The 447,901-nt window shown below is 71.2% G+C and carries 422 protein-coding genes, 8 tRNA genes and 2 pseudogenes (2 of these 432 cut by a window edge); 214 read left to right on the top strand and 218 right to left on the bottom strand.

The annotated features are described in order from the left end of the window. Both Q5722_RS06880 and Q5722_RS06885 read right to left on the bottom strand, forming a co-directional pair. A protein-coding gene (locus Q5722_RS06880) for a pirin family protein (protein ID WP_305027465.1) crosses the window boundary here: on the bottom strand, positions 1 to 493 show its 5' portion. Its footprint begins 185 nt before the window's first position; the window shows 493 of its 678 coding nt (coding positions 1-493); it begins with the start codon at positions 491 to 493; the stop codon falls past the left edge of the window. A gap of 17 nt (positions 494 to 510) precedes the next feature. Next, positions 511 to 1,410 carry a diacylglycerol/lipid kinase family protein gene (locus Q5722_RS06885; RefSeq protein ID WP_305027466.1) on the bottom strand — a complete coding sequence of 300 codons (900 nt, stop codon included), beginning with the start codon at positions 1,408 to 1,410 and terminating at the stop codon, positions 511 to 513. A 104-nt stretch (positions 1,411 to 1,514) separates the two neighbouring features. On the opposite strand from Q5722_RS06885, the gene Q5722_RS06890 reads away from it, so the two are divergent. Continuing rightward, positions 1,515 to 4,256 carry a helix-turn-helix transcriptional regulator gene (locus Q5722_RS06890; protein WP_305027467.1) on the top strand — a complete coding sequence of 914 codons (2,742 nt, stop codon included), beginning with the start codon at positions 1,515 to 1,517 and terminating at the stop codon, positions 4,254 to 4,256. A gap of 13 nt (positions 4,257 to 4,269) precedes the next feature. Here Q5722_RS06890 and zwf (Q5722_RS06895) read toward each other — a convergent pair whose 3' ends face one another. The 3 genes from zwf (Q5722_RS06895) to Q5722_RS06905 form a co-directional block, all read right to left on the bottom strand. Beyond that, a complete protein-coding gene (zwf, locus tag Q5722_RS06895; RefSeq protein ID WP_305027468.1) occupies positions 4,270 to 5,712 on the bottom strand; it encodes a glucose-6-phosphate dehydrogenase in 1,443 nt (480 codons plus the stop codon). Positions 5,713 to 5,773: 61 nt separating this feature from the next. Continuing rightward, positions 5,774 to 7,162, bottom strand: a complete 1,389-nt coding sequence (locus Q5722_RS06900; protein WP_305027469.1) for an NAD-dependent succinate-semialdehyde dehydrogenase — start codon at positions 7,160 to 7,162, stop codon at positions 5,774 to 5,776. A gap of 9 nt (positions 7,163 to 7,171) precedes the next feature. Next, positions 7,172 to 8,485 (bottom strand): MFS transporter, encoded by a 1,314-nt coding sequence (locus Q5722_RS06905; protein WP_305027470.1) that lies wholly within the window; start codon positions 8,483 to 8,485, stop codon positions 7,172 to 7,174. A gap of 182 nt (positions 8,486 to 8,667) precedes the next feature. Between Q5722_RS06905 and Q5722_RS06910 the strand changes: the two genes are divergently transcribed. Beyond that, positions 8,668 to 9,681, top strand: coding sequence for an endonuclease/exonuclease/phosphatase family protein (locus tag Q5722_RS06910; protein ID WP_305027471.1), 1,014 nt, complete (start codon positions 8,668 to 8,670; stop codon positions 9,679 to 9,681). 10 nt (positions 9,682 to 9,691) lie between these two features. Here the strand turns inward: Q5722_RS06910 and Q5722_RS06915 are convergent, their stop codons facing one another. Then, positions 9,692 to 9,829 (bottom strand): hypothetical protein, encoded by a 138-nt coding sequence (locus Q5722_RS06915; RefSeq protein ID WP_305027472.1) that lies wholly within the window; start codon positions 9,827 to 9,829, stop codon positions 9,692 to 9,694. A 240-nt stretch (positions 9,830 to 10,069) separates the two neighbouring features. Between Q5722_RS06915 and Q5722_RS06920 the strand changes: the two genes are divergently transcribed. Further along, entirely contained in the window at positions 10,070 to 10,891 is an 822-nt protein-coding gene (locus Q5722_RS06920; protein WP_305027473.1) for an alpha/beta fold hydrolase, read from the top strand. Between the two features lie 4 nt (positions 10,892 to 10,895). Beyond that, positions 10,896 to 12,617 (top strand): FAD-binding dehydrogenase, encoded by a 1,722-nt coding sequence (locus Q5722_RS06925; protein WP_305027474.1) that lies wholly within the window; start codon positions 10,896 to 10,898, stop codon positions 12,615 to 12,617. A gap of 212 nt (positions 12,618 to 12,829) precedes the next feature. Here Q5722_RS06925 and Q5722_RS06930 read toward each other — a convergent pair whose 3' ends face one another. From Q5722_RS06930 to Q5722_RS06970, 9 genes are all read right to left on the bottom strand, one after another. Continuing rightward, positions 12,830 to 13,231 (bottom strand): DoxX family protein, encoded by a 402-nt coding sequence (locus Q5722_RS06930; protein ID WP_305027475.1) that lies wholly within the window; start codon positions 13,229 to 13,231, stop codon positions 12,830 to 12,832. Between the two features lie 203 nt (positions 13,232 to 13,434). After that, positions 13,435 to 15,393, bottom strand: a complete 1,959-nt coding sequence (locus Q5722_RS06935; RefSeq protein WP_305027476.1) for a DEAD/DEAH box helicase — start codon at positions 15,391 to 15,393, stop codon at positions 13,435 to 13,437. A 78-nt stretch (positions 15,394 to 15,471) separates the two neighbouring features. After that, a complete protein-coding gene (locus tag Q5722_RS06940) occupies positions 15,472 to 15,681 on the bottom strand; it encodes a hypothetical protein (protein ID WP_305027477.1) in 210 nt (69 codons plus the stop codon). A gap of 36 nt (positions 15,682 to 15,717) precedes the next feature. Continuing rightward, positions 15,718 to 15,924: a hypothetical protein gene (locus Q5722_RS06945; RefSeq protein WP_305027478.1), complete on the bottom strand. Its 207-nt coding sequence runs from the start codon at positions 15,922 to 15,924 to the stop codon at positions 15,718 to 15,720. 37 nt (positions 15,925 to 15,961) lie between these two features. Continuing rightward, a complete protein-coding gene (locus Q5722_RS06950; RefSeq protein WP_305027479.1) occupies positions 15,962 to 16,657 on the bottom strand; it encodes a histidine phosphatase family protein in 696 nt (231 codons plus the stop codon). Continuing rightward, positions 16,654 to 17,730, bottom strand: coding sequence for a phosphotransferase family protein (locus Q5722_RS06955; protein ID WP_305027480.1), 1,077 nt, complete (start codon positions 17,728 to 17,730; stop codon positions 16,654 to 16,656). The genes Q5722_RS06950 and Q5722_RS06955 overlap by 4 nt, the downstream gene beginning before the upstream one ends. A gap of 1 nt (position 17,731) precedes the next feature. Further along, positions 17,732 to 18,487, bottom strand: a complete 756-nt coding sequence (locus Q5722_RS06960; protein WP_305027481.1) for an SDR family oxidoreductase — start codon at positions 18,485 to 18,487, stop codon at positions 17,732 to 17,734. A 2-nt stretch (positions 18,488 to 18,489) separates the two neighbouring features. Then, a complete protein-coding gene (locus tag Q5722_RS06965; RefSeq protein ID WP_305027482.1) occupies positions 18,490 to 19,320 on the bottom strand; it encodes an SDR family NAD(P)-dependent oxidoreductase in 831 nt (276 codons plus the stop codon). Beyond that, positions 19,317 to 20,579: an acyl-CoA dehydrogenase family protein gene (locus Q5722_RS06970; protein ID WP_305027483.1), complete on the bottom strand. Its 1,263-nt coding sequence runs from the start codon at positions 20,577 to 20,579 to the stop codon at positions 19,317 to 19,319. Before Q5722_RS06970 ends, Q5722_RS06965 begins: the two co-directional genes overlap by 4 nt. A gap of 40 nt (positions 20,580 to 20,619) precedes the next feature. Between Q5722_RS06970 and Q5722_RS06975 the strand changes: the two genes are divergently transcribed. The 3 genes from Q5722_RS06975 (at position 20,620) to Q5722_RS06985 (ending at position 22,612) form a co-directional block, all read left to right on the top strand. Then, positions 20,620 to 21,216, top strand: coding sequence for a TetR/AcrR family transcriptional regulator (locus Q5722_RS06975; RefSeq protein WP_305027484.1), 597 nt, complete (start codon positions 20,620 to 20,622; stop codon positions 21,214 to 21,216). After that, positions 21,213 to 22,283 carry an amidohydrolase family protein gene (locus tag Q5722_RS06980; RefSeq protein WP_305027485.1) on the top strand — a complete coding sequence of 357 codons (1,071 nt, stop codon included), beginning with the start codon at positions 21,213 to 21,215 and terminating at the stop codon, positions 22,281 to 22,283. Before Q5722_RS06975 ends, Q5722_RS06980 begins: the two co-directional genes overlap by 4 nt. Positions 22,284 to 22,429: 146 nt before the next feature. Next, positions 22,430 to 22,612, top strand: coding sequence for a YegP family protein (locus Q5722_RS06985; protein WP_305027486.1), 183 nt, complete (start codon positions 22,430 to 22,432; stop codon positions 22,610 to 22,612). 53 nt (positions 22,613 to 22,665) lie between these two features. Here Q5722_RS06985 and Q5722_RS06990 read toward each other — a convergent pair whose 3' ends face one another. Further along, on the bottom strand, positions 22,666 to 23,172 hold the full coding sequence (locus tag Q5722_RS06990) for a winged helix-turn-helix transcriptional regulator (protein ID WP_305027487.1): 507 nt from the start codon (positions 23,170 to 23,172) through the stop codon (positions 22,666 to 22,668). A 56-nt stretch (positions 23,173 to 23,228) separates the two neighbouring features. On the opposite strand from Q5722_RS06990, the gene Q5722_RS06995 reads away from it, so the two are divergent. The 4 genes from Q5722_RS06995 (at position 23,229) to Q5722_RS07010 (ending at position 28,217) form a co-directional block, all read left to right on the top strand. Then, positions 23,229 to 25,364, top strand: coding sequence for an MMPL family transporter (locus tag Q5722_RS06995; protein WP_305027488.1), 2,136 nt, complete (start codon positions 23,229 to 23,231; stop codon positions 25,362 to 25,364). A gap of 228 nt (positions 25,365 to 25,592) precedes the next feature. Continuing rightward, on the top strand, positions 25,593 to 27,158 hold the full coding sequence (locus Q5722_RS07000; protein ID WP_305027489.1) for an SDR family NAD(P)-dependent oxidoreductase: 1,566 nt from the start codon (positions 25,593 to 25,595) through the stop codon (positions 27,156 to 27,158). Positions 27,159 to 27,212: 54 nt separating this feature from the next. Continuing rightward, on the top strand, positions 27,213 to 27,650 hold the full coding sequence (locus tag Q5722_RS07005; protein ID WP_305027490.1) for an SRPBCC family protein: 438 nt from the start codon (positions 27,213 to 27,215) through the stop codon (positions 27,648 to 27,650). 138 nt (positions 27,651 to 27,788) lie between these two features. Beyond that, positions 27,789 to 28,217, top strand: a complete 429-nt coding sequence (locus Q5722_RS07010) for a VOC family protein (RefSeq protein WP_305027491.1) — start codon at positions 27,789 to 27,791, stop codon at positions 28,215 to 28,217. Positions 28,218 to 28,300: 83 nt separating this feature from the next. On the opposite strand, the gene Q5722_RS07015 is transcribed toward Q5722_RS07010, so the two are convergent. The 6 genes from Q5722_RS07015 to Q5722_RS07040 all read right to left on the bottom strand — a co-directional run bounded on the left by Q5722_RS07015 (position 28,301) and on the right by Q5722_RS07040 (position 34,030). Then, positions 28,301 to 30,109 carry a CocE/NonD family hydrolase gene (locus Q5722_RS07015; protein ID WP_305027492.1) on the bottom strand — a complete coding sequence of 603 codons (1,809 nt, stop codon included), beginning with the start codon at positions 30,107 to 30,109 and terminating at the stop codon, positions 28,301 to 28,303. A 71-nt stretch (positions 30,110 to 30,180) separates the two neighbouring features. Next, a complete protein-coding gene (locus Q5722_RS07020; RefSeq protein ID WP_305027493.1) occupies positions 30,181 to 30,348 on the bottom strand; it encodes a hypothetical protein in 168 nt (55 codons plus the stop codon). Positions 30,349 to 30,427: 79 nt separating this feature from the next. Beyond that, on the bottom strand, positions 30,428 to 30,592 hold the full coding sequence (locus Q5722_RS07025) for a hypothetical protein (RefSeq protein WP_305027494.1): 165 nt from the start codon (positions 30,590 to 30,592) through the stop codon (positions 30,428 to 30,430). A 26-nt stretch (positions 30,593 to 30,618) separates the two neighbouring features. Then, positions 30,619 to 31,389: a crotonase/enoyl-CoA hydratase family protein gene (locus tag Q5722_RS07030; RefSeq protein ID WP_305027495.1), complete on the bottom strand. Its 771-nt coding sequence runs from the start codon at positions 31,387 to 31,389 to the stop codon at positions 30,619 to 30,621. Then, a complete protein-coding gene (locus Q5722_RS07035) occupies positions 31,386 to 33,029 on the bottom strand; it encodes an acyl-CoA dehydrogenase family protein (protein WP_369415016.1) in 1,644 nt (547 codons plus the stop codon). The genes Q5722_RS07030 and Q5722_RS07035 overlap by 4 nt, the downstream gene beginning before the upstream one ends. Next, a complete protein-coding gene (locus tag Q5722_RS07040) occupies positions 33,026 to 34,030 on the bottom strand; it encodes a crotonase/enoyl-CoA hydratase family protein (RefSeq protein ID WP_305027496.1) in 1,005 nt (334 codons plus the stop codon). The genes Q5722_RS07035 and Q5722_RS07040 overlap by 4 nt, the downstream gene beginning before the upstream one ends. A 55-nt stretch (positions 34,031 to 34,085) precedes the next feature. Here Q5722_RS07040 and Q5722_RS07045 point away from each other — a divergent pair, with 55 nt between their 5' ends. The 3 genes from Q5722_RS07045 to Q5722_RS07055 all read left to right on the top strand — a co-directional run bounded on the left by Q5722_RS07045 (position 34,086) and on the right by Q5722_RS07055 (position 36,384). Further along, the gene (locus Q5722_RS07045; protein WP_305027497.1) at positions 34,086 to 34,817 is read left to right on the top strand and encodes a PaaX family transcriptional regulator C-terminal domain-containing protein; all 732 of its coding nucleotides are present in this window, start codon (positions 34,086 to 34,088) and stop codon (positions 34,815 to 34,817) included. A 90-nt stretch (positions 34,818 to 34,907) separates the two neighbouring features. Further along, the gene (locus Q5722_RS07050; protein WP_305027498.1) at positions 34,908 to 36,083 is read left to right on the top strand and encodes an alpha-hydroxy-acid oxidizing protein; all 1,176 of its coding nucleotides are present in this window, start codon (positions 34,908 to 34,910) and stop codon (positions 36,081 to 36,083) included. Between the two features lie 64 nt (positions 36,084 to 36,147). Beyond that, the gene (locus Q5722_RS07055) at positions 36,148 to 36,384 is read left to right on the top strand and encodes a DUF1272 domain-containing protein (protein ID WP_305027499.1); all 237 of its coding nucleotides are present in this window, start codon (positions 36,148 to 36,150) and stop codon (positions 36,382 to 36,384) included. A gap of 2 nt (positions 36,385 to 36,386) precedes the next feature. Here Q5722_RS07055 and Q5722_RS07060 read toward each other — a convergent pair whose 3' ends face one another. Further along, positions 36,387 to 36,734, bottom strand: a complete 348-nt coding sequence (locus Q5722_RS07060; RefSeq protein WP_369415017.1) for an ArsR/SmtB family transcription factor — start codon at positions 36,732 to 36,734, stop codon at positions 36,387 to 36,389. Between the two features lie 168 nt (positions 36,735 to 36,902). On the opposite strand from Q5722_RS07060, the gene Q5722_RS07065 reads away from it, so the two are divergent. Continuing rightward, entirely contained in the window at positions 36,903 to 38,723 is a 1,821-nt protein-coding gene (locus Q5722_RS07065; protein ID WP_305027501.1) for a phosphoenolpyruvate carboxykinase (GTP), read from the top strand. Positions 38,724 to 39,006: 283 nt separating this feature from the next. Then, positions 39,007 to 39,408 carry an SRPBCC family protein gene (locus Q5722_RS07070; RefSeq protein WP_305027502.1) on the top strand — a complete coding sequence of 134 codons (402 nt, stop codon included), beginning with the start codon at positions 39,007 to 39,009 and terminating at the stop codon, positions 39,406 to 39,408. 24 nt (positions 39,409 to 39,432) lie between these two features. Here Q5722_RS07070 and Q5722_RS07075 read toward each other — a convergent pair whose 3' ends face one another. Genes Q5722_RS07075 through Q5722_RS07085 form a run of 3 tightly spaced genes read right to left on the bottom strand, consistent with a single transcriptional unit; the run spans position 39,433 to position 41,389 of the window. Beyond that, entirely contained in the window at positions 39,433 to 39,873 is a 441-nt protein-coding gene (locus Q5722_RS07075) for a DUF4383 domain-containing protein (RefSeq protein WP_305027503.1), read from the bottom strand. A gap of 57 nt (positions 39,874 to 39,930) precedes the next feature. Further along, complete coding sequence (locus Q5722_RS07080) at positions 39,931 to 40,881, bottom strand: succinylglutamate desuccinylase/aspartoacylase family protein (RefSeq protein ID WP_305027504.1); 951 nt, start codon at positions 40,879 to 40,881, stop codon at positions 39,931 to 39,933. Further along, positions 40,871 to 41,389 carry an ATP-dependent zinc protease family protein gene (locus Q5722_RS07085; protein ID WP_305027505.1) on the bottom strand — a complete coding sequence of 173 codons (519 nt, stop codon included), beginning with the start codon at positions 41,387 to 41,389 and terminating at the stop codon, positions 40,871 to 40,873. The genes Q5722_RS07080 and Q5722_RS07085 overlap by 11 nt, the downstream gene beginning before the upstream one ends. A 26-nt stretch (positions 41,390 to 41,415) precedes the next feature. Between Q5722_RS07085 and Q5722_RS07090 the strand changes: the two genes are divergently transcribed. After that, complete coding sequence (locus tag Q5722_RS07090) at positions 41,416 to 42,606, top strand: RimK family alpha-L-glutamate ligase (protein WP_305027506.1); 1,191 nt, start codon at positions 41,416 to 41,418, stop codon at positions 42,604 to 42,606. Positions 42,607 to 42,650: 44 nt separating this feature from the next. On the opposite strand, the gene Q5722_RS07095 is transcribed toward Q5722_RS07090, so the two are convergent. Then, positions 42,651 to 43,490, bottom strand: coding sequence for a metal-dependent hydrolase (locus Q5722_RS07095; RefSeq protein ID WP_305027507.1), 840 nt, complete (start codon positions 43,488 to 43,490; stop codon positions 42,651 to 42,653). A gap of 52 nt (positions 43,491 to 43,542) precedes the next feature. Between Q5722_RS07095 and leuE the strand changes: the two genes are divergently transcribed. Continuing rightward, positions 43,543 to 44,196 carry a leucine efflux protein LeuE gene (leuE, locus tag Q5722_RS07100; protein ID WP_305027508.1) on the top strand — a complete coding sequence of 218 codons (654 nt, stop codon included), beginning with the start codon at positions 43,543 to 43,545 and terminating at the stop codon, positions 44,194 to 44,196. A gap of 3 nt (positions 44,197 to 44,199) precedes the next feature. On the opposite strand, the gene Q5722_RS07105 is transcribed toward leuE, so the two are convergent. Then, positions 44,200 to 44,598 carry a DUF4870 domain-containing protein gene (locus tag Q5722_RS07105; RefSeq protein WP_305027509.1) on the bottom strand — a complete coding sequence of 133 codons (399 nt, stop codon included), beginning with the start codon at positions 44,596 to 44,598 and terminating at the stop codon, positions 44,200 to 44,202. Between the two features lie 139 nt (positions 44,599 to 44,737). Here Q5722_RS07105 and Q5722_RS07110 point away from each other — a divergent pair, with 139 nt between their 5' ends. The 3 genes from Q5722_RS07110 (at position 44,738) to Q5722_RS07120 (ending at position 45,923) form a co-directional block, all read left to right on the top strand. Continuing rightward, the gene (locus tag Q5722_RS07110; protein ID WP_305027510.1) at positions 44,738 to 45,130 is read left to right on the top strand and encodes a hotdog fold thioesterase; all 393 of its coding nucleotides are present in this window, start codon (positions 44,738 to 44,740) and stop codon (positions 45,128 to 45,130) included. Beyond that, complete coding sequence (locus Q5722_RS07115; protein ID WP_305027511.1) at positions 45,127 to 45,498, top strand: hypothetical protein; 372 nt, start codon at positions 45,127 to 45,129, stop codon at positions 45,496 to 45,498. The genes Q5722_RS07110 and Q5722_RS07115 overlap by 4 nt, the downstream gene beginning before the upstream one ends. 62 nt (positions 45,499 to 45,560) lie before the next feature. After that, positions 45,561 to 45,923, top strand: a complete 363-nt coding sequence (locus Q5722_RS07120; RefSeq protein ID WP_305027512.1) for a hypothetical protein — start codon at positions 45,561 to 45,563, stop codon at positions 45,921 to 45,923. A gap of 15 nt (positions 45,924 to 45,938) precedes the next feature. Here the strand turns inward: Q5722_RS07120 and Q5722_RS07125 are convergent, their stop codons facing one another. The 3 genes from Q5722_RS07125 to Q5722_RS07135 are packed head-to-tail and all read right to left on the bottom strand — an operon-like array spanning position 45,939 to position 48,518. After that, on the bottom strand, positions 45,939 to 46,706 hold the full coding sequence (locus Q5722_RS07125; RefSeq protein ID WP_305027513.1) for an SDR family oxidoreductase: 768 nt from the start codon (positions 46,704 to 46,706) through the stop codon (positions 45,939 to 45,941). Further along, the gene (locus tag Q5722_RS07130) at positions 46,706 to 47,029 is read right to left on the bottom strand and encodes a YbjQ family protein (RefSeq protein ID WP_305027514.1); all 324 of its coding nucleotides are present in this window, start codon (positions 47,027 to 47,029) and stop codon (positions 46,706 to 46,708) included. Before Q5722_RS07130 ends, Q5722_RS07125 begins: the two co-directional genes overlap by 1 nt. A 25-nt stretch (positions 47,030 to 47,054) precedes the next feature. Next, complete coding sequence (locus Q5722_RS07135; RefSeq protein ID WP_305027515.1) at positions 47,055 to 48,518, bottom strand: MFS transporter; 1,464 nt, start codon at positions 48,516 to 48,518, stop codon at positions 47,055 to 47,057. A gap of 107 nt (positions 48,519 to 48,625) precedes the next feature. Here Q5722_RS07135 and Q5722_RS07140 point away from each other — a divergent pair, with 107 nt between their 5' ends. Both Q5722_RS07140 and Q5722_RS07145 read left to right on the top strand, forming a co-directional pair. Continuing rightward, the gene (locus tag Q5722_RS07140) at positions 48,626 to 49,441 is read left to right on the top strand and encodes a TetR/AcrR family transcriptional regulator (protein ID WP_305027516.1); all 816 of its coding nucleotides are present in this window, start codon (positions 48,626 to 48,628) and stop codon (positions 49,439 to 49,441) included. A 38-nt stretch (positions 49,442 to 49,479) separates the two neighbouring features. Further along, a complete protein-coding gene (locus tag Q5722_RS07145; protein ID WP_305027517.1) occupies positions 49,480 to 50,325 on the top strand; it encodes an aldo/keto reductase in 846 nt (281 codons plus the stop codon). 69 nt (positions 50,326 to 50,394) lie between these two features. On the opposite strand, the gene Q5722_RS07150 is transcribed toward Q5722_RS07145, so the two are convergent. The 5 genes from Q5722_RS07150 to Q5722_RS07170 form a co-directional block, all read right to left on the bottom strand. Next, a complete protein-coding gene (locus Q5722_RS07150) occupies positions 50,395 to 51,627 on the bottom strand; it encodes an MFS transporter (RefSeq protein WP_305027518.1) in 1,233 nt (410 codons plus the stop codon). 43 nt (positions 51,628 to 51,670) lie between these two features. Then, positions 51,671 to 52,558: an HpcH/HpaI aldolase/citrate lyase family protein gene (locus Q5722_RS07155; protein ID WP_305027519.1), complete on the bottom strand. Its 888-nt coding sequence runs from the start codon at positions 52,556 to 52,558 to the stop codon at positions 51,671 to 51,673. 109 nt (positions 52,559 to 52,667) lie between these two features. Beyond that, positions 52,668 to 53,420, bottom strand: coding sequence for an NUDIX hydrolase (locus tag Q5722_RS07160; protein ID WP_305027520.1), 753 nt, complete (start codon positions 53,418 to 53,420; stop codon positions 52,668 to 52,670). Further along, positions 53,417 to 54,031, bottom strand: coding sequence for an isochorismatase family protein (locus tag Q5722_RS07165; protein ID WP_305027521.1), 615 nt, complete (start codon positions 54,029 to 54,031; stop codon positions 53,417 to 53,419). Before Q5722_RS07165 ends, Q5722_RS07160 begins: the two co-directional genes overlap by 4 nt. Position 54,032: 1 nt before the next feature. Next, positions 54,033 to 55,382, bottom strand: a complete 1,350-nt coding sequence (locus Q5722_RS07170; protein ID WP_305027522.1) for a nicotinate phosphoribosyltransferase — start codon at positions 55,380 to 55,382, stop codon at positions 54,033 to 54,035. Positions 55,383 to 55,582: 200 nt separating this feature from the next. Here Q5722_RS07170 and Q5722_RS07175 point away from each other — a divergent pair, with 200 nt between their 5' ends. Continuing rightward, positions 55,583 to 57,112, top strand: a complete 1,530-nt coding sequence (locus Q5722_RS07175; RefSeq protein ID WP_305027523.1) for an adenylate/guanylate cyclase domain-containing protein — start codon at positions 55,583 to 55,585, stop codon at positions 57,110 to 57,112. On the opposite strand, the gene Q5722_RS07180 is transcribed toward Q5722_RS07175, so the two are convergent. Then, on the bottom strand, positions 57,109 to 57,597 hold the full coding sequence (locus tag Q5722_RS07180) for a GNAT family N-acetyltransferase (RefSeq protein WP_305027524.1): 489 nt from the start codon (positions 57,595 to 57,597) through the stop codon (positions 57,109 to 57,111). The two genes, Q5722_RS07175 and Q5722_RS07180, sit on opposite strands and share 4 nt — an antisense overlap. Positions 57,598 to 57,719: 122 nt before the next feature. On the opposite strand from Q5722_RS07180, the gene Q5722_RS07185 reads away from it, so the two are divergent. Further along, a complete protein-coding gene (locus Q5722_RS07185) occupies positions 57,720 to 58,406 on the top strand; it encodes a type 1 glutamine amidotransferase domain-containing protein (protein ID WP_305027525.1) in 687 nt (228 codons plus the stop codon). Between the two features lie 186 nt (positions 58,407 to 58,592). On the opposite strand, the gene Q5722_RS07190 is transcribed toward Q5722_RS07185, so the two are convergent. The 14 genes from Q5722_RS07190 to Q5722_RS07255 all read right to left on the bottom strand — a co-directional run bounded on the left by Q5722_RS07190 (position 58,593) and on the right by Q5722_RS07255 (position 71,519). Further along, complete coding sequence (locus Q5722_RS07190) at positions 58,593 to 60,644, bottom strand: hypothetical protein (RefSeq protein WP_305027526.1); 2,052 nt, start codon at positions 60,642 to 60,644, stop codon at positions 58,593 to 58,595. Then, complete coding sequence (locus tag Q5722_RS07195; protein WP_305027527.1) at positions 60,641 to 61,129, bottom strand: hypothetical protein; 489 nt, start codon at positions 61,127 to 61,129, stop codon at positions 60,641 to 60,643. Before Q5722_RS07195 ends, Q5722_RS07190 begins: the two co-directional genes overlap by 4 nt. After that, positions 61,126 to 62,064, bottom strand: a complete 939-nt coding sequence (locus tag Q5722_RS07200) for a hypothetical protein (protein WP_305027529.1) — start codon at positions 62,062 to 62,064, stop codon at positions 61,126 to 61,128. Before Q5722_RS07200 ends, Q5722_RS07195 begins: the two co-directional genes overlap by 4 nt. A gap of 87 nt (positions 62,065 to 62,151) precedes the next feature. Further along, positions 62,152 to 62,391, bottom strand: a complete 240-nt coding sequence (locus tag Q5722_RS07205) for a hypothetical protein (RefSeq protein ID WP_305027530.1) — start codon at positions 62,389 to 62,391, stop codon at positions 62,152 to 62,154. 87 nt (positions 62,392 to 62,478) lie between these two features. Further along, a complete protein-coding gene (locus Q5722_RS07210; protein ID WP_305027531.1) occupies positions 62,479 to 62,922 on the bottom strand; it encodes a hypothetical protein in 444 nt (147 codons plus the stop codon). 16 nt (positions 62,923 to 62,938) lie between these two features. Then, on the bottom strand, positions 62,939 to 63,712 hold the full coding sequence (locus tag Q5722_RS07215; protein ID WP_305027532.1) for a hypothetical protein: 774 nt from the start codon (positions 63,710 to 63,712) through the stop codon (positions 62,939 to 62,941). Then, the gene (locus Q5722_RS07220; RefSeq protein WP_305027533.1) at positions 63,705 to 64,019 is read right to left on the bottom strand and encodes a hypothetical protein; all 315 of its coding nucleotides are present in this window, start codon (positions 64,017 to 64,019) and stop codon (positions 63,705 to 63,707) included. The genes Q5722_RS07215 and Q5722_RS07220 overlap by 8 nt, the downstream gene beginning before the upstream one ends. 131 nt (positions 64,020 to 64,150) lie before the next feature. Next, positions 64,151 to 64,714 (bottom strand): hypothetical protein, encoded by a 564-nt coding sequence (locus Q5722_RS07225; RefSeq protein ID WP_305027534.1) that lies wholly within the window; start codon positions 64,712 to 64,714, stop codon positions 64,151 to 64,153. Continuing rightward, the gene (locus Q5722_RS07230) at positions 64,711 to 65,076 is read right to left on the bottom strand and encodes a hypothetical protein (RefSeq protein WP_305027535.1); all 366 of its coding nucleotides are present in this window, start codon (positions 65,074 to 65,076) and stop codon (positions 64,711 to 64,713) included. Before Q5722_RS07230 ends, Q5722_RS07225 begins: the two co-directional genes overlap by 4 nt. After that, positions 65,069 to 65,362: a hypothetical protein gene (locus Q5722_RS07235; RefSeq protein WP_305027536.1), complete on the bottom strand. Its 294-nt coding sequence runs from the start codon at positions 65,360 to 65,362 to the stop codon at positions 65,069 to 65,071. The genes Q5722_RS07230 and Q5722_RS07235 overlap by 8 nt, the downstream gene beginning before the upstream one ends. Beyond that, positions 65,359 to 67,590, bottom strand: a complete 2,232-nt coding sequence (locus Q5722_RS07240) for a TniQ family protein (RefSeq protein ID WP_305027537.1) — start codon at positions 67,588 to 67,590, stop codon at positions 65,359 to 65,361. Before Q5722_RS07240 ends, Q5722_RS07235 begins: the two co-directional genes overlap by 4 nt. A gap of 1 nt (position 67,591) precedes the next feature. Further along, a complete protein-coding gene (locus tag Q5722_RS07245) occupies positions 67,592 to 68,539 on the bottom strand; it encodes an AAA family ATPase (RefSeq protein WP_305027538.1) in 948 nt (315 codons plus the stop codon). 8 nt (positions 68,540 to 68,547) lie between these two features. After that, positions 68,548 to 70,557, bottom strand: a complete 2,010-nt coding sequence (locus Q5722_RS07250; RefSeq protein WP_305027539.1) for a hypothetical protein — start codon at positions 70,555 to 70,557, stop codon at positions 68,548 to 68,550. Then, positions 70,554 to 71,519 carry a hypothetical protein gene (locus Q5722_RS07255; protein ID WP_305027540.1) on the bottom strand — a complete coding sequence of 322 codons (966 nt, stop codon included), beginning with the start codon at positions 71,517 to 71,519 and terminating at the stop codon, positions 70,554 to 70,556. Before Q5722_RS07255 ends, Q5722_RS07250 begins: the two co-directional genes overlap by 4 nt. A 323-nt stretch (positions 71,520 to 71,842) precedes the next feature. Here Q5722_RS07255 and Q5722_RS07260 point away from each other — a divergent pair, with 323 nt between their 5' ends. Continuing rightward, positions 71,843 to 72,565 (top strand): hypothetical protein, encoded by a 723-nt coding sequence (locus tag Q5722_RS07260; RefSeq protein WP_305027541.1) that lies wholly within the window; start codon positions 71,843 to 71,845, stop codon positions 72,563 to 72,565. Between the two features lie 229 nt (positions 72,566 to 72,794). Here the strand turns inward: Q5722_RS07260 and Q5722_RS07265 are convergent, their stop codons facing one another. The 6 genes from Q5722_RS07265 to Q5722_RS07290 form a co-directional block, all read right to left on the bottom strand. Continuing rightward, positions 72,795 to 73,340, bottom strand: coding sequence for an ASCH domain-containing protein (locus Q5722_RS07265; protein ID WP_305027542.1), 546 nt, complete (start codon positions 73,338 to 73,340; stop codon positions 72,795 to 72,797). Further along, the gene (locus Q5722_RS07270; RefSeq protein WP_305027543.1) at positions 73,313 to 74,794 is read right to left on the bottom strand and encodes a GNAT family N-acetyltransferase; all 1,482 of its coding nucleotides are present in this window, start codon (positions 74,792 to 74,794) and stop codon (positions 73,313 to 73,315) included. The genes Q5722_RS07265 and Q5722_RS07270 overlap by 28 nt, the downstream gene beginning before the upstream one ends. A gap of 134 nt (positions 74,795 to 74,928) precedes the next feature. After that, entirely contained in the window at positions 74,929 to 78,525 is a 3,597-nt protein-coding gene (locus Q5722_RS07275) for an NACHT domain-containing protein (RefSeq protein ID WP_305027544.1), read from the bottom strand. A gap of 328 nt (positions 78,526 to 78,853) precedes the next feature. After that, positions 78,854 to 79,813, bottom strand: coding sequence for a DUF4268 domain-containing protein (locus tag Q5722_RS07280; protein WP_305027546.1), 960 nt, complete (start codon positions 79,811 to 79,813; stop codon positions 78,854 to 78,856). An 84-nt stretch (positions 79,814 to 79,897) separates the two neighbouring features. Then, entirely contained in the window at positions 79,898 to 81,127 is a 1,230-nt protein-coding gene (locus Q5722_RS07285) for a site-specific integrase (protein WP_305027547.1), read from the bottom strand. Continuing rightward, entirely contained in the window at positions 81,127 to 82,653 is a 1,527-nt protein-coding gene (locus tag Q5722_RS07290) for a hypothetical protein (RefSeq protein ID WP_305027548.1), read from the bottom strand. Before Q5722_RS07290 ends, Q5722_RS07285 begins: the two co-directional genes overlap by 1 nt. 93 nt (positions 82,654 to 82,746) lie before the next feature. Between Q5722_RS07290 and Q5722_RS07295 the strand changes: the two genes are divergently transcribed. From Q5722_RS07295 to Q5722_RS07310, 4 genes are all read left to right on the top strand, one after another. Next, positions 82,747 to 83,124: a hypothetical protein gene (locus Q5722_RS07295; RefSeq protein WP_305027549.1), complete on the top strand. Its 378-nt coding sequence runs from the start codon at positions 82,747 to 82,749 to the stop codon at positions 83,122 to 83,124. Positions 83,125 to 83,191: 67 nt separating this feature from the next. Beyond that, the gene (locus Q5722_RS07300; protein WP_305027550.1) at positions 83,192 to 83,341 is read left to right on the top strand and encodes a hypothetical protein; all 150 of its coding nucleotides are present in this window, start codon (positions 83,192 to 83,194) and stop codon (positions 83,339 to 83,341) included. 73 nt (positions 83,342 to 83,414) lie between these two features. Beyond that, a complete protein-coding gene (locus tag Q5722_RS07305) occupies positions 83,415 to 84,950 on the top strand; it encodes a DNA cytosine methyltransferase (protein WP_305027551.1) in 1,536 nt (511 codons plus the stop codon). Between the two features lie 54 nt (positions 84,951 to 85,004). After that, positions 85,005 to 86,459, top strand: a complete 1,455-nt coding sequence (locus Q5722_RS07310) for a hypothetical protein (RefSeq protein ID WP_305027552.1) — start codon at positions 85,005 to 85,007, stop codon at positions 86,457 to 86,459. A 3-nt stretch (positions 86,460 to 86,462) separates the two neighbouring features. On the opposite strand, the gene Q5722_RS07315 is transcribed toward Q5722_RS07310, so the two are convergent. Beyond that, entirely contained in the window at positions 86,463 to 87,218 is a 756-nt protein-coding gene (locus Q5722_RS07315; protein ID WP_305027553.1) for a hypothetical protein, read from the bottom strand. Positions 87,219 to 87,273: 55 nt separating this feature from the next. Then, positions 87,274 to 88,473: a protein NO VEIN domain-containing protein gene (locus tag Q5722_RS07320; protein WP_305027554.1), complete on the bottom strand. Its 1,200-nt coding sequence runs from the start codon at positions 88,471 to 88,473 to the stop codon at positions 87,274 to 87,276. A 193-nt stretch (positions 88,474 to 88,666) separates the two neighbouring features. Between Q5722_RS07320 and Q5722_RS07325 the strand changes: the two genes are divergently transcribed. The 4 genes from Q5722_RS07325 to Q5722_RS07340 all read left to right on the top strand — a co-directional run bounded on the left by Q5722_RS07325 (position 88,667) and on the right by Q5722_RS07340 (position 91,492). Next, positions 88,667 to 89,332, top strand: a complete 666-nt coding sequence (locus tag Q5722_RS07325) for a hypothetical protein (RefSeq protein WP_305027555.1) — start codon at positions 88,667 to 88,669, stop codon at positions 89,330 to 89,332. 80 nt (positions 89,333 to 89,412) lie between these two features. Further along, a complete protein-coding gene (locus tag Q5722_RS07330) occupies positions 89,413 to 90,123 on the top strand; it encodes a hypothetical protein (protein WP_305027556.1) in 711 nt (236 codons plus the stop codon). Position 90,124: 1 nt separating this feature from the next. Continuing rightward, complete coding sequence (locus Q5722_RS07335; protein WP_305027557.1) at positions 90,125 to 90,979, top strand: PIN domain-containing protein; 855 nt, start codon at positions 90,125 to 90,127, stop codon at positions 90,977 to 90,979. A gap of 78 nt (positions 90,980 to 91,057) precedes the next feature. Then, complete coding sequence (locus Q5722_RS07340) at positions 91,058 to 91,492, top strand: very short patch repair endonuclease (protein ID WP_305027558.1); 435 nt, start codon at positions 91,058 to 91,060, stop codon at positions 91,490 to 91,492. Positions 91,493 to 91,649: 157 nt separating this feature from the next. Here Q5722_RS07340 and Q5722_RS07345 read toward each other — a convergent pair whose 3' ends face one another. Together Q5722_RS07345 and dnaB are read right to left on the bottom strand one after the other, a co-directional pair. After that, on the bottom strand, positions 91,650 to 92,777 hold the full coding sequence (locus Q5722_RS07345) for a CHAT domain-containing protein (RefSeq protein WP_305027559.1): 1,128 nt from the start codon (positions 92,775 to 92,777) through the stop codon (positions 91,650 to 91,652). A 134-nt stretch (positions 92,778 to 92,911) separates the two neighbouring features. Continuing rightward, complete coding sequence (gene dnaB, locus Q5722_RS07350) at positions 92,912 to 94,336, bottom strand: replicative DNA helicase (protein ID WP_305027560.1); 1,425 nt, start codon at positions 94,334 to 94,336, stop codon at positions 92,912 to 92,914. Positions 94,337 to 94,734: 398 nt separating this feature from the next. On the opposite strand from dnaB, the gene Q5722_RS07355 reads away from it, so the two are divergent. Together Q5722_RS07355 and Q5722_RS07360 are read left to right on the top strand one after the other, a co-directional pair. Beyond that, the gene (locus Q5722_RS07355; RefSeq protein ID WP_305027561.1) at positions 94,735 to 96,069 is read left to right on the top strand and encodes an MATE family efflux transporter; all 1,335 of its coding nucleotides are present in this window, start codon (positions 94,735 to 94,737) and stop codon (positions 96,067 to 96,069) included. Next, on the top strand, positions 96,066 to 96,638 hold the full coding sequence (locus Q5722_RS07360; RefSeq protein WP_305027562.1) for a hypothetical protein: 573 nt from the start codon (positions 96,066 to 96,068) through the stop codon (positions 96,636 to 96,638). Before Q5722_RS07355 ends, Q5722_RS07360 begins: the two co-directional genes overlap by 4 nt. Before the next feature lie 198 nt (positions 96,639 to 96,836). On the opposite strand, the gene rplI is transcribed toward Q5722_RS07360, so the two are convergent. From rplI to rpsF, 4 genes are all read right to left on the bottom strand, one after another. Beyond that, the gene (gene rplI, locus Q5722_RS07365; RefSeq protein WP_305027563.1) at positions 96,837 to 97,286 is read right to left on the bottom strand and encodes a 50S ribosomal protein L9; all 450 of its coding nucleotides are present in this window, start codon (positions 97,284 to 97,286) and stop codon (positions 96,837 to 96,839) included. Positions 97,287 to 97,303: 17 nt separating this feature from the next. Continuing rightward, a complete protein-coding gene (gene rpsR / locus Q5722_RS07370; RefSeq protein ID WP_107701205.1) occupies positions 97,304 to 97,540 on the bottom strand; it encodes a 30S ribosomal protein S18 in 237 nt (78 codons plus the stop codon). Between the two features lie 85 nt (positions 97,541 to 97,625). Next, positions 97,626 to 98,198: a single-stranded DNA-binding protein gene (locus Q5722_RS07375; RefSeq protein ID WP_305027564.1), complete on the bottom strand. Its 573-nt coding sequence runs from the start codon at positions 98,196 to 98,198 to the stop codon at positions 97,626 to 97,628. Positions 98,199 to 98,283: 85 nt separating this feature from the next. Beyond that, positions 98,284 to 98,571, bottom strand: coding sequence for a 30S ribosomal protein S6 (rpsF, locus tag Q5722_RS07380; RefSeq protein WP_305027565.1), 288 nt, complete (start codon positions 98,569 to 98,571; stop codon positions 98,284 to 98,286). A 171-nt stretch (positions 98,572 to 98,742) separates the two neighbouring features. On the opposite strand from rpsF, the gene Q5722_RS07385 reads away from it, so the two are divergent. Both Q5722_RS07385 and Q5722_RS07390 read left to right on the top strand, forming a co-directional pair. After that, entirely contained in the window at positions 98,743 to 99,543 is an 801-nt protein-coding gene (locus Q5722_RS07385; RefSeq protein WP_305027566.1) for a deoxyribonuclease IV, read from the top strand. Between the two features lie 72 nt (positions 99,544 to 99,615). After that, the gene (locus tag Q5722_RS07390; protein WP_305027567.1) at positions 99,616 to 100,677 is read left to right on the top strand and encodes an alanine racemase; all 1,062 of its coding nucleotides are present in this window, start codon (positions 99,616 to 99,618) and stop codon (positions 100,675 to 100,677) included. Here Q5722_RS07390 and Q5722_RS07395 read toward each other — a convergent pair. Next, positions 100,670 to 102,058, bottom strand: a complete 1,389-nt coding sequence (locus Q5722_RS07395) for a glycosyltransferase family 87 protein (protein ID WP_305027568.1) — start codon at positions 102,056 to 102,058, stop codon at positions 100,670 to 100,672. The genes Q5722_RS07390 and Q5722_RS07395 overlap by 8 nt on opposite strands. Continuing rightward, positions 102,055 to 104,328 (bottom strand): transglycosylase domain-containing protein, encoded by a 2,274-nt coding sequence (locus Q5722_RS07400; protein ID WP_305027569.1) that lies wholly within the window; start codon positions 104,326 to 104,328, stop codon positions 102,055 to 102,057. Before Q5722_RS07400 ends, Q5722_RS07395 begins: the two co-directional genes overlap by 4 nt. A 224-nt stretch (positions 104,329 to 104,552) precedes the next feature. Between Q5722_RS07400 and Q5722_RS07405 the strand changes: the two genes are divergently transcribed. Both Q5722_RS07405 and Q5722_RS07410 read left to right on the top strand, forming a co-directional pair. Then, a complete protein-coding gene (locus Q5722_RS07405; protein WP_305027570.1) occupies positions 104,553 to 105,128 on the top strand; it encodes a PadR family transcriptional regulator in 576 nt (191 codons plus the stop codon). A gap of 55 nt (positions 105,129 to 105,183) precedes the next feature. Continuing rightward, complete coding sequence (locus Q5722_RS07410; RefSeq protein ID WP_305027571.1) at positions 105,184 to 106,266, top strand: inositol-3-phosphate synthase; 1,083 nt, start codon at positions 105,184 to 105,186, stop codon at positions 106,264 to 106,266. 153 nt (positions 106,267 to 106,419) lie between these two features. Here Q5722_RS07410 and Q5722_RS07415 read toward each other — a convergent pair whose 3' ends face one another. Further along, a complete protein-coding gene (locus Q5722_RS07415; RefSeq protein ID WP_305027572.1) occupies positions 106,420 to 106,884 on the bottom strand; it encodes an SRPBCC family protein in 465 nt (154 codons plus the stop codon). Between the two features lie 153 nt (positions 106,885 to 107,037). Between Q5722_RS07415 and Q5722_RS07420 the strand changes: the two genes are divergently transcribed. Then, entirely contained in the window at positions 107,038 to 108,714 is a 1,677-nt protein-coding gene (locus Q5722_RS07420; protein ID WP_305028346.1) for a TIGR03767 family metallophosphoesterase, read from the top strand. A gap of 18 nt (positions 108,715 to 108,732) precedes the next feature. Here Q5722_RS07420 and Q5722_RS07425 read toward each other — a convergent pair whose 3' ends face one another. Next, the gene (locus tag Q5722_RS07425) at positions 108,733 to 110,181 is read right to left on the bottom strand and encodes a CCA tRNA nucleotidyltransferase (RefSeq protein ID WP_305027573.1); all 1,449 of its coding nucleotides are present in this window, start codon (positions 110,179 to 110,181) and stop codon (positions 108,733 to 108,735) included. Between the two features lie 149 nt (positions 110,182 to 110,330). Here Q5722_RS07425 and Q5722_RS07430 point away from each other — a divergent pair, with 149 nt between their 5' ends. From Q5722_RS07430 to Q5722_RS07465, 8 genes are all read left to right on the top strand, one after another. Continuing rightward, the gene (locus Q5722_RS07430; protein ID WP_305027574.1) at positions 110,331 to 112,634 is read left to right on the top strand and encodes a DUF6049 family protein; all 2,304 of its coding nucleotides are present in this window, start codon (positions 110,331 to 110,333) and stop codon (positions 112,632 to 112,634) included. Further along, positions 112,631 to 114,283: a murein biosynthesis integral membrane protein MurJ gene (murJ, locus tag Q5722_RS07435; RefSeq protein ID WP_305027575.1), complete on the top strand. Its 1,653-nt coding sequence runs from the start codon at positions 112,631 to 112,633 to the stop codon at positions 114,281 to 114,283. The genes Q5722_RS07430 and murJ overlap by 4 nt, the downstream gene beginning before the upstream one ends. A gap of 70 nt (positions 114,284 to 114,353) precedes the next feature. Beyond that, on the top strand, positions 114,354 to 116,144 hold the full coding sequence (locus tag Q5722_RS07440) for a protein kinase family protein (protein ID WP_305027576.1): 1,791 nt from the start codon (positions 114,354 to 114,356) through the stop codon (positions 116,142 to 116,144). After that, the gene (gene sigM / locus Q5722_RS07445; protein WP_305027577.1) at positions 116,141 to 116,818 is read left to right on the top strand and encodes an RNA polymerase sigma factor SigM; all 678 of its coding nucleotides are present in this window, start codon (positions 116,141 to 116,143) and stop codon (positions 116,816 to 116,818) included. Before Q5722_RS07440 ends, sigM begins: the two co-directional genes overlap by 4 nt. Before the next feature lie 34 nt (positions 116,819 to 116,852). Then, on the top strand, positions 116,853 to 117,572 hold the full coding sequence (locus Q5722_RS07450; protein ID WP_305027578.1) for a hypothetical protein: 720 nt from the start codon (positions 116,853 to 116,855) through the stop codon (positions 117,570 to 117,572). A gap of 82 nt (positions 117,573 to 117,654) precedes the next feature. After that, on the top strand, positions 117,655 to 118,647 hold the full coding sequence (trxB, locus tag Q5722_RS07455) for a thioredoxin-disulfide reductase (protein ID WP_305027579.1): 993 nt from the start codon (positions 117,655 to 117,657) through the stop codon (positions 118,645 to 118,647). A 123-nt stretch (positions 118,648 to 118,770) separates the two neighbouring features. Beyond that, the gene (trxA, locus tag Q5722_RS07460) at positions 118,771 to 119,097 is read left to right on the top strand and encodes a thioredoxin (RefSeq protein WP_305027580.1); all 327 of its coding nucleotides are present in this window, start codon (positions 118,771 to 118,773) and stop codon (positions 119,095 to 119,097) included. A 138-nt stretch (positions 119,098 to 119,235) separates the two neighbouring features. Beyond that, complete coding sequence (locus tag Q5722_RS07465; RefSeq protein WP_305027581.1) at positions 119,236 to 120,456, top strand: pyridoxal phosphate-dependent aminotransferase; 1,221 nt, start codon at positions 119,236 to 119,238, stop codon at positions 120,454 to 120,456. Between the two features lie 28 nt (positions 120,457 to 120,484). Here the strand turns inward: Q5722_RS07465 and Q5722_RS07470 are convergent, their stop codons facing one another. The 3 genes from Q5722_RS07470 to Q5722_RS07480 all read right to left on the bottom strand — a co-directional run bounded on the left by Q5722_RS07470 (position 120,485) and on the right by Q5722_RS07480 (position 123,618). Then, positions 120,485 to 122,296: an alpha/beta fold hydrolase gene (locus tag Q5722_RS07470; protein ID WP_305027582.1), complete on the bottom strand. Its 1,812-nt coding sequence runs from the start codon at positions 122,294 to 122,296 to the stop codon at positions 120,485 to 120,487. Then, complete coding sequence (locus Q5722_RS07475; RefSeq protein WP_305027583.1) at positions 122,293 to 122,892, bottom strand: TetR/AcrR family transcriptional regulator; 600 nt, start codon at positions 122,890 to 122,892, stop codon at positions 122,293 to 122,295. Before Q5722_RS07475 ends, Q5722_RS07470 begins: the two co-directional genes overlap by 4 nt. 69 nt (positions 122,893 to 122,961) lie before the next feature. Further along, positions 122,962 to 123,618, bottom strand: coding sequence for a GNAT family N-acetyltransferase (locus Q5722_RS07480; protein ID WP_305027584.1), 657 nt, complete (start codon positions 123,616 to 123,618; stop codon positions 122,962 to 122,964). Positions 123,619 to 123,647: 29 nt separating this feature from the next. On the opposite strand from Q5722_RS07480, the gene Q5722_RS07485 reads away from it, so the two are divergent. The 3 genes from Q5722_RS07485 (at position 123,648) to Q5722_RS07495 (ending at position 126,913) form a co-directional block, all read left to right on the top strand. Next, positions 123,648 to 124,961 carry an aminotransferase-like domain-containing protein gene (locus Q5722_RS07485; protein WP_305027585.1) on the top strand — a complete coding sequence of 438 codons (1,314 nt, stop codon included), beginning with the start codon at positions 123,648 to 123,650 and terminating at the stop codon, positions 124,959 to 124,961. Between the two features lie 23 nt (positions 124,962 to 124,984). Continuing rightward, positions 124,985 to 125,956 (top strand): D-alanine--D-alanine ligase family protein, encoded by a 972-nt coding sequence (locus Q5722_RS07490; protein WP_305027586.1) that lies wholly within the window; start codon positions 124,985 to 124,987, stop codon positions 125,954 to 125,956. A gap of 105 nt (positions 125,957 to 126,061) precedes the next feature. Beyond that, complete coding sequence (locus Q5722_RS07495) at positions 126,062 to 126,913, top strand: lysophospholipid acyltransferase family protein (RefSeq protein ID WP_305027587.1); 852 nt, start codon at positions 126,062 to 126,064, stop codon at positions 126,911 to 126,913. A gap of 18 nt (positions 126,914 to 126,931) precedes the next feature. On the opposite strand, the gene Q5722_RS07500 is transcribed toward Q5722_RS07495, so the two are convergent. After that, positions 126,932 to 127,555, bottom strand: coding sequence for a trimeric intracellular cation channel family protein (locus tag Q5722_RS07500; protein WP_305027588.1), 624 nt, complete (start codon positions 127,553 to 127,555; stop codon positions 126,932 to 126,934). 160 nt (positions 127,556 to 127,715) lie between these two features. Between Q5722_RS07500 and Q5722_RS07505 the strand changes: the two genes are divergently transcribed. Beyond that, positions 127,716 to 127,919: a hypothetical protein gene (locus Q5722_RS07505; RefSeq protein ID WP_305027589.1), complete on the top strand. Its 204-nt coding sequence runs from the start codon at positions 127,716 to 127,718 to the stop codon at positions 127,917 to 127,919. A gap of 57 nt (positions 127,920 to 127,976) precedes the next feature. Continuing rightward, entirely contained in the window at positions 127,977 to 128,747 is a 771-nt protein-coding gene (locus tag Q5722_RS07510) for an SGNH/GDSL hydrolase family protein (protein ID WP_305027590.1), read from the top strand. Positions 128,748 to 128,804: 57 nt separating this feature from the next. On the opposite strand, the gene Q5722_RS07515 is transcribed toward Q5722_RS07510, so the two are convergent. Genes Q5722_RS07515 through Q5722_RS07530 form a run of 4 tightly spaced genes read right to left on the bottom strand, consistent with a single transcriptional unit; the run spans position 128,805 to position 132,909 of the window. Next, positions 128,805 to 130,496, bottom strand: a complete 1,692-nt coding sequence (locus Q5722_RS07515; RefSeq protein WP_305027591.1) for a flavin monoamine oxidase family protein — start codon at positions 130,494 to 130,496, stop codon at positions 128,805 to 128,807. A 12-nt stretch (positions 130,497 to 130,508) separates the two neighbouring features. Beyond that, entirely contained in the window at positions 130,509 to 131,306 is a 798-nt protein-coding gene (locus tag Q5722_RS07520; protein ID WP_305027592.1) for a carbon-nitrogen hydrolase family protein, read from the bottom strand. A 13-nt stretch (positions 131,307 to 131,319) separates the two neighbouring features. Beyond that, positions 131,320 to 132,285: an agmatinase gene (gene speB / locus Q5722_RS07525; RefSeq protein ID WP_305027593.1), complete on the bottom strand. Its 966-nt coding sequence runs from the start codon at positions 132,283 to 132,285 to the stop codon at positions 131,320 to 131,322. 42 nt (positions 132,286 to 132,327) lie between these two features. Continuing rightward, a complete protein-coding gene (locus Q5722_RS07530) occupies positions 132,328 to 132,909 on the bottom strand; it encodes a helix-turn-helix domain-containing protein (protein WP_305027594.1) in 582 nt (193 codons plus the stop codon). A 239-nt stretch (positions 132,910 to 133,148) separates the two neighbouring features. Here Q5722_RS07530 and Q5722_RS07535 point away from each other — a divergent pair, with 239 nt between their 5' ends. From Q5722_RS07535 to Q5722_RS07555, 5 genes are read left to right on the top strand one after another with little or no spacing between them, the layout of a single operon-like run. Next, positions 133,149 to 134,066: an ABC transporter substrate-binding protein gene (locus Q5722_RS07535; protein WP_305027596.1), complete on the top strand. Its 918-nt coding sequence runs from the start codon at positions 133,149 to 133,151 to the stop codon at positions 134,064 to 134,066. A 26-nt stretch (positions 134,067 to 134,092) separates the two neighbouring features. After that, entirely contained in the window at positions 134,093 to 135,022 is a 930-nt protein-coding gene (locus tag Q5722_RS07540) for an amino acid ABC transporter permease (RefSeq protein ID WP_305027597.1), read from the top strand. Next, positions 135,019 to 135,783 carry an amino acid ABC transporter ATP-binding protein gene (locus Q5722_RS07545; protein WP_439652481.1) on the top strand — a complete coding sequence of 255 codons (765 nt, stop codon included), beginning with the start codon at positions 135,019 to 135,021 and terminating at the stop codon, positions 135,781 to 135,783. The genes Q5722_RS07540 and Q5722_RS07545 overlap by 4 nt, the downstream gene beginning before the upstream one ends. Positions 135,784 to 135,785: 2 nt before the next feature. After that, positions 135,786 to 136,730, top strand: a complete 945-nt coding sequence (locus Q5722_RS07550) for an NAD(P)-dependent oxidoreductase (RefSeq protein ID WP_305027598.1) — start codon at positions 135,786 to 135,788, stop codon at positions 136,728 to 136,730. A gap of 19 nt (positions 136,731 to 136,749) precedes the next feature. After that, positions 136,750 to 137,502 (top strand): class II aldolase/adducin family protein, encoded by a 753-nt coding sequence (locus Q5722_RS07555; RefSeq protein ID WP_305027599.1) that lies wholly within the window; start codon positions 136,750 to 136,752, stop codon positions 137,500 to 137,502. A 29-nt stretch (positions 137,503 to 137,531) separates the two neighbouring features. Here the strand turns inward: Q5722_RS07555 and Q5722_RS07560 are convergent, their stop codons facing one another. From Q5722_RS07560 to Q5722_RS07575, 4 genes are read right to left on the bottom strand one after another with little or no spacing between them, the layout of a single operon-like run. Beyond that, positions 137,532 to 138,416: an EamA family transporter gene (locus tag Q5722_RS07560; protein WP_305027600.1), complete on the bottom strand. Its 885-nt coding sequence runs from the start codon at positions 138,414 to 138,416 to the stop codon at positions 137,532 to 137,534. Continuing rightward, complete coding sequence (locus Q5722_RS07565; RefSeq protein WP_305027601.1) at positions 138,409 to 139,077, bottom strand: FMN-binding negative transcriptional regulator; 669 nt, start codon at positions 139,075 to 139,077, stop codon at positions 138,409 to 138,411. The genes Q5722_RS07560 and Q5722_RS07565 overlap by 8 nt, the downstream gene beginning before the upstream one ends. 1 nt (position 139,078) lies before the next feature. Continuing rightward, entirely contained in the window at positions 139,079 to 139,696 is a 618-nt protein-coding gene (locus tag Q5722_RS07570) for a helix-turn-helix domain-containing protein (protein WP_305027602.1), read from the bottom strand. A gap of 40 nt (positions 139,697 to 139,736) precedes the next feature. Beyond that, positions 139,737 to 141,221 carry a PucR family transcriptional regulator gene (locus Q5722_RS07575; RefSeq protein ID WP_305027603.1) on the bottom strand — a complete coding sequence of 495 codons (1,485 nt, stop codon included), beginning with the start codon at positions 141,219 to 141,221 and terminating at the stop codon, positions 139,737 to 139,739. Between the two features lie 117 nt (positions 141,222 to 141,338). On the opposite strand from Q5722_RS07575, the gene gabT reads away from it, so the two are divergent. From gabT to Q5722_RS07595, 4 genes are read left to right on the top strand one after another with little or no spacing between them, the layout of a single operon-like run. Continuing rightward, the gene (gene gabT, locus Q5722_RS07580) at positions 141,339 to 142,724 is read left to right on the top strand and encodes a 4-aminobutyrate--2-oxoglutarate transaminase (protein WP_305027604.1); all 1,386 of its coding nucleotides are present in this window, start codon (positions 141,339 to 141,341) and stop codon (positions 142,722 to 142,724) included. After that, positions 142,721 to 143,998: a Glu/Leu/Phe/Val family dehydrogenase gene (locus tag Q5722_RS07585; RefSeq protein ID WP_305027605.1), complete on the top strand. Its 1,278-nt coding sequence runs from the start codon at positions 142,721 to 142,723 to the stop codon at positions 143,996 to 143,998. The genes gabT and Q5722_RS07585 overlap by 4 nt, the downstream gene beginning before the upstream one ends. 44 nt (positions 143,999 to 144,042) lie before the next feature. Continuing rightward, on the top strand, positions 144,043 to 145,542 hold the full coding sequence (locus Q5722_RS07590) for an NAD-dependent succinate-semialdehyde dehydrogenase (protein WP_305027607.1): 1,500 nt from the start codon (positions 144,043 to 144,045) through the stop codon (positions 145,540 to 145,542). Between the two features lie 5 nt (positions 145,543 to 145,547). After that, entirely contained in the window at positions 145,548 to 145,928 is a 381-nt protein-coding gene (locus Q5722_RS07595; RefSeq protein ID WP_305027609.1) for a hypothetical protein, read from the top strand. A gap of 27 nt (positions 145,929 to 145,955) precedes the next feature. On the opposite strand, the gene Q5722_RS07600 is transcribed toward Q5722_RS07595, so the two are convergent. Further along, positions 145,956 to 147,155 (bottom strand): PucR family transcriptional regulator, encoded by a 1,200-nt coding sequence (locus tag Q5722_RS07600; RefSeq protein ID WP_305027610.1) that lies wholly within the window; start codon positions 147,153 to 147,155, stop codon positions 145,956 to 145,958. A 184-nt stretch (positions 147,156 to 147,339) separates the two neighbouring features. Here Q5722_RS07600 and Q5722_RS07605 point away from each other — a divergent pair, with 184 nt between their 5' ends. From Q5722_RS07605 to Q5722_RS07620, 4 genes are read left to right on the top strand one after another with little or no spacing between them, the layout of a single operon-like run. Further along, a complete protein-coding gene (locus tag Q5722_RS07605; RefSeq protein WP_305027611.1) occupies positions 147,340 to 147,978 on the top strand; it encodes a hypothetical protein in 639 nt (212 codons plus the stop codon). Positions 147,979 to 148,032: 54 nt separating this feature from the next. After that, positions 148,033 to 149,865: a peroxidase family protein gene (locus Q5722_RS07610; protein WP_305027612.1), complete on the top strand. Its 1,833-nt coding sequence runs from the start codon at positions 148,033 to 148,035 to the stop codon at positions 149,863 to 149,865. 7 nt (positions 149,866 to 149,872) lie between these two features. Beyond that, complete coding sequence (locus Q5722_RS07615; RefSeq protein ID WP_305027613.1) at positions 149,873 to 151,798, top strand: acyl-CoA dehydrogenase family protein; 1,926 nt, start codon at positions 149,873 to 149,875, stop codon at positions 151,796 to 151,798. Next, positions 151,798 to 153,120 carry a cytochrome P450 gene (locus Q5722_RS07620; protein WP_305027614.1) on the top strand — a complete coding sequence of 441 codons (1,323 nt, stop codon included), beginning with the start codon at positions 151,798 to 151,800 and terminating at the stop codon, positions 153,118 to 153,120. Before Q5722_RS07615 ends, Q5722_RS07620 begins: the two co-directional genes overlap by 1 nt. Before the next feature lie 11 nt (positions 153,121 to 153,131). Here Q5722_RS07620 and Q5722_RS07625 read toward each other — a convergent pair whose 3' ends face one another. Then, positions 153,132 to 153,458 (bottom strand): DMT family transporter, encoded by a 327-nt coding sequence (locus Q5722_RS07625; RefSeq protein ID WP_305027615.1) that lies wholly within the window; start codon positions 153,456 to 153,458, stop codon positions 153,132 to 153,134. Positions 153,459 to 153,580: 122 nt separating this feature from the next. On the opposite strand from Q5722_RS07625, the gene Q5722_RS07630 reads away from it, so the two are divergent. Next, the gene (locus tag Q5722_RS07630; protein ID WP_305027616.1) at positions 153,581 to 154,102 is read left to right on the top strand and encodes a TetR/AcrR family transcriptional regulator; all 522 of its coding nucleotides are present in this window, start codon (positions 153,581 to 153,583) and stop codon (positions 154,100 to 154,102) included. A 2-nt stretch (positions 154,103 to 154,104) separates the two neighbouring features. Here Q5722_RS07630 and Q5722_RS07635 read toward each other — a convergent pair whose 3' ends face one another. The 4 genes from Q5722_RS07635 to Q5722_RS07650 all read right to left on the bottom strand — a co-directional run bounded on the left by Q5722_RS07635 (position 154,105) and on the right by Q5722_RS07650 (position 159,467). Continuing rightward, entirely contained in the window at positions 154,105 to 155,520 is a 1,416-nt protein-coding gene (locus Q5722_RS07635) for an aminobutyraldehyde dehydrogenase (RefSeq protein WP_305027617.1), read from the bottom strand. 12 nt (positions 155,521 to 155,532) lie between these two features. After that, entirely contained in the window at positions 155,533 to 156,876 is a 1,344-nt protein-coding gene (locus Q5722_RS07640; protein ID WP_305027618.1) for a flavin monoamine oxidase family protein, read from the bottom strand. An 87-nt stretch (positions 156,877 to 156,963) separates the two neighbouring features. After that, positions 156,964 to 158,037 carry a threonine aldolase family protein gene (locus tag Q5722_RS07645; protein WP_305027619.1) on the bottom strand — a complete coding sequence of 358 codons (1,074 nt, stop codon included), beginning with the start codon at positions 158,035 to 158,037 and terminating at the stop codon, positions 156,964 to 156,966. Continuing rightward, the gene (locus Q5722_RS07650) at positions 158,034 to 159,467 is read right to left on the bottom strand and encodes a DUF6421 family protein (RefSeq protein ID WP_305027621.1); all 1,434 of its coding nucleotides are present in this window, start codon (positions 159,465 to 159,467) and stop codon (positions 158,034 to 158,036) included. The genes Q5722_RS07645 and Q5722_RS07650 overlap by 4 nt, the downstream gene beginning before the upstream one ends. Positions 159,468 to 159,598: 131 nt before the next feature. Between Q5722_RS07650 and Q5722_RS07655 the strand changes: the two genes are divergently transcribed. Next, a complete protein-coding gene (locus Q5722_RS07655) occupies positions 159,599 to 160,075 on the top strand; it encodes an Lrp/AsnC family transcriptional regulator (protein WP_305027622.1) in 477 nt (158 codons plus the stop codon). 53 nt (positions 160,076 to 160,128) lie between these two features. Here the strand turns inward: Q5722_RS07655 and Q5722_RS07660 are convergent, their stop codons facing one another. From Q5722_RS07660 to Q5722_RS07670, 3 genes are all read right to left on the bottom strand, one after another. Further along, complete coding sequence (locus Q5722_RS07660; protein ID WP_305027623.1) at positions 160,129 to 161,073, bottom strand: nitrilase-related carbon-nitrogen hydrolase; 945 nt, start codon at positions 161,071 to 161,073, stop codon at positions 160,129 to 160,131. Between the two features lie 14 nt (positions 161,074 to 161,087). Then, positions 161,088 to 162,158, bottom strand: a complete 1,071-nt coding sequence (locus tag Q5722_RS07665) for an agmatine deiminase family protein (RefSeq protein ID WP_305027624.1) — start codon at positions 162,156 to 162,158, stop codon at positions 161,088 to 161,090. 164 nt (positions 162,159 to 162,322) lie between these two features. Continuing rightward, positions 162,323 to 162,865, bottom strand: coding sequence for a TetR/AcrR family transcriptional regulator (locus Q5722_RS07670; protein WP_305027625.1), 543 nt, complete (start codon positions 162,863 to 162,865; stop codon positions 162,323 to 162,325). Between the two features lie 140 nt (positions 162,866 to 163,005). On the opposite strand from Q5722_RS07670, the gene Q5722_RS07675 reads away from it, so the two are divergent. Further along, the gene (locus Q5722_RS07675) at positions 163,006 to 164,400 is read left to right on the top strand and encodes an APC family permease (RefSeq protein ID WP_305028348.1); all 1,395 of its coding nucleotides are present in this window, start codon (positions 163,006 to 163,008) and stop codon (positions 164,398 to 164,400) included. A gap of 212 nt (positions 164,401 to 164,612) precedes the next feature. Here the strand turns inward: Q5722_RS07675 and Q5722_RS07680 are convergent, their stop codons facing one another. The 8 genes from Q5722_RS07680 to rpmH all read right to left on the bottom strand — a co-directional run bounded on the left by Q5722_RS07680 (position 164,613) and on the right by rpmH (position 170,586). Next, positions 164,613 to 165,680 carry a ParB/RepB/Spo0J family partition protein gene (locus tag Q5722_RS07680; protein WP_305027626.1) on the bottom strand — a complete coding sequence of 356 codons (1,068 nt, stop codon included), beginning with the start codon at positions 165,678 to 165,680 and terminating at the stop codon, positions 164,613 to 164,615. Then, positions 165,677 to 166,495, bottom strand: coding sequence for a ParA family protein (locus Q5722_RS07685; protein WP_305027627.1), 819 nt, complete (start codon positions 166,493 to 166,495; stop codon positions 165,677 to 165,679). Before Q5722_RS07685 ends, Q5722_RS07680 begins: the two co-directional genes overlap by 4 nt. A 1,088-nt stretch (positions 166,496 to 167,583) precedes the next feature. Next, a complete protein-coding gene (gene rsmG / locus Q5722_RS07690) occupies positions 167,584 to 168,336 on the bottom strand; it encodes a 16S rRNA (guanine(527)-N(7))-methyltransferase RsmG (RefSeq protein ID WP_439652482.1) in 753 nt (250 codons plus the stop codon). Between the two features lie 14 nt (positions 168,337 to 168,350). After that, positions 168,351 to 168,842, bottom strand: coding sequence for a Jag family protein (locus Q5722_RS07695; protein WP_305028350.1), 492 nt, complete (start codon positions 168,840 to 168,842; stop codon positions 168,351 to 168,353). Between the two features lie 26 nt (positions 168,843 to 168,868). After that, positions 168,869 to 169,807, bottom strand: a complete 939-nt coding sequence (gene yidC / locus Q5722_RS07700) for a membrane protein insertase YidC (protein WP_439652490.1) — start codon at positions 169,805 to 169,807, stop codon at positions 168,869 to 168,871. Positions 169,808 to 169,840: 33 nt separating this feature from the next. Continuing rightward, a complete protein-coding gene (yidD, locus tag Q5722_RS07705; RefSeq protein WP_305027629.1) occupies positions 169,841 to 170,092 on the bottom strand; it encodes a membrane protein insertion efficiency factor YidD in 252 nt (83 codons plus the stop codon). Continuing rightward, entirely contained in the window at positions 170,089 to 170,424 is a 336-nt protein-coding gene (gene rnpA / locus Q5722_RS07710) for a ribonuclease P protein component (protein WP_305027630.1), read from the bottom strand. The genes yidD and rnpA overlap by 4 nt, the downstream gene beginning before the upstream one ends. A 24-nt stretch (positions 170,425 to 170,448) precedes the next feature. Next, entirely contained in the window at positions 170,449 to 170,586 is a 138-nt protein-coding gene (gene rpmH / locus Q5722_RS07715; RefSeq protein WP_131581681.1) for a 50S ribosomal protein L34, read from the bottom strand. A gap of 508 nt (positions 170,587 to 171,094) precedes the next feature. On the opposite strand from rpmH, the gene dnaA reads away from it, so the two are divergent. From dnaA to Q5722_RS07775, 12 genes are all read left to right on the top strand, one after another. Further along, positions 171,095 to 172,564: a chromosomal replication initiator protein DnaA gene (gene dnaA / locus Q5722_RS07720; RefSeq protein ID WP_439652483.1), complete on the top strand. Its 1,470-nt coding sequence runs from the start codon at positions 171,095 to 171,097 to the stop codon at positions 172,562 to 172,564. Positions 172,565 to 173,018: 454 nt separating this feature from the next. Further along, a complete protein-coding gene (dnaN, locus tag Q5722_RS07725) occupies positions 173,019 to 174,149 on the top strand; it encodes a DNA polymerase III subunit beta (RefSeq protein WP_305027632.1) in 1,131 nt (376 codons plus the stop codon). Positions 174,150 to 174,226: 77 nt separating this feature from the next. After that, positions 174,227 to 175,207, top strand: a complete 981-nt coding sequence (gnd, locus tag Q5722_RS07730) for a phosphogluconate dehydrogenase (NAD(+)-dependent, decarboxylating) (protein ID WP_305027633.1) — start codon at positions 174,227 to 174,229, stop codon at positions 175,205 to 175,207. Continuing rightward, positions 175,208 to 176,377: a DNA replication/repair protein RecF gene (gene recF / locus Q5722_RS07735; protein ID WP_305027634.1), complete on the top strand. Its 1,170-nt coding sequence runs from the start codon at positions 175,208 to 175,210 to the stop codon at positions 176,375 to 176,377. Continuing rightward, the gene (locus Q5722_RS07740; protein ID WP_305027635.1) at positions 176,367 to 176,966 is read left to right on the top strand and encodes a DciA family protein; all 600 of its coding nucleotides are present in this window, start codon (positions 176,367 to 176,369) and stop codon (positions 176,964 to 176,966) included. Before recF ends, Q5722_RS07740 begins: the two co-directional genes overlap by 11 nt. Positions 176,967 to 177,223: 257 nt before the next feature. Next, positions 177,224 to 179,281 (top strand): DNA topoisomerase (ATP-hydrolyzing) subunit B, encoded by a 2,058-nt coding sequence (gene gyrB / locus Q5722_RS07745; RefSeq protein WP_305027636.1) that lies wholly within the window; start codon positions 177,224 to 177,226, stop codon positions 179,279 to 179,281. A gap of 113 nt (positions 179,282 to 179,394) precedes the next feature. Then, positions 179,395 to 181,971 carry a DNA gyrase subunit A gene (gyrA, locus tag Q5722_RS07750; RefSeq protein WP_439652491.1) on the top strand — a complete coding sequence of 859 codons (2,577 nt, stop codon included), beginning with the start codon at positions 179,395 to 179,397 and terminating at the stop codon, positions 181,969 to 181,971. Continuing rightward, complete coding sequence (locus Q5722_RS07755; RefSeq protein WP_305027638.1) at positions 181,971 to 182,480, top strand: DUF3566 domain-containing protein; 510 nt, start codon at positions 181,971 to 181,973, stop codon at positions 182,478 to 182,480. The genes gyrA and Q5722_RS07755 overlap by 1 nt, the downstream gene beginning before the upstream one ends. Positions 182,481 to 182,578: 98 nt before the next feature. Next, positions 182,579 to 182,655: transfer RNA gene (locus tag Q5722_RS07760), tRNA-Ile, on the top strand. A gap of 106 nt (positions 182,656 to 182,761) precedes the next feature. Then, on the top strand, positions 182,762 to 182,887 hold the full coding sequence (locus Q5722_RS07765) for a DLW-39 family protein (protein ID WP_305027639.1): 126 nt from the start codon (positions 182,762 to 182,764) through the stop codon (positions 182,885 to 182,887). A 29-nt stretch (positions 182,888 to 182,916) separates the two neighbouring features. Next, positions 182,917 to 182,989: transfer RNA gene (locus tag Q5722_RS07770), tRNA-Ala, on the top strand. Positions 182,990 to 183,076: 87 nt separating this feature from the next. Further along, entirely contained in the window at positions 183,077 to 184,075 is a 999-nt protein-coding gene (locus Q5722_RS07775; protein WP_305027640.1) for a hypothetical protein, read from the top strand. A 76-nt stretch (positions 184,076 to 184,151) separates the two neighbouring features. On the opposite strand, the gene Q5722_RS07780 is transcribed toward Q5722_RS07775, so the two are convergent. Beyond that, positions 184,152 to 184,949 (bottom strand): MBL fold metallo-hydrolase, encoded by a 798-nt coding sequence (locus tag Q5722_RS07780; RefSeq protein ID WP_305027641.1) that lies wholly within the window; start codon positions 184,947 to 184,949, stop codon positions 184,152 to 184,154. Between the two features lie 22 nt (positions 184,950 to 184,971). Here Q5722_RS07780 and Q5722_RS07785 point away from each other — a divergent pair, with 22 nt between their 5' ends. Next, entirely contained in the window at positions 184,972 to 185,748 is a 777-nt protein-coding gene (locus Q5722_RS07785) for an SURF1 family protein (RefSeq protein ID WP_305027642.1), read from the top strand. 25 nt (positions 185,749 to 185,773) lie between these two features. Then, positions 185,774 to 186,106, top strand: coding sequence for a DUF3817 domain-containing protein (locus Q5722_RS07790; RefSeq protein WP_305027643.1), 333 nt, complete (start codon positions 185,774 to 185,776; stop codon positions 186,104 to 186,106). A gap of 19 nt (positions 186,107 to 186,125) precedes the next feature. Here Q5722_RS07790 and Q5722_RS07795 read toward each other — a convergent pair whose 3' ends face one another. Further along, positions 186,126 to 186,446, bottom strand: a complete 321-nt coding sequence (locus tag Q5722_RS07795; protein ID WP_305027644.1) for a hypothetical protein — start codon at positions 186,444 to 186,446, stop codon at positions 186,126 to 186,128. 83 nt (positions 186,447 to 186,529) lie between these two features. On the opposite strand from Q5722_RS07795, the gene Q5722_RS07800 reads away from it, so the two are divergent. Further along, the gene (locus tag Q5722_RS07800; protein ID WP_305027645.1) at positions 186,530 to 187,042 is read left to right on the top strand and encodes a peptidylprolyl isomerase; all 513 of its coding nucleotides are present in this window, start codon (positions 186,530 to 186,532) and stop codon (positions 187,040 to 187,042) included. 19 nt (positions 187,043 to 187,061) lie between these two features. Continuing rightward, positions 187,062 to 187,967: a rhomboid family intramembrane serine protease gene (locus tag Q5722_RS07805; RefSeq protein ID WP_305027646.1), complete on the top strand. Its 906-nt coding sequence runs from the start codon at positions 187,062 to 187,064 to the stop codon at positions 187,965 to 187,967. Between the two features lie 216 nt (positions 187,968 to 188,183). Here the strand turns inward: Q5722_RS07805 and Q5722_RS07810 are convergent, their stop codons facing one another. After that, complete coding sequence (locus tag Q5722_RS07810; protein ID WP_305027647.1) at positions 188,184 to 188,684, bottom strand: cell division protein CrgA; 501 nt, start codon at positions 188,682 to 188,684, stop codon at positions 188,184 to 188,186. Between the two features lie 61 nt (positions 188,685 to 188,745). On the opposite strand from Q5722_RS07810, the gene Q5722_RS07815 reads away from it, so the two are divergent. Next, on the top strand, positions 188,746 to 189,483 hold the full coding sequence (locus Q5722_RS07815; protein WP_305027648.1) for a DUF881 domain-containing protein: 738 nt from the start codon (positions 188,746 to 188,748) through the stop codon (positions 189,481 to 189,483). A 46-nt stretch (positions 189,484 to 189,529) separates the two neighbouring features. Here the strand turns inward: Q5722_RS07815 and pknB are convergent, their stop codons facing one another. From pknB to Q5722_RS07850, 7 genes are read right to left on the bottom strand one after another with little or no spacing between them, the layout of a single operon-like run. Further along, a complete protein-coding gene (gene pknB, locus Q5722_RS07820; protein WP_305027649.1) occupies positions 189,530 to 191,296 on the bottom strand; it encodes a Stk1 family PASTA domain-containing Ser/Thr kinase in 1,767 nt (588 codons plus the stop codon). Further along, positions 191,293 to 192,702 (bottom strand): protein kinase domain-containing protein, encoded by a 1,410-nt coding sequence (locus Q5722_RS07825; RefSeq protein WP_305027650.1) that lies wholly within the window; start codon positions 192,700 to 192,702, stop codon positions 191,293 to 191,295. The genes pknB and Q5722_RS07825 overlap by 4 nt, the downstream gene beginning before the upstream one ends. Next, complete coding sequence (locus tag Q5722_RS07830) at positions 192,699 to 194,159, bottom strand: peptidoglycan D,D-transpeptidase FtsI family protein (RefSeq protein ID WP_305027651.1); 1,461 nt, start codon at positions 194,157 to 194,159, stop codon at positions 192,699 to 192,701. The genes Q5722_RS07825 and Q5722_RS07830 overlap by 4 nt, the downstream gene beginning before the upstream one ends. A gap of 52 nt (positions 194,160 to 194,211) precedes the next feature. Continuing rightward, positions 194,212 to 195,639 carry an FtsW/RodA/SpoVE family cell cycle protein gene (locus tag Q5722_RS07835; protein ID WP_439652484.1) on the bottom strand — a complete coding sequence of 476 codons (1,428 nt, stop codon included), beginning with the start codon at positions 195,637 to 195,639 and terminating at the stop codon, positions 194,212 to 194,214. After that, positions 195,639 to 196,994 carry a PP2C family protein-serine/threonine phosphatase gene (locus tag Q5722_RS07840; protein ID WP_305027653.1) on the bottom strand — a complete coding sequence of 452 codons (1,356 nt, stop codon included), beginning with the start codon at positions 196,992 to 196,994 and terminating at the stop codon, positions 195,639 to 195,641. The genes Q5722_RS07835 and Q5722_RS07840 overlap by 1 nt, the downstream gene beginning before the upstream one ends. Positions 196,995 to 196,999: 5 nt before the next feature. Then, positions 197,000 to 197,476, bottom strand: a complete 477-nt coding sequence (locus tag Q5722_RS07845; RefSeq protein WP_305027654.1) for an FHA domain-containing protein FhaB/FipA — start codon at positions 197,474 to 197,476, stop codon at positions 197,000 to 197,002. Beyond that, positions 197,469 to 198,176, bottom strand: coding sequence for an FHA domain-containing protein (locus Q5722_RS07850; protein ID WP_305027655.1), 708 nt, complete (start codon positions 198,174 to 198,176; stop codon positions 197,469 to 197,471). Before Q5722_RS07850 ends, Q5722_RS07845 begins: the two co-directional genes overlap by 8 nt. 133 nt (positions 198,177 to 198,309) lie before the next feature. Between Q5722_RS07850 and Q5722_RS07855 the strand changes: the two genes are divergently transcribed. The 3 genes from Q5722_RS07855 to Q5722_RS07865 all read left to right on the top strand — a co-directional run bounded on the left by Q5722_RS07855 (position 198,310) and on the right by Q5722_RS07865 (position 199,803). Further along, positions 198,310 to 198,392, top strand: a tRNA-Leu gene (locus tag Q5722_RS07855). 117 nt (positions 198,393 to 198,509) lie between these two features. Beyond that, entirely contained in the window at positions 198,510 to 199,085 is a 576-nt protein-coding gene (locus Q5722_RS07860) for a nitroreductase family protein (RefSeq protein WP_305027656.1), read from the top strand. Positions 199,086 to 199,119: 34 nt separating this feature from the next. Continuing rightward, a complete protein-coding gene (locus Q5722_RS07865; RefSeq protein ID WP_305027657.1) occupies positions 199,120 to 199,803 on the top strand; it encodes a hypothetical protein in 684 nt (227 codons plus the stop codon). 13 nt (positions 199,804 to 199,816) lie between these two features. Here the strand turns inward: Q5722_RS07865 and Q5722_RS07870 are convergent, their stop codons facing one another. After that, complete coding sequence (locus tag Q5722_RS07870) at positions 199,817 to 200,596, bottom strand: maleylpyruvate isomerase N-terminal domain-containing protein (RefSeq protein ID WP_305027658.1); 780 nt, start codon at positions 200,594 to 200,596, stop codon at positions 199,817 to 199,819. Between the two features lie 196 nt (positions 200,597 to 200,792). On the opposite strand from Q5722_RS07870, the gene Q5722_RS07875 reads away from it, so the two are divergent. The 8 genes from Q5722_RS07875 (at position 200,793) to Q5722_RS07910 (ending at position 210,264) form a co-directional block, all read left to right on the top strand. Continuing rightward, positions 200,793 to 202,301, top strand: coding sequence for a fatty acid desaturase (locus Q5722_RS07875; RefSeq protein ID WP_305027659.1), 1,509 nt, complete (start codon positions 200,793 to 200,795; stop codon positions 202,299 to 202,301). Continuing rightward, positions 202,301 to 202,492, top strand: coding sequence for a ferredoxin (locus tag Q5722_RS07880; RefSeq protein ID WP_305027660.1), 192 nt, complete (start codon positions 202,301 to 202,303; stop codon positions 202,490 to 202,492). Before Q5722_RS07875 ends, Q5722_RS07880 begins: the two co-directional genes overlap by 1 nt. 1 nt (position 202,493) lies before the next feature. Further along, positions 202,494 to 203,108, top strand: a complete 615-nt coding sequence (locus Q5722_RS07885; RefSeq protein WP_305027661.1) for a TetR/AcrR family transcriptional regulator — start codon at positions 202,494 to 202,496, stop codon at positions 203,106 to 203,108. Positions 203,109 to 203,167: 59 nt separating this feature from the next. After that, positions 203,168 to 204,373 (top strand): M15 family metallopeptidase, encoded by a 1,206-nt coding sequence (locus tag Q5722_RS07890; RefSeq protein WP_305027662.1) that lies wholly within the window; start codon positions 203,168 to 203,170, stop codon positions 204,371 to 204,373. A 40-nt stretch (positions 204,374 to 204,413) separates the two neighbouring features. Further along, positions 204,414 to 205,370: an NADPH:quinone oxidoreductase family protein gene (locus Q5722_RS07895; RefSeq protein ID WP_305027663.1), complete on the top strand. Its 957-nt coding sequence runs from the start codon at positions 204,414 to 204,416 to the stop codon at positions 205,368 to 205,370. A gap of 31 nt (positions 205,371 to 205,401) precedes the next feature. Further along, entirely contained in the window at positions 205,402 to 207,339 is a 1,938-nt protein-coding gene (locus Q5722_RS07900; RefSeq protein ID WP_305027664.1) for a M13 family metallopeptidase, read from the top strand. A 70-nt stretch (positions 207,340 to 207,409) separates the two neighbouring features. Beyond that, positions 207,410 to 209,512, top strand: coding sequence for a RecQ family ATP-dependent DNA helicase (locus tag Q5722_RS07905; RefSeq protein WP_305027665.1), 2,103 nt, complete (start codon positions 207,410 to 207,412; stop codon positions 209,510 to 209,512). Between the two features lie 101 nt (positions 209,513 to 209,613). Next, positions 209,614 to 210,264 (top strand): hypothetical protein, encoded by a 651-nt coding sequence (locus Q5722_RS07910; protein ID WP_305027666.1) that lies wholly within the window; start codon positions 209,614 to 209,616, stop codon positions 210,262 to 210,264. A 60-nt stretch (positions 210,265 to 210,324) separates the two neighbouring features. Here the strand turns inward: Q5722_RS07910 and Q5722_RS07915 are convergent, their stop codons facing one another. The 3 genes from Q5722_RS07915 to Q5722_RS07925 form a co-directional block, all read right to left on the bottom strand. After that, positions 210,325 to 211,899, bottom strand: coding sequence for a DHA2 family efflux MFS transporter permease subunit (locus tag Q5722_RS07915; protein WP_305027667.1), 1,575 nt, complete (start codon positions 211,897 to 211,899; stop codon positions 210,325 to 210,327). Positions 211,900 to 212,000: 101 nt separating this feature from the next. Next, a complete protein-coding gene (locus Q5722_RS07920; RefSeq protein WP_305027668.1) occupies positions 212,001 to 212,489 on the bottom strand; it encodes a DUF6328 family protein in 489 nt (162 codons plus the stop codon). A gap of 73 nt (positions 212,490 to 212,562) precedes the next feature. Then, complete coding sequence (locus Q5722_RS07925; RefSeq protein WP_305027669.1) at positions 212,563 to 213,048, bottom strand: glutathione peroxidase; 486 nt, start codon at positions 213,046 to 213,048, stop codon at positions 212,563 to 212,565. Between the two features lie 56 nt (positions 213,049 to 213,104). Here Q5722_RS07925 and Q5722_RS07930 point away from each other — a divergent pair, with 56 nt between their 5' ends. The 4 genes from Q5722_RS07930 (at position 213,105) to Q5722_RS07945 (ending at position 217,745) form a co-directional block, all read left to right on the top strand. Further along, entirely contained in the window at positions 213,105 to 214,082 is a 978-nt protein-coding gene (locus Q5722_RS07930; protein WP_305027670.1) for an iron-containing redox enzyme family protein, read from the top strand. Beyond that, a complete protein-coding gene (locus Q5722_RS07935) occupies positions 214,079 to 214,270 on the top strand; it encodes a CDGSH iron-sulfur domain-containing protein (protein WP_305027671.1) in 192 nt (63 codons plus the stop codon). The genes Q5722_RS07930 and Q5722_RS07935 overlap by 4 nt, the downstream gene beginning before the upstream one ends. 101 nt (positions 214,271 to 214,371) lie before the next feature. Next, positions 214,372 to 217,146 (top strand): DEAD/DEAH box helicase, encoded by a 2,775-nt coding sequence (locus Q5722_RS07940; protein ID WP_305027672.1) that lies wholly within the window; start codon positions 214,372 to 214,374, stop codon positions 217,144 to 217,146. Further along, positions 217,143 to 217,745, top strand: a complete 603-nt coding sequence (locus tag Q5722_RS07945; RefSeq protein WP_305027673.1) for a hypothetical protein — start codon at positions 217,143 to 217,145, stop codon at positions 217,743 to 217,745. The genes Q5722_RS07940 and Q5722_RS07945 overlap by 4 nt, the downstream gene beginning before the upstream one ends. A gap of 150 nt (positions 217,746 to 217,895) precedes the next feature. Here the strand turns inward: Q5722_RS07945 and Q5722_RS07950 are convergent, their stop codons facing one another. Then, complete coding sequence (locus Q5722_RS07950) at positions 217,896 to 218,486, bottom strand: class I SAM-dependent methyltransferase (protein WP_305027674.1); 591 nt, start codon at positions 218,484 to 218,486, stop codon at positions 217,896 to 217,898. 16 nt (positions 218,487 to 218,502) lie between these two features. Next, complete coding sequence (locus Q5722_RS07955) at positions 218,503 to 219,060, bottom strand: TetR/AcrR family transcriptional regulator (protein ID WP_305027675.1); 558 nt, start codon at positions 219,058 to 219,060, stop codon at positions 218,503 to 218,505. A gap of 48 nt (positions 219,061 to 219,108) precedes the next feature. On the opposite strand from Q5722_RS07955, the gene Q5722_RS07960 reads away from it, so the two are divergent. Genes Q5722_RS07960 through Q5722_RS07975 form a run of 4 tightly spaced genes read left to right on the top strand, consistent with a single transcriptional unit; the run spans position 219,109 to position 224,771 of the window. Beyond that, complete coding sequence (locus Q5722_RS07960) at positions 219,109 to 220,689, top strand: carboxyl transferase domain-containing protein (RefSeq protein ID WP_305027676.1); 1,581 nt, start codon at positions 219,109 to 219,111, stop codon at positions 220,687 to 220,689. 11 nt (positions 220,690 to 220,700) lie between these two features. Then, positions 220,701 to 222,620, top strand: a complete 1,920-nt coding sequence (locus tag Q5722_RS07965) for an ATP-binding protein (protein WP_305027677.1) — start codon at positions 220,701 to 220,703, stop codon at positions 222,618 to 222,620. Positions 222,621 to 222,639: 19 nt separating this feature from the next. Then, positions 222,640 to 223,572, top strand: coding sequence for a hypothetical protein (locus Q5722_RS07970; protein ID WP_305027678.1), 933 nt, complete (start codon positions 222,640 to 222,642; stop codon positions 223,570 to 223,572). Then, on the top strand, positions 223,569 to 224,771 hold the full coding sequence (locus Q5722_RS07975) for a hypothetical protein (protein WP_305027679.1): 1,203 nt from the start codon (positions 223,569 to 223,571) through the stop codon (positions 224,769 to 224,771). The genes Q5722_RS07970 and Q5722_RS07975 overlap by 4 nt, the downstream gene beginning before the upstream one ends. Positions 224,772 to 224,792: 21 nt before the next feature. On the opposite strand, the gene Q5722_RS07980 is transcribed toward Q5722_RS07975, so the two are convergent. Continuing rightward, on the bottom strand, positions 224,793 to 225,479 hold the full coding sequence (locus Q5722_RS07980) for an EcsC family protein (protein WP_305027680.1): 687 nt from the start codon (positions 225,477 to 225,479) through the stop codon (positions 224,793 to 224,795). A 30-nt stretch (positions 225,480 to 225,509) separates the two neighbouring features. Here Q5722_RS07980 and aat point away from each other — a divergent pair, with 30 nt between their 5' ends. Beyond that, positions 225,510 to 226,223, top strand: a complete 714-nt coding sequence (aat, locus tag Q5722_RS07985) for a leucyl/phenylalanyl-tRNA--protein transferase (protein ID WP_439652485.1) — start codon at positions 225,510 to 225,512, stop codon at positions 226,221 to 226,223. 27 nt (positions 226,224 to 226,250) lie between these two features. On the opposite strand, the gene Q5722_RS07990 is transcribed toward aat, so the two are convergent. Beyond that, complete coding sequence (locus Q5722_RS07990) at positions 226,251 to 226,877, bottom strand: hypothetical protein (protein WP_305027682.1); 627 nt, start codon at positions 226,875 to 226,877, stop codon at positions 226,251 to 226,253. Between the two features lie 84 nt (positions 226,878 to 226,961). Then, a complete protein-coding gene (locus Q5722_RS07995) occupies positions 226,962 to 227,291 on the bottom strand; it encodes a rhodanese-like domain-containing protein (RefSeq protein WP_305027683.1) in 330 nt (109 codons plus the stop codon). 39 nt (positions 227,292 to 227,330) lie between these two features. Here Q5722_RS07995 and Q5722_RS08000 point away from each other — a divergent pair, with 39 nt between their 5' ends. Further along, complete coding sequence (locus Q5722_RS08000; protein ID WP_305027684.1) at positions 227,331 to 228,197, top strand: Fpg/Nei family DNA glycosylase; 867 nt, start codon at positions 227,331 to 227,333, stop codon at positions 228,195 to 228,197. A 44-nt stretch (positions 228,198 to 228,241) separates the two neighbouring features. Beyond that, positions 228,242 to 229,306 carry a HoxN/HupN/NixA family nickel/cobalt transporter gene (locus Q5722_RS08005; RefSeq protein WP_305027685.1) on the top strand — a complete coding sequence of 355 codons (1,065 nt, stop codon included), beginning with the start codon at positions 228,242 to 228,244 and terminating at the stop codon, positions 229,304 to 229,306. A 74-nt stretch (positions 229,307 to 229,380) separates the two neighbouring features. Here Q5722_RS08005 and Q5722_RS08010 read toward each other — a convergent pair whose 3' ends face one another. The 3 genes from Q5722_RS08010 to Q5722_RS08020 all read right to left on the bottom strand — a co-directional run bounded on the left by Q5722_RS08010 (position 229,381) and on the right by Q5722_RS08020 (position 231,947). Continuing rightward, a complete protein-coding gene (locus Q5722_RS08010) occupies positions 229,381 to 229,779 on the bottom strand; it encodes a cupredoxin domain-containing protein (RefSeq protein ID WP_305027686.1) in 399 nt (132 codons plus the stop codon). 20 nt (positions 229,780 to 229,799) lie between these two features. Next, positions 229,800 to 231,236 (bottom strand): PepSY-associated TM helix domain-containing protein, encoded by a 1,437-nt coding sequence (locus tag Q5722_RS08015; protein WP_305027687.1) that lies wholly within the window; start codon positions 231,234 to 231,236, stop codon positions 229,800 to 229,802. 90 nt (positions 231,237 to 231,326) lie between these two features. Beyond that, on the bottom strand, positions 231,327 to 231,947 hold the full coding sequence (locus Q5722_RS08020; RefSeq protein WP_305027688.1) for a hypothetical protein: 621 nt from the start codon (positions 231,945 to 231,947) through the stop codon (positions 231,327 to 231,329). A gap of 168 nt (positions 231,948 to 232,115) precedes the next feature. Between Q5722_RS08020 and Q5722_RS08025 the strand changes: the two genes are divergently transcribed. From Q5722_RS08025 to Q5722_RS08035, 3 genes are all read left to right on the top strand, one after another. Next, on the top strand, positions 232,116 to 232,379 hold the full coding sequence (locus Q5722_RS08025; protein ID WP_305027689.1) for a hypothetical protein: 264 nt from the start codon (positions 232,116 to 232,118) through the stop codon (positions 232,377 to 232,379). Positions 232,380 to 232,452: 73 nt separating this feature from the next. Next, positions 232,453 to 233,667, top strand: coding sequence for an ATP-binding protein (locus tag Q5722_RS08030; RefSeq protein ID WP_305027690.1), 1,215 nt, complete (start codon positions 232,453 to 232,455; stop codon positions 233,665 to 233,667). A gap of 79 nt (positions 233,668 to 233,746) precedes the next feature. Next, positions 233,747 to 234,523, top strand: coding sequence for a glycerophosphodiester phosphodiesterase (locus Q5722_RS08035; protein ID WP_305027691.1), 777 nt, complete (start codon positions 233,747 to 233,749; stop codon positions 234,521 to 234,523). Positions 234,524 to 234,644: 121 nt separating this feature from the next. On the opposite strand, the gene Q5722_RS08040 is transcribed toward Q5722_RS08035, so the two are convergent. Continuing rightward, positions 234,645 to 235,253: a TMEM165/GDT1 family protein gene (locus Q5722_RS08040; RefSeq protein WP_305027692.1), complete on the bottom strand. Its 609-nt coding sequence runs from the start codon at positions 235,251 to 235,253 to the stop codon at positions 234,645 to 234,647. Between the two features lie 71 nt (positions 235,254 to 235,324). Between Q5722_RS08040 and Q5722_RS08045 the strand changes: the two genes are divergently transcribed. Next, the gene (locus Q5722_RS08045) at positions 235,325 to 235,729 is read left to right on the top strand and encodes a DUF4446 family protein (protein WP_305027693.1); all 405 of its coding nucleotides are present in this window, start codon (positions 235,325 to 235,327) and stop codon (positions 235,727 to 235,729) included. An 11-nt stretch (positions 235,730 to 235,740) separates the two neighbouring features. Here Q5722_RS08045 and Q5722_RS08050 read toward each other — a convergent pair whose 3' ends face one another. Further along, positions 235,741 to 237,321 carry a bifunctional phosphatase PAP2/diacylglycerol kinase family protein gene (locus tag Q5722_RS08050; RefSeq protein WP_305027694.1) on the bottom strand — a complete coding sequence of 527 codons (1,581 nt, stop codon included), beginning with the start codon at positions 237,319 to 237,321 and terminating at the stop codon, positions 235,741 to 235,743. A 67-nt stretch (positions 237,322 to 237,388) separates the two neighbouring features. Here Q5722_RS08050 and serS point away from each other — a divergent pair, with 67 nt between their 5' ends. Together serS and Q5722_RS08060 are read left to right on the top strand one after the other, a co-directional pair. Beyond that, the gene (serS, locus tag Q5722_RS08055) at positions 237,389 to 238,657 is read left to right on the top strand and encodes a serine--tRNA ligase (protein ID WP_305027695.1); all 1,269 of its coding nucleotides are present in this window, start codon (positions 237,389 to 237,391) and stop codon (positions 238,655 to 238,657) included. Positions 238,658 to 238,690: 33 nt separating this feature from the next. After that, entirely contained in the window at positions 238,691 to 239,518 is an 828-nt protein-coding gene (locus tag Q5722_RS08060; protein ID WP_305027696.1) for an HAD family hydrolase, read from the top strand. On the opposite strand, the gene Q5722_RS08065 is transcribed toward Q5722_RS08060, so the two are convergent. Both Q5722_RS08065 and Q5722_RS08070 read right to left on the bottom strand, forming a co-directional pair. After that, positions 239,509 to 241,131 carry a sulfatase-like hydrolase/transferase gene (locus Q5722_RS08065; protein WP_305027697.1) on the bottom strand — a complete coding sequence of 541 codons (1,623 nt, stop codon included), beginning with the start codon at positions 241,129 to 241,131 and terminating at the stop codon, positions 239,509 to 239,511. The two genes, Q5722_RS08060 and Q5722_RS08065, sit on opposite strands and share 10 nt — an antisense overlap. A 132-nt stretch (positions 241,132 to 241,263) precedes the next feature. Then, positions 241,264 to 242,961 (bottom strand): sulfatase-like hydrolase/transferase, encoded by a 1,698-nt coding sequence (locus Q5722_RS08070; RefSeq protein ID WP_305027698.1) that lies wholly within the window; start codon positions 242,959 to 242,961, stop codon positions 241,264 to 241,266. Positions 242,962 to 243,108: 147 nt separating this feature from the next. Here Q5722_RS08070 and Q5722_RS08075 point away from each other — a divergent pair, with 147 nt between their 5' ends. Genes Q5722_RS08075 through Q5722_RS08085 form a run of 3 tightly spaced genes read left to right on the top strand, consistent with a single transcriptional unit; the run spans position 243,109 to position 245,131 of the window. After that, on the top strand, positions 243,109 to 243,903 hold the full coding sequence (locus Q5722_RS08075) for an HAD family hydrolase (protein ID WP_305027699.1): 795 nt from the start codon (positions 243,109 to 243,111) through the stop codon (positions 243,901 to 243,903). 9 nt (positions 243,904 to 243,912) lie between these two features. Beyond that, the gene (locus tag Q5722_RS08080; RefSeq protein WP_305027700.1) at positions 243,913 to 244,488 is read left to right on the top strand and encodes a hypothetical protein; all 576 of its coding nucleotides are present in this window, start codon (positions 243,913 to 243,915) and stop codon (positions 244,486 to 244,488) included. Continuing rightward, positions 244,475 to 245,131, top strand: a complete 657-nt coding sequence (locus Q5722_RS08085) for a hypothetical protein (RefSeq protein ID WP_305027701.1) — start codon at positions 244,475 to 244,477, stop codon at positions 245,129 to 245,131. Before Q5722_RS08080 ends, Q5722_RS08085 begins: the two co-directional genes overlap by 14 nt. Positions 245,132 to 245,165: 34 nt before the next feature. On the opposite strand, the gene Q5722_RS08090 is transcribed toward Q5722_RS08085, so the two are convergent. The 4 genes from Q5722_RS08090 to mobA all read right to left on the bottom strand — a co-directional run bounded on the left by Q5722_RS08090 (position 245,166) and on the right by mobA (position 247,805). Then, a complete protein-coding gene (locus Q5722_RS08090) occupies positions 245,166 to 245,738 on the bottom strand; it encodes a bacterial proteasome activator family protein (protein ID WP_305027702.1) in 573 nt (190 codons plus the stop codon). Positions 245,739 to 245,809: 71 nt separating this feature from the next. Next, positions 245,810 to 246,781, bottom strand: a complete 972-nt coding sequence (locus Q5722_RS08095) for an NAD(P)H-quinone oxidoreductase (RefSeq protein WP_305027703.1) — start codon at positions 246,779 to 246,781, stop codon at positions 245,810 to 245,812. Between the two features lie 75 nt (positions 246,782 to 246,856). Then, positions 246,857 to 247,192 (bottom strand): DUF6457 domain-containing protein, encoded by a 336-nt coding sequence (locus tag Q5722_RS08100; RefSeq protein ID WP_305027704.1) that lies wholly within the window; start codon positions 247,190 to 247,192, stop codon positions 246,857 to 246,859. A gap of 55 nt (positions 247,193 to 247,247) precedes the next feature. Next, complete coding sequence (gene mobA, locus Q5722_RS08105) at positions 247,248 to 247,805, bottom strand: molybdenum cofactor guanylyltransferase (RefSeq protein ID WP_305027705.1); 558 nt, start codon at positions 247,803 to 247,805, stop codon at positions 247,248 to 247,250. A gap of 25 nt (positions 247,806 to 247,830) precedes the next feature. Between mobA and Q5722_RS08110 the strand changes: the two genes are divergently transcribed. The 3 genes from Q5722_RS08110 (at position 247,831) to Q5722_RS08120 (ending at position 251,070) form a co-directional block, all read left to right on the top strand. Beyond that, on the top strand, positions 247,831 to 248,613 hold the full coding sequence (locus Q5722_RS08110) for a nitrilase-related carbon-nitrogen hydrolase (protein WP_305027706.1): 783 nt from the start codon (positions 247,831 to 247,833) through the stop codon (positions 248,611 to 248,613). Between the two features lie 18 nt (positions 248,614 to 248,631). Next, a complete protein-coding gene (locus tag Q5722_RS08115) occupies positions 248,632 to 249,654 on the top strand; it encodes a hypothetical protein (RefSeq protein ID WP_305027707.1) in 1,023 nt (340 codons plus the stop codon). A 144-nt stretch (positions 249,655 to 249,798) separates the two neighbouring features. Further along, positions 249,799 to 251,070, top strand: coding sequence for a glycoside hydrolase family 16 protein (locus tag Q5722_RS08120; RefSeq protein ID WP_305027708.1), 1,272 nt, complete (start codon positions 249,799 to 249,801; stop codon positions 251,068 to 251,070). Positions 251,071 to 251,120: 50 nt separating this feature from the next. On the opposite strand, the gene Q5722_RS08125 is transcribed toward Q5722_RS08120, so the two are convergent. Beyond that, positions 251,121 to 251,205 (bottom strand) — tRNA-Ser (locus Q5722_RS08125). A gap of 58 nt (positions 251,206 to 251,263) precedes the next feature. Between Q5722_RS08125 and Q5722_RS08130 the strand changes: the two genes are divergently transcribed. From Q5722_RS08130 to Q5722_RS08140, 3 genes are all read left to right on the top strand, one after another. Further along, positions 251,264 to 251,707, top strand: coding sequence for a hypothetical protein (locus tag Q5722_RS08130; RefSeq protein WP_305027709.1), 444 nt, complete (start codon positions 251,264 to 251,266; stop codon positions 251,705 to 251,707). Positions 251,708 to 251,784: 77 nt separating this feature from the next. Continuing rightward, a tRNA-Ser gene (locus tag Q5722_RS08135) sits at positions 251,785 to 251,873 on the top strand. A 152-nt stretch (positions 251,874 to 252,025) separates the two neighbouring features. Further along, positions 252,026 to 252,151, top strand: a complete 126-nt coding sequence (locus Q5722_RS08140; RefSeq protein WP_305027710.1) for a hypothetical protein — start codon at positions 252,026 to 252,028, stop codon at positions 252,149 to 252,151. A gap of 8 nt (positions 252,152 to 252,159) precedes the next feature. On the opposite strand, the gene Q5722_RS08145 is transcribed toward Q5722_RS08140, so the two are convergent. Then, positions 252,160 to 253,137 (bottom strand): phospholipase D-like domain-containing protein, encoded by a 978-nt coding sequence (locus Q5722_RS08145; protein WP_305027711.1) that lies wholly within the window; start codon positions 253,135 to 253,137, stop codon positions 252,160 to 252,162. A gap of 141 nt (positions 253,138 to 253,278) precedes the next feature. Between Q5722_RS08145 and Q5722_RS08150 the strand changes: the two genes are divergently transcribed. Further along, positions 253,279 to 253,351 (top strand) — tRNA-Arg (locus Q5722_RS08150). A 101-nt stretch (positions 253,352 to 253,452) separates the two neighbouring features. Here the strand turns inward: Q5722_RS08150 and Q5722_RS08155 are convergent. Continuing rightward, positions 253,453 to 254,685, bottom strand: coding sequence for a PucR family transcriptional regulator (locus tag Q5722_RS08155; protein ID WP_305027712.1), 1,233 nt, complete (start codon positions 254,683 to 254,685; stop codon positions 253,453 to 253,455). Positions 254,686 to 254,793: 108 nt separating this feature from the next. Here Q5722_RS08155 and Q5722_RS08160 point away from each other — a divergent pair, with 108 nt between their 5' ends. After that, positions 254,794 to 255,648: an SGNH/GDSL hydrolase family protein gene (locus Q5722_RS08160; protein WP_305027713.1), complete on the top strand. Its 855-nt coding sequence runs from the start codon at positions 254,794 to 254,796 to the stop codon at positions 255,646 to 255,648. Positions 255,649 to 255,732: 84 nt separating this feature from the next. Here the strand turns inward: Q5722_RS08160 and Q5722_RS08165 are convergent, their stop codons facing one another. Next, the gene (locus Q5722_RS08165; RefSeq protein WP_305027714.1) at positions 255,733 to 255,936 is read right to left on the bottom strand and encodes a DUF6458 family protein; all 204 of its coding nucleotides are present in this window, start codon (positions 255,934 to 255,936) and stop codon (positions 255,733 to 255,735) included. 259 nt (positions 255,937 to 256,195) lie between these two features. Between Q5722_RS08165 and recC the strand changes: the two genes are divergently transcribed. The 8 genes from recC (at position 256,196) to Q5722_RS08205 (ending at position 268,704) form a co-directional block, all read left to right on the top strand. Further along, positions 256,196 to 259,573, top strand: a complete 3,378-nt coding sequence (gene recC / locus Q5722_RS08170) for an exodeoxyribonuclease V subunit gamma (RefSeq protein ID WP_305027715.1) — start codon at positions 256,196 to 256,198, stop codon at positions 259,571 to 259,573. Then, on the top strand, positions 259,570 to 262,941 hold the full coding sequence (locus Q5722_RS08175; RefSeq protein ID WP_305027716.1) for a UvrD-helicase domain-containing protein: 3,372 nt from the start codon (positions 259,570 to 259,572) through the stop codon (positions 262,939 to 262,941). Before recC ends, Q5722_RS08175 begins: the two co-directional genes overlap by 4 nt. Beyond that, complete coding sequence (recD, locus tag Q5722_RS08180; protein ID WP_305027717.1) at positions 262,938 to 264,737, top strand: exodeoxyribonuclease V subunit alpha; 1,800 nt, start codon at positions 262,938 to 262,940, stop codon at positions 264,735 to 264,737. Before Q5722_RS08175 ends, recD begins: the two co-directional genes overlap by 4 nt. Positions 264,738 to 264,739: 2 nt before the next feature. Then, the gene (locus tag Q5722_RS08185) at positions 264,740 to 265,495 is read left to right on the top strand and encodes a hypothetical protein (protein WP_305027718.1); all 756 of its coding nucleotides are present in this window, start codon (positions 264,740 to 264,742) and stop codon (positions 265,493 to 265,495) included. Between the two features lie 3 nt (positions 265,496 to 265,498). Beyond that, positions 265,499 to 266,638: an acyl-CoA dehydrogenase family protein gene (locus tag Q5722_RS08190; protein ID WP_305027719.1), complete on the top strand. Its 1,140-nt coding sequence runs from the start codon at positions 265,499 to 265,501 to the stop codon at positions 266,636 to 266,638. A 118-nt stretch (positions 266,639 to 266,756) separates the two neighbouring features. Then, positions 266,757 to 267,344, top strand: a complete 588-nt coding sequence (thpR, locus tag Q5722_RS08195) for an RNA 2',3'-cyclic phosphodiesterase (RefSeq protein ID WP_305027720.1) — start codon at positions 266,757 to 266,759, stop codon at positions 267,342 to 267,344. A gap of 69 nt (positions 267,345 to 267,413) precedes the next feature. Then, entirely contained in the window at positions 267,414 to 268,043 is a 630-nt protein-coding gene (locus tag Q5722_RS08200; protein WP_305027721.1) for an NADPH-dependent F420 reductase, read from the top strand. Positions 268,044 to 268,089: 46 nt separating this feature from the next. Further along, positions 268,090 to 268,704 carry an ACT domain-containing protein gene (locus tag Q5722_RS08205; protein ID WP_305027722.1) on the top strand — a complete coding sequence of 205 codons (615 nt, stop codon included), beginning with the start codon at positions 268,090 to 268,092 and terminating at the stop codon, positions 268,702 to 268,704. Between the two features lie 51 nt (positions 268,705 to 268,755). On the opposite strand, the gene Q5722_RS08210 is transcribed toward Q5722_RS08205, so the two are convergent. Beyond that, entirely contained in the window at positions 268,756 to 269,412 is a 657-nt protein-coding gene (locus Q5722_RS08210; RefSeq protein WP_305027723.1) for an anti-sigma factor, read from the bottom strand. Continuing rightward, positions 269,412 to 269,990, bottom strand: a complete 579-nt coding sequence (locus Q5722_RS08215; RefSeq protein WP_305027724.1) for a sigma-70 family RNA polymerase sigma factor — start codon at positions 269,988 to 269,990, stop codon at positions 269,412 to 269,414. The genes Q5722_RS08210 and Q5722_RS08215 overlap by 1 nt, the downstream gene beginning before the upstream one ends. 111 nt (positions 269,991 to 270,101) lie before the next feature. On the opposite strand from Q5722_RS08215, the gene Q5722_RS08220 reads away from it, so the two are divergent. Then, positions 270,102 to 271,637 (top strand): molybdopterin-dependent oxidoreductase, encoded by a 1,536-nt coding sequence (locus tag Q5722_RS08220; protein WP_305027725.1) that lies wholly within the window; start codon positions 270,102 to 270,104, stop codon positions 271,635 to 271,637. Positions 271,638 to 271,709: 72 nt separating this feature from the next. After that, on the top strand, positions 271,710 to 271,979 hold the full coding sequence (locus tag Q5722_RS08225) for a hypothetical protein (protein ID WP_305027726.1): 270 nt from the start codon (positions 271,710 to 271,712) through the stop codon (positions 271,977 to 271,979). A gap of 61 nt (positions 271,980 to 272,040) precedes the next feature. Here Q5722_RS08225 and Q5722_RS08230 read toward each other — a convergent pair whose 3' ends face one another. Beyond that, positions 272,041 to 272,616 (bottom strand): hypothetical protein, encoded by a 576-nt coding sequence (locus tag Q5722_RS08230; protein WP_305027727.1) that lies wholly within the window; start codon positions 272,614 to 272,616, stop codon positions 272,041 to 272,043. Between the two features lie 117 nt (positions 272,617 to 272,733). On the opposite strand from Q5722_RS08230, the gene Q5722_RS08235 reads away from it, so the two are divergent. Beyond that, on the top strand, positions 272,734 to 273,678 hold the full coding sequence (locus Q5722_RS08235) for a 1,4-dihydroxy-2-naphthoyl-CoA synthase (protein ID WP_305027728.1): 945 nt from the start codon (positions 272,734 to 272,736) through the stop codon (positions 273,676 to 273,678). A gap of 26 nt (positions 273,679 to 273,704) precedes the next feature. Here the strand turns inward: Q5722_RS08235 and Q5722_RS08240 are convergent, their stop codons facing one another. After that, entirely contained in the window at positions 273,705 to 274,190 is a 486-nt protein-coding gene (locus tag Q5722_RS08240; protein ID WP_305027729.1) for a hypothetical protein, read from the bottom strand. Between the two features lie 153 nt (positions 274,191 to 274,343). Here Q5722_RS08240 and Q5722_RS08245 point away from each other — a divergent pair, with 153 nt between their 5' ends. Further along, positions 274,344 to 275,042: a hypothetical protein gene (locus Q5722_RS08245; protein WP_305027730.1), complete on the top strand. Its 699-nt coding sequence runs from the start codon at positions 274,344 to 274,346 to the stop codon at positions 275,040 to 275,042. A 13-nt stretch (positions 275,043 to 275,055) separates the two neighbouring features. Here Q5722_RS08245 and Q5722_RS08250 read toward each other — a convergent pair whose 3' ends face one another. The 6 genes from Q5722_RS08250 to Q5722_RS08275 form a co-directional block, all read right to left on the bottom strand. After that, positions 275,056 to 275,886, bottom strand: a complete 831-nt coding sequence (locus Q5722_RS08250) for an oxygen-binding di-iron domain-containing protein (protein ID WP_305027731.1) — start codon at positions 275,884 to 275,886, stop codon at positions 275,056 to 275,058. 63 nt (positions 275,887 to 275,949) lie between these two features. After that, positions 275,950 to 277,629, bottom strand: coding sequence for an ATP-binding protein (locus Q5722_RS08255; protein ID WP_305027732.1), 1,680 nt, complete (start codon positions 277,627 to 277,629; stop codon positions 275,950 to 275,952). Between the two features lie 390 nt (positions 277,630 to 278,019). Beyond that, the gene (gene aceF, locus Q5722_RS08260; RefSeq protein WP_305027733.1) at positions 278,020 to 279,324 is read right to left on the bottom strand and encodes a dihydrolipoyllysine-residue acetyltransferase; all 1,305 of its coding nucleotides are present in this window, start codon (positions 279,322 to 279,324) and stop codon (positions 278,020 to 278,022) included. 11 nt (positions 279,325 to 279,335) lie between these two features. Then, entirely contained in the window at positions 279,336 to 281,993 is a 2,658-nt protein-coding gene (aceE, locus tag Q5722_RS08265) for a pyruvate dehydrogenase (acetyl-transferring), homodimeric type (RefSeq protein ID WP_305027734.1), read from the bottom strand. Positions 281,994 to 282,098: 105 nt separating this feature from the next. Beyond that, a complete protein-coding gene (locus Q5722_RS08270; RefSeq protein ID WP_305027735.1) occupies positions 282,099 to 282,995 on the bottom strand; it encodes a LysR family transcriptional regulator in 897 nt (298 codons plus the stop codon). A gap of 24 nt (positions 282,996 to 283,019) precedes the next feature. Beyond that, positions 283,020 to 283,682, bottom strand: coding sequence for a lipoyl protein ligase domain-containing protein (locus tag Q5722_RS08275; RefSeq protein ID WP_305027736.1), 663 nt, complete (start codon positions 283,680 to 283,682; stop codon positions 283,020 to 283,022). A gap of 80 nt (positions 283,683 to 283,762) precedes the next feature. Between Q5722_RS08275 and Q5722_RS08280 the strand changes: the two genes are divergently transcribed. Further along, a complete protein-coding gene (locus tag Q5722_RS08280; RefSeq protein ID WP_305027737.1) occupies positions 283,763 to 284,695 on the top strand; it encodes an aldo/keto reductase in 933 nt (310 codons plus the stop codon). Positions 284,696 to 284,713: 18 nt separating this feature from the next. Here the strand turns inward: Q5722_RS08280 and Q5722_RS08285 are convergent, their stop codons facing one another. From Q5722_RS08285 to zwf (Q5722_RS08295), 3 genes are read right to left on the bottom strand one after another with little or no spacing between them, the layout of a single operon-like run. Beyond that, positions 284,714 to 285,913 (bottom strand): MFS transporter, encoded by a 1,200-nt coding sequence (locus Q5722_RS08285; protein ID WP_305027738.1) that lies wholly within the window; start codon positions 285,911 to 285,913, stop codon positions 284,714 to 284,716. 19 nt (positions 285,914 to 285,932) lie between these two features. Next, complete coding sequence (gene glpX / locus Q5722_RS08290; protein ID WP_305027739.1) at positions 285,933 to 286,925, bottom strand: class II fructose-bisphosphatase; 993 nt, start codon at positions 286,923 to 286,925, stop codon at positions 285,933 to 285,935. A 38-nt stretch (positions 286,926 to 286,963) separates the two neighbouring features. Next, complete coding sequence (gene zwf, locus Q5722_RS08295) at positions 286,964 to 288,442, bottom strand: glucose-6-phosphate dehydrogenase (protein WP_305027740.1); 1,479 nt, start codon at positions 288,440 to 288,442, stop codon at positions 286,964 to 286,966. 166 nt (positions 288,443 to 288,608) lie between these two features. Here zwf (Q5722_RS08295) and pgm point away from each other — a divergent pair, with 166 nt between their 5' ends. Next, a complete protein-coding gene (gene pgm / locus Q5722_RS08300; protein ID WP_305027741.1) occupies positions 288,609 to 290,246 on the top strand; it encodes a phosphoglucomutase (alpha-D-glucose-1,6-bisphosphate-dependent) in 1,638 nt (545 codons plus the stop codon). 22 nt (positions 290,247 to 290,268) lie between these two features. On the opposite strand, the gene Q5722_RS08305 is transcribed toward pgm, so the two are convergent. The 4 genes from Q5722_RS08305 to Q5722_RS08320 all read right to left on the bottom strand — a co-directional run bounded on the left by Q5722_RS08305 (position 290,269) and on the right by Q5722_RS08320 (position 294,862). Then, positions 290,269 to 291,234, bottom strand: a complete 966-nt coding sequence (locus Q5722_RS08305) for an ROK family protein (protein ID WP_305027742.1) — start codon at positions 291,232 to 291,234, stop codon at positions 290,269 to 290,271. Continuing rightward, the gene (gene eda, locus Q5722_RS08310; protein WP_305027743.1) at positions 291,231 to 291,857 is read right to left on the bottom strand and encodes a bifunctional 4-hydroxy-2-oxoglutarate aldolase/2-dehydro-3-deoxy-phosphogluconate aldolase; all 627 of its coding nucleotides are present in this window, start codon (positions 291,855 to 291,857) and stop codon (positions 291,231 to 291,233) included. The genes Q5722_RS08305 and eda overlap by 4 nt, the downstream gene beginning before the upstream one ends. Further along, a complete protein-coding gene (gene edd / locus Q5722_RS08315) occupies positions 291,854 to 293,758 on the bottom strand; it encodes a phosphogluconate dehydratase (RefSeq protein WP_305027744.1) in 1,905 nt (634 codons plus the stop codon). Before edd ends, eda begins: the two co-directional genes overlap by 4 nt. An 87-nt stretch (positions 293,759 to 293,845) precedes the next feature. After that, entirely contained in the window at positions 293,846 to 294,862 is a 1,017-nt protein-coding gene (locus Q5722_RS08320) for a LacI family DNA-binding transcriptional regulator (RefSeq protein WP_305027745.1), read from the bottom strand. A gap of 157 nt (positions 294,863 to 295,019) precedes the next feature. Between Q5722_RS08320 and Q5722_RS08325 the strand changes: the two genes are divergently transcribed. From Q5722_RS08325 to Q5722_RS08360, 8 genes are all read left to right on the top strand, one after another. Next, positions 295,020 to 296,717 carry a glycoside hydrolase family 13 protein gene (locus tag Q5722_RS08325; RefSeq protein ID WP_305027746.1) on the top strand — a complete coding sequence of 566 codons (1,698 nt, stop codon included), beginning with the start codon at positions 295,020 to 295,022 and terminating at the stop codon, positions 296,715 to 296,717. A 26-nt stretch (positions 296,718 to 296,743) separates the two neighbouring features. Next, positions 296,744 to 298,021: an ABC transporter substrate-binding protein gene (locus Q5722_RS08330; protein ID WP_305027747.1), complete on the top strand. Its 1,278-nt coding sequence runs from the start codon at positions 296,744 to 296,746 to the stop codon at positions 298,019 to 298,021. A gap of 24 nt (positions 298,022 to 298,045) precedes the next feature. Next, the gene (locus Q5722_RS08335) at positions 298,046 to 299,056 is read left to right on the top strand and encodes a carbohydrate ABC transporter permease (RefSeq protein ID WP_305027748.1); all 1,011 of its coding nucleotides are present in this window, start codon (positions 298,046 to 298,048) and stop codon (positions 299,054 to 299,056) included. Beyond that, positions 299,053 to 299,889, top strand: coding sequence for a carbohydrate ABC transporter permease (locus Q5722_RS08340; RefSeq protein ID WP_305027749.1), 837 nt, complete (start codon positions 299,053 to 299,055; stop codon positions 299,887 to 299,889). The genes Q5722_RS08335 and Q5722_RS08340 overlap by 4 nt, the downstream gene beginning before the upstream one ends. 30 nt (positions 299,890 to 299,919) lie before the next feature. Further along, positions 299,920 to 300,999, top strand: a complete 1,080-nt coding sequence (locus Q5722_RS08345) for an ABC transporter ATP-binding protein (protein ID WP_305027750.1) — start codon at positions 299,920 to 299,922, stop codon at positions 300,997 to 300,999. Next, entirely contained in the window at positions 300,980 to 301,930 is a 951-nt protein-coding gene (locus Q5722_RS08350) for a carbohydrate kinase family protein (protein WP_305027751.1), read from the top strand. Before Q5722_RS08345 ends, Q5722_RS08350 begins: the two co-directional genes overlap by 20 nt. Before the next feature lie 109 nt (positions 301,931 to 302,039). After that, complete coding sequence (locus Q5722_RS08355; protein ID WP_305027752.1) at positions 302,040 to 303,716, top strand: glycoside hydrolase family 13 protein; 1,677 nt, start codon at positions 302,040 to 302,042, stop codon at positions 303,714 to 303,716. Between the two features lie 28 nt (positions 303,717 to 303,744). After that, on the top strand, positions 303,745 to 304,965 hold the full coding sequence (locus tag Q5722_RS08360; RefSeq protein WP_305027753.1) for a DUF4032 domain-containing protein: 1,221 nt from the start codon (positions 303,745 to 303,747) through the stop codon (positions 304,963 to 304,965). A 66-nt stretch (positions 304,966 to 305,031) separates the two neighbouring features. Here Q5722_RS08360 and glgA read toward each other — a convergent pair whose 3' ends face one another. The 5 genes from glgA to glgX are packed head-to-tail and all read right to left on the bottom strand — an operon-like array spanning position 305,032 to position 313,814. Further along, the gene (gene glgA / locus Q5722_RS08365) at positions 305,032 to 306,195 is read right to left on the bottom strand and encodes a glycogen synthase (RefSeq protein ID WP_305027754.1); all 1,164 of its coding nucleotides are present in this window, start codon (positions 306,193 to 306,195) and stop codon (positions 305,032 to 305,034) included. Continuing rightward, a complete protein-coding gene (gene glgC, locus Q5722_RS08370; protein WP_305027755.1) occupies positions 306,192 to 307,400 on the bottom strand; it encodes a glucose-1-phosphate adenylyltransferase in 1,209 nt (402 codons plus the stop codon). Before glgC ends, glgA begins: the two co-directional genes overlap by 4 nt. Next, on the bottom strand, positions 307,397 to 309,604 hold the full coding sequence (gene glgB / locus Q5722_RS08375; RefSeq protein ID WP_305027756.1) for a 1,4-alpha-glucan branching protein GlgB: 2,208 nt from the start codon (positions 309,602 to 309,604) through the stop codon (positions 307,397 to 307,399). Before glgB ends, glgC begins: the two co-directional genes overlap by 4 nt. Beyond that, entirely contained in the window at positions 309,601 to 311,682 is a 2,082-nt protein-coding gene (locus Q5722_RS08380; RefSeq protein WP_305027757.1) for a maltotransferase domain-containing protein, read from the bottom strand. Before Q5722_RS08380 ends, glgB begins: the two co-directional genes overlap by 4 nt. Then, complete coding sequence (glgX, locus tag Q5722_RS08385) at positions 311,679 to 313,814, bottom strand: glycogen debranching protein GlgX (protein ID WP_305027758.1); 2,136 nt, start codon at positions 313,812 to 313,814, stop codon at positions 311,679 to 311,681. The genes Q5722_RS08380 and glgX overlap by 4 nt, the downstream gene beginning before the upstream one ends. Before the next feature lie 141 nt (positions 313,815 to 313,955). Here glgX and Q5722_RS08390 point away from each other — a divergent pair, with 141 nt between their 5' ends. After that, positions 313,956 to 315,131: an ROK family transcriptional regulator gene (locus Q5722_RS08390; protein ID WP_305027759.1), complete on the top strand. Its 1,176-nt coding sequence runs from the start codon at positions 313,956 to 313,958 to the stop codon at positions 315,129 to 315,131. Between the two features lie 15 nt (positions 315,132 to 315,146). On the opposite strand, the gene Q5722_RS08395 is transcribed toward Q5722_RS08390, so the two are convergent. Next, on the bottom strand, positions 315,147 to 316,766 hold the full coding sequence (locus Q5722_RS08395; protein WP_305027760.1) for a phosphoglucose isomerase-related protein: 1,620 nt from the start codon (positions 316,764 to 316,766) through the stop codon (positions 315,147 to 315,149). Between the two features lie 97 nt (positions 316,767 to 316,863). Between Q5722_RS08395 and gap the strand changes: the two genes are divergently transcribed. After that, entirely contained in the window at positions 316,864 to 317,868 is a 1,005-nt protein-coding gene (gene gap, locus Q5722_RS08400) for a type I glyceraldehyde-3-phosphate dehydrogenase (protein ID WP_305027761.1), read from the top strand. Positions 317,869 to 317,892: 24 nt separating this feature from the next. Here gap and Q5722_RS14945 read toward each other — a convergent pair. Both Q5722_RS14945 and Q5722_RS08405 read right to left on the bottom strand, forming a co-directional pair. Next, positions 317,893 to 318,009 (bottom strand): annotated as a pseudogene (locus Q5722_RS14945) (BBE domain-containing protein); the annotation flags it as partial. 76 nt (positions 318,010 to 318,085) lie between these two features. Continuing rightward, positions 318,086 to 318,472, bottom strand: a complete 387-nt coding sequence (locus Q5722_RS08405) for a thiol-disulfide oxidoreductase DCC family protein (RefSeq protein ID WP_305027762.1) — start codon at positions 318,470 to 318,472, stop codon at positions 318,086 to 318,088. A 34-nt stretch (positions 318,473 to 318,506) separates the two neighbouring features. Here Q5722_RS08405 and Q5722_RS08410 point away from each other — a divergent pair, with 34 nt between their 5' ends. Continuing rightward, positions 318,507 to 319,205: an NAD-dependent deacylase gene (locus tag Q5722_RS08410; protein WP_305027763.1), complete on the top strand. Its 699-nt coding sequence runs from the start codon at positions 318,507 to 318,509 to the stop codon at positions 319,203 to 319,205. Positions 319,206 to 319,211: 6 nt separating this feature from the next. Here Q5722_RS08410 and Q5722_RS08415 read toward each other — a convergent pair whose 3' ends face one another. Further along, positions 319,212 to 319,367: a sortase family protein gene (locus Q5722_RS08415; RefSeq protein WP_305027764.1), complete on the bottom strand. Its 156-nt coding sequence runs from the start codon at positions 319,365 to 319,367 to the stop codon at positions 319,212 to 319,214. 279 nt (positions 319,368 to 319,646) lie between these two features. On the opposite strand from Q5722_RS08415, the gene Q5722_RS08420 reads away from it, so the two are divergent. The 3 genes from Q5722_RS08420 to Q5722_RS08430 are packed head-to-tail and all read left to right on the top strand — an operon-like array spanning position 319,647 to position 323,460. After that, positions 319,647 to 321,563: an anthranilate synthase family protein gene (locus Q5722_RS08420; RefSeq protein WP_305027765.1), complete on the top strand. Its 1,917-nt coding sequence runs from the start codon at positions 319,647 to 319,649 to the stop codon at positions 321,561 to 321,563. 35 nt (positions 321,564 to 321,598) lie between these two features. After that, positions 321,599 to 322,162 carry an anthranilate synthase component II gene (locus Q5722_RS08425; protein ID WP_305027766.1) on the top strand — a complete coding sequence of 188 codons (564 nt, stop codon included), beginning with the start codon at positions 321,599 to 321,601 and terminating at the stop codon, positions 322,160 to 322,162. Further along, on the top strand, positions 322,159 to 323,460 hold the full coding sequence (locus Q5722_RS08430) for an anthranilate synthase component I family protein (RefSeq protein ID WP_305027767.1): 1,302 nt from the start codon (positions 322,159 to 322,161) through the stop codon (positions 323,458 to 323,460). The genes Q5722_RS08425 and Q5722_RS08430 overlap by 4 nt, the downstream gene beginning before the upstream one ends. A 6-nt stretch (positions 323,461 to 323,466) precedes the next feature. On the opposite strand, the gene Q5722_RS08435 is transcribed toward Q5722_RS08430, so the two are convergent. From Q5722_RS08435 to Q5722_RS08465, 7 genes are all read right to left on the bottom strand, one after another. Then, the gene (locus Q5722_RS08435) at positions 323,467 to 324,843 is read right to left on the bottom strand and encodes a sensor histidine kinase (RefSeq protein WP_305027769.1); all 1,377 of its coding nucleotides are present in this window, start codon (positions 324,841 to 324,843) and stop codon (positions 323,467 to 323,469) included. Continuing rightward, a complete protein-coding gene (locus Q5722_RS08440; RefSeq protein ID WP_305027770.1) occupies positions 324,840 to 325,547 on the bottom strand; it encodes a response regulator transcription factor in 708 nt (235 codons plus the stop codon). Before Q5722_RS08440 ends, Q5722_RS08435 begins: the two co-directional genes overlap by 4 nt. A 59-nt stretch (positions 325,548 to 325,606) precedes the next feature. Beyond that, complete coding sequence (locus Q5722_RS08445; RefSeq protein ID WP_305027771.1) at positions 325,607 to 326,218, bottom strand: UdgX family uracil-DNA binding protein; 612 nt, start codon at positions 326,216 to 326,218, stop codon at positions 325,607 to 325,609. Positions 326,219 to 326,241: 23 nt separating this feature from the next. Then, positions 326,242 to 327,096 carry a fructosamine kinase family protein gene (locus tag Q5722_RS08450; RefSeq protein WP_305027772.1) on the bottom strand — a complete coding sequence of 285 codons (855 nt, stop codon included), beginning with the start codon at positions 327,094 to 327,096 and terminating at the stop codon, positions 326,242 to 326,244. Beyond that, positions 327,093 to 327,578, bottom strand: coding sequence for a low molecular weight protein-tyrosine-phosphatase (locus Q5722_RS08455; protein WP_305027773.1), 486 nt, complete (start codon positions 327,576 to 327,578; stop codon positions 327,093 to 327,095). The genes Q5722_RS08450 and Q5722_RS08455 overlap by 4 nt, the downstream gene beginning before the upstream one ends. Then, the gene (locus Q5722_RS08460; RefSeq protein ID WP_305027774.1) at positions 327,575 to 327,961 is read right to left on the bottom strand and encodes a phage holin family protein; all 387 of its coding nucleotides are present in this window, start codon (positions 327,959 to 327,961) and stop codon (positions 327,575 to 327,577) included. Before Q5722_RS08460 ends, Q5722_RS08455 begins: the two co-directional genes overlap by 4 nt. A gap of 77 nt (positions 327,962 to 328,038) precedes the next feature. Further along, positions 328,039 to 333,102 (bottom strand): SpaA isopeptide-forming pilin-related protein, encoded by a 5,064-nt coding sequence (locus tag Q5722_RS08465; protein WP_305027775.1) that lies wholly within the window; start codon positions 333,100 to 333,102, stop codon positions 328,039 to 328,041. A gap of 425 nt (positions 333,103 to 333,527) precedes the next feature. Here Q5722_RS08465 and Q5722_RS08470 point away from each other — a divergent pair, with 425 nt between their 5' ends. Genes Q5722_RS08470 through Q5722_RS08480 form a run of 3 tightly spaced genes read left to right on the top strand, consistent with a single transcriptional unit; the run spans position 333,528 to position 336,933 of the window. Beyond that, positions 333,528 to 334,646, top strand: coding sequence for a thiamine pyrophosphate-dependent dehydrogenase E1 component subunit alpha (locus Q5722_RS08470; protein WP_305027776.1), 1,119 nt, complete (start codon positions 333,528 to 333,530; stop codon positions 334,644 to 334,646). Next, positions 334,643 to 335,620 (top strand): alpha-ketoacid dehydrogenase subunit beta, encoded by a 978-nt coding sequence (locus Q5722_RS08475; protein WP_305027777.1) that lies wholly within the window; start codon positions 334,643 to 334,645, stop codon positions 335,618 to 335,620. Before Q5722_RS08470 ends, Q5722_RS08475 begins: the two co-directional genes overlap by 4 nt. Continuing rightward, positions 335,620 to 336,933, top strand: coding sequence for a dihydrolipoamide acetyltransferase family protein (locus Q5722_RS08480; protein ID WP_305027778.1), 1,314 nt, complete (start codon positions 335,620 to 335,622; stop codon positions 336,931 to 336,933). Before Q5722_RS08475 ends, Q5722_RS08480 begins: the two co-directional genes overlap by 1 nt. A 226-nt stretch (positions 336,934 to 337,159) precedes the next feature. Here the strand turns inward: Q5722_RS08480 and Q5722_RS08485 are convergent, their stop codons facing one another. Beyond that, positions 337,160 to 338,629 (bottom strand): carboxyl transferase domain-containing protein, encoded by a 1,470-nt coding sequence (locus Q5722_RS08485; RefSeq protein WP_305027779.1) that lies wholly within the window; start codon positions 338,627 to 338,629, stop codon positions 337,160 to 337,162. 113 nt (positions 338,630 to 338,742) lie between these two features. Here Q5722_RS08485 and Q5722_RS08490 point away from each other — a divergent pair, with 113 nt between their 5' ends. Continuing rightward, complete coding sequence (locus Q5722_RS08490) at positions 338,743 to 340,479, top strand: serine/threonine-protein kinase (RefSeq protein ID WP_305027781.1); 1,737 nt, start codon at positions 338,743 to 338,745, stop codon at positions 340,477 to 340,479. A gap of 7 nt (positions 340,480 to 340,486) precedes the next feature. Here the strand turns inward: Q5722_RS08490 and Q5722_RS08495 are convergent, their stop codons facing one another. Further along, positions 340,487 to 341,920, bottom strand: a complete 1,434-nt coding sequence (locus tag Q5722_RS08495) for a M1 family aminopeptidase (protein WP_305027782.1) — start codon at positions 341,918 to 341,920, stop codon at positions 340,487 to 340,489. Positions 341,921 to 342,072: 152 nt separating this feature from the next. Next, positions 342,073 to 343,926, bottom strand: coding sequence for an acyl-CoA dehydrogenase (locus tag Q5722_RS08500; RefSeq protein WP_305027783.1), 1,854 nt, complete (start codon positions 343,924 to 343,926; stop codon positions 342,073 to 342,075). Positions 343,927 to 344,087: 161 nt separating this feature from the next. On the opposite strand from Q5722_RS08500, the gene Q5722_RS08505 reads away from it, so the two are divergent. Next, positions 344,088 to 344,546 (top strand): RrF2 family transcriptional regulator, encoded by a 459-nt coding sequence (locus Q5722_RS08505; protein ID WP_305027784.1) that lies wholly within the window; start codon positions 344,088 to 344,090, stop codon positions 344,544 to 344,546. Here Q5722_RS08505 and Q5722_RS08510 read toward each other — a convergent pair. The 4 genes from Q5722_RS08510 to Q5722_RS08525 all read right to left on the bottom strand — a co-directional run bounded on the left by Q5722_RS08510 (position 344,540) and on the right by Q5722_RS08525 (position 347,853). Then, on the bottom strand, positions 344,540 to 345,133 hold the full coding sequence (locus Q5722_RS08510; protein ID WP_305027785.1) for a hypothetical protein: 594 nt from the start codon (positions 345,131 to 345,133) through the stop codon (positions 344,540 to 344,542). The two genes, Q5722_RS08505 and Q5722_RS08510, sit on opposite strands and share 7 nt — an antisense overlap. A 147-nt stretch (positions 345,134 to 345,280) precedes the next feature. Then, a complete protein-coding gene (locus Q5722_RS08515) occupies positions 345,281 to 345,904 on the bottom strand; it encodes a DUF2461 domain-containing protein (protein ID WP_305027786.1) in 624 nt (207 codons plus the stop codon). 24 nt (positions 345,905 to 345,928) lie between these two features. After that, positions 345,929 to 346,780 (bottom strand): NAD-dependent epimerase/dehydratase family protein, encoded by an 852-nt coding sequence (locus Q5722_RS08520; protein ID WP_305027787.1) that lies wholly within the window; start codon positions 346,778 to 346,780, stop codon positions 345,929 to 345,931. A gap of 176 nt (positions 346,781 to 346,956) precedes the next feature. After that, complete coding sequence (locus Q5722_RS08525; RefSeq protein WP_305027788.1) at positions 346,957 to 347,853, bottom strand: MerR family transcriptional regulator; 897 nt, start codon at positions 347,851 to 347,853, stop codon at positions 346,957 to 346,959. Between the two features lie 227 nt (positions 347,854 to 348,080). Here Q5722_RS08525 and Q5722_RS08530 point away from each other — a divergent pair, with 227 nt between their 5' ends. The 3 genes from Q5722_RS08530 to Q5722_RS08540 are packed head-to-tail and all read left to right on the top strand — an operon-like array spanning position 348,081 to position 349,481. After that, positions 348,081 to 348,320 (top strand): hypothetical protein, encoded by a 240-nt coding sequence (locus Q5722_RS08530; RefSeq protein WP_305027789.1) that lies wholly within the window; start codon positions 348,081 to 348,083, stop codon positions 348,318 to 348,320. Between the two features lie 7 nt (positions 348,321 to 348,327). After that, entirely contained in the window at positions 348,328 to 349,182 is an 855-nt protein-coding gene (locus Q5722_RS08535) for an FHA domain-containing protein (RefSeq protein WP_305027790.1), read from the top strand. Continuing rightward, a complete protein-coding gene (locus tag Q5722_RS08540) occupies positions 349,179 to 349,481 on the top strand; it encodes a sigma factor (RefSeq protein WP_305027791.1) in 303 nt (100 codons plus the stop codon). Before Q5722_RS08535 ends, Q5722_RS08540 begins: the two co-directional genes overlap by 4 nt. Before the next feature lie 14 nt (positions 349,482 to 349,495). Here the strand turns inward: Q5722_RS08540 and Q5722_RS08545 are convergent. Then, a tRNA-Gly gene (locus tag Q5722_RS08545) sits at positions 349,496 to 349,571 on the bottom strand. A gap of 27 nt (positions 349,572 to 349,598) precedes the next feature. Next, positions 349,599 to 350,360 (bottom strand): SGNH/GDSL hydrolase family protein, encoded by a 762-nt coding sequence (locus Q5722_RS08550; RefSeq protein ID WP_305027792.1) that lies wholly within the window; start codon positions 350,358 to 350,360, stop codon positions 349,599 to 349,601. 17 nt (positions 350,361 to 350,377) lie between these two features. On the opposite strand from Q5722_RS08550, the gene Q5722_RS08555 reads away from it, so the two are divergent. From Q5722_RS08555 to dcd, 3 genes are all read left to right on the top strand, one after another. Further along, complete coding sequence (locus Q5722_RS08555; protein ID WP_305027793.1) at positions 350,378 to 351,247, top strand: hypothetical protein; 870 nt, start codon at positions 350,378 to 350,380, stop codon at positions 351,245 to 351,247. A 49-nt stretch (positions 351,248 to 351,296) separates the two neighbouring features. Continuing rightward, positions 351,297 to 352,166: a hypothetical protein gene (locus tag Q5722_RS08560; RefSeq protein WP_305027794.1), complete on the top strand. Its 870-nt coding sequence runs from the start codon at positions 351,297 to 351,299 to the stop codon at positions 352,164 to 352,166. A gap of 72 nt (positions 352,167 to 352,238) precedes the next feature. Beyond that, a complete protein-coding gene (gene dcd / locus Q5722_RS08565; protein WP_305027795.1) occupies positions 352,239 to 352,814 on the top strand; it encodes a dCTP deaminase in 576 nt (191 codons plus the stop codon). Between the two features lie 53 nt (positions 352,815 to 352,867). On the opposite strand, the gene Q5722_RS08570 is transcribed toward dcd, so the two are convergent. Continuing rightward, positions 352,868 to 353,725: a helix-turn-helix domain-containing protein gene (locus Q5722_RS08570; RefSeq protein WP_305027796.1), complete on the bottom strand. Its 858-nt coding sequence runs from the start codon at positions 353,723 to 353,725 to the stop codon at positions 352,868 to 352,870. A gap of 102 nt (positions 353,726 to 353,827) precedes the next feature. Between Q5722_RS08570 and Q5722_RS08575 the strand changes: the two genes are divergently transcribed. The 6 genes and pseudogenes from Q5722_RS08575 (at position 353,828) to Q5722_RS08600 (ending at position 359,497) form a co-directional block, all read left to right on the top strand. Further along, a complete protein-coding gene (locus Q5722_RS08575; protein ID WP_305027797.1) occupies positions 353,828 to 354,442 on the top strand; it encodes an NAD(P)-dependent oxidoreductase in 615 nt (204 codons plus the stop codon). Between the two features lie 182 nt (positions 354,443 to 354,624). Continuing rightward, positions 354,625 to 355,491 (top strand): annotated as a pseudogene (locus Q5722_RS08580) (ABC transporter substrate-binding protein); the annotation flags it as partial. A gap of 163 nt (positions 355,492 to 355,654) precedes the next feature. Continuing rightward, positions 355,655 to 356,704, top strand: coding sequence for a FecCD family ABC transporter permease (locus Q5722_RS08585; RefSeq protein ID WP_305027798.1), 1,050 nt, complete (start codon positions 355,655 to 355,657; stop codon positions 356,702 to 356,704). Next, positions 356,701 to 357,732 (top strand): FecCD family ABC transporter permease, encoded by a 1,032-nt coding sequence (locus Q5722_RS08590; protein ID WP_305028351.1) that lies wholly within the window; start codon positions 356,701 to 356,703, stop codon positions 357,730 to 357,732. Before Q5722_RS08585 ends, Q5722_RS08590 begins: the two co-directional genes overlap by 4 nt. Beyond that, positions 357,729 to 358,526, top strand: a complete 798-nt coding sequence (locus Q5722_RS08595; protein WP_305027799.1) for an ABC transporter ATP-binding protein — start codon at positions 357,729 to 357,731, stop codon at positions 358,524 to 358,526. The genes Q5722_RS08590 and Q5722_RS08595 overlap by 4 nt, the downstream gene beginning before the upstream one ends. Further along, on the top strand, positions 358,523 to 359,497 hold the full coding sequence (locus tag Q5722_RS08600; RefSeq protein ID WP_305027800.1) for a siderophore-interacting protein: 975 nt from the start codon (positions 358,523 to 358,525) through the stop codon (positions 359,495 to 359,497). The genes Q5722_RS08595 and Q5722_RS08600 overlap by 4 nt, the downstream gene beginning before the upstream one ends. 61 nt (positions 359,498 to 359,558) lie before the next feature. Here Q5722_RS08600 and Q5722_RS08605 read toward each other — a convergent pair whose 3' ends face one another. From Q5722_RS08605 to Q5722_RS08615, 3 genes are all read right to left on the bottom strand, one after another. Next, complete coding sequence (locus Q5722_RS08605; RefSeq protein WP_305027801.1) at positions 359,559 to 360,011, bottom strand: SRPBCC family protein; 453 nt, start codon at positions 360,009 to 360,011, stop codon at positions 359,559 to 359,561. Between the two features lie 168 nt (positions 360,012 to 360,179). Then, positions 360,180 to 363,581: a (Fe-S)-binding protein gene (locus tag Q5722_RS08610; RefSeq protein WP_305027802.1), complete on the bottom strand. Its 3,402-nt coding sequence runs from the start codon at positions 363,579 to 363,581 to the stop codon at positions 360,180 to 360,182. Positions 363,582 to 363,698: 117 nt separating this feature from the next. Continuing rightward, positions 363,699 to 364,910, bottom strand: coding sequence for an MFS transporter (locus Q5722_RS08615; RefSeq protein ID WP_305027803.1), 1,212 nt, complete (start codon positions 364,908 to 364,910; stop codon positions 363,699 to 363,701). 92 nt (positions 364,911 to 365,002) lie between these two features. Between Q5722_RS08615 and Q5722_RS08620 the strand changes: the two genes are divergently transcribed. Continuing rightward, positions 365,003 to 365,347 (top strand): ArsR/SmtB family transcription factor, encoded by a 345-nt coding sequence (locus Q5722_RS08620; protein WP_305027804.1) that lies wholly within the window; start codon positions 365,003 to 365,005, stop codon positions 365,345 to 365,347. 76 nt (positions 365,348 to 365,423) lie between these two features. Here the strand turns inward: Q5722_RS08620 and Q5722_RS08625 are convergent, their stop codons facing one another. The 7 genes from Q5722_RS08625 to Q5722_RS08655 form a co-directional block, all read right to left on the bottom strand. After that, positions 365,424 to 367,931, bottom strand: a complete 2,508-nt coding sequence (locus Q5722_RS08625) for an amidohydrolase family protein (protein WP_305027805.1) — start codon at positions 367,929 to 367,931, stop codon at positions 365,424 to 365,426. A 43-nt stretch (positions 367,932 to 367,974) separates the two neighbouring features. Beyond that, positions 367,975 to 369,249, bottom strand: coding sequence for an MFS transporter (locus Q5722_RS08630; RefSeq protein ID WP_305027806.1), 1,275 nt, complete (start codon positions 369,247 to 369,249; stop codon positions 367,975 to 367,977). Continuing rightward, on the bottom strand, positions 369,246 to 370,442 hold the full coding sequence (locus tag Q5722_RS08635) for an MFS transporter (RefSeq protein ID WP_305027807.1): 1,197 nt from the start codon (positions 370,440 to 370,442) through the stop codon (positions 369,246 to 369,248). The genes Q5722_RS08630 and Q5722_RS08635 overlap by 4 nt, the downstream gene beginning before the upstream one ends. 93 nt (positions 370,443 to 370,535) lie before the next feature. Then, complete coding sequence (locus Q5722_RS08640) at positions 370,536 to 371,018, bottom strand: SixA phosphatase family protein (protein ID WP_305027808.1); 483 nt, start codon at positions 371,016 to 371,018, stop codon at positions 370,536 to 370,538. Positions 371,019 to 371,236: 218 nt separating this feature from the next. After that, entirely contained in the window at positions 371,237 to 372,574 is a 1,338-nt protein-coding gene (locus Q5722_RS08645) for an amidase (RefSeq protein ID WP_305027809.1), read from the bottom strand. A 100-nt stretch (positions 372,575 to 372,674) separates the two neighbouring features. After that, positions 372,675 to 372,748 (bottom strand) — tRNA-Pro (locus tag Q5722_RS08650). A gap of 141 nt (positions 372,749 to 372,889) precedes the next feature. Next, on the bottom strand, positions 372,890 to 373,813 hold the full coding sequence (locus Q5722_RS08655) for a metallophosphoesterase (protein ID WP_305027810.1): 924 nt from the start codon (positions 373,811 to 373,813) through the stop codon (positions 372,890 to 372,892). Between the two features lie 27 nt (positions 373,814 to 373,840). On the opposite strand from Q5722_RS08655, the gene Q5722_RS08660 reads away from it, so the two are divergent. Then, on the top strand, positions 373,841 to 374,302 hold the full coding sequence (locus Q5722_RS08660) for a GatB/YqeY domain-containing protein (RefSeq protein ID WP_305027811.1): 462 nt from the start codon (positions 373,841 to 373,843) through the stop codon (positions 374,300 to 374,302). Between the two features lie 65 nt (positions 374,303 to 374,367). On the opposite strand, the gene Q5722_RS08665 is transcribed toward Q5722_RS08660, so the two are convergent. Beyond that, entirely contained in the window at positions 374,368 to 376,731 is a 2,364-nt protein-coding gene (locus Q5722_RS08665; RefSeq protein ID WP_305027812.1) for a penicillin-binding protein, read from the bottom strand. Positions 376,732 to 376,902: 171 nt separating this feature from the next. On the opposite strand from Q5722_RS08665, the gene Q5722_RS08670 reads away from it, so the two are divergent. Then, positions 376,903 to 377,184, top strand: coding sequence for a WhiB family transcriptional regulator (locus Q5722_RS08670; protein ID WP_305027813.1), 282 nt, complete (start codon positions 376,903 to 376,905; stop codon positions 377,182 to 377,184). A 24-nt stretch (positions 377,185 to 377,208) separates the two neighbouring features. Here the strand turns inward: Q5722_RS08670 and bagB are convergent, their stop codons facing one another. Together bagB and bagA are read right to left on the bottom strand one after the other, a co-directional pair. After that, entirely contained in the window at positions 377,209 to 378,408 is a 1,200-nt protein-coding gene (gene bagB, locus Q5722_RS08675) for an ArsA family ATPase (protein ID WP_305027814.1), read from the bottom strand. After that, positions 378,405 to 379,418, bottom strand: a complete 1,014-nt coding sequence (gene bagA / locus Q5722_RS08680) for an ATPase BagA (protein ID WP_305027815.1) — start codon at positions 379,416 to 379,418, stop codon at positions 378,405 to 378,407. The genes bagB and bagA overlap by 4 nt, the downstream gene beginning before the upstream one ends. Before the next feature lie 76 nt (positions 379,419 to 379,494). On the opposite strand from bagA, the gene Q5722_RS08685 reads away from it, so the two are divergent. The 7 genes from Q5722_RS08685 to Q5722_RS08715 all read left to right on the top strand — a co-directional run bounded on the left by Q5722_RS08685 (position 379,495) and on the right by Q5722_RS08715 (position 384,157). Continuing rightward, complete coding sequence (locus tag Q5722_RS08685) at positions 379,495 to 379,953, top strand: carboxymuconolactone decarboxylase family protein (RefSeq protein ID WP_305027816.1); 459 nt, start codon at positions 379,495 to 379,497, stop codon at positions 379,951 to 379,953. A 32-nt stretch (positions 379,954 to 379,985) separates the two neighbouring features. After that, positions 379,986 to 380,141: a Sp36 family protein gene (sp36, locus tag Q5722_RS08690; RefSeq protein ID WP_305027817.1), complete on the top strand. Its 156-nt coding sequence runs from the start codon at positions 379,986 to 379,988 to the stop codon at positions 380,139 to 380,141. Positions 380,142 to 380,145: 4 nt separating this feature from the next. After that, complete coding sequence (locus tag Q5722_RS08695) at positions 380,146 to 380,607, top strand: RidA family protein (RefSeq protein ID WP_305027818.1); 462 nt, start codon at positions 380,146 to 380,148, stop codon at positions 380,605 to 380,607. A gap of 14 nt (positions 380,608 to 380,621) precedes the next feature. After that, positions 380,622 to 381,554, top strand: coding sequence for an NUDIX hydrolase (locus tag Q5722_RS08700; protein ID WP_305027819.1), 933 nt, complete (start codon positions 380,622 to 380,624; stop codon positions 381,552 to 381,554). Further along, positions 381,551 to 382,384 carry an MBL fold metallo-hydrolase gene (locus Q5722_RS08705; RefSeq protein ID WP_305027820.1) on the top strand — a complete coding sequence of 278 codons (834 nt, stop codon included), beginning with the start codon at positions 381,551 to 381,553 and terminating at the stop codon, positions 382,382 to 382,384. The genes Q5722_RS08700 and Q5722_RS08705 overlap by 4 nt, the downstream gene beginning before the upstream one ends. 114 nt (positions 382,385 to 382,498) lie before the next feature. Then, entirely contained in the window at positions 382,499 to 383,704 is a 1,206-nt protein-coding gene (nhaA, locus tag Q5722_RS08710; RefSeq protein ID WP_305027821.1) for a Na+/H+ antiporter NhaA, read from the top strand. Between the two features lie 60 nt (positions 383,705 to 383,764). Next, entirely contained in the window at positions 383,765 to 384,157 is a 393-nt protein-coding gene (locus Q5722_RS08715; protein WP_305027822.1) for a phage holin family protein, read from the top strand. A 68-nt stretch (positions 384,158 to 384,225) separates the two neighbouring features. On the opposite strand, the gene Q5722_RS08720 is transcribed toward Q5722_RS08715, so the two are convergent. Genes Q5722_RS08720 through nth form a run of 4 tightly spaced genes read right to left on the bottom strand, consistent with a single transcriptional unit; the run spans position 384,226 to position 387,522 of the window. After that, the gene (locus tag Q5722_RS08720; RefSeq protein ID WP_305027823.1) at positions 384,226 to 385,401 is read right to left on the bottom strand and encodes a MarP family serine protease; all 1,176 of its coding nucleotides are present in this window, start codon (positions 385,399 to 385,401) and stop codon (positions 384,226 to 384,228) included. After that, positions 385,398 to 386,117 (bottom strand): NUDIX hydrolase, encoded by a 720-nt coding sequence (locus Q5722_RS08725; RefSeq protein ID WP_305027824.1) that lies wholly within the window; start codon positions 386,115 to 386,117, stop codon positions 385,398 to 385,400. Before Q5722_RS08725 ends, Q5722_RS08720 begins: the two co-directional genes overlap by 4 nt. Beyond that, entirely contained in the window at positions 386,114 to 386,800 is a 687-nt protein-coding gene (locus Q5722_RS08730) for a TlpA family protein disulfide reductase (protein ID WP_305027825.1), read from the bottom strand. The genes Q5722_RS08725 and Q5722_RS08730 overlap by 4 nt, the downstream gene beginning before the upstream one ends. Further along, on the bottom strand, positions 386,797 to 387,522 hold the full coding sequence (gene nth / locus Q5722_RS08735) for an endonuclease III (RefSeq protein ID WP_305027826.1): 726 nt from the start codon (positions 387,520 to 387,522) through the stop codon (positions 386,797 to 386,799). Before nth ends, Q5722_RS08730 begins: the two co-directional genes overlap by 4 nt. 150 nt (positions 387,523 to 387,672) lie before the next feature. Between nth and Q5722_RS08740 the strand changes: the two genes are divergently transcribed. The 3 genes from Q5722_RS08740 (at position 387,673) to Q5722_RS08750 (ending at position 390,386) form a co-directional block, all read left to right on the top strand. Continuing rightward, entirely contained in the window at positions 387,673 to 388,350 is a 678-nt protein-coding gene (locus Q5722_RS08740) for a Crp/Fnr family transcriptional regulator (RefSeq protein WP_305027828.1), read from the top strand. A 261-nt stretch (positions 388,351 to 388,611) separates the two neighbouring features. Then, entirely contained in the window at positions 388,612 to 388,956 is a 345-nt protein-coding gene (locus tag Q5722_RS08745) for a sigma-70 family RNA polymerase sigma factor (RefSeq protein ID WP_369415028.1), read from the top strand. After that, positions 388,953 to 390,386 (top strand): hypothetical protein, encoded by a 1,434-nt coding sequence (locus Q5722_RS08750; protein WP_305027829.1) that lies wholly within the window; start codon positions 388,953 to 388,955, stop codon positions 390,384 to 390,386. Before Q5722_RS08745 ends, Q5722_RS08750 begins: the two co-directional genes overlap by 4 nt. Before the next feature lie 64 nt (positions 390,387 to 390,450). On the opposite strand, the gene Q5722_RS08755 is transcribed toward Q5722_RS08750, so the two are convergent. The 13 genes from Q5722_RS08755 to Q5722_RS08815 all read right to left on the bottom strand — a co-directional run bounded on the left by Q5722_RS08755 (position 390,451) and on the right by Q5722_RS08815 (position 403,160). Beyond that, positions 390,451 to 391,179 carry a hypothetical protein gene (locus Q5722_RS08755; RefSeq protein WP_305027830.1) on the bottom strand — a complete coding sequence of 243 codons (729 nt, stop codon included), beginning with the start codon at positions 391,177 to 391,179 and terminating at the stop codon, positions 390,451 to 390,453. Then, entirely contained in the window at positions 391,176 to 391,385 is a 210-nt protein-coding gene (locus tag Q5722_RS08760) for a hypothetical protein (protein WP_305027831.1), read from the bottom strand. Before Q5722_RS08760 ends, Q5722_RS08755 begins: the two co-directional genes overlap by 4 nt. A gap of 172 nt (positions 391,386 to 391,557) precedes the next feature. After that, on the bottom strand, positions 391,558 to 393,570 hold the full coding sequence (acs, locus tag Q5722_RS08765; protein WP_439652486.1) for an acetate--CoA ligase: 2,013 nt from the start codon (positions 393,568 to 393,570) through the stop codon (positions 391,558 to 391,560). A gap of 117 nt (positions 393,571 to 393,687) precedes the next feature. After that, positions 393,688 to 395,319, bottom strand: a complete 1,632-nt coding sequence (locus tag Q5722_RS08770; RefSeq protein ID WP_305027832.1) for a monocarboxylic acid transporter — start codon at positions 395,317 to 395,319, stop codon at positions 393,688 to 393,690. Next, positions 395,316 to 395,660 carry a DUF485 domain-containing protein gene (locus Q5722_RS08775; RefSeq protein ID WP_305027833.1) on the bottom strand — a complete coding sequence of 115 codons (345 nt, stop codon included), beginning with the start codon at positions 395,658 to 395,660 and terminating at the stop codon, positions 395,316 to 395,318. The genes Q5722_RS08770 and Q5722_RS08775 overlap by 4 nt, the downstream gene beginning before the upstream one ends. A gap of 138 nt (positions 395,661 to 395,798) precedes the next feature. Continuing rightward, complete coding sequence (locus Q5722_RS08780) at positions 395,799 to 397,298, bottom strand: sodium/solute symporter (protein ID WP_305027834.1); 1,500 nt, start codon at positions 397,296 to 397,298, stop codon at positions 395,799 to 395,801. After that, positions 397,295 to 397,684 (bottom strand): DUF485 domain-containing protein, encoded by a 390-nt coding sequence (locus Q5722_RS08785; RefSeq protein WP_305027835.1) that lies wholly within the window; start codon positions 397,682 to 397,684, stop codon positions 397,295 to 397,297. The genes Q5722_RS08780 and Q5722_RS08785 overlap by 4 nt, the downstream gene beginning before the upstream one ends. Beyond that, positions 397,681 to 398,409, bottom strand: coding sequence for a LytR/AlgR family response regulator transcription factor (locus Q5722_RS08790; RefSeq protein WP_305027836.1), 729 nt, complete (start codon positions 398,407 to 398,409; stop codon positions 397,681 to 397,683). The genes Q5722_RS08785 and Q5722_RS08790 overlap by 4 nt, the downstream gene beginning before the upstream one ends. Beyond that, the gene (locus Q5722_RS08795; RefSeq protein ID WP_305027837.1) at positions 398,406 to 399,527 is read right to left on the bottom strand and encodes a sensor histidine kinase; all 1,122 of its coding nucleotides are present in this window, start codon (positions 399,525 to 399,527) and stop codon (positions 398,406 to 398,408) included. Before Q5722_RS08795 ends, Q5722_RS08790 begins: the two co-directional genes overlap by 4 nt. A gap of 10 nt (positions 399,528 to 399,537) precedes the next feature. Continuing rightward, the gene (locus Q5722_RS08800) at positions 399,538 to 399,885 is read right to left on the bottom strand and encodes a hypothetical protein (RefSeq protein WP_305027838.1); all 348 of its coding nucleotides are present in this window, start codon (positions 399,883 to 399,885) and stop codon (positions 399,538 to 399,540) included. A 13-nt stretch (positions 399,886 to 399,898) separates the two neighbouring features. Beyond that, positions 399,899 to 400,297: a DUF779 domain-containing protein gene (locus Q5722_RS08805; RefSeq protein ID WP_305027839.1), complete on the bottom strand. Its 399-nt coding sequence runs from the start codon at positions 400,295 to 400,297 to the stop codon at positions 399,899 to 399,901. 17 nt (positions 400,298 to 400,314) lie between these two features. Then, positions 400,315 to 401,838, bottom strand: a complete 1,524-nt coding sequence (gene exaC / locus Q5722_RS08810) for an acetaldehyde dehydrogenase ExaC (protein ID WP_305027840.1) — start codon at positions 401,836 to 401,838, stop codon at positions 400,315 to 400,317. Positions 401,839 to 401,963: 125 nt separating this feature from the next. Beyond that, entirely contained in the window at positions 401,964 to 403,160 is a 1,197-nt protein-coding gene (locus Q5722_RS08815; RefSeq protein WP_305027841.1) for a GAF domain-containing protein, read from the bottom strand. A gap of 172 nt (positions 403,161 to 403,332) precedes the next feature. On the opposite strand from Q5722_RS08815, the gene nicT reads away from it, so the two are divergent. The 4 genes from nicT (at position 403,333) to Q5722_RS08835 (ending at position 407,835) form a co-directional block, all read left to right on the top strand. Next, positions 403,333 to 404,466, top strand: coding sequence for a Nickel transporter NicT (gene nicT, locus Q5722_RS08820; protein WP_305027842.1), 1,134 nt, complete (start codon positions 403,333 to 403,335; stop codon positions 404,464 to 404,466). A gap of 134 nt (positions 404,467 to 404,600) precedes the next feature. Next, the gene (locus Q5722_RS08825; protein ID WP_305027843.1) at positions 404,601 to 405,719 is read left to right on the top strand and encodes an iron-containing alcohol dehydrogenase; all 1,119 of its coding nucleotides are present in this window, start codon (positions 404,601 to 404,603) and stop codon (positions 405,717 to 405,719) included. Then, positions 405,716 to 407,116, top strand: coding sequence for a sensor histidine kinase (locus Q5722_RS08830; RefSeq protein WP_305027844.1), 1,401 nt, complete (start codon positions 405,716 to 405,718; stop codon positions 407,114 to 407,116). Before Q5722_RS08825 ends, Q5722_RS08830 begins: the two co-directional genes overlap by 4 nt. Positions 407,117 to 407,130: 14 nt before the next feature. Further along, positions 407,131 to 407,835 carry a MadR family response regulator transcription factor gene (locus Q5722_RS08835; RefSeq protein ID WP_305027845.1) on the top strand — a complete coding sequence of 235 codons (705 nt, stop codon included), beginning with the start codon at positions 407,131 to 407,133 and terminating at the stop codon, positions 407,833 to 407,835. Between the two features lie 31 nt (positions 407,836 to 407,866). Here the strand turns inward: Q5722_RS08835 and mftM are convergent, their stop codons facing one another. The 4 genes from mftM to mdo form a co-directional block, all read right to left on the bottom strand. After that, the gene (mftM, locus tag Q5722_RS08840; RefSeq protein ID WP_305027846.1) at positions 407,867 to 408,775 is read right to left on the bottom strand and encodes a mycofactocin oligosaccharide methyltransferase MftM; all 909 of its coding nucleotides are present in this window, start codon (positions 408,773 to 408,775) and stop codon (positions 407,867 to 407,869) included. Next, on the bottom strand, positions 408,772 to 410,310 hold the full coding sequence (locus Q5722_RS08845; protein ID WP_305027847.1) for a VWA domain-containing protein: 1,539 nt from the start codon (positions 410,308 to 410,310) through the stop codon (positions 408,772 to 408,774). The genes mftM and Q5722_RS08845 overlap by 4 nt, the downstream gene beginning before the upstream one ends. A gap of 18 nt (positions 410,311 to 410,328) precedes the next feature. Beyond that, on the bottom strand, positions 410,329 to 411,567 hold the full coding sequence (locus Q5722_RS08850) for an AAA family ATPase (protein WP_305027848.1): 1,239 nt from the start codon (positions 411,565 to 411,567) through the stop codon (positions 410,329 to 410,331). A 120-nt stretch (positions 411,568 to 411,687) separates the two neighbouring features. Beyond that, entirely contained in the window at positions 411,688 to 412,980 is a 1,293-nt protein-coding gene (gene mdo / locus Q5722_RS08855; RefSeq protein ID WP_305027849.1) for an NDMA-dependent methanol dehydrogenase, read from the bottom strand. A gap of 288 nt (positions 412,981 to 413,268) precedes the next feature. Here mdo and mftA point away from each other — a divergent pair, with 288 nt between their 5' ends. The 7 genes from mftA to mftF are packed head-to-tail and all read left to right on the top strand — an operon-like array spanning position 413,269 to position 419,119. Then, the gene (mftA, locus tag Q5722_RS08860) at positions 413,269 to 413,373 is read left to right on the top strand and encodes a mycofactocin precursor MftA (protein WP_305027850.1); all 105 of its coding nucleotides are present in this window, start codon (positions 413,269 to 413,271) and stop codon (positions 413,371 to 413,373) included. Between the two features lie 19 nt (positions 413,374 to 413,392). Continuing rightward, positions 413,393 to 413,680 (top strand): mycofactocin biosynthesis chaperone MftB, encoded by a 288-nt coding sequence (mftB, locus tag Q5722_RS08865; protein WP_305027851.1) that lies wholly within the window; start codon positions 413,393 to 413,395, stop codon positions 413,678 to 413,680. Next, positions 413,677 to 414,906, top strand: a complete 1,230-nt coding sequence (gene mftC, locus Q5722_RS08870; protein WP_305027852.1) for a mycofactocin radical SAM maturase — start codon at positions 413,677 to 413,679, stop codon at positions 414,904 to 414,906. The genes mftB and mftC overlap by 4 nt, the downstream gene beginning before the upstream one ends. A gap of 14 nt (positions 414,907 to 414,920) precedes the next feature. Then, the gene (gene mftD, locus Q5722_RS08875; RefSeq protein WP_305027853.1) at positions 414,921 to 416,093 is read left to right on the top strand and encodes a pre-mycofactocin synthase MftD; all 1,173 of its coding nucleotides are present in this window, start codon (positions 414,921 to 414,923) and stop codon (positions 416,091 to 416,093) included. Between the two features lies 1 nt (position 416,094). Then, positions 416,095 to 416,814 (top strand): mycofactocin biosynthesis peptidyl-dipeptidase MftE, encoded by a 720-nt coding sequence (mftE, locus tag Q5722_RS08880; RefSeq protein WP_305027854.1) that lies wholly within the window; start codon positions 416,095 to 416,097, stop codon positions 416,812 to 416,814. Beyond that, positions 416,811 to 417,593 (top strand): mycofactocin-coupled SDR family oxidoreductase, encoded by a 783-nt coding sequence (locus Q5722_RS08885; protein ID WP_305027855.1) that lies wholly within the window; start codon positions 416,811 to 416,813, stop codon positions 417,591 to 417,593. Before mftE ends, Q5722_RS08885 begins: the two co-directional genes overlap by 4 nt. Beyond that, a complete protein-coding gene (gene mftF / locus Q5722_RS08890) occupies positions 417,590 to 419,119 on the top strand; it encodes a mycofactocin biosynthesis glycosyltransferase MftF (protein WP_305027856.1) in 1,530 nt (509 codons plus the stop codon). The genes Q5722_RS08885 and mftF overlap by 4 nt, the downstream gene beginning before the upstream one ends. On the opposite strand, the gene Q5722_RS08895 is transcribed toward mftF, so the two are convergent. Beyond that, positions 419,031 to 419,624: a GPR1/FUN34/YaaH family transporter gene (locus tag Q5722_RS08895; protein WP_305027857.1), complete on the bottom strand. Its 594-nt coding sequence runs from the start codon at positions 419,622 to 419,624 to the stop codon at positions 419,031 to 419,033. The genes mftF and Q5722_RS08895 overlap by 89 nt on opposite strands. Before the next feature lie 226 nt (positions 419,625 to 419,850). On the opposite strand from Q5722_RS08895, the gene Q5722_RS08900 reads away from it, so the two are divergent. Next, entirely contained in the window at positions 419,851 to 420,438 is a 588-nt protein-coding gene (locus tag Q5722_RS08900) for an adenylate kinase (protein ID WP_305027858.1), read from the top strand. Positions 420,439 to 420,500: 62 nt separating this feature from the next. Here the strand turns inward: Q5722_RS08900 and Q5722_RS08905 are convergent, their stop codons facing one another. From Q5722_RS08905 to Q5722_RS08915, 3 genes are all read right to left on the bottom strand, one after another. After that, a complete protein-coding gene (locus Q5722_RS08905) occupies positions 420,501 to 422,342 on the bottom strand; it encodes a flavin-containing monooxygenase (RefSeq protein ID WP_305027859.1) in 1,842 nt (613 codons plus the stop codon). Between the two features lie 80 nt (positions 422,343 to 422,422). After that, positions 422,423 to 423,616 (bottom strand): GAF domain-containing protein, encoded by a 1,194-nt coding sequence (locus Q5722_RS08910; protein ID WP_305027860.1) that lies wholly within the window; start codon positions 423,614 to 423,616, stop codon positions 422,423 to 422,425. Positions 423,617 to 423,730: 114 nt separating this feature from the next. After that, complete coding sequence (locus Q5722_RS08915) at positions 423,731 to 424,495, bottom strand: class I SAM-dependent methyltransferase (protein ID WP_305027861.1); 765 nt, start codon at positions 424,493 to 424,495, stop codon at positions 423,731 to 423,733. Positions 424,496 to 424,529: 34 nt separating this feature from the next. Between Q5722_RS08915 and Q5722_RS08920 the strand changes: the two genes are divergently transcribed. After that, positions 424,530 to 425,249 carry a Fic family protein gene (locus tag Q5722_RS08920; protein ID WP_305027862.1) on the top strand — a complete coding sequence of 240 codons (720 nt, stop codon included), beginning with the start codon at positions 424,530 to 424,532 and terminating at the stop codon, positions 425,247 to 425,249. A 345-nt stretch (positions 425,250 to 425,594) separates the two neighbouring features. Here the strand turns inward: Q5722_RS08920 and Q5722_RS08925 are convergent, their stop codons facing one another. Beyond that, entirely contained in the window at positions 425,595 to 426,398 is an 804-nt protein-coding gene (locus Q5722_RS08925; protein WP_305027863.1) for an HAD family hydrolase, read from the bottom strand. Positions 426,399 to 426,571: 173 nt separating this feature from the next. Here Q5722_RS08925 and ssd point away from each other — a divergent pair, with 173 nt between their 5' ends. From ssd to Q5722_RS08960, 7 genes are all read left to right on the top strand, one after another. After that, complete coding sequence (gene ssd, locus Q5722_RS08930) at positions 426,572 to 427,600, top strand: septum site-determining protein Ssd (protein WP_305027864.1); 1,029 nt, start codon at positions 426,572 to 426,574, stop codon at positions 427,598 to 427,600. Between the two features lies 1 nt (position 427,601). Beyond that, the gene (locus Q5722_RS08935) at positions 427,602 to 428,747 is read left to right on the top strand and encodes a TadA family conjugal transfer-associated ATPase (RefSeq protein ID WP_305027865.1); all 1,146 of its coding nucleotides are present in this window, start codon (positions 427,602 to 427,604) and stop codon (positions 428,745 to 428,747) included. Continuing rightward, positions 428,744 to 429,601, top strand: a complete 858-nt coding sequence (locus tag Q5722_RS08940) for a type II secretion system F family protein (RefSeq protein ID WP_305027866.1) — start codon at positions 428,744 to 428,746, stop codon at positions 429,599 to 429,601. Before Q5722_RS08935 ends, Q5722_RS08940 begins: the two co-directional genes overlap by 4 nt. Continuing rightward, positions 429,598 to 430,332: a type II secretion system F family protein gene (locus Q5722_RS08945; protein ID WP_305027867.1), complete on the top strand. Its 735-nt coding sequence runs from the start codon at positions 429,598 to 429,600 to the stop codon at positions 430,330 to 430,332. Before Q5722_RS08940 ends, Q5722_RS08945 begins: the two co-directional genes overlap by 4 nt. A gap of 131 nt (positions 430,333 to 430,463) precedes the next feature. Next, positions 430,464 to 430,634, top strand: a complete 171-nt coding sequence (locus Q5722_RS08950; protein ID WP_305027868.1) for a DUF4244 domain-containing protein — start codon at positions 430,464 to 430,466, stop codon at positions 430,632 to 430,634. Then, positions 430,631 to 430,996, top strand: a complete 366-nt coding sequence (locus Q5722_RS08955; protein ID WP_305027869.1) for a TadE family type IV pilus minor pilin — start codon at positions 430,631 to 430,633, stop codon at positions 430,994 to 430,996. Before Q5722_RS08950 ends, Q5722_RS08955 begins: the two co-directional genes overlap by 4 nt. Next, positions 430,989 to 431,333: an Rv3654c family TadE-like protein gene (locus Q5722_RS08960; RefSeq protein ID WP_305027870.1), complete on the top strand. Its 345-nt coding sequence runs from the start codon at positions 430,989 to 430,991 to the stop codon at positions 431,331 to 431,333. The genes Q5722_RS08955 and Q5722_RS08960 overlap by 8 nt, the downstream gene beginning before the upstream one ends. A gap of 16 nt (positions 431,334 to 431,349) precedes the next feature. On the opposite strand, the gene Q5722_RS08965 is transcribed toward Q5722_RS08960, so the two are convergent. Next, positions 431,350 to 433,680: a DEAD/DEAH box helicase gene (locus tag Q5722_RS08965; RefSeq protein WP_305028353.1), complete on the bottom strand. Its 2,331-nt coding sequence runs from the start codon at positions 433,678 to 433,680 to the stop codon at positions 431,350 to 431,352. Between the two features lie 71 nt (positions 433,681 to 433,751). On the opposite strand from Q5722_RS08965, the gene Q5722_RS08970 reads away from it, so the two are divergent. From Q5722_RS08970 to Q5722_RS08995, 6 genes are all read left to right on the top strand, one after another. Next, positions 433,752 to 434,090 (top strand): STAS domain-containing protein, encoded by a 339-nt coding sequence (locus Q5722_RS08970; protein WP_305027871.1) that lies wholly within the window; start codon positions 433,752 to 433,754, stop codon positions 434,088 to 434,090. Positions 434,091 to 434,184: 94 nt separating this feature from the next. Continuing rightward, positions 434,185 to 436,590, top strand: a complete 2,406-nt coding sequence (locus tag Q5722_RS08975; protein ID WP_305027872.1) for a sodium-translocating pyrophosphatase — start codon at positions 434,185 to 434,187, stop codon at positions 436,588 to 436,590. Positions 436,591 to 436,637: 47 nt separating this feature from the next. Further along, positions 436,638 to 438,140, top strand: coding sequence for a DUF7059 domain-containing protein (locus Q5722_RS08980; protein ID WP_305027873.1), 1,503 nt, complete (start codon positions 436,638 to 436,640; stop codon positions 438,138 to 438,140). A gap of 130 nt (positions 438,141 to 438,270) precedes the next feature. Continuing rightward, on the top strand, positions 438,271 to 441,003 hold the full coding sequence (gene topA / locus Q5722_RS08985) for a type I DNA topoisomerase (RefSeq protein ID WP_305027874.1): 2,733 nt from the start codon (positions 438,271 to 438,273) through the stop codon (positions 441,001 to 441,003). 54 nt (positions 441,004 to 441,057) lie between these two features. Next, positions 441,058 to 441,501 (top strand): hypothetical protein, encoded by a 444-nt coding sequence (locus tag Q5722_RS08990; protein ID WP_305027875.1) that lies wholly within the window; start codon positions 441,058 to 441,060, stop codon positions 441,499 to 441,501. A gap of 57 nt (positions 441,502 to 441,558) precedes the next feature. Then, the gene (locus tag Q5722_RS08995) at positions 441,559 to 442,722 is read left to right on the top strand and encodes a polysaccharide pyruvyl transferase family protein (protein WP_305027876.1); all 1,164 of its coding nucleotides are present in this window, start codon (positions 441,559 to 441,561) and stop codon (positions 442,720 to 442,722) included. A 54-nt stretch (positions 442,723 to 442,776) separates the two neighbouring features. Here the strand turns inward: Q5722_RS08995 and Q5722_RS09000 are convergent, their stop codons facing one another. Continuing rightward, positions 442,777 to 443,067: a hypothetical protein gene (locus Q5722_RS09000; protein WP_305027877.1), complete on the bottom strand. Its 291-nt coding sequence runs from the start codon at positions 443,065 to 443,067 to the stop codon at positions 442,777 to 442,779. 6 nt (positions 443,068 to 443,073) lie between these two features. After that, positions 443,074 to 443,328, bottom strand: coding sequence for a DUF4242 domain-containing protein (locus Q5722_RS09005; RefSeq protein ID WP_305027878.1), 255 nt, complete (start codon positions 443,326 to 443,328; stop codon positions 443,074 to 443,076). Between the two features lie 45 nt (positions 443,329 to 443,373). Between Q5722_RS09005 and Q5722_RS09010 the strand changes: the two genes are divergently transcribed. Next, positions 443,374 to 444,426, top strand: a complete 1,053-nt coding sequence (locus Q5722_RS09010) for an AraC family transcriptional regulator (protein ID WP_305027879.1) — start codon at positions 443,374 to 443,376, stop codon at positions 444,424 to 444,426. Positions 444,427 to 444,437: 11 nt separating this feature from the next. Here the strand turns inward: Q5722_RS09010 and Q5722_RS09015 are convergent, their stop codons facing one another. Further along, on the bottom strand, positions 444,438 to 445,742 hold the full coding sequence (locus Q5722_RS09015) for a hypothetical protein (protein ID WP_305027880.1): 1,305 nt from the start codon (positions 445,740 to 445,742) through the stop codon (positions 444,438 to 444,440). A gap of 106 nt (positions 445,743 to 445,848) precedes the next feature. On the opposite strand from Q5722_RS09015, the gene tmk reads away from it, so the two are divergent. The 3 genes in view from tmk to Q5722_RS09030 are tightly spaced (each overlapping or abutting the next) and all read left to right on the top strand, a layout consistent with a single transcriptional unit that may run on beyond the window. Then, the gene (gene tmk, locus Q5722_RS09020) at positions 445,849 to 446,487 is read left to right on the top strand and encodes a dTMP kinase (protein WP_305027881.1); all 639 of its coding nucleotides are present in this window, start codon (positions 445,849 to 445,851) and stop codon (positions 446,485 to 446,487) included. After that, positions 446,484 to 447,650 carry a DNA polymerase III subunit delta' gene (locus Q5722_RS09025; RefSeq protein WP_305027882.1) on the top strand — a complete coding sequence of 389 codons (1,167 nt, stop codon included), beginning with the start codon at positions 446,484 to 446,486 and terminating at the stop codon, positions 447,648 to 447,650. The genes tmk and Q5722_RS09025 overlap by 4 nt, the downstream gene beginning before the upstream one ends. After that, on the top strand, positions 447,647 to 447,901 hold the 5' end (the start) of the coding sequence (locus Q5722_RS09030) for an alpha/beta hydrolase (protein WP_305027883.1). 1,311 nt of this gene lie beyond the right edge of the window; 255 of the gene's 1,566 nt are visible here — the first part of the coding sequence; it begins with the start codon at positions 447,647 to 447,649; its stop codon lies beyond the right edge, outside the window. Before Q5722_RS09025 ends, Q5722_RS09030 begins: the two co-directional genes overlap by 4 nt.

A 447,901-nucleotide genomic window follows, 5' to 3' on the forward strand; every position in this document is an offset into this window, starting at 1 on the left:
CGTCGGTGATCCACAGCGTCGCGCCTGGCGCGCGCACCGGGAGGCCGTCTCCCCCGACGACCGCGGTCCAGCCCGCGCCGGGCGACACGTCGGCCGACGCGTACGCCGGCGCCTCACCCCAGGCCGCCGGGCGGACCCAGGTCTGCACGAAGCGCGTCGGGCCGGTACCCGGCTCGGCGTACTCGCTGTGCACCACGCCGGTGCCCGCCGACATCACCTGCACCTGCCCGGGCCGGAGGACGCCGGCACCACCGGTCGAGTCGCGGTGCGCGAGCGCACCGGTCAGCACCCAGGTCACCACCTCGATCTCCTGGTGGGGGTGCTCGGGATATCCCGCCCCGGGCGCCAGCCGGTCGTCGTTGTGCGAGACCAGCAGGCCGAATCCCAGGTTCGCCGGGTCGTAGTGCGGCCCGAACGAGAACGAGTGCCGCGTCTCGCGACCCGCCTCGAGCGTCACGAACCGCGAGCCGGCGCGGCGTACCTCCAGGGACATGGCGCCATTCTCACCGGTCAGGCCGGCGTGATCATCCGCAGGGCGGACGGCAGCACCTCGATCCGGGCCGGGACGTCGTCGCGTGCCGGCAGCAGGCCGAGCGGCTCACCGTCCGCACCCATCGAGACCCGCGGCGTGCCGCGCACCTCGACGACCCGACCACGCAGGACGGCGACGTCGTCGCGGAGCACGTGGCGGCCGCTGTAGATCGTGGGCATCGCGCTGATCAGGGAGCGCCGCGAGGAGGCCGAGACGACCACGACGTCGAGCAGGCCGTCCGTGACCGACGCATCCGGTGCCACCTGCATGCCGGACCCGTAGAACGCCGAGTTGGCGACCACGACCGTCGCGGCGCCGAAGCAGTGCGCGACGCCGTCGACGACCACCTCGACCTCGACCGGCGTGTAGGAGGCCAGCGAGCGGACGCCCGCCACCGGGTACTGGAGGAACGCCGGCAGCCAGCGCATCGCCTCGGCGAGCTCGGCGGCGTGCGCGTCGACGCCCGAGTAGACCGAGCCGACGACGATCCGGGGCCCGCTGCCCGGCAGCGTCGCCGCGAGCAGGTCGACCTGCTCGACCTGCCCGGTGAGGAGCACGTCGACGGCGCCGCGCGCGGTGGCCGGGATCCCGAGCATGCGGGCGAAGTCGTTGCCACGTCCCGACGGCACCAGACCGAGCACGCCGCCCCGCTCCGCGACCAGGCCGGCTGCGGAGGACACGGTGCCGTCGCCGCCCACTGCCACGAGGACGTCGCCGCGGCAGCATGCCTCGTCGACGGCGGACCGGGTGGCAGCCGGCTCCTCCGAGAGGGCGACGTGGACGGCGCAGCCCGCCTCCTCGAGCGCGGCGCGCGCCGCGGCAGCGACCGAGATCGTCGCTCCGCCGGCCCGGGGGTTGACGAGGAGGGTGTGGCTCACGGGCGCCAGCATGACACTGGGGTGCCCCAGTGCGGACATAGTCCGGACGACCCATTTGGCCCGAAGGGGTCCCAAGGACACCCCCACGGGTCTAGCGTCGAAGGATGCGCTCCCGGCTTGTTGAACGGGACGCTGAGACCGCCACTCTCGGGCGGCTCCTGGACCGTGCTCGGGGCGGTCACGGTGACCTCGTGGCCTTCGAAGCGCCTCCCGGCATGGGGAAGTCCCGACTGCTATGGCACCTGCGCGACGCCGCTCTCCGAGACGGCTGGCGCAGTCTTGACGTGCGCGCGACGCCGATGAGCCCCGGCATCGGGTACGGCGTCCTGCGCGACTGGTTCGGCCTGATGGCGCACCGCCACCGGTCGGGCGAGCATCCCTTCGACGGACCCGGCGCCGCCCTGGTGGAGCTCGCCGACGGCGCCAGCCGCCCGCTGGGTGACCTGGTCTACGGGGTCCGCTGGGTCCTCGAGGACCTGTGTGCGGAGCGGCCGCTGCTGCTCACCGTGGACGACCTGCAGTGGGTCGACTCCGGGTCCCTCAAGGCGCTCGACCTGCTCGCGCCAGCCGTGCAGCAGCTCCCCTGCGTCCTGGCCTACACGGTGCGGACGGGCGAGGAGCCGAGCTGTCCCGAGTCGCTGGCGCGGCTGCGCGAGGTGAGCCGCGTGCTGCACCCCGAGCCTCTGAGCGTCGACGGCGTCGCGACCCTGCTGGAGGCGCACCGGCTCGACCCCGAGCAGGCCGACCGGATCCACACCGTGACCGGCGGCGTACCCCTCTTCGTGGGGGAGGTCATCGCGAGCGGCGGGGACGACGTCCCCGACTCTCTCGTCGGGTCGATCACCGGCCGCCTGCGGCGGCTGTCGGCCACGGCCCTGACCACCGCCTCCGCCGTGGCGATCCTCGGCGACCACGCGGCCACGGGCTCCGTCGCCGAGCTCGCGGGGGTCCCGCCCGCGACCGTCGTGCACGACCTCGCCCTGCTGACGACCGCGCAGCTGGCCCACCGCGAGGACGGCACCCACCGCCTCCGCCACCCGCTGGTCGCCGACGCCGTGCTGGCGGCGCTCAGCGCCGACGACACGGCCGACCTGCATGCCCGGTGTGCGGACGTGCTGGCCCGGCGCGGCGCACCCCGCACGGTCGTGGCCCGCCACCTCCTGCACACGACGCCCGGCGACGACCCGGACACCCGCGACCGGCTGGCCGAGCAGGGCAGGCACGCGCTGGCGGCCGGCGAGGCCGAACAGGCCCACCGGTACTTCGACCGGGCCATCGCGGAGGGCCCGATCACCGCAGCGGAGATCCCGCTGCTCTCGAGCGCGGCTTCGGCGCTCTCGGCGCTGGGCGAGATCGAGGCGGCCCAGGAGATGTGGCGCCGGGCCCGCTCGCTCACGGAGGACCCCGACGAGCTCGCCGCGCTGAGGGCCGCCGCGGGCGACGCCCTGCTGATCGCGGGCGAGTACGCCCAGGCACGCGCGACGTTCGGCTCCCCGCTCGACGCGAGTCCGGACGGGAGCCACGCGGGGCACGTGCTCAGCGGTCGCATGGTCTTCAGCGGCCTGCTCATGGGGGCACCCGCCCGTGACATGCACGAGCAGTTCGACCGGCTGCTCGGCGAGCCCGCGGACGCCGCGACCCCCGACCACCGCCTCGCCCTCGCCGCCGCGGCGAGCCTCAAGGTCGCCGACGGCGGCACCGCGGCGGAGGCGCGCGACCTGGCCCTGCGCGCGATCGACCGTGGCGCCCTCTTCGAGCACGCCAACGCCGACGGAACCGCCGTGTTCATGGCCAGCTGCTCCCTCATCTGGGCCTCCGCCCTCGACGAGGCCGAGCGCGCCCTCACGACGGCCATGGAGGAGGCGCGCGCCCGTGGCTCGGTGCTGGAGTTCGCCAACGCCGCTGCGTGCCGGGGCACCGCCCGCGCCCGCATGGGCCTGACCGCCGAAGCCGAGTCGGACTTCGCGGCGACCCTCGAGCAGCGCTCGCACGGCTGGAACGCCGGCCTGGGCTTCGTCCTCGCCGGCCTCGTCGAGTGCCACATCGCCCGGGGCGAGCTCGAGCGCACCCTGCCGTGGCGCTCGCAGCTGGAGCGGATCGCCGGCGAGCGAACCCTGATCGGCGCGTACGCCCAGCACGCGCTCGGCGACATCGCTGCGGCACACGGCGACCACGAGACAGCGGCGCGGCGCTACGCCGAGGTCGGTCGCCAGGTGCACCTGAGCCTCGACAACCCGGCCGTGCTCCCCTGGCGCGCCGGGCGTGCGCTCGCCCTGATCCGCACCGGCAACGGCCGGGAAGCGGTCGACCTGGCACGTGAGAACGCCGCCCGGGCCGAGGCCTTCGGGGCGCCGTACACGCTGGCGCAGGCCCTCCGCACGGTGGCGGCCGTGGACCCGACGGCGGACCGCATCGGCCTGCTCCGTCGCGCCCTCGCCGCACTCGAGAGCGTCCCCGCCGGGCGCCTGGCAGCCCAGGTCTCCGCCGACCTCGCGGGCATGCTGATCCTGCTCGAGGGCGCCGGCGCGTCACCGGAGGTCGTCAGCCTGCTCCGGCGGGCGGAGTCGTACGCGCAGGTGCGCGGCCTGCGTCCCCTCGAGGACCGGGTACGCCGCCTCCTGGACCGGATCGGCGAGCCGGCCAACCGACCCGCAGCGGAGGCCCTGGCCCTGCTCACCCCGTCCGAACGCCGCGTCGCCGACCTGACCGCGACCGGCCTCACCAACCGTCAGGTCGCCCAGGAGCTCTTCGTGACCGTCAAGGCCGTCGAGTGGCACCTGTCCAACGTCTACCGCAAGCTCGGGATCCACTCCCGTGCGGAGCTGCCCACCCTGCTCGCCCGCTAGGGCGTGACGAGGCTCAGCGCTGCTCGCGCCACCCGCGCTCGAACGGCAGCCGCCACGCGAACGGAGCGATCAGCTGGTGGATCTGGTTGGGTCCCCACGAGCCGGGCGCGTAGCGGCGTACCGGCGGGGGGCTGTCCAGCAGGGGCTGGCTGATCTCCCAGAGGCGCTCGACGCCGTCGGCGGTGGTGAAGAGGGTGTGGTTGCCCTTCACGGCCTCGAGGATCAGCCGCTCGTAGGCCTCGAGCACGCTGCCCGACCACTCGGTGCCCTCCATCTCGAACTGCATGGAGAGCTTCTGGAGGCGGAATCCCGGACCGGGTCGCTTGCCGTAGAACGACAGCGACATCTTCGCCTTGTCGGAGAGGTCGAAGGTCAGGTGGTCGGGGCCGTCGTCGCCGATGCCCGAGCCGTCGGGGAACATCGACTTCGGTGGCTCCTTGAACGCGATCGAGATGATCCGCTGCCCCTCGGCCAGCCGCTTGCCGGTGCGCAGGTAGAAGGGCACGTCGGCCCAGCGCCAGTTGTCGATGAAGCACTTCAGCGCGATGAAGGTCTCGGTCTCGGAGTCGGGCGAGACCCCCTCCTCCTTGCGGTAGCCGTCGTACTGGCCCCGGACGACGTGGTGCGGCTCGAGCGGCAGCATCGAGCGGAAGACCTTGTTCTTCTCCTCGGTGATCGACTGCGGGTCGAGCGCCGTCGGCGTCTCCATCGCCGCGAACGCCATCACCTGGAACAGGTGCGTGACGACCATGTCCTTGAACGCGCCCGTTCCCTCGTAGAACCCAGCCCGACCCTCGAGGCCGAGTGCCTCGGGGATGTCGATCTGGACGTGGTCGATGAAGTTGCGGTTCCACATCGGCTCGAAGAGGCCGTTGGCGAAGCGCAGCGCCAGGATGTTGAGCGCCGCCTCCTTGCCGAGGAAGTGGTCGATGCGGAAGATCTGCGACTCGTCGAAGACCTCGTGGATCGCGTCGTTGAGCGCCTTGGCGGAGGCCAGGTCGGTGCCAAACGGCTTCTCCATGATGATCCGGCTGCCGTCGACCAGGCCGGCGTCGCGCAGCTGCTCGACGACGTCGAGCGCCGCCTTCGGCGGGACGGAGAGGTAGTGCAGCCGCAGCCGCTCGCCCTCGAGCCCGGTCTCGGCCTCGGTCACGGCGGCCTTGAGGTTGTCGACACCGCTGTCGGCCCACCACAGGCGCTTGGCGAACTCGTCGAACTCCTTCTTGTCGTCGGCGTCGTCGCTGAACTCCTCGATCGCCTCACGGGCCATCTGCACGAACGACTCACGGTCGTGGTCGTGCAGCGCCGTGCCGATGACCTGGACGTCCGGCAGCAGGCCGCTGCGCCACAGGTGCAGGAGACCGGGGAGCAGCTTGCGCCGCGCGAGGTCGCCCGTGGCTCCGAAGAGCACGACGGTGGTCGGCGGGCCGGGGGTTCCTTCGGGCTGCGGTGCCATGACTCCAGCCTAGGCGGCAGGGCCCCGGGCGGTCAGCCCGTGGGCGCTCCGTCGCGGCGCCTCAGTCGGCCGCGAGCCCGACGTAGGTGATGTCGAGGTACTCGTCGATCCCGGTGAACCCGCCTTCGCGGCCGAAGCCGCTCGCCTTCACACCACCGAACGGGGCCGCCGGGTTCGACACCAGGCCGGTGTTGACCCCGACCATGCCGAACCGGAGGCCCTCGGAGACCCGCAGCACCCGGCCCACGTCACGGGTGAAGACGTACGACGCCAGGCCGTACTCGGTGTCGTTGGCCATCCGGATCGCCTCCGCCTCGCCGTCGGCACCGGAGGGGAAGACCGTGATCGGGGCGACGGGTCCGAAGATCTCCTCGTGGTTGACCCGGGCCTCCTCCGGCACGTCGACCAGCACGGTCGGCGGGAAGAAGTTGCCTTCGGCGTCCCCGCCGACGATCCGGCGTGCACCCGCGGCGAGGGCGTCGTCGACCAGCTCCTGCACACCCGCGACGGCCCGGGCGTCGATGAGCGGACCGACGTCGATGCCGTCGTCCTGCCCGCGCCCGACCTTGAGGGCACCCATCCGCTCCGCGAGCCGGCGGGAGAACTCCCCGGCGACCCCGGCCTGCACGAGGAACCGGTTGGCGGACGTGCAGGCCTCGCCCATGTTGCGCATCTTGGCGACCATCGCACCGTCGACGGCCTTGTCGAGGTCGGCGTCGTCGAAGACCAGGAACGGCGCGTTGCCGCCCAGCTCCATCGAGACCCGCTGCAGGTTCGCGGCGGACTGGGCCACCAGCGCCTTGCCGACGGCCGTCGAGCCGGTGAAGGAGACCTTCCGCAGGCGGGCATCGGCCATGAGCGCCGCGGTCGTCTCCTTCGCCTGCGTCGTGGTGAGCACCTGGAGCACGCCGTCCGGGAGCCCCGCCTCGGCGAGCACCTCGGCCAGCTCGATGGTGGTGAGCGGGGTGGACTCCGCGGGCTTGACGATCATGGTGCAGCCCGCCGCGATCGCGGCGCCGACCTTGCGGGTGGCCATCGCCAGCGGGAAGTTCCAGGGCGTGATCAGCAGGACCGGACCGACCGGCTTCTTCATCGTGATCAGGCGCGAGCCACCGGCCGGGGCGGGCAGCCACGTGCCACTGATGCGGACCGCCTCCTCCGAGAACCAGCGGAGGAACTCGGCGCCGTACGCCACCTCCCCGCGCGCCTCCGCGAGTGGCTTGCCCATCTCCAGCGAGATGGTCCGGGCGAAGTGGTCGGCCCGCGCCGTCACGAGGTCGAAGGCCCTGCGGAGGATCTCGGCACGCTCGCGCGCCGCCGTCGCCGCCCACGCCTCCTGGCCCGCCACCGCGGTGTCGAGCATCGTCCGCGCCTCGTCGACGCCCTGGTCGGGGAGCGAGGCGAGGACGGAGCCGTCAGCAGGGTCGAGGACGTCGAAGGAGGCGCTCATGCCTCCAGACTAGGCACCTGCACGGCGCGGCACCTGCACGCGAGCCCGGGTGCGACCTGCCTCGAGCGCGAGCGCTGCCCCGGCCGCGAGGAGGGCGACGACGCCACCCGCGACGAACGACCCCTGCCAGCCGCCGTGGTCGATCACCAGCCCGGCGAGGGGTGCGCCGGTCGCACCGCCGATCGTGAAGGCGACGCCCTGCCAGCCCATCGCCTCGCCCAGCGAGCCCTCGGGCACGGCACGGCTGAGCGCCTCGCTCGCGGCCGTGATCGTCGGGGCACAGAAGAGACCGCAGACGAAGAGCAGGAGGACCAGGCTGAGCCGGTCGTCGGCGAGGGCGACCGGGATCGTGGTCGCCGCCAGCAGGGCGAGGAGAACGTTGAGCGGGACCGGCCGGTGCAGGGCGCCGTAGACGAGGACGCCGAGCGCCGAGCCGGCACCCCAGATGGCGAGCACCCAGCCGATCGAGCCGGGCTGGTCCATGTGCCGCAGCGCGGCGACGACCCCGAGGTCCGTGCCGGTCAGCACGATGGTGGTCGCGGTGCCGGCGAAGAGCACCGCCAGGACCGTCGGGTTGCGCCACAGCGGCCCGGGAGGCACGTCGCTCGTCGAGCCGGCCGGAGCCCGGTCGCGCGCGGCAACCGCGCCAGCGCCCGTGGCAGGCTCCCCATCCGTCGCGACCGCAGCCGTCTCCTCCCTCACGAGAGGCGGGTTGGCCAGCCAGAGCCCGACGCCCCCTGCGAGGGCGACCAGCTGCGTGCCGAGGAGTGCCCAGCTGGTCTCCAGTCGGGTGGCGGCGACGACGCCCAGGACCGGGCCGACCATGAACGAGAGCTCGGTGCCCAGCGCGTCGAGCGAGAGCACCGCCTTGCGGTCGGCGTCCGGGACCGCGCTGATCAGCGCCTGGCGCATGACCGAGTAGTGCGGGACGTTGGCCAGGCCGCCGACCGCCGCGAGCACCAGGAGGGCGGCGTACGGGACGAAGGGCGCGATCGACCAGACGACGACCAGCACCACCAGCATGGGCCCGACGGTCGCCCGCAGGCCGATGCGGTCGAGGGCGCGTCCGCGCCAGGGCGCGGCGACGGCCATGGCGACCGTCGTCACGGTCTCCAGCAGACCGGCCGCGGAGTAGCTCCGGTCGAGCCCCGTGACGACGTGGAGCGTGAGCACGATGAACGACGCGAACACAGGCACCCGGATCATGAACCCGAGGACGAGCACCGACCTGACGGTGGGGTGGGCCAGCAGCCTTCGATACGCCGCCATGCCCGTGCCCATGATGTCGATGGTTGCAGTGCCCAGATGCCGGTCGCGACTCATTTATCGGACCGTTACGCACGCCCGCCGACCCCACCGCCGGGGTCCCCGCCTCCTGGGTCTCGCGGCGAGCGGGGCCGGAAATGAAGAAGCCCCTCTCGACTCATGGGGTAATCGAGAGGGGCATAAGAACGGTAGGTCGTGGCGTCGGTCACGTCAAGCCGTACCGGACGTATCCTTCAGCGGTGCGCAAACCCCCCGAGCTGGTCGTGACGCTGGCTCCGCTCCTCGTGATCGTCCTGGTCCTCGCCGGCGTGGGCGTCGCCTTCGGCCTGACCGGGAACGACGGACACCGCGCCAACGCCAGCGCGTCGGCGCCGACCACCCCTCCGGCCACGACGCCACCGCCCACCCCGGTCATCACGCCGTCACGCGCGCCCGACATCCCGATCTCGAAGGACCTGCTGCGCAACGTCCGCAAGCAGCTCGACACCCTGCCGGCGTTCCGGTTCCAGATCGCCACGCTCAACGTCCTCGGCAACAGCCACACGGTCGCCGGCGGCGACCGGGCGGAGTACGCCGACAGCGCGACCCGCATGGGCTGGGCGCTGCAGGCGCTCCAGGAGGCCTCGGCCGACGTGGTCGGCTTCCAGGAGATGCAGGCGCCGCAGTACGCCGCGTTCCGCGCGCGGACCGGCAGCCGGTGGGACAGCTGGCCCGGCCTCGCCGTGAACCAGGACGCGGTCGACAACACGCTCGCGTGGGACACCTCGACGTTCCGCGCGGTGGAGCGGGAGACGATCGCCATCCCGTACTTCTTCGGTCGTACGCGGCAGATGCCGTATGTGCTGCTGGAGAACGTGCAGACCAGGCAGCGCATCTGGGTGGCGAACTTCCACAACCCCGCCCACAAGTACGGCGCGACGCAGGCGCGATGGCGGCGCGAGGCGACGGCGCGGGAGATCGCGCTCGTCAACAAGCTGGCCGCACAGACCGGCTACCCGGTCTTCGTCACCGGCGACATGAACGAGCGCCAGGAGTACTGCAGCCCGGTCACGGCGAGCACCGACCTCCGCTGGGCCGGCGGCTCCTGCAGCTCGGGCAGGATGCCGGTCGACTTCATCCTCGGCTCCTCGCGCGTGGGCTTCGCCGACTACACGATCCGCGACCGCGGCGTGCTCGGGAGGGTCACCGACCATCCCCTCGTCTACGCAACAGCGACGGTGCCCGAGAGCCGGGCACCGTCGCTGACGAAGTAGGTCGCTGGAGTCAGGCAGCGTGATGGTTCGTGGGCGCAGCCGGGCGCACACGCACCCAGTGAGCGACGAGACGCTTCTTGCCGTCGACGCCCTTCTCGCGCTTCCAGACGAGCTCCATGTGGTCGTGGTTTGCAAGACCGTCAAGCATGGGCCACCTCCTGTTCACCGTTTGTTCACTTTCGAGTATGGCACACATCCGGGCACTTCGCACCCCTGTCGCGCAGGCCGGGCGACCCCGCGCTCCACGAGGACCTGAAAACGCGCCAGAATCGGCCGATCGCGCTCCACTCTGCCGTCACGATGTCGCGCAGGTCACTTTCTGTGACAAGGCGTTCCGCCTATCGCGGTCCGGTGCAAGACTGCGGGCGTCCCCACGCAGGAGGTCCCCATGTCGTTCCCCGCGCTCGCCCATGACCGCCTGGGCGCCGGCACCCCGGTCGTGCTCGTCCACGGCATCGGCCACCGTCGCCAGGCGTGGGACCCCGTGGTGCGGCTGCTCGCGGAGGACCACGAGGTGATCGCGGTCGACCTCACCGGTTTCGGTGAGTCCCCTGCCCATCCCAAGGGCAGCACCCACGACGTCGAGGCGTACGTCGACCACCTGGTCGCGAACTTCCGCGCCTGGGGGCTCGAGAAGCCGCACGTCGCCGGCAACTCCCTCGGCGGCGCGGTGGCCCTCGAGCTCGCGCGCCGGGGCGAGGTCTCCTCGGCGGTCGCGCTCGCGCCGGCCTCGTTCATCGACTGGAAGGGTGCGGGCGCCGCCCTGCCGCTGGTGGCGATGCGCCTCGGCGCGCTGCTGGTGCCCTCGCCGGCGCTGCGCCAGGCCTGCCGTGCCGGGTTCGTCCGCGCGGTCATCGGCTGGCCCCTCTACGCGTACGCCGACCGGCACGACGCCGCCTCGACGTACGGCGACGCGCTCGCGATGAAGCGGGCGCGCGGCTTCGAGCTCACCGCGATCAAGTGCCTGCGCCCGGTCTTCCGGCCGTTCCGCGGCGCCCTGAAGGCGCCGGTCACCATCGCCTGGGGCACGAAGGACCGGATCCTCCCCTACGGCCAGATGGCCCGCGCACGCCGGCTCGTCCCGGAGGCGCGGTACATCACCCTCGACGGGGCCGGCCACGTCCCCATGGGCGACTGCCCCGAGGCGATCGCGGAGCTGATCCGGGGGACGATCGCCGATGTCGAGGCCGGCCGCCCGGCCGTAGCCTGACCTCATGCCCACAGCGTCGCCCTCGCCGTCCTCTGACTTCCAGCCCGACGTCATCGTCGTCGGCGCCGGCCTCGCCGGGCTCGTCGCCACCCACGAGCTCGCCCTGGCCGGCAAGAAGGTGCTGGTCCTCGACCAGGAGAACCGCAACAACCTCGGCGGCCAGGCCTTCTGGTCGCTCGGCGGCCTCTTCTTCGTCGACAGCCCCGAGCAGCACCGCATGGGCATCCACGACTCGGTCGAGCTGGCCCTGCAGGACTGGCACGGAAGCGCACAGTTCGACCGCTTCGGCGACGGCACCGGGGGCCCTGGTCGCGGCGAGGACTTCTGGCCGCAGCAGTGGGCCGACGCCTATGTGCGCTGGGCCGCCGAGGGCAAGCGCGACTACGTGCACGCGCTGGGCCTGAAGTCCCTGACGTTCGTGGGATGGGCCGAGCGGGGCGACGGGCGGGCCGAGGGCCACGGCAACTCGGTGCCGCGCTTCCACATCACCTGGGGCACCGGGCCCGAGGTGGTGCGCATCTTCCTCGAGCCGGTCCTCGAGGCGGAGAGGTCCGGGCTCGTGCAGTTCGGGTTCCGGCACCAGGTCGACGAGCTCGTGGTCGACGGCGGTGCCGTGGTCGGCGTACGCGGCTCCGTGCTGGCGGCCGATGAGAGCGCCCGCGGCGTGAAGTCCTCGCGGGAGGTCGTCGGCGACTTCGACCTCCGCGCACGGGCGGTCGTGGTGAGCAGCGGCGGCATCGGCCACAACTTCGAGCTCATGCGGCGCAACTGGCCGACGGACCGGGTCGGGCCCGCGCCCACCCACATGATCGCCGGCGTCCCCGCCCACGTGGACGGCCGCATGCTCGCGATCAGCGAGCAGGCCGGCGCGACCCTCGTCAACAAGGACCGCATGTGGGCCTACGTCGAGGGCGTCCACAACTGGGACCCGATCTGGCCCGACCACGCGATCCGGATCCTGCCCGGCCCGTCGTCGATGTGGTTCGACGCGAACGGCAAGCGGCTGGAGGGCATGTCCGGCGTACCGGGTGCCGACTCGATCGGCTCGATGACCCAGATCCTCGGCACGGGCTACGACTACTCCTGGTTCGTCCTCGACCAGACGATCATCGAGAAGGAGTTCGCGCTCTCGGGCTCGGAGCAGAACCCCGACTGGACCAACAAGGACGTCCGGCTGATGCTCAAGGACCGTGTCCTGGGGAAGGGCGCCACCGGCCCGGTGGAGCGCTTCAAGAAGTACGGCGAGGACTTCGTGGTGGCCGACGACATCGCCGACCTCGTCGCCGGGATGAACGAGCTGGCCCGCGGCCCGAAGCTCGACGCCGCGGACATCGAGCGTCAGATCGTGGCCCGCGACCGCCAGGTCGACAACCCGTTCACCAAGGACGCCCAGGTCATGGCGATCCACAACGGCCGCAAGGACCGCACGGGCAAGATCATGCGCGTCGCGAAGCCGCACAGGATCCTGGACCCGGAGCACGGCCCGCTCATCGCGGTGCGCTGCAACATCCTGTCCCGCAAGACGCTCGGTGGCATCGAGACCAACCTCGACAGCCAGGCCGTCGCCGCCTCCGGCGAGGTCATCCCGGGCCTGTATGCAGCCGGCGAGGTCGCCGGGTTCGGCGGTGGCGGCGTCCACGGCTACAACGCCCTCGAGGGCACCTTCCTCGGCGGCTGCATCTTCAGCGGCCGCGCCGCCGGCCTCGCCCTCGCCCGCGACCTCTGACCCGCCGAGACGGGGCCTGTGCCACGGCGAGACGGGGCCTGTGCCACGGCGAGACGGGGCCTGTGCCACGGCGAGACGGGGCCTGTGCCGCGTTCTTCGCGGCACCGGCCCCGTCTCGGCCCAATGACGACTGCCCGCGCCGACTCGGAAGCGGCGCGGGCAGTCGTCGTGGTGGCGAGCAGTGCCCCGAGGACGGGGCCGGCATGCCTGGGTCAGGCGAAGAGACCGTTGGTGAGCGTCAGGCCCGGGTTGGTCGAGAACGCGAAGGCGAGGGCGAGCGCGCCACCCGCGAGGGCCAGGTCCTTGTTGAACATGATCTGCGTCATCGCCTTGGCCTCACCCTGCTCCTTCCAGAACGTGTGGAAGATCAGCGCGGTCGGCACGAGGACCAGCGCGAGCACGATGCCGGCGAGGTCGCCGTACACGCCGAACGCGATCGCCAGGCCGGCGAGGCCGAAGACCAGGCCGGAGGCGAGGACGTTCAGCTTGGCGAACGGGAGGCCCTTCGACTTGGCGTAGCCGGCCATGTAGTCGGTCTGCGCGAAGTGACCGACGGCGGAGAGCAGGAAGAGAACGACGAACAGGATGCGGCCGACGAGAAGGACGATGTCCATGGGATTACCTCCGAATGAGTTCCGGCGGCCAGGTGGTCGCCTCGATGACTCAATGGTGACACGTCATCTATCTAGATGACAAGTCATCTATCTGTCGCCTGCGCCACACCCGAAATGCAGTCACGCCACGTTCGTCACCCCGGGCCACGACAGAGCGTGGCCGAGGGCAGCGGACGTGGCGTGACGGCCCGACGCTGGGTGCGTCAGTCGAACTTCTTCTTGTGGCGCGGCTTCTTGTCACCCCACGCGGCCTCGGCGCCGGTGCGCTCGCTGCGGTCCTGGCGCGGCTTCTTCTCCCACGTGCCGTCGGAGAACTCACGCTTCTGCGGACGGTCACCCCGGTCGCCGTACGACGAGCGCTGCGGGCGGTCGCCGTACTCCTTGCGCGGACCACGGTCGCCGTAGGACTTGCGCGGCTCGGTGCGGATGCCCGGGCCCTTGTCCGGCTGGAGCTCGATGAGCTTGCCGGAGATCCGGGTCTGCTCGAGGAGGCGGTAGGTCTCGGGCGAGAGGTCCGCGGGCAGCTCCACGAGCGAGAAGTCCGGACGGATCTGGATCTTGCCGAAGTCCGAGCGGCGCAGGCCGCCCTCGTTGGCGAGCGCGCCGACGATCTGGCGGGGCTCGACCTTGTGGCGCTTGCCGACCTGGATCTTGTACGTCGCGAGCGGGACGCCGGTGCGCGACTCGCGCGGGCCACGGTCCTTGCCGCCGAAGTCGCCGCGGGCGCCACGGTCCGGGCGGTCGCCACGGTCGGGGCGGTCGGCCGAGACGGTGTTGACCTTGGGCATGTCCTTCTCGTCGAGGAGGAGCGGGGTCTCGCCCTGCAGGACGACGGCGAGCGCGGCGGCCACGTCGGCCTCCGGCACGTCGTGGTTCTTCACGTAGTGCGCGATGACGTCGCGGTAGTCGTCGATCGCCTCGCCCGCGAGCGCCTCCGTGATCGCCTCGTCGAAGCGGGCCAGGCGGGTCGCGTTGATGTCGTCGACGGACGGCAGGTCCATCAGCGCCATGGGCGACTTCGTGTGCTTCTCGATCATCCGCAGCAGGCCACGCTCACGCGGGGTGACGAAGGAGATCGAGTCACCCTTGCGGCCGGCACGACCCGTGCGGCCGATGCGGTGGACGTAGGACTCGGGGTCGGTCGGGATGTCGAAGTTGACCACGTGCGTGATCCGCTCGACGTCGAGGCCACGGGCGGCGACATCGGTGGCGACGAGGATGTCGAGCTTGCCGGCCTTGAGCTGGTTGACCGTGCGCTCGCGCTGGGCCTGGGCGACGTCACCGTTGATCGCGGCCGCGGCGAAACCGCGGGCACGGAGCTTCTCCGCGACCTCCTCGGTTGCCTGCTTGGTACGGACGAAGACGATCATCGCCTCGAAGTTCTCGACCTCGAAGATGCGCGTGAGCGCGTCGACCTTCTGCGGGAACGACACCATCAGGTAGCGCTGCGTGATGTTGGTGTTGGTCGCGGTCTTGTTCTTGACCTGGATCTCGACCGGGTCGTTGAGGTACTGCTTCGAGATGCGGCGGATCGTGCTCGGCATCGTGGCCGAGAACAGGGCGACCTGCTTGGTCTCGGGGGTGTCCTTGAGGATCGTCTCGATGTCCTCGGCGAAGCCCATGGAGAGCATCTCGTCGGCCTCGTCGAGGACCAGGAAGCGGAGCTCGGAGAGGTCGAGCGTGCCCTTCTCGAGGTGATCCATGATGCGACCCGGCGTGCCGACGACGATGTCGACGCCACGACGGAGCGCGGAGAGCTGGACGCCGTAGCCCTGGCCGCCGTAGACGGGGAGCACGTGGACGCCCTTGAGGTGCGAGGCGTACTTCTCGAAGGCCTCGCAGACCTGGAGCGCCAGCTCACGGGTCGGGGCGAGGACGAGCGCCTGCGGCGTCTTCTGGCCGGAGTCGAGCTGCGAGAGCACCGGCAGCGCGAACGCCGCGGTCTTGCCCGTGCCGGTCTGGGCCAGGCCCATCACGTCGCGGCCCGCGAGGAGCGGCGGGATCGTCTGCGCCTGGATGGCGGACGGGGTCTCGTAGCCGACGTCCTTGAGCGCCTTGAGCACCCGCTCGTCGAGGCCGAGATCGGCGAACTTCACCGTCTCGGCAACCACCTCGGCGTTGTCGTCGGGGGTCACAGCAGCGTCGTTCACAAGGTCACTCACCGTAGAAGCGTAGTGGGGCTGGCACTTATACGACCATTCGCCGGCGCGGTGACGCCCGACACGCCGTACGACGCGCCGTCAGTCGACGCGGGTCGACACCTCCGAGCGCTGCAGCTTCTCGTGCTCGACGAGCCCACCACCGCTGACCACCTCGTGGTCCTGGTCCTCGTGGCCGGAGGGCACGCGCGGGTCCTTGCTCCAGGGCACCCCGAGGGAGCCGCCTCTGCCACTCGCGCGTCGGCTGGTCCACTCCTCGCGGACCGGGCGACGACGATCGGTCTCGTCCACCTCTCCAGCGTACGTCGGTCCCGCGCGGCCGTCCGCTCAGTCGAGGCTCGTCGCCGACTCGGACTGGTCGGCCGGGTCCACCTCGTCGCGGTCGACCACACCGCCGCCGCTGACCACGGCGGCGTCATCGGTCTCACCCTCCTCCGCCATCCGCTGGTCACCGCTCGACGCCGTGCCGAGGGCGCCTCCGCCACCGGTCGGCTCGTCGGTCCAGTCGTCGGGTTCGATGCGCTTCTCGTCCATGGCCGGCCGGTACCCGCCGGACGGCGCCCCGACACGCTCAGCGGTAGGTGAGCAGCGCCTTGTCGTGCTCGAGGTGCGCGTGCGTGTTGAACGAGGACAGGTGCAGCCCCGACCGCCCGCTGATGACCTTGGTGACGGCCGTGTTGACCGCGACCCGGTTGAGCTGCGGCCACAGCGAGGCGTCGCCCGCGAGCAGGTGGGAGGTGGCCAGCCCGATCGGACCACCGGAGCTGACCACGAGGGTCGTACCGCTGGTGGCCCGGGCGGCCCGCTCCAGGGCACCGACGACCCGCGCCGTGAACGCCGGGAACGACTCGGCGTACTCATGGTCGGCGGAGCCGCCCGTCCAGCGGGCCGTCGCCTCCTCGAAGAAGGCCTGGAAGACCGCCCGCTGCCGCTCGGGAGGGAGCTCGCCGACAGCGGCCATGACCGAACGCGACTCCTCGCTGGGCGTGTGCACCCGCAGGACGTGGTCGAAGTCGAACTCGTCCCAGCCGGCGTCGACGGTCACGGGCAGGCTGCCGCCCGCGGACCCGAGGCCCTCGAGGATGCCCTCGGCCGTCTCCCGGTGCCGGCGGAGCTCGCCCCGCACGATCCGGTCCGGCACCACACCACGCGCGGCGAGGTCCCGCCCGAGGACCCGCGCCTGCTCGTGCCCGGCCGCCGACAGCGCGTCGTAGTCGGCGGCACCGAACGAGGCCTGACCGTGCCGGACCAGCAGGATCACGCTCATGCGGACCCGATCACCGAGCGGGCGCGGTCGCCCAGCATGTTGACGAACATCCAGAAGTGCTCGAAGCGCGGGTTCGTCGTCTGCCCGTGGTGGAAGCGGTAGTAGATCTGCTGGACGATGCCGGCGAGGCGGAAGACGCCGTACACCTCGTAGAACCGCCACTGCTCGGGCGTGACCGACAGGCCGGCCTGCGCGCAGTAGTAGTCCACGACCTCGGCGCGCGTGAGCATGCCGTCGGCGTTCGTCGGCTGCATGCGCACGAGCTGCCACATGTCGTCGTCACCCGCCTCGATCCAGTAGGACAGCACGCACCCGAGGTCCATCAGCGGGTCGCCGATCGTGGCCAGCTCCCAGTCGAGCAGGCCGATCGGGCGCGTCGGGTCGTCCTCGGCGAAGACCACGTTGTCGAAGCGGAAGTCGTTGTGGATCAGGCAGCTGCCACGGTCGGCCGGCTGGTTCGCGGCCAGCCACGCCATCACGTCCTCCATGTCGGTGACGTTGTCGGTGTGCGCGTTGCGGAAGCGGGTCGACCATCCCTCGACCTGCCGCGCCACGTAGCCGGTGCCCTTGCCCAGGGCGCCGAGCCCGGCCGCAGCGGGGTCCACCGCATGGAGGTCGACCAGCAGGTCCAGGGTGCTGGTGCACACGGCGCGCACCTGGGCGGGCGTCAGCGGGACGTCGAAGTCCTTGCGCGGGATCGACCCGACCAGGCGCTCCATCACGTAGAACTCCGACCCGAGGACCGCCTCGTCCGTGCAGAGCCCGACCATGGGGGCGACGTAGGGGAAGACCGGCGCGAGCGCCGCCTGGATCCGGTACTCCCTGCCCATGTCGTGCGCACCCCTGGCCTTCGTGCCGGCAGGCGGGCGGCGCAGGATCAGGTCCTTCGCCGGGTAGCGCAGCAGATAGGTCAGGTTCGATGCTCCGCCGGAGAACTGGCGGACCTCCGGCAGCCCGTCGCCCCAACCGGACGCGCCTGCGGTGGTGCGCAGCCAGGCGTCGACCGCCGCGACGTCGAAGGCATCCTCGTCGCGGACCTCGCGAGCACCGGCGACCTCCGGTGAAGCCGCCACGTCAGAAGAGCTTCCGGACGACGCCCATCGGCGCGTTCCTGAGCGCGAAGCCGAGCGGGACCCACGGCCACGAGGGGACGAGCGCCTTCTGCCTGCGCTTCTCGATGGCGGCGACCATCGAGCGGACGCCGGTCTCGGTGTCCACCATGAACTTGGTCTTCTGCTCGACCTTGTCGTTCATCTCCGAGCGGATGTAGCCCGGGTAGATGATCGAGACGTCGATGCCCTTGGCCTTCACGTTCTCGTTGATCAGGCCCTCGGCCAGCGCGGCGACGCCGGCCTTCGTGGCGGCGTACGTCGTGATCGCCGAGCGCATGCCTCGCATCGCCGAGACGGAGCTGATCATCACGAGGTGGCCGGACTTCTGGGCGCGGAAGATCTCCATGGCGGCCTCGGTCTGGGCGAGCGCGGCGACGAAGTTGGTCATCGCGGTCGCCTTGTTGGCGTCGTAGCGGCCCTTGCCCAGCGGAGCGCCCTTGCCGAGACCGGCGTTGATGATCGCGCGGTCGAGCGTGCCGAACTCCGCGGCGACCTCCTTGAACACGCGGAAGACCGCCTCGTCGTCGGTCACGTCGAGCGCCTTGGTGATGACCCGGCGGTCGGAGTGCTTCGCGGTGATCTCGGCGGCGAGCTCGTCGAGGCGCTCGGTGCGTCGCGCGGTGATCGCCAGGTCGTAGCCGAGGTCGGCGAACTGTCGCGCCATCTCGGCACCGAGGCCCGAGCTCGCGCCGGTGATGAGGATCGTTCCCTTGCTCATGGTCATGCGTCCTTCGTCTGGTCCTGCTGGGTGATGGCGTGGATGCGGGCGGCGAACTTCCGCTGCTCGCGGTCGTAGAGGGGGCGGGCGAAGCGCTTGGTCCACACAGCCTTGCGTGCGGGGGCGTCGGGGACGATGACCATCCGCCGCGCGTCGATGCCCTTCATCACGAGGGCCGCGACCTGGGTCGCGTCGAGGGGCGAGCGGTCGATCAGCCGGGCAGCGACCCGGTCCATCGCGGTGTCGCTGCCGTCGAGCGAGCTCGCCAGGTTGGTCCGGAAGAAGCCGGGGCAGATCGCGGAGACCGAGATCCCCCACGAGTCGAGCTCGTAGGCGAGCGTCTCGCTGACCGCGACGACCGCCGCCTTCACCGCGGTGTACGACGCCATGGCCGGCGGGTGGACGAGCCCGGCCAGGCTGGCGGTGTTCACGATCTGGCCACCCGGCTCGCCGGCCTCCACCGCCGCCTTCATCAGCGGGACGAAGGTGCGGATGCCGCGGACCACCCCGAGCAGGTTGATGTCGATGACGCGGTCCCACTCAGGCAGAGTGACGACGTCGATCCGCCCGCCGGTCGCGATGCCCGCGTTGTTGACCAGCACGTCCAGCCCGCCCCACTCGGCCTCGACCCAGGCACGGGCGGCATCCCAGTCGGCGTCGGACGTCACGTCGAGCCGGAGGTGGCGCGACCCCTCCGCCAGCGCAGCAGGCGGGTTGAGGTCGGCGACGAGGACGCGGTCACCCCGTGCCGCGAACGCCGCGACGAGCGCGGCACCGAGGCCGGACGACCCCCCGGTCACCAGCACCCGGCGGCTCCCTGTGGGCCGCGTCATCGCGACATCCCGTGCTTCATCAGCTCCAGGCGCGCGATCAGGCCGAGGTGCACCTCGTCGGGGCCGTCGGCGAAGCGCAACGAACGTGCGCCGGTCCAGGCCGCGGCCAGCGGGAAGTCGTCGGTCAGGCCACCGCCGCCGTGGATCTGCATCGCGAAGTCGATGACGTCGAGCGCCATCCGCGGCGCCGCCACCTTGATCTGGGAGACCTCGGAGATCGCGTTCATCGGGCCGCCGACATCGAGCTTCCAGGCGGCGTTGAGGACGAGGAGCCGCGTGGACTCGATGGCGATGCGGGCCTGCGCGATCCGCTCGTGGTTGCCGCCGAGGTTGACCAGCTGCTTGCCGAAGGCCTGGCGCGAGGTGCCGCGCTGGATCGCCAGCTCGAGCGCCTTCTCGGCCAGTCCGATGAGGCGCATGCAGTGATGGACGCGGCCCGGACCGAGGCGCCCCTGCGCGATCGCGAAGGCCTCACCGGGCCCGCTGATGACGTTGCCTGCCGGGACGCGGACGTCGGTCAGCGAGACCTCGCCGTGACCGTGCGGCTCGTCGAAGAAGCCCATCGTGGTGAGCATCCGCTCGACCTTCACCCCGGCGGTGTCGCGCGGGACGAGGATCATCGAGTGCCGGTGGTGGCGGTCGGCGTCGGGGTCGGTGACCGCCATGACGATGTAGATCTCGCAGTCGGGGTGGCCGACGCCGGTGGAGAACCACTTGGTGCCGTTGAGCACCCACGAGTCGCCGTCACGGACGGCGGTCAGCTCCATGTTCGTCGCGTCGGAGGAGGCGACGGCGGGCTCGGTCATCAGGAAGGCGCTCCGGATCCGGCCGTCGAGGAGCGGATCGAGCCAGGTGTCCTTCTGCTCCTGGTTGCCGTACTTCAGCAGCACCTCCATGTTGCCGGTGTCGGGCGCGTTGCAGTTGAAGACATACGGCGCGATGAAGCTGCGCCCCGTGAGCTCGGCGATCGGGGCGTAGTCGACGTTCGACAGCCCGGTGCCGCCGAGCGTGCCGTAGCGCCCGGCGTACGGGCCCTCGTGGCCGGCGGGGAGAAAGAGGTTCCACAGACCGCGCTCACGGGCCTTGGCCTGCAGCTGCGCCATGACCGGGAGCTCCTGCCAGTTCGAGCCGTCGCCGGACTCGCGGCGGCGCTTCATCTCGCGGTGGTAGTCGGCCTCGACGGGCTCGATCTCGGTCGCCATGAAGTCGCGGACGAGGCCGGTGAGCTCGGCGGCACGCGGGGAAGGTGCGAAGTCCATGGGGTTGACCATGCCAGTTTGTTGAGCAATGCTCAATAGTGTGAGCGAGGAAGTTTCCCGGACCCGCACCCGGCTCAGCCCCGAGGACCGACGACGGCAGCTGCTCGGCATCGGCCTGCGCATGCTGGTGGAGAAGCCGATCCAGGACCTCTCCCTCGACGCCGTCGCGGCCGAGGCCGGCATCTCGCGAGGCCTGCTCTTCCACTACTTCCCGACCAAGACCGACTACTACGACGCGGTGCTCGGCGCCGCGTCGCGCCGGGTGCAGCGCAACCTGGCGCCGGACCCGGACGCGCCGCCCGAGGTCGCCCTGCGCCAGTTCGTCGAGCGCTTCTACGCCCAGGTCGAGCGCCGCCGCGCCTTCTACCTCGCGCTGGTGTTCGGCAGCGGACCGCTCTCGTTCGGCGGCGAGGGTGTCGACAGCCACCGGATGACGATCGCGCGTCGCATCGTGACCGCCACCGGCCTGCCCGAGTCGGCCCTCGCCGTGGCCCACGGCTGGACGGCGTACGTCGAGGACCGGGCGCTGCGCTGGTCGGGCACGCCCACGGCGGACCGCCCTCCGCTCGCCGACGAGGTCGACCACGCCTGCCGCGCCCTGCACGCCCTCGTCGCGATCGAAGGAGACCCCCGATGAGCACGATCACCTGGCCCGTCGGCGGCGTCATCGACCCGCACATCCACCAGTGGGACCCCTTGGTCAACGACGGCGTCGTCGCAAAGGAGGCCCGCGCCCTCCGCCGGGTCCCGCGGGTCCCGCGCGCGCTGCGCTGGGCGCTCCCGCGCGCCGACCGGGAGTTCGTCGGCGACCCGCACCACGTGCTGAAGCCGTATCTCCCGCTCGACTACCGCGCCGACGCCGGCGGGGTGCCGGTCAGCACGGTGGTGCACATCGAGGCAGCCTGGCCGCACGAGCCCCACGCCCGGTCGGTGGAGGAGACCCGCTGGATCAGCGGCCTGCCGTTCGGTCAGGACGGTGCACCCGCCCTCGGCGCGATGGTGGTCCACGTCGACCCGCGGTGGCCGGATGCTGCGACCGTGCTCGGGCAGCACCTGACCGCCAGCCCGCTGGTCCGCGGCGTACGGATGTCCGCGGCGAACCACCCGGACCCCGGCATCCGCGACTTCGAGGCGTCCGCCGGGCTCTGGGCCCAGCGCGCGTTCCTCGACGGCTTCGCCGCCATCGCCGAGCGCGGCCTCAGCTTCGAGCTGTGGGGCTACGCGCACCAGCTGCCCGATGCACTCCCCCTCGTACGCGCCTACCCCGAGACGACGTTCGTGCTCGACCACTACGGCACCCCGGCTGGGCTGCTGGGACCGCGCGGCACCACCGCCGGCCGGGACGAGCGCCAGCGCGCGGACCAGCTCGCCCGCTGGCGTGACGACGTCTCGGCACTCGCCGGCCACCCCAACGTCGTCGCCAAGCACTCAGGCCTCGGCATGCCCGTCCTCGGCGGAGAGGTACGTCGACCCCGCAGTGCACCGCTCGACGCCCACTTCGTCGACACGGTCGCGCCGCTGATCCGCCACGTCCACGACTCCTTCGGCACTGCGCGCACGATGTGGGCGTCGAACTTCCCGATGGACAAGCCGGGCATCGGCATCCCGGCGAGCATCACGCTCCTGCTCGACGTCCTGGGCAGCTATGCCGACGTCGACCTGCTGCTGCGCGACGTGGCGCGGCGTACCTACCGCCTGGGCTGAGGAGGCCCGTGGGCCGACGGGCGGCCGACGTTCAGCGGGAACTCCTTGCCGACGGCTCGGCGGCGTGGTCGACTCGGCTCGGGCACCCGCCCGCCGGAGCTCGGGTCCGATCTTTCGTCGCAGTGCGCTTTTCGGAAGGTGATGGCATGGCAGGGAAGTTCGAGGTCTACGAGGACAAGGCCGGCAAGTTCCGGTTCCGCCTGAAGGCGGCCAACGGCCAGGTGGTGGCGGTCGGCGAGGACTACGAGACCAAGGCAGCGGCGGTCAAGGGCACCGAGGCGGTCCAGCGGGCCGCGGAGGGCGCGACGGTCGTCGACCTCACCGAGTGACCCGACGCGTCGGGCGGGTCCCTCCGGCCTGCCCGACGCGGCTCGCCTTGTCGTCAGCCGAGGAGGGCGCTGATCTGGTCGATCGCTGCACTCAGCTCGGGACCGTCCTCCTCGCGGAAACCCGGCCCCTTCACGGGCACGGCGTCCCCGGGACGCACCTGCTCTCCACAGCGGTCGCAGCAGACGACCGGCGTGCTGAGCTCACCGCACGCGAGGTGGCGCCACAGCAGCGGAGGGCCGTCGTCGCCCGCGAGCCACTTGTCGCCGAACTGCTGCAGGGCGAGGACGACCATCGCCAGGTCGTTGCCCTTCTCCGTCAGCCGGTAGTCGTACCGCGGAGGGTGCTCGGAGTAGGGGACCTTCCCGAGCACCCCGTGGTCGAGGAGCGCCTGCAGGCGCTGGGTCAGCACCTTGCGCGAGATCCCCAGGTCGCGCTGGATCGCGTCGAAGCGGCTGACGCCGAGGGCGACGTCGCGGATGATCAGCGGGGACCACCGGTCACCGACGACGTCGAGCGAGCGCGCCACGGAGCAGTGGCGGTCATCCGGCGAGGTGTGCACGGACTCACCCTAACAGGTGGGTTCCCAATGGGAACTCGCGCTGCTACGTTGCGGTCATGCTCGATCGCATCAGCGCCCTCACGTGGCGCCGTCCCCGCGCCGTCCTGGCTCTTGTCCTGCTCTTCGCCGGCGTCGCGGGCTTCTTCGGCCACGACGTCGAGGAGCACCTCGCTGCCGCGGGCTTCGCGGACCCGTCCTCCCAGAGCGAGGTCGCCGGTCGCGTGCTGGCCAAGGACCTCGGCCACACCGCCGAGCCGAGCCTCGTCGTGCTGGTGCGCACCAAGGACGGCGACAGGCTCGACCTCACCGACCCCGCGGTCGTCACCGAGGTGGACCGCCTCGCGGCCCAGCTCGCCAAGGCGAGGTACGTCGGCAAGGTCGACAACCCCCTGGCCGCACCGGACCCGGCGAGGACCGGCCTGGTCGCCGCCGACGGGCGCTCGCTCGTGCTCGCCGCCCACCTCACCGACCCCGACATCGAGGACAAGGGCGGCATCGCTGACGAGTCCGCACGGAAGCTGGTCACGTCGACCTCCCTGGACGTCGGCTTCGGCGGCTTCGCAGCCGGCTTCAACGAGGTCAACGACCAGACCCGGAAGGACCTCGACAACGCCGAGCTGATCGCCTTCCCGATCCTGGGCATCCTGCTGCTGCTGGTCTTCCGGTCGGTCGTGGCGATGCTCATCCCCCTGCTCGTCGGAGGCCTGTCGATCGTCGGCACGCTCTTCGCGCTGCGGATCATGGCGACGTTCACCGAGACCTCGCTCTTCGCCCTCAACATCGCCACGGCGCTGTCGCTCGGCCTGGCCGTCGACTACGCACTCCTCCTGATCTCGCGTCACCGCGAGGAGGTCGCCCGGCTCGGCTACACGGAGGAGGCGCTGCGCAACACCGTCACCTCGGCGGGCCGTACCGCACTCTTCTCCGGACTGACCGTCGCCAGTGCCATGGCGGCCCTGGTCCTGATGCCGCAGCGCTTCCTCTACTCGATCGGCGTCGCCGGAGGCATGGTCGGCCTGCTCTCGTCGACGATGGCGATCCTGGTCGTCCCGGCACTGCTCGCCTGGCTGGGCCCGAACATCAACCGGTTCTCGATCCGCCGCGGTCCGGCCGTCTCCGACGCCTCGACCGGCTGGCTGCGCCTCGCGCGGGGCGTGATGAAGCGGCCGGTCCTCGTCGCGGTGGCGACGACGACGATCCTGCTCGCGGTGGCGTTCCCGCTGCTGGGCACGCACCTCACCGGGCCGAGCGCACAGGCCGTGCCGCCCGGCCAGCAGTCCTACGGGGTGATCAGGTACCTCAACGCCCACTACCCACGGGCCGTGACCGAGGGCGTCTCCCTGACCGTCACCGGTGGCGCCACCGACAGCGAGCTCGCCGCGCTGCGCACGGAGATCGCCGGCGTCGACCACGTCGTCGCCGTCACCCCCTTCCAGCACACGTCGGACGACGTCGCCTACGCGACCGCCGCGTTCGACGTACCGGCGCTCGACGACGGCGCGCAGGACTCGCTGAAGGAGATCCGCAGGCTCTCCGCGGGCTCGGGGACGACGCTGCTGGTCACGGGCAACACCGCCCGCTTCATCGACCAGAAGGCGTCGCTGGCCGCCAACGCGCCTCTCGTCGTCTCCGTCATCGTGCTGCTCACCCTGGTCCTGCTCTTCCTGCTGACCGGATCGGTGCTGCTGCCGTTCAAGACGTTGCTGATGAACGCCCTGACGCTGAGTACCACGCTCGGCATCCTCGTCATCGTGTTCGAGAAGAAGGTCGGCAGCAGCCTGCTCGACTACCCGGGGCCGTACTCGGTCGAGGTGACCAGCATGGTCTTCCTCTTCGTGGTCACGTTCGCCCTCGCCACCGACTACGCCGTGCTGGTGATGGCGCGGATCAAGGAGCTGCGCGACGGTGGCCTGGGCAACGAGGAGGCGGTCGCACAGGGCATGGCACGTACCGGCCGCATCATCAGCGCGGCGGCGCTCATGATCGCCGTCGTGTTCGCGGCGTTCGCGGTGAGCCCGGTCTTCTTCATGAAGCAGATCTCGGTCGGCATGGCGCTCGCCGTCCTCATCGACGCGACCATCGTCCGGGCGCTGCTCGTGCCCTCCCTGATGCGGCTCCTGGGCGAGGCCAACTGGTGGGCTCCCCGACCGCTCCGCCGCCTCCACGACCGCTTCGGGATCAGGGAGGGGTAGGCCGGGAAAAGTCCCGAAAATATTTTCCGGGACCCGCGTAACCCGCCGCCCGACCGCGCGTTGATCAGGGCACAACGGTCGGGGAGCAACCTCCCTCCCAGCTCCCTGATCGCTCGAGCCCGTCTCCACCAGCACTCCCTCCCTCCCGCTGGTCGAGACGGGCTCGAATTGTATTTCGGGCCATCCACGCATTCGGAGCAGCAGGTCACCGCGCCGTACGATCTGCCGGTGCCACACCGCGATGACCAGCCCCAGGACGACCACCCCTTCGGCGGCCCGCTCTCCGACGAGCCGCTCGAGCGGATCGATCCCGAGGAGCTCCGCATCGCGCTGAAGGTCCTCAGCGAGATCCCCCGCCTCGACCCGGAGCACGAGGACGTCCGCACGATGAAGCGCGGCGCGTCGTACATGTACAAGCTGATCAAGAAGCAGCGCCGCTCCGAGCTCCGCCAGGAGAAGCAGGCGCACGACCAGGCGATCATCGAGAAGACCGCGACCGGTTCGCCGATGCGCATCGACGACGAGACCGCCGGCATCCCGCTGGTCTCGACCGCGAAGGGCGCCTTCGCGGGCGAGCTGATCACCGCGCGCGGCTGCTACATCTGCAAGCAGGACTTCACGCTCGTCGACGCCTTCTACCACTGGCTCTGCCCGACATGTGCGGCCAAGAGCCACGCCAAGCGCGAGCAGCGCACCGACCTCACCGGCAAGCGCGCACTGCTCACCGGTGGCCGCTCGAAGATCGGCATGTACATCGCGCTGCGCCTCCTCCGCGACGGCGCACACACGACGATCACGACGCGCTTCCCCAAGGACGCCGTCCGCCGGTTCGCCGCCATGGAGGACTCCGCGGACTGGATCGACCGGCTCAAGGTGGTCGGCATCGACCTGCGCGACCCCACCCAGGTCATCTCGCTGACCGACGACGTCGCGGCCGACGGACCGCTCGACATCATCATCAACAACGCCTGCCAGACCGTACGCCGCCTCCCCGGCGCCTACTCCCACCTGATCGACGGCGAGAACGCGCCGCTCGGGACGGCCGAGTCGCTCGGCATCAAGGCCCTGCCGGAGATGGTCACCTTCGACCGGATCTCCGAGGCCCACCCGGCCGCCATCGCGGGCGCCCTGTCCGAGACCGCCGTGGCGCACCACGAGGGAGAGTCGGCCGAGGCGGCGCTGGCGGCGCACAACGCGGCGTCGCTGACCGCACTGGCCCTCAAGGCCGGCAACGCCTCGCTCGAGCAGCACCTGGCCGGTACGGCGATCGACGCCGGTGGCCTCATCCCCGACATCCAGGACAACAACTCCTGGACCCAGGTGCTCGACGAGGTGGACCCGCTGGAGCTCCTCGAGGTGCAGTTCTGCAACTCGATCGCGCCGTTCCTGATCAACTCGCGCCTGCGCCCGGCGATGCGCGCGGCCATCGCCAACGGCGCCCGTCGCGCGTACATCGTCAACGTCTCGGCGATGGAGGGGCAGTTTTCCCGCCGGTACAAGGGCCCGGGACACCCGCACACCAACATGGCCAAGGCCGCGCTCAACATGATGACGCGCACCTCCGCCGGCGAGTACTTCGAGACCGACCGGATCCTGATGACCGCCGTCGACACCGGATGGATCACCGACGAGCGGCCCCACTACGAGAAGCTCCGCATCGCCGCCGAGGGCTGGCACGCACCGCTCGACCTGGTCGACGGCGCCGCCCGCGTCTACGACCCGATCGTGCAGGGTGAGCTGGGCAACGACATCTACGGCGTCTTCGTGAAGGACTACGAGCCCAGCCCGTGGTGATTCTCACCCGGATGAGTGCGACGGTGAGTCGCACTTTCTTCTAGGGTCTGCACCATGTCCAACTCTGTTTCCGTGGAGAGCGCGGTCGCCGTCTCCTCCGACGTGGCCTTCGCCTACCTCTCCGACTACACGAAGATCGCGGACTGGCTCTACGGCCTCAGCGAGCTCAAGGCCCTGACCGAGCAGACCCGCGGGATCGGCGCCAAGTTCGACGGGACCATCAAGCTCGGCGCCAAGCTGCAGTCCCTGCTCGAGGTCGTCGAGTTCGAGGAGGGCCGCCTGATGGTGCTCGACTCCTACAAGGGCATCAAGAACGCTTCGCGCTGGGAGGTCACCCCCACCGGTGACGCCTCCTGCACCATCAAGGTGACCTGGGAGTACGACCTCGGCGGTGGCATCGCCGGCAAGGCACTCGGCAAGGTCGTCGAGCCGGTCGTCAAGATCGCAGCCAGCGCGTCGACGAAGTCGCTCAAGGAGAAGCTCGAGGGCTGACCGAGCCCGGCTTCGTCCACGCGTTCACGCCCGCGGGTCCACAGGTCCCGCGGGCGTCGTGCGTCGCACGGCTGAACGTGTGACGACGGCACCGTGCGCGCCCTCGACACTGTCGGGGGTCGGGTGTTGGCTGAGGACATGACCAACGCACTGAACCCGTACCTCAACTTCAAGGACAACGCCGCCGAGGCGATGGCCTTCTACCAGTCGTTCCTCGGCGGTGACCTGCGGGTCAGCACCTTCGGCGACATGGGAGACACCAGCGACGCCGCCGGCCTCACGATGCACGCCATGCTCGTGACCGACGAGGGCTTCACCCTGATGGCCTCCGACACGCACCCGCAGATGGGCGAGTACGCCGCCCCGGCCGGCTTCTCGATCAGCCTCTCCGGCACGGACGAGGGTCCGCTGCGGGCCTACTGGGAGGCACTCGCCGCCGACGGCACCATCGGCATGCCGCTCGACAGGCAGGTCTGGGGCGACGTCTTCGGCCACGTCATCGACAAGTTCGGCATCAGCTGGCTGGTCAACATCGTCTCCCCGGAGAACGCTGCGGCCCAGGGCTGACCCGCCCGGCACGACAGCACAGTGGCCCGGACCGTCGGATGACGGTCCGGGCCGCTGTGATGCTCCGGAGGGGCCGGGTGTGGCTACGGCACGACAGGCAGGGTCAGCGTCTGGGTGCCGCCCGACGTGATCGTCACCGGCGTCGCCTCGATGCCGCCGCGGTAGTTCACCGAGCCGCCCGCGACCACGAACCGGAGCGTGTGCCCGGGCGCGAACCGGTGCACGATCGCCGGCAGGGTGGTGGTGAAGGGCTTGGTCACGTCAGCGACCCGGACCGGTGCCTCGAGCGCGTTGATCGTCACCGCATGGCCCGAGGCGTCCACGTCCTGCACCTTGAGGAAGAGGACCAGCTGGCCGGCCTCGCCGGCGCCCTGGGTGAGGGCGGCGGACGGTGCGTCGACCTTGAGCGTCGCGACCGGCGAGCCCACGACGTCGACCTTCGAGCCGAGCACCGGGCTGCTCCACGCGGCGTACGTGCCGGGAACGTCGACGGCGTCGGCAACCGGGTCCTTCACGACGCCGCCGAGCACGTCGGTCTCGGGGAACGACGTCGGCAGCCCCGCAGCAGGGGTCACGAACGCCTGCGTGCCCGGCAGTGGGGTGCCGGTCGTGAGGGCGCCCGCGGTCAGGCCGCCACCGGACAGCTTCCAGGTCTGGCCGCTGCCGACGGGGAACGACCGGGACGTCGCGAACGTCGCGCCGGCGTCACCGGTGTCGAGCCAGTCGCGGTAGTAGGCGAACTCGGGACCGGTCGAGACGTCGAGCCCCTTGAGGTAGCGGTCGAACCACTGGTACGCGCGGCCGACGAGGTAGTCGTTCTCACCGGGGAGCATCCCGAGGGAGCTGTGCCCGAAGTGCTGCCAGACCATCTTGACGGTGGTGCCCTGCGCCTTGAGCGCCTGGTAGGTGGCGACCGCCTCGTTGAGGTTGAAGAGCGTGTCCGCCTGGCCCTGCAGGAGGAGGGTCGGCACCTCGATGTTCGCCATGTACGACGCGACGCTGGCGTGCTGGGCCGCGGCGACGGACGCGGCGTCGAAGTAGCCCGTGGTGCCGGCAGTGACCAGCGCGGGGCAGACCCAGTCGGCGAAGTTCGGGCACGGGAGCGGGTCGCCGGGGACCTGCTGGTTCTGCAGGTCACCGGTGAGGCCCAGGGCGGAGAAGCCCAGGCCCCAGGCGAGCTTGGTGGCTCCGGAGTTGGTCGAGGTGACCCGACCGGGTGCGACCTTGTCGGTGTTGTTCGGGGCCAGGCTGTAGGAGAGGTCGTTCCAGGTGATGATCGGGACCAGGGCGTCGACGCGGTGGTCGATGCCCGCCGCGGCGAACTGGAACCCGCCACCGTAGGAGCCGCCGATCAGGCCGACCCGGGGGTCGTTCGCCTGGGCGACGCCGTCGTGGTCCTTCTGGTCACGCTGGACCACCTCGAGCGGCGCGACCGGCTGGGTGTGGGCAGCGTCGGCGTAGGCGATGCCGTCGCGGCCGCCGAGGTAGGAGACCAGCTGGCTGGCCGCCTTGCCATCCCAGTCGGGGTCGTCGAGGGTGATCTTGCAGGAGGACCCACCGAAGCCGAGGCCGGAGTACGACAGCACGGCGTAGCCGTTGGTGGCGAACGACGCACCCCAGGCCGCCTGGTCGTCCTTGGACCCGCCGAAACCGTTGGTGGTCAGGATCGCGGGCACCCGACTGGTCGGCGAGGCGGACGACGGCAGGTAGAGGTCACCGATGATGTCGCAGGCCGTGCCGTTGTCCGGGCCGGTGGTGACAGCGAAGTGCAGGGTCTGCACGGAGTACGCCGGCCCGGCGACGGCCGGGAGCGCAGGGGCGACGAGTGCGGTGGCTGCGGCGGCCAGTCCGGCCAGCGGCACCACGCGACGAGCACGGGAACGCGGGAACATGCCTGCACAACTGTGAGGCACGCCACTTGGTTACGCCCTCGTCAACAAGTGGGCCATCAGGCGTTGCAGGGTCAGCGTGCCTCGGTCTCGCCGTGCTCGTGGTCGAAGTGCTCGAGGTCGGTCGACTCCTCGGGCTTGCGGACCGACAGCGCGATCACGATCGAGAGGAGGAAGAAGGCGAGGATCGCGAGCAGGATGAAGACCTGGTCGCGGGTGAAGATCTCGGCAAACGGCTCCATGGCGCACCTCCGTAGACGGTGTGCCCCACCGCTACGAGCCTACGCCGCCGGAGCCCTCCACCGGGAGGGCCCAGACGGGTCAGATGCCCGACTCCTCCGACGGCGGGATCGGCCCGTCCGCGTCGAGGATGTCGGGGTGGTGCTCCGGGTCGGTGGTGTCCCACGGGCGGGAGACGCCCATCAGGAGCGCGCCGACGAAGAACGCGAGAATGACCAGTCCTGTGAAGAGCTCACCGGCGCTCATGACTTCCTCCTTGTGCCGGGTCCAGCCTACGCCCCGGCGCCGTGCCGGCCGGCCCCTTCCGCGAACCGCGCTGCGCCCGCCACCGCCTCGAGCAGGACCTCCTCACCGAGGCGCCACTCCTCCGCGATCGCCTCTGCCTCCGGACGGCCGGCGGCGGTGAGGACGGAGGCCCGGTCCGAGCGCATGCACGCCTGCGGGAACGCCGCGATCCGCTCCGCCAGCTCGACGGCCTCGGCGAGCGCCGCGCCCGGCGCGGCGACCCTGTTGGCCAGTCCGATGTGGAGCGCCTCGGCGGCATCCACCGGGCGTCCGGTGAGCACGAGGTCGAGGGCGCGCGAACGTCCGACCAGCTCGGGGAGCCGGATCGTGCCGCCGTCGATCAGGGGCACCCCCCAGCGCCGGCAGAAGACGCCGAACGTCGCCCCGGGGTCGACGACGCGCAGGTCGCACCAGAGCGCCAGCTCGAGGCCCCCGGCGACGGCGTACCCCTCGACGGCGGCGATGACCGGCTTGGAGAGCCGGAGCCGGGTCGGGCCCATGGGACCGATGTCGTCGGCGGCGCCCGTGGGCGGAGCGACCTCCATCGACGCGGTGCTCACGGCGGCGAGGTCGGCCCCGGCACAGAACGACCCACCCGCACCGTGGAGCACCGCGACGTGGGCCTCGGGGTCGGCATCGAAGGCGAGGAACGCCGCGTGCAGCTCCCGCGCGTGCGGGGTGTCGACGGCGTTGCGGACCTCGGGCCGGTCCAGCGTCACCACCGTGACGGAGCCGCGCTTCTCGACGTGGACGCTCATCCGGGGAACCCGGTCGCCGTGCGCTCGATGATCGGGGCCAGGTCGAGGCCGGTCGGCAGCGTGCCGAGTGCCCCGCCCCAGTCGCGGCCCAGGCGCGAGGCACAGAACGCGTCGGCCACCGCAGCCGGCGAGTGCCGCAGCAGCTGGGAGCCCTGGAAGACCAGCGCCATCTGCTCCACGATCCGGCGGGCCCGCAGCTCGATGTCGTCGAACGAGGTGAACTCCTTCTTCAGCCGGTCGACGGCCTCGTCGTAGCGGACATCCGCCCCCTCGGCCAGCGCTGCCTCGGCGAAGAAAGCGTCGAGCGTGTGCGGCTCCTTCGCCAGCGCGCGCAGCGCGTCGAGCGCCGCGACGTTGCCGGACCCCTCCCAGATCGAGAGGAGCGGCATCTCGCGGTAGATCCGGGCGATGTCGTGCTCCTCGATGTAGCCGTTGCCGCCGAGGCACTCCAGCGCCTCGCCGACCGCGACCGGTGACCGCTTGCAGACGTAGTACTTGGTCACGGCGAGGGCGATGCGACGGAGAGCCGCCTCGCCCTCGTCGCCGCGGATCGCGCGGTCGTTGGCGCCGGCCAGGCGCATCATCGCCGTGGTCGATGCCTCGGACTCCACCTGCAGGTCGGCGAGGACGTTGCGCATGGCGGGCTGGTCGACCAGCAGCTTGCCGAACGCCGACCGGTGCCGCGCGTGGTGGGCAGCCATCGTCACCGCGGTGCGCAGGCCGGCGGAGGAGCCGATCACGCAGTCGAGGCGGGTCATGTTGACCATCTCGACGATGGTCCGGACACCACGGCCCTCCTCCCCCACGAGCCAGCCGACCGCGGCGTCGTACTCGATCTCGGAGGAGGCGTTGGACTTGTTGCCGAGCTTCTCCTTGAGCCGGACGAAGCGCATCGCGTTGTGCTCACCGCCGGGAAGGACGCGCGGCACCAGGAAGCACGTGACGCCCGCCGGCGTCTGGGCGAGAGTCAGGAACATGTCGCTCATCGGCGCCGAGGTGAACCACTTGTGCCCGCGCAGCACGTAGGTCCCGTCGGCCTGCCGCGTGGCCGTCGTGGTGTTGGCACGGACGTCGGAGCCGCCCTGCTTCTCCGTCATCGACATGCCGGCGATCAGGCCTCGCTTGGTCGCGGGGTCCTGCAGGCCGAAGTCGTACTCCCGGTTGGTCAGCAGCGGCTCGAACGTCGCGGCGAGCTCGGGATTGGCGCGCAGCGCGGGGACGACGGCGTACGTCATGGAGATGGGGCAGCCGTGTCCGGCGTCGACGTTCCACGCGTAGAACTTCGCGGCGCGGGCGACGTGGGCGCCGGGGCGGTCGTCGGCCCACGGGGCACCGTGGAGGCCGTGCTCGACGGCGGTCGTCATCAGCTGGTGGTAGGCAGGCACGTACTCGACCTCGTCGATGCGGTGGCCGTAGCGGTCGTAGTTGTGGAGCACCGGCGGGACCCGCTCCGCGAGCCGGCCCCAGGCCTGCGCCTCGGCGGTGCCGGCAAGGCATCCCAGCTCGCTCACCTCCGGGATCGCCCACCCGGCCCCCTCACGCTCCAGGCCCTCGCGGAGCGCGGGGTCGGCGCTGGTGTCGTGGCCGACGAGCGGCGGGACCTGGTTGAAGACTTCGTGCGTCGCGGTCATCGTGGTCATCCCTTGTTCGTGGAGGGGCCGAAGTCGTCGTACGGCGCGGAGTCGCGCTCGCGCACCGCCTGGCGGAAGCCCGCCTCGGCCGCACGCTGCTGGAAGGCGTAGCCCTCCCGGGTGTGCCGGGAGATCCCGTCGAAGACGGTGCTGATCATCCGGCTGTTCTGCACGCCCTGGGCGAGGAGGGCGGAGTTGAGGGCGAGCTTGACCATCATCAGCTGGTTGAGCGGCATCGCGGCGATGCGCTGGACCAGCACCTCGGTGCGCTCGTCGAGCTCAGCGGGGTCGGGCGCCTCGATGGCCAGGCCCCACTCCGCCGCCTCGCGGCCGGACAGCGTGTCGCCGGTGAGCAGCAGCCGCTTGGCCCTCTGGTCGCCGAGGCGGTGCGCCCACAGGCCGGCACTCGGCACGCCCCAGACACGGGTGGGTGGGTAGCCGATCTTCGCGTCGGCGGCGATGACGATCTGGTCGCAGTGCAGGGCGATGTCGGTGCCGCCGGCGACGCAGAAGCCGTGGATCTTGGCGACCGTCGGCTTGTCGGCGTGCAGCAGGCTCGCGAATCCCTTCGTGAAGCGGCTCATCATCGCGTAGTCGACCATCGGGTCCCAGGTGCCGCGGGGGTCGTGGTTGGTCATCTGCACGACCGGGTCGAGCACCGTGCCGGTGCGGTCGTCGGCACCGCGCATGCCGCCCTCCATCAGGTGCTCTGCACTGGCCGCCAGGTCGTAGCCGCCGCAGAACCCCTTGCCCCGCCCGCTCAGCACGATCACGTGCACGCGCGGGTCGAGGTCGGCCCGCTCCACCGCGTGCGCCAGCTCGAGCGGGGTGTCGGGGGTGATCGCGTTGCCCTGCTCCGGCCGGTTGAAGGTCAGTCGTGCGACACGGCCGTCGACCTCGTAGGTCAGGGTCCGGTACGCCGGGCCGTCGTCGCTCGCCGCCGCCGCGTGCCGGTACGGCGAGCCAGGGCCCTCGTCAGTGCGCAGGCGCCAGCCGGGTGTCGTCTCCATGCTTCCGACGTTACAGATATCTATACAGGCGTGTCCAGATTTGTTGCATGACAGGATGTCCTCCGTGCCCGTCGACGCGACCCCCCTCTCCGCGCGCTCCGTCGTGCTCAGCCTGCTGCTCGGCGCACACCCGGCACGGCTCACGACCGCCGAGCTGACCCGGGCGGGTGACCACTTCGGCGTCGCCTCCGCGACCCTGCGCGTCGCGCTCAGCAGGGCCGTCGCCGCCGGCGACCTGGTCCGCTTCGACGGGGGCTACCAGCTGGGCGACCGCCTGATCAGCCGCCAGGCCCGCCAGGACGAGGGCGTCGAGGACGCCGAGGCCGACTGGGACGGCAGCTGGGAGATGGCCGTCGTCGTCGTGACCGGCCGCTCCGGCGCCGAGCGCGCTGCCCTGCGCGACGAGCTCGCACACGCCCGCCTGGCCGAGCTCCGCGAGGGCGTGTGGACCAGGCCCGCCAACCTCCGCCGCCCGGCCGCGTATGCGGCCGACCCGGTCCTCGAGACCTTCCGCGCGACTCCGCACGAGGACCCGGCCGAGCTGGCAGCGCGCCTGTGGGACCTGCCCGCCTGGGCCACCACCGGCCGGCGGATCCTCGAGCACCTGCACGCGACCACAGCCCCGGCCGACCGGCTCGCCGCAGCCGCCCACCTGGTCAGGCACCTCAGCAGCGACCCGTTGCTGCCGGCCGAGCTGCTTCCCGCCGACTGGCCCGGCGCGGACCTGCGCCGCACGTACGCGGCGTACCAGGCCGAGCTGCACGACCTGGCCCGCAACGGCAGCTGACCCGCCGAGACGGGGCCCGTGCCGCGCCGAGACGGGGCCCGTGCCGCGCCGAGACGGGGCCCATGCCGCGCCACGCGGCATGATGCGGCCATGGCGAACTTCTCCGACTTCAACACCGGCGTCTACCTCAACGGGCTCTTCGGCACGATGCCGTCCTTCCCGATGGAGTACGCCGGGTGGGAGGCCGCCGCACGCGCGACCCTCGACGACGTGCTCTACGACTACGTCGCCGGCGGCGCGGGCGACGAGTTCACGCAGGACGCCAACGTGCGCGCGTTCCAGCGCTGGGGCATCAAGCCGCGCATGCTCTCCGGCGCCGCCGAGCGCGACCTCTCGGTGGAGCTCTTCGGCCGGCGCTACGCCAGCCCGGTCTTCATGGCGCCGATCGGCGTCGTCGGCGTCATGGACGCCGCCGGCGGCGCACCGGGCCACGGCGACCTCGAGGTGGCGCGCACGGCAGCCGCGACCGGCGTACCGGCGGTGATGTCGACGCTCATGCAGGACCCGATGGAGGACGTCGCCGCCGAGCTCGGCGAGACGCCCGCCTTCTTCCAGCTCTACACGCCCAACGACCGCGAGCTCGCGGAGTCGTTCGTCCGTCGCGCCGAGGCGGCCGGGTTCGCCGGCATCGTCGTCACGCTGGACACCTGGACCCTCGGGTGGCGCCCGCGAGACCTCCAGCACGCCTCGATGCCCCAGCTGCAGGCGAAGTGCCTGGCCAACTACTTCTCGGACCCGGTCTTCCGGGCGAAGCTCGACAGGACGCCGGAGGAGGACCCGGGCGCCGCCGCGATCCAGTGGGCGCTCACGTTCGGCAACCCCGGCCTCTCCTGGGACGACCTCGCGTGGCTGCGCGGCCTCACCGACCTGCCGCTGCTGCTCAAGGGCATCTGCCACCCCGACGACGTACGCCGCGCCAGGGACGGCGGGGTCGACGGCATCTACTGCTCCAACCACGGCGGCCGCCAGGCCGCGTCGGCCCCGGCGCTCGACTTCCTCCCCGACGTCGTGACCGCGGCCGACGGGATGCCGGTGCTCTTCGACTCCGGCGTGCGCTCGGGCGTCGACGTGGTCAAGGCGCTGGCCCTCGGCGCCACGGCGGTCGGTGTCGGCCGTCCCTACGGGTGGGGCATCGCGATGGGCGGCGCGGCGGGTGCGCAGCACGTGCTGCAGTGCCTGCTCGCCGAGGCTGACCTGACGATGGGGCTCAACGGCTACGCCTCGGTCGCGGAGCTGGCCCGCGAGGTGCTCGTCCGGGTCCCCTGAGCCGGACGTGCAGCCGGGCGACGACCCGCTGACGCCGGCAGCGTTCTGGGGCAGAATCCCGGACATGCTGTCCATGAAGAGCAAGTGCGAGCTGTGCGCCGCCCCGCTCGACTACGCCGCCGAGGCCTTCATCTGCTCCTACGAGTGCACCTACTGCCCGGCCTGCGAGGCGAAGCTCGACGCCTGCCCCAACTGCGCGGGCGAGCTGGTGCCGCGCCCGCGCCGGGTCACCGGCCTGCGCGAGATCGCGCGCCGCACCCCCGCACGGGTGGTCCGCCGGGTGAAACGAGCCCGGTCCTGACCTCAGTCCGCGAGCTGGGCGGGGCTGACGGCGAGCTCGGCGGAGAGCTGGCTCTGCTGCGCGGCGAGCTGGCCGAGGATCTGGCGGCCGGCGAGCAGCAGGTCGCGGACCTCCGGCACGGCGATCGAGTAGACGACCGCCCCGCCCGACCGGTTGGAGGTCACCAGCTGCGTACGACGGAGCACGCCGAGCTGCTGCGAGAGGTTGCTCGGCTCGATGGAGATCTGCTCCAGGAGCTCGTGCACCGCATGATCCCGCTCACTCAGGAGTTCCAGAATCCGGATGCGAGCGGGGTGCCCGAGCGTCTTGAAGAGCTCGGCCTTAGCCTGATACAGCGGTACTCCCACCACAGCTCCTCGCTCGCGACCTGATCCTGTCCGTCAACGGCGACGTCCATCACCATTGGACATGAAGGCTACATGAGTTGCGAAACTCTTCATCTCAAGTAGCCTCCTGAATGTGCGATCCGAGGGCGTGTCGTGTGCAATGGCTGTCAGAGTCGAGAGGACAGGACCCAAATGACTGACGTCAACACCGTGCTTGACCAGGCTGGTCTGACCAACGAGGACGTGCGCGCGTACGTCAACGAGTGGTTTGCCATCACCGGCGCCGAGCGCGTCGAGGTGGTCTCCGCCGCCGACGACGCACGCCTCATCCAGGTGGCGCTCGAGGCCGGCGAGCTGCTTCCGGCCGGCGAGGGTTCGTACTTCTCGCGTTCGTACTTCAAGGACACCGCTCGTGCCGAGGAGCGCACGATCGTCGCGACCTCCGACGAGGCCGACAAGGGTCTGTACAACAACTGGAAGCCCTCCTCGGAGATGAAGCCGAAGCTCATCGAGCTGATGACCGGCGCATCGGCGGGCAAGACGATGTACGTGATCCCCTACCTGATGGCGCCGGCGGGTTCCCCGCTCGACAAGTTCGCCGCGGGTGTGGAGCTGACCGACAACGTCGGTGTCGTGCTGCAGATGATCCGCATGGCCCGCGTCGGTGTGGACTACATCAACCACCTCGGCAACGACTTCGTCCGCGCCGTGCACGTCACGGGCGACCTGCCGAACCTCGGCCAAGGCACCCCGGACGACAAGCGCTACTTCGTGACCGTCGCCGACGAGCGCACGATCCTGCACTTCGGCTCGTCGTACGGCGGCAACGCGCTGCTCGGCAAGATCGCCCACGGTCTGCGCCAGGGCTCCTACGACGGCTGGAAGAACGGCTTCCTCGTCGAGCAGTTCATGCTCCTCGGCATCACCGACAAGGAGACCGGCCAGAAGTGGAACATCTGCGGTGGCTTCCCGTCGGCCTCGGGCAAGACCAACCTCGCGATGACGCTGGCCCCCGACGCCCTCGGTGACCGCTACTACGTGGAGTTCTACGGCGACGACATCGCCTGGATCTGGGTCGACGAGAACGGCGTCCTCCGCGGCTTCAACCCGGAGAACGGTGTCTTCGGTGTCGCCAAGGACACCAACGAGCTGACCAACCCGACCGCGATCGAGTCGATCAAGCCCGGCCTCGGTGTCATCTACACCAACGTCGCGTACAACGAGAAGACGCAGGAGGTCTGGTGGGAGGGTCGCGGCGAGAAGCCGACCGACCTCGACGGCTGGCTGGACTGGAAGGGCGAGCGCATCGCCGACCGTACGCCGGAGCAGGCGGACGAGAACTGGGCGCACCCGAACTCCCGCTTCACCACCACCATCGCCAACGTCCCGAACGCTGCCGAGCAGTGGAACGACCCGGCCGGCGTCGAGATCCACGGCATCATCTTCGGTGGTCGCACCCGTGACCGCGAGCCGCTGATCCGCGCGATCAACGACCTCGCCGAGGGCGTCTACGACGGCCTCACCCTGGGCGCCGAGGCGACGTTCGCCGCCGACGGCCTCGAGGGCGTGCTGCGCTACGACCCGATGTCGATGCGTCCGTTCATGTCCTACGGCGAGGGCGACTACGCCCAGCACTGGCTCGACGTGGTCGGCAAGGCGACGAACAACCCGATCTTCGCCCACGTCAACTGGTTCCAGCGTGGCGAGGACGGCCGCTTCCTGTGGCCCGGCTACCGCGAGAACCTGCGCCCGCTGCTGTGGCTCATGCAGTACCGCAACGGCGAGGTCACCGGTGTCGAGACGCCGGTCGGCGTCCTGCCGGCGCGCGAGGAGCTCAACCTCGAGGGCCTCGACGAGCAGACGCTCGCCGACCTCGACACGATCCTCACGATCGACACGAAGCGCTGGCAGCAGGAGATGGGCTACCGCGAGGAGCACCTCAAGCAGTTCACCAACGTGCCGGCCGAGATCTGGGAGGCGCACAACCGCGTCGCCAAGGCCCTCGAGGCCTGAGCGAGCCGAGCGAGAGGCCGCTGCTCCGTCGTACGACGGGGCGGCGGCCTTCGTCATTTCCCGACCGGCTGCGGGCGCAGGAGGTGACGGCGCCACTGGGAACCGATAGTTTCCGCATACGCGCGGCGGGTCCGGGGAACACGGGGGTGTCCAGACCCGCCGGCATGACCGCCGGCCCGCCGAAATTCCCTGCCGGAAACCGCGTCACCGTTGCGCCGCTCGACCGTTTCCCTTGACGAGTGGCCAGCAACTGCAGGGCCGCACCCACCTGGAAGGCAGCCCCATGAGCACCACGGTCGCAGCACCCGCCATGGACGTCACCGTCTCGTCGCTCGTCCGCCGTCCCGTCGCGGACGTCGCCCGCCACGCGGCAGACCCGGCCACCGCCGAGGCCTGGCTGCCCCACGTGCTGGGACGCAAGCTGCCGCTCGGCTTCGATCTGGTCTCGTTCGAGCCGACCCACGGCATGGTCCTGCGCAGCGAGCAGGGCCCGGTCGCGCTCGAGGCGACCTACACCTGGGAGCCGACCGGCGCCTGGACCAAGCTCACGCTGCGCCAGACCGGCGAGGCCCCGCTCGTCGGCCTCGCCGCCCCGCTCATCGAGAAGGCAGCGGCGAAGGCCATGGCGCGCACCGTCGCCCGCCTCGTCGAGACCCTCGAGGTCCGCCAGGCCGCGTCGGCCTGAGCACCGCGCTCCGCTCCCGACCGGTCAGTCACCGATCGGGCGCGGACGACCGAGGAGCAGGCCCAGCAGCACCATGCCGCCGCCGAGCACGAGATGCAGGACGTCGTCGGCGTCGTTGAGCGGGACGAAGTTCGCCTGGTCGTGCTGCCCGACCACGAGGCCGTAGAGGAAGACCAGCAGGTACACGAGCCCACCGCCCACCAGGTACGCCCGTGCGCCGGCTGCCGTCCTCGCCAGGAGGAGGCCAGCGGCCGCGAAGGCCAGGTGGATCAGGTTGTGGAGGACCGAGACCTGGAACAGGCCGAGCAGCTTCGCGCCCGAGTCGTGGCCCGCGAGCTGCAGGTCGCCGTAGTGCGTGGTCACCCCCGGGATGAACCCGGCGATGCCGACCACCAGGAATGCCGTCCCGACCGCCGCGGCGGCCAGCTGGATCTGCGATGCGTCGTAGCGGACGTCCGTCTCCATCACGCTCTCCTCTCGTCAGGGGCCCGTGAGGTACCCCGCGCGAGGCGTGCGGATGCGTCAGTTGGCGATGTGGATGACCGCGTCGCCCGCGTTGACGATCGGGGCCCGGGTCAGCCCGATGACGACGCCGGTGCGGTCGGCGTGCACGAGCCGCACCCGCCGGCCCAGGGTGTCGGAGAGGCCACCCAGGCGCTGGCCCTCGCGCACCTCGGCACCCAGGTCGACCTCCAGGTGGAGGATGCCGGTGCCGCGGGCCCGGACCCAGCCGCTCGAGCGGCACTCCTCGACGTACGGCGGCTCGATCAGCTCGGGGCGGATGTCGATCATGTCCATCTGGACCAGCACGCGCAGGACTCCCTCGACACCGACCCTGATCGGGGCCTCGTCGAAGCGCATCGCCATTCCGGCCTCGTAGAGCAGGACACGCGCGCCGACGTCGAGTCCCGCCTGACGCAGCGAGCCGTCCCGCAGCCTCGCGTGCAGCATCACCGGAGCGCCGAACGACTGGGCCAGCCTGCGCGTCACCGGGTCGTCGAGGTCGGCCCGGATCTGGGGCAGGTTGTCGCGCTTGTCCGCGGCGGTGTGCAGGTCGATGCCGAGCTCGCACTTGGACACGACCTCGTCCATGAAGAGCCGCGCGATGCGGCTCGCCAGCGAGCCGCGTGCGGAGCCGGGGAACATCCGGTTGAGGTCGCGGCGGTCGGGCAGGTAACGGTCGCCGTTCATGAAGCCGAGCACGTTGACGACCGGGACGAAGACCACCGTGCCGCGCAGCTGCTTGGGGTCGAGGTCGGCCATCACGCGACGGATCACCTCGACGCCGAGGACCTCGTCGCCGTGGATCGCGGCGTTGACCCAGATCGCCGGGCCGGCCTCCTTGCCGTGCACGACGTGCACGGGGAGGCTCACGTCGCCTCCGGTGACGAGGCGGGTGATCGGCAGCTCGACCGACTTGGCCGACCCGGCGCGCACGCGGACGCTGCCGATCGCGAAGGACTCACGCGCCATCGGCCGGCACCGCCTTCGGCAGCGGCGCGACGCCGCGGTTCTTCCGGCGTACGACGCGGCGGGGCCGGCCGCCGACGTACGACCGGGCGGAGTCGACGAGGAAGCCCTGGCGCAGCGCCTCACGGCCGACGAGGAGGCGGAACCCCATCTCGTCGCGGCGGCTGAGGGTCACCTCGGCGGTGACGGTGCGGTCGAGCAGACGGATGTCGAGGAGCACGACGTAGCGCTCCTCGGCGTGACCCGACGAGCTGCGGACCGCGCGCCGGTCGTGGACCGGGAGCTCGACGTCGACGGCGTCCTCGGCACTGCGCTGCCACGGGTGGATGGAGAAGCGGACCCACTCGGCACCGTCACGCTCGAAGGGCTCCAGGTCGAAGGCGTGCACCGCCGACGACCGGGCGCCGGTGTCGAGCTTCGCCTTGATCCACGGCACGCCGAGGTCGGGGAGACTCACCCACTCGCGCCACCCGGCGGTCTCCGGGTGTCTGGTTGGATGGGAGTCCGTCACGGCCCCTATCCAAGCAGAGGCACCCGGTGAAGCTCGCGATTCTCTCCCGCGCCCCGCGTTCCTACTCGACGCAGCGGCTCCGCTCCGCTGCGCTGAGCAGGGGGCACGAGGTGAAGGTCCTCAACACGCTCCGTTTCGGCATCGACCTGGCCGGCGACGAGCCCGACCTGCAGTTCCGCGGCAAGCCGCTGTCCGACTACGACGCGGTGCTCCCCCGCATCGGCAACTCGATCACCTACTACGGCACCGCCGTGGTCCGGCAGTTCGAGCAGATGGACGTCTACACGCCGAACACGGCCGCCGGCATCTCCAACTCGCGTGACAAGCTCCGCGCGACCCAGATCCTGTCGCGCCACAACATCGGGATGCCGGCCACGACCTTCGTCCGTGACCGCGCCGACGTGATCCCCGCGATCGAGCGGGTCGGCGGCGCGCCAGTCGTCATCAAGCTCCTCGAGGGCACCCAGGGCATCGGCGTGATCCTCGCGCCCGAGATCAAGGTCGCCGAGGCGATCATCGAGACGCTGCAGAGCACGCGCCAGAACGTCCTCATCCAGCGCTTCGTGAAGGAGTCGAAGGGCCGCGACATCCGCGCCCTCGTCGTCGGCGACCGGGTGGTCGCCGCCATGCGGCGTACGGCCAAGGGCGACGAGTTCCGCTCCAACGTGCACCGCGGCGGCTCCGTCGAGAAGGTGGACCTCGACCCCGAGTTCGAGCGTGTCGCGGTCCGCGCGGCGCAGATCATGGGCCTCAAGGTGGCCGGTGTCGACATGCTCGAGGGCGCGGACGGCCCGCTGGTCATGGAGGTCAACTCCTCACCCGGCCTGGAGGGCATCGAGGCCGCGACCAAGCTCGACGTGGCCGGCGCGATCATCGACTACATCGACAACCAGGTCGCCTTCCCGCACATCGACGTGCGTGAGCGGCTCTCGGTCTCGACCGGGTACGGCGTCGCCGAGATCGTCGTCCACGGCGATGGTGCGTTCATCGGCAAGACCCTGGCCGAGTCGGGCCTGCGCGAGCGCGACATCACGGTGCTCACCCTCCACCGGGGCACCAACGTCATCCCCAACCCCGCGGCGCGCAACGTGCTCGAGGCGGACGACCGGCTGCTCTGCTTCGGCAAGCTCGAGGAGATGCGCGGCATGATCCCCGACCGGAAGACCCGCAAGGCGAAGGTCAAGAAGCTGCCGAAGCACCCCATCAGCGAGAGCTGAGGCGCGGCCCGACCCGCGGCGCTCAGCTCAGGTGGTCGGCGCGGTCAGTGCAGGTGGTCGGCGAGGGAGCCGTCCGCGCCGAACAGCTCCTCGCGCCAGCGGGCGACCAGCTCGTCGTTGGGGTGGTCGTCGGGGTGGAAGCCCTCGCGGCGGTAGTCGAGGAGCCGCGTCACGACATCGCGTTGCAGGAACGGGTTGTGCCGCAGGCGCAGCAGCGACCGCGCCAGCCGGACCGGGTTCCACGCGGCCCGGTCGGTCAGGAGCATCGACAGCGTCGTGCCGGCGACCGTGACCACGAGCAGGCCGAACGTCGCCATCCGGAAGCCCTGGCGCCGCCGCCGCTCCGTGCCGCCCACCGCACGGAAGACGTCGAACGCCACGGCGCGGTGCTCGGACTCCTCCAGCGCGTGCCAGAGCAGGATGTTGCGGACCTCGTTGTCGCCGAGCAGCGCCTGCGCCTCGGGCTTGGTCAGCAGGGTCTCGGCGATCACCGCCGTGTAGTGCTCGAGCGCCGCGGTGTGCGCGAGCCTCAGGATCGGCGGGAACCAGCGCTCGTAGCGCTGCAGCCAGCCCTTCGAGCTGCGGGCGATCGCGTGGGTCGGGAAGCCCATCTCGTCGAGGCGCCGGTTGAGCTCGCGGTGCTCCCGGCCGTGGGTCACCTCCTGGCCGACGAAGCCCTTCACCTGCTCGCGGAGCACCGGGTCGGTCACCTGGTCGCTGAAGCTCCGCACCGATCGGATGAAGTAGTCCTCACCTGAGGGGAAGATCGCGGACAGCACGCTGACCGCGTGGCTCATCACCAGGTCGCCCTGCACGTAGTGCCGGTCGAGCGAACCCTGGGGGTAGGAGAAGCGGATCCTCCGCGCGTGCACGTCACCGGACATGGTCCGAACGTACGCCGCTCCCGCGAGCCGGTCGAGGTGGCATCATCGGGCCATGCTCGGCGTGACGGACCTGACCACCTACGTCATCGGACTGGTCCTGATCATCCTGCTGCCCGGCCCGAACTCGATGTACGTCGTCTCCGTCGCCGCCCGGCGCGGCACGCGGGCGGGCTACACGGCGGCAGCGGGGGTGTGGACCGGCGACACGGTGCTGATGGTGCTCACCGCCGCCGGTGTCGCCGGCGTGCTGCGTACCAACCCGCTGCTCTTCGCCGTGGTGAAGTACATCGGCGCCGGCTACCTGGCCTGGCTGGCGGTGGCGATGCTCCGGGGAGCCTGGGCCACGTGGCGCTCACGTCGCCTGGCGGCGGCGATCGCCACCGGCGTACCGATCGAGGCGCCGGGCGAGCGGCCCTACCACCGGGCGCTGGTGATCAGCCTCTTCAACCCGAAGGCGATCCTCTTCTTCGTCGCCTTCTTCGTGCAGTTCGTGGACCCCGACTACGCCTGGCCGGCGCTGACCTTCCTCTTCCTCGGCGTGCTCTGCCAGATCGCGTCGGTGCTCTACCTCAGCGCCCTGATCTTCTTCGGTGCGCGCCTGGCCGACGCCTTCCGCCGCCGCAGCGGGCTCTCGGCGGCAGGCACGTCCGCGGTGGGCGTGGTCTTCCTCGGGTTCGCCACGAAGCTCGCCCTCGCCCACGCCTGAGGGTCAGCGCACGAACCGCAAGGTCAGCGGCGGGGTGGTCCACTCGCCGCGGGAGGCAGCCAGGGCACCGAGCAGGTGCAGCGCACCTGCCACGAACGGGATGACGGCGAAGAGGAACCAGCCCAGGCCGAGCGTGACGATCCCCAGCACGAGGACCGCGGCGCCCCAGAGCAGCGCGGTCAGCTGGATGTTGACCGCGTTGGCCGCGTGGTGACGGATGAAGGGCCCGCGGTCCTTGTACATCAGGTAGACCACCAGCGCAGCGACGAAGCCGAGCGTTCCCGCGCTCAGCACCATCGCGGCTCCGGTGACCACGTGGACGCCGATCGACCAGTTCCGCTCCTCCTGCGGGGAGAGCTGGGCGCCGGCGCCGGGCTGCGGGGCGTACGGGTTCTGCGTCATGGGGTGCTCCTCGGTAGGTGACACCCAGTCAAACGGACGACCAGGCATCCTGTGTTCCGGTGCCGGCCCTGAGATCGACCCTGAGATCTCCCCGAGACGGCGCGCGGACGGGCCACCCCCGTACCCCACACTTGGAGGCATGACGTCCCAGAGCAGCGCCCCGGTCGACAACTACGCGAAGCACCTCGGTGTCTCGATCGTGCAGCACGGCGGCGGCCACGCGGAGTCCTTCGTGACCGTGACCGCCGACCACCTCAACCCGCACGGCACCACCCACGGCGCGTTCCTCTTCTCCGTCTCCGGCATCGCACTGGCCGCGGCGGCCAACAACGAGACCCACTCGGGCGTCATCAGCCACGTCGCGATCGACTACCTGCGCCCGGTGCGCGAGGGTGACCAGCTCCGCGCCGAGGCCAAGGTCGACGTCCGGCTGCCCAAGGAGGACATCTTCGTGGTCAAGGTCTACCGCGGTGACGAGGTCGTCGCCCGGGCCACGGGCCGCGGCAACCGACGCGAGCGGGTCGCCCAGTGAAGTTCACCGAGCGCGAGATGACCGTCGGCATCGACCGGGTCGCCGAGGGCCTCTTCCTGGCGTCGCTGCCGCCGTGGCGCAAGTCCAGGCAGGCCGCCTGGGACCTGCTGCCGAAGTTCGAGAAGTACCAGCGCAAGGCGGCGGTCGGCGAGGCCGTCATCCCGGCTCTGCTCGCCCTGCCGGAGCGGCCCACCGTCGGCGCGACCCCCGAGTTCTCCAAGGACGAGTACGCCGCGGCAGCCGGCAGCAAGGCGGCGGCGCGGCTGACGAAGCTCGTCGTCGAGGCGATGCCGGTCCGGCGCGACCCGGACGCGCTCCTGGGCACCGACGACTTCGTCGTACCGGACACGCTCGAGGGACTCGACTGACCCGGGGCGCGTGACCCGTCCCGCACGGGGTACCTCCGGAGTGACCCCTGGAGGTGGTGACGATGGTCTGGGCTCCTCTGGCTCTGCTGCTGATCGGCGCGGCGCTCCTCGCCATGATCGGGATGGCGATGGCAGCGATGCTGCGCAAGGAGCGCACTCTGGACGAGACGCTCCACGACCCCCTGACCCCGACGGTGACGTGGATCGTGCCACCGGGCGTCGACCCGGTGATCATCGGAGGCGAGCTGACCGCCGCCGGCTACCCCAACTCCCTCGAGGAGCGCGCCGGCATGACGACGCTGTGCATCTCGTGCCCGCCGGGTCGGCGCTCGTCGGTCCGTTCGATCATCGAGGCGGTCGAGCTGGAGCAGTACTCCCCCGCGCTCGACCTCCCGCCGGTGCTCTTCCGCGAGGACGCCTCCTGACCGCGGATGTCGACCTCAGCCGGTCGGGTGCTCGCGGGCCAACCACTCCTCGAACGTGCCGCCGATGACCTTCGCGCCGGGCGACGCCTGCAGGACGCCCTGACGCACACGCCGCGCGGTGGCTCCCGGCAGCCAGACCGGCAGCACCCACAGGCGACGTCCGCGGGCCTTCGCGGTCGCGCGCACCAGGTCCGCGAGAAGCCGCTTCTCCGGGCCGGCGACGTCCTTGTGGACGTGCTGATCGACCGGAGCCTCCAGCGCCAGGGCGACGAGCTCGTCGGCGACCGCGTCGACGTCGACCGTCTGGACCGGCTGCGTCGGGCACGGCAGGAGGGGGCCCTTCGCCATCCAGTCGATCAGCTGGCCTGCGAAGCCGTGGAACTGCGTCGCCCGCAGGATCGCGGTCGGCACCTCGCCGGCCTCCGTCGTCGCCTCCTGCGCCCGCTTGCCGTCGTAGTGGCCGAAGGGACCACCGCCCAGACCGTCGATGCCGACGATCGACAGCGTCACGATCCGGCGTACGCCGGCGGCGGCACCCTCGCGCTGCAGGTGACCGGCGACTGCGCTGAAGAACGCGACGGTGTCCGCAGGCTTGGTGGACTCCAGCGAGGTGGCGTCGACGATCGAGGTCACCCCGTCGAGGGCGGCCGCCAGGCCGTCGCCGGTGGTCAGGTCGATCCCCTCGCTGCGGCTGAGCACGACCGTTTCGTGCCCCTGCGCCCGCAGCCGGTCCACGACCTTCGTGCCGACCAGGCCGGTGCCACCGGCGACTGCGACCCGCATCAGGCCGGTCCGCCGATCCGGACCGCGGTGCCGTAGGCACAGACCTCGACGCCGCTGCCGGCGTACTCGGTCGTCTCGAAGCGGAAGGCCACGACGGCGTTGGCGCCGATCGCCTCGGCCTCCGCGGCGAGGCGGGCCAGCGCCTCCTTGCGGCAGTCGTGGAGCAGGCTCGTGATGCCCTTCAGCTCGCCGCCCGCGAGCGACTTGAAGCCGGCGCCGATGTTGGAGCCGATGTTGCGCGAGCGGACCGTGAGGCCGAAGACCTCGCCGAAGGTCTGCTCGATGCGCGCGCCGGGGACGTCGTTGGTGGTCACGATGATCATGTCCGCGAGCCTAGGCCGACGATCCTCAGCGCTGCTCCTCCACCGACCGCGAGTCGGTGAGCGCCCGCGCACCGAGGCCGACGACGAGGCCGACGACCACGGCGAGGACGGCGTAGGTGACCCGTTCGCCGTGGAAGAACGAGGCGACGAGGGCATCGCTCCACACTCCCGCCGGGAGCGTGACCGTGACGAGGGCGGCGATCAGCGTGCCGACGACGGCGGTGCCGATGCTGGTGCCGACCTCCTGGGCGGTGTCGTTGAGCGCCGCGCCCAGGGAGGTGCGGTTCGCCGGCATCGCGTCGACGAGCGCGACCGCGCAGATCGTCATGACGGTGCGGAGGCCGACGGTCATCACGACGATGCAGGCGGCGATGACGGCGTACCCGTGGTCGAGGCCCCAGGCCAGTCCCGCGAGGGACCCGGCGAGGAGGAGCGCGCCGACGAGGGTGGCACGCCGGTGGCCGAGGCGCTTGCCGAGGCCCTCGGAGATCGGGGCGGCGAGCAGCATCGTGAGGATCAGCGGCAGGTTGGCCAGGCCCGCGCGCACGGGACTCCAGCCGAACGCGAACTGGAAGTGCAGGATCAGGCCGAACATCACGCCGGCCATCGCGATCGAGCTGCCGACCTGGGCGATCGTGGCACCGCGGACCGTTCCGTTGCGGAAGAGCCCGAGGTCGAGCATCGGTTCCGGCGTACGCCGCTCGTGCGCGACGAAGCCGAGTGCCGCGAGGACGGCGCCGACGCCGGCGCCGAGGGTGGTCAGGGCGGTCCAGCCGTGGTCGACGCCGCTGGTGAGCGTGTAGCAGGCGAGCCCGATCGTCGCGATGGAGAGCACGGCGCCGGGAAGGTCCAGGCCGTCGCGGGTCAGGTCCTCCTGGCGGTCGGCCGGCACCCCCAGGCGTACGCCGACCCACGCGACGAGCGCCACCGGGGCGTTGACCAGCAGCAGCCATTCCCAGCCGACGTGGGCCAGGGCGGTGCCGCCCAGCAGCGGGCCGAGGACGAAGCCGCTCATGCCGACGACGATCATCACGGTCATCGCCCGCATGCGCAGCGCCGCGTCGTCGAAGAGCCGGAAGACCAGGGAGTTGGTGATGGGCGCCATCCCGGCGGCGGCGACGCCGAGGGCGGCGCGGAGGGCGATCAGCTCAGCGGCCGACTGCACGAGCACGACGGCGAGGCTGACGGTGCCGAAGACGGCGAGACCGACCAGCAGGACGCGGCGCCGGCCGAGCCGGTCGGCGGTCGCGCCGGCGGTGAGCAGCAGGCCGCCGAAGGTGAGTGAGTAAGCGCCGGTCACCCACTGCATGCCGGTCGTGCCGCTGCCGAGGTCGCGGGCGATGGTCGGCAGGGCGATCGTGAGGAGGGTGTTGTCGACCATCTCCACGAAGAAGGCGAGGCAGAGGGCGGCGAGCGGGATCCAGGCGGCGCGCAGTGACGGGTAGGTCCGCGCCGGAGGGGCGGCGGCTGCGGTGGTGGTGGCAGTCATGGCCGGCTCCTTTCAGGTCAAGGATTGTCGAACGGTGTTCGATCGAACATGGTTCGAGAATAGAACAGTGTTCGAGAATGTCAACTTCCCCGCGGTAGGGTGCAGCCGTGAGCCCGCGTGAGAGCAGCCCCGCCGACCGCCGCCGGACGCCGGCCGGACGCGGCGCGGCGCGCACGCGCGGCCGGGCCAGCCACTCGCTCGAGCAGATCGTGGCGGCGGCGATCGGCATCCTCGACCGCGACGGCATCAGGGGGCTCACACTCCGCGGCCTCGCGGCCGACCTCGGAGGAGGTCTCGGCAGCGTCTACTGGTACGTCGGCAGCAAGGACGAGCTGCTGGCCCTCGCCTGCGACGCGCTGCTCGCCGAGGCGATCGTGCGCGCCGACGCACCGGCCGGCGAAGGGCCGGGCGAGGCGGACTCGCCTCCCGGCATCGCGCCGGGTGGCCCCCCGCTCGGGACGGACGACCCCGTGGTGGTCGCCGCCGCCCGTACCCTCCGGCGTACGGCGCTGGCGCTCTTCGAGCAGACGCACGAGCACCCGTGGCTGGCCCTCCTGCTGCACGCCCAGGGTCCGCCGTCCCCTCACCTGCTGCGCTACTGGGAGCGTCTGGGCCGCCCGCTCGCGGAGATGGGCCTGACCCCGCGGCAGCAGTTCCACGGCAGCACGGCGATCAGCGGCTACGTGTCGGGGGTCGCGGCCGAGATGGCCGCGCAGGACCTCCGCGCCGACACCTCGCGCTCCAAGGAGGAGCAGCTGGCCGAGGTGACCGACGGATGGCTGGACCTGGATCCGGTCGAGTTCCGGTGGCTGCACTCGATCGCCGAGGAGTTCCGCGAGCACGACGACGACGAGCAGTTCATCGCCGGCCTCGACCTGCTGCTCGGCGGGCTCGTGCGGCAGGCGGTCGACCAGCGCCACTGAGGCAGGAATACTCCCGCGAGCGACTGGTTGCAGGAACCATGGACATTCCTTCGCTCCAGCTCAACGACCAGACCTCGATCCCCCAGTTCGGCCTCGGCGTGTGGCAGGTCCCCGCCGACGAGACGCAGCGTGTCGTCACCGACGCCCTCGAGCTCGGCTACCGCCACATCGACACCGCGCAGATGTACGGCAACGAGGCCGGCGTCGGCGCCGCGCTTGCTGCGTCCGGCCTGGCTCGCGACGAGGTCTACGTGACCACCAAGCTCAACAACGGCTTCCACGAGCCGGCCCGCGCCAAGGAGTCGCTGGCCCGCTCCCTCGAACTGCTCGGCCTCGACCAGGTCGACCTGTTCCTCATCCACTGGCCGCTGCCGACCCGCTACGACGGCGACTTCGTCTCCACCTGGGAAGCGCTCGCCGAGCTGCGGTCCGAGGGCCTGACCCGCTCCATCGGCGTCTCGAACTTCCAGCCGCAGCACATCGACCGCATCGTCGAGGCGACCGGAGTCGTGCCCGCGGTCAACCAGATCGAGGTGCACCCCTACTTCGCCAACGAGGCCGCACGCGAGGCCACCCGCCGCCACGGAGCCCTCGTCGAGGCGTGGTCTCCGCTCGGTCAGGGCGGTGGTGAGCTCACCGACGAGGTCGTCGTACGCATCGCGCAGGCGCACGGCAAGACGCCGGCCCAGGTGCTGCTGCGCTGGCAGGTCGACCGGGGCGACATCGTCTTCCCCAAGTCGATGAGCCGCGACCGACTCGCCGAGAACGCCGCGATCTTCGACTTCGCGCTCACCACGGCCGAGGTGGCCGAGCTGGCCGCCCTCGACCGCGGACCCGCCGGTCGCCAGGGCCCGGACCCCGACGTCTTCGACTGGATCCCCTGAGCCAGCTCGAGCCCCCGCCCGCGCCCGCGAACCGAGCAGTAAGCACCCGTTGGGGACCTTGAACGGTGCTTACTGCTCGGTTCGGCGCGCGCGGAGGAGTGTCCAGCCGACCAGCACTGCCGCCACGACCTGCAGCCCGGCCACGATCGCAGCCAGCACCGGCAGGTGGTGCTGCACGAGAGCGCCCGCGAGTGCACCGCCGCCGAGGGCACCCAGGCCCTGGACGGCCGCGAAGACGCCGTACGCCGTCGCGCGCCGCGAGGTGGGCACGAGGTCGGCGACGTACGCCTTGACCGTGGAGTCCTGGATCGCGGTGGCCACGCCCCAGACCGCAACGCCCACGAGCACCACCCACGCGGTGTCCGCGAAGACGAGCAGCGGCACGCCGGCGACCAGCACCGGCACCAGCAGCAGGACGCCACCGCCCCAGCGGTCGAAGAGCTGACCGGTGACGAGGGCGGCGACGGCCTCGACAGCCATCGCGCCTGCGTAGACGAGGGGCACGACCGCGGCGGTCACGATGCCGTGGTCGACCAGGCGGAAGGAGATGACGCCGAAGGTCATCAGGCCCGCGGTCATGAAGGCCGTGGCCAGCGAGAAGACATGGAAGGCACCCGGGAGCTCGGTGCCCACGGCGGTGCGCAGTCCCGCCAGTACGCCGCGGCGGGGCGACGCGCCGTCGTCCTCCTCCTCGACGATCGGCGCGTGCCGGCGCAACTGCGCGAGGAGGACCAGCGAGAGCGCGCCGGGGACCGCCAGCACCGCGAAGCCGGGCCAGAGGACACCGGTGAGCGCCGCCATCCCGGAGAGCAGCAGGGGGCCGGAGAAGGCACCGACCTGGTCCATCGCCTTGTGGACGCCGAACCCCTTGCCGCGCCCTGTCTGCGTCGCCATGCGTGCCAGCAGCGCGCTCTTCGCCGGGGAGCGGACCGCCTTGCCGGTGCGCTCGAGGAGGATCAGGACGGCCGCGGTGACCAGGCCCGCGGCGCCGAGGAACGGCGTCACGGCGAGCAGCGGCACGCAGACCGCGGTCATCGCGTAGCCGAGGACCGTGAGCCGCCAGTGGTTCTGCGCCTGGTCGGCCCAGGCGCCGGTGAGCAGGCGCAGAATGAGGGCGATGCCCTCACCGGCTCCCGTCACCAGGCCGACCGTCAGCGCCGAGGCACCCAGGTCGCCCAGCAGCGGACCGGCCATGGCGCGCATGCCCTCGTAGACCATGTCGGCCGCCAGGCTGACCAGTCCGAAGGCGAAGACCGTGCGCCACGGTGTCCAGGCGCGCCCGGTCGCGGTGGTGGCATTCATGGCGCCACCGTAGCCACCCGCCGGGCTCCGGCCCGGCCGGGACTCACTCGGCGGTCGGCGGTGCGATCCGGTAGATCGCGGCGCGCTCCTTGATGATCGTGGCGCGCGCGATGCGCGGCTTGTACGAGCCGTCCTTGATGACGCCCCCCTCGGCCTCGAACGCGGCGAGGAAGTCGAAGGCCCAGGCGACGTCGGCCGCAGACGGGCTCATCTCCTCGTTGATGAGGGCCGGCTGCTCGCGGTCGAGGCAGAGCTTGCCGGTCATGCCGAGCGAGACCGCGTCGGCGCAGTGCTCGCGCACGACGGCGTGCTGGGTGGAGATGGTCGGCTGGTCGACCGGCCCGGTCAGGCCGCCGATGCGCGAGGCGACGACGAGGCGGGAGCGGGGGTACGCCATCGCGAGCGGGGTGTTCTCCGCACCGGTGTCCTTGCGGTAGTCGCCGCCACCGAACGCGAGCCGGAAGGCGCCGCGCGCCTGGGCCACGGCCACCGCGGCCTCGATGCCGACCGCGGACTCGACGAGCGGGACGACCGGCGCCTTCGCGCCGAGCCGGTCGAACGTCGCCACGACCTGCTCGGGCGCCTCGGCCTTCGCCAGGATGACGCCCTTCAGGCCGACGTGGCCGGCGAGCGCCGCCACGTCGTCCTCCCAGAACGGCGTGGTCACGTCGTTGATCCGGACCCACGCGCTGCCGCCGGCGCCGAACCAGTCGAGGACGTGCCCGCGAGCGGCGTCCTTCTGCGAGTCGTCGACGGCGTCCTCGATGTCGAGGATGACCGCGTCGGCATGACCGAGCTGCGCCGCGTCGAACCGGTCGACGTGCAGCGCGTTGACGAGCTGCCAGCTCCGCGCGTGCGCCGGGTCTACACGGTGGCCCTCACGGGTGGAACGGCGGGTGGCCAGGTCGGGCGCATCGACGGAAGATGACATGTTCCTCACGTTAGACCTCGGCCGAGGTTACCCGGAAGTTGCGTTCATATCGGTCGCCGATCGCCGCCGGGACGCCGCCCGAACCGGGGCCGAGGACGGCCACGGCCGCTCAGTCCCCCGCGCCCGGCTCCGTCGCGTGCTGGCGCAGCATCGCCGGCTGGAGGATGGCTGCGCCGCCGCGCCGGTAGAGCGTCGCGGGCCGGCCGACGGCCTGGGTTCCGCCCTTGGTGCTGGTCGCCTCGACGAAGCCCTTGGTGCTGATCACCTTGCGCCGGAAGGCACCCAGCGACGGGGGACGGCCCCACACCGCGGCATAGACGCGGTGCAGCTCGGCGAGCGTGAAGGGCTCCTCGACGAACTCGGTCGCGAGCGTCGTGTACTCCAGCTTCGACCTCACCCGCTCGATCGCGTCGTCGAGGATCTCGGCGTGGTCGAAGGCGAGCTCGGGCGCGTCCTCGCCGCCGACGACGTCGTCGACCGCCCACCAGCGCGCGTTGCGCGCGTCGTCACCGGCGACCGGCGCGGGCAGGTTCGGAGCGAAGGCGACGTGAGCGACCGACACGATGCGGTGGCGCGGGTCCCGGTCGGGTGCCGAGTACGTCTTCAGCTGCTCGAGGTGGCCGGCCCACTGCTCGACCCCGGTCTCCTCGGCCAGCTCGCGCCACGCCGCCTGCTCGGCGTCCTCGTCCGGGTTGATGAAGCCGCCGGGCAGCGCCCACCGGCCGGCGTACGGCTCGTCGCCGCGCTCGATGAGGAGCACCGAGAGGGCGCCGTTGCGGATGGTGAAGACGGCCAGGTCGACGGTGACGAAGACGGAGGGGTACGTCGATGCGTCGTAGGCGTCGGGGTGCTGGTCGCTCATCGCGGGCTTCCCTCGTCGACACGGACGCCGCGCTCCGCCATCTCGGCCAGCGCCGCCGCCGTTGTCGCGGGAGCGACGCCGGCGTGCAGCCCCGGCAGCAGGCGTACGTCGAAGCCGAGGTCGCGACCGTCGAGCGCGGTCGCGCGCACGCAGTGGTCGGTCGCGATGCCGCAGACGTCGATCTCCGTCACGCCCCGCTCGCGCAGGACCGCCTCGAGCGTCGACCCGTCCGGCGCCACCCCCTCGAACGCCGAGTACGCCGGCTCACCCATGCCCTTGCTGACGACGAGGTCGGCGTGCTCGGCGAGGGCGTCGGCGACGGGCACAGCGAACTGCGCTCCGGTCGTCCCGGCGACACAGTGGACCGGCCAGGTGGCGGCGTAGTCGGGCTGCTCCCCCGCGGGCGGGAAGTGGCCGCCGTTGAGGCCATCGGAGTCGTGCCAGTCGCGCGAGGCCACGACGAGGTCGTAGCCATCGGCCCCGGTCGCGAGGAGGTCGGCGATCGCCGCGGCCGTGGCCAGCCCGCCCTCGACGGGGAGCGATCCCCCTTCGCAGAAGTCGTTCTGGACGTCGACGACGACGAGGGCGCGGCGTGCGGTGGAGGCGGTCATGTCAGGCTCCCTGGGTGGCGGGCGTGAGGACGACGGGGGTCAGCCAGGCGACCCCGTCGGTGACGCTGCGGGCTTCGGCGGGCAGCGACGCGAGCGCCGAGGCGCAGGCCTGTCGCGTCTCGACGAGCGCGGGGCGGTGGACCACGGTGCCGTGGTCGACGACGGTCACCTGCGCCGGCGCGAAGCCGTCCGGAGGCGGGCCCGCGACCACGTGGACCTCCGCGGCGAGGATGCCGTCGCGGGTCGACCGGTAGACCCGCTTGCGGCCGCCGACGGACGCCTTGTCGCGTGCCTTCTTGGCGACGGGTCGCATGGTGCCGTCCTCCTGCTCGATGGCGACCAGCTTGTAGACCATGCCCGCGGTCGGGTGACCGGAGCCGGTCGCCACGCGCGTGCCGGCGCCGTAGCCGTCGATGGGGGCGTCCTGCAGTGCGGTGATGACGTACTCGTCGAGGTCGCTGGTGACCGTGATCCGTGTGCTGGTCGCGCCGAGGTCGTCAAGGAGCGCCCGGGCCTTCGCGGCCTCCTCGGCGAGGTCACCGGAGTCGATCCGGATCGCACCCGGGCCCGTCGCGCCGTGGGCCGCGGCGGCCGTGACGGCGTTGCGGATGCCGGTCGGGATGTCGTAGGTGTCGACCAGCAGCGTCGTGCCGGTGCCGTGCGCCTCGACCTGGTTGGCGAACGCCGCGAGCTCGCTGTCGTGCGCGAGCGTGAACGCGTGGGCGGCCGTGCCGACCGTCGGGATGCCGTGGCGGTAGCCCGCCGCGAGGTTGCTGGTCGAGGCGAACCCAGCGAGGTACGCCGCCCGGGCGGTCGCCACCGCCGCCTCCTCGTGCGTGCGGCGCGAGCCCATCTCGATGACGGCACGGCCCCCGTCCTCGGGCCTGCCGCCGGCGGCCGTGACCATGCGAGCCGCGGTGGACGCGATCGCGCTGTCGTGGTTGAGAACGCTGAGCACCAGCGTCTCCAGCACGATGCACTCCCCCAACGTGCCGCTCACGGTGAGGACCGGCGTGCCCGGGAAGTAGAGGTCACCCTCGGGGATCGCCTCGATCGTCCCGCGGAAGCGGAAGGTCGCCAGGTAGTCGGCCGTGGCCGCGTCGACGACGCCCTCGCGCCGCAGCCACGCGATCTCGCTGGCGTCGAAGCGGAAGCCCTCGACCAGCTCGACGAGCCGGCCGAGGCCCGCGGCGATGCCGTAGCGGCGCCCCTCCGGGAGGCGCCGGGCGAATGCCTCGAACACGGCCTTCCGGCCGGCGGAGCCATCCGCGATGAACGAGGCGAGCATCGTCAGCTCGTAGCGGTCCGTGAGCAGGCCGGGGCCGCCGGTCGGTGGGTTCACGGTCTCCATGCGGGACCTCCTCGTAATTATGAACAAAGTGAGCATAACCCGCCGTGGTCATTCCGCAACCCCTGTCGGCGGCCCTTTCCGGGGTGTGCGCACACGTCCGCCCGACGCCGAGGGCCCTCCGTCGGCCGGGGCGCTCCGTCGGCCGGGGCAACCGGAAGCGCCATTGACGAACCCGCCCACGCACCCATCACACTCAGCGCATGCGCGACAGGGCGATCCGGTACCTCTACGACCGATGCGGCAGCGGGTCCGGGTACTGGCTGGTCATGTCCGCGGCACAGAGCGCGGCATCGGCCCTCGTCACCTGCGTCGCCGTCGCCCTGATCGCGTCGTTCTTCGACCCGCCGCTCACCGCCGTGGCCGTGACCATGCTCGGCGGCGTGGTGCTCACCGTCTTCGCGGTCACCTTCGCGACCTCGAAGCTCCGGCCCCGGCTCGAGAGGTTCCGGGAGTGGCGGAGCGCGCCCGACCCCTCTCCCGCGGAGACCCGCGAGGTCTGGGAGCTCGTCGTCAACGGCACGGCCGACACCTACCGCCGCATGGCGGGCCGGACCGTCCTCCTCACCGTGGTCCCCCTGCTGGCGATCGCCGGGTGGTCCTGGCACATCGGCTGGCAGGGAACGGCGGCCACGCTGGTCGCGGTCATCGTGCCGGCGTACTACGCGACCGCCCTCTCCTACTCGACGTCGGAGCTGCTGTCGCGGCCCATGGCCGAGGAGATCGCGGCGCGTGCCCCCGACGTCACGGTGTTCCAGCCCGGCACCTCGCTCGCCAAGCGGCTGCGCATCTCGGTACCGGCCTACACGACGGCAGCCGCGACCCTGACCGTCGGCGTCCTCGGCAGGGCAGACGGCGCGCGGGCGCTCGCCGCCACGACGCTGACCGCGCTGGTCGTCGGCGTCGCCTTGTCGTCGGAGCTGACCCTCTTCCTGTCGGATGCGGTCACCGGGCCGATGCGACGGCTGCAGCGACAGCTGGCCCTGGTGCGCGACGGCGACTTCTCCGCACGGGCGCCGGTGGTCAGCAGCGACGAGTTCGGCGAGCTGGCCGATGACTTCAACCAGATGGCCGCCGGGCTGGCCGAACGGGAACGCATCCGGAGCGCCTTCGGCACGTACGCCGACCAGGCGGTCGCGGACCTCATCCTGTCGGGGCAGCTGCCTCCCGAGGGGTTCGAGACGACCGCGACCATCCTGTTCTGCGACGTCCGCGGCTTCACCCCGTGGGCGGAGCGCCTCGGCGCGCCCGAGGTGATCACCGCGCTCAACGCCATCTTCACGGCGATCGTGCCCATCGTCGACAGGCACGGTGGCCACGTCGACAAGTTCCTCGGCGACGGGCTGCTGGCGGTGTTCGGCACGCCCCGGCCCCTGGCCGACCATGCGGACTGTGCGGTGGAGGCCGCCCGCGAGATCGTCCGGACCGTCAACCACGGGCCGTCCGGACTGAAGGTCGCGTGCGGCCTCAACACCGGCGCGATCGTCGCCGGCCCGATCGGCGGCGCCGGGCGCCTCAACTTCAGCGTCATCGGCGACACCGTCAACGTCGCCGCCCGCGTCGAGGCGGCCACGCGGCAGACCGGCGACGACGTACTCCTCACGGAGGCGACGCGCACCCACCTGCGGCGCGACCACCACCTCGTCGAACGAGGCCCGCTCGCCCTGAAGGGCAAGAGCGACGAGCTCGAGCTGTACGCCGTGCCTGCCGCGGACGCCGCGGCGTCGGCCTAGACCGCCGCGGGCGCGGTGCCGTCGTCCAGGCGTCGCCACATGCGGACGTGCGGGCCGATCTCGGGGTCGACCCACGGCTCGCCGGTCGTCACGAACCCGGCGCGGCGATAGAGCCCCTCTGCCGGCGTGCGGGCGTTGCACCAGACCAGCGCCACGCTGCGCAGCCGCAGCTCGTCGAGCATCCGCGCCAGCACGGCAGCGCCGTGGCCCTGGCCGCGGTGCGCCGCGTCGGTCGCCATCCCGCGCAGCCGCCAGGCGGTCTCGGCGACCTCCCCGAGGCCGAGCTCCGGGCCCGGCAAGAACGCGTCGGGGTGCGCCGCGACGCACGAGACGAGCGACCGCTCGACGAGCGCGCCGATCGCGAACAGCCCGGGCACGTCGGTCTCGGCCAGGACCTCGTCGTAGCTCTGGTGCGGGCGGAGCACCCGCTGCCGCAGCCACACGGTCGCGTAGGGATCGACCTGCTCCACCGACACACTCGTCACGGAGCGATTCTTGCGCGCCGCTGGCTGGGGTACACGCACGTCGACGTGGATCCCCCGACCGTCACCCTGCCGGGCCGTACCGTCGACGTAGGCACTGTTGACACCGGCCGAAAGAGTGAGCCATGGCCAAGCGAGTCCTCCTCGTCGTCACCAACGTCGGCCATTACGACGACGACGTCCATCCCACGGGTCTGTGGCTCTCCGAGCTCACCCACGCCTGGCACGTCTTCGAGGAGGCCGGCTACGAGCAGACCCTGGTCAGCCCCGCCGGAGGCAAGGTCCCGCTCGAGCCGCGGGCGCTCAAGTTCCCCAACGTCGACAAGACCGCAAAGGCGTGGCTCGCCGACCCCGTCAAGATGGCACTGCTGGAGAACACCAAGAGCCCCGACGAGATCGCCTCCGCCGACTACGACGCGATCTACTTCACCGGCGGCCACGCGGTCATGTACGACTTCCTCGACAACCGGGGCCTGCAGAAGATCACACGCGAGCTGTACGAGCGTGGCGCGGTCGTCTCGTCCGTGTGCCACGGCTACTGCGGCCTGCTCAACACCACGCTCTCCGACGGCAGCTTCCTGATCGCCGGCAAGCACATGACCGGCTTCGCCTGGCGTGAGGAGGAGCTCGCGAAGGTGCACAAGCTGGTGCCGTACAACGCCGAGAAGGTCGCCAAGCAGCGCGGCGGGCTCTACGAGAAGGCGAAGCTCCCCTTCGTCCCCTATGCCGTCGTCGACGGCAACCTGGTCACCGGGCAGAACCCGCCGTCGGCGAAGAAGACCGCGAAGGCGGTCGTGAAGCTGCTGGGCTGACGCTTCCTCGTGCCGCCGCCAGGCTCGCCCGGGCCTGCCGACGCCAGCCGAATCTGAAACCGATGCGCGCTCACTCAGGAGCAATCTGAAACACACCATCCGACGAAACTGAAACCGACTTCCGGCTCGGTTGGGACGCGCTACTCGTCGGCCAACGTCCAACCTCCTCAAGGGCACGGTTCGCGATTACTCCGAAACGCGCTGCAAGAGGTACCCGTCGACCACGTGCAGTGTGTGCGAGAGGCCTTCGAGCATCGGCCTAAGCGTTTCGAGAGGCTCGGACGTCGCAAACACGACTTGCCTGCCTGCGGTGCCGCCCGCCGCCCGCCGCAAGAGTGCGGCGAACGAAAAGTCCTTCGCGCTCTGTTGCTTCGGCTCGTCGAAGACAAGGAATCCCGGGTGGTTCGTACTGAACTGCTCGCCGACTTCGAGCAAGCCCAGCAGATAGGCCCAGATCACGCGGACCGAGTCGGAAGCCGAGATGTCGGCCTGAAGATCGAAGTTGTCACGCCTGGGCAGGTAGTCGTCCTCGCTGACGACGATCATCTCGTTGGAGAACGAGCCGAAGTCGTACGCCTTCAACTGGTCCACGAATGACCGCTGGAGAGCCCGAAGTTTCTTGCGATCCTCATCGGACAGATCATCCGAGGGTACGGCCCGAAGCGCAGCGCGCACCTCCACCGCACGTGCCGCAAGAGTCTCCAGGCGGATCTGAAACTCTGCAAGCCTTTCCGCGGTCGCTCGGAGGCGCTTCTCGCGGTCTCGCAACTGAACCACACGGGCAACCGTGGCCGCGCTAGGGCCACCCGAACGACCGAGCAAATCGTCGCGAAGCGCCTGAACGGTCAGCGCCAGATCATCACTGCGACTGCGGACTGAAATCCACCGCTCACGCTTTGCCTCGACAGCCGAGGACGAGTCGCCCAGCATCGATTCAAAGAGCAGGATCTGCTTCTTGATGTAGTCGACGCTGTCGGACGGAGTCATCGTTGGCACGTCGCCGGGCAGGAGGGTCGAGGGCAAGTGCTGGTGGCACACCGGGCAATCAGAGGACATTTGCTCTGAGATCGTCGATCCCAACTTCTGAAGAGTGACGACGTCCTGGTGCTGCCTGAGGTCCTCGCGCAGCGCGGCCAGACGATGCTCGACTGTCCGAACTTCTGCCTCGTCGCGCAGGATGTCCTCTCGAAGGGCAAGGTCGATGGCCCGGATGCGCCTCGACTCGTCCAGGGCCTCGATGATGCGCCCCGAGATCTGTGCAGCCCGCTCGTTCTCCGCCGCCGAGTCGTCGGCCACTTGCTCCACGTTCGCATTCTCAAGCGCTGCTAGTTCAGCCACGCATGCGGCCAGTGCAGCGTCGAGCGGCACCCACTCCTCACCACCGCTCGCCTCAGACACAGTCGCCTGACGGTCTTCCGTAGGCCAAGCACTTGGCAGCCGTGAGGGGACACCGTCGAGACGCATCCCAGTACCGTCCAGCGACCGCGCAAATGCCTGGGTCGCAACCTGCCAGGAGGCGACAAGTTCGGCCTCCTCCGCACGAAGCCGCTGGCGTGTCAGGTCCTGGCGGCCCACGTCCAGCGAGAGCAGGAATTCGACCGCCCGCTTTCGGACTTCTGTCACACCGCTGAAGACGGGCATCTGAGCCTGGATGCCACCCCATCCGCGCCGCTGCTCAACGAACAGCAGCGGGAACACCTGCTCCATATAAAGTTGGGACGTCCGTCCCTCGCGAGCGGGAAGTTCGGGCATGTCCCAGCCGATGAATTCGGCCAACCACACGTGGAAGCCACGCTCGCTTGATGCGCCACCCGAACGCCCGACGTAGTAGTCCACGAAGGGCGTATCGGACGTCAACTCCGAAAGGGGACCCTCGTGGACCCGCACGAGGTTCGGGCTGAGCGTGTCATCGGCCACCCACCGAGTCACGCAAGCCGCATTGCCTGATGCACCCTCGATCTCCACGATCACACGGGACGACAGAACCTCTGTCTCCGCCTTCGAATCGGCGTCGTAAATCAAGCGGTCGCGCATAGCGGAGGTCACAGCACTCGTTGGCCGAGTGGTGATCATCCGCTCCAGACCCAAAGCGAACAGAATGCTTTGGACCGCGGTCGACTTACCTCGCGAGTTCTCCGCGCGAACCACCATGAGACCCGGCTTGAACGGGATGTCTGCGCCGTAGACCCCTTGCCCCGTATGAGCCCGGAGCCGGAGGTGCCGTACGTTGAGGTTCATTTCGTCCGCCATTCGAGAAGACGCTCGACGCTTGAGTTTGAGATCTTTCCCTTCACCGACGTCAGGGCCTCTTCCTCGTCGACGAATAATCCAGCCGCGCGAACCTCGCTGAGCGCGTCCTGACCCACCGGGGTCAGGCTGAACACACCCGCATCCGAGCGGGCGAGAAATCCAAGCCCAACCGCGAGGTCCAAGGCCCGGTCGAGAGCGGGGTCAAAGCGCACCACTGGCCGATCGGCAGGTCCAGTCCCATCACGAAGCCTCGCAACCATCTCAAGCCTGGAATGCGACTTCAGGGCCCAACTGAGGACGTGAACCGCCTTCCACGTAGCCCTTCCACCCCAACTCTTGTCGACCACCATCAAGCACAACGCGATCCGACGTTCGGGACGATCATTTGGCGCGACGGGGTCGGGGCGAGCCACAAAATTCAACGGCGCATCGAGCCAACCAAGAACGTCTGCGCCCAGGTCGCTTGCAGTCACGGCGCGTCCTGAAACTCAAGCGGGCAGCGCATGAGCCAGTCACCGATCTGTCCGAACGAGAGGCGCTGTGCGTCTGCCGCAGCCAATCCAGCCACGGTGTCTCGCAAGTCGGCCGCGTACTCCTTTGCAACATTGGCCACTCGGCTGTGCGGTGCCTCGATTGCAAGACCGTTCTCGAACTCAAGGACCTCTTGCCGGAGCCGACGCTGCCGCTCAACTGCCTCACGAGTCTGAGGCCAGGCCTGAAGCGCCTCCATCAGTTCTTCTTTGGCAAGGTAGGCCTTCGTCAACTGATGACTCATTGCCTCGACATCGGCGGCCGCATGGTGCGCCTTGAGTTTCCTCAGTTTCGCCACGAGCGTTGCAGCGAGTTCTGGTTCGTCGTCTGCGAAGCCCTCGACCGCCTCGTCGTCAACGTGCGGTTCAGGCAGCAGGGCCTTGCTTGAGCCGTCGTGGAGCGCCGCGTGGTACTCCGCGGGGTAGTCCTGCAAGGTCTTGATTCGAACGGCGAAGTCTTCAGAGATGAAGGGAAGATCCCACGCTCGAACCACGTCGGCGCGCTTGTTCGCGTACTCGACCAGTTCCGCGGCATGGAACTGCGGGACGACGAGGAAGTAGTGCCGAACGACCATCCCATCGAGGAGTTTCGGAAGGTCGCTCGCATACTTCCGAATTTTCTCCGTGTCGTCGTACAACTTCTTCTTCTGCTTGTCGGTACGTGCACGCAGGCTCAGCGAATCCTTGTCGGCGTAGCACTGGTACGCGATGCCGTCTGTTGTGTAGCCCTCAATCCCCTTGTCGCCGCCCATGTCCGCCGGGATGTAGACAATGGCTTCTGGCGGATAGCGCCGCGCAAGGAGACCCCAGAAGAAGTCTTCGAAGTCGTCGCCTGAAGGCGTAGCGGGGATCTCCGAAAGCGGGTCGACGGCGGTCATGGTCCTCGCAGATTACTGGGCGTCTGGCGCGCTCGCCGGAGATTGCTCCAGTCACCAATTGGTAGTCCAGCCTCAACGGCTGCCGCGTCACATCGGCGAACCGTCATGGGGCGCCCAGTCAACGCCGTTAGCGATCAGGTAGGCCGCGAGTTGCTTCGGGCTCCGGATCCCCTCGTGCATCAAGAGCGCGACGCCGACGTCGGGAGGGAGGTCGAGTTCGTCATGCAAGATCCATGCGAACTGACAGAGCCGCAGCGCCTCCGTGTACTTCACGTCGTAATGCGCCATGATCCGCCGGGCTGCCTGCTTGGTGCGAGTGCTGGTCATCCACCTCTCCGTTCCAAAGTTTCAAAGTCTGTTGCCGCAACGGGCCGACGCCTGGGTGCTTTGCCCGGTAGCAGGAAGGGCGGCCGTTCAAAGGCAGCGGCGCATCACCTCCTCCCGAAGCCGGCGCATCAAGACGGTTCCCTCAAGCCACACACGCGGGTCGATCTCTATGTCACCGCCGAAAGCCATCCAGTACCCGCTAGCGAAGTGGCCCGCCTCCCATTCAAGGAACGCCACAAGGTTCGTCAGGTAGGCGTCGGTGAGGTCGGCGCGGTCGTCGATCTGGTGCACGTCGCGCAGTGCGTCGACCCAGACCTTTTCCTGGTCGAACACCCGAAGGTCGAGGGAGCCCGGTTCGATCGCGGCGTACTCCTCGAACGGCGGATCTTCCGCGCCGGGGCCCCGCACGATCGCCAACGCAAGCGAGTCGAGAACGCGGCGCATGACCTCTTCCGGCGGAACAGCGCGTTCCTTCGCACGCGCAATGGCAGGTGTGGCGTAGCCACCGGCGGACGTGATCGCGAGGCGCACGGCCTCCCAAGCGTCACTAGTCATCCTGCGCCGCCGCCCACGGCTGCAACGGACGCTCCTGCACGAACGGCCGTTCCGCGTCGCGTTCCCACATGCCCGGCAAGAAGATCTCGACGTCCACTCCCAGGAAACGTGAGAGCGATTGTTCCGGCAACTGCCGCGACAACATCGCTCCGCCGCCCAACGGCTCCCCATAGACGATGGTCAATCGGTCGGGATACTTGTCTCCAGGGAACCGGCCGACGGTCCACCCGCGGAGCGTCCAGCCCCATTTACGAGTGGCGTCCTCGATCGCTGCGCGCTGCTGTTCAATGAGCGGGCGAAGCGCTTCAACCGTCAGGCGCGGGCCGAGAGGCTCACGCTGAGGCGGGGCGCCTGGCACTCGCCGTGCCAGCGCGGCGATCTCGTCGGCGGACAACCGGCCGCGTGCGTTCGCGACCTCCCGCAGCACCTGGCGCAGGCGCCAGCGGAACCACGGTCCGGCCCGGCGCACCTTGGTGACTGGGCTGGTGTCCCACCACTCGCTCATCCCGGTGTGGATCGTCATCGGCGCACCGACGACAACGCCGATGCAGAGATCCCACGACGGATGCTCACCGGCCACGACCCCGAAGAGCCGCTGCTGACGCAGGTCCGCGTTCGACCGAGAGACTGAGCCGTCGGGGTGAGCGCCAGGCAGGCGGCACCACCACGAATGCTGGCGGTGTCGTACGAGCACGATTCGGGACGACCCGCTGGTCGTGACAACCCACATGCCACGGCGCAGGTACTTGGGCTGGGGATCAGTCATCACGGGCTCCCTTCAGGTGCCTCTCGGCCTTCGCGATGGCCTCGTCGCGGTCCGCCAGGCGCAGTGCCTCCATGCGGCGTGCCAGACCCTCGGCCGAGTGGAACGTGACGTCCAGCCCGTCGATCTCGCCCACGATGTAGAGGCGCGCGTTGGTGAAGTCGGACAGCACGACAGCCGTGCCCAGTTCCGGGTCTGCGGCGACCTTAGGGATGTCTTCCTCGGTGAGCGTGATCGTCCTGGTGTGCTTCTCGACGTCGAGGGAGCCGGGCCACAGGAAGATCCAGCGGACCTCGGCCTCACGGCCCACGCGAACCCGCGCCTCTCGCGTGGCGTGAGGACAGCATGTGATGCAGCAGGCATGCGGGTACGGCTCCTCGTCAGGCCGCGGGTGGCCCCACCCTCCGCCTCCGTACTCGGGGTGCTGACAGTGGAACTGGCTCATCCGACGACCTCCACACTCACGACCGGAGTCGTCAGACGCGTCGTGCAGCCATAGCCCTCGTAGTCGTCGACCTCACCGAGCAGGAGATAGGCAGGCTGCCCGAGGACGACCGGCTCCAAGTCGAGCAGCGGCAGCACCTGACCGTCGCGACGCATCGAGGCGGACCGGTACTCCGGGTCACCGTGGGAGACCAGGGGGTTCGACTCGTCCTGCACCCGCATCGCCACTCGCAGCGTCAGGTCGACCAGGTGTCGGGTGCCTGACGCGGTGGTGATGACATGGCGACCTCGGCACTCGCGGCAGAGCACTGCGTCGGCGCCTGCCTCTTCGTGCTCGTGACGGCTCAATACGTGGCGCGCACGAACGCAGAAGGTGCATTCGCAGGTCAGCACAAGTGGCGTCGATGCCAGAGCCCGGCGAGCGTGCGGGTAGCAGTAGTCCGCACCTCCCCACGGGTTGTCGGTGAGGTGCATCAGCAGTCCGTTCTCGGCAGCGCAGCCGGGCTCATGGCACTGCGTCGGGTTCTTGAGGATCTCGGCGAGGTAGGTGTCGTCGGTCATGCCGACTCCTCCCCGCGGCAGCACGCGCAGTCACCGTTATCCGGGCAGCACCACGGCGGCATCCCCGCATGCTTGGTGCTGCCTCGGGTCTGCCACCTGTAGTCGTCGAGATCGCGGTGCAGCACGTCGTGCTCGCACAGGCGGTACGCACGGCCTGCGGAACCGTCCCAGTAGACCGGCGCGACACTCAGCGGCCAGTCCGACGGGGAGTGCACCCAACAAGCGAGATGGCGCCCTTCGCACTGGTCGCTCTTGTGGACCTTACGGAGGATCCCGTTCGCGACGAAGACGAGGTCTCCAGCAGCGAGGTCCATCTGGGCCCGCAGCATGTCGATCTGGGCCCGGGTGAAGTCGTCAGTCATCCTGAGCCTCCAGGCGCTCAGCCAGCCGGTTCAGCCGTGACGTGCGCGCCCGTTCCTTGGCAACGTGCTGGCGTAGGCGCTCCTGCGCCGCGGCGGTGAGCGGACGACCTTCGAGCGCCATCTCCCAGGCGATCTCTGCGGCTTCCTCGTCGATCGACCACTGGCGTGCGACGTTGAAGCCAGCCTCGAAGGCTTCGCGGAGCAGCGAGCCGTACCGGTTCGGGCTCTCGCTGGCCCACGCCTTCCAAGCGGACTGGACTGGGTCGGGGTTCTGATTGTCGATCACTCGTGCCCTCCCCGGCTACGCGCTACGAACGACGGGTTGTCAGCGGCCGAAACGTGGGTGATTGGCCGCTGCTGAAGAAGGCGGTGCAGCGCCGCCCCTTCGGGAGTCAGGTGCACCGAGTGGTGACGACGGTCGAGAAGGGTGAGGGACCGCTCCCTCTCGAATTGCTTCATCGAGACGCTGAGCGTCGGCTGCTGAATTCCAATCCGGCTAGCCGCCTTCGAGATGCTTTCAACCTTCGCGACTTCGTGGAAACGGGCAAGGAAGATCGCGAGACGGTCAGAGTCGTTCGACTGCTCCGACAACGCCAGGGCGACGAGGTCCGCGAGGGAGAGCGCGGCGCCCGGCGCGGCGACCGGTCGGGCCGAGGTTCGAGCGCGTCGGTGGCTCCAGTCGAGTTGGCGCGTCAGATCGGGCGCCGGGCAGGACCATGTTCCGTTCGAGTCCAGAATCGGGGCCCAGGTAATCGGCTCGTCAATGCAGTTCAGCAGGAGCGCCTGTTCAGCCCGGCGCAGCAAACCCTTTGGCGGCTCGCGATCCCACTCGTTCCTCACCCGAGCGTAGGCAGAACGCACGGCACCATGGATGTCGAGCCGGTCCTCACTCAGCAGCACATCGCTTCCGCTGAGTTGCTCGAAAACCCACCACGACATGAACCGACCCAGTTGGGCCGTGGGCCTCATGCCAAGTTCCCGGGCGACCCGCTTGGAGGTCCGGTCCGCTAGCGGGACAGGATTCCGGAACGCTCGGCGACGCCGGGCATAGTCGACAGGAACGCGGCCGGTCGTGAGCGCATCGTGCACCGCGAGGAGCATCGCGAATGGATCGCCGTCCGTTGCCGCCGATACGGCCTCAAAGAGCCGCTTCGTCTCGCGGCTCACCCGTCCGGAGAGGTAACCGTGTCCGAGTGCCTCGCACCCCGACTTCAGGCTCAGGCTGGTTGCGGCCGTCAGTAGGGCGACCATCGCGGTCAGCCCAACGAAGGGACTGGAACCGGTCCACGGCGCTACCGAGACAAGCGGCGGCCAGGGTCGTGCAGGAAGCCCGCTCTCAACCAGAGGCGGGCGGGACGTGCCATCCGGCCTGAAGCGTTCACTGCCCGAGCGAATGGCTCTGACATGCATCGGACGGACGTAGTTGTCGTCGATCCACAGGGCTTGGGCGAGGGACCACGAGATTCCGCGCTGACGACTCTGGCGAGCAGCATCCCGTCGGGCATCCGCCGAAATAAGGTTGCGAAGAAGTTCGGCTGCTCGGGCCGTGGATGAGGACCCGAGTACCTCCGTTGCAACAACAGCAGCAACCCCAAAGGCGACCCGTGACGCGGCGGCCTCGGCGAAGCGTGCGCCGGGCGCCGTGTAGTCGCTCAGGCCCAGGAACAGGTGCCACTGATCCAGCCGCCGCTGGATAGTTCGACTGTCCTCTCCGTCTGCACCGTACAGAACCGATGCGTAGGCCGAGGGGAATCGGTCGGCAGGAAGGCCGACCAGCAGGAGGCGGGTGAGCGCGGCGAGGTCGTGGGTCCACTCGATGCTCGAACGGCGGTGCCCAAGCGACGCTACGGTGCCCGGCTGCTCGATGCGCCTGCTGATGGTTCGCTGGGCTCGAATCAACACATCCGGGAGGTCGTCGAGCACTCCCCGCTCACCTAGGACGACCGCAGACTCCGCGGCGGCCAGAACTGCGCTCGCGCAGTCGCATGCGTCGCCACCGCTGCGATCGGGCGCGGTCATGCTCAGGAGCGGGTGCCCTCGGCGCCGCGTTCTGGGTGGTTGACCGCAGCGCGGGCAGCGGGTGTGCAGGAACGTGCCGTGCTCTGTGCAGAGGAACGTCCACTGGACGTACCAAGAAAGCCGCCACCTCAGGCCCCGGTCGCGAAGGCAGGCCGGGCAGAATCGTGCACCCTTCTGCCGCAACCACGGCCCTGGTCCTCCGCCCGGAAGACCCCGCGCAGCCATGAGCCCGGCAGCGTCGTACCGCCGCAGCGTCATCTCGTGAACCTGGGTGGGGCTCCAGCCCATTACGCGCGCAAGTCGCTCCGCGTCACCGTCGTCGAGCCCGTTCGCCGCTCCGTAAGCGGTGTCGCGCGGAAGCCCGAGGTGGGCGCTCAGAGCCGTGGCCGAGATCTGAATCTGATGGGCGAGGTATTCGAGATATCCGTCGAGGGGTTCGTCGTCGAGCGGACGGGGAACGAATGCGAGATAGCCACTGGCTCCGGGCGTGGTCACGTCAGTCTCCTTCCATCAACGGGCCGAGTGGCGCTCGATGCGCTTCCGCGACAAGGCGCCCCGCGGTCAGCACGCCGTCGTTTTCCGCGATGGCTTCGATGACAGCCTGCTTCAGGACGTTCAGGAAAGAACCCGGCCGACCTTGGCTGCGGTGCAGCACCACAGCAAGCGCCTCTGCATCACGCAGGGCGTCGGCGATATCGAGTCCGGTGACGGCCGCCATTCGCTTACGGAAGTTGTGCGCCAGTTCGGCAGCGGCCACCACATCGCGTCGCCTGTCGAGGGGCTCAAGCGAGATCGGGAAGTGGCGTCGCTCCAGTTGGTGTGCGGTGTCGTTGTTCCGGCTGGACCGGTAGAGCAACGCGGACGAATGGAGATCGACCCCGACAAAGGCGAACGGCACCGGAATCTCCAGGATCTTCCGAAGCCCGTCGGTGACGCGCGACGCCGCATCATTCCTCCGACGGAACATGTGGGCGTCATCGACAACCACGAGGCGAGTTCCAAGCCGCGGCAGCATCTCCGCCAGGCGCTGCTTCAGTTCCTGTTCGGTGCCTGCGTCTGGCAGCCCGCACGCCTTCGAGATGGTCGCTAGCAGCCCGCGAGCCTCCTGGTTCGAAGCCGCGACGACATAGACGTATGGCGTGGAGAGCACGCCCTCCCCCGATCGAGTCCGCCATTGCTCCGGCTTCTGCATTGCACGCTCAATCAGGATGTTGGTGACCGCTTGGGTCTTCCCCATGTGGGACGCACCGCTGACTGCAAGCCACCGCTGGTTGGTGGCGCGGTGGTGCCGGATCAGACGGTCAAATCCATCGCTGATCGTCTGTTCGAACGGTCCGGGAATGTGGACCATGTGGATCCAGGAGAAGAGATCATCTTCGTTGGTCGGTGGCGACTGATTGCGGAACTGATGGATCGAGGGCCAATCATCGAGTCGCTCGAACACGCTCGACCTCATGACGGGTCCTCCGCATCCAGGGCGGCCAACGCATCGGCAAGGTTCCATCCGCCGGACTGCCAGTCCACGGAAGGTTCGACAACCTTCCCCGTTCGGAACGACACGACGTTGTGCGCAGCGGTACGCATCGCCTCCTCGGCTCCGTGGATCACGTGCCGCGCGACCCGCGCGGCGTGGCTGTTCTTGGCGAGTTCCTTCGCTCCCTGGGCTCGGGCCTCCCAGCCCGCGCGGACGTCCGCGAACGGCATGACGGCTACACCTGCCTCAGCCGGGGTCTTGAGAACCTTCACCGCGAGCCCGTCGGGCGTGGGCCAGTAGATCCGGCCCATCCGACCCGGGTCGAAGTAGAACGTCATCGGCTCTCGCTTGCCGGTTCGCCATGCGGAGGCCCGGATGATCTGTTCGAAGTCTTCGCAGACGAACGTCTGGCGCCCGATTCGGATCCCCTCGTCTTGTGGCGTCATCTCAACCCGGTGAAGCAGCCCGAGAAGTCGTGTGGGGTCACGCTGCGCGCGGATGTGGACGTCTTGGTTGATCGAGAAGGCAACCGCCTGTGCCGGGGTGAAAAAGCGCTTCGATGCTGACGGGTGCGGCAAGCCGGTATGCGGTCGGGTGACGTAGTCCTGCTGCCACGCGTTCGCCATCGCCTGGAATTCCTGGACAGTGAGGACCGGATCGGGTTCGCTGTGTGGCCGGTTCTCGACGTTGTTCCCCTTGTGCCCCGGTACGAGTTGGCACCACCTCGCGAAGGAGTTGATGGCCGATTCGACGTAGGCCTTGTCAGTTGGCTGGCGCGTGCGGGCCCATTCGATGGTGACGCCCAACTGGGTGCAGTGGCCGATCACGCGGGCGTTCTCTTCCTCCGCCCCGTGGTCGAAGACAACGGTTCCAGGGAGCGCAGCCGGTGGCGTGCCCTCTCCACGCCAGGCGTTGAGCGACAGTTCGTTACGCACAAGAGTCGGCACCCCGGTAGTTGCCAGATCACTCCCCGGCACGACCGCTGCTTCACCGCCCGCCATGTCCCACAGGAGCAGAGCAAGGTCCGCTCCCTTTGGCGCTCCCGGGACGATCCGGACCCACAGGTACCGGGTGGAGGTGCAGATCGCGAAGACCGCATGCGCCTTCACCCGCCCATTTTCGCCGCGGACAAAGACATCGAGTGGCGTCGAATCCATCTCGATGCGATCCGCGAAATCGAAAGCCCTGTGTCGTGCACCGTGTGTGTGAGGGCGGTTGGCCTGCTGCTGCCGAACCCGCGCCGACTGAGGTCCCTTGCCCCGGTTCAGGTAGTTCACCATCTTCGTGAACTTCTCGGACGAGACCACCGTCGGGCCGAACGGCACTGCGTCGGTAGCGAGGTCTTCGTGAAGGGTGACCAGGCCCTGCTTGGCGAGTTCGGCGAGGAAGAGGCCGTGCAGGTTTCCACGGCCCTTCGTGCTGCTCGTCCGCTGGTCCGCTACGAAGTCGCGAGCGACCGCCAGGACCTCCGGGTCGAGGTCCAGTGCCCCGTTGGCGTCCAGCACGCGGTCTGCGGCAGGGACCAGGCCGACGATTCCCGACTCTCGATAGTCCCTGATGCTGCGGTGCATCTTGGACTTGTTCATGCCAAGTTCGGCCATCTTCGCGGCACGACGTTGGCTCATCGTCGTCGTGCTGGCGTCGTACGGCCCACCCTCAGTCGAGCGCCCGTGGATCACGTCGATCATGTGGGCTTCAAGAGCCCTGGCCTTGTCCCGCTTGACCTTCGGGATCCAGTTCATGAGTTCGTGCTCAGCACCGAAAGGACGTCGCGGTGTTGCTTCGCATGCCTCGAATGTCTTTGCGCGAATCACCTCGCTCAAGGGGATGCGTTCGACCTCGCCGTTGACTTCAACGATTACGTGAAGCGCACCGTTCTCTTCCACGGTCTTCAAGACCCGCGCGGCGGCACCCGCCATGTCGGACACGCAACTGTCGAGGCTCAGGCGGATGTTGACGGTGAGCGGGGCCGGGGTTTCGTCGGTCATGCCGCACCACCCGTCTCTGCCCAATGGAGCGCAGCGTGGAGCGAAATCGGTTCGTTGAGGTCGAGCGAAGCGAAACCGCGAGCGACCGCGAAGCAGGCGGCGTGGAGGCCTACCAGAGACGGGCATCCTGGAGCCGGGAAGTCGATCCCTTCCAGCCCCAGGTGGCGACGGACAATCCCGTAGAAGCCGCCGATGGTTCGGGGGCGGTGCGGGCGGACTACCTGTGTCCAGTTGTAGAGCGTCGGATTTGGATGCCGATACTGAGCAAGGCGCTTTAGGTTGATCTGTCGCTGCTTCGACATCGAACCGAGCAACTCGAATTCGATGTGGCCGAAGCCGAGAGTTTCACCGACGAGCGCGAACAGTCGTTGGTTCCACTCCTCCGCGGCCCGGTCATCTGGCTTGACCGCGTGGACCACCAGGCGGCCATCGCGAATCGTTGCCAAGTCAGGGAAGTGGACCACGCTTCCGTCGCGATGCCGCCACACCATCGCGAACGGCTGGCTGAAGATCTCGGTCACCTTGGGGTCAAGGACGAGTTCAGTCGCGTGAGCCAGTTCGAGTTGCGATTCGAGTTCGAGCATCGTTGCGTATTCCCCGCGCATGACGGGGAGCATGGCGATGCGACTCTCGGCCCCCTTGAAGGTGCCAATCCGGCGTGCCGGACGAAGGCCTCTCAGCGAAGGGACCTTGACCTCACCGATCGGGTGGATGACTGGCTTGTCGTTCACGTTCCAGATGACTCGGCACCGGGACGGGTCCAAGTCACCCGACGCAATCAGATCTATCGTCTGCTGGCGGGTGAGCGACCTGCCCACGGCCTCCCGCATCGAGGGGGCCATGCGCCGGGTACCGCGGCGTGCCGTGGACCTCGGCATGAGCGGATGCGTCTCTGGCAGCAGCGGCCATCCCAAATCGTCACCGACGGGGAGCCCTTCCGGGGCGAGTTCGACGATGCTCATCAGCCGAGTCCTCCGGCATGGGATACCCGGCTCACGAAGGGCTGGCATGGAATGTGTCGGCCCAATACGGGACACTTGGACACAGCGGTGCCCTCTCGTCGTGCTTGCTCTGATTGCTCCGACGAATGCACCGCAAGTCAGGTCTCTGCTGGTGCAAACAGCGGGGGCCTGACGCCATTTCTGGCGGATCGCGGGACGTCGTCTGGCTTGCAACGGTACGCCGCCGTCGCGGTCGATGGCTAGCCCGGATTTCAGCGATAAGTCAGCGTTTTCGGCCGATATAACTTAACGTGTTGATCCGTAAAGTCAGAGGAGGCGTTGACATGTCCGTTGACCAGCCACGATGGCCGAACCTCAGCCAGCGCACTCGAAGTCGACTCACAGCGTTCACTGACCCATTGCGCCCCGGAGTCACCACGGCACCATGCCGACTCCCTGGCTGCGACGAGCGCGTCGAGCGACGGGACACCTCCGGACGACCACGCTTCTTCCATGACCGGAAGTGCGCAATCGAGTTCCGGACCCGCCGCAGCGCCCTCGACGCGGCCGTTGAAGAACTCGCTGAACTCCTTGAGTCAGGTCACCACACGACACGAGATGCGAACCGGATTCGAGCCGACCTCGAATGGCTGCTCGACCAGCGCAGCCTCTACGTTGCACCCGGGGCCTGGCGGCATGGCCCGTCGGACGCAGCGCCTGCTGACGCGAACTCGCCTGCCACCGATGCATACCTGAACTCGGCATACCTCGCACGGCGCAAGCCCAGCCCAATTGACCCCTGCCCCACCTGCAAGGGCGGCGGCGACCTCAGTCATCTGCGAGCCGAGATCACTCGCCCGAGGAACGGAAGGGACTATCAGGCGGAGGCCCGGCTGGCCCGTCGGGCCAAGATGGATGCGCTCGCGCGCCTTGCGGCAGAGATCGAGAACGCAGAGAGGGTGGCGCCGAATCTGGCCTGGGGCGACGCCATGCTCGAAGTTCGGCGGATGGCCGCAGAAGCCGAGCGGCACCTGATGAAGTCACTGAACCACGAGGCAGGGGGCTAGAAACAAGGCCTCGGCCTAGCGAGTACGTCCCGCCGATGCCCCGTTCGGGTCGACCTCGATTGGCACGAGGTGCCTCCGCTCGAACCACTCGATGCGAAACGACCGCCGCACGCCCTCCTCAACGAACGCAACGAGGAACCGGTTCGAGTTCGCCGTAAGTGGCCACTCGACCACATATCCCAGATACGGCTTCAGTGCCCCCGCACGCTTGATGAAGACAAAGCGCTGCTCATGACCTGCATACGGGCCCCACGCGTCGTTCTTCGGAGGAGAGGCCACGGAACAAACGATAGAACATACGTTCGATGACGCCCCCGGGGTTGGTTCCTTGCGTCGCTGTGTGCGCCCCAGATCCCAGCGCAAGCGTCCGGGACAATCGCTCGTCGGTGAGGTACATGTAGGACTGCGGTGGGCGAAGCCCGTCTTCGATGTCGGCGAGGGCAACGGGCGCGTCGAAACGCGTCACATCACGCACGCGAATCACGAACGCAGCCTCAGCGCCGTCGTAGTAATCGAAGAACGGATCTTCTTCGATGCCGCCAACATCGCTATATCGGGACCACGCCGCGGTTGGAGCCACGCGATCGATGCCCTCGATCGCGAAAGCGCCGACGACACGCTGCACCGGCGCCGTCGCGTAGATGACGACGTGCGTGACATCGGCCGGAAGACCCTGCCGACGAAACTCAACCTTCTTCGTTCCAGACAGGATGGCGTCTGCGTACCTCGGGTGGATGGAGAACAGGGCTACGCGTCCGACCTGGTCGACAACCATTCTCGCCCCTCCTCTCTGATGCGCTGAACCTGCTGGGGCCAGCCGTTCACGGCCTTCTCCGCCCGTAGTTCGTCGATGGTGATGGGGTTCCCTCGAAGCACCCTGTCCTGGCGGAACTTCACGACGAGCACGTCGCCGCGTCGGGCCAGAGCCTGGATATCCGCGAGAGCGTAGACGGTGCGATTGCCAACCTCGGCGAGGATCTCGTCGGGGTCCTGGCTGACCAGGGTGGACTCGCACACCCCAATCACAAACACCGCCTTCTCATCATGACTCCGATAAAACAACACCGGGTCGCCGGGCTTGAGGAGGCGCGTCGAAGCATTGCAGAGATAGGCCTTGCGCAGCGCGTTGCCGAAGGGTCGCGTGCCGACGTCCGCGGCTGAGAAGAGTGCCCCATCGTCGGGCTCGGCGTCCGGAAACAGAACCCGGTGCCAACGCGGCTCGATGGGGATGATGAAGGGCGTGGTCGCGTCCCACGCGATCCACGGCGGGCCATAGGCAATGTGCTGCTCTAGCGGAGTCAGCGTGGTGTCTTTCGGCGCAACGAGGCTCTTGGCGAAGACCATCTCCCCTGAGTCGGTGGTCACCCCCGCGAGCGGCTCGAAGCCGAACCCGCGCAGGACTGCTGACAGCGCTTCTTGCTTTGGATAGAGCGTGACGAAGATGCCCTCGTAGCCCTCCGCATGCGCCTGCTCGAACGCTGCCTTGAGTAGCAACTCGCCGTACTTCTGTCCGCTGTATTCGTCAGCCACCTTGAAGGTGCACAACTTCAATTGAGGTCCAGGCAAACCATGTTCGCCGGTGGGCTCCCTCTTCAGAATGACGAGACCAGCGTGCTCGCCTGCGCCGTCAATGAGCAGGGCATCGCGTTGCGACTGCGCGGCCTTCTGGAACCAAGCGACGAAGGGTGGGTAGTCGGCCTTGAGCCCATCGAAGATTGGGTCGTCGATGTTCAACTCGTGCGTCTTGACTCGTCGGACCGACGGTGGGACCGAGGGAAGGTCGACGTGGAGCGTCCGGAGTAGATTGACAGCGTCGGCCAGCCGGAGGACACGCTGGTCGACGCCCATCCGCGCCGCCTTGCGATGGATCCCGTCGTCCTCGGTAACGAGGTAGCCAACTGCGTGCCCAACCACCGAAGCAAGCAGTGCGTCGTCGACCGCATCGTTTGACCCCGGAACTGCCTCGCCCAACTCAGCAATTTGTGCTGCTGTTATCTGAGGCGGCGACGTGATTTGTGTGTACCGGCCAAAGAGCGCGAGCCGTGCTGCACGCTTCTTCGGGTCCGCGATGCGGTCGAAGTCGATCCGAGATGCCGGATGGGTCCTCAAGTCGTGGTGATGGGTCGACACCAGACGGAGGAACTCCATGGCAACGTCGACGCCTGCTTCGAGCACATGGCCGAGCGGGTCTGCCTTAATGGCGACATTGCTGTCAATCAGGAACAGCACGGGACTAGATTGCCCCTTCAAACCAATTGGCGGGATGTGTTTCCGCCGATCGTCCTTGCAACGGGATCACACCAGCCGTTGCGCTGGGCCCAGTGGGTGTTCCCGGCCAGCCAGACAACCAACGCGCACCGCCGTCAGATCCCCCACGCGGTGTCGGCCAGATTCTTCAGCGGTGCGCCGTACCGCCGTGACGTCAGCGCCCGATCCGCGGCGATCAGCCAACCCAACGAGTAGTCAGCGGGGCGCAGCAGCATCTGCTCTGCCACCTCAACAGGAATATCGCCCTCCAACGGCAACACCTCGGTCGGCCCTGTCCCGAAGGCGGCGATCAGCCGAGCCGAATCGAGGGAGGGATCAACCTTGAAGCGCTCCTGTGCTGCCCGGGCCGCGGGCCACGAGCCACGCCCGAGGACGGCGGCTTCGAGGATGAGGTCGTCATCAAAGAGATCGGCCGGGTTGTTCGCGTAGTGCCCGAGCAGCAAGCGAACTTCGACGGACGTATCGGAATCGACGTAGACACTGGCGAGGTTGCGCGGAATTCCAGACGCAGCGATGCGACTGCTGCTTTCGATGAGGGCACGCTTCTCCTTCGGCGGCAAGCCACTCACGATGCCTCCGATCTCGGGGAGCAGCGCCTGCACGACGGGGGCGTTCGCCGAACAAAGTAGGCCAAGAACCCACGTCGCCCTCGCATGCTCGCAGTCGCATAGCGTGACTTGTTGCCTCCACCACTCCTGGTCCGACTTGTGCGCGCGAACCGCTGGCAGCCATTGGCCGTAGTCCATCGCCGTTCCAAAGCATGGCGCACCCTTAGTGAGATTGCCGCCGGTGAAGTAGACCGTTTCCGGCAACGCCGCGGCGATGGCCGCGATCTCGGTCGCGAGCCACGTTGGTCGGCCGTACGTAGCGGCCAGCGCGCGGGCCGTATTTACCCAGCGCGTCGTTGTATTGCCGTCTCCCTTGTGGATACGCAGCGCGTTCTGGATGCCGCGGTTGCCATGACGGTCGGAAAGTCGCTTCAGTGCAGCAGTTCGGTCGTTCTGCCGGGTTGCGAAGGCTCGGTGGCCAGCAAGGTTCAGATTGCCCCCCACTCCTGCGAGGCCGGTCATCATCAGAAGCACGCGGGGTGCTACGACGCGGAGGAGGTCGCTGGCCTCGGAGATCCCGTGCGGAATGGCATCTGAACACTCCCCATCAAGGACGGCCTTTAGGAGCCGCTGAGCGTTCTTCGATCCGTCTGTCGGACTCACACCGGCCTCGATGGCAGCCATGGCTGACGCGGGCATGTCCAGATCCAGGGCATCGACGGTAGTCGCTGGAAGGGACGAGGCGAATCGCCTCGAACCGCCCGCGGTGAGCCATGCCGTCTGTGCTGACTGTCCCGCGGCCTTTCCGAGTTCGGACTGCCACCACACTTCGAGGTCCTTCTGATCCCCGACGCTGGTCGCGACGGTCATGCGCGACTGAGTCATCCTTGAGCCCGGATCCCTGGTTACGGCGTCTCGCAGCACATCACTCAAGACTGGCGCGCCGAAGTCACTTGCCAACGTCGGCAATGTGGATCCACGCACGATCTCTGGGGCTACGAAACGTACCGTCAGGTCGTCGGCGAGCATCTCCGCGACGCGGGTTTGAGCGAGAGGCCGCTCCTTGAAGATGCCGTCAGCGAGGAGGGTCCAAAGGGTCGTGCGAACCTGCCGGGCTCCGTGAACGTCACCGAGGCGCTCCTGAATTAGATCTGCAACATGAGCGATCTCGCGCGATTGGAAGTGCCCGGCGAGGAACCGGGCTGCGTTGGACCAGTACGAGCGCGGCAGCAACTCGACGAGCGCAGCCTCTGGCTCGTAGCCGTCTCCGTTGTCTGACTGAGCGAACTCGTAAAGGAACCGCGCCGCGAAGAACTCCCGGATCGATTGCACGTCGAATTCGTAAGTGCCGGTGTGCTTGCTCGTCAGCACCCACACACGATCCCGGAGGGCCTCGAAGAGGCCTTGAACGCCATCCGTCGCCTTCTGGACGCTGGCCAGGTACATGGTCATCTCGCGGATGATCCGGGCACCAGGTAGCCGGGTCGACGTCGCATCCACCTCCGTCAGCGCGTGCATGAACCAGCCGATGAAGGCGGTCGCCTCCTCCAGGTCGGAGAGGTTGTCTAGGACGGCGCGGGTCTTGGCTGCCTCGCGAGCCAAGAAGAGGTCCATGTAGGCGCGGTAGAGACTCGTGCGCGCCGTCGGCAATGAGTCGCCCTTCGTGCGGATCAAGTGCAGAAGGATCGTTAACTGCATCGGATTGGAGGCAAGTTGCGCCACGTGTGGCGCGGCCGTCCGCTCTCCGAAGATCCGCTCTAGGTTTCTACGCTCGCCGGAGTCGATCTGCTGAGCGACGACCCATTGGCGCAGGTAGCGCTTGCGAATCGCCTCCGTGAGGGGCTGGAGTTCGAGTCGCTGGAACAGGTCAGGCGCTGGCTCCGCGAGCCCCGAAGCATTGGGCCGGGTCGTCACGAGCACCCGCATGTTTCCCGGGCGGACTTGGACCCAACGTCCGATAAACGCGTCGATCTCCCCCACTAGCGCCTGCCGCAGTTCCGGCGAGGCGACTTCGTCGAGCCCATCGAAAACAACCTGGCTCGGGAACCGATCAAGGAGGCTACGGACGTCGGCCACGTTGAGGTCGTGGCCGGGTGCCGCGGCCTCAATGTGAGCCAGGAGGAAATCCTCGACGGTGATGCGCTTGGGCGGCTTCGGCTTCTTCTTCGCGTCCGGCTCCGTGACCGCGAACGGGTCGCCGCCGGTCGCCCACTCGGCGTAGTCGGCCAGATCGATCCGAAATGGGACACGAAGGTCGTCTGTCTCGGTCTCCGGCAGCGCCTCGCCCTTTGCCTTCAACGCATCTCGACCGATGAACGTCGCGCGGTACACCTGGCAGATGTACTGCGCCAGCGTGGACTTTCCCTGACCTGGCACGCCCTCGATAAGGGTGAGCGGCGGGGTCGCTGTGTCGAGGAGGTTCTCCGCGACGTGATCGACCTCAGCACTCGAATAGAACACTCCGCGAGGAAGGCGTGAGCGCAGGGCTGTGACGTCGACGAACAGGTCGCTGAGGAGGTCGCTCACGAGATCGATCTGGCGGAACTTCACGCGCCGATCCCGAGACCAATGCGTACCGACGTACGTGACCAGGACATCCTTGTCGCGCCTCTCGCTCGCCTCCAGGCTCATGGAGTTCAGCAGTGCGAAAAGGGCATCCGTGCCCGCGAGCATGTCGACGTACGCGAACTTGATTCCCTGCGGAGCGTTGTCGACCCACGCGTCGAGGTCAGACGACCATAGGCAGGACATCTCGACCTTGAACTTCTTCGAAAGCGCCGTTAGTTCCTCCTCGACCTCGTCGCGCGAGCCGGAGCCAGGGGCGGCGCCACCCTCGACGTTGGTCATGAGGATGTAGCGCTTGCAGCCCTCATTCACCAAGCGCTCGATGTTCGTCGCTTCACCGTTGATCTGCTGCTTCATCCACGTTGCAGTCTTCTTGCGACGGTCGCCCGAGAACTTGACCTGAAGGATCGTTCGGTTCTCACCGGTGCCCGAGACCATGTCCCGGCCACCGTCCTTCTCTCCAACCGGGAAGACGGCAACGTCGGGTAAGCGATCCAGCACGAGTGCTGCGCAGAGTTGCTGGAAGCGACTGTCGCCGAGCCGCTCGTAGAGGTACTTCCAGGATCCCGAACTCGCCACAACGCCATCCTCCACGCACGGACCCAGAACGTCTGGGGAATCCCGGAGAGGATCGCTTAACGCGCCTTCCGCCATGCATCGCCACTCACACAGCCCCTCCACTCACCGCACGAAGCCCTGGATTGGGCGCTGCGCATGCTTCACGAAGGAGGGCCCGTTCCGTCGCGCTTCGGCGCGATGTTGACAGCCACTGCCTCGCCGGAGAGGACTAAAGTCGCCTGGCGATTGCGGCTTCGGAGCACCTGACGATCTACGGAGACGCCCGGGTCCGGGCCCGCGCCCATTCCGGCCAATTGGTGACCGACCGACGTGCGAAAAATGCCGACGGCTAGTCCGCGACCACTCCAACTACGCCGCCAACCGCGGCGAACGCCCGCCGAAGGCGCGCCTGAGAGTCGATCAACCAGTCGGCGATCTCGGGCCAGCGCTCGCGGTCGTTGACGTCGGTGTAGGGCGAGAGCATGGCGATGCGCGTCGCCTTCTTCCCCTCCATGGGCTCCCAGGCGGGAACCGCACCCAAGGCTGCTTCGAAGGCGGCCCGGCGTTCGTAGAGCGCCTCGAACCGCGCCGTCGCGAGCGCCGGATCGGTCGCCAGGAAGTAGATCTGCGACACAAGTCCTTCGCGAGTCCAGACCATTGAGCCAACGATGCCTGGGACCCCGAAAATGGTGTCGCAGAACGACTGCTTCGACGTGTTTCGTCGGGTCCACGACGGATGCTGTGCCCGCATCCGCGGCAACACAAAGTTCCAGAACTCGCGGTACGTCGCTTCTCGCTCGGAGGTCTCACCCGACTGGCGGGTCGCGGCCTTCACGGTCTTGTTCCAGTCGTTCGGCTGCGCCACCAGTTCGAAGTTCGGCGCGGGCTCCGAGTCCCCGATCCGCACAACGTGGATGACTACCCCGAAGACACGAGTGTTCTCGTCCGTGCGCTGGTTCAGCCAGTCGATGGCGGCGCGATGCTCTTCGCGGAACCCGGTCGCGACCCAGACGATCGTGGTCGGATCCGTTCCTGCGGCGTAGGTGATGATCTGGCCCAGGTGAGTGTGGTCGGAGGTCTCCAATTGGTTCTCGACGATGACCACCTCGCCGGTCGACTCGTCTCGGCCGATCAGGTCGAGGCTGAATCCGCCGACTGGATGCTCGGCAGCCTCCAGGACCAGATCCATGCCCAGTAGATCGGACAGCACATCGACGTTCCGAAGCAGCCACGGCGTGAAGTCCAGCGCTTCGTGCGGCCAGACCTCACGGGCAGGCACGACAGCGAGACGTCCGAGTGAGGTGGTCATGGTTTGGACCGTATCGGCAGCCGTCGACGGATGGGGACGCTTAGCGACTACCCGAACTGCTCACTCACCGAGTAGATGATCGCCTCACAGCCCGAGGCGTCCCGCGACGTTCCCGTCGCCTAGGAGGTTCTCGCGCCGCTCGTGCCGGGCAACCGCACCGAGGGTCACTAGGTCCGCGTGCGACGCGATGGCGTACGACTTCGCGTCGTTCCGCAGCGCCGTGCGGATCATGCCCGCGCGAAGGGAGATGAAGACGTAGCGCCCATCGAGCCCGGCTTCCTCGGTCCGGTCATGGACGATCCGGTTCAGTGCATTCGAGCGCAGCGGCTTCGGATAGACGACTGCGTGGTTGCTCGGCATGAACGCCAGTCCGTCTGGGGCACGCAACCCACGCTCTTCAAGTACATCGAGCCAGTCCTCCCAGGCAAGCGCCGGGTCGTACGCAGGGTCGGGTGCCGACGGCAGGAAAGTCAGCCGCTTCCGACCATCGATCGAGATCACGAGTCCTTTGTCATGGCGTTCGACATCGCGCTGCCGAAGAGTCGACGCCTCTGCTGTCCTCATTCCCGCTCCGTACGCCATGAGCATCAAGGCTGGGTCACGGATCTGAGCGGGGTACGGGGCCGACGGATCCGGCTGGGCGAGGAGACGCGCGAGCCGATTCGCTACATACTGGCGGCCGTCAATGCCGAGCACATACTCGCCGCCCCCGACCGAGCGAAGCACTCGGATCATCGCGACGGGACAGGTTGCGCTCCCTCGCTCAGAGTTGAGGCGGTGAGTGATTCGTCGCGCCTCTCCGACGCCCATCCTCCTGGTCTCCGTGATCTCGACGCGGTCCTTCCCGAGCCAGACGTCAGACCATTTCAAGCGACAGATGGCGATGTTGGTCATCTTGAGTCGCGTCCTCAGCATCAGCGCCGCTTCGCCGCGGCGCTGATCATCGGATGGTGTCCGGGCTGCGTCGACGAGTGCATGGGTCAGTTCAAGGTAGAGCGGGGCGTAGTGCGTCTTGCCGTCACCAACCGGCCTCTCGGAGAACAGACCCTTGAGGAACACCTTGACGTCGGGATCCTGATTCCACGGCCGGAGCCCGCGCAGTCGACGATCGAGATCGATGTATGTGAGCCGGTCGCGAATGGTCCGGCTTGGCAGGTCGCCCGTATGCAGGCCAGCCAGGTAGAGGACGACGGCCTCGGCCGAGTCGTCGAGATTGAAGCGGCTCTGGAATGCGGTGTAGGCAGCCGCCTCGACATGGGCTCGGTCCGCCCGTTCGGGAGAGACTAGGTCTCCGATCCTCCGTTCGCGCGCCATCAGAGACCCATCTGGGTGGCCGGATTGTCGCGCCACGGGTCAGAGGAGATGTAGAGGATCAACGAGTCCAAGGTCGCGTGGCGAGAGCCCTTCGCGATGTCCTCCAGCCTCATGCCGAGGTCCGCCGCAGTGCTGATGAATCCTCTTCGTAGAGAGCGGCCGGACCAGCGTCCTTCGATGCCAGCCTCCGCCATCCGTGCGCGGATCATCACGGAGAGGGCGGTCGTCGTAAGCGGCAAGGTGCCGATACGCCCTGCTCGACCGACCTTGGTGAAGATGTGTCCGCCCTCCGCCAGGTAATCCGGACCCAGTTGGCGTTCCATTCGATCCCGCCACGCGATGAGCGCAGCGACGGGGTCAGTGATCGCCGCCGCTCCCTTGGGAATCCCGACGTCGACGCCTTCACCTACGCGGTCTGTCTTGGACTTGCGCAAACGCAGCACCATGCCGGATTCGACGAGCGTCACGTCAGTCCACCGAAACCCGAGAACGTCGGGTCGACGGAACGCGCCCGCGAAGCCAAGCAGGATGAGCGCCTTGTCCCTGAGCACATCAGGGCGGGACGAACCGAGGAGCCGCATCGCCTGGTCGAGTTCGGCCTTGTCCCCCGCCTTTCCCAACGAGTTGAGGCGAGCCTTGCGGATCCGGAAGACGTCGCGGGATTCCCACTCACGATCCTCCCTGCCACCGTTCTTATCGGTCATCGTGACGACCCAAGGCACCGTCGTCCCTGCCAGATCTCGCCATGCCCTAAGTGCCCGCACCCCGCAGATGTCGGGGTCCTCCAGTGCGTCGATTCGTGCGCGACGATCGGACCGCTCCGAGCGAAGTGACCGCACGTAGATGGATGCGTATTTCGGCGTGAGCCGAACGTCGTCCCAGACGAGCCGGACCACCTCTCCGTCGCCCAGCCCCGCGCGGTGTAGCGCGAAGAGCGCTCGGTCGCGTACCTCCACAGGGTCTGGCCCGATGGAGTCGAGGTAGCGGCAGACTTCGCGCAGCGGGCCGATCTTTAGCGCGGAGATCTCGTCTTGCGGGTCCCGTGGCTTCACGCCCTTCCGCATCGACCGTAGGAACAGCGTCATCGCAGGGTCGTCGCCTGGCGGCTGGAGACCAGCCTCGACATGGATTCGGTTAATGGCTGCCATGTAGCCGCGGAGCGTGGAGAGCGAAGACCCTTCGGGGCCGACGTGGTCGGCAAGGAAAATCATCACGACCTCAGGTGGCGAGTCGAGCGGGTCGAATCCCTTCTGCTCGCACCACGACTCAAAACGTCGCCAGCGCCGGGCATAGTCCTTGCGGGTTTCCTCCGAGATCGACTCGGAGAAAAGTTTCGCCGTCTTCGAGATGAGCGCTTCGAGTTCAGTTTGAGCCTCATCGGTCTCCCCAGTCAGGAACGCACGAACACGTGCTTCGCGGATCCGTGATGCGAGCGAACCCGGCTCGGCTCGGTCTCCGCCGGGTCGCGGCAACGTCGACCTGGGCTTCTGAGCGTTCGGGGGCCACTGCGCGTAGGTTGGGGTCACTCGGTGATCTAACGATCAATCGTCGCTCTCGGATCGATTTTGCGGATCTGCAACGCGGGGAGCGTTCGACCGTCGGCCGCACACCTGGAGGTTATGGATCAAGATCTCTCCGCACGCATCCGCCGTCAGCGCGACCTCGACGCCGCCAACAGGCAGGGCCTCATCGTCCTGTCGCGCGACCTTGAACGCCGGGGAGTGGGTGCCGAGATCGAGAACACCGGCGGCTACTGCATGGCCCTGGTTTGCTGCGTTCCGGACGACGACGGCCCTTCGGAGTTCGTCGTCGCGACTCATGACGACCGGTGGTACGTCGCTCGCTACACCCAGGCGGAGTGGCATGACGGTGACTACCGCGGCCGCGGCATGCCGATTCCTCACGACTTCGAACGTCGCGGCGATGCCGTCAGTGCCTTTGACCAACTCATCCGCGACGGGCTGCCCCACGCAGCGTCGTTCGATAGGAGCGTCTGAGATGCCAGCGCCCCGCCAGTACGTAGTCGGTCTTCCCGTCATCGTTACCGTCCGAGATGACGGCACCGTGACCTACGACGTCGACACAGCCGAGACCAGCATCAGCCTGGGCGAGGACGAGACCGCGGCGGAGAACTACTCCGAGCGCCAGATCGCCCGCGATGTAGAGATCGTCGACGGCGACCATAGGCGACGTGTCGCTCGACGGGAGTCGTGATCCCATGCGTCACTCGGGTCACGACCCGGCGCGGATGCCTATTCTGTCGGTGGTCTCTGCCTACGATTCGGCCATGCCGCAGCAGCCCGCGTTTCGCTTCATCGATCTCTTCGCGGGCATCGGCGGCTTCCATGCCGTCATGAAGGCGTTCGGCGGTGAGTGCGTCTATGCCGTCGAGATCGACAAGAAGGCTGCGAACGTCTACGAGGCGAACTGGGGCCATCCGGCTCACGGCGACATCACTCTCGACGCCGACGACGAACTCGGGATCATGAACGTTCCGGCCCATGACGTCCTCTGCGCAGGCTTCCCCTGCCAGCCTTTCTCCAAGTCCGGCGCCCAGCGCGGCATGGACGAGGCCCGCGGCACCCTCTTCTTCAACATCGCCTCGATCATCAAGGCCCACCACCCGGCCGTCGTGCTCTTGGAGAACGTCCGGAACCTCATCGGACCGCGCCACGCCCACGAGTGGGACGTGATCATCCAGACGCTGCGCGAAGAGGGCTACAACGTCTCGGCTCGTCCTGCCGTCTTCTCGCCCCACCTGCTGCCCGAGCACCTCGGCGGCACCCCGCAGGTCCGGGAGCGAGTCTTCATCACGGCGACCTATGCGCCCCAGACCGTCCCGTACCTGCCGAACGGGAAGGTCGACTTCGAGGTGGAAGGCCCCAGGCCCGTCGCGAATATGACCGACCGGTTCCCCGCCAAGGAGACCAGCAACGCGCCACTGTTCGACCCTGGCTCAAAGGACAACGGCTGGAACCTTCTCGACGGAAGCATCCTCACCGACTCGCACCGGGTGCCGGGGTGCGACCTGACGCCAGTCGAGACGCTCTGGATCGACGCCTGGGACGACTTCACGCTCTTGATGCGTGAGCGCACTGGGGAGCCGCTCAAGGGCTTCCCCTACTGGGCTGACTGCTGGCTCGACTTTCCTGAAGCAGCGGCCGCGATGCGACGTGCCCCGGTGCCGACCCGCGATGACGAGGGCCGCTACCAGCCCACCTCCGCGGCGGACTTCAAGATGCCGAAGAAGGTCACCCGGCCCGCGATCCCGTCGCACCTGCCCGCGTGGAAGCAGAGCCACCTACGCAGGAACTACGACATGTTCGAGGCTCACTGGCGCGACGTTCTGCCCTGGGCCTGGCGCTGGGGCATCTACACGGACCTGTTCCCTGCTTCGCGGCGTAAGGCCGAGTGGCAGGCTCAGGACGCCAAGCGCCTCTGGGACACAGTCATGCACTTCCGACCGTCCGGTATCCGCGCCAAGCGTCCGACGTACCTACCCGCGCTTGTCGCCATCACCCAGACTTCGATTGTCGGGCCTCTGGAGCGGCGTCTGTCGCCCCGCGAGACTGCCCGCCTCCAGGGGCTTCCGGACACCTTCGTGTTCCCGAACCAGCCTGACGCGGCGACGTACAAGCAGATGGGCAACGGGGTCGCCGTAGGGGCAGTCCAGCACGTCTTCCGCGAGCACGTCCTGCGTGACGAAGCGCTGCTCATGGCAGATCCCGCTGGCGTGGGACCGAGGATCGTGGCAGCCGCCAAGGACACGACGCCCGCCAAGGTCGTGCAGCGTTTGGCAGAGCACAAGCCCGCCTGTTCCTGAGCCCACAAGCGCATTCTTCGGCGGCGCTTGACTCATGGTCGCTAGCCTCACCGGGTGTGCGCCGCATCCGCTGACCGACCTTTCTTCCTGCCTGCCGAGACGACCTCTGAGGCGATCGCTCGCATCTATTCGCTGACCGGCGCTTCTGACGCGGGAACGCGTGGCGAGAAGCGTGCGATCGTGGCACTGCGCGACGCCCTCGGGCTCGACCTCGACATGGCGCGCACCAACGCGCTGATGGGTCAGCACATCGCCGCGGCGCTCGGGGTCGAGTGGCGGTCCTCCTACGCCGATCTGAACAAGGTCAACCTGGACGGCCTCAACGCCCTCCTCGAAGGAGCGACTGAGGCCTATCACTTGGGCTCGCTGCGACGCCTCATCGGCAAGAAGCCTCCCGGTCTCGACGGCCCCCAGTGGTCTGGGTTTGAGCCCGCCCAATCGAAGATCGAGGCGGTCAACCGGATCTCCAGCCTCACCCACTCAGGACCGGAATGGCTCGGTCCAGGCTCCAAGGAGCACAAGTCCGTTCTCATCAACCTGGCGGTGAACCTCGCGCCGCACATCGATCCTCGGTTGAGCAAGACCAAGTTGGGCGCCGCTCTCGCCGCCGAGTTCGGCGCTCCGTGGTCGGACGCCTGCGAGTCGACGGGAGAGACGATCTCCCTAATCGGCCTCAACACACTGCTCGCTGGCGCCGAGTTGCGCCTCGGACGCCTCGGCCAGGCTCGCAAGGGCCTGTTCGGCACCCCGCAGGAAGAAGGGATGGCGCTGGCTGGTGCCCTCCTGGACGGCTGGAGGGCCGAGCGGCAGGCCGACGGCGGTAAGCGAGTCGTGTGGGACGCGCGGCACTGCATTCAATGGATGAAAGAGCAGGGAGTATCCGAAGGGCCCAACCAGAACGAGTGGCAAGGCTTCTATTGGGAGAGTCGCGGCCGAACCTTGCTGAACTCAGCCTTCACACCTAACCCGAATCCACCCAAGATCGCCTACGGCAATACCTCCTTCGACTATTCGCTGCGCTTCGTCTGGGACCTGAAGGCTCACACCGAGTCGTGGCGGTCCCCCAGCACAGGCGCCGTCAAGAGGGGGCAGTCCGCTGCGCCGCTGAACGACCAGGAAGCCATGGAGGCGTGCGTTCGCGAGCAAGGGCTTGGGTTTCTAATGGTCGGCGGAGAGGCGATTGTCGATGAGGACCGCTCGTTCTACGACTGGCACGCCGCGTTCAAGGCGGCGGGTGGCGTGAAGTCCAGGTCGTCAAACTCGGGCAACTCGCGAGCGCGAAAGTCAGCCTTCGAGCCGCTCCACGTAGAGGCGTTCTGGTTCGACAACTCTGAGGCGCTCGAAGCCGCAAAGGCCGCCGGACAGATCACCGGCTTCGCCCAAGGCAAGCAGGCACCGGACGAGGAAGGTGGCGTCGGTCGAATCCGGAGACCGAAGTACAACCTCTCGGTCCCGAAGGCTCGTCAATCGTCGATCAACGTCGCGCGCCTCGATTGGCCCCGCTCGTAGCGGCTACCAAGGGTGACGCTCGTCGTAGTCAGCCTCCAGCCAAGGGCGGCGAATCTCCCAGCCGAAGAACACTCCGTGGCCACCGGTAGGGCTCCGGAACGCCGTGAACGCTGTCTCGACGCGCGGGCCCTTGGAATAGCCCCGGAGACCGAGAATCGCATCGGTGAACTCGATCAGCGGCCGCGGGTACAGAGTGCCGCCGTTCCGGCGGACGACGACCTTCATGGCTGCGATGGTCGTCGCCGCCTCGGGGTGAAGTGTGAGCGCCTCATCGCATGACGCTTCGTCGTAGCCGAACGCGTAACCGATCACTCCAACGCGCTTGGTGAATCCGTACTGCCGAAGGCGGGCGGCATCGTGAAGCAGTCCGCGGTCCTTGAGATAGGGCGAGAGCATCTTCCCGACCCCAAAGTCGTTCGCCCCGCCGTTGTTGCCGATGAACTCGATCTTCTTGACTTCGAGTCCCCACTCCGCGCTTCCGTCGTCCGTGGCATCGACCGTGAATACGTGATCGCACTTCGCTCTCGCGACCTTCGGGTACTTCACCCCGACACGCTCGTCAGCAGGCGTGATCAACTCGCCGGGGTGGAGAAGTGCCCACATCGCATCGATCGCATCGACGGCCTTCGTTTCGGCGAGCGACTTGAACGACACGTGGTAGACCTCGCCAGTGCGTGGGTTTGCCCTCTCGACGTCCGTTTCAAGGTCGATGTACTCAGCGGCTTCGGCGTACCGGTTGACGATGTCCTGCAACTCCACTCCCTGAGTGGATCACGACGGCCGGGAGCGCGTCCGGTGGACGCGCGCGAACCGGTCAGGGCGAGGCGACCTTTCCCCCCACTGTCCAGTCGTAGGAGAGCGGAGACAATTCCTTCTCGGTCGGGTCCCACATCCGGATGACCTTCTTCCCGCTTTTGCTGTCAACCTTGCCGTCGGCGCCGAAGCGAACTCCGGACCAGATGCCGATGACGTTCTGACCTGGGTGATCGAGCGCGTGCTCCACCTCGTTGCGCGTCACGATCACCGTCGCTCCTGCGCTCTGGGTGCCCTTCGCCTCCAGGAAGAGGACCTTTCCGTTCTTGATGGCTCGGGCGTCGAAGGGGTTCCCGATGTGCGTGTCCTGGACCAGCCACCCGGCATCCCGATAGACCTTCATCAGCCAGTTCTGCGCGGCGTCCTCGACGGCCTTGCGACGAGCGGCGTCGAGCAGACGGGCCTGACCGCTCACAACCTTGCCCGTCTTCGCCCACTTCTTCTGGAGCGTTGCGAGGTGCTCGGTCCAAAGGCGCTGCACCTCATCGCGGATGGGCTTTGACAACACCGTGCCACTGCCCTGCGGCGACCAGAAATGGCCGATCGGCACCTCGGCTTGAAGAGTCTCGATCGGCAACGCCTCTGACGGGTCGACCACCATCTCCCAGTCGACTTCGATGTAGTTGCCGGTCTTCGCGGGGTCGGCATAGTGCTCACCCTGGAAGACCTCTGACCGTGCGGTCCCGGAGGCGACAATGCCCCGCTCGCTTACCCCCTGTCGGAGCAGGAACACAGGGTCGCCGATCTTGATGCCGCTCGTCCGAATGCCTGTCGACCAGCGTCCCTTCACGATCTGACCAGCGGCAGTCGCGTCGATGGCGGCTGCAAGTTCATCCGACGGCCAGTCCCAACGCCGGGGGTTCCATGTCAGCAGTACGCCAAGGTGCACGGGAACGGGACGCACGAGGATTTTGAGCGCCTCGCGCAGCGCCTTGATTCCGTCGAGGGTCACGGTGGAGCCCCCGGCGGAGTCGGAGGCGCGTGAGTCATACGACGCCTTGAAGGGCAGGCCAGCCTTGCGAATGATCGCTTCGTTGGCGCCTGGCATCGAGGTGTACTCGACCCCGGTCTGGGCCGCTGCGGCCTTGAAGACGTGACTTGGCAATGACGACCCGGCCTTCACCCCCGGTCTGTCGATGATCCAGCGATTCAGACCGAGGATGTCTGTGATGTCGTTGAGCACATCCTGTTTCGTCGCCACGCCGCATTAGATCGCGCCGCACGTCGGTGTGTCCTGGGAACAGCCTGACGGCTCAGCAAGTTCGACCGTCATGGAGCCCAAACCCCTCAGCCCGCGCACGCATGAAAAGCGCGGGTCGTGCAGCCTCTGCGGGACCCAGGCTCGACTGACGCAGGCGCACGTTCCACCACGGGCGGCGTTCAACACTGGTCTCATGCGTCGCGGCATGATCTCGGCTGATCAACGGATTGAACTGGATCGTGGCTTGAAGGGCGGGATCCGGATTCCTGCCCACTGCGAGGCCTGTCGTTCTGCCACGTCCCCATGGGATGACGAGTACATCCGCTGGGCGAAGTTTTGGGCTGAGGGGTTGATCAGGATTCAGGGCCAAGGGGCAAACGGCATCTCAGCAACGATCCCGAACGCGCGGCCGGGCCGGTTTATCCGCGCTGCCCTGTCGGGCATGTCAGCCCTCGCCGAGCGCCTTGTGGAGACTCATCCTGCCTTCATCGCCGCTGTCCTGCGCGGAGAGGGCCAACCGCAGAGCAACAACCTCCGGTTCCTCATGGCGCTTACTCCTGTTCAGGAGAAGGTGTCTGTAGGTGGCATCCACCAGGGATGGCAAGTCCACTTTTCCACTGACGGCAGCGAGGTGGCGGCCCCCGTCTCAGCACCGTCGGCAGTCATCCACCACGCACCGCTGAGCCTGCTGCTCGTCGACGAGTCGACGGCGCGGCTCTATCCGCACGTCGACTGCACGCATTGGCTTGCCGAGAATGCCGTCGCCGTTCGGAACGACGTCAACCTGACGCTTCCTGTCGTTCGGCTGGTCTCGGAGAACAGGTGGCAGCCGGAGTCCTTCGAGGTCGTGTCCATCTAGCAGCGGCGGCCGGGCGGGACATCTGATCTGTCGGTGCCGCCTCGTAAGTTGAGGACATACACGACAATCAGGAGGAACGCGTGAGCGACGTCCCCGACGTTCCCGAGGGAAAGTCCAAGAAGCGCACCGCGATCGAGGTCGCCGGCGAGGGCGCGCTCGGGGCCATCCCATTCGTGGGGTCGCTCCTTGCTGCGACCTTGTCGACATACTTCTCTGCGACTCAGGAGAACAGGACTCGCGAGTGGATGGAGGAGATGGCTGAAGTCGTCCAGGCGCTCTTGGACCGGATCGAGAACCTGGAGGCTGAGGACCTCGCTGACAATCCTGCCTTCTACGACGCTGCTGTGGCGGCCGCGCGGATCGCGACGTCGACATCTGCGGCCGCCAAGCACGCCGCCCTCCAGAACGCCCTCTACAACGTCGGATCCGGAGATGGCTGGGACGCAGACAAGCGGGCGATCTTCTTGCGCTACGTGGACGAACTGACGCCTTCCCACATCAGCCTCCTCCGCCTCGTAGAAGACCCGCCCCGCTGGTTCGAGCGGCATGGGCTCTCCTGGCCCGGCGGCGGCCTCCTCTCGGTCGTTAAGGCAGCGTTTCCAGCCTGGGCCAACGACGAGGACTTCATCGATACGCTCGCCGCCGACCTCGCGGCTCGCGGACTTGTCGACGCCCTTCCTCTGCGCGCGATGATGACGGACAGCGGCGCGAGGGCAGGGCGCGCCAAGGCTAAGGGCCGCGAGTTCATCGGCTTCATTAGCGGCCCCTTCAACGCTGACGGGTGCCAGTGACATGTACCTGACTCCCGTACCCGGATCAGACCGCACGGCGCTTATCCAGATACTGCGAGCCGTCGAGAACAGTCTGATCAACATTCGTAGCCGATCGCATGTCCGCGCCGACCTGCTGGTCATCTACTCGCAGTGGGCAGGCGAAGCCGTGCGACTGCTGCGCGGCCACGTGCGCGACACCGACATCGACGGCCTTGTCCTGACCCGGCGCTATTGGGCCCTCCAAGCCGCTACTGCGTCGACTGATGTCGCCACGATCATCGACGTCGAGATCGATGAAAGGCGTTACGCATTCGCAGCCGCCATCGCAGAACTGGAGCGCCAACATCAAGTCGGCCTTGCTCGCTCGGGTCATGTGGTCGTGCCGGACACCAACGTCTTCTGCCAACACCCCGACAAGATCGAGGACCTCGACTTCGCTGGGCTCCTCGGTCTTCGCGACACACCGATTCGCCTCATGATCCCCATCGTTGTTATCGACGAACTTGACGCCTTGAAGGGAAAGGGCCAAGGTCCGGTCCGCTGGCGCGCGGCCTACTCGCTCGCCTTCCTAGACAAGCACCTGGACCAATCCGGCTATGGCGTCATCCGGGACGCGGACTTCTCGGCCCTTACGTCAGGCGGAATCCCGCGCGGCCGTGTTTCAGCCGAAGTGGTGCTCGATCCTCCGCGCCACGTCCGCCTACCGATTAACGACGACGAGATCATCGATCGCGCGGCCGCCATTCAGGCATCGGTAGGGAGAGAACTCACCTTGATCACCTACGACACCGGCATGTGCTTGCGCGCGCGCATCGCGGGACTGGAAGTCCACAAGGTGGTGGAAGCGCTAGACGCCGAGCCCAGACGCCAGTAGGTAATCGAAGGCGCCTGCACCCAGTAGGTAGCGTCGACAGGTATCCGGGCAGTGCCATCGACGTGGCACGCTCAAACCATGGCAAAGCCATGCGAGTCCTGGGCATCGAGCGCAGCGGCGCGAGCCGTGATGCAGGCGAACAGGCGGCGAGACACCACGCCCGAGATGGCCGTACGGCGACTCGTCCATGCGGCGGGCCTTCGGTACCGGGTCGACGCACGTCCGCTGCCGGACCTGAACCGTCGGGCGGACTTGGTCTTCGCCCGGGCGAAGGTCGCGGTGTTCATCGATGGCTGCTACTGGCACGGGTGTCCTGAGCACGGTACGAAAGCGAAGACGAACTCGGAGTACTGGTCAGACAAGATTGCCAGGAATCGCGAGAGGGACGCCGAGACTGACGCACGCCTTCGCGCAGAAGGTTGGACGGTGCTGCGTTCATGGGAACACGAGAATCCTGCCGACGTAGCGCAGCGGATCCTTGCCGTCGTTCGAGGCCCTACTTCGATCAGGTAGGGGAACCACGGCCTCAAGGTTTCGCGCAGCGAGCGAGGACGGCAAGCAGCGGGCCTGACGAGCAGCCCTGCTTGCGGCCGCCCGCCAAGCGAAGCACCCAGATCGACGTATGACTGATTGCTCGTGGTCGGGTGCTGCGGAGCCCGCCCAGATTGCCCTAAGACAGTGACTCGGGGGGCGTGACCAGGATCAGAGCCCTCGGGTCTACGTCGTCGCGAGCACGAAGAACGGGCAGTTCTGAGTCGTCGATCTGCTCGGGATCGATCAATGATGCAGCGAGCATCTGCACCTTGGCTTGCTCGACAGCCGACGCAACAGACTGCGCAGATGCAAGGGCAGCGTAGAACGACCTCGCGAAGACGATGGCTGCCGTGTCGTCGATCGTGTCAGACATGCCGATGACCACGGGAACCGTCTGAAGCAGTTCGTCCGCTCCTGCAATGCTCTCGCACGCGTTTAGAACCACCAACCGCGGCGGCTCGTCTGTCGCACCGAGAAGCCTTGCTAGAAGACCGAAGTCGATGTCCTGCCCAGCGATGTCGCCAGCCTCATTCTCCATCCAAACGCCGAGCGTGTCGGCGTGACCCGAGAAGTGCACGATGTGCGGACGGTGATCGTTGAGGCCCTCGACTAGATCCGTGAACGTGGCAGCGGGAGCGTGCTCGACAATGACGAGATCCCGATACTTCGTGCCGCGCAGTCCCTGCTTGACCTGGCGTACCTCCTGGTCAACGCGCAACCAGACTCCCTGCTGAATCACTGAACCATCCGAGTTCGTCATCGTGGTCTCGGTCGCGTCGGGATTTGCGGTGAGATAGAGGACGCGGAGTGGCTCAGGACGTGGTGGTGCGACCTCGATGAATCGGATCGAGGTGGAGGGAACGCTCGCTTTGGCCACAGCGCGCGCGTGGTTCAGTTCTTCAGTCCGAAGACGCGCGGCGTTTCGGCGGCGCGCACCCTCCGCGTTCTTCCGCTCTGTCTCCTCGGCTGTGCGGAGGGAGGTCGTCTTAGAGGCGAGGGTCTTGTCGACGGCGGCGCTGTCTTTCCGCGCCTTCGCAATCTTGCCTTCGGCGGCGGCGACCTTCTTGTCCTCCCGTTCGGCCGCCGCGAGCGCAGTGCGGACCGTCGACGCACTCTTAGACCGACCTGCCTGCTCACGCTTCTTCCGCGCGGCCTCGCGCGCAGCCGCCGCGACCTTCTCCTGCGCGGCAATCACCCTTGCGTAGCCAGCCTTCTTGTCTTCGAGACCCGCGATCTCACGACGAAGCATGTCGCTGCGCGCCACTACCCACCCCAATCTCTGCCTATCCGGTCTTCAAGGCCCACATGTTCCATGTCGACATTGCACGCACGAGTTTGAGACGGTCTCATTTTCAACCGCGGAATTTCAGATTCGGCCAGCGTCGGCAGGGCCGGGCCTCAGCGCTGCATGTCGACGAAGCGCGAGTAGTGGCCCTGGAAGGCAACCACGATGTCGCGGGTCGGACCGTTGCGGTGCTTGGCGATGATGATGTCGGCCTCACCGGGACGGGTCGACTCGCGCTCGTAGACGTCGTCGCGGTGGAGCAGGACGACCATGTCGGCGTCCTGCTCGAGGGAGCCGGACTCACGCAGGTCGGAGACCATCGGCCGCTTGTCGGCGCGCTGCTCGGGACCACGGTTGAGCTGCGAGAGCGCGATGATCGGGACCTCGAGCTCCTTGGCGAGGAGCTTGATGTTGCGGGAGAACTCCGAGACCTCGAGCTGACGGGACTCGACCTTCTTGCCCGAGCTCATCAGCTGCATGTAGTCGATGACGATGAGCTTGAGGTCGTGCTTCTGCTTGAGCCGGCGCGCCTTGGCGCGGATCTCCATCATCGTCATGTTCGGCGAGTCGTCGATGAAGAACGGCGCCGAGGAGACCTCACCCATCTTGCGCGCGATCTTCGCCCAGTCGTCGTCGGTCATCTGGCCGGTGCGGATGTGGTTGAGCGGCACCTTCGCCTCGGCGCTCAGGAGACGCATGGTGATCTCCGAGCGGTTCATCTCGAGGCTGAAGAAGCAGCTGGTCAGGTTGTTGTGGATCGACGCCGCGCGGCACAGGTCGAGCGCCAGTGTCGACTTACCCATGGCGGGTCGGGCGGCGATGATGATCATCTGGCCGGCGTGGAGGCCGTTGGTCAGCTCGTCGAACTCGGCGAAGCCCGTCGGCACGCCGTAGACGCCGGCCTCGCGGTTGCCGATCGCCTCGATCTCGTCGAGCACGCCCTCCATGACGTCGGAGAGCGGGACGTAGTCCTCCTTGCGGCTGCCATCTGCCAGGCCGTAGACCTCCGCCTGGGCCTGGTCGACGAGGCCAGCGATCTCACCCTCACCGGCGTAGCCGAGCTGGACGATCTTGGTGCCGGCGGTCACCATGCGCCGCAGGATCGCCTTCTCCTTGACGATCTCGGCGTAGTACATCGCGTTGGCCGCGATCGGCACGTTGGCCGCGAGCGTGTGCAGGTACGGCGCGCCACCGACCCGTTCCAGCTCGCCCCGGCGGCCGAGCTCGTTGGCGACCGTGATCGGGTCGGCCGGCTCGCCGCGGCTCAGCGACAGGTCGATGATCGCGTCGTAGATGACCTCGTGCGCCGGCCGGTAGAAGTCGACGCCCCGCAGGATCTCGCCGACCTCGGCCACCGCGTCCTTGGAGAGCAGCATCGATCCGAGGACGCTCTGCTCGGCCGCGTTGTCCTGCGGCGGCGTGCGGTCACCCGGACGGCGCGACGCCTCCCCCGGCTCGTACGACGCGGGGCCGTCGCCCCAGCCGTCGTCGGCCGGCTCGGGACCCAGGGGAACGGCGTCGAACTCGGTCACGCTCATGGGCTGACGGTAAGCGGTGGTCCCGATACAACCCAACTATGTGACCGCTCGTTATCCACAGACCATGTGGAGAACCTGGGTATCCCGTGGAGGACACGCGGTGAGAATGTGCACCGGCTGCGGAGAAACCTGTGGAGAACCATTCACAGACCCGCGGTATGCATGGTCTGACCTGCGGAAACGCGTGTCCACACCTGTGGAGGAAAATCAGTTCAGAGCGACGCGGACACCTCGCGACACCCGTCAGGCGCCTTGTGGGTTTGTCGACAATGCGGAAGTGACCCGCCGGTATGCACAGCTTGTCCACGGGTCGCGCGACCGCCCGTGAGCGGCACTCCCCAGTGCCGTGCGCGGCGCTGACCTGCACCGATGCTGACCGTCGTCGATAGCGTGCACCCGTGACCCGACGCCCCGAGGACCGCGCGATCCTGCGCCTCGCGTGGCCCGCGTTCCTGGCCCTGGTCGCCGAGCCCCTCTTCGTGCTCGCCGACGCGGCCGTCGTCGGACACCTCGGCACGACCCAGCTCGCCGCTGCCGGCGTCGCCGGCGCACTGATGACGACGCTGGTCGGGCTGTGCATCTTCCTCGCCTACGGCACCACCTCCTCCGTCGCCCGCAGCATCGGCGCAGGCCACACCGACCGCGCCCTCGCCCACGGCGTCGACGGGCTGTGGCTTGCGGTCGCGATCGGCATGCCCGTCTCCGCGGCCTCCTGGATGCTCGCGCCGCGGCTGGTCGACCTGCTCGGCGCGAGCGCCGTGGCCGGACCGGCCGCCACCTACCTCCGTATCGCCCTCGTCGGGACCACGCCGTTGCTGCTGATGCTCGCCGCGACCGGCGTGCTCCGCGGCCTGCAGGACACCCGCACACCGCTGCTCGCCGCCGTCGCCGGCAACGTCCTCAACGTCGCCCTGAACGTCGGCCTCGTCTACGGCATCGGCCCCGTCGACGGTCTCGGCCTGCCCGGATCCGCGCTCGGCTCCGTCCTGGCCCAGGTGGCCACGGCGACCTTCCTGGTCGGCGTCGTCGCGCGCGCGGCGCTGCGTGCAGGCGTCGACCTGGCGCCCCACCCGCGCGGGGTACTGGCGGCCGGACGCGCCGGCGTACCCCTGGTCGTGCGGACGCTCACCCTGCGCGCCGCGATCCTGCTGACCGTGTACGCCGTGGCCGCCCTGCCGGAGACGGACGGCGGGGGCGAGCACGGGCTCGCGGCCCACCAGGTCGCGATGGCGGTCTGGGGCTTCCTGGCCTACGCCCTCGACGCGATCGCCATCGCTGCTCAGGCGATCACCGGACGCGCGCTTGGCAGCGGCGACCTCGCCACGACGCGTCGGCTCACCACCCGGATGCTGCAGTGGGGCGTCGCCGCCGGTGTGGTCACCGGCCTCGGGCTCGCGGCCGCGGCACCCTGGCTCGGACGGCTCTTCACCCGCGACCGGACGGTCGACGACCTCCTGGTGCCGGTGCTGCTCGTGGCGGCCCTCGCCCAGCCGCTCGCCGGTGTCGTCTTCGTGCTCGACGGCGTGCTCATCGGTGCCGGCGACGGCCGCTACCTCGCGTGGGCCGGCACCCTGGTGCTCGCCGCCTACGCACCACTCGCCCTGCTCGCCCCGTCACTCACCTGGCTGTGGGCGGCGTTCGGGTTCGGCTTCATGGCCGCGCGTGCCGCCGTTCTGCTGCATCGGGCACGCGGCACCCGCTGGATGAGGACCGGCACTACGCTGACGCGGTGACCACCGCTGATGCCCCTGTCGTCCGGCCCCTGCTCCTGATCGGACTGGGCCTGGTCATCAACATCCTCAGCCCGCGGGTCGACGGCTGGGACGTGCTCCCCGACTGGTGTGGCTGGGTGCTGATCCTGATCGGCACCTGGGCCTTCGCCCGCCAGCTGCCGAGCGGCCGGCTGATGATCGCCGCCGCGGCCCTCGCGCTCGTGGTCTCGGCAGCCCAGTGGCCGCCCGCATGGCAGGTCGTCGACCCCGGAGCGATCGGGAGCCGTGACGTCTCCACCTCCGACGCCTCCCTGCTCTGGGCGCTGTCACTGCCGGCCCTCGCCTGGATGATCCTCTACTGCCTCGCGCTCGCCGGAGTCTCGCGTGCGGATGCCGGCACGTCGTTCTGGTGGAAGTACCTCGCCGCAGCCAACGCCGGCGCCGCCGTCCTCCCCGTCTTCGTCTACGGGGCCGGGATGAAGGGTCTCGAGGGCCTCCTGGGCGTGCTGATCCTGCTCGGGCTGATCGGCGCCACCGTCTTCAGCTTCCTCCACTCGGGGCGCGAGTGGGCCGTCGTCCGCAAGGCCTGACGGCGGCGCGCCTCGGCGTCGAAGACTTCACCCGTGGGAAGAGTTCACCGCGATGTGCCTCCGACGCGGGTGAAGGTCTTCACCCCGGCGAAGACCTTGGCCCCGAAGCAGCCCGAGGCCCGAGGCAAGAGACCCGAGACGTGAGAAGGCCCCGGCCCGCGTGATGCGGACCGGGGCCTTCCTGCGTCAGACGCTGTGTCAGGCGGCGACGACGTTGACGGTGGCCGTGGCCAGGACGTCGTCGTGCAGCTTGACGGTCACGGTGTGCGCACCGAGCGACTTGACCGCGGTCTTGACCGCGATCGTGCGCTTGTCGATGGCCTCGCCCGCGACGGCCTCGAGGGCGGTCGCGATCTCGGCAACGGTGACAGCACCGAACAGGCGGCCCTCGGCGCCGGCCTTGACCTTGACGGTCGCGGCCGAGCCCTCGAGCTTGCCCTTGATCTCCTCAGCGTGACCGAGGTCGCGGGCGGCACGCGCGGTGCGGGCAGCCTTGATCGACTCGACGGTCTTCTCCGCGCCGCGCGTCCACGCGATCGCGAAGCCCTGCGGGAGGAGGAAGTTGCGGGCGTAACCGCCACGCACCTCGACGACGTCACCAGCGGAACCGAGACCGGTGACTTCCTGGGTCAGGATGATCTTCGCCATTTCTACAGTCCCCTTTCTCAGCGACCGGTGGACGTGTAGGGCAGGAGCGCCATCTCGCGGGCGTTCTTGATCGCGGTGGCGATGTCACGCTGCTCCTGGACGGAGACGCCGGTGACACGACGCGCGCGGATCTTGCCGCGGTCGGAGATGAACTTGCGGAGAAGAGCGGTGTCCTTGTAGTCGACCTTGGTGACACCCGCCGCCTTGAGCGGGTTCGCCTTCTTCTTCGGCTTGCGAATAACAGGCTTCGCCATTGTGGTGCTTCCTTTCGAGAAAGCCCGGCTCACGCCGGAATGGTGATGATGAGTGGAGTCAGGCGCTCATGCGCCCGACGGGGAATCAGAACGGGGGCTCGTCGCCGCCGACGCCGGGAGCACCCCACGGGTCGTTCTGCTGCGGGGCGGGGGCCGCCGGAGCACCCCAACCACCCTGGCCGCCCTGGGCCGGCGCCGCGGGCGTCGCCCACGGGTCGTCGGCCGGAGCGCCGCCACCAGCAGGACCACCCTGCGGAGCGCCGCCGCCGAAGCCACCGCCGCCGCCACCCTGACGGGTGGTGCGGGAGACCTTGGCGGTCGCGTACTTCAGGGACGGACCGACCTCTTCGACCTCGATCTCGAAGACGGTCCGCTTCTGGCCCTCGCGGTCCTCGTAGGACCGGGCCTTCAGGCGACCCTGCACGACGACACGCATGCCGCGCTGCAGGGACTCGGCAACGTTCTCCGCAGCCTGGCGCCACACCGAGCAGGAGAGGAACAGCGCGTCGCCGTCCTTCCACTCGTTGGTCTGGCGGTCGAACGTGCGGGGGGTCGACGCGATGCGGAAGTTCGCGACTGCAGCGCCCGAGGGCGTGAAGCGGAGCTCCGGGTCGTCGACCAGGTTGCCAACTACCGTGATGACGGTCTCGCCTGCCATGTCAGGTCCCTTTTCTGATTCGTGGATGTCTGTGCCAACAGATCTTGGTGGTCACCACCGACAAAGCGGTAGGGGCCGGCCAGAATCAGGCGTTGGCGCGAAGGACCTTGGTGCGGAGGATCGACTCGTTGAGGGAGAGCTGGCGCTCGAACTCCTTGACGGTCGCCGGCTCGGCGTTCAGGTTGAGGACGGCGTAGATGCCTTCCTCGTTCTTCTTGATCTCGTACGCCAGACGGCGACGACCCCAGACGTCCACGTTGTCGACGGTGCCACCGTCGTTGCGGATGACGTTCAGGTACTTGTCGAGGGACGGCTCGATGGTCCGCTCGTCAAGGCTCGGGTCGAGAATGACCATGACCTCGTAAGCACGCATAGCTGTCTCCACCTCCTCTGGACTCGGCGGCCACGGGATTTCCGTGGCAGGAGGGCTAGTGCGATGTCCCGTGCCGGATATGCCGACAAAGGACAGGGAAGGCTATCAAGCCGGCGCCTCAGCCGCCCAATCGTCAGGGCACCGTCGGAGGGCCTTCCTAGACTCCTCCCCATGAGCAGCAGCGCCCGCCTCGGAGCCCACGTCGACCAGGCCGACCCCATCGCGGAGGCGAGGGCGCGCGCCACCGACGTCGTGCAGTTCTTCCTCGGCGACCCGCAGTCCTACAAGGGCCCCGAGATCCGGTACGCCGGAGGGGCCGAGGGTCTCAGGGCCGACGCCGAGGCGGCTGGCGTCGACCTCTACGTGCACGCGCCGTACCTGATCAACGTCGCGACCACCAACAACCGCCTGCGCATCCCCAGCCGCAAGCTCCTGCAGTCCCACATGGACGCGGCCGCGAGCATCGGCGCGAAGGGCCTGATCGTGCACGGCGGCCATCTCAAGGACGACGAGGACCCCGCGATCGGCTTCACCAACTGGCGCAAGGCGGTCGAGGCGACCGACATCAAGGTGCCGCTGCTGATCGAGAACACCGCCGGCGGCGAGAACGCCATGACCCGGCGGCTCGAGGCGATCAAGGGCGTGTGGGGCGCGATCGAGGGCACCGCGCAGGCCGACCTGGTCGGCTTCTGCCTCGACACCTGCCACGCCCACGCGGGCGGCAACCCGCTGGAGACGATCGTCGACGACGTCCGCGCCATCACGGGCCGCATCGACCTGGTCCACGCCAACGACAGCCGCGACGGCTTCGACTCCGGCGCCGACCGCCACGCCAACCTCGGCGCGGGCCACATCGACCCCGACCTGCTCGCGCAGGTGATCCGCGACGCCGGTGCCCCCGTGGTGCTCGAGACCCCGGGCGGTGCCGCCGAGCACACGACCGACCTTGCCTGGCTGCGGCAGCGCTGGTGAGCGGAGCGTTCGTCACGCCCACGCCACCCGCAGGCTGCCGTCAGGACACCGTGCGCGGATAGCCTGCGCCCCATGAGCCTCACGCTGTACGTCGACGGCGCGCGGCTGCGAGGGCACCTCACCGCAGTCACCGACCGCCTGCCCGACCTGGTGCCCCTCGTGCGCGGCAACGGCTCCGGGCTGGGCAACAGCCGGCTCGCCCTCGAGGCGCAGCGGATCGGCGCCGACGTCCTCGCGGTCGGCACCGCCGACGAGTGCGGCCAGGTCGCGGGACTCTTCGACGGCGACCTGCTGGTCCTCGCGCCGTACCGGCCGTTCGCACCGAAGGCGGATGTCTCGCGCGAGCGGCTGGTCCACACCGTCAGCCGGCTCGACGACCTCGACGACCTCCTGGAGGCCGATCCGACGGCCCGGCTCGTGCTGGCCCGGATGACCTCGACCCGGGTGCACGGACTCTCGGCACGCGAGCTGCGCGCAGCCGCCCACCGGCTCACCGAGGCCGGCGCGGGCACCCCGGCCGGCCCCACCCTCGAAGGCGTGCTGCTCGCCTTCCCCGCCGCGGGGCCGGGCCGGCTCACCGAGTTGCACCGCCTGGGCCACGACGTCCACGCCAGCGGGTTGCCCACGACGACCCTCTGGGTCACCAACCTCGGCGAGCCCGAGGTCCTCGCGGCGCGCGGCGCCTGGCCCGACCTGCACGTGCGGCCGCTGCTCGGCGACGAGCTGTGGCTGGGCGACGAGGGTGCGTTCTCGGTGCGGGCCCACGTGCTCGACCTGCACCGGCTGGAGCGCGGCTCGACGTTCGGCGAGCACGGCCGCGCCATCCCGCGCCGGGGCCACCTGGTGGTCCTCTCCGGAGGCATGGCCCACGGCATCGGCCTCGAGCCGCCCACCGCCGACCTGAGCCTGAAGGCCCGTGCCACCTCGCTGGCACGCGGCAGCCTCGACGCGGCCGGGCTCGTGCGGTCGCCGTACGTCGTCGACGGGAAGCAGCGCTACTTCGCCGAGCCGCCCCACATGCAGGCGTCGGTGGTCTACCTCCCGGAGGAGGCGCACGTGCCGGAGATCGGCGCCGAGGTCGAGCTCCGGGTCCGCTTCTCGACCACGACGTTCGACCGCACGATCGTCAGCTGAGCACCGGATCCGGGTCGCCCGCACGCACGACGTCGTACGCCGGCTCGCGGATGTCGCGGATCACGATCGCCACCAGGTAGACCTCTGCCAGCACGCGGACCAGGATCACCAGCCAGTAGAAGACCGGCTGGGTGCCGCCGCCGGGGTCGAGCTGGCCGTCGAGGTACCACCAGACGCCGGCGAAGTAGAGCAGCTCGCCGGCCTGCCAGACCAGCTGGTCGCGCCAGCGCGGCCGGGCCAGGACGGCCAGGGGCAGCAGCCAGAGCACGTACTGCGGCGAGTAGACCTTGTTGAGGATCAGGAAGCCCGCGACGACGAGGAGGCCGAGCTGCGCGAGGCGCGGCGTCGAGGGAGCCCGCAGGCCGATGACCAGCACGACCACGCACCAGGCGGCGAAGCCCAGCAACGACACGTCGTTGACCAGCTTCGTGCCCACCGGCACGCCGGCCTGTGACAGGACGAGCCACAGGCTGCCGAGGTCCGCGCCACGGTCGTTGTTGAAGCGCCAGAAGTGCAGCCACTCGTCCCAGCCGGTCAGCATCGCCGGGAGGTTCGCCAGCACCCAGGCGGCGAACGTCGCGCCGACCACGCGGGCGAGGGTGCCCCAGGAGCGCGACCGGAGGCAGATCACCGCGATTCCGCCGAGCAGGAAGAGCGGATAGAGCTTGGTGGCGCACCCGAGCCCGATGAGGACGCCGGTGAGCACGGGCCTGCGGCGGGCCCACGCCAGCAGCGCACCCGCCACCAGGGCGACAGCGAGGAGGTCCCAGTTGACCAGCGCGTTGACGACCAGCACCGGCGAGGCAGCGAAGAGTGCCGCGTCGTAGGGCCGGTGGCGGTGCACCCGGGCAAGGGCAGCTGCCGCCGCGAGGGTGGCGAGCGCCAGGCCGAGGGTGGTCGCGACGACGAAGCCGCGCTGCTCGTCGAGGACGCCGGGCTGGCGCAGCAGGTCACCTGTGCCGACATCGGCCCGCGCCGCGACCGAGCCGCTGCCCACCAGCCAGTGGGAGACGTGCGCGGCCGCCCACGCGGCGTACGCGATGCCGACGGGGTACTCCATGACCTCGTACTTCGCGCGGACCTCGGCATCGTCGTCGTAGGGCCAGAGGAGCTCGGCGAACCCGCGACCCGTGTACAGGTAGGGCACGTCGGAATAGCACATCTTGACGTAGCGGTCGTGGCCGTCGCCCCAGTCCTCCGACCAGCACGGCTGCTTCTGCAGCATGCCCAGCGCGAACGCCAGGGTGGCCAGGGCGAGCACCACCCGCACGGGCGTCCACCACCGTGCGGGACGCGCGTGGCGGCCGAGCGGCCCGCCGATGCCCTCGCTCAACGCGGTCACGACCGGGTCGTCGAGCGAGGGCGCGACACGCTGGGTCACGGGCCGGGCGGCCCGTTGCCGTTGCCCGCGGGGCTGGCGGAGGCGGTCGTCGTGTCCGTCGGGCTGGGGCTGCACGTGGCCGGAGGGAGGAGCTCGTTGCACGGGTCCTTCGGCGGCGGCACGTTCTTGGTCGGGGACTGCGTCGGGGTCGGGCTCGCCGTCGCCGTCTTGCTGGCCTTGGCCGTGGCGGTCGCGGTCGCGGTCTTGGCCGGCGCGACGCAGTCGTCCACCGAGGGCTTCTGGCCGCTCTTGCAGGTCGGCGCCTTGTTCGGCTTCGGCGCGTGGCCCGACTCCGGCGCGTCACCGTCGACGTACGCCGGCGGCGGCAGGGGCAGGACCGGCTCACCGTCGAGCGCCTCGCGCATCGCGGCGGCCCAGGTCATGGCCGGGTAGTGCCCACCGAACTCGCTGGAGATGTAGCCCGCGAGCGGGAGCGGCTGGCCGCGGTCGCCGGTGCGGTTGTACATGACCGCGGTGGAGAGCTGCGGGGTGAAGCCGACGAACCACGCCGACGAGGTGAAGTCGTGACCACCGTTGGGGTCCTCGGACGTCGCGGTGCCGGTCTTGCCGGCCGCCGGGCGACCGAGGGCGCCCGCGGCGGTGCCGGTACCCGACTTGATCACCTGCTGCATGGCGTAGGTGACGTCGGCGGCGACGTCCTCACGGATCGCCTCGTGGGTCTGGGTGCGGTGCTTGTAGAGCACCTTGCCGTCGCGGTCGACCACCTTGTCGATGACGTACAGCTTCGCCGCCTGGCCCTTGTTGGCGATGGAGGCGTAGGCGTTGGCCATGTTGACCGGCGCGATCGTGGCCGAGCCGAGCGCGATGCCGGACACCGCGTCGAGGCCGGGCGACTTGTACATGTTGTTGACGCTGTTCTTGTCGGTCGCCTTCGGGATCCCCAGCGCGTAGGCGGTGTTGCGGATCTTGTCCGGGCCGTCCGGGATCGACATCGTCAGGTCGGCGAAGGCCGAGTTGATCGACTGCTCGGTCGCCTTGATCAGGTTGACCGGGCCCCAGTCGTGGCCGGCGTCCTCGTTGGAGACGAAGGCGCCGGTGCCCTGGCCGTTGTAGTAGTACGGCGAGTTGCCGTCGAAGGTGTCCTTCAGCGAGTAGCCCGCCTCGAGGCCCGCCGCCAGCGCGAACGGCTTGAACGAGGAGCCGACCTTGTCACCGGCGAGGGCCCAGTTGAGCTGCGACTTCAGGTAGTCCTGGCCGCCGTAGAACCCGCGCAGGGCGCCGGTGCCGGGCTCGACGTTGGCGATCGCGGTGTGCAGCTGGTCGAGCCCCTTCGGCCGGATCTCGTTGATCGCGTCCTCGTCGGCCTTCATGACCTTCTTGTCGAGGGTCGTGTAGACCTTCAGGCCGCCGCCGTCGATCTCGCTCTCCGTGGCGACGCCCAGGCGCAGGAGCTCGCTCTTGACGAGCGACATCGCGTGGCCGCGCTGCCCGGAGAAGACGCTGCCCGACCTGTTCGCCGTGAAGTGGGGAAGCTGCTTGCCGGCCTCGTCGGCCTCGATGCGGGTGATCTTGCCCATCGACACCATGCCGTTGAGCACGCGGTTCATGCGCTCGAGCAGGGCGGCGGCGTTGGCCTTGCCGTTGTCGGGGTTGTAGAGCGTGGGGTTGTTGAGGATCGAGGCGAGCATGACGCCCTGGCGCAGGTTCAGGTCCTTGGCGTCCTCGTGGAACCAGCTGGCCGACGCCGCCTGGATGCCGTAGGCGCCACGGCCGAAGTAGATGGTGTTGAGGTAGCCCTCGAGCACCTCCTGCTTCGACATCTCGCGGTTGATCTTCTTCGCGACGATCGCTTCCTTGATCTTCCGCTTGTAGGAGTGCTCCGACGAGAGGTAGAGGATCTTCACGTACTGCTGCGTGATCGTCGAGGCGCCCTGGGTGTCGTTGCCCTTGGCGTTGGAGAGGGCCGCGCGGAGGATGCCCTTGAGGTCGATGCCGCCATTGGTCCAGAAGGTGCGGTCCTCGGCGGCGACGACGGCGTCCTTCACGACCTGCGGCATCTCCGAGTACGGGATGCGGTCGCGCTTCTGCAGCGCGAACTGCCCGACCTCCTGCTTGCCGCCCCGGTAGTAGACGTGGGTCGTCTCGGTCTCGAAGTCCTTGTTGGGGTTCGGGACGTCGATCGACTTGTAGAGCACCGCGACCAGCAGCACGCCGAGCAGCGCGAGCACCACGCCGATGATCAGCACCGGCTTGACGAGACGGCGCAGCCTCGATGCTGACGGGGTCGAACGCTTGCCCTGTGCTGCCACTGACGGCCTCCGCGAATCCTGCCGGCGCCCGCCGTACGCCGCGGCGTACGGGTGGCCGGTCCTGCTGGGTGTGCGCTGGACAGGGTACGCGGCGCCGGCACGGGCGCCAGGGGGGCGCGCGAGCGGCCGCCGCGACAGGGAGCGGACTCGTTGCACTCCCCAAGGACACGCCCGGGGTTCACGTCACATTCACCTGGCAGCGATATATCGCTACGATAGATCGCATGGCACGGCGTGGAGACACCATCGAGTTGGCAGTCCTGGGACTGCTGCACGAGTCACCCATGCACGGCTACGAGCTCCGCAAGCGTCTGAACCTCATGCTCGGATGGCGGAGCCTGCTCTCCTACGGATCGCTCTACCCGGCGCTCAAGAAGATGCTGCGCGCCGGCTGGATCGAGGAGCACACGGTCCTCAGCGGCTCGACGAGCCGCCGGCCCCGGATCGTCTACCAGCCCACGGAGGCGGGTCGCGCCGAGTTCGTGCGGCTGATGTCCGAGGCCGGGCCCAGTGCCTGGGAGGACGACAACTTCGACATCCGCTTCGCCTTCTTCTCCTCGACCGACATGGAGATCCGGCTGCGGGTGCTCGAGGGGCGCCGGATGCGCCTGCAGGAGCGCCTCGAGCGCGTGCAGGGTCAGCTGTCGCTCACCCAGAAGGAGATGGACCGCTACGCCGCGGAGCTCCAGCGCCACGGCGTGGAGCAGGTGGAGCGAGAGGTCCACTGGCTCTCCGAGCTGATCCAGGCCGAGCGCGCCGGCACGACTGCACCCCAGCAGCCGCCCGCCGCCAAGGCCTGAGCCAGACCTGAACAGACCAACAATCACTCGCAACAACGAGCAGGAAGAGGAAACGATGGGTTCCGTACGTGTAGGCATCGTGGGAGTCGGCAACTGCGCCACCTCCCTGGTCCAGGGTGTGGAGTACTACAAGGACGCCGACCCGCAGGGCACCGTCCCGGGTCTCATGCACGTCACGTTCGGCGACTACCACGTCTCCGACGTGAAGTTCGTTGCGGCGTTCGACGTCGACGCCAAGAAGGTCGGCTTCGACCTCTCGGAGGCGATCGGCAACTCCGAGAACAACACGATCAAGATCACCGACGTCCCGCCGACCGGCGTGACCGTCCTCCGCGGCCCGACCCTCGACGGTCTCGGCAAGTACTACAAGGAGACGATCGAGGAGTCGACCGAGCCGGCCGTCGACGTCGTCCAGGCGCTCAAGGACGCCGAGGTCGACGTCCTCGTCTCCTACCTCCCGGTGGGTTCGGAGGAGGCCGACAAGTTCTACGCCCAGTGCGCGATCGACGCCGGCGTGGCCTTCGTCAACGCCCTCCCCGTCTTCATCGCCTCCGACCCGGAGTGGGCCAAGAAGTTCGAGGACGCCGGCGTCCCGATCGTCGGCGACGACATCAAGTCCCAGGTCGGCGCCACCATCACGCACCGCGTGATGGCGAAGCTCTTCGAGGACCGCGGCGTCGTGCTGGACCGCACCTACCAGCTCAACGTCGGCGGCAACATGGACTTCAAGAACATGCTCGAGCGCGAGCGCCTGGAGTCCAAGAAGGTCTCCAAGACCCAGGCCGTCACGTCCAACCTCAACGGCCCGCTGGCCGGCAAGGTCTACGACAAGAACGTCCACATCGGTCCGTCGGACTACGTCGCCTGGCTCGACGACCGCAAGTGGGCCTACGTCCGCCTCGAGGGTCGCGCCTTCGGTGACGTCCCGCTCAACCTCGAGTACAAGCTCGAGGTCTGGGACTCCCCGAACTCGGCCGGCATCATCATCGACGCCGTCCGCGCCGCGAAGATCGCCAAGGACCGCGGCCAGGGTGGTCCCGTCATCGCCGCGTCGGCGTACCTGATGAAGTCGCCGCCGCAGCAGATCGCCGACGACCTCGGTCGCGCGATGCTCGAGTCGTTCATCAAGGGCGAGTGAAGCGAGGCGCCGGCGAGCCTGCTCGTCCGTGCGCCGGGAGAGCGCGCCCGCTGCCGCAGGCAGCAGGGCGCGTGAGCTCCACTTCCTGAGTGACAGCGAAGCCGCCGGTTCCCTTCGGGGAGCCGGCGGCTTCGTCCTTGGCGGGAACGGGGCTCAGGCCTCGGCCTCGGCCTTGAGCCGGGTCAGCGTCTCGCGCATGCCGGCCTCGACCACGCCGTCGAACTTCTCGGTGCCGCCCATCGCCAGCTTCTGCGAGTACGCCGACACCGGCGACAGGCCGTCAGGAGCGGTCCGGCTGTGGCGCACGTGCGTGCCGCCGTCGGCGGTGGGCGTGAGCTCGAAGCTCCAGTGGAGCCAGTTGTCGGCGACCCGGAAGGCGACCTGCTGCTCGGGCTCGAAGACGGTCACCCGGGAGAAGGTCGGCCAGAACTTCCAGCCGTTGCGGTTGAGGTTCACCATGCGTGCGCCGGCGCGGGTCGAACCACCCGGGATGAGCGTCTTCACGACCTGGGGGCTCCAGCTGGCCATGCGCGGCAGGTCGGAGATCATGCTCCAGACCACGGCAGGCGGGGCGGCGATGTCGGTCTCGGCGACGAGGGTCGGTGCGTCGAAAGGCATGCCGTCACGCTAGCCGCGGGGATCGGCGCCGGCGTCCACCCACAGGAGGAGATCCCGACCGGGTCCGGGCATGTTGTCGGGGCGTTCACCGCAGGTCCAGCGGATGGTTCCCGGATCCTCGGTCTGGCCTGCGAGAACGGCCGCGTGGTGACGATGACCCGCCGTACGGCGGTGCAGACAGGCCTCTACGGCGTCGGTGCGGTGGCACTGACCGGCGCGACGGGCGGCTGGTCGCGGACAGCCGACGAGACGGAGCGGCAGCCGGTCTTCGCGCGCGGCACGACGCTCGACAGCACCATCGCCGCCACGGGGCGGACGGGCTATCGGCGGCTCGCCTCCCGCGACGGGGAGCCGGTGGTCGTCCGTCACGACCTGGCGGCGGCGCGGCCGGGGCGGACCGAGCGGCGGACCGGACTGGCGGCGGTGGTCCAGGTCACCGACCTGCACATCGTCGACACCCAGAACCCGATGCGGTGGGAGTACCTCGACGGCAAGGTCGGCACGGCGTACCGGCCGCAGGAGCTGCTCGGGCCGCAGGGCGCCAACGCCCTGGTCGGCGCCATCAACGGGCTGGCCGTCGGACCGCTGACCGGTCGGCCGCTGGATGCCGTGATCGCGACCGGCGACACCACCGACAACCACAGCGGCACCGAGCTGGACGTGCTCCTCAGCGTGCTCGCAGGTGGCCGCGTGCATCCCGACAGCGGGGGCGCGTCGTACGAGGGCGTGGCCAACGCAGGACTCTGGCGCCACTGGCAGCCGGGGTCGGAGGCCGAGGACCGCTACGCGAAGGCGGGCTTCCCCCACCTGCCCGACCTGCTGGACGCCGCGATGCGCCCGTTCTACGCCCCCGGGCTGGCGGTGCCGTGGCTGATGACGATGGGCAACCACGACGACACGGTCATGGGCACCCTGATGACCCGGCCGTTCGCCGCCGAGTGGGCCACGGGCTCGCGCAAGCTCTACGGCGCGAACGGCGACGCCACCGTCTTCCTCGCACAGCTCGCCAGCTGCACCGAGCTGGATCCGCGGCACGTCGACCAGGCCTCCGGCCTCCTCGAGGACCTGGCCCGACGTGGCGACGTCCGCTCCGTCACCGCAGACCCGCGTCGGGCACCCTTCACCACCGAGGAGTACCTCGCCGCGCTGCGCTCGCCGCGCTTCACCGGCGCGGGCCCGGTCGGACACGGGTACGACGCCGACGCGGACGCCACGCGCCTCCACTACGTCCACCGGCTCGGCGAGACGGTCGTCGCGGTCAGCCTCGACACCACCAACCAGGCCGGCGGCGCGGACGGCTCGATCGGCGCGGCGCAGCTGGCCTGGCTCGACCGGACCCTCGCCGCGCACGCGGACGACCACGTGCTGGTCTTCAGCCACCACCCGTCCTGGACGATGTCCAACCTCGTGCCGGACCCGCGGCTCCCCGACGAGGCTCGCCACGGCGGCGGCGCCGTACTCGACCTCCTGCACCGGCACCCGAACGTGCTGGCCTGGGTCACCGGTCACTGCCACAGCAACACGATCAAGCCGCGACGGCACCGGGACCCGAAGCGGTCCTTCTGGGAGGTCAACACCGTCTCCCACATCGACGCGCCGCAGCAGGCCCGGATCATCGAGGTCGCGGCCAACGGCGACGGCACCGTCTCGCTGCTGACCACCATGCTGGATGCGGACTCACCGCTGCGTCCGTCGTACGAGGACCTCTCGACCGCCTCACTGGCCGGCCTCTACCGCGAGCTGGCGTTCAACGACCTCGGCCAGCGGGAGCGCGGCGGCGACCCGGCCGATCGCAACGCGGAGCTGGTGCTCGTCGACCCGTTCTCCTGAGGAGCGCGTCGACCGGCCTCAGCCGCGGGCGGCCCACCAGGCGCGCAGCGCGGCCTCGGCCTGCTCGGGCGTCTTCGGCCCCTCGTCCAGACGCAGGTCGAGCAGCCACTTGTAGGCCTCGCCCACCTGGCGACCCGGCCCGATACCGAGGATCTCCATGATCTGGTTGCCGTCAAGGTCCGGGCGGATGGAGGCGAGCTCCTCCTCCTCGGAGAGCCGCGCGATGCGCGCCTCGAGGTCGTCATAGGTACGCCGCAGCCGCGCCGCCTTGCGCTGGTTGCGCGTGGTGCAGTCGGCGCGGGTCAGGATGTGCAGCCGCTCGAGCTGGTCGCCCGCGTCGCGCACGTAGCGGCGTACGGCGGAGTCGGTCCACTCACCCGAGCCGTAGCCGTGGAAGCGCAGGTGCAGCTCGACCAGGGAGGAGACCGCCTCGATCTGCTCGTTGGAGAAGCGCAGCGCCTGCATCCGCTTGCGGGTGATCTTCGCCCCGACGACGTCGTGGTGGTGGAACGTGACGACGCCGTCGTCCTGGAAGCGGCGGGTCTTCGGCTTGCCCACGTCGTGCATGAGGGCCGCGAAGCGGGAGACGAAGTCCGGCTCGTGGCCACGCTGCTTCTCCAGGTCGATCGCCTGCTCCAGCACGGTCAGCGTGTGCTCGTAGACGTCCTTGTGGCGGTGGTGCTCGTCGCGCTCGAGCGCGAGGGCGGGCAGCTCCGGCAGGACGTACGCCGCGAGCCCGGTGTCGACGAGCAGGCCCAGGCCCATACGGGGCTGCGGGGCGAGGACCAGCTTGACCAGCTCGTCGCGCACGCGCTCGGCGGAGATGATCGTGATCCGCTCCGCCATCGCGGTCATCGCCTCGACCACCTCGGGGGCGACCGCGAAGCCGAGCTGGGCGGCGAAGCGGGCGGCGCGCATCATGCGCAGAGGGTCGTCGGAGAACGACTCCTCCGGCGTGCCCGGCGTGCGCAGCACGCGCTGGGCGAGGTCGACGATGCCGCCGTAGGGGTCCTCGAGCTGACGCCCCGGGATGGTCAGCGCCATCGCGTTGACGGTGAAGTCACGGCGGCGCAGGTCGCCGTGGAGGCTGGTGCCGTAGGCCACCGACGGCTTCCGGGAGGACGGGTCGTAGGACTCCGAGCGCCAGGTCGTGATCTCGATCTGCCAGTCGCCCTTGCGGGCGCCGATCGTGCCGAACTCCTTGCCCAGGTCCCAGACCGCGTCGGCGAAGCCCTTGAGGATCCGCTCGGTCACGTCGGGGTGGGCCGAGGTGGTGAAGTCGAGGTCGTTCTGCAGGCGTCCGAGCATCGCGTCGCGGACGGGGCCGCCGACGAGGGCGAGCTGCTCGCCCGCCGCTTCGAAGCGCGCACCGAGCTCGTCGATCACGGGGCCGAGGCGGTCGAGCTCCGCGGCCACGCGCCTCTGGACGTCGGCCAGGAGAAGCGGCGGCTGGCTGGGCTGGGACACGAGGGACAAGAGTAGTCGCCACGGGCGCCGGACCCGTCAGCGCCGCGGGCACGGGCGGCCATCGGACGGCGTGACGGGCCGGCCCGGCCGCGTTGCCGGCACGGCGGCGGAGGCGGTCCCGATGGTCACCCGTGCCCTAGGGTGAGCGGGTGATCCGACTGCTGGCTGCCCTCCTCGCGCCGCTGGTCGTGATCGCCGGACTGGTGCTTGGCCTGCCCACGCATCAGGGCGAGGACCTGCAGCGCGTGATCGGCGCACAGGCCGACGCGGACGGCCAGGCAGCAGCTGCGCTCGGCGGAGCGGTGACCGAGGCGACCACCGCGAAACACGCAGCGCCGCGGGCGGCGTCCCTGCGCGCCGCCGCGGGCACCGACGCGACGCCCACCGCCCTTCCGCTCGGCGTCACCATGACCGGGCTCTCCTCGGCGGTCGTGCCGAAGGAGAAGGCGGTCGTGGTCCGGGGCCGGGTGGTCAACGACAGCGACGAGACGTGGACGGACATCAACGTCTACGCGTGCAGCTCGGGGGCGCCGATCACGAGCAGCCACGAGCTCGACCACGCGGCCGAGGCGACCACCGACGACGTCGTCTGCGGCCGCACCTCCGTGTTCACGACGATCGACTCGCTCGCGCCCGGCGCCTCCGCGGCGTACCGGCTGAAGGTGGACCGCGACCGGCTCGGCATCGGTTCCCAGCCGGGCGTGTACTGGTTCGGCGTGCAGGCGCTCGGCACGTCGACCGAGGGGCGCGACTCCGTGGCCGACGGGACGGTGCGGACCTTCCTCCCGCAGGTCGGTGAGAGCGCGGGGCCGCGACCGGACGCGGCGTTCTCGCTCGTGCTGCCGATCCGGGCCCGCACGCTCCACACCGCAGACGGCCGCCTGGCCAACCCCGACACCTGGGCGACGGACCTGGGCACGGGGGGCCGGCTGAGCAACATGCTCGCGCTCGCCGCGAGCGCTCCGGCAGGCGAGGCGACCCTGCTGGTCGACCCCGCTGTCGTCGACGCGGTACGGGAGCTGGCTGCCGGCAACCCGGCTCGCGACCTCGGCACCGCCACCGTGGCCCCGTCGGACGACGCCTCGCCCGCCGCGGCCGATCCCGACCCGCAGGACGACGCGACGGCCGCCGTCGCGGACGACGCCGCCGCGTGGCTGCGCAGCTTCACCGACGTCGCCCGCCGCCTGCCGGTGCTCGCCCTGCCGTACGGCGACCTGGACGTCGCCGGCGCCTCCCACCACGACGTGCGCGCCCTGGCCCGGGCCCGGCAGGAGTCGGAGGCGGTCTTCAAGGACCTCGACGTGGCCGCGACCCCGGCGATCGTGCCGCCCAACGGGCTGCTGCCGGCGGAGGCCCGCGAGCTGGCCGACGGCGCCACCGTGATCGTGTCCTCCGCCGCGCTCCCCGACTCCCTGGCGACCGCCGACGCGGTGCCGTCGTCGGTGTCCATCGGCGGCGAGCAGGTCCTCGTCGCCGGGAGCAGCCTCTCCCTCGGTGGCCCCGGCCCCACGGACGGGTCCCGCGCGCTCGCCCTGCGCCAGCGGCTCCTCGCCGAGGGGCTGCTGCGCTCCGACGAGGACGCCACGGATCCCGCCCTCGTCGTCCTCCCGTACGACGCCGATCCCGGCCCGCGGGTGGCCCACTTCTTCGACGAGCTCGACCGCTCGTTCCTGCGGCTCACCGGCGTCAGCGCTCCGGACGGGACCGCCCCCGAGCTCGAGGACCTCGCCTACCCGAGCGGCCAGCTCGACCGCGAGATCCCCCACAGCACGTTCGCGGAGGCCGACCGGCTCACCGAGCTCGGCGACACGCTCGACCGGATCCTCCCCCGCAACGCCGGACTGGCCGCGACCGCGGCGCGCGAGGCGCTGTCCGCCACGTCGTACTTCGCCCGCGACACGTCGCTGGCCGCCGCCGAGCTCGAGGGCACGGCCACCGCCAACCTCGGCGGGGCGGTCGCCTGGTTCGACGACCGGCTCGCCAGCGTGGACGTGTCGGTGCCCCGTTTCGTGATCCTCGGCTCGACCGAGGGCCCCTTCGCGATGACGGTGACCAACGACCTGACGCGCCCGATCCGGCTGGGCATCCGTGCGACGACCACCGGCGGCCTCGACATCCGGGCACCCCGCACGATCAACGTCCCGGCGTCCTCGAGCCGCACGGTGAACCTGGTCGCCAGGGCCACCGGACCCGGCGTCCACTCCGTCGTCCTGGTGGTCACCGACGAGGACGGCCACCCGATCCGCAAGTCACAGGACATCTCGATCCGTTCCCGCGACGTCGGCTGGGTGATCTGGCTGATCATGGGCGGCGGAGCAGCCCTGCTCTTCGGTGCGATCGCCCTGCGCTGGCGCAAGCGGCTGCGGGCCCGGGCCGCGACGCCGGCCGTCGTCCCGGGGAGGGACCCCGAGGACGGCACCACGACGGACACCGAGACCCCGGAGGCACCATGAGCGAGACCCGTAGCGTGATCGGCAACAGCGCGATCATGGCGGCGGGCACGGTGGTGTCACGGCTCAGCGGCTACGCCCGGTCGATCCTGCTGGCTGCTGCCCTCGGCACCGCCCTGCACGCCGACATCTTCAACATCGCCAACTCGGTGCCGAACATCCTCTACGTGCTGCTCCTCGGCGGCGTGGTCAACGCGGTGCTGGTGCCGCAGCTGGTGCGGGCCGGTCGCGACGACTCCGATGGCGGCGAGGCCTTCACCAACCGCATCATCACGCTCGCGGGCCTCTTCCTCATCGCGGTGACGGTGATCCTCGTCGTCGCCGCGCCTGCGGTGATGAGCCTCTACCTCGACAGCTCGTACAACGACCCCGCACTCCACGACCAGCGGCAGTCGGTCATCGACTTCGCGCGCTACTGCCTGCCCCAGGTCTTCTTCTACGGCATGTTCGTGCTGATCGGTCAGGTGCTCAACGCCCGCGGCAGCTTCGCACCGATGTTCTGGGCGCCCATCGCCAACAACGTCATCTCCATCGCGATCCTCGTCGGCTACCTGGTCTGGTTCGGCCCCGCGGCCGACCCGAGCGGCGCCTACGGTCCGAGCCAGGAGCTGCTGCTCGGCCTCGGGTCGACGCTGGGCATCGCGATGCAGTTCTTCATCCTCCTGCCCTACCTGCGGGCGGTCGGCTTCCGCTACCAGCCGCGCTTCGACTTCCGCGGCGCCGGCCTCGGCCACACGGCCCGCCTGGGCCTGTGGACGGTGCTCCTGATCGTCGCCAGCCAGGTCGCCAACCTCGTCGTCGTGCGCCTGGCCTCCAGCGGTACGGCGAGCGGCGCCCTGCACTCGACGGGCGGCACCGGCTACACGATCTACTCCAGCGCCAGCCTGCTCACCCTGGTGCCGCACTCGATCGTGACGGTCTCGCTGGCCACCGCGATCCTGCCTCAGCTCACCCGGCTGGCCCACGACGGCGACCACGCCGGGATGGCGAGGACCGTCAACAGCTCGCTGCGCACGGCGCTGGCTCTGGTGCTCCCGTTCGTGGCCCTGCTGCCCGTGATCGCCACGAACCTGTCCAGCCTGGTCTGGGGCTACGGCGCTGCCGCGAAGTCCTACCGCGACTTCGAGCCGACCGTGGTCGTGCTCGGCTTCTCGCTGGTCTTCTTCACCTCGCACTACCTGATCGTCCGCGGCTTCTACGCGCTGGAGCGGACCCAGCTGGTCTTCTGGATCCAGTGCGTGATCGCGCTGGTCAACATCGTGCTGGCCTACGTGCTGGTCGGCCGCGCCCTCGCGCACTCGGTCAGCCCGGCGCTCGGCCTCGCCTACACCGGCGCGTACGCGGTCGGCGCGGCCACGGCGTACGGGCTGCTGGCACGGCGCCTCGGCGGCCTCGACACGCCTCGCCTCGTGCGCTTCGGTGTCCGGATGCTGCTGGCGATCCTGCCCGCGCTGGTCGTGGCCTGGCTGGTCGCCGGTCAGCTCGACGGCCTGATCGGCGACGACCCCAACAAGCTCGAGGTGATCGTCTTCCTGGGCGTCGTCGGCGGCGTCTACGGCCTGGTCTTCCTCGGGTTCGCACGGTTGTTCCGGATTGTCGAGGTGACCGAGATGGTCCAGGGCTTCACCCGCCGCATCCCCGGGCTCCGCTGACCCTCCGCAGCTACGCCGGAGCGACTAGGGTTTCACCGAGCAGCTCCACGATCGCGGCGAGGAGGTAGGCATGCGACCCGGTGACGTCCTCGCGTCGCGGTACCGCCTGACCGTGCTCCTCCACGACCGCAACGGCGGCCGGTTCTGGCGTGCCCACGACCTCGTCCTCGCCCGCGACGTCGCCCTGCACCTGATCCCGGAGGACGACCCGCGCGGCCCCCTGCTCGAGGAGGCGGCGCGGCGTTCCGCCACCGTCCAGGACCCGCGCCTGCTCCGGGTGCTCGACAGCGCGAGCGTCGACGGGCTCCACTACGTCGTCAACGAGTGGGGCGAGGGCACCTCGCTCAACCACCTCATCGCCGAGGAGCCCCTCTCCCCGGTCCGCGCCGCATGGCTGGTCTCCGAGGTGGCAGGGATGATCGCCGCCGGCCACGCCGCCGGAGTGGCCCACGGGCGCCTGGTCCCCGAGAACGTCCTCATCGACACCACCGGAGCCGTGAAGATCATCGGCTTCGCGGTCGACGCGGCCCTGCACGGCCTGCCGCCGGGCCGTGCATCGGCCGACATCACCGACCTCGGTGGCCTGCTCTACGCCGCCCTCACCGGACGCTGGAGCGGCGTCTCCGAGTCCGGTGTGCCGTCCGCACCGATCGAGCACGGCCGGCCGCTTCGCCCGCGCCAGGTGCGTGCCGGCGTTCCGCGGGTGCTCGACGGCATCTGCGACAGCCTGCTCGGCGCCGGCACGCGCTTCACGAGCGCGGCGGAGGTCGCCGAGGCGCTCACCGACTACATCGGCGACCCGGCGACCGTCGCAGCCGCCGAAGCCGACCGGCTGCGCACCGGCACCACGCCCGTACGCCGCCCCGGCACCGACGACACCGACGCGACCGGCGCCCTCGCGGCCGTGACCGCACCGGTCCCCGTTCCGCCGATGGACGGGCCGTCGCCCGACGACACCGTGCTCACCCCCGCCGTGACCGAGGACGACGTCGAGCGCACCCAGATCGGCGCGCCCGTGTTCGGCGACGCCGACGACCCCGAGGCTGCTGCGCTGGCCGACCCCGACTGGCACACGCCGTCGGAGGTCGCACCCGCTCCTCCCCCGCCGTTCGAGGAGGTGCCGGAGCGGCCGCTCTTCGCGCCCGACCCGCCCGAGGGACGGCTGCGACGGCTGCCGCCACCGACCTCCGCCGACGCGGGCTTCTGGCCCTTCGGCAACACGGGCGAGCTGCCGGCGATCCCTGCCGTCGAGGAGAAGGAGCCGGCCGAGCCGGTCCCCGGGCGGAGCTGGCTGCGCGGCGCCCTCGTGCTGCTGGCGATCCTGGTCCTGCTCCCGATGGCCTACGTCATCGCAGGCCTGGTCCGGCACGACGGTGACACCTCGACCGGCTCGGGCAGCGGCGGCCCCTCGGCGTCCGCGAAGCCGCTCCCCGGCGTGCGGGCCACGGCGTTCGACCCGCTCGGCGACAACGACGAGCACAACAGCGATGCCGCGCTGGCCGTCGACGGCAAGGCCACCACGGCATGGACGACCTCGGGCTACGACCAGGACCTCGGCCCGGCCGGCCTCAAGGCGGGTGTCGGGCTGGTGCTCGACCTCGGCGCGAGCCACACGGTGACGTCCGTGGACGTGACGGTGCAGGGTGGGGCGACCTCGCTGCAGCTCTTCGCAGCGGGTGGCACGTCTCCCGGCACGGTCGACGGGCTCGACGCCGTCGCCTCGGGCTCCGGCAGCTCCACCATCACGCTCACCCCGACGAAGGCGTTCTCGTCGCGGTTCCTCGTCGTGTGGATGACCAGCCTCCCGCAGGTCTCCGGACAGTTCCGCGGCGCGATCGCCGAGGTCGAGGTCCACGCGTGAGCGAGAGCGGGCCGGAGGGATCCGACGCCGACCTGCTCGCCGCCCACGTCGACGGTGACCCCGAGGCGTTCGGGCTGCTCTTCCGGCGGCACCGCGACCGGCTGTGGGCCGTCGCGCTCCGGACCCTGGGGGACCCCGACGACGCGGCCGACGCCCTGCAGGACGCGATGGTCTCGGCCTTCCGTCGTGCGGCGTCCTGGCGCGGCGAGGCCGCCGTGACCACCTGGCTGCACCGGATCGTCGTCAACGCGTGCCTCGACCGGGTGCGCCACGAACGGATCCGCACCGCGGACCCGTTGCCCGACGACCTCGAGACCCGCCTGCGCTCACCGGAGCGGGCTCCCGTCGAGCCGGCGGTGGTGGCCGAGGCCCACGACCGGCGTGCCGTCGTGCTCGATGCGCTCGCGTCCCTCCCCGCCGAGCAGCGCGCTGCCCTCGTGCTCGTCGACATGGAGGGCTACTCCGTCGCCGAGGCGGCGACGATCCTCGACTGCGCGGTGGGCACGGTGAAGTCGCGCTGTGCCCGCGGACGCGCCCGGCTCGCGCCCCTGCTCGGCGTTCTCCGTGAGACCGGGGACACCCCCGACCCCGGGAACCCGCCGGCCGATGCCGACGTCCCATCCACGAGCCCCAGCCGCGCCCCGCCGGCCGACGGCACCGTCCAGCCCGCCTGACCCGACCGATCCCGCGACCCCCGAGGAGGTGACCATGTCCGAGGACCTCACGCCCGACCAGACCGACGCCGTACGCCGCTCCCTGCGCGCCGCGCGCCACGAGGAGCCGCTGCCGGACGACGTCGCCGCACGCCTCGACGAGCGCCTCGCCGGGCTGGTGGCGGAGCGTTCGGCCGGGGCGCCGGCCGACGTCGCGCCCGTGGTCCCGCTGCGCCGGCGCCGGTGGCCCGCGGTCCTGGCGGCTGCCGCGGCCCTCACCGCGATCGGCCTCGGCGGCACCCAGCTGCTGCACCGCGGCGACCACGCCGACTCGCTCACGACCGCCGACCGGGCCGAGGCGACGGCCCCCTCGCCCTCGAGCCGCGCCGGTGCCGGGAACGTCGACGGCGCCCTCGACAACCTGGGCGGCCAGATGCAGCTCGCGATCACCCCCGAGATCCGCGCGGACCTGGCCCGCGCAGGCATCCGCCACGTGCGCCCGCTGCCGACCGGCGACCCGGCGCTCAGCAGCGTGGCCAAGGACGCCGCGCCCACGGCACCCCAGGAGGACGCGCGCGTCCCGTCGGCGTACGCAGCCTCGGCCGCCGCCTGCGGTGCGACCTTGCCGGATGACCTTCCCGACGGCAGCCGGATCTTCAGCGGCGTACGCGACGCGGAGCCGGTGCTCATCGTGCTCCGGCCGGAGATCGCGGCGACGCTCGTGACGGCGTATCCCTGTGACGGAGGCGTGCCGACGACGCTCCCGCTGGACTGAGCCGGGCCGCGGAACAACGCGCGCCTAGGATCGGTTGAGCAGCACACGTCACCCGATCCACCGGCCAGGAGGCCAACCGCTCATGAGCGAAGTCCGCAACGTCATCATCATCGGCTCCGGCCCGGCCGGTTACACCGCCGCGGTCTACGCCGCGCGCGCCAGCCTGAAGCCGCTGGTCTTCGAGGGTGCGGTCAGCGCGGGCGGTGCCCTCATGCAGACCACCGAGGTCGAGAACTACCCCGGCTTCCGCGACGGCATCATGGGCCCGGCCCTGATGGACGAGATGCGTGCCCAGGCCGAGCGCTTCGGCGCCGAGCTGGTCACCGACGACGTCACCGAGGTCGACCTCACCGGTGACATCAAGGTCGTCAAGACCTACGACGGCGAGTTCCGCGCCCGCTCCGTCATCCTCGCGATGGGTTCGGCCCACCGGAAGCTCGGCCTCCCCAACGAGGACGCGCTCTCCGGCCGGGGCGTCTCCTACTGCGCGACCTGCGACGGCTTCTTCTTCCGCGAGCAGGCGATCGCGGTCATCGGCGGCGGCGACTCGGCCGTCGAGGAGGCCACCTTCCTGAGCCGCTTCGCCTCGAAGGTCTACCTGGTGCACCGTCGCGACGAGCTGCGCGCCTCGAAGGCGATGCAGGAGCGCGCCTTCGCCGACCCGAAGATCGAGATGGTCTGGAACGCCGAGGTCGCCTCGATCAACGGCACCGAGTCGCTGGAAGGCCTGACCCTGCGCGACACCGTCACGGGCGAGACCCGCGACCTCGCGGTCACCGGCCTCTTCGTCGCCATCGGCCACGACCCGCGCTCCGAGCTCGTCAAGGGTCAGGTCGACCTCGACTCCGAGGGCTACGTCCTGGTGAACTCGCCCAACACGCACACCAACCTCGCGGGCGTCTTCGGTGCCGGCGACCTGGTCGACACCCACTACATGCAGGCGATCACCGCCGCGGGCTCGGGCTGCGCCTCGGCTCTCGACGCCGAGCGCTACATCGCGGCCCTCGACCACGCGGCCTCCACGGCCGGCTCGGCCGAGGCCACCGCCGTCGAGGCCGGCTGCGAGACCGTCTGATCCCGCGCCGTCCCGGGGAATGCATCCGGGCGACGTAGTGTTTGAACCCCCGTACCAAGCCTCTGAGCTGACTACCCCGCGCTCACCAACACCGGTCGAGCAGGGAAACCGAAAGGGAAAACCGTGGGCAACATCCCCGCCGTGACCGACGCCGCGTTCGACGCCGACGTCCTCAAGTCCGACAAGCCGGTCCTCGTGGACTTCTGGGCCGAGTGGTGCGGCCCGTGCCGCCAGGTCGCCCCGATCCTGGACGAGATCAACACCGCCCACGGCGACAAGATCACGTTCCTCAAGATGAACGTCGACGAGAACCCGGTGACGCCGTCCAACTACCGCGTCACGGGCATCCCGACCCTCGCCGTCTTCCAGAACGGCGAGATCGTCAAGACCATCGTCGGCGCCAAGCCGAAGGGCGCGCTCCTCAAGGAGCTCGAGGACTTCATCGGCTGAAGCCGGGCCGCTGAGCAGCCGAGCACGATCGGCTGACGAAGACGCCACGCGAGGCCGCCTCTCCCGCACGGGAGAGGCGGCCTTCGTCGTACCGGGATCTCCATGGCGCCGCGCGAGGGTCGCCTGAGAGAATGCGCCGTGCGCCAGATTCGTCAGAGCAAGAAGCTGCAGGGTGTCCGGTACGACGTGCGCGGACCGATCCTCGTCGAGGCCCAGCGGCTCGAGGCCGAGGGCCACCGGATCCTCAAGCTCAACATCGGCAACACCGGCCCGTTCGGCTTCGAGCCGCCGGAGCAGATCGTCGCCGACATGGTGCACCACCTGCAGAAGGCCGCGGGCTACAGCGACTCCAAGGGCATCTGGTCGGCGCGCACCGCCGTCATGAACTACTACCAGTCGCACGGTCTGCGCGACGTCGGCGTCGACGACATCTACATCGGCAACGGCGTCTCCGAGCTGATCTCGATGGTGCTGCAGACGTTCATCGACGACGGCAACGAGATCCTCGTGCCGGCGCCCGACTACCCGCTGTGGACGGCAGCCGTCACCCTGAGCGGTGGCACCCCGGTCCACTACCTCTGCGACGAGACCAACGGCTGGAACCCCGACCTCGCCGACATCGAGTCGAAGATCACCGAGAACACCCACGCCCTGGTGATCATCAACCCCAACAACCCGACGGGCGCGGTCTACTCCGAGGACGTCGTCAAGGGCCTGGTCGACATCGCCCGGCGGCACAACCTGGTGCTGATGGCCGACGAGATCTACGAGAAGATCCTCTTCGACGACGCGGTGCACCACCATGCTGCGACGTATGCCGGCGACGACGTGCTCTGCCTGACCTTCTCGGGACTCTCCAAGGCGTACCGGGTCTGCGGCTACCGCGCCGGCTGGGTGATGGTGTCGGGGCCGAAGGAGATCGCCACCGACTTCCTCGAGGGCCTGACCCTCATCGCCAACATGCGCATGTGCTCCAACGTGCCGGCACAGCACGCGATCCAGGCGGCGCTCGGCGGCTACCAGTCGATCGAGGAGCTGATCGTGCCGGGCGGCCGGTTCTACGACCAGGCGATGCTCGCCGACCGGCTGCTCAACGAGATCCCCGGCGTCTCCAACGTGACGCCGAAGGGCGCGCTCTACTGCTTCCCGCGGCTGGACCCCGAGGTCTACCCGATCGAGGACGACCAGCAGTTCGTGATCGACCTGCTGCGCGCCAAGAAGATCCTGGTCACCCACGGCACCGGCTTCAACTGGCCGAAGCCGGATCACTTCCGGCTGGTCACGCTGCCGGACGAGAAGGTGCTGAGCGAGGCGATCGAGCGGATCGCGGAGTTCCTGGAGATCCGCCGCCAGGGCTGACACCTGCACGAACCGACACAGAGACGTGTCACCGTGTCGGTTCCTGCAGGGTCGGCGCCGCCGACCCGACCGGCACCCCGAGGACGGCGGCGAGCTCACCGCCATGCGTCAGCTGCGGGTGGTGCCCGGCACCGGGGACGATGACCAGCTCGACGTTCCGCCGGGCGAGCTGCCCGGCCACGTCGCTGGCAAGCGGGTCATCGCTGCCCGTGACGATCCGGACCGGCCCGTCGAACCGCGCGAGCGCCTCCCGCAGCTCGCCCCGCCACTGCTCGGAACCGGCCCGGGCGAGCTGGGCGGCCACACGGCCCGCGGTACGGCGCCGGAGGTCGCCGACGCTCGACACGAGGTCCTCGGCGTGCAGGTCGCTGCCGGTCAGCTGCCGGGAGAGCCGCAGCGGGTCCGTGTGGCGCAGCCAGTGCCGGACCAGCGGCCGGACCCGGACCGAGGCCGGCATCCGGCCCTGGAGGAAGAACGGTGCGACCAGCGTCAGCGACCCGACCCGCCCGGGGAAGCGGTCTGCTGCGAGCACCGCGGCGGCCGCGCCGACCGAGTGGCCGACGAGGTGGACCGGACCGTCAGCCCCGACGAGGGAAGCAAGCCACGTGTCCCAGTCCTCCACGCCCGAGCCGCCGCTGAGCCCGAGGCCGGGCAGGTCGACGGCACGCGCGCCGATGGAGCGGGCGACGCCCGCCCAGGTGTCGGCGTTCACCGGCAGGCCGGGGAGGATCACGCGGTCGGAGCCGGCGACGCCGACCTCGAACGTCCGGACACCACCGACGTCGACGAACCGCCGGTCCCCGGCCGGGGCGGCGCCGAAGCGGTGCGCGGCGAGGTGGTCGCCCCACCGCTCGAGCGAGACCCGCACGTCGGGCGTCTGGATCCCGTGCCGTGCCGCGAGCTCGCGGGCTGACGCAGTCGGGTAGCGGTCCGAGGAGAGGAAGGTGAGCGTCTCGGGGTCCGCCTTGGTGATCGACTGCGGCAGTCGGGTGAGCAGACCGACGGGGAGCCGCAGCCGCGGGACCTTCACGCCGAGGTGCCGGCCCACATGGCCGAGCAGGTCCGCGAGCGGCGGCGTGTCGTCGTCGAGGACCCAGTAGGCGTGGCCGGCGGCTGCCGGATCCGCGGCCGCAGCCACCATGAAGGCCGCCAGGTGGTCGACGGTGAGGACGGGCAGGAAGGTCCTCTCGTCGCCCGGCAGCGCCGCGAGCCTGCCCTCCCACAGCTGCCCGATCGACGACGCGATGCCGATCTGCTGGTCGGTCTCGCCCGTCCGGCTGTCGCCGATGACGGTCGCCGGGTTCACCATGGTCCACGGCACCCCGCGCTCGGCGGCACGCGCCTGGAAGACCGCGTCGGCCTCCATCTTCGACGCTTCGTAGGCACCCAGCTCGGCGTACGTCGCGGCACGGCGCTCCGCCGACCAGGGCACCCCCGCCGGGTCCTGGCCTCCGACCCGGTAGCCAGAGACGTAGACGACCCGCTGGAGGTCCGGGATGCCGGCAGCGAAGTCGACCACCTTCTCGACGAGGTCCACGTTCCCGCGGCGGGCCTCCTCGACGCTCATGCCGAACCGGAAGTCGCCGGCGCACTGGTGGATCTCCGTGACGTCCGCGAACGCCGACGGCCCACCGGCGAGGATCTCCTCGGCGTCGAAGTCGACGATCGCCGTGGCGATGCTCCGTGCGAGGCCGTGGTCGCGGAGCCACCGCTCCACGCGGGCGCCGGACTCCGGCGTACGCACTGCGGCGGTCACGTCGGCGCCGTCGGCGGCGAGGGTCAGCATCAGGTGGCGACCGATCAGCCCGGAGGCGCCGAAGACGAGGGCGTGCCGGGTCATCGCGCCGCTCCCGCGGTCCCGCAGCGCTGGTCGACGAGCTCCGCGAGGACGTCCGCGGCGTTCGCCAGCGGCTGGGTGCTGCGCAGGGCGCGCGAGACGATGACTGCGCCTTCGATCGTCGCGACCACGACCGTCGCCAGCTCGCGGGCCTCACCCGCAGCGAGACCGTTGCTCTCGAGGAACGCCGCCGTCGGGGAGATCCAGGACTCGAAGGCCGTCGCGCACGCCTCGCGCAGGCGCTCGCTCTCGGCACCCATCTCGAGGGTGACCACCGAGACCGGGCACCCCAGCTGGAAGCCGCTGTCGCCCACGATGGCCGAGAGCGCCGCGATCGCGGCACGGATGGAGCCGGCGGGCGTGCCCGCCTCGAGTGCCGCCTCCGCGATCAACGTCTCGAAGCGCCGGGCCGCGAGCTCGACCGCCGCGAGACCGAGGCCCTCCTTGCCGTCAGGGAAGTGGAAGTAGACCGACCCCTTGGGGGCGGACGCGTGCGCGATGACGGCGCTGAGACCGGTGCCGCTGTAGCCGTTCGTCTGGATGAGCTCGAGCATCGACTCCGCGAGCCGTGCCTTCGTCAGGTCTCCCTTGGTTGCCATAGGGAGAAACTAGACCGGTCTACATATTTTGGCAAGCGGCGCTGGCCCGTGCCCTCCACGGCGGTCGGGCTAGCCCTGGCCGGAGCCCTCTCCCCGCACCGCGGGAGGCGCCGGCTTCGGCTGCTTCACCGGCCGGACGGCGTCGAGCAGCGCGCCGATCGCCTGCTCGACCTCGTCCTTCCAGCGCAGCGTGGAGCGCAGCTCCATCCGCATCCGCGGGTACGACGGGTGGGCACGCTGGGTGCGGAACCCGAGCGCGGTGAGGAAGCCGGTCGGGAGGACGCAGCCGTGCGGGTGACGCCGACTGTCACCGAACGCCTCGAGGGCCAGGACGTCGCGGTCGACCAGGTCCTTCGCGGCAGCGCGCACGAGCAGCCGGCCGAGCCCACCGCCGCGGTAGCCGGGGTCCACGTGGACGGTCAGCAGCTGCACCGCGTCGGGCGTCACAGGAGCGGTCGGCAGGACGCCACTGCCCGGCGCGAAGGCGGGCGGCGCGTAGAGCGCGTGCGCGGCAACCCGGTCGCCGTCGAGCAGGACGTGGCCGCAGGCGCCCCACTCGCGCAGCACCTCGGAGACCCAGTCACGCTTCTCCTCCGCTGCCTCGGCGGCGGTGAGGCGCGCCCGACGTACCGGGTCGAGCTGCCAGAAGAGGCAGTCGTGTCCGTGGCCCTCGACCGCAGCGAGGTGGTCGACCGCCAGGCGGACGGGACGACGCGACAAACCCATGGACGCCACCTCCTATCCTTGACTCCATCATGAGCGACATCACCCGCGGGAGCACGCGGCTCGACCAGTACGTCGACAGGTACGCCGCGCGCACCGAGGGGATGAAGGCCTCCGAGGTCCGCGCCCTCTTCTCCGTGGCCAGCCGGCCCGAGGTCGTCAGCCTCGCCGGCGGCATGCCCAACATCAGCGACCTCCCGCTCGACGTGGTCGGCAAGGGCATCGCCGACCTGATCGCCCACGACGGTCCGGTCGCCATGCAGTACGGCTCCGGCCAGGGCACCCCCGAGCTGCGCGAGCAGATCTGCGAGGTCATGCGGCTCGAGGGCATCGAGGCGCACCCCGACGACGTCGTCGTGACCGTCGGCTCACAGCAGGCCGTCGACCTGGTGACCCGCATCTTCTGCGACCCGGGTGACGTGGTGCTCTGCGAGGCGCCCAGCTACCTGGGCGCGCTGGGCGTCTTCCGGGCCTACGAGGCCGACGTCGTGCACGTCGAGATGGACGCCGACGGCCTCGTGCCGGAGGCACTGGCCCAGGCGATCGCGGTCACCAGGGCGGCCGGCAAGACGATCAAGTTCCTCTACACGATCCCGAACTACCACAACCCCGGTGGCATCTCGCTGAGCGCCGAGCGCCGTCCCGAGATCCTCCGGATCTGCCGCGAGGCCGACATCCTCATCCTCGAGGACAACCCCTACGGCCTGCTCGGCTTCGAGGGCACGATCCACCGCGCGCTCCGCGCCGACGAGCCCGAGGGTGTCATCTACCTCGGCTCCTTCTCCAAGACCTTCGCCCCCGGGTTCCGCGTCGGCTGGGCGCTCGCGCCCCACGCAGTGCGCGAGAAGCTCGTGCTCGCGCAGGAGTCGGCCACGCTCTGCCCGAGCGCCTTCTCGCAGTTGGCGATCTCCAGGTACCTCGAGAACCACGACTGGCTGGGCCAGGTCGAGGCGTTCCGTGCGATGTACAAGGAGCGCCGCGACGCGATGATCAGCGCGCTCGAGGACTTCATGCCGGCTGCCTGCCGCTGGAACGTCCCGACCGGCGGCTTCTACGTCTGGCTCACCCTTCCGCCGGGCATCGACGCGAAGGCGATGCTGCCCCGCGCGGTCACCGCCCGTGTCGCCTACGTCCCCGGCACGGCGTTCTTCGCCGACGGGTTCGGCTCCTCCTCCATGCGGCTCTCCTTCTGCTACCCCACCCCGGAGCGGATCCGCGAGGGCGTACGCCGACTGGCCGGCGTGCTCGAGGCGGAGATGGAGCTGCGCGAGACCTTCGGCGCGACCGGCACCATCCCGGCGATCCGCGCCTCCGACTACGACGCGCCCAGCAACGACCTGTCCTGACCCGCGCACCCCCTGGAGACGACGTGACCGAGAACCCCGTGCCCGCCGACCGCCCCGCCGGCCGGATCGTGGTGCTCGCGGGCGGCCTGTCCCACGAGCGCGACGTGTCGCTCCGCTCGGGACGCCGCGTGGCCGAGGCCCTGCGCTCGGCCGGCCTCGAGGTCGAGGAGCGTGACGTCGACTCCTCGCTGCTGCCCGATCTGCTCGCGTCGAAGCCGGCCTGCGTCGTCCCGATGCTGCACGGCGAGACCGGTGAGGACGGCACGATCCGTGAGGTCCTCGACCTGCTCGGCGTCCCCTACGTCGGCGCCGTCGCCGAGGCCTGCCGGGTCGCCTTCGACAAGCCCGTGGCGAAGACGGTGGCCGAGCGCGCGGGCCTGCACACCCCGGCCTCCGTCGTGCTGCCCGCGGAGTCGTTCCGCGAGCTCGGCGCCGCGGCGGTCATGGACCTGATCGTGGAGCGCCTCGGCCTGCCCCTCATGGTGAAGCCGGCCAAGAGCGGCTCGGCGCTGGGCTGCACGGTCGTCCGCTCCGCCGACGAGCTGCCGTCGGCGATGGTCAGCGCCTACGCCTACGGCACGGTCGCGCTGCTGGAGCAGTTCGTCGAGGGTGAGGAGGTCGCCGTGCCGATCGTCGACGACGGCTCCGGTCCCCGTGCCCTCCCGGTCGTCGGCATCAAGCCCGACAGCGGCGTCTACGACTTCACGGCGCGCTACACCGCCGGCAGCACGACGTTCCAGACCCCGGCGAAGCTCTCCGACGAGCTCACGGCCGAGTGCCAGCGCGTCGCGCTCACCGCGCACGCGGCGTTCGGCCTGCGCGACCTGTCGCGCTCGGACCTGATCGTGGACGCCGAGGGCACCGTCTGGTTCCTCGAGGTCAACGTCGCGCCGGGCTTCACCGAGACCTCGATCGTGCCGCTCGCGGTGCAGTCCGCGGGGCTCGACCTCGGCACGGTGGTCGCCGACATCATCAGCGCGGCTGCGAGGCGCTGATACCCCGCGGCCTCCGCACGGCGGGTAGTCGTTGTTCCTGGCGAACAACGTCAGGCGGGGGATTCACCTCGCCACGTCAGGAATCTGTCGCTTCCCTCCACCACCATGGCAGTCTGGGGCCTCTCTCCGCCCCGACGCACGGTCGACCGGACAGCACCCGAGGAGCACGCCCGCATGGACATCACCTACCCGATCATCATCGCCGCCGCGAAGTCCTGGTTCCGGCTCGGCGGCATGACGATCGACTTCGAGGGCTGGGAGAACATCCCCTCGGAGGGCGGCGCCGTGATGGCCACCAACCACAACTCTTACCTCGACTTCATCGTCTCGGGCTACCCGGGCGTGAAGAAGAAGCGCTACACCCGGTTCATGGCGAAGAAGGAGGTCTTCGATCACAAGGTCGGCGGCCCGCTGATGCGCTCCTTCCACCACCTGGCCGTGGACCGGGCCAACGGTGCGGAGGCGTTCCAGGTCGCCGTCGACGCCCTCAAGGCCGGCGAGATCGTGGGTGTCTACCCCGAGGCGACCATCTCGCGCTCGTTCCTGATCAAGGACATCAAGTCCGGCGCCGTCCGGATGGCCGTCGAGGCCGGCGTCCCGATCATCCCCGTCGCGCACTTCGGCATGCACCGCGTGCAGACCAAGGGCCATGCCCGTGACCTGTCGCGCGGCAAGACCCTGGTGATCCGCGTGGGCGAGCCGTTCGTGCCCGAGGGCACCGACGTCGCCGCCGACACCGCCGAGCTCAAGCGCCGCATGTCCGACCTCCTCGAGGAGTGCATCGCGGCGTACCCGGCCGACCAGAAGCCCGCGGGCGCCTGGTGGGTGCCCGCCAGCCACGGCGGCTCCGCCCCGTCGCTGGAGGAGGCCGAGCGGCTCGACGCCGAGGAGAAGAAGTCGCGCGCCGAGCGCAAGGCCGCCAAGGCTGCGGCGAAGGCGGCCGCAGCCAAGGGCTGACGCCTCAGGCGTCGGGGACTACTCCGGGAGCGGCGGCAACCTGACCGGGCTCGGCGCGGTCCACCCCCGCCAGATGGTGAGCAGCCGGAAACCCGTCGTCGCGGCCACACCGAGCAGCACCACCGCGACAGTAGGGGCGTCGAGGCGCATCGCCGCCACGGTCAGCGCGGCGCCGGCGAGAGCCGTCGTGCCGTAGAGCTGGGTGCCGGACCGGAGCAGCTCCGGCACCTGCCGCGTGAGGACGTCGCGCAGCACACCGCCCCCGACGCCCGTCATCACGCCGAGCATCGTCGCCGGGACCGGCCCCAGTCCGTGCTCGGTCGCCTTGACCGCACCGGCGACGGTGAAGAGGCCCAGACCGAAGGCGTCGACGATGTTGATGGCGCCCTCGAGCCGGCCGAGGGCCGGGTGGAACCAGAAGGTGAGCAGGCCACCGACCAGCGGCGCGCAGAGATAGCGCCAGTCCGAGAGCAGCGGCGAGGGCAGCGCCCCGATCAGTACGTCGCGCATCATTCCGCCGCCGATGCCGGAGACGGTGCCCAGGACCGCCACGCCCACGATGTCCATCCGCATCCGGACCGCCGTGAGCCCACCCGCGACGCCGAAGACGAAGATCGCCAGCAGGTCGAGCGCCATCATCATGAGCGCGAGTGAACCACGCCGTGCGCCCCGCCGTCCGGCGACTGCCCGGCCACCCGAAATGAGCACCAGGTCTGACCGTTCGGAGGGTCCCCTTCGGGCGTGGACCGACCTTCACTGGAAGTGCCCCCGGACGGAGCAGACACACAGGAAGGCGAGGGCCATGAAGACCACCACCATCGACAGCGGTACGGCGATCCGGATGCGCTCGCTGCTCCTGCAGCTGGCACGCGACGAGGACGCGATCGCCGCCGACGAGGCCGCGGCGACGCCGTACTGGGAGCCGGTCCCGCCCTCGGTGGCGGGTCACCGTGAAGCGGCACTCGCCCTGCGCGCCCAGGCCGACGAGCTGCTCGCGGCGATCTGAGGAGCGACGTCATGACCTCGCCCGCCACGACGGTGCGGTCATCGTGAGGAGACTGCGATGTCCCGCGACCTCATCCGCTTCGCCGCCCTGGGAGACTCCGCCTCCTGCGGGGTGGGCGACCCCACCCCCGACGGCTGGCGCGGGTGGGCCCAGCTCCTCGCCGAGGCGATCGGGCAGGAGCACCCGGTCTCGTTCTGCAAGCTGGCCGTGGCGGGCGCGACCGTCGCCGACGTACGCCGCGCGCAGCTGGCCGACGCCGTCGCCCACCAGCCCCGGGTCGCCTCACTCGTCGTCGGCCTGAACGACGCGATGCGCGCGTCCTGGGACCCGGCCGGCATCCGCGAGGACCTCCTGGAGTGCGCGGCTGCGCTCGAGGCCCAGGGTGCGCTGCTGGTCACCGTGCAGTTCCACGACCACACGAAGGTGCTCGGGCTGCCCGGGCTGCTGGCCCGCCCGATGCGGGCCCGGATCGGCGAGCTCAACGCCATCTACGCCGAGGTCCACGAGCGCCATGGCGTGCTGCAGCTCGACCTCCGCGCGGACCCGCTGATCCAGGCCCGGGAGATGTGGGCCTTCGACCGGCTGCACCCCTCCGAGCTGGGCCACCGCATGCTCGCCCGACGGGTCGGTGAGCTGCTCAACGCGGAGGGGCTGCGGTTCCCGCTCCCGTTGGCGGCCTGCACCACGGCCCCGTCCACCCGCCGCGAGCGGGCACGGACCCTCGTCGTCGACGTCGCACCGTGGCTGGGCCGGCGGGTCCGCGACCTGGCGCCCTGGGCAGCACGCGAGACCGCGCGGCGTACGCGGGTCGCGCTGCACGCCGCCTGACGCGAGGCGACCCTGGGTGGCTGGCAGTCACCTGAGTGACCGCCAGCCACCCGGGGGTCAGTCCTCGAGGACCAACGGCGCGATCTGGTCGAAGACGTCGCCCGGCCCCGGGTTCTCCGGTGCGGTCGAGCCGCCGAGGTGGTGCATGACGCCCCAGACCGCGTTGAGCGCCGTGGTCACCGCGCCCTCGGCCCAGCCGGCCGTCCAGGAGACGTCGTCGCCGGCGAGGAAGAGGCCGCGCGCCTCGGCGGGCAGCCGGTCCTGCATGAAGTGCGTGTAGAGCCGCTCCTGGTAGCGGTAGTGGCCCGGGAGGTTCGCCTTGAACGCACCCATGAACGCCTTCTCCGCCTCCCACGAGATCGTCACCGGCGAGGCGATCACGTGCGAGCGGATGTCGACGCCGGGGTAGATCGCCTCGAGCGACTTCAGCATCAGATCCATGCGCGCCTCGGCGTCGAGCGGCAGCAGCTTGAGCGAGTCGTCGGACCACGTGTAGCTGAGGCAGATCAGGCCGGGCTTCCCCTCGCCCTGGTCGAGGAGGTAGGTGCCACGGCTCATCCGGTCGGTGAGCGTCATGCTCATGACCTCCCGGCCGGTCGCCGGGTCGATGTCCTTCCAGAACGGGCGGTCGACGAGGACGAAGACCTTGCTCGAGCCCATGTAGTGGGTGCGCTCGATCGCGGTCCAGTGGTCGATCGGCAGCAGCCCCTCGTCCGCGCGGATGGTGTTGAGCAGCATCCAGGACTGCGCGGTGTAGACGACCACGTCGAAGGTGTCGATGCGGCCGTCGGCGTCGTGCAGCGTGAAGCGGTCCCCCGCCGTACGCCGGATCTCCGTCACCGCCGGGCGGGGTACGCCGCCCTCGTGCACGCCCTGCACCGACGTGCCTGCCGGCCAGTGCGCCGCGCCGTCGACCGGACGCGACCAGAGCCGCTCGGGCAGCTGCTGCGAGCCGCCGACGATGCCGCGGTGGTGGTCGTCGGCCGCAGTGAGGACGACCCGCAGGATCTCGAGGATCGAGTTGGGGTAGTCGGTGTCCCAGCCGCCGGTGCCGAAGCCGACCTGGCCGAAGATCTCGCGCAGCCGGAAGCTGCGGAAGGCGTCGCTGCGGGCGAGGAAGCCGTAGAAGGTCTCGTCGTCGTAGCGGCGGACCAGCTCGTTCCAGATCTCCTTGAGCTTCGCGGTGTCGCGGGTCCGGATCGCCTCGGTGAGCGGCCCGAGCTCGGCGTGCTCCTCGAGCGCACGGGTCCACGCCTCGGCGACCTCGGTGTAGACGGGTGGGAGGTCGGCCAGCGTGCGGGCGAAGTGGGTCTCGCCCTTGAGGTCCACCACCGTGCTGGGCGTCGCCTCGGAGAGCGGGTTGGGGAACGCCTCGGTCCGCAGCCCCATCTCGTCGAGGTAGTGGAACAGCGTCGTCGACGACGGGGGGAACCGCATCGAGCCCATCTCCGCGACGATGCCCGGATGGCCCTCGAAGGGCACCGAGCGCATGCGACCGCCGATCCGGTCGGCCTCGTAGACGACCGGCTGCAGGCCCATCCGGAGCAGCTCGCGTGCGGCGAGCATGCCGGAGAGACCGCCGCCGACGATCGCGACCCGGGTGCCGTGGGCGGCTTCCGGCACGGAGCCGATGCCCGCGGGATGTGCGACGTAGTCGTCGTAGGCGAAGGGGAAGTCGGGGCCGAACATGGTGATCGGCTTGGCCGGCTCGTCGGGGGTGGTGGCGTTGGTGGGGACGGCCGAGGTCATCGGTCGCTCCTCTCAGGTGGCAGGGGCGTCGCCGGTGCGGGGCTGGACCAGGGGTCCGTAGAGCTCCGGCCGGCGGTCGCCGAGGTGGGTGTTGTCGGCGCGCGAGGACGCGAGCCGGGCCGGGTCGATCTCGGCCATCACCAGCTCGTCACCGGAGCCTGCACGGGCGAGGTCGGCACCATCGGGGCCGACCACGCAGCTCTCGCCGCAGTAGGTGAGCGAGCCTTCCGACCCACTCCTGTTCGCATAGGCGAGATGGACCTGGTTCTCGTAGGCGCGCGCGGGCACCAGGGTCCGCGCGACCACCTCGTAGGGGCGCATGAGCGCCGTGGGCACGGCGACGAGGTCGGCGCCGGCGAGCGCGACCGCCCGGACCGACTCCGGGAACTCGACGTCGTAGCAGATCAGGATGCCGACGGTCAGGCCGTCGAGCTCGGCGAGCGCGCCGAGCGCGTCCCCCGGCGTGTACGTCGACCAGTCGACGTCGCCGTACAGGTGCGCCTTGCGGTGCTTCGCCAGCACGGAGCCGTCGCGGTCGACGAGCGCCGCGCTGTTGAAGACGCGCCTCCCCTCGCGCTCGGGGAAGCCGTAGAGGACCGCCAGCCCGGCCTCGGCCGCGATCCCGGCGACCGCCTCGGACCACGGGCCGTCGGCCGGCTGGGCGAGGTCGGCGACGCCGGGCACGTTGTAGCCGGTGGTGAAGGCCTCGGGCACGACCAGCAGGCGTGCGCCGGCGTGGGCCGCCTCGAGCGCGCGCTCACGGAGCCGGCCGAGGTCGGCCGAGCCGGTCTGCCAGACGGCGATCTTCATGGCTCGTCGCTCCTCAGCGGCCCTGGAGCGCCATGAGGGAGACGAGCTCGTACGCCACGTGGGAGGCGGCGACCGCGGTGATGTCCGCGTGGTCGTAGGCCGGGGCCACCTCGACGACGTCGGCGCCGACGATGTTGGTGCCGGCCAGGCCGCGCAGGATCGCCAGCAGCTCGCGGCTGGTGAGGCCGCCGGCCTCCGGCGTACCGGTGCCGGGGGCGTGGGCCGGGTCGAGGCAGTCGATGTCGATGGAGATGTAGAGCGGTCGGTCGCCGATGCGCTCCCGCAGCGCCTGGACGACGGCCGGGACGCCCTGGTTCATCACGTCCATGGCCGAGGTGATGCCGAAGCCCATGCGGGCGTCGTCGGTGAGGTCGTCCCTGGAGTAGAGCGGGCCGCGGATGCCGGCGTGGGCCAGCGCCTCGGTGTCGAGCAGGTCCTCCTCGAACGCCCGTCGGAACGGCGTGCCGTGGGTGTAGTCGGCGCCGAAGTAGGTGTCCCAGGTGTCGAGGTGGGCGTCGAAGTGGAGCAGTGCGACAGGACCGTGGCGACGCTTCATCTCGCGCAGCAGCGGCAGGGCGATGGTGTGGTCGCCGCCGATCGTGACGATCTTCGAGCCGGCGTCGAGGAGGTTCGAGGCCCCCTCCTGCACGGCGTCGAGCGCCTCGGGGATGTTGTAGGGGTTGCAGGCGATGTCGCCCGCGTCGGCCACCTGCACGGCGGCGAACGGCGAGACGTCGAGACCCGGGTGGTAGGGCCGCAGCAGGCGGCTGGCCTCGCGGATCTGGGCGGGCGCGAAGCGGGCACCGGGCCGGTAGGAGACACCGCTGTCGAACGGCACGCCCATGACCGCGATGTCGGCGCGGCCGACGTCCTCGAGGCGGGGCAGGCGGGCGAACGTCGCGATGCCGGCGAAGCGGGGCGTCTTCGAGGAGTCGACGGGGCCGACCGGGGTGCTGGTCGGGGTGGACGGCTCGGACATGTCGGGGTCTCCGATCTGGTGGGTGGAACGAGGGGCCGCGGCTCAGCCGCGTGCGGGCAGGGCGGGCGAGAAGACCCAGAGGACCTGGGTCGTGCCGGTCTCGAGGGTGCTGCGGAACGTGTGCTGGGCGTGCGGCGCGAAGGTCAGGGTGTCGCCCTGCTCGAGGACGATCTCCTCGTCCTTCAGGGTGACGGCCAGGCGACCCGACACGACGAAGACGAACTCGACGTCGGCCGGCAGGCTGTACGGCTCCTCGCCGCTGCCGCCGCCCGGCTCGATCTCGCTGAGGATCGCCTGGAGCCGCTGCTCTCCGCGCGGGGTCAGGAGGAACTCCGTCATCCCGACTCCGCCGAAGTTGATGGCCGGGTACGCCGCGCGGCGTACGACGTCGCCCGAGGGCGCGTCGAAGAGCTCGCCGACGGAGATCTGCAGCGCCTCGCAGATCCGCATGAGGGTCGCGACCGAGGCGGTCGCCTGGTCGCGCTCGATCTTGGAGAGGAAGCCCTTGGTGATGCCGGCGGTGTCTGCGACCTCCGCGAGCGTCATGCGGCGGGCCTGGCGCACGGCCTTGAGCTGTGCGCCGAGCTGGGCGCTCTCGGGCTGCCGGGCCTCGGTTGCCGTCATGGCTCGCTCCTCCTCGTGGATCGCGTGCATCGCGTGTCTCCGGGGTCGACGACGTGACGGGCGCCACGTCGTGGTGACAGCATGAAACACCATCACCTCGTCAGGAAACAAGGGTTGACAGTCGGGAAACTCCCGGTACATGCTCGGGTGACCCAGGACACACGCCCCGCTGTCCGGTCCCCGCTCTCGGCACCCGCACCGCCCCCGGCTCCATCCCCGACACCCCGAGGTGAACCCGCATGAACCCGCTCCTCAGCCGCCGCCCCGTCGCCCTGCTGGCCGCCGCGGCGGCCACCTGCGCCCTCGCCACCGCGTGCGGCAGCAGCGACTCCGCCTCCCCGAAGGCCGACTCCTCCATCGCGACGCAGAAGCAGGACGCGGCCCTCAACGCCAAGCTGCCGGCCGACATCCGCAAGGCCGGCGTCATCAAGGTCGGCACCGAGGCGCAGTACCCGCCGTTCGAGTCGCTCGCCGACGACAACAAGACGATCGTCGGCCTCGACCCCGACCTCGCCGCTGCGATCGGCCAGGTGCTCGGCGTCAAGCTCGTCTACACCAACATCGCCTTCGACGGCCTGCTCCCGGCGCTCGACGCCGGCCGCTTCGACATGATCCAGGCCGCCGTCACCGACACCAAGGTCCGCGAGAAGCAGTACGACTTCGTCGACTACTTCATGACCGGCCAGGCCATCGTCGTGAAGAAGGGCAACCCCGACGGCATCGGCGGTGTCTCCGACCTCTGCGGTCGCGCGGTCGCCGTGCTCAAGGGCTCGACCCAGCTGAAGATGCTCGACGGCTTCAACGACAAGGAGTGCGCGGGCAACGCCATCAAGGTGACCGCGCTCCCCACCGACAAGGACGCCCTCCTCCAGCTGCAGACCGGCCGCGCGGACGCGACGTTCACCCAGGACGCGGTCGGCGCCTACAACGTGAAGAACATCGGCGGCGGCAACCAGTTCGAGATCGCCAACTCCGAGGCCCTGCTCCCGACCCCGGTCGGCATCGCCTTCACCAAGGCCGACACGCAGCTGCGCGACGCCGTCAGCGCAGCCATCGCCGAGGTCATCAAGAGCGGTGCGTACGACGAGATCCTCGCCAAGTACTCGCTGAGCGGTGGCGCGGTCGACGCGCCCGCCGTCAACGGCGCGGTCGACTGACCCCGACACCCAAGGACCCAGCAGCCATGAGCACCACGTCCTCGCTCGAGACCCCGGGGGCGCCCGCTGCCGCCCGGGCTCCCGAGCCGATCAAGGCGGTCCCGATCCGCCACTACGGCCAGTGGGCCACCGCCGTCGTCGTCATCGCGGTCGTCGGTGGCCTGGCCTGGTCGGTCGGCACCAACGATGCGATCCAGTGGAACGTCGTCGGCGACTACATGTTCCGGCCCGAGATCTTCCACGGCATCGGCATCACGCTCGCCCTCACGGCGTTCTCGATGGTCGCCGGCGTCATCGGCGGCATCCTGCTGGCGGTCATGCGCCTCTCGGGCAACCCGGTCCTGCGCACGGTCAGCGCCGGCTACCTGTGGATCTTCCGCGGCACGCCGGTGCTGGTGCAGATCGTCATCTGGTTCAACCTCGGCCTGGTCTTCCCGACGATCGGCATCGGCTCGTTCAGCGCGAGCACGAACGACCTGATCAGCCCCTTCGGCGCCGCGCTGCTCGCGCTGGCGCTCAACGAGGCGGCGTACATGGCCGAGATCGTGCGCGGCGGCATCCTCTCGGTCGACCCCGGCCAGACCGAGGCGGCCCACGCGCTGGGCTACAGCGGTCCGAAGACGATGCGGCTGATCGTCCTCCCGCAGGCGATGCGCGTGATCGTCCCGCCGACCGGCAACGAGGTCATCACGATGCTGAAGACGACGGCCCTCGTCTACGCGATCGGCGCGCAGGACCTCTTCACCGAGGCCTACAACTTCGGCAGCAAGAACTTCACCCTCTTCGAGATGTACCTGGTCGCCAGCTTCTGGTATCTCGTCATGACCACGGTCCTGACCACCCTCCAGTCGCGTCTGGAGAAGAAGTACGCCAAGGGCAGCCACGCCGTCACGACCCGCACCGGCGGCATCACCCGCCTGTTCTTCCTGCGCAACGCCGAAGGAGGCCTCCGATGAGCGCCGTCATGGTCAAGGCCGAGAACGTCCACAAGTCCTTCGGCCACGTCGAAGTGCTCAAGGGCATCGACCTCGAGGTGAAGAACGGCGAGGTCTTCTGCCTGCTGGGTCCGTCGGGCTCGGGCAAGTCGACGTTCCTCCGCTGCATCAACCACCTCGAGCAGGTGACCGCCGGCCGGCTCTCCGTCGACGGCGACCTCATCGGCTACCGCCAGGTGGGCGAGAAGTTGCACGAGATGAAGCCGAAGGAGATCGCCGCCCAGCGCCGCGACATCGGCATGGTCTTCCAGCGCTTCAACCTGTTCCCGCACCTGACCGCGCTCGAGAACGTGATGCAGGCGCCGGTCAAGATCCGTGGCGTCGCGAAGGCGGAGGCCCGCGACCAGGCACTCAGGCTCCTGGACCGGGTCGGCCTGTCGGAGCGGGTGGACAACTACCCGGGCCAGCTCTCCGGCGGCCAGCAGCAGCGCGTGGCCATCGCCCGCGCGCTGGCGATGAAGCCGAAGCTGATGCTCTTCGACGAGCCCACCTCGGCGCTCGACCCGGAGCTCGTGGGCGAGGTCCTCGACGTCATGAAGGACCTGGCCAGGGAGGGCATGACGATGATCGTGGTCACCCACGAGATCGGCTTCGCCCGCGAGGTCGCCGACACGGTCGTGTTCATGGACGGCGGCGTGGTCGTGGAGGCCGGCTCGCCCGAGCAGGTGATCACCAACCCCCGCCACGAGCGGACGAAGTCCTTCCTCTCCAAGGTCCTCTGAGGATGGACCAGCGGCCGGTGGCGGTCTACGCGGCGCTCGACGACGACCTCGGGCCCGGCATCGCCACGCTCGAGGCGGCCGGCTTCCGGGTCGTGGTCGCCGGGTCCGACGAGCCGTCGGACCTGGCGGCCGCCGCCCCCGAGGCCGTGGCACTGCTGGTCGGCTACGGCCGGGTCGACGACGCGGTGCTCCGCGCGCTTCCCGCGCTGCGCGTCATCTCGCTGATGTCGCAGGGCCACGACAACGTGGACCTCGCGGCATGCACCCGCGCCGACGTCCAGGTCGCGCACCTGCCGCCGGTCGCGACCGAGGAGGTCGCCGTCCACGCCTGGGCGCTCAGCCTCGCGCTGGTCCGGCAGCTGCCGTTCTACGGACGGGCCACCGCGGCGACATGGCTCGACCGGCCCCGCTTCGCGCCGCGTCGTCTCTCGGACCTGACCGTCGGCGTCGTCGGCACCGGCCGTATCGCCGAGCGGTACGCCGCCCTCGCGCGCGGCCACGTCGGGTCTCTGCTGAGCTGGTCGCGCAGCGGTCGCTCCCTGCCCGGTACTGCCTCCCTCGCGGACCTGCACGACCTGGCCGCGACCTCCGACGTCGTCTCGCTCCACCTGCCCCTGTCGGGCGAGACCCACCACCTCGTCGACGACGCCTTCCTCGCCGCGATGAAGCCCGGCTCCTGGCTGGTCAACGTCGGGCGCGGAGGCCTCGTCGACTCCGCGGCGCTCGCCCGCGCCCTGGACAGCGGCCACCTCGCCGGTGCCGCCCTCGACGTCCTCGACGAGGAGCCGCCGTCGCCCGGCCACCCGCTCGCCGGCCGTGACGACGTACTCCTCACCCCGCACGTCGGCTGGTTCTCCGCCGAGTCCGAGCGCGGCTACGCCGTCGAGCAGGCGGCCAACGTCGTCGCCTGGCTGCGGACCGGCGCCGTCACCCACCCCGTTTCCTGACCCTCCCGAGGAGCACGCCATGGACGCCACCGAGTACGACCTGCGCTGCCAGCTGGCGGCGGTCTACCGCCTCGTCGCGCACTACCGGATGACCGACCTGATCTTCACGCACATCTCCCTGCGCCTGCCCGGGCCGGACCACCACTTCCTGATCAACCCCTACGGCCTGCTCTTCGAGGAGATCACCGCCTCGAACCTGGTGAAGATCGACGTCTCCGGCGAGAAGGTCGAGGAGTCGCCGTACCCGGTCAACCCGGCCGGCTTCGTCATCCACTCGGCGATCCACGCCGCGCGCGAGGACGCCCTGTGCATCCTCCACACGCACACCCGCGCCGGGTGCGCGGTGGCCGCGCAGAAGCACGGCCTGCTTCCGATCAACCAGATCAGCATGGAGTTCTTCGGCCGCACCGCGTACCACGACTACGAGGGCGTCGCCCTCTCCCTCGACGAGCAGGAGCGGCTGGTCGCCGACATGGGCGACAACGACGTGATGATCCTGCGCAACCACGGTCTCCTCACCGTCGGGCGTACGCCGGGCGAGGCGCTGCTGCGGATGATCAACCTCGACAAGGCCTGCCAGATCCAGGTCGACGCGCTCGCCGGCGGCGCCGAGCTGGTGCTGCCGTCGGACGAGCTCGCGACCCGGACCGCGGCCCAGCTCGTCGGCCAGGACACCGAGGGCGACGACTTCGTCGACACGATGGCGCTCGACCTCGCGTGGGAGGCGCTCTACCGCCAGGCCGAGCGGATCGGTCCGGACTTCCGCGACTGACCGGCCGGGCGGTCGGAGGTCTTCCGACCTCAGACCGGCTGGACGTCAGTGAGCGCCGCCTCCGCGGAGGTGCGCCGGCCGCCGCGCTGCGCCGCTGCACCGGCGAGCACCACCACGGTGATGCCGACCAGCTGGCCGACCGACGGTGTCTGGTCGAGCAGGACCGCGCCCCACACCAGGCCGATCGCCGGCTCGAGCGCCATCAGCGTGCCGAACGCCGTGTGGGTCATCCGCCGCAGCGCCAGCAGCTCGAGGACGAAGGGCAGCACGGGCATGAGCAGGGCCAGCACCGCGGCCTCGGCCAGCAGGGCCGGCGTCAGGTGGGCAGCCGCCTTGGGTACGCCGACCACCGCGACCGTCAGCGCCGCGATCGGCACGGTCATCGACAGCGAGCCGATGCCGGTGAACCGGTCACCGATCCGCTGGGTCAGCAGGATGTAGCCGCCCCACCCGCCGCCGGCGAGCGCCGCGAAGCCGAGGCCTGCGACGTCCACCTGCCCCCGCCACGGCTCGGTCATGAGCACCACCCCGACCAGGGCCAGGGCGGGCCAGACCAGCGCCCGGCGGTGCGGGCTGCGCACGGCGGCGACGGTGAGCGGGCCGAGGAACTCGACCGCCACGGCCATGCCGAGCGGGATCCGGTCGAGCGCCTCCATGAACGCCACCGTCATGACGCCGGTGGCGATGCCGAGGGCCACCACGACCGGCACGTCGGTCCTGCGCAGCAGACCGAGCGGCGGCCGCTGCACCAGCACGAAGACGACCGCGCCCAGGGCGAGCCGGAGCCAGGCCGTGCCCGGCGCCCCGATCTCCCCGATCATCGGCACGGCGAGCGCGGAGGCGAGCTGCACCGAGAACATCGCCGACACCGCCAGCGCCCACGGCGGCACGACGTCGAGGCGGGGCTCACGCATGACCGCTCCGCCGCTTCTCCCACTCGCCCGCCTCGGCCAGCCGCCTCCGCTGCTGGCGCGCCGCGGCCCGGTCGAGGCCGGTGCCGCGCTCCTCCAGTCGCTGCGCGACGTCTTCGCGCAGGGCGGCCGGCTTGTGATCGTCGTACTTGAACTTCGCCTCGACCCGCACCGGCGTGAGCCGCAGCCCACGGATGCCCGGCAGCATCCGGGCGTACGGCGCCTCCTCGGTACTGACCGCCGCGTGGCGCCCCTCGGGCTGGAGGTCGTCCATCTGCGCGGTGAGGATCGCGGCCTTCCCGGCAGGGTCGTCGACGACCGTCGGCGTGCAGACGAACTGCACGGAGGCGTAGTAGCTCGTCGGGACGCCCTCCTCCTCGGGAGTGCCCTCGCCCGCCCGCCAGTACGACGGCACGAAGGCGTAGTCGCCGATGACGGTGAGGCGGACCTCGGTGCTGGCGGCGAGGTGGCTCCAGACCGGGTTGGGCCGGGCGAGGTGGAGCACGAGCTCGTCGCCGGAGACGGTGAAGTGGGTGGGCACGGTGACCGGCGCCTGCGCGGGGTCGGAGTTGTTGACCGCGAGCAGCCCGAAGCGGTCGCGGCTGGCCAGCCAGGCCTGCCACTCGGCCGGCTCGAGCGCGGCGTCCCAGGGGTGGACCAGCACGTCAGCTCCCCTCTCCGTGGGTGGCGGGCTCGGCGGTCCGCGTCACGCCTACGCCGGGCTCGAAGACCGCGAGGGAGAAGCGTGCGGGTGTGCCCGCCTCGTGGGCGTAGGCGTGCGGGACGTCGCCGGCGAAGGTGAGGGCGTCGCCCTCGCCGAGGCCGACCTCCTCGTCGCCGACGGTCACCACGATCCGGCCCGCGTGGACCTGGAGCAGCTCGCGGGTGCCGGCCGTGTGCGCCTCGCTCTCGTGGCGCTCGCCCGGCCGGAGCTCCCAGTCCCACAGCTCCACCACGTCCGGGGGCTGCGTGCCGGCGACGAGCACGCCGCGTCCTCCGTTGTCGCCGCTCCACAGCGCGGCGCCCTCGCCGCTGCGCACGACCTTGACCGTGCGGTGCTGCGGCGGCTCGACGAGCGCGGGCAGCCCGATGCCGAGCGCGTCGCTCAGCCGGAGCAGCGAGCCGACGCTCGGGTTGACCGCGCCCTGCTCGACGTTGACGACCATGCGCCGGCTCAGCCCGGCCGCCTCGGCGAGCTGGTCGAGCGTCCAGCCGCGTGAGGTGCGCTCGTGGCGCACGCGCGCGCCGATGGCCTGGGCGAGGGCCGTGGTGCTGTCATCCATGCAGTGCACGATAGTGCGCGATCAGTGCACTGCAAATGGGTTATCGGTCGCGGTGCGCGCGCAGTGCCACCCACGCGTCGACGCGCACCTGGGGATCGGCGAGCGAGCGGCCGAGCAGCTCCTCGAGGCGCTGCACCCTGTGGCGGACGGTGTTGCGGTGGACGGCGAGGTCGTCGGCGACCTTGAGCACCGACCCGTGGTGCCGCAGGAAGCTGTCGAGGGTGTCGAGCAGGACCTCGTCGCCGTCGAGCGGAGCGAGCCAGGACGACGCGAACGCCTCGGCGCGACCGCCCTCCAGGAGCGTGAGGACGCCACCCCGGACGTGGTCGGCCCAGGCCGCGACCGGCACCGACGAGGAGGTCAGCGCCAGCGCCTCACCCGCGGTGACGTGGCTGGTGCGCAGCTCCTCGCGGCGTACGGGCTCGCCGATGCCGACGCGCAGGCCGGTCAGCCTCAGCCGGTCCGCGAGCTCGGTCGCATGGGCCGCCCGGACGACGGCGACCAGCTCCGCGACCTCACCGGGCGCGATCGCCGCCAGCGCGGGGACTCCCTCGAGGAGCTCGAGCCCGTCCTCCAGCCGCGGGAGCGTGCCACGACAGCGGAGCACGACCGGAGTGCGCGGCAGCCGCGGCCGCGGGCCGGAGCCGGCACCGAGGAGCACCGCCGCGGTCCGCAGGTCGCCCGCCGCGAGCAGCTCGACGGCTCGCGTCCGCAGGCGCCGGTCGGTCTCGCGGCTCGCGCGGCGGCGCTGCTCGGCCAGGCCCAGCAGAGCGACGGCGGTGGCGACCGTGCTGCGCTCGGTCTCGGTCACGCGGCCGGCGAAGCCCGCGACGAGGTACTGCGTCGGACGGTCGCTGACCCCGATCGGCTGCACGAGCAGCGTGCCGGCCGGGGAGGAGAGGCTCGCAGCAGCGCGAAGCCCCTGCGGCCGCATCTTCACGACGGCGTCGTCGACCTGCGCGAGGTCGAGGAGGTCCGCGCGGTCGCCGAAGGGGCCGAGCACGAGCCCACCACGGGCACCCACCACGGCGGCGAGGCCGCCGACCCCGGCCAGCTCGCGCACCAGCGCGGCCGGGTCGTCCTCGCGCAGCGCGGCCTGGGTGAGCGCGCGCTGGGACTCCAGCGCCGCGCGCGTGGCCGCGTCGTCCTCCTGCTGCAGGAGGGCGGCGAGTGCCCGGCTGATCGCGACGAAGCGCGTGTCACGCGGGACCTCGAAGAGGTCGACGCCATGTCCCCGGCACGCGCGGGCGAGTGCGTCCGGTACCGCGGCATAGGTCAGGCCGACGGCCACGCCGATGGCGACGACGCCGGCGTCGGCCAGGCGTCGCACGTAGCCGTCCCACTCCTCCGACCAGGCCGCGGTCTCGAGGCCCGTGGTGAGCAGCACCTCGCCGCCCTCGAGGAACGGCGCCGGGTCGTCGAGCTCGCTGGTCGCCACCCAGCGCACGTTCTCCCCGCGGCGGCGGTCGACGACGGGCACCAGGCCGAGGGAGCGGTCGTCGAGCAGGCGGGCGAGCGTGGCCATGGTGCCAGTCTCGCACAGGGAGCATATTCAGAATGTGCGGATCTGCCATGCCTTGGCCTGCCCGACCAGGCCTAGCGTCGACGGCGTACCCCAGACGTCGAATGCGCGGAGGACGCCATGACCACCATCACCCCCGAGGCCACCTCGCCGGCCGCCACCACCGGCGGCCCCGCCCTTCCCCAGGAGCGGCGTCTCGTCACCGCGATCCCGGGCCCGAAGTCGCTCGAGCTGCAGGCCCGCAAGAGCGCCGCGGTCGCCGCCGGCGTCGGCACCACGCTGCCGGTCTACGTCACCGCGGCCGGTGGCGGCGTCCTCGTCGACGTCGACGGCAACTCGCTGATCGACCTCGGCTCCGGCATCGCCGTCACCACCGTCGGCAACGCCGCGCCCAAGGTCGTCCAGGCGGTCCAGGACCAGGTCGCGGCGTTCACGCACACCTGCTTCATGGTCACCCCCTACGCCGGGTACGTCGAGGTGGCCGAGGCGCTCAACCGGGTCGCCCCCGGTGACCACGAGAAGCGCAGCGCGCTCTTCAACTCCGGCTCCGAGGCCGTCGAGAACGCGGTCAAGATCGCCCGCAAGTACACCGGCAAGACGGCCGTCGTCGTCTTCGACCACGCCTACCACGGCCGCACCAACCTGACGATGGCGATGACGGCGAAGAACATGCCGTACAAGGACGGGTTCGGCCCGTTCGCCTCCGACGTCTACCGCGTCCCGCTCTCCTACCCCTACCGCGACGCCGGTGCCGACGGTCCTGTTTCGGGGGCCGCTGCTGCCGCCCGCGCCATCGACCAGATCGACAAGCAGGTCGGCGCGGGCAACCTGGCCGCGATCGTGATCGAGCCGATCCAGGGCGAGGGCGGCTTCATCGTCCCGGCCGACGGCTTCCTGCGCGGCCTGGCCGAGTGGTGCCGGGCCAACAACGTCGTCTTCGTCGCCGACGAGGTGCAGACCGGCTTCGCCCGCACCGGTGCGATGTTCGCCGTCGAGCACGACGACGTCGTGCCCGACCTGATCGTCACCGCCAAGGGCATCGCCGGCGGGCTGCCGCTCTCCGCGGTCACCGGCCGCGCCGAGATCATGGACTCCGCCCACGTGGGCGGCCTGGGTGGCACCTACGGCGGCAACCCGCTCGCCTGTGCCGCCGCCCTCGCCGTCCTCGAGACGATCGAGTCCGAGGGCCTGGTCGAGCGCGCCGCGAAGATCGGCGACCTGATGAAGGGCCGCCTGCACGCGCTCCAGGAGCGCGACGCCCGGGTCGGCGACGTCCGTGGTCGCGGCGCGATGATCGCGGTCGAGCTGGTCAAGGCCGGCACGACCGAGCCCGACGCCGACCTCACCAAGCGGGTCGCCGCGGCCGCCCACGAGCGCGGTGTCGTCGTCCTCACCTGCGGCACCTACGGCAACGTGCTCCGCTTCCTGCCGCCGCTGTCGATCAGCGACGCGCTCCTCGAGGACGCCTGCGACGTGCTCGACGAGGTCTTCGAGGTGACCGCGTGACCGCCGTCGCCGACGCGCCGGCCATCGCGCCGGGCGCCTCCGTCCTCGCCGACGCACGGGCGCAGCTGAAGACCGCCACCGACGTGCTCGGCTACGACGAGAGCCTCTTCTCGATGCTCGCCACGCCGCGCCGCGAGGTCACCGTCTCCATCCCGCTGCGGCGCGACAACGGCACCTCGGAGGTCCTCATCGGCCACCGCGTGCAGCACAACTTCTCCCGCGGCCCGGCCAAGGGCGGCCTGCGCTACTCCCCCGACGTGACGCTGGACGAGGTCCGCGCGCTGGCCATGTGGATGACCTGGAAGTGCGCCCTGCTCGACGTGCCCTACGGCGGCGCGAAGGGCGGCGTACGGATCGACCCGCGCGAGCACTCGCAGCCCGAGCTGGAGCGTGTGACCCGGCGCTACACCTCCGAGATCTCCCCGCTGATCGGACCCGAGCGCGACATCCCGGCGCCCGACATCGGCACCGACGAGCGCACGATGGCCTGGATGATGGACACCTACTCCGTCCAGCAGGGCCACACCGTCCTCGGTGTCACCACGGGCAAGCCGATCAGCCTCGGTGGCTCCCTGGGCCGGGCCACGGCTACCTCGCGCGGCGTCGCCCACGTCGCGTTCGCCGCGCTCGCCGACCGGGGCATCACGGTCGCCGGCGCGACCGCCGCTGTCCAGGGCTTCGGCAAGGTCGGCCGGTACGCCGCCCGCTTCCTCGCCGAGGCCGGCATGAAGGTCGTCGCGGTGTCGGACCAGTACGGCGCGATCGCCGACGAGAAGGGACTCGACATCCCCGCACTCGAGGCGCACGTCGAGGCCACCGGCTCCGTCGTCGGCTTCGCCGGGTCCGACGAGCTCGAGGGCGCCGCGATCCTCGAGCTCGAGGTCGACCTGCTCGTGCCCGCCGCGGTCGAGGGCGTCCTGCACGCCGGCAACGCCGAGCGTGTGAAGGCGAAGGTCATCGTCGAGGGCGCCAACGGCCCCACCAGCCCGGAGGCCGACGAGGTCTTCCGCCGCAACGGCATCCTCGTCGCGCCGGACATCCTGGCCAACGCCGGTGGCGTGGTCGTCTCCTACTTCGAGTGGGTGCAGAGCAGCCAGGCGTTCTGGTGGTCGGCCGACGAGGTGGAGTCCCGCCTCGCCGCTCGCATGGACATCGCCTGGCGCGACGTCAACGCAGCCGCGCGCCGCCTCGACCTGCCGCTGCGCGACGCCGCCACCGTCCTGGCCGTCGAGCGCGTCGCCCAGGCCCACCTGCAGCGCGGCCTCTACCCGTGACGGTCTGACCTGTCCCTTCCCGCCCCGAACCCGGAGACTTCCCGATGACGATCACCCCCAGCCGCACCGGCCTCGTGCCGGCCTCGGTCCACGCCACCATCACCCGCCTCGACCCGGAGCACGGCCAGCACATCGCCGGCGCCGGACTCGCCGCCGGATCGGGTGCCACCTTCGACGTGCTCGACAAGGCCACCGGTGACCACCTGGCCACCTTCGCCGACGGCGGGGCCACCGAGGCCACCGCTGCCGTCGACGCTGCTGCCGCGGCGTTCCCCGGGTGGGCCGCGACGGCCCCGCGGGTGCGCGCCGAGGCGCTGCGCACGGCGTTCGCCCTGATGGTGGAGCGCTCCGAGGAGCTCGCCGCACTGATCGCCGCGGAGAACGGCAAGTCGCTCGCCGACGCCCGCGCCGAGGTCACCTATGCGGCGGAGTTCTTCCGCTGGTTCGCCGAGGAGGCGGTCCGGCCCGAGGGCGACTTCGCCGAGTCGCCGGCCGGAGGCACCCGCACGATCGTCACCAGCCACCCGGTCGGCGTCGCCGCCCTCGTCACGCCGTGGAACTTCCCGGCCGCGATGGCGACCCGCAAGATCGGCCCCGCCCTCGCCGCCGGCTGCACGGTGGTCCTCAAGCCGGCCACGGAGACCCCGCTCACCGCGCTCGCCGTGGCGCGGATCCTCGAGGAGGCCGGCGTCCCGGCCGGCGTCGTCAACGTCGTCACCGGCACCGACCCGGGCGCCATCGTCGGCACCTGGCTCGCCGACTCCCGGGTCCGCAAGGTCTCCTTCACCGGCTCCACCGGCATCGGCCGGCTGCTCCTCGGCCAGGCGGCCGAGCGCGTGGTCAACAGCTCGATGGAGCTCGGCGGCAACGCCCCCTTCGTCGTCGCCGCCGACGCCGACCTCGACGCCGCGGTGGCGGGCGCGATGATCGCCAAGTTCCGCAACGGCGGCCAGGCGTGCACCGCCGCCAACCGGTTCTACGTCCACGCCGACGTGGCCGACGCCTTCACCGCGAAGTTCGGTGCCGCCATCGAGGCGCTGCACGTCGGGTCGGCGTTCGAGGAGGACACGGCGATCGGCCCGCTCATCTCGGCGAAGGCGGTCACCAACCTCTCCGCGCTGGTCGAGGACGCCGTCGCGCGCGGCGCCCGGATCAGCCACCGTGCCGGGACCAGCCCGCTCGAGGGCCACTTCTACCCGCCGACGCTGCTCGTCGACGTCCCCGCCGACGCCGAGATCGTGCGCACCGAGGCGTTCGGCCCGGTCGCCCCGATCGTCACCTGGACCGACGAGGCCGACCTGCTCACGCAGGTCAACGACACCGAGTTCGGCCTGGCCTCCTACGTCTACTCGCGCGACCTGCGGTGGGCGCTCAAGCTCGCCGAGCGGATCGAGGCCGGCATGGTCGGCGTCAACCGCGGTGTCGTCTCCGACCCGGCCGCGCCCTTCGGTGGCTACAAGCAGAGCGGCATCGGTCGCGAGGGCGCCCGCGAGGGCGTGCGTGCCTTCACCGAGACGCAGTACTTCTCCGTGGACTGGAGCTGATCCGCGTGCACGTCACCGACCGCCTGAGCGTCGCCGCCGACGACCTGCGCCGCGACACGGTGCTCCAGGCCTTCGAGCTGCTGCGGCGCCGGGTCGCCGTCGAGTGCACCGGAGCCCCCGGTGCCTCGGCGGGCTTCCCGTCGCTCCGCTTCCACGCCCTCCCGCAGGAGGCCGGCACCCTGCACGTGCGGGCACACGTCGTCGACGCGGGCAGCCGCTGGCAGCGCGTCGTCTACGACGCGACCTTCCGCCCGCTCGCCTCGACCGGTACGCCGGAGACGCAGCTCGTCGCCCGCGCTGTCGGGCAGACGTGCGCGCTGCCCGCCGGCACCCCGAGTGTCGTGCCGGCCCAGCGGTCGGGCCGGGAGCAGCTCGCCACCGCCTGATCCCGCCTGATCCCGCCTGATCCCGCGTCAGTCGCGGCGCGCCTCCAGCGCGAGGCAGAGCGCCGCGACGTCGCGCGGCCGGTCGAGCCGGCGCCCGGTCTTCTCCTCGAACCGGCGCAGCCGGTGCCGCACCGTGTTGGCGTGGCAGGAGAGCCGGGTGGCGGTCTTGGTGGCGGAGCCGCCGACCTCGACCCAGACCTCGAGGGTCTCCAGCAGCGTGTAGCGCTCGGCCTCGGCGAGGGAGTCCAGCGGTCCCAGCACGTCGTCGGCGACCCGGCCGAAGACGTCGCCGCTCGCGGCGACCGCGATGCCGACCGGGTCGTCGCCGAAGCGGAGCACCCCACCCGCTGCGGGTGCCGCCGCAGCCGAGAGCCGCGCCAGCTCCAGCGCGCGGGCCGCGCCGGTCAGGTCCTCGAAGACCGGGCTCACCCCTACCCGGGCACGTCCCTCGGCCTCGAGCACCTCGACCACGCGCTCCACGTGGACGGTGCCGGCGTCGATGATCCCGACCTGGACGTCAGGCAGCAGGCGCCAGGTCGACCGGCAGCCGACGCGCGCCAGCTCCGTCTCCACGCCCACCAGCGCCGAGCGACCCGGGGCCGGGAGGACGGCGGCCGCGACGACGTAGGTGCCGGCCACGGGCAGGCCGAGCAGGTCGGCCACCTCCCAGAGCGTGCGGCGGTCGACCACCGTGCCGCTGAGCAGCGCCTCGACGAGCGCCGTCCGCTCCGCCTCCCGGCGGACCAGCTGCGCGGTCAGGGTGGCGTTGTACGCCGCCGACATCGCCTCGGTGAAGACGTCGTTGGCGACGACCGCGTCTGCCGCTGCGCCCACGACCAGCTCGGCCGGGATGCCCCGACGTGCGCACTCGTCGGCGACGTGCTCCCACATCGTCCGGAACCCGACCCGGTACGCCGCGAGCACGGCCGGCAGCGGCACCCCCGCCTCGGCCCGTCGTACGCCGGTCGCGGCGGCGGGCGCCGGGTCGCCGACGACGCCGCGCGCCAGCCCGTCGATGACGAACCGGAGGTTCTCCTCGCAGCTCGCGGCCAGGTCGTCGAGGGTCACCACGCCGCTCTCGCGGTAGAAGTCGATCCGCTCGCGCACCTGGTGCGCCACCTCGACGCTCCGCTCGCGCAGCGTGCCGAGCAGGACCGCGGTGAGCCCGCCGAGCCGCTGCTCGACGGGGCCTGGTCCGGGGTCGACGGCATCGGTCGGGCTGGTCATGGCACGACAGGCTACGAGCCCGGCCCGGCGGCACGGACGCCGTTGTCACGATCCACAGCCAACGTGCCGTGCCGTTGTGAAAAGTGAACGGCGTCACATCTGTTCATGGTGCTCCGCGCTCCCTATTGTCGATGAGCGCGGCTGTGCCGCCTCTCGGACTCCTCGCTCACACCGGAAGGCGCCCATGGACACCGACAGCACGGACCTCACCGCCGAGGAGCAGGTCGCCCGGTGGCGGGCGCTCGCCAGCACCCGGCCCGTCGACGCGGCCGCCGCCGCGTGGGACCGGATCCTCGAGCTCCAGGAGCTCGGTCGCAGCGACCGCAAGCAGGCCGACGCCCTGCTCAACGAGCTCTTCCGGGCCGGCTCGCCTGCCCGGGGCCTCGACGGTCCGACCGACGGGATCCTCGTGCTGACCACGACCACGGCGCTGACCGACGCGGCGCTCACCGCGCTCACGTCGGTGTGGATGCCGTGGGAGGGCAAGCGCTTCGACGCCGACACCCAGTCCGGCGACAACCGGATGACGGACGAGGCGACCGTGGTCAGCAAGGTGCTGTGGCCGCTGTACTCCATGAAGGACACCCCCGCCGGCAAGGTCGCCTTCAACTTCACGACGTACGTCGAGTCGGGCAAGGACGACCCCGACCGCGAGGTGATGGTCATCGACTACGCCGACGTCAAGGACAACCCGCGGCTGCTGATCCGGAGCATCCGCGACGAGCTGGTCGAGCTGGTCGACGGCGCCTACCTCGGCAAGGTCCTCTACCGCCTGCCCACGCGCTCCTACGCGAAGCTCGGCTACTTCGCGCTCCGCACCTGAGCACCTGCACCCCCGCACGTCCGCCCGACCGAGTACAGCCCCCAGGAGACCCCGATGAGCCCGAAGATCCCCAACCCGCTCGGCCTGCAGTGGTACCAGCACCCCTCGCTCACCCTGCAGCTCGCGGCCCTCTCCAAGGAGCGCGACGACCTCCGCGAGAAGAACCTGTTCGAGGGCGAGGGCATCCGCCCCGACAAGGACCTCGGCGAGGCACCCGAGGAAGCCCTCCGCGCGCGGACGCCCGAGGGCGACTTCAACGACCTCGGCTGCCCGCACATGGGTGCGCGTGGCACCGGCTTCGGCCGCAACGTGCCGATCGAGAAGACCGTCGTCGACCGCAAGAACCTGCTCAACCCCGACCCGCGCGAGATCAGCCGGCGCCTGATGGCGCGCGACACCTTCAAGCCGGCCGGCATCCTCAACGCGCTCGGTGCCGCGTGGCTGCAGTTCGAGAACCACAACTGGTTCTTCCACGGCAACGGCGACCCGACGCGGTTCATCGAGATCCCGCTGCAGCCGGGCGACGACTTCCCCGAGAACCCCATGCGGATCCGCGACACCCTCCCGATGCACGGCGGGGAGATCAAGGACGGCTGCCCGGCACCGGTCTTCGCCAACGCCGAGACGCACTGGTGGGACGGCTCGCAGATCTACGGCAGCGGCGCCGAGAAGCAGGCGACGATCCGTACCTTCAAGGACGGCAAGATCAAGGTCGACGACAACGGGCGCCTGCCGAAGAGCGACATCCCCGGTGTCGACCTGACCGGCATGCAGGAGAACTACTGGTTCGGCCCGGGCCTGCTGCACACCCTCTTCGCGCGCGAGCACAACGCCGTCGTCGACGCGATCAGGAAGTCCCACCCGGACCTCTCCGACCAGCGGCTCTTCGAGCTCGGCGTCCTCGTCGTCTCGGCCCTGATCGCCAAGATCCACACGGTCGAGTGGACGCCGTGCGTGCTGCGCCACCCGGCGCTGCAGATCGGCATGAGCGCCAACTGGTACGGCGCGCTGGGCGAGACGTTCCGCGACAAGGTCGGCCGGATCGGTGACTCCGAGGCCCTCTCCGGCATCGTCGGCTCCTCGACTGACCACCACTCCGCGCCGTTCTCGCTGACCGAGGAGTTCGTCTCCGTCTACCGGATGCACCCGCTCATCCCGGACGACTGGTCCTTCTTCTCCCTGGCCAGCGGCGAGCACAAGTTCGACCGCTACTTCACCGACATCCAGGGCATGTACACCCGGGACTTCATGGACAGCCTCGAGATGGGCGACATGTGGTACTCGATCGGCAAGGCGAGCGCCGGCGCGGTCTGCCTGAAGAACTACCCCAACGCACTGCGCAACCTGACCCGCATCGACGGCCAGGTCACCGACCTCGCGACGCTCGACATCGTGCGTGACCGCGAGCGCGGCGTCCCGCGCTACAACGACTTCCGCGAGGCGCTGCGCATGCCGCGGCGCAGGAAGTTCACCGACCTCACCCCCAACAAGGAGTGGGCCAAGGAGATCGCGGAGATCTACAACGGCGACATCGACGCCGTCGACCTCCAGATCGGCATGCAGGCCGAACAGCCGCCCAAGGGCTTCGGCTTCTCCGACACGGCGTTCCGGATCTTCATCCTGATGGCGTCACGCCGCCTCAAGAGCGACCGGTTCTTCACCAAGGACTTCACCCCGGCGACCTACACGAAGACCGGCTTCGACTGGGTCAACGACAACTCGATGAAGGACGTGCTCCTGCGTCACTACCCCGAGCTCGAGACGGTCATCGGCGACGTGGAGCGGGTCTTCGCCCCGTGGCACGAGCTCGGTGTCGCCGAGCCGGGCAAGAAGCCGACGATCCTCCGCGCTGCCGACACCGTGAAGGCCTATCTGCCGTGGGGCTGATCCCCCGATGACCGACGTGCAGCAGCGCGCAGACGCCGGCGTACTCGCCGTCCTCCTGGACGGCGAGTACGCCGCGTTGCGTGCCCGGGCCCGGGAGTTCCTCGTCGAGCACGCGGCGTTCCACGTCGAGGCCGAGTCGCTCGACCGCGACGCCTACCGCGACCGGGTGCGCGACCTCGTGGTCGAGGCTGCTGCGCGGGGGCTGACGGCCTCCGGCTTCCCCGCCGCCTACGGCGGAAGCGAGGACTTCGGCGGCAACGTCGCCGCCTTCGAGACCCTGGCGTACGGCGACCTGTCGGTGCTGGTGAAGTTCGGCGTCCAGTTCGGGCTCTTCGGCGGCGCGATCCACCAGCTCGGCACCACCCGGCACCACGACGCCTGGCTCGCCGACATCGCCTCCGCCCGCCTGCTCGGCTCGTTCGCCATGACCGAGACCGGCCACGGCTCCAACGTCCAGGCGATCCGGACCACCGCCACCTTCGACCCGGACACCGACGAGTTCGTCATCGACACCCCCGACGACGACGCCCGCAAGGACTACATCGGCAACGCCGCGCGGCACGCGGAGGCGGCAGCGGTCTTCGCCCAGCTCGTCGTCGACGGCACCGGCCACGGCGTGCACGCGCTCTTCGTCCCGCTCCGCGACCCGAGCGGCGCGACGTTGCCCGGCGTACGGATCGAGGACTGCGGCACCAAGCTCGGCCTGCAGGGCGTCGACAACGGCCGGATCTGGTTCGACGGCGTCCGCGTCCCGCGGACCAACCTGCTCAACCGCTACGGCGACGTCTCCCCCGAAGGCGTCTACTCCTCGCCCATCGAGAACCCCGACCGCCGCTTCTTCACGATGCTCGGCACCCTCGTCCAGGGCCGGGTCTGCGTCGGCGGGGCGGGCATCACCGCGAGCAAGGTAGCGCTCACCATCGCCACCCGCTACGCCGCCGAGCGCCGCCAGTTCGGTGCGGCGGGCCAGCCCGAGACGGTCCTGCTCGACTACGGCCAGCACCAGCGACGGCTGCTGCCGCTGGTCGCCCGCACCTACGCCCTGCACTTCGCGCAGGAGCGGCTGGCCCGCGACTTCCACGAGGTCTTCACCGCCGGCGACGCCACGACCGAACGCCGCCGCCGCGCTCTCGAGTCGCGGGCTGCGGCCACCAAGTCGCTGGCCACCTGGCACGCGACGCGGACGATCCAGGAGTGCCGCGAAGCCTGCGGCGGCGCCGGCTACCTGGCCGTCAACCGGTTCGCTGCGCTCAAGGCGGACACCGACGTCTTCACCACCTTCGAGGGTGACAACACGATCCTGCTCCAGCTGGTCGGCAAGGGCCGGCTGACCGACCTCAAGGACGAGTTCGGCTCGCTCGACGGCGTCGCGATGGCCCGCTACATCGGGCGCGAGGCGGCCGAGACGCTGGCCGAGAAGGTGATCGCCCGCTCCGTCATCGAGCGGGTCCGCGACGCGGCCCGCGGCCACGACGAGGGCGAGCCGGGTGGCGACCTGCTCGACCCGGCGTACCAGCTCCGGATGCTGCGTACCCGCGAGGAGCGGATCACCGGCAGCGTCGCGCGCCGGCTGAAGGCCGGGATGGACGCCGGCGTCGACCCGGCCGAGGTGTTCAGCCGGTGCCAGCACCACCTGCTCGCCGCGGCGGCCGCCCACGCCGAGCGGATCGTGCTCGAGGCGCTGCTGACCAAGGTCGAGGCGATGCCCACCGGCCCCGAGCGCGACCTGCTCGCGAAGGTCGGTCACCTGCACGCGCTGTCCGAGATCGAGCGCGACCGGGCGTGGTGGATGGAGCACGGCCGGCTCTCGACCGAGCGTGCCAAGTCGGTGACCCGTGCGGTCGATACGTTGTGTCGCGAGCTCCGCGACGACGCCCTCACCCTCGTGGCCGCCTTCGGCGTCCCCGAACCCCTACTCACTCAGGAGATCTGATGGCCCTGGACTTCAAGCACGCCTCGATCGTCGAAGGCGTGCGGTTCACCGCCCAGGTCGGCGTCCCCAATGTCGTCCAGGGTCTCTTCAAGAAGCGTCCCGGAGTCGTCAGCACGGTCGGCAAGCTGCCCGCCGACGCCCTCGCGCACCGCCTGGTCGCCGGTCTCGCGGCGAAGTACGGCCCGGACCCGTTCTGGGTGCGGGTCGGCGGCGACGAGGCGCTGCTGGTCACCCACCCCGACGACCTCCGGATCGTGCTCGGTGGCAGCCCGTCGCCGTTCGCCTCCGACCCCGACGCGAAGCGCAAGGGCATGGCGGCGTTCCAGCCGACCGCGCTGACGATCTCGCGCGGCGACCTGTGGGCGGACCGACGGGCGTTCGCCGAGGCCGTGCTCCAGACCGCCTCGCCGCTCCACTCGCTGGCCGGCACCTTCGCCGCGATCGCCGCCGAGGAGGCCGATGCGCTCGCCACGTCGGGCGAGCTGACCTACGAGGCTCTCAACCTCGCCTTCCAGCGGCTCACCCGCCGCGTCGTCCTCGGCGACGCGGCCGCCGACGACACCGCGCTCACCGATGCGCTCGGAGAGCTGATGGCGGCGGGCAACAAGATGCCCGGCGCCCCCGCCGAGGGGTACGACGCCTTCCACGCACGCCTCGCCGCCTACGTCGCGGAGCCCGACGCCTCGGCACTGACCGGTCTGGTCGCTGGCGCTCCGAGCACGGCGGAGACCGACGTGCCCGGGCAGCTGATCCACTGGCTCTTCGCGATGGGCGACACCCTCCCGACCAACCTCTACCGCGCGCTCGCCCTCCTCTCGGCCCACCCCGACGCTCTCGCGCGGGTGCGTGCGGAGAGCGCCGGCGATGGTGGGGTCGAGGCGGTTGCCGGGTCGGCGTACCTCGCCGGGTGCATCCTCGAAGCCATGCGGCTGTGGCCGACGACCGCGCTCTTCGGCCGCGTCCAGGCGGAGGAGTACCGCTGGACCAACGGCCAGAAGACGCCGGTCGGCACCCAGCTCCTGATCCACAACCTCTTCAACCACCGCAACCCCGACCGGGTGCCGTTCGCGGACCGGTTCGCGCCGGAGGAGTGGAGCGAGGGCTCGGCCGGTGAGGACTGGTCGTTCAACTTCTTCAGCCACGGGCCGCAGGGCTGCCCCGGCTACGGGCTGTCGATCTTCCTCGGCCAGGCGTTCCTGGGCCGGCTGCTCGCGCAGGTCACCCCGCGGATCACCCGCGGCACCGCGCTCGACGCCGGCAAGCCCCTGCCCTACGGCTGGGACGTGTACGCCGCGACGCTCGCGCTCGACCCGCTCGTCTAGTCGCCAACGCGTCAGTGCGCGCCTTGCAGGTTGAGGACCACGACGCCGGTGACGATCATCGCGAGGGCGGCGACCTTCGCGGCGTTGAGCGACTCCCCGAGCCAGAGCACACCGATCACCGCGACGAGCGCGGTGCCGAGACCCGACCAGATCGCATACGCCATCGAGACCGACATGTGCCGGATCACCAGCGCGAGCAGCCACGCCGAGAGGGCGTAGCCACCGAGCACCACCGCAGTCCAGACCGGGTCGCGGAAGCCGTCCGCCCTGGCGAGGGCGGAGGTCGCGGCGACCTCGAGGGCGATGGCGGCGATCAGCAGCGCGAACGCGGCGTACATGGTGGTCCTCCCGTCGTGTAGCAGGTGCTACACCCGAACTGTAGCACCTGCTACAGTTCGGGCACGACGACGAGGAGGTCACCATCGCGAAGGACCCGCAGCGCCGCGCCGCCTGGACCGAGGTGGCCACGGACTACGTGCTCGCGCACGGGCTGATCGGCCTGAGCCTGCGCCCGCTCGCCGCCGAGCTCGGCACCAGTGACCGCATGCTGCTGTACCACTTCGGCACCAAGGACGAGCTCGTCGCCGACGTGCTCCGCTGCTCCAACGACCGCGCCGCAGCGAGCATCGCCGCGCTGGCACCGTCGCGCGACCTCCGCTCCGCCGTCGAGAACCTGTGGGCCGCGGTGCAGTCCGACCCCGTCGACCGCTGCACACGGATCTACGTCGAGGCCTCCGCGCTCGGCCTCTTCGGCCAGGAGCCCTATGCCGCTGTGGTCCGTGCCGCCAACGCCGTGTGGACCGCCGCCCTGGTCGCCCACCTGGTGCGCTCCGGTGTCGCCGACGACCTCGCGCCGCGGGCGGCCGAGCTGGTCGACGCCGCGTTCATGGGCTTCCAGCTCGACCTGCCCCTCGACGTCGACCCGGCTGCGCGGGCCCGCTCCGTCGCCGACCTGGCCGACACGGTGGCAGCGCTGGCCTGACGTCAGCCGTGGGCGTGCATCACGTGCTTGATGCGCGTGTAGTCCTCCAGGCCGTAGTGCGACAGGTCCTTGCCGTAACCGCTCTGCTTGAAGCCGCCGTGCGGCATCTCCGCGACGAGCGGGATGTGGGTGTTGACCCACACGCAGCCGAAGTCGAGCTCGATCGAGCACCGGTGGGCAGTGCCGTGGTCCTTCGTCCAGACGCTCGACGCGAGGCCGAAGTCGACGTCGTTCGCCAGCTCGATGGCCTCGGACTCCGTCTCGAAGGTCTGCAGCGTCACGACGGGCCCGAAGGTCTCCTGCTGGACCACGTCGTCGTCCTGGCGTACGCCGGCCACGAGGGTCGGCGCGTAGTAGTAGCCCTTCTCACCGATCCGGGCTCCACCCGTGACGACGCGAGCGTGTGACGGCAGGTTCGCGACGACGGAGCTCACCCGGTCGAGCTGCTGGGCGTTGTTGAGCGGGCCGTAGAACGGGTCCTCCACGTCGGGCCCGGTGGTCACGTCCGCGATCGCCTCGACCAGCTTCGCCTCGAGCGCGTCGGCGATCGAGGAGTGCGCCAGGATCCGGGTCACCGCGGTGCAGTCCTGCCCGGCGTTGAAGAACGCCCCGACGACGATGCCCTCGACCGTCGCGTCGAGATCGGCGTCGCCGAAGACGATGGCCGGAGCCTTGCCGCCGAGCTCGAGGTGGACCCGCTTCACGTCCGGTGCGGCCGCGGCCGCCACCTGCTTGCCGGCGCCGGTCGACCCGGTGATCGAGACCTGCGCCGCCGCGGGGTGCGCGACGACGAGCTTGCCGGTCTCACGATCACCCGCGAGCACGTTGAGGACACCGGGCGGCAGGATGCCGGCGGCGATCTCCCCGACCAGCGCGGCCGAGCCGGGCGTGGTGTCGGACGACTTCAGCACCACGGTGCAGCCGGCGGCCAGGGCGGGAGCCACCTTCCAGATCGCCATCATGAAGGGGTAGTTCCACGGCGCCACCTGGCCGACGACGCCGACCGGCTCGCGGCGCACGTAGGAGGTGTGACCGGCCAGGTACTCGCCGGCCGCGCTGCCCTCGAGCGACCGCGCCATGCCGGCGAAGTAGCGGAGCTGGTCGATGCCGACCGTGATCTCCTCGTCGCGGGTCAGCGCCTCCGGCTTGCCGGTGTCGCGCACCTCGGCGGCCAGCAGGTCCTCGGCCCGGTCCTCCAGCGCGGAGGCCAGCGCGAGCAGCAGCTTCTGCCGCTCGGCCGGCGTCGTGCGGCGCCAGGTGCGGAAGGCCTCCGTCGCCGCCTCGTACGCCGCGTCGACGTCAGCCGCGCCGGAGAGCGCCGCGGTGTCGTGCACCTCACCGGTGCGCGGGTCGATGATCTCGCTGGTGCGACCGTCGGCGGCCGGGACGACCTTCCCGTCGATGACGTTGCTGATCATGGTGGTGTCCTTTCAGGAGCCGAGGATGTTGCGGGCGAGGCGGGTGCCCATGCGCACCGCCCCGTCGACGTGCTGGAAGCCGAGGCCGGCGACGTCGCTGGAGCCGAACCGGATCGGACCGACCGGCTCGTGGAGCTTCGCGCCCCAGCGGGTCAGGCTGCCGACGTCGAAGCTGGTCGCGTAGGCGCCGCCGGTGAGCTCCTGGTGCTGCCAGTCGCTCTCGACGTACGTGCGCGGGGTGAGGGCGGCGTCGCCGAAGTACGCCGCGAGCGACTGCAGGATCGCGGCCCGCCTCTCGTCGGCGGGGAGACGGCCCATGGCGTCGGCGTTGACGTCGGAGACGAAGCCGACGAGCGTGCCGGTCTCCTTGCCGTGCAGGGTGTTGTCGTAGACCTCGTGCACGAGCTCCCACGGGCCGAAGCCGGTGCCCGACAGGCCCGCCGACCGCCAGAACGGGGTGTCGTACTCCACCTGCGCCTTGATGACCAGGCCGAACGACTGGTGCTCGCGGGCGTGGCGGTGCTCGGCGGGGAGCCCGGGGGTGATCCGGATCCGGCGGACGTGCGTCGGGGGCAGCGCGAGGACGACGTTGCGCGCGCCGACCTGCTCGCCGTCGACCGTGACGACCGCGCCCTCGTCGTCCCAGGCGACGTGGGTGACGTCGGCCGAGAGGCGCACGCGGTCGCCGAGGCGGGCGGCCAGCGCGGCGGGCACCGAGGCGAGGCCGCCGACCACGCGCTTGTCGAGGATGAAGTCGGCGTCGACGAGGTGGGAGAAGGAGCCGGCGCTGGCGGACATGAGCACCGCGGTCAGCGCGGAGAACGAGTGGGTCGGCTTGGTGAGCATCGCCGGGCCGAGGTAGAGGGCGATGTTGTCGCGGGCCTCGTCGTCTGTGGTCTGCGCGTCGAGCCACTGGGCGAAGCTGACCCGGTCCAGCTCGGCGGCCTGCGGATGCTCCCACGGGCGGTCGGGGTCCATCTGCGCGGCGAGGTCGTCGATGACGCCGATCAGGCGGTCGATCTCCTTGCCGGTCTGCTCCTCCACCGGGAGGTCCTCGCCGGTGAAGCGGCGGGCGGTGCGGGTGCGGTCGACGTAGAGCGAGTCGCCGTCGCGGAAGCGGGAGTAGGTCGCGAGGCCGAGCTCGTCGAGGAGGGCGATCAGCGCCTCCTGGTCGGGCGAGACCCACTGACCACCGATCTCGAAGTCGGACCCGTTGTGATCCTCCGTGCGCAGCCGGCCGCCGACGCGGTCCCGCGCCTCGAGGACGAGGACGTCCTGGCCCGCCTCGGCGAGGCGCCAGGCGGCGGTGAGGCCGGTGACGCCGGCTCCGACGACGACGGTGTCGTAGCTCTTCATGATCGATGCCCAATCTTTTGAATGCTGTTCAAACTTGGATCCACCGTAAGCCTCATCGATGTGGCGCGCAACACCCCGGCCGGAAAATCAGCTCCCCGTCGTTTCACGGGAAACCGCCGCGACGAGTGCGTCGACGTCCTGCTCCGTCGTGTCGAAGCTGCACATCCAGCGCACCTCGCGCGTGGACTGGTCCCAGTCGTAGAAGCGGAAGCCACGTCCACGGAGCCGCTCTGCCACTCCCTCCGGGAGGGAGGCGAAGACGCCGTTGGCCTCCGTCGGCAGGCGCAGCCCGACCCCCGCGATGGTGCCGTCGGCCAGACCCGCGTCGATGGCGGTGCGCAGGCGCTGCGCCATCGCGTTCGCGTGCCTGGCGTTGCGCAGCCACAGGTCTCCGTCGAGCAGCGCGAGGAGCTGCGCCGAGACGAACCGCATCTTCGAGGCGAGCTGCATGTCGAGCTTGCGCAGGTAACGCAGCCCGCTCGACGCGTCGGGGTCGAGGACGACGACCGCCTCGCCCAGCATCGCGCCGTTCTTCGTCCCGCCGAGGCTGAGCACGTCGATGCCCACGTCCCGCGTGATCGCGCCGAGGCCGACGCCGAGCGAGGCGGCGGCGTTGGCGAGGCGCGCGCCGTCCATGTGCACGCGCATCCCGCAGGCATGCGCGTGGTCGGCGAGCGTCCGCAGCTCGTCCGGGGTGTAGACCGTGCCGACCTCCGTCGCCTGGGTGATCGAGACGACCAGGGGCTGCGCCCGGTGCTCGTCGCCCCAGCCCCACGCCTCGCGGTCGAGGAGCTCGGGCGTCAGCTTGCCGTCGGGCGTCTCGACGGGAAGCAGCTTGATGCCGGCGACCCGCTCCGGGGCGCCGGCCTCGTCGGTGTTGATGTGGGCCGTCGCCGCACAGACCACCGCACCCCACCGCGGCAGCATCGACTGCAGCCCGACGACGTTCGCTCCGGTGCCGTTGAAGACCGGCCACGCCTCGGCGCCGGCGCCGAAGTGCCGGACGACCACCTCCTGCAGCCGCGCGGTGTACGCGTCCTCGCCGTAGGCGACCTGGTGGCCGTCGTTGGCGGTGGCGATCGCCGCCAGCACCTCCGGGTGGATCCCGGCGTAGTTGTCCGAGGCGAAGCCCCGCACGCGGGGGTCGTGGAGAGGGGTCACGGCAGCACCTCCGACGTGCCGACGATGCCGGCGGTCGACTCGATCACCGGCCGGATCTTCTTGTCGAGCGACTCGTAGAACATCGACAGCGGGAACTCGTCGTCGAGCACCGCGTCGGTGAACCCCTTCGGCGGACCGGCGAGCACCTCCTCGGGGAGACCACGCGCCCAGACGGAGGCGGGGTGCGGTGTCAGGGTGCTGCGGATCAGCTCGTACGCGGCGAGCCAGTGCGCCGTCTTCGGCCGGTCGATCGAGCGCCAGTAGAGATCGTCGATCGCCTCGCCGAGGGCGACCACCGCACCCGGCACGTCCGCCCAGTCGAAGGCGAGCGAGGTGTCGGTCCAGTGGAGCACCCCGCGCTGGTGCAGCCAGGCGAAGAGCAGCTGGCCGCCGAGCCCGTCGTAGTTGCGGACCCTCGAGCCCGTGATCGCGAACCGGAAGATGCGGTCGAAGAGCACGGCGTACTGGACCAGGCGCGCATGCTCGAGCGTCTCCGCGTCCTCGGTCGTCGCCTCGAGACGGACACATTCGCGGAAGGCGGTCAGGTCGCAGCGCAGCTCCTCGAGCGAGTAGAGGAAGTAGGGCATGCGCTGCTTGATCATGAACGGGTCGAACGGCAGGTCCCCGCGCATGTGCGTCCGGTCGTGGATCAGGTCCCAGAGCACGAACGTCTTCTCGGTGAGCGCCTGGTCCGCGACCATCCGCGCAGCGCCCTCGGGCAGTGCCAGGTCGGTCGTCGAAGCTGCCGCCGCCACGACGCGCCGGAAGCGCGCGGCCTCCCGGTCCTGGAAGATCGCGCCCCAGGTGAACGCCGGGGTCTCGCGGACCGCGACCGTCTCCGGGAAGAGCACCGCGCTGTTGGTGTCGTAGCCCGGCGTAAAGTCCAGGAGCCGCAGCGGGACGAAGAGCCGGTTGCCGTAGTCACCCGCCTCGAGGGTGGCCACGAACTCCGGCCAGATCACCTCGACGAGCAGCGCCTCGACGTGCCGGTCCGGCGAGCCGTTCTGGGTGTACATCGGGAAGACCACCAGGTGGCGGAGCCCGTCGACCCGCTGCTGCTGGGGCTGGAAGGCGAGGAGCGAGTCGAGGAAGTCGGGCACGCCGAACCCTTCGTTCGCCCAGCGCACGAAGTCCTGCACGCATGCGGCCAGGTAGGCGTCGTCGTGCGGGAACGACGGACGCAGCTCCTCGACGGACTGCGCGATCGTCGCGACGAGCCCCCGCGCAGCATCCCGGTCGGCGGGATCGGACACGGACCCGTCCCGGGCCTGCAGGAGCTGCAGCGCAGTCGCTGCCTCCTTCAGGGCAGCCCACGCCGCGCTCGCCTCGACCCCCGCCGCCCGGGCCACGGCATCCTCGACGACCTCCGGCTCGCCGATGACGGCCTGCGTCGGGCGGGGCGGGGTGGCGTCGAGCTGCTGCGTGGACATGGGCGGGACCTCCGATACGGGAGTCGTCGTGACGTTTCCCTGCCAGCCTACGGATACATTTTCCGTTTGATGGCTCCGGCTGCAGGAACTTTTCCGGTTCGTTATCCCGCGCGGCTGCTAGCCTCGCGGTCATGTCCGTGCCTGACGCGTCCCCGGCTCCCCTCGACGATCCGATCGACGAGGGCATCGTCCGTGCGATGTCCGCGGACGCCCGCGCGACGCTCGCGGACCTGTCGGCGGCCGTCGGCCTCTCCGTCTCGGCGGTGCAGACCCGCCTGCGTCGCCTCGAGGCACGCGGCGTGATCACGGGCTACCGGGCACTCGTCGACCCCGCGGCGGTGGGCAAGCCGCTCTCGGCGTTCATCGAGATCACGCCGCTGGACCCCGGCCAGCCCGACAACGCCCCGCAGCTCCTCGAGCACCTCACCGAGATCGAGGCGTGCCACTCGATCGCGGGCGACGCGAGCTACATCCTCTTCGTGCGCGTGGCCTCGCCGCGCCACCTCGAGTCGCTGATCCGCGACATCCGCAGCGCGGCCGCGGTGAGCACGCGCACCACCGTCGTGCTGCAGACGTTCTACGAGGGCCGCCCGATCCTGCCGGCGTGACGGCCCCGTGTCGGCACCACGGCCTCCGCGGCGCCGACAGGCTGCCGGCCGGCTCAGCGCGGCTCGGTCAGGCTCGAGTACGTGTCCGGGCGGCGCGTGTCGAGGAACGGGAAGAGCGTCAGCCAGTCGCGACGCTGGTCCAGGTCCAGGGTCGCCACGAGGACGGCATCCCCTGCGCGCGGCGCCTGGGCGAGGATCCGGCCGTAGGGGTCGGAGATGAACGACGAGCCGTAGAAGTCGACGCGCCCCTCGCTGCCCCACCGGTTGGGCACGCACATGAAGAGGCCGCTGGTGATCCCGTTGCCGACGATGACGTGCTGCCACAGCGGCTGTGTGTCGAAGTCGGGGTGGTCCGGCTCGGATCCGATCGCCGTCGGGTAGGCGAGAACCTCGGCGTCGGCCAGGGAGTAGGCGCGGGCCACCTCGGGGAACCACTCGTCCCAACAGGTCGGCAGACCCAGGCGCGGCGCACCGGGGAGGTCAGGCACGTGCACGGGGTAGGGCTCGACAGCCGGTCCGGGGCGGAAGAAGAGGTCCTCGAAGTAGCCCTCCGTCACCGGGATGTGCGTCTTGCGGGTCCGTCCGACCAGCTCACCGCCGGGGGCGACGAGGATCGCCGTGTTGTAGCCGAGCCCGTCGTCGCTGCCGTCGGGAGCGGGGGCCGCCTCGTAGAGGGAGGCGTGCACGAAGACGCCGTGCTCCGAGGCCATCTTCGCGACGAGTGTCCGGGTCGGTCCGTCCTCGAGGGACTCGGCGAGGTCAGCCGGACGGCCCGCCGGACGGAAGTCCGCCGGGTAGCGGGAGAGAGTGAGCTCGGGCAGGAACACGACCTGCGCGCCGGCTTCGGCCGCACGGCGTACGCCGGCGGAGAGGGCTGCGGCGTGGGCGGCCTCGTCGGCCTGCCAGTGCATCTGCACGACGCCGACGGTCAGGGTGCGGCCGGGCCCCCCGGATGCGCGGGCGAGCGAGGGCAGGTCGGGTGCGGTGATGAGTTCCATGAGGTGTCCTTGGGTCAGGGGTGGAGCAGGGGCTGTTGCTGGGTGATGCAGTGGATGCCGCCGCCACGAGCGAAGAGGGGACGGGCGTCGATCGCCACGACACGGCGACCCGGGTAGGCATCGGCGAGGACAGCCAGGGCCTCGCCATCGACCGGATCGTCGAACGAGCAGGCGATGACGGCGCCGTTGCAGACGAAGTGGTTCACGTAGCTGTAGTCGACCCAGCCCTCGTCGTCGCGCAGGGTCGCCGGAGCGGGGAGCCGGACCACCCGCAGTGGCTTGCCGTCGGCGTCGCGCTCGGCCTCGAGGAGCTCGATGAGCTCGCGCGAGACCTCGTGGTCCGGATGTGCGGGATCGCGCTGGTCGTGCACGAGGACGACGCCACGGTCGGCGAACGTGGCGACGATGTCCACGTGTCCGCGGGTGCCGAAGCGCTCGCTGTCCCGGGTCAGCCCCCGCGGCAACCAGATCACCTTGCGTGCCCCGAGCGTGCGGGCCAGCTCGGCCTCCACGTCGGCCCGGGTCCAGCCGGGGTTGCGGTCGGGGTCGAGCTGGACCGTCTCGGTGACCAGGAAGGTTCCGGCACCATTGGTGTGGATGCCGCCGCCCTCGTTGACCATCGGCGAGTCGATGCGGGTGGCCCCGGTCGCATCGACGGCGACATGGCTCGCGACGGCGTCGTGCTCCCAGCGCGCCCACTCCTGCTGGCCCCAGCCGTTGAAGACCCAGGTGACGGCGCCGAGGCTGCGGGTGGGCCCCTCGCCTTCGATGACGAACGTCGGCCCGATGTCGCGGTACCAGGCGTCGTCGAGCATCCGTTCGTGCACCCTGACGCGCGGGTCGAGGAACCGTGCTGCCTCGGCTCGCTCCGACGGCGGAACCAGGACGTGCACCGGCTCGAACTCGACGATGGCGTTCGCCACGGCGGCCCAGGTCGACCGTGCCTCATCGGCGTCGGCGGGCCTCTCCCCCAGCGTGTACGAGCCGGACGGCCACGCCATCCACGCAGCCTCGTGCGGCGCTGTCTCAGCAGGCATCAGGCGGTTCGGCTGGACGTACTGCCGATTTGAACGGTATTCAAACATGACCCCACGGTAGGCCGCACCTTCCGGGACGTGCAAGGGCCCGCCGGGGATTTCTCGCGCGCAAGACAGCCCCGGCCCCTCCACCGCACAGGGGTGGAGGAGCCGGGGCAGCGTCGACGAGCACGCAGGCGCGGCACGTCAGCCGGCGCGCGCGAACGCCCGGCTCAGTGCGCGGCCACCGCCAGGTCCGCCGGCAGCAGCGCGCGGGCATGGTCGACGGCTGCGTCCACGCTGACGTCGTCCTCGCCGAGCACGATCGCCACACTCAGGCCGTCGAGAAGCGCGCAGATCCGCCGCGAGAGGGCTGCGGCGTTCTCCGCTCCGGCTTCACCGAGAAGACGCGTGAGCTCATCCCGCCACACCGCATCCAGCTCTTCGTACGGCTCACGGAGCTCCTCGATGCGGAGGACGCGGGGCCAGACCTCGATCCAGACCAGCCAGCGAGGGTCGCCGAGTCCGCTCGGCATGAACTGTCGGCAGAAGAGGTCGAAGCGCTCAGCGAACGTCGCCTCCTCGGCCCGAGACTCCTCCCAGCGAGCCCAGAGCTGCGCCTCGCTCCATCGCAGCACCTCGAGCAGCAGACCGTCCTTGCTCCCGAAGTAGTAGAGCAGGTGTCCGGCACTGGTCTCCACGCGTCGACCGAGCTCCGCGAGCGTGAGATCGGCGAGGCCGCGCTCGATCAGGAGCTCCCAGGCGACCTCGAGCACTCGCTCGCGCGGCCGATCGAGACGACGATGGCGTCGTGGGGATTTTTCCGTGGTCACCCCTTGACCCTAGTGGGAGGCGAGGTTCATAGTTCAGGACACCACAGTTTGTATGTTGTTCAAATCACAGTCTCGAGGTGACCATGTCCACCCTGTCCGGCCCGACCGAAACGCCTGACCTGACGACAGCGAGCGGCCCTGCCGACGGGCCAGGGCTCAAGCCGGTCCTGACGCTGACTGCTGCCATCCTGCTCACGCTCTCCTGCGTCACCCCCGCATCCAGCCTCTTCATCATCGTTCCCGAACTGCTCGCGTCGCAGGGTTCCGGCGTCGTGATGACGCTGCTCGTCGGCGTCCTCATCTCCGCGGCAGTGGGCGCCTGTTACGCCGAGCTCGGTACGCGCACTCCCAGCAGTGGTGGTGAGTACGCGATGGTGACCCACACCCTCGGCCGCGCGACCGGCTGGCTGACCTTCGCCCTGACGTCGGCGACGCTGATCGTCATCCCGCCCGTCATCGCCCTCGGTACCGCCGACTACCTCGCGCCGATCGTGGGGCTGGACCGCGCCACCACCGGTGCCGTGGTCATGCTGCTCGCCACCGCGACCGGCCTGCTCGACATCAAGTCGAACGCGTACGTGACCGGGCTGTTCCTCATCGTCGAGACGCTGGCAGCCACTGCTGTGGCCTGGCTCGGGTTCGCGCACGCCGACCGCGGCGTCGACACGCTGTGGCACGCCCAGGTCAGCAACGGCACCTCGCTCTCGCCGTTCACGGCAGGCGTCCTGCTCTCCGGGCTCGCCGTCGCGATCTTCACCTGCTCGGGCTTCACCACTGCCACCTACCTGGCCGAGGAGATGGTCGCTCCGCGCCGCAACGTGAAGCTCGCCGTACTCGGCTCCCTCGCCCTCGGCGCCGCGATCATCGTCGTCCCGACGGCCGCGACCGTCCTCGGCGTCGGCTCGCTGAACGAGCTGGCCACGGGCACGTTCCCTGACTTCGTCACGGAGTGGGCAGGCAGCCGTACCTCGGCCGCGATCAGCGTCGGCATCGCCGTGGCGATCCTGAACGCCGTCATCGTGATGGTCATCCAGAACTCTCGCGTGGTCTACGCGACTGCACGTGACCGCGCCTGGCCCGACGCCATCAACAGCGCGCTCGCACGCCTCCACCCCCGCTTCGGCTCCCCCGTCCTGGCCACGATCCTGATCGGCGTACCCGGGGCACTGATGGCGTGGCTGATGGACATCGAGGCCCTGCTCGGCATCACGTCGGTGATCCTCGCGGGTGTCTACCTCGTGGTCGCGGTCGCTGCCCTCTTCGTTCGCCGCGCACCCCACGCCGGATGGAAGATGCCCTTGTGGCCGGTCGCACCGATCGTGGTCATCGTGGGTGTCGGCTACGCGCTGAAGGAGTCCGCACTGAGCGACCTCCTTGCGGTAGGCGCACTGCTCGTCCTCGCGGCGATCTACTACGTGGCCTATCTCCGGCCCCGTTCTGGGACGCACTTCCTGGTGGACGACCGCGCGGACGCCTGACGCCGGCCGCGATCGCGGGTGGGGTCGTCACCGCGGGTGGCGGCCCCACCGTCATTTCGGCGACCGGCACCCGGGCTGCTCCGTCGGTTCGACGAGCCGCACTCGGTCGCCGAAATGACTCAGCGCCTGGAGTCCCGATGTTTCACGGGAAACCAGGCGCTGAGTGGCTTTGTCGACTTATCCGCTTGTCGCTCTACCGACTGAAGCCGGGCTCAGATGACGCGGTCGCTGCGGTTGCGCGGGTCCATGATGTCGGTGATCCGACGCAGGTCCTCGAGCGTCGCGAACTCGACGGTGATCCGGCCCTTCGACTTGCCGAGCTCCACCTTCACCCGCGTCTCGAGCCGGTCACTCAGCCGGTCGGAGATCTCGCCCAGGCCCGGTGCCGTCACCTTGGCCCGCTGCGAACGCTGCGGCGCACGACCGCCGTGCTCCCCCACGGCCACGATCTCCTCGAGGCCGCGCACGCTGATGCCCTCCGCGACGACCCGCTGCGCAAGACGATCCTGGACCTCCGGGTCCTCGACCGCGAGCAGGGAACGCGCGTGGCCCGCGGACAACACACCGGCGGCTACGCGTCGCTGCACGGCAGGCGAGAGCTTGAGCAGGCGCAGCGTGTTGCTGATCTGTGGACGCGACCGCCCGATCCGGCCCGCGAGCTCATCGTGGGTGCACCCGAAGTCGTCGAGCAGCTGGCGGTAGGCCGCAGCCTCCTCGAGAGGGTTCAGCTGCGAACGGTGGAGGTTCTCCAGGAGGGCATCCCGGAGCATGTCGTCGTCCTCGGTCTGCCGGACGATCGCCGGGATCAGGTCGAGGCCGACCTCCTGCGACGCCCGCCAGCGGCGCTCACCCATGATCAGCTCGTACGAGTCGGACCCGGTCTTGCGGACGACGATCGGCTGGAGCAGACCCACCTCACGGATCGAGTGGACCAGCTCGGCCAGCGCCTCCTCCTCGAAGACGGTGCGCGGGTTTCGCGAGTTGGGAACGATCTGCCTGATCGGGATCTCGGCGAAGTACGCGCCGCTCTCGATGGCGCCGCCGGCAACGGCGGCGGTGGCCTCCGCCACGCCCGCCGTTCCGGAAGCCGGAGAGGCCGCAGGAGCACCCGTGGGCGACGAGCCGGCCACATGGGCGGTCGAGACCCCGTTGCTCCCGCCAGCAGGTGCAGAAGGCGCCAGGCCGGACGCCCCACCGTTGACGCTGCTCTCCTCGGCCGGGGCCGTCGGGATCAGGGCACCCAGGCCACGGCCCAGTCCACGTCGCTGCTGGCCGCTCATCGGTCAGCTCCCTTCTTGGCCATCTCGCGGGCAGCCTCGAGGTACGAGAGCGCTCCGGGCGAGCCCGGGTCGTAGGTCATCACGGTCTGGCTGTACGAGGGCGCCTCCGAGACGCGAACCGAGCGCGGGATGTACGTCTTGAGCACCGTGTCACCGAAGTGCTCCCGGACCTCCTCGGCGACGTTGGACGCGAGCCGCGTGCGGGCGTCGTACATCGTCAGGAGGATGGTGGAGACCTCGAGCCGCTGGTTGAGGTGCTTCTTCACCATGTCGACGGTCTCGAGCAGCATGCCGAGACCCTCGAGGGCGTAGTACTCCGCCTGGATCGGGATGACCATCTCCTCCCCCGCCACGAGCGCGTTGAGGGTGAGCAGCCCCAGCGACGGCGGGCAGTCGATGAACACGTAGTCGAAGCGTTCCTCACCGGCCTCAGCGGCGGAACCCACCCACTCATGGGCGCTGATCGCCTTCTGCAACCGGGACTCACGCGCGACGATCGACACCAGCTCGATCTCCGCGCCGGCCAGGTCGATCGTGGCCGGCACGACCCACAGGCCCGGCTGCTCGGGGCAGGGCTGCATGACATCGGCCAGCTTGTCCTCGTTGACGAGGAGGTCGTACGTCGAGGGGACACCGCGACGGTGCTCGATGTTGAGTGCGGTCGATGCGTTGCCCTGGGGGTCGAGGTCGATGACCAAGACTCGCTGCCCCAGCTGGGCGAGGGCTGCTGCGAGGTTGACCGTCGACGTCGTCTTGCCGACGCCACCCTTCTGGTTGGCCACGACCATGACGCGCGTGCGCGGCGGACGTGGCATAGCCGGCCGGTCCATGGCGCCGTGCCGAGCCAGCACGGTGTGCTCAGCCGCGCGCGCCAGCGGGGTGGTCTCGTCCGCGAAAGCCGGACCCGCATCAGCCAGATCGGCAGCGGTCCTGACCACGAAACCCTGACCCGTTTCACGTGAAACCACGAGGTCCTCTTCCTGTGGATGAATTGCCTCTGCCTGTGGATGACGCGCTCAGCGCGTCCTCCCGACCGGTGGAAAACTCGGAAGCCGAGCCGTCGACCGCGGGCAGAACTTGGCCGTGCTGTGCGCGGAACCGAAGAGGTTCGCACGCGAGGTCCAAAACTACCGGGGACCACAGGACCTGCTCCAGTCGCGGTCCACAGTCGGATCATGGTCGAGACGGAGCTGCCGAATCGGCTAGCACGGCGCCAGCGCCGGCAGACCATCCGCGATGACGGCACCGCCACACCACGGAACCCTGGCGCAGCGCGCGGCCGTGGCCTTCAGGGGCTCACCATCGGCGTGTACTCGCACGTTCACCGAAACCACGCCACCCCGCGCTCCAGCGAGCCGTCTTCGTTTCACGTGAAACAGCACGGGTCCTCATCCTCGGCCAGCCGCACAGACGAGGACCGCGGCCGCGCCGTGCGTCCCGCGCAGATGCCGGTACGGGCGAGCGCCCCGGGTCCACCGACTCCCGAAATCCCCCGAGCGCCTGTCGAGGCGTCACGGCGGCAGGATGCGCCCTTCCCTCCTGACCCGAAGGCAGCCATGGAGCGCACCTTGCGAGATCACGCCATCGGTGACCACCCGATCGACACTGGCCGCTCATCATGCGCGGGCGCAGCAGTATGCCCGGCTGAATGGTCCGCCAGCGCGTTGCTGCGCCTCCACGGCGCGGGCCAGAAGCGACCCGCCCGGAGTGATCCGCGACGGCTGGAACGAGTGCGGCCGACGCCTGTCGTCCGCCGGTGCCTGTCGTCAGGTGCGCCCACGTTGGGCCACGTCCCGCGTTCGTAACGACGCGCGAACCGCCCCGACGACGGGGCTCATGCCGCCTCGGCATGCAGAAGCGCCTCCGACCGCACCGGGCGATCGGAGGCGTTTCACGTGAAACATCAGGGGCGACGCTGGCGCCGTCGTGCAGCGGCGCCATTCGCCTTGCGACGACCTGACTGGGACTCGACCTTCATCAACCGGCCTGCTCTGGACGGGTCTGCCCAACACACGCGGACCGCAAGCGTCGGCTCGGGGATCAGGCCCTCCCCGACCGGTACGACCTCAGGCTCCGCGCAGCCGAACGCCGACAGCACCGAGCGCGCCTCCTCGATCTCCTCCGTGATGGCACTGCCCTTCAGAGCGATCAGTGCACCCTCCGCGGCGACCAGCGGCATCGACCAGGTCAGGAGACGCTCAAGCGGAGCGACCGCACGGGAGGTCACGACGTCGAAACGTTCCTTGCCGTGAACGGACTCAGCACGGCCGCGAATCACCGTGACGTTGTCGAGGCCCAGCTGGTCCGCGATCTCCTGGAGATACACCGTGCGGCGCAGTAGCGGCTCGATCAGCGTCAAGGTCAGATCCGGGCGCGCGATGGCGAGTACCAGGCCCGGCAGGCCCGCGCCGCTGCCTATGTCAGCGACGGACGATCCCTCGGGCATGAGTCCTGCCAGAGCGCCACAGTTGAGCAGGTGGCGGTCCCACAGCCTCGGGACCTCCCGCGGTCCGATCAGCCCACGGACGACGCCGTCGGTCGCGAGCGACTCGGCGTACGCACGCAGGAGCGGGATGCGGGCAGACGCAAACACCCCCTGCACCGCAGCCGGGGGCTCGGGGAGTGCAGGGGGTGTTTCACGTGAAACGTCGTTCACGAAGGTGATGCCCTTCAGGCCGGCAGGACGACGACGTAGCGACGCGGCTCGACGCCTTCCGACTCCGAGCTGAGTCCGGCCGCAGCGACCGCGTCGTGCACGACCTTCCGCTCGAATGGAGACATTGCCTTGAGCGAGACGGGGGCACCCGTCTCCTTCGCCTCGGCAACTGCCTGCTCGGCGACCTTGACGAGCTCCTCGCGCTGACGAGCGCGGTAGCCCGAGACGTCGAGCATGAGGCGGGACCGCTCGCCGGTCTCGCGGTAGACGGCCAGGCGCGTGAGCTCCTGGAGCGCGTCGAGAACCTCGCCCTTGGAGCCGACGAGCTGGTTGAGGTCGGCACCGACGATGGAGACCGCGGCACGGTCACCCTCGACATCCATGTCCAGGTCGCCATCCAGGTCGGCGATGTCGAGGAGCTCCTCGAGGTAGTCAGCAGCGATGTCACCCTCGTTCTCGAGGCGCTCGACACGGCTCGGACGCGACGGGGTGGCGGTCTCGGTCACGGTGGTCTCCGGAGTGGTCTCGTCGCTCACTTCTGGTCTCCCTGCGGGCGGTTGTTCTTCGTGCGCTGCGCGCGGGTCTGCTTCTTCGGCTGCTGGCGCGTCGGCGCCGGCTGCTCCGGAGCCTGGTCCTCGACGACTGCGGTGGTCGTGGCGACGGAGTGACCGTGGCGGGCCGCCTTGGCGGCGTCGCGCTTCGCCTTGGCCTCGGCCGCCGGCGTGCCGGGCACCGGGTTGTTGCGGATGACGTAGAACTGCTGGCCCATCGTCCAGAGGTTCGAGACGGTCCAGTAGATGAGGACACCGATCGGGAACGCGACGCCACCGATGGCGAAGACGACCGGCAGGACGTAGAGAAGGATCTTCTGCTGCTGCGCGTACGGGCCCTCGAGCGCCGACTTCGGCATGTTCTTGCTCATCAGCTGGCGCTGGGTGGTGAAGGTGGTGACGAGCATCGCGATGACCAGCGTCAGCGCCATGATCTGGATGCCGTGGTCACCGTGGGCACCGTTGAACGTCTTGGAGATCTGAACGCCGAAGAGCTTCGCGTGGTAGAGCTGGGTCGCCTGGGCGTCGGTCAGGATGCCCTTGCCCTGCTGGTTCTTGGCGGCGTGGTCGAGCAGGCGGAACAGGGCCAGGAAGATCGGCATCTGCAGCAGGATCGGAAGGCACGAGGCGAACGGGTTCGTGCCCGCGTCCTTGTACAGCTTCATCGTCTCCTGCGTGAGCTTCTCGCGGTCGTGCCCGTACTTCTTCTGCAGCTCCTTCACCTGGGGCTGCAGGAGCTGCATGTTGCGCGAGGCCTTGATCTGCTTCACGAAGAGCGGGATCAGGGCAGCCCGGATGACCAGCGTGAGGACGACGATGGACAGCGCCCACGCCGCACCGCTGGACGCGGGCAGGAAGGTGCTGACGGCCTTGTGGGCTCCGACCAGCACGATCGAGATCAGGTAGTACAGCGGCGTCATGATGAAGCTGCCGATGGCACCGAAGATGGACACTCAGGCTCCTTGAATGGGGGCGGAGGGTGCAGCAGAACGAGTGGGGGGCACCGGGTCGTAGCCGCCGGCTGCCCAGGGGTGACAGCGTCCGAGCCGGCGTACGGCGAGCCAGCTGCCCCGCAGGCTCCCGTGCTGCTGCACCGCCTCGAGGGCGTACGCCGAGCAGCTCGGGTGGTAGCGACAGACCTGGCCGTAGAGAGGGCTGATGAGCAGCCGATAGAGCTTCAGGAGCCCGACCAGGACGTGCTTCATCGGCCGATCCGCTCCAGTGCCGAGTCGAGATCGCGACCGAGGTCGTCGTACGACGCCTCTGCAGCTGCGGGGAGCGCCCTGACGACGAGCACAGCAGAGCCCGGGAGCGACAGGAGTCGTTCCCGGGCCAGGTGTCGCAGCCGGCGCTTCACGCGGTTGCGGGTGACAGCAGGGCCGACGGCCTTGCTCACCACGAATCCGACACGAGCCGGCGACCCGCCCTCGGTGACCCAGAGGTGGGCGACCAGAGTGCGTGTGCCGGCTCGACGGCCTTGACGTGTCGCCTGCCGGAAGTCGTCACCGGAGACGAGCCGGTGCTCCCGGGGCAGCAAGGCCGATCGGATCCGTCGGCGAACTCAGACGGCGATCTGCTTGCGGCCCTTGCTGCGGCGCGCGGACAGGATGGCGCGGCCGGCGCGGGTGCGCATGCGAAGGCGGAAACCGTGCTTCTTGTGACGACGACGGTTGTTCGGCTGGTAGGTGCGCTTGCTCACGACTGCTTCTCCGATGCGGGGAATTGATTCCAGGGATAGTCCACGTCCGGTGTGTGTCGGCAGGCAGCTCGAGTTCGGCTGGCACCGCCCACCCACGCCCACCCCCACGAGAGCGGGGGTGTCATGGACATGCGGCACCGGTCGACACCGGACAGACTGAGCAACGGTACGGGGTGGCGCTTCAGGGGGTCAAACCACCGAAGCCCTTCCCTGTGGATGAACCCTTGCTGCCTGCCGTTCCGCCGGGTTAGGTTCGCCCCCTGGCCGGAGGCGGATGACGTGTCCGATGCCGGCCTTCAGGGGCGGTGTGACGTGGGTCATGTGGATCACTCAATCGGCCTCTGACCTGCAATGACACCTCTCGGGACCCGGTGCCGGGAGGCAGGTCCGACAGCTTCATCCACACCCCGTGCGCACGACTCACAACCTGTGGATAAAGTTGTGGAACGAAGTGGCACTCACGTCATCGACGGATGATGACGGGGGCGAGTGTGACGCAGGCGACCGTATGGGGCGGTCGCCACACGAGGTGAAGGATCGACGCACAGTGGAGAACACCCAGGCGAGTCCTGACCTGGCGACCGTCTGGCGCAACCTGGTCAGCGATCTCCAGCCCAACCAGAGGGCCTGGCTGAGCACCAGCGAGCCCGTCACCCTCCACGAGACCACGGCGATCATCGCCGTTCCGAACGAGTTCACCCGGACCCAGCTCGAGGGACGTCTGCGTACCCGGCTGGAGGACTCGCTGTCCGAGGCGTTCGGTACGAACATCCGGATCGCGGTGACCGTCAACCCCCAGCTCGACCACGGCATCAGCGCTGACGAGCTGCCGCCGCCGGGTCGCCACGTCGCGGACCCGGAGCCCGAGCCGGCACCGACTGCGCCCCCGTCGATGAGTGGATATGTCGACAACTCGACTTCCGAGGCACCCAGTGCACTGGAGACCCGCCTCAACCCCAAGTACGTCTTCGAGAGCTTCGTCATCGGGTCGTCCAACCGCTTCCCGCACGCAGCGGCGGTCGCCGTCGCGGAGGCACCCGGCAAGGCGTACAACCCGCTGATGATCTACGGCGACTCCGGGCTCGGGAAGACGCACCTGCTCCACGCGATCGGCCACTACGTGCGCTCCCTCTACCAGGGGGCGAAGGTCCGCTACGTGTCGAGCGAGGAGTTCACCAACGACTTCATCAACTCGATCCAGAACGGCAAGCAGGGCCAGTTCCAGAAGCGCTACCGCGACATCGACGTCCTGCTCATCGACGACATCCAGTTCCTCGAGGGCAAGGAGCAGACGCAGGAGGAGTTCTTCCACACCTTCAACGCGCTGCACAACGCCAACAAGCAGATCGTCCTGACCTCCGACCGCGCGCCCAAGCGCCTCGAGGCACTGGAGGACCGTCTCCGCAGCCGCTTCGAATGGGGCCTCATCACCGATGTGCAGGCTCCCGACCTCGAGACGCGCATCGCGATCCTGCGCAAGAAGGCGGCCATGGACCGTCTCACCGCGCCGCCCGAGGTGCTCGAGTTCATCGCGTCGAAGGTGCAGACCAACATCCGCGAGCTCGAGGGTGCGCTGATCCGCGTGACGGCGTTCGCCAACCTGAACCGCCAGGAGGTCGACATGACCCTGGCCGAGATCGTCCTCAAGGACCTCATGCCCGAGGGCGGCGAGCCCGACATCACCGCCGCACAGATCATCGCCCAGACCGCCGCGTACTTCGGGGTCACCATCGACGAGCTGACCGGCCCGAGCCGCGGTCGTCACCTGGTCACCGGACGCCAGATCGCGATGTACCTGTGCCGTGAGCTCACCAACATGTCGCTCCCGCAGATCGGTCGCGAGTTCGGCGGCCGCGACCACACGACCGTCATGTACGCCGACCGCAAGATCAAGGACCTGCTCGCCGAGCGCCGTGCGGTCTTCAACCAGGTCTCCGAGCTCACCAACCGCATCAAGATGCAGACCAGGGCAGGTTGAGATCCCGTTCCGCGGACAGCGCGCCCACCGAATGACAGGGAGTTCCACCGCCCTCGCGGCTGTGGAACTCCTGTCGTTCCAGGTCCGAATCACAAATGAGTGATCTGTGGACAACTGTGGGAACAACGCACAGCCGGCCGCCGAGACCACAGGCACCTGTCATTCGTCCCCGGTGAACCCACAGGGGATGTGGACTCAGATCCGGTGTCTGACCTGCAGAGACGCGGGTTCTCCACAGATTCCACGGAACCTACGACAACGATGAGACCTATCAAGCACCCATCGACCGTCCAACGACTTCCTGCTCCCTTTCTGGGGATGACGCTGCAGCGGAAGGTCGGCCGGCACTGCGCTGAGGAATGACAGGTTCGATGGCGGCCTCCCCATCACTCCACCCTCATGGCAGGATGCTCAGTCCAGACTTGTCGTTCCCCTGCACGGAGGCAGAAGAGAAGTGAAGTTCCGCATCGAGCGCGACGCCCTCGCCGACGCTGTTGCCTGGGCCGCGCGTTCCCTGCCTGTGCGTCCGAGCGTCCCCGTCCTCGCAGGTCTCCTCATCGAGGCGGGCCAGGAGGGTCTGGTCCTGTCGACCTTCGACTACGAGACGTCCGCTCGCGCGACGCTCGCCGCAGAGGTCGCCGACGAAGGCACGGCCCTCGTGTCCGGTCGACTGCTCGCCGACATCTGCCGCAACCTTCCCGCGAAGCCGGTCGACGTCGTCCTCGACGGCGCCCGGGTCACGCTGACCTGCGGCTCTGCCCGCTTCTCACTGCAGACCATGCCCGTCGACGACTACCCCTCGCTGCCCGACATGCCGGCTGCCACCGGCTCCGTGTCGTCCGACGCGTTCGCCCAGGCGGTCAGCCAGGCGGTCACCGCTGCCGGGCGTGACGACATGCTCCCGGTCCTCACCGGCGTCCGCATCGAGATCGAGGGTGAGTCGGTCAACCTGCTGGCCACCGACCGCTTCCGCCTCTCGCACCGCGAGCTCGAGTGGAACCCCAACACGCCCGACGAGTCCGTGGCCGCCCTTGTGCCGGCCAAGGTGCTCGCCGACACTGCGAAGTCGCTCACCGCCGGCAGCGAGATCACCATCGCGCTCTCGGCCTCCGGCACGGGTGACGGGATCATCGGCTTCGAGGGCCAGGTCGCCGGCGGTGTCCGGCGTACGACGACGCGCCTGCTCGACGGAGAGTTCCCCAAGGTCCGGAGCCTCTTCCCCAACGAGCACCAGACCGTCGCCGTGGTGGACAAGGCGCAGCTGATCGAGTCGGTCAAGCGCGTCGCCCTCGTGGCCGAGCGCAACACCGCCGTCCAGATGGCCTTCTCCGACGGCGTGCTCACGCTCGAGGCCGGCTCCGGCGAGGAGGCCCAGGCCTCCGAGGCGCTGGCCGCCGAGATCACCGGCGACGACATCACCACGGGCTTCAACCCGACGTTCCTCCTCGACGGCCTCTCGGCGATCGAGGAGCCGGTCGTCGAGCTCGCCTTCACGCAGGCGAGCAAGCCGGTCGTCATCAGCGGCAAGTCGGAGGGCCCGGCCGGGTTCCGCTACCTGCTGATGCCGCGGCGCCTGCTTTCCTGACGGAGCGGATCCGGCGCGACCCGCCGGGTACCTCCCTGCCCACAACGGCTCAACCAACGCACCCGGAGGAACCAGCCATGCAGATCGGACTCGTCGGCCTCGGCAAGATGGGCGGCAACATGCGCGAGCGCCTGCGCCGCGCGGGCCACACCGTCGTCGGCTACGACCGCAACCCGGACATCGCCGACGTCGGCTCCCTGCAGGAGCTGGTCGACGCGCTCCCGTCCCCGAAGGTCGTCTGGGTCATGGTCCCGGCCGGTGACCCGACGCACCAGACCGTCGTCGAGCTCACCGAGCTCCTCGGCGAGGGAGACCTCGTGGTCGATGGCGGCAACTCGCGCTGGACCTCGGACATCGAGCACGCTGCTCTCCTCGCGAAGAAGGGCATCGGCTTCGTCGACTGCGGCGTCTCCGGTGGCGTCTGGGGCCTCGAGAACGGCTACGCCCTGATGTTCGGCGGCTCGTCCGACGACATCGCGAAGGTGCAGCCCGCGTTCGACGCGTTGAAGCCCGAGGGCGAGTTCGGAGCTGTGCACGCGGGCAAGGTCGGCGCGGGTCATTTCTCGAAGATGGTCCACAACGGCATCGAGTACGCCCTCATGCAGTCCTACGCCGAGGGCTGGGAGCTGCTCGAGAAGGTCGACCTCGTCGACAACGTGACCGAGGTCTTCCGCTCCTGGCGCGAGGGCACCGTGATCCGCTCGTGGCTCCTGGACCTGCTGGTCCAGGCGCTGGACGACGAGCCGGGCCTGGAGAGCATCGCCGGCTACGCCGAGGACTCGGGTGAGGGTCGCTGGACCGTCGAGGCGGCCATCGACAACGCGGTGCCGGTTCCCGCGATCGCGGCGTCGCTCTTCGCGCGTTTCGTCTCGCGGCAGGACGACAGCCCCGCGATGAAGGCGATCGCGGCGATGCGCAACCAGTTCGGCGGTCACGCGATGAAGACCGAGGCTCCCGCCGGCGGTGACGTCGAGGGCAAGCAGGGCGCACCCGAGGTCTCCGACACCGCAGCACAGGCCGGCGCCGGGTCGCCCGGTCGCGTCTCCGGCGAGAGCTGAGTGCACGTCGCCCACCTGACCCTGCACGACTTCCGGTCGTACGCCGACCTGGACGTCGCGCTGGAACCGGGTCCGGTGGCCTTCATCGGCCGCAACGGACAGGGCAAGACCAACCTCGTCGAGGCCATCGACTATCTCTCGCGCCTGTCCTCGCACAGGGTGGCGAGCGATGCTCCACTGGTCCGGGCCGGTGCGGGGCAGGCGATCATCCGTGCTGCCGTCGTCCGGGACGGCCGCAGCGCCACCCTCGAGGTCGAGATCAACCCGGGCAAGTCCAACCGGGCGCGGATCAACCGCGCACAGCTGCCGCGGGCCCGTGAGCTGGTCGGCATCGTGCGCACCGTCGTCTTCGCCCCCGATGACCTGACGCTGGTGAAGGGTGACCCCGGGGACCGCCGCAAGTTCCTCGACGACCTCCTCGTGCTGCGTACGCCCCGGATTGCCGGGGTCCGCTCGGACTACGACCGTGTCCTGCGCCAGCGCAACACCCTGCTGAAGACCGCTGGACTCGCCCGCGGCTCGGCCCGCGAGGGTGCGATCGCCACGCTGTCGGTCTGGGACGAGCACCTCGCCCGTGTCGGGGCCGAGCTGCTCGCGGCCCGGCTGCGCCTGGTCGCGGACCTCGCGCCGTACGTCGGGAAGGCCTACGCCACCGTGGCGCGGGGCGCGGGTCGAGACGACGCCGCGATCGAGTACCGGGCCTCGCTCCCCTCGGTGGCCGAGGACGGCACGTCCGACGGGGACCCGGTGATGGAGGCGGCCTGGCTCCAGGCCCGTCTCCTCGACGAGGTCGAACGCCGCCGCAAGGACGAGCTGGACCGCGGTGTCTCCCTGGTCGGTCCCCATCGCGACGAGCTGTTGCTCACGCTCGGCAACGGGGAGCTGCGGCTCCCGGTCAAGGGGTACGCCAGCCACGGCGAGTCCTGGTCGTTCGCGCTGGCGCTCAAGCTCGCCTCCTACGACCTGTTGCGTGCGGAGGGCGACGACCCGATCCTGATCCTCGACGACGTGTTTGCCGAGCTCGACGCCGGACGGCGCGAGCAGCTGGCGGACCTGGTGGCAGGTGCTGAGCAGGTGCTGATCACCGCGGCGGTCGCCGAGGACGTCCCCGTGGCGTTGGCCGGAGCCCGCTACGCGGTGGGCGAGGGAGTGGTGACGCGTGAGTCGTGAGGACGAGCCCGGCGTCGACGCGGTCGACGCCGGGTCGGCCGAGGTCGAGCCGAGCTCGGCCGGTGAGGTGGAGCACGACGCCACCGGACTCGACCTGGCCCGGACCATCGCCCGCTCCATGGCCGGTGCGGCGAAGAACGCCCCGCGCGCGAAGCGCCGTTCGTCCGGTGCAGCCGCCGAGAAGGCGCGACGGACCGAGGGTCCCCGTGTCTCCGGTGCCCACCCCGACGAGCGAGACCCGCAGCTCCTCGACTCCACGCTCGGACGGCTCGTCGCCGACCATGGCTGGAGCCTCGACCTCAAGGTCCACGCGGTCTTCGCCCGGTGGGCCGAGATCGTCGGCGCGGAGGTCGCGCAGCACTGCCAGCCGACGTCGTTCGCCGACGGGCGGCTCATCGTCCGGGCCGGGTCGACCGCCTGGGCGACCCAGCTCAGGCTCCTCGCGCCCACGCTGGTGCGCCGCCTCAACGAGGAGATCGGCCACGGATCGGTGACCGTCATCGACATCGAGGGACCGACGGCGCCGAGCTGGAAGAAGGGTCGGATCAGCGCCCGCGACGGCCGCGGTCCCCGCGACACCTACGGCTGACCCGCGCCGCTCCCCAGCGGCGCCCGAATGCGGCCTGAAACGACCCGCCGCCCATAGGGGGACCCAGACAACCCCTGTTCGGGCCTCCCCGGGGCCCTGGAAGGCCTCTTTCGGGCCGATTTCTGCACAGATCTCCTCCGTTTCCGGAGCGGGAACCTCGCTACGCGTGCGTGCGCGGGTACCATGGGTGATCAAGGTCGCAACGCTCGCGTCGTGCGGCCTTCTGCATGTCTCGCCAGTTACGAAGAGGTTCCCGGGTGTCGGAGCAGGACCAGGTCAACAACGAGTACGACGCTTCGGCGATCCAGGTCCTCGAGGGCCTCGAAGCCGTCCGCAAGCGCCCCGGCATGTACATCGGCTCCACCGGTGTGCGCGGCCTGCACCACCTGATCTGGGAGATCGTGGACAACGCGGTCGACGAGGCCCTGGCCGGCCACTGCGACGAGATCCTCGTGAAGCTCAACGAGGACGGCTCCGTCAGCGTCGTCGACAACGGTCGCGGCATCCCGACCGACACCGCTCCCGGCCAGGAGCTCCCGGCCGCGACCCTCGCCCTCACCGTGCTGCACGCCGGAGGCAAGTTCGGCGGCGGCGGCTACAAGGTCTCCGGTGGTCTCCACGGTGTCGGCTCCTCGGTCGTCAACGCCCTCTCCACCACGCTCAAGCTCGAGATCAAGAACCGCGGCTACCTCTGGGAGCAGGAGTTCGACCTCGGCATCCCGCGCTACGCACTGCGCCAGGTCCGCCCCTTGGAGGAGGGCGAGCGCACGGGCACGACGGTGACCTGGTTCGCCTCCCCCGAGATCTTCGAGACCACGGTCTACAACCTCGAGACGATCACCACGCGCTTCCGCGAGATGGCCTTCCTCAACAAGGGCCTGCGGATCGTGCTGCGCGACGAGCGTCCGGAGGCTGCCGAGATCGCCGACGCGGTCGAGGACGACACGATCGCCAACGACGTCGACGCCGCGCACGACGACCAGCCGCACCGCGAGGGCGAGGCGCTGGAGATCGTCTTCCAGTACGACCGGGGCCTGGCCGACTACGTCGACCACCTCAACAAGCGCAAGACGATCCTCTCCCCCGTCATCTCCTTCGAGGCGGAGACCGGCGACGACGCCCCCAACCCGATGAGCCTCGAGATCGCCATGCAGTGGCAGGCGTCGTCGTACAACGAGTCGGTCCACACCTTCGCCAACACGATCAACACCCCGGAGGGCGGCACCCACGAGGAGGGCTTCCGTACGGCGCTCACCTCGCTGATGAACAAGTGGGGCGAGACCTGGGGCCTGATCAAGAAGAAGGAGGACCGCCTCACGGGCGACGACATCCGTGAGGGCCTCACCGCGATCATCAGCCTGAAGATCTCCAACCCGCAGTTCGAGGGCCAGACGAAGGCGAAGCTCGGCAACACCGAGGCCAAGGGCTTCACGCAGGGTGTCGTCAACGAGCAGCTCGGCGACTGGCTGGAGCAGCACCCCACCGAGGGCAAGGACATCATCCGCAAGGCGCAGGCGGCGGCGACCGCGCGCATCGCCGCCCGCAAGGCGCGCGACCTGGCCCGCAACCGCAAGGGCCTGCTCGGCGGCGGCGGCCTCCCCGGCAAGCTGGCTGACTGCCAGTCCAACAACCCGGAGGAGTGCGAGGTCTTCGTCGTCGAGGGCGACTCCGCCGGTGGTTCGGCCAAGTCCGGCCGCGACCCGCGGATCCAGGCGATCCTCCCGATCCGCGGCAAGATCCTCAACGTCGAGAAGGCGCGCATCGACAAGGTCCTGGGCAACCAGGAGGTCCAGGCGATCATCTCCGCCCTCGGCACGGGCGTGCACGAGGAGTTCGACATCGCCAAGCTGCGCTACCACAAGGTCGTGCTGATGGCCGATGCCGATGTCGACGGCCACCACATCAACACCCTGCTGCTGACGCTGCTCTTCCGTTTCATGAAGCCGCTGATCGAGCACGGCCACGTCTACCTGGCGCAGCCGCCGCTCTACCGGATCAAGTGGAACAAGCCCCACGACCACGAGTTCGTCTACTCCGACGCCGAGCGCGATGCGGTGGTGGCCGACGGCCTGGCGCAGGGCAAGAAGCTCCCCAAGGACGGCTCGATCCAGCGCTACAAGGGTCTGGGTGAGATGAACGCCGACGAGCTGTGGGAGACCACGCTCGACCCCGACCACCGCGTGCTGCTGCAGGTGACGCTCGACGACGCCGCCCACGCCGACGAGATCTTCTCGATCCTCATGGGCGAGGACGTCGAGCAGCGTCGTTCCTTCATCCAGCGCAATGCCAAGGACGTCCGGTTCCTCGACATCTGATTCACGGATATCACGGAATCTAAGACGAGCACTAGACACGGTAAGAGAGACGAATCGTGACGGAAACCCCCACGGGCGGCGCCCGCATCGAGCCCATCGAGCTGCAGACCTCGATGCAGCGCTCGTACATCGACTACGCGATGGCGGTCATCGTCGGCCGCGCGCTCCCGGACGTCCGCGACGGCCTCAAGCCGGTGCACCGCCGCGTCCTCTACGCGATGTACGACGGTGGCTACCGCCCCGACCGCGCGTTCAACAAGTGCGCGCGCGTCGTCGGTGACGTCATGGGTAACTACCACCCGCACGGCGACTCGGCGATCTACGACACCCTGGTCCGCCTCACCCAGCCGTGGGTCATGCGTGCCCCGCTCATCCACGGCCAGGGCAACTTCGGCTCCGCGGGCAACGACCCCGCCGCCGCCATGCGTTACACCGAGTGCCGCATGGCGCCGCTGGCCATGGAGATGGTGCGCGACATCGACGAGGACACCGTCGACATGGCGCCCAACTACGACGGCAAGACCGAGGAGCCGACGATCCTGCCGGCGCGGTTCCCGAACCTGCTGGTCAACGGCTCGGCCGGCATCGCGGTCGGCATGGCGACCAACATCCCGCCCCACAACCTCGGCGAGGTCGCGGACGCTGCGACCTGGGCCCTGCAGCACCCCGACGCCACGCGCGAGGAGCTGCAGGAGGCCGTCATCGAGCGGGTGAAGGGCCCTGACTTCCCCAACGGTGCGCTCATCGTCGGTCGCACCGGCATCGAGCAGGCCTACCGCACGGGCCGCGGCGGCATCACGCAGCGCGCCATCGTCGAGGTCGACGAGGACAACCGCGGCCGCACCTGCCTGGTCATCACCGAGCTGCCCTACATGGTCAACCCGGACAACCTCGCACTCAAGATCGCCGAGCTGGCCGACTCCGGCAAGATCCAGGGCATCTCCGAGGTCCGCGACGACACCTCCTCGCGCACCGGCCAGCGCCTCGTCGTCGTGCTGAAGCGCGACGCGGTCGCCCGGGTCGTGCTCAACAACCTCTTCAAGCACACCGAGCTGCAGACCAACTTCTCGGCCAACATGCTGGCGCTCGTCGATGGCGTGCCGCGCACGCTGACCGTCGACCAGTTCATCAGCAACTGGGTCACCCACCAGATCGAGGTCATCCAGCGTCGGACCCGCTTCCGCCTGGCGAAGGCCGAGAAGGACGCGCACATCTACCGAGGCCTGGTGAAGGCGCTCGACATGCTCGACGAGGTCATCGCGCTGATCCGTCGCTCGCCCGACGTCAACGAGGCCCGCACCGGCCTCATGGCGCTCCTCGACATCGACGAGATCCAGGCCAACGCCATCCTCGAGATGCAGCTGCGTCGCCTCGCGGCCCTCGAGCGCCAGAAGATCATCGACGAGCTCGCCCGCCTCGAGGCGATCATCGCCGACCTCAAGGACATCCTCGCCAACGAGTCGCGCCAGCGGCAGATCATCGTCGACGAGCTCGCCGAGATCGTCGCGAAGTACGGCGACGACCGCCGCACGCAGATCGTCGCGGCCGAGGGCGACATGTCCATGGAGGACCTGATCCCCGACGAGGAGCTCGTCGTCTCGATCACCCGCGGCGGCTACGCCAAGCGCACGCTGGCGTCGGCGTACCGGCTGCAGAAGCGCGGCGGCAAGGGCGTCCGGGGCGCCTCGCTCAAGGGCGACGACGTGGTGGAGCACTTCATCTCCACGACCAACCACCACTGGCTGCTCTTCTTCACCACCGCTGGCCGGGTCTACCGGACGAAGGCCTACAACCTGCCGGAGGCGTCACGCGACGCGAAGGGTGGCCACGTCGCCGGCCTGTTGAGCTTCCAGCCCGACGAGTCGATCGCGCAGGTGCTCGCGATCCGCGACTACGAGCAGGCGCCCTACCTCGTGCTCGCCACGAAGCACGGCCTGGTCAAGAAGACCCGGCTCGGCGACTACAACTCCCCGCGCCAGGCGGGTGTCATCGCGATCAACTTCCGCGAGGAGGACGACGAGCTGATCGGTGCCGAGCTGGTCAACAGCGAGGACCACATCCTGCTCGTCTCCCGCAAGGCCCAGGCGATTCGCTTCCCGGCCAGCGACGACCAGCTGCGTCCGATGGGCCGCGCGACGTCGGGTGTCTCGGGCATGAAGTTCCGCGCGGACGACAGCCTGCTCTCGATGTCGGTGATCCGCGCCGAGCAGATCGCCGCTGAGGAGGCGGCGGAGGCCGGCGAGGAGACCAGTGAGGTCGTCGAGCAGTACGTCTTCACCATCACCGACGGCGGCTACGCCAAGCGCACCCGCATCTCGGACTACCGCGTGCAGTCGCGTGGTGGTCTCGGCATCAAGGCGATGCAGCTGAGCGACGAGAAGCGTGGCGGCCTGGTCGGCGCGTTCATCGTCGTCGAGGGCGACGAGGTCCTCTCGATCACCAACGGCGGACAGGTCGTCCGCTCCCCCATCGACGACAACTTCCCCGCCAAGGGCCGCTCGACCATGGGCGTGAAGTTCGTGACGCCGAAGAAGGGTGACGCGGTCGCCGTCGTCGCTCGCTCGGTCGAGGCCCGCGACGAGGAGGATGCAACAATCGACGCGTCCGACAGCCAGGACGAGGCCTCTGCCGAGCCCGGTGCGGAGTCCAGCGACGTGCAGGCCGTCCCGACCGACGAGAGTGAGCAGTGATGAGCGACGAGGCGCCGAAGCAGACGCTGGGTGAGCGGATCAACAGCGCGATCTCGGCCGCCACGGTCGAGCACCGCGCCAACGCGAACCCGGAGTCGAAGGAGCACGCCGACGCGGCCGCCGAGACCTCGGGTCGGCGCCCGCGCCGTGCGCGGCTGCGCCTGACCCGGATCGACCCGTGGTCGGTGATGAAGACGTCGTTCCTGCTGGCGGTCGCCTTCGGCATCGTCACGGTCGTGGCGGTGGCCGTCGTCTGGACCGTGCTCGGCATCGCCGGCGTCTGGGACTCGATCAACTCCACCGTGGGTGGCGTGATGGGTGGCAGCGGTGACGGCTTCGACGTCAACAACTACCTCGGCACCACCCGTGTCCTCGGCTTCACGATGCTCGTCTCCGTGGTCGACACGGTGCTGATCACCGCGGTGGCGACCCTGACGGCGTTCCTCTACAACATGGCCGCGGCACTGCTCGGCGGCATCGAGGTCACCCTCGCCGAGGACGAGCGCTGACGGTCGCGGACGCTCGCTGCTGGACCCCGTTTTGGTGCAGGGGCGGAGCCTCCGGTAACGTTCCGCCACGGTTCACACCACGGCCGCATGCGGCTGTCGCGCCTATAGCTCAGACGGTTAGAGCACCACACTGATAATGTGGGGGTCGGAGGTTCAAGTCCTCCTAGGCGCACCACACACTCACCGCCCGCAGTCCTCCCGGACGCGGGCGGTGCGCTTTTCCGGCTCGTACGCCGGGGCGTTTTCCGGGAGGGTGGGCGGGGTTGGTAGCCTCTCGCCTCATGAAGAAGATCGTTCTCGTCGCCCTGGCCGCTGCCGCCGCCGTCTTCGCGAAGAAGAAGCTCGACGCGTCCCGTGAGGAGCAGGCCCTGTGGGCCCAGGCGACCGACCCGGTCACGCCTGCCTGACCTTCTTCCCTGCGCGTCCCACGCGCAGCGGGGCCTTGGCGCAATTGGTAGCGCACCTGCTTTGCAAGCAGGGGGTTAGGGGTTCGAGTCCCCTAGGCTCCACGCCCGGATGGGGCCCCTCCGCACGCCGGAGGGGCCCCATCGGCATCTCCGCCCGCTGTCGAGCGGCGGAGCGCTTACCCTCGACCGGTGCGGATTCTTCTCGGGGCGGCATTGGCGGCCGTGGTCCTCAGCGGGTGTGGTGCTCCCGCCGAGCCGGCTTCCGCGCCGGCGCTGCCCAGCACGATCCCGTCCGGGCTGGCGATGCCGCGTCATCCGACCGGTGAGGCCTGGCGCGGGCTCGCCCTCGTGCCGGCGGACGCAGACGTCGTGACGCTCACCGACTACGACACGATCCGGGCCCGCTTCGGAGTGCCGGAGATGACGGCCGACGAGCCGGTGGCGGACCGGACAGCGTTCTGGGACCGGGTGCGATCGGACGCCGTCGTGCTGACCCAGGGAATCCTCGCCTCGAAGGACGCGCGATTCTGGCTCGACCACGGGTTCACCCGGGACGACGTGGACTGGGAGCTGCGGTTCAGCGGCCCGTCCGGCTCGGGGTACGTCGTCGCGTTCCGGCCCGACCTGGACATGGCAGCGGTGACGCGCGCGCTCGGGAAGAAGCCACTGTCAGGCGCGCGCGTGATGTCAGAGGAGCACCTGCTGGTCAAGGGGGTGGCGTCGGAAGGTGAGCGCGTCTGGGCCTCGGACCCCGCCTTGCCCGCTCTCGTCGACGGCGGAGCGGAGTCGGCCTACCTGCGGCGGGGGTGTGTTCCGGTGCGGACCGCGCTGGGGGACGGCGCGACGGCGTCCGACCGGGGAAGGCTGGTCGGCGAGCTGGATCCGCGCAACCTCGGTGACCTGCCGGCGTTCTCGGTCTCCTTCGCCGACGGCCTGGCGACCGCGCGGCTCGGAACGGGGCGAGACGACCTGGTCGAGCGCGCGGCGATCACGCGCGCGTGGCCAGTGACCAGCGGTGCTGCCGGCTTCACCGACGGGTTCGCGTCCGACGTGCTCGACGACCCGTCGACGGGCCGCATCGGGCTCCGCCCGAAGAAGCCGAACGCCGCCGCGGCGGTGACCCTCGACGACCTCCTGCCGTTCGCCGTCTGCAACCGGACCGACTCGCTCCGGGAGCCGACCGGCTGAGTCAGCCCGTAGCCGCGGCGATCACCTGGGTGAGGCGCTCGTGCAGGTCACGCTCCTGCGCGCGGCGCTCGTGCCCTCACGCGAGGTGCTGGAACTCGGTCTCGTCGTGCGCCGAGAAGATGGTCACCTCAGGGTGGCCGGCGCGCAGCTCGCGCAGGCGCTCCTGGTTGGTGCGCCGCTCCTTCTCGTACACCGCCATCAGCTTCTGGAAGCCCACCAGCCCGTAGTTGTGCGCCGGGGGCCGCTCGAGCTCGCCGTGCCAGAAGTAGCTGTCGCCGGCGTGGAGGAGCCAGCCGCCCTCCGGCGTACGGACAGCGACGCCGGAGTGCCCACGGGTGTGGCCGCGCAGCGGGATCAGGACGACGTCGTCGCCCAGGGCGCGCACGCCGGTGAAGCCGAACCAGTCCTCGCCGCCTGCGCCGTGCAGCTGCCACTGCGGACCGTGTGCCCACTGCGCGGGGATGTAGCGGCGCTTCTCCAGGAGCGACGCGGGCTCCATCGCAGCCCGGTGCTCCTCGGCAGACACGTGGACCCGCGCCTGCGGGAAGTCGCCGATGCCGCCGGCGTGGTCGACGTCCATGTGGGTGAGCACGATGTCGGTGACGTCCGCGACGTCGAAACCGAGGTCGACGACCTGTGCCCGCGCGGTCTGCTCAGGCGCCAGGTCCGGGCGGATGAGCGTGAGGAAGGGCCGGCCCAGGCGCTTGCTGTCGGCGAGGTCCGCGGTGCCGAAGCCGCTGTCGACGAGGACCAGGCCCTCCGGGCGCTCGACCAGCAGGCAGTGAGCGACCATGCGCCGCGGCATGAGCCGGCCGCCCGGGGCACCGAAGGGGTGCATCGTTCCGCAGTCGAGGTGGTGGATCCGCGTCGTCATGCCCTGATCGTAGGCTGGCCGCGTGCCACCTGCCCCTGAACGACGGCCCCACCCGCTGTCGCCTCGCTACTGGGGCATCCACCTCGTCGCGGTGGTGCTCCTCGCTGCTGCCGTGATGCTCGGTGTGTGGCAGCTCGACGCGTGGAAGGCCAAGCGAGAAGCGGCCGTCCGCGACCTGACGACGGTCGCGGCGAAGCCCCTGGAGAAGGTCATCGGGCCTGACGATCCGTTCCCGGGGCAGTACGTCGGCCAGCCGGTCTCCTTCACCGGGGAATGGTTGCCGAGGTCCACGTTCCTGGTGAGCGGCCGCGAGCGAGGCGACGTCGAGGGCTACTGGGTCGTCACCCCCGTGACGGTGGACGGCACGAGGTCCGCGATGCCGGTCGTGCGTGGCTGGACCGCCTCACCGTCCTCCGTTCCCGCTGCGCCGTCGGGGACGGTGATGCTGGAGGGCTGGCTGCAGCCGGCCGAGGGCACCGGTGAGGTCGACACCGACACCACCGACGCCGTGCTGCCGCAGCTCCGGATCGCCGACGCCCTCCACTTCGTCGACGAGGACCTGTACGGCGCGTACGTCATCGCTGCGGCCACGGACCACGGGCTCGAGCGCGCCGACCTCGACCAGCTCCCTCCCGCCCCGCGCTTCTCGGCGATCCGCAACCTCTTCTACGCCGTCGAGTGGTGGTTCTTCGGCGGGTTCGTCGTCTTCATGTGGTGGCGCTGGCTCCAGGACGAGGTGCTGGCCGACCCGGACGGTGATGCCGACCCCGAAGGTGACGAGGACGACGTACCGGCCTGAGGTGGGCGCAGGTACCGTGGCGGCCGTGAAGCTCTTCCCCGTCTACAAGGTCCTCGCGTACGTCGTCGGCACGCTGCTGCTGGCGCTCACGATCGGGATGGTCTGCAAGTACCTCTTCCCGGAGGGCGGCACGATCCAGTCCTTCGGAGAGACGTTCACGCCGATCGTCGCCGTGGGCCACGGGTGGATCTACATGGCGTACGTCGTCGCGGCGCTGCTGCTCGCCATGCGTGCCGGCTGGAAGATGACCTTCCTCGGGCTCATGCTCCTCGCCGGCCTGGTGCCCGGCCTCATCTTCTGGGTCGAGCGCCGCGTCGAGACGAAGATCCGGACCGAGGCGCCCGCGCTCGTCGGCTGAGCCGTGGTCGAGATCAGCCTCAGCCGAGGTCGGTCTCGACCTCTTCGGTCGGCTCCGGCGGGGTGACCTGCCAGTCAGAGCCTCCGCCGAGCACGCGGCGTACCGCCATCACGAGCAGCGCTCCGATGCCGCCGACCACGACCAGCTTCCTGGTCAGCGCGCCCGCCGGGGCCTGACCGGCGTGCTTCTTCGGCACGGGGGCGCCCTTGGCCTTGGCGAGCTTGCGACCCTTCTTCATCAGCTTCGGGCCGCTGGTGGCCAGCTGCGTGAACGTCTTCTCGATCTGCGGGGCCCAGTCCTCGATGAGGTCGGCCAGGTCCTTGTCCGCGCGCTTCGCCATGCGGTGATCCTCCCGTACGCCGCGGGCTGTCGCCAGCCCCTTGTACGCTCAGGACGCATTGACTTCGACCCCGAGAGGCAGCCATGTCTGACCTGAAGGCCACCCTGCACACCACCAAGGGTGACATCACGATCAACCTCTTCCCCAACCACGCTCCCGCGACGGTGGAGAACTTCGTCGGCCTCGCCGAGGGCACCAAGGACTACACCGACGACGCCGGCCGCTCGGGCGAGAAGTTCTACGACGGTCTGATCTTCCACCGCGTCATCGACCAGTTCATGATCCAGGGCGGCTGCCCGCTCGGTCAGGGCATCGGTGGCCCCGGCTACAAGTTCAAGGACGAGTTCCACCCGGAGCTCTCCTTCAACAAGCCGTACCTCCTGGCCATGGCCAACGCCGGCCCGGGCACCAACGGCTCGCAGTTCTTCATCACCACCGTCGAGACCCCGTGGCTCACCAACCGCCACACGATCTTCGGTGAGGTCGCCGACGACGCGTCCAAGGCCGTCGTGGACGCCATCGGCACGACGCCGGTCGGCGCCATGGACCGCCCGATCGAGCCGGTCGTCATCAACTCCGTCGAGATCACCCGCTGATCCTGCGTTGGACGACTCCGTGACTCCCGCCCCGCAGTGCTACCGGCATGCGGGGCGGGAGACGCACATCTCCTGCCAGCGCTGCGGACGTCCGATCTGCCCGGACTGCATGCGCTCGGCTGCCGTGGGGTTCCAGTGCCCCGACTGCGTGAGGTCCGGCGCGCGTGAGACCCGCAGCGGCCGCACGGCGTACGGCGGGGCGCGGGTGGCCAACCCCGGCCTCACCTCCGGCGTCCTCATCGCGATCAACGCTGCGGTCTGGGCGCTGATCACCGCCACGGGCGGCGCGGCCAGCCGCTGGGTCGACTGGCTCGCCCTGCGCCCGGAGGGCATCTGCGCGCGCGGACAGTACGCCTGGCCCAGCGCGACCCGGGCTGACTGCGCGGACCTCGGCAGCTGGCTGCCAGGTGTCGCCGACGGGGCCTGGTGGCAGCTCGTGACGAGCATGTTCACGCACATCGACGTGACCCACATCGGCTTCAACATGCTCGCGCTCTGGGTGCTCGGGCCGCAGCTCGAGCTGGCGCTGGGTCGCGCGCGGTTCCTCGCTCTCTACCTGCTCTCGGGGCTCGGTGGCTCGCTGGCCGTCTACTGGCTCGCGCCGTCGTACACCCCGACTCTCGGTGCCTCGGGTGCCATCTTCGGCCTGATGGCCGCCCTGCTCGTCCTCGCCCTCAAGGTCGGCGGCGACGTGCGCAACATCCTGATGTGGATCGGGATCAACGCCGCGATCACCGTCGTCGGGCGCGGATCGATCTCCTGGCAGGGCCACCTCGGTGGCTTCCTCGGCGGCCTCGCCCTGATGGGCCTCCTCGCCTTCTCGCCCAAGGGTCCCCAGCGCGCCCGCTGGCAGTGGACGGGCGTCGTGGTCTACGCCGCCCTCGTCCTCGCCGGCTGCGTCCTGCGCACCGTCGCGCTCGCCTGAGCAGACCCGACGCCGAGACGGGGCCTGTGCCGCCAGCACGCGGCACGGGCCCCGTGTCACTGCGGCACAAGCCCCGTCTCGGCGCTTCACAGGCGACTTATTCACACTGTGGATAAACCCTGTGGATAACTTACACGCGTGTGATTCCGCAGGTCAGAAGCACAAATGCAGAACGCCCCGCTCACCGGGAGCGGGGCGTTCGCAGTACGGCGGGAGTCACTCCCACTTGGTGGCGTAGGTGAAGCCCACGGCCATGAAGCCGATGCCGACCATGAGGTTGTACTGCTGGAGGTCGGAGAGGAGCCAGACGGAGCCGTCCGCACCGGGAGCCTTGTTGGCGAAGACGTAGAACGTGCAGATCCAGACCAGACCGATCAGGAAGCAGCCGAGCATGCCGACGACCGGGCCGCGGCCACGACCGAGGGGCGTCTTGCGGTGGGCGGCGAAGACCAGACCGAGGAAGACCAGGCCGAAGCCGATGACCCAGTTCCAGTTGTCGAGCTTGCCGGTGCCCGGGATCAGGGCCTTCGGCGCGGTCTTGTCCTTGGCGGTCGGCGTCCAGTCGTAGCCCTGGTGGAGGTGGATCGTCCACAGGACGACCGCGGCGATGCCGGCCGCGATCAGGAGCAGGGACACGAGGAAGCGCACCGAGAAGATCGGTCCCTTGAGCGGGTCGATGCCCTGCGGAGCCGTAGCGGTGGCCTTGCTCTTCGACACGTGTCCTCCAGTGGTCGGGGGCCGCTGCGAACTTCACGCGGCCCCGGCTAGCGTAGTGGGCATGACCACGACGCACCGACAGCGCCGCACGTGGGCCGTCGTCACCCCCGTGGTCTTCCTCCTCGCGGGTGGCCTCTTCGCCGTGAGTGCGGCCAACAGCGAGGGCACCGACCTGCGCCCCGGGCGCACGACGGACCTCGCCGGGCTGGTCCAGGTCGAGAACCGTCACCTGCGCGACCTCCGCGCGGAGAGCCGGTCGCTGACGAAGCAGGTGGAGGCGCTCAGCGCGACCAAGGACGACCTCGGCTCGCACCGTGTGCGCGACGCCGTACGCCGGCTCAAGGGGCCGGCGGGACTGAAGAAGGTGACCGGCGAGGGGGTCACGGTGACGCTCTCCGACGCGCCGCGTGAGGTGCGGGACTCCAGCGACCAGGACATCAACACCCTCGTCGTCCACCAGCAGGACATCCAGGCGGTCGTCAACGCGATGTGGGCCGCGGGAGCAGAGGCCGTCACCATCGAGGGCCAGCGGGTCGTCACCACCACCGGCATCCAGTGCGCCGGCAGCACCGTCCAGGTCAACGGCCTCTACTTCCCGCAGCCCTACGAGATCACCGCGATCGGCGACGTCGACGCGATCGAGCAGCGGATCACCGACGACGGCTACCTGCAGGTCTACCGCGCACAGGCGGCCGAGCCCGACATCGCGATCGGCTGGGACATGCACTCCGGCTACGGCCTCGTCGCCCCGCCGTACACCGGACCGATCCGGGCGGAGTACGCCAAGCCCGTGAGCTGAGTCGCGAGACGGCGTTCACCGCCCGGCCCGCCCGGGCCGATGACCCTCAGTTGCCGAAGAGGTTGCCCCCGATGCCGCCACCGCCGGTGCCGGGGTCGGTGGTGGGCGTCGTCGTCGGCGTGGTGGTGGGCGTCGGCGTCGGCTCCGGCTTCTGGTAGGTCGTGACCTGGATCGTCACGGACGAACCGGACGGCGCCTCGGTGCCGGCCTTCGGGAACTGGTCGATGACCGTGCCCTTCGGCGCATCGGTCGGGAAGTCGACGCTGTCGACCTGGCAGGTGAAGCCGCGCTCCCGGATCGCCCTGCAGGCGGCGTCCTGCCTCTTGCCCACGACGCCGGGGATCTTCTTCGGACCCGTCGAGAGGTACAGGGTCACCTTGCGCCCCTCGACCACGGTCTGCCCGCCCACCGGGAACTGGTCGACGACCTCGTCCTTGGGCTCGTCGGACTGCCGCTGCTCGGTGCCGACCCTGAAGCCGGCGCCCTCCAGGATGCGGCGAGCGTCCTCGAGCGACCTGTTCGTCACGTCGGGCACCTCGGCGGTCGGGGGACCGAGGGAGACGACGATGTGCACGGTGCTGCCGATGTCGGCGAGCGACCCGGCCTGCCGGTCCTGCGAGATGACCTTGCCCCGGGCGACATCGCGGCTCGCCTCGGTCGAGACCTCGGGCACGAACTGGCTGGCGGTCAGGGTCCGCTCGGCCGCGGCCTGCAGGAGGCCGACGACCTTCGGGACGGTGACCTGCTCGGGCTCGTTGGTGCCGAAGAGCTTCGGGACGCCGTAGGCGATCAGGCCGGCCAGCAGCACGATGAGGAGACCCCAGACGAGCCAGCGCCGGCGGTGCGGCTCCTCGGCCGGGACCGGCGCCATCCCGACGGCCGTGTGGTTGCCGGTGGTCGCGGCGTACGCCGGGGCGGGGACGACCGCCGTCGGCGCGACCGCCGCGACGGGCGGGGCCTGGACGGCGTGGCCGGCCAGGTAGCGCTCGATGTCGGCGCGCATCGCGGCCGCCGACTGGTAGCGGTCCTCGACGCGCTTGGTGAGCGCCTTCATGACGATGGCGTCCAGCTCCGGCGGGACGTCGGGGTCGTAGACCGACGGCGGCTGGGCGGGCTCGCGCACGTGCTGGTAGGCGACCGCGACCGGCGACTCGCCCACGAACGGCGGCCGGCCGGTGAGGAGCTCGTAGAGCAGGCAGCCGGTCGAGTAGACGTCGGAGCGGGAGTCGACGGACTCGCCGCGGGCCTGCTCGGGGGAGAGGTACTGGGCGGTGCCGACGACCGCCGCCGTCTGGGTCATCGTCGAGGACGCGTCGGAGACCGCCCGGGCGATGCCGAAGTCCATGACCTTCACGTCGCCCGACGGAGTGAGCATGACGTTGGCCGGCTTGATGTCGCGGTGGATGATGCCCGCGCGGTGGCTGTAGTCGAGGGCCGACAGGACGCCCGAGGTGATCTCCAGGGCCCGCTCCGGAAGGATCTTGCGACCCTCGCGCAGGATCTCCCGCAGCGTGCGGCCGGCGACGTACTCCATGACGATGTAGGGCTGCGCGATCCCGTCGACGGACGGCTCCTCGCCGGTGTCGTAGACGGCGACGATGGCGGGGTGGTTCAGCGAGGCCGACGACTGGGCCTCGCGCCGGAACCGGTGCTGGAACGTCGCGTCGCTGGCGAGGTCCGTGCGTAGCCGCTTCACCGCGACCACGCGGCCGAGCCGCGTGTCGACGCCCTTGCGCACCTCGGCCATGCCGCCGCGACCGAGCAGCTCGCCGAGCTCGTAGCGGCCGCCCACGACTCCTGCCTGGTTCGTCATCGGTTCTGTGCCTTCCGCAGCAGGGGGCTGCTCGTGTCGGTCGGCGACGGGCTCGTCGTCGTGGTGTCGGTCGGGGTGGGGGTGGGGGTGGCACTCTCCGTGGGGGTGGGCGTCGGCGTGGGCGCCGGACCCCAGTACTTCACGGCGACGTCGTCGCCCTGCTGCAGCGTGCCGGTCGGGGTGCAGGAGATGACCTGGTCCTCGACCTGGTCGCCGGGGTTGGGCTGCTCCTGGGGATCGGCGACGAGGTCACGGTTGCGGATCGACTGGGTCACGTCGTCGAGGGTGCCGACGCAGACCGACGCCGGGAGCTCGACCGTCGTGTCGGTCGGCGTGGTCGAGATGGTGACCGTCGCCGGCGTGGTCGGCTCCTCCGCGGGCGTGCCCGCGTCGTGCCAGAAGGTCCAGGCGAGGAAGGCCACCAGGGCGCCGACCAGGATGGCCAGCAGCCAGAGCAGGATCCCGCCGCTGCGGTCCTCGCGCGGTGCGGACGCCGCCGCGGGAGCGGTCACCGCCGGCATGACCGAGGTGGCCGGAGCCTCCACGGGCACGCCGAGGCCGGTGGCGACCGGCACGGTCATCGGACCCATCGTGGAGGGGTCGCGCAGCGCAGCTGCCAGGGAGGCACCGTCGGGGAACCGGGCCGTGGGGTCCTTCGCCAGGCACCGGCGTACGACCGCCTGCAGGTCCTGGGGGACCTCACGGGGGAGGTCCGGGACCGGCTGGCGGATGTGCGCCAGCGCCGTGGCGACCGGAGACTCCGCGTCGAACGGACGCTCGCCGGCGAGCGCCTCGAAGAGCACCACGCCGAGGGAGTAGACGTCGCTCGCGGCGGTGGCGACGCCGCCCTCGGCCTGCTCGGGGGAGAGGTACTGCGGGGTGCCCATCACCTGACCGGTGCGCGTCAGGGCGACCGCATCGCCGGCTCGGGCGATGCCGAAGTCCGTGACCTTCACCCGGCGGTCGGGGGTGACGAGCAGGTTCGCCGGCTTCACGTCGCGGTGGACGATGCCGGCAGCGTGGGCGGCGCCGAGCGCGTCGGCGACCTGGATGGCGAGCGCCCGCGCGGGCTCCGCGGGCATCGGCCGCCCCTTGCGCAGCAGGGCGGAGAGCGGCTGGCCCTCGACCAGCTCCATCACCAGGTACGGCGGGTGGCCGGCGTTCGAGGTGCTGCCGAAGTCGAAGACGGCGGCGATGCCGGGGTGGTGCAGCGAGGCCGCGTGACGGGCCTCGGTCTCGAACCGCGCGCGGAACTCCGGGTCGTCGGCGAGCTCCGCCTTGAGCAGCTTCACGGCGACCGGGCGGTGCAGGACGGTGTCGGTCGCCCGCCACACCTCACCCATGCCGCCCGTGGCGATGCGCTCGAGGAGCTCGTAGCGCTCCAGGTCGTCGGCGTAGCGGGTCACTTGTTGATCACCGCCTCCATGACCGCCTTGGCGATCGGTCCGGCGAGTCCGCCACCGGAGATCTCGCCGTTGGAGCGCTGGCTGTTCTGGATCATCACCGCGACTGCGACCTGCGGGTCGTCGGCCGGCGCGAAGGAGGTGAACCACGCGTAGTTGGAGATGTCGCTGCGTCCGGTCTGGGCGGTGCCGGTCTTGCCGGCGACGCGGATGCCGGGGATGGCCGCGGTGTTGGCGGTGCCCTCCTCGACGACGCCGACCATCATGTCCGTGAGCTGGCGCGCGACGGCGGAGCTGATCGCCCGCTTGTAGACCTCCGAGTCGGTCTTGCCGAGCGAGTCGAAGTCGGGGGACCGGAGCTCGTCGACGAGGTGTGGACGCATGAGGACGCCGTGGTTGGCGATGCCGGCCGCGACCATCGCCATCTGCAGTGGCGTCGCCGCGACGTCGGCCTGGCCGAAGCCGGAGAGCGCGGTCTGCGGGCGGTTCATGGACGGGTAGCGGCTGCGCACCTGGCCGGTGAGGTCCTGCAGCGAGGTGTCGTTGAAGCCGAAGTTCTCGGCCATCTTCTTCATCTTCGCGTTGCCGAGCTTGTCGGCGATGGCCGCGAAGGCGGTGTTGCAGGACCACTCGAGCGCGTACTTCAGCGTGATCGTCGCCGGGTTGCACGCGCTGCCCGTGGAGTTGTGCACGATCGAGGTGCTCTCGGGCAGCTTGTAGCCGGCGCCGGCCGGGACCTGCGAGTCCTCGTCGTAGAGGCCGTTCTCGATCGCCGCGGCGGCGGTGACCAGCTTGAACGTCGAGCCCGGCGGAAGCGTCGTGCGGATCGCACGGTTGAGCTTCGGCTGCGCCGGGTCGCCCTCGAGCTGCTTGTCGGCGGCCGACACCTTCGACAGGTCGTGCGATGCGAGCCGGTTGGGGTCGTAGGAGGGCAGCGACACCATCGCCAGGATCCGGCCCGTGGCCGGCTCCAGCGCCACGACCGAGCCCTGGATCCCCGTGCCGAGCGCCTGCAGGCCGTCGTACGCCGCCTTCTGCGCGGCCGGGTTGAGGGTGAGCTCGACGCTGCCGCCCTTGGGCTGGCCGCTGCCGATCAGGTCGGCGAGCCGGGCGCCGAAGAGCCGCGGGTCGTCGCCGGAGAGCACCGAGTTCTCCGCGTGCTCGATGCCGGACTGGGAGAAGTAGGAGAACCACCCGGTCTCGTGGGCGTACAGGGCGCCCGCGGGGTAGCGGCGCTGCCACTTGTAGCGGTCGTCGGACTTCACCGAACGCGCGACGGGCTCGCCGTCGACGAGGATCGCGCCGCGCTCGCGGGCGAAGGACGCCTCGATGACGCGGCGGTTGAGCGAGCTCTTGTCGAGCGAGTCGGCCCGGAAGTACTGCAGGTACGTCGCGTTGCCGAGCAGGACGAGGAAGAGCAGGCCGCAGAAGAGCGACAGCGTGCGGATCGGCTTGTTCATCGGAGCCCCCGCTTTCCGGAGAGCGCAGCGAGGCGGAGGGTGGCGTGGCTCATCAGGGACGGACCGCCTTGACGATCTGGGTGGTCTCGACCTCGGCCGGCTCCTCGAAGGAGAGGTCCGGAACCGGACGCCGGGCCTGGTCGGAGATGCGGAGCACCAGCGCGATGATCACCCAGTTCGCGACGAGCGAGGAGCCGCCGTACGAGAGGAACGGGGTGGTCAGGCCGGTCAGGGGGATCAGGTCGGTGACGCCGCCGACGACGACGAAAACCTGCAGGGCGAAGATGACCGCGAGGCCTGTGGCGACCAGCTTGCCGAAGCCGTCGCGGCAGACCAGCGCAGCGCGGAGGCCACGCTCGACGATGAGGCCGTACATGAGCAGGACGGCCATGACGCCGGTCAGTCCGAGCTCCTCGCCGATGGCGCTCATGATGAAGTCCGACTCGGCGTAGGAGGTCCGCCACGGCTGGCCGTCACCGAGGCCGCGGCCGAGGAGGCCGCCCCACGACATGCCGAACAGCGAGTTGCCGACCTGCTGGGAGCCGGTCTCCCAGGCGCCGAACGGGTCGAGCCAGGTGACCACGCGGGCGTGGACGTGGCTCTCGACGAAGTAGGCGCCCACGGCACCTGCGACGAAGAGCAGTCCGCCCACGAAGAGCCAGCCGGGACGCTCGGTCGCGACGTACAGCATCGTGAGGAACAGGCCGAAGCAGAGCAGTGACGTGCCGAGGTCGCGCTGGAAGACCAGGATGCCCATGCCGATCAGCCACATCGCGAGGATCGGACCGAGGTCGCGGCCCCGCGGCAGGTCGATGAAGAGGAACCGGCGCCCGGCCAGCGCGAGCGCGTCGCGGTGGACGACCAGGTAGCCGGCAACGGCGACGACCAGCAGCACCTTGGCGACCTCGCCGGGCTGGATGCTCATCGGCCCGATGTGCACCCAGATGCGGGACCCGTTCACCTCGCGTCCGATGAACGGGAACATCGGCAGCAGCAGGAGCACGATCGCCGCGAGTCCGCTCGTGTAGGTGTAGCGCTGCAGGACCCGGTGGTCGCGCAGCACGACGAGGGTGCCGATGAAGAGCGAGACGCCGATCGTCATCCAGACCAGCTGGTCGTTGGCGAAGACGTGCGGCGCCTTGCCGGTGCCCGCGGCCTGGTCGATCTGCGCGAGGTCGAGCCGGCGGATCACCGCGAGGCCGAGGCCGTTGAGCGCGGCCACCACGGGCAGCAGCACCGGGTCGGCGTACGGCGCGGCGATGCGGACCGCCACGTGGCACGCGACGATGAGGACCGCCAGCCAGCCGCCGTAGCCGACGATGTTCGTCGGCACGGCACCGTCGACACCGATGCCGACGGCCGCGTAGCCGCCGATGCCGACGGCGAGCGCGAGGATGAGCAGGAAGAGCTCCGCGCCGCGGCGGCGGCGGTGCACGAAGCCTAGGAAACCCGGCTGGCCCGTGGGCGTGCGGCCCATCATCACTCGCCTCCCTGCTCGGCGGCGAGGTTCTGGATCACGTGGCGGGCGTCCTCGAGGGACCGGGCCTCTATGCCGTTCTCGACCGTGCCGCGGACGTAGTCGCTGAGGGTCGCGACGGCGAGGTCCGACTGCTCGTAGGCGGTGCCGAGCTCGACGCCGAGCAGCTCGCTGTCGATGCCGCGGAAGATCGTGACGGCACCGTCGTGGACGCCGACGTAGTACTGCTGCTGGCTCCAGAACCACGCGCCCGCCGCTGCCATCCACAGGATGCCGAGGACGACGGCGGTTGCGCTGAGCCGCTTCAGCCAGACGAACCGGCGGGGCGCGCGCGGTGCGTAGCGGAGCTCTTCGGCGTGGTCGATCGGGTCGGAGGCGATCGCCCGGCCGGCCCCGTCGGGCAGCTGGTCGACGGCCGGGACGGGCTCGAGCTCACCGGTGTCGCCGGAGCGGTGCCCGCGGAAGCGGCTCGCGCTCGCCGCCGCCAGACCGGTACGCCGGCGGGGCAGGTCGGCAGCGGCACCGACCAGCAGCGGGGTCGGGTCCACGGGCGCACCCTGGTCGGCGGGCACGACGTCGGCGACGACACACGTCACGTTGTCGCTGCTGCCTGCCTCGAGGCTGGCCCGGACCAGCTCGACGGCAGCGAAGTCGGGGGTCGCCGTGCCGAGGATGTCGGCGATCCGGTCGTCGTCGAGGACGCCGCACGCGCCATCGCTGCAGAGCAGGAGACGGTCGCCGGCGCGGACCTCCTCGGAGAAGAGGTCGGGCTCCGCCTCGTGGACACCGTCGAGCGCCTGCAGGATCAGGTTGCGGTGCGGGTGGACCCGCGCCTCCTCCTCGGTGATCCGGCCCTCGTCGATGAGCGACTGGACGAAGGTGTGGTCCTTCGTCAGCCGGGTCAGGACGCCGTCGCGCAGCAGGTAGGCACGGGTGTCGCCGACGTGGCCGATGGCCACCCGGTGGCCGTCGAAGAGCGCGAGCGTGGCTGTCGTGCTGGTGCCGTTGAGGGCGGGGTCGTGCTCGACCAGCTCGCCGATGCGGTCATGGGCTCGGTGCAGGGCGCCGGCGACGAGGGAGACGGGATCGCCCGCGGGCTGCTCGTCGAGCCGGCGCAGCTGCTGGACCGCCGTGCTCGAGGCGATGTCGCCACGTGCGGCGCCACCGACGCCGTCGCAGACGGCGAGCAGCCACGGACCGGCGTACCCGGAGTCCTGGTTGTCACGGCGGACCCGGCCGACGTCGGAGAGCGCCGCGAAGCGGAGCTCGAGCGGCGCGGCCTCCACGGCCTCCGTCTCGCCGGTGGTCTCGGGAGCGGCGACCTGCTCCTCGACCGGGACGTCCGGGGTCTCGGACACGGTCGTCACTTCCTCAGCTCGAGGATGGTCTTGCCGATCCGGATCTTCGTGCCGACCGAGATGGCGGTGGGCTGGTTGATGCGTGCCGCGCCGACGTAGGTTCCGTTGGTCGAACCGAGGTCCTCGACGAACCACTGGTCGCCCGATGCGGCGATGCGGGCGTGGCGGGTCGAGACGTAGTCGTCGTCGAGGCGGATCGCGGCGTCGGGCCCGCGGCCGATCAGGATCGGCGCCTGGTCGAGCTCCGCGCGGTCTCCGGCGTTGCCGCCCTCGACCACCGCGACGTGGGTGGGGGCGCCGCGCCGCTTGGGCGCCGGCTTGGCGGCGGGCTTCTTCGCCTTCGCGGCCTTCGGAGCTGCCTGACCGGTGGAGAGCCGCGCGCCGAACATGTCGGTGCGGATCACGGAGATCGCCGAGAGGACGAAGATCCAGAGGACCGCCAGGTAGGCGATGCGGATCAGGAAGAGGGTCAGCTCAGACATGGCCATCCTGACGGTCAGTCACCCTGTGCACGGTCAGGGTGGTGTTGCCGAGCCGCACGACGGAGCCGTCGTAGAGCGTCGCGCTCTGTGCCGGCGTGCCGTCGATGAGGACGCCGTTGGTCGAGCCGAGGTCCTGGACCGTCAAGCGGTCGCCTGCCAGGGCGAACCGCGCGTGCTGGCGGCTGATGCCCGGGTCGTTGATCTGGAGGTCGGTCTCGGTGCCGCGCCCGACGACGAGGCCGGGTGCGTTGACCGGGTTGCGGGCGCCGTTGACCTCGAGGAACCAGCGTGCGCGGGCCACCTGCGTGTCGGAGGCGTGGGTCGTGACCTTCGCCTGCGCTGCGCTGCGGACCCGGAAGCGGCCGGTCGTGAGGTCCTCGGCGACGTCGAAGTCGATGTGCACCGGGCCGGGGAAGACGTAGCTCTGGTGCTCCGCGTGCTCGCGCAGGCTCTCGGTGAGCTCCCCGGCGAGCGTGGTGTCGTACGGCGCGAGGCGCTCGAGGTCGGTGGGGCTGAGCTCGACGTGGAACGAGTTCGGCACCAGGCGTCGGTCACGGCTGAGGACCTGCGCGTTGTTGTCCACCTCGCGCTGGAGCGCGGCGGAGATCTCCACCGGCTGCACGGCGCTGCGGAAGACGCGTGCGAACGCGCCGGCCACCATCTGCTCGAGGCGGTCCTCGAAGCGCTGCAGGCCGCTCATCGGCACCTCCTCGTCGGTGTCGGTCCCATCGGTGATGCCGCGATCGTATCCACATCAGCCCCAGCAGCCCCCGTGGCGCACCGCCCCGGTTTGGGAGAAGGGTCGCGCCTGGGATACCGTGCTCCTGCTTCACGCGCGAGTGGCGGAACGGCAGACGCGCTGGCTTCAGGTGCCAGTGTCCGAAAGGGCGTGGGGGTTCAAATCCCCCCTCGCGCACGTGATGGAGAAGGGCCCCGGTCGAGAGACCGGGGCCCTTCTTCGTTCGTCGACGGCAGATTCACACCCGGCGCAGGCGGACCCCCGTCCTGCCGTGGTCCTCCTACACTCGCCCGCATGCCGAACGCCGACCTGACGCCGTACCTCCGTGACCGCTGGAGCCCGCGGGTCTTCGACCCGACGCACGAGCTGACGACCGCGCAGCTCGAGCTGATCCTCGAGGCCGCCCGCTGGGCGCCGAGCGCGGGCAACACCCAGCGCTGGGCCTTCCTCGCCGGTCTGCGCGGGGACCCGACGTTCACCGAGTTCCAGCGGTACCTCTCGCGGGGCAACGCCGGCTGGGTCGCCAACGTCAGTGCCGTCGTCGTCATCTGCTTCCAGACCGGCGCCGCGCCCGAGGACCAGGAGACCCCGTACCTCGACCTCGCGGAGTACGACGCCGGCCAGACTGCCGCGCACATGACCGTCCAGGCTGCCTCGATGGGCCTGCACGCCCACCAGTTCGCGGGATTCGACCACCAGGGCGTGGCCGATGCGTTCGGCGTGCCGGACCACTGGCGCGTCGCCACCGGTATCGCGATCGGGCGGATCGGCGACCCGGCGACCAGCGACGTCCACGAGAAGGACCGCTCCGGCCGCAAGCCCCTCTCCGAGATCGCGTACGCCGGCAGCTGGGGCGCGCCGCTGGTCTGAGGCGGCGCCGCGCGGACGTGTTTGGATGGCGCCCATGACACCCCTGCCGACCGGACGCCGTGCCGCGAGCCGCCGCGCCGCCATCCTCATGGTGGTCGCCCTGCTGCTGCTCTTTACCGTGCCCGCGGTCTGGAGTGCCTGGAACGCCTGGCGGCTCGACGCGGTCGGGGTCTCCACCGTCGCGACGGTGACCGACACCGAGGCGGTGCCGAAGAAGGACCCCACGCAGTTCTTCGTCCGCTACTACCTGCCTGCCGATGCCGACCCGCGCCGGGGCGACTACATCGCCAAGGTCTCGGAGGCTGCCTGGCAGGCGGCACAGGAGAGCGACACGATCGAGGCGACCTACCTCGAGGGAAAGCCGGGGGTGAACCGGGTCGAGGGCCAGGTGCGCAGCCACTTCGGGCTCGTGCTGACCGTCCTCGGTGACCTGGCGCTGCTCGCGATGCTCGCCCTCGCCCTGAAGTTCCGGCCGGCACGCGACAAGCCGCTGGTCCTGCTCGCGACAGCCGACGTCGTGCGCGCCCGCCCCGGCTTCGCGGTGGAGAAGGACGGCGTGGAGCACGTCGTGCGTGGCGACGTCGTGAGGATCGGTGACGGCGAGATCGCCCTGCACGTCGGTGAGGGCCGCGAGGTCCGCGTCGTGCTGGGGGAGTACCGCAACCCGGTCGGCTACCAGCAGCCGGCCGAGGTGCGCGGCCGCCGCTTCGAACCCTGACGGCTCGCGGGGCTCACGCCCAGGTGATCCGCGCCTTCTCCCGCCACAGCGCCATGCCGTCGCCCGGGTCGCCGGCGCCCGGGGCCGCCGAGCGGTTCCAGAGCTGGAGGTAGAGCTCCACTGCCGAGCCGTCGACGGTCACGTCGGCGGCGTCGAGCGAGGCGTCGTCGCGAGCGAGGACGGTGGTCACCGCCGGCTCGTCGGTCACCTGCACCAGCCACCCGCGGTCGCCCTCGTGCGGGCGGACCGCGAAGCTGAGGGGCGTCGGGGACCGGAGCCGCGACTTCGAGCGCGGCAGGAAGCCGCAGAGCAGCTCGTCGACGCCGTCGAGCGCGGTCTCCGGGCGGATCCACGTCTCGCCGGCCGCCGGAGCCACCCCGAGCGAGGCCGCCATCGCGTCGATCGCGTGGATCGTCGTCTCGTGGCACTGGCGGCGGGCCCAGAAGGCGCGCGGAGCGGGTGCGTCCTTGAGGAAGACGGGTGCTGCCACGGTCTCGGGAGCACGGGTCAGCGCCGTCGCGAGCTCGATCGCGCCGTCGCGCAGCCACTCCAGCGGGTCGACGGCCGAGCGCCCCTCGCGCTCGAGCGCGTCGGTGTCCGTCGCCTGTCCGGTCAGCAGTCCCGCCGCCCAGCGATGGACCATCCCCTGGTGGGCGACCAGGTCGCGCACCCTCCAGTCGGGGCAGGTCGGTACGGCAGCGCGCAGGCCGGCCCGGTCGGCGTACCGCGTGAAGGCGAGGAGCGCCTCGCGCAGCGCGTCGAGGTGGGCGGCGACGTCGAGCGTTGTCGGCATGTCCCCAGCGTGTCAGCCCGGCCCGATCGCTGTCTCCCGGGTTTCGCGGCGATCCGGTAACAGTCCCGACGTGTCCGGCGTCACACGGTTACCGAGACGCCATGTCATTGACACATTCGGTTTACAGATGCGACCTTGGTGTCAAGCCTTTACAAGGGGTCGACCTTTGTAAAGAAAGACGCGAGGAGGCACGACCATGGCGGCAGTTGCCGGCACCGTTCCCGAAGGAACGACCGAGATCTGGAAGGACAAGAAGCGGTACCTGTGGCTCTGGGGCCTGATGGTCCCCGGCTTCGGCATCGCCTTCGCTGTCGCCTGGGTGGCGAGCGGCGGCTGGTGGGGGTTCGCCCTCGTCGGCCCGCTGCTGATCAACGTGGTCATCCCCCTGCTCGACCTCATGTTCGGCCTCGACGGCAGCAACCCGCCGGACGAGGTGATCGAGGAGCTCGAGAACGACAAGTACTACCGCTACGTCGTCATGGCGTTCGTCCCGCTGATGTTCGTCATCCTCTTCGGTGGCTACGAGATCATCAGCGGCGGCAACCCGGTCGAGACCGTCGTGAGCGCCGTCGGCCTGGGCGACTGGGGCCGTGAGCACCTGAGCGCCAACCTCATGGCGACCTCGATCCCGATCACGTGGTGGCTGCAGGCGCTGTGGGCGCTCTCCATCGCGGGCGTCGTCGGCGTCGGCATCAACACCGCCCACGAGCTGGGCCACAAGAAGGAGTCGGTCGAGCGCTGGCTCGCCAAGATCACGCTGGCCCCGACCTTCTACGGCCACTTCTACATCGAGCACAACCGCGGCCACCACGTCCGTGTCGCCACCCCGGAGGACCCGGCGTCCTCGCGGCTGGGCGAGAACCTCTACCAGTTCATGCCGCGCACGGTCTTCGGCTCGCTGAAGAGCTCGTGGGAGGTCGAGGCCAAGCGCTACAAGCGCAAGGGCACGCACCCGTTCCACATCGGCAACGACGTCCTCAACGCGTGGGCCATGTCCGTCGTCCTGTACGCCGTGATCATCGCGCTCTTCGGCTGGAAGGTCGCACCGTTCATCCCGATCACGGTCATCTTCGGCTTCTCGCTGCTCGAGGTCGTCAACTACCTCGAGCACTACGGCCTCAAGCGCCAGAAGGTGGGGCCCGAGGGCAAGCAGCGCTACGAGCGCGTGCTCCCCGAGCACAGCTGGAACAGCAACAACATCGTCACCAACATCTTCCTGTACCACCTGCAGCGCCACTCCGACCACCACGCGAACCCCACCCGTCGCTACCAGGCGCTGCGTGACTTCAAGGAGTCCCCGGCCCTGCCGACCGGCTACGCCGGCATGATCAACCTGGCCCTCATCCCGCCGCTGTGGCGCAAGGTGATGGACCACCGCGTGCTCGAGCACCTCGACGGCGACATCACCCTCGCGAACATCCAGCCGGGCAAGGAGGCGAAGTACTTCGCCAAGTTCCCGCCTCCGGCCACGCACGTCCAGCACGAGGACCACTTCGCGCAGGACCAGTCCGGCGAGGTGCTCGCCGCGCAGTGCCCGGGATGCTCCTACACGTACGTCGTCGAGGCCGGCGACGAGCACCAGGGCTTCGCGGCCGGCACCGCGTGGGCCGACATCCCTGCAGACTGGTTCTGCCCCGACTGCGGCGTGCGTGAAAAGATCGACTTCGTCCCCGTCGACCCCGAGACCCTGAAGGTAGTGAGCTGATGAAGATCGTCGTCGACCGTGACAAGTGCGAGGGGCTCGGCATGTGCGAGTCCATGGCCCACGAGTACTTCGAGGTGGATGACGACGACCAGGTCATCATCCACAACGAGAACCCGCCGGAGGAGGACCGCAAGATGGTCCTCGCCGCGGTGAACTCCTGCCCGGTCCTCGCGCTGTCGCTCGAAGGCTGACATGAGCATCGATCTCGGGACGGCGAACGTCGACGCGGCGGTCACCCTGCGTGACCGCCTCGTCGACGCCGCGACGGCGGTGACGACCACGGAGGGCTGGTCGTCGGTCACCATGGCACGGCTCGCCGAGGCCGTCGGCGTCAGCCGCCAGACGGTCTACAACGAGATCGGCACCAAGCCCGCGCTCGCGGAGGCGATGATCCTCCGCGAGCTCGCGCGCTTCCTGGAGGCGGCGGACCGTGCGTTCCTCGCCCACCCCGACGACTTCTTCGCCGCGCTGGGCGAGACCGTCACCGGCGTCCTCGAGTTCGCCGAGGGCAACGAGCTCCTCAAGGCGATCGTCTCCGCCACGCACGGCGCGGACACCGAGCTGCTGCCGCTGCTCACCACCCACTCGGCCACGCTGCTCGAGACCGCGAAGATCATCATCGGCGAGCACATCGCGGCGTACGAGCTGGGGGTGGAGGACCACCGCCTCGCCGGCCTCACCGAGACCATCATCCGGGTCGTTCTCAGCCACGTCATGCAGCCGGGCTCGTCGCCGGACGATGTCGCGGACACCCTGGTGTGGATGGCGCGACGGATTCTCGATCCCGACGCGTCCACGGCGGGTTAGTCTCGATCCTGGGAGAGAGTCCGGGACGGGTCCCGGGTGACGTGGGGAGAGATCGGGTCATGGCACGGATGGGTCGCGCGCGGGTCGGAGCTGCCGTCGCGCTGTCGTTGTCGCTCGCGCTCGCCGGGTGTGGCGGTGGCTCCGGCAAGGCGCAGCCCACGCCGACGGCGACGCCGAAGCCCCAGGTCTCCGTGCCCGTGGTCAGCGAGGACCACGCGATGCCCCAGCCGCCCCGGCTGGTCGGCGGCAACGCCCAGCCCGACATCCTGATCTACGCCGCGAAGGCCCTGTCACCCGACATGGTCAAGCGGATCTCGGCGATCAAGGTGGGCAAGGCGAAGGGCGTGACGGCCACCGAGCTCTTCTCGCTCGCCTCCCCCTCGATCCAGGGACAGACCTACAACGTCGCCGCGGTCGACCCCTCGTCGTACCGCCGCTTCTCGCCTGCCGCCCAGCAGGCCGAGATCTGGTCGCGCCTCGCTGCCGGCGAGATGGTCGTGAAGTCCAAGGGTGCCGCCGACCAGGTCCAGTCGCAGCCCAACTTCATCTCGATCGGCACCGGTGACGACGCCCGCAGCGTGCACATCGGCGCCTTCGCGCCCGAGCCGCCGCTGATCGACATGGTGGTCAACAGCAAGTGGGGCGCCGACCTGTTCGACGTCCACGACAACGCGCTGCTGATCTCCACCGGCGACCACACGCCGCAGTCGATCAAGAAGCAGGTCGAGGCGATCGTGAAGGGCACCGGCGCCTCGATCCAGCTGCTCGACGTCGCCACCCGTCGCGGGCTCGACCCCAGCGCGGTGCAGACCGCGGTTGCCACCGGCGGCTCGATCGGTGCCGAGATCGGCACCTACCACTACCGCGTGGTGGGCAGCCAGGTGATCCCCGACGCGTCCTGGGTCGCCGCCCACATCCGCACCGAGGTGATGCCGATCGTCGGCACGGTCAGCTGCGACAAGGTGATGCTGCTCCAGCTGCGTGCCGCGCTCAACGAGCTGATCCAGCGCGGGCTCGACAAGTACATCCACACCACGGCGGGCTGCTTCAACGCCCGCTTCATCGCCGGCACCACCAGCCTGTCCAACCACGCCTTTGGCATGGCCATCGACTTCGACGCCCCGCAGAACGCGCGTGGCACGGCCGGCCAGATCCCGCCTGCCGTGGTCCAGGTCTTCAAGGACTGGGGCTTCGCGTGGGGCGGCGACTGGCACTACACCGACCCGATGCACTTCGAGCTGGTCCGGATCATGAAGGTCGTCTGACCCCTCCTGCTGCGCGACGTGCTGCGCTAGGTTCGCCGGCATGCGCGCCGTACAGGTCACGTCCCTCGCCGGTCCCTCCGCCGTCGAGGTGGTCGATGTGCCGGAGCCGTCACCGTGGCCGGGCCAGGTGGTCATCGAGGTGGCCGCGGTCGGCGTCTCGTTCCCCGACCTGCTGCTGAGCAAGGGGGAGTACCAGCTCAAGCCCGAGCTGCCGTTCACGCTCGGTGTGGACTTCGCCGGCACGGTCGTGCAGGCCGGTGGTGGCTTCGAGGTCGGCCAGCGCGTCGCCTCCTGCCTGCCGTACGGCGGTGCTGCCGAGCGTGTCGCGCACGCGCCCGACTTCGTCTTCGCGCTCCCGGACTCGCTGTCGTTCGAGAAGGCCGCGGCGATCCCGATGAACTACATGACCGCCCACTTCGTCCTCGTCGAGCGCGGCGACCTGAAGGCGGGCGAGACGGTGCTCGTGCACGGCGCTGCGGGCGGAGTCGGCACCGCGACCATCCAGGTGGCTCGCGGCCTAGGGGCGCGCGTGATCGCTGTCGTGTCGACCGACGCCAAGGGGGAGGTGGCCCGGGCGGCGGGCGCCGACGAGGTGGTGCTGCTCGAGGGGTTCCGTGACGCGGTGACCGCGCTCGGTGGCGCGGACATCGTCGTCGACGTGGTGGGCGGCGACGCCTTCACCGACTCGATGCGCTGCCTGCGGCCGCAGGGCCGGGTCATGGTGGTCGGCTTCGCTGCCGGTCAGGGCATCCCCGAGGTCAAGGTCAACCGGCTGCTGCTCAACAACATCGACATCCGCGGTGCCGCCTGGGGCGCGCACGCGATGGTGACGCCCGGCTACATGCAGGACCAGTGGGCGGCCCTGCTGCCGCTGATCGAGGACGGCACGATCGACCCGCCGATCGGGCAGACCTATGCCTTCGAGGAGTTCGGCCGGGCACTGGCCGACATCGACGAGCGGCGGGCGGTCGGCAAGTCGGTCGTTCGGTTGACGTGAGGCTGTTGGCCTGACGGCTAGGGTCGGATGCGTGAGCATTCTCGACGACGCCCGGCCTGGTTTCGACCACGCCATCCGCCCCCAGGACGACCTCTTCGGACACGTCAACGGCCAGTGGCTGGCGACCGAGGAGATCCCTTCTGACCGGTCCAGCTGGGGCCCCTTCGTGACCCTGGCCGACCAGGCCGAGGAGCACGTCCGGGCGATCATCGAGGAGCTCGCCGCGGCAGCGCCCGATCCCACGACGGAGCCCGGCAAGATCGCGGCGCTCTACGCCTCCTTCATGGACGAGGCCGCCGTCGAGGCCCGCGGGATCGAGCCGATCCGGCCGCTGCTCGACGCGGTCGCGTCCATCCACGACACCCGGGACCTCGCTGCGCTGCTCGGCGAGCTCGAGCGGGTCGGTGGCGCGGGCCTCTTCGGCTCCTACATCGACACCGACTCCAAGAACTCCGACCGCTACCTCTTCCACATCACGCAGGGCGGGCTGGGCCTGCCGGACGAGAGCTACTACCGCGACGAGAAGTTCGCCGAGATCCGCACCGCGTACGTCGCGTACCTGGCGAGGATCCTCGGCCTGGCCGAGGTCGAGGACGCCGAGGGCGCCGCCGAGCGGATCATGGCGATCGACACGAAGCTCGCCGCCGGCCACTGGGAGCGCGCCGAGACGCGCGACGTCCAGAAGACCTACAACCTGACCACCCGCGCGGAGCTGCTCGAGCTCGCCCCGGGCTTCGACTGGGCGGCCTACCTCACCAACCTCGGGGCCAAGCCGGAGACGCTCGACGAGGTCATCGTGCGCCAGCCCAGCTTCCTCGCCCACCTCTCCGGCGTTCTCGGCGAGGTGCCGGTCGAGCAGTGGCGCGAGTGGCTGGTCTCCCGCGTGCTGCGGTCGGCGGCGCCGTACCTGCCGGCGGCGTTCGTGGAGGCCAACTTCGACTTCTACGGTCGCACCCTCTCCGGCACGCCGGAGCTCCGCGCCCGCTGGAAGCGCGGCGTGTCGCTGGTGGAGGGCGCCCTGGGTGAGGCGGTCGGGCGCGAGTACGTCGCACGGCACTTCCCGCCGGTCGCGAAGCAGATGATGGACGAGCTCGTCGCCAACCTGCTCGCCGCCTACCGCAGCTCCATCGAGAAGCTCGACTGGATGACCGCGGAGACGAAGGAGCGCGCCTACGAGAAGCTCGCCACCTTCCGGCCGAAGATCGGCTACCCCGAGAAGTTCCGCGACTACACCGGGCTGACGATCGGTGACGACCTGGTCGCCAACGTGCAGGCCGCCGCGGCGTTCGAGAGCGACCGCCAGCTGGCCAAGATCGGCTCGCCGGTCGACCGCGACGAGTGGTTCATGCTCCCGCAGACGGTCAACGCCTACTACAACCCGGGCACCAACGAGATCTGCTTCCCCGCGGGCATCCTGCAGAAGCCGTTCTTCAGCCCCGACGCCGAGGCGGCCGAGAACTACGGCGGCATCGGTGCGGTCATCGGCCACGAGATCGGCCACGGCTTCGACGACCAGGGCGCGCAGTACGACGGCGCGGGCAACCTCAACGACTGGTGGACCGCCGCGGACAAGGAGGCGTTCCAGGTGAAGTCCAAGGCCCTCATCGCGCAGTACGACGGCTTCTCGCCGCGCAACCTGCCCGGCGAGCACGTCAACGGCTCGCTCACCGTCGGCGAGAACATCGGCGACCTCGGCGGCCTGACCATCGGCCACACGGCGTTCGCGATCGCGCTGGGGCGCACGCCCACGGCGGAGGAGTCGCAGACGCTCTTCTCCAACTGGGCCTACTGCTGGCGCACGAAGCGTCGCATCGAGCAGGAGCGGCAGTACCTCACCATCGACCCGCACAGCCCGCCGGAGTTCCGCGCCAACATCGTGCGCAACCTCGACGAGTTCCACGACGCCTTCGGCACCCAGCCCGGTGACGGGCTGTGGCTCGACCCGGCGGACCGCGTCCGGATCTGGTGACGAACGCCGGCCGGCGCTGTCTGTGGACGGCGCCGGCCGCGGTGTCAGACGCCGCTGGTAGACAGTCCGCATGACCTCTCTCTCTGCTCCTGCCGTCGACCGGGTGGCCATGCGGGCCGAGGCCGAGGCCTGCCTGCGGGCGCTCGTCGGCCGCGACGACGCGGTGCTGCGGGAGGACCAGTGGACCGCGATCGAGGCCCTCGCGGTCGACCGTCGGCGAGCGCTGGTCGTGCAGCGCACCGGCTGGGGCAAGTCGGCGGTCTACTTCGTCGCGACCGCGCTGCTGCGGGCGCGCGGTGCAGGTCCGACCGTCATCGTCTCGCCGCTGCTCGCGCTGATGCGCAACCAGATCGGGGCGGCGGAGCGTGCCGGCATCCACGCGGTGACGATCAACTCCACCAACCCGGAGGAGTGGTCGCGCATCGAGGCCGCGATCGCCGCCGGGGAGGTCGACGTCCTGCTGGTCAGCCCTGAGCGGCTCAACAACCCCGGGTTCCGCGACGAGGTGCTGCCGCGTCTGGCGGCGACGACCGGCCTGCTCGTCGTCGACGAGGCGCACTGCATCTCCGACTGGGGCCATGACTTCCGGCCCGACTACCGCCGGATCCGGACCATGCTGGAGGACCTGCGCCCGGGGATCCCGGTGCTGGCGACGACGGCGACCGCCAACGCGCGCGTGACGAAGGACGTCGCGGAGCAGCTCGGCGAGGACGTCCTGGTGCTGCGCGGTTCCCTCGACCGCGAGTCGCTCCGGCTCGGTGTGGTCCGGCTGCCCACGCCCGACATGCGGCTGGCCTGGCTGGCCGACAACCTGGCGTCGCTGCCGGGCTCGGGCATCGTCTACTGCCTGACGGTGGCGGCGACGCAGGAGGTCGCGGCGTACCTGCGCGACCGGGGGCACGTCGTCGCGGCGTACTCCGGGCAGACCGAGACCAGCGAGCGGGAGGCGCTCGAGGCCGACCTCGCCGCGGGCCGGGTCAAGGCGCTGATCGCGACCTCCGCGCTCGGGATGGGGTTCGACGCGACCCTCGGCTTCGTCGTCAACCTCGGGGCGCCGGCCTCTCCGGTCAGCTACTACCAGCAGGTCGGCCGCGCGGGGCGTGGCACCGACGACGCCGTCGTCGTCCTGCTCCCCGGCGTCGAGGACCGCGACATCTGGGCCTACTTCGCCTCGCTCGCGTTCCCGCGGGAGGAGCTGGTCCGCCAGACCCTGTCGGTGCTGGCCGAGGCGGGCCGGCCCCTGTCCACCGCCGCCCTCGAGACGTACGTCGACCTCAACCGCACCCGGCTGGAGACGATGCTCAAGGTGCTCGACGTCGACGGCGCGGTGCAGCGGGTCAGCGGCGGCTGGACGGCGACCGGCCAGGAGTGGTCCTACGACCGGGAGCGCTACGCGCGGGTCGCCGAGGCGCGCCAGCGCGAGCAGCAGGCGATGCTCGACTACCTCACCTGGGGCGGCTGTCGGATGGCCTACCTGCGCCGGCAGCTCGACGACGAGGCGCCCGACCGGTGCGGTCGGTGCGACAACTGTGGCGGCCTGCCCGTGCCGACCGGCGTCTCCGAGGCGGCCGCCGCGGAGGCGCGTGCGGCGCTGGGTCGGCCGGGCGTCGCCCTCCCTCCCCGCAAGATGTGGCCGACCGCGCTCGCCAACCTCGGCATCGACCTCAAGGGCAGGATCGCCGACGCCGCGGAGGAGGGCCGGGCCATCGCGCGGCTCACCGACCTCGGCCACGGGCAGGCGCTGCGCGAGCTCTTCCGCGACACCACCCCCGACGGTCCGGTGCCCATGCCGCTGGTGCAGGCGATGGTCACCGTCCTCCAGGACTGGCGTCCGCGCGTCGACGGGATCGTCTTCGTCGAGTCCGCCCGTCGCCCCGGCCTCGTGCGCGACCTCGCTGACGGCCTGTCGCGCTACCTCCAGGTGCCGCTGCTGGGTCGGTGGTCGATCGTCGACCCGTCGGTCGATCCCGGGAGGGGTGCGGCCAACTCGGCCCAGCGGGTGGCCGCGGTGCTCCGCCGATCTGCCCTCGAAGGGCAGATCCCGGCGGGAGCGTCGGTGCTGCTGGTCGACGACCGCACGGTCACCGGCTGGTCGCTGACGGTCGCCGCGCGGGCGATCCGCGCCGCCGGCGCCGAGCGCGTGCTGCCGCTCGTGCTGGCCTCCGACGCCTGATCGTGACCTGACCCGCCCGGAGCGCGTGCAACCGGGACCGCGCCCCGTGCGTCGAACGTGCGTGGGTCAACGACGACCCACCCTCACCTTCGGGAGTCACGATGAACAAGCTTCTCCTCGCCACCTGCGCCCTCAGCCTGCCCGTCGCGCTGGTCGGAGCGAGCCCCGCCGAGGCCTCCTCGCGCTGGAGCTACCGGAGCACCGACCTGTCGGCCATGGCCGACGTCAGCATCACCGGGGCCCTTCCCGGAGCCAGCGGAAATGTCCACCTCGGCAGCATCTACGCGACCAGTGGTGGCTGGGCGGAGGTCTACGTCAGTGACTGGACCTGTCCCGACGGTGCGTGGCCCTACCCGGAGGGCGACGGCGGCGAGGGCTACCCGCCGGAGGAGAGCCCCTGCACGTTCGAGGGGGCGCACGACTACTCCGGCGGCCCCGACCAGGTCGCGGTGTCGGTGAGCAAGAAGCTCGCGGCGGCATCGATCCGCGGCACCCTCACCTCGTCGACCTACGACGAGGAGACCGGCACGGAGAGCACGTCGACCGTCGACGTCGGCATCGCGTTCACGGGGACCGGGGCGACCTGGAGCACCACCGACTACTCGAAGGACGCGCACTACACGTACAAGTACGCGACGACGAGCCGTGCTGCCACCGTCAGCGGCTCTGTCGCGAACCTCGACCTCGGTGCGGCCTCCTCGTCCGGCACGCTGACGCTCACCCGGTCCTACGAGCGCGGCATGACCAAGTGAGGCCCTGAGATGCAGCGGAGGCCCCCGGGATCATCCGGGGGCCTCCGTCGCGCAGGTGGATCAGTGCATCATCGCCGCGGGATCGACCGGGGCGACCTTGTGGCGCGGCAGGAACAGCGCCGGGATGAAGCAGAGGCCGACGAGGATCGTGCCGACCACGTAGACCGAGCCGAACGCCTCGCCGAAGTCGGCGATGGCGTGCTGCATGGCAGCCGGGATCTGGTCGGCCGAGAGGTGGAACTTGGCCAGCGCGTCCGCCACCTTGCCCTCGTCCGAGCCGGCCAGCGCGAGAGCACTGCCCGACCGGTCCATGAAGCCGTTGGTCAGGATCACCGAGAAGATCGCGGTGCCGATCGAGGCCGCGACCTGCTGCGTCACGTTGAGCAGGGTCGAGCCCCGGGCGATGTGCTCGTGGCTCAGCGTGGCGAGGGCCGCACTGAACATCGGCATCATCGTGCAGCCCATGCCGAGGCCCATGACGAAGAGGCCTGCGAGGATGCGGAGCGTCGACGGGTCGTCGCCGATGTTGATGAAGAACGCCATCCCGATCGTGTCGAGCACGATGCCGGTCATGACCACCTTGCCGGGGCCGATCTTGTCCGAGAGCACGCCGGCGACCGGCATCGTCAGGACGGCACCCAGGCCCTGCGGGATCAGCAGCAGGCCCGAGTGGAGCGCGTTCTTGCCGAGCACCTGCTGGAAGTAGAGCGGGAAGAGCAGGCCCGCGCCGAAGAAGGCGACCGCGAAGAGCGCCATCGCGATGACGGCGATCGTCATCTGCTTGTCCCTGAAGAGGCGCAGGTCGATCAGCGGGTGCCGGTTGGACCGGTTGAGCGCCCACGGGATGAACGCAGCGACGAGCAGGGCGCCGATCACCGTGAAGACGATGACCTGGGTGGTCCAGATCGTGCCGTGGTCCTGCTTGGCGCCCGGGATCGAGGAGACGCCGTAGAGCAGGGAGGCCAGACCGGGCGAGAGCAGCAGCATGCCGAGGAAGTCGAAGGACTCCGACGGCTCCACGTCGTCCTTGGGGAGCACGGTGAAGGCGTAGATGAGGGTGAGGACGCCGATCGGGACGTTGACCAGGAAGATCCAGTGCCAGCTGGCCGCGTCCACGAGCCAGCCGCCGAGGATCGGGCCGCAGATCGGGCCGAGCATCATCGGGATGCCGAGGATGGCCATGACGCGACCGACGTTCTGCGGGCCGGCCTTGTGGGTCATGATCGTCATGCCGAGCGGCATCAGCATGCCGCCGCCGAGGCCCTGGAGCACGCGGAAGACGACGAGCATCTCGAGGTTCTGAGCAGAGGCACAGGCCGCGGAGCCGAGCGTGAAGAGCAGCACCGCGAGCATGAAGAGGCGCTTGGTGCCGAACCGGTCGGCCGCCCAGCCGGTCAGCGGGATCACCGCGGCCAGCGCGAGCGTGTAGCCCGTCATCGTCCAGGCGACCTGCGCCGAGGTGGCGTCGAAGGTCTCCTGGAAAGTGCGGAGGGCCACCGAGACGACGGTGACGTCGAGAATGGACATGATGGCGCCGAGAACCACGACGCCGGCGACGAGGAACGTGCCCGGGGGCAGCGGCTCGATCGTGGGCTTGTCCGCCGCAGGCGGGTCTTGGGTGAGATCAGAAGTCACAGACATCGATGCTAGGCACAACCACTGACATCGGCATCAGACTTTGGGCGAGGGTTCGGGTGGCCCTGACCACATCGTGTGGTGTCTGCAACGACTGGTCCTCAGGGGGCGCCGTTGCCCTCGTGCCGGGCCATCCGCAGCGAGTGGAGCGGCAGCACGACCCAGAAGAGCGTCACCAGGCCGGCGTACAGGACGTCGATCACGACGGTGAGCGCCGAGCCGAACAGGTAGTCGGTGACGAGGGTGAGGATGCCGAGGATGGAGAGCGACACGAGGCCGATCGCGGCCAGGATCTGGTGGTTGCCGCGTACGACGACCCGCTCCTTGTCGCGCCGGCGGAAGGCCATCCGGTGGTGCACGACCGGGGCCACGACGATGATCGCGGCGACGCCGGTGACCAGGAGCGTCAGGTAGTAGACGACCCGCTGGAAGTCGGTCGCACGCGCGAAGCCGGCACTGAAGGCGATGACGAGCAGGAAGCCGACGAGCAGGAGGATCCCACCCTGGATGACCCGCAGCTCCTGGAGCAGCTCGTTGAGCTCGCGGTCGAGGTGGTGCGACTGCGCAGCGGGGCTGTCGTTGGCCGTCATGGCCGCACGCTAGACCCGCGGGGGCGGCGGGGGAAGGTGGACGGAGGCCAAATCTCCGCGATTGGGCGCCGGGTCAGACGAGCGCGTCGATGACCGCGACCACCTGCGGGTCGTCCGGCACGACCTGCGGGCTGAAGCGGGCGATGATCGCGCCGTCGGGGGCGATGACGAACTTCTCGAAGTTCCAGCGGATGTCGCCGGCCTCGCCCTTCTCGTCGGGCGTCTTCACGAGGGCGTCGTAGATCGGGTGGCGGTCCTCGCCGTTGACGTCGATCTTCTCGGTGAGCGGGAACGTGACGCCGTAGGTCATGGAGCAGAACTCCTTGATCTCCTCCGACGTGCCGGGCTCCTGGCCGCCGAACTGGTTGCACGGGAAGCCGATGACGGTGAAGCCGCGGGCGGTGTACTCCTCGTGCAGCTTCTCGAGGGTCTCGTACTGCGGGGTCAGGCCGCACTTCGAGGCGACGTTGACCAGCAGGGCGGCGCGCCCGCCGGTGATCTCGCCGAGCGTGGAGGGCGTGCCGTCGAGGAGGGCGATCTTCGTGTCCAGGATGCTCACGTCGTCGAGCCTAGCCGGAGCAGCCATGCGCCCGGCCGCACCGGGTACCGGGGTGCATGGTCCTCTCTGCTTCCTCCGCCCACCGCTCCCCGTCGCTGCCCAAGCCCCGCGGACCCCTGAGCGAGGCGCTCGCGTCCGCCCTCGTGCGCGCCCGGACGGGGTCTGCCTGGCCGGACCAGGGCGGACCGGACGACGCGGCGCTGAGCCTGTGGATCCTGTACGAGCTCTCCTACCGGGGGTACGCCGAGGTCGACGACCGCCTCGAGCTCGACCCGGGCCTCGTGGGCCTGCGCCGTTCGCTCGAGGACGAGCTGGAGCAGCGGCGGCTGCGCGCGCGGTGGCCGGGGCCCCCGGCATACGAGGGCGGGTTTGCGGAGGCGTTCTTCGCCATGGTCGCCGCGGACGACGGCCCGTCGCTGGCCCGGTTCGTGCAGCGCGAGGCCACCGCCGACCAGGTGGTCGAGCTCGTCCAGCACGGGTCCCTCTACCGGCTCAAGGAGGCGGACCCGTTCACGTTCGCGCTCCCGCGGCTGCCGGCACCGGCGCGGGCAGCCCTCGCCGAGCTCCAGTACGACGAGTACGGCGGCGGCCGGCCGGACCGCATGCACGCGCACCTCTATGCCGCCGGGATGGCGGCCCTCGGCCTCGACGCGGGGGAGGGTGGCTACGTGGACGAGGCGCCCCTGGAGGTGCTGGAGCAGAACAACGCGATGAGCCTGTTCGGCCTCACGCGCCGCCTCCGCGGCGCGTGCGTCGGCCACCTGGCGGCGTTCGAGGCGACCAGCTCGCTGCCCTGCCGCCAGATCGCGCAGGGCATGGAGCGCCTCGGGATGCCCGCCGAGATGCGTGCCTACTACGAGGAGCACGTCGAGGCGGACGCGGTGCACGAGCAGCTGGCCGTGCGGATGGTCTGCGAGCCGCTGATCGCCGCGGAGCCGGACACGGAGGACGACGTGTGGTTCGGCGCGTGGACCTGCCTGGACCTGGAGGCCCGGCTGGCCCGGCGCCTGCTGGCGACGTGGGATGCGGCATGAGCGCGGACGTCGTCCTGTGCCCGGGCGGACCGATGCTCCTGCGGGGCACGCACGTGGTCGCGGACGAGGACGGGGTCGAGCACACCACCTCTCGCCCCGTCTCCGCGGTCTGCCGGTGCGGCAGGTCGGCGGCGCGGCCGTGGTGCGACGGCACGCACAAGGTGCTTCCCGAGGAGCTGCGGCCCTAGGGCGGTCCACGGGGAGCCGGGAACCGGCTGTCGGCGCCGCGCGTTAGCCTCGCGTCGGGTCGCGACACACGCGACGGGTGCGTACGACGAGGGGTGGATGCGTGGGGTTCGTCCCGGTCACCGGCCCGGCGTCGTTCCGGCTCGGGGAGCCGCCGCGCGAGAGCGTCATCGCGTTCACGGACGCGGCCTCACCCCGCACCGTCGAGCTGCCGATCCGCGCCGCGCTGCCGGTGCTCACGCGCGCGCGGGTCGACGACAGTGCGCACGGGTCGGTGGGGCTGATCGGCGGCGCCGTCGTGCTGGGCATGCGGCTGGTCGCCGACGGTCGTTTCGAGCCGTCTCCGGACGGACCGTGGTGGCAGCCGGCCGAGCTGGCTGCGGACGAGGAGGACCGCTTGGCCCGCCTCGCGGAGTCGCGCGCCCACGAGGGGATGGACGCCGCTGCCGCCGAGGGGCTGGCCCGGCGGGTGATCGCGGCGGTCGTCGATGCCATGCCGCGCTCGGCTCCGTCCGGGTCCGCTGCCTCGCTCGTGGCGGGCCCGGACGCGGGCGGCTCGACCGGTCCCGGCCTGCGTCCGGGAGGTGCACGGCGTTCCACGCGCCGGGGAGACCCGGAGGCGTTCCAGGCGCGGCTCGCGGAGCGCCTCGCGAGGATCCGTGCCGACGGGGGCCCCGTGCCCGACGAGCGCCCCAACCTGGTCTCGCTGTCGCTGCGCGTCGAGGCTGCGGAGGAGGAGCTCGTCTGCGGTGCGGTGCGCCTGGTGCTCCAGGTCCACGACGAGCGCAACCCCCTTCACCTCTGCGACGCGTCACTGCTCTGGACCGACCGGCTCGCGAGCGGCTTCGGTCCGCGGGCGGTCGCTCACACAGGGGTCGCGCTGCGGGCAGCGGCTGAGGCGTGGCCGGTGCTGCACCGGCTCCAGGAGCTGCGGGTTCCCGACGAGATCACGCTCGACACCGACGAGCTGGTCTCCCTGCTGACCGACGGCGTCGGAGCCCTGCGCGAGATCGGTGTCGACGTGCTCTGGCCGCGCGTCCTGGGCCGCGACCTGGTCGCTTCGACGGTGCTCGAGCCGGCACAGCGGGTGCGCCGTTCGGGCGAGGGTGGCGACGGGAGCCAGCGCGAGGAGGCGCTGCAGGACAGCCCCTTCGGCACCGAGAAGCTCTTCGCGTTCAACTGGCGGATCTCGTTGGCGGGCGAGCCGCTGACCGACGACGAGATGGACCAGCTGGCGAGCGCCGCGGCCCCGGTGATCAAGCTGCGTGACCAGTGGATCGTGGTGGATCCCGAGATCGCACGGAAGGCGAGGAAGCGGCTGGTCCGCACCGTGCCGGCTCCCGTCGCCGTCGCCGCGGCCCTGTCGGGTGTCGTGCAGGTCGACGAGCGCCCGGTCGGCGTCGCGATCGGGGCGACCCTGGAGAAGGTGCGGGCGCAGCTTGTCGGCGCCGCCACCCGCCCCCCGGTCGAGGCGCCCGCCGGGCTCGACGCCGCGCTGCGCGACTACCAGCGCCACGGCCTGACCTGGCTCGCCGAGCTGACCTCCCTCGGGCTGGGTGCCTGCCTCGCCGATGACATGGGTCTCGGCAAGACCCTCCAGGTGATCGCGCTACACCTGCACCGTGCCGCGGCAGCGCCCACGCTCGTGGTCTGCCCGACGTCGCTGCTGGCCAACTGGGAGGCCGAGATCCGGCGCTTCGCCCCCGGGGTCGCCGTACGCCGCTTCCACGGCGGGGCCCGCGACCTCGCCGGCGCCCACGGCTTCGTGCTCACGACGTACGGGACGATGCGCAACGCGGCAGCGGACCTCGCGCAGGTCGACTGGGACCTGGTCGTGGCCGACGAGGCGCAGCACATCAAGAACCCCGCCACCACGACCGCGCGGGCGCTGCGCACGATCCCGTCGGCCGCCCGGGTCGCGCTGACCGGCACGCCGATCGAGAACGAGCTGACCGAGCTGTGGGCGATCCTCGACTGGGCGACGCCCGGCCTGCTCGGGTCGCGCAACGCCTTCCGCAAGGCGTGGGCGCAGCCGATCGAGTCGGGTGTCGACCCCGGGGTGACGGCGCGGTTCGCCGACCTGGTCGGTCCGTTCGTGCTGCGGCGCCGCAAGTCCGATCCCGGCGTCGCCCCCGAGCTGCCGCCCAAGACCGAGACCGACCACCTGGTCGGCCTGACCCGTGAGCAGACGGTGCTCTACGAGGCGCTCGTCCGCGACTCGATGGAGCGCATCGAACGGGCCGACCCGGACACACGTCGCGGGCTCGTGCTCGCGATGCTCACGGGCCTCAAGCAGATCTGCAACCACCCTGCGCACTACCTGCGGCAGGCCAACCCGCGGTTGACCGGCCGGTCGGAGAAGTTCGACCTGCTCGACGAGCTGCTCGGCACGATCCTCGCCGAGGACGGCGCCGTCCTGCTCTTCACGCAGTACGTCGCCATGGGCCGGCTGCTCGAGGCGCACCTGACGAAGGCCGGGGTGCCGCACCAGTTCCTCCACGGGTCGACCTCGGTGGCCGAGCGGGCGGCGATGGTCGCGCGCTTCCAGGACGGCGAGGTGCCGGTCTTCGTCCTCTCGCTCAAGGCGGGCGGCACCGGCCTCAACCTGACCCGCGCCGACCACGTCGTCCACGTCGACCGCTGGTGGAACCCCGCCGTGGAGGAGCAGGCCACCGACCGCGCCTACCGGATCGGCCAGACGAAGCCCGTGCAGGTGCACCGGATCGTCGCCGAGGGCACGATCGAGGAGCGGATCGCCGCCCTGCTGGCGGCGAAGCGGTCGCTGGCCGAGTCGGTGCTCAGCGGCGGAGAGAGCGCCCTGACGGAGCTGTCCGACGCAGAGCTGCGCGACCTCGTCGAGTTGAGGCCCCGTCCATGAGGCACCCCGCGTTCCCGGCGCGGCGCGGAGGCGTGCGCGCGGCCACCTGGTGGGGCCGGGTCTGGCTCCGGACGGTCGAGGACACGGCGTACGACGACGCGGACGTGGCCGCCGGCTGGCGTCTCGCGCGCTCCGGTGCCGTGGGTGCGATCGACGTCGACGGGGGGCGGGTGCTGGCAGCCGTGCGCACCGGTGCCTCGGGGCGCGCGCGGTCGGTCGGCGCGCCGGTCGTCGACGTGGACGAGCTGGTCGCGTGCTCGGTGATCGTCCCCGTCCTCGACGCCGCGGACCGGACCGCGCTGGTGGAGGTCGTGGCCGCCTCCTCCGGACGGCTGGCCGCGCTGCTCGCCGGCGACCTGCCGGCAGACCTCGCCGAGCACGCGGAGGAGGCGGGGGTCGCCCTCCTTCCCGAGGAGGTCGACTGCTCCTGCACCTGCGGCGCGTGGGTGCAGCCCTGCCCCCCACGCCCTGGCCGTCCTGGCCCAGCTGGCCTGGCTCTTCGACGCCGACCCCTTCGTCCTGCTGGCGCTGCGCGGCCTGCCGCGCGACCACCTGCTGGCCGAGGTGGCCGCTGTCGCGGGGGCCGGCTTCGGTGGTGAGCCGGTCAGCGACGAGGAGGTCGATCTCGACGTCGCGGGCGAGGCGGCGGAGCGCGCCGCGCGGCTGCTCGAGGAGCTCGGCTGACGCCTGCGCTCGACGGGACGCTGGACGGGTGGGGACGCGCGTCGCTGCTGGCCTCCCGGCCTGGCTCACCCCCGGTAGAGGCTGACCGCCCAGGTCGCGTCGGTGCTGAACGGGTCGAGCTCCCAGGTCGCCCACCGGGCTTCCCTGGTCCAGCCGACGCTCGCCGCGTCGAGGTCGAGCTGGTCGTGGGTGTAGGCGCGGTCGGTCGCGAACCCGAAGACCGCACGCCCGCCGGGCCGCAGCACCGAGGCCAGTGCCTCCAGGACGGATCGCTCCGAGCCCGGCTCGAGGTAGACCATGACGTTGCCGGCGCTCGCCACGATGTCGAAGGAGCCCAGCGCCGGCGAGACATCGCGCAGGTCCAGCTCCTGCAGCGGGAGCCCGGGATAGAGCTCGCGGCCCGCCGCGACCAGGAGCGGGTCGATGTCGACACCGAGCACCTCGTGCCCGTGCGCCGCCAGGTACGCCGAGAGCCGCCCGGCGCCGCACCCGGCGTCGAGGATCCGCGACCCGCGCCCGGCGATCGCGTCGACCATCCGGGCCTCGCCGTCGATGTCGGTGCCGCTCGCCGCGAGCTTGCGGAAGCGGTCGGCGTACTCGGTCCGCTGTGCCTCGGTCCACTCGTCGAACCAGCGCGCGGAAGGGGTCTCGCTCATGCCGCGATCCTCGCAGTCAGCCCACGACGCCGAGCGCGCGCAACGCCATCTCGCGCAGGGTCGACCGCATCGCGTCGTCGGGGAGCAGGGCACTGTGCGGGGTGGAGTTCAGCAGCCCGAACGCCGCGTGGACCCGTGCGCGTGCCTCGACCGGCTTGAGAGTCGGCTGCGTGCCCCGGAGCTGCCTCGCCCAGAGCTCGACGTACTTCCGCTGGACGGAACGGACCTGCTCGCGTGCGTCGTCGGGCAGCGAGGACCAGTCGCGGTCCTGGACCACGATGAGTGCGCGGTGCCGCAGCGCGAAGTCGATGTGCCAGTCGACGAGGCGGCTGATCGCCTCGTGCGGGGTCGCGGCGTCGCGGGAGCGCGAGCGGCCCACGCGCAGCAACTCGTCGCTGGTGCCGACGAGCATCTCGGCGAGCATCGCCTCCTTGGAGGCGAAGTGCTTGTAGAGGGCGGGCCCGCTGGTGCCGCAGGCCTTGCCGAGCTCGGCGACCGAGACGCCGTGGTAGCCGCGGCGCGCGAAGAGGGTCGCCGCGATCTGCAGGATCTCGTCGCGTCGGGTGCCGGCCATGGCGACAGGGTAGTGGTCGAGAAGGTTAATGATCGCTAACCTGACGGAGTGACGACCTCTCCCACCCTCCGTGAGCTGACGGCTGAGCTGCGCGAGCGCCTGGCCGCCGTCCGCGCCGGCGGTGCCGGTGGCTCCGCGTCCGCGCGGGCCAGGCACACCGAGCGCGGCAAGCTGCTGGTCCGTGAGCGCGTCGAGCGGCTGCTCGACCCCGGCAGCCCGTTCCTCGAGCTCAGCCCGCTGGCCGCCGACGGCGTCTACGACTTCGAGGCGGGCAGCGCCGGCATCGTCACCGGCATCGGACGCGTCTCCGGCCGGCTGTGCGTGGTCATCGCCAACGACGCCACGGTCAAGGGCGGCACCTACTACCCGATGACGGTGAAGAAGCACCTGCGCGCGCAGGCCGTCTCCGCGCAGAACCACCTGCCGGCGATCGCCCTGGTCGACTCGGGTGGCGGCTTCCTCCCGATGCAGGACGAGATCTTCCCGGACCGTGAGCACTTCGGCCGGATCTTCTTCAACCAGGCCAACGCGAGCGCGCGTGGCATCCCGCAGATCGCTGCGGTCATGGGTTCCTGCACCGCGGGTGGCGCCTACATCCCGGCGATGTCCGACGAGACCGTCATCGTCCGCAACCAGGGCACGATCTTCCTCGGTGGCCCGCCGCTGGTGAAGGCCGCGACCGGCGAGGTGGTGACCGCGGAGGAGCTCGGTGGCGGTGACGTCCACGCCCGCACCTCGGGTGTCGCAGACCACCTGGCCGAGGACGACGAGCACGCACTCGACATCCTGCGCGAGATCGTCGCGACCTTCCCCCAGCGCGCCGGCGGCGTGCCGACGCCGTGGGACGTCGAACCCGTCGAGGAACCTCTCCTCGACCCCGAGACCCTCTACGACGTCGTGCCGACCGACACCCGCCAGCCGTACGACGTGCGCGAGGTGATCCGGCGGATCGTCGACGGCAGCCGCTTCCAGGAGTTCAAGAAGCTCTACGGCGAGACGCTCGTCTGCGGCTTCGCCCACATCCACGGCCACCCGGTCGGCATCGTCGCCAACAACGGCATCCTCTTCTCCGAGTCGAGCCTCAAGGGGGCGCACTTCATCGAGCTCTGCAACCAGCGCCGGATCCCGCTGCTCTTCCTCCAGAACATCACCGGCTTCATGGTGGGCAAGGAGTACGAGAACCGTGGCATCGCGCGGGACGGCGCGAAGCTGGTCACGGCCGTCGCCTGCTCGACGGTGCCGAAGTTCACCGTCGTCATCGGCGGCTCCTTCGGCGCGGGCAACTACGGCATGTGTGGGCGCGCCTACGACCCGCGCTTCCTGTGGATGTGGCCGAACGCGCGCATCTCCGTGATGGGTGGGGAGCAGGCCGCATCGGTCCTCGCCACCGTGAAGCGCGACGGCATCGAGGCCGCCGGCAACGCCTGGAGCAGTGAGGACGAGGAGGCCTTCAAGGCCCCCATCCGCGCGATGTACGACGAGCAGGGCTCGGCGTACTACTCGACCGCACGCCTGTGGGACGACGGCGTCATCGACCCGGCCGACACGCGCCGCGTGCTCGGCATCGCGCTGGAGGCGGCCTCGCACGCCCCGGTCGAGGCACCCTCCTACGGCGTCTTCCGAATGTGAGCCCGAACCCCATGCACTCTCTCCTCATCGCCAACCGCGGCGAGATCGCCCGCCGCGTGATCCGCACCGCTCGCGCCCAGGGCATCCGGACGATCGCGGTCTTCACCGAGGCGGACCGCGACGCCCTGCACGTGCACGAGGCGGACCTCGCCGTGCAGGTGCCGGGCTACCTCGACATCGCGTCGATCGTCGCCGCGGCCACCGACAACGCGGACCCGTCCTCCACAGGCGTCCACCCGGGGTACGGCTTCCTCTCCGAGAACGCCGCGTTCGCCCGCGCCGTCGAGGAGGCCGGCCTCGTCTGGGTCGGCCCCCAGCCGCAGGTCATCGACGCGATGGGCCGCAAGGACCGTGCCCGCGCGATCGCCGAGGCTGCCGGCGTACCGGTGGTGCCGCGGGGCGAGGACGCAGCCACGGCGGAGCCCGACCAGGAGTGGGGCCCGGTCCTGGTGAAGGCGGCCGCGGGTGGCGGCGGCAAGGGCATGCGGGTCGTGCGCCGTGCGGACGAGCTCCCGGCGGCGATGGAGGCCGCGGCTCGGGAGGCCGCCAAGGCGTTCGGCGACGACACCCTCCTCATCGAGAAGTACGTCGAGCGCGGCCGCCACATCGAGGTCCAGGTCTTCGGTGACACCCGCGGCAACGTCGTCCACCTCTTCGAGCGCGACTGCTCTCCGCAGCGCCGGCACCAGAAGGTCCTCGAGGAGGCACCCGCGCCGACGCTCACCGAGGCCCAGCGGACCCTCGTCACGACCAGCGCCGTCGCCCTCGCGCGGCAGGTGGGCTACCAGGGGGCCGGCACGGTCGAGTTCCTGCTCGACGCGGCCAGCGGAGCGGCGTACTTCCTGGAGATGAACACGCGCCTCCAGGTCGAGCACCCGGTGACCGAGGAGGTGGTCCGGGTCCGCGGTGAGCGCCTCGACCTGGTCGCCCTGCAGCTCCGGATCGCCGACGGCGAGCCGCTCGGGTTCACGCAGGACGACGTGACCGTCGAGGGCCACGCCATCGAGGCCCGGGTGTACGCCGAGGACGCCTGGGGCGGCTTCCTCCCGCAGGCCGGCACCGCGACTTACGTCAGCTGGCCCGGCACGAGGCCCGTCTCGGCACGAGGCTCGTCTCGGCGCGGCACGAGCCCCGTCTCGGCGCGGCACGAGCCCCGTCTCGGCGCCTCGGGCGAGGGGGCACGGGTGCGTGTCGACCACGCCCTCGCGTCGGGGCAGGTCGTCGGCACGGGCTTCGACCCGATGCTCGGCAAGGTCATCGCCGTGGGCACGGACCGCGAGGAGGCCCGCCGGACCCTCGTGGCGGCCCTCGACGACACGGTGGTCCTCGGGCTGACCACCAACACCGGCTTCCTGCGGCACCTCGCCGCGTCCGACGCCTTCCGCGACGCCGAGGTCGACACGGCCTGGCTCGACCGCACCGAGCTCGCGCGGCCCGATGACACCCGCGCCCGCCTCGCCGCGGGATGGGCCGCCCAGCGCGCCGAGGCCGAGCGCTACCCGAGCGCGCTGCGCCCCGACGGGTGGCGCGACGGCGGTCCCGCGGCTCCCGTCGTCCGGCACGGGGTCGAGGTGCCCTCCCGTGACCCGCACCTGCCGGCGTGCGTCCGGCTGGGGCGCGACCGTGACGAGGTCGTGCTGGAGGGCGAGCGGTTCGTCCTCGAGCACCCTGGTGCCGACCGTGACCACGCGGTCGCGGCTGGCGGTGACGTGCTCGCGCCGATGCCCGGCACCGTGCTCGCCGTCCGGGTGGAGGTGGGCCAGCAGGTGGCGAGGGGCGACGTCCTGGGCGTGCTCGAGGCGATGAAGATGGAGCTCAGCCTGACCGCGCCGTTCGACGGGACCGTGACGGAGGTCGCGGCGACACCCGGCGCGCAGGTCGCCCTCGGGGCCCGGCTCTTCGAGGTGGTTGGGGCAGAATCCACGGCATGACACCGCGGGGACCACGGCGATGAGCGAGACCCCTCAGGCGTACGTCGCCCGGCTCGCCGCCGAGGCCGGCCACGGCGACCCGTCGACCGTCGACCGCCTCGTCACCCGGGTCGTGGCGGCGTCGGTGCCGGGCCGCGGCACCGAGTACAGCGCCCCGCTGCGGCTGGCGTCCGGGCTGCTCGCCGACCTGCTGCTCGAGCGCGATCCCGGCCCTGTCGAGCCCGCTGCCGCACCGTGGCCGCGCTTCCGCAGGAAGGGTGTGCTGGTCCTCGGCCCCCACGGTGCGGTCCGGGCGACCAGGCGCGCCAACGGCCTCGGGGCTGCGCCGCCGCGCCCCGATCGGGTCGTGGTGCTCGGCCTGCCCCTCGACGAGGCGCTCGCCGATGTCTGGTCGGGCCACGTCTGGCAGGGCGAGAACCGCACCTGGGGCGGCATGACGTCCAGCCTGGCTGCCCGTGACCGGATCCCGCCCCGGGCCGACGCCACGGCGATCGCGCGCCGCTGGTCGCGGGTCGTCGGCCGGGACCGCGTCCACCTCGTGACGCGCCCCGGCACCCTCGAGGGCATCACGCGCACGCCGTTCCGGGTCGTGCACCCCCCGGTCACCGCGGCCGCGACCGAGCTGGTCCGGGCGACCAGCTCGACCCTCGGGATCCTGACCGACGCCTCCACGCACGCCCGGGTCCTGGACCGTGTGCTCCGGCCGATGCTCGAGGGTGACGCAGGGCCGCGTCCGCGGGTCCAGCCGACCCTCCTGCCGTGGCTCGACCGGCGTGCTCAGGCGATGGCGCGCCGTGCCCTCGCGGGTGGCTACGCTCTCCACGGCGATGCCGCCGACCTCGCCCCGCGCAGGACCGGCAGCGTCACCTGGCCCGGCTCCGCCGACGCCCAGGCGGCGACCCTCGCTGTCGCCGTCCGCACCCTGCTTGCCATCTGTGAGGAGACACCGTGACCAAGGGGCCGATCTACCTCCACGTCGGTACGCCGAAGACCGGCACGTCGTACCTCCAGGACGTGCTCTTCGGCAACCGTGACCGGCTCGCCTCGCAGGGCCTGCTCTACCCCGCCGAGCGCTTCGACGGCCAGTTCCTCGCCGCCCTCGACCTGATGCGCCTGCCCTGGGGCGGCATCGAGAAGGAGGCCGTCGGCGCCTGGGACGCGCTGGCGCGGCGGGTCCGGGAGTGGGACGGCCCGGTCATCATCAGCCACGAGATCCTGGCCACCGCCAAGCCGGCCGACGTGTCCCGCGCCCTCGCCTCGCTCGGCCACCCCGAGCGGGAGGTCCGGGTCCTCGTCTCCGCGCGCGACCTGGCCCGTCAGATCCCCGCGGAGTGGCAGGAGAACATCAAGCACCGCCGGGGCATCCGCTACGGCCGGTTCCTCGAGCAGATCCAGGACCCCGAGCGCCCCGGCCGGATCGCGCCGTGGTTCTGGGACGCCCAGGACCTGCCGGCGATCCTCGGACGCTGGGCGGCCGACCTGCCGCCCGAGCAGGTCACGCTGATCACCGTGCCCGGACCGGGGGCGCCCCGCGACCTGCTCTGGCAGCGGTTCGTCGAGGCCTTCGGGCTCGCCGACTACAAGTTCGAGCTCTTCACCGAGCGCGCGAACCCGTCGATGGGCGTCCCCGAGACGGCCCTCCTGCGCCGCCTCAACAGGGCGGCCACCAAGGTGGTCCCGCCGTCGCACTACCGGGTCCTGGTCCGGGAGCTGCTGGCGCACCGCACCCTCGCCCTGCGCACCGAGTCGCCCCGGCTCGGCGTTCCCCCCGAGGTCTGGGCCTGGGCGGACGCGCTGGCCCGCGACTGGGTCGCGACCCTGCAGGAGCGGGGCTACCGCGTGGTCGGCGACCTCGCCGACCTGACCCCGGCCCCCGCGAAGACGGAGTACGCCGACCCGGACCGCCCGCGGGAGCGCCAGGTCGCCAACGCCGCGGTGGAGGCGCTGACCGCCGTGCTGGTCGAGGCGTCCCGGCTCCGCGAGGTCGAGGCCGAGCTGCGCGCGGAGCTCGCCGAGGCGCGCGCGGCGCTGCACAAGGCCGAGCTGCCGTTCAAGGAGCGCACCAAGGTGCGGGCCTACACCTTCGCCAGCAAGCGGGCCTGGGGCCGCCGCGCGATCGAGCGCTACAAGCGGAGCCAGGGCTCCGCCTGACCCTCGACCCGGCCGCGGTCGTCAGGGGGCCAGCGTCGCGCCGCGCGCGAACTCCCGTGCGGCGTAGCGGCCCAGCTGCCACGTGGCGAAGCCGTCTGCGGTCAGTCCGACGACGCCGCCGAGCACGGGGACACGCTTGCCGACCGTCGTCGCGAGACGGCGGCCGGCCACGCGCGTGATCAGCTCGGTGGCGATCTCGAGGCTGAGCGCCGCCTCCAGCTCGGGCTTGAAGCTCGGCCCCGTCGCCAGCTCGTACGGCGTGCCGGGCAGCTGCTTCTTCTTCACGGCCTTCCTGATCGCGTCCTCGCCCAGGAGCGCGGTGACGACGGCGCGGCGTACCTTGACGTCGTTGAGGTCGTGGCCGTGCACGTGCGCGATCTCGGCGATCATCCGCACCTGGATCAGGGTGAGCCCGGTGATGTTGGCGGGAACCGCCGCGATCGCCGTCATCAGCCCGCCGATGTTGGTGACGAAGCCCTGCGCACTCGCATAGGCGACGTGCACCCGGACGATGTCCTTCGCGGCGGCGACGGCGTCACCCTGCTCGTCGGCCAGCTGCTTCTCGGCCGCGCGCACAGCCGGGCGCAGCGGTCCCACTCCGGTGATCGCCTTGTCCATCGCCTCGCGGACGAAGTTGTGCGTCACGTTCGGCACGAGCTTCTGCACGCGCGGGGCGAGCCGGCGGCCGACGATGCTTCCGAGTCCCATGGCGGGGATGGTACGTGGCCCGCCCTAAGGATGCGGGAGCATCTACGTGTGACGAGTCCGGTCGAGCCTCCGCGGTCCCCGTGGCACTTCCCCGACCCAGCGCGCGAGCCCGACTGGGCCGACGACGACCTGGTGGCGATCGGCGCCGACCTCGCGCCCGGCACCCTGCTCGCGGCGTACCGCTCGGGGCTCTTCCCGATGCCGCTGGACGAGGACGACCCGATGGGCTGGTTCTCGCCGCAGCAGCGTGGCGTGCTGCCCCTCGACGGCCTGCGGGTGACGTCGTCGCTGCGGAAGTCCTGCCGGCACTTCGAGATCCGGGTGGACACGGCGTTCGAGGAGGTCATGCGGGCGTGCGGTGACCCGGACCGGGAGGGCTTCTGGATCACCGACGAGTTCATCGCGGCGTACACCGCGCTGCACGAGCTCGGCTGGGCGCACTCGGTGGAGGCATGGCGCGACGGCGAGCTCGCCGGCGGGCTCTACGGCGTGGCGATCGGGGGGCTCTTCGCCGGGGAGTCGATGTTCCACAGACAGCGCGACGCCTCCAAGGTGGCGCTGGTCGGCCTCGTGGACCTGCTCACCGCCGCCGGCGCCGATCCGTACGCCGACCAGCGGCTGCTCGACGTGCAGTGGCGCACCGACCACCTCGCGACGCTCGGTGTCGTCGAGGTCCCGCGGGCGACGTACCTCCGGCGCCTGCGGCAGGCCCTGAAACTGCCGCTGCCGGCCGCCCTCGGGTGAGGACGACCGGCAGCGGGGTGGCTCTGGTCAGCCGCGGAAGACCTTCGGGCCGAAGCGCAGGTCGTAGCTGAGGCCGGCGGTCTGGGCGTCGTCGATGTAGGAGAGCTCGGAGCCGTTCGGAGCCTCCGTCGTGCCCTCGACGGTCTGGCCCCACATGTAGCCCTGGCCGGCCTGGATCCAGCGGGGACGCGAGAGGCAGCCGCGGGGGATCTTCACGTCGATGATGTTGCGCGAGTACGACACCGTCGTGCTGATGCCACCACACTTCACCATGTCGCCGTTCGGGCGGATCATGAAGGCGTCGCTGCCCATCTCGGGGTCGTGGAAGACGATGACGTGGCGGGTCAGCTTCTCGTTGGTCCGCACGGTCGCGAAGAGCGCGCCGCCCTCCGGGAGGCCGCTCAGCTCGCGGTAGGAGGTGCGCAGCTCGACGTTGTGCGCGTGGTGCTGCACGGTCGAGCGGATGGCGTCACCCTCCTTGATGGAGGAGTCGACGGCGTCGGTGCACTCGTAGGTGGTGGCGTCGCAGGTCTCGACGGTGACGTCGCCGGCCTTGTCGTAGTAGGTGTAGCCGCCGGCGTGGGCCGGTGCCGCGAGGCCGAGGGCGAGGACCGGCGTGCCGGCGAGGGCGCCGAGGCGCGCGAGGATCTTCATGGTGCTCCTGTCCGAGGGAAGTCGGCTCATCCTCGCGGCCCGAGGCCCGTCCTGTCCGGCCTTTGGCTCAATTGGTTGGTTGCTTCACGCAACAAAGGGCGAGTTGCCGGTCTCGCTCACCATCGGCCGCCCGGCAGCCTCCCAGTCGAGCATGCCGCCGTCGAGGTTGACCACGTCGAGTCCCTGGCGCTGCAGCCACATGACCGCCTGTGCCGAGCGGCCACCGACCTTGCACACCACGAGGGTCTGGCCGTCCGGCAGCTCGCCGAACCGGACCGGCAGCGTGCCGAGGGGCACGTGCAGGGCGCCCTCGATGTGGCCGTGGGCCCACTCCTCCGGCTCGCGTACGTCGAGGACGTGCAGGCCCTCGGGGAGCGGGTGGGGGACCTGGTCGATGGAGACGGTGGGGATCATGCGACCCATCCTGCCCGGTACCGCTCCTATGCTCGACCCATGCCCGAGCTGCCCGAAGTCGAAGCCCTCGCCCAGGACCTCGGTGCGCGACTGGCCGGCCGCGCGATCGTGCGCGTCGACCTGGCGGCGTTCAGCGCGCTGAAGACCTTCGACCCGCCGCTCGCTGCGCTGTCGGGGGCGTTCGTCGACGGGGTGGGGAGGCACGGCAAGTTCCTCGACATCGAGGCCGGCGGGCTGCACCTGTGCCTCCACCTCGCGCGTGCCGGCTGGGTCCGCTGGAAGGACTCCGTCCCCGCGGTCCCCGCGCGTCCGAGCAGCAAGAGCCCGCTGGCGGCGCGGATCGTGCTCGACGACGGGTCGGGGCTCGACGTCACCGAGGCCGGCACGAAGAAGAGCCTGGCCCTCTACGTCGTGCGCGACCCGCTCGACGTGCCCGGCATCGCCTCGCTGGGCCCCGACCCGCTCGCCGACGACTTCACCGTCGACGTGCTCGGCGAGATCCTCCAGCGCGAGGGCCGCAAGCAGATCAAGGGCGTGCTGCGCCACCAGGGCACCATCGCGGGCATCGGCAACGCCTACTCCGACGAGATCCTGCACGCGGCCCGGATGTCGCCGTACAAGCCGGCCTCCTCGATCGAGGGCGACGACCTCGTGACGCTGTTCGAGGCGATCCGCGGGACCGTCGGTGATGCGGTCGAGCGGTCGCGGGGCCTCGCCGCCTCCGAGCTCAAGGGTGAGAAGAAGAGCAACATGGCCGTCCACGGACGCGCGGGCCAGGCCTGCCCCGTGTGCGGCGACACCGTGCGCGAGGTGAGCTTCGCCGACTCCTCGCTGCAGTACTGCCCCACCTGCCAGACCGGCGGCAAGCCGCTCGCCGACCGGCGGATGTCCAAGCTGCTGAAGTAGCCCGGACCGCCTTGTTGCAAGTCGTTGGCAATAAGATGGCCGGTATGCACGAGCACCAGCGACCCCGCGCGGCCCACACGCGCCGCCAGGTCGTGGGCATGCTGATCGTCATCGCCGCCCTCAACCTGGTCGGCTGGGGCACCCTCCTGCTGGTCGTCGTGCCGCACGACTACCGCATCGGCGACGCCGGCATCTTCGGCGTCGGCGTCGGGCTGACGGCGTTCCTGCTCGGGGCGCGGCACGCCTTCGACGCCGACCACATCGCGATCATCGACAACGCGACGCGGAAGCTGGTCGGCGAGGGCAAGGCCGCCCGCACGACCGGCCTCTGGTTCGCCCTCGGCCACTCCAGCGTCGTGTTCGGCCTGGCGGCCGTGATCGCCCTGGGCGTCACGGCCATCGCCGGCCCGGTCCAGGACGCCGACTCCTCGCTGCAGCACGTCCTCGGGGTGATCGGTTCCTCGGCCGCCGGCCTCTTCCTCGTCGTCGTCGGGCTCATGAACCTCAGCGCGCTGGGCGGCATCATCCACGCCCGGCGCCACCTCAAGGCAGGCACCTTCGACGAGCACAGGCTCGAGCACCACCTGCACAACCGCGGCTTCCTCGCGCGCATCTTCGGCCGCGTCACGCGACGCATCGACAAGCCCTGGCACCTCTACCCGGCCGGGCTCCTCATGGGCCTCGGCTTCGACACCGCGACCCAGATCGCGCTGCTCGTGCTGGCCGGGGGCACCGCGGCGTACGCCCTGCCCTGGTACGCCGTCATGGTGCTGCCCGTCCTCTTCACCGCGGGCATGGTGCTGGGCGACAGCATCGACGGTGTGGTCATGTCGCGGGCCTACGAGTGGTCCTCGCTCGACCCCGCGCGCCGGATCGTCTACAACATGGTCGTCACGACGCTCTCCGTCCTGATCGCGCTGACGATCGGCACGGTGCTGCTGCTCCAGCTGGTCGCCGACGAGCTGAGCCCGGCCTGGCTGACCTGGGTGGAGAAGGTCAACCTCGACTACGTCGGCTTCGCGATCGTCGCCGTCTTCGTCGCCGTGTGGGCGACCGGCGTCACCGTCGTCGGTGCTGCGCGCTCGCGCCGCGCCACCGCCGACGCCTGACCTCCCCACGTACGACGAAGGGCCGCCACCCGGCTGGGTGACGGCCCTTCGCTTTCACGACGGGGGCAGTGCGCTCACTCCGCGTCGAGGTTGGCGACGAGGGTGCCGGTCTCCTCGAGCTCCGCCTCGACACGGCCCGGGCGGGGGATGGTGATCGTGGTCGAGTGCGTGCCCGGGGTGTAGTTCAGCGCCTGCGCCGGCGTGGTGTGGATGTGCAGCTCGCCGGACGCGTCGGAGGTGACCCGCAGCTCGATCGGCTTCCCGACCGGCACCTTGATCGTGGCGCCGTTGGGCGTCACCTTCCCGTCCTTGACGGTGATGTCGATGACCTTGGCGGGAGCGGCCGTCTCCGACGTCGAGCCGGACGACGACATGGTCGGTGCCTGCGTCGGGTCGGCGGTAGTGCCTTCGCTCGCGCAGGCGGCGAGGGTGAGGCTGCCGGTGACGGCGAGGGCGGTGAGGGCGATGCGCATGGTGTTCCTTTCGAGGGGTTTCAGGCGACGTTGAAGAAGTTCTTCAGCGGGGTGACCCGGCGGAGCACCAGCTGGTCGAGCGCGAAGACCGCGACCAGTGAAGCACCGAAAACCGGGAGGACAAGGGCGAGGCCGGCGAGGCCGGCGACGGCGAACGGTCCGGTCCGCACGTCCAGGCGACCACGCGGCGCGCCCAGGGAGGAGCCGCGGGGCCGTCGGCGCCACCACATGAGCGGGCCGGCGAGGCACAGGAAGATCACCGCCAGGCAGAACGCCGCGCTGACGGCGAGGTTCAGCGAGCCGAACCGGCGGCCCTCGTGCAGGGCGATGCCCTGGTCGACGACCTTCGCGAGGGCGGAGTAGTCGCCGTAGCCGTACTGCGCCACGGGCTGCCCGGTGAACTGGTCGACGTGCACCGTCGCCTCCCTGCTCGGTGCGTGGAAGGCGTAGCCCATCACCGAGTAGACGCCCGTCGCGTCAGCCGGGAGGACCACGGTCATAGGGTGGGAGAGGCCGCGGCGTTCGGCTGCTCCGATGGCGTAGTCGACGCCGACCGGTGACGCGCCCTCCTGCTCCGGCGCGGAGGACGGCACGGGGCTCCTCCCCGATCCCCACGGCACGTTGTGGCTGTGCGGTACCGAGGCGTCGAGCGTCGGCGCGGAGGACTGGGCGCCGGGGTCGGCCGACCACATGCTCGTGCCCTGGCTGCTGGCGAGGGTCTGCACCTTCGCACCCCACCAGACCGTCCACGGGAGGCCGGAGACGACGAGCCCGAGCAGGCCGATCCCGACCGCCAAGCCGACCGTGGCGTGCCGGTGACGGAGGGCGGCGCCCCGTGCCTTCGCGAGCCTCCGCCGCGCCCGCGCGGTCCGTCCGCGCCAGTGGAGGTAGTAGCCGGTGAGGGCCATGACGATGGACCAGCAGGCGCCGAGCTCGAGGACATAGCGCCCGGGGGTCCCCAGCATCATGTCCTTGTGGGTGTTCTTCGCCCACCCGGACAGGGTGTGGTCCGGGTCCAGCGCCCCCAGGACCCGCCCGGAGTACGGGTCGACGTAGACCTCGCGGATCGTGGCGTCCTCGGCCTCCCGGGATCCGGGCGTCGCGGTGGACACGGTGAAGTCGGTCGACCGGTCGGGTGCCGACGGCTCGACGACGGAGGCGATCCGGCCGTCGGGGTAGGCCTTCCGGACGGCAGCGGCCTGGTCGTCGTACGACAGGCGGCTGGCGCCGGCGGGGACGTCGACCTTCAGGAGGTCGCCGTGGAGGACCGGCTCGACCTGGAACCGGAGCAGGTAGATCAGGCCGGTGCCCGCGAGCACCAGCAGGACAGGGATGACCAGGAAGCTGGCGTAGAAGTGCCAGCGCCAGAAGGCACGGAAGAGGCCGCCGCTGGGCTTCGCCTTCCGCCGGGTCGGGGTGGGGTCGTCGACCGGGTCGACGACGCGGGTGTCGGACATGACTCTCCTCGGAGCACGTGGGGACGCCGGAGGGCAGCCGCAAGGGCCGCTGGCCGGCGGTGTGGGTGACGTGTGCCCGGACCGCGGGGGTCAGCAGGCGGGGAGGAGGCGCGGCGGTCCGCGGCGTACGACGGAGGCGCCGGTGAGCAGGCGCGACTGGAGGGGTGCCGGGGCCTGGCTGGACGCGGCGACGTGGGTGACCGGACGGCGGAGCGCGACCACCGGGACGAGGCGGAGGACGAGTGCGACGAGGTCCGTGGCGCGGCGCGCGAGGTCGATGACCGTCCACAGCGCGCGCTCGGCCCGACCCAGGAGGATGCCGGTGAGCACCGCGGCCGCCACGTGGGCGAGCATCATCGGGCCGTCGGCGACGAGGTCCTCGCGGAGGTGGTGCACGGCGTCGGTCAGCGCGCCGGCGACCGAGGTGGCCCGGAGTCCGCCCTCGTCGCCATGACCGGCGAGCGCGGTCATGGCGAAGTGGATCGTGGTCTGGCCGCCGACGAGCAGCAGGGCGAGCCGGGTCCGGGAGGCCTGCTGGTCGAGCGCCAGCGCGGCGCCGAGGCCGGTCAGCGCGACCATCGCGACGAGCGTCCAGGCCGCCGGCAGGAGACCGCCGGCGAGGACGTGCGCCGCGGTGGCCAGCAGCAGCGACAGCGCAGCGACCACGGTGGCGCGGATCGCCACGAGGTCGGCCGTCGCTCGCCTGTGCATGGTCGGCATGATCCCCGAGACCTGGGGGTCGGCTCCACTCCGGGCGGTTCGACCGGCGCGTCATCCGGCGCTTTGCCCGCATGGTCGGGTTGGTCCTCGCCGGTGCCGCGCGGAGGCCGACCGCGCCGACCCGGTGACAGGTCACCGGTGCAGGCGCATGATGGACGGGTGCCTCCGGTCACGCCGCTCCCGCTGACGGGCGAGATCTACCTCGACGCCCGGTCGCCCGCACGCGCCCTCCGCGTGACGTGGCACCACGAGGCCGGGCTGGTGGTGCTGTCGCTCTGGCGCGACACGACGTGCGCCGGCACGTTCCGCCTGGCGATCGAGGACGTGCCGGATCTCATCGACGTGCTCCGCGCCGGCCTCGACGCCTCGTACTCGGCAGCGCTGGACCAGCGGCGGGCGGCCCGCCTCTCCGACGCGGGCTGACCCGGTCGGGTCGTCGATGCGACACGCTAGGTCAATCTAGGGGGCGCGTTAGAGACGCCGATACCGTCACATCGTGGACCCGATCAGGAACCCCTACGCCCCCGGCGCCGGCCAGCGCCCGCCCGAGCTCGCCGGCCGTGACGAGCAGCTCGCGGCGTTCGACGTCGTGCTGGAGCGCATCTCCCGCGGTCGCCCGGAGCGCTCGATGGTCCTCACCGGCCTGCGTGGCGTCGGCAAGACGGTGCTGCTCAACGCGCTGCGCTCGGCCGCCGTGCGCAAGCGGTGGGGCACCGGCAAGCTCGAGGCCCGTCCCGACCAGGGCCTGCGGCGTCCGCTGAGCTCGGCCATGCACCAGGCGATCCGCGAGCTCGGCCACTCCGACGAGGAGTCCGTGCACCACGTCCTCGGTGTCCTGCGCGCGTTCGCGCAGCGCGACGCGGGCCCGAAGGCGACGCTGAAGGAGATGTGGAACCCCGGCATCGACGTGCCGGCCCGCAAGGGTCGCGCCGACTCGGGCGACATCGAGATCGACCTCGTCGAGCTCTTCACCGACGTCGGCGGCCTCGCCGCCGACGTCGGCAAGGGCATCGCGATCTTCATCGACGAGATGCAGGACCTCGGTCCCGACGACATCTCCGCGCTGTGCGCCGCGTGCCACGAGATCAGCCAGTCCGGCCTTCCGATCATCGTCGTCGGCGCCGGTCTCCCGCATCTCCCCGCGGTGCTGAGCGCGAGCAAGTCCTACTCGGAGCGGCTCTTCCGGTACCAGCGGATCGACCGGCTCTCCCGCGAGGCCGCGGACGCCGCCCTGAGCCGTCCGGCCGACGACGAGGACGCCGCGTTCACCGACGACGCTCTGGCTGCGATGTACGCCGCGACCGGTGGCTATCCCTACTTCATCCAGGCCTACGGCAAGGAGGTCTGGGACCTCGCGCCGCAGTCGCCGATCACCGAGGACGACGTGAAGGTCGCGGCGCCGGCCGCCGAGGCCGAGCTCGCCGTCGGCTTCTTCGGCTCGCGCTACGAGCGCGCGACACCGGGGGAGCGGGAGTACCTCCGGGCGATGGCCGACGTCGCCGTCGAGATGGCCGCCACCGGTCAGGGCCGCATCGACGACATCGGGTCGGTCGCCACCGCCGACGTCGCCATCCAGCTGGGCAAGAAGCCGCAGTCCCTCTCGCCGGCCCGCGACGCGCTGCTGAAGAAGGGCCTGATCTACTCCGCCGAGCGCGGGCTGATCGCGTTCACGGTCCCGCACTTCGGCAGGTACCTGATCGAGCTGGACTGACCCGGTCGGAGGACGGCGACCGGCGCGCCGTCGCCGCAAAACCGGGCGCACCGGGCGCGTCCCGGTGCAAGATCTGGCCATGGAGGTCGTGGCCCATCGCGGTGCGAGCGCGGAGATCGCGGAACACACACTCGGCGCGTACATCGAGGCGCTGGAGGTGGGTGCCGACGCGCTCGAGTGCGACGTCCGGCTCAGCGCGGACGGCCACCTGGTCTGCGTGCACGACCGCAACCTCCGTCGTACGGCGGGGGACAAGGGCGTCGTGTCGCGGATGGAGCTCAGCGAGCTGTCCGAGCTCGACTTCGCGAGCTGGAAGCGGCCGTGGTCGGACCTCGACGACGAGGCCCCCGACCTCGACCCGGCACTCGGCGGCGTCCTGACGCTGCGCACGTTGCTGGCCACCGTCGCCGACTACGGCCGACCCGTCGAGCTGGCGATCGAGACCAAGCACCCGACCCGCTACGGCGGGCTCGTGGAGAAGCGGCTCGTCGAGACGCTCCGCGAGTTCGGCTGGGCGGGGAAGCAGTCCCCGGTCCGGGTGATGAGCTTCTCGCACACGGCGCTGCTCCGGGCGCACCGCATGGCGCCGGACCTGCGCCTGGTCCAGCTGGTCGAGAAGGCCCACCACTGGCCGGTGCTGCGGCCCGTGGTCCCGAAGGACTGGATCGTCGGGCCGGGCATCAAGCAGCTCAAGCTGCACCCCGGTCTCGGCGAGCACCTGGTCAAGGAGGGACGGCGCATGCACGTGTGGACGGTGAACACCGAGGCGAACCTCAGGATCTGTCAGGACCTGGGCGTTGAAGCGGTCATCTCGGACAAGCCGGACCTCATGTTGCGACTTCTCGGCAGGAAATGACAACGGTTGTTGCGGTCTGGACCGCCCACCGCCTATCTTTCTCTTGCCCGGTCGTTGTTGTATCCCCCGTCGACAACGACCGGGCTTTTTCATGCCCTGACGCGGGGCGCGTGCCGAGGGGTCAGACCAGCTCGTAGAGGGTGACCGCGGCGAGCAGCAGGCAGATCCCGGCGCCGACGTAGTGCAGCGTGCCGAGGGAGATCCGGGCGAGCAGCCAGCGACCGACGAGCACGGCCAGCCCGGCGACGCCGACCAGTGCCGCGGTCGCCCCGCTGAAGACCGAGAACGGCGCGTCGTACCGGGCCGCGAGGGAGAGCACCAGCAGCTGGGAGAGGTCGCCCCACTCGGCGGTGAAGAGGACCAGGAAGCAGGTCACGACGGTGGCCCACGCGCCGCGTCGGCCACCGGCGGCGTCGGCCTTGGCGGCGTACTCGGCCTCGGTGCCGGGCTCGTCGGCATCCGCGGTGCGCGCCTCGCGCAGGAGCAGGACCGCACCGGTCAGGAAGAGCGCCGCCGTGCCGCCCTTGACGAGCTGATCGGGCAGGAACGCGACGGCCTTGCCGAGACCCACGGCGATGGCCATGTGCACCGTGAACGCGGCGCTCACGCCGATCCAGACCAGCAGGGGCCGGAACCGCGTGCTCAGCACCAGGGTGGCCAGCATCGTCTTGTCGGGGAGCTCGACCAGGAAGACCGTGCCGAACGTCAGGGCGATGACTGCGAGATCCATGGTGGAGCCAAGTGTAGGGAGCGCGGCCGACTTCCGCGGACTCGCGGGGCCACGCCGTTAGGCTGCCGCCCGTGAACGTCGTCGCGATCCTCGCCCTGCTCGTCGCCGTCGCCGCACTCGTGGTGGCGCTCCTCGCCCTCCTCCGGGGCGACCGGTCGCAGACCCCCGTCGGCACGCCGCACAACCCGCTGCCCGAGGACGTCCAGGGCCTCCGCCAGGAGGTCGCGGCGCTGCGGGCCGAGGGCGGCTTCGCGCTGAAGCACCTCGCGGTGGTGCGCTACGACGCGTTCGGCGACATGGGCGGCCACCTGTCGTGGTCACTCGCACTGGCCGATGACGACGGCAACGGCGTGGTCGTCACCTCGATCCACGGCCGCAGCGAGGCCCGCACCTACGCCAAGTCGGTCGCCGGGTGGACGTGCGACCAGCCGCTCTCGCCCGAGGAGGACGAGGCGCTGGCGGCAGCCCGCGGCTGAGCCCGGCCCGGTCAGCGCGGGACGCGCACGAGCAGGCGCCCGTGCACCGTCTCGCAGACCAGCTCCTTGCCGGAGCTGATGATGTCGCCGTCGATCTGGCGGGGGACGTCGGTGGCCGAGCGCACCACGACGCGCGTGCCGGTGAAGCGGGTCAGTGAGGCGTCGCTGCGCTTCTGCTTGGTCAGCACCTTGAACGCCAGGGGCAGCCAGCTGAGGAACTTCTTCGGGTAGAGCAGCACCACGTCGAGCTGACCGTCGTCGATGGCGGCGTTGGGGATCAGTGGCATGCCGCCCTGGAGGTAGCCGACGTTGCCGATGACGACCGTGCGGGCGCGGTGGGTGGTGAACTCCCCGCCGTCCACGGAGATCTCCAGCTTCATCGCCGGGAACATCAGGGCCTTGAGGGCCGAGAGCACGTAGGCGATCCAGCCGACCTTCTTCTTGATGTCCTCGTTGACGCCCTCCATGATCGCGGCGTCGAAGCCCATCCCGGCCATGACGAGGAACGACGTGTCCTCCACCCCGTCGCCGGAGAGCGCGACCATGTCGATCGCCTTGTCCTGGCCGTTGAGCGCGACGTCGATCGCGGAGCGGAAGTAGAGCGGCAGCGACAGGTTGCGGCCCAGCAGGTTGCCGGTGCCGGCAGGGACGATGCCGACCGGGATGCCGGTGCCGGCGAGCTCGGCGCAGACCTCGCGGACCGTGCCGTCGCCGCCGCAGACGAGCACCAGGTCGGCACCCGCGATCGAGGCGTCGTGCGCCTGGCCGGTGCCGGAGTCCTCGACCGTCGTGTGGTGCCAGACCGGCTCGCTCCAGCCCGACTCCGCGGCCATCTGGGAGACGACCGCCTTGAAGGTCTCCAGCGACTCGACCTTGATCGGGTTGAGCACCACGTGGAGGTCACGCTTGCCCGACGGGGTCGTGGCCAGCAGCGGCTCCAGGTGGCGTGCGTGGCCGCGCGGCAGGGGCGAGTAGAAGGCGAGGACCAGGAGCACCCAGGCACCACCGAGGGCTGCGCCACCGAGGACGTCGGTGAGGAAGTGCCGGCCGAGCAGGATCCGGTCGGCTCCGATGGCCACCACGGAGAGCAGCAGGGCGCCGTACATGACCCGGCGGACCGGCGCCTTGCGCACCAGCATCGAGACCAGCACGGCGATCGAGCCGGCGATCGACGTCGCCCAGGCGGCGTGGCCCGAGGGGTAGGAGCCGTTGTGGATGATGTGGTCCACGACCTGCCACTCGGGACGGTCGCGGTCGAAGAGGGCCTTGAGCAGGTGGACCGAGACGATCGTCAGCCAGGTGACGAGGGCGAAGTAGACGCCCGCGCGCGGGTGGCCCTTCCAGCCGAGCAGGAGGGCTCCGCCGAGGGCGGTGATGTTCGCCGCGATCGTGCCGGTGACCAGCTCGGCCCAGTGCAGTCCGGTGATGACGTGGGCGTGGTGTGCGACCAGGCCTGCGATCGGGTCGCTGACGGTGGTGTCGGCGTCGAGCAGCGCCTGCCAGCCTGCGCTCACGGCGACGCCGAGGAGGAGGAAGGTGCCGGCGAGGACGGCAGCCCAGGTCAGGAGCCAGCGGGCGGAGCGATCGGTCACGGCGCTCAGTATGCAGGCGTGCAGCCCGCGGGGGCGCGATGTGTGAGGCGGCCGATAGCCTGTGCGCATGATCGACCCGCGCATCCTCCGCGACGAGCCCGACCGTGTCCGCGCCTCGCAGGCCAAGCGCGGGCTGCCCGACGACGTCGTCGACGCGGCGCTGGTGGCCGACACGCGTCGCCGTGCGGCGATCGCGGCGTTCGAGGAGAAGCGTGCCGAGCAGAAGCGCGTCGGCGGCCTGATCCCCCGCGCGTCGGCCGAGGAGAAGCCCGCACTGCTCGCCCAGACCAAGGAGCTGGCCGCGCAGGTCAAGGCCGCCGAGGAGGCCAACCGCGAGGCCGAGGAGGCCTGGGAGCGCGCGCTCAAGGCGATCCCCAACATCTGCGACGACGCCACCCCCGCCGGTGGCGAGGACGACTCCGTCGTCATCGAGTACGTCGGCACCCCGCGCGACTTCGCCGCGGAGGGCTTCGAGCCCCGTGACCACGTCGAGCTCGGCAGGCTGCTCGGCGCGATCGACCTCGACCGCGGTGCGAAGGTCTCCGGCAGCCGTTTCTACTTCCTCACCGGCGTCGGTGCGCAGCTCGAGTTCGCGCTGATCAACATGGCGCTCGACCAGGCCCGGGCGGCCGGCTTCACGCAGGTGGTCGCGCCGGCGCTGGTCCGCCCCGAGGCGATGGCCGGCACCGGCTTCCTCGACCAGGTCGACGACGGCGTCTACAAGGTCGACGACCTCTACCTGGTCGGCACGTCCGAGGTGCCGATGGCGGCGTACCACTCCGACGAGATCCTCGACCCGGCCACGCTGCCGCTGCGCTACGCGGCGTTCTCGTCGTGCTTCCGCAAGGAGGCCGGCTCGGCGGGCAAGGACACCAAGGGCATCATCCGGGTGCACCAGTTCGAGAAGGTCGAGATGTTCGTCTACACCTCCGTCGAGGAGGCGCCGGCCGAGCACGCCCGCCTGCTCGAGTGGGAGAAGGCGTTCCTCGACAAGCTCGAGCTGGCCTACCAGGTCGTCGACATCGCCGCCGGCGACCTGGGCCCGTCCGCGGTCCGCAAGTTCGACTGCGAGGCGTGGATCCCGACGCAGGGCAAGTACCGCGAGCTCACCTCCACCTCCAACTGCACCGAGTTCCAGAGCCGGCGCCTCAACATCCGCGAGCGTGGCGAGCGCGGCACGCGCCCGGTGGCGACCCTCAACGGCACGCTGACCGCGGTCACGCGCGCCATCGTCGCGGTGCTCGAGACCCACCAGCAGGCCGACGGCTCGGTGAAGGTGCCGGCGGCGCTCCAGCCGTACATGGGCGGCCTCGAGGTGCTCACGCCGATCGGCTGAAAGCCGGTTGCGGACGTCGCTAGTGTCGCTCTCGTGGGGACCTGGCGGCCGCGGCTGATCGCGCTGGACATCGACGGCACGCTGATCCAGTGGGTCGAGGGCCAGGGCCAGGAGAACGAGACGATCGCCCCCGCGGTGAAGCAGGCCGTGCACCGGGCGCTCGACGGCGGGGCCCAGGTGGTCCTGGCGTCGGGGCGCTCCATCGACGCGATGGTGCCCGTGCTGCACCTGCTCGACCTGCACCGCGACGAGCACGTCTGGATCGTCGCCTCCAACGGAGGGGTCGTGGTCCGCTACCCGCCTGTCGAGGTGGTCCACGAGGAGCGCTTCGACGCGGCGGACGCGGTGCGCGCCATCCTCGAGGAGCATCCGACCGCCCTCGTCGCCGTCGAGGAGTACGGCGTCGGCTACCGCGTCTCGCACGAGTTCCCGCCGGGGGAGCTGAGCGGCACCCAGATCATCACCGACGTCGAGGACCTGGTCGCCGAGCCGGTCAACCGGGTCATCATCCGCGACCCGGCGGCCACCCCGGAGGACTTCGTCGCGCTGGGTCGCCGCCTCGGCCTGCACAACACCGAGTACGTCATCGGCTGGTCGGCCTGGATGGACCTCTCCCCGATCGGCGTCTCCAAGGCCTCGGGCCTGGCCCGGGTCGCCGACGCGCTCGGTGTCGGCGCCGACGAGACGCTGGCGATCGGCGACGGCCGCAACGACCTCGAGATGCTGCGGTGGGCGCACCGCGGGGTCGCGATGGGGCAGGCGATCGACGAGGTGAAGCGCGAAGCCGACGACGTCACCGCCTCCGTGGAGGAGGACGGTGTCGCCGTCGAGCTGTCGCGCTGGTTCCCGGCTCAGCCGTAGTAGCGGGCCGTCTCCGTCGCGAGCCCCTTGCGGATCGCGGCGTCCTGCGCGGCCGTCGTCCGGAGGTCCGGCGGCAGGGGCACCACGCAGGCCACACCGTGGCAGTCCTTGAACGCCTTCCACGCCACCTCGAGCTCGCGCTTCACGCCGGCGTACGCCGGGGCGTTGGTGACCGACCGCAGCTCGAGCGGGTCGCGCTGGAGGTCGAAGAGCTCGGACTGCCCGTTGGCGTACTTCACGTAGAAGTAGCGCCCGGTGCGGACACCGATCGCCTGGCGGGCGTCGGTGAAGACCGTCGGCTGCGTGTTGTGGATGTTGGGGATGTGGGCCTCGTACCCGACGGCCCGGTCCCAGCCGACCGAGGTGCCGATGTCCGGCACGAAGGAGCGGCCGTCCACGCCGTCGAGGTGCGCGCCGGTCCAGTCCAGGATGGACGCGGTCAGGTCGATGGTCGTCACCGGCGAGTACTGGCGGGCGCCTGCCGGGATGCCCGGACCGGCCACCAGGAGAGGCACCCGGTACGAGGAGTCGAAGCCGATCAGCTTGCCGGACTGCCAGCGGTGCTCGCCCTCCATGTAGCCGTTGTCGGAGGTGAACGCGATGACCGTGTTCTTCAGCTGCCCGGTACGGGCCAGCTCGTCCCAGACGCGCTGCAGCTGCTTGTCGAGGACGTAGAGCGTCTCGGCGCGCTGGCGTGCCTCGTTGCGGACGGCGTTGCGCTCCCGCGCGCCGAACGGCTCCTTGGAGCTGGTGATGCGGGCCTTGTCGCGCACGTCGGCCTCGGGCTCGCCGCTCCGGGGAACGCCGGGTCCGCGCTGGATCTCCTGGTTGAACTTCCCCTTGACCCACGTCGGACGCGCCGGCGTGACCAGGTACGGGTCGTCCTTCTCGACCGGGCCGCCGTGGTGCGGCGCGAGCGAGTTGATCATCAGGTACCACGGCTTCGAGCCGCCGTTGAAGGAGTCGATCAGCTTCACGCCCTCGGTGACCAGGAGGCGCGAGTTGTAGACGCCCTGGTGGCCGACGAGCCTGCCGTTGACGTTGACGGTCGTGTCGAAGTAGCGGTACGTGCTGCCTGCGCGCGGGTCCGACTCGGGCAGCGAGGTCGCGTCGGGAGTGCCCCGCCACTCGTCCCAGCCGGCGGGGACGTACGTCGACGGCTTGTGCGTCGGGTCCGCCTTGGGACGCATCCGGCCGTAGCCGTTGAGGTACTTGCCGACGTACCCGGTCCGGTAGCCGGCAGCCTGCAGGGCGCCGCCGATCGTGTGGCGGTCATCGAAGGCGCCGTAGCCCCACGGCTCGTCGTGCCACCAGACGTGGTGGTTGTGGGCGTACTTGCCGGTGAGGAACGAGGCTCGGTTGGGGCAGCAGAGAGGGGTCGGAGCGAACATGTTGCGGAAGTCCGTGCCGCGGGTCCCGAGGAACTTCCGCAGGTTCGGCATGTACTTCACGTCGTCGTAGCGCATGTCGTCGGTCATGACGACGAGCACGTTGGGCGCACCGGCACGAGCGACGGCGGCGCGGGCCGGCGTCTCGTGGTTGATCGCGGCGACCGTGGGCACGGCCACCGCGAGGGCCGCCACCAGCGCGATCAGCGATGAACGCCGCTTCATGGTGCCCTCCCCTCTGTTGTCTGATGTATGTCGAGTGAAAAACTAGACTATGACGATGCGGGAACGCCATCCGGGTCCCTGTCGGGCGTGTCACACCGCACCCGGAGGACGCGCTGCGCCTCCGGAGCCGGATCAGCGGCCGTAGTAGCGGGCCGTCTCCGTCTCCATCAGGTCGGTCAGCTCGCGCGTCGTGGCGGCGTCGGTCGCGAGCGACGCGGGCAGCGGGATGTCACAGCCGTCACCGTGGCAGTGGTGGAACCGGTCCCACAGGCCACGCAGCTCGGCCTTCACGTCGGCGTAGGCGGGGTCGGCGGCGACCGAGCTCAGCTCGACCGGGTCGTGGCGCAGGTCGAAGAGCTCCTCCTGGCCGTTGCTGTAGCGCACGTAGAAGTACTGCGCCGTGCGGATGCCGACCGCCGAGGCGTCCCCGTGCTCGAAGCCCGGGACGTCGTGGCGGTTGCGGATCGAGGGGAAGTAGGCCTCGTAGCCCAGGGCGTGGTCCCAGCCGCGGCCGGTGCCGATCGTGTCGTCGAAGGGCTGGCCGTCGGCGCCGGCCAGGTGGGCTCCGGCCCAGTCGAGCACGGAGGCAGAGAGGTTGACGGTGTTGACCGGCATGACCTCCTGCGCCCCCTCGGGGACGCCGGGGCCGGCGATCAGGAGCGGCACCCGGTACGACGGCTCGAAGCCGATCACCTTGCCGCTGCGCCAGCGGTGCTCGCCCTCCATGTAGCCGTTGTCGGAGGTGAACGCCACGATCGTGTGGTCGAGCTGGCCGGCGCGCTCGAGCTCGCGGAGCACGCGCCCCAGCTGCCGGTCGAAGGCGTAGAGGGTCTCGGCCCGCTGGCGCGAGAGCGCGAGGATGTCGGAGCGGTCGGAGTCGGTCAGCGGCTTCATCCGGCGGGTGATCCGCGCCTTGTCGCTGACGTCCTTCTCCGGCTGTCCGTCGACGGGGACGCCGAGCCCGCGCGGAATCTCGGCGTCGAAGCGGCCCTTCACCCAGTCCGGACGCGCCGGGGTCTGCATGAGGCTCGGATCGGGGTCGTCGGACTCGACGGGGTCGCCGTGGTGCGGGGCCAGCGAGTTGAGCTGGAGGTACCACGGCTTGCCGGTGCCCTCGAACTGCTGCAGCACGTCGAGGCCCTCGTCGACCAGGACGGTCGAGTTGTACTCGCCCTGGTGGCCCTCGAGCGTGCCGTTGTCGTTGACGGTCGTCGCGAAGTAGTTGTAGGTGCTGCCCCACAGCGGGTTGGACATCGGAACGGGGACGGCGTCGGGCGTGGCCCGCCAGTCGTCCCAGCCGTTCGGCACGTAGGTCCAGGGAGCGGCGGTCGGGTCCGCCTTCGGGGCCGCGATCCCGTAGCGGTTGAGGTACTTGCCGACGTAGCCCGTCTGGTAGCCGGCGGCCTGGAGGGCGCCGCCGATCGTGTGGCTGTCGTCGAACGCGCCGTATCCCCAGGGGGACTCGTGCCACCACACGTGGTGGTTGTGCGCGTACTTCCCGCTCAGGTACGACGCGCGGTTGGGGCAGCACAGCGGCGTCGGGGCGAAGGAGTTGCGGAAGTCCGTGCCGTGCTCGGCGAAGAACGCCCGGGTGCGGGGCATCCACTTCAGGTCGTCGGCCCGCATGTCGTCGGTCATGACGAGGAGGATGTTGGGCTTCGGCACCCGGGGCGGGACGGGCGGGAGCACGGGTGTGCCCGCACCGGGCCGGGCGAGGGCGGCCGGCGCGCCGTGGTGGCGCGCGGCGTCCGCGCTGTCGAGGGCCTGCGCCGACGTCGCGACCGCGAGGATCGCCGCCGACACGGCGACCAGCGTGCGTGCGCGCGCCATCGATGCCTCCCCCGAACCGACCCGGACCTACTGCGAGACCGCCGGGCCCCTCCGCCACAGCAGGAGAAAACGGTAACCGCCCCGGGGGGATCTGTCCGGCGAAATCCATATCGCCCGGGGGTGGCGCTGAACACTAGGGTCGACACCATGCCCTCGCTCGTCGCCACCGACCTCGACGGCACGCTGCTGCACACCGACGGCACGGTCACGGCGTACACGCGCGAGGTGCTCACGCAGCTCGACGCGCGCGGCGTCCCGGTGGTCTTCGTGACCGGTCGTCCGATCCGCTGGATGGACGCGTTGTGGGAGCACGTGGGCGGCCACGGCCTGGCGATCTGCTCCAACGGCGGCATCGTCTACGACGTGGCGCGCCACGAGGTGCGGACCGCGCTCACGATCGAGCCCGACGTCTGTCTCGAGGTCGGCCGGATCCTGCGGCGCCGGATCCCGGGCACGACGTTCGCGCTGGAGAAGACCGGCGGCTTCGCGCTCTCCGAGGACTTCCGCCCGCTGGGCGTCGTGAGCCCCGACATCCCGCGCGGCCCGTTGGCCGAGATCGTCGACGGCACCGTCGTGAAGCTCCTCGCCCGGCACGACGAGATGGCGCCGGACGCGTTCTGGCACCTCGTCGAGGAGCACGTCGGCGCGCTGGTCACGACGACCTGGTCCTCGGCCGGCGCCCTGGTCGAGATGAGCGCGAAGGGCGTCACCAAGGCCTCCACGCTCGGCCGGCTGGCGACGGAGCTGGGGGTGGACGCGGGCGAGGTGGTCGCCTTCGGGGACATGCCCAACGATATCGACATGCTGCTGTGGGCGGGCACCTCCTATGCGATGGAGAACGCCCACCCGTCGGTGCGCCGGGTCGCCTCGCACGTGGCGCCGCCGAACGACCGTGACGGTGTCGCGGTGACGCTCGCGGGTCTCTTCGCCCTCGAGCGGTAGTTTGGCGCCATGCGACGCCTGATCACGATCGCCCTGGTGGCCCCCACGCTCGCGATGGGCGTGGTGCTCGGCCTCTCGGCGAGCGCCCAGGCGGCGTGCGCTCCGGGTCCGCTGCGCACCGAGCTCAAGGCCGCCGACCTCGTCGTCACCGGCACCGTCACGAAGGTCGACACCCTGCCCGGCCGACAGGTCTACACCCTCGCGGTCAAGCGGGTGTACGCCGGCACCGCCCACGCGACGCTCGAGCTGCAGGCCCCGACGGCCGACCGCCCGTGCGCCCTGCCGGTGAAGAAGGGCGACCGGTGGCTCTTCCTCAGCCAGGGCGCGGCGAAGACGCCTGTGGTCCGCGGTGACTGGGGCAGCACCGAGCTCACCTCCGAGGCGGCCACGGTCGTCGCCGACGTCCTCGGCTCGGGCCACCGCCCGGCGTCCGGCGGCTCCGCCACCAGCGAGGTCCGGCTGACCAAGGTCGGCTCCGCGGAGCCGTGGGGCTTCTGGCAGCTCGCGCTCCCGGGCGCGGTGCTGGCCGGCGGCGGGTTCCTCGTCCTCCTGCTCGCGCGGGCCCTGGGCCGTGCGCGTCACTGAGCGGGCCTCGATGGTCGCGCGGCTGCGTCGCGTCGCCGCACTGGGCGGCGTCCTCGTCCTGGCCCTCGGCTCCCTCGTCCTGCTCTCGGCGACCAGTGCGTTCGCCTGCTCGTGCGTGCGGAAGGACACCGCCGACCAGGCACGAGCGGCCGCGGAGGTCTTCGTCGGCACGATCACCGACACCCAGCGCGCCGGCGGTGGCCTCCTCGCCCGGGGCGGCGGCAGCACCGACTGGACCGTCGAGGTCGACCGGGTCTGGAAGGGCGACCCGCCCGCAGAGGTGACCGTCTCGTCCAGCAGCCAGGCCACCGCCTGTGGAGTCGGCGAGCTGCCGCAGGCGCGTCCGGTCCTCTTCTTCGTCTCGCCGTCCGGCGGCGGCTCGGCGCGGCAGGTGAACATCTGCGGCGGTACGTCGCTGCTCCGTGCCGACCTCGAGCAGCAGGTCACCGCTGCCCTGGGTCAGCCCCACGCCCCGACCACCGGCGCACCGCATGCGGGCGACTCCCGCGCGGGCTCACGGGAGCTGTCTCCCCTGCGCCCCGCGTGGTCGGAGATCGCGGTCACCGGCGTGCTGCTGGTCGGCTCCGTGGGCCTGGTCGCCGCGGTCCTCGTGCTGGCGATCCGGGTCCGTCGCAGGCGCTGAGCCGGCACGGCCCGACTCGCGGGCACGCGTCAGGTCAGAGGTACATGCCGCTGGTCGGCGACTCGGGCACGCCCGGGTGCGCGGGGCCGGCCGGTGCGTGCGGCACACCCTGCTCGTCGTGGTGCAAGCCCGGTGGGAGCGCGCGTCGCATCTGCTCGAGCTGGGCGCGGGCCGCCATCTGCTGGGCGTAGATCGCCGTCTGGATGCCGTGGAAGAGACCCTCGAGCCAGCCGACCAGCTGGGCCTGCGCGATCCGGAGCTCGGCGTCGGTCGGCGTGCCGGTCTCGAACGGCGCGATCAGGCGGTCCAGCTCCTCGTCGAGCTCGGGGGCGAGGCCGTCCTTGAGCTCCTTGACCGAGGTCTCCAGGATCCCGGCAAGGCGGCTGCGGCTCGGTTCGTCGAGCGGCGCCGACTTCACCTCCTCCAGGAGCTGGCGGATCATGCTGCCGATGCGCATGACCTTGGCCGGCTGCTCGACCAGGTCGGTGATCGGGGCGGCGTCGTCGCCGTCCTCGTCGCCGGAACCGAGGACGAAGACCTCCTGGTCCTCGCGGCCCCGGTCCTGCTCGCGGGCGTCGTTCTCAAGCGGGGGCTGCTGCGCGCTCATGGCGACCACCCTAGGGCGTGCCTCCCAACTCCGGGCCTGCCACGCGGCGACCTCGAGGGGAGACAGCCACCTCAGGACACGGTGAGCAGGATCTTGCCGACGTGGTCGCCGGAGTCGATCAGCCGGTGCGCCTCGGCGGCCTGCTCGAGGGGCAGCGTCGCGTGGACGATCGGGACCACCTGGCCGTCGGCGACGAGGGGCCAGACGTTCTCGACCACGTCGGCGCAGATGAGCGCCTTCTCCTCGGTCGGGCGGGCGCGCAGCGAGGTGGCGTGGACGGCGCCCCGCTTGGTCAGCAGGGCCGCGATGTTGAGCTCGCCCTTGACGCCGCCCTGCATGCCGATGATGACCAGGCGGCCCCCGGTGGCGAGCGCGGCGACGTTGCCGTCGAGGTACTTCGCCCCCATGTTGTCGAGGATGACGTCCGCGCCGCCGTCGGCCTTCAGCACCGCGACGAAGTCATCGGTGCGGTAGTTGATGGTCACGTCCGCGCCGAGCTCCGCGCAGGTCGCGAGCTTCTCGGCCGAGCCGGCGGTGGTGTACACCCTCGCGCCCAGGGCGCTGGCCACCTGGATGGCGTGCGTGCCGATGCCGCCCGCGCCGCCGTGCACCAGGAACCGGTCACCCGCCTCGAGCCCCGCGAGCATGAAGACGTTGGACCACACGGTGCAGGCGACCTCGGGCAGCGCAGCGGCGGTCACCAGGTCCACGCCATCGGGCACGGGCATCAGCTGCCCCGCCGGTACGACGACGTGGCTGGCGTAGCCGCCGCCGGCCAGGAGCGCGCACACCGCGTCGCCGACCGCCCACCCCTCGACGCCCTCACCGAGCTGCGCCACGGTGCCGCTGCACTCCAGGCCGATGATGTCGCTGGCGCCGGCCGGCGGCGGGTAGAACCCCATCCGCTGCAGCACGTCCGCGCGGTTGACGGCGGTCGCGGCGACCTCCACCAGCACCTCGCCCGGGCCGGGCGTCGGCGTCGGGAGCTCGCGGATCTCGAGGACCTCGGGTCCTCCGGGCTGGGTGGCGACGATCGCACGCATGGCAACGACCCTAGACCGCGGCGGGTGCGCAGCCTGCGCACGTTGCGTCAACGAGCGCACTCGACTCGCGGGAGCTCAGCTGATGATGTCCGCGACGTCGCGGGTGTGGTCGACCCCGCGGTCGTCGGGCACCTCGACCTCCGCCTCCACCTCGTCGGGATCCGGGGCGCCGGCCGGGCGGTCCCACGACTCCGCGAGCGCGGTCGCCCGGGCCGCGAGGGCCTCGACACCCGCCTCGTCCGCGTCGGCGAGGCCGGCGGCGTAACCGAGCAGGAACGTGGTGATCGGTGCGGCGGCCCGCTGCACCTGGTGCGACGACACGCGGGCGAGGTCGAGGACCAGGGCCTCGTCGACGTCCACGTCGACGTCGAGGACGTCGCAGAGCTCATCGATCCAGTCGTGGAGGTTCACGCCTCCCACACTGCTCCCGCCGGGCACGCCCTGACAAGACCTCCCGGCCCGGAGGTCAGACCAGGTCCTCCCAGCTGTCGACGTCGCGCGCCTCGTCGCCGCGCGCAGGCACGGAGGCGAGGTCGAGGTCGCCGACGAGGGCGCGCAACGACAGGCCGAACGCCTCCTCCGGTCCCGGCCGTGACGCGGTGAGCGCCGCGGTGTCGAGCACGTAGGCCAGTGCACGCCGGCCCTTGCCGTCGACCAGGACGGCACCGTCGCGGCCCTCCGCGGCGTCGCGCAGGCGGGCGATCGTGGACAGCGTCACGCGGGGCATGTCGACGGCGAGGACGACGAGCTGGCGCGGCGTACCCGCGAAGGCGTCGAGCCCGGCGAGGATCCCGGCGGCGGGTCCGCCGAGCGCGGGCTCCTCGCGCGTGAACGTGACCGGGCGCTCGGTCGGCACCCACGCGCCGACGACCACGACCTCGGAGGCGTCGGTCACCGCATCGAGCGCGTACTCCAGGAGGGTGCGGCCGTGCAGCTCGATGGACGCCTTGTCGACGCCACCCATCCGCACGGCCGTGCCGCCGGCGAGGACGATCGCTCCGAGGGCCTGGACGGGTCGCGTCATGCGGGCAGTCTGGCAGGCTGGAGGCATGGCAGGGGAGACGCTGACCGTCGCGGCGCTGCAGTGGGGCGCCGCGCTCGACGCTGCCGCGAACCGGGCCGCACTCGCGGAGGTGCCCGCCGCCGAGCTGGTCGTCCTGCCCGAGGCGTTCGCCCGCGACTTCGGGCCGGCCACCGAGCCCCTGACGCCCTACGCCGAGGAGCAGGGCGGTCCCTTCGACGCCGCCGTGACCGCGACGGCCGACCGTGGTGCGTGCACGGTCGTCGCCGGCATGTTCGAGCGCGTCGGCGAGGACGACCGTCCGTTCAACACGCTGCTGGTGCGCGGCGGCGCCACCGCGGCGTACCGGAAGATCCACCTCTACGACTCCTTCGGCTACCGCGAGTCCGACCGGCTGCGGGCCGGCACGTGGGCGCCGGTCGTCGTCGACGTCGCCGGCTGGAAGGTCGGTGTGCTGACCTGCTACGACCTGCGCTTCCCCGAGCTCGCCCGTGACCTGGTCGCCGCCGGCGCGGAGGTGCTCGTCGTCCCGGCCGCCTGGCTCCCCGGACGCACCGCCGAGGAGCACGCGCGCAAGGTGACCGCGTGGGAGACGCTCGCGCGGGCGCGGGCCATCGAGAACGTCAGCTTCGTGGTGGCGGTCGGACAGCCGGCCCCGCGCTACACCGGCCACTCCCTCGTCCTCGACCCGTACGGCGCCTCGCTCGCCGAGGCGGGTGACGGCCCCGCCGAGCTCCTCGCGACCCTCGAGCGCTCCGTCCTCGACGAGGCGCGGTCCACGAACCCGTCGCTCGCGAACCGGGTGCACTGAGGCGTTAGCCTCGACCCCGTGACGACCCCGAAGCCGCTCTACCCGCTCCTCGTCGTCCGCTCGGTCCTCGGGCTCCTCGCCGTCGGTGTCGTCCTCCTCGGCCTCGCGGCGGCCGACCTCGGTCCGTCCTGGCTGGACCGGGCCGGGGGCGTGGCGGTGGCCGCGGCGTACTCCGGGCTGCTGGCGATGCGCACCGGCGGCCGCCCCGTCGTCTTCGGCCTGTGGGCGGTGGTGGTCGGTGCCGGCGCCTCCGTCCTCGCCGAGGCCGGCCCGGCCACCGGCTTCTGGGACGACGTGGCCACGATCGCGACGACCGGCGGCGCCGTGCTGACCGCGGTGGTCAGCGCCGTCCTCGCGGTCATGCTCACGACACCGGCCGTGCGGTCCTGGCGGGCGGCGGTCGAGGTGCTGGTGGCCTACGCGATCGCGGGACTGGGATCGGTCGCGGTGCTCGGGTTCCGGCCGCAGCTCGACATCGACCGCTTCGGCTACGCCGCGCTGGCCTGCGCGTTCGCGCTCGGCTTCGGCCTGGTCTTCCGGCTCGGCGCCGGCTGGCACGGCCTGGGCCGCCGGGGGCTGCTCGTCGTGCTCGGCGGCAGCGCCGTGCTCGCCGTCACCGTCGCGTACGCCGAGCTGCTGCGGCGCTACGGCACGCCCGGGCTGGTCGACGGGATCGACAGCATGGTCCGCTGGACGCGCGACACCATCGGTGCGACGCCGCGTCCGCTGCAGGTGCTGGTCGGCGTGCCCGCCCTGCTGTGGGGCTGCCACATGCGTGCGCGCCGTCGGCAGGGCTGGTGGGTCTGCGTCTTCGGCTGCGCGGCGACCGGCTCGGTCGCGACGACGCTGGTCAACCCGCACACGACCTGGGTCGAGGCGGTGCTCATCCCGGCGTACTCGCTGCCGCTGGGGCTGGTGCTCGGCTACCTCGTCATCCGCATCGACCTGGCGCTGACCGGCCAGCGGGGCTCGCGCGCCCGCGCCGTCGAGCGCTCGCAGGCGGTGCGCCCGGAGCCGCCGCGGCTCCAGCCGCTGCTCTGAACGGGCCGCCGGTCCAGACCGGATTGGGAAGCGCGGGGCAATAACCAACCCGGGCAGGTGTCGTTGTAGAGCATGACCGTTCGGGGGAACGCAGTCTCGGAGCGTGGTTCGCCTGCCCTCACCCATGCCCAGGAGACCCCGCCCGTGCGCCCCAAGGTTCTCGCAATCGTCCTGCTCCTCTGCGTCCTGACGGTGGGCATGCTCGCCGTCCTCGACTGGCGCCACGGCGACGAGCCCAAGCCGACGGCCGGGTCGCGGAGCGACGCGGCTCCCGGCGACGGGGGGCTGAGCGTTCCCGAGGTCGAGGACCTCGCCCGGCGCGACCGTGATCGCTCCGCCGGCGGCTCCGGCTCCTCCGGTGACACCGGCTCCTGGGCCTACGACCCGATGACGGGATGGGGCTACCCGGCGAGCGGGTCGCCCGTGGGGTCCTCGAGCGGAACGACGCCGGGCTCGTCCGCGTCGTCGGGCGGGCAGGGTTCCCGCCCCGGGCCGCCGTCCACCGGCTCCTCCGCGCCGTCACCCTCCAGCGACATCACCACCGACGGCGCCGGCACGATGCTCGACGGCGACATGGCCGCAGGGTCCCCCGGGCTGCTCGGTGGCACGACGTCGTTGCTGCGCAGCACCACCGGCTCGGTGACCAACACCGCCTGCGGGGGCACCACGCCGCCGGTGAAGAAGAGCGGCGGCACCTACACCTGTGCGTTCTGGGACGACTTCTCCGGCTCCTCCCTCGACTCCTCGCGGTGGGTTCCGGGCGACTCGACCAAGAACGGCTACACCTCCAACGGCAACTGCGTCCGCCCCGACCTGGTCGGCGTCGCCGGCGGCTACGCCCAGCTCACGGTCCGCAAGCTCTCGTCCCCGGTGGCCTGCTACCCGGGCGGTCCGAGCAGCCAGTACGAGGGCGGCATGCTCCACACGAAGGGCCTCTTCGCGACGACGACGGGCTACGTCGAGTTCCGGGCGAAGTTCCCGGACACCTCGACACAGGGCCTGCACTCGGCGCTGTGGATGCTGCCCCGCGACAACACGTACGGCGCGTGGCCGGCCTCCGGCGAGATCGACGTCGTCGAGCGGCGCACCATGCGTCAGGACATCGTCCAGCCGTCGCTGCACTACACGGGCGAGACCTCGTCCGACACCTCCCAGGCGTGCCGCTTCGCCGACGCGGGAACGGCGTTCCACACCTATGCCGTGCAGTGGACCTCGTCGACGATGAACTTCTACTTCGACAACACGCTGTGCTGGTCGCGCCAGTGGGCACCGAGCAGCCCGAAGCGTCCGGCTCCGTTCGACAAGCCGTTCTACCTGATCATGAACCAGGTCGCGGGCGCCGGCTACAACGCGCCGGTCGACGCCACGCCGTTCCCCTCGACGATGCTCGTCGACTGGGTGCGCGTCTGGAACTGACGTGCTGCCACGGACGGGCCCGCGCACGACGGGCCCGTCCGAGCCACGGGCAGAGGAGGAGGGATTTGAACCCCCGGTGGGTCTCCCCACGACCGCTTTCAAGGCGGTTCCGATAGGCCGCTCCGGCACTCCTCCATGCCCGCCTGGACGGGCGCGGTCGAGTCTAGCCACCGGCATCGGGGAGAATCCGGGTGTGCCCCAGGATTACCGCCTCGCCCCGCAGTTCGCCGCCCGCCTCCTCGGCCTGACCCTCATGGGCGCCGGCCTGGCGATCGTCGTGGCGACGGTCGTGGCGGTCGGCTTCATCACCCAGCCGGTCATCGTGTCGGTCACCGTCGGCCTCGCCCTCGTGGCCATCCTCTGGGTGATCTGGAAGCTGCGCTCCGGCACGTGGGTGGTCCGGCTGACCGACGATGGCTACAAGGTCCAGTTCGTCCGCGGCGCGGGGGTCAAGCAGGCCCGGTGGGCCGACGTTGCCGACGCCGTCACGACCGAGGTCGCGGGCTCGCCGTGCGTGGTGCTCCGCCTCAAGAACGGCGGCTCGACGACGATCCCGGTCGAGCTGGTCGCCGCCGACCGTGACACCTTCGTGCGCGCGATCCACGAGCAGCTCCTGAAGCACGGCAAGGCGCGCTGACCTCGTCGCCCGGGAGCTCCCGGGTGGGCGATTCCACACGACGCCACCGCGTCGGCTAGCCTGTGGCGCGCAACATTGGAGACGTCGCATAGTCCGGTCGAGTGCGCCTCACTGCTAATGAGGTATGGGGTGAAACCCATCGGGGGTTCAAATCCCCCCGTCTCCGCAGCTGCGAACGGGGTGGATCCCGCGGATCCGCCCCGTTCGTCATTTCACGCCGCGCCCGCGCCCTTGTTGTCTCGGTGCTCACCCGTGAGGCACGATTCCCGAAGGGAGAAGGCTGGCCTTCCGTGTGCCGGCCCACCGAGGGGAGCTGTCATGAAGACCAGGATCATCCGCATCGCTGCTGCCGGACTCGCCGTGCTCGCGCTCACGATCGGCACCTCGAGTGTCGCCTCGGCGCAGCCGACCAGCCCCCAGGCGAGCGACACCAGCTGGACCTGAGCCGGGGTTCAGTCGTCGCGGCTGCCGGATGAGGCCTCCAGCCCCATCCGGTAACCGAGCTGGAAGCGCGTCTGGGCGTCGTAGTCGCGCTTGAGGTCGGCGAGGTACGCCGCGTACGTGCGGTCGCTGACGCCCATGCGCTTGGCGCTGGCCGAGTCCGGGTGTCCCTCGATCAGCATGCGTGTGGCCATCGCGCGCTGCTCGGCGGCGATCGTCGACGCGATCTCGGCGGTGGTCTGGGTGAAGGGCAGCCCGCGGTCCCAGTTCCGCTCGAAGATGTCGACCAGGTAGGCGACGAGGTTGCTGTCGCGGATCACGACCGCGGTGGTGCGGTCGTGGGCCGACGGGATCAGCGCGACGCGCCGGTCGACGACGATCAGCCGGTTGAAGAACTCGTCGAGCGTCCGCACCTCGCCACCCTCGGCCGTCACCAGGTCGACGTACTGCCGGGTGAAGCGGGCGCGGCGTGCGGCGTGCTGGTAGATCGTGCGCAGCCTGACGCCGCGCTGCAGGGCGGCGAGGTCCCGTGCCGTGGCCGTGCGCAGCCCGGCGGCGGAACGCCCGACCTGCGGCTGCGCGGTGAGCACCTCGTCGCGCGCACCCTCGACGACCTGCTCGAGGAACGCGTTGAGCTGCTCCCCGTGGAGCTCCGCCATCGGGCCGTCGGCCGTGGGCGGGTAGCGGCGGTAGGCCTGCGTCAGCTGCGAGAACGCCTGCGCCCACGAGCTCGCCGCGTCGATCGCCTCGGCCGCACGCTGGCTCAGCGGGGTGACGACCGCTCCCTGCGCCATCTGCGGGTCGACGACGATGTAGCGCCCGTCCTCCTCGCGGAGCACCCCGAGCCGCACGAGCAGCTGCGTGGCCTCCGGCTCGTCCGCGACGAGCGGATCCTCCACCGGTACGCCGCCGCGCGCCGCCACGGCCTCGAAGAGTGCCGCCCCGGACTCCTGGACCAGGCGCAGCTGATCGGGGTCGCTCTGTGCCACGGGCCCTCCTCCCGGCGCCCACCCAGCCGGGCGCATCGCGGTCTAGATCCTGCCAGAGGGCCGCTGCCCGGCGGCCGATTTCGGTTCCTGGCCGTTGGTCCGCTATTCTCTTCCAGTCCTCGCGGCAGCGCCGCAGGATGGGCGCCTGTAGCTCAACGGATAGAGCATCTGACTACGGATCAGAAGGTTTGGGGTTCGAATCCCTACAGGCGCGCAGTCTGAGAAATGGACGAAGCCCCCGGGGCACCGCACGACGGTGACCACGGGGGCTTCTTTCGTTCTCACGGCGAGTGAGGTCAGGCTCGCCGAGCCCGGTCACGTGATGCGCGCGGTCCGCTGGCGTGCCGTGAGGGCTGCCGCGAGCATCGGCAGGTCCGGGCCGCGGGTCGCGTCGAGACCGGTGAGGTCCGCGATCCGGCGGAGACGGTTGTCGACGGTGTTGGGGTGGACGCCCAGCTGGGTGGCGGTCCTCCGGCGGTTCAGTCCTGCCGCGAGGAAGGTCTCCAGTGTCGTGCGCAGATGCGGCTCATCTGCGAGCGGGTCCAGGGCTGCAGCAAGGAGGGCCTGAGCCGGCGTGGCGTGGGACAGCTGGTAGTCGAGGGCGACATCGGCAAGCCGGTAGGCGCCTGCTGGGCGACCGGTCCGGAACGCTACCTCGACCACCTCGGCTGCGAGAGTGAGGGCTGCCTGGGTGCGCGCAGGGTCGGCGATGGCGATGCCCGCGTGGACGGGCACGGCCGCGGCCCGGACGACGTCGTCGATCATGCGCCTGACCCAGCCCCAGCCGGCCTCCCCGAGATCGGTCTCGCGGTACTCGACCAGGGCGGTCAGGTCGTGGGTGCTGGGCAGCCAGTGGACCGGCGTCGCGCAGTGGCGCTCCACCTCGTCGCGCACGCGGCGCACCTTGCGACGCGTGACGACGCGCGCGTCGATGTGCGGCTCCGACTCGTCCGGGTGCTCGGCGACGATGAGCTCGATCGCCACGAACGCCGGCGGCAGGACGACGCCCGCCCGCTGGGCGGCGGCAGCCACGTCGGGGTCCGCGATGACCGACGTGAGCAGCTGGCTCGACACCGCCCGGTCCGCCATGGTGGTGCGGGTGTGGGCCTCGTAACCCGCCGCGACGGCCGCCGTGACGTGCTCCATGAAGCGGAGGATCGCCCGGTTGAGCTCGATCACGGCGCGGAGGTCCGCCTCGGTCGCCGTCGCCGTGACCGCGTCGAAGCAGACATGCGTGCCACGGAAGTACGCCGCGAGGATCATGCCCATCGGGACGCCTTCCTCCGCGCGTCGCAGCGCCGACTCGGTCAAGTCGCGCAGCTCTTCCTCGGTCACCTCGCCCGCCCGGGAGAGAGCGTCCACGAAGCTGCCGACTACCTGGGTGACCACCCGGCGTACGTCGCCACGGAGAAGTTCCTCCGGCAGACGCGCATAGACGGGGATCTCGGCGACGAGGACGTCGACGACCGTGGATCCGAGATCGCGCCGGTGCGCACGCAGGTAGGCCGAGACGTCGCGGCCGCCGATAGCCAGACTGTGACCCGTCACAACGAATCGCGCTCCTTCCTGGCTGAACCTCCACCGATCGCACTGTGCGGTGTGTCACATCATCGGATCTGCGAGGGAATCATGCACCAGGACAGGAGCACATCAGTCATGCGAACCCACTCGATCCGGCGTCGTCTCGCCGCAGCGGCCGTCGCGGCGGCCTCGACCGCCCTGCTGGCCGTCCCCGGCGCTTCTCCGGCGAACGCGACGGATCCCCTCACGATGGTCGCCCTCGGCGACTCGTCCGCTGCGGGTCCCCTGGTCGGCAGCCAGAGCAGCTGGGACTGCCTCCGGTCGACCTCCAACTGGCCCGCAGTCGCCGCGCGCACGATCGGTGCCCAGCTCACCGACGTCACCTGCTCCGGTGCGACGACCGCCGACATCACCGCCAAGCGGTACGGCTACATCCCGGCCCAGGTCGACGCCGTGCAGCCCGACACGGACATCGTCACGCTCGCCATCGGCGCCAACGACATCAACCTCGGCGGCACCGTACCGTCGTGCATGCAGCCCCTTCCCTACCCTGCAGGCGTCTCCTGCAAGTCGTGGATGACCGCGAACGGCGACCCGACCGATGCGCAGCTGGCAGCCGTCGCCCCGAAGGTCGCTGCCGACATCCAGGCGATCCGCGCCAAGGCTCCGGCTGCGCAGATCTATCTCGTCGGCTACCTGCGGTACTGGGACGCGACCGGGTGCTACCCGATCGACCCGATCTGGGACGTCGACGCCCAGTGGCTCCAGACCATCTTCGACCGGACCAACGCCATGCTGAGGACGACGGCCACCGCTAACGGAGCGACGTACGTCGACATCGCGACGCCGAGCACCGGGCACGGGGTCTGTGCGCCGCTGGCCAGCAAGTGGGTGGAGGGCTTCATCCCGACCAGCCAGGCCGCGCCGTACCACCCCAACCAGATGGGGATGGACGCCGCGGGCGCGGTCGTCGCCTCTGCGATCGGCTGAGAGCGGGCGGGGATGAGGTCGTGCAGGAACGACGAGGGGCGGGCCGCCGGATGGCAGCCCGCCCCGCGTCGTTCCCCGCCGGCGTCAGCGCACCGGGCCGTCGTAGTAGGTCTCTCCGCGACGCCACGGGGGCGCGACGACGAGGGAGAGGACGATCGCGAGCACGCCGGCGATCACGAGGATCCAGCCGAGTGCGTTGTCGTCGACGAACGAGATGTCGACCTGGACGACGTCGAGCACGAAGACGAGTCCGGCGACCAGCAGGACGATTCCGAGTCCGATGTACATGAGTGTCACTCCTTCGGGTGAGGTGCTCTTTCCGGTGCCCCGAGGAGGCATAGTCCATTCGGGTCATTTGGATGACCCGTCCGGGTCAGATCGCGTCGTGGATGGCGACAGGACGCCACTGGAGAGCGCAAGATTCTCCTGACCCCGCGGTGACCCGAGACGCCGCGGGGTCATCCCATTTCCGGACGCCGGCGTACGCCTGTGGACGACGCGGCGCGGACGGCGCCCCGGTGTCGGCGCCGCGTGACATCCTGCGGCCGTGACCCTGTTCCTCCACCGCGCCGAGCGCACCGACCTGCTGGCGGACGGCCTGGCGGATCTCCTGGGCGGCTCGCCGCTCGCGGACCCGTTCGCCCGCGAGCTCGTCGTCGTGCCCGCGCGGGGCGTGGAGCGGTGGCTGACGCAGCGCCTCGCGCACCGGCTGGGCACGGGCGCGGCCGGCGGCGACGGTGTCTGCGCGGGCGTCGACTTCGCCAGCCCGCGCTCGCTGGTCAGCCTGCTGCTGGGCCGCGAGAAGGACGATCCGTGGGACGCGGACCGCCTGGTCTGGCCCCTGCTCGAGGTGGTCGACGAGGCCGCCGGCGAGGAGTGGTGCGCGGTCCTGACGGCGCACCTCGGCCTCGACGGGCCAGCCGACGACGTGCGCCGCACGCGGAGGTACGCGGTCGCCCGCCGCCTCGCGGGCCTGCTCAGCTCCTACGCGGTCCAGCGCCCCCAGCTCGTCACCGACTGGCGTGAGGGACGCAGCACCGACGGGCTCGGCGGCGAGCTCCCCGACGACCTCCTCTGGCAGCCCGAGCTGTGGCGCCGGCTGGTGGCCCGCGTCGGTGGTCCGGCGCCGGACGAGCGGCACGCCCGCATCGTGGAGGCGCTCCGCGAGGGTGACATCGACCGGCCCGGTCGCCGGCTCGAGCTGCCCCCACGCCTCTCGCTCTTCGGTCACACCAGGATCGCGTGCACCGAGCGCGACCTCATCGCCGCGCTCGCCGAGCACCGCGACGTGCACCTCTGGCTGCCGCAGGCCTCCGCGACCGCGTGGGAGCGGCTCGCCCCCGCTGCGGCTGAAGGCGCCGTGCCCCGCGACCTCGACGAGTCGGGCCTCCTCGTCGAGCATCCCCTCCTCGCCTCGCTCGGACGCGACTCCCGCGAGCTGCAGCGCACCCTGGCGACGGCAGGTGCGGTCGAGGTCCCGGTGGCCGGCACGGCAGGCGGGCACGACTCCGTGCTCGGATGGTTGCAGCACGACCTGCGCCACGACGCGATCCCCGACGCCTCCACGCGACTCGCGCGGCGCCGTAGGGCCGACGACCGGTCGGTGCAGGTGCACGCATGCCACGGAGCGGCGCGCCAGGTCGACGTGCTCCGCGAGGTCCTGGTCGGCCTGCTGGCCGACGACCCCACGCTCGAGCCGCGCGACATCCTCGTCATGTGCCCCGACGTCGAGGCCTTCGCGCCGCTCATCGCCGCAGCGTTCGGCATGGCTGAGGTCGGGGAGCAGGGGCACCCCGGGCACCGGCTGCGCGTCCGCCTGGCCGACCGGGCGCTGTCGTCCACCAACCCGCTGCTGGGCCTCGCCGCGACCCTCGTCGAGCTCGCGGGCGGGCGGCTCACCGCGACCGAGGTCCTCGACCTCGCGGGCGCCGCGCCGGTGCGGGCTCGGTTCGGCTTCGAGGACGACGAGATCGACCGGATCCGGGGCTGGATCGCCGAGTCGGGCGTGCGGTGGGGGTTCGACGCCGGTCACCGGGGACGCTACGGCCTCGACCTCGGGGCCAACACCTGGGCGGCCGGCCTCGACCGCGTGCTGCTCGGCGTGGCCGTGGCCGGAGACGACCACCGGTTCGTCGGGTCGGTGCTCCCGCTCGACGACGTGGGCTCCGGCGACATCGACCTCGTCGGCCGCTTCACCGAGCTGCTCGACCGCGTGCACGCGTTCGCGGCTGCGGCCGACGCGGCGCGCAGCCTGGGTGACTGGGCACGGGTTCTGCGCGACGGGGTCTCGTCGCTCGCCCGGGCCGAGGAGCCGTGGCAGGCGACCGAGCTCGAGCGCGAGCTCGGTCGGCTCGACGACGGTGCTGCCACGCACCTCGGCCTCGCCGACGTACGGGCGCTGCTCGCCCAGCGGCTCGGGGGCCGGCCGACCCGGGCCAGCTTCCGCACCGGCACGCTCACGGTCTGCACGATGGTGCCCATGCGGTCCGTGCCGCACCGCGTGGTCGCGCTGCTCGGGCTCGACGACGGCGTGTTCCCGCGCACCACGATCACCGATGGCGACGACGCGCTCGCCCGACGTCCCGTGACGGGGGAGCGCGACGCACGCGCCGAGGACCGCCAGCTGCTCCTCGACGCGGTCATGGCGGCGACCGAGACCCTCGTCGTCACCTACACCGGCGCGGGTGAGCACACGGGCTCGCCCCGTCCACCGGCCGTGCCCCTCGGCGAGCTGCTCGAGGCGGTCGCGCTCACCACCGACGACGACGTCAGCGACCTCCACGTCCACCACCCGCTCCAGCCGTTCGACGAGAAGAACCTCGTCGCCGGCGCACTGGTGCCGGCCCGTCCGTTCAGCTTCGACGCCGCCTCGCTCGTGGGTGCCGAGGCATCGCGAGGCGACCGGGCCGACGTCGGTGCCCTCTGCGACGGGCCGCTCGCCGGCCTCGCTCCAGCGGCCGGTCCGGTCGAGGTCGGGCTGGCGGAGCTGCAGGCGTTCTTCCAGCACCCGGTGCGCGGGTTCCTGCGGGACCGGCTCGGCCTCGCGGCTCCGCTCGCCGCGGACCCGCTCGCCGACGCGGTGCCGATCGAGCTCGACGCCCTCGAGCGCTGGGCAGTCGGCGACCGCCTCGTGCGCGACGTGCTGGCCGGGATGAGCCCGGCCGACGGCATGACCGCCGAGCTCCTGCGCGGCCTGCTCCCGCCCGGCGCGCTGGGCCAGCGCGAGCTGGCGGCGGTGGTGCGGGCGGTGCAGCCGCTCGTGACGCAGGCGATGCACCTCAGGTCGGGCGAGCCGCGTGCCGTCGACATCGACGTCGCCCTGCAGGTGCAGGGCAGGGACGTGCGGCTGACCGGCACGGTGGCCGACGTCTTCGGGCCCGACCTCGTCACGGTCACCTACTCCAGCCTCGGAGCGAAGCAGCGCTTCGGGGCCTGGCTCGACCTGCTCGCGCTGTCGGTGGCCCACCCCGACCACATGTGGCGCTCGCACGCCCTCGGCAAGCACCGCTCCGGAGCCCAGCGCGCGCTTGCCGGCCCGCTCGACGACCACGCCGAGGAGTGGCTGCGCGACGTGGTCGACGTCTGGCTCCGCGGCCAGGCCGAGCCGCTGCCCCTGCCGCCGAAGACCGCGCTCGCCTACGCCGAGGAGTCCGCGCGCCTGCGTCGCGGCGCCGATGCACGCCCGGACGAGGCCGCGGCACGGAAGTGGGTCACGGACCCCTACAACGACCTCGGCATCCCGGGCGAGGACGCCGACGCCTGGCACGTGCGCGCCTTCGGTGCCCACGCGGCGTACGAGGTGCTGACTGGCGAGCCGCGGCCCGACGAGCGGTGGGACGACGAGGAGCGCCACCGCCTCGGCCAGTACGCCTGGCGGCTCTGGGGTCCCCTCGTCTCCGGCGCCGAGCTGGTGAGGGCGCTGTGAGAGGCCCGATCGCCGACCGGTTCGACATCAGGGGTCCGCTGCCCACGGGCACGACCCTCCTCGAGGCCAGTGCCGGCACCGGCAAGACGTGGACCATCGCCGCCCTCGTGACGCGGTTCGTGGCCGAGGGTGAGGCGCGCCTGGAGGAGATGCTGGTCGTGACCTTCGGTCGGGCCGCGAGCCAGGAGCTGCGCGAGCGCGTCCGGGCGCAGCTGGTCTGTGCCGAACGGGCACTGGCGGCTCCGGCCGCTGTCGCTGCCGGAGAGGACGAGCTCGTCGACCTTCTCCTCGACGCCCCGCCGGGCGAGGTCGCGCTGCGGGCGCGACGGCTGCGGCAGGCACTAGCCGACTTCGACGTCGCGACGATCGCGACGATCCACCAGTTCTGCCAGCAGGTGCTCCGCGGGCTCGGCGTCGCGGGCGACTCCGATGCCGGGGCACAGCTCGTCGAGGACCTCGACGAGCTCCTCGTCGAGGTGGTCGACGACCTGTACCTCCGGGCGTACGCCGGCTCCGACAGCACGCCCGCCTTCTCCCGCAAGGAGGCCCTCGCGCTCGGGCGGGCGGCCGTGGTGGACCCGCGCGCCCGGCTCGAGCCGTCGGGGGCCGAGCCCGGCTCGCCGCCGGCGCTCCGGGTCTCCTTCGCCCAGGCGGTCCGGGGTGAGTTCGAGCGCCGCAAGCGCCGCCTGGGCCTGCTCGGCTACGACGACCTGCTGGGCCAGCTCGCCGACGCCCTCGTCGCGCCCGACGGCGTGGTCAGCCCGGCAGCCCAGCGGATGCGGGCGCGCTGGAAGGTCGTGCTGGTCGACGAGTTCCAGGACACCGACCCGGTGCAGTGGCAGGTCTTCGACCGGGCCTTCTCCGGCCACGCGACGATGGTCCTCATCGGTGACCCGAAGCAGGCGATCTACGCCTTCCGGGGCGGCGATGTCACCACCTACCTGGCAGCCGCGGAGACCGCCGACGCGAAGGCGACGCTCGGGGTCAACTGGCGCTCCGACTCCGGCCTCCTCGATGCGCTGCAGGTGGTGCTCCGCGAAGCCGCGCTCGGCGACGAGCGCATCGTCGTCCACGACGTCGAGGCCCACCACCGTGGCAGCCGGCTCGAGGGGGCAGGAGCGCCCTTCCGGCTCCGCACACTCCGCGCCCAGGAGCTCGGCATGTCCGAGCGGCGCAGCCCGGCAGTGGCCGCGATCCGGGCCCACCTCTGGCCCGACGTCGCGCGCGACATCAAGCGCCTGCTGACCTCGGGCGCGCGATTCGAGGGACGACCGCTGGCACCGGCCGACGTCGCGGTGCTCGCCCACAAGCACAGCGACCTGGCAGCCATCCAGGCAGCGCTCGCCGACCTCGGCGTACCTGCGGTGGTGGCGGGCAACGGCAGTGTCTTCGCGACGCCGGCCGCGCTCGAGTGGCTCACCCTCGTCGAGGCGCTCGAGCAGCCGCACCGCGCCGCGCGGGTCCGGTCGGCGGCCCTGACGTCGTTCCTCGGGCACACGGCGGCCGACCTGGCGGCGGGCGGTGATGCCCTGACCGACGACGTCGCGGACACCCTCCGCACGTGGGCGGAGCTGGCCACGAGCCGCGGCATCGCGGCGGTCATGGAGGCCGCGCTCACGGGTGGCCTCACCGCTCGGGTGCTCGGCTGCGTGGGCGGTGAGCGGCTGCTGACCGACCTGCGCCACATCGGCCAGGTGCTGCACAAGGTCGCGGGCGAGGAGCGCCTCGGCCTGGTCGCGCTGGCGGGGTGGCTTCGCGACCAGATCGCCGACGACCGTCCTGACGCGGCCGGTGAGCGGACCCGTCGCCTCGACTCCGACGCCGCTGCGGTCCAGCTGGTGACGATCCACGGGTCGAAGGGCCTGCAGTACCCCGTCGTCTACCTGCCGTCGCTGTGGGACAGGTTCCCCCGCGACCCGGCTGTCGCCCTCTTCCACGACGACGAGGGCGCGCGCTGCCGCAACGTCGGCGGTGCCGGCGCCGACTGGGCGGGCCACGTCGCACGGCACCTGCGCGAGGAGGCGGGTGAGGCGCTCCGGCTGCTCTACGTCGCCCTGACGCGGGCCCAGTCGCAGGTCGTCGCGTGGTACTCCCCGGCCCCGCGCAACGCACCGACCTCCGCGCTGCACCGGCTGCTGCTCGGCCGCCGTCCCGGCACGGCGGCGGTCCCCGACAGCCACGAGATCGAGCTGGCCGACGTGCTCGTCTCCAAGCTCGACTGGTACGCCGCCAACGGTGGCCCGCAGTGGGAGCCCGCCGTCTGGGCGTCCGTCGCGGACGAGCCCCTTCCTGCCTCGGACGCCGCGCTGGCGGTGCGCCGCTTCGACCGCTCGATCGACACGGCCTGGCGCCGCACGTCGTACTCCGCGCTGACAGCGGTCGAGTCGACCTCCGCCCCGGCCGCGACCGACCTGAGCGAGCCGGAGTCCGTGCCACGCGACGACGAGCCGGCGGCTGCGCTCGACCTCGCCCCGACCGTCGTGGAGGTGCCGCCGCCGGCCGGCCAGGAGGGTCCGCCGATGCCGATGCGCAGCCTGCCGATGGGAGCGACGTTCGGATCGCTGGTGCACGCGGTGCTCGAGCATGCCGACCCGGCTGCCCCGGAACACGACGGCGACCTGCGGGCGGAGCTGCTGAGCCACATCGAGGAGCAGCTGACCTGGTGGCCCGTGAGCCTCGACCGGGAGCAGCTCGCCGACGCGCTCGTCGCGGTCTGCGACTCCCCCCTCGGTCCGCTGGCGGGCGACCTGCGCCTGCGCGACATCGGGCGGGCGGACCGGCTCTGCGAGCTCGACTTCGAGGTGCCGCTCGCCGGTGGTGACCTCGCTCCGTCCGCGTCCGCGTCCGCGGGCCCGCGGCTCGCTGACCTCGCTCCGCTCTTGGAGAAGCACCTGCCGGAGGGCGATCCGGTGCGGTCCTACACCGTGGCCCTCGCAGACCCGGCACTCGGCGGGCAGCTCCTCCGGGGGTACCTGACCGGCTCGATCGACGTCGTGCTGCGCGTCGGTGAGGCCGAGACCCTGCGGTTCCTCACCGTCGACTACAAGACCAACTGGCTGGGCCGTCCGGGCCACGACCTCCGGGTCGACGACTACCGGCCATCGGCGCTGGAGGCGGCGATGGGCCACTCCGACTACCCGCTCCAGGCACTGCTCTACGTCGTCGTGCTCCACCGCTACCTGCGCTGGCGCCTTCCCGGCTACGACCCGGAGCGTCATCTCGGCGGTGTCCTCTACCTCTACCTGCGCGGCATGGTCGGCGCCACCACCCCGCGTGACGGCGACCGTCCGTTCGGCGTCTTCGCGTGGCAGCCGCCGGTGGCGCTGGTCGAGGCGGTCTCGGACCTGCTCGACGGGAGGCGCGCATGACGACAGGGATCTGGGAGTCCGACGACGTCTGGGACGTGCGCCGGGCGGTCACGACCGCCGCCGGCGCCCACCGCGACCTGGCGGCGTACAACGAGGCGGGGGTGCTGGAGGCTGCCGACGTCCACGTGGCACGTCGCGTCTGCGCGGTCGCCGGCGACACCGACCCCCGCAGTGCGCTCGCCGTCGCGCTGGCGGTCCGGGCGGTGCGCCACGGATCGGTCTGCCTCTCCCTCGACGACGTCGCCGAGCTCGCGCCCGAGCTCCCCTGGCCCGCCACGGAGGACTGGCGCACCGCGCTGTCGACGAGCCGCGTCTGCGCCGCGGGCGTGCTGGCGGTCGAGCACGGGCTGGTCTACCTCGACCGCTACCGGGCCCAGGAGCAGCAGGTGGCCGACGACCTCGTCGCCCGGGTGTCGCGCCCCGCGCCCGCGGTCGACGACCGCCTGCTCGCCGCCGCCCTCGACCGCCTCTACCCCGATGACCGTTACGCCGAGCAGCGCGCTGCCTGCGCGGGTGCGGCGACGCGCTGGACGACGGTCCTCACGGGTGGTCCCGGCACGGGCAAGACGACGACGGTCGCCCGGATCCTGGCGGTGCTGACCGAGCAGCTCGGCCCCGACGCACGGATCGCGCTGGCGGCTCCGACCGGCAAGGCGGCTGCTCGTCTCCAGGAGCAGGTCCTCGCCGCGGGCCGCGACCTCCCGACCACGGATGCGGCCCGCCTCGAGGGCCTCCGGGCGACGACGATCCACCGGCTGCTCGGCTTCCGCCGCGACAACCACACGCGCTTCCGCCACGACCGGTCCCACCGGCTGCCGCACGACCTCGTGGTCGTCGACGAGACCTCGATGGTGTCGCTGACGATGATGGCGCGGCTGCTCGAGGCGGTCCGGCCGGATGCGCGACTGGTCCTGGTCGGCGACCCCGACCAGCTCGCGTCGGTCGAGGCGGGTGCCGTCCTCGACGACCTGGTCACCGGCTTCCGTGACACACCCGACTCACCGGTGGTGGAGCTCGGCACGGTGCACCGCTTCGGTGCGACCATCGGCGAGCTCGCCGCAGCCCTCCGCGTGGGCGACGCCGATGCGGCGATCGCGGTGCTCCGCGCCGGTCACGACGCCGTCGGCTGGGTCGACTCCGACGATCCCGCCGACGCCGAGCGCGCGATCCGCGAGTCGGCCCTGCCAGCGGCGCGGGCGGTCCGCGAGGACGCGGTCGCGGGTGAGGCCGCGGCGGCGCTCCAGGCCCTCGACCGGCACCGTCTGCTCACGCCGCACCGCGACACGGTCCGCTGGTGGAACTCCCGGATCGAGCAGTGGCTGCGCGAGGCGGAGCCGGAGGCCGCCGACCTGCTCCGCGACCGCATGTACGCCGGGCGACCGCTGCTGGTCACGCGCAACGACGCCGGCCTCGGCGTCCACAACGGTGACACCGGCGTCGTGGTCCGCGGTGGCGGGGGCCGGGTGCGCGCTGTCCTGGCGGGGGCATCGGGGCCCATCGAGCTCGCCCCGGGGCGGCTGGCGGACGTCGAGACGATGCACGCGATGACCATCCACAAGAGCCAGGGAAGCCAGGCCCACGAGGTCACCGTGCTGCTTCCCGACGCCGACTCGCGGCTCCTGACGCGCGAGCTGCTGTACACCGCGGTGACCCGTGCTCAAGGTGGTGTGCGTCTCATCGGGAGCGAGGAGTCGTTGCGGGCGGCGCTGGCACGGCGAGCCCAGCGTGCAAGCGGATTGCAGCGAAGGCTCGCCGGGTCGTTAGATTCTGCGGAGACAACCCGTACCCGGAGGTAACCATGAGGCGCTCCCTGCGCGTGACCGCACTGTCGGCCGCGGTCGCCGGCGCCCTCGCGGCCGCCGGTTGTGGCGGTGGCGGTGGTGGGGAGGCCCACGAGCCGACCAGCTCCTTCGGCAAGCAGACCGCTGCCCAGATCGCTGAGGCCGCCCGCGGCGACATGGGCGGCGTCCGGTCGCTGACGGTCGACGGCCACGATGCGGAGCGGACCTTCCACGCCAGCCTGGCCGACGACGGCAGCTGCGTCGGCTGGGTGAAGGCCGGTGGCGGCACCGCGAGGTTCATCGAGAACACGCAGGGCTCGTTCGTCCGCGGCGACGACACCTACTGGCTGGCCCAGGCCTCGACGGCATCCGACAAGGCTCGCGTGAAGCAGGCGCTGAAGGTGTGGGACGGCCGCTGGGTCCGCAGCCCGCGCGGCGAGGCTGACCTGCGCACCGGTTCCTACTTCCTGCCGGAATGCGACTTCGTGTCGTTCGTGCCGGCCCTGACGGCGGCCGACCGCACGCTCGCCACCAAGGGCGAGGAGCGCACGATCAACGGCGTCGAGGCGGTCTCCCTCGTCGCCGACCAGTCCGGCGTCACCTCGACGATGTGGGTCGCCACCGACGCGCCCCACCGCGTGGTGGAGCTGACCCAGACCGGCAGCGACGCCGCGACGTACGAGCTCAGCCACTACGACGAGCCCCTCGACATCACGACCCCCGACCCCGACGAGGTGTACGACCTCGCGGCAGCGAACAAGAAAGCGGAGTAACCCATGAAGCGCACCATCTACACCCAGGACCACGAGGACTTCCGCGGTGCGGTTCGCACCTGGCTCGAGCGGGACGTCATCCCCAACGGCGAGGAGTACATCGCCAACAAGGCCCTGCCGCGTGAGTTCTGGCTGAAGGCCGGCGAGAACGGCTTCCTCGGCCTCGCCCTCGACGAGGAGTTCGGCGGCGCCGGCGACTTCCGCTACAACGCCGTCCTCGCGGAGGAGCTGGCCAAGGTCAACGCCGCCCTCCCGACCTGCGTCGGCATCCACTCCGACATCACCGCGCCGTACATCAACGAGCTCGGCACCCCGGAGCAGAAGGAGCGCTGGCTCCCGGGCGTCGCGTCGGGTGAGATCCTCCTCGCCATCGGCATGACCGAGCCCGGCGGTGGCTCCGACCTCGCCGCGCTGAAGACCACTGCGGTCCGCGACGGCGACGAGTGGGTCATCAACGGCTCGAAGACCTTCATCACCAACGGCTACTCCTGCGACATCGTCATCGCGGCGGCCCGCACCGCCCCGGAGCTCGGCCCGAAGGGCATCACGCTCTTCGCGATCGAGGCGACCAAGGAGGGCTTCTCGCGCGGCCGCAAGCTCGACAAGGTCGGCATGGAGGAGTCCGACACCGCCGAGCTCTTCTTCGAGAACGTCCGCGTCACCGACGCCGAGATCATCGGCCAGCTCAACATGGGCTTCATCCACATGATGCAGAAGCTCCCGCAGGAGCGCATCGCCTGCGCGGTCGCCAACACGGCGCACGCCAAGCAGATCCTCGAGGAGACCATCCAGTACGCGCACGAGCGCCAGGCCTTCGGCCAGTCGATCGGCAAGTTCCAGCACCTCAAGTTCAAGATGGCCGAGATGGTCACCGAGATCGAGGTGCTCGAGGCGTACATGGACAAGTGCGTCGAGGCCCACGACAAGAAGGAGCTGACCCCGGTCGAGGCCGCCAAGGCCAAGTGGTTCTCCTCCGACGTCCAGGGTCGCGTCCTCGACGAGTGCGTCCAGATCCACGGTGGCTACGGCTTCATGAACGAGTACCGCGTGGCCCGCGCCTGGCGCGACGCCCGTGTGACCCGCATCTGGGCCGGCTCCAACGAGATCATGAAGGAGCTCATCGGCCGCGAGCTCGGCTTCTGATCCCTTCCGTCGAAACCCGGGTTTTGGTGCGCCGAAACCCGGGTTTTGGTGTCTTCAGACCCGGGTCATGGTGAGGTGCTGCGGCATTTCCGGTTGCGGCGACGACCACACTGGAGTCATGAGGATCTTCGCCGCCATCGTGCCTCCGGAGGAGGTGACCGCCCATCTCGACGACTTCCTGGACGTACGCCGGGAGGCGGCTGCCTTCCGCTGGACCCGTGCCGAGCAGGGGCACCTGACCCTCGCCTTCGCCGCCGAGGCACCCGAGCGCGCGCTCGACGAGATCAGCGAGCGCCTCGACCGTGCGGCCGCGAGGCACAGCCCGTTCGTCCTGCGCATCGGTGGAGGCGGTGCCTTCCCCAACCCGGCCCGCGCCAAGGTCCTGTACGCCGACGTGGTCCCGGCCGATCCGGATGACCTGGCCATGCCGGCCGCGCTCGACGAGCTCGGCCATCTGGCACGGAGCGCGCGATCGGCGCTCGCCAAGGCGGGAGCTGCCGTCGACGGCCAGCGCTTCCGCCCGCACCTCACCCTGGCCCGCCTGGGTCATCCGGAGGAGGTCAGCAACTGGGTGCGGCTGCTCGACGCCTACGAAGGACCGGCGTGGACCGTCGACGAGATCGAGCTGGTCGCCTCCCACCTGGGCGAGGGGCCGCGGCGTACACCTCGGTATGAGTCGCTGGAGACCTTCTCGCTGTCGGGTTGAGTGCGTGGCCTCCCGTCAAATACATCAACGAGCGCACTCAACGCGGCCGACAGGGGCAGGATGGGCGGCATGGAGATCGCGGTCCTCGGCACAGGCATGGTCGGCAAGACACTCACGGCGGGGTTCCAGCGGGTCGGCCACACGGTCACCGTCGGCACCCGCGACCCGGAGGTCACGGCGGCCCGCGAGGAGTGGACCGACAGCCGCCTGGCGACGTACGCCGACGCGGCGCGCGGTGCGGACCTGGTCGTCCTGGCGGTCGGTGGCAACGTCGCAGAGGAGGTCCTGGCACAGGCCGACCTGGAGGACGGTGCGATCGTCCTCGACCTGACCAACCCGCTCGACTTCAGCAACGGCTTCCCGCCGACGCTGACCGTGAAGGACACCGACTCGCTGGCCGAGGTTCTCCAGCGGGCGCACCCGACGGCGCAGGTGGTGAAGGCCCTCAACACGGTCAACTGCGCCCTGATGGTGACGCCGCAGCAGCTCGCCGACGGTGACCACACCATCTTCATCGCCGGTGACGACGCCGCCGCGCGGGCGCACGTCCACAGCCTCCTGCAGGACCTGGGATGGGTGGACATCGTGGAGTTCCCGAGCCTCGAAGCGGCCCGCGGCCTGGAGATGTACCTGCCGTTGTGGCTGCGCCTCATGCAGCAGCTCGGCACCCCGCAGTTCAACCTCAAGCTCGTGCGCTGAGACGTCGGGAAACGCTCGCGCAACACGTTCGGGCTAAGGTCGCAGCATGCCGTTCCTGCTTCGAGTCGAGCTCCCCGACGTCCCCGGTTCCCTGGGGAAGGTCGCGTCCGCCATCGGTGAGGCCGGAGGCGACATCGAGGCCATCGAGATCGTCGAGCACCGCGCCGACGGCACCGCGGTCGACGATGTGCTGCTCGAGACCACGGCGATGCCCGACACGATCGTGTCGGCGTGCAACGCGCTCGACGGCGTCCGCGTCGTCTGGATCAGCCGCTACGCCGCAGGCGGCAACCTCTTCCTCGACCTCGAGGCCGTGGAGGAGCTGACGGCCAACCCGGCCGGTGCCCTCGACCGTCTCGTTGACCTGTTGCCGGCGACGTTCCGCGCCGACTGGGGCGTGCGCCTGCGCCGCAACGGCAACGGCACCACCGCGGTGCTCCACGGGACCGCCGCCGCGCCCGAGTCGCTCGAGTGGTCCGAGATCGTCCGGGCCGCGCGCGTCGACTCCCCGGACGAGAACAACGTGCTCGCTGCGGCTCCGCTGCTCGAGGACGAGATCGTGGTCATCGGCCGTCGTGGCGGCCCCGAGCTGCTCGACTCGGAGGTCGCCCGCCTGGGCCACCTCACCGCCCTCGCGGTGAGCATCGCGAGGAGCGCCTGACCCGGCTGACCCGGCCGACCTGCCTGGCCCGCCGGCCGGCCGGGCGTCGGCTCAGAGCGAGTCAGCCGGCATCGCGAGCAGGAGCGGTGAGGTCGGGGCATCCGATCCCGCCATCGGCTCCATGCTGATCTGCAGCTCGCCCTCCCGCATCGGGACGACGACGCTCTCGGCCTCCTGGAACATCGCGACCGATGTGACCCGGCCGTGCGTCGCCCACCAGACCTCGTAGGCCATGCCTGCACCGGGATCGGTCAGGTCCCGTCCGTCGACGGCCACCATGTGCAGCCGGTGCGACATGCCGATCCGCACGGCGCCCATCGTCGTGGGCATGTCATGGGTCCGCACGTCGGCGGCGGCAAACACGTCGGACGCCGACATCGGGTCGTCGCCGCGTTGGGCGACGACGACACCACCACCGACGGCGAGCAGTGCGGCCGCGGCGATCACGGCGCCCCGCAGCCGCCGGCCCGGTCGGCGTACGGGTCGGGTCCCGGCGGCGATGCCCATGATCCGCTCGCGGAGCTCCGCGGGCGGGGCGGTCGGGCGGTCGGAGAGGGCTGCGGCGGCTGGCCGCAGGTCCTCGACCTCCTCCCTGCAGGTCACACATGCCGTGAGGTGCTCGTCGAACGCAGCGCGCTCGGCCGGATCGAGGGCGTGCAGCAGGTAGGGACCGATCAGGGAGTGCACGTCGGGGTCATGGGCCTTCATCACGCCTCCTCGAGGCAGTCGCGGAGCCGGGCCAGGCCGTCGCGCATGCGGGTCTTGATGGTCGACAGTGGCCGTCCCATGCGGGCCGCGACCTGGGGGTAGGTGAAGCCCTCGTAGTAGGCGAGCGTCACCGACTCGAGCTGCAGCGGGGTCAGGCCCTCGAGGCATCGGCGTACGTCGGCCCACTCGGCTGCCGTGACCAGATCTGCCTCGGGGCCCGGCACCTCGTGGAGCTCGCGACGGGCGGCCCTCTCCTCGCGGGCACGGCTGGCCTCGACCGACCGGACCACGTCGATCGCACGCCGGTGCGCGATCAGCGCCAGCCAGGTGCGCAACCCGCCGCGCTCCGACCGGTACTGCGCCGCTCCGCGCCAGGCCTCGAGGAAGACCTCCTGGGTGACCTCCTCGGCGCGCGCCGGATCGTGGAGCACCTGCAGGGCGGCTCCGTGGACGGCCGCCGCGAACCGGTCGTAGAGCTCGCCGAACGCGTCGAGGTCGCCCGCTGCGACGGCCGCCATCAGCTGCTGCGGCTGGGCGTGCGCCGACGGGACGGAACGGAGGAGCCCACGCCGTGGCATCGACAGGCTCCTCTCGGGCGGCCGGTAGGGGTGGAGGTTCACAGTCTGGGTTCGGAGCAGGAGGGGCGCCGGACGGGCCGTCCGGCGCGGGTTCTGCTCCGAACCCGCTAGGTGACCACCTTCTCGCACTCTCCCACCTCCTCCCGCGTGATGGCCGCCTGTGGCGGTCTCGCTGCCGGTGCGCTCGGCCTCGGCTTCGCCCAAGGCCTCGCGGCGGTCCTGCACGCGAGCCCGTCGCCCCTGATCGCCCTCGGGGACCGCTTCATCGACCTGACGCCGCGGCCGTTGAAGGAGTGGGCGGTGGAGCAGTTCGGCACCGCCGACAAGACGGTGCTGCTGGGCAACATGCTGGTCGTCACGGCGCTGCTCCTGGCGGCTGTCGGGATCGCCGCGCGGCGGCACCGCCTGCTGGGGGTGGCCGGGTTCGTCGTCCTCGGGGTAGTCGACGCGCTGGCCCTGCTCGGCGGGCGAGGCGGCGCCGACCCGTCGGCGTACGTCGCACTCGTGGCCGGCCTGGCGCTCGGGTGCGCGGCGCTCTGGTGGCTGATCGGCCAGGCCGGGATGGCGCCTGTGGCGGAGGCCGAGGCTCCGCCGGGCTTCGACCGGCGGCGGTTCCTGCTGCTGGCGACGGTGATGGGCGGTGCCGGTGTCGTGGCCGGGGCAGGCCTGCCCCGCCTGGTGCCCGCTGCCACCGGCCGCGGCGGGGTCGTCCTGCCGCGCGCTGCGGATCCGGCCGGCCCGCTGCCGCGTGGTGTCGACTTCCGGCTGCCGGGTCTCACGCCCCACCTCACCCCGAACGACGACTTCTACCGGATCGACATCGCCCTCATCTCGCCGCGCCTCAACGTCGACGACTGGAAGCTGCGGGTCCGCGGCCTCGTCGACGAGCCGCTCGAGCTGAGCTATCGCGACCTGCTCGCGATGCCCCTCGTCGAACGCCGGGTGACCATCGCCTGCGTCTCCAACCCGGTCGCCGGGGAGTACATCGGCAACGCCACCTGGCTCGGCGTCCGCGTCGCCGACGTGCTGGAGCGGGCCGGCGTCCGTGCCGGAGCGGACGCCGTGCAGTCGCGCGGAGCCGACGGCATCACGATCGGTACGCCGCTCGCGGCGCTGACCGACGGGCGGGACGCCCTGCTCGCCATCGGGATCAACGGCCAGCCGCTCCCGATCGACCACGGCTTCCCGGTGCGGATGATCGTGCCCGGGCTGTACGGCTACGTGTCGGCCACGAAGTGGATCACCGAGCTGGAGGTGACGCGCTTCGCCGACTTCTCGGCGTACTGGACCGACCGGGGGTGGGCACCGCAGGGGCCGATCAAGACCGGCTGCCGGATCGACCTGCCCGGCGATGACGTGACGGCCGGTGACGTGACCGTCGCGGGCGTGGCATGGGCCCAGCACCGCGGCATCGGCAAGGTCGAGGTGCGCGTCGACGACGGCGCGTGGCAGGTGGCCGAGCTGGCCACGGCCGATGGCATCGACACCTGGCGGCAGTGGCGGTGGACCTGGCCGGCGGCGCCCGGCACGCACCGGCTGCAGGCTCGTGCCACCGACCTCGCGGGTGCGACGCAGACCAGCGCCGTGGCGGATGTGGCCCCGGACGGCGCCACCGGCTACCCGACCATCCACGTCCGTGTCGGATGACGCGGTGACCCGTCCGCCCGCCACCGGGCTCCGAACCCGAGATGACCGTCCCACCGACCGAAGGGCCCAGCCATGACCTCCACCGCATTCCGCCGCCTGCTCGCCGCCGCAGCCACGACCGGCGTACTCCTGACGGCAGCCGCCTGTGGGAGCGACGACAGCTCGATGACGCCGTCCGACACCTCGAGCCCGATGACCGATCACATGTCGGAGTCGCCGATGAGCGAGTCGCCGATGACGGAGAAGTCCGACGGCATGACGGACGGGAAGTCCGACTCGATGATGGACGACGAGTCGATGTCGCCGAGCGACGACATGACGGACGGCATGAGCGACAAGTGAGACCGTCGGGGCCCGGCACCGCTGGTGCGGAGCCGGGCCCCGACGCGCCCATCGTGCGGGTTCAGGCCTTCGGCACCCAGTTCACGGTTGCCTTGCCGGTGTAGTCCTGACCGTAGGTCTTGTCGTGCTCGTAGCTCAGGTAGGACTTGACGCCGACGATCCGCCGTCCGCTCGGGAAGCACGAGCGCGGGATCTTCACCTGCACGTAGTCGTAGGTGGTGCTGCTCGAGAACGCGATCTGGCCGGTGTCGCAGTGGTTGGTGTAGTTCGGGTACCGGAGGTAGGCCCCGTTGCCGTAGACGTCGGATCGCTGCATGTCCATCTCGAACTCGCGACCGGCCGAGTCGTAGAGCCGGGTGTTGAAGCCGAGGGTCACGCGGCTGCAGGGGATTCCGGTGCTGCAGCGGTTCGCCCAGGCCCGCACCTTGAGCCGCAGGACGACGTAGTCGCCCATGCTGTAGCTCGCGGTCGTCACGTCGGTGCGTGCCCGCTCGGCACTCGTCGGCGTGCCGTTCCACGCGATGTCGTTGGTCGCGTCGCTCACGGTCGCTGCCTGCGCCGGCGTGGCGGTCAGGGCGAGCGTGGTCGTGGCCAGGGCGACCGCGCCCAGACGGCGCAGTGTCTTCAGTCGATGCATCGGTTCCCCCGAGATCCGTGGCGCGGCATCCGTGTCGCCGACGCCTTCAGGGGACATTAGACACGGGAGGCGCGGTGTTTTTCACCGGTTCGTGGCGCGGTCGCTAGCCTTCGGTCCATGAGTGCGATCGAGGGCGTCAGCGAGATCTTCGACCCGGCGGACTGGGACGAGGTGCCCGGGTTCGAGGACCTGACGGACCTCACCTACCACCGGGCCAAGGAGCACGGCACCGTCCGCATCGCCTTCGACCGGCCGGATGTCCTCAACGCGTTCCGCCCCAACACGGTCGACGAACTGCTCCGCACGCTCGAGCACGCGCGCACCAGCGCCGACGTCGGCTGCGTGATCCTCACCGGCAACGGCCCGTCCGCGAAGAACGGCAAGTGGGCGTTCTGCACCGGAGGCGACCAGCGGATCCGTGGCAAGGCCGGTTACCAGTACGAGGACAAGACCATCGGCGCGGGCGACACCGGCGCCGAGGAGCCGTCGGTCATCGACCGTGCCAAGCTCGCGCGCCTGCACATCCTCGAGTGCCAGCGGCTGATCCGGTTCATGCCCAAGGTCGTCATCTGCGTCGTCCCCGGCTGGGCCGCCGGCGGTGGCCACTCGCTCCACGTCGTCTGCGACCTGACCCTGGCCTCGCGCGAGCACGCGCGGTTCAAGCAGACCGACGCCGACGTCGGCTCGTTCGACGGCGGCTACGGCTCGGCGTACCTGGCCCGGCAGGTGGGCCAGAAGTTCGCCCGCGAGATCTTCTTCCTCGCCGACGAGTACGACGCCGAGCAGATGCACCAGATGGGCGCCGTCAACCGCGTCGTCGAGCACAGCCAGCTCGAGAAGGTCGCGCTGGAGTGGGGCCGCAAGATCAACGGCAAGTCCCCGACGGCGCAGCGGATGCTGAAGTACTCCTTCAACCTCCTCGACGACGGCCTGGTGGGCCAGCAGCTCTTCGCCGGCGAGACCACCCGACTGGCGTACATGACCGACGAGGCCCAGGAGGGTCGCGACCAGTTCCTGGAGAAGCGCGAGCCGGACTGGTCGCCGTACCCCTGGTACTACTGAGCCGAGGTACGCCGGAGCCGACGCGCTCAGCTGGACCGGCCGGGCACGAGTGCCCGTGCGGCCGCCTCGGCATGGAGGCGGCGCAGCGTCTTGCGCTGGTCCCGGGCCTGGTCGCGCAGCCGCCGGAGCTCGGCCCGGTCCAGCCGGGGCTCGTGGTCGGCGACGGCGAGCAGAGACTCCCAGCCGGCGTGCTTGCCGGAGACGGCGATGACCATCGCCTCCAGCTCGGTGAGGTCGGTCATCGCGGTGCGGTGCAGCAGGTCGCCGTTGGGCTTGAGGCGCGCGATCCGTTCGCCTGTCTTCGTGGCCAGGTTGAAGACCGGGTTCTCGTGGACGCCGAGCGCCTTCATCATCCGGCGCAGCGACTTCCGCTCCTCGACGAGCTCACGCTGGATCCGGCGCACCTCGGCGGCGGCTGGCTCGGGCAGCCCCTTGGCGGCCCGGTCGAAGAGGTCCACGCCGGCGGAGGAGCCGGCGAGATGGGTCCGCATGTAGCGCGCGAGATGGCTCATGCCTGCCGGGTACCCGGACTGGGGAACGGAAAACCGGAGCAAGATCCCGCCGATGCGTGCATGATCACGGCCCGACTGTGGTGATTTGGTGCCCGATGTCCGGTCTTGCTCGATACCGTCACTCCACAGTCCGTGGAACGCTGAGAGGTGGACGTGGCAGGGCAGAGCGAGGTGACCCCGGCGCTCCTGGGTGAGCTGTGGGACCTGGTCGAGGAGTGGTCGTCGGCGGCCATCCAGCGAGCGCGCGATGCGGCGAGCACCGGGTCGAGCGAGGTGGCCGACGCGGAGATCCGCATCGCGATCGCCCATGCCGCCGAGCTGCGTGCGGTGGTCGAGCGACACCTCGCCGATGCCGAGCCCGTGCCGGGGGTGCAGACGGTTCGGGAGGAGGAGGCGGCTCCGGCCCGGACGCCCGGCACGCTGCACGAGCCGCCGCGCGCCCAGGTCTGCCCCGAGTGCTTCGTGATGGTCCCGCTCGACCAGCTCGAGGAGCACGACCTCACCTGCGAGCGGCACCACAAGATCGAGCGCATGGAGCAGGCGGGCCTGGGTGACCCGTCTGTGGACGACACGGCGCCGGAGGAGGCGGCCGCAGCGCCCGGCGACGAGGAGCCGCCGACGGTCGACGAGCCGCTGCTCGTTGCGGCCGCGCCGGCAATGTCGACGATGTCGGCCGCGCCGGCCGTCCTGGAGCCCGCTTCGGGTGCCGTCGTGGCGCCGCCGGCGTCCGACCACACCTGCAACTCGGCAGACTTCGAGCGGCCGCTCTGTGACACGTGCGGCGGTCTGCACTGGTACTGCTCGATCTGCGGTGCCCAGCGCGACGCCTGCCGTCCGGCCGCCGCCCGCTGACTCCTTCCGCCTCCTACGCCTCGACGCGTACGTCGACCGCCGCCACCTCGAGCTCGCGCTGCATGCCCTCGAGCATGGCGCTGAACTCCGCATGGCTCGGTGCCGGGATCGGGTCGGAGCCGGGGGCACTCGCCAGGACGTCGAGGAAGCTGCCGAGCGACGCGCCGCTCGCGACGGGAAGGTGAGCGGAGAAGATCTGGCTCGGCTGGAGGCGCCGGACGCCGTCGAGCACCGGCGAGAACCGGTCGCGGTCGAGCATCGTCGACCACGGCGAGTCCATCAGCGACCACGCGAGCATTCCGCCGACGAGTGCCTCCTGCGGGATCTGCTCCGCGTCCTGGGTGGGTTCCGGGATCAGTGCGCCGAAGGAGTCGACGCAGAAGAGGCCGCCGCTTGCCTCGTCCAGGAAGCCGACCGTCATCGGGTTGTCGTAGAGGGGCGGGGCCACGGCGCGGAGCGTGCGGTCCCCGACCGCGATCCGGTCGCCGGGCCGGATCGCGTGGACGCGCTCGAGAGGCACCGACCACCACGTCGCCATCCGCATCGCGCTCATCGCATGGGTCACCAGCGTCGCCTGCGGTGCCGCCTCCAGGATGCGCCGGATGGAGCCGGTGTGGTCCGCGTCGTCGTGGGTCAGCCAGACCCAGCGGAGCCTGTCGAGTCCGACGACGTCATCGACCGCCGCGAGCAGGTCGTCGGAGTCCTGGCCGATCCCGGTGTCCACGAGCACCGGCTCGGCGGCGTTCAGGAGGAAGGCGTTGACGGTCAGGAACCCGTTGCCGCCGACGGGAAGGCTGGTCGGCAGTACGTGGACGTCGGGTGATGCCTGGTAGGGGGTTTGCATTGCAGCCTCCGTGGGTCGGGTGATCTCACCCCGAAGGCGTTCATTTCCACGCGATCCGTTCAGTCAGGAGTGAACGCTCCACCGGACGGCGTCGCCGGGGTCAGGCTCGAAGGCGCAGTAGAGGCCGGTCCGGATCCTTTGGTCGAGGACGCGGCCTGCTTCCGGGAGGGCCTCGCCGATCCGCTCGATCGTCGTGCGCACGGCACGGGTGACGTTGAGCCTGGCGCGCTCGGCCGCCGAGGCGACGAGGCGCCCGCGCCCACCGAGGCCGAAGGCGGTGAGGAGCTCCGTCGTCAGCGCGGCACACTCGTCCTCGAGCGTCGCGGCGCGGTCGTCCTCACCCGCAGCGAGTGCGTCGCCGATAGCGGTGCGAAGCGCCTCGACCCGTGACCGGTACGCCGAGCGAGCGGCCACGTCGGCCACCTCGCCGGCACTTCCCAGGCGGCGCCGGTCGAGGCCCTCCGCCACGCCCTCGACACGGTCGACCAGGTCGAGGGCGTGCTTCTCGCAACCGGGCGCTCCGAGCAGCTCTGCCAGGTAGCGGACGCCCTTCGTGGTCCGCAGCCTCACGACGACCCCCGCGGAGGCGGCCAGCCACGTATCGCCGTCTCGGTAGAGCCGCGCGGCTTCCGGCGGCGGTGCGCCGGTCAGCTCGGCGTACCGGTCGAGGAGGGAACGAGCCGTCGGCGGGAGGGTGATGTCGAGACCCGTGAGCATGGACCTCGCTCGCCGGGCCTCGACGTCGGCAGCCGCCCGGTTCCCGGCTCGCTCGTGGAGGGTGATCAGGTCGAGGGTGAGCATGAGCCGCTGCACCGCCAGCCGTGCCTCCAGCGCGTCGACGGTGTTCTCGACGAGGCTGATCGCGTCGGCCGGCTGTCCGCCCGCCGCGAGGACGAGGGCGTTGGCGCGGGTGGCTCGCGCTGCGAGTGCGGGCTCGCCGAGGCCGAGCCCGCGGTCGGCCATCTCGCGGCAGGCGTCCGCGGCTGCCAGCAGGTCGCCGGCGGCGACCTCCGCCTCCACGACGATGCTGAGCAGGTCGGTGCCGCGCAGTCGATCCGCACCGACCAGCCGCAGCCCGCGCCGCGCGGTGGCGGCGGCGAGACCGGCATCGCCGCGAGCCAGGTGGAGGCGCGCGGTGGGGAGCAGGGCCTGGAGGTGGGCGTCCTTGCCCAGAAGGAGGGTCTCCGCCTCCGCCAGCCTGCCCTCCCGGGTGCGCAGGTCCGCCAGTGCGATCGCAGGGTGCCAGGCAGCGGCTCCGGTCGCGGTCTCGAAGGTGTGGAGCGAGCGCGTCAGCAGTGCGTCGGCCTCCGACCACCGCCCGAGCTCGATGAGGGCGGTCGCCTGCACGCTCTCGCAGTGTCCGGTGATGAAGGTCGGACCCAGCGAGCCCTGGCCGAGGATTCCCACGCGCCGGAGGTCGTCCACCCACCAGCCGGCCCGCTCGAAGTCGGCCGCGTAGTAGCAGGCCGTGAAGAAGGAGCAGACCCCCATGGTCGCGGCTCCGCGGTTGGCGGCGGGTCCGCACCAGAGGGCGTTCGCCTCGTCGAGCATGGCCATGCCCTCGGCGATCCGGCCGGCCTGGACGCGGGCCAGGCCACCGTCGGCGAGCGCCTTCGCCTCCAGGTCCACGTCGCCGAACGCCCGTGCGCAGGCCAGCGCACGTTCCGCGCGGGCGAAGAGCTCGTCGGGATCGTCGACGTCGCAGCCCAGCCCCGCGAGCGCGACCCACCCTGCTCGATGCACGCAGGCTCGTCGGCGATCAGCCGAGCCGCCCGCGAGAACCAGGCCTGGGCAGCGGTGCGGTTGCCCGTGAAGGTCTGGGAGATCCAGCCGAGTCGTGCAGAGGCGACCGCGGCCCGGCGGTGGTCCCCGGTGGCGGTGGCTTCCTGCAGGGCAGCCGAGAGGATCCCGATCGACTCCTCGACCCGGCCTTCCTCGATGATCGACATGGCGCGATCGATGTCGTGCACGACCGGCCCGTTCGTCGGACCCACGCGAGCAGTGTAGGACCGCGCGGAGGAGCCCAACTGACGAACGCAGCTTCCCGCTGGCCGGGAGGAAGGTGCGTCCTGCGGAAAGGCGACGACCGCACCCTCCTCCCTGGTGGGAAGAAGGTGCGGTCGTCGCGAACCGTCAGAGGACCAGGCGGCGGACGTCGCTGACGAGCGTGCCCAGGTGCGCGGTGAACCGCGCTGCGAGCGCGCCGTCGATGACCCGGTGGTCGTAGGAGAGCGACAGCGGGAGCATGAGCCGCGGCTCGAACTCCGTGCCGTTCCAGACCGGTGCCATCTTCGAGCGGACGACGCCCAGGATCGCGACCTCGGGAGCGTTGACGATCGGGGTGAACGACGTGCCGCCGATGCCACCCAGGCTGGAGATCGTGAACGTGCCACCCTGCATGTCGGTCGCCGCGAGCTTCCCCTCGCGAGCCCGCGACGACAGGTCGGCCAGGTCGTGCGAGAGCTCGGTGATGCCCTTGCGGTCGACGTCCTTCACGACCGGGACGACGAGGCCCTCGGGGGTGTCCACGGCGACGCCGATGTTGATGTAGTCCTTGTAGACCAGGTCGTCGCCGGCGAGCGAGCTGTTGAGCTCGGGGTACTTCCGCAGCGCCGACGCGGAGGCCTTGAGCAGGAACGCCAGCAGCGTGACGCGGTAGCCCTCGGTCTTCGCGACCGCGTCGAGCTCCTTGCGGTAGGCGTCGAGGTCGGTGATGTCGGCCTCGTCGTTGTGGGTCACGTGCGGGACGTTGAGCCACGACCGGTGCAGGAACGGCCCGGAGATCTTCTTGATCCGGGGGAGCGGCACGGTGCGGATCGGACCGAACTTCGCGAAGTCCACCGGCGGGATCGGCGGGATGCCCGAGCCGCCGGACGACGCCGCAGCCGCGGGGGCCGCGCCGCCGGCGTAGTGCGCGAGCAGGTCCTGCTTCGTGACCCGGCCGCTGACACCGGTGCCCTTGACGGCGGAGAGCTCCACCTCGAGCTCGCGGGCCAGGCGGCGTACCAGCGGGGTGGCGCGGAGGCCGTCGGAGTCGCCGGAGGAGACCGGCGCGGACGGCGTGGACGGGGCGGTGGGGGCCGGTGTCGCGGTCTCGGCGGGCTCGACCGCCGACGGTGCGGGAGCGGCGGCCTGCGGGGCCTCGGTGGGCGAGGCAGCCGGCGCGGCCGGGGCCTCCTCCTTCGCGGCGGGCGCCTCGGCAGGGGCGTCGCCGCCCTCGATGACGGCGATGACCGAGCCCTGGCTGACGGTGTCGCCGACCTTGACGGTCAGCGAGGTGATGGTGCCGGCAGAGGGCGCCGGGATGTCCATCGTCGCCTTGTCGGTCTCCAGCGTGATGAGCGGGGCCTCCACCTCGACGGTGTCGCCCACGCTCACGAGGACGTCGATGACGGGTACGTCGGTGTACTCGCCGATGTCGGGAACCTTGATCTCCATGTCGTCGCTCCTCAGGCGAGAGCCGGCGCGGGCCGGTCGGGGTCGATGCCGTACTTGGTGATCGCCTCGGCGACGACCGAGCGCTCGACCGCGCCCTCGTCCGCCAGGCGCTGGAGGGCCGAGACCGCCACGAAGTGACGGTCTACCTCGAAGTGTCGTCGCAGGTTGACGCGGAAGTCGGAGCGACCGAAGCCGTCGGTGCCGAGTGCCGTGAACGAGCCGGGCACGAAGGCGCGGATCTGGTCGGCGTACGACTTCATGTAGTCGGTGGCCGCGATGACCGGCCCCTTGCGGCCGGCGAGCGCCTGCGCGACGTAGGGCACCTTCGGCTCCTCGAGGGGGTGGAGGGTGTTCCAGCGCTCGGTCTCGAGCCCGTCGCGACGCAGCTCGGTGAAGCTCGGGACGCTCCAGATGTCGGCCTCGATGCCCCAGTCGTCGCGGAGCAGGTCGGCGCCGGCGATGACCTCGCGCAGGATGGTGCCGGAGCCCATCAGCTGCACCTGGGCCGCCTTCTTGCCGCGCTTGGCCGGGGCCTCGCGCAGCGGGTACATGCCGCGGAGGATGCCCTCCTCGACGCCCTCCGGCATGGCCGGGTGCTCGTAGTTCTCGTTCATGAGCGTCAGGTAGTAGAAGACGTCCTCCTGGTCGGCGTACATCCGCTTGAGGCCGTCGGCGATGATCACCGCGAGCTCGTAGCCGTACGTCGGGTCGTAGGAGACGCAGTTGGGGATGAGCGCCGACTGCAGGTGGCTGTGGCCGTCCTCGTGCTGGAGGCCCTCGCCGTTGAGCGTGGTCCGGCCGGCGGTGCCGCCGAGCAGGAAGCCGCGTGCCCGCATGTCGCCGGCAGCCCAGGCGAGGTCGCCGATGCGCTGGAAGCCGAACATCGAGTAGTAGATGTAGAAGGGGATCATCGGCGCGTCGTTGGAGGAGTACGACGTGGCCGCCGCGATCCACGACGAGATCGCGCCCGCCTCGTTGATGCCCTCCTCGAGGATCTGACCGGCCTGGTGCTCCTTGTAGAACATCACCTGCTCGGCGTCCTGCGGCGTGTAGAGCTGGCCCTCCTGGCTGAAGATGCCGATCTGCCGGAAGAGGCCCTCCATGCCGAAGGTGCGCGCCTCGTCGGGAACGATCGGCACGATCCGCTTCCCGATCTCCTTGTCGCGCAGGAGCGTGGTGAGGATCTGGACGAAGGCCATCGTCGTGGAGACCTCGCGGTCGCCGGTGCCGGCCAGCTGCTTGGCGAACGCCGAGGCGGGCGGCACCTGCAGCGCGGACGACGTACGCCGACGGGCCGGGAGGTAGCCACCGAGGGCCTCGCGCTGCTTGTGCAGGTAGGTGTGCTCCGGCGACCCCTCCGGGAAGGTGACGTAGGGGTAGTCGAGGAGGTTCTCGTCGGCGACCGGGATCTGGAACCGGTCGCGGAAGACCTTCAGTGCCGGCTCGGCGACCTTCTTGGCCTGGTGGGCGATGTTCTGCGCCTCACCGGCCTTGCCGAGGCCGTAGCCCTTGACCGTCTTGGCCAGGATCACGGTGGGGCTGCCGACGTGGGAGGTGGCGGCGGCGTAGGCGGCGTACACCTTCTGCGGGTCGTGGCCGCCGCGGGTGAGGCGCCAGATCTCGTCGTCGGTCATGTCCTTGACCATGGCGCGCAGCTCCTCGGAGACCCCGAAGAAGTGCTCGCGGACGTAGGCGCCGTCCTTGGCCTTGAAGTTCTGGTACTCGCCGTCGACGCACTGCATCATGCGGCGCTTGAGGGCACCGGTGTGGTCCTTGGCCAGGAGGCGGTCCCAGCCGGAGCCCCAGATGACCTTGAGGACGTTCCAGCCGGCGCCGCGGAAGACGCCCTCCAGCTCCTGGATGATCTTGCCGTTTCCGCGGACGGGGCCGTCGAGGCGCTGCAGGTTGCAGTTGATGACGAAGACGAGGTTGTCGAGCTTCTCGCGCGACGCCATCGCGATCGCGCCGAGCGACTCGGGCTCGTCGCACTCGCCGTCGCCGAGGAAGGCCCAGACCTTGCGGTCGGCGGTGTCGGCGAGGCCGCGCGCGTGGAGGTACTTGAGGAAGCGGGCCTGGTAGATCGCCATGAGCGGGCCGAGGCCCATCGAGACGGTCGGGAACTGCCAGAAGTCCGGCATCAGCCACGGGTGCGGGTACGACGACAGGCCGTCGCCGCCGGTCTCCTGGCGGAAGTTGTCGAGCTGCTCGGCGGTCAGCCGGCCCTCGAGGAAGGCGCGGGAGTAGATGCCCGGCGCGAGGTGGCCCTGGATGTAGAGCAGGTCGCCGCCGTGCTCGTCGGCGGCACCGTGCCAGAAGTGCTGGAAGCCGATCTCGTAGAGCGTCGCGGCGGACTGGAAGCTGGCCAGGTGGCCACCGAGCTCGGTGGACTCCTTGTTGGCGCGGAGCACCATCATCATCGCGTTCCAGCGGATCGCGGAGCGGATCTTCAGCTCGAGGTCGAGGTCGCCGGGGTGCTGGGCTTCCTCGTCGGTGTGGATCGTGTTGACGTACGGCGTGGTCGCGGGGAACGGGACACGGGCACCGAGGCGGTTGGCTTCCTCGACGAGCTGCTCGAGGAGGAACTGGGTGCGCGTCTCACCCTCGAACTCGACGACGGCGGCGAGAGCGTCGCGCCATTCCTGAGTCTCGGCGGGATCGATGTCGGACATGGGTGGCCCTTCGATGATGTGTGAGCGGTGTCACCCATCCTTCCGGGCCGGATGTCATGCGTCCAATGACATCTGGGCCTTGGATCCATGCCTCCAGTGCATGGGTCAGTCCCCGAGCCGTGCGGCGATCTTCTTCGCCTGCTCGAGCGTGTGGTCGCGGAAGTGCTCCGACGGCGCGGCCAGCTTGCGGCCCTCGAGCCAGGCCAGGCAGATCTCGCGGCTGGCGGCGAGGTTGCTGACCCGCAGGTGGGGCGAGGCAGGTACGCCGACGTGCGGCTCGGGGATGAGCGCGACGCCGAGGCCGGCGGAGACGAGGCCGCGGAGGGTCTCGACCTCCTCGCCCTCGAAGCCGATCCGCGGGGTGAAGCCGGCCTTCGCGCAGAGCTCCTCGGTGATCGCCCGGAGGCTGAAGCCCGGTCGCAGCGCGATGAAGGTGTCGTCGGCGACCTCCTCGAGGCGGATCACCCGGCGGCGGGCCAGCCGGTGGTCCGGCGGCACGACGACGCGCAGCGGCTCGAGGAGCAGCCGGCGGCTGTGGATCTGCGGGTGGTCGGGGCGGTCGGCGGTGATGGCGAGGTCGACGGCGCCGTCGAGCAGGTCGCTGACCAGGCCCTCGTCGCCGTGCTGGCGCAGGTCGAAGCGGACGTTGGGGCGCTCGACGCGGAAGCCGCGGATCAGCTCCGGAACGAGCCAGGTGCCGAGGGTGTGCAGGAACGCGACCGGGACCAGGCCGCCGTCGGGGCGCGCCATGTCGTCGACGGCGCGCACGCCGCGGTCGAAGGCGTCCACGATGTCGCGGGCATGGCCGACCAGCTCGCGACCCGCAGGGGTCAGCGTCAGGCCGCGTCCGACCCGCTGGAAGAGCTGGGTGCCGACCTCGCGCTCGAGCCGGGACAGCGCCCGCGACATCGCCGGCTGCGTGCGGTGGGACCGCTCCGCGACCTCCGTGACGGTGCGGCCGTCAGCGACGGCGATGAATGCGCGGATCGTGTCGATCTCCATGGACCCATGCTCTCAACGCATGGGTCATCCGCCAAGCAGCTCCTGGAGGATCGCCTCGCGCACTGCGTCGAGCCGGCCGCCCACCCCGACGGCGACGTCGGCCAGCTCGGCGGCGGCACGGTGCTGGTCGTCGGGGTCGAGGTCGACGAGGTCGAGGACGTCCCACGGGTCCCAGTGGTCATAGACGATGCACTGGAACCGCGCGCCCGCACGGGTCCGTCGCTGCGAGATGCCGACCGCCTTGCGGCCCTCGACGAGGACCTCGCCCGGCCCGAGCGCGGCGAAGCAGACCAGCCGGCCCCACGTCGTCTTCTCCAGTCCGCCCTCGTACAGCGACGCGTCGAAGTCCGCGGCCCGGAGCGCGCGCATCCACGCCTCGCCCAGCCAGTACGCCGACGCCCGGACGTCCTCGCTCCAGCGGGCGTCGGAACGGGGGAGCACGACGTCGAGCCAGAGGCAGCGGAGCGGGTCGACGTAGACGGCACCCCCTCCGCTGCGCCGGCGCACGACGCTGACGCCGGCTGCAGCGGCCGCAGCCGTGCGCGCAGTCGACTCGTCCTGCGAGCTGCCGAGCACGAGCGAGCGCTGTGCGGGCCGGAAGAGCCAGACCTCCGCCTCGGTCAGGTCGTCGGGGATCTGGCGGTCGTGGAAGTCGGCCACGGAGCCCGTGACCTCGATGATGCGCACGCGACGATTCTGCCCGGGAGGTCGTGGCCCGGGTCACAGGCCGCCAGCGTCGTGGACGACCGCACGACTAGGGTGAACGCATGAGCAGCGGTCTGATCTACGGCTGCATGGGGCTGGGCCGCTGGGACGGCGAGGCGCTCGACGCCGCCGACCGGGCCCGGGCGGAGGCGGCGGTCGAGGCGGCACTCGCCGCGGGCATCACGCGGTTCGACCACGCCGACATCTACGGGCACGGCACCGCCGAGGCGGTCTTCGGCGCCGTCCTCGCCCAGGCACCCGGGCTGCGCGACCGGATCCAGATCCAGAGCAAGTGCGGCATCCGGCTGGGCACGGCCGACAGCCCCCAGATGTACGACCTGCGGGCGCACACGGTCCGGGCCCGGGTGCACGAGAGCCTCGAGCGCCTGGGCACCGGCCACCTCGACCTCCTCCTGCTGCACCGGCCCGACCCGCTCACGCCCCCCGAGGAGATCGGTGCAGTCCTGACTGCGCTCCACGACGAGGGCGTGGTCCACGCCGTCGGCGTCTCCAACATGAGCGCCGTCCAGATCACCGCGCTGCAGCGCCACACCGGGCCGCGTCTGGTCGCCAACCAGCTGGAGATGGGCCTGCACCGCCGGGCCTGGCTCGAGGGAGCCGTCCTGGTCAACACGCCGGCATCGGCCGAGGTCGGCTTTCCGCACGGCACCGTCGAGCACTGTCGTGCCGAGGGCATCGAGCTGCAGGCCTGGGGCGCCCTGGCCAACGGACGCTTCACGGGCCTCCCGCAGGATCCGGGCGACGAGGCCGTCGCGGACCTCCTGCGCCGGCTCGCGGAGGACCAAGGCACGACCCCGGAGACGGTGCTGCTCTGGTGGCTGCAGCAGCACCCGGCCGGCGTCGTACCGGTGATCGGCACGACCAGTCCGGAGCGCATCGCGTCCTGCAGCGGTGCCGTCGACGGATCCGCGCGGCTGTCGCACGAGGAGTGGTACGGGCTGTGGGTGACCGCCCGCGGTGGCCAGCTCCCCTGAGGGCCGGCCTCCAGCGCGTCAGGCCGTCCGGGCGTCCCGGCCCGCGGCGAGCGGCCGCGTCGCGCCGACCAGCAGAGTGCTCGGGGCCAGCAGTGCGGCCACCGCCAGCAGGGCCTGCTGCGGCCCCACGTGCTCGGCGAGCAGGCCCAGCAGCGGCGGGCCGGCGAGGAAGGCGCTGTAGGCGATCGTCGACGCGACGCTGACCCGTGCCGCCGCCCGCGCCGGGTCGTCCGCCGCCGCGCTCAGGCCGACCGGGAACCCGAGCGCGGCCCCGACGCCCCAGAGCACGACCCCGGCCACCGCGGCGGCGGGATGGCTGCCGGCTCCGACCACGGCGACTCCCATGGCGGCGAGCACCGTCGTGCACGTCAGCACGGCCACGCGCCCGAAGCGGTCGAGGAGCACGGTGCCGAGCACCCGGGTGACGGTCATGCAGGCCACGAAGAGGCCGAAGCCGGCGACGCCGAGCCAGTGCGGTGCGGCGTACCCGTCGATGAGGCCGAGGGCGAGCCAGTCGTTGGCGCTGCCCTCCGAGATCCCACAGGCGAAGATCATCAGGCCGATCAGCAGGGTGCGGGGTTCCCGCCAGGCAGCCAGCGTGGAGGCGGTCGAGGCGGTCTCCGCCGCCTCGACCGCGCGGGGCAGGAAGCGGTCGACGGTGAGCAGGACGAGGACCAGTCCGACGAGAGCCGTGAGCCCGAGGTGCCACGCCACCGGTACGCCGAGGGCGGTCGCGGCCGCTCCGGCCCCGGCTCCGGCGACGGTCCCCAGGCTGAACCCGGCGTGGAAGCGGGGCATGATCGCGCGGGCCAGCCGGTGCTCGACAGCGGCCGCCTCGACGTTCATGGCGACGTCCCAGCTGCCGCTGCCCAGCCCGTAGGCCATCAGGCCGACCACGGTGAGGGGGACGCTGGCGAGGACGTCCACCGCGCAGGCGGCAGTGGTCAGGCCCACCAGACCGATGGTCACGCCGCACCGCAGGACCGCCGCCGCACCCCACCGGGTGATCAGCGCTCCGCTGCTGGGCAGCGTCAGCACGGAGCCGACCGCGATCGAGAGCAGCAGCAGGCCCAGCTCGCCGTTGCCGAGGCCGAGCGCGGAGCGGGTGTCAGGGATGCGCGAGGCCCACGACGCGAAGGCGAAGCCGTTGAGGAAGAACGCCACCATCACCGCTCCGCGAGAGCGGGCGGCGGTCAGGTCGGACGTCGTCGCGGTCACGGCGTCATCGTGGCCGGGTTCAGGGCGCGGGGGAAACGGGGGCGGTCCGGTACTCGGAGGTGATCCGGCGGATGGTCCCCGAGCGGGAGCGCATGACCAGGGAGTCGGTCGCGGCTCCGCCGTGGCGGTAGCGGACCCCCTTCATCAGCTCGCCGTCGGTGATCCCGGTGGCGGCGAAGAAGCAGTCGTCGCCAGCGACGAGGTCGTCGGTGTGGAGCACGGTGTCGGGATCCAGGTCGTGACCGGCGTCGAGGGCGCGCTGACGCTCCTCGTCGTCGGCCGGCCACAGGCGCCCCTGGATCGTGCCGCCCAGGCACTTCATCGCACAGGCCGTGATGATGCCCTCCGGGGTGCCGCCGATGCCGAGCATCAGGTCGACGCCGGTGTCGGGACGCGCGGCCATGATCGCGCCGGCAACGTCGCCGTCGGAGATGAACTTGATGCGCGCACCCGCGGCCCGGATCTCGTCGGCCAGCGCCGCGTGCCGCGGCCGGTCGAGGATCACCACGGTGATGTCCTCGACGGCCATCTGCTTGGCGGCGGCGACGCGGCGTACGTTCTCGGTCGCGGAGAGCCGGATGTCGACGACGCCGGCGGCCTCGGGGCCGGTGACCAGCTTCTCCATGTAGAAGACGGCCGAGGGGTCGAACATCGCGCCGCGCGGGGCGACGGCGAGGACCGCGACGGCGTTGTTCATGCCCTTGGCGGTCAGCGTGGTGCCGTCGACGGGGTCCACCGCGACGTCGCAGGCGGGGCCGTGGCCGGTGCCGACGTGTTCGCCGTTGAAGAGCATCGGGGCGTCGTCCTTCTCGCCCTCGCCGATGATGACGGTGCCGTCCATGTCGACGCTCGCGAGCATCGCGCGCATCGCGTTGACGGCGAGGCCGTCGGCGCCGTTCTTGTCGCCGCGGCCCACCCAGCGACCTGCGGCGATGGCGGCCGCCTCGGTCACCCGGACCAGCTCGAGGGCGAGGTTGCGATCGGGTGCGGCGTGGGCGGGAGTGAGCGGCATGGCGGGGTCCTCGGGATGGTGGGTGGTGCGCGGCAGGGTCAGCGGTCGCGTTCGTGCCAGCTGCGGCCGTCGCGCTCGATGAGCGTCGCGGCCGCGACCGGTCCCGGGGTGCCGGCCGGGTACGGGCGGACCCGGCTGCCCACGGCCTCCCACGCCTCGAGGATCGGCTCGGCCCACGCCCATGCGGTCTCGACCTCGTCGCGGCGCATGAAGAGCGTCGGGTTGCCGCGCACGACGTCCATCAGCAGCCGCTCGTAGGCCTCGGGGGCACGCCGCTGGAACGCGGAGGCGTAGTCGAGGTGCAGCGACACCGGGCGCAGCCGGATGCCGCCCGGGCCGGGCTCCTTCGCGGTCAGCTGGAGCTTCATGCCCTCGTCCGGCTGCAGGCCGATGACCAGGCGGTTGGCTGCGGCGGTGCCTTCCGCGTGGGGGAACATCGGGTGCGGCACTGCCTTGAACTGGATGACGATCTCGGAGTAGCGCTCGGGCATGCGCTTGCCGGTCCGCAGGTAGAAGGGGACGCCGGCCCACCGCCAGTTCTGCACCTCGACACGGAGCGCGGCGAAGGTCTCGGTGCCGCTGCCCGGGCAGCTGCTGTCCTCGGCGTACGACGGCACGGCTGCGCCGTCGACCAGGCCGGCGGTGTACTGCCCGGCGACGGTCACCTGCGGGACGTCGGCGGGCCCGATCGGCTTGAGCGCCCGCAGCACCTTGAGCTTCTCGTCGCGCACCGTCTCGCGGTCGACGGTCGTCGGGGGCTCCATCGCGACCAGGCAGAGCAGCTGGAGCAGGTGGTTCTGCACCATGTCGCGCAGGGCGCCCGAGCCGTCGTAGTAGCCGCCTCGCGTGCCCACGCCGAGGGACTCCGCGACGGTGATCTGCACGTGGTCGATGGCACCGCTGTTCCAGATCGGCTCGAAGATCGAGTTGGCGAACCGGGTGACCAGCAGGTTCTGGACCGACTCCTTGCCGAGGTAGTGGTCGATGCGGAAGATCTGCGACTCCTCGAAGACGGCGCCCACGGCGTCGTTGATCTCACGGGCGGATGCGAGGTCGCGGCCGATCGGCTTCTCGAGCACGACGCGTGAGTGCTCGTTGATGAGGCCGTGGCGGTCGAGCGCGGCGGCGATGGTGCCGAAGAGGGAGGGCGCACACGCCAGGTAGTAGACGCGGACCCGGTCGGGGTCGACGCCCTCGCGCGCGATCCGCTCGACGAGCGGCTGCCACTCGTCGTCGCAGCCGACGTCGAGGCTGACGTGCTGCAGGCCGTCGACGAACGCGGCGAGCGCGGCGTCGGAGACGGCGTGGCCCAGGAAGGCGGGGAGGTCCCCGGCCACCTTCGCGCGGTAGCCCGCGTCGTCGAGCCCGGCCCGCGAGCACGCGATGACCGCCGTGCCCGGGGCGAGGTGCCCGTCCTGGAACTGGTGGTACAGCGCCGGGAGGAGCTTGCGGAGCGCGAGGTCGCCGGTGCCGCCGAAGACGACGATGTCGCAGGGGGCCGGGGTCTGGCTGCCCATGGAGGTTCTCCAGTGAGGAAGGTGGCAGTGGTCACGCCGACACTAGGACACCTTTTGTGCAGTTACAAGCCCACTTACGTCTTGATCTGGCCAAAACTGGATGGCTACCGTTTGCCCACGGGCGTCGTGCCCGCGGTGCCCCTCCGCAGAAAGCGAAGCAACCTCCATGGACAGAGCAGGGCTCCCTGCCGAGAACGCCGACCTCGTCGACGTCCCGCGCCTCGTCACGGACTACTTCAGCGTGGTCCCCGACCCGGCCGACCCCGACCAGCGCGTCGTCTTCGGCACCAGCGGTCACCGGGGGTCGTCGTCCAAGGCGTCCTTCAACGAGTGGCACATCGCCGCCACCACCCAGGCGATCTGCGAGTACCGGGCGTCCCGTGGCTACGACGGCCCCCTCTTCCTCGGTCGTGACACGCACGCGCTCTCGGACCCCGCCTGGGTGACCGCGCTCGAGGTCCTCGTCGCCAACGACGTCACCGTCCTGGTCGACGCGCGCGACGGGTACACGCCCACGCCGGCGCTCTCGCACGCCATCCTCCGTGCCAACGCGGGCCGGACCTCGGGCCCCGGCCTGGCCGACGGCATCGTCGTCACGCCGTCGCACAACCCGCCGGCTGACGGCGGGTTCAAGTACAACCCGCCCCACGGCGGCCCGGCCGACACCGACGCGACGTCGGTGATCGCCGCCCGCGCCAACGAGCTGATGGAGGCCGGCCTCTCCGGCGTACGCCGTGTGCCCTGTGCCGCCGCGAGGGCGCGCGCCGGCAGCTACGACTTCCTCGCGGCGTACGTCGACGACCTGCCGTCGGTGCTCGACCTCGATGCCGTCCGGTCCGCTGGGGTCCGCATCGGTGCCGACCCGCTGGGCGGCGCGAGCGTGGACTACTGGGCCGCGATCGCGGAGCGCCACCGCCTCGACCTCACGGTGGTCAACCCCGTGGTCGACCCGACGTGGCGGTTCATGACCCTCGACTGGGACGGCAAGATCCGCATGGACTGCTCCTCCCCGCACGCGATGGCGAGCCTGGTCCAGCAGCGGGCCGCCTACGACATCGCGACCGGCAACGACGCCGACGCAGACCGGCACGGCATCGTCACCCCGGACGCCGGCCTGATGAACCCCAACCACTACCTCGCGGTGGCGATCGGCTACCTCTTCGGCGGTGCGCGTCCGCACTGGCCGGATACTGCGCGGATCGGCAAGACCCTCGTCTCGTCGTCGATGATCGACCGCGTGGCGGCCGATGTCGGTGCTCCGCTCGTCGAGGTGCCGGTCGGCTTCAAGTGGTTCGTGCCGGGGCTCGTCGACGGTTCGTTCGGCTTCGGCGGCGAGGAGTCCGCCGGCGCGTCGTTCCTGCGCACGGACGGCACCACCTGGACCACGGACAAGGACGGCATCCTGCTCGCGCTGCTGGGCAGCGAGATCCTCGCGGTCACCGGCCGGACCCCCAGCCAGCTGTACGCGGACCTGACCGCACGACACGGCACTCCGGCGTACGCGCGGATCGACGCCCCTGCCGACCGCACGCAGAAGGCCCGTCTGGCAGCGCTCGCCCCCACCGATGTCGCGGCCACCGAGCTCGCGGGTGAGCCGATCACCGCCAAGCTGACCGCTGCGCCGGGCAACGGCGCCGCGATCGGCGGGCTCAAGGTGACCACCGAGTCCGCCTGGTTCGCGGCGCGCCCGTCGGGCACCGAGGACGTCTACAAGATCTACGCGGAGTCGTTCCGCGGGCCCGAGCACCTGGCGCAGGTCCAGGCCGAGGCGCGCGAGGTCGTGGGCGCCGCGCTCCAGGGCTGACCCGGAGCGCGGGCCGGACGCCTCAGGAGATCAGGGCGCCGACCTCGCGCGCCGCGAGGTCGGCCGCGCCGACCATCCCGGCGTCGTTGCCCAGCGAGGCGGCGACCACCGGGGGCACGGGGGCAGGGCCGCGGGGGCTGACCAGGTCGGCGTAGGCCTCGCACAGGGGGTCGAGCACGAGGACGCCGGCATCGCCGAGACCGCCACCGACGACGATCACCGACGGGTCGAGGACGGCGACCAGGCTCGCGATGCCGGCACCCAGCCAGGCTCCCGCCTCGGCGAGCACGCGACGCGACAGGGGGTCGCCGGCCAGAGCCGCCTCGGTCACCATCGACCCGTCGAGCCTGCCGGCGTCGCCTCCGGCCCGTGCCGCGAGCGCCTCCGAGCCGGGAGCGCCGGCGGCGACGAGGGCGCGGGCACTCCTGGTCATCGCCGAGCCGGAGCCGTAGCTCTCCCAGCAGCCGCGCTTGCCGCAGCCACACGGGAGTCCGTCGGGCACGACCCGCAGGTGGCCGACCTCCAGTGCCGTGCCGGCGCCACCTCGGTGGAGCTGCCCGCCGAGGACCGCGCCACCGCCGATCCCGGTCCCGGCGGTGATCATGAGGACGTCGTCGTAGCCGGTCGCCGCGCCGAAGCGGTACTCCGCCCAGGTGGCGGCGTTGGCGTCGTTCTCGAGCGTGGTGGGGAGGCCGGTGCCCTCGCGGACGAGGGCAGCCAGCGGCCGCGACGGGAGCGCCAGGTTGGGCGCGGTCAGGATGTCGTCGCGCGTCCGGTTGACGAAGCCCGGCACGCCGAGGCCGACCGCGACCACCGGGTGGCGCCCGGCCAGGTCACGCACCACGTCGGTCACGGCCTGCGCCATCGCGTCGCCGTCGTGGGCGGGCGTCGGCTGGCGCAGCCGGTCGATGATCGTGCCGGTGCTGGTGTCGATGACCCCGGCGGCGACCTTGGTGCCCCCGATGTCGACGCCGATCGCGAGGGTCACTGCTGAGCTCCGAGGAGGGAGGCCGCGCGGGCGAGGTCCTCGATCGCGTCCCAGTCGGCGGCTGCGAGCGCGGCGGCGGGCGTGAGCCACGAGCCGCCGACGCACCCGACGTTCGGCAGCGCGAGGTAGTCGGGAGCGGACGCCGGGGTGATGCCACCGGTCGGGCAGAAGCGCACCTGGGGGAGCGGCCCCCCGATCGACTTCAGGTACGCCGCTCCGCCGGCCGCCTCGGCCGGGAAGAACTTGAGCTCGGTCAGGCCGCGCTCGTAGGCCGCCAGCACCTCGCTGACCGTGGCGACGCCCGGGAGGAACGGCACGCCCGTCTCGTTCATCGCGTCGAGGAGCGGCGGGGTGCTGCCGGGCGAGACGAGGAAGCCGGCGCCGGCCTCGACCGCGAGCGCGGCCTGCTTGGGCTCGACGATGGTGCCGGCGCCGATCAGCACCTCGGGCACCTCCTCGGCGATCGCCCGGACGGCGTCGAGGGCGACCGGCGTCCGCAGGGTCAGCTCCACGACCGGCAGGCCGCCACGGGCGAGGGCCCGGGCCAGCGGGACGGCGTGCGCGAGGTCCTCGACCACGACGACGGGGACGACCGGCACGCGGTCGAGCAGGGAGGTGGTCATGCGGTCTCCTCGACGAGGCTGGCGGTGCGGGTGGCGTGGGCGGGAAGGACGGGAGCGGGGACGGCGAAGACGCTGGCACCAGTGTCCGCCGTTCCCACATGGTGGCGGAACATGCTGAACAGGTCACGGCCCGTGCCGACCCACTCCGCGTCGGAGAGCGGACGACCGGCAGGCTCGCGGAGGGCCAGCTCGGCGGGGTCGACGTGCCAGGTCACGGTGCCGGTCTCGCCGTCGACGGTGACCAGGTCGCCGTCGCGGACGAGGGCGATCGGCCCGCCGTCGGCGGCCTCGGGGGTCATGTGGATCGCGGCGGCCACCTTGCCCGAGGCACCGGACATGCGGCCGTCGGTGACGATGGCGACGCGGTGCCCCTTGTCCTGCAGGGAGCTGAGGACGGGGGTCAGCTTGTGCAGCTCGGGCATGCCGTTGGCGCGCGGCCCCTGGTACCGGACAACCGCGACGACGTCGTCGTGGAGCTGGCCGGACTGGAAGGCCTCGAGCAGCTCGGACTGGTCGTCGAAGACCCGGGCCGGCGCAGTGACGACCCGGTGCTCCGGAGCGACGGCGGAGGTCTTGATGACGCTCGTACCGAGGTTGCCGCGCAGGATGCGCAGGCCGCCGTCGGCCGCGAACGGCGCATCGGCCGGGCGGAGCACGTCGGTGTCGAGACTCGTGGTCGGGCCGTCGACCCACTCCAGCTCGCCGTCGCGCAGGCGCGGCTCCTGGGTGTAGCGGCGCAGGCCCGGGCCGGCGACGGTGAGCACGTCCTCGAAGAGCAGGCCGTGGTCGAGCAGCGTGCGGATCGTGAACGCCAGGCCGCCGGCGGCCTGGAAGTGGTTCACGTCGGCCGAGCCGTTGGGGTAGATCCGGGTCAGCAGCGGTACGACCGCCGAGAGGTCGGAGAGGTCGTCCCAGGTCAGCGTGATGCCGGCCGCGGCCGCGATCGCCACCAGGTGCATCGTGTGGTTGGTGGAGCCGCCCGTCGCGAGCAGCGCGATGCAGGCGTTGAGGACGGCCTTCTCGTCGACGACCTCGCCGATCGGCGTGAACTCCTCACCGGCCCAGGTGATCGCTGCGGCACGCTCGGCGGCGGCGTCGGTGAGGGCGGCGCGCAGCGGCGTGCCGGGGTTGACGAAGCTCGCGCCCGGCAGGTGCAGGCCGAGCACCTCCATGAGCAGCTGGTTGGAGTTGGCGGTGCCGTAGAAGGTGCACGTACCGGCCGAGTGGTACGACGCCGCCTCGGCCTCGAGCAGCTCCTCGCGGCCGACCTTGCCCTCGGCGAAGAGCTGGCGGACCCGCGACTTCTCGCCGTTGGGGATGCCCGAGGTCATCGGGCCTGCCGGCACGAAGACGGTGGGCAGCTGGCCGAAGGAGAGCGAGCCGATCAGCAGGCCCGGGACGATCTTGTCGCAGACGCCGAGCATGAGCGCGCCGTCGAACATGTCGTGCGAGAGCGCGATCGCCGCCGACATGGCGATCACGTCGCGGCTGAAGAGGGAGAGCTGCATGCCGTCGCGGCCCTGGGTGATGCCGTCGCACATGGCGGGGACGCCGCCGGCGAACTGGGCGATCGCGCCCGCCCGGGCGGCTGCGGCCTTGAGCTGGGCGGGGTAGGTCTCGAAGGGCTGGTGGGCCGAGAGCATGTCGTTGTACGCCGACACGATGGCGAGGTTGGGCTTGCGGCTCTTGCGCAGCGCCGTCTTGTCGTCGGGGAGGGCGGCGGCGAAGCCGTGGGCGAGGTTCGCGCACGCGAGCTGCCCGCGCGCCGGACCGATGATCGCCGCCGCCCGGATCCGCTCCAGATAGGTACGCCGCCCCTCGCTGCTGCGTGCGGTCAGGCGCGCGAGCACCTGCTGCAGGACGGGATGGGTCGGCGGTGCGGTCGGGTCGGGGCCGGTCATGAAGCGCTCCTTCGAGGTCAGGACATCGACGGTAGCCCTACATTTGTCCTCTGGCAACCTACTTCGGGCACTTCAAGTACAAAAGTGTCACGGTGTGCGCGGAGGACCGGTCGACGTCCGGATGACGAGCTCGTGCGGCTCGACGTGGTCCTCGACCGCCGTGTGCGACAGGCGGCGCAGGATCATGTCGGCGGCCCGCTCGCCCTGGCCGGCGACGTCCTGGCGCACGGTGGTCAGGCCCATGACCTCGGCCAGCGGGTGGTCGTCGATGCCGACGATCGACACGTCGCCTGGGACGGACAGGCCGGCGGCCCGTGCTCCCTGGAGGGCGCCGAACGCGATCTCGTCGGAGAAGCAGAGGATGGCCGTCGGCGGCTCGTCGAGCGCGAGCAGCCGCTGGGTGCCGGCTGCGCCCGCCGTGGGCGCGAAGGGGACGGAGATGACGTAGTCGTCGCGCAGCGGCAGGCCGGCAGCCTCGAGGCCCTGGTGGAAGCCCTCGAGCCGGAGGGTGTCGGGGGCCCAGTGCTCGTCGCCGTAGATCGTCGCGCGGATCATCGCGATCCGTCGGTGGCCGAGGCCCACCAGGTGCTCGACCGCCGTCATCGCGATGGCCCTGTCGTCGACCTCGACGTGGGCGAAGTCCCGGATGCGGCCACCCGCGACGACCACCTCGACGCCGAGGAGGTCGAGGCGGTCGACCTCCTCCTGGGGAAGCGGAAGCGCGATGAGCACGACGCCGTCGACCTTGCGTCGCGTGGGGAGGTCCTGGAAGAAGCGGCGCCGGACCTCGGTGTCGCTGACCTGGTAGAGCAGGACGTCGAGGTCGGCAGCCCGCAGTCGACGCTCGATCGCCGCGAGCATCTCGCCGTAGAACCACTTCTCCGTGGCGGGTACGACGACCCCGACGCGACCGGTCTGGCCGCTCGAGAGGCGTGACGCCTCCGGCGAGATGACGTAGGCGAGCTCGTCGGCGATCGCCAGGATCCGCGCGCGGGTGGCCTCGCCGACGCCGGGCAGCCCGCGCATGGCACGCGACACCGTTGCCACCGAGACCCCGGCCCGACGCGCGACGTCGGCCATGTTGATCTCGGAACGCTCCACCACGCGCCTCAATCTAGACGCCTCCTGCCGCGAGTTTGGGCGTTGCTGCTTCCGGTTACTGCTGGGTGGGTCCTTGACAGCCCAGTGTGGCTCCCGTCACGATCTAACGCAAACGTTTACGTGACCGTGATCACGGTCTTTCCGAGGAAGGGCGATCCCCTTGCTGCAGTCCACGACCACCGCCCCTGTGACCCTCACGGGGCCTGACGACGTGGCCCCCGAGCACGGCCCGTGGTGGGCCGACGCCGTCGTCTACCAGGTGTACATCCGCTCGTTCGCCGACGGGGATGGTGACGGCATCGGCGACATCGCCGGCCTGCGGAGCAAGATCCCGTACCTCGCCGAGCTCGGCGTCGACGCGATCTGGATCAACCCCTGGTACCCCTCGCCCCAGGCGGATGCGGGCTACGACGTCGCCGACTATCGCGACATCGAGCCGGCCTACGGCACGCTCGTCGAGGCGGACCTGCTGATCGCCGAGGCGCATGCTGCCGGGCTGCGGGTGATCCTCGACATCGTCCCCAACCACACCTCCGACCAGCACGCCTGGTTCCGTGCGGCGCTGGCCGGTGACGAGGCGGCGCGGGCGCGCTACATCTTCCGCCCCGGGCGCGGGGAGGCCGGCGAGCTCCCGCCCAACAACTGGGAGAGCATCTTCGGCGGTCCCGCCTGGCGGCGTACGACGGATGCGGATGGCGCGCCGGGCGACTGGTACCTCCACTTCTTCGCCCCCGAGCAGCCCGACCTGAACTGGGAGAACCCCGAGGTCCGTGCCGAGTTCGAGGACATCCTGCGCTTCTGGTTCGACCGTGGCGTCGACGGCTTCCGCATCGACGTGGCGCACGCGCTGGTGAAGGAGGAGGGCCTGCCCGACGCCGGCGACCACGACCCGTCCGCCCCGCACGCCTATGAGCACCCGGGCTTCGACCGCGAGGGCGTCCACGACATCTACCGCGACTGGCGCCGCATCGCCGACTCCTACGACCCGCCGCGCGTCTTCGTCGCCGAGGCCTGGGTGCAGAGCAACGAGCGGCTGGCCCGCTACCTCCGCCCCGACGAGCTGCACACCGCCTTCCAGTTCGACTTCCTGCGTGCCCCGTTCGACGCGGGCTACATGAAGGAGGTCGTCGACGACGCGCGCGCCGCGTCCGCCCTGGCCGGCGGGACGAGCACGTGGGTGCTCTCCAACCACGACGTCGTCCGCCACGTCACGCGCTACGCCCGCAGCCAGCCGGACTCCATGGTGGAGTCCTCGTGGGACCGCCTCCGCTGGGCCGACGAGAAGGCCGACCTGGACCTCGGCGTACGCCGGGCACGGGCGGCCGCACTCTTCATCCTGGGCCTGCCCGGCACGGTCTACGTCTACCAGGGAGAGGAGCTCGGCCTCCCCGAGGTCGAGGACGTCCCGGCCGAGGCGCGCCAGGACCCGACCTTCCGGCAGTCCGACAACGGCGACGTCGGCCGCGACGGCTGCCGCATCCCGATCCCCTGGGGCGGCGACGGGGCCGCCGCCGGCTTCAGTCCTGCCGGCACGACCGCGACCCCGTGGCTCCCGCAGCCGGAGGGCTGGTCCGCCTACAGCGCCACCGACCAGGAGGCCGACCCGGCCTCCGTGCTCCACCTGTACCGCCGCGCACTCCGCTTGCGGCGGGCCCACCTGGCCGGAGTCACCGGCTTCGCGTGGGTGCACACGTCCGACGACGTCGCCGCGTTCCGGCACGGCGACGTCGAGGTCTGGCTCAACACCGGCTCCATCCCGGTCACGCTGCCCGCCGGCGAGGTCCTCCTCGCCTCCTCGCCCGGAGCCGCCGACGGCTCCCTGGCTCCCGACAGCGCCGCCTGGCTCCGTCGTTCCTGATCGACCCGCACACAAAGGAAGTCCCCATGCGTCACGCCCGCATTGCAGCCTCCATCGCTGCGCTCAGCACCATCGCGCTTCCCCTCTCCGCCTGTGGCGGCGGCAACGGATCCACGTCCAACGACGCGTTCGCCGCACACCTGAAGGACCGCGGTCCGATCACGTACGTGCAGGGCAAGGTCAACGACAACGCGACCCACGCGATCATCGACCAGTGGAACAAGCTCCACCCGGACGAGAAGGTCACCCTCAAGGAGCAGACCGACGAGGCCGACCAGCAGCACGACGACCTGGTCCGCAACTTCGATGCCAAGAACCCCGAGTACGACGTCGTGTCGGTGGACCTGGTCTGGACCTCGGAGTTCGCGGCGAAGGGCTACCTCCAGCCCCTCAAGGGCGACATGGCCATCGACACCGACGGCCTGCTCGACTCCGCCGTCGAGGGTGCGCAGTACAACGGCGTGCAGTACGCCGCTCCGCAGACCAGTGACGGCGGCATGCTCTACTACCGCTCCGACCTGGTGAAGACGCCGCCGAAGACCTGGAAGGAGCTCTTCGACGACTGCGCCATCGCCAGGAAGGCGCACATCGACTGCTACGCCGGCCAGTTCAACAAGTACGAGGGCCTCACCGTCAACGCCTCCGAGGCGATCAACGGAGCCGGTGGCGCGATCATGGCCGAGGACGGCAAGACCCCCACGGTCGACAGCCCCGAGGCGGCCAAGGGCCTCCAGGTCCTCGTCGACGGATTCAAGAGCGGCGACATCCCGAAGTCGGCGATCACCTACTCCGAGGAGGAGGGCCGCACCGCGTTCGAGTCCGGCAAGCTGCTCTTCCTGCGCAACTGGCCCTACGTCTACGGCCTGGCCGCCTCCGAGGCCAGCTCCAAGGTGAAGGGCAAGTTCGACGTCGCGCCGCTTCCCGGCCTCGACGGCGTGGGTGCCTCGACCCTGGGCGGCCACAACGCCGCGATCAGCGCCTACTCCGACCACAAGGCGACTGCGATCGACTTCCTGAAGTTCCTGGAGTCGGCGGACATCCAGAAGGAGTACATGGAGAAGGGCTCGCTCGCCCCGATCCGTGCCGAGGTCTACAAGGACCCGGCACTGGTGAAGAAGTACCCCTACCTCCCCACCCTGCTGACCTCGATCGAGAACGCGGTGCCGCGCCCGCGCACCCCGTTCTACCCCGCCGTCACCAAGGCGATCCAGGACAACGCCTACGCCGCGCTCAAGGGCGACAAGACCGCTGCCGAGGCGGTCAAGGACATGGCGGCGGCGATCAAGGCCGCGTCCGGCCAGTGACCTGCTGAGACCCGGAGAACTCCCATGAGCAGCAACGCATCCGGGTCCCCGGCGAGCGCCCCGGCCCGACGACGCCTGCCGCGTCGTCGGGCCCGGGGGAGCTCCCTGGACCCGCACGAGACCAGGCGCGCCCTGCTCCTGGTCGCCCCGGCGGTCGCGGTGCTGGCGCTGGTGATCGGGTACCCGGTCGTCCGCGCCGTCTGGATGTCGTTCCAGGCCGACCAGCACCTCGATGCCAACGGCACCTTCGTCCAGGGCGGGTTCGCCGGCCTCGACAACTACAAGCACTGGCTCCTCCAGCGCTGCGGCGACGTGGCCTGCCCGCCGGGCAGCACGGGGTCGTCGTTCTGGGAGGTCGTCGGCATCACCCTCTTCTTCACCGTGGTCACGGTGTCGATCGAGCTGGTCCTCGGCTTCTGGTTCGCCGTCATCATGAACGGCAAGTTCCGCGGCCGTGGCCTGGTGCGCGCCGCGGTCCTCATCCCGTGGGCGATCCCCACGGCCGTGACCGCCAAGCTCTGGTACTTCATCTTCAGCTACGACGGCATCGCCAACCACCTCTTCGGCGCGCACGTCGTGTGGTTCGGCGACAAGTGGGCGGCGCGGAGCGCGATCATCGTCTCCGACGTCTGGAAGACGACGCCCTTCATGGCGCTGCTGATCCTGGCCGGCCTCCAGCTGATCTCCGACGACGTCTACGAGGCGGCGAAGGTCGACGGGGCCAGTGCCTGGCAGCGCTTCTGGTCGATCACCGTCCCGCTGGTCAAGCCGGCTGTCGTCGTCGCGCTGCTCTTCCGCACGCTCGACGTGCTCCGGATGTACGACCTGCCCGCGATCATGACCGGCGGTGGTGCAGGTGACGGCAACGACACCACGACGCTCTCGATCCTGGTGATCAACGAGATCCGGAACGGCTTCAACAGTGCAGCAGCGCTGTCGACGCTCACGTTCCTGCTCGTCTTCGGCGTCGCGTTCCTGTTCATCAAGTTCCTCGGGGCCAGCGCCACCGGGGCCGAGCCGAAGGCCAAGCGATGATGACCTCCTCCCGCTGGCGCACCGTGCGCACCTACCTCGGCGTCGCCGTCATCGTCGTCTGGGGACTCGCGCCCTTCTACTGGATGCTGGTCACGGCCTTCCGCGACCTGCAGTTCACCTTCGACGCGACGCCGTGGCCCACGCACGTGACGATGGACAACTTCCGGACGGTCTTCGACACCAGCCGCAACCACTTCGGGCGCTCGCTGCTCAACAGCGTGCTGATCGGTGTGGTCACCACGGCCATCGGCCTGGTGGTCGGCATCTTCACGGCGTACGCGATGGCGCGTCTCCGCTTCCCGGCCAAGAACGCGATCCTCGCGGTGATCCTCGCCGCGTCGATGTTCCCCGGCGTCGCACTGGTGACCCCGCTCTTCCAGCTCTTCCGCAACATCGGCTGGTACGGCAGCTACCAGGCGATGATCATCCCCGACATCTCCTTCGTCCTGCCGCTGACGATCTACACGCTGACGGCGTTCTTCCGGGAGATGCCGTGGGAGCTCGAGGAAGCCGCGCGCATCGACGGCGCGACCAAGCGCCAGGCGTTCACCAAGATCATGCTCCCGCTGGCCGCACCCGGCGTCGTGACCACCGCGATCCTCGCCTTCATCGCGGCATGGAACGAGTTCCTGATCGCGAGCCAGCTGAGCAACGACAGCACCCAGCCGGTCACGGTGGCGATCGCCAGCTTCACGGGCAGCAAGCCGCACGTCGAGCCGTACACCGCCGTGATGGCGGCCGGCACGGTCGTGACCATCCCCCTCATCCTCATGGTCCTCGCCTTCCAGCGGCGGATCGTCGACGGCCTGACGGCCGGCGGCGTCAAGGGCTGACCCGTACCCCCTCGAAGGAGACGATTTCTCATGGCACGAGTGACTTTCAGCGGCACCCAGCGCTGGTACCCCGGGTCGGACTCGCCGGCGGTGCCCGGCATCGACCTGGACATCGAGGACGGCGAGTTCATGGTGCTCGTCGGCCCGTCGGGCTGCGGCAAGTCCACGACCCTGCGGATGCTCGCGGGCCTGGAGGAGGTCAACGCCGGCACGATCCACATCGGCGACCGCGACGTCACCACGATGGCGCCGAAGGACCGCGACATCGCGATGGTCTTCCAGTCCTACGCGCTCTACCCGCACATGACGGTGGCCGACAACATGGGCTTCGCGCTGAAGATGGCGAAGGTGCCGAAGGAGGAGCGCGAGAGGCGCGTGGCCGAGGCCGCGAAGATGCTCGGCCTGACCGAGTACCTCGACCGCAAGCCGAAGGCGCTCTCCGGCGGCCAGCGCCAGCGTGTGGCGATGGGCCGCGCGATCGTCCGCAAGCCGCAGGTCTTCTGCATGGACGAGCCGCTGTCCAACCTCGACGCGAAGATGCGCGTCCAGACCCGCACCGACATCGCCAAGCTCCAGCGCGAGCTCGGCGTCACCACGGTCTACGTCACCCACGACCAGGTCGAGGCGATGACCATGGGCGACCGGGTCGCGGTGATGAAGGACGGCGTGATCCAGCAGGTCGACACCCCGCTGGCGCTCTACGACAAGCCTGCGAACCTCTTCGTCGCCGGCTTCATCGGCTCCCCGCAGATGAACCTGCTCGAGGGCGTGGCGGTCAACGGGGAGGTCAAGGTCGGGGGCTACACGATCCCCGTCGACCCGACGGCGGCGAAGCAGATGGAGGGCAACGTGGTGGTCGGTGTGCGTCCCGAGAGCTGGCGCATCGTCGGCGCGGGCGAGGGCATCCCGGTCACGGTCAACGTGATCGAGGAGCTGGGCGCGGACGCGTTCGTCTACGGCACCTGCGAGGCCGAGGGGACGCCCCACGACGTCATCGTCCGGGTCGCGGGTCGCGACTCGACGCAGAAGGGCGACGTCCTCCACGTCACCACCGACCCCGCCAATGTCCACGTCTTCGACAAGGAGACCGGTGTCCGCCTCTCCGCCTGACCACCTCGAGAACCGGCTGCCCGAGCCGGTCCTGGTCATCGGTGAGGCACTGGTCGACCTGATCCGCCGACCCGGGCAGCGCACCGTTGCCCGGGTGGGCGGCAGCCCGCTCAACGTGGCGGTCGGGCTGAGCCGGCTCGACGTACCGGCGGCACTGCACACCTCGCTCGGCGTCGACGACGACTACGGCGCGATGATCGAGGTCCACCTGGCCGAGAACGACGTCACGCTGGTCGCTCCCGCCACGGCCCGGCGTACGTCGACGGCGACGGCGATCATCGACGACGAGGGGGCGGCCAGCTACGAGTTCGACCTGGAGTGGGCTCTCGAGCCCGTCGAGGTCGGCGCGCCGCGGCTCGTGCACACCGGCTCGATCGGTGCCCTGCTCGCACCGGGCGCCGCAGTCGCGATGGACGCAGTGCGTCGGCTGCGCCCGTCGGCGACGGTCTCCTACGACCCGAACGTCCGGCCCGCGCTGATGGGCGACCGCGACTCCGCACGTGCCCGGATCGAGGAGCTCGTCGGACTGGCCGACGTGGTCAAGGCCAGCAGCGAGGACCTCGCCTGGCTCTACCCGGGCGAGGACCTCGACGCTGTCGCGGCACGGTGGCTCGCCCTCGGCCCGGCGCTCGTGGTCGTGACGCACGGCGCCGACGGGTCCTACGCCGTCACCGTCGGTGCCGCCGCGCGGGTGCCCGTCCCCGACGTCGCCCTCGTCGACACGATCGGCGCGGGCGACTCGTTCATGGCAGGCCTGCTCGCCGCGCTCTCCGACGCGGACCTCCTCGGCCGGGAGCACGAGAAGCGGCTGCGGGCACTGGACGAGGACGCGCTGCGGAGCCTCCTCGGCTTCGCCGCGGCCTGCGCCGCCGTGACGGTCTCGCGCCCCGGCGCCGATCCGCCACGGCGTGACGCGCTCGCCGTGGGCTGACCAGCGCATCCTGGACTCTTCCCCACTCCCGCGGGGCGACCCCACACCTGTCGCCCGGCACCGCCACGACACCTGGAGGGCGATCCCCTTGCTGCACGACGACACCACCGTGACCGGGACGTCCCCCGACGTCCCGACCTCCCTGCGATCCACGGCCCCGTGGTGGGCGGACGCCGTCGTCTACCAGGTGTACATCCGCTCGTTCGCCGACGGGGACGGTGACGGCATCGGCGACATCGCCGGCCTGCGGAGCAAGATCCCGTACCTCGCCGAGCTCGGCGTCGACGCGATCTGGATCAACCCCTGGTACCCCTCGCCCCAGGCGGATGCGGGCTACGACGTCGCCGACTATCGCGACATCGAGCCGGCCTACGGCACGCTCGTCGAGGCGGACCTGCTGATCGCCGAGGCGCATGCTGCCGGGCTGCGGGTGATCCTCGACATCGTCCCCAACCACACCTCCGACCAGCACGCCTGGTTCCGTGCGGCGCTGGCCGGTGACGAGGCGGCGCGGGCGCGCTACATCTTCCGCCCCGGGCGCGGGGAGGCCGGTGAGCTCCCGCCGAACAACTGGCAGAGCGTCTTCGGGGGGCCGGCCTGGACCCGGTCGACGAACACCGACGGCACACCCGGTGAGTGGTACCTCCACCTCTTCGCCCCCGAGCAGCCCGACCTCGACTGGGAGAACCGCGAGGTCCGCGCCGAGTTCGAGGACATCCTGCGCTTCTGGTTCGACCGTGGCGTCGACGGCTTCCGCGTGGACGTCGCGCACGGGCTGGTCAAGGACCAGGGCTTCGCGGACGCCGAGGGACCGGTGGGCCTGCTGCGCAACGACCACACCCACCCGGCGTGGGACAACGACGGGGTCCACGAGATCTACCGCGGGTGGCGCCGGGTTGCGGACTCCTACGACCCGCCGCGGATCTTCGTCGCCGAGGCGTGGGTCGCGGGCAGCGAGCGGCTCGCGCAGTACCTGCGGCCGGACGAGCTGCACACCGCCTTCCAGTTCGACTTCCTCGGGGTGCCCTTCTCGGCGGCGGCCATGGCGCCCGTCGTCGACAGCGCCCGGGAGGCGGTCGCGGAGGCCGGGGGCACGACGACCTGGGTGCTCTCCAACCACGACGTCGTCCGCCACGTCACGCGCTACGCCCGCAGCCAGCCCGACCACTACATCGACTCGGCCTGGGACCGCCGCCGCTGGGCCGACGAGAAGCCCGACCTCGCCCTCGGCGTACGCCGCGCACGGGCGGCCACCCTCTTCGTCCTCGCCCTGCCCGGCACGGTCTACCTCTACCAGGGTGAGGAGCTCGGCCTCCCCGAGGTCGAGGAGATCCCCGGCGAGGCGCGCCAGGACCCGGTCTTCGCGATGAGCACCGACGGCGACGTCGGCCGAGACGGCTGCCGCGTCCCGCTGCCGTGGGGCGGTGACGGAGAGGCGGCCGGCTTCAGCCCGCCGGGTGCGACGGCCGCGCCGTGGCTCCCGCAGCCGCAGGGCTGGGAGCGGTTCAGTGCAGCCGCCCAGGACGGCGACCCGGCGTCGGTACTGACCCTCTACCGCACCGCGCTGCGCCTCCGCCGGGCCCACCTCACGGGGGCGACGGACTTCGCCTGGGTGCACCGCTCCGAGGACGTGGTCGCCTTCCGGGTCGGGGCCGTCGAGGTGTGGACCAACACGGGCGACTCCCCGGTGGAGGTCCCCTCCGGCGAGGTGCTGCTCGCCTCGGTCGACGGCTTCACGGACGGTCTCCTTCCCGCCGCCGCGACCGTGTGGCTGCGGACGTCATGACGGGTATCGCAGGTATGCGGGGCCGGCCGTGAGGTTCATCTTCAGCCCGCCCGCGGACGGCGCGGCCGGGCTGCTGGACCTGCCGTGGGAGGACCCCCTCGAGAGCTGGCAGGACGAGCGGCTGGTGGAGGTGCCGACCGCCGGCATCCATCGGCACGTGGTGCGCTTCGTCGAGACCCCGGAGGGCACCTTCGTCCTCAAGGAGCTCCCCGACGAGCTGGTCCGCCGCGAGTACCGGGTGCTGCGCGAGCTGGCCGACGTGAGCATCCCGGCGGTCGAGGTCGTGGGTGCGTGCCTCGACCGGGTCGGCCAGGACTCGATCCTGGTCACGCGCTTCCTGAGCTACTCCGCGACGTACCGGCGCCTGCTGAGCACGATGCACGCCGGCCCGCAGCTGGACGCCCTCATCGGGGGCATGGTCGAGCTGCTCGTGCGGCTGCACCTGGCCGGCTACCTCTGGGGTGACTGCTCGCTCTCCAACACGCTCTTCAAGCTCGATGCCGGCGACCTCGAGGCCTACCTCGTCGACGCCGAGACGATGGAGCACCACCCGGCGCTGACGGCGGGGCAGCGGAGCCTGGACCTCGACTTCGCCCACGAGCGGATCGGCGGCGAGCTGATGGACCTGGAGGCGGGCGGCCTGCTCGCCGAGGACATCGACCCGGTCGACACCGCCGACAGCGTGCGCGAGCGGTACCACGCGCTCTGGAACGAGGTGAACCGCGAGGACGTCGTCGCCAAGGACGAGCAGCGCTACCTCATCGGCGAGCGGATGCGACGCATCGAGGAGCTCGGGTTCGACGTCGACGAGGTCGAGCTGCTCCCCGCCGAGGACGGCTCCATGGTCCGGGTCCGCACGCGCGTGGCCGACCCCGGTCGCTGGCGGCGCCTGCTGCTGCGCCGCACCGGGCTGGACGTGCAGGACCAGCAGGCCCGGCGGCTGCTGGCCGACATCGCCAGCTTCCGGGCCTGGCTCGAGCAGGAGTCGGGCCAGCCGGTCTCCGAGGCCGCGGCGGCGAGCCGCTGGGTGCTCGACTGCTACAACCCGATCGTGTCGGCGATCCCGGCGGAGCTCCGCGGCAAGCGCGACGAGGCGGAGGTCTTCCACGAGGTGCTCGAGCAGCGCTGGCTGCTCTCTGAGCGCGCGGGCCACGACGTCAGCACCTCGGAGGCGGCCCGGCACTACTTCCAGGTGGTGCTGCCGGACCTCCCGACGGCTTCACTGCCGGTGATCCCCGAGCACGACTGACGTCGCTGCACACCGGCCGGGAGCGCCGAGACGGGGCTCGTGCCCGGCACGAGCCCCATCTCGGCGTCAGAGGAGCGAGCGGTAGAGGGCTGCGGTCTGCTCCGCGATCGGGGCCCAGCCGAACTGGTCGCGCGCCCGGTTCATCCCGGCGAGGCCCATGCGCGCGGCGAGCGCCGGGTCGGCGACGAGCCGGTTCGCTGCGGCGGCCAGGCCTGCCTCGAAGCCGTCCGGGTCCTCGGCGTCGTAGTCGACCAGCATGCCCGTCTCGTCGTCGACGACGACGTCCGGGATGCCGCCGACGCGGCTGGCGACGACCGCGGCGCCGCACGCCATGGCCTCCAGGTTGACGATGCCGAGCGGCTCGTAGACCGACGGGCAGCAGAAGAAGAGGGCATGGCTCAGCACCTGCCGGACGTCCTCGGGAGGCAGCATCTGAGAGACCACGAAGACGCCGGTACGCCGCGCGTGCAGCTCAGCGATGGCCGCGTCGGTCTCCGCCTCCAGCTCGGGGGTGTCGGCGGCGCCGGCGAGCAGCACCAGCTGCAGCTCCGGGTCGAAGTCCAGCGCGGCACGGAGCAGGTGGGCGACGCCCTTCTGCCGCGTGATCCGGCCGACGAACGCGGCGTACGGTCGGGCGGGGTCGACGCCGATCCGGTCGAGGACGCCGCGGTCGGGGTCGGGGAAGTAGAGCTCCGCGTCGATCCCGTTGTGGATCACGTGGATCCGGGCGGGGTCGACGGCGGGGTAGGCCCGCTGGACGTCCTCGCGCATCGCCGCGCTGACCGCGACGATCGCGTCGGCCGACTCGTAGGCGGTCCGCTCGGCCCACGACGACAGGGCGTAGCCGCCGCCGAGCTGCTCCGCCTTCCACGGCCGGTCCGGCTCGAGCGAGTGCGCGGTGATCACGTGCGGGACGCCGTAGAGCAGCTTCGCCCAGTGGCCGGCCATCGCGGCGTACCAGGTGTGGGAGTGGACCAGGTCCGAGCCGGAGACCGCGGCTGTCATGGTGAGGTCGGTCGAGAGCACACGCAGCGCCGGGTTGGCGTCGGCGAGCCGCTCGTCCTTCTCGGAGTGGGCGGTCGCGCCCGGCCGTGGCTCGCCCATGCACTGCACGTCGACGTCGACGAGCGCCGCGAGCTCGCGGGCGAGGAAGGTGACGTGGACGCCGGCCCCGCCGTAGACGTCGGGCGGGAACTCCCGGGTCAGGATGCTCACGCGGAGGTCGCTCATACGACCTGCCCCTTTCCGATGACGACGACGCCACCCGGGCTCACGTGGAACCCGCGACGCCGGTCGTCGTCGTGGTTGATGCCGATGAGGGTGCCCGGCGGGACCACGACGTTCTTGTCGATGATGGCGTTGCGGATGATCGCACCCTTGCCGATGCGGACGTTGTCCATCAGGACCGACCGCTGCACCGTCGCGCCGTCCTCGATCCGGGTGTTGGTCGCGAAGACAGAGCTCTCGGTCGTGGCGCCGGAGATGATCGAGCCCGCGCTCACGATCGAGTCGCGGACCGTCGCGCCGTGCACGAACTTCGGACCGGGCAGCTGTGCCTGGTAGGAGTAGATCGGCCACTGGTCGTTGTAGAGGTTGAAGATCGGCTCCGCGGAGACCAGGTCCAGGTGGGCCTCGTGGTAGGAGTCGATGGTGCCGACGTCGCGCCAGTAGCCGCGGTCGCGGTCGGAGGCGCCGGGCACCTCGTTGTCCTTGAAGTCGTAGACGGCGGCCAGGCCCTTCGCGACCAGGGCGGGCACGATGTCGCCGCCCATGTCGTGCCGCGAGGTCGGGTCGGCCGCGTCGGCCTCGAGCGCCTCGATGAGGGTGTCGGCGGTGAAGACGTAGTTGCCCATCGAGGCGAGCACCTCCTCGGGGGAGTCGGGCAGACCGGGCGGGTCGGCCGGCTTCTCCAGGAACTCGCTGATCGTGCTGCCGTCCCCGGCGACGGTCATCACGCCGAACTGGTCGGCCTGGCTGCGCGGCACGCGGATGCCGGCGACGGTCACTCCTGCACCGGAGGCGACGTGCGCGTCGACCATCTGGCGGGCGTTCATCCGGTAGACGTGGTCGGCGCCGAAGACCACGATGATGTCCGGGTTCTCGTCGGTGATCAGGTTCATCGACTGGTAGATCGCGTCGGCGCTGCCCTGGTACCACTGCTTGCCGCGCCGCTGCTGCGCCGGCACCGGCGTGACGTAGTTGCCGAGCATGCTCGACATCCGCCAGGTCAGCGAGATGTGGCGGTCGAGCGAGTGCGACTTGTACTGGGTGAGGACCGCGCACTTGAGGAAGCCCGAGTTGATCAGGTTCGACAGCGCGAAGTCGATCAGCCGGTAGCTGCCCGCGAAGGGCACCGCGGGCTTGGCCCGGTCCTCGGTCAGCGGCATCAGCCGCTTCCCCTCGCCACCGGCGAGGACGATGCCCAGCACCTTCATCGCACGTCTCCTTCGTCGTCGGGTGATGCACTGTCCAGGGGCGCGGCGACGGGCGTCAGCCAGACGACGCCGAGCGGGGGCACGACGACGTCGGCCGACGCCGGCTGGCCCTGCCAGGGCCGTGACGCGGCCTCGACGGAGCCGAGGTTGCCCACGCCGCTTCCTCCGTACGGCGTGGCGTCGGTGTTGAGCACCTCGCGCCACGTGCCCGCGGCGGGCAGGCCGACCCGGTGCGCGTGGAGCGGCACGGCCGACAGGTTCGCGACGACCGCGAGCGGCTGACCGTCGGCGGACCAGCGCAGGAACGCGAGCACGTTGCGCTCGGCGTCGTGTGCCTCGAGCCAGGTGAAGCCGGCCGGGTCGTGGTCGACCTCGAAGAGCGCGGGGGTGGCGCGGTACGTCGCGTTGAGGTCCGCGACCAGGCGGCGTACGCCGTCGTGCTCGGGGCGGTCGAGCAGCCACCAGTCCAGCTCGCGCTGCTCGGCCCACTCGGTCTCCTGGGCGAGCTCGCCGCCCATGAAGAGCAGCTGCTTGCCGGGGTGGGACCACTGCAGGGCGAGGAGGGAGCGGAGGTTCGCGCGGCGGCGCCACGGGTCACCCGGCATCTTCGTGAGCAGGGAGCCCTTGCCGTGCACGACCTCGTCGTGGCTGAGTGGCAGGACGAAGTTCTCCGAGAAGGCGTAGACCAGGCTGAAGGTCAGCTCGTCGTGGTGGTGGCTGCGGTGCACCGGGTCGTGCGCGAAGTACTGGAGCGTGTCGTGCATCCAGCCCATGTTCCACTTGAAGCCGAAGCCCAGGCCGCCGGCGTCGGTGGCGCGCGTGACGCCTGGCCACGAGGTCGACTCCTCGGCGACGGTGAAGGCGCCCGGCACCGCGCGGTAGACCGTGGCGTTGAGCTCCTGGAGGAACTGCACGGCCTCGAGGTTCTCCCGCCCGCCGTGCACGTTGGGCAGCCACTGCCCGTCCTCGCGGGAGTAGTCGAGGTAGAGCATCGAGGCGACGGCGTCGACCCGGAGGCCGTCGGCGTGGAACTCCTGGAGCCAGTAGAGGGCGTTGGCGACGAGGAAGTTGCGCACCTCGGGGCGGCCGAAGTCGAAGACGTAGGTGCCCCAGTCGGGGTGCTCGCCGCGGCGCGGGTCGGGGTGCTCGTAGAGCGGTGTCCCGTCGAAGCGGGCCAGCGCGAAGGCGTCCTTCGGGAAGTGCGCCGGCACCCAGTCGAGGATCACGCCGACCCCCGCGTTGTGCAGCGCGTCGATGAGCCGACGGAGGCCGTCCGGGTCGCCGAAGCGCGCGGTCGGCGCGTAGTAGGAGGTGACCTGGTAGCCCCACGAGCCACCGAACGGGTGCTCCATGACCGGCAGCAGCTCGACGTGGGTGAACCCCAGCTCCCGGACGTACGCCGTGAGGTGCTCGGCCAGCTCGTCGTAGCTGTAGGAGCTGCCGTCGGGATGCCGGCGCCACGAGCCGAGGTGCACCTCGTAGACCGACATCGGCTGGCGGTCCGGACGCGCGGTGCGCGCGGCCATCCAGGCGTCGTCGGTCCAGACGTGGCCGGACTCGAAGGCCACCGACGCGGTCAGCGGCGGCACCTCGGTACGCCGGGCGAGCGGGTCCGCCTTGTCGGCCCATTCACCGTCGGGCCCGAGGATCGCGAACTTGTAGCGGAAGCCCGGCTCGAGCCCCGGCACGAAGAGCTCCCAGACGCCCGAGCCGCCGAGCCGGCGCATCGGGTGCTCCGCGCCGCTCCAGCCGTTGAAGTCCCCGGTGACGCGCACGCCGCGGGCGCCGGGCGCCCAGACCGCGAACGCTGTGCCGGACGCCCCGCCGGAGGTGACCTGTCGCGCGCCGAGCACCTCCCAGAGTCGCTCGTGCCGGCCCTCGGCGACCAGGTGCAGGTCGAGGTCGCCCACGGTCGGCCAGTGCCGCCACGGGTCGTCGACCAGCTGCGGCTGGCTGCCGGACCACACCACCTCGAGCCGGTAGTCCTCGACGGGAACGTCGAGCGCCGCCTCCCAGACCCCCGCATGCACGTGGGCGAGCGGGACCCGGAGGTCGCCCGCCACCAGCGTCACGCTCGCGGCCAGCGGCTTGAGTGCCCGGACGACGGCGCCGTCGTCGGTGACGTGGACGCCGAGCAGCCGGTGCGGGTCGTCGTGGTGGCCGGAGACGAGCGCGTCGACCTCGGCGTGGAGGGCGGTGCTCATGCGTCACCTCCCGTCGGCCGGTGGACGTGCAGGACGTGGGCGGGCTCCACCGCGGGGTCGAGACGCACGTAGTTGGTGCCACCCCAGGTCCAGGTCTGGCCGCTCAGCAGGTCGGTCACCTCGAAGCCCCGGTCGGCAGGGAGGCCGAGGGCGTCGAGGTCGAGGTGCACCAGCGTCTCCCGCGTGTGGTGGGGGTCGAGGTTGGCCACGACGACCACCGCGTCGCCGCCAGCGGGGTCGGCGAGGTCGTGCTTGCTGAAGCAGAGGACGGCGTCGTCGTCGGTGTGGTGGATCGTCACGTTGCGCAGCTGTCGGAGGGCGCGGTGCTCCCGGCGGATCGCGTTGAGCCGGGTCAGGTACGGCGCCAGCGTCTGCGCCGACGCCTCTGCGGCCGCCCAGTCGCGGGGCCGGAGCTGGAACTTCTCGGAGTCGAGGTACTCCTCCGCTCCGGGACGCAGCGGCTGGTGCTCGCACAGCTCGTAGCCGGCGTACACGCCCCAGCTGGGGGAGCCCGTCGCGGCCAGCACCGCGCGCACCTTGAACGCCGCCGGCGTGCCGCTCTGCAGGTAGAAGGGGTTGATGTCGGGGGTGTTGACCCAGAAGCTCGGCCGCAGGGCGGCGCTGGTCTCGCGGGAGACCTCGGTCAGGTAGGACTCGAGCTCGGCCTTCGTGTTGCGCCAGGTGAAGTACGTGTAGGACTGGTGGAAGCCGACCGTGGCCAGCGCCCGCATCATCGGCGGCGCGGTGAACGCCTCGGAGAGGAAGACCACGTCGGGGTCGGTGGCGCGGATCCGGGCGAAGAGGTCGGCCCAGAAGTGCACCGGCTTGGTGTGCGGGTTGTCGACGCGGAAGATCCGGATGCCGTGCGCCATCCAGTGGCGCAGCACGCGCTCGGCCTCGGCGAGGATGCCCGGGTAGTCGTTGTCGAAGTTGATCGGGTAGATGTCCTGGTACTTCTTCGGCGGGTTCTCGGCGTAGGCGATCGACCCGTCCGCGCGCGTCGTGAACCACTCGGGATGCGCCTCGACCCACGGGTGGTCCGGCGCCGCCTGCAGGGCGAAGTCGAGGGCCACTTCCAGGCCGACCGCGGCGGCGTCGGCCACGAAGGCGTCGAAGTCCTCGATAGTCCCGAGGTCAGGATGCACGGCGTCGTGTCCGCCGTGACGCGACCCGATCGCCCACGGCGAGCCGACCCAGTCCGCGGGGTGCGGCCCCGCCGGCTCCTGGACGACGTTGTTCGGCCCCTTCCGGTTGACCTCGCCGATCGGATGGATCGGCGGCAGGTAGAGCACGTCGAAGCCCATCGCCGCGACGGCAGGCAGGCGCTCGGCCGCCGTACGGAAGGAGCCGGAGACGAGGGAGCCGTCCTCGGCGCGGTGGGCGCCCTCGGACCGCGGGAAGAACTCGTACCAGCTGGTGACCAGGGCCCGCTCGCGGTCGACGAAGAACGGATGCGGCTCGTCGCTGCCGCACAGGTCGCGCAGCGGGAACGCGTCGATCGCGTGGCGGATCTCGGCCGACTCGGCCGCGGCCAGCCGGACTCCGGGAGCGACCGTGGTGTCGGCGAGCAGCCTGCGCACCTTGCGTACCGCGGCGCGCGTCGGGGCGTCGGCCTTCACCTCCTTCTCCCAGCGCTCGAGCAGCAGCGCGCCTTCGGTGAACATCAGCTCGACGTCGACGCCGGCCGGCACCTTGACCGACGTCGCGTGAAGCCAGGTGGCGAGCGGGTCGCTCCAGGACTGCACCTCGAACGTCCAGGCACCGACGAGGTCGGGCGTCACGACGGCGGAGAGCCGCGCGGCGTCCGGTCCGGTCGCGCGCATGCGCACGGGCGCGCGCCGCTTGCGCCTGGGGTCGGTGAGGACGACGTCGGCGCCGTAGCGGTCGTGGCCCTCGCGGAAGACCAGCGCCGACACCTCGAACGGCTCGCCGACCGCTGCCTTCGTGGGGAACCGTCCGCCGTCGATGACGGGGGAGACGTCCATGACCGGGATCCGGCCGACGCGTCGCCCGCCGCCCGCAGCAGGGGCGGCGTCCTTGCGGACGTGGCGCCCGCCGGTGATCGCGCTGTTGCTCATGCGTGGTGCTCCGCATCTGCTTGGAGGAGGACGAGGGAGTGCGAGGCGAGCGTGATCGTCCGGCCCGCGAAGACCTCGGTCCCGACCGGGAGGAGAGGGTCCGTCGACAGGACGACCGTGCCTGCCTGGATCCACTTGTTCGGGGGCAGGTCGCACGCACAGTCGTGCTCGGAGCCGTTGAGCCAGAGCAGGAACGACGCGTCGCGCAGCACCTCGCCGCGCGGTCCCGGCGCGCGCAGCGGGGAGCCCGAGACGAACATGCCGATCACCCGGAGGAGGTCGTCGTGCCAGTCGTCGGTGGTCATCTCGCGGCCGGTCGGGTGGATCCAGGCCAGGTCGGGCGGCCCGCCGGGCACGGTCGGCCGGCCCTCGAACCAGTGCCGCTGCCGCAGGGCCGGGTGCTCGCGCCGGATCCGGAGGGCGGCCCGTGTGATCTCGAAGAGGTCGAGCCAGGCGTTGTCTGCGGACCAGTCGACCCAGGAGATCTCGTTGTCCTGGCAGAACGCGTTGTTGTTGCCCCCCTGCGTGCGGCCGCGCTCGTCACCGGCGGTCAGCATGGGCACGCCGTTGGAGAGGCAGAGGCTGGCGATCAGGTTCGCCGCGAGGCGGTGGCGCGTCGCGAGCACGTCCTCGTCGTCGGTCTCGCCCTCGACGCCGCAGTTCCAGGACCGGTTGTCGTCGGTGCCGTCGCGGTTCTCCTCGCCGTTGGCCTCGTTGTGCTTCTGGTCGTAGCTGACCAGGTCGCGCAGCGTGAACCCGTCGTGGGCGGTGATGAAGTTGACCGAGGCGTACGGCGAGCGCCCGTCGTCGGCGTACAGGTCCGCGGAGCCGGCGAGCCGGGTCGCGACCGTGCGGATGCCGTCGGAGCGTCCTCGCCAGAAGTCCCGCATGGTGTCGCGGTACTGGTCGTTCCACTCGACCCACGGCGGCGGGTACTGACCGACCCGGTAGCCGTCCATGGAGGCGTCCCAGGGTTCGGCGATGAGCTTCACGTGGCGCAGCACCGGGTCCTGGCTGATGGTCGTGAGCAGGTGACCGTGCATGTCGACCTCGTACCCAGACCGGGTGATCGCTGACATGAGGTCGAAGCGGAAGCCGTCGACGTGCATGTCGGTCACCCAGTAGCGCAGCGAGTCGAGGATCAGGCGCAGGGCGCTCGGGTCGCTGCTGTTGACCGTGTTGCCGCAGCCGGTGACGTCCCAGTAGGTGTCGTCGAAGCCGCCCTCGTCGGCGGGGGCGCCCCGGCGATAGAAGCTCCGGTCGTCCAGGCCGCGCCACGACAGCGTGGGTCCGGAGGGGCCGCCCTCCGCGGTGTGGTTGTAGACCACGTCGAGGATGACCTCGATGCCCGCGGCGTGGAGGCTGCGGACCATCTCCTTGAACTCGCGGACCTGCTGGCCCCGGTCCCCGCTGGCCGAGTAACCGCCGTGCGGGGCGAAGAACCCGATCGTGTTGTAGCCCCAGTAGTTGGTCGCGCCGCGGTCGAGCAGGGCGGTCTCGGAGACGAAGTGGTGGATCGGCAGCAGCTCGACAGCGGTGACACCGAGGTCGTGGAGGTAGCCCGTCACGACGTCGTGCCCCAGGGCGGCGTACGTGCCGCGGAGGTCGGGCGGGATCCGGTCGTGGAGCTGGGTGAACCCGCGGGTGTGGAGCTCGTAGATGACGGTGTCGCGCCAGCGGTGCCGGAGGGGGGCGTCGCCCTGCCAGTCGAACTCGTCGTGCACGACCACGCCGAGGGGCACCGACCCGGCGGAGTCGAGGTCGGAGCGCTGCCCGGGGTCGTCGAGGTCGTGGCTGAAGATCGACGGCCCGTTCTCCAGGGTGCCCGACACGGCGCGCGCGTACGGGTCCAGCAGGAGCTTGGCAGGGTTGAAGCGGTGACCGGCCTCCGGCTCCCACGGCCCGTCGGCCCGGAAGCCGTAGCGTGTGCCGACGGCGACCCCCGGCACGGCGCCGTGCCAGATCCCGAGGGTCTGCTCGGTCAGCCGGTGGCGGGTCTCGGTGCCGTCGTCGTCGACCAGACAGACCCACAGGTCGGTCGCGGAGGGAGCATGGACGGCGAAGTTGGTCGCCTCGTCGGACCACGTCGCGCCGAGCGGCCAGTTGCGGCCGGGCCAGATCGGTGCAGTCATGCCGATGGGGTGTCCTCGCTGTCGGGCGGCGTGACCAGCATCACGTCACTGCTTGCAAGAGTACAGACTTTTGCCACGTTCGACTACCTAAGTGTCGGTTCATCGGTCGAGATCCGCACCGGTTTGTGTAATCTCCGGGCTATGGCGCAGCACGCGGTGACCCCGACGGCGGGAGCGATCCTCGAACTCATCCGACGGGGCGAGGTCACGACGCGTGCCGAGGTCGCCGCGGCCACCGGGCTCTCGCGCACGGCCGTGACGGCTCGCCTCAGCGCCCTCCTCGCCTCCGGTCTGGTCGTCGAGGGCCCCGAAGGCCCGTCCACCGGTGGCCGCCCGCCGGTCCGGCTGCAGTTCAACGCCGCTGCGGGCGCCGTGCTCGCCGCAGCCCTCGGCCGCAGCCGCACCCAGATGGCCGTGTGCGACCTCGAGGGACGGGTCCTGGCGTCCTCGGAGTTCGACCACGAGGATGGCCATACCCCGGACGAGCTGATGCCACGCGTGCGCGCCGCGCTCGATGCCCTGATGGTCGAGGCCGGCGTCTCGGCTGACCGGGTGCGCGGCGTGGGCCTGAGCCTGCCGTGCACCATCGACCCGGCCACCGGGATGAGCCTCTCCTCGCCGGTCATGCGTGGATGGGACGGTGTGCCGCTCGGCCGCTGGTTCGAGGACTTCGACTGCCTCGTGCACGTCGAGAACGACGCCAACGCGCTCGCCCTGGCCGAGACCCACGGCCACGCGCTCCGGTGGCCCGACCTCGTCGTGCTCAAGGCCTCCACCGGCCTGGGCGCCGGTGTCCTCGTCGGTGGACAGCTGGTCCGCGGCTTCCGCGGGGCAGCCGGGGAGATGGGCCACACCAAGGTCGCTGCCGCCGACGGTCGCGTCTGCCGCTGCGGCGACGTCGGCTGTGTCGATGCGGTCGCCGGTGGCTGGGCGATCGTGCAGGACAGTGTCGAGGCGGGAGAGCCCGCGGCCCACATCCGCGACCTCGTCGCCCGTGCGCTCGACGGCGACGCCTCCGCGCGGCGCCGGATCCGCGAGAGCGGCCGCCGTGTCGGCGAGGTGCTCGCCGGCGTGGTCAACCTGCTCAACCCGGGTGCGCTCGTCATCGGCGGCGACCTCGCGGCGGCGTACGACATCTTCGTGGCCGGCCTCCGCGAGACCCTGTACGCCGGTGCGACGGCCGCGGCCTCCACGGCGCTCGAGATCGTCCCCTCCACGCACGGTGCGGACTCCGGGATCGTCGGATGCGCGCAGGCCGCGGTCAGCGACGTGCTCCGCCCCGACAGTGTCGACGCGATGCTGCGCCGCCACGCCTGACCCTTCCGGAGCGGGTCAGCCGAGGATTGAGCGGAGCTGCTCCAGCCCGGCGTCGAGGTCGGTCAGGTGCAGGCGCAGGACGGGACGACCGTGCTCGCCGAGCACGACTGCGTCACCGGCCGCCTGGGCCTGGATGTACTGCCCGAAGGTGAAGGGACGGTCGGGGATCTCGACGTCCGTGACCGGCGTCGCGGTGATCTGCAGGAAGACGCCGACCGGAGCGCCGCCCTTGTGGAACTGGCCGGTGGAGTGGAGGAAGCGCGGACCCCAGCCGAACGTGACGGGTCGTCCGAGCCGTGTGGCGAGGGAGTCCCGCACGGCGGCGAGGTCGGCGTGTGCGACCCGGTCGAGGTACGCCATCACCGCGAGGTAGCCGTGGGCCGGGTCGACCTGCGCGAGCAGGGCGGCGACCGCAGCGCGTGCTTCCTGCGTGCCGTCGAGGAGGCCGCGGGTCGCGTGGACCTCGATCGCCCCGTCGCGGAACGCCGCCTCGGGTGATGCGCCGCGGTCCTCGAGGAGTGCACGGGAGGCCTGCTTGGCGCTCTCGACGTCCGGCTGGTCGAACGGGTTGATGCCGATCACCCGGCCGGCGATGCTCACGGCGTACTCCCAGAGGAGGAACGCCGCGCCGAGGGGGGCCTGGATGGCAGCGGCGAGACCGGACGTGGTCCGCAACGGGACCGGGCCACCGCTGACGATCAGCGCGTCGGGTCCCGGAGGGGTGAGCGGGGTGGCCGGGTCGTCGCTGCGACGGGGCGAGGGGACCACGACGGGGAGCAGGCCCCGGCCGTCCTTGCCGGTGGACTCGGCGATCAGCTGTTCGGCCCAGTCGCCGAAGCCGGGTGCACCCGAGAGGTCCTCGTCGAGGACCAGCTTGTCGACGCCGTTCACGGCGGCCACGCCGAGAAGGGCCCCGAGCTGCAGGCCGGGGTTTGCTGCATCGTCCGATCCCAGCCGCCCGGAGACGGCGGCGGCCTCGTCGAGCAGGGCCGAGATGTCCGCGCCGGCAAGGCCGCTGGGTACCAGTCCGTAGGCGCTGAGGACCGAGAAGCGGCCCCCGACATCCGGGTTGCCGTTGATGACGACGTAGCCGGCAGCACGCGCCTCCGCGTCGAGCACGGTACCCGGGTCGGTCACGACGACCACGTGGTCGCGGGGGTCGAGGCCGGCCTCGCGCATGGCGCGGCGGAAGGCACGGTGCTGGCTGTCCGTCTCGAGGGTGCCGCCTGACTTGCTGGACACGACCACGACCGTGTGGGCGAGGTCGCCGGCGAGGGCGGCTGCCACCTGACCCGGGTCGGAGCTGTCGACGACGGTCAGGTCGACGCCGGCCGCGGCGCAGACGACCTCGGGGCCGAGCGACGAGCCGCCCATGCCGCACAGCACCACGCGGTCGAGGCCGCGCGCCCGGAAGTCGGCGCGGAGCTGCTCGATGGTGGCCACCAGGGGGCGCGAGGAGGCGGCGAGGTCGACCCAGGCGAGGCGCCTGCGTGCCTCGGCCTCCGCTGCGGGGCCCCAGATCGTCGCGTCCCGCGCGGCGATCCGCGACGCGACGTGGTCGCCGACGAGGTCGTCCAGCGCAGGCGTGAGCGAGGACTCGGGGCCGGCGATCGTGACTGCCATCACCTTCTTCATGTATCTAGGGTACAGACTTTTGCTTTTAACGTGTATAAAAGTCGTACGGCGTTGTTGCGCCGATCACAGCCGCCGTCACCATCCACCAGGAGTTCTCATGACCGTCCGCGTTGGCATCAACGGATTCGGCCGCATCGGCCGCAACTTCTTCCGCGCGGTCCGCGCCTCCGGTGCGGACATCGAGATCGTCGGCATCAACGACCTCACCGACAACGCGGTCCTCGCGCACCTGCTCCAGTACGACACGATCCTGGGGAAGCTCGACGCCGAGGTCACCGCGACCGGCGACACGATCGTCGTCGGCGGCCAGGAGATCCGGTGCTTCGCCGAGCGCGAGCCGCACGCCCTCAAGTGGGGCGAGCTCGACGTCGACGTGGTGATCGAGTCGACCGGATTCTTCACCGACGCCACCCGTGCCCGCGAGCACATCACGGGTGGCGGCGCGAAGAAGGTCATCATCTCGGCGCCTGCGACCAACGAGGACGCCACGATCGTCATGGGCGTCAACGACCACCTCTACGACGCCGCGCTGCACGACGTCGTGTCCAACGCCTCGTGCACCACCAACTGCCTGGCCCCGATGGCGAAGGCCCTCAACGACGCGCTCGGCATCGAGCAGGGCCTGATGACGACCGTCCACGCCTACACGGCCGACCAGAACCTCCAGGACAACATCCACAAGGACCTCCGCCGCGCCCGCGCCGCCGCGCTCAACCTGGTGCCGACCTCGACGGGTGCCGCCAAGGCGATCGGCCTGGTCCTGCCCGAGCTGAAGGGGAAGCTCGACGGCTTCGCCGTGCGTGTCCCTACGCCGACCGGCTCGCTCACCGACCTGACCTTCACCGCGGGCCGCGAGACGTCCGTCGAGGAGGTCAACGAGATCGTCCGTGCCGCCGCCGAGGGTCCGCTCGCCGGCTACCTCACGTACTCCACTGCGCCGATCGTCTCGAGCGACATCGTCACCGACCCGTCGTCCTGCATCTTCGATGCGCCGCTGACCAAGGTCATCGGACGGCAGGTCAAGGTCGTCGGCTGGTACGACAACGAGTGGGGCTACTCCAACCGCCTCGTCGACCTCGTCGGCCTGCTCGCCCAGCGCTGAGCCGGTCCCGGCTCGACGGCCGGCTCACTGGGGCTGGGTGAAGAACCCGTCCGGGTCGTAGCTGCGCCGCACCTGCTGCAGGCGCGGCCAGCTCGCCCCGAAGTACGCCGTGCCCGGGTCGGGCAGCGAGGCGTCGGCGTAGGTGACGTAGGCGTGGTCCCCGACGCAGCGGCGGCGCCGGTCACCAGCAGGGCCCGGCGGCTCAGACCCGCCAGGGTCAGTGCCCGTCGATCCGGCAGGCGTCGGTCGCGCCCGGGAGCCGGTAGCGGTTGCGCGCCACCCAGCCGTAGACCACGGCGGCCACCACCCGGACCAGCGGCAGCGTCATCAGCCAGCCCGCGAGCCGGTACGGCGCGGCGCACGTGCGCAGCGCGGCCGCGATCGCCTGCGCGCCGGACGCAGTCGCCCGACCGGAGACGTCGAGCCACCAGGCCGCCGTCGTGACGTCGTCCTCGGTCAGCTGGAGGGCCTCGAGGTCCTGCGACTGCCACGGCGCGACCGTGCACGTGCCGTGGCGCTCGAGCCAGCGTGCGCACGTGGTGCAGAAGCCGCAGTCGGCGTCGTACAGGACGGTGCCCGCGAGGCGCGTCAACGGCGGGATCATGCTCCGAGCGTACGTGCGGCTTAGAGTGCCGGTCATGCGCATCGTGGTCCTGACCGGCGCCGGCGTCTCCGCGGAGAGCGGCGTGCCGACGTTCCGTGACGCCGACGGCCTCTGGGAGGGGCACCGGGTCGAGGACGTCGCCACCCCCGAGGGGTACGACGCGGACCCGGCGCTCGTCCACGCCTTCTACGACGCGCGCCGCGCCGCGCTCGCCGACGTGGTGCCCAATGCGGCCCACCTCGCGCTCGGCCGTCTCGAGTCGGTGCTCGGCGACGACCTCACCATCGTCACCCAGAACGTCGACGACCTCCACGAGCGCGGCGGCGCCCACCATGTCGTCCACATGCACGGTGAGCTGCTGTCGGCGCTGTGCCGCGCCTGTGGCCACCGCTTCCCGTGGATCACCGACCTCGGCGATCGTCCGGCCTGTCCCGGCTGCGGGGTGAGCGAGCTCCGCCCGGACATCGTGTGGTTCGGCGAGATGCCCTACGAGATGGACCGCATCTCCCACGCCCTCGCGGCGGCCGACCTCTTCGTCTCGATCGGCACGTCCGGTGCGGTCTACCCGGCGGCGGGTTTCGTCATCGAGGCCCGGGCTCGTGGCATCCGCAGCCTGGAGCTCAACCTCGAGCCGTCGGAAGGCACCCACTGGTTCGACGAGGCACGCCAGGGCAAGGCCGGCGACCTCGTGCCGCGCTGGGTCGACGAGGTCATCGCTTCCCTCGGACTCTGAGCCACGTCATCGCATGACGGCGGTGACCACCGCGTTGCCGAGCGGATCGCCGTCGTGCAGCGGGCCGCCGGTGCTGATCAGCCGTAGCTCGGGTCGCCTGGTCTGCGGGAAGACCGTGGCGGCCGGGAAGGTGCCGCGGGCGTAGTAGTCGATCCCGGTCACGTGGCAGGCACGCCATGCGGCGAAGGGACGGCGAGGGTGTCGTACGCAAACCCCTTGGGGACGAACAGCCAGTGCTGCGGCTCAGCTCGCCGATGTGGATCCCGTGCACCTGGCGTTGGAGGAGACGCCCCAGGAGCCCGACCAGCCGTGCAGGGAGCGGTCGGACGACGGGACCCTTGCGCCGGCGAATCTCGGGGCCGCCGTGGCTGAGGAGTTCCCGGGTTCCCAGCGGCCGGATATCCGGTCGGCGCGGGCAGGCGCCGTCGTTAGGCTTCGGTCATGACTGACGCGCCTGCTGCCCACGTTGACGCCCGGGGACTCCTCGACGCGATCACGGGGCGCGAGGCGTGGGCGGCGATCCGGCTGCGCGACTCCGCGACGGTGACGCTCGTCGGCGGTCCCCGCTCCGAGGTCGCCAGCATCCTCGACATCCCGCTCGAGACGGGCGTGCCCGAGGCCGGCCGGCGCTTCGACCGGCTGGTCGCGATCCCCTTCCGCCAGGTGACCGAGCGCGGCTTCGAGGCGCACGACGACGGGACCCCGCTGGTCGTCGTCACCATCGACAGCGAGTCCGAGGTGCCGGTCGCCGACCTCCTGGCCGCGCTGCCCGACGTACCGGTGGAGTTCGAGGACCGCGGTGGGTTCGAGTCCAGTGACGAGGACTACGCCAAGGTCGTCGAGACGATCATCCGCGACGAGATCGGCCAGGGCGAGGGCGCCAACCTGGTGGTCGGTCGGCACTTCCGTGCGCAGGTCGCCGCCATGTCGACCGACGTGGCGCTCACCGTCTTCCGCCGCCTGCTCGAGCGCGAGCGCGGCGCCTACTGGACCTACGTCTTCTTCACCGGGGACCGCTACCTCGTGGGCGCCAGCCCGGAGCGCCATGTCTCCGTCACCGGCGGCGACGTGCGGATGAACCCGATCTCCGGCACCTTCCGCATCCCGCGTGACCCGGCGGTGGACCGCAAGGCCGCCCTCCTCGACTTCCTCAAGGACGAGAAGGAGATCTACGAGCTCTTCATGGTCGTCGACGAAGAGCTCAAGATGATGTGCGACATCTGCAACGAGGGTGGCCAGGTGCTCGGGCCGTTCCTCAAGCCGATGACCCACCTCGTCCACACCGAGTACCTCCTCGCGGGCCGCTCGACGCGGGACGTCCGCGAGATCCTCCGCGACACGATGTACGCCGCGACGGTCACCGGCTCCCCGGTCGAGAACGCCTGCCGCCTGATCAAGAAGTACGAGACCGAGGGCCGCGGCTACTACGCGTCCGCGCTCGCGCTGATCGGACGCGACGCGTCCGGCGAGCCCACGGCGGACAGCCCGATCATCATCCGCACGGCCGACGTCGCGCTCGACGGCCGGCTCAAGGTCACCGCCGGAGCCACCCTCGTGCGCGACTCCGACCCGGCGTACGAGGTGGCGGAGACGCACGCGAAGGCGGGCGGCATCCTGTCGGCGTTCGGGCTCGTGCCCGCCGCCCCGGCCGCACCCGAGGGGTCGATCGCCTCGCTGGCCCAGGACGAGGACGTGCTCCTCGCGCTCGGCTCGCGCAACCAGCGGCTCTCGAAGTTCTGGCTGACCGACCAGGGCGGCGCCACGCCGGACGCCGCGCTGCGCGGCAGGCGGGTCGCGATCCTCGACGGCGAGGACGACTTCGTGAACATGATCCGCCACGTCTTCGCCGTGATGGGCATGAGCTCGGACGTCGTGCAGCACGAGGACTACGCGCCCGGCTGCTTCGACGCCTACGACCTGGTGGTCATCGGCCCCGGCCCGGGTGACCCGCGCGACGGTGACCACCCCAAGATCGCGGCCTTCCGTGCGGCGACCGACGAGCTGATCGCGGCCGGCAAGCCGTTCCTCTCCATCTGCCTGGGCCACCAGACGCTCTGCGAGCGGCTCGGCATCGAGCTCGGCTACAAGGACATCGTCTTCCAGGGCACGCAGTCGCCGGTGCCGTTCAACGGGCGCACCGAGCGGGTCGGCTTCTACAACACCTTCGTCGGTCGTGTGGGGCTCGACGGCTCGGGCCTCCCGGAGGGCGTCACCGCCGAGTTCGACCCGGAGACCGGCGACATCCACGTGGTCCGGGGAGCGACCTTCCGGGGCATCCAGTTCCACGCCGAGTCGATCCTCACCGAGCACGGCTTCGACCTGATCCACGAGCTCGTCGCCGACCTCCTGCTGGGCTGAGACCGATGCCGGCGCCGGGTCCCGATCCTCGTGTGGTGCTGGTCGACCACCACGACTCCTACACGTGGAACCTCGCGCACCTCATCGCCTCGGTCACCGGTGAGCTCCCGGACGTCGTGGCACACGACTCCGTGGGGGTCTCCGAGCTCGAGGGCTACTCGCACCTGGTGCTCTCCCCGGGCCCGGGGTCACCGCACAACCGGGCCTTCTTCGACCTCGGCCGGACACTGATCCTCGAGGATCCGAGGCCGCTCCTGGGCGTCTGCCTCGGTATGCAGGGCCTGGTCACCGCCTACGGCGGGCACGTGGGCCGCACGACGCCGGCTCACGGCGAGGTGGCCTCGGTGGTCCACGACGGGTCGGCGCTGTTCGCGGGAGTGCCGACACCGTTCGCAGCCGTGCGGTACCACTCGCTCGAGGCGCTCGAGATGCCGGACGAGCTGACGGTCACCGCGGCCTGTCAGGCCCACGACGGCTCCTCGGTCGTCATGGCGGTCGCACACCGGACGAAGCCTCAGGTCGGGGTGCAGTTCCACCCCGAGTCGATCCTCTCCGAGTACGGCGCGAACATCGTTCGCAACTTCCTGGAGCTGCGATGACCTCGCCCGAGGAGCACTTCCGCGAGGTCGCCGCTGCCCACGACCGGGTGTTCTGGCTCGACGGCGGGGGCGGCCGCGCGTGGTCGTCGCGACGGTCGATGATCGGGTGGCTCGACGACGACGACGTCTCCCTCACGTTCGACGCGCTGCACCACGAGGTGACCCGGCATGCGGGTGGCTCCTCGGAGGTCGTCGGCAGCGACATCTTCGACGTGCTCGAGGCCGAGATCGCGGCCGGTCCTGCCGATGCCCAGTGGGTCGGCTACTTCGGCTACGCGTGCCGCACCGACCTCCCTGCGCGCCCGGCTGCCGGGGTACCGGACGCGGTCTGGATGAGGACGACGAACCTCCGCACCTTCGACCACGAGGTCGACGCCGTCCCAGGCGGCGCAGGGAAGGAGGCGGAGCCGTGGTGGAACTGGCAGGCCGGCGCGAGGCACGAGCGGAACCAGGGTGGACCCGCCTCCTTCCCGGAGCCGACGGTGGCCCCACGCGACTACGAGGTCGCCTTCGCGGAGGTCCAGGAGGCGCTGCGTGCGGGGCTGACGTACGAGCTGAACCTCACGTACCGCGAGGCCGTCGAGTCCGGCGTCGGCCCGGTGGCGGCGTACCTCCGGCTGCGTGAGCTCAACCCCGCGCCGTACGCCGGCTACCTGCAGCACCGCGGCACCCACCTGCTCTCGAGCAGTCCGGAGCGCTACGCGCTGGTCGACCGGCACCGCGTGCTGGAGACCAAGCCCATCAAGGGGACGACGCCGCGAGGCTCGACGCCCCAGGAGGACGAGCGGCTGCGCACGCACCTCGCGACGGATCCGAAGTTCCGCGCCGAGAACCTGATGATCACCGACCTCCTGCGCAACGACGTGGGGATGGTCTGCGAGGCGGGCTCGGTGGAGGTGCCGGCGCTGATGGAGGTCGAGTCCTATGCGTCGGTGCACCAGCTGGTGTCGACGGTGCGCGGCCGGCTGCGCGACGACCTGACCACCGTGGCGGCACTGCGCGCGCTCTTCCCGGCGGGATCGATGACGGGCGCGCCCAAGCTGCAGACCATGCTCGTGACCGACGACGTCGAGGAGACGCCGCGCGGGGTCTACGCCGGCGCATTCGGCTGGATCGCGGCCGATGGCAGGGCCGACCTGGGCGTCGTGATCCGGAGCCTCGTGGCGACCCCGGCCGATGCCGGCTGGCGCTACGAGCTCGGCACCGGGGGCGGCATCACGGTGCAGTCCGACTGCGGCGAGGAGTACGCCGAGACGCGCTGGAAGGCGGAGCGCCTGCTGCGCGTGCTGGCCGACTGACCGACGTCAGTCCGGCGAGACCTTGCCGGGCACGCGCAGCGTGAGCATCGCGCCCCCCTCGGGAGCGCGACCGGCCTCCACGCGACCGGAGTGGCGGACCGCGATCTGGTGCACGATCGACAGGCCGAGTCCGGAACCGGGCATGCCGCGCGACTCGGGCGAGCGCCAGAAGCGGTCGAAGACGTGGGGCAGGTCCTCGTCGGAGATGCCGTGGCCCTGGTCGACGACGCGCAGCACTCCGGCGGACAGCGTCACCGTCACGGTGCCGCCCGCAGGGGACCACTTGGCGGCGTTGTCGAGGAGGTTGAGCACGGCCCGTTCGAGAGCGGCCGCCTCGCCGGTCACCCACCACTGGTCGGTGTCCACGTCGAAGTGGACCTCGGGCGCACGGCGCCGCACGCGGACGAGGGCCCGGGCCACGACCTCGGCGAGGTCGACGGGCTCGACGACGTGGGTGAGGGACTCCTCGCGGCCGAGCTCCACCAGGTCGCCGATCAGGGTGGTCAGCTCCTCGATCTGGCCCTGCACGTCGGCGAGCAGCTCGTCGCGCGCCTCCGGCGGGATCTCCAGCTCGCCCGAGGAGGCCTGGGCGAGCAGCTCGAGGTTGGTGCGCAGCGACGTGAGCGGCGTACGCAGCTCGTGGCCGGCGTCGGCCACCAGCTGCCGCTGCCGGTCGCGCGATGCAGCCAGGGCGGTCAGCATCTGGTTGAACGCCGTCGCCAGGCGCGCGATCTCGTCGTTGCTGCCCGTGGCCTCGATCGGGCGCAGGTCCTCGGTGCGGGCGATCTCCTCGGCGGCACGCGTGAGGCGGCGTACCGGACGGAGGCCGGAGCGGGCGACCGCCCAGCCGGCCAGGCCCGCGCCGACGACACCGGCGCCACCGAGCAGCAGCATGACCAGGCCGAGCCGCTTGAGCACCCGCTCCTGCGGTGCGAGCGACTGGACGACCACGATCGCGCGTCCGTGGTCGCCCGCCATCGGCCAGGTCACCGCGCGGTAGCGCGCACCACCTTGCGTGATGGTGCGGATCGACTGGTCGCGGCGACCAGCCGCCACGTCGACCTCGGGGGTGCCGAAGTTGGGGGAGCCGGCCCGGTCCGCCGACCACACCAGCCCGTCCGAGGTGACCTCGAAGAGCCGCACATCGGAGGCGCCGAGCAGCCAGCCGGGCACGTTGTAGTCGGTGCCACCGACCTCGGCCTCGCGCACCGTCGCGGCGACGAGCTTCGCCCGGTCGACCAGGGAGGAGTCGAGCGAGGCCTGGGTCTGGAGCCGCACGGTCATGAAGGCGCCGAAGGCGACCACCGCGATCGCGATCGCGACCGCCATCGTGGTCAGCAGGGTGACGCGGCTGGCCAGGCTCCGGCGGTAGTGGACCTTCACGGCCCCTCGCGCAGCACGTAGCCGACGCCGCGCACGGTGTGGATCAGCCGCTGCTCACCCTCGGCCTCGGTCTTGCGGCGCAGGTAGCCGACGTAGACCTCCAGCGAGTTGGCGGTCGTCGGGAAGTCGTAGCCCCAGACCTCCTCGAGGATGAAGGCACGCTCCAGCACCCGGCGCGGACGGCGCAGGAACATCTCGAGGAGGGCGAACTCGGTGCGGGTCAGCTCCATCCGCCGGTCGCCACGACGCACCTCGCGCGAGGCGAGCTCCATCGTCAGGTCGGCGAAGCCGAGCACCTCCGAGCTGTCCTCCTCCGCCGGCGCCACGCGGCGCAGCAGCGCACGCAGGCGCGCCAGCAGCTCCTGCAGCGCGAACGGCTTGGTCAGGTAGTCGTCGGCGCCGGCGTCGAGCCCGTCGACGCGGTCGCCGATCGCGTCGCGCGCGGTCAGGACCAGGATCGGTACGTCGTGGCCCGCGGACCGCAGCGCACGGGTCGCCTCGATGCCGTCGAGCCGCGGCATCATCACGTCCATCACGACGACGTCGGGCTTCACCGAGCCGATGCCGGCGAGCGCCTCGGCGCCGTCGGCAGCCATCGACACCTGGTAGCCGTTGAACTCCAGCGACCGGCGCAGCGACTCGCGCACGGCGCGGTCGTCGTCGACGACGAGCACGTGCGGCTTGGGGGCGGGCGTGGAGGGCACGCGCCAACAATGCCACCGGTGCCTGAAGCCGCGCTGAGAAGTCGCGCTCCCCGGGGCGGTCAGGAGAGGGCAGCGACCGCCACCCGCAGGTCGGCCACCAGTGCGGCCAGGCCCGCGTCGTACCCGTCCCGCCCACGCAGTCTGATGACGGCCGAGGGGTGCGTCGTCACGACGACCTGGCGCGACCCGGCCTCCTGCAGCAGCCCGCGCTCCGCCCCGATCCGGACGGGCCGACCCAGCACCGCCCGGCCGGCCGTGGCCCCGAGGGCCACGACGACGTCCGGGGTGACGGCGTCGAGCTCGGCCTCGAGCCACGGATGGCAGGCGCTGATGTGCCGGACGTCCGGCTTCCTGTGGATCCGGCGCTTGCCGCGCTCCTCGAACCGGAAGTGCTTCACCGCGTTGGTCAGGTAGACCTCCTCGCGGCTGGTCCCGGCCTGCGTGAGGGCCTCGTCGAGCAGCCTTCCGGCAGGCCCGACGAACGGCTCGCCCTCGAGGTCCTCGTGGTCCCCGGGCTGCTCGCCGACGACCATCAGGGCGGCGCGGACCGGACCGGCGGAGAAGACCACCTGGGTGGCCAGCTGCCACAGCTCGCAGCCGCGGCAGTCGGAGGCAGCTGTCTCGAGGCGCGGGACCGACGGGTCGTCCGGCACCCACAGGGAGGCGTCCATGGCGACGAGGTACCCGGGTCGGGTCAGAGGAACGCGTGGGCGATGCGGGCGGCTCGGTCGCCGTAACCCCCGCCGAACATCGCGGCGTGCACCAGGAGCGGGAAGAGCTGGTGGATGCCGACACGCTCCTGCCAGCCGTCGGCGAGCGGGTACACCTCGGCGTACGCCGCGAGGACGCGAGGCAGCTGGGGCAGGCCGAAGAGGGCGAGCATGGCGAGGTCGGTCTCGCGGTGACCGGCGTGCGCCGCGGGGTCGACGAGCCAGGCCCGGCCGTCGGCGCCCCACACGACGTTGCCGTTCCACAGGTCGCCGTGGAGCAGCGCCGGTGGCTCCTCCGGCACGATGTCCGCGACCCGTGCGACGACCGCTGCCACGACGGCCGCATCGTCGTGGTCGATCGCGCCGCGCTCCATCGCGAGCCGCAGGTAGGGCTGGACCCGCCGGTGGGCGTAGAACTCGGCCCACGTCGCGCACGCCTCGTTCGGCAGCGGCAGTCGGCCGATCCACCCGTCGGCGTGGTCGCCGTACGCGGGCTGCGGCTGGTGGTGCAGCTCCGCGAGGTCGCGGCCCAGTTGCTCGGCGGCGTCGACGGTCGGTCGTCCGTGCTCGATCCAGGGCAGCACGAGGCAGGCGTCGTCCACGGCCAGCACCTCGGGTGCCGGGGCACCGGCCGCGGCGAGCTGTGCCAGGCCACGGGCCTCGCTCGCGAAGAAGCCGGCGGGCGGAGACGGCTGGGACTTGAGCAGGACGACGCGACCGTCGGCCAGCCGGAGCCGGGTGGCGGCGTTGATGTCGCCGCCGGCGACCGGTGCCGTGGAGACCACCGCCGTGCCGAGCAGCTGCTCGACGCGGCGCGCGATCGCCGACTGCCGGGTCATCGCTGGAGCGCCTCCACGAGGGCGTCGGCCGTGCGCTCGATCATCGCGAGGACGTCGTCGAAGCCCTGCGGGCCCCCGTAGTACGGGTCGGGGACGTCGCCCGGCCCCTCCGGGTCGAACGCCCGGAACATCAGGAGGCGCTCCGCCGGCACCCCGAGCGCGGCGAGCTCGCGGTGGTGCGAGGAGTCCATCGCCAGGATCAGGTCGTACGCCGACGCGTGGTCGCCGACGAACTGGCGGGCGCGGTGCCTCGTGGGGTCGTAGCCGGCGCTGGTCAGGGTGGCCGCGGAGCGGCGGTCCATCGGCTCCCCGACGTGCCAGCCGCCGGTGCCGAAGGAGTCGACGCGGACGTCCAGCCCGGCGGCGGCGATGCGGTGGTTGAGGACGACGTCGGCGACCGGTGAGCGGCAGATGTTGCCGAGACAGACCACCGCGACCCGGTAGCCGGGCCCGGTGGCGGCCGGGAGCGCCGGCAGGCTCACGAGCGGTCCTTGCCGTCGTCGTGGAGGACGGCGCGGGCGAACGACCCGACGAGCGTGATGATCACGCTGCCGAAGAGGGCGGTCCAGAAGCCCTCGACGTGGAAGCCCACGTCGAGCTGCTCTGCCAGCCACGAGGTCAGCAGCAGCATCAGTGCGTTGATCACGAGCAGGAAGAGCCCGATGGTCAGGATGATCACCGGGAACGAGAAGAACTTCACCACCGGCTCGACGAGCGTGGAGACGAGGCCGAGCAGCACGGCAGCCGCGAGGAGGGGCGGAAGCCGGTGCTGCCAGTCGGCGCCCTCGACCCGGATGCCGTCGAAGAGCCAGGCGGCGACGGCGAGGCCGGCCATCGTGGAGGCGATCCAGATCAGCAGCTTCACGGCACCAGCGTAGGACCTCGGGGAAGGGGGCGGCCCGGGCGGAAGGGTCTCCGCCCGGGCCGTCGTCGTGGGTGACCTCACTCCTTCCGGCGGGAGAGGCCGAGCCGGAGGCCGAGGGCCAGCAGCAGGCCACTGATCGCCGCGATCGGTCCGAGTCCGGCCGGTGCGCCGGTCTGCGGCAGCTCCGCCTTCTTCGGCACGTCACCGGGCTCGTGGTGGGTCTTCGTCGGCGGGGCCGTGACGGAGGCCCGGACGATCACCTCGTTGGAGACCAGCGAGTGGTGCTCGGTCGGGAGGTCGACCATGGCAGCCGAGCTGAGCCGTCCGGCGGCGCCACCTGCGGCAGCCCGGCCGAAGGTCGCGGCGGTCTGCTCGATCGCCTCGTCCCAGTCCAGGAAGCCCTGGTTCCACAGTGCTGCGGTGTAGGTCTCCCCGGGCTGCAGGACCAGGTCGGCCGGCTTCTCCGGGAACTGCACCTCCATGACCGCGGTGCCGCCCTCGGTCACGCCCGCCGGAGGCGTGATGTCGCCGACGTCGAAGGTCACCAGCTGCGTCACCGGGTCGACCGTGACGGTGCAGGTCAGCCCCTCCTCGCACTTCGCGCTGTCGGGAACCAGCGTCGCCTTGACCGTCGAGACCGTGTCGGCCGGGTTGTAGCCAGGCACGTAGTCGGTGACGAGGACGTTGTGGAAGTTCTTCGGACCGGTCGCGTTGACCCGGACGACGTACCGCACGCGGTCGCCGAAGCCCACCACTCCGTCACTCGGCTCCCAGGCGCCGTTGTGGAACTCGAACTGCTGCTTGGCCACGATCGCCAGCTGGCCCTCGGCGAAGTCCGTCACCACGATCGGGGACATCTGTCCGCCGCCCACGAAGTTGGACTCGTCGACCTGGATGCCCATCACCGGGTGAGCCGGCAGTGCGTATCCCGGAGGTGCCGTCGTCTCGACCAGCACGTAGCAGCCGTGCTGCAGGTCCTGGAAGAGCGCCTGGCCGATGTCGTCGGTCGTCGCCGTGCCGAGCAGCTTGTCCTCGCCGGGCACCGCCACCGGGTCGCCGAACTGGCAGCCGCCCTCGGGGATCGCGCCCGCGTCGTACAGCTGGAACGTCGCGTCCGCGAGGACCTCGTCCGACTCCAGGTCGCGCTTCTCGACGACCATGGTGGTCACCTGCGGGGTGTCCGTCGTCGTCTCGCACTCGCTGGTGTCGTCGGTGCCGCCGGGCACGTCACCCGGAGGCACGCACTCACCGCCGTCGTCCGGGACGGGCGTCGCGATGTTGTGCAGGCTCACCCCCCAGGCACCCGGGTCGATCTCGACGACGTAGGACACCTCGACGGTGTGACCCGGCTCGAGTCCGGCGATCGACCAGGTGAAGGTCGAGCCGTCGAAGTCGAGCGCGTCGTCCTTGCTCACCAGCGACGCGTGGGCGAAGACGTCCGCTGCGTTGTCGGTGATGACCGTGTCGACGGTCGCGTTGTCGGTGTCGTTGGTGACCGTGAGCGTGTACTTGAGGTGCTCACCGGGCTCGGCCAGGCCGTCGTTGTCGCCGGGAGAGGCGAGCAGCTGCACGGCCTTGTCGAGCGTGTAGTGCGGCGTGAAGTGCTCGGTGTGGCCGCAGTCGGCACCCAGCGTCTCCTCACAGGGCACCGGTCCCGGCGTGACGACGTTGTCGATCTCGGAGTTCCAGGCGTCCGCCCCGACGGTGACCGTGTAGGTCAGCGTCAGCGGGGTGGTCCCGAGCTCGGCGACCGGCCAGGTGATCACGCCGTTGCTGATGCTCGCACCCTCGTCCTCGAGGCCGGAGACCCAGCTGTCCTCCACACCGGTGATGGTGTCGGTGACGTCGAAGTCCTCGACCGGCACTCCGTCGCCCACCTTCGTCAGCGTGACCGTGTAGTCGATCTGCTCACCGGGCTGGACCGTCGACCCGCTCGGCGGGTCGGAGGTCTTGGAGACCATCCACTCGCTCGGGATCGCGTGGTTGGTGATCGTGCAGGTCACCGAGGTGGCCAGCGGCACCGTCACGGTCGACGCGGTCACCGGCACGGAGTCCTCGTCGGCGGAGCAGGTCCAGCCTGCTTCGTCCGCGGCGTACGTCGACGGTCCGTCCTCGCTGAGCACGTAGTCGCCGGCGCTGACCGCCGAGCTGGCGCCACCCGCACCGCTGAGGGTCGGCTCGTCCGGGATGCCGGACGGCGTCGCCGTGAGCGTGAACGCCGAGGCGTCGGTCTCGTCGCCGGTGGTGCCGTGGTCGACGACCTTGACCAGGGTCAGCCGCGAGGCGCAGGTGACCTCGTTGGTGATCGTGTAGTGGTTGGCGCCCGCGAGCACGGTCGTCGCGAACGGCACGGCCTCGTCGGCGGCGGAGCCGTTGACCTCGACCACGGACGCTCCCGTCTCGCGGCAGAGGTCGTTGCCGATGGTCACGTCCTCGTCGAGCGTCACCGGGGCCCCACGGAGGAAGCCCCCGATGGCGGTGTTCCAGGAGTGGTCGTCGCCGTTGACGGTGAGCTGGGCCCCGAGCTGCAGGTAGCCAGGCTGCGTGCCGTCGAGCATCGGCTCGCCGCCGTTGACCACCCAGTACTTGTCGACCTCCACGGTCGCCGGGACGGCGACGTTGGTGATGGTGCAGGTGACGTGCTGGGCCAGTGCCAGGGTGACGGCGTCAGCGGTGACGGACACCGGGTCCTGGTTCTGGTCGACGCAGGACCAGCCGGCCTCGCTCGGGTCGTAGCCCACCGGGCCCGACTCGGAGAGGTCGTAGGTGCCCACCTTGACGGTCGCGCTGACCGACGGGCCGGGGCCGCTCACCGGGTCCTGCCCGTCGATGCCGTCGGGCGTCGCGGTCAGCGTGAACGCGCTGGGCTGGGTCAGGTCGCCGGTGTCGAGCGGGTCGACGATCTTGACGAGGGTCAGCTGCGGGGCGATCGCGGTGTTGGTGATCGTGCAGGTGACGTCGTCATCGGGCGCAACGGTGACCGAGCCGTCGGTCACGGCCACGGAGCCGCCGCTGTCGGCACAGGTCCACAGGCCGGCGGTGTGCGTGGCCGGACCGCTCTCGGACAGGTCGTACGTGCCGGCCTTCGTGGCGCCCGAGACACCCGTCGTGCCGCTGATCGTGGACTGGCCGGCGATGCCGTCAGGCGTCGCGCTCAGGGTCCACGCGGTGGCCGGCGTGGTGTCGCCGGTGTCGTTGTGGTCCACGACCTTGACCAGCGTCAGGCTGCCGGGGTTGTCGTGGTTGGTGAACGTGCAGGTGCGCGTCTCGCCCGCAGGCACCTGCACGCTCGTGACCGGTCCGGCACCGCAGTCGATGCCGCTCAGGTCGTATCCGGACGGGCCGCCGGTCTCCGACAGGTCGTACGACGTGCCCGCCGTGACCGTCAGGGAGTGTCCGGCAGTCGAGCCCGGGGTGGTCAGGTCGGCACCGCCGCCGGCGGGGGATGCGACGAGTGTGAAGTCGCCCGGTACGGCGGTGCCGCCGTTCGAGTTGTCCACGACCTTCTTCAGCACGAGCTCACCGGCACAGGTGACCTCGTTGGTGATGGTGGCGTGGTTGGCTCCGCTGCCGAGCGCGACGCTGTCGGGCAGCGCGGCGTCCGTGGCGGTGCCGTTGACCTCGGTGACGTGGCCGTGGGTGGTGCCCGCCCAGTCACAGAGGTCGTTGCTGAAGGTGACGCTCTCGCCGAGCGACACGCTCGTGCCGTGCAGGTAGCCGCCGATCGCGGTGTCCCAGGGCTTGTCGGCGCCGTCGATGGTGAGCTGGGCGCCGAGGCCGAGGACCGCGGGCTCGCTGCCCTCCTGGACCGGGGTGCCGCCGTTGATCACCCAGTACTTGTCGACCTCGATCGTCGAGGTGCGGCTGTTGGTGAAGGTGCAGGTCACCGCCTCGTCGTCCGCGATCGAGACGCTGGCGGAGGTGGCCGTCTCGGTGGCCGCCTTCGAGCAGGTGATGTCGGTGAGGGTCCACCCGTCGGGGATGGCGAGCTCGCTGACGGTGGTCGTGCCCGGCGGCACCCGGTAGGTCACCGTGTTGGCGGTGCCTCCGTCGTCGACCAGGTCGAAGGTGGTGTCGAGGCTGTTCGGCGCGGTGATGCCGAAGTGGAAGGGCTGCGAGGAGTCCGGCTGGGCGTCCTTGACGACCGTGATCGTGCCGGCGTCGACGGCGTCCGCCATCAGCTGGTTGTCGCGGTTGCCGGCGTCGCAGCCGAAGTCGCCCGTCGTGCTGGTGAGGGAGAAGTGGTACGGCGCACCGCTGATCGACCCGGCGCCCGTGCCGGGGCCGTAGTCGAGCTCGGAGGCGACGTGGCCGCTCCAGCGGAGCGTCGCCGTCGGGTCGCTGGCGTCGGTGATGGTGAACTCGATGGTGACCGCCACCGTGTACGTGCCACCGGGGCTGTTGGTGGGGGCGGGGCCGTCGAAGTCGGCGACCGGGCTCGACCACGAGACGCTCGCGCCGGCGCTGCCGGTGATGGCGAGGTCGGCGACGTAGTCGTAGGCGTACTTGCCATTCTTGGTGCGGTCGAAGGTGAACCCGAGCGTGTAGGTGCCGGGCACCAGGCCACCGAGCTCCACCTTCTGCGGCACGAAGTCGCCCTCGGCGTAGTTGCTGTTGTTCTGGTTGAGGGCGCCGTTGATCCAGCTTCCGCTGCTGTCCTCCTGGGTGTTCTGGTCGAAGTCCGTGACCGAGCAGTCTGCTGCAGGAGTCGGGCTCGCCTGGGGGGAGAGCTTCAGCGCCGTCGTGGCGCCCGAGCCGCCCTTGCCGGAACCACCGGAACCGCTGGTGTCCCCGGAGCCGCTGGTGTCCGTCGTGGACGTGTCGGTGGTGGCTGCCGGGTCGGGCGAGGACGTGTCAGGTGCCGGCGACTCGGGGGCTGGCGCCTCCTGTGCCGCGGGGGCAGGCTCGGGAGCCGCCGACGTGTCCGTCGGCGGCTGGTCCGTGGATGTATCCGGGGGCGGGTCCACCACCTCCGTCGAGACGACCGCCGTCGACGTCGTGGCCGGGTCGTCGGCGTACGCCGGGACGAGCGTCAGGAACGGCACTGTCAGGAAGCCCATCGCCATCGCGAGGACCGCCCGGAACAGGCGTACGACGGGCCGCGCGGAGCTGCTGCCCGCGCGAGGAGAGGTGGTGCTCACGATCTTCCCCCAAGAAGATGCGATCGCCGGCGCCCGAGCAGCGGTGACCTGGACTGAGAAGCGGGCTCCCGCGCGCCCTCGGTGGAGGACGGCGAAGGAGCCAGACGCGCCGATCCGAGAGGAGCCCCATGGCTCCCAGCGACGACATGTCCAGCGCCTCGATCCTGTGTCGCCCTACCCTCGGGCCGCACTGGGGTCGAACCCCTGACCCCACCCGGTGGTCGCAGGCCCCGGGGTACCCCAGTGCCGACCGGACGATCCCGTCCCTCGGGTCGGACGACACCTCCGCAGCCCACCCTCCGATCAGCCTGCGGAGTCGCTCGTCTGCTGGGTACCGTTGACCCGTGGCCTGGGTCACACCCTTGTTCCGGCCACGAACGACCGCGGTCGGTGATCCCGGCCGCGGCAGACCCGAGGGAGTCACCGTGTCTGACCTGATCCAGCTGCTCACCGCCGACGGAGTCCGGGTCGAGCACCCCGACGTCGCCTTCTCGCCCGACCCGTCCCTGCTCGACACCTACGGCGACGAGCCCGGCGTCCTCAGGGCGCTGCTGCGCGACATGACGCTTGTGCGACGGTTCGACGTCGAGGCCACGGCGCTCCAGCGGCACGGCGAGCTCGGCCTGTGGCCGTCCAGCCTGGGGCAGGAGGCTGCGCAGATCGGCGCCGGCCGGGCCCTCGCGCCGGGCGACTACGTCTTTCCGACCTACCGCGACCACGGCATCGCCTGGTGCCGGCGGATCGACCCGGTCGACCTCCTCGGCGTCTTCCGGGGGACCGACCACGTCGGCTGGGATCCCGAGGAGAAGCGCTACGCGCCCGTCACGATCGTCATCGGCGCCCACACCCTGCACGCGGTGGGCTACGCCCTCGGCGCCCTGCACGACGGTGCCGTGGGCACGGGCGACGCCTCGCGCGACACCGCGGTCCTGGCCTGCTTCGGCGACGGGGCGACCTCGCAGGGCGATGTGAACGAGGCGATGGTCTTCGCGGCGTCCTACCACGTGCCGGTCGTCTTCTTCCTCCAGAACAACCACTGGGCGATCTCGGAGCCGGTGACCCGCCAGTCCCGGATCCCGTTGGTGCAGCGCGCCGCGGGTTTCGGGTTCCCCGGCTACCGCGTCGACGGCAACGACGTGCTCGCGACGTACGCCGTGGTCCAGCGCGCGCTCGAGCACGCCCGCACCGGCCAGGGGCCGGTGCTGGTCGAGGCGGTGACCTACCGGATGGGTGCGCACACGACCACCGACGACCCCACCCGCTACCGCACCGACGACGACCTCGAGGTGTGGCGCCGTCGCGACCCGATCGACCGGCTCGCCCGGTACCTGCGCACGACGGGTGGGGCCGACGACGCGTGGTTCGCCGCCCTGGAGGCGGAGGCGGACGAGCTCGGCGCGGACGTCCGCGCCCGCTGCCATGCCCTGCCGGACCCGTCCCCGCTGGTCTCCTTCGACGCGACCTATGCGGAGATCACCCCGACCCTCGCCGCGCAGCGGGCCGAGGTGGCCGCGCTCCTCGACGGGACGGAGGTGGCGCGATGACCACGCTGACCCTGGCCAAGGCGCTCAACGCCGGCCTGCGACGGGCGATGGAGCAAGACGGCAAGGTCGTGCTGCTCGGCGAGGACATCGGACGCCTGGGTGGCGTCTTCCGGATCACCGAAGGGCTGCAGAAGGACTTCGGCGAGCAGCGGGTCCTCGACACCCCGCTCGCCGAGTCCGGCATCGTCGGCACGGCGGTGGGCCTGGCGCTCCGCGGCTACCGACCTGTCGTGGAGATCCAGTTCGACGGGTTCGTCTACCCGGCGTACGACCAGATCGTCTGCCAGGTCGCGAAGCTGCGCACCCGCTCCGGCGGGCAGCGGGCGCTGCCGATCGTCATCCGGATCCCGTACGGCGGCGGCATCGGCGCGGTCGAGCACCACAGCGAGTCACCGGAGGCGCAGTTCGCGCACACACCCGGCCTGAAGGTGGTGACCTGCTCCAACCCGGTCGACGGCTACTGGATGCTCCAGCAGGCGATCGCCCACGACGACCCGGTGGTCTTCCTCGAGCCGAAGCGGCTCTACCACTCGACCAGGGCCGAGCTCGATCCGGCGCTGGAGCCCGGTCCGCTCTTCGCCTCGCGGGTGGTCCGCTCCGGCACGGACGCCACGCTGATCGCCTACGGCCCCACGGTGCAGACCTGCCTCGCCGCCGCCGACCAGGCCGCGGAGGAGGGACGCTCGCTGGAGGTCGTCGACCTCCGCACCATCTCGCCGCTCGACCTCGGCCCGGTCGCCGAGTCGGTACGCCGCACCGGTCGCGCGGTCGTCGTCCACGAGGCGCATGTGTCGTTCGGCGTGGGGGCCGAGGTGGCGGCGGCGATCACCGAGCAGTGCTTCTTCTCGCTCGAGGCCCCGGTGCTGCGCGTCTGCGGCTACGACACCCCCTACCCGCTCTCGCGGGTCGAGCACGAGTGGCTCCCCACCGTGGACCGCGTCCTGGACGCCGTCGACCGGGCAGTGGGGTTCTGATGGCGGACTACCTCCTCCCCGACGTCGGCGAGGGACTGACCGAGGCCGAGATCGTCAGCTGGCACGTCGCCGTGGGCGACACGGTGACGGTCAACCAGGTGCTGCTCGAGATCGAGACCGCCAAGTCGGTCGTCGAGCTGCCCTCGCCGTTCGCGGGGGAGGTGCACGAGCTCCTGGTCGAGGTCGGGCAGACGGTCACCGTGGGCACCCCGCTCATCCGTATCGGCGATCCGGGCGCTCCGGCCGGCGCCGCTCCCGCGCACACCGCCGATGTCGTCGCGAGCACGGGCGAGGTCGGCGCGGACCTCGGTACCGAGTCGGATGGTCCACGGACCCTGGTCGGCTACGGCCCGCGCGAGACGGTCTCCCGGCGGCGGCGCGGCGGCCCCGTGCAGGGCGGCGTCCTCGCGCCCGGCCACCGCGCCCCGATGGCGCCGGCCTCGCCGGCGGCCCGCCCGCTCGCGCCGCCCCCGGTGCGCCTGCGTGCGCGCGAGCTCGGCATCGACCTCAACCAGGTCCGCGCCTCGCGCGCCGACGGGGTGATCTCCCTGGCGGACCTGACGGCTGCAGCGACGTCGGCTCCGGCTCCCGAGCTGCCGCCGCTGAAGGACCGCGAGTACCGCGAGCCGGTCAAGGGTGTCCGCAGGCTGATGGCGCAGGCCATGGTCGACTCGGCGTTCTCCGCTCCCCATGTGACGCTGACGGTCGAGATCGACACGACCCACGCGGTCGACCTCGTCCGCGAGCTGCGTACGGACCCGCGCTACGCCGGCATCCGGGTCACCGCCCTGCTGCTCATCGCCCGCGCGTGCATCCTGGCCCTGCGCGACCACCCCGAGCTCAATGCGCGCTGGGATGGCGAGGCAGTCACCTTCCGGCGCTACGTCAACCTCGGCATCGCCGCCGCGACGCCGCGTGGCCTGATCGTGCCGAACATCAAGGACGCCGCGGACCTCAACGGTCCCGAGCTCGCGCGGGCGATCGAGGCACTGACCGAGATCTCCCGGGAGGGCAAGGCGCAGCCGGCCGACCAGACCGGCGGCACGTTCACGATCACGAACATCGGTGTGCTCAAGGTCGACTCGGGCACCCCGATCATCAACCCGGGGGAGTCGGCGATCCTGGCCGTCGGCGCCATCCGCCGCAAGCCGTGGGTGATCACCACCCGGGACGGCTCCGAGGCGATCGCGATCCGTGACGTGGTGACCTTCTCGCTCTCGGTGGACCACCGCTTCATCGACGGCGCGACCGCGTCGATGTTCCTGGCCCGGATCGCGGCGTACTCCCAGGACCCGTCCGGTCTCGGTCTCTGACGCGCTGGACGCCGGCCCCTGGTGCGGGGCCGGCGTCCCTGGGGCGGATCCGGCGACGGGCCCGCACCGGTTGAGGATCGGGACCGTCGCCGGATCCAGCGGAGGGGTCGGGCACCGTGCGTGACGTGTGCGGGGCCCCGCCGCGGGTCCGGTGTGGCTGACGCCAGCGGCGCAGTACCCGGTGCCCGAGGGTGCTAACTCGGGAGTGCGGATTTCTTTCGCGGAATCAGAAGGCGTAGCGCTGCGAACGGGCGGAGGCCGTGCCGGCGCCCGCCGCGTGCAGCCGCGACAGCTCCTCGGCGAGCACACCGCCCAGCCGCGCGAGGAACGCCGGGGACTCGTCCGCTGCGTCGGGCACCTCCGCCACGACGCGGTCGACGACACCGCGCCCGGCGAGGCCGACGGCCAGCACCTGCTGGGCCTCGGCCATCTCGGCCGCGTGGTCGGTGTCGCGGTGGACGATCGCCGAAGCACCCTCGGGCGGGAGCGGCGAGAGCCAGGCGTGCTGGGCTGCCACGATCCGGTCGGCCGGGAGGAACGCGAGCGCCGCGCCGCCGTTGCCCTCGCCGAGCATCAGGCCCAGCGTCGGGGCGCCGCAGGTGACCAGGTCGCCGAGGCAGCGTGCGATCTCGCCGGCCATGGCGCCCTCCTCGGCCGCGGCCGAGAGCTCCCCGCCACGGGTGTCGATGACGGTGAGGACGGGGATCCGGAGCTCGGCCGCGAGCGCGAAGCCGCGCCGGGCGACGCGCAGGGCCGCCGGCCCGAGCTTGTGCCCCTCCGCCTCGGCTGCGCGGTCCTGGCCGACCACGACGCACGGCTGGCCGCCGATGCGCGCGATCGCGAGGAGCAGCGCGGACGCGGACTCGCCGGCCTGCGTGCCGGAGAGCTCGACGACGTCGGTCGCCTGCGCGGCCAGCAGGTCGCGGACGCCGGGGCGCTCCGCTCGCCGTGTGCGCGTGACGGCGTCCCAGGTGTCCAGCGTCGCGGGAACGGTGCCGGCGTCGGAAGGAGCCGCCTCGCCGTCGCGGGTCAGGGCGCGCAGCACCGTCGCCAGCCGGTCGCGCAGGTCGTGCGGCGCGACGACGCCGTCGATGACGCCCACCTCGGCGAGGTGCTCGGCGACCTGGACCCCGGGCGGGAACTCCTCGCCGTAGAGCGCCGAGTAGACGCGGGGGCCGAGGAAGCCGGCGAGCGCGCCGGGCTCGGCGTACGTGATCTGGCCGAGGGAGCCCCAGGTGGCCATGACGCCGCCGGTCGTGGGGTTGCGGAGGTAGGCGACGTAGGCCAGGCCGGCAGCGCGGTGGGCGGCGATCGCCGCACCGATCCGCACCATCTGCACGAACGCCGGCGTGCCCTCCTGCATCCGGGTGCCGCCGGAGCAGGTCAGGCCGACCAGGGGCAGGCCCTCGGCCGTCGCCCGCTCGATGCCGGCGACGAGGCGGTCGGAGGCAGCGCGGCCGACAGAGCCCGCAAGGAAGGAGAACTCGCCGGCGATGACCGCGACGGGCTGGCCGTCCAGGGTGCCCCGGCCGGTCAGGATCGACTCGTCGAGGCCGGACTTCTGCTCCGCGCGCTCCAGCTCCGCGACGTACGCCGGGTCGAGGCCGCCGCGGTCGGGCGCGGCGTCCCAGCTGGTCCAGGAGCCGTCGTCGAGGAGCTGGTCGATCAGGTCGGGAGCGGTGAGTCGGTCGGCCACGCGCTCACCCTAAGCGCCGGTGCGCGACGGTCGGGTCGTCCAGCCGCTCCGTGTGCCCGGCGTCTCACGATCGTCCATACTGGCGACACCGTCACGATCTCGGGGGACATGACATGGGGCGACTTCCCGTCGTTGGTGAGACCTTTGGCCGCTACCGCCTGCTGGAGCTGCTCGGCGAGGGTGGGATGGGTGTCGTCCACGTCGCGCACGACGAGCAGCTCAACCGCAAGGTGGCGCTCAAGCTGGTGCTGCCGCGCCATGCGGCCGACCCGGAGTTCCGGAGCCGCTTCGCGCGGGAGGCGGAGGCGCAGGCGCGGCTGGAGTCCTCGCACGTGGTCCGGGTCTACGACTACGGGGAGCACGACGGCGTCCTCTTCCTCTGCACCCAGTACGTCGAGGGCGGCGACCTGGCGGCACAGGTCGCCGCTGCCGGTCCCCTGGCGCCGGCGCTCGCGGTCGACCTCACCCAGCAGGTGCTCTCCGGCCTCGAGGAGGCGCACCAGGCGGGCGTCGTCCACCGCGACGTGAAGCCGGCCAACGTCCTGCTCCGCCGCCGCGGGGAGGGGGTGCAGGCCTACCTCTGCGACTTCGGCATCGCCACGATGGCAGGGCAGGGCCTCACCCGCACCGGTCAGGTCATCGGGTCCCTGCCGTGGATGGCGCCCGAGCGCCACTACGGCACCGAGCCGGGTGAGGTGGGCGACGTGTACTCCGCGGGGTGCGTGCTCTGGTTCGCCCTGACCGGCAGCGCGCCCTACGTCGGCAGCGACGGCGAGGTGATGATGGGCCACATCGAGGGCCCGGTGCCGCAGCTGCCGGGCCGGTCGGCGTTCGTCAGGCGGGCCAACGCCGTGCTCGTGAAGGCGCTCGCCAAGCACCCTCAGGACCGCTACCCGTCCGCGGCCGCGATGGCGGCCGACCTGCGCGGTCTCGCTGCGATCGCGCCCGGCGCGATCCGGCTGGCCGACGCCACCGTCATCCGGCCGGTGGCGACGACGCCCGCCACCGCGCCGCGCACGGTCCCGCGCCGCGCGGCCGTCCTGCGCCGCCACTGGCTGCTGCCGGCCGTCGCCACGGTGAGCCTCCTCGCCGCTGTCGCAGGCGGGCTGGCCGTGCGCTCGTTCGTCGAGGACGACCCGCAGCTGGCCGCGGGTGCCACCCGGGTCGACCTCGGTGGTCGGACGGTCACGCTGCAGCCGCGCCGGACGCTGAGCCCGGTACCGGCCACGCACACGCGCCACGAGGGGGGCGCCGCCCGTGACGTCGCCGGCAGCATCGCCGGGCCGGCTCCGGTGGTGGGCGACGTGGAGGTGGCCGGCTCGGCCGGCGGCTCCGGGGGTGGTGCACGGTCGGTGCCGACCGGTGCGGCAGCGCCCGTCGACCGCTACCGCTGCTGGAACGGCTCGACTGCGGTCACGCTCGGTGACTGTGGCTGGCCCACCGGCGTCGCGGGCGCGACCTGGATGGTCGACAACGTCGGCAGCTGCTACCACGCGACGCCCAATGACCCCCGCGTCCCCAACGACGACTCGTGGGGCTGTCACGTGTCGGGGCTCTCGACCACGATCTACGTCGATCGCGCCACGAGCGTCAGCGCCGCGCGCAGCTACCTCCTCTCGGCGATCAAGGACCCCGACAAGTCCTGGGCGTGGTCCGACGGATGGCAGTTCTCGTCGAACGCCACCGACAGCTCGCCCCGGTGGCGGTTCGGTCGCTACTGGCAGGGTCCCGACGGTGCCGCGTGGTTCATCTACGTCTCGACCACGACCGCCGCGGAGCGCGACGACGCGGTCAACGCCGTGAAGTACCACTGTCGCCCGCGCAGCGACATCCAGGGAGTGCCCCTCTGAGGCTGCGTCAGCCCTTCGGTGTCGTCGCGCCGTCGAGCCACGCGGCCGCCGATGCGGTCATGTCGACGCCGGTCTGCCGGCGCACCCACTGGAGGACGTCGGCGCGGGTGACGCTGCGGTCGGCGAACGCCTTCGGAAGGCCCTTCAGGACCTTCGCGAACTCCTCGTCGCCGACCTGGGCGCGGAGGTTCTGCCACATCAGCGCGCTCCCGTACTCGACGCTGGCCGGGCCGAAGCTGGTCGGGGCGAAGCGGGTCGGGCCGCCCGAGTGGCGACGGTTGAGCCCGTCGGCCTCGCGCCAGCTCGAGGTGATGTAGTCCCACGGGGTGTCCGTCCGGGCGACGCGCCAGTCGCCGTCCGCGACCAGCCACGGGACGCCCTCGGCGATCCACAGGTCGTGCCAGTCCGCCGGGGTGACCTCGTTGCCCCACCACTGGTGGGCGAGCTGGTCGACCAGGGCAGGCGCGGAGCGGCTGTCGGCGCTCGTCGGGACGATGAGGGTCTCCTGCGTGTCCGACCCGGCCTCACCCGGGATGACGACGGCTCCGACGGTCGCGAACGGATACGGGCCGAGCTGCTTCTCCAGCCAGTCCACGAGCGAGGGCAGCACCGTGAGCGCGCCGGCCGAGATCTCGTCGCCCTCGTGCACCCAGGTCGTGACCGGCGTGCCCGACGCGGTCTTCGCCGTCGTCGACGCGTAGGGCCCGATCGCCACGGTCATGGCCGAAGGGGCGGCCGGGGCGCTGCCGTGCCAGGAGGTGGTGGTCTGGCTCCCCGCGGTCGACCGCGAGGTGAGCGCACCGTTGGAGATGCCCACCCAGCCCTTCGGGACCCGCAGGGTGACGTCGTGGAACGCCTTGTCGGACGGGGTGTCGTTGACCGCCATCCACGTGAATGCCCCGTAGGGCTGCTGGATCGAGGTGACCTCGCCGTTGCTCGCCGGGTTCCACCCCAGGTACGGCAGCGTTCCACGCTCGGTCGGTGCGTCGACGGCGGCCGGGCTGCCGGAGTACTCGAGGCGGAGCACGGCGTCGACACCCTTGTCGACGCGTGCGGTGAGGATCAGCTTGTCGTCCTCGTGGTCGTCGGGGACCGAGGCACCGTCGATCTCCGCGCGGTTGACGTGCAGTCCGCTGCCGAAGTCGAGCACGACCCGCTTCAGGTTGGCGGTCGGGCGGAAGGTGAGCGTCTCGACACCGGTGAGCTGGCGCTCGTCGGGGTCCCACGTGACGTCGAGCTGGTACGAGCGCGCGTCGATCCCGGCGTTGCCGAACCGGGGGTAGACGGTGTCCGCCTGCGGCGTGGATGCCGCCCGGGACAGGTCGGTGGGTGGGCCGGAAGCGGTCCCGTCCGCGTCGTCGGAGCAGGCCGCGAGGCCGGTGCCGAGCAGGGCGGTGGCCAGGAACGCGGCCGCGGTGCGGCGTACGACGGGGGTCCCCATGCGCTCATCATGCGCCCGGGTGCCGGGCCCCCGTGGCAGAACCCCCGCACGCAGGCCGTGCGGAAATGCGTGACGCCCCGGCTGCCAGGAGCAGCCGGGGCGTCGTGCCGGGGTCCGCGCGACCCGGGGCGGGTCAGGCGTTCACCCGTGGATCAGAAGGCGTCCTCGGACAGCTCCATGATGTCGAGCGTGGTCGCCTTGGCGATCTCGAGCTCGGAGGCGATCTTCGGCAGGACCTGCGCGGCGAAGAACTTCGCAGCGGCGACCTTGCCCTCGTAGAACGCCTTGTCCTTCTCCGAGGCGCCGGCGGCGAGGGCGTTGAGCGCGACCTCGGCCTGGCGGACCAGCAGCCAGGCGCAGACGACGTCGCCGAGGGCCATCAGGACGCGGGTGGTGTTCAGGCCGACCTTGTAGATCGACTTGATCTCGTTCATCGCGTTCATCAGGTCGTTGACCGAGAGGGTCACGAGCTCGCCGGCCTGGGCCAGGGCGGTGCCGAGCAGCTCGCGCTCGACCTTGAGCTCCTCGGAGCCGTTGTCGATCGTGGCCTGGATCTCGGCCTGGATGTGGCCGAGCGCGACGCCCTGGTCCTTGACGATCTTGCGGAAGAAGAAGTCCATGCCCTGGATCGCCGTGGTGCCCTCGTAGAGGGTGTCGATCTTGGCGTCACGGATGTACTGCTCGATCGGGTACTCCTGCAGGAAGCCGGAGCCACCGAGGGTCTGGAGCGACTCGGTGCCGAGCAGCGTCCAGGCCTTCTCCGAGCCGTAGCCCTTGACGATCGGCAGGAGCAGGTCGTTGACCTTGGCGGCCAGCTCGGCGTTCTCGCCACCGATGAGGACCTGGTCCTTCCAGTACGCCGTGTAGACGTACAGCGCGCGCATGGCCTCGGCGTACGCCTTCTGCGTCATGAGCGAGCGACGGACGTCGGGGTGGTGCGTGATGGTGACCTTGGGGGCGTTCTTGTCGGCGGCCTGCGAGAGGTCCGGGCCCTGCACGCGCTGCTTGGCGTACTCGAGGGCGTTGAGGTAGCCGGTCGAGAGCGTGCCGATGGCCTTCGTGCCGACGAGCATGCGGGCGTTCTCGATGACGTCGAACATCTGGCGGATGCCGTCGTGGACCTCGCCGAGGAGGTAGCCGACGGCCTTCTCGCCGCCGCCGATCTGCGGGTCGCCGAAGGTGACCTCACAGGTGTTGGACGACTTGATGCCCATCTTGTGCTCGACGTTGGTGACGTAGGCGCCGTTGCGCTCGCCGGTCAGCTCACCGGTCTCGAGGTCGAAGTGGAACTTCGGGACGAGGAAGAGGGAGAGGCCCTTGGTGCCCGGGCCACCGATGCCCTCGATGCCGCGCGGACGCGCGAGCACGAGGTGCATGATGTTCTCCTGCAGGTCCGACTCACCGTTGGTGATGAAGCGCTTGACGCCGTAGACGTTCCAGGTGCCGTCCTCGTTCTGCTCGGCGTAGGTCTTGCCGGCGCCGACGTCGGAGCCCGCGTCGGGCTCGGTGAGGACCATGGTGGCGCCCCACTGGCGCTCGACCATGTGCTTGGCGATCTTCACGTCACGCTCGACGCCGTTGGCGTTGTGGTAGACGACCGAGGCGAAGAACGGGCCGGCGGCGAACATGTAGATCGGGGCGTGCGCGCCGAGGACCATCTCGGCGAGCGACCACACGAGGGCGGCCGGAGCCGGCTGGCAGCCGATCTCCTCGGGCAGGCCGACGGCCCAGAAGCCCGACTCCATGTAGGCGTCGTAGGACTTCTTGAACGACGCGGGCACCGGCGCGGTGTTGGTCTTGGGGTCGAAGACCGGCGGGTTGCGGTCGGAGTCGACGAAGGAAGCGGCCAGGTCCTCGCGGGAGAGGCGCTCGACCTCCTTGAGCGTCTCGCGGGCGGTCTCGACGTCGAAGCCGCCGAACGCCTCGGCGTCGATGTAGTCCTGGACGTTGAAGACCTCGAAGAGGTTGAACTCGAGGTCACGCAGGTTGCTCTTGTAGTGGCTCACTGATCCGCCTTCGCGTGGTGGAGATTGGGAAGTGGGCGATTGATTACTCGCCAGTAACAAAATGATGCAACGCCGTGTCACGCCGTGCAAGATCCGGGGGTGCATGATCTGGGCCACCTTCGGTTCGCACAAAGTCGAGCGATTGCTGCGACAATGCCCGCATGCGAGTCTCCGCCAAGTCCGACTACGCCCTGCGTGCGCTCATCGAGATCGCCTCGCGCGACGACGCCCGGCCGGTGTCCGCCGAGGAGCTCGGCCGACTCCAGGAGATCCCGCACGGCTTCCTCCAGGCGATCCTCGCGGACATGCGCCGAGCCGACATCGTCGTGTCCCAGCGAGGCCAGTCCGGCGGCTGGCGCCTCGCGCGCGACGCCTCGACGGTCACCATCGCCGACGTGATCCGCGCCGTCGACGGCCCGCTCGTCTCGGTCTACGGCCTGCGCCCGGAGGCGGTCACCTACAACGACAAGGCCGACGTGCTGCAGCACGTCTGGATCGCCGCCCGCTCGTCCCTGCGTGACGTCTTCGAGAAGGTCACCATCGCCTCGCTCGCCGGTCGTGACCTGCCCGAGGAGGTCACGAGTCGCACCGCCGACGAGGACGCCTGGCAGCCTCACTGATCCGCTGAGCGGATCTCCTCGAGCTGCTCCATGAGCGCCGAGCGCTTCTTCTTCAGCTTCACGATCCGCTTCTCGAGGTCGGCCTCGCGGGTGACCCGCGCCAGCTCGACCACGCGCGCGAGCAGTCCCTCGAGCGGCTCGCCCTCCTCGAGGGTGAGGACGTGGACGCGGCTCGGCTTGAGCTGGGCGGCCCAGCCGTCGATCAGGTCGTCGAGGCCCGGCGCGCCCCGCTCGGCCGTGATCACCACGTGCGTGCGGAAGCCGCTCATGGCATCGAGAAGGAGCGCGCGCTGGGCCTCGTCGGCGCCGGCGTACGCGTCGCTGCCGAAGAGGACGGCGGCCTTGCGCTTCTCCGCGCGGCGTACGACGCGGGCGAAGCTGCCCTCGACGTCCTTGCGCTTGAGGCCCTCGTCCTTGTGCGTGCGCAGCACCTCGACGGCGGAGCGGTAGAGGTCCGCCTGGGTGACGTCGGGGGTGGTCAGTGCCGCGTCCGCGAGGAGTGTGCCCTCGCGCAGCAGCACGTCGTGGAGCTCGTCGGCCCGGGGGATCGTGGGGCCCACGAGCAGGAAGGCGTGGTTCTTGGCCATGGGGCCAGCGTCGCACCGATCGGGGGCCGTGGGGTGAACGGCGCGAGAACGGACATCGCGTGCGGGTGTGACGTGGCCCGCGGTGTTCGTCACCGCCCTGCGGAAGGGGGACCCCCGACCTGCCATCCGTCGGCCGTCGGGCAGGGCTCAGAGTGCGGCGAGCCAGTCGACGAGCGGGCGCACCCGGCGCCAGTCGTCGCGGACGACGTCGACCAGCTCGGCGGTGTGGATGACGGGCTCGAAGCCGATCATCCGGCCGGCGAAGAGCTGCTTGTGCCGCAGCAGCTCGATCCGTGGGTGCTCCTTGTCGTAGCCGCGCGGCGCGGTCTTGAGGGTCTCGCCGCCGATCTCAAAGCCGTCGGCCTCGAGGGCCTTCACGATCGAGGCCAGGCGCCCGCCCTTCTTCTCGTCCGCGACTGCCTCGCGGAAGGCGGCCATCCGCTCGCCGCTCGCCTCGTAGAAGCCGGCGCCCGTGCGGACGCCGCGTGCCGACAGCTCGACGTACCAGCCGGTCGCGGGGGCCGATCCGACGAAGGCGCCCTGGTGGGTCTTGTAGGGGGTCTTGTCCTTCGCGAAGCGGACGTCGCGGTAGGGGCGGAACACCTTCGCCGTGCCGAACTCGGGGCCGAGCGCTTCGGTCAGCGCCTTCATCGGCGCCTCGACGGCCTCCTTGTAGACCGCCTTGTGCGCCTCCCAGAACGACTTGGTGTTGTCGACCTCGAGGTCGTCGTAGAAGTCGAGGGCGGCGGTCGGGAAGCCGGTGAAGGTCATGGCGCCGAGCCTAGGCGTCGACGATCACGGGTGCCGCGTGCCCACCCCGGAGAGGATCGCGCAGTATCCCTCGGCGTACGTCGGGAAGGTGGGGGCCCAGCCCGTCGTCCGGAGGCGGGCGTTGCTGCAGGCACGGTCGGCGCCGCGGGTGCTGGGTCGCTCCGCCTGCTGCGGCGTGGGCGCGTCCATCGCGGCGGCGAGCCAGCGCACCACCTCGCCGTACGTCGCGGGCGCGTCGTCGACCCCGAGGTGGATCCCCTCGGCCGTGCCGTGCGTGGTCAGGTGGACGATCGCCGTCGCCGCGTCGTCGCGGTGGATCCGGGCGGTACGCCGGTCCGGCGTCGGGATCGTCGCCGCGCCGGCGCGGACCAGGTCGAGCAGGCGCGTGCGACCCGGGCCGTAGATGCCGCCGAGGCGGAGCACCGTCGCGAGCGTGCCGGTGCCGGCCAGTCGCTGCAGGAAGAGCTCCTCGGCCTCGAGCATCACGCGACCGTTGAAGGCGATGGGCTCGGTGGGGGAGTCCTCGTCGACCTCCCCGGAAAGCGCTCCGTAGACCGCGGTCGAGGAGACGAAGAGCGCCCGCCTCGGTGTGACGCCGTCACGGTCGAAGGCATCGAGGACGTGCGTGGTGCCCCCGAGGTACGCCGCGCGGTAGGCGTCCTCGTCATGACCGTCGGCCGCGAGCGCGACGACCAGGACCTCGGTGTCGGCCGGCACGGTCGGTGCGTCGGTGCGCAGGTCCGCAGCGACGCCGGAGATCGCAGCGGGCAGCCGCTCCGGCGAACGGCGCCAGCCGGTGACGTGGTGGCCGGCGGCGGCGTACCGCAGACCGGCCTCGGTGCCGAGGTCTCCGCAGCCGGCGATGAGGACCGACATGAGCGGATCACCTCCTGGCCGTCTCTCGATGGTCTGTGTCGTTCGGGACAGTGCGGGGTCGTGCTGGCTGACGACGGTAGCGCCACGGCGTGACTGCCGCATGGCCGGCATCAGGTCGCGGGCATCAGTTGGGGGAGTCTGGCCGGGGAGTCAGGCCGGGGAGTCAGGCCGGGGAGTCAGGCCGGGCGGCCTGGCGCGAGGCGCCCGGCGAGCAGGGCGGCGCCGGGGCCCACGTGGTGCCCGAGCTTGAGGCACCAGGGCGGCGCCGACTCCTGCGCCGAGCCGCCGACGGCCACGAGCAGGTCCGGTCTGGCCGCGCGCAGGGCCTCTGCGACCTCCCGCACGGAGCCGCCGTCGGCCTCGGTGGGTGCAGCCAGGACCGCGCAGGCCACCTCGCCGAACGCGCCGGTGGTGGCCGCGGTGATCCACTCCGCGGTGGGCACATCGGCGCCGAGGTAGACCGTCGAGAGACCGGCCCGCCGGGCCGCCGTGGCGAAGGCGAGGAGCCCGAGCTCGTGCCGGGCGCCCGGAGGCAGGCCGATCAGGAGCCGGGGGCCCATCGGGTTGTCTCCCGCGGCGTCGTAGGCGGCTGCGAGGCGACGGGTGATCGCGTGGGCGACCATGTGCTCGCCGGCGACGCTGACGTGCTGGGCCTTCCAGGCCGCCCCCAGGGCATGGAGCGCCGGCAGCAGCCACCGGTCCGCGACGGCCTCGAAGGACGCCGAGCCGAACTGCCGGTCGAGGAGTGCGCCGAGTGCCGGGGCGTCCAGCGCTGCAGCGGTGCGGATCAGCGCCGCCGTGGCGTCGGTGTCGGCGCCGTCGGGCTCGACGGTAGTCGGGCGAGGGGCCTCGGACGCCATCCGGCGACGCATCTCGTCGGCGGCGGCCTGCGCCGGCCACCCGTCGTCGATGAGCGCGCGCATCAGGCCCAGCGCATGCAGGTCGCGTCCGTCGTACAGGCGGTAGCCGGACTCCGTGCGCTGCGTGGCGCCGACCCCGTAGCGCCGCTCCCATGCGCGCAGGGTCGACTCGCTGACGCCGAGCTGCTCTGCAGCGCGCTTGATCGTGTACACGGGCCCCGCTCAGCCGATCGCCGCGGAGCGAGCAGAAGCCACACCGGAGATGCTCATGCTTGCTCCAACCTTGGACAACTCTTCCGCAAAGCATACGTGGCGGTGGCCTTTCCCCGCGTGGTCGGCGGAGATGTGCACCGAACTAGTCCGTGCAAACCTTTGACAAACCTTGGACATACTCGTACGTTCAACGGAAAGGACCCGTGCACGTCAACCAAGGAGTCGAGATGAACCTGAGCAGCCAGCGCCCCGACAACGGGAGCGACGAGATCGTCGACTGGACCGACCTCGGCATGCGGATGTGGAACTTCCTCACCGGTCGGGAGGCAGCGATCAACTACGAGTTCCACGACATGGTCGTCGAGGTGCCGCGCGACACCGGCAGCAACGCGCCCCGGGCCACCTGGCGCGTCGACGGTCTGCTCCGGGTCACCACCGACGACAACGCGACCCCGCGGCCGGCCTGAGATGTCCATGCGTGTCACGGCGGACCTCCGCTTCAGCGTGGGGACGGCCGACGGCCGGACGATCGACGGTCGTGTGCACGGCGACGGGCGCCGGCTGCAGCTGGAGATGGCCGACCCGGCAGCGTTTGCCGGCTTCGCGGACGCTCCCGGCGTGGCCGGCATCGCGGAGGCCCTGGCCGTCCGTGGCCTGGTGCTCGACGTGATGGAAGGCCCGGGCCGGCGACTGCTCTCGCTCGGTGCGGTCCATGCGCCGTGGTGGCAGCGCAGGATCACCGGCTCGAGGCGGATCCGCCTCGCCGGATGGCGGGCACTGCGTGCTCCCAGCCGTGCCCGGCTGCGGGAGCTGGCCGGCCGCGTCCAGGGCAAGGAGCCGACGGGTGGTCTGCTACCGCCTGCCACGCCGTTCCCGCTGGCGCCGACGTTCGCCCGGCGGGTCCGCGTTCGTCCGACGGGCACCAACGACCCCGCCCGTGGCGGGCAGCCGCGGCTGGTGCTGGTCCGTGACTCCTACCGGCCCGGGGAGCGCCAGCCCATCTTCTGGCTGGGTGAGGGGACCTGCCGCATCGGCAGCGGCGCTGACTGCGACATCCGGCTGCCCGGCCTGCGTGAGCTGCACGCCGAGGTCGTCCACGACGCCAACGACGAGTTCGTCGTGATGGCCCATGCTCCGGCCACCTACGTCCATGGTGCGCCGGCGATCCGTGCGGTCCTGCGGACCGGAGCCCGGCTCCGGGTAGGCGAGTGGACGCTGGCCTTCGCACGCGCCGAGTACGCCGACCACGGCCGTCCGTTCGCCGGCCGGGTCGGCGGGGAGCTCGGCCACCAGCGTCCGCAGCCGAGTCAGACGCGGTGGTCGGGATGAGCGCCGCGCGGCGGCCGGGGGCTTGTCCCCTGGCCGCGTGCGGTGGGCTCCTGCTGCAGTCAGGCCGCGGCGACCCTGACGCCTTCGCACAGCTGTACGACGTCACGTGCGGCCCGGTGTACCGGCTCGCCGTGAGCCTCGTCGGCGAGGCGAACGCCGACGAGGTGCTCGTGCAGGCCTACGTGGAGGCCTGGCGCACCGCGCCCCGGTTCGACCCGGCGCAGGGCACTGCTCTCGCGTGGCTCCTGCGCCATGTGCAGCGGGTCGCCGGTGAGCAGTTCTCGGGGGAGGTCGCGTGACCTGCGGTGGAGCGTGGAGCGGATGACGAGACTCGAACTCGCGACATCGACCTTGGGAAGGTCGCGCTCTACCAACTGAGCTACATCCGCGTGCCCCGCGAGCGGGACGGTGGGAGCCTACTTGATCGGCTCCAGTGTCGGGCGCTTCGGGTCGATACCGTCGCCGGACGACTTCCCGGTGAGCCGGCGGCCGACCCACGGCACCGCGTGCTCGCGCACCCAGACCGCGTTGGTCCGGAGCGCCGCGCGGGCGGTTGACACCGGGTCGGGAACGACGGGCAGCGGCGCGAGGCCGTGCTCGATGCCGAGGGCGTCGAGGACGGCGATCGCCATCAGCTGGTGACCGGCAGCGTTGAGGTGGAGCCGGTCGACGTCCATGATCTCGGCGACCTTCCAGCCGCGCATCCGCCACATGTCGACGAGGGTCGCATCGTGCCGCTCGGCGATCTCGCGGGCGAACTCGTTGAAGATCGCCACACGGCCGCGGATCAGCTTGAAGACCGGGTTGAGGCCCGGGTCCGCGATCGTGAACAGGACCACCTTCGCCCCGCTCGCGGTGAGCCGCTCGATGGCGGCGTCGTACGCCGCCGCGAGCGCGTCGAGGTCGACCTGCGGGCGGAGGACGTCGTTGCCACCGCCGTGGATCGTGACCAGGTCGGGTCCGAGCGCGAGCGCCGGCTCGAGCTGCTCGTCGAGGATGGCCGGGAGCTTGCGCCCACGGATCGCGAGGTTGGCGTAGCCGAAGTCGTCGGCCTGCGTGGCCAGCACCTCGGCCACCCGGTCGGCCCATCCGCGCAGCCCGTTGGGTCGCGACGTGTCGGCGTCGCCCACCCCTTCGGTGAACGAATCCCCCAGAGCGACGTACCGGTGGAAGGTCATGGGGCCATGATGCCGCCATGGGGCAACGGGGCGTCGGGCGAGGGGTCGGTCTGGCGGCGCTGGCCGCCGGCGTCCTCGGGACGCTCGTGGCGACGACCGTCGCCGGGGCGCCACCGGAACGCTCCGGGGAGCCCGGCCCCTCCCATGTGGCACCGCCCGAGACGAGGTCGCAGGCTGCGCTCTTCTCCTGCCCCGAGAAGCACCCGGTCTTCACGCGCCACGCCCCGCCGGTCATGCACGTCCAGGAGGAGCGGGCGAAGGCGGAGCGGATCGCGTCGATGGCCGGGGGTGCGTGGTCGGTCGCGTTCGCGGAGCCCACCCGGCTCGGTGTGATCGCGTTCGTGGACGGCGACCTCGCAGCAGCGCGTCCGGTCCTGCTCGCCGCCGGGGCCGGCCACGTCTACCGGCGGGACGCGGGGCCCGAGCTCGGCGACGGCAAGGACCACCAGGCTCTCGTCGAGTCGGCCCTCGGATGGGCACTCGAGAAGCCGATGCGCGACGTGCGCCGGCGGCTGCGCGGGCTGCCGCACGACGGGGAGCTCGCCTACTGGAACGAGGCCGGCGCGGTCTACGTCCAGTGGAAGCCGACGCAGGTCGCCGCGCTCGCCGAGACCTACGTCGACGGTGCCCTGGTCGTCGTCGGCGAGACCCCGTACTCGCCCCGTGAGGTGACCGCGGCCATGAACCGGATCTTCGCCCCGCGGTATGAGCGGCTGACCGGGGCGAGGTTCACCTTCGGCGCCACGTGTGGCGACCTCTCCGGCGTGCTCCTCGGCGTGGACCCGGCAACGCTGGGCGATCGCGGTCCACGGATCCAGGAGCTCCTGGCCAGGGCCGCGGGCATGCCCGTGCACGTCGTGCCTGCCGAGCCCGTGAAGCTGCAGTGATCTGCCCGAGTGGCGCACCTGCGCACACGGGACGGGCGATGATGCAGCCATGCAGTTCCAGGGGAAGCGGCTGACGGTCCTCCGCGGTGTCGTCGGCGCCGCCGCGCTCGCGGCGGTGCTCGGGACCACCGCGGGCTGTGGTGTCGCGGTCGCGGGAGCCGCCTGGCGCGAGGACCCGGCGGCCTCGCGTCAGGTCGAGCAGAACCCGGTGGGCTTCTCCTGCGCGGCGATGCAGCGCTGGGACGCGCAGCCGAGTCCGGAGCTGCCTGACCGTGACGAGCAGGACCGGATCGAGGAGGCCGTCGCGCAGGCATCCGGCCCCGGCTGGCGGGTGCTGGCGACGATGTCCACCCACCTCGGCGTCGTCGCTCTCGTCGACGGGGATGTGACCGCAGCGCGCGGGGCTCTGGCGCCGCGCGGCGTGGCACGGGTGGTTCGCCCCTCCCGTAGGCCCGACGTCACGTTCGTCGACCAGGTGGACGCCCTGCAGGCCGCGCCGCTGGGCCCTGTCGTCCGCCGTCTCGAGCGCGGGCTGCGTGGCCGCCCCGGCTGGGGGGACGTGACCCCGTGGGCCGAGAAGGAGGCCGTGGTCATCCAGTGGAAGGCGCCTGTGCCGAAGTACGTGCGGGCCCTGGCGGGTCGCCTTCCGGACGGGGTGAACGTCGCCGTCCTCGAGGCCCGGTTCAGCCAGGTCGACCTGCTGTGGGCGGCGCGGCGCATCCACGGAGCCGCCGACACCCTCGATGCGAAGGTCGTGCGGATCGGCCAGTGTGACGACCTGTCGGGCCTCCGGGTCGGTATGCCGCCCGAGGAGGTCCGCGTGCGGCGGGACGAGCTGGCGGCCGAGCTGACGCACCTGGCGGGACTTCCGGTGGAGGTCGTCGCCGACGACGGCCGCGGCCCCGGCGCCGCCGCCTGAGCGCGACCCACGACCCTGCCCGATCACCGGGCACCCCGCCGGACGCCGCGGCGTACGACTAATCTGCTGGCCATGCTGCTCTCCGACCGGGACATCCTCAGCGAGATCGACGCTGAGCGGATCAAGATCGAGCCCTACGACCCCGCGATGGTGCAGCCGTCGTCGATCGACTTCCGGCTGGACAAGTTCTTCCGGGTCTTCGACAACCACAAGTACCCCGCGATCGACCCGGCGGTGGACCAGTCCGACCTGACCCGCATGGTCGAGGTCGAGGGCGACGAGCCGTTCATCCTGCACCCGGGGGAGTTCGTGCTCGGCTCGACGTTCGAGGTCGTCACGCTGCCTGACGACCTTGCCGCACGCGTCGAGGGCAAGTCCTCGCTGGGCCGTCTCGGCCTGCTCACGCACGCGACCGCCGGCTTCGTCGACCCGGGCTTCTCGGGCCACGTCACCCTGGAGCTGGCCAACGTCGCGACGCTGCCGATCAAGCTCTACCCGGGCATGAAGATCGGCCAGCTCTGCTTCTTCAAGCTCTCCTCGGCCGCTCTCCACCCCTACGGCTCGGAGAAGTACGGCTCGCGCTACCAGGGCCAGCGCGGCCCGACCGCGTCCCGCTCCTTCGCGAACTTCCACCGCACCGAGATCTGATCACCCGGGCCGTCGAGGGCGCTCGCTGGCGCAGGTCACGGAGCGCGGCGCACTCACCGCGCCGAGCTCCTGAACGCCGCCGGCGTCTGGCCGGCACGCAACCGGAACCACGTCCCGAAGTTCGACGCGTCGTCGAACCCGACGGCCTCCCCGACGCGCGCCACGCTGAGATCGCTGTGCGCCAGCAGGCGGCGTGCCTCGAGCAGCACGCGCTCGTCCACCAGCTCCTTCGGAGTGCGCCCGGTGGCGGCCCGCGTCGCCCGGGCGAGGGTCCGCGGTGACCAGCCCAGCCGGGCGGCGTACCAGGCGACGTCGTGGTGGTGCGCGTGCTCGGCCTCGAGCAGCTCACGGAAGGCCAGCCAGGGCTCGGAGCCGCGCGGCGCCCCGGGACGCGTGCTCGCCTGCGCGGTCAGGCGCAGCAGCATCGCCGAGAGCAGGTGCGTGAGGGCGGGGCCCCGGAGCTCGCGCGGCACGGTCGCGTCGTCGGCGAGGTCGGCGATCTCCTCCACCAGCGCCGGTACGCCGGCGGCCCGCGCGTCGTCCGGGGCCCACCAGCACGGAGCCGCGGGGGAGGTCGCCGCGACGAGCTCGGCGGTCGCCGGGTCGAGCAGGCCGGCGGGGAAGATCAGCACCCATCCGTCGTACCGGTGGACGTCGCCCCAGCGCTGCACCTGGCCGGGGCGCACCCAGAGCACGGCGCCGGGCTCGAGCGCGTGGTCGGCGAAGTCGAGCATGTGGGTGCCGTGGCCGGACGTCGGGAGCAGCAGGAAGTGGAACTCGGGGCGCTGGACGTCGACGAAGCCGTCGGGTCCGCCGCGCTCGAGCATCGCCCTGACGGTCGTCGCCTCGACCTCGCCGGCCTTGCCCTCGGGTGGGTGGTAGCCGACGGCGGCGATGGGGGTGTGTCGCATATTCACCAGCTTAGGTCGCGCCGAGACCGTGAGTACACGGCAAGCCGACACCAGAATGGTGACACATCAAGGAATTGATCCACCAGCGCAAAGGACACCGACATGACCACCATCGCAATCTTCGGCGGCACCGGCTACGCGGGCGGCCACATCGCCCGCGAGGCGCAGGCCCGTGGCCACGAGGTCACCATCGTCTCCCGCTCCGCCGAGACGCCCGGCGCGATCACGGGCTCGTTTGCCGACGAGGCCTTCGTGAAGCAGCTCGCCGCCGACCACGACCACATCGTCGTCGCCACGCAGCCCGACGGTCTCCTCGAGGCCCTGCCCACGCTGGTGGGCGCGGCCCGCGACGGCGGCGCCCGTCTGAGCTTCGTCGGTGGCGCCGGCTCGACCCTCGTCGCCGAGGGTGGCCCGCAGCTCGTCGAGACGCCGGACTTCCCCGAGGAGTACAAGGGCGTCGCCCTCCAGCACGGTGCCGTGCTCGAGGCGCTGCGTTCCGACGACAACGGTGCGGACTGGTTCTACGTGTCGCCGGCTGCGGTCTTCGGCGCCTGGGCCGAGGGCACGGCCACCGGGTCCTACCGCACCTCCGACGACGTGCTGCTCGTCGACGCCGCGGGCGAGTCGAAGATCGGCGGCGCCGACTACGCGAAGGCCTATGTCGACGAGATCGAGAACCGCGCCCACGTCAACAAGCGCTTCCACGTCGCCTACTGACGACGCGCCTCGCGCTCCGTAGCCGGAGGCCGCCGCACCCGTGAGGGGACGGCGGCCTCTGCCGTGTCTTGAGGGCGGGCGCTGACGAAATTACCCAACATTTGACTTTCGTTATTCAATCCATACAAGGTAAGCCTTACCTAAGTTTGATCGACGGAAGTGATCTCCAGATGAAGCTCCGCATGACCGCCCCCGCCACGGCGGCCGCTCTCCTCACCGGCCTGACCGCGTGTGGTGCCTCGGGCGCCGACACCGGCCACACCACCGGCACTGGACCCTCGGCTGCGGCTGCCGGTGCGTTCCCGGTGACCATCGAGCACGCCTACGGCGAGACGGTCATCGACGAGAAGCCGGTCCGGGTCGCGACGGTCGCCTGGGCGAACCAGGAAGTCCCGCTCGCCCTCGGCCTCGTGCCGGTCGGCATGAGCAAGGCGGCCTGGGGCGACGACGACGGCGACGGCGTGCTCCCGTGGGTCGAGGAGCGGCTCACCGAGCTGCACGCGGAGACGCCGGTCCTCTTCGACGAGTCCGAGGGCATCGACTACGAGGCCGTCGCCGACACCGAGCCCGACGTCATCCTCGCGTCGTACTCCGGCCTGACGAAGGAGGAGTACGACAGGCTCTCCCGGATCGCCCCGGTCGTCGCCGAGCCCGGCGTGCCCTGGGGCACGTCGATGGATGACATGGTCCGCATGAACAGCACCGCCCTCGGCCTCGCGAGGGAGGGCGTCGCGCTCGTCGCGCGGCTCGACTCCGAGATCCGGGAGTCGCTCGCCGAGCACCCGTCGCTCGAGGGCAGGAAGGTCCTCTTCAGCTACGTCGACCCGACCGACATGAGCAAGGTCGGCTTCTACACGACCCACGACACGCGTCCGGGGTTCCTCGCCGGTCTCGGCCTCCCGCAGCCCTCCGTCGTGACGGCCACCTCGGCGACGTCGACGAGCTTCTACGAGACGGTCAGCTCCGAGCAGGCGGCGAAGTTCGCGGACGTCGACGTCGTCGTCGCCTACGGCAACCCTGACGGCTCCACCCTCGAGGCGCTCCAGGCCGACCCGCTGATCGGCAAGATCCCGGCGATCCGCAAGGGCGCGGTCGCGGTCCTGCCGGACGCGACCCCGCTCGCCGCCTCCGCCAACCCGTCGCCCCTCTCGATCGGCTGGGGCATCGACCGGTACTTCGACCTCCTCGCCTCCGCAGCCGACAAGGCCTTAGATGTCCCTGCAGCTCACCCGACCCGGTCCGTCGCTCGCCGCGGTCGCCACACCGCGGCGAGCGACGGGTCGTCCTGCCTGGCTCCTCGCGGCGCTGCTGGTCGCGGGAGCTGCGTCGGTCGCGTCGGTCGCCCTCGGCCTCGCCGCCGTCAGCTGGTCCGACATCGGCCGGGGCCTGACCGGAGACGACGCCACGCTCGGCGCAGCGGCGGTCGCGCGGCGCGTGCCCCGCACAGCCCTCGCCCTCCTGGTCGGTGGCGCGCTCGGCCTGGCCGGCGCCGTCATGCAAGGGGTCACGCGGAACCCGCTGGCCGATCCGGCCATGCTCGGCATCACGAACGGCGCATCCCTGGCCGTCGTCTCCGGCATCGCGTTCTTCGGGCTCTCCTCGCCCACCGCCTACATCGCGGTCGCGATCACCGGAGCCGCGGTGACCGCAGTCGTGGTCTGGACGATCGGGTCGCTCGGTCGCGGCGGCGCCACACCGCTCAAGCTCGCGCTCGCCGGAGCCGCGACAGCGGCCGCCCTCTCCTCGCTCGTCAGCGCCGTGCTGCTGCCCCGCCTCGACGTGATGAACACCTTCCGCTTCTGGCAGGTCGGCGGCGTCGGCGGTGCCACCTGGGACCGCATCGGGCTGGTGCTGCCGTTCCTTCTCGCCGGAACCGGCGGCTGCCTGGCGATGGCCCGCGGGCTGAACGCTCTCGCGCTCGGCGACGACGTGGCGGCCGGTCTGGGGCTGCACGTCGGCCGGACCCGTCTGGCCGCGGGCGCCGCGGCTGTCGTCCTGTGTGGCGCTGCCACCGCGATCGCCGGGCCGATCGCCTTCGTGGGCCTCGTCGTCCCCCACCTCTGCCGTCTCCTCGTCGGTGTCGACCACCGCTGGGTGCTGCCCCTGGCCATCGTGGTGGGCGGCGCGCTGCTCACCAGCGCCGACGTGGCCGGACGACTGGTGGCCCGGCCCGACGAGGTCGAGGTCGGCATCGTCACGGCGCTGATCGGTGCGCCCGTGCTGATCGGCATCGTTCGCCGTACCCGGATGCGTGCGCTGTGAGCACCACGGTCAGCGTGCTGGGCGCCGGTCGTCGGCGTCGCGCGCAGCGGCGTACGACGGTGGTGGCGGTGCTCGCCGTGCTGGTGGTCGCCGCGTGGTTCACCAGCCTGATGGTGGGGCACCGCTTCTACGGACCCGGTGACGTCCTCCAGGTCCTGCTCGGCCAGCCGGTGCCCGGCGCCTCGTTTACCGTCGGAGACCTCCGGTTGCCGCGCGCCTTCCTCGCGGCGCTCACGGGAGCGGCGTTCGGGCTGGGCGGGGCGACCTTCCAGACGATGCTGCGCAACCCCCTCGCGTCGCCGGACGTCATCGGCATCAGCACGGGCGCGTCCGCGGCGGGTGTCTTCGCCATCGTGGTGCTGGGACTCAGCGGGCCGGCGGTCTCGGGCATCGCCGTGGTCGCGGCGCTCGGTGTCGCCCTCGGCATCCACGTGCTCGCCTGGCAGGACGGCGTCGTCGGCTCGCGGCTCGTCCTCATCGGCATCGGTGTCGCGGCGATGCTGCACGCCGTCGTCTCGTGGGTGCTCATCCAGGCCTCGGAGTGGGACGTGCAGGCGGCGATGCGCTGGTTCACGGGCAACCTCAACAGCGCGGACTGGCCCCTCGTGGTCCCGCTCGCGGTGGTCATGGTCGTGGTCGTCCCGGTGCTCCTGGCGCAGGCTGCCTCGCTCGACCTGCTGCACCTCGGCGACGACACAGCCGCCGCCCTCGGCGTGCCCGTGGAGCGGACCCGGCTGGTCTGCGTGATCGCGGCGGCCGTCCTAGTCGCCTGCGCCACGGCCGCCGCCGGTCCCATCGCCTTCGTGGCGTTCCTGGCCGGACCGATCGCCGCCCGGCTGGTGGGTGGGGCGCGGTCCCTGCTCGTTCCCGCTGCGCTGGTCGGCGCGCTGATCGTGCTCCTCGGTGACCAGGCGGGGCAGTGGGCGCTCGGTGTCCGCTACCCGGTGGGTGTCGTCACCGGGGCGCTGGGAGCGCCGTACCTCGTCCACCTGCTCATCCGCACCAACCGGACGGGAGGCGGCCTGTGAGGCTCACGGCCCACTCACTCACCCTCGCGTACGACGGCCGGCCGGTCGCCACGGACCTCTCGCTCGACCTGCCGGAGGGCCAGGTCACGGTCATCGTCGGCGCCAACGCCTGCGGCAAGTCGACGCTTCTCCGGGCACTCGCCCGCCTGCTGCGGCCCACGGCCGGCCAGGTGGTGCTCGACGGGCGCGACATCCACGGGGTCCCGACGCGGGAGCTGGCCCGGTCCCTCGGGTTGCTGCCGCAGACACCGCTCGCCCCCGAGGGGATCGTCGTCGGCGACCTCGTCGCGCGAGGCCGCCATCCGCACCAGGGGCTGCTCCGCCGCTGGACGTCGCAGGACGCCGCAGCCGTCGCTGCTGCCCTCGACGCGACCGGCACGGCCGCCCTCGTGGACCGCCCCGTCGACGAGCTCTCGGGCGGCCAGCGCCAGCGGGTCTGGATCGCGATGGCGCTCGCGCAGCAGACGTCGGTGCTGCTGCTCGACGAGCCCACGACGTACCTCGACCTGAGCCACCAGGTCGACGTGCTCGACCTGCTGACCGACCTCAACCGGTCGCGCGGCGTCACGATCGGGATGGTGCTCCACGACCTCAACCTGGCGGCGCGGTACGCCGACCACGTCGTCGCCCTGCGTGCCGGCGAAATCGTGGCAGCCGGGCCTCCCTCCGACGTGGTCACCGCGGAGCTGGTCCGGGACGTCTTCGGGATGGAGGCGCAGGTCATCGAGGACCCCGTCGCCCGCACGCCGCTCGTGGTCCCGGTGGGCCGCCACCACTGCAAGGAGCCCGCATGACGACCAGCACCGCGTTGCCGATGCTGCTGACCGAGGTCACGGTCGCCGCTGTGGAGCGGCTCTCCCCGTCGTTCGTCCGCGTCGAGCTGGCCTCGCGCGAGCTCGCCGACTTCGGCGTCGACGGACCGCTGCTCGACCAGCGGATCAAGCTCGTCTTCCCGAACGACGCCGGTGAGCTCCCCTCCCTCGAGGGGGCCGACGCGTCCTGGCTGGGCACGTGGCTGCAGCAGCCGGCCGGCGAGCGTGGCCCGATGCGGACCTACACGGTGCGCGATGTCGTCGGCTCCGGCGCGTGCACGCGGGTCGTCGTGGACATCGTCGTCCACGAGCCGCCGTGCGGCCCGGGGTCGACCTGGGCGCGATCCGCCCGCGTGGGCGACCGGCTGGTGGTGCTGGGTCCACGGCGAGGGGTGCCCTTCGCTGGCATCGAGTTCGCGCCGCACGAGGCGATGGACGAGATGGTGCTGGTCGGCGACGAGACCGCCGTGCCGGCCATCGCCGCCATCCTGCGCGACCTCCCGGGGACGGCCGTCGGTCGCGTCCTGCTGGAGGTGCCCGTCGCCGGGGACGTCCAGGACCTCACGGCCCCGCCGGGCATGGTCGTGACCTGGCTGCCGCGCAACGGCGCCGCCCACGGCACCCGGATCCTGGCCGCGGCGGCCGAGCGACTCGGCGTACGGGTGGCGGGGGAGCCTGCGCGGTCGGCCGCGGCAGCGGAGCCGGCCCGGCTGGCGCTGGCGGCTGACGACGAGGTCGACCCGGAGCTATGGGAGACGCCCGGATACTCCTCCTCGGGGGAGCCGCTCGACGGAGGCGGGGCGGCGGTGCTGCCCGGTGTGTACGCGTGGGTCGCAGGGGAGTCCGCGATGGTCACCGCCCTCCGCCGCTACCTGGTCAGGGAGCTCGGCATCGACCGCTCGCAGGTGGCCTTCATGGGCTACTGGCGCCGCGGCGTCTCGATGCGCTCCTGACCCGGGGAAGCCGAACGCCGCCGCACCGATCTCGGGGCGGCGGCGTTCCCTCCGGTGGGTCTCAGGACTCGGCGGCGGCCTTCAGCTTCGTCAGGCCCTTGTCGAAGTCCTTGGCGATCGCCTTGTCGAAGAAGAGCTTGCCGAGGATGGCGAACGCGAGGTTGCGCTCGCCGGACATCGTCCAGTCGACACGCGTGCCGGTGCCCTGCGGGGTCAGCGTGAAGACGGTCTTGTTGCTCGCCTTGAACGGCTTGAGGAACTCCAGGTCGATGTCGATCCGCTCCGGGGTCGAGGCGGTGATCTCCATGGAGCCCTGGCCGACCTTGTTGTTGCCCTCCCAGGCGTAGTGCGCGCCGACGCCGGCCTCGGCGCCCGTGTAGCTCCGCTTCACTGCGGGGTCGAGCTCCTCCCACGGCGACCACGCCGTCCAGTTGCGGAAGTCGTCGATATGCGTGTGGACGACGGCCGGCGCGGCGTCGATGCCGATGCTGCGGGAGTTCTCGAAGTGAGGCATGGCGAGAAGGCTAGTCCTCGGTGCCGGACGGCTCTCGGCGTACGGCGGTGCCGGCTCGATGGTGGCGAGACGCGCTGACGGCACGTGCGGGAGCTCGCTCGTGCCGAGGGGAAATGCACGACGGCCGCCCGGTCAGGCCGGGCGGCCGTCGTGTTCAGCGGCTGATCGTCAGAGGTCGAACAGCGAGGACGCGCCGTGGATGTCGGCGTCCGTACGCGGCGTGTGCGTCGCTCCGCTGGACTTCGGGGCCTCCGCGGGCGCGGCGGGCGCGGCCGGGGCCGGCTCCTCCGCAGCGGGGGCCTCGACGACCGGCTCCTCGGCCGAAGCCTGCTCGGCAGGAGCCTCCGGCGCGTCGTCGGCCTCGAGGATCGTCTCCGCGGCCTCCGCCTCTGCAGCAGGTGCCTCCTCGGCGACCGGCTCGGCAGCCGGAGCGGCCTCCGCCGGAGCGGACTCGACGGGAGCAGCCGGAGCAGCGGCGGCGGGAGCCGCAGCGGCAGCCGGGGCGCCACCCTCGGGCCACGGGATGTCGAAGAGCGACGAGGCGCCGTGGATGTCGACATCCGTACGCGGCGTGGTCGCCGCACCACTCGAGGCCGGGGCAGCCGGGACGGCCGGGGCAGCGGCGGGCGCAGCGGCCTCCTCGGCAGCGGCCTCCTCGACCGGCGCGGCCTCGACCGGTGCGGCCTCGACCTGGGCGGCCGCGGCCTCCTCGGGCGCAGCCGGAGCGGCCGCGGCCGGGGCGGCCGGAGCGGCCGGAGCGGCAGCCGGGATGTCGAAGAGCGAGCCGCCGGCGTTGAGGTCCTGGGCCGGGGCAGCCGGAGCCGCCTCCGCCTTCGGAGCCTCGGCCGGAGCAGCCTCAGCCGGCGCAGCGGCGGCGGGAGCAGCCGGAGCGGCCTCCGTCGGTGCCACGTCGAAGAGCGAGCCGCCGGCGTTGAGGTCCTGGGCCGGGGCAGCCGGAGCCGCCTCCGCCTTCGGGGCCTCGGTCGGTGCCACGTCGAAGAGCGAGCCGCCGGCAGCAGGGGCAGCCGGAGCGGCCGGCTCAGCCGGAGCAGGCGTGTCGAAGAGCGAGCCACCGGACGCGGGCTTCGACTCGGCCGGAGCCGGGGTGTCGAAGAGCGAGCCACCCGAAGCCGGGGCGGCCTCGGCCGGAGCAGCGGGGGCGTCACCGAAGAGCGAGCCACCCGACGCCGGCGCAGCCGGAGCGGCAGGCGCGTCACCGAAGAGCGACGAGCCACCCGCGGCGGTCGAGCCCGCACCACCGGCGGTCTCGGCGCCGGCGACGCCGGACGCAGCCGGCTCACCCTCGGCGGCCGGAGCCGGAGCGGCAGCCTTCGCGGCCGGGGCGTCGACCGGAGCCTCGCCCGGCTTGAACTTCGTGGCGACCTCGCCCTTGACCGACGCGAGCAGCATCTGCGCGACGTCGAGCACCTCGACCTCCGTGCGGGCCGTCTCGTCGGCCTGCATCTTGGTGAGGCCGTCGGCCAGCATCACGCGGCAGAACGGGCAGCCGACGGCGATCTGGTCGGCACCGGTGCCGACCGCCTCTTCCGTGCGGTTCAGGTTGATGCGCGAGCCGATGGTCTCTTCCATCCACATGCGGGCACCACCGGCGCCACAGCAGAAGGACTTCTCCTGCGACCGCTCCATCTCCTTGTACTCCGCACCCGGGAGGATCTGGAGGAGGTCACGCGGCGGCGAGTAGACCTGGTTGTGGCGACCCAGGAAGCACGGGTCGTGGTAGGTGATGGAGCGCTTGTGGGCGCCCTCGCCGGTCTTGACCGGGGTCAGCTTGCCCTCGCGCACGAGGCGGTTGAGAAGCTGCGTGTGGTGCACGACCTCGAGCTCGATGCCGAGGTCCTTGTACTCGTTCTTCAGGGTGTTGAAGCAGTGCGCACAGGTCGAGACGACCTTCTTGACCTTGAACTCCTTGAAGGTCTCGATGTTCTGCTGCGCCAGGCCCTGGAAGACGAACTCGTTGCCGGCACGACGAGCGGAGTCACCGGTGCAGGTCTCGCCGTTGCCCAGGACGCCGAACGACACGTCGGCCATGTGGAGCAGCTCGGCGACGGCGCGCGTCGTCTTCTTGGCACGGTCCTCGTAGGCACCGGCACAGCCGACCCAGAAGAGCCACTCGACGGAGTCGAGGTCCTCGATGTCCTCGCCGACGACCTTGACGTCGAAGTCGAGACCCTGCGCCCAGTCCATGCGGGCGTTCGGGTTCATGTTCCAGGGGTTGCCCTTGTTCTCCAGGCCCTTGAACAGACCGTTGAGCTCGGCCGGGAAGTTGGACTCGACGAGCACCTGGTAGCGGCGCATGTCGACGAAGTGGTCGACGTGCTCGATGTCGACCGGGCACTGCTGGACGCACGCGCCGCAGTTGGTGCAGGACCACAGGGCGTCCTCGGAGATGACGAAGTCGCCACCCTCCGGGTTGTAGAACCAGTCCTGCGCGTCCTCGAGGTGACCACCGTCGAGGTCGACGGAGCCGACCAGCGAGCGGTCAGCCGCACCCTCGACGCCGGCAGCGACGTCGTACGCGTGCTGGCGCAGGCCCATCATCATGAGCTTCGGGGAGAGCGGCTTCTCGGTGTTCCACGCGGGGCACTGCGACTGGCAGCGACCACACTCGGTACACGTCGTGAAGTCGAGGATGCCCTTCCACGAGAAGTCGTTGATCGAGCCGACACCGAGGACGGAGTCCTCGTCGAGGTCGTCGATGTCCTCGAGCGTGATCGCCTTGCCGTTGGACGTCAGCGGCTTGAGGCCGCCCAGCGCCGTACCGCCGGAGGACTCACGCTTGAAGAAGATGTTGAACCACGCGGTGAAGCGGTGCCACGCGACACCCATCGTGAGGTTCGAGGAGATGACGATCAGCCACAGCATCGCGGAGGTGACCTTGAACATCGCGATGGCGAAGACCCAGTTCTCGGCGCCGTGGTGCGACGTCGGGAAGAGGTGCGAGAAGTACTGCGAGAGCGGGAAGTGGAAGCCCGTCGCGTGCTCGGCGTGCTCGCCACCCATGGCCTTGGCCATGTTGTACTCCGCGCCGCGGATGAAGAGGATCGCGGCCGACTCGAGGAAGACCATCGCCTCGACGAAGTAGGCCTGCCACATCGTCGAGCCGTAGAAGCGCGTCTTGCGCGACGGGGTGTTCGACGGGCGGTGCGTCAGGCGGTACGCGATCAGCGGGAGGATCGCCAGGGCGCCGAGGAGGCCGATGAACTCGGAGAACCACTCGAAGCCGAAGAAGGTGCCGATGACCGGCCAGGCGAACGTCGGCGCGAAGAGCTGCACGACGCCCTGCATGACGGCGGTCGAGAGCACCAGGAACGCCATGTAGGCGAACCAGTGCAGGCCGCCGACCCACCAGATCTGGAACATGCGCGTGTGGAGGAAGGTCTCCTTCAGCATGTTCAGACCGCGGGCGATCGGGCGGTCGGTGCGGTTCAGCGCAGGCTGACCCTGGCGGATCACCTTCAGCATCGCGCGCACGGCGCGGGTGGTCAGTGCAACCGCGACGACGGTGAACGAGAGGCTCACCACGATCGCGATGATCTGCATCAAAGACATGGAGGGACGGCTCCTTGCGAGTCGGTTCTACCCATGGGTAGGGCTGGCGGCATCCTAGCCCGCGCAGCGGCCCCGTCTCGCGTGAGAGCGGTCGCTTAGGAGACCCTTACCCGCAGGTCAGCGGCCCGGTCGGAGGCCGAGCCAGCCGGCGGCGAGGCAGGCGACAGCGGCCAGCCCGGCGAACCACGGGTAGATCGCGTCCAGTCCCCAGGTCGTCGCCGCCCAGCCCGCGCCGATCGTCGGGAAGGCCATCGTGGAGTAGGCCAGCAGGTAGTAGGCCGACATCGTCTCGCCACGCCGGCCCGCGGGCACGACGTTGGAGAGGTGCCGCAGCGAGCCGCCGAAGCTCAGCCCGAACGCGCCGCCGAGGACCGCTGAGATCACGAAGACGGCGTACGGGTCGTGGCTGGCGAGGGCGGGGATCGTGAGCAGCAGGGAGGCTGCCATCCCGACGTCGCCGACGAGGGCGGAGCGTCGGGCCTCGAGGTCGGTGGCCGCGAGCTGGACCAGTGCGGCGGCGAGCGCGGAGACCGCGACGACGGCACCGCCGAAGACGAGGTTGTGCACGCCGGTCTTCTGGGCGGCCAGCGTGGGGAAGAGCGAGAGCAGCACACCGAGGACGGACCAGGCGGCCATCACGCCGAGCGCGGCGAACCAGAAGTCCACGCGGATCTCCGCGGGCACCGACGGCCTGGCGATGCGGATCGCCCCCCGGGTGGGGGCGGCGTGGGTCTCGCGCAGCGCGAGAAGGCCGATGCCCATCGCGACGACGAGCGCGCCGATGACGACGAACGGCAGCCGCAGCGGGTGGGGTGCGTACTGGGCGAGCAGCGAGGAGGCCAGGATCGCGACGGTGATGCCGATGTTGAACGCCGCCCCGCTGAGCTGGCCGGTCCGGCGGCCGTGGTCGGGACGCAGGTCCATCAGGGCGGCAGCGCCGGCCACGACGATCGACCCGACGGCGGCGCCGTGCAGCACCCGCGCGGCCAGCAGCATCCAGACGTTGGTCGCGAACAGGAAGATCACCAGGCCGACGACCAGCGTCGCGGTCGCGGCGAGCAGCACCGGCTTGCGCCCGACGGCGTCGGAGATCGTGCCGGAGACGAGCACGGCCGCGAGCGCGGCGAAGGCGTAGACCGCGAAGATCACGGTCGTGGTCAGCGGGGTCAGGTGCCACTCGGACTGGTAGATGCCGTAGAGCGGCGCCGGCATGCCGGAGACGCCGAGGGCGATGCCGGTCAGCGTGAGGACGAGCGAGTACGCCCAGCGCTGGCCGGTGTGGGGGTCGGACAAGGCGTGGATGCCGGGTGTGGCTGCTGCGCTCGTCACCGCGTACCTGCTTCCGGTAGGTTTGATGTACGTCGAACTCCTACGGTACGCCTGGTTCGATGAACGTCAAACCTGATTTCGAGGTGAGCGACATGACGCCCGACCCCGCTACGGCCGCCGCGCCCGCCGCGCAGGATGCCGCGATCCCTGTCGCCGGCATCCAGCAGCTGCTCGCAGCCCTGCAGGATCCGGTGCGCCTCGAGATGGTTCGCCGCCTCGTCGACGCGGGTGGCGAGGCGCAGTGCAAGCTCCTCTACGACGGCGTCGGCAAGTCGACTGCCGCCCACCACTTCAAGATCCTGCGTGAGGCGGGCATCACCGAGCGCCTCACCGTCGAGGGCACGACCTACCAGCGACTGCGCTCGGCCGACCTGGCGGAGGCCGCACCGGGGCTGCTCGACGCCGTCGTCGGTGCCGCCCAGCGCGAGACGGGGTGACGACGGCCGCCGCTCCTCGGGGGAAGGAGCGGCGGCCGTTGCGTCCGGGTCCGGCTGGCTCGCCGGAGTCGGGGCCTCAGCCGACCCGTCGTACGCCGGTGACGACGCCGGCCGCCGAGAAGTCCACGGCCATCCGGGCAGCGGAACCGTCGCGGTCCGTCGCGCAGGTCGTGTACGTGTGGCCGAGGCGCTCGTAGGGCTGGCCCACCGCGTCCAGCACCTGTCGGGTCGTCATGCCGGTGCTGACCGCCGCACGGAAGGCGTCCACGCTCCGGCGCTGGTCGGCGTTGCGGCACGCGTCGGGTGCGATGCCGACGGCGCGCTCCCACATCTCCAGGTACGCCTCCGCACCGCGGCTCATGTCCTCCTTGAAGCCCACGCCCTCGGTGCCCGCGACGTGCGCGGCGTCCTCGATCCAGTCGGGGTAGAGGCCGTACTGCGCCACGCCGTCGGTGTTGATGTCCCACACGCGCTGGCCGCTGACGCCCTTGTCGACCGTCACGCCGCCGAGGCCGGTGAACGGGTAGGTCACCGGGTTGGTCGCGTTCGCGCCGCGCGGGGAGCCCTGGGCGCCGAAGCCGTTCATGTCCGCGCCGTAGCCGAAGCCGAAGTAGTAGCGCGGGTCCGCCCAGCCCAGGTGCTGCCTCCACTTGTCGACGAAGCCGGGGGAGTCGCCGGCGTACGGCGTGACGAAGCCGCCCAGCTTGTAGATCCGCGGGTAGGCGTCCGGCGTCGACCACGAGTGGCTGGACAGGATCCCCGGGTGGCGGCCGTCGGCGGCTGCCTTCTCGTAGAGGTCGAGGGCGGCGTTGCGGCCGTTGACGCTCATGTGGTCGGGGTCGAAGAGGATCCCGTTGTCGATCATCTCGTTGAGCAGGCGCTTGCCGAGGTCGGTCAGGCCACGGGCGTTGCAGTGCGGGCCCGGCGGGTACGCCGGCACCGGCTGGGTGCCGCCGAGCCCGTAGAGCTCGCCGATCGCCCCGAAGATCGCGTCCTGCTGGGGCAGGGCGCCCTCCGGGGCGGTGAGCGGGCCCTGCAGCTTGTCGTGCTCGTCCTCGTCGTACGTCGACGGGCAGGTCCGCATCTGCAGGAACGAGCCGGTGTTGATGAAGTTGCCGAGGTTCGTGATGGTGCCCGTCGTGCCCTCGTCGCCCGCGACGCCGGTCAGGGCGTTGTCGAACTTGTTGGTGATCTCCATCTGGCGCACGCCCATCGCCTTCACCTCGGCGAGGCCGGCGTCGAGCTGCTGCTGGGAGCAGGTCGGCTGCCCGGCGACCACGTTGCACCCGAACGGCACGGACGTCTCGATGCCCATGATCACCGCGAGCTTGCCGCTGTTGATCACCTGACGGGCCTGGAAGGGGTCGGTGACGATGCGGTACCAGCCGCGGCCCGGGCCGCCGTACTGCGCGTCGATGTAGTCCTGCATCTTCCACATGTCCTTCGCCTGGCGGCGGATGGACTCCATGTCGTTGCAGGAGTTCTTCTTGAGCGGGTAGAGCTCACAGAGCACGTTGTTCTCGACGAGCAGGTTCGTGTAGACGCGCAGGCCGCCGCGCCACGAGCGCTCGAGCCACTTCCAGTAGACGCCCTGGTGGGTCAGCGAGTGCGGGTTGGGCCAGTCCTTGAAGGTCGGCCAGCCGACGGGGTCGTGACCGGTGCCGGGAGCCCGGCCGGCCAGGAAGTCGTCGAGCACCGCGCCCTTGCCGTTGGCGACCTGGTGGTCCGGACAGTCGACGAGGGCGTACGGCGCGCCGTAGCGGTGCCACGGCGGGCTGCAGATCACGCGACCGCCGAGGAACTCGTGGCTCATGCCGTGCGTGTGCGGGTCGACGTAGCCGCGCACCTCCTGGAAGGAGCTGGTGCCGGCGAACGGGCCGCCGCTGATGTCGACGTCGACCTCGGGGTACGCCGTGCAGCCCGTGGTCCGCGCCAGCGGGAAGGCCGAGGCGGTGCCGGTGGAGAGGCCGCCGGTCAGCGTGCGGTGCAGCGCCTTGCCGTTGGCCAGCGTGAAGGTGAAGCCGCCGGAGCTCGTGCGCTGGACCGTCCAGTCGGTCGTCGTCGACGGCTTGTCGACGCGGGTGACCCCGCCGAGGAGCGTGACGCCCAGGAACTTCCGGTCCGGCGTGTAGAGCAGGTAGCTGCCCAGGTCGGTGGCCTGGAAGAGGTAGGGCTTGCCGTTGAGCGTGTAGCAGCCGCCGGCCATCGCGTAGCGGTCCTCGGGGACCGCGAGGCGGGGACGGCCGAGGGTGGCGGTGGTCAGCTGCGGGTCGGGCATGGCGCGCTCGGACTCGACGTACGCCTCGGAGGCGGCGCGCTGCGCGTCGGTCGTCGGGTCGGTGACCAGGGCCGCCTCGGGGGAGCGGCTGAGCGCGTTCTTGACCGTGAGGTCGTTCTCGTCGTGGTCGGCGGCCGCGTGGATCGCGGCGAGCGTGCCGGCGACCTCGTGCATGGACCCGACCGGGTTGCCCGGAGCGGCGGCGTCGCTGCCACTGCCGAGCCCGCCGAACGCCGCCGCGAGGACGGTGGTCAGGGCGACGGCGCTGGAGACTCCGAGGCGGAGGAGGCGCGGGTCGGGGCGCATGGGCACTCCTTGGCAGGGCGAATTGTGACGACGGTCATATCGCTCAACGCCCTGCGCCTGCGCCGGTGACGCGGTAATTCACAAACGTTGGGACCGCGATTGACGCAATCACCACCAGTGCCACGACGAGTACGCCGCCGCCCGCCGCCGCGGCAGCTGCGCCGGTCAGCGCGGCAGCCCCGCCGTGTGCCACGTCCGCGATGCGCGGCCCCCCGGCCACGACGACCACGAAGACACCCTGCAGCCGGCCCCGCATCTCGTCGGTCGCGGCGGTCTGCAGCATGGAGGTGCGGAACGCCGCCGACACGATGTCGGCCGCGCCGCCGACCGCCAGGAACGCGGCCGCCACCCAGATCACCACGTGCGGCGACCACGCGGCGAAGAGGCAGGCGATGCCGAAACCGGTCATCGCCAGGCCCCACACGACGATCGCCGCCACCACCGCGACGCCCTGGCGGGTGACCCGGGAGACCCAGCCGCTGAGGATGCCGCCGACCACCGCTCCCGCGGGGATCGCTGCGAAGAGCAGCGCGAACGCGAAGCCGCCGCCGTCGTGCGGGCCCTCGAATGCCTGGTCGGCCAGCTGCGGGAAGAGCGCCCGCGGCATGCCGAAGACCATCGCGATCAGGTCGACGACGAACGACATCAGGAGCACCGGCTGTGTGGCGAGGTAGGAGAAGCCGTCGACGACGCTGCGCAGGCCCGGGCTCCCGCTGACACCCTCGACGGGCATCCGCGGGAAGCTGCTCACCGCCCAGAGCGGCGCCAGCAGGAAGAGCGCGTCGATCGCGTAGAGGCAGGCGTAGCCGGTGAGGGGGAGCAGCACGCCCGCGAGGAGCGGTCCGGCCACGGCGCCGGCGGTGAACACGGTCATGCCCAGCGCGTTGGCGGCGGGCAGGAGCTCCTCGGGGAGCAGTCGCGGGAGCACGGCGCCGAGCGTCGGGGACGACACCGCGAAGAACGCCTGCTGGACCGCGAAGACGGCCAGAAGGGACCACGGCCCCGCCGTACCCGTCGCGGCGAGGAGCCAGAAGAGAGCACTCGTCGCCATCAGGCCGAGCGTCGTGACCTGCAGGATCGTGCGGCGGTCGAGGTGGTCGGCGAGCGCGCCGCCCCAGAGGCCGAACACCACGAGCGGGACCAGGCCGAAGAGGCCGGTCAGGCCGACGTACGCGCTGGAGCCGGTGAGGGCGTAGATCTGTGCGGGGACCGCGACCACGGTCAGCTGGGCGCCGACCATGCTGACCAGGTTGGCGGTGAAGAGACGGCGGTAGGCGGGCACGCGCAGCGGCCGGACGTCGGCGAGCAGGCCCTTCACGCGAGCGGCCTCTCGCCGCGCACGGGCACCAGCGGGATCGCCGCGAGTGGGAAGAGGGCCGACAGGGCGAACGTCGCCGGGTGGCCGACGTGGGTGATGCTCGCGCCCGCGACCGGTGCGCAGAGGGCGGCGGTGAGGTACTGCGCCGTGTTCTGGAGGCCGAGGGCCCGGCCGCTCCAGTAGGGCCCCGCGCGCTCGGCCGTGGCGGTGAAGGCAAGGCCGTTGTCGGCGACGGTGATGACGGTGGCGGCTGTCAGCAGGAGGATGCTGACCGCCCACCCCAGCCAGGCGGTGAGGCCGAGGAGCGCCATCGTGACGACCGCGGCCACGGCGATCCAGCGCATCGGCCGCATGCGTCCGCCGACCACGTCGGAGAGCTGGCCGCTGGCGATCCGGCCGAGGGCGCCGAGCAGCTGGGTGCCGGCGACCAGCAGACCGGCGGTGCCGGGATCCCAGCCGCGGTCGTCCAGGAGCCAGACCAGCGCGTAGGTCCAGACGAGGAACTGCGGCACCACCAGCAGGATGGAGGCGACGTGGATGCGCGCGAGGTAGGTGTTGCCGCGGTAGGGGTTGGCGGTGTGCTCGACGGCCCGCTCCGGACGGGGAGGGTCGACGACGGTGACCGCGACCGCGAGCGCCGCGACAGCGGCGACCACCGGCGACACGGCCAGTGCCGCCGAGACTCCCTCGTGGGCGGAGACCACCGGGATCGAGACGGCCGCGATGCCGACGCCGGCCGGCTGTGCCATCTGCCGGATCCCCATCGCCAGCCCACGGCGCTCGGGCGGGAACCAGCCCACGACCACGCGCCCGCCGGCGCTCGAGGTGCTGGCGGCGAAGGCCCCGGCGGCGAACAGCGAGGCCCCCAGTGCGGCGGTGCCGTGCACGGCGGTCGCGGCGACACCCGCCAGCGCCGTGCCGCCGAGGCCCGCGAGCAGGACCGCGCGCTCACCGACCCGGTCGACCGCGGCGCCCCAGAGCAGCAGGGTGCAGAGGACGCCGATCAGCGGAAGCGCGGCGACCGTGCCGGCCTGCGTGAGGCTCAGCCCCCGGTCGTGCACCAGCACCGGGATCAGGAACGCCGCGCCGTTGATCGCGACGCTCGCGGCCGCCTGCGCCGCCGTGCTCACCGCCAGCATCGCCCAGCGCCGTCGCTCGCTCACCGCCCGTGCGGAGGCGGTGACGGTGGACATGGCAACCATTGTCCGACCTGCGTCCACCGGTTTGTGCGCCGGGCCCGCCGCGAACCGGTCAGCAGGCACCGATCGTCGGAGCGGGATCGGTGCCTACTGCTCGGTTCGCCGATCCTCGGGCGGTCGGCCGTGCGCGACGACCCGCGCGTCGCCGGTCCAGCCGTCGGCGAACGCGAGCACGGCGACCGCCGACGTCGGCAGCTCCACGCCCTCGCCGGTCAGCTCGGCGACGAGCTCCTCGAGGCCGGGGTTGTGGCCGACCAGGGCCACCGTCGTCATGGTCGCGGGGAGCGCCCGGACGAGGGGGACGAGGTCGCGTCCCCACGCGGCGTACACGCGCTCGTCGGTGACCACCTCGGGCTGGCCGTCGAGCGACTCCGCCACGACGTCCCAGGTCTGCTGCGCGCGCAGTGCTGGGGAGACGACGGCGAGGTCGACCACCGGGTGGTGCTCCGCGATCCATGCGGCTGACGCGGGCAGCTGGCGGCGTCCCCTCTTCGCGAGCGGCCGCTCGCGGTCGGGCTCGTCGCCGGACCAGTCCGACTTCCCGTGCCGTACGACGATCAGCGTCCGCATGGCAGAAGCCTGCCACGCGCATCCCGCCGAGACGGGGCCTGTGCCGAGACGGGGCGTGTGCCGAGACGGGGCGTGTGCCGAGACGGGGCCTGTGCCGAGACGGGGCGTGTGCCGAGACGGGGCGTGTGCCGAGACGGGGCGTGTGCCGAGACGGGGCCTGTGCCGAGACGGGGCCTGTGCCGAGACGGGGCGTGTGCCGAGACGGGGCCTGTGCCGCGCTAGACCGGTGCGACGCGCTGCCAGGGACGGAGCCGCTCTATCTGGGCGGCGACGCCGAGCAGGGTTCGCTCGGAGCCGGGCCGGCCGACGAGCTGGACGCCGACCGGGCGACCTCCCGCGTCGAGGCCAGCCGGGACGCTCATCGCCGGCCATCCGGCGACGTTCCACGGCGCAGCGAAGGGGGCATAGCGGGCATTGGCGAGCATGGTCCGGGTCCAGCCGGTGCGATGCCAGTCGCGCGCCTTGACAGGCGGCTGGGCCAGGGTCGGCGTGACGAGCACGTCGACGTCCTGGAAGAACTCCTCGGCGATCCGGCGCCAGGCCTCGCGGGGACCCGGCGTGGGGAGCCCGCGCCCCGCCAGTGCCCGCCCGAGCCCGGTGTGGACCTTGTTGCGCCGTTCCATCAGCGAGGGGGCGGCGAGCAGGGCCGCCTCCTCCGCCGAGCCGGTGGTCCAGAGCGCCAGGGCGGTCGAGGTCATCAGCGTGGCCGGATACCTCGGGGTACGCCGCGCGACCTCGTGCACCTGCGCGAGGAGCCGACCCGTGTCCTCGGCCGCTGCTCGCCATGCGGCAGCGACCGGGATGCCGGGCGCGGGCGCCTTGGTCGAGATCGCGATCCGCAGCCGGCAGGGCTCCTCGACCTGGGCGTACGACGGATCGCCGGCGAGCACGGAGAACATCAGCGCCGTGTCAGCGACCGTGGTCGCGAGCGGACCCTGTTCGGCCATGTCGTTCCAGGCGGAGGTCTCGGTGTCACGCGGCACGACGCCTCGTCCGGGCTTGATGCCGACCAGGCCGCAGGCGGCCGCCGGGATCCGGATCGAGCCCATGCCGTCGTTGCCGTGGCCGATCGGCACGTCGCCCGCGGCCACGACGGCGGCGGTGCCGCCCGACGACCCGCCCGGGGTCCGGCTGGTGTCCCAGGGGTTCCGGGTGATCCCGAAGGCGGAGTCGGTGGCGCCCCAGATGCACAGCTCGGGGACCCGGGTCAGGCCCACCACGACGGCTCCCGCATCGCGCAGGCGGCGTACCAGCAGGTGGTCGGCGGGCTGCAGCGCGTCGTCGGTGGCGCGGGAGCCACAGCGCATCGGCTCGCCGGCGACAGGGATGTTGTCCTTGATCGCGACCGGTACGCCGGCCAGCGGCAGCGCGTCGCGGTCGGCGCGGGCGTCGACCAGGTCGGCTTCGGCGCGGGCCGCCTCGCGGCGTACCACCTGCCATCCTTCGGTGACACCAGCCGTGCGCTCGATCCGGGCGAGCGCCTCCTCGAGTGCCTCGCGTGCCGTCAGGTGCCCCGCGCGGACGTCGGCGCTGATGGCGGTTGCGGTCCACTCCATGGAGCGACACTAGCCCCGGCCGGGGCCCGGATCGGCCGCTCGCGCACCGGAGAAGATGCAGTGAGGGGCCGGACCCTCGCGGATCCGGCCCCTCGACCTGTCGGGCTGACAGGATTTGAACCTGCGGCCTCTTCGTCCCGAACGAAGCGCGCTACCAAACTGCGCCACAGCCCGATCGTGAACCACTTGGGCTCACGAGCAGTGGAGCATACCGGGTCCGGAGCCATGCCCTGAAATCGGGTCTGCGCGGGGCCTGTGTGAGTGCGGCACGAGCCTCGTCTCGGCGCGGCACAGGCCCCGTCTCGGCGGGGAGGGTCAGCGCTCGACGAGGGTCATCAGGGTCGTCTCGGGCCGGCAGGCGACGCGGAAGCGGACGAACGGGTTGGTCCCCAGGCCCGCCGAGACGTGGAGCCACGCGGAGCCGGGGTCGCCGGGGAGGGAGTCGGCCGGGTGGCGGTGCAGACCCTTGACCCGGGCCGGCTCGAGGTCGCAGTTCGTGGTGAGCGCGCCGTAGAACGGGAGGCAGACCTGCCCGCCATGCGTGTGCCCGGCGATGATCGCGTCGTAGCCCTGCTCCGTGAACCGGTCCAGCGCGCGGAGGTACGGCGCGTGGACGACACCGAGCCGCAGGTCGGCGTCACGGGGCGCCGGTCCGACTGCCGCCAGGTCGTCGCGGCTGATGTGGGGGTCGTCGAGCCCGGCGAAGGCGATCTCCTCCCCGTTGACCCTCAGCCGGCCCGCCCGGTTGGAGAGGTCCAGCCAGCCAGCGTCCACGAACCCCGAGACGAGCTCGCCCCAGGGCAGCTGGGCGCCGTCGGTGTGCCGCACGCCGTCGTCGGGCAGCAGGTAGCGGAACGGGTTGCGCACGCCCGGGTCGAAGTAGTCGTTGGAGCCCAGCACGAAGACACCCGGCCGCTCCATCAGCGGGGCGAAGGCGTCGAGCGCGAACGGCACGGCGCGCATGTGCGCCAGGTTGTCGCCGGTGTTGACCACGAGATCCGGCGCGAGGTGGACGAGTGAGCGGACGAAGTCGCGCTTCCGTGTCTGGCCCGGGGTGAGGTGCATGTCGCTGACGTGGAGGACCCGTAGCGGAGCGTGGCCCGCCGGGAGGACCGGCACCGTCACGCGCCGCACCGTGTACGCCCGCGCCTCGCAGGCGGCGTACGTCGCCAGGGCGGCGCCGGCGGCCGCGCCGGCTGCCAGGACACCGCCAGCGAGCTGCAAACCGCTGGGGGACATGCCGGCAAGGCTGCCACAATGGCCCCCATGAGTGCTCTGAAGGACAAGCTCCGCGCCGACCTGACCACCGCGATGAAGGCGCGCGACACCGACACGTCCGCGACGCTCCGGATGATCATGACCGCCATCGGCAACGCCGAGGTCGCGGGCAAGGAGAAGGTCGAGCTCACCGACGAGCAGGTCCTCGGTGTCCTCACCACCGAGGCGAAGAAGCGCCGTGAGGCCGCTGCCGCGTTCGACGAGGCCGGCCGCACGGAGATGGCGGAGAAGGAGCGCACCGAGCTCGCCGTCATCGTGACGTACCTGCCGGAGCAGCTCAGCACGGAGGAGATCGCGAAGATCGTCGCCGACGCCATCGAGAAGACCGGGGCCGCCGCCGAGGGGCCGCGGGCCATGGGCAAGGTCATGGGCGTCGTCCAGCCCCAGGTCAAGGGGCGTGCCGACGGTGGCGCTGTCGCCGCCGAGGTGAAGAAGCAGCTCTCCGCCTGAGGGCACGCGATCACGCACGAAGGGGCGCGGACCTGTGTGGTCCGCGCCCCTGCGCGCTCAGTGCCTCAGTGGCCTGGCTTGGGCTTGCCGCCCCCGTTGGTCGGTGACGGCTTGTCGCCGCCCTTGGTCTTCTTCGGCTTCGGCTTCACGTACGGCGTGCCGTCACTGATGTAGATCGTGATCAGGTCGCCGCTGCCGGTGGTGGCTCCGCCGCCCGGGCTGGTGTACGCGACCGTGCCCTGCGGGTAGCTCGAGTCGACCTGGCCGCCCGAGATCGTGACGTTGAACCCGGCCTTCTCCAGGACCTTCTGCGCGTCGTCGGGGTTCATGCCCCCGACCGACGGCACCTGGACCAGCACGCCCTTGATGTCGGCGCTGTCGGGCTTGTGGAAGTCGAGGTCGGGCAGCCACTGCGCGATCGCGCTCATGGCCGCGGACCACATGGGACCGGTCGTGCCGGCACCCGAGCCGTTGGAGATGTAGCGCCCGCCGACGGACTGGCCGTTGAGGGAGATCGGGTGGCCGGCGCTGTTGACGCCGCCGATGAACGCCGACATCGCGAGGTTCGGCGTGAAGCCGGTCAGCCAGGTCGCCCACGACTTCGTCTCGGTACCGGTCTTGCCCGCCGTCGGCTGGCTGATCGGGATGCCGTACGCCGTGCCGCCGGGCTTGAACGCACCCTGGAGCACGTCGTCGACCGCGTCGGCCACCGGGCTGGGCAGCACCTGCGTGCAGTCCTTCGCGTAGGTCTTGACGACGTTCTTGTTGGCGTCGAGCAGGGCGGTCACCGGACGTGCGTCGCAGTGGACACCGCGCGCGGCGAACGTCGCGTAGGCCTCGGCCACCTCAAGCGGCGAGGTGACCGACGTGCCGAGCACCATCGCCGGCTGGCGCTCGTGCACGGGCACGTGGACGCCGAGCTTGTTGGCGATCTGCCAGGGCTCGCAGACCCCGGTCTTGCGCTCGAGCTGTGCGTAGAACGTGTTGATCGAGCCGGCGGTGCCCGTGTAGAGGTTCCGGGCACCGGCGTTCTGGCCACCGGCGTTGTGCACCGGCCACGTGCCCACGAAGTTGCCGGCGCCGGGGCAGTTGGCGAAGTCGGCCTGCGGGAGGTCAAGGAAGGGCGGTGCGTTGAAGGTCGTGGTCAGCGGGATGCCCTGGCGGATCGCCGCCGCGAGCACGAACGGCTTGAACGTGGAGCCCGGCAGGAAGCCGCCGGAGCCGCCGTACTCCTTGGGGACCACGTAGTTGATCATCGACTCGCCGCGCTTGGTGTTCAGGCCCATGGGTCGCGACTGGGCGATCGCGCGGACCGCGCCGGTGCCGGGCTCGACCATCGCCATGCCGCCGATGGCGTTGTCGGTGGGGTAGACGTAACGCTCGACTGCCGCGTCGGCCGCATCCTGGAAGCGCGGGTCGAGGGTGGTCTTGATGGTGAGGCCGCCGGACTGGAGCAGCGCCTTGCGCTCCTCCACGCTCGTGCCGAGGGACGGATCCTTCAGCAGGTAGTTGACGACGTAGTCGCAGAAGAACGGTGCGCGGCTGAACATGCAGCCGTTGCGGTTGGCCGTGATGTCGAGGCCGAGCGGCTTCTTGGCCTCGGCCTTCGCCTTGTCGAGCGGGATCGCGCGGAGCTGTGCCATCCGCTCGAGGACGATGTTGCGCCGGTCGAACGCCTTGTTGGGGTTGCGCGTCGGGTCGTAGCCGACCGGGTTCTTGACCAGGCCGGCGAGGAGCGCCGCCTGGCCGAGCGTGAGCCGCTTGGCGTCGGTCGAGAAGTAGTGGCGCGCGGCCGCCTGGATGCCGTAGACGCCGTCGCCGAAGTAGGCGAGGTTCAGGTAGCGCTCGAGGATCCAGTCCTTGCTGTGCTCCTGCTCGAAGGCGATCGCGTAGCGCAGCTCCTTGATCTTGCGCGCGACGCTCTCCTCCACGGCGGCGCGCTGCTCCGCCTTGGTCTTCGCCTGCGACAGCAGGGTCAGCTTGACCATCTGCTGCGTGATCGACGAGCCACCCTGGACGGTCTCGCCGGCCGCCTGGTTGGTGACGAGGGCACGCAGCGTGCCCTTCAGGTCGATCGCGCCGTGCTGGTAGAAGCGGTAGTCCTCGATGGAGATGATCGCCTCGCGCATCACCGGCGCGACCTGGGTCAGCGGCACGTTGACGCGGTTCTCGTCGTACAGCGTGGCGATCGGGGTGCCGTCCTTCGCGACGATGCGCGAGGCCTGCGCCAGCGGCTTCGTCTCGAGCCCCTGCGGAAGGTTGCTCATCGAGTCGGAGACGTCCCGTGCGGCGAAGCCGAGGACGCCGGCGAACGGGATGGCGAGGCCGGCGACGACGATGCCGAGGGCGACCGAGACGAGCGCCATCACCCACAGGTGTCCGAGCACCTGGTTGGGCGGAATGCGGTCGTCGTCCAAGGGATCAGACATGGCGTCAGCGTACGGGAGCCGGCTGAGAGCGCCCGTTGGACTAGTCCGAACTGACTACCCCGGTCTAGTCGTCTCGTGTCTGGTTAGGCCAACTGTCCAGATCTACGTTGCATGTGGGGAAAGACATGGGGCTCACTGGGGGACCCCTTCTTCTCGGAACGGGGTCAGGTCATGTGGGTTGAGGACTGGTCGATGCAGGCGGCGTGTCGCGAGACGCAGCCGGACTCGCTCTTCGTCAAGGGCGCGGAGCAGAACAAGGCCAAGCAGGTCTGCGCCAGCTGCCTCGTCCGCTCCGAGTGCCTCGCCGAAGCCCTCGAGAACCGCATCGAGTGGGGAGTCTGGGGCGGCATGACCGAGCGCGAGCGCCGTGCGCTGCTCCGCAACAACCCCGGCGCGTCGTGGGCCGATGTGCTCCGCGCCGCGAAGAGCGCCGGCGTGCGCGTCACCGCCTGACGGCTGCCCTTCGGCGGTGGGACCTCACTGGTCGGCCAGGAGCTGACCCACGCGACGCAGGCCGTCGAGGTCGTGGACGTCACCGGCCAGCGCCGGCACGACTGCCGTCGCCACACCGGGGTGGGCCGTGGCGAAGCGTGCGCGCAGGACGCGTTCGCGCTCGACGATCCGCACCCTGTCCGCGTGCAGCCGCAGCAGGCCCGCCGTGAGCTCGGCGGCGTCGCCCGGCGTGCCGGACCGCAGCCTCTCGGCGGCAGCCATCGCGGCATCGGCCGAGAGGTCGCCCGCGGGCTTCGGGCTGGCCCGGTTGACGACCAGGCCGGCGAGCGGCATCTGGTCGCCGGTCAGCCGCTCGACGAAGTACGCCGCCTCGCGCAGCGCGTCGGGCTCCGGTGCCGCCACGACGAGGAACGCCGTGCCGCGGTGCTGCAGCAGGGCGTAGGTCTGCTGTGCGCGCTGCCGGAAGCCGCCGAAGAGCGTGTCGAAAGCGGTCACGAACATCTTCAGGTCGGTGAGCACCTGCGCGCCGATCAGCTTCGTCAGTGCGTTGACGACGAGCGAGAAGCCGGCGCCCATGACCCGTGCCGGCCCCTTCGCGGGAGCGAGGAGGAGGCGGATGAAGCGGCCGTCGAGGAAGCTCGAGAGCCGCTCGGGGGCGTCGAGGAAGTCGAGAGCCGACCGCGAGGGCGGGGTGTCGACGACGATGAGATCCCAGGTGCCCTGCTCCTGCGAGTCGCGGTGCAGCTGGCCGAGCTTCTCCATCGCCATGTACTCCTGCGTGCCCGCGAACGAGCTCGACAGCGCGATGTAGAAGGGGTTCTCCAGGATCGCCCTGGCCTTCTCGGGGCCGGCCTGGGCGAGCACCACCTCGTCGAAGGTGCTCTTCATGTCGAGCATCATCGCGTCGAGCGAGCCGGTGCCGCCGACCCCCGGCACGGGCCGCGGGGTGTTGTCGAGCTGCTCGATGCCCATCGACTGGGCCAGTCGGCGGGCGGGGTCGATGGTGAGGACGACGACCTTCCGGCCGAGCTCGGCGGCGCGCAGCGCGAGCGCCGCCGACGTCGTCGTCTTGCCGACGCCGCCGGAGCCGCAGCAGACGAGGATGTGGGTCTGCGGGTCGTTGAGGAGCGCGTCGACGTCGAGCGCGGCCGCGGCTGCCGGAGCGCCGGGTGAGGTGGCGAGGGGGCCCAGCCGGGCGGAGTCGCGCGTCGTCGTGGTGATCATGCGAGTCCCTGCTCCCTGAGGCTGCCGGCCAGCTCGTAGAGCGCGCCGAGGTCGAGTCCGCCGGCGATCCGCCCGAGCTCGTAGACCTTGGTGCCCATCTCCTGGACCAGGGCGCGCTGGCTGTCCTCGAGGGCACGGCGCTCCGCGTGGTCGCGGGCCTCGGAGAGCAGGCCGTCGACGAGCGCGTCCGTGCCGGCGACGCCGGCGCCCGCGAGCTCCGTCGCGATCGCGCCGCGGTCCACGGTGTCGCTGCGGATCGAGGCGAGGTCCGCCTCGTCGAGGTCGCGCGGACGCACCAGGTTGACGATCACGCCGCCGACGGGAAGCTTCGCCTGGTGCAGCTCGGCGATGCCGTCGGCGGTCTCCTGGACCGGCATCTCCTCGAGCACGGTGACCAGGTGCACCGCGGTCTGGGGCGACCGGAAGAGCGTCATGACGGTGTCGGCCTGGGCCTTCACCGGACCGACCTTGGCCAGCCCCGCGAGCTCGCGGTTGACGTTGAGGAACTGCGTGATGCGGCCGGTCGGCGGGGCATCGAGGACGATCGCGTCGTAGCCGCGACGGTCCTTCGACGAGGTGCCCTTGCGACGGTCGGTCTTGGCCGCCTCGAAGACCTTGCCGGTCAGCAGGACATCCCGGACGCCGGGGGCGATCGTCGTCGCGAACTCGATGACGCCGAAGCGGTCGAGCGCCTTCCCGGCGCGACCCAGCTTGTAGTACATCGCCAGGTACTCCAGGAAGGCCGACTCGGCGTCGATGTGCAGCGCGTGCACCTCGCCGGGCTGCCCGCCCTCGGTGCTCGGCAGGCCGGCCGCGATCCGGCGCTCCTCGTAGGGGAGCGGCGGTACGTCGAAGAGCTGCGCGATGCCCTGGCGTCCCTCGACCTCGCAGAGGAGCACCCGCTTGCCGGTGCTGGCCAGGGCGAGCGCGAGGGCAGCGGCGACCGTCGACTTGCCGGTGCCGCCCTTGCCGGTCACGACGTGCAGTCGCACCTGGGGCCAGTCGCTCATGCGCTCGAGGTTAGCGGTCCCGCCTCACGTCGTGTCCACGGATCGGGCGCAACGTGGTGGGGGTCATGATGTCTCCGTGGACGCCCTCTACCTCGACAAGGCCAACCCCGACGTGTACGCCGGCTTCCGGGCCGCCGCGGACGCCATCGCCGCCGCTGCCCGCGACGCCGGCCTGCCCCGGCTGCTCACCGAGCTGGTGAGTGTCCGCGTGTCCCAGGTCAACGGCTGCGCCTACTGCCTCAACGTCCACACGAAGAAGCTGATGGACGCGGGGGAGACGGTGCAGCGCCTCGGTGCGCTGACCGCGTGGCGGGAGACGGAGCTCTTCGACGAGACCGAGCGGGCGGCGCTGGAGATCGCCGAGGCGATCACGACCCTCCCCGCCCCGGAGGAGCGGATCGCGGTCGAGTACCGGGTTCGCGAGGTGCTCAGCGACGCGGAGTTCGCGGCCGTCTCGTGGGTGGCGATCTCGATGAACGCGATGAACCGGCTCTCGATCACGAGTCGTCACCCGGTGCGGCCGCCCCGCGCCTGACGTGGCGCAGCACGGGGGCTAGCCTCGGATCCATGACCAAGTGGGAATACCAGGTGGCGCCCGTGCTCAACCACGTCGCGGGCCAGATCCTCAACAACTTCGGCCAGGACGGCTGGGAGCTCGTGACCATCACGGACAACGGCTCCGGCAACCTCGTCGGCTACTTCAAGCGTCCCGTCGAGGCCTGAGCCGATGACGGTCGAGGCACGTCTGGCAGAGCTCGGGCTGACCGTCCCTGGCGTGGTGCCGCCGGTGGCGGCGTACGTCCCGGCGGTGCGCTCGGGCAACCAGGTCTTCACCGCGGGCCAGCTGCCCATGCGCGACGGTGCGCTCCTGGCCACCGGCAAGGTCGGCGACGGTGTCCCGGCCGAGCAGGCCACCGAGTGCGCCCGCCAGTGTGCCCTCAACGCGATCGCGGCCGTGAAGTCCGTCGTCGGCGACCTCGAGAAGGTCGTGCGCGTGGTCAAGGTCGTCGTCTTCGTGGCGTCGACCCCCGACTTCACCGGCCAGCCGGCGGTCGCCAACGGTGCCTCCGAGCTGCTCGCCGCCGCTTTCGGGGACGCCGGCGTGCACGCCCGTTCCGCGGTCGGCGTTCCGGTGCTGCCGCTCGACGCGCCGGTCGAGGTCGAGATCCTCGTCGAGATCGCCGGCTGACGGCTTCTTCGTCGATGGACGCGCGCAGCCTGCCGCCGCACCTCGTCGAGCACGCTCGGGCGTACGCCGACGGCAGCCGCGTCGCTGCCGAACCGCGCGCCGCGTCGACCGTGGTGCTGCTGCGCAACGGTCCCGCGTCCCCGGCGCCGGGCGGCCTGGAGGCCTACCTGCTGCGGCGCCACGTGGGCATGGAGTTCGCGGCCGGCATGTCGGTCTTCCCCGGTGGCGGGGTGGACGCGCGCGACAGCGAGTTCGACGACGCCCTGTGGGCGGGGCCGTCCGTGGCCGAGTGGGCGGCCCGGCTGGAGTGCTCGGAGGCGGAGGCGCGCGAGCTGGTCTGCGCCGCGGTCCGGGAGACCTTCGAGGAGTCGGGCGTGCTGCTGGCCGGCACGGTGGACGCCGTGGTCGGCGACACCACCGGTGAGGACTGGGAGGCCGAGCGCGTCGCGCTCGAGACGCGTCAGCTCTCTCTGACCGACCTGCTGACGCGCCGCGGTCTGGTCCTGCGCACGGACCTGCTCGCCGGCCTGAGTGGCTGGCTGACCCCGAAGTTCGAGCCGAAGCGCTACCGGACCTGGTTCTTCGTCGCCGCGCTGCCGCCGGGACAGGTCACCCGTGACGTCTCGACGGAGTCGGACGCCGTCGCGTGGTGGTCGCTCCGCGACGCCATCTCCGCGGTGGCCGCCGGCGACATGCTGATGCTGCCCCCGACCGTGATCACCCTCGCCGAGCTGTACGACGCCGGCTCGGTGGACGAGGCGCTCGCGACCGCCCGGGCACTGCCGTGGGAGATGGCGGAGCCGGTCTTCGACCTCGCGACCGACCAGCTGGTGATCCCGGAGCGCTTCGGCGCCCTGGCCGCCGACGTGCTCGCCCGCGTGGCCGACGCGACGGCCGGTTCAGCGGCGGACGCGACGGCGGAGGCGACGGCGGAGGCCGGCGCATGAGCTGGAGGGGTGGGGACTTCGGCGTGCACGGCACGTGCGTGCTCGCACCCAACGCCAACCTGATGACCCTCGACGGCACCAACACCTGGGTGCTCCGCGTGCCCGGCTCCGAGCGGTCGGTCGTGGTGGACCCCGGGCCGCTCGACGAGGGCCACCTCGGCGCGGTCGCGGAGGTCGCCGGTGACGTCCAGGCCGTGCTGCTGACCCACCACCACGCCGACCACTCCGAGGCGGCGCGGGCGTTCGCCGAGCGGTTCGGCTGTGGCGTGCGCGCGCTCGACCCGGCGTACCGGCTCGGGTCGGAGGGTCTCGCCGACGGCGACGTCGTCGCGCTCGGTGACCTCGAGATCCGCGTGGTCGGCACGCCCGGGCACACCTCGGACTCGCTGAGCTTCTGGGTGCCGGCCGACGGTGCCGTGCTGACCGGAGACACCGTGCTCGGTCGCGGCACCACGGTGGTCGCTCACCCGGACGGACAGCTCGGTGCGTACCTGGACTCCCTCGACCGCCTCCACGCGCTGGCCGTGTCGCGCGAGCTGACCGCGATCTGGCCGGGCCACGGTCCGGTCATCGACGACGCGCTGGGAGCGCTGGACTTCTACATCGCCCACCGGCGCGACCGGCTGGGACAGGTCGAGCAGGCGCTGCTCGACCTGTCGGGGGAGCCCACCCTGGCCCGGGCGCTCCGCCACGTCGACCTCGACCCGGGCAGCGGCGCCATGCTCACCCCGGCGCGTGTCGTCGAGCACGTCTACCGCGACGTCGACCCGGTGCTGTGGGGTGCGGCCGAGCTGAGCGTGCGCGCCCAGCTGGCGTACCTGGCGCGCTAGGCAGCCGTCCTGCCCGCGCCTATCTGCAGATAGGCTCGTGCCCGGAGTGCCGGGAAGTCTGGTCGGCCCGCCCGTTGCCGGGCGGTGGGACCCCGCCGACCCCCGAGGAGCCGCATGCGCCCGATGATCCGCCTCCGCTACCTGCCCGACCTGACCGCGACGGACCGCTCGTCGGTCGGCGACTTCCTTCGCCAGGAGACCGTGGGCGGCGCGCTGGCCCTGATCGCCGCCGTGGTCGCGGTCGCCTGGGCGAACACGCCCTGGTCCGCGTCGTACGCCGACCTCCGCCACGTCCAGGCCGGGCCGCTGACACTCGAGCAGTGGGCCGCCGACGGCGCGCTGACGATCTTCTTCTTCGTGGCCGGCCTCGAGCTCAAGCGGGAGTTCGTCGTCGGCTCCCTCTCCCGCATCACGGACGCCGTCGTGCCGGTCGTAGCGGCGGTCTGCGGCGTGGCGGTCCCGGCGCTGATCTACACGGCGGTCAACCTCGCCCACCCCGACGGGCGTCCGGGCGGCTGGGCGATCCCGAGCGCGACGGACATCGCGTTCGCCCTCGCCGTCCTGGCCGTCGTCGGCTCGGCGCTGCCGCCTCAGCTGCGGGCCTTCCTGCTGACGCTGGCGGTGGTCGACGACCTGATCGTCATCGTCATCATCGCGACGTTCTACAGCTCCTCGCTGCACCTCGTCCCGCTCGCCGTGGCCGGCGCGGGGATGGTGGTCTGGTGGCTGCTGCAGCACTTCCGGATCCAGCTCTGGCTGGTCCACATCGCCGTCGCCGTCGTCACGTGGTGGTTCATGCACGAGAGCGGTGTGCACGCCACGATCGCGGGCGTCGCCCTGGGCCTGCTGACCCGCGTCCGGCGTGACCCGGGGGAGGCGGTGAGCCCGGCGGCGTTCCTCGAGCACCAGCTGCACCCGGTGTCGGCCGCGTTCGCCGTGCCGGTCTTCGCCTTCATGTCGGCCGGAGTGGCTGTCTCGGGCGGGGCGTCCCTGACGGCTGACCCGGTCGTGATCGGCATCGTCCTGGGCCTGGTGCTCGGCAAGCCGGTGGGCGTCTTCGGTGGCTCGTGGCTGCTGTGCCGGCTGACGCGGGCCGACATCGACGACGACGTGCGCTGGCGTGACGTCGCTGCCGTCGCTGTGCTCGCCGGGGTCGGGTTCACGGTCTCGCTGCTGGTCTCCGAGCTCTCCTTCAGCGGTGCCGAGCGCGAGGCTGCCAAGACCGCCGTGCTCGTCGCCTCGACGGTCGCGGCCCTCCTCGCGTCGGTCCTGCTCGGGCTGAGGAGCCGTGCACATCGTGCGTCTGCGCCGACGGCCTGACTCGTCGGGTGTGTAGAGTCGCGAAACGACCCGCCCGACCGCACAGGAGACCTTGATCCCGTGGCTGAGAACCTCCAGGACGAGCCGACGATCGGCAAGCTCGTCGTCGACGCCCAGCGCGACATCTCGAAGCTGATCTCTGCCGAGATCCAGCTCGCGAAGGCCGAGCTCGCCGTCAGCGTCAAGGCCGGTGGCTTCGGCGTCGTCTTCTTCGCCGTCGCGGCCTTCATGGGCCTGATGGCGCTGATCATCTTCTCGGTGACCGCGGCGTACCTCATCAACTGGGACGGCGACGGCCTCTCGCTGAAGTGGGCGTTCCTGATCGTCACCGGCTTCTACCTGCTGATGGCCGGACTGCTCGCCTTCCTCGGCATCCGCAGCGTGAAGAAGGTCAGCGGCCCGAAGCGCGCGATCGCGCAGGCCAAGCAGAACAAGTTCGCCTTCAAGCACTGACCTCGACACCAGCGCCCCGCCTCTCCTCCGGGAGAGACGGGGCGCTCGTGCGTTGTCGGTGGTCGGGCTCAGCTGGCGCAGCCGCCGGTGCCGACCCGCGTGGTCGCTGCGATGCCCCTGTCACGGGCCTCGGCCACGGCCTCGGGGGTCAGGGCGTAGCCGGTGTCACGGTCGGAGACCGACGCGGCGAAGATGACGCCGACGACGTTGCCGGCGGTGTCGACGAGCGGCCCGCCCGAGTTGCCGGGGCGGATCAGGCCGCGCAGCGAGTAGACCTCGCGGATCACCGATCCGTGGCCGTAGATGTCCGGCGAGCGCAGGCGCTGTTCCGACCGGACCCGCGCCGACTGCACGTTGTACGGCCCGTCGAGCGGGTAGCCGAGGATCGCCACCTTGTCGTTGGGCTTCACACCGGTCTCGAAGTGGAGCGGCTGGATGCCCAGGTCGGGCACGGCGAGCACCGCGACGTCGACCTCCGGGTTGTAGTAGACGACCTCGGCGTCCACGGTGCGGTCACCGACGAGCACCTTGGGATCGCTCACGCCGGCCACGACGTGGGCGTTGGTCATCAGCCGGTCCTCGCGGATCACGAACGCGGACCCCTCGACACCGCGCCCGCAGGCGTTGTTGCCGTGCACCTTGATGACGGCGGCACCCGCGCGCTGCACGTCGGGGTCCCGCACGACCTGCGGCGAGGGCGGGTCGACGGCCACGATCCGCTCGGGCGCGAACGGCTCCAGGTAGCGCGGGAAGAACGTCGTGCCGACCACGTCGTTGAACGCCTGGAGGCCCTGGAAGGCCTGGTCGGGCAGGGCCCGGTCGACGGCGGCGAGCACCTTGGACTCGCGCACGACGGGCGTGACCGGTCCCAGGCTCGAGCCGGAGATCGCCACGCCGAGCGCCCAGGCGACCAGCAGCACGGCGGCCATCGAGAGCGCGGCGCCGCCGACGGCGTCGAGCGCCCGCACCGGCTGCCAGTGGATCTTCGCGCGCACCCGGGCGCCGACGTACTGCAGGAGGGCCTGGCCGATCGTTGCGCACAGGATGACGATGAAGAGCGCGCCGAGGGAGACCCACAGGCCGGGTGACACGTCGCCGAGCAGGTGCGGGGCCACCCAGATGCCGAGGAACCCGCCGGCGAGCAGACCGACCGTCGCGAACGCGCCGGTGATGAACCCCTGCCAGTAGCCGGACAGCGCGTACGCCGCCAGCAGGATCAGCAGGAGCCAGTCGAGGAAGTTCATCGGGGGCCTTCGGGGAACTCGGAATTCGGCACCGGGTAGGCCGGGATCGGCCTGTCCTCGTTACCGCGTCCGACGATCATCCACTCCTCGACGGGCTTCTCCCGTGCTTCGTCCCATGGGCGTGTCCAGCCCACGTGGTCGAAGAGGCGCGCCACCAGACCGGCGGTGAAGCCCCACAGGATGCCACCGTCGGGCAGCAGGAACCCGGGTCCGCGGAAGCCGAGCGGGTGCACCATCGTCACGCGGATGGCCGGATCGAGCAGGACGTCGATCGGCACCCTGAGGATCGCGTGGACCTCGTCGGGGGATACGACCCGCACCGGTGACTCCTCCCGCCACCAGCCGAGGACGGTGGTGACGGCGAAGTTGCTCGGCGGGAGCCAGATCTCCGGCAGCGCCCCGAAGACGTCGACGCCGGAGGGGTCCAGGCCGCACTCCTCCTCCGCTTCCCGCAGCGCCGCGGCGACGGGGCCGTCGTCCTCGGGGTCGAGGCTGCCGCCCGGGAAGGAGATCTGACCGGGGTGTGACCGCATCGTGTGCGAGCGTTCGGTAAAGAGCAGGTCCGGGCCGCCCGGGCCCTCGCCGAAGAGCATGAGGACGGCGGCCTCGCGCGGGGCCGGCCCGTCGTCGGGAGCCGAGAAGCGGGTCAGGTCGCTGGCCTTCACGGTGTCGAGCGAGGTGACCACCTCGTCGAGCCAGCCGGGCAGGCCGCTCACGGCGTGGTCTCCGGGGCGCTGGCTGCCGGTGCCGGCTTCAGGGCGGCAGGCCCGAGGTGCTCGGCGGCCAGCTGGCGGAGCTCGTCGATGGACTCGATCTCCAGGGCACGGACCCGGCCCGTGTCGTGGCCGTCCTCGTCGTGCCACATGCTCAGCTCGCCGTCGGCGTCGACGAAGGCCAGCGTCGGCAGCAGGTTCACGGGCAGCCCGCCCTTCTGGTGGACGGCGGTCTCGGTGTCGGCGAGCAGCGGGAAGCGGACGCCGCTCGTGCGCGCCAGCTCGAGGGCGGCCGCCGGGTTGACGTCGTTGTAGTCGATGCCGATGACCGACACGCGGCCGGCGTACTGCTGGGCGAAGCGCTGGAAGATCGGCAGCTCGCGACGGCACGGGCCGCACCAGCTCGCCCAGAAGGTGATCACCATCGGACCGCGCAGCTTCGCCAGGTCGACCGACGGACCTCCGCCGAGGCACGGCAGGGTGACGGCGGGCAGGCCGTCCTTGTCGTGCGCGTGCTCGTCCGTCGTGGGCTCGGGGCAGGTCGCGATGTGGGCCTGGGCCTTGGCGGACCGCAACGCCGGGGTGTCGACGTCGATCCGCCGCTGCCCGAGGTCGCTGAGGCCTGCGCCGGGAGCGCAGGCGCTGAGGGCCAGCGCCGCGGCCGCGACCACCACCTGGCGCCTCATGCGCGTCCCTCCGTGCGGACCAGCTTCGCCGCCTCGGCCGGGTCGGTCGGCCCCTCGCCGTACGCCGGGCACCAGCGCGCCACGGGACACGCACCGCACGCGGGCCTGCGCGCATGGCAGATCCGGCGCCCGTGCCAGATGACGTGGTGGGAGAGCATCGTCCAGTCCCGCTTCGGGAAGAGGTCGCCGACGGCGAACTCGACCTTGACCGGGTCGGTCTCGTCGGTCCAGCCGAAGCGGCGGACCAGGCGCCCGAAGTGTGTGTCGACCGTGATGCCCGGGACGCCGAAGGCGTTGCCGAGCACGACGTTCGCGGTCTTGCGGCCGACGCCCGGCAGGGTCACCAGGTCGTCGAGGCGACCGGGGACCTGGCCGTCGTACCTCTCGACGAGGGCGGCGCTGAGCTTGAGGAGCGACTCGGTCTTGGCGCGGAAGAAGCCCAGCGGTCCGACGATCTCCTCGAGCTTGTCGCGCTCGGCGGCGGCCATCGCGGCGGGCGTCGGGTAGGCACCGAACAGGACCGGGCGCACCTTGTTGACCCGCTTGTCCGTGGTCTGCGCGGACAGGACGGTCACGACGAGCAGCTGGAACGGGTCGTCGAAGTCGAGCTCGCACTTCGCGTCGGGGTAGGTGGCGCCGAGGACGCGGTCGATCTTGCGGGCCCGGCGCACGAGGCCCGTGTCAGGACGCGAGTCCGGACGGGAGACGGGAGCAGCGGGCACGCGGACAGCCTACGGGTGCGGTCCTCGCAGGTGAGGGGCCGCGGGAACCTGTGCCAACCAGTGTGGTTTGATCCACATGTGACAGACGGCACGGTATTGTGCCGGGCGAGACTCGCCTGAGCCCGCAGGGGCTGACCCGATGGAGGAAATGTGGACAACGACGTGCTGCGTCAGGCTCCGCTGTTCAGCGCTCTCGACGACGAGGCCGCGTCCGCACTGCGCGCGTCGATGGCGGAGTCCCGCCTGCGCCGCGGCGAGATCCTCTTCCACGAGGGCGACTCGGGCGACAAGCTCTACATCGTCCTGGACGGCAAGGTGAAGCTCGGTCGCACCTCCTCCGACGGCCGCGAGAACCTCCTGGCCATCCTCGGCCCGGGCCAGATGTTCGGTGAGCTCTCGCTCTTCGACCCGGGCCCGCGCTCGGCCACCGTCACCACCGTCACCGACGCCTCCTTCGCGTCGTTGTCCCACGAGGACCTGCTGCGCTGGCTCGAGGGCCGCCCGCTGGTCGCCTACTCGCTCCTGGCGCAGCTCGCGACCCGCCTGCGCAAGGCCAACGACGTCGTTGCCGACCTGGTCTTCTCCGACGTCCCCGGCCGTGTCGCCAAGGCGCTGCTCGACCTCGCCGACCGCTTCGGCCGCACTGCCGACGACGGCGTCCACGTCCACCACGACCTCACCCAGGAGGAGCTCGCCCAGCTGGTCGGCGCCTCCCGCGAGACGGTCAACAAGGCGCTCGCCGACTTCGCCTCCCGCGGCTGGCTGCGTCTCGAGCCCCGCTCGGTCGTGATCATGGACCTCGAGCGCCTCGGTCGCCGCGCCCGCTGATCTGCTTCGTCGACGGCCCCCATCCGATCCGGATGGGGGCCGTCGACATTTTCCGGCACCGTGACCCCCGCGGTCGTCGTCTGCTGCGTCTAGAGGAGTGAGAGGAGGTCCCATGCAGCCCGGAGAAGCAGCCTTCAACGACTTCGTCGCCGCGCGGACGGCGGCGCTGTCGCGCACGGCGTACCTGCTGACGGGGGACCACCACTCGCCGAGGACCTCCTGCAGACCGCGCTCCTCCAGGCCGCCCGCCACTGGGAGCGGATCCACGGGTCGCCCGAGGCCTACGTACGGCGCACCCTCTACACGCAGAACGTCTCCTGGTGGCGACGGAGGAAGCTGAAGGAGACCTCGCTCGGTGCGTACGACGTGGCAGCGCCGACGTCGTCGCCCGACCTGCGCCTGACGCTGGAGGACGCTCTCGCACGGCTCACCGCCAAGCAGCGGACCGTGCTGGTGCTGCGCTACTTCGAGGACCTGACCGAGGTCCAGGCCGCTGCCGCGCTCGGGATCTCCGCCGGGACCGTGAAGTCGATGACCCGCCAGGCCCTCGCGCGGCTGCGCGTCCTGGCCCCCGAGCTGTCCGAGCTGATCGGAGCGACGCCATGACAGACGCACTGCGTGAGGAGCTGGCCCGGATCGGTGACGGTGCCGCACCGGTGACGGTCGCACCGGACGTGTGGGCGCGTGGACGCCGCGCGCGACGTCGTGACCGGGTCGTCCTCGGCGCTGCCGCGCTGACGGTGCTCGTGGCGCTCGCGGGGCTCGGTCTGACGGTGCGGGGCGTCGCGCACGACGCCGCGCCGGTCGGCACCGGGGTCGAGGCGGTCCCGTCGGTGATCCAGGGCGTGCCGCAGCGGTTGATCAGGAATTACGAGTCGGGGGAGGTCTGGGATCGGCGTGTCGGCGAAACCGATCTGGCGATTGGACGTGGCGCGATGGCCTTCGGCTCCGGGCAGAGCGTCTACGAACCTGTCGTGGTGACGGCGGCGGATGGCGTCTACCACCCGCTGGAACTGCCTGGCTGGTACGGAAACACGACGGCCGGCTTCTCCGAGTCCAATGTGCCGCTCGCGCTCTCCCCGGATGGCGCCCGCCTCGCGTGGGCGTGGGCCGATCTCGATGCTCCCCAGCGGTCTCCTGTGCCCTCAGGCATTCGCATCGGCGATCTGCGGACAGGGCATGTCCGCACGATCCGCCTCGTCGGGCGCGACGGCATCGTCGTCGGTGCGATCGCGTGGTCGCCCGATGGTCGTTGGCTGGTCTGGCAGGGTCGGATGCAGACCACCTGGACCCGCGACACCACGCGGTCGGGGCCCAATTCGGAGGTCGCAGGACGCATCGGGCCTGGGGGCGTGAGTCAGGCAGTGCCCCTCACACAGACTTCGTCGGTGGCGCTCGCCATCGAGAACTCGGGCCGCGTCCTGCTGGTCGGGTCTCACGGATGGTCGACCTGGGGCGGACGGGGTGTGGATCGTGGGTTCCTGCGCACGCGTGAACCAGACACGCTCCCCGGTGACGGCACTGCCGGGGCGATGAGCCCCGCCGGCCACCTGGCGCTGGCCGGGGGAGTAGTTCCGACGTCTGCTGTGACCTTCGTGAACACGGGGTCGCGCGCAGCGCTCGACCGGAACGTTCCCGACCCGCCCTACTCCGAGGGTGCACTGATCCAGCCCGTCGGGTGGATCGACGACGACCACGTCGTTGTGGTCGCCACTGCTGCGCACGATGTCTCCGATGCGGGCTGGCGGCACGGCGAGACCAGGCTGGCTGTCGTGAGTGCGCCATGGGCGTCGGATGATGTCTGGAAGCCTGTGGCGTCGTTCGACACCGATTACGAGAAGACCGGGGAGATCAAGGCGCCGACGGTCGCTGTCGACCTGATGTCGCTCGACCACCCGACGCGCGACTTCCCGGCCCCCACGTGGCCGTGGAGCGACGAGCGGAAGGCGGCGGTGATCGGAGGTGCAGCGCTCGCGGTCGTGGCAGTGCTCGTGTTCGTCGTCAGCCACCGGCGAGGCCGACGCCTGCGGGACTGACCGGGCAGGGCGGAGGCTCCTCGTCAGCAGGTGACGACGAGTCTCCACCCTGATGCGGGCTGCGTCAGCGCAGGTCGGCGGGGACGTCGAGGCCCAGGTCGTCGGCGATCGCCAGCAGTGCCGTGCGGGTGGCGTCGGAGAAGTGCGGGCGGGCACGGCGTACGGCGTCCCACTCGTCGAGCTTCGTGGCGGTCTCGACGACGCCCTGCAGGCGGTGGTGCGGAAGCATCTCGAGGATCCGTGCGACGCGGGCGGGGTCCTCGATGACCTGGCCGGTGCGGACCAGGGCCTCGTCGGAGAGCACGCCGAGCGTGCGCTGGACCTGCTCGTCGGGGAGGACGCCCACGAAGTCGGCCATCGCGATGTACTCGCCGCGCTCGCCGAGGATCCGGCCGGCGTCGACGAGAAGCTGCGGCGACAGCTTCTGCAGGATCGGGGTGACCCGACGGGGGTCGAGCTTCGGGGCCAGGTCGGCGAGGAAGGTGATCGGCACGCGGCTCGCCAGCGACACCGCGGCGTCGGTCTCCATGACACCCGCGACCCGGGCTGCGAGCTGTGGTGGGAACGCCATCGTGGCGATCTTCGCGGCCACGCCGCCGGGCACGACCTTCGTCGTCTTCGCGAGCCCGAGGAGGATGTCGCGGTTGGCGTCGAAGAGGCGGTCGGTCAGCTGGTCACGCAGCTGCTTCAACGCCGCCGCCTCCTGCTGCGCCAGGAAGTCGAGAGCGTCCTCGGCACAGCCGAGAAGGGAGGCGAGGCGCGTGATCTCCACCCGGACCTCGGAGCCGGTCACAGGCCCACGACCTTCCGGACGGTGCCGCGCAGCGGGCGCGGCACGATCTCCAGCGCCTTCAGCAGCGAGGCCTCGAGCTCCGCGGCCTGGGCGGCGCGAGCAGCCTTGATGAGGTCGGCGAGCTGCTGGGTCTCGTCCTCGGTCAGGGTCAGGCCGGCGGGCGGCTCTGCGCCGAGCTGGTGGGCCAGCGATGCGGCAGCGCTCATGGTCTCGTTCCTCCTACGTGCGTGGACGTAGACCTAACGAGACAACGCGTCCAAGGTAATGAGATCTGCGTCTCGCCGGTCGCCGGAGCTCCGTCCGAACGCGCCGAAACCCGGGCCTGGCACCCCAGGACCCGGGTTTCGGTGGACGTGTCCGATCCGTCAGCGTCGTGGATCAGTCCTCGGTCGAGGTCGCCTGGCCAGCGGCGATCAGCTCCATGACGTTGGAGTCGGCCAGCGTGGTGGTGTCGCCGACGGCACGGTTCTCGGCGACGTCGCGGAGCAGGCGGCGCATGATCTTGCCGGAGCGCGTCTTCGGCAGCTCCTGCACGACCATGATCTGCCGCGGCTTCGCGATCGGGCCGATCTCCTGGCGGACGTGGTCGGAGAGCACCTTGGCGATGTCGGCGCCGCCGTCGCCCGCCGACTCCTTCAGGATCACGTAGGCGACCGGCGCCTGGCCCGTGTCGGGGTCGGAGGCACCGACGACCGCCGCCTCGGCGACGTACGGGTGGGAGACGAGGGCCGACTCGATCTCCGTCGTCGACAGGCGGTGCCCGCTCACGTTCATGACGTCGTCGACGCGGCCGAGGACCCAGATGTCGCCGTCCTCGTCCTTCTTCGCGCCGTCACCGGCGAAGTAGTAGCCCTGCTCCTTGAAGCGCGACCAGTAGGTGTCGACGTAGCGGTCGTCGTCGCCCCAGATGGTGCGCAGCATCGACGGCCACGGCGAGGTGACCACCAGGTAGCCGCCCTGGCCGTTGCCCACCGGCACGCCCTCGTCGTTGACGACGTCGACCTCGATGCCGGGCACTCCCAGCATCGCCGAGCCCGGCTTGCCCGCGGTGACACCCGGGAGCGGCGTCATCATCGTCGCGCCGGTCTCGGTCTGCCACCAGGTGTCGACGATCGGGGTGCCCTCGCCATCGTTGCCCGCGCCGCCGATGACCGTGCGGTACCAGACGTACGCCTCGGGGTTGATCGGCTCGCCGACCGAGCCCATGACCCGCAGCGAGGAGAGGTCGTACGCCGCAGGCACCGCGTCGCCCTGCTTCATGAACGACCGGATCGCGGTGGGCGCGGTGTAGAAGAGCGAGACCTTGTAGTCCTGGATGATCTTCCACCAGCGGCCGCGCTCGGGCGCGTCGGGCGTGCCTTCGTAGAGCACCTGCGTCGCACCGTTGGCGAGCGGGCCGTAGACGATGTAGCTGTGGCCGGTGACCCAGCCGATGTCGGCGGTGCACCAGTAGACGTCGGTGTCTGCCTTGAGGTCGAACTGCGCCCAGTGCGTGTAGGCCGCCTGGGTCAGGTAGCCGCCGGTGGTGTGCTTGATGCCCTTCGGCTTGCCGGTCGTGCCCGAGGTGTACATGACGTAGAGCGGGTGCTCGGCGTCGAACGCCTCCGGGGTGTGCTCCGACGAGGCCGTGTCGACGGTCTCGTGCCACCAGTGGTCGGTGCCCTCGCTCCAGGCGACGTCCTGCCCGGTGCGGCGCACGACGAGGACGTTCTCGACCTGGCCGCTGGTCGCGTTGTCGAGCTTGACCAGGGCCTCGTCGACGGCGGGCTTGAGGGCGGAGGCCGCGCCGCGGCGGTAGCCGCCGTCGGAGGTGACGATGAGCTTGGCGCCGCAGTCCTCGACGCGGGCGGCGAGCGCCTCCGCGGAGAAGCCGCCGAAGACGACCGTGTGGATCGCGCCGATGCGGGCCGAGGCGAGCATCGCCACGATCGCCTCGGGGATCATCGGCATGTAGATGGCGATGCAGTCGCCGGCCTTCACGCCGAGCGCGGTGAACGCGTTCGCTGCCCGGGAGACCTCGGCCTGCAGCTCGGCGTAGGTGATGTCGCGGGTGTCCTCGAGCGGCTCGCCGACCCAGTGGATCGCGACCTTGTCACCCTTGCCGGCCTCGACGTGCCGGTCCACGCAGTTGTACGCCGCGTTGAGCTTGCCGCCCACGAACCACTGGAAGAACGGCGGATTGGAGTCGTCCAGGACCTGGGTCCACGGCTCGGCCCAGGTGAGGCGGCCGGCCTGCTTCTCCCAGAACGCCAGCCGGTCGCGCGCGGCGTCCTCGTAGTCCGCGGCGGTCACGTTCGCGTTCGCGGCGAGCTCGATCGGGGGCGCGAAGCGCCGGTTCTCGTGCAGCAGGTTGGACAGGGTCTCGTCGGACATCGTCGCTCCGGAGGTCATCGCGGGGTACTTCCTTCTTCTCGCAGCCTAGGGGCAGCTATGGCATGGGTCACAGGGTGTGGTGTCGATGGTGCCGACCCGGCGCTGCAATCACGTTGCAGCGCCGGGCCGGGTCGGTCAGTGCGAGATGGCGCCCTCCGCGCCCGCACCGGTCAGGGCGCGGACCTCGAGCTCGGTGTAGCGCTCCTCCGCGGCCTTCTCGCGGGAGGTCACGGTGCCGAGCCAGCCGAGGAAGAAGCCCAGCGGGATCGAGACGATGCCCGGGTTCTCCAGCGGGAACCAGGAGATGTCGATCGAGGCGGGCAGGAGGGAGAGGTTCTTGCCCGTGACCGGGTCGAGGCCCTTGCCGGAGACCACCGGCGAGAAGATGACCAGGCCGACCGCCGAGACGAGGCCGCCGTAGATGCTCCAGACGGCACCGCGGGTGTTGAAGCGCCGCCAGAACATGTTGTAGAGGATCGCCGGCAGGTTGGCCGATGCCGCGACCGCGAAGGCGAGGGCGACGAGGAATGCGATGTTGAGCTTCTGCGCCGGGATGGCGAGCAGGATCGCGACCAGGCCGATGCCGGCAGCGGCGTACCGGCTGACCTTGAGCTCCTCCTTCTCGGAGGCCTGGCCCTTGCGCCAGACCGAGTTGTAGAGGTCGTGGGCCACGCTGACCGACGAGGTGAGGGTCAGGCCGGCGACCACCGCGAGGATCGTCGCGAAGGCGACCGCCGCGATGAGCGCCAGCAGGATGGCGCCGCCGGTCGAGCCCGAGCCGCCGCCGACCGCCTCGGCCAGGAGCGGCGAGGCGAGGTTGCCGCCGGAGGTCTTGACCTCGGCCATCGTGTCGCCCTTGAGCAGGGCGGCAGCGCCGAAGCCGAGGACCAGCGTGAAGAGGTAGAAGGCTCCGATCAGGCCGATCGCCCAGAGCACCGACTTGCGGGCGTCCTTCGACGTGGGGACGGTGTAGAAGCGGGTCAGGATGTGGGGCAGGCCGGCCGTGCCGAGCACGAGCGCGATGCCGAGTGACAGGAAGTCGATCTTGGACGTCGTGGTCGCGCCGTACTTCAGGCCGGGCTCGAGGAACTCCTTGCCGTGTCCCGAGTTGGACGCCGCGGTGCCGAGGAGGTCGGAGAGGTTGAAGTCGAACTTCGCCAGGACGAGGACGACGATCAGCGCCGAGCCGGCCATCAGCAGCACGGCCTTCACGATCTGCACCCAGGTGGTGCCCTTCATGCCACCGACGGTGACGTAGAAGATCATCAGTGCGCCGACGCCGACGACGGTCAGGTTCTTGACCGTCTCGGAGGTGACGCCGAGCAGCAGGGTCACCAGGGCACCGGCACCGACCATCTGGGCGAGCAGGTAGAAGATCGAGACGACGACCGTCGAGGTCGCGGCCGCGGTCCGGACCGGGCGCTGCCGCATCCGGTAGGCGAGCTGGTCGGCCATCGTGTAGCGGCCCGAGTTGCGGAGCACCTCGGCGACCAGGAGCAGGGCGACGAGCCACGCGACCAGGAAGCCGATGGAGTAGAGGAAGCCGTCGTACCCGTAGAGGGCGATGGCGCCGGAGATGCCCAGGAACGACGCGGCCGACATGTAGTCGCCACCGATCGCGAGGCCGTTCTGGAAGCCCGAGAACGAGCGGCCGCCGGCGTAGTGGTCGGTCGCGCCGGACGAGGTGCGGCTGGCACGGATCGTGATGCCGATCGTCAGGGCGACGACCGACAGGAACAGCACGGTGGTCAGGAGCTGGTGGTTCATCGCCGGCCCTCCTCGTACTGGGCGTTGAGCGAGCGGGCGAGCGGGTCGAGGCGCGCGTTGCTGTAGCGCGCGTAGAGCCAGGCGATCGCGAACGTCGTCGCGAACTGCAGCAGGCCGAAGACGAGGGCGACGTTGATGTTGCCGACGACCTTCGTGGACATGAAGTCGCCCGCCCAGTTGGAGAGGACCACATAGGTGAGGTACCAGGTGAGGAAGGCGACGGTCGCCGGGAACGCGAACCCGCGGTAGCGGGTGCGGAGCTCGTGGAACTCCGGCGTCGCGTGGAGCCGGTCGTAGACCGGGTCGTGCCGGTCGGCCTGCTCGTGGACGGAGCTGCTCATGACGGGGGCCTTTCAGGAGCACGAATCTGACGCGCTCAATGTGGCGCCCGTCACAAGTCCTGCGGCAGGGGTGCGGCCGGTCCGTGCGCCCGGCGGGAAGGGTCGTGCGACGAGCGGTCCGTCTGCGGCGACGAGCGGTCAGCCGCGGTCGAGCTCGACGGCCTCGGGGGTGTGCAGCCGGACCAGGAACCGGCGCACGTGGGGTGGCACCGAGGCCGCCGTCGCACGCGAGACGCCGACCATCGTCAGGAACGCCAGCGGGACGCTCCACGCCGCCGGCTGACCGAGCAGGGCGTCGACCCAGCCCTCGCGCGCCGGGTCGGCGAGGGTCCACACCACGCTCACGCCGGAGCCGATCCCGCCCACGACGAGACCGGCGATCGCGCCGGCCGGCGTGAGCCCCCGCCACCAGATGCCGAGCAGCAGCAGCGGCGCGAAGGTCGAGGCGGCGAGGGCGAAGGCGAGGCCGACCACCCGCGCGACCGGTACGTCGGGTGCGGCGAGGGCCGCAGCGGCAGGCACGAGGACCGCGAGCGCAGCGCCCAGCCGGAACGCCGTCACCGGACCGCTGCGGGCTCTCGGCAGCCGGCCGGTGAGGTCCTGGCTGAGGACGCCGGCGACCGCGATCGAGAGCCCCGAGCTCGTCGAGAGGAACGCAGCGAACGCCCCGGCCGTCACCAGCCCGGTCAGCAGGTCCCCGGACAGGCCGGGCAGCACCAGGGAGGGCAGATCGAGCACGAGGGTGTCGCCGGTGCCGCGGGCGGCGAGGTCTCCGGCGTACACGCGTCCGAGGGCGGCGTAGACCGGCGGAATGACGTAGAAGAGCCCGAGCAGTGCGAGCACGAAGAGCGTCGTGCGGCGGGCGGCGCGGCCATCGGGGTTCGTGTAGAAGCGGACGACGACGTGGGGCAGGCCCATCGTGCCGAGGAAGGTCGCGAGGATCAGCGACCAGGTCGTGTACAGGCCGAGGGCCCCGCCGTCGGCGAGCGGCAGGTCCCACGCTGCCGGACCGCGGGTGGTGGGCGCCGGCCGTCCGTCGCCGATCCAGACGGCGACGAGCACGGCCGCCGGGAGCAGCAGGGCGGTGAGCTTGAGCCAGTACTGGAACGCCTGCACGAAGGTGATCGACCGCATGCCGCCCGAGGTGACGTTGACCAGCACGACCACGGCGACCACGACCGGCCCGACCCAGCTCGGCGCCCCCGTCGTGGCCGACAGCGTCACGCCGGCGCCCTGGAACTGCGGCAGCAGGTAGAGCCAGCCGATGCCCACCACCATCGCCGAGCAGAGCCCGCGGACCCGGCGCGACCCCATGCGGGCCTCGGCGAAGTCCGGCAGCGTGTAGGCCCCGCTGCGCCGCAGCGGCGCCGCGACGAGCACGAGCAGGACGAGGTAGCCCGCGGTCCAGCCGACCGGGTACCAGAGCATGTCGGCGCCGAAGACGAGGAGCAGGCCCGCGACCCCGAGGAACGACGCGGCGGAGAGGTACTCGCCGCCGATCGCGCTGGCGTTGAGCGCCGGGCGCACCGTGCGCGACGCGACGTAGAAGTCGCTCGTGGTGCGCGAGAACCGCAGGCCCCACGCCCCGATCACCAGGGTCGCCACAGTGACCAGGACGACCGCGACGATGCCGGTCACGGTTCCTCCGCGACCACGTCGACGAGGGCCGCGAAGTCGCGCTCGTTGCGCTCGGCCCGCCGGACGTAGGCCCAGCCGAGCAGCAGCAGGAACGGGTAGGCGAGCACCCCGAGCACCCACCACGCGACGGGTACGCCGACCACCCGGTGCGCCGCGAGGGCGGGCCACAGGTGGAAGACCAGCGGCACCGACCCGAGCACACCGAAGAGCACGGCGAGGATCCGCGCCGCCAGCCGGGCCTGCTCGCGCAGCAACGAGCCGAGGTAGATCTCGCCGACCGGCGTGGCCGCGTCGATCTCGCGCGCTCGCGGCAGCGGCGTACGCCGGGTGGTGTGGCGGGGCGGCCCGGTCACCCGGACGCGCGGTGGCGGCGGGATGTCGCTCACGGCGTGCTCCGTGGTGTGCGGCGGGTGAGCACCTCCCGGAGCTCCCGCGTGTGCCGGCGGCTGACCTGCAGCGGGACGTCGCCGACGACCACCGTGCACCGGCCCTCGTCCATGCGGACCTCGCGCACGTGCGCGAGGTTGACCAGCAGGGAGCGGTGGATCCGCACGAATCCGGCCGGTGCCCACTGCTCGGCGAGCGTGGTCAGTGGTGTCCGGACCAGGTGGCTGTCGGTCGCGGTGTGCAGGCGGGCGTAGTCGCCCTGTGCCTCGACGTAGCGGACGTCGCGCCGCCGGATGAAGCGCGTGACGCCGCCGCGTTCGACCGGGATCTGGTCGTCGGCCTCCCGGGCCGGGGGTGCCTGCCCGGCGACCAGGCGGCGGACCGCCTCGGCAAGGCGGTCCTCGCGCACCGGCTTGAGCACGTAGTCGACCGCGCGCAGGTCGAAGGCGTCGACGGCGTGCTCGTCGTGGGCGGTCACGAAGACGACCGGTGGCGGCTCCTTGAAGTTCGAGAGGACCTGCGCCAGGTCGAGCCCGCTGAGGCCGGGCATGTGGATGTCGAGGAAGACCGCGTCGACGCTGCCCTCCTGCAGCACCCGCAGGGCCTCGGCGGCGGAGCCAGCGGAGCGCACGGTGCCGATGCGCGGGTCGCGCTCCAGCAGCCAGGCCAGCTCGTCGCGGGCGGGGGCCTCGTCGTCGACGACGAGGACGTCCATCTGCTTCATCCGATGCTCACTCCCGGTGCGAACTTGGGGACCCGGAGGATCACCTTGGTGCCGGCACCCGGCGCCGTCTCCACGACGAGGCCGTGGTCGTCGCCGAAGCTGGTACGGAGCCGCTGGTCGACGTTGCCCAGGCCGACCGAGTCCAGCTCGGTGTCGCCGGCGAGTGCGCGGCGCACCCGCTCGGGGTCCTCGCCGGCGCCGTTGTCCTCGACCTCCAGCACGCACTCCTGGTCGTGGTCGCGGGCCACGATGCTGATCTGGCCGGCGCCGTCGGTGCGGGCCAGGCCGTGTTTCACGGCGTTCTCGACCAGCGGCTGGAGACAGAGGTAGGGGACGACGACGGGCAGCACCTCGGGGGCCACCCGCAGCGTGACCTGGAGCCGGTCGCCGAAGCGCGCCTGCTCCAGCAGCAGGTAGCGCTCGACGGACTTCAGCTCCTCGGCCAGCGTGGTGTAGTCGCCGTGGCGCCGGAACGAGTAGCGGGTGAAGTCCGCGAAGTCGAGCAGCAGGTCGCGGGCGCGGTCGGGGTCGGTGCGCACGAAGCTGGCGATGGTGGTCAGGGCGTTGTAGACGAAGTGCGGGCTGATCTGGGCGCGCAGCGCACGCAGCTCGGCCTCGGCCAGCCGCGTCCGGCTGCCGGTGAGCTCGGCCAGCTCCAGCTGGCCGGCGACCCAGCGGGTCACCTCGTCGGTCGCGCGCACCAGGGCGCCGGAGGAGTGGTCGGCGTACGCCTGGAGGGTGCCGACGATCCGGTCGTCGACGACGATCGGCGCCACGATCGCATGCCGTGCCTGGCAGCCCGACCGGCCACAGTCGAGGTCGTGGGGACCGGCCACGGTGGTGCGGCCGCTCGCCGCCGCCTGCCCGGCCAGCCGCGCCGCGTGCTCGCGGTGGTGGTCGTCGGCGCCGTCCCAGGCCAGCACCGCACGGTCGTCGGTCAGCGCCAGGGCAGGTACGCCCAGGAGCGCCCGCAGGTGCCGGCTCGCCCGGGTCGCGCTGGCCGTGGTCAGCCCCTCGCGCAGCGCGGGCGAGGCGAGTCCGGCGGTGTGGAGCGTGCGGAACGTGGCCCGGTCGGCCTCGCCGCCGAGCCGGGACCGCCTCGACCGCCGCCACCGCACGCTCGCCAGCCTAGGCCTCCGGGGCGCCCGAGGGGATGCCCGAGCGGACACCCGACGGGGTGTCCGTCCGGCCGCCCGCGTCGCCGGTCTCCGCGCGCAGGACGGCCGTGCACGCGGGGCACGGACTGTCGACGTCGGTGCGGAAGTCGAGGTGCCAGAAGCCGCGCCAGCCCTGGGCCGGCTGGCCGCAGGCGGTCTGCGCGGCGCCGATCCGCTTGAGGTGCGCGGTGCCCCACGGGTGGGGACCGCCGGCCCGCCACGGCCCGCGGTGCGTGGCCACCACGACCCAGCCCCGCTGGACCAGCGAGCGCTTCGACCGGCCTGTGCCGCCGGGTGCCTGCATGCTGCGTTCGCGCATCACCCCGGCCATGTCAGACCCCGCTCCCGGCAGCCTCGAGCGCGGCGTACTCCTCGTCGGTGAGGATCCGCGAGCGGATCAGGAACCGCACGCCGTGCGGCGCCTCCACGGAGAAGCCGGCTCCGCGGCCCTTCACGACGTCGATGGTCAGGTGGGTGTGCTTCCAGTACTCGAACTGGGACTTCGACATCCACACGGGCACCGCGCGGTCCAGGCCGATGTCGAGGTCGCCCAGGTGGACGTCGGAGCCCCCGAGGCGGAACTCGCCGTCGGGGTAGCACATGGGGGCGGAGCCGTCGCAGCATCCGCCGGACTGGTGGAACATCAGCGGGCCGTGCTCGGTGGTGAGGCGGCGGAGGAGCTCCGCCGCCTCACCGGTGAGGTCGACCCGGTGCGGAAGAGGACTGGTCATCACCGGGTCACCGCCTGTCAGAAGAAGCCGAGGGCGTCGGGGGAGTACGACACCAGGAGGTTCTTCGTCTGCTGGTAGTGGTCGAGCATCATCTTGTGGGTCTCGCGACCGATGCCGGACTGCTTGTAGCCGCCGAACGCCGCACCCGCGGGGTAGAGGTGGTAGCAGTTCGTCCAGACGCGGCCGGCCTGGATCTCCCGGCCCGCACGGTAGGCCTGCGAGCCCTCGCGCGACCAGACACCGGCGCCGAGGCCGTAGAGCGTGTCGTTGGCGGTCTCGAGCGCCTCCGCCTCGTCGCTGAACTTCGCCACGGAGACGACGGGGCCGAAGATCTCCTCCTGGAAGATCCGCATCTTGTTGTGGCCCTCGAAGATGGTCGGCTTCACGTAGTAGCCGCCGGCGAGGTCCCCGTCGAGGACGTTGCGCTCGCCGCCGGTGAGGACCTTCGCGCCCTCGGCCTTGCCGATCTCGATGTAGGACAGGATCTTCTCCAGCTGGTCCTGGGAGGCCTGCGCGCCGATCATCGTGGTGGTGTCGAGCGGGTTGCCCTGGATGATCTTCTCCACGCGGACGACGGCGTCGTCGAGGAACTCGTCGTAGATCGACTCCTGGATCAGCGCACGCGACGGGCAGGTGCAGACCTCGCCCTGGTTGAGGGCGAAGAGCGCGAAGCCCTCCTGAGCCTTGTCGTAGAAGGCGTCCTTCTCGGCCGCCACCGACTCGAAGAAGACGTTGGGCGACTTGCCGCCGAGCTCGAGGGTGACCGGGATGATGTTCTCCGCGGCGTACTGCATGATCAGGCGGCCGGTCGTGGTCTCGCCGGTGAAGGCGACCTTCGCGACGCGGCTCGAGGTGGCCAGCGGCTTGCCGGCCTCGACGCCGAAGCCGTTGACGACGTTGAGCACGCCGGCCGGGAGCAGGTCGGCGATCACCTCGAGGACCTTGAGGATCGACCACGGGGTCTGCTCGGCCGGCTTGAGGACGACGCAGTTGCCGGCGGCCAGGGCGGGTGCCAGCTTCCACGCCGCCATCAGGATCGGGAAGTTCCACGGGATGATCTGGCCGACCACGCCGAGCGGCTCGTGGAAGTGGTAGGCGACCGTGTTCTCGTCCAGCTCGCCGGCGGTGCCCTCCTGGGCGCGCAGCACGCTGGCGAAGTAGCGGAAGTGGTCGATCGTCAGCGGGATGTCGGCGGCGAGCGTCTCGCGCACCGGCTTGCCGTTGTCGTACGACTCGGCGACCGCGATCGACTCGAGGTTCTCCTCGATCCGGTCGGCGATCTTGTTGAGGAGGTTCGCGCGCTCGGTGGCCGAGGTCTTCTTCCACGTGGGGAAGGCGGCGTGCGCGGCGTCGAGCGCGGCCTCGATGTCCTCGGCGGTGCCGCGGGCGATCTCGGTGAAGGGCTTGCCGTTGACCGGCGAGATGTTCTCGAAGTACTGACCCTTGATCGGGTCCACCCACTCGCCACCGATGAAGTGGCCGTAGCGGCTCTTGACGGAGACGAGCGAGTCCGGCTGGCCCGGGGCTGCGTAGATGGTCATCTGAATGCTCCTGTGTGTGGGACCGGGCGTCGACTGTGACGCCGTTCACATGACGCTAGGAGCCGGGACGTTGCGACCACGTTGCTGTGCCGGTGCCGCTGGCAAAACCTGTCCGAACGGAGAGGTCAGTGCGCGAACTCGCGGTCCAGCCGGGCCAGCTGGCCCTGGGCCAGCGCCCACAGCGGGGAGCCCGGCGGCAGCAGGTCGCGCTGCCGCATCCACATCTCGTAGTCGTCTGCTCCCCACGCGGACCGTGTCCAGGCGGACATCAGGTCCGGCTGGCCGGCGTGCATGACGGCGGCCCGGAGCTGCTCCGTGAGCACCTCCCGCAGGCGTACGACGCCCGGCGCCGTCGACCGCGGGAGCAGAGGGCCCCGGAAGCTGCGCAGCGCTCCGGCGACGTCTCCGGCCGCCAGGTGCGCCTCGATCGCCAGCCAGTCGCCGGCGACGTCGGTGAGCAGCCGGTAGGGCCGGGATCCGAAGAACGTGTCTCCGAGGAGGTGGCGGAGGCGGTTGAGCTCGGCACGCAGCGTCGAGGAGCCGCTCTCGTCCTCGTAGAGGAGCACGCTCAGCTCGTCGCCGGAGAGGCCGCGGGGCGTGCTCGCCAGGAGCAGGACGAGCTCGCTGTGGCGGGGCGAGAGGCGCAGGTGCCCCGTGTGGCCACGGTCGTCGTCGATGCTGAGGAGGGCGTCGTTGCGGCCGAGCGCCTCGATGCGGATGCAGGGACGGCCCGAGCGCGGGCTCGGGACCCGGCTGACCAGCCGGTCACGCGCCAGCTCGGTCTCGGCGAGCCGGACGGTCGCCCGCACCAGCGCCATCGTCTGGGGGACGACGATCTCGTCGCCGCCGGTGACGTCGAGGACGCCCAGGAGCTGGGAGCTGCCCGGGTCGTGGATGGGTGCCGCTGCACAGCTCCAGCCGCGCACGGCGTGGCGGAAGTGCTCTCCCCGGACGATGCTGCTGGGCTGGTCCAGCCGCAGCGCCAGGCCGGGTGCGTTGGTGCCCGCGAGCCGCTCGTCCCAGTTGCTGCCCTCCACGAAGCCGATCGACTCCGCGCGACGCAGGGCCGTGCCCGAGCCGCAGACCCACAGCAGCTGGCCGGCCTCGTCGGAGACGGCCATCACCGCATCGCAGTCGCGGGCCGCCTGGCCGAGGACGTCGTCGAGGAGCGGGAAGACCCGGGCGAGCGGGTGGTCGGCGCGCACCGACCGCAGCTGGCCGTCGTCGAGGGTGATCGGCGCCGCCACCTCGTCGGCGGGAACACCGGCCGCGGCGGACCGGTGCCACGACGCGGCGACCTCGGCACGCATCCCGGTGTCCATCTGGACAGTGTGACACCGTTCACGTTGCAACGACGTTGCGAGCGCGGCGTCCGGCCTCGGCCGACGGGGCGGGGCACCTGGCTGGCCATCCGGGCCGACCGCCCTCTCCGACCGGACGGTCCTCGCTCCGGCTTGTTGCGAAGCCCTCGCAACAACACCCATGGTCGCGGACATGACCATGACCAGCACCGCCCGTCGTCCGGTCCTCGGCCGCGAGGAGAAGGCGTCGCTCCTGCGGACCCTCGGCTTCGTGCTCGCCCTGCACCTCCTCGGATGGGGCCTGCTGCTGGGGGTCGTCGCCCCGCGTCACTACGCGGTCGGTGACGGCGTCCTCGGGCTCGGCCTCGGCCTGACGGCGTACACCCTCGGCATGCGGCATGCCTTCGACGCCGACCACATCGCCGCCATCGACGGCACGACCAGGAAGCTGATGGCCGACGGCCAGCGCCCCGTCAGCGTCGGCTTCTGGTTCAGCCTGGGCCACAGCTCGGTCGTCCTCGCGATGGTGATGGGCATCGCCTTCGGGGTCAGGGCGCTGGCCACCGGCGTGCAGGACACCGACTCCGCCCTGCTCCGGACCGCGGACGTCTGGGGTCCGTCCGTCAGCGGGGTCTTCCTCCTCGCGATCGGGGCGCTGAACCTGACGGCGCTCGTCGGGATCGTGCGGGTCTTCCGTGGCATGAGGCGCGGGCACTACGACGAGGCGGCGCTCGACCGCAGCCTCGACGCACGTGGGCTCCTCAGCCGCCTGCTCGCCAGGGTCAACCGCGCGGTGCGCAAGCCGTGGCACATGTACCCGATCGGCTTCCTCTTCGGTCTCGGCTTCGACACGGTCAGCGAGATCGGGCTCCTGGTGATCGCCGGAGGTGCCGCGGTGGCGAGCCTGCCCTGGTGGGCAGTGGTCACGCTGCCGGTCCTCTTCGCGGCCGGGATGTCCTTGCTCGACACCCTCGACGGCGCCTTCATGAACGTCGCCTACGGGTGGGCCTTCTCCCGTCCGGTCCGGAAGGTCTACTACAACCTGACCGTCACGGCGCTCTCCGTGGTGGTCGCGCTGGCGATCGGCGTCGCGACCCTCGGGACGATGCTCGGCGAGCAGCTCGGCGGCCCGCTCCGGGTCTTCCTCGACCTCGACCTGGAGTACGTCGGCTACGGCATCGTGCTGCTCTTCCTGCTCGCCTGGGCGGGCTCGGTCGCGTTCTGGAAGGTCGCCCGCGTCGAGGAGCGGTGGGGTGCGGCCACGGCCGCGACGCCCGGCGCCGCAGCCGGTCCCGGCGCAACCGGATTGCAACCTTGGCGCAACTAGCGTGTGGCAACCGTCACTCGGGTGCGACGCCGGTGACGGGTCGAGGAGGTATTCGTTCGATGCTCGCGACATCCGCAGCAGTGCGCCCGCTCCAGAGAGACGAACGACGTCTGCTGAAGTTCCACGTCCCGGAGATGGTGTTCGGACTCGGCTCCCTCGCGGAGGCGGGGTTCTGCGCGGGACGCCTCGGTGCACGCCGGCCCTTCGTCGTCACGGACCCCGGCATCATCGACGCAGGGTGGGTCGCCGAGCTGGTCCACCACCTGCGCGACGTCGGCCTCGACCCGCAGGTCTGGGCCGGTGTCACCCCCAACCCGAAAGACCACGAGATCGACGCGGCGCTCGCGGCGTACGTCGAGTGCGGTGGCGACGTCATCATCGGCATCGGGGGCGGCTCCGCGCTGGACGCCGCCAAGGGGGTCGCGATCCTGAGCGGCAACGGTGGCTCCATCAGCGACTACGCCGGGGTCGACCGGGTCGTGAACCCGATCCCGCCCCTCCTGATGATCCCGTCCACCGCGGGCACCGGGTCCGACGTCTCCCAGTTCTGCATCGTCACGGACACGGCGCACGCCGTGAAGATGACCATCATGGGCCGCTCCCTGGTGCCCGACATCTCCGTGACGGATCCCCGCCTGCTGAGCACGATGCCGCAGGACCTCGCGGCTGCCACCGGGCTCGACGCCCTGACCCACGCGGTCGAGTCGTTCGTGTCCCTCGGCCACAACCCGCTGGCGGACGGGCACGCGCTCTCGGCTGCGCGCCTCGTCGCGCAGGCCCTCCGGCGCAACGTCGAGGCGCCCGGCGACGAGCAGGCGCGGCTCTGGATGGCCCAGGCCAGCCTCGAGGCGGGCCTCGCCTTCTCCAACTCGATCCTCGGTGCGACGCATGCGATGAGCCACCAGGTCGGTGGTCTGTTCGACCTGCCGCACGGCGTGGTCAACGGCGTCCTGCTCCCGCACGTGATCCGGTTCAACGCGGCTGTGGTCCCGGAGCGGTTCGCGGTCCTCGCCGGAGCCATGGGCCTCCCGGTGGCCGGCGTTCCAGCGGCTGAGGCGGCCGAGCTGCTCGCGCAGTACGTCCAGGACCTCGCCGAGTCCGTGGGCGCCCCGCGCCGCCTCGGGGCCCTCGGGGTGACCGACCAGGACGTCGAGCGCATGTCCATCACCGCCGTACGCGACGCCTGCCTCGCCACGAACCCTCGTCCCGCGGGCCAGGACGACATCGCCGGGATCTTCCGCGAGTCGCTGTGACCACCCAGCCGCGCTCACGGCCACCGACCGACGGCGGGCGGCGGTCCCTGCCCGACCTGGCTGCGCTCACCGGTGTCCGCTCCGGCAAGCAGACGTACTACAACGCCTACCAGCGGTCGAACGAGCGGCTGCAGCGCACCGTTGCTGCCATGGACTCCATCTCCGGTGCGCTCGTGCACCCCGTGGAGGGTCCGCGACCGCTGCTGGAGAAGATCGTGCGGGTCGCCTCCCGTCACCTTGACGCCCGGTGGGCGCTGCTCGCGCTGACGGCGCATGCGCTGCCGTCGACGCGGCCGCGGTTCCTCGCCCTCGACGCCGTCGGTCTGGTCCGGGACGCTCTCGGTGAGCTCCCGCCGGATGCGACGGAGGCGATCGAGGCGATCTCCTCGGGGATCCTGCCGACCCGGGCGATGCAGAACGACGCGGGCGCCGTCGTCGTACCGATGCTCCTCGACGGCCACGCGATCGGCGCGCTCGTGGTGGCGCCACACGGTGACGTCCCGCTGGAGACACCCGACCTGTCGGCGCTCCACATCCTCGCGAACCTCGCAGCGGTCTCGCTGCACACCGGCGACCTCTACCGGACCGGTCTCGCCCAGCAGAGGCGTGCCCACCAGCTCTTCGACGAGGTCTCGGAGCAGGCCCGGCTCCTCTCGGTGCGGGACGAGGAGCTGCGTGCCGCCGAGCAGCGGCTGCGGGTGGCCGACCAGCGCGAGCTGATCGACAACGAACGCCGGCGCATCGCCCTCGAGCTCCACGACAGCGTGGCCCAGACCGTGCTGACGGCCGGCCTCGTGCTCGAGGTCGCCCGGCGCGACCTGGCGCCGGGTACGCACCCGCAGGCGGCCGCCACCGCCCTCACAGAGCTCGACCGTGCGCGCGACCTGATGTCGACCGCCACCGAGCAGCTCCGGTCGGTCATCTACGCACTGCACCACGAACGTGCGGCCGAGGACGTCGCGAGCCTTCCCGAGCTGCTCGCCGAAGTGGCCTCCCAGCACCGTCCGCACCTGACCGTGCGGCTCCGCGTGGAGGGCAGTCCGATCCCCCTGGGGACGGCGGCAGAGCACGCTCTCGCGCGCACCGCGGGGGAGGCGCTCTTCAACGTCGCGATGCACTCCGATGCCCGGAAGGCGCTGGTGCGGCTGCGCTACCTCGATTCGGCTGTCGTCCTCCGCGTGAGCGACGACGGCGACGGTGACCCGGCCGCGATGCGCCGGACCGTCCGGCTGGCCCGGCGCGGGACCGCCGACGGCCGGCATCGGGGGCTGGTGGGCATGGCGCTCCGCGCGGAGGCGCTCGGCGGCACCTTCTCGATCCGCCGGTCGCGCGCCGGCGGCGTCGCCGTCGAGTCCCGCATCCCCCTCGTCCCCGCTTCAGCATCCGCCACCACCTGAGGAGCGCGATTCCCATGACCACCATGACCACGGCCGCCGATCTGCCCGGGCCCGACCCCACCCCGCTCTCGCAGGGCGTCGCCAGCATCGGCATCGTCCTCGTCGACGACCACGCGATGGTGCGCCAGGGACTTCGCTCGGTCCTCGAACGCGAGGCCGACCTGCGGGTCGTCGGCGAGGCCGGCTCGTCGGCGCAGGCGCTCGCGGTCGTCGCCTCGACCCGCCCCGAGGTCGTGCTCCTGGACCTGCGGCTCTCGCCCTCGACCGACAACGAGGGCATCGAGCTGTGTGCCCGGCTGCACAAGGCGCATCCGGAGGTCGCGGTCCTGGTGCTCACCACCGTCATCGACGACCACCTCGTCCTGGAGGCGATCCACCAGGGAGCGCGCGGCTACGTCGTCAAGGAGGTCGACACCTCCGAGCTCGTGCGGGCGATCCGCGCGGTCAACCGGGGCGAGAGCGCGTTCGACTCGCGCAGTGCCGCGGCCATGGTGCGGGGCATCAACGCCGGCTCGGCGGCCGAGAACCGGCAGCTGACCGACCGGGAGCAGGACGTCCTGCGACTGCTCGCACGCGGCATGTCCAACCGGGGGATCGGCCAGCAGCTCTTCATCTCCGAGACCACGGCGAAGTTCCACGTCTGCAACATCATGCGGAAGCTGCAGGTCTCCCGGCGCGCCGAGGCGGTCTACGTGGCCAGCAAGGAGGGCTTCATCTAGAGCGGTGGCGGCACGCGCGGCCGCCACCGCCTCAGGGCCGGTCCAGGACCAGCCACCCTCCGTGGTGCTCGTGGACCGTCCACCACCACCCGCTCGCGTCGGCCATCTCGACGAGGGTGCGGGAGGTGAAGACGCGCACGTGCCCGTAGGCAGCCGTCGGCTCGTCCTCGAACGGGACCGCGACCACGACGCGTCGCCGGGCCAGCCGCTGCATCTCGCGGAGGACGGCGACCCCGTGCTCGACCGGCAGGTGCTCGAGCAGGTGCAGGGCGACCACGGTGTCGTACGACCTCGAGGGTCGCGGCACCCGCGCGGCGTCGCAGATGACGGTGTCGATCGTCCGGCCCAGCAGCGGTGCGACGCGCGCGAGCAGGCGCACGGTGTTGGCCGACAGGTCGCTCGCCGTCACGTCGAAGCGGTCGGCGGCGAAGAGGCTGAAGAAGCCGAAGCAGCTGCCGAGCTCGAGGACCGAACCCGGCTCGATCAGGCCTGCCGCGTGCGCATAGACCGGTGCGTAGCCCGCGAGCGAGCCCTCGACCAGGTCGCTCGCTGGTGGCACGGCGGCGCGGGGGACCGAGCCGTGGGTGAGCCCGGCGAGCCGGTCCAGGGTGTTGCGGTAGAAGAGGGTCCAGGCCGTCAGCGCGTCGTCCGCCGAGCTGACGACGAGCCCGGTCATCAGCCGTTCGAAGAGCTCGCTCCCCTCCAGCCAGCCGGGGGCGAACAGCTCGGCCGCCACGAGGCCCGCGAGGTCGTTGTCGATCCGCGCGGGTGGGAGGTCGTGCGCGAGGTGGACCCGGTCGTGGTCGGTCCAGAACGCGAACGACACCGTCCGGACGGCGCCCGGCGGGACCTCACGGGTCCGGACGACCTCGACCAGGTCGTCGGCGTACACGCCGCGGGCGCCGGCGGGCAGCGGGTCGATCGGTGCGGCGAGGGTCATCGCGCCACCTCCGTCAGGTGGGAGGTCACGAGGTCGAGACCGGCGAGGTCGCGTACGACGTGGACCCGGTCGCAGTGGGCGGCGTACGCCGGCAGGTCGCAGCTGCCCAGCCCCCACGACCAGCGCGGCTCGGGGGTGATCCAGATCGTCTCGCGAGCCCGGCGCGCGATCTCCTCGAAGGCACGCAGGCCGGGGTCGTTGCCGTTGCTCCGCCCGTCGCCGAGGACGACGACGGTGGTGCGCCGGTTGACGCCTCCGCCGAACTCGTCGAGGAACTGGCCGAACGCCGCGCCGTAGTCGGAGTCGGTGTCGACGTCGAGGACGCCTCCTGCGGGGAGCCCGGACAGGGTCAGCGAGAGTGCCTCCTCCATCTGGTGCTCGGCGAAGAGGTCGGTCACCTCGACCAGGTCGGAGACGAAGGCGAAGGTCCGCACGTGCGAGGCCATGCCCTGCAGCCCGTGGACCAGCTGGAGCGTGAAGCGGGCCGCGGCGCGGACCGAGAGCGACACGTCGGCCAGCACCAGGAGCCGCGGGCGGTCGGTCACCTTCGCGACCGTCACCGGCCGGAAGGGCACCCCGTCGCTGCGCAGGTTGCGGCGCATCGTGCGCGAGCCGTCGATGCTGCCACGCGCCGCCTCCCGGCGACGGGCGCGGGGAGCGCCGTGCAGGCTGCGGACCAGCCGGCGCAGTGACTCCTCGAGGGTGGCGCGCTCCGCCTCGCCGATCCGGTCGATCTCGCGAGCCCGCGCTTCACGGGTCTCGATCGCGGCTTCGGTGGCGAGCAGCTCCTCGAGGTGGCGCTGCAGTGCGTCGGGCAGTCCCTCGAGGAGGCCGGAGAGCGCCGTGCGGAGCGCGGCGAGCTCTCCCGCGCCGACCGTGCTGCCCTCGACCGTCTCGTCCTCGCCCTCGTCGAGCCAGGCCAGGAGGGCCATCTCCTCGGCTACGGTCAGCTCCGAGTCGAGCCGTGTCCCGGGGCGGTCGGCGATCTTGCCCGGACGGCCCGGGTTGTGCAGCCGGGAGGTGTCCAGCTGGACCCGCGCGGCGTCGGCCCGGGAGTCCGCGCCGTCGTTGGAGAGCACGATCTCGTCGGTCATCGAGGCCATGTCGAGCTTGTTGGCCTCCTGGTGGAGGTTGTACTGCTGCGCGAGGTCCTCGGGGTCGAAGAAGTCGCGGATGTCCTGGGGCTTGCCGTGGCTGTGCCCCTGGTCAGGCGTCCGGCCGGGCTCCTCCGAGAGCACGAACTCCTCCAGGTCGCCGTCGTCCTCCAGGTCGTCGTGGGCGTGCGAGTGCCCGTGCTCATCGGGCGAGTCGAGCACGGCACGCAGGTGGAAGAACCGGTCGAAGACCCGGTCGAACGCCGCTTCGTCGCGCTGGTCCTTGACCAGCGTCACGCGCAGCGCGCTGCGCAGCAGGTCCCGGTCCTCGAGGACACCGGGCGCACCTGCGGCACGGGACGCGTCGACGACCTCGGAGATCCCGATACGGACACCGTGCAGCCGCAGCAGCCGCACGAAGCGGTGGAGCGCGCCGTCCATGGCTCAGCCTCTCCCGCGTCAGAAGGGCCGGCGGCGGGAGCCGAACGAGCGGGCGCCCTGGCCGGCGGGCACGGGGCGCGCGGGGCCCATCGAGCCGGTGCCGTAGTACGCCTCGTCGTGCCGGCCGGGGAGGTCCATCGCGCGGCGTACCTCTGCCCCGTCGGGCTCGTCGGCGTCACCGTGGGTGTGAGCGCCCTTCGCGTGCCCGTGCCCGTGGTCGTGCCCGTGGTCGTGCCCGTGGTCGTGCCCGTGCCCGTGACCGTGACCGTGGAGGTGGTCGGGGACGACGGCGTTCGGGTCGACCATGCGCGGCAGCGCCTCGAGCGCCCGGCGAAGGTCGCGTTCGTACTTCACGACCACGTTGGCGGTCGCCGACAGCGTCTCGGCGGTGAGCTCCTCGGCACCGAGGACGGCCAGGGTCCGCGCCCAGTCGACGGTCTCGGAGATGCTCGGTGCCTTGCGCAGGTCGAGCTCGCGCAGGCCGCGGACGATGCCGACCAGCTGGCGGGCCAGCTCGTCGGGGAGACCGGTCTGCTTGGAGCGGATGATGTCCAGCTCGCGCTCGGCGTCGGGGTAGTCGAGGAAGAGGTGCAGGCAGCGCCGCTTGAGGGCCGCGGACAGGTCGCGGGTGTTGTTCGAGGTGAGGATGACGTACGGCGTGTGACGGGCGCGGAAGGTGCCCAGCTCGGGCACCGAGACCTGGTACTCCGCGAGGAGCTCGAGCAGCACGGCCTCGAGCGCCTCGTCCGCACGGTCCACCTCGTCGACGAGCAGGATCACCGGCTCCTCCGAGCGGATCGCCTCGAGCAAGGGGCGCGCGGCCAGGAAGCGCTCGGAGAAGAAGACGCTCTCCTCCCCGGCGAGGGTGTCGACGGCCGTGGCGAGGTCGGGGGCGTCGGCGACGAGGGCGCCGACCTTCTCGCGCATCAGCTGGGTGTAGAGGAGCTGCTTGCCGTAGTCCCACTCGTACAGGGCGGTGGTCTCGTCCTGGCCCTCGTAGCACTGCAGCCGGAGCAGCCGCCGCCCGGTGACCTCGGCCAGCGACTTCGCCAGCTGGGTCTTGCCGACGCCGGCCGGCCCCTCGAGCAGGATCGGCTTCTCGAGGTGGGCCTGGAGGAAGACGGTGGTGGCGAGGCGCTGGTCGGCGAGGTAGCCGTGGTCGGCGAACTGGTCGATGACGTCGCCGACGTCGACGAAGCCCCGGTGGCCGCCGGGCTGGCTGTCGAAGGTCTGGTCGTCGAGGGGTTGGGCGGACATGGGTGCCTCCTGGGGCGACGTCAGTGAAGGGGGAGGGGTGGACCGGTCCGGCCCGGGGGCTGGGTGCCCGCCCGGGCCGGACCGAGACGCGGGTGACCGTGGGTCGGTCACGCGACAGGCTCAGGACAGGAGGTCGTCCAGGTCGCCGGTCATGCAGTGCTCGACGACGGGGCGCACCGTCTCGAAGGTGCACTCCTTGGCGTTGCCGGGGGTGCAGGCGTCGCCGAGGACGTGGTTCGTGATCCGGTCGACGTCCTCGGCGTCGCCCTTGATCACCTTCGCGTTCTCGTAGTACTTCGTCGGACCCTGGCCGAGGCGGTTCTTGGAGTAGGTGTCCTGGGTGACGGAGACGAAGTTCTCCGGGATGCCGACGTCGCGCAGGAGCCGGATGGCGGCCGCCAGCGCCGCGTCGGCGGCCTGGACCTTCGTCATGCCGCGGGTGTCGACGCCCATCGCCTCGGCGATGTCGGCGAACCGGCCGTACTGGGCCGGCATGTTGAACGCCCACACGCGGGGCAGCGCGATGGCGTTGTTCAGGCCGTGGTGGGTGTCGTAGAACGCCGACACCGCGTGCGAGATCGAGTGGATGATGCCGAGGCCGCCGGAGTTGAACGCCTGGGCGGCGATGTACTGGGCGTACATCATGCCCTCGCGGCCCTTGAGGTCCTGGCCGTTCCAGACCGCCTCGCGGAGGTTCTCCGCGGTCAGCTTGATGGCGCGGATCGCGTTGCCGAGCGAGGGCTCGAAGTTGAGGCGCGAGACGTACGGCTCGGAGGCGTGGGCGAGCACGTCGAAGCCGCACTGCGCGGTGTAGTCGACCGGGCAGTCGAAGTAGAGCACCGGGTCGTCGATGGCGAGGGTGGCCACCGACGCGTCGTCGAACGCGACGTACTTGTGCGGGTTGTCGGGGTCCGTCGTGGTGTCGGTGATGACATAGGCCCACGAGGTCTCCGAGCCGGTGCCGGCCGTGGTGGAGACGGCGATGTGCGGTGGGTTGTTCGGGTTCTCGGACTTGTTGAAGCCCTCGAAGTCGTTGACGTTGCGACCGTCGTGGGCGACGGAGATGCGTGCGCCCTTGCAGGCGTCGTGCGAGGAGCCGCCACCGATGGAGATGAACGAGTCGCACTTGTTCTGCTGGTACAGGGCCACCGCGTCCATGACGTTGTAGTCCTTGGGGTTGGACTCGACCTTGTCGTACACGACGGCCTCGAGGCCGTGGTACTTCAGCGAGTCCACGATCTTCTGCACGACGTTGGTGCCACGCAGGCCCGACGTCATGACCAGGGGCTTGGTGAAGCCCAGCTTGATGGCCTCGGGACCGATGAGCTCGTGCGCTCCCGGACCCATGAGGGCACGCGGGAACGGGTGGAACTCCTTGATCGGGAAGGGCTTGAGCAGCTCGTCAACCTGCATGGGAAAACCTCCTGTTGGGACGGGTGACATCGGCGAACGTAAGGCGCGTCACAGCCGGGGTGTGAGGACGGGAAACGCAAACCATCCGGCGTGAGGAGGGGGTGCTGGCCGCTTGGTCCGGACCTCACCTGTCCGGTCGGAGAGGGCCGGTCGACGCGTGCCTGACGAGGCCTCGCGAACCCCTCCGAACGGACGGGCCGATGTGCACTTCCGGACGGCGCTGAGCGCGGCCGCCGCTGCCTAACGTCGGTTCTGCCACGGCACCAACCACCTGAAGGGAGTCCGGAAATGTCCGCTCACACCACCCGTTCCGCCGACGTCGACACCGACCTGCTCGAGGAGGAGCTCCTCGTCGAGGAGGTCTCGATCGACGGCATGTGCGGCGTCTACTGACCCGGGAGGACGAGACCCCATGACCTCCTTCGACCCGCAGGGCGCGTGGCGGCGCACGCCGTCCGTCGTACTCCGGCCCGAGCCGTTCGGTGCCCTCGTCTACGACTTCGGATCGCGCCGCCTCTCGTTCCTCAAGGACCTCGCCCTCGTGCGGGTCGTGGAGGCACTCGACCGGTCGGCCTCGGCGCTCGCGGCACTCCGCACCGCCGGCATCGCCGAGGCCGACCACCCCCGTTACCTGTCGGCCCTGGCCACCCTGGCCCGCTCCGGCATGATCAGCCCGCGTCAGGAGGCGGCAGCGTCATGACACTCACCCCCACCCGCCCGGCACACGCCCCGGAGCGCACTCCCGTCCCACGGCTCGTCGACCAGTTCGAGCACGGCCTGGACGCGCCGATCTGCCTCACTTGGGAGCTCACCTACGCGTGCAACCTCGCGTGCGTCCACTGCCTGTCCTCGTCCGGCCGCCGTGACCCCCGCGAGCTCAGCACCGAGCAGGCGAAGGCGGTCATCGACGAGCTCCAGCGCATGCAGGTCTTCTACGTGAACATCGGCGGCGGCGAGCCGACCGTGCGCCCCGACTTCTGGGAGCTCCTGGAGTACGCCGTCGCGCACGACGTCGGCGTGAAGTTCTCCACCAACGGCGTCCGGATCACCCCCGAGCGGGCCCGTTGGCTGGCGGCGAGCGACTACGTCGACGTCCAGATCTCCCTGGACGGCGCGACCGCCGAGGTCAACGACGCGGTCCGGGGACGCGGCTCCTTCGACATGGCCGTCCGTGCGCTGCAGAACCTCAAGGACGCCGGCTTCAGGGACTCCAAGATCTCCGTCGTCGTGACGCGGGAGAACGTGCGGCAGCTCGACGAGTTCCAGGCCCTCGCCGACCGCTTCGGTGCGACGCTCCGGATCACCCGGCTGCGGCCGAGCGGGCGCGGTGCGGACGTCTGGGACGACCTGCACCCGACCGCGGAGGACCAGCGCTTCCTCTACGACTGGCTGGTCGCCAAGGGCGAGGGCGTCCTCACCGGGGACTCCTTCTTCCACCTCGCCGCCTTCGGCGACGCGCTGCCCGGCCTCAACCTCTGCGGTGCCGGCCGTGTCGTCTGCCTGATCGACCCCGTGGGCGACGTCTACGCCTGCCCGTTCGCCATCCACGACACGTTCAAGGCCGGCAACCTGCTCGAGGACGGAGGCTTCCAGCAGGTCTGGCAGCAGTCCGCGCTCTTCACCCAGCTGCGCGAGCCGCAGTCGGGTGGCGCGTGCGCCTCCTGCTCGGCGTTCGACGCGTGCCGGGGCGGGTGCATGGCCGCCAAGTTCTTCACCGGCCTGCCGCTCGACGGCCCCGACCCGGAATGCGTGAAGGGCAACAGCGAGGCGGCCCTGGCCAACCGCGACGGCTCCGGCCTGCCGCAGGCGTCGCAGGACCACTCGCGCCCCGCCGCCGTCGTGCTCGGCATGCCCGGACGCCCGACGTCGCTGGGCCCCGCCACCACCAAGCTGCCCGACCGGTTCTGCAACGAGAGCCCCATCTGAGGAGTCACCCTGTCATGTCCACGACCTGGTTCGAGACCGTCGCCGAGGCCCAGCGGCGCGCGAAGAAGCGTCTCCCGAAGTCCGTCTACAGCGCGCTGCTGGCCGGCTCGGAGAAGGGCGTCAGCTACGACGACAACACCACGGCGTTCGGCGAGCTCGGCCTCGCCCCGCACTGTGCCGGCCTGTCCGCGAAGCGCGACCTGGCCACCACCGTCATGGGCGAGGAGATCTCGCTGCCGGTGATCTGCTCGCCCACCGGTGTGCAGGCCGTGCACCCCGACGGCGAGGTCGCCATCGCGCGTGCCGCGGCCGCTCGCGGCACCATCACCGGGCTGAGCTCGTTCGCGAGCAAGCCGGTCGAGGAGGTGGTCGCGGCCAACCCCCAGACGTTCTTCCAGATCTACTGGCTGGGCAGCCGGGACGCGATCCTGCAGCGCCTCGAGCGAGCCAAGGCGGCGGGCGTCCGCGGCCTCATCGTCACGACGGACTGGTCGTTCTCGATGGGTCGTGACTGGGGGAGTCCCTCGATCCCCGAGAAGCTCGACGTGAAGGCCATGCTGCAGTTCGCCCCCGAGACCCTGGCGCGGCCGCGGTGGCTCTCCCGCTTCGCCCGTGCCGGCTACATCCCGGACCTGACCGCGCCCAACCTCGTCGAGCCGGGCGGCAAGGCGCCGACCTTCTTCGGTGCGTACTACGAGTGGATGCAGACCCCGCTCCCGACGTGGGAGGACCTGGCCTGGCTGCGCTCGCAGTGGGACGGCCCCGTGATGCTCAAGGGCGTCTGCCGGGTCGACGACGCCAAGCGTGCGGTGGACGCGGGCATGACCGCGATCTCGGTCTCCAACCACGGCGGCAACAACCTCGACACCACGCCGGCCCCGATCCGGGTGCTGCCGTCGATCGCCGACGCCGTCGGCGACCAGGTCGAGGTCGTCCTCGACGGCGGAGTGCGCCGCGGCAGCGACGTCGTCAAGGCTGTCGCCCTCGGCGCCCGGGCGGTCATGATCGGCCGCGCGTACCTGTGGGGCCTCGCCGCCAACGGCCAGGCCGGTGTCGAGAACGTCCTCGACATCCTCCGTGGCGGCATGGACTCGGCCCTCCTCGGCATGGGCAAGTCGTCGGTGCAGGACCTGACCCCGGGCGACATCGTGATCCCGCCGGGCTTCACGCGCACCCTCGGAGCCTGAGATGGAGCTCGCGCTCGCCACCTGGCCCGAGCTGGGCGAACGGGTCGACGTCGTGGTCCTCCCGACCGGCTCGTGCGAGCAGCACGGGCCGCACCTGCCGTTCGCCACGGATGCGGCGATCGCCACCTCCGTCGCGGGGCGCGCGGTGCAGCGACTGCGTGCCGCAGGGGTGCACGCGGTCGCGGCGCCGGCGCTGCCCTACGGGGCGAGCGGCGAGCACGAGCACTTCCCGGGCACGGTGGACATCGGCCACGAGGCCCTGCACTCCGTGCTCCTGGAGCTCGGGCGCTCGATCTCGCGCTGGGCCGACCGCCTCGTCGTCGTCAACGGTCACGGTGGCAACGCGCCGACCGTGGCTGCCGCGGTGGGCCGGCTCCGCCACGAGGGCCGCGACGCCGGCTGGGTGCCCTGCGAGATCGTCTGGGGCGATGCCCACGCCGGCCGCACCGAGACCTCGATGATGGCGGCGATCGCGCCCGCCGTCGTCCGTGAGGACCGGGCCGAGGCCGGTGCGACGGAGCCGGTGGAGGTGCTCATGCCCCGGCTGCGCACGGGCGGCGTCCGGGCCGTCTCGCCCAACGGAGTGCTCGGCGACCCCGCAGGGGCCTCGGCCGCGGAAGGTGAGCTCCTGCTCGCCGGGCTGGTCGATGCCACGGTCGAGGCGGTCCTGCAGGGACGGCCGGACGTCACGGGGCGCCTGCGGGTGCCGGTGTCGGCGTGACCACGCCGCCGGTCGCGCTGGTCACCGGTGCCGCTGGCGGCATCGGCACGGCCGTCGTGACCGCGCTCGCCGAGGACGGCTTCCACGTCGTGGCGCTCGACGCGTGTGCCCCGATGCCCGGCGCCGCGTCGCAGCCCGCGCCGCACGAGGCCCTGACCGCGCTGAAGCGGACGGGCGACGTCGACACCGCCGTCGTCGATGTGCGCGACCGCGCCGCCCTCGACGCGGTCGTCGCCGCGGTCCGGGAGGAGCACGGGCGTCTCGACGTCGTCGTCGCTGCCGCGGGCGCCGTCGCCGGTGGTCGCCCCGTGTGGGAGGCGCCCTCCGCGGAGCTGGACATGCTCCTCGACGTGAACCTGAAGGGCACCTGGAACACCGCCGCCGCGACCCTTCCGCTGATGCTGAGGCAGCCCGCGCCGCGCCAGGGCAGGTTCATCGCGATCGCCTCGGCCGCCGCGCACCGGGGCCTCCTCCACCTGGCGGCGTACGTCGCGAGCAAGCACGCCGTCGTGGGCCTGGTCCGCGGGCTCGCCGCCGACCTGCACGGCACCGGCATCACGGCGACCGCGGTCTCACCCGGCAGCACGCGGACGCCGATGCTCGCCGCCACCGCCTCCCTGTACGGGCTCGACGCCGTCGAACCCCTCGCCGCCCGCCACCTCGTGGAGAGGGTCCTGGAGCCCGAGGAGATCGCCGACACGGTGCGCTGGCTCAGCTCGCCCCGTGCCGGCGCGATCACGGGGAGCGTCGTCCACGTGGACGGGGGCTTCACGGCATGAGCGCGACGGCGGAGCGTCTGCCGGCCGGGAGCGACCGGGCCCTGGCTCCGGGGACGCGGGTGCGCCTGCTGCCGGAGACCTGGCGCGGCGAGGGTGGCCGGGCCCTCTTCGGGGGTTCGCCGACCAGGATGCTCTTCCTCACGCCGGCCGCCTGCGCAGTGCTGGGGGAGGGGGAGTTCGCCGTGGAGGACCGGCGCAGCGAGCGCCTCGCGCGGATGCTGCTCGACCGGGGGTTCGCGGAGATCGCAGCGGCCCGCGCACGGTGGACGGCCGCCGACGTCACCGTCGTGGTGCCGGTGAAGGACCGGCCGGTCGCGCTCGCGCGGCTGCTCGACGCACTCGGTGTGGGGGGAGGGCTGCGCGTGATCGTCGTCGACGACGGCTCGGCCGACCTCGCCGCCACGATCGAGGTGACCCGCCGCCCCGGCGTGTCGCTGCTCTGCCACGACACCTCGCGCGGACCGGCCGCGGCCCGCAACACCGGCCTGCGAGCCGTGACCACGGACCTCGTCGCCTTCGCGGACTCGGACGTCGTCCCCGTGCCCGGCTGGCTCGAACCGCTGCTCGCGCAGCTCGAGGACCCAGCGGTCGGCGTCACCGCACCGCGCATCGCCGGCCTGCAGGGGCACGACCGCGGAGGGGTCGTCGCCCGCTACGAGGCGGTGCGCTCCTCCCTCGACCTCGGTCCGCTCGCGGCCGTGGTCCGCCCCGGCGCGAAGGTCCCCTACGTCCCGTCGGCCTGCCTGCTCGGGCGGGTCGCGGCGTTCGGGGACGGGTTCGACGAGCGGATGCACGTCGGCGAGGACGTCGACCTGGTCTGGCGCACCGTCGGCTGCGGCTGGCTGGTCCGCTACGTCCCTGACGCGGTCGTCGCCCACGACCACCGCGTCGACGCCCGGCGCTGGTTCCTGCGGAAGGCCTTCTACGGCACGAGTGCGGCACCGCTCGCGATGCGGCACGGCGACGCGGTCGCACCGGTGGTCCTGGGTCCGATGACCCTCGCGGTCGCGCTGGCCGTGGTCGCGCAGCGGCGCTGGTCGACCGGCCTGGCCGTTGCCGTGGTCGGTGCGGTCACCGCCCGCACGGCGCTGTCCCTCGAGCAGAGCACGCGGCCGTGGGCGGTGGCTGCCCGGCTCGCGCCGTACGGCCTGGTGGCGTCCCTCCAGCAGTCGAGCGCGGCGATGACCCGGCACTGGTGGCCGGCGATGGTCCCGCTCGCCCTGGCGTCGCGTCGCGCCCGGCGGGCGTGGCTGACAGCCGCGGTCCTGGAGGGGCTGGTCGACTGGCGGCGTTCGCGCTCCGACCTCGACCCGCTGACGCACGTCGTGCTGCGCCGGCTCGACGACCTCGCCTATGGCGCAGGGCTGTGGTGGGGTGCCCTGAGGCACGCCACCACAGCCCCGCTCCGGCCGGCTCGGGGCCGGTCGTTCCTCGCGCTCAGGCGCGGACCGGGGCGCCGAGGGGGAGAGGGCGGCCGCCGGTGGCCTGGGACATGGCGTCGAGGAACAGGTACGCACCGACCGTGACGAACGCGAAGACGGTGTAGCCACCGAGGTGCGTCAGGGCGGTGCTCGCCTGCGCCGTGCCGAGGAGCACGAGCAGCAGGGCCAGGTCGATCAGGGTGAAGAGGACCGTGAAGGCCCGCGGGAGCCGCAGGGTGGCGAGCGTCAGCAGGACGACGACGGCCAGCCAGGACCCGAGGAAGAGCTCCTGCGTGCGCACGGCGTCGGCAGGAAGGATCCCGAACCAGCCGTGCGTCAGGCCCAGCACGAGCGCGGCGTAGCTGGACCAGAAGCCGGTGAAGATGCCGAAGATCGCGGCGACGGCGTTCTGGTTGAGGCGGGTCGCCCAGATGGCCGCGACGGCCTGTCCGAACGCGGTCGCCGTGGCGATGATCGGGATCGACGCCGCGCCGGCGGTGGCCGGCACGAAGCCGGTGAGCACGAGGCCGAGGGCGACGGAGCCGACCAGGAACGTCGGGACGCCGATGAGGGCGGGGTTGCCGTCGGGGACGGTGGTTTCGGTGGACACGGATACCTCCAGGGGGATGTGGTCCCGGTCACTGTGCCGAGGCCGCGCTGCCCGCCACACCCTGCGACCGGGGCGCTCTCCCCCTCTCCGATCGGGCGGGCCGGCCCGGCACGAGGGGGAGTCCTGGCCTCCGGGGCTGCCCGCGCAACGTGACTGCAGCGCGCCGCTTCCTAGCCTCGGGCGGGCCGGTGCGTGCGTCGCCGGCCCTGACACGAAAGGCCTCCGCATGCGTCTCCTCCTCATGGGCCCGCCCGGTGCCGGCAAGGGCACCCAGGCCACCGCCGTCGCGCAGCGCTTCGGCATCCCGGCCATCTCGACCGGCGACATCTTCCGGGCCAACGTCGCCGAGGGCACGCCCCTCGGCCTCGCGGCCCGGCGCTACATGGACGCCGGGGAGTACGTCCCCGACGAGGTCACCAACGCGATGGTGGCCGACCGGGTGGCCCGCGACGACTGCGGCCAGGGCTTCCTCCTCGACGGCTACCCGCGCACGCGGCAGCAGGTCGCCGAGCTCGACGGGATCCTCGCCCTGACCGGCGCGCGCCTGGACGCCGTCGTCCTCCTCGCGGCGGACCCGGAGGAGCTGGTCCAGCGCCTCCTGCTGCGTGCACGGGCGCAGGGGCGGGCGGACGACACCGAGGAGGTGATCCGCCGTCGCCTCGAGGTGTACGCCGCGGAGACCGCTCCGCTGGCCGAGGAGTACGCCGCACGGGGTCTGCTCGACACCGTGGACGGCCTCGGCACCGTCGAGGAGGTGGCCGACCGGATCCTCGGCGTGCTCGCGGCGCGCTCGACGGCCGCCAGCCCGGCCTAGCGGCAGGCGGCAGGGGCCGGCCGGCGTGGTGACGCCGACCGGCCCCTGCCGGTGTGGCCCGGTCAGCTCAGGTGGTGCACCGGGGCCAGGTCGAACACGGGGGTGTCGATGCCCACCGCCCGTGCCTTCAGCTGCAGCGCCAGGTAGAGCGAGTAGTGGCGCGACTGGTGCAGGTTGCCGCCGTGGAACCAGAGGTTCGGCTGCTGGGTCGGCTTCCACATGTTGCGCTGCTCGCCCTCCCACGGCCCCGGGTCCTTGGTCGTGTCCGAGCCGAGGCCCCAGACCTTGCCGATCCGGTCCGCGACCTCGGGGCTGATCAGGTCGGCCGCCCAGCCGTTCATCGAGCCGTAGCCGGTGGCGTAGACGACGAGGTCGGCCTCGAGCTCCGCGCCGTCCTCCAGCACGACGGAGGTCTCCGTCAGGTGGTCGACGTTGCCGTGCGCGAGCTTCACCTCACCGTCCGCGACCAGCTCGGCCGCGCCCACGTCGATGTAGTAGCCGGAGCCGCGCCGGAGGTACTTCATGAAGAGGCCCGAGCCGTCGTCGCCCCAGTCGAGGTCGAAGCCGGCGCGCTCCATCCGGTCGTAGAACTCCTTGTCGCGCTCCTTCATCCGCTCGTAGAGGGGGATCTGGAACTCGTGCATGATCCGGTAGGGGAGCGAGGCGAAGACCAGGTCGGCCTTCTCCGTCGTCATGCCGGCCGCGAGCGCGCGCTCGGAGTAGAGGTCGCCCAGCCCGATGTCCATGAGGGTGTCGCTCTTGACGATGTGGGTCGAGCTGCGCTGGACCATGGTGACGTCGGCACCGTGCTCCCACAGCGCCCCGCAGATGTCGAACGCCGAGTTGTTGGAGCCGATCACGACGCACTTCTTCCCGGCGTACGCGTCGGGGCCGGGGTGGCGCGAGGAGTGGTGCTGCTCGCCGCGGAAGACGTCCTGGCCCGGGAAGACCGGCACGTTGGCCTTGCCGCTCATGCCGGTCGCGAGCACGAGGTGCTTCGGCTTCAGCGTCATCGGCTGGCCGTCGCGGTCGATGTCGACGGTCCACTCACCGGCCGCCTCGTCGTAGGAGGCCTTCACGGCCGTCGTCGAGGACCAGTAGGGCACCTCCATCACCCGCGTGTAGGACTCCAGCCAGTCCGCGACCTTGTCCTTGGGGGCGAAGACCGGCCAGTTCTCGGGGAACTTCAGGTACGGCAGGTGGTCGTACCAGACCGGGTCGTGCAGGCAGAGCGACTTGTAGCGCCCGCGCCACTGGTCGCCGGGGCGGGCGTAGCGGTCGATCACCAGCGCCGGTACGCCGAGCTGCCGCAGCCGCGCGCCGAGCGCGATGCCACCCTGGCCACCGCCGATGACGAGGACGAAGGGCTGCTCGGTGACGCCCATCGCGGCGTCCTCGGCCTGGCGCTTCTCGAGCCACGTCACGCGCTGCCGGTTCGCGCCGTGCTCGGCGCCGGCGGGCCGGCGTTCGCGGAGGGGCTCCTCGTGGCCCTTCAGCTCGTAGAGCGTGGTGAGGAAGGTCCACGCCCGGTCCACGCCGTCGTCGTCGGCGCGCAGGCGCAGCAGGCCGCGGCCCCGGCCGACGGCCGTCTCGAAGGTGAACCACGCCGTCACGACGCCGTCCGCCTCGGCCGGTTCCTCGCTGGTGGCGAAGGTCGAGGGAGCGGTGTGCGCGAGCGTGCTGTCGAGCAGCCGGGCGACGCCGTCGGGGTTCTCGACCGTGGTGATGTTCCAGCTGAAGGCGACCAGGTCGCGCCAGTAGCTGGTGGTGGCGAAGAGTGCCGCCGCGGCAGCCGTGTCGCGGGCGACCAGCGCCCCCTCGAACGCGGCGAACCAGGCGTCGGCACGGGCCTGCGGGTCGGCCGTCCGGACCGGAACGGTCCGTGGCTCCAGGGTCTGGGTCATGGTGGTTCTCCTTCACAGTGGGTCTGTGACGGAGCACACACCCGGCGAGGAGGTCGTCGACAGCGTTGCGCGGCGTTGCATCAGCCCCGCACGTCGGCGACGGTGAGCACCGCGTCGTCGGCGATCCGGTAGGGCCGCGTGGCCACGACGCCGCCCAGCTGGCGGCGCATGCGGGAGATCTCGGCGCGCACCGTGACGAGGTGCTCGCGGTCGCCGAAGAGGGCGCCGCTGAGCTGCGCTGCCGAGAGGCCGGTCGGCCCGGCGGCGTGCAGGAGCTGCAGGATGTGGGCGTGGCGCCGGCTCAGCGGCAGGCGCCAGACGTCGTCGCCCGCGCGCAGGGTGAGGACCGGGTCCGTGCCGCCGTCGAGGTGGCCGTGCAGCGTCCGCGCCCCGGTTGCGGGGCGGATCAGCCAGCCGTCGCGGAACCGCTCGGGCAGGCAGAGACCGAGCCCGGGCACCGCGATGCTGACGTCCTCGCGCGGTGCTGCGATGCGGTCGGCCGCGGCGACACCGGCACGGTGTGCCACCCAGCCGTGGTCGTCGACGAGCAGCACCGGCCCGGTGACGGTGGCCAGCACGTGCTCGGCCGAACGCCGCAGCGCGGCGAGCTTGTCCTCGTGGTGGCGCCACAGCTGGGACTCGGCGAGCCGCACCGCGGTCTCGACCAGCGCGCCGATGGCGGGGTGGAGGGTGAGCGCAGGCCCGCTCAGGTCGAGGACACCGAGCAGCTCGCCCGTACGCGGGTCGTGGATCGGTGCGGCGGTGCAGTACCAGGGGTGCTGCGCCTGCTCGAAGTGCTCGGCCGAGAAGAGCTGCACGGGAGCCGCCTCGGCGAGGGCGGTGCCGATGGCATTGGTGCCGACGTGCCGCTCGGTCCACTCAGCGCCCTCGGAGAACCCCAGCGCGTCGGCCTGGGCCTGGACGCCGGTCGCACCCGCGCGCCACAGGACGACGCCGTCGGCGTCGGTCACCACGAGCAGGAAGTGCGAGGAGTCGGCGATGCCCGAGACCACCTGGATGAGCTCGTCGACCACGAGGTGCAGCGGGGACGCGCTGCGGCGGCGGAGCACCTCGTGGCGTGGCAGCGGGTCGCGCTGGTTGAGGTGCGAGGGGTCCAGCCCGGCGCTGAGCACGCGGTTCCACGAGCGGGCGACCACGGCGCGGGGGCGGGCCGTCGGACGACCGCCGCTGATCACGGTGTCGTGGACGCGCACCAGCTCCCGGGCGAGCTGCGTCAGGTTGGTGCCCGGGCGGATGGCGTCGAATGGGCTCACGGGGATGCGACCTCCTGCCTCGACACTAGACATGCGTCGTGACCGGCGCCACAGGTCGCGGCGTTGCAACACCGTGCAACCCCCGGACGCCGGCGGGCGCTCGCCCGCCGGGGATCACCGGAAGTCGATCAGCAGGCCGTCGTCATCGTCGGGCTCACGCACGGGTGCTGCCTCGGCCTCGGCGCCGTCGCGGGGCGGCACCGACCACGGGTGCTCGATCACGCCGGCCCGGAAGCAGTGCGCGATCTGCGGCAGCTGCATGCCGTCGGGGCCACGGCCGTAGTCGTCGTAGAGGGCGCGGACGTCGTCGAGCAGCCGCTCCTGCGCCGCGGGGTCCATCGTGGCGACGCGCGGGTCGAGGAGCGCGAGGGCGCACAGGCCGTCCCGGTCGACGGTCGTCCAGTGCCGGAAGCTGTCCGCGTCGACGAAGCCGAACCGCGTCGACTTCACGATCGAGTCCGGGGTCTCCGGCACGACCGTCTCCTCACCGAGCAGCCGGGCGAACTTCCGCACCCACGGGATCTTCGTGTCGAGCGTCTCGACGATCACCGCGACGTGGCCGCCGGGGCGCAGCACGCGGGAGAACTCCGCGAGCGCCGCCTCCTCGTCGTACGTGTGGAAGTTGCGGGCGACGACGACGTCGACGGAGGCGTCGACGTTGGGCAACCGCTCGGCTGTCGCTGCGGACGTGCGTACGCCGGGATGCAGCTCCGCGAGCCGCTCCACCGCGGCCGCCGAGGAGTCGGTGGCGTGGACGTCGTGGCCGAGCGCCACCAGCTGTGCGGTGAGGGCGCCGTCACCGGCACCGATCTCGAGCACGGACCGCTGGTCGGTGCCGACCAGCCAGGCAACGGCGGCCACGGGGTACGTCTCGCTCACCCGGCCGAGGTTACTAGGCTCTGCCGTTGTGACCGTGGATCCACTTGCCTCGCTGGCCAGCCTCGAGGGCGTTCCGTCCGCCTTTGCGTCGAGTCGCGACGGGGTCGACGCGCTGCTGCGCGACCGCGGTCTCCGCAAGACCTCTCCGGAGCTCACCGGCGAGTCGCTGCTGCGCGGTGCCTGGGCCTCGGCGGTGCTCGAGGGCTCGTCGGCGACGATGGACCAGGTCCGTGCGGGGGAGGGCGACGAGATCTCCGCCGCGGCGGTGCGGGTCTCCGCCGAGCTGCTCTCCCTGGTGCCGGTTCTGAAGCGGTCGCCGCTCCAGGCGTTCGCCCGGATCCACGCGCTCGCCGGCCTCGGCTCGGTGCCCTCGGAGGAGCTCGGTCGCCCGCGCTCGGCCGAGGCGGCTGCCGGCCTGCAGACGCTGTCCGCGCGCCTCCTCGCTCCGACCACGGCTCCGGCGATGCTCGTCGCGGCGATCGTGCACGCCGACCTGGCCACGGCGACACCGTTCGCCTCGCACAACGGCATCGTGGCGCGTGCCGCGGAGCGCCTCGTCCTCGTCGCCCGCGGCGTCGACGAGAAGTCACTGCTGGTCCCCGAGGAGGGCCACCGCTTCTTCCGGCCCGAGTACGAGTCGAACCTCCGCGCCTACGCCCAGGCCTCCGGCGTCTCCGGTGTGCACGCCTGGCTGCTGTACGCCGCCGAGGCCTACGCCAAGGGAGCCGAGGCCTCGCCGGTCAAGGCGAAGTAGCCCGCACATGCGAGCGGCACCGGTGCTCGAAGAGTTCCGGTGCCGCCGCTGACACGTGATGCGCTGTGGTTACCAAGCGTGCACTCTCAATTGCTGCCTCGGATCATCGTCCGCTCGGTCAGCGCCCTGTTAAGAAGGGTGAATCGCCGCGTGGGTACCAGGCTCACGTGCTGCTGTGAAGTTCTCGTGCCTCCATGTGTACGCCGCAAAACGGGGCACTTCAAGGCTTGATCTTTCGCCGGTGCGGGCGCATGCTCGCGCCCCGCGAGAAGCGACTTCCAGCCGCTGCCCTTTCCCGGGGCGTCGCGGCAGCAGCGGCGTACGCGCCGGGGTGGGGCCGCAGCGTCAGACGGTGCGGTGGCGGCGGTGACTGAGGACGATCGCGCCACCCACGGCGACGGCCCCGCCGACCGCGAGGGCGGCGAGGGTCGGCTTGGCCGGCGGGAGGTTCATGCGGCGCTGGAGTGCGACCGGCTTGGTGAAGACGAGGATCGGCCAGCCCTCCTTGACGGCGAGCTTGCGGAGCTCCTTGTCGGGGTTGACGGCGTAGCCGTGTCCGACCGCACTGAGCATGGGAGCGTCGGTGATCGAGTCGCTGTAGGCGTAGCACTGCGCGAGGTCGTAGCCGCGCTGTTCTGCGAGCTCGCGGATCGCCTCGGCCTTCGTCTCGGCGTAGGCGTAGTACTCGATCTCGCCGGTGTACTTGCCGTCCTCCACGGCCAGACGCGTCGCCACCACGTCGTCGGCACCGAGCATCGCGCCGATCGGGCCGACCATCTCGACACCGGAGGTGGAGACGATGATGACGTCACGGCCCGCGGCGTGGTGCTCCTCGATGAGGGAGACCGCCTCGTCGTAGACCATCGGGTCGACGATGTTGTGGAGGGTCTCGGCGACGATGTCGTTGACCGTCGACACCTGCCAGCCCTTCACCAGCTCGGACATGAACGCCCGCAGCTTCTCCATCTGGTCGTGGTCCGCGCCGCCGACGACGTACATGAACTGGGCGTAGGCGCCACGGAGCATGACGCGCCGGGAGATCAGGCCGCCCGCCTGGAACTTGCGGTTGAAGGCCAGGGCGCTCGACTTGGCGAGGATCGTCTTGTCGAGGTCGAAGAAGGCGGCCTGGCGGCGCCCCGTGGCGGACATGTCACCGAGTCTAGGTGCCGGGCTGAGGGCCGTGGGGAGTTTTGCTCGCCGGCGAGGACCTGCTGGCCCCGGAACCGGCCCGCTGTCCGTCCACAGGTGGCGCGGGGGGCGCCCCCTCCCCAGCCCCGGGCGAAGCTCCCGCACCACCCGGTCCGGTGCCCGAGCCTCGGGCCATGGAGATGCCCCTGATCGTCACCCGTGACCCGTTGCTGACCGACGAGCTGCTCCGGTTGGCGGCGGCCGCCGGGGTCGCACCCGAGGTCGCCGCCGACCCGGGCGCCGCCCTGCGGTCCTGGCGGAGCGCCTCCCTGGTGCTGGTGGGGGTCGACGTGGCGGAGGAGCTGGCGCGCTTCACTCCCACGCGCCGCGCGGGAGTGCACGTGGTCGGTGGTGCCGGCGTCCCCGACCAGGCGTTCCGTCACGCCGTCGAGCTCGGCGCGTCGCAGGTCGTCGAGCTCCCCGCATCCGGTGCCTGGCTCCTCGACCTGCTCTCCGATGCGGTCGACGGTCGGGCCGACGCGTCGACCACCCTGGCGGTGATCGGGGGCTCGGGCGGTGCGGGTGCGACGACGTTCGCCTGTGCGGTCGGGCTCGTCGCCGGAGCCCGTGGGCCGGCGTGCCTCCTCGACGTCGACCCGGTGGGACCGGGGGCAGACCGGGTGCTCGGCTTCGACCGTCTCGACGGCGCCCGATGGAGCGCGCTCGAGCAGACCACGGGGCGCCTCGGGTCGCAGTCGCTGCGTGACGCCCTGCCGCGACGGGCCGGCCTCGGGGTGCTGACCTGGGCGGCGGGGGAGCGCTCTGCCCCGCAGGCCTTCGCCGTGCGTGAAGCGCTCGCGGCCGCGGCCCGAGGACATCACGTCGTGGTGGCCGACCTGCCGCGCGCAGGGGTGCTGACCGCGGAGGTCGCGGCGCGCGTCGACGCGGTGCTCGTCGTCGCCCGGCCGAGTCTGCCCGGGCTGGCCGCAGCAGCGCGCGTGGTCGCTGCCCTCGAAGCGGGCGGACGTGTCGGGATCGTCGTGCGCGGGCGTGCGGAGCCGCGCGCCGTCGCCCAGGTCGTCGGCGCGCCCGTGGTGGCCACGATGGGTGACCAGCGCGGCCTCGAGGAGGCCGTCGACCTGGGTCGTGGCCCCGTCTGGACCCACCGGAGCGTGCTCGCACGTGCGGCCCGCCAGGCCCTCGACTGGTGCGCGGCGGGCTGACGTGGTCGCGGTCGAGCTGGTCGACGAGGTCCGGTCCCACCTCGCCCGGGGCGGGCTCGCGGTCACGCCCCACGCCGTCGCGGCGGCGCTGCGCGCGGCGGGGCGCCCCGTGGGTGACGCAACGGTGCTCGCCGTCCACGAGGCGCTGCGCGCGGAGTCGGTGGGCGTGGGCCCGCTCGAGCCGCTCCTGCGCCTGCCCGGGGTCACCGACGTCCTCGTCAACGGACCGAGGGACGTCTGGGTCGACCGCGGGGCCGGGCTCGAGCGCGCGGACCCGTCGGTCGGCTTCACCGACGAGGCGGCCGTGCGGCGGTTCGCACAGCGCCTGGCGGCGGCGGGTGGCCGACGGCTCGACGACGCCTCACCGACGGTCGACGTACGGCTGCCCGACGGCGTCCGCTGCCACGCGGTGCTCGCCCCGGTCGCCCGGCCCGGCACGCTGGTGTCGCTGCGCGTGCCGCACGGCCTGGGCCTGGGCCTCGACGACCTCGCTGCCCGCGGAGCGCTCAGCCCGGCGGGACTCGTGCTCGTGCGGCGCCTGCTGGCGGCGCGGGTGGCGTTCCTCGTGACCGGTGGCACCGGCACGGGCAAGACCACGCTGCTGGGCGCCCTGCTCGCGGCGGTCGACCCCGCGGAGCGCATCGTCGTCGCCGAGGACTCGGCCGAGCTGCGCCCGGAGCACCCGCACGTCGTCGCGCTGGAGGCACGACCGGCCAACCTCGAGGGGGCCGGCGCGGTGCCGCTGCGTGCCCTCGTCCGGCAGGCGCTGCGCATGCGTCCCGACCGGCTCGTCGTGGGGGAGGTACGGGGCGGCGAGGTCGTCGACCTGCTCGCCGCCCTCAACACCGGCCATGAGGGCGGGTGCGGCACGCTCCATGCCAACTCGGTGGCCGACGTGCCTGCTCGCATCGAGGCGCTGGCCCTCGCCGCCGGTCTCGGGCGGGAGGCCGCCCACAGCCAGCTCGCCGCGGCCGTCGGAGCGGTCCTGCACCTCACGCGGGCACCGCACCGCCGGCTGGCCGAGGTCGGCGTACCCGTGCGGGACGGAGCCGGTCTGGTGCGGATGGAGACCGCCGTCCGTTTCGACTCCACGGGCGCGGCGCACGAGGGCCCGGCCGCCGAGGCGCTCGCGGAGCGACTGCGATGACCGGCGCGACCAGTGGTCCGCTGGTGGTCGGCGTCGTCGCGGCCGGCTCCGCCGTCGCCCTGGCCTGGCCGGCCTCCGCAGCCGGGCTCCGGCTCCCGAGCGGGCGTGGTGCCCGAGGCGTCACGGCGCTCCTCGGCGCAGGCGTGCTCCTCGTCGGCTGGCCGGGCACCCGCGGGCACGGCGACGGTGCCGGCGTCCTCGCGCTCGGGCCTGTGCTGCTGTGTGCCGCGGTCGTCGTGGGTGGCGCCTGGCTGCGCCGCGGGGCGGTGCGACGGCGCGAGATGGCCCGCCGCGGAAGCGAGGTCCTCGAGCTCTGCGAAGAGCTCGCGGGCGACCTCGAGGCGGGGGCTGCTCCGGCGCTCGCCCTGCGACGTGCTGCCAGCCGGTGGCCGGTCCTGGGCGGTCCGGCGACGGCGCACGCCCTCGGTGGTGCTGTTCCCGAGGCCTGGCGCGAGCTCGCGCGGAGACCGGGAGCAGCGGATCTCCACGTGGTGGCCGCTGCGTGGCAGGTCGCAGAGCAGAGCGGTGCTGGCCTCGCGGATGCACTCACGGCCGTGGCAGACGGGCTGCGCGAGCAGCAGCGGACCCGCAGGCTGGTCGCCTCCGAGCTCGCCTCGGCGCGGGCGACGGCGCGCCTGATGGCGGCCCTCCCCGTGCTGACGCTGGCCGTCGGTTCGGGAGCGGGGGACCCTGTCGGATTCCTCCTCGGCACGCCCGCCGGGCTGCTCTGCGCGACGGCGGGTCTCGTGCTCGGATTCGCGGGAGTGGCCTGGATCGAGGCGATCGCCGGCGCGGTGGAGCGTGACGCGGTCTGGATGCTCCCCGGCCGTGGTGGCAGCGGAGCCGGAGGATGACGGGCTGGCCGGTGCTGGCGGCCGTCGCTGCAGCCGCAGCAGCCCTCCTCGCCACGGCGCGTCGAGCGCCTCGGCACCTGCCCCGGGTGGAGTCCGATCCAGGACGGGCCCGTGGTGGTCTCGACCAGGGCCTCCTCCGGCGATGGCGCGCGCTGTTCGCCCTGCTCGCCGGTTCGCTCGGCGTCACCGTCCTCGGCGGCACCTGGGGCGTCGTCGTCGCGGTGGGCGCAGCCATCGTCGTGTGGGTCGCCTGCACGACCGTGGAGTCGCCGGCAGCACGCCACGAGCGCGAAGCCGCTCGGCGGGGTCTGCCGTACGTCACACGCCTGCTGGCGGTGGTCCTCGCCGGCGGCCAGTCTGTGCCCTCCGCGCTCGCGGTCGTGGCAGCCGCGCTACCCGGTCCGGCGTCGGCGCCACTCGCGCGGGCCTGTTCGTCGCTCGGGGTCGGCGTGGCCACGGACGAGGTGTGGGCCGAGCTCGCCACGACGCCCGGACTCGAGCCGCTGGGGCGGGCCCTCCAGCGTGCATCGGAGAGCGGTGCGCGTGTCGCCGACGTCGTCGAGCGGCTGGCGACCCGCCTGGCAGCGGAGGAGCGGGCAGGGGTGGAGGACCGTGCCCGTACGGTCGGCATCCGGGCAGCAGTCCCGCTGGGTCTGTGTCTGCTGCCGTCGTTCCTCCTGCTCGGGATCGTGCCGGTGGTCGCGGGTGCGCTCTCGTCTCTCCAGTGGTGACCCCTTTCCCTCCACAGGTCATCGCCCACATGCCCTGTGCACGGGCTTCCGTGGCCCGAAGGCAGCGATCCGCGGCTGCGGCGACCGTGGTGGCAGAGGGACGAACGGCGTCCCGGACGCGAGGAGACGAGATGACGACCAGGCATGACGAGCAGGGCATCACCACGGCGGAGTACGCAGTCGGCACGGCTGCCGGAGCCGGTCTGGCGGGCGTGCTCTACCAGCTGGTGACGGGCGGGTTCGGTGACCGGCTGCTGCGGATGCTGTTCGACCACGTGCTCGGCCTGCTGGGCATCGGGTGAGGCGGTCGGCGGGGGAGCGCGGCGCCGTCACCGCCGAGGCGGCGCTCGTCCTCCCGGTCCTGGCGGCGGTGACCCTGGCGCTCGTGTGGATGCTCGGTCTCGCCGTGGCGCAGATGCGCGTCACCGACGCAGCGCGGGAGGCGGCTCGCGCTGTCGCACGGGGTGACCCGGCGGCGGAGGCGAGCAGTGCAGCGCGTGTCGCTGCGCCGGGGGCGTCTGTGCACGTCGCGTCAGGCTCGACGACGGTCCGGGTGACGGTGGAGGCCGTCGTCCGCCCTCCGGGCAACCTGCTCGGGCATCTCGCAGCTGCCCATGTGCATGCGACGGCAGAGGCCCTGCTCGAGGGGGCGCGCGATGGATGAGCGACCGGAGCGGGGCGCGGCGACCGCTGCAGTGGTCGCTCTGGTCGGCGTGCTGCTCGTCGTCGCGCTCGCGGGGGCGACCGTGCTGGCTGCGGCGATCGCGCACCGGACTGCCCAGGCGGCCGCCGACCTGGCTGCTCTGGCGGCTGCGACGACACGGGAGCGGGGAGGGGACGCGTGTGCGGCAGCGGCCGACGTGGCTGAGGCCAACGGCGCCGTGCTCGGTGGGTGCACCGCCGTCGGCGATGACGTACAGGTGACGACATCGGTGGCGCTCGCGCACCCCGTTCCGGGCCTCGACCACGTCACGGGCCGGGCCCGGGCTGGGCCGTCGTGAGGCGTTCCCGCACTGGTCAGATGGCGCGTGCGAGCAGGGCGTCGAGGAGCGTCACGGCGCCCTGCTTGTCGAGCGGGTTGTTCTGGTTGCCGCACTTCGGGGACTGCACGCACGAGGGGCACCCCTCGAGGCAGGCACACGCGACGATCGCGTCGCGGGTGGCGGTGAGCCAGTCCCGTGCGACGGCATAGCCCCGCTCGGAGAAGCCTGCGCCGCCCGGGTGGCCGTCGTGCACGAAGACGGTCAGCATCCCGGTGTCGGGGTGGAGGGACGTCGAGACACCGCCGATGTCCCACCGGTCGCAGGTCGCGAAGAGTGGCAGGAGGCCGATGGAGGCGTGCTCGGCGGCGTGGGCTGCCCCGGGAAGGTCGCCCGGCTCGAGCCCGGCTCCCTCCCACACGTGCTGCGGCACGGTCCACCACACCGATCCCGTGTGCAGGCTCCGGGCCGGCAGGTCGAGCGGCTCCTCGCCGATGACCTCGCCGGAGGGCTGGCGGCGGCGGAGGTACGAGACGACCTGGTGCGACACGGCCACGGAGCCGAAGGTGAGCCGGCAGTCTCCCCACATCACGTGCTCGCGCTCGGCGAGGATCCGGATGTCGGTGATCTCGCGCGCGCTGGTGGAGTAGTCCGGATCTGCCCGCTCCATGAACGCCACGTGCCCCTCGAGGTCGAGCTGCTCGACCAGCCAGGTCTCGCCGCGGTGCACGTAGACCGCACCCGGGTGGGCCGTGCCGTGGGCCGAGCCTGCGTCGACCGTGCCCACCACCCGGCCGCTCGAGGCCTCGACCAGCTGCACCGGCGATCCACCGGACGACCGGAGGTCGGCCAGGTCCGACGCGCGGCGGTGGTCGGTCCAGAACCAGCCGGCCTCGCGCCGCCTGAGCATGCCCGCATCCGTCAGCGCGTCGACGGCTTCGCGCGCGGTCGGCCCGAAGAGCGGGAGGTCCCGCAGCGTCAGCGGCTGTTCCTCGGCGGCTGCGCACAGGTGGGGTCCGAGGACGTACGGGTTCGACGGGTCGAAGACGCTCGCCTCGACGGGACGGCCGAGCAGCGCCTCGGGGTGCTGCACCAGATAGGTGTCGAGGGGGTCGTCACGAGCGACGAGCACGGCGAGCGCGTCGCCCCCGCCTCGTCCGGCCCGTCCTACCTGCTGCCACAGTGCTGCCCGCGTGCCCGGGAAGCCGGCCAGCAGCACGGCGTCGAGGCCGCTCACGTCGATGCCGAGCTCGAGCGCGTTGGTCGCGGCGAGCCCGAGCAGGTCGCCGCGGCGCAGCGCCGCCTCGATCTCGCGACGTTCCTCTGGCAGGTAGCCCCCGCGGTACGCCGCCACCCGGTGTGGCAGGGACGGGTCCACCTCCGCCAGGTGGTCCGCCGTCGTCCGCGCGACCTGCTCGGCCCCGCGCCGGGACCGGATGAAGGCGAGCGTGCGGACTCCCTCGACGACCAGGTCCGTGAGCAGGTCGGCGCACTCGGAGCTGGCCGCGCGCCGCACGGGTGCGCCGTTCTCGCCTTCGTACGAGGTGAAGGGCGGTTCCCACAGGCCGAGCGTGACCCGTCCCCGGGGCGAGCCGTCGTCGGTCACGGCAAGCGCCTCGACGCCGGTGAGCCGGAGGGCGAGCGCCTCAGGGTCGGCGACGGTCGCGCTGGCGAGCACGAAGGTCGGCGACGACCCGTACAGCGCGCAGATCCGGCGCAGGCGGCGCAGGACGTGCGAGACGTGGGCGCCGAAGACGCCGCGGTAGTGGTGGCACTCGTCGATGACGACGTATCGCAGGCCGCGGAAGAAGCGGGCCCAGCGCTCGTGGCCCGGCAGCAGGGAGTGGTGCAGCATGTCCGGGTTGGTGAGCAGCAGCTCGCCCCGGTCACGGGCCCAGTCGCGCTGTTCGCGCGAGCTGTCGCCATCGTGCGTCGTCGCCCAGACCCCCGTGCCGAGGTCGAGGACCGAGGCGAGCTGGTCCTGGGCGAGCGCCTTGGTCGGGGCGAGGTACAGCGCGGTCGCCCCTCGTCGCCCCTGGGGCCCGCGGTCCTCGAGGATCGCGGTGAGGGCAGGCAGCTGGTAGGCGAGTGACTTGCCCGAGGCCGTGCCGGTCGCGAGCACGACGTGACGTCCCGACCGGGCGGCGGAAGCGGCCGTGGCCTGGTGGCTCCACGGAGCCACGACGCCCCGCCGTGTGAACCCGGCGACCACGTCGGCATGTGCCCACGCCGGCCACGGGGCCGGGACGCCGTCGCGCGGGGGCAGCACCTCCACGTGCGCGAGCCGGTCCGCGCGAGCGGGGGTCGTGAGCCGGTCCAGGAGCGAGGCCACGTCCACGGACGGGCCGCCCGCTCGCTCACCCCGCATCGACGTCACCCCGAAAGTTTCCCAGTACTTTCGGGGATCACCAGCGGCGGCTGCATGGTTTGATTACGCGCGTGGACCTGGACCTCTCTGCTCGTGATCACGAGGGCGTGTCGGTCGTCGCCGTGAAGGGCGAGATCGACGTCTACACGGCACCCCGCCTGCGCGACCGGATCACCGACCTGGTCGCCTCCGGCACCTACCGCATCGTGGTCGACCTCGAGGGTGTCGAGTTCCTCGACTCCACCGGCCTGGGTGTGCTCGTCGGCGGGCTGAAGAAGGTCCGCGCCCACAACGGCTCGCTGCAGCTCGTGTGCACGCAGGAGCGCCTGCTCAAGATCTTCCGGATCACGGGCCTGGCGAAGGTCTTCGTCATCCACGACGACGTCGACGCGGCTGTCGCTGCTGCCTGACGACGAGGATCCTCGTTCGGACCTCTTCCCGGGTCGCTGATCCCGTGCCACTCTGAAACGGCAAACGGGGGCCCCGGAATCACAGAGGTGTGGCATGCGTGCTGCAGACATCGACCTGACCGGATCCGACCTGACGCTGGTGCTCGGCGTCGGAGCGGTGGCACTTCTCGCCCTGATCATGGCGGCCGTGTTCCGACGGCAGGTGCTGGCCGCCGACGAGGGCACCCCGACGATGCGCGAGATCGCGCGCGCTGTGCAGGAGGGTGCTGACGCCTACCTGCGACGGCAGCTCACGACCCTGGCCGGGTTCGCGGTCATCGCGTTCCTGCTCCTGCTCGCCCTGCCGGCCGACGACCTGTCGGTGCGGCTGGGCCGCTCGGCGTTCTTCCTCGTCGGGGCGGCGTTCTCGGCGACCATCGGCTACCTCGGCATGTGGCTCGCGGTCCGCAGCAACGTGCGCGTCGCCGCCGCGGCCGACGAGCCCGGCGGTGCCGGCCGCGAGCCGGCGATGAACCTGGCGTTCCGCACCGGTGCCTTCGTCGGCATGGCCACGGTCGGCCTGGGCCTGCTCGGCGCCAGCCTCGTCGTCCTCCTGTACGCCGGCCAGGCGCCGCACGTCCTCGAGGGCTTCGGCTTCGGGGCGGCGCTGCTGGCGATGTTCATGCGTGTCGGCGGCGGCATCTTCACCAAAGCCGCCGACGTCGGAGCCGACCTGGTCGGCAAGGTCGAGCAGGGCATCCCGGAGGACGACCCGCGCAACGCCGCGACGATCGCGGACAACGTGGGCGACAACGTCGGCGACTGCGCCGGCATGGCCGCCGACCTCTTCGAGTCGTACGCCGTCACCCTGGTCGCCGCGCTCATCCTCGGGTCCGCTGCGTTCGGCGTGCAGGGGCTGGTGTTCCCGCTCCTGGTGCCCGCCGTGGGTGCCGTGACCGCTGTCGTGGGCATCTTCCTCTGCCGGCCGCGGGCCGGCGAGAACGGCCTGCGCACGATCAACCGCGCCTTCTACATCTCGGCCGCGGTCGCCGCGGTCGCCTGCAGCGGCGTCGCGTTCGCCTACCTCCCGCGCACGATCGGCGGGCTCCACGGTGGCCTCAACAGCGCGACCGCCGGTGCCGCCCAGGAGCTCGATGCCCTCACCGGCAACAACCCCGGCGCCATCAACCCGGCGCTGGTGGCGGCCTCCGCGGTGCTGATCGGCATCGTGCTGGCCGCCGTGATCCTCGCGCTCACCGGCTGGTTCACCGGCACGGAGCACGAGCCCGTGCGGGGCGTGGCGCGCACCAGCGTCACGGGCGCCGCGACGGTGATCCTCAGCGGCCTGAGCGTCGGTTTCGAGTCGGCGGTCTACACGACGCTGGTGATCGGGGCGGCGGTCTTTGGCGCCTTCGCGCTGGGCTCGGGGAGCCTGAGCGTGGCGCTCTTCGCGGTCGCCCTCACCGGCTGCGGACTGCTCACCACCGTCGGTGTCATCGTCGCGATGGACACCTTCGGGCCGGTCTCCGACAACGCCCAGGGCATCGCCGAGATGTCGGGCGACGTGCACGAGTCGGGGGCGCAGGTCCTCACGGAGCTCGACGCGGTCGGCAACACCACGAAGGCGATCACCAAGGGCATCGCCATCGCCACGGCAGTCCTGGCGGCGAGTGCGCTGTTCGGCTCCTACATCGGGTCGGTCATCGACGAGCTGCAGGCCAGCGGGGCCACCAAGGCGCCCACGTTCGCGGTGTTCAGCCCGGACGTGCTGGTCGGCCTGCTGATCGGCGTCAGTGTCGTCTTCCTCTTCGCCGGCTTGGCCATCAACGCGGTCGGGCGCGCGGCGGGGGCGGTCGTCATGGAGGTCCGCAAGCAGTTCGCGGAGGACCCGGGGATCATGGCCGGCACCAGCCGTCCGGCGTACGGGCGCGTGGTCGACATCGTCACCCGCGACTCGCTGCGCGAGCTGGTGACGCCCGGCGTGCTGGCGGTGATGGCCCCTGTCGTCGTGGGCTTCGGCCTCGGCGTCGGACCGCTCGCCGGCTTCCTCGCCGGGGCGATCGGAGCGGGCACGCTGATGGCCGTCTTCCTCGCCAACGCCGGTGGCGCCTGGGACAACGCCAAGAAGCTCGTCGAGGACGGTCATCACGGAGGCAAGGGCTCTGATGCCCATGCGGCGACGGTCATCGGCGACACGGTCGGCGACCCGTTCAAGGACACCGCCGGTCCCGCGATCAACCCGCTGATCAAGGTGATGAACCTCGTCAGCCTCCTGATCGTCGGTGCCGTCGTCAGCATGACCCTCGGCAGGGACGCCAATCGCCCGCTCTCGCTGCTCATCGCGGGGGTCGCGCTGGCGATCATCGTGACCGCGGTGGTCGTGAGCAAGCGGCGTACCAGCCACCTGCATGACAAGGTCGAGGTGCCCGACAGCCCGGCCGGCATGAAGCCCCCGGCGCAGCCGGAGCGCCCCGGTGCCCACGAGCCGCCGCACTCGCGGCGGGGCCTGGTCCGCCACTGACCCGCCCGCGCCACGCGCCCCATCGTCCGTCGGGGATGATGGGGCGCGTGACCGACCGCGCGCCCCTCGCCCTTGCTCTCCGCGACGCCCTCGCCGCCGCCGACTACACGTACGACGGAGTGGCTGGCCTGCTCGGTCCGATCGCGCACAACGCCCTGTCGCGCAACGAGACCGCGCCGGGCCTGCGGCGTACCACCGGCGGCACGCCGCTCGAGACGCTGACCCGCCTCTTCCTGCTGCAGGCGACCGTCCCGGTCGACGAGGCCGAGAAGGCGCTGCCGGACCTGGTCGACCGGCTCTGCGTCGAGGGCATCCTGGAGCGCAGCCTCTCCGAGGTCGCCGCGCGGATCGACGTCCGCCCGTACGGGGCTCACCTCGACGAGGACAGCGACCGGGACTTCTGGGTCGTCTCCGACCTGACGCCTGGCCTCGACGGCACCCCTAACAAGGTCGGTGCCAACCACGTCCTCGGCATCTCGTCCGCCTCGACGAGCCTGGCCCAGCTGACCCTGCGTCACCCGGTCCAGGCAGCCCTCGACCTCGGCACCGGCTGCGGCGTCCAGGCGCTGCACCTGGCGGGTCACGCCGAGCGGGTCGTGGCCACCGACGTCAACAAGCGTGCGCTGTGGATCGCGGAGTTCAACGCGCACCTCAACCAGACCCCCAACGTCCAGGTCGTCGACGGTTCCTTCTTCGAGCCGGTCGAGGGCGAGACGTTCGACCTGATCGCGACCAACCCGCCGTTCGTGATCTCGCCGGCGACCGGCGAGCGCCTCGTCTACCGCGACTCCGGCCTGCCGGGTGACCGCGTCGTCGAGGACATCGTGCGCAAGGCGCCGGCACTGCTCAACGACGGCGGCTGGTGCCAGGTGCTGGCCAACTGGATCATCAGGGCCGACACCCCGTGGGACGAGCGGCTCGCGGGCTGGCTCGACGGCACGTGCGACGCGTTCGTGGTCCAGCGCGAGGTCCTCGACCCGGCCAGCTACGTCGAGCTCTGGCTGAAGGACGCCGGCCTGCAGAGCGCCCAGGACTACCTGCACCGCTACGACACCTGGCTGGCGTGGTTCGAGGAGCAGGGCATCGAGGCAGTCGGCTTCGGCTGGATCAACCTGCGCAAGCGCCCCGCCGACGCCGCGGGGGAGCCGACGTACCGCCTCGAGGAGTGGCCGTACGACGTCGAGCAGCCGATCGCGCCGGCGATCGGTGCCTGGGGCGACGCCGTCGACGCGCTCGCCACCCTCGACGGTGACGCCCTCTTCGCGGCACGCCTGCAGACCCGCGAGGACGTCCAGCAGGAGACCGTCGGCGCACCCGGCGCCGAGGACCCGCACTCGGTGGTGCTGCGCCAGCAGCGCGGCTTCCGTCGTGCCCGCAAGGCCGACACCGTGGAGGCCGCCCTCGTCGGTGCCTGCGACGGCGAGCTGACCGTGGGGCAGATCCTCGACGCCCTCGCCGAGCTCCTCGAGCTGGACGCCGTGGAGACCCGTGCCGGATATGCGGAGAAGGTCCGCGAGCTCGTCGCCGAGGGCTTCCTCGAGCTGGCCTGACCGGAGGTCGGCGGTGCGGATCACCTCACATCCGCACTGGACGCCGTGAAGCGTGGGGCTACAGTGAGCCGCCGTGAGCACCCTCCCGGCAAGGGGAGACGCCACGAAGGCATCAGGGAGAGCAGAGCGCGTGGGACACAAGCTGGTCATCGTCGAGTCCCCGGCCAAGGCCCGCACGATCGGCGGGTACCTCGGTCCGGGCTACGTCGTCGAGTCCTCGATCGGCCACATCCGCGACCTCCCCAACAACGCCGCCGAGATCCCCGCGAAGATCAAGGACCAGCCGTGGGGCCGGCTCGGCATCGACGTCGACCACGAGTTCACGCCGTACTACGTCGTGCCGCGTGACAAGAAGTCGCACATGACCAAGCTCAAGTCGCTGCTGAAGGACGCCGACGAGCTCTACCTCGCCACCGATGAGGACCGCGAGGGCGAGGCCATCGCGTGGCACCTGCTCGAGGAGCTGAAGCCCAAGAAGGGCGTCCCCGTGCACCGGATGGTCTTCCACGAGATCACCAAGCCGGCGATCATCGCCGCCGTCGAGAACCCGCGCGACATCAACCACGACCTCGTCGAGGCGCAGGAGACCCGCCGCATCCTCGACCGCCTCTACGGCTACGAGGTCTCGCCGGTGCTCTGGCGCAAGGTGCAGAGCGGCCTCTCGGCCGGCCGTGTCCAGTCGGTCGCGACCCGGCTCGTGGTCGACCGCGAGAAGGAGCGGATGGCCTTCAAGGTCGCCTCCTACTGGGACCTCGAGGGCACCTTCGACGCGGGGGCGTCCCACGACCAGCGGATGTTCCCCGCCAAGATCCACTCGATCGACGGCGCCCGCATCGCCCGCGGCTCCGACTTCGACAACACCGCCACGCTCACGGCTGCGGCGACCAAGGCCGGCGTCGCCCACCTGGACCGCAAGGCGGCCGAGGCGCTGGTCGAGGGTCTGCGCGACACCGCGTACACGGTGCGCTCCGTCGAGTCGAAGCCCTACAAGCGCAGCCCCTACGCGCCGTTCCGGACGACGACGCTGCAGCAGGAGGCGAGCCGCAAGCTCGGCATGTCCGCGCAGGTCGCGATGTCGGTCGCGCAGCGCCTCTACGAGGGCGGCTACATCACCTACATGCGTACCGACTCGACGACGCTCAGCGACTCCGCCATCGGCGCGGCACGCGAGCAGGTCCGCGAGCTGTACGGCGCCGAGTACCTGCCGGACCGTCCCCGCGTCTACGCCTCGAAGGTGAAGAACGCGCAGGAGGCGCACGAGGCGATCCGCCCCGCCGGCGAGCACTTCCGCACGCCTGCGCAGACCGGTCTCTCCGGCGACCAGTTCCGCCTCTACGAGCTGATCTGGATGCGCACGGTCGCCTCCCAGATGAAGGACGCCACCGGCAACACGGTCTCGGTCCGCCTCGGCGGCACCGCTTCCGACGGTCGTGACGTCGTCTTCGCCGCCTCCGGTCGCACGATCACCTTCCACGGCTTCCTCAAGGCGTACGTCGAGGGCACCGACAACGACGCCACCAAGGACGACGCCGAGGCCCGGCTGCCCCAGCTCGCCGAGGGGGCTGCCGTCTCCGCTGCGAGCCTCAGCGCCGCCGGCCACGAGACGAAGCCGCCGGCGCGCTTCACCGAGGCCACGCTCATCAAGGAGCTCGAGGACCGCGAGATCGGCCGCCCGTCGACGTACGCGAGCATCATCTCGACGATCATCAACCGCGGCTACGTCTACAAGAAGGGCACCGCCCTCGTCCCCGCGTGGATCGCGTTCTCCGTCGTCCGGCTGCTCGAGGACCACTTCACGCGGCTGATCGACTACGACTTCACCGCCTCGCTGGAGGAGGTGCTCGACGGCATCGCCCGCGGCGAGCGCAACAAGGTCGTCGAGCTCCGCGAGTTCTACTTCGGCTCCGACGAGAAGGTCGGCGTCAAGCCGCTGGTCGACGGGCTCGGCGAGATCGACGCCAAGGCGCTGGCGACCTTCCCGGTGGGTGACCCGGCCGACGGCATCGTGCTTCGGGTCGGCCGCTACGGCCCCTACATCGAGGGGCCGGAGGGCGACGCCGACGGCGCGCCCAAGCGGGCCAACGTCCCCGACGACCTGCCGCCGGACGAGCTGACGGCGGCGAAGGCGCGCGAGCTCTTCGCCAACCCGGCCGGCGCCGAGATCGAGCTCGGCGTCCACCCCGACACCGGCCTCCAGGTCGTGGCGAAGAACGGCCGCTTCGGCCCCTACGTCACCGAGGTCCTGCCCGAGGACGCCCCGAAGACCGGGAAGAACGCGGTCAAGCCGCGCACCGGGTCGCTCTTCAAGGACATGTCGCTCGACACGATCACCCTCGAGCAGGCCGTCCAGCTGCTCTCCCTGCCGCGCGTCGTCGGCGTCGCGGAGGACGGCGAGGAGATCACCGCTCAGAACGGTCGCTACGGCCCGTACCTGAAGAAGGGCACGGACTCCCGCACGATCGCGAGCGAGGCCCAGCTGCTCACGATCACGCTCGAGGAGGCTCTGGCGATCTACGCCCAGCCGAAGCAGCGCGGCCGTGGCGCGGCGACCCCGCCGCTCAAGGAGCTCGGCCCGGACCCGGTCTCCGGTCAGCCGGTCGTCATCAAGTCGGGCCGGTTCGGTGACTACGTCACGGACGGCGAGTACAACGCGACGCTGCGCAAGGACGACACGATCGAGTCGATGACGATCGAGCGAGCCGCGGAGCTGCTCGCCGAGCGGCGGGCGAAGGGCCCGGCCAAGAAGGCGGCGAAGAAGACGGCCAAGAAGGCGACCGCCAAGAAGGCGACCGCGAAGAAGGCCGCAGCGAAGAAGACCGCCAAGAAGGCGACCGCGACGAAGGCCGCCGCCAAGAAGGCGTGAACGACGCGGTGGTGCCTGCCGGGAATCAGGACACTCCGGACGCATGATGCTCGTATGAGCATCCAGGAGTGGCTTGACCCGGAGGCCGCCGACGAGATCGTCGCCGACCGTGACGCACTGCCTGCCCTGAGCGTGGTCGAGCAGGAAGCCGGCCCGGTGGCGGCTTCACGCCTCGTGCGCGGCGTCAAGGCGACGGGGCGCGGGCTGCTGGCCCTCGTCCTCTTCCTGGTCGGCGCGGCCGGCGGCTTCGGTGCCGGCTGGGGCTACGGCGCGGGCCTGGAGAAGGGGCCGCACGGCACCGACCTCCTGCCGTCGTACGCCGCATGGCCGGTGCTGTGGTGGGTCCTGCTCGCGAGCATCCCGGTCGCGCTCGGCGTGGGGTTCTGGAAGCGGCTCCGGCCGGTGGCGTTCGGCTACGTGCTGGTCCTGCCGTGGCAGCTCGCCCTCAGCCTCGGCTACGCCCTCCACACCTTCGGCACGTGGGGCTACACCTCGTGATCTCCGTCGACCTGCGATGATCTGACCCGCAGACACCAACGACGGAAGGCTCACACCATGAGCAACGGCGGCCCCCGCCAGTTCGCCGGGCGCGTCAAGCGCGCCCTCAAGCGCCGGATCGACGCCCGCCGCGGCACCCCGGCTGCGCCTGCGGCCCCCGCCGCGCCTGCCCCCGCGCCGCTCACGCCGTTCCAGCGCGGTGAGGGCAAGCCGATCCTGGGCCTGGCCGGCTTCTTCGGCCCGGGCAACTACGGCGACGAGCTCTTCCTCGACATCTTCCACAAGTACTTCCCCGACTTCGAGCTCCGCCCCCTCGCGGACCTCCCGTCGCAGCCGTTCTTCTCGCGACCGGTGCACGAGATCGTCAACGAGGTCGACGCGATCCTCATCGGCGGCGGCGACATCCTGCAGCCGTGGGCCCGCGACCCGCGGTACTTCAACCCGAAGTTTCTCAAGAAGCCGTGCTTCGTCGTCGGCATCGGCGTCCCGCTCTACACCGGCCCGAACGTGAAGCCGCCGCGCGAGGAGACGATCGCGTCGCACCGCCGGTTCTTCCACAACCCGGCCCTCAAGCGCGTCGGCGTCCGCGACGACCAGGCTGCCAACTGGATCCGCGAGAACCTGGAGCCCGACTTCCCGATCCACGTCGCGCCCGACATCGTCTGCACGCTCGACCTGCCGGACGCCCCGAAGCCGGAGGGCGCGCCGATCCTCGGCATCGTCACCCGTTTCCGCCCGAAGCTCGAGACCCCCGACGACTACTCGAAGGTCGAGGAGCTCGCCCGTCACGCGGCCGACCAGGGCTTCCGGATCCGGCACATCATCCTGGGCACCGGCGAGACCGGCAAGCGTGACGTCGCGAACGCCGAGGACTTCCGGTTCGAGGGCAAGGAGGTCGTCTACAGCGAGGACCTCACCGACCTCACGCGGGCCATCGGTGAGTGCACCGTGCTGGCGAGCATGAAGTTCCACGGCACCGTCGTCGCCACGATGTACGGCGTGCCGTCGATCGTCATGATCCCGACGAACAAGAACCGCAACTTCATGAACCGCATCGGCCTCGGGGACCTCGTCGCGCGCTTCGACTCCGACGAGCTGATCGAGAAGTTCGACAACCGGCCGACCCCGGACCCGGCGGACCTCGCCCGGATCCGCCAGCAGGCCCACGAGCACATGCTCGAGCTGGTCGCGTCGATCAAGGACGAGCTCGGCGTCAAGTGACCGATCGGCGAGGCCGGGCCCCACGTGGGGGCCCGGCCTTCGTCGTTCCCGGGGTCAGCGAGGCGCTGCGACCTGTGCCTCCCGGATCGTGCTGCTCCGCAGCGGTCCGCCGAGGACGGCGCTGATCCAGCAGAGGTTGAACGCTCCGGCGCTGAGCGGGACCAGGCTCCAGGCCATCAGGGCGATGCCGACCGGCGAGCCGCGCAGCAGGAACCCGACGGTCAGGAACGTCGTGCCGGCCGCCAGGCGGAAGGCACGCCCGGCCGGGCTGTTGACCCAGCGGCTGAAGCCGGTGCAGTTGAAGCGGTGGGCCAGCGAGTGCGGCCGCTCGAGCGTCGTGGACATCGTGGGTCAGCTGCCTTCGGAGACTTCGTAGATCTTGTCGGCGACCAGGCCGTGCGCCTCACGGTGGACCGCGATGGCGGCGTCCGCGTCGGGTGCCTCGACGAGGCAGAAGACCTTCCGGCTGGCCTCGTCGACCCAGTAGCTGCGGTAGGTGACGCCGTACTGGTCCTGGATCGCGACGTCGGCGGCGTGGGCGTTGGCGACATCGGCGGCGGTGGCGCCTTCGGGAAGCTCCTCGTGGACGTCCATGAAGAGAGGCATCGGATTCTCCTTCGGTCGGGTGGAAGCGGTGACACACTCAGGTTCATGCCGTCCGCGCTCCACGGCCATGACCGGGACGCCGCCGCTGATGACCGATCGACCGGGGAGCCCGGTCCGGACCTGGCGTCGACGCTGGGACGCCTACGCCTCGACGGCGCGATCTTCCTCCGCGGGGTCTACAGCGAGCCGTGGGCCTACGAGTCCGTGCCCGGGGCCGACGCACGCGCCCTGCTCGCGCCCGGCGCTCCGCGGATGCTGCTCTTCCACCTCGTGGCCCGCGGCCGGACCTGGGTGGAGGTCGACGGCGAGGAGCGCCTGTACGCCGGCGCAGGCGACGTGATCGTGCTCCCGTACGGCGACACCCACCGCATGGGCGGGTCGGCCGTGGCCGAGTGCACGCCGCTCCGCTCGCTGCTGGACCCGCCGCCCTGGCAGTCCATGCCGGTCGTCCGGCACGGAGGGGGCGGGACCGCGACGGAGCTGGTGTGCGGCTACCTCGCGTGCGACGACGTGCTCTTCGACCCGACCCTGGGGGCGCTGCCGCGGGTCTTCGTCGTCCAGCCTCCCGAGGGGCCGGCGCGGGATTGGGTGCGCGCCGGCATCGACTACGCGCTCGCCCAGACCTCCATGGCGGAGGACCACCTCGAGGGGCCGGTCGGGATCCCGCAGGCTCTGCTGGTCGAGATCCTCACGCTGCACCTCGCGTCGGCGCCTGCCTCACGCCGCGGGCTGCTCGCGGGACTGCGTGACCCGGTCGCCGGCCCCGCGCTGGCCGCCATCCACCGGTCGCCCGGCGAGCGGTGGACCGTGGAATGGCTCGCCCGCGAGGCGAACGTCTCCACGACCGTGCTCGACGAGCGGTTCCGCACGGTGCTCGGGGTCGCGCCGATCCGCTATCTGGCCGACTGGCGCATGCACGTGGCCGGTGACCTGCTGCGCGACTCCGACCTGCCCGTCGCCGCCGTCGCGCGCAGGGTCGGCTACGAGGCGGAGGAGGCCTTCAGCCGGGCGTTCAAGCGAGCCCGGGGTGAGGCGCCGAGCGTCTGGCGCACGCACCGCGGCACCTGGGTGCCGAGCGCCCGCGGCATGCCTGGCTGAGGCGCACGGTGTCAGGCGCCCGGGAGCGTCCCGACGCGTCGGTAGAGCACCCCGCCGACCCGGTAGTACGCGTGTGCGTCAGGACCGAGGGACTCGACCGCGTCAGCCGCCGGGTAGGCGAAGCTGCCGGCGGGAACGACGTCCTGCGGTGCCGACCACTGGAGCTGGCCCTGCCACCTGACGGCGATCAGGTCGCCCTTCGTGACCCGCCACAGCAGGCCGGTCCGGTCCAGCCGGATGTCGTTCTCGGTGAGGCAGTCGAGGGGTCGGTCGGTGAAGGTCTCGCTGGCGTCGACCGGCAGGTTGAGGGCGGGACGGCTGAAGACGCGCTCGTAGGCCAGGGCTACGTCGATCCGCCCCGACGACTGCACGCTGGCCTGGTACGCCGGGCACGCGGGCTCGGGCTGGGGCTGCGTCGACGCGATCTTGTAGACCGACCCGAAGTAGCCGTCGGCACTGGCCCGGCGCGCCTTGAGCCAGGTGCGGTACTGCGGAGCGAAGACGACCGTCGAACTTCCGCTCGGGGTGACCCCGACGGCCTGCATGCGGTACCAGGTCCGGCTTCCGCGGCCGTCGGCGACCACCTTCGTGGCACGCCAGCCCTGACCGGGCACGTAGCGCGCGGAGTCGATGGTCGACGCGTGGGACGCGACGTCCGGGTCGTAGCGGCAGCTCCATGCCAGCATGACCTGACCGGACGCGGAGCTGTCCCAGAGGGGATCCATCCATCCGGCGCACGGGCGCGGAGTCAGCGTGCGGACGCTGGGTGCTCCGACCCCGTCGAGGTAGATGCGCTCGCGGAGGTGGCGCACGCTGTCAAGGTCGGGGGTCGGGCACTCCGACACCACCGCGGTCCGGCTCCGGGAGAGGCCGATGACGGCGCGGACGTTCTCCGCGCCGCAGGAGCTGGTGGGGGCGGCGCGCAGCGGGGACCAGGTGTCGTCGGCGCGCAGCGCCGACCACCGGCCGTCGACCGTGATGGTCGCGGCGCCGTTGCGTGACAGGCCGATGACCGGCCGGCCCTCGCAGGAGGCGAGGTCGCCCGCCACCTGCTGTGCCGCTGGTGCCGCTGCCGTGGCCGTCTCCCGGGTCAACCAGAGCGTGCAGGTGGATCCGGCCACCGGTCGCTGCACCCGCGCCACGACCAGCTGCCCCTCGATCGAGCCGACGGCCACCCTCTCGACGACCACGCCGTCCGGGCTCATCTTCTGCGGTGCGCCCCAGACCGGCACCGGAGCGGTGGCAGCGGTCGCGGGCGCCACCGCGCCCAGCACGGCGACCAGCGTCGCGCCGAGAAGTACGCGGGCCAGGTGCATCGAACTCCCCCTTCGGTGTGCACCAGCACCGTAACCCGGCCGGCCCGGGGAAGCGCAGTGCCGACGGGAAGCCCCGCTGTGGGTCCCCGCCCATAAGGTGTACGACGTGACTGCGGGCGCCTTCTCTCCGACCGGCCTCTTCGTCTGCTTCGAGGGCGGCGAGGGCGGCGGCAAGTCCACCCAGTCGGGCCTGCTCCGCGAGTGGCTCGAGGCCGAGGGCCACACCGTCGTGCTGACGCGCCAGCCCGGGGGCACCTCGGTCGGCCAGCGGATCCGTGAGATCGTGCTCAGTCCGGAGACCGGCGAGCTGAGCAACCGCACCGAGGTGCTGCTCTACGCCGCCGACAAGGCCGAGCACGTCGACACCGTCGTGCTGCCGGCACTCGCCCGCGGGGAGGTCGTCATCACCGACCGCTACGTCGACTCGGCGCTCGCTTACCAGGGCGCGGGCCGGACCGAGGCGGTCGCCGAGGTGGAGCAGGTCAACCGCTGGGCGACCCGTGACCTGCGGCCGCACCTGACCGTCGTACTGGACCTCGAGCCGCAGGCCGGGCTCGGCCGGTTCGAGGAGCGCGACCGCATCGAGGGGGAGTCGCTGGAGTTCCACCAGCGGGTGCGCCAGGCGTTTCTCGACATGGCTGCTGCCGACCCCGACCACTACCTCGTGCTCGACGCCCGCGCCACGATCGCCTCGATCCACGAGCAGATCCGGGTCCGCGTCGCTTCCCTCCTGGTGACGGCATGACGACGGCCGCGGCCGGCACGGTCTGGGACACGCTCGTCGGGCAGCGTCCGGCGATCGCCGCGCTCGACCGGGCCGCACACGGACAGGGCATGACCCACGCCTGGCTCTTCACCGGACCGCCGGGGTCGGGTCGCTCCAACGCGGCGATCGCCTTCGCAGCGGCGCTGCAGTGCGAGCGGGGTGGCTGCGGCACCTGCCACGAGTGCCACACGGTCCTGGCCGGCAGCCACGCCGACGTCTCGGTCGTCCGCACGGAGAAGCTCTCGATCGGTGTCGACGAGGTCCGCGACATCGTGCGGCGCAGCGGACTCAGCCCGGTCGGCAGGCGCTGGCAGGTCCTGATCGTCGAGGACGCCGACCGGCTGACCGAGCAGGCCTGCAACGCGCTGCTGAAGGCGATCGAGGAGCCGACGCCGCGCACGGTCTGGATGCTCTGCGCGCCGACGGTCGAGGACGTCCTGACCACGATCCGCTCGCGCTGCCGGCTGGTGACGCTGTCGACGCCGGCCCCGGCCGACGTCGCGGCGTTCCTCGTGCGGAGCATGGGTGTGCCCGACTCCCTCGCCGCGTACGCCGCACGGCACAGCCAGGGCCACATCGGCCGCGCCCGGGCGCTCGCGGCCGACGAGGACGTGCGCAACCGCCGTCGCGACATCGTCTCGATCCCGATGCGGGTCACCAGCCTCGGCGCCTGCATGCAGGCAGCCGACCGCCTGCACGCGGCCGCGAAGGCTGAGGCGGAGGCGATCACCGGCGAGCTCGACAAGCGCGAGAAGGTCGACCTCGACACCGCCTACGGCGTGGTGGAGCGAGGGCGTCGTCCGCGTGAGTACGCACCGGCGCTGGCCGCCCTCGAGAAGGGGCAGAAGACCCGCGCCAAGCGCCGGGTCCTCGACGTGGTCGATCGCTGCCTGATGGACCTGGTCAGCGTGTACCGCGACGCCATCGCGCTCGGCACGGGGTCGGGAGCACAGCTGGTCAACGAGGAGCTGCGGGCCGACCTGGAGCGGCTGGTCCAGGTGAGCACTCCGGAGGAGGACCTGCGCCGCATCGACGCGATCTTCACCGCGCGCGAGCAGATGCTCGAGTTCAACGTGCCGGCGCAGCTCGCGCTGGAGTCCATGATGGTGGCCCTCCGGCTTCCGGACGGTGGCCGGTCGTGAAGCGTGCGCTGCCCGTCGTCCTGGTCGTCATCGCCCTCGTGTTCCCGATGGCCCTCGCCGTGGTCGTGCTGGTCCGTGACCAGCGGGGCGACGACTCCTCGACGGCCACCACGATGCCGCCGCGGCCCGATCAGCCCGGGTCGCGCACGTCGCCGTCGCCGGCCCTGGCGCGGTTCTACGCGCAGAAGCTCGAGTGGTCCCGGTGCCGCACCGGCGGGGACGAGTGCGCGACGCTCGAGGTCCCGCTCGAC

This window comes from Nocardioides jiangxiensis, from assembly GCF_030580915.1.
GTDB classification, from domain to species: domain Bacteria; phylum Actinomycetota; class Actinomycetes; order Propionibacteriales; family Nocardioidaceae; genus Nocardioides; species Nocardioides jiangxiensis.

Excerpts from the sequence above, each read along its gene's own strand:
- Q5722_RS06890 (WP_305027467.1), top strand. The coding sequence starts at position 1,515 with ATGCGCTCCCGGCTTGTTGAACGGGACGCTGAGACCGCCACTCTCGGG.
- zwf (WP_305027468.1), bottom strand. The coding sequence starts at position 5,712 with ATGGCACCGCAGCCCGAAGGAACCCCCGGCCCGCCGACCACCGTCGTG.
- Q5722_RS06900 (WP_305027469.1), bottom strand. The coding sequence starts at position 7,162 with ATGAGCGCCTCCTTCGACGTCCTCGACCCTGCTGACGGCTCCGTCCTC.
- Q5722_RS06905 (WP_305027470.1), bottom strand. The coding sequence starts at position 8,485 with ATGAGTCGCGACCGGCATCTGGGCACTGCAACCATCGACATCATGGGC.
- Q5722_RS06915 (WP_305027472.1), bottom strand. The coding sequence starts at position 9,829 with ATGCTTGACGGTCTTGCAAACCACGACCACATGGAGCTCGTCTGGAAG.
- Q5722_RS06920 (WP_305027473.1), top strand. The coding sequence starts at position 10,070 with ATGTCGTTCCCCGCGCTCGCCCATGACCGCCTGGGCGCCGGCACCCCG.
- Q5722_RS06925 (WP_305027474.1), top strand. The coding sequence starts at position 10,896 with ATGCCCACAGCGTCGCCCTCGCCGTCCTCTGACTTCCAGCCCGACGTC.
- Q5722_RS06930 (WP_305027475.1), bottom strand. The coding sequence starts at position 13,231 with ATGGACATCGTCCTTCTCGTCGGCCGCATCCTGTTCGTCGTTCTCTTC.
- Q5722_RS06945 (WP_305027478.1), bottom strand. The coding sequence starts at position 15,924 with ATGGACGAGAAGCGCATCGAACCCGACGACTGGACCGACGAGCCGACC.
- Q5722_RS06950 (WP_305027479.1), bottom strand. The coding sequence starts at position 16,657 with ATGAGCGTGATCCTGCTGGTCCGGCACGGTCAGGCCTCGTTCGGTGCC.
- Q5722_RS06960 (WP_305027481.1), bottom strand. The coding sequence starts at position 18,487 with ATGAGCAAGGGAACGATCCTCATCACCGGCGCGAGCTCGGGCCTCGGT.
- Q5722_RS06965 (WP_305027482.1), bottom strand. The coding sequence starts at position 19,320 with ATGACGCGGCCCACAGGGAGCCGCCGGGTGCTGGTGACCGGGGGGTCG.
- Q5722_RS06970 (WP_305027483.1), bottom strand. The coding sequence starts at position 20,579 with ATGGACTTCGCACCTTCCCCGCGTGCCGCCGAGCTCACCGGCCTCGTC.
- Q5722_RS06980 (WP_305027485.1), top strand. The coding sequence starts at position 21,213 with ATGAGCACGATCACCTGGCCCGTCGGCGGCGTCATCGACCCGCACATC.
- Q5722_RS06985 (WP_305027486.1), top strand. The coding sequence starts at position 22,430 with ATGGCAGGGAAGTTCGAGGTCTACGAGGACAAGGCCGGCAAGTTCCGG.
- Q5722_RS06995 (WP_305027488.1), top strand. The coding sequence starts at position 23,229 with ATGCTCGATCGCATCAGCGCCCTCACGTGGCGCCGTCCCCGCGCCGTC.
- Q5722_RS07005 (WP_305027490.1), top strand. The coding sequence starts at position 27,213 with ATGTCCAACTCTGTTTCCGTGGAGAGCGCGGTCGCCGTCTCCTCCGAC.
- Q5722_RS07010 (WP_305027491.1), top strand. The coding sequence starts at position 27,789 with ATGACCAACGCACTGAACCCGTACCTCAACTTCAAGGACAACGCCGCC.
- Q5722_RS07015 (WP_305027492.1), bottom strand. The coding sequence starts at position 30,109 with ATGTTCCCGCGTTCCCGTGCTCGTCGCGTGGTGCCGCTGGCCGGACTG.
- Q5722_RS07020 (WP_305027493.1), bottom strand. The coding sequence starts at position 30,348 with ATGGAGCCGTTTGCCGAGATCTTCACCCGCGACCAGGTCTTCATCCTG.
- Q5722_RS07025 (WP_305027494.1), bottom strand. The coding sequence starts at position 30,592 with ATGAGCGCCGGTGAGCTCTTCACAGGACTGGTCATTCTCGCGTTCTTC.
- Q5722_RS07030 (WP_305027495.1), bottom strand. The coding sequence starts at position 31,389 with ATGAGCGTCCACGTCGAGAAGCGCGGCTCCGTCACGGTGGTGACGCTG.
- Q5722_RS07035 (WP_369415016.1), bottom strand. The coding sequence starts at position 33,029 with ATGACCACGATGACCGCGACGCACGAAGTCTTCAACCAGGTCCCGCCG.
- Q5722_RS07040 (WP_305027496.1), bottom strand. The coding sequence starts at position 34,030 with ATGGAGACGACACCCGGCTGGCGCCTGCGCACTGACGAGGGCCCTGGC.
- Q5722_RS07045 (WP_305027497.1), top strand. The coding sequence starts at position 34,086 with ATGTCCTCCGTGCCCGTCGACGCGACCCCCCTCTCCGCGCGCTCCGTC.
- Q5722_RS07050 (WP_305027498.1), top strand. The coding sequence starts at position 34,908 with ATGGCGAACTTCTCCGACTTCAACACCGGCGTCTACCTCAACGGGCTC.
- Q5722_RS07055 (WP_305027499.1), top strand. The coding sequence starts at position 36,148 with ATGCTGTCCATGAAGAGCAAGTGCGAGCTGTGCGCCGCCCCGCTCGAC.
- Q5722_RS07065 (WP_305027501.1), top strand. The coding sequence starts at position 36,903 with ATGACTGACGTCAACACCGTGCTTGACCAGGCTGGTCTGACCAACGAG.
- Q5722_RS07070 (WP_305027502.1), top strand. The coding sequence starts at position 39,007 with ATGAGCACCACGGTCGCAGCACCCGCCATGGACGTCACCGTCTCGTCG.
- Q5722_RS07075 (WP_305027503.1), bottom strand. The coding sequence starts at position 39,873 with ATGGAGACGGACGTCCGCTACGACGCATCGCAGATCCAGCTGGCCGCC.
- Q5722_RS07080 (WP_305027504.1), bottom strand. The coding sequence starts at position 40,881 with ATGGCGCGTGAGTCCTTCGCGATCGGCAGCGTCCGCGTGCGCGCCGGG.
- Q5722_RS07095 (WP_305027507.1), bottom strand. The coding sequence starts at position 43,490 with ATGTCCGGTGACGTGCACGCGCGGAGGATCCGCTTCTCCTACCCCCAG.
- leuE (WP_305027508.1), top strand. The coding sequence starts at position 43,543 with ATGCTCGGCGTGACGGACCTGACCACCTACGTCATCGGACTGGTCCTG.
- Q5722_RS07105 (WP_305027509.1), bottom strand. The coding sequence starts at position 44,598 with ATGACGCAGAACCCGTACGCCCCGCAGCCCGGCGCCGGCGCCCAGCTC.
- Q5722_RS07110 (WP_305027510.1), top strand. The coding sequence starts at position 44,738 with ATGACGTCCCAGAGCAGCGCCCCGGTCGACAACTACGCGAAGCACCTC.
- Q5722_RS07120 (WP_305027512.1), top strand. The coding sequence starts at position 45,561 with ATGGTCTGGGCTCCTCTGGCTCTGCTGCTGATCGGCGCGGCGCTCCTC.
- Q5722_RS07125 (WP_305027513.1), bottom strand. The coding sequence starts at position 46,706 with ATGCGGGTCGCAGTCGCCGGTGGCACCGGCCTGGTCGGCACGAAGGTC.
- Q5722_RS07130 (WP_305027514.1), bottom strand. The coding sequence starts at position 47,029 with ATGATCATCGTGACCACCAACGACGTCCCCGGCGCGCGCATCGAGCAG.
- Q5722_RS07135 (WP_305027515.1), bottom strand. The coding sequence starts at position 48,518 with ATGACTGCCACCACCACCGCAGCCGCCGCCCCTCCGGCGCGGACCTAC.
- Q5722_RS07145 (WP_305027517.1), top strand. The coding sequence starts at position 49,480 with ATGGACATTCCTTCGCTCCAGCTCAACGACCAGACCTCGATCCCCCAG.
- Q5722_RS07150 (WP_305027518.1), bottom strand. The coding sequence starts at position 51,627 with ATGAATGCCACCACCGCGACCGGGCGCGCCTGGACACCGTGGCGCACG.
- Q5722_RS07155 (WP_305027519.1), bottom strand. The coding sequence starts at position 52,558 with ATGTCATCTTCCGTCGATGCGCCCGACCTGGCCACCCGCCGTTCCACC.
- Q5722_RS07160 (WP_305027520.1), bottom strand. The coding sequence starts at position 53,420 with ATGAGCGACCAGCACCCCGACGCCTACGACGCATCGACGTACCCCTCC.
- Q5722_RS07165 (WP_305027521.1), bottom strand. The coding sequence starts at position 54,031 with ATGACCGCCTCCACCGCACGCCGCGCCCTCGTCGTCGTCGACGTCCAG.
- Q5722_RS07170 (WP_305027522.1), bottom strand. The coding sequence starts at position 55,382 with ATGGAGACCGTGAACCCACCGACCGGCGGCCCCGGCCTGCTCACGGAC.
- Q5722_RS07175 (WP_305027523.1), top strand. The coding sequence starts at position 55,583 with ATGCGCGACAGGGCGATCCGGTACCTCTACGACCGATGCGGCAGCGGG.
- Q5722_RS07185 (WP_305027525.1), top strand. The coding sequence starts at position 57,720 with ATGGCCAAGCGAGTCCTCCTCGTCGTCACCAACGTCGGCCATTACGAC.
- Q5722_RS07190 (WP_305027526.1), bottom strand. The coding sequence starts at position 60,644 with ATGAACCTCAACGTACGGCACCTCCGGCTCCGGGCTCATACGGGGCAA.
- Q5722_RS07200 (WP_305027529.1), bottom strand. The coding sequence starts at position 62,064 with ATGACCGCCGTCGACCCGCTTTCGGAGATCCCCGCTACGCCTTCAGGC.
- Q5722_RS07205 (WP_305027530.1), bottom strand. The coding sequence starts at position 62,391 with ATGACCAGCACTCGCACCAAGCAGGCAGCCCGGCGGATCATGGCGCAT.
- Q5722_RS07215 (WP_305027532.1), bottom strand. The coding sequence starts at position 63,712 with ATGACTGATCCCCAGCCCAAGTACCTGCGCCGTGGCATGTGGGTTGTC.
- Q5722_RS07225 (WP_305027534.1), bottom strand. The coding sequence starts at position 64,714 with ATGACCGACGACACCTACCTCGCCGAGATCCTCAAGAACCCGACGCAG.
- Q5722_RS07230 (WP_305027535.1), bottom strand. The coding sequence starts at position 65,076 with ATGACTGACGACTTCACCCGGGCCCAGATCGACATGCTGCGGGCCCAG.
- Q5722_RS07250 (WP_305027539.1), bottom strand. The coding sequence starts at position 70,557 with ATGACCGACGAAACCCCGGCCCCGCTCACCGTCAACATCCGCCTGAGC.
- Q5722_RS07255 (WP_305027540.1), bottom strand. The coding sequence starts at position 71,519 with ATGAGCATCGTCGAACTCGCCCCGGAAGGGCTCCCCGTCGGTGACGAT.
- Q5722_RS07260 (WP_305027541.1), top strand. The coding sequence starts at position 71,843 with ATGTCCGTTGACCAGCCACGATGGCCGAACCTCAGCCAGCGCACTCGA.
- Q5722_RS07265 (WP_305027542.1), bottom strand. The coding sequence starts at position 73,340 with ATGGTTGTCGACCAGGTCGGACGCGTAGCCCTGTTCTCCATCCACCCG.
- Q5722_RS07280 (WP_305027546.1), bottom strand. The coding sequence starts at position 79,813 with ATGACCACCTCACTCGGACGTCTCGCTGTCGTGCCTGCCCGTGAGGTC.
- Q5722_RS07285 (WP_305027547.1), bottom strand. The coding sequence starts at position 81,127 with ATGGCGCGCGAACGGAGGATCGGAGACCTAGTCTCTCCCGAACGGGCG.
- Q5722_RS07295 (WP_305027549.1), top strand. The coding sequence starts at position 82,747 with ATGGATCAAGATCTCTCCGCACGCATCCGCCGTCAGCGCGACCTCGAC.
- Q5722_RS07305 (WP_305027551.1), top strand. The coding sequence starts at position 83,415 with ATGCCGCAGCAGCCCGCGTTTCGCTTCATCGATCTCTTCGCGGGCATC.
- Q5722_RS07325 (WP_305027555.1), top strand. The coding sequence starts at position 88,667 with ATGCGTCGCGGCATGATCTCGGCTGATCAACGGATTGAACTGGATCGT.
- Q5722_RS07335 (WP_305027557.1), top strand. The coding sequence starts at position 90,125 with ATGTACCTGACTCCCGTACCCGGATCAGACCGCACGGCGCTTATCCAG.
- Q5722_RS07340 (WP_305027558.1), top strand. The coding sequence starts at position 91,058 with ATGGCAAAGCCATGCGAGTCCTGGGCATCGAGCGCAGCGGCGCGAGCC.
- dnaB (WP_305027560.1), bottom strand. The coding sequence starts at position 94,336 with ATGAGCGTGACCGAGTTCGACGCCGTTCCCCTGGGTCCCGAGCCGGCC.
- rplI (WP_305027563.1), bottom strand. The coding sequence starts at position 97,286 with ATGGCGAAGATCATCCTGACCCAGGAAGTCACCGGTCTCGGTTCCGCT.
- rpsR (WP_107701205.1), bottom strand. The coding sequence starts at position 97,540 with ATGGCGAAGCCTGTTATTCGCAAGCCGAAGAAGAAGGCGAACCCGCTC.
- Q5722_RS07375 (WP_305027564.1), bottom strand. The coding sequence starts at position 98,198 with ATGGCAGGCGAGACCGTCATCACGGTAGTTGGCAACCTGGTCGACGAC.
- rpsF (WP_305027565.1), bottom strand. The coding sequence starts at position 98,571 with ATGCGTGCTTACGAGGTCATGGTCATTCTCGACCCGAGCCTTGACGAG.
- Q5722_RS07385 (WP_305027566.1), top strand. The coding sequence starts at position 98,743 with ATGAGCAGCAGCGCCCGCCTCGGAGCCCACGTCGACCAGGCCGACCCC.
- Q5722_RS07390 (WP_305027567.1), top strand. The coding sequence starts at position 99,616 with ATGAGCCTCACGCTGTACGTCGACGGCGCGCGGCTGCGAGGGCACCTC.
- Q5722_RS07405 (WP_305027570.1), top strand. The coding sequence starts at position 104,553 with ATGGCACGGCGTGGAGACACCATCGAGTTGGCAGTCCTGGGACTGCTG.
- Q5722_RS07410 (WP_305027571.1), top strand. The coding sequence starts at position 105,184 with ATGGGTTCCGTACGTGTAGGCATCGTGGGAGTCGGCAACTGCGCCACC.
- Q5722_RS07415 (WP_305027572.1), bottom strand. The coding sequence starts at position 106,884 with ATGCCTTTCGACGCACCGACCCTCGTCGCCGAGACCGACATCGCCGCC.
- Q5722_RS07420 (WP_305028346.1), top strand. The coding sequence starts at position 107,038 with ATGACCCGCCGTACGGCGGTGCAGACAGGCCTCTACGGCGTCGGTGCG.
- murJ (WP_305027575.1), top strand. The coding sequence starts at position 112,631 with ATGAGCGAGACCCGTAGCGTGATCGGCAACAGCGCGATCATGGCGGCG.
- Q5722_RS07440 (WP_305027576.1), top strand. The coding sequence starts at position 114,354 with ATGCGACCCGGTGACGTCCTCGCGTCGCGGTACCGCCTGACCGTGCTC.
- Q5722_RS07450 (WP_305027578.1), top strand. The coding sequence starts at position 116,853 with ATGTCCGAGGACCTCACGCCCGACCAGACCGACGCCGTACGCCGCTCC.
- trxB (WP_305027579.1), top strand. The coding sequence starts at position 117,655 with ATGAGCGAAGTCCGCAACGTCATCATCATCGGCTCCGGCCCGGCCGGT.
- Q5722_RS07470 (WP_305027582.1), bottom strand. The coding sequence starts at position 122,296 with ATGACCCGGCACGCCCTCGTCTTCGGCGCCTCCGGGCTGATCGGTCGC.
- Q5722_RS07475 (WP_305027583.1), bottom strand. The coding sequence starts at position 122,892 with ATGGCAACCAAGGGAGACCTGACGAAGGCACGGCTCGCGGAGTCGATG.
- Q5722_RS07480 (WP_305027584.1), bottom strand. The coding sequence starts at position 123,618 with ATGGGTTTGTCGCGTCGTCCCGTCCGCCTGGCGGTCGACCACCTCGCT.
- Q5722_RS07485 (WP_305027585.1), top strand. The coding sequence starts at position 123,648 with ATGAGCGACATCACCCGCGGGAGCACGCGGCTCGACCAGTACGTCGAC.
- Q5722_RS07495 (WP_305027587.1), top strand. The coding sequence starts at position 126,062 with ATGGCAGTCTGGGGCCTCTCTCCGCCCCGACGCACGGTCGACCGGACA.
- Q5722_RS07500 (WP_305027588.1), bottom strand. The coding sequence starts at position 127,555 with ATGATGATGGCGCTCGACCTGCTGGCGATCTTCGTCTTCGGCGTCGCG.
- Q5722_RS07505 (WP_305027589.1), top strand. The coding sequence starts at position 127,716 with ATGAAGACCACCACCATCGACAGCGGTACGGCGATCCGGATGCGCTCG.
- Q5722_RS07510 (WP_305027590.1), top strand. The coding sequence starts at position 127,977 with ATGTCCCGCGACCTCATCCGCTTCGCCGCCCTGGGAGACTCCGCCTCC.
- Q5722_RS07515 (WP_305027591.1), bottom strand. The coding sequence starts at position 130,496 with ATGACCTCGGCCGTCCCCACCAACGCCACCACCCCCGACGAGCCGGCC.
- Q5722_RS07520 (WP_305027592.1), bottom strand. The coding sequence starts at position 131,306 with ATGAAGATCGCCGTCTGGCAGACCGGCTCGGCCGACCTCGGCCGGCTC.
- speB (WP_305027593.1), bottom strand. The coding sequence starts at position 132,285 with ATGTCCGAGCCGTCCACCCCGACCAGCACCCCGGTCGGCCCCGTCGAC.
- Q5722_RS07530 (WP_305027594.1), bottom strand. The coding sequence starts at position 132,909 with ATGACGGCAACCGAGGCCCGGCAGCCCGAGAGCGCCCAGCTCGGCGCA.
- Q5722_RS07535 (WP_305027596.1), top strand. The coding sequence starts at position 133,149 with ATGAACCCGCTCCTCAGCCGCCGCCCCGTCGCCCTGCTGGCCGCCGCG.
- Q5722_RS07540 (WP_305027597.1), top strand. The coding sequence starts at position 134,093 with ATGAGCACCACGTCCTCGCTCGAGACCCCGGGGGCGCCCGCTGCCGCC.
- Q5722_RS07545 (WP_439652481.1), top strand. The coding sequence starts at position 135,019 with ATGAGCGCCGTCATGGTCAAGGCCGAGAACGTCCACAAGTCCTTCGGC.
- Q5722_RS07550 (WP_305027598.1), top strand. The coding sequence starts at position 135,786 with ATGGACCAGCGGCCGGTGGCGGTCTACGCGGCGCTCGACGACGACCTC.
- Q5722_RS07555 (WP_305027599.1), top strand. The coding sequence starts at position 136,750 with ATGGACGCCACCGAGTACGACCTGCGCTGCCAGCTGGCGGCGGTCTAC.
- Q5722_RS07560 (WP_305027600.1), bottom strand. The coding sequence starts at position 138,416 with ATGCGTGAGCCCCGCCTCGACGTCGTGCCGCCGTGGGCGCTGGCGGTG.
- Q5722_RS07570 (WP_305027602.1), bottom strand. The coding sequence starts at position 139,696 with ATGGATGACAGCACCACGGCCCTCGCCCAGGCCATCGGCGCGCGCGTG.
- Q5722_RS07575 (WP_305027603.1), bottom strand. The coding sequence starts at position 141,221 with ATGGCCACGCTCGCCCGCCTGCTCGACGACCGCTCCCTCGGCCTGGTG.
- gabT (WP_305027604.1), top strand. The coding sequence starts at position 141,339 with ATGACCACCATCACCCCCGAGGCCACCTCGCCGGCCGCCACCACCGGC.
- Q5722_RS07590 (WP_305027607.1), top strand. The coding sequence starts at position 144,043 with ATGACGATCACCCCCAGCCGCACCGGCCTCGTGCCGGCCTCGGTCCAC.
- Q5722_RS07600 (WP_305027610.1), bottom strand. The coding sequence starts at position 147,155 with ATGACCAGCCCGACCGATGCCGTCGACCCCGGACCAGGCCCCGTCGAG.
- Q5722_RS07605 (WP_305027611.1), top strand. The coding sequence starts at position 147,340 with ATGGACACCGACAGCACGGACCTCACCGCCGAGGAGCAGGTCGCCCGG.
- Q5722_RS07610 (WP_305027612.1), top strand. The coding sequence starts at position 148,033 with ATGAGCCCGAAGATCCCCAACCCGCTCGGCCTGCAGTGGTACCAGCAC.
- Q5722_RS07615 (WP_305027613.1), top strand. The coding sequence starts at position 149,873 with ATGACCGACGTGCAGCAGCGCGCAGACGCCGGCGTACTCGCCGTCCTC.
- Q5722_RS07620 (WP_305027614.1), top strand. The coding sequence starts at position 151,798 with ATGGCCCTGGACTTCAAGCACGCCTCGATCGTCGAAGGCGTGCGGTTC.
- Q5722_RS07625 (WP_305027615.1), bottom strand. The coding sequence starts at position 153,458 with ATGTACGCCGCGTTCGCGCTGCTGATCGCCGCCATCGCCCTCGAGGTC.
- Q5722_RS07635 (WP_305027617.1), bottom strand. The coding sequence starts at position 155,520 with ATGATCAGCAACGTCATCGACGGGAAGGTCGTCCCGGCCGCCGACGGT.
- Q5722_RS07640 (WP_305027618.1), bottom strand. The coding sequence starts at position 156,876 with ATGAAGAGCTACGACACCGTCGTCGTCGGAGCCGGCGTCACCGGCCTC.
- Q5722_RS07650 (WP_305027621.1), bottom strand. The coding sequence starts at position 159,467 with ATGTCCACGCAGCAGCTCGACGCCACCCCGCCCCGCCCGACGCAGGCC.
- Q5722_RS07655 (WP_305027622.1), top strand. The coding sequence starts at position 159,599 with ATGTCCGTGCCTGACGCGTCCCCGGCTCCCCTCGACGATCCGATCGAC.
- Q5722_RS07660 (WP_305027623.1), bottom strand. The coding sequence starts at position 161,073 with ATGGAACTCATCACCGCACCCGACCTGCCCTCGCTCGCCCGCGCATCC.
- Q5722_RS07665 (WP_305027624.1), bottom strand. The coding sequence starts at position 162,158 with ATGTTTGAATACCGTTCAAATCGGCAGTACGTCCAGCCGAACCGCCTG.
- Q5722_RS07675 (WP_305028348.1), top strand. The coding sequence starts at position 163,006 with ATGTCCACCCTGTCCGGCCCGACCGAAACGCCTGACCTGACGACAGCG.
- Q5722_RS07680 (WP_305027626.1), bottom strand. The coding sequence starts at position 165,680 with ATGAGCGGCCAGCAGCGACGTGGACTGGGCCGTGGCCTGGGTGCCCTG.
- Q5722_RS07685 (WP_305027627.1), bottom strand. The coding sequence starts at position 166,495 with ATGCCACGTCCGCCGCGCACGCGCGTCATGGTCGTGGCCAACCAGAAG.
- yidC (WP_439652490.1), bottom strand. The coding sequence starts at position 169,807 with ATGACGCCGCTGTACTACCTGATCTCGATCGTGCTGGTCGGAGCCCAC.
- yidD (WP_305027629.1), bottom strand. The coding sequence starts at position 170,092 with ATGAAGCACGTCCTGGTCGGGCTCCTGAAGCTCTATCGGCTGCTCATC.
- dnaA (WP_439652483.1), top strand. The coding sequence starts at position 171,095 with ATGGGGCGGTCGCCACACGAGGTGAAGGATCGACGCACAGTGGAGAAC.
- gnd (WP_305027633.1), top strand. The coding sequence starts at position 174,227 with ATGCAGATCGGACTCGTCGGCCTCGGCAAGATGGGCGGCAACATGCGC.
- gyrA (WP_439652491.1), top strand. The coding sequence starts at position 179,395 with ATGCAGCGCTCGTACATCGACTACGCGATGGCGGTCATCGTCGGCCGC.
- Q5722_RS07755 (WP_305027638.1), top strand. The coding sequence starts at position 181,971 with ATGAGCGACGAGGCGCCGAAGCAGACGCTGGGTGAGCGGATCAACAGC.
- Q5722_RS07765 (WP_305027639.1), top strand. The coding sequence starts at position 182,762 with ATGAAGAAGATCGTTCTCGTCGCCCTGGCCGCTGCCGCCGCCGTCTTC.
- Q5722_RS07780 (WP_305027641.1), bottom strand. The coding sequence starts at position 184,949 with ATGACGACGCGGATCCACCACCTCGACTGCGGAACGATGCACCCCTTC.
- Q5722_RS07795 (WP_305027644.1), bottom strand. The coding sequence starts at position 186,446 with ATGGCGAAGCGCGCGGACAAGGACCTGGCCGACCTCATCGAGGACTGG.
- Q5722_RS07800 (WP_305027645.1), top strand. The coding sequence starts at position 186,530 with ATGTCTGACCTGAAGGCCACCCTGCACACCACCAAGGGTGACATCACG.
- Q5722_RS07815 (WP_305027648.1), top strand. The coding sequence starts at position 188,746 with ATGACCACGACGCACCGACAGCGCCGCACGTGGGCCGTCGTCACCCCC.
- pknB (WP_305027649.1), bottom strand. The coding sequence starts at position 191,296 with ATGACGAACCAGGCAGGAGTCGTGGGCGGCCGCTACGAGCTCGGCGAG.
- Q5722_RS07830 (WP_305027651.1), bottom strand. The coding sequence starts at position 194,159 with ATGAACAAGCCGATCCGCACGCTGTCGCTCTTCTGCGGCCTGCTCTTC.
- Q5722_RS07835 (WP_439652484.1), bottom strand. The coding sequence starts at position 195,639 with ATGATGGGCCGCACGCCCACGGGCCAGCCGGGTTTCCTAGGCTTCGTG.
- Q5722_RS07845 (WP_305027654.1), bottom strand. The coding sequence starts at position 197,476 with ATGTCTGAGCTGACCCTCTTCCTGATCCGCATCGCCTACCTGGCGGTC.
- Q5722_RS07850 (WP_305027655.1), bottom strand. The coding sequence starts at position 198,176 with ATGAGCGGCCTGCAGCGCTTCGAGGACCGCCTCGAGCAGATGGTGGCC.
- Q5722_RS07860 (WP_305027656.1), top strand. The coding sequence starts at position 198,510 with ATGCCGAACGCCGACCTGACGCCGTACCTCCGTGACCGCTGGAGCCCG.
- Q5722_RS07865 (WP_305027657.1), top strand. The coding sequence starts at position 199,120 with ATGACACCCCTGCCGACCGGACGCCGTGCCGCGAGCCGCCGCGCCGCC.
- Q5722_RS07870 (WP_305027658.1), bottom strand. The coding sequence starts at position 200,596 with ATGCCGACAACGCTCGACGTCGCCGCCCACCTCGACGCGCTGCGCGAG.
- Q5722_RS07875 (WP_305027659.1), top strand. The coding sequence starts at position 200,793 with ATGGCGGCAGTTGCCGGCACCGTTCCCGAAGGAACGACCGAGATCTGG.
- Q5722_RS07880 (WP_305027660.1), top strand. The coding sequence starts at position 202,301 with ATGAAGATCGTCGTCGACCGTGACAAGTGCGAGGGGCTCGGCATGTGC.
- Q5722_RS07885 (WP_305027661.1), top strand. The coding sequence starts at position 202,494 with ATGAGCATCGATCTCGGGACGGCGAACGTCGACGCGGCGGTCACCCTG.
- Q5722_RS07890 (WP_305027662.1), top strand. The coding sequence starts at position 203,168 with ATGGCACGGATGGGTCGCGCGCGGGTCGGAGCTGCCGTCGCGCTGTCG.
- Q5722_RS07895 (WP_305027663.1), top strand. The coding sequence starts at position 204,414 with ATGCGCGCCGTACAGGTCACGTCCCTCGCCGGTCCCTCCGCCGTCGAG.
- Q5722_RS07905 (WP_305027665.1), top strand. The coding sequence starts at position 207,410 with ATGACCTCTCTCTCTGCTCCTGCCGTCGACCGGGTGGCCATGCGGGCC.
- Q5722_RS07910 (WP_305027666.1), top strand. The coding sequence starts at position 209,614 with ATGAACAAGCTTCTCCTCGCCACCTGCGCCCTCAGCCTGCCCGTCGCG.
- Q5722_RS07920 (WP_305027668.1), bottom strand. The coding sequence starts at position 212,489 with ATGACGGCCAACGACAGCCCCGCTGCGCAGTCGCACCACCTCGACCGC.
- Q5722_RS07930 (WP_305027670.1), top strand. The coding sequence starts at position 213,105 with ATGGTCCTCTCTGCTTCCTCCGCCCACCGCTCCCCGTCGCTGCCCAAG.
- Q5722_RS07935 (WP_305027671.1), top strand. The coding sequence starts at position 214,079 with ATGAGCGCGGACGTCGTCCTGTGCCCGGGCGGACCGATGCTCCTGCGG.
- Q5722_RS07945 (WP_305027673.1), top strand. The coding sequence starts at position 217,143 with ATGAGGCACCCCGCGTTCCCGGCGCGGCGCGGAGGCGTGCGCGCGGCC.
- Q5722_RS07950 (WP_305027674.1), bottom strand. The coding sequence starts at position 218,486 with ATGAGCGAGACCCCTTCCGCGCGCTGGTTCGACGAGTGGACCGAGGCA.
- Q5722_RS07955 (WP_305027675.1), bottom strand. The coding sequence starts at position 219,060 with ATGGCCGGCACCCGACGCGACGAGATCCTGCAGATCGCGGCGACCCTC.
- Q5722_RS07965 (WP_305027677.1), top strand. The coding sequence starts at position 220,701 with ATGCACTCTCTCCTCATCGCCAACCGCGGCGAGATCGCCCGCCGCGTG.
- Q5722_RS07970 (WP_305027678.1), top strand. The coding sequence starts at position 222,640 with ATGAGCGAGACCCCTCAGGCGTACGTCGCCCGGCTCGCCGCCGAGGCC.
- Q5722_RS07980 (WP_305027680.1), bottom strand. The coding sequence starts at position 225,479 with ATGGGACTCGGAAGCATCGTCGGCCGCCGGCTCGCCCCGCGCGTGCAG.
- aat (WP_439652485.1), top strand. The coding sequence starts at position 225,510 with ATGCGGGAGCATCTACGTGTGACGAGTCCGGTCGAGCCTCCGCGGTCC.
- Q5722_RS07990 (WP_305027682.1), bottom strand. The coding sequence starts at position 226,877 with ATGAAGATCCTCGCGCGCCTCGGCGCCCTCGCCGGCACGCCGGTCCTC.
- Q5722_RS07995 (WP_305027683.1), bottom strand. The coding sequence starts at position 227,291 with ATGATCCCCACCGTCTCCATCGACCAGGTCCCCCACCCGCTCCCCGAG.
- Q5722_RS08000 (WP_305027684.1), top strand. The coding sequence starts at position 227,331 with ATGCCCGAGCTGCCCGAAGTCGAAGCCCTCGCCCAGGACCTCGGTGCG.
- Q5722_RS08005 (WP_305027685.1), top strand. The coding sequence starts at position 228,242 with ATGCACGAGCACCAGCGACCCCGCGCGGCCCACACGCGCCGCCAGGTC.
- Q5722_RS08010 (WP_305027686.1), bottom strand. The coding sequence starts at position 229,779 with ATGCGCATCGCCCTCACCGCCCTCGCCGTCACCGGCAGCCTCACCCTC.
- Q5722_RS08015 (WP_305027687.1), bottom strand. The coding sequence starts at position 231,236 with ATGTCCGACACCCGCGTCGTCGACCCGGTCGACGACCCCACCCCGACC.
- Q5722_RS08020 (WP_305027688.1), bottom strand. The coding sequence starts at position 231,947 with ATGCACAGGCGAGCGACGGCCGACCTCGTGGCGATCCGCGCCACCGTG.
- Q5722_RS08035 (WP_305027691.1), top strand. The coding sequence starts at position 233,747 with ATGGAGGTCGTGGCCCATCGCGGTGCGAGCGCGGAGATCGCGGAACAC.
- Q5722_RS08040 (WP_305027692.1), bottom strand. The coding sequence starts at position 235,253 with ATGGATCTCGCAGTCATCGCCCTGACGTTCGGCACGGTCTTCCTGGTC.
- serS (WP_305027695.1), top strand. The coding sequence starts at position 237,389 with ATGATCGACCCGCGCATCCTCCGCGACGAGCCCGACCGTGTCCGCGCC.
- Q5722_RS08065 (WP_305027697.1), bottom strand. The coding sequence starts at position 241,131 with ATGAAGCGGCGTTCATCGCTGATCGCGCTGGTGGCGGCCCTCGCGGTG.
- Q5722_RS08070 (WP_305027698.1), bottom strand. The coding sequence starts at position 242,961 with ATGGCGCGCGCACGCACGCTGGTCGCCGTGTCGGCGGCGATCCTCGCG.
- Q5722_RS08075 (WP_305027699.1), top strand. The coding sequence starts at position 243,109 with ATGCCCTCGCTCGTCGCCACCGACCTCGACGGCACGCTGCTGCACACC.
- Q5722_RS08080 (WP_305027700.1), top strand. The coding sequence starts at position 243,913 with ATGCGACGCCTGATCACGATCGCCCTGGTGGCCCCCACGCTCGCGATG.
- Q5722_RS08090 (WP_305027702.1), bottom strand. The coding sequence starts at position 245,738 with ATGAGCGCGCAGCAGCCCCCGCTTGAGAACGACGCCCGCGAGCAGGAC.
- Q5722_RS08095 (WP_305027703.1), bottom strand. The coding sequence starts at position 246,781 with ATGCGTGCGATCGTCGCCACCCAGCCCGGAGGACCCGAGGTCCTCGAG.
- mobA (WP_305027705.1), bottom strand. The coding sequence starts at position 247,805 with ATGACGCGACCCGTCCAGGCCCTCGGAGCGATCGTCCTCGCCGGCGGC.
- Q5722_RS08110 (WP_305027706.1), top strand. The coding sequence starts at position 247,831 with ATGGCAGGGGAGACGCTGACCGTCGCGGCGCTGCAGTGGGGCGCCGCG.
- Q5722_RS08140 (WP_305027710.1), top strand. The coding sequence starts at position 252,026 with ATGAAGACCAGGATCATCCGCATCGCTGCTGCCGGACTCGCCGTGCTC.
- Q5722_RS08160 (WP_305027713.1), top strand. The coding sequence starts at position 254,794 with ATGCGAACCCACTCGATCCGGCGTCGTCTCGCCGCAGCGGCCGTCGCG.
- Q5722_RS08165 (WP_305027714.1), bottom strand. The coding sequence starts at position 255,936 with ATGTACATCGGACTCGGAATCGTCCTGCTGGTCGCCGGACTCGTCTTC.
- recD (WP_305027717.1), top strand. The coding sequence starts at position 262,938 with ATGACGACAGGGATCTGGGAGTCCGACGACGTCTGGGACGTGCGCCGG.
- Q5722_RS08185 (WP_305027718.1), top strand. The coding sequence starts at position 264,740 with ATGAGGCGCTCCCTGCGCGTGACCGCACTGTCGGCCGCGGTCGCCGGC.
- Q5722_RS08190 (WP_305027719.1), top strand. The coding sequence starts at position 265,499 with ATGAAGCGCACCATCTACACCCAGGACCACGAGGACTTCCGCGGTGCG.
- thpR (WP_305027720.1), top strand. The coding sequence starts at position 266,757 with ATGAGGATCTTCGCCGCCATCGTGCCTCCGGAGGAGGTGACCGCCCAT.
- Q5722_RS08200 (WP_305027721.1), top strand. The coding sequence starts at position 267,414 with ATGGAGATCGCGGTCCTCGGCACAGGCATGGTCGGCAAGACACTCACG.
- Q5722_RS08205 (WP_305027722.1), top strand. The coding sequence starts at position 268,090 with ATGCCGTTCCTGCTTCGAGTCGAGCTCCCCGACGTCCCCGGTTCCCTG.
- Q5722_RS08210 (WP_305027723.1), bottom strand. The coding sequence starts at position 269,412 with ATGAAGGCCCATGACCCCGACGTGCACTCCCTGATCGGTCCCTACCTG.
- Q5722_RS08215 (WP_305027724.1), bottom strand. The coding sequence starts at position 269,990 with ATGCCACGGCGTGGGCTCCTCCGTTCCGTCCCGTCGGCGCACGCCCAG.
- Q5722_RS08225 (WP_305027726.1), top strand. The coding sequence starts at position 271,710 with ATGACCTCCACCGCATTCCGCCGCCTGCTCGCCGCCGCAGCCACGACC.
- Q5722_RS08230 (WP_305027727.1), bottom strand. The coding sequence starts at position 272,616 with ATGCATCGACTGAAGACACTGCGCCGTCTGGGCGCGGTCGCCCTGGCC.
- Q5722_RS08235 (WP_305027728.1), top strand. The coding sequence starts at position 272,734 with ATGAGTGCGATCGAGGGCGTCAGCGAGATCTTCGACCCGGCGGACTGG.
- Q5722_RS08240 (WP_305027729.1), bottom strand. The coding sequence starts at position 274,190 with ATGAGCCATCTCGCGCGCTACATGCGGACCCATCTCGCCGGCTCCTCC.
- Q5722_RS08250 (WP_305027731.1), bottom strand. The coding sequence starts at position 275,886 with ATGCAAACCCCCTACCAGGCATCACCCGACGTCCACGTACTGCCGACC.
- aceF (WP_305027733.1), bottom strand. The coding sequence starts at position 279,324 with ATGGAGATCAAGGTTCCCGACATCGGCGAGTACACCGACGTACCCGTC.
- aceE (WP_305027734.1), bottom strand. The coding sequence starts at position 281,993 with ATGTCCGACATCGATCCCGCCGAGACTCAGGAATGGCGCGACGCTCTC.
- Q5722_RS08270 (WP_305027735.1), bottom strand. The coding sequence starts at position 282,995 with ATGGAGATCGACACGATCCGCGCATTCATCGCCGTCGCTGACGGCCGC.
- Q5722_RS08280 (WP_305027737.1), top strand. The coding sequence starts at position 283,763 with ATGAGCAGCGGTCTGATCTACGGCTGCATGGGGCTGGGCCGCTGGGAC.
- glpX (WP_305027739.1), bottom strand. The coding sequence starts at position 286,925 with ATGCCGCTCACTCCCGCCCACGCCGCACCCGATCGCAACCTCGCCCTC.
- zwf (WP_305027740.1), bottom strand. The coding sequence starts at position 288,442 with ATGGGCAGCCAGACCCCGGCCCCCTGCGACATCGTCGTCTTCGGCGGC.
- pgm (WP_305027741.1), top strand. The coding sequence starts at position 288,609 with ATGGACAGAGCAGGGCTCCCTGCCGAGAACGCCGACCTCGTCGACGTC.
- eda (WP_305027743.1), bottom strand. The coding sequence starts at position 291,857 with ATGACCACCTCCCTGCTCGACCGCGTGCCGGTCGTCCCCGTCGTCGTG.
- edd (WP_305027744.1), bottom strand. The coding sequence starts at position 293,758 with ATGACCGGCCCCGACCCGACCGCACCGCCGACCCATCCCGTCCTGCAG.
- Q5722_RS08330 (WP_305027747.1), top strand. The coding sequence starts at position 296,744 with ATGCGTCACGCCCGCATTGCAGCCTCCATCGCTGCGCTCAGCACCATC.
- Q5722_RS08335 (WP_305027748.1), top strand. The coding sequence starts at position 298,046 with ATGAGCAGCAACGCATCCGGGTCCCCGGCGAGCGCCCCGGCCCGACGA.
- Q5722_RS08340 (WP_305027749.1), top strand. The coding sequence starts at position 299,053 with ATGATGACCTCCTCCCGCTGGCGCACCGTGCGCACCTACCTCGGCGTC.
- Q5722_RS08345 (WP_305027750.1), top strand. The coding sequence starts at position 299,920 with ATGGCACGAGTGACTTTCAGCGGCACCCAGCGCTGGTACCCCGGGTCG.
- glgA (WP_305027754.1), bottom strand. The coding sequence starts at position 306,195 with ATGAGCGACCTCCGCGTGAGCATCCTGACCCGGGAGTTCCCGCCCGAC.
- glgC (WP_305027755.1), bottom strand. The coding sequence starts at position 307,400 with ATGAAGGTGCTGGGCATCGTCCTCGCCGGTGGCGAGGGGAAGCGGCTG.
- glgB (WP_305027756.1), bottom strand. The coding sequence starts at position 309,604 with ATGAGCACCGCCCTCCACGCCGAGGTCGACGCGCTCGTCTCCGGCCAC.
- Q5722_RS08380 (WP_305027757.1), bottom strand. The coding sequence starts at position 311,682 with ATGAGCAACAGCGCGATCACCGGCGGGCGCCACGTCCGCAAGGACGCC.
- glgX (WP_305027758.1), bottom strand. The coding sequence starts at position 313,814 with ATGACTGCACCGATCTGGCCCGGCCGCAACTGGCCGCTCGGCGCGACG.
- Q5722_RS08390 (WP_305027759.1), top strand. The coding sequence starts at position 313,956 with ATGGCGCAGCACGCGGTGACCCCGACGGCGGGAGCGATCCTCGAACTC.
- Q5722_RS08395 (WP_305027760.1), bottom strand. The coding sequence starts at position 316,766 with ATGAAGAAGGTGATGGCAGTCACGATCGCCGGCCCCGAGTCCTCGCTC.
- gap (WP_305027761.1), top strand. The coding sequence starts at position 316,864 with ATGACCGTCCGCGTTGGCATCAACGGATTCGGCCGCATCGGCCGCAAC.
- Q5722_RS08405 (WP_305027762.1), bottom strand. The coding sequence starts at position 318,472 with ATGATCCCGCCGTTGACGCGCCTCGCGGGCACCGTCCTGTACGACGCC.
- Q5722_RS08410 (WP_305027763.1), top strand. The coding sequence starts at position 318,507 with ATGCGCATCGTGGTCCTGACCGGCGCCGGCGTCTCCGCGGAGAGCGGC.
- Q5722_RS08420 (WP_305027765.1), top strand. The coding sequence starts at position 319,647 with ATGACTGACGCGCCTGCTGCCCACGTTGACGCCCGGGGACTCCTCGAC.
- Q5722_RS08430 (WP_305027767.1), top strand. The coding sequence starts at position 322,159 with ATGACCTCGCCCGAGGAGCACTTCCGCGAGGTCGCCGCTGCCCACGAC.
- Q5722_RS08445 (WP_305027771.1), bottom strand. The coding sequence starts at position 326,218 with ATGGACGCCTCCCTGTGGGTGCCGGACGACCCGTCGGTCCCGCGCCTC.
- Q5722_RS08450 (WP_305027772.1), bottom strand. The coding sequence starts at position 327,096 with ATGACCCGGCAGTCGGCGATCGCGCGCCGCGTCGAGCAGCTGCTCGGC.
- Q5722_RS08475 (WP_305027777.1), top strand. The coding sequence starts at position 334,643 with ATGACCACGCTGACCCTGGCCAAGGCGCTCAACGCCGGCCTGCGACGG.
- Q5722_RS08480 (WP_305027778.1), top strand. The coding sequence starts at position 335,620 with ATGGCGGACTACCTCCTCCCCGACGTCGGCGAGGGACTGACCGAGGCC.
- Q5722_RS08490 (WP_305027781.1), top strand. The coding sequence starts at position 338,743 with ATGGGGCGACTTCCCGTCGTTGGTGAGACCTTTGGCCGCTACCGCCTG.
- Q5722_RS08495 (WP_305027782.1), bottom strand. The coding sequence starts at position 341,920 with ATGGGGACCCCCGTCGTACGCCGCACCGCGGCCGCGTTCCTGGCCACC.
- Q5722_RS08505 (WP_305027784.1), top strand. The coding sequence starts at position 344,088 with ATGCGAGTCTCCGCCAAGTCCGACTACGCCCTGCGTGCGCTCATCGAG.
- Q5722_RS08510 (WP_305027785.1), bottom strand. The coding sequence starts at position 345,133 with ATGGCCAAGAACCACGCCTTCCTGCTCGTGGGCCCCACGATCCCCCGG.
- Q5722_RS08515 (WP_305027786.1), bottom strand. The coding sequence starts at position 345,904 with ATGACCTTCACCGGCTTCCCGACCGCCGCCCTCGACTTCTACGACGAC.
- Q5722_RS08520 (WP_305027787.1), bottom strand. The coding sequence starts at position 346,780 with ATGTCGGTCCTCATCGCCGGCTGCGGAGACCTCGGCACCGAGGCCGGT.
- Q5722_RS08530 (WP_305027789.1), top strand. The coding sequence starts at position 348,081 with ATGAACCTGAGCAGCCAGCGCCCCGACAACGGGAGCGACGAGATCGTC.
- Q5722_RS08535 (WP_305027790.1), top strand. The coding sequence starts at position 348,328 with ATGCGTGTCACGGCGGACCTCCGCTTCAGCGTGGGGACGGCCGACGGC.
- Q5722_RS08540 (WP_305027791.1), top strand. The coding sequence starts at position 349,179 with ATGAGCGCCGCGCGGCGGCCGGGGGCTTGTCCCCTGGCCGCGTGCGGT.
- Q5722_RS08550 (WP_305027792.1), bottom strand. The coding sequence starts at position 350,360 with ATGACCTTCCACCGGTACGTCGCTCTGGGGGATTCGTTCACCGAAGGG.
- Q5722_RS08555 (WP_305027793.1), top strand. The coding sequence starts at position 350,378 with ATGGGGCAACGGGGCGTCGGGCGAGGGGTCGGTCTGGCGGCGCTGGCC.
- Q5722_RS08560 (WP_305027794.1), top strand. The coding sequence starts at position 351,297 with ATGCAGTTCCAGGGGAAGCGGCTGACGGTCCTCCGCGGTGTCGTCGGC.
- dcd (WP_305027795.1), top strand. The coding sequence starts at position 352,239 with ATGCTGCTCTCCGACCGGGACATCCTCAGCGAGATCGACGCTGAGCGG.
- Q5722_RS08570 (WP_305027796.1), bottom strand. The coding sequence starts at position 353,725 with ATGCGACACACCCCCATCGCCGCCGTCGGCTACCACCCACCCGAGGGC.
- Q5722_RS08575 (WP_305027797.1), top strand. The coding sequence starts at position 353,828 with ATGACCACCATCGCAATCTTCGGCGGCACCGGCTACGCGGGCGGCCAC.
- Q5722_RS08585 (WP_305027798.1), top strand. The coding sequence starts at position 355,655 with ATGTCCCTGCAGCTCACCCGACCCGGTCCGTCGCTCGCCGCGGTCGCC.
- Q5722_RS08600 (WP_305027800.1), top strand. The coding sequence starts at position 358,523 with ATGACGACCAGCACCGCGTTGCCGATGCTGCTGACCGAGGTCACGGTC.
- Q5722_RS08605 (WP_305027801.1), bottom strand. The coding sequence starts at position 360,011 with ATGCCTCACTTCGAGAACTCCCGCAGCATCGGCATCGACGCCGCGCCG.
- Q5722_RS08610 (WP_305027802.1), bottom strand. The coding sequence starts at position 363,581 with ATGTCTTTGATGCAGATCATCGCGATCGTGGTGAGCCTCTCGTTCACC.
- Q5722_RS08620 (WP_305027804.1), top strand. The coding sequence starts at position 365,003 with ATGACGCCCGACCCCGCTACGGCCGCCGCGCCCGCCGCGCAGGATGCC.
- Q5722_RS08625 (WP_305027805.1), bottom strand. The coding sequence starts at position 367,931 with ATGCGCCCCGACCCGCGCCTCCTCCGCCTCGGAGTCTCCAGCGCCGTC.
- Q5722_RS08635 (WP_305027807.1), bottom strand. The coding sequence starts at position 370,442 with ATGTCCACCGTCACCGCCTCCGCACGGGCGGTGAGCGAGCGACGGCGC.
- Q5722_RS08640 (WP_305027808.1), bottom strand. The coding sequence starts at position 371,018 with ATGCGGACGCTGATCGTCGTACGGCACGGGAAGTCGGACTGGTCCGGC.
- Q5722_RS08645 (WP_305027809.1), bottom strand. The coding sequence starts at position 372,574 with ATGGAGTGGACCGCAACCGCCATCAGCGCCGACGTCCGCGCGGGGCAC.
- Q5722_RS08655 (WP_305027810.1), bottom strand. The coding sequence starts at position 373,813 with ATGTCCCCCAGCGGTTTGCAGCTCGCTGGCGGTGTCCTGGCAGCCGGC.
- Q5722_RS08660 (WP_305027811.1), top strand. The coding sequence starts at position 373,841 with ATGAGTGCTCTGAAGGACAAGCTCCGCGCCGACCTGACCACCGCGATG.
- Q5722_RS08665 (WP_305027812.1), bottom strand. The coding sequence starts at position 376,731 with ATGTCTGATCCCTTGGACGACGACCGCATTCCGCCCAACCAGGTGCTC.
- Q5722_RS08670 (WP_305027813.1), top strand. The coding sequence starts at position 376,903 with ATGTGGGTTGAGGACTGGTCGATGCAGGCGGCGTGTCGCGAGACGCAG.
- bagB (WP_305027814.1), bottom strand. The coding sequence starts at position 378,408 with ATGATCACCACGACGACGCGCGACTCCGCCCGGCTGGGCCCCCTCGCC.
- bagA (WP_305027815.1), bottom strand. The coding sequence starts at position 379,418 with ATGAGCGACTGGCCCCAGGTGCGACTGCACGTCGTGACCGGCAAGGGC.
- sp36 (WP_305027817.1), top strand. The coding sequence starts at position 379,986 with ATGACCAAGTGGGAATACCAGGTGGCGCCCGTGCTCAACCACGTCGCG.
- Q5722_RS08695 (WP_305027818.1), top strand. The coding sequence starts at position 380,146 with ATGACGGTCGAGGCACGTCTGGCAGAGCTCGGGCTGACCGTCCCTGGC.
- Q5722_RS08700 (WP_305027819.1), top strand. The coding sequence starts at position 380,622 with ATGGACGCGCGCAGCCTGCCGCCGCACCTCGTCGAGCACGCTCGGGCG.
- Q5722_RS08705 (WP_305027820.1), top strand. The coding sequence starts at position 381,551 with ATGAGCTGGAGGGGTGGGGACTTCGGCGTGCACGGCACGTGCGTGCTC.
- nhaA (WP_305027821.1), top strand. The coding sequence starts at position 382,499 with ATGCGCCCGATGATCCGCCTCCGCTACCTGCCCGACCTGACCGCGACG.
- Q5722_RS08720 (WP_305027823.1), bottom strand. The coding sequence starts at position 385,401 with ATGAACTTCCTCGACTGGCTCCTGCTGATCCTGCTGGCGGCGTACGCG.
- Q5722_RS08730 (WP_305027825.1), bottom strand. The coding sequence starts at position 386,800 with ATGAGGCGCCAGGTGGTGGTCGCGGCCGCGGCGCTGGCCCTCAGCGCC.
- Q5722_RS08750 (WP_305027829.1), top strand. The coding sequence starts at position 388,953 with ATGACAGACGCACTGCGTGAGGAGCTGGCCCGGATCGGTGACGGTGCC.
- Q5722_RS08760 (WP_305027831.1), bottom strand. The coding sequence starts at position 391,385 with ATGAGCGCTGCCGCATCGCTGGCCCACCAGCTCGGCGCAGAGCCGCCC.
- acs (WP_439652486.1), bottom strand. The coding sequence starts at position 393,570 with ATGACCTCCGGAGCGACGATGTCCGACGAGACCCTGTCCAACCTGCTG.
- Q5722_RS08770 (WP_305027832.1), bottom strand. The coding sequence starts at position 395,319 with ATGAACCACCAGCTCCTGACCACCGTGCTGTTCCTGTCGGTCGTCGCC.
- Q5722_RS08775 (WP_305027833.1), bottom strand. The coding sequence starts at position 395,660 with ATGAGCAGCTCCGTCCACGAGCAGGCCGACCGGCACGACCCGGTCTAC.
- Q5722_RS08790 (WP_305027836.1), bottom strand. The coding sequence starts at position 398,409 with ATGAAGCAGATGGACGTCCTCGTCGTCGACGACGAGGCCCCCGCCCGC.
- Q5722_RS08800 (WP_305027838.1), bottom strand. The coding sequence starts at position 399,885 with ATGCGCGAACGCAGCATGCAGGCACCCGGCGGCACAGGCCGGTCGAAG.
- Q5722_RS08805 (WP_305027839.1), bottom strand. The coding sequence starts at position 400,297 with ATGACCAGTCCTCTTCCGCACCGGGTCGACCTCACCGGTGAGGCGGCG.
- exaC (WP_305027840.1), bottom strand. The coding sequence starts at position 401,838 with ATGACCATCTACGCAGCCCCGGGCCAGCCGGACTCGCTCGTCTCCGTC.
- Q5722_RS08815 (WP_305027841.1), bottom strand. The coding sequence starts at position 403,160 with ATGGACACCGGGATGCGTGCCGAGGTCGCCGCGTCGTGGCACCGGTCC.
- nicT (WP_305027842.1), top strand. The coding sequence starts at position 403,333 with ATGACCATGACCAGCACCGCCCGTCGTCCGGTCCTCGGCCGCGAGGAG.
- Q5722_RS08825 (WP_305027843.1), top strand. The coding sequence starts at position 404,601 with ATGGTGTTCGGACTCGGCTCCCTCGCGGAGGCGGGGTTCTGCGCGGGA.
- Q5722_RS08835 (WP_305027845.1), top strand. The coding sequence starts at position 407,131 with ATGACCACCATGACCACGGCCGCCGATCTGCCCGGGCCCGACCCCACC.
- mftM (WP_305027846.1), bottom strand. The coding sequence starts at position 408,775 with ATGACCCTCGCCGCACCGATCGACCCGCTGCCCGCCGGCGCCCGCGGC.
- Q5722_RS08845 (WP_305027847.1), bottom strand. The coding sequence starts at position 410,310 with ATGGACGGCGCGCTCCACCGCTTCGTGCGGCTGCTGCGGCTGCACGGT.
- Q5722_RS08850 (WP_305027848.1), bottom strand. The coding sequence starts at position 411,567 with ATGTCCGCCCAACCCCTCGACGACCAGACCTTCGACAGCCAGCCCGGC.
- mdo (WP_305027849.1), bottom strand. The coding sequence starts at position 412,980 with ATGCAGGTTGACGAGCTGCTCAAGCCCTTCCCGATCAAGGAGTTCCAC.
- mftA (WP_305027850.1), top strand. The coding sequence starts at position 413,269 with ATGTCCGCTCACACCACCCGTTCCGCCGACGTCGACACCGACCTGCTC.
- mftB (WP_305027851.1), top strand. The coding sequence starts at position 413,393 with ATGACCTCCTTCGACCCGCAGGGCGCGTGGCGGCGCACGCCGTCCGTC.
- mftC (WP_305027852.1), top strand. The coding sequence starts at position 413,677 with ATGACACTCACCCCCACCCGCCCGGCACACGCCCCGGAGCGCACTCCC.
- mftD (WP_305027853.1), top strand. The coding sequence starts at position 414,921 with ATGTCCACGACCTGGTTCGAGACCGTCGCCGAGGCCCAGCGGCGCGCG.
- mftE (WP_305027854.1), top strand. The coding sequence starts at position 416,095 with ATGGAGCTCGCGCTCGCCACCTGGCCCGAGCTGGGCGAACGGGTCGAC.
- mftF (WP_305027856.1), top strand. The coding sequence starts at position 417,590 with ATGAGCGCGACGGCGGAGCGTCTGCCGGCCGGGAGCGACCGGGCCCTG.
- Q5722_RS08900 (WP_305027858.1), top strand. The coding sequence starts at position 419,851 with ATGCGTCTCCTCCTCATGGGCCCGCCCGGTGCCGGCAAGGGCACCCAG.
- Q5722_RS08905 (WP_305027859.1), bottom strand. The coding sequence starts at position 422,342 with ATGACCCAGACCCTGGAGCCACGGACCGTTCCGGTCCGGACGGCCGAC.
- Q5722_RS08925 (WP_305027863.1), bottom strand. The coding sequence starts at position 426,398 with ATGTCCGCCACGGGGCGCCGCCAGGCCGCCTTCTTCGACCTCGACAAG.
- ssd (WP_305027864.1), top strand. The coding sequence starts at position 426,572 with ATGGAGATGCCCCTGATCGTCACCCGTGACCCGTTGCTGACCGACGAG.
- Q5722_RS08940 (WP_305027866.1), top strand. The coding sequence starts at position 428,744 with ATGACCGGCGCGACCAGTGGTCCGCTGGTGGTCGGCGTCGTCGCGGCC.
- Q5722_RS08945 (WP_305027867.1), top strand. The coding sequence starts at position 429,598 with ATGACGGGCTGGCCGGTGCTGGCGGCCGTCGCTGCAGCCGCAGCAGCC.
- Q5722_RS08950 (WP_305027868.1), top strand. The coding sequence starts at position 430,464 with ATGACGACCAGGCATGACGAGCAGGGCATCACCACGGCGGAGTACGCA.
- Q5722_RS08960 (WP_305027870.1), top strand. The coding sequence starts at position 430,989 with ATGGATGAGCGACCGGAGCGGGGCGCGGCGACCGCTGCAGTGGTCGCT.
- Q5722_RS08965 (WP_305028353.1), bottom strand. The coding sequence starts at position 433,680 with ATGCGGGGTGAGCGAGCGGGCGGCCCGTCCGTGGACGTGGCCTCGCTC.
- Q5722_RS08975 (WP_305027872.1), top strand. The coding sequence starts at position 434,185 with ATGCGTGCTGCAGACATCGACCTGACCGGATCCGACCTGACGCTGGTG.
- Q5722_RS08990 (WP_305027875.1), top strand. The coding sequence starts at position 441,058 with ATGAGCATCCAGGAGTGGCTTGACCCGGAGGCCGCCGACGAGATCGTC.
- Q5722_RS08995 (WP_305027876.1), top strand. The coding sequence starts at position 441,559 with ATGAGCAACGGCGGCCCCCGCCAGTTCGCCGGGCGCGTCAAGCGCGCC.
- Q5722_RS09000 (WP_305027877.1), bottom strand. The coding sequence starts at position 443,067 with ATGTCCACGACGCTCGAGCGGCCGCACTCGCTGGCCCACCGCTTCAAC.
- Q5722_RS09005 (WP_305027878.1), bottom strand. The coding sequence starts at position 443,328 with ATGCCTCTCTTCATGGACGTCCACGAGGAGCTTCCCGAAGGCGCCACC.
- Q5722_RS09010 (WP_305027879.1), top strand. The coding sequence starts at position 443,374 with ATGCCGTCCGCGCTCCACGGCCATGACCGGGACGCCGCCGCTGATGAC.
- Q5722_RS09015 (WP_305027880.1), bottom strand. The coding sequence starts at position 445,742 with ATGCACCTGGCCCGCGTACTTCTCGGCGCGACGCTGGTCGCCGTGCTG.
- Q5722_RS09025 (WP_305027882.1), top strand. The coding sequence starts at position 446,484 with ATGACGACGGCCGCGGCCGGCACGGTCTGGGACACGCTCGTCGGGCAG.